This is a genomic window from Pseudomonas eucalypticola (assembly GCF_013374995.1).
Taxonomy (GTDB): Bacteria; Pseudomonadota; Gammaproteobacteria; order Pseudomonadales; family Pseudomonadaceae; genus Aquipseudomonas; species Aquipseudomonas eucalypticola.
In genome coordinates, this window is the sequence record NZ_CP056030.1 from 1 (window position 1) to 449,576 (window position 449,576).

Sequence of the window (449,576 nt, forward strand, 5' to 3'; positions counted from 1 at the left end):
GTGTCAGTGGAACTTTGGCAGCAGTGCGTGGAGCTTCTGCGCGATGAACTGCCTGCCCAGCAATTCAACACCTGGATCCGTCCGCTACAGGTCGAAGCCGAAGGCGACGAGTTGCGTGTATATGCGCCCAATCGCTTCGTTCTGGACTGGGTCAATGAAAAGTACCTGGGGCGTTTGCTCGAACTCCTGGGCGAGCACGGCAGCGGAATCGCGCCTGCCCTTTCCTTATTGATAGGCAGCCGTCGCAGTTCGGCACCGCGAGCCGCCCCGAACGCGCCGCTGGCTGCTGCCGTGGCCGCGTCCCAGGCTGCCCAGCAGCAGGCCGCCGCGCCCGCTGCCGTACCCACGCCCGAACCGGCTGCCCAAGTCGCTACGCCAACCCTGGCGGCCGAGGTCAGCGAAGAACCTTCGCGGGACAGCTTCGACCCCATGGCTGGTGCTGCTTCCCAGCAGGCGCCGGCACGCGCGGAACAGCGCAACGTACAAGTGGAAGGTGCGCTCAAGCACACCAGCTACCTGAACCGCACGTTCACCTTCGAAAACTTCGTTGAAGGTAAATCCAACCAGTTGGCCCGTGCGGCCGCCTGGCAGGTCGCGGACAACCCCAAGCATGGCTACAACCCGTTGTTCCTTTATGGCGGCGTGGGCCTGGGTAAAACTCACTTGATGCATGCTGTGGGTAACCACCTGCTCAAGAAGAACCCAAACGCGAAGGTCGTGTACCTGCACTCCGAGCGTTTTGTTGCCGATATGGTCAAGGCCTTGCAGCTGAACGCCATCAACGAGTTCAAGCGCTTCTACCGTTCGGTGGACGCACTGCTTATCGACGACATTCAGTTCTTCGCCCGCAAGGAGCGGTCCCAGGAAGAGTTTTTCCACACCTTCAACGCCTTGCTTGAAGGCGGCCAACAGGTGATTCTCACCAGTGACCGCTATCCCAAGGAAATCGAAGGGTTGGAAGAGCGCCTGAAGTCGCGCTTTGGCTGGGGGCTGACGGTCGCCGTAGAGCCACCGGAACTGGAAACCCGTGTCGCCATTCTGATGAAGAAGGCCGATCAGGCGAAGGTTGAACTGCCGCACGACGCCGCATTCTTCATCGCCCAGCGTATTCGCTCCAACGTCCGCGAGCTGGAAGGCGCGCTCAAGCGTGTCATCGCCCACTCGCACTTCATGGGCCGCGACATCACCATAGAGCTGATTCGTGAATCCTTGAAGGACTTGCTGGCGCTGCAGGATAAACTCGTCAGTGTGGATAACATCCAGCGTACGGTGGCCGAGTACTACAAGATCAAGATTTCCGATCTGCTGTCCAAGCGTCGCTCGCGTTCCGTCGCGCGCCCACGCCAGGTGGCCATGGCGCTGTCCAAGGAGCTCACCAACCACAGCCTGCCGGAAATCGGCGACGTGTTCGGCGGTCGAGACCACACCACGGTGTTGCACGCCTGCAGAAAGATCAACGAACTCAAGGAATCCGACGCGGATATCCGCGAGGACTACAAGAACCTGCTGCGGACGCTGACCACGTGATAAATGTCAGCGCAGCTTCTTATTAAGGCAAGGGACTAGACCATGCATTTCACCATTCAACGCGAAGCCCTGTTGAAACCCCTGCAACTGGTCGCCGGTGTCGTCGAGCGCCGCCAGACCTTGCCGGTATTGTCCAACGTTTTGCTGGTTGTCGAAGGCCAGCAACTGTCGCTTACCGGTACCGACCTGGAAGTGGAACTGGTTGGCCGTGTGCAGCTGGAAGAACCCGCCGAACAGGGCGAGATCACCGTGCCTGCGCGCAAGCTGATGGATATCTGCAAGAGCCTGCCCAACGACGCGCTCATCGACATCAAGGTCGACGAGCAGAAGCTGGTGGTCAAGGCCGGCCGCAGCCGTTTCACCCTGTCGACGTTGCCGGCCAATGACTTCCCAACTGTGGAAGAGGGCCCGGGCTCGCTGACCTGCAGCCTGGAGCAAAGCCGCTTGCGCCGCCTGATCGAGCGCACCAGCTTCGCCATGGCCCAGCAAGACGTGCGCTATTACCTCAATGGCATGCTGCTGGAAGTGTCCAATGGCCTGATGCGCGCCGTCGCCACCGACGGTCACCGCTTGGCCATGTGCTCCATGAAGGCCGCCATCGAACATAGCGACCGCCATCAGGTAATCGTTCCACGCAAGGGTATCCTTGAATTGGCGCGCCTGCTCACCGAGCCTGACGGTAGCGTCAGCATCGTTCTGGGCCAGCACCACATTCGCGCGACTACCGGTGAATTCACCTTCACCTCGAAACTGGTCGACGGTAAATTCCCGGACTACGAACGTGTTCTGCCCAAGGGCGGCGACAAGGTCGTGCTGGGTGACCGCCAGGCGCTGCGTGAAGCGTTCAGCCGTACCGCGATTCTCTCCAACGAGAAGTACCGTGGCATCCGTTTGCAACTGGCTGCCGGCCAGCTGAAGATTCAGGCCAACAACCCTGAGCAGGAGGAAGCGGAAGAAGAAGTGGGCGTGGACTACAACGGTGGTTCGCTGGAAATCGGCTTCAACGTCAGCTACCTGCTGGACGTGCTGGGTGTGATGACGACTGAACAGGTTCGCCTGATCCTGTCTGACTCCAACAGCAGCGCGCTGGTGCAGGAATCCGACAACGACGACTCTGCTTATGTCGTCATGCCGATGCGCCTGTAACTTGCCCAGCAGACTCTAGATGTCCCTCAGTCGTGTCTCTGTCACCGCGGTGCGTAACCTGCACCCGGTGACCTTCTCTCCCTCCCCGCGAATCAACATCCTCTACGGCGCCAACGGCAGCGGAAAGACCAGCGTGTTGGAAGCTATCCATCTGCTAGGGCTGGCGCGGTCGTTTCGCAGCACCCGCCTGTTGCCGGTCATCCAATACGAACAAGGTGCTTGCACCGTGTTCGGTCAGGTTGAGCTCAATGAAGGGGGCCACGCCGCGTTGGGTGTTTCACGGGAGCGTCAGGGCGATTTCACCATCCGCATTGATGGCCAGAACGCGCGCAGTGCCGCGCAGCTGGCAGAAATCCTGCCGTTGCAGTTGATCAACCCCGACAGTTTTCGCCTGCTCGAAGGGGCGCCGAAGATCCGACGGCAGTTCCTGGACTGGGGCGTGTTCCACGTGGAACCGCGCTTCATGGGGACGTGGCAAAGGCTGCAGAAGGCCCTGAAGCAGCGAAACTCGTGGCTTCGGCATGGTACACTTGACGCTGCTTCGCAAGCTGCATGGGACCGGGAGTTATGCCTGGCCAGTGCTGAAATTGATGAATACCGTCGGGCCTATATCAAGGCATTGAAACCGGTGTTTGAGCAGACCCTCAGTGAGCTCGTCGAGCTGGAAGGTTTGACCCTCAGTTATTACCGAGGCTGGGATAAGGAGCGGGACCTCTCCGAGGTGCTTGGCGCTTCCCTGCTTCGTGACCAACAAATGGGCCACACCCAGGCTGGACCGCAACGCGCTGATCTGCGGTTGCGATTGGGTGCCCACAACGCTGCGGATATTCTCTCCCGCGGCCAGCAAAAGTTGGTGGTGTGCGCCCTGCGTATCGCACAGGGCCACCTCGTCAGCCAGGCACGGCGCGGTCAATGTATTTATCTTGTGGACGACTTGCCGTCAGAACTCGACGAGCAACACCGCCGCGCACTTTGTCGCTTGCTAGAAGAATTACGCTGCCAGGTATTTATCACCTGTGTAGACCACGAATTATTGAGCGAAGGCTGGCAGACGGAAACGCCAGTCGCTTTGTTCCACGTGGAACAAGGGCGTATCACCCAGACCCACGACCATCGGGAGTGAAGGCATGAGCGAAAATCAAACGTACGATTCCTCCAGCATTAAAGTGCTGAAAGGGCTGGATGCCGTACGCAAACGTCCCGGTATGTACATTGGCGACACCGATGATGGTAGCGGTCTGCACCACATGGTGTTCGAGGTCGTCGACAACTCGATCGACGAAGCCTTGGCCGGCCATTGCGACGACATCACCGTCATTATCCACCCTGACGAATCCATCACCGTGCGCGACAACGGTCGCGGCATTCCGGTTGATGTGCACAAAGAAGAAGGCGTTTCCGCGGCAGAGGTCATCATGACCGTGCTGCACGCTGGCGGTAAGTTCGACGATAACTCGTACAAGGTATCTGGCGGCCTACACGGTGTGGGCGTTTCCGTCGTGAACGCCCTCTCGGAAACCCTGATCCTCACCGTTCGCCGTAGTGGCAAGATCTGGGAGCAGACCTACGTGCACGGCGTGCCGCAGGCGCCGATGAAGATCGTTGGCGAAAGCGAAACCACCGGTACCCAGATTCACTTCAAGCCTTCGGCTGAAACCTTCAAGAACATCCACTTCAGCTGGGACATCCTGGCCAAGCGTATTCGCGAGCTGTCGTTCCTGAACTCGGGTGTCGGTATCTACCTGAAGGACGAACGCTCGGGCAAGGACGAGAACTTCAAATATGAGGGCGGCCTGCGCGCGTTCGTCGAGTACCTGAACACCAACAAGACGCCGGTCAACCAGGTGTTCCATTTCAACGTTCAGCGCGATGATGGCGTGGGCGTCGAGATTGCCCTGCAGTGGAACGACAGCTTCAACGAGAACCTGTTGTGCTTCACCAACAACATTCCGCAGCGCGACGGTGGTACCCACCTGGTGGGTTTCCGCTCGGCCTTGACCCGCAACCTGAACAACTACATTGAGCAGGAAGGCCTGGCCAAGAAGAACAAGGTAGCCACCACCGGCGATGACGCCCGTGAAGGCCTGACCGCGATCATCTCGGTAAAAGTGCCCGACCCCAAGTTCAGTTCGCAGACCAAGGACAAGCTGGTTTCTTCGGAAGTGAAGACCGCGGTCGAGCAGGAAATGGGCAAGTACTTCTCGGACTTCCTGCTGGAAAACCCGAACGAAGCCAAGGCCGTGGTCGGCAAGATGATCGACGCTGCCCGTGCCCGTGAAGCCGCCCGCAAGGCTCGTGAGATGACCCGCCGCAAAGGCGCGCTGGACATCGCCGGCTTGCCAGGCAAACTGGCTGACTGCCAGGAGAAGGACCCTGCCCTTTCCGAACTGTACCTGGTGGAGGGTGACTCCGCGGGTGGTTCGGCCAAGCAAGGCCGTAACCGTCGTACCCAGGCCATCCTGCCGCTCAAGGGTAAAATCCTCAACGTCGAGAAAGCACGCTTCGACAAGATGATCTCTTCCCAGGAAGTAGGCACGCTGATCACTGCGCTGGGCTGTGGTATCGGGCGCGAAGAATACAACATCGACAAGCTGCGTTATCACAACATCATCATCATGACCGATGCTGACGTCGACGGTTCGCACATCCGTACCTTGTTGCTGACCTTCTTCTTCCGTCAATTGCCAGAGCTGATCGAGCGCGGTTACATCTACATCGCTCAGCCGCCCCTGTACAAAGTGAAGAAGGGCAAGCAGGAGCAGTACATCAAGGACGACGAGGCCATGGAAGAATACATGACCCAGTCGGCCCTTGAAGATGCCAGCCTGCACCTGAACGACTCGGCCCCAGGTATCTCCGGTGAAGCGCTGGAGCGCCTGGTCAATGACTTCCGCATGGTGATGAAGACCCTCAAGCGCCTGTCCCGCCTGTACCCGCAAGAGCTCACCGAGCACTTCGTTTACCTGCCGGCCGTGTCGCTGGAGCAACTGTCGGACCACGCTGGCATGCAAGCCTGGCTGGCCAAGTTCGACGCCCGCCTGCGCACCACCGAGAAGTCGGGCCTGGTCTACAAGGCCAGCCTGCGCGAAGATCGTGAACGCAACGTGTGGCTGCCGGAAGTGGAAATCACCTCTCACGGGCTGGCGAGCTACATTACCTTCAACCGCGACTTCTTCGGCAGCAATGACTACCGCACTGTCACAGCCCTGGGCGCGCAGTTGGCGACCCTGCTGGATGAAGGTGCCTACGTTCAGCGTGGCGAACGCAAGAAGCCGGTGGTCGAGTTCAAGGAAGCCTTGGAATGGCTGATGACCGAGAGTACCAAGCGCCATACCATCCAGCGCTACAAAGGACTGGGTGAAATGAACCCGGACCAGCTGTGGGAAACCACCATGGACCCAACCGTGCGCCGCATGCTCAAGGTGACCATCGAAGACGCGATCGCAGCTGATCAGATCTTCAACACCTTGATGGGCGATGCGGTAGAGCCGCGCCGCGAGTTCATCGAGAACAATGCTTTGGCGGTATCGAACCTGGACTTCTGATTCAGGTGAACACAAAAAAGCCCCGGCCATTGGCCGGGGTTTTTTATTCGGTACTCGCTGACCCCGCCCTCCCTTCAGGACGATTGGCCCGACTCAGTCCAGCATGAGGATGTCTGCCGCAGGAATGACGGGTACGTTGGCCAGCAGAAAGGTCCGCACCCGTTCTAGCAGGTAATGCTCAGGGTTGCGCTGTGACCAGATCAGGTAATAGCTGTCCCCCGTGCGCACCGCCGTGCGAATCGGCAGCACCAGGGAGCCATCCTTCAACTGCGGCCCCACCAACGCCAGGTCGCCAATGGAGACACCATGGCCACCCGCTGCGGCTGTCATGCCCAACTCCAGCGTGTCGAAGCGTTTGCCTTCGTTCCAGTCCACCGCATCACCCTCCCCTTGCCGTTCCAGCCACCGCCGCCAGTCGCGACAGTCCCGTGACGGGTGGATGAGCTCAGCCAGCGCCAGATGTTCGATGCCCCAAGGGCCCTTTCCATAGACCGATGGCGCGCAAACAGGTACGAGCCACTCATCGAAGAGCTTGATGAAGTTCCAATCCTTGGGGAAGTCGCCGTTGCTCAGCAACACCGCGCAGTCGAACGGTTCATTGCGAAAGTCTACGGTGTCGAGGTCCATCCAGGCGCTCGTCAGCTGCACGCGGTCAGTGACATTGGCGGCCTGGAAACTTTCCAAGGCTTGCATCAGCCATCGCATGGTTATCGTGGACGGTGCTTTCACACGCAAGGTGCCTTTGGGCCGGCGGGCCGTAGCGCAAGCGTTTTCTATGGCGTTGAAACTGCGCTCCAGCTCATGGGCCAGTAGCCGGCCGGTGTCGGTGAGCGCCAGCTTGGGGCCCTTGCGTTCGAACAGCGGGGCGCCCAAGTGGTCTTCCAGCGTCTTCACGTGACGGCTTACTGCACTTTGAGTAATGCACAGGTTTTGCGCCGCAACAGTGAACGATCCATAGCGCGCCGCAACTTCAAAGGCTCGTAGGGCATACAGCGGGGGGAGCCGCGAGGTCATGACACTTTCCTTAACCATGATTTTTGCTCATGCAACCCGAACACTTTATCCGTTTTTCAACGTTATGCCCGTACCCATACTCTGATCGGCTCCAAGGGATGCCCCACCCACTTCAGGAGAAAGGAGGTGACCTGGACTGCCAATGGATCAAGAGAACGAAGACATGCCAAACACCAACATTGATGAGCTGCTGGCCGCGAGCATAAACAGTGGGGGATTAAGTCAGGAACAGATCGCGCAAATCCTGCACTTCAAGATCTTCGGCAACAGGTCCGGTTTCCTGCATTTGCAAGGCCTGCCAATCGGTCACATCCCTGCTACCCCTACCAGCCGCGAAGCACTCGCCAAACCAGACGATGCCAGCGAAATGTGTCTCCTGCAAGCAACCGCGCTGCTCGGCCAGGCCATTGGATATCCACAGGAGTCCAATGGCGCCATCATCAACAATTTCTTTCCCCATCAGGCCCATTCCAAGGCGGCAAGCTCGGACAGCTACGACACCGAACTGGACCTGCACACCGAGAACGCCTTTCACGCTGTATTACCCGATTACCTGCTGCTTCTGTGCCTGCGCCAAGACCCCCTGGGTGAGGCGATTACCTACGTGACGTCCATCGACGCCATGCTCGAACACTTGTCCAACGATGACGTGGCTTACTTCTTTAACCAGAAGTACAACTTCCTCTCGGACTATAGCGCCACCTCCAAGAATTGCCGGTTGGATATCAACAAGCATCAGTCGGTACTGTACGGCGACCCCGATTCGCCCTACTTCCGTTTCGACCCTCAGTTCATGGTCGCGCCCGCGCCCGAAGCCCAGGCCATGCTGAACCATCTCAACAACATTGCCTGGGCGGTCAAACAACCAGTGAAGTTATCCACTGGCGACCTGCTGGTCATCGACAACCGCAAGACAGCCCACGCGCGCAGCCCCTTCACCGCCCTGCTCGACGGCAGCGACCGCTGGATTCAGCGTACCTTTGCCATCACCGGGCAGCACTACTACACCGAAATGCTGGGCAAGAACCAGCGTGTCTATGACCTGGTAGCTGAACTATGAGCACAACCTATCTCTCCTTTGCCCTGGCCGTAATGTTATTGATCGCTTCGCCAGGGCCTATCGTCGCCATGGTGGTTGCCGACGCGCGCCGTGCCTGGCCGGCATGGACCATCGCTGGCGGCGTGGTTTCGGCGCAGGTGTTGTTGATCTGTGCACTGGTGGCTATCTACACCACGTTGCATATCAACGCCGCCGTACTCAATTGGGGGCAGATCCTGGGGGGCGTCTACCTGGCATGGCTGGGGGGTAACGCGCTGGTGAACGCTTCGTCCGAGTCAGCGCAGTCGGGGAGTGGCCGTTACGGTTTCTGGAAAACCATGGGGGTTGGGCTGTCCAACCCCAAGGATATTCTGTTCTTCCTGGCCTTCCTGCCCGGCTTTATCTCGCCGCATGAGCCATTTACCGTGCAGGCCATGGTGCTGATCCTGATCTGGGCCGCCATCGACATTTCCATTCTCATTGCCTACAGCCTGTTGTCGCGCCGCCTCGACCGGTACCGCCGGGTTCGCCGTCTGCTGGACGCCGCCCCCGGCATCGTTCTGCTGGCGCTGGGCCTGCTGTCATTTTCGTTAGGTGTGTTCCGCGTATTCCAATAGGCATCACGGTCGAAGCAGGCGAGCCTGCTCATCCATGCAGACCTGCAGCAGATAGTCCCACACCACGCGCAACCGCACTGACTTGTGCAGCTCGCGGCGGGTACTCATCCAATAGCTGCGCTGGATGGTTTCCCCGGGGAGTACCCTGACCAGATCGGGGTCGTCGGCGGCCATGTAATTGGGGAGCACGGCGATGCCCAGCCCGGCCTTGGCCGCCTGCTGCTGGGCGATCACGCTGGTGCTGCGAAACACCACGTTGGGGGCTCTGCAAAAGCTGCTCAGGAACAGCAGTTCCTGGCTGAACAACAGGTCGTCCACATAACCGATCCACGCATGAGCGGCCAGGTCATCGCGGCCGTTCAGCGCCGGTGAGCGTTGCAGATACGCAGGGCTTGCATAAAGGGCCAGGCGGTAATCGGTGAGCTTGCGGGTGATCAACAGGTCGGCAGCAGGCCGGTCCAGGTGGATACTGATCTCCGCCTCGCGGTTGAGGATGCTGACGAAGCGCGGCACCGCCACCAGTTCTACTTCCAGCCCCGGGTAGCGTGCGAACAAGCCGCCCAGCCGCGAGGTCAGGAACATGATGCCGATCCCCTCGGTGACCCCGAGGCGAATCTTGCCCAGCGGCATCATGGGTTGGGTCATTTCCTCTTGCGCTAGCAGCGCCACGTTCTCCATAGCCTCGGCATGCTTGAGCAACGCCTGGCCTGCCGGCGTCAATTCGTAACCCTGTGCATGCTGCACGAACAGCGCGTTACCCAAGCTGTGCTCGATGGACTCGATATGACGCGCCACTGTGCTGTGGGTGGTGTTGAGCCGCTTGGCTGCGGTGAGCAGGCGCCCGCTGCGGTGCAGTTCGAGGAAAAAGCGCAGGTCGTTCCAGTCGAACATCGAGGGTCCTTGTGAACAGGTCAAACACCTATTGTTCAAAAACGCACAGCCGGTGGGCGAAAACGGGTGTTTTCATCTCGAAGCTAATCAATACCATGAGGTAAGACAAGAAGAAAAAAACGGCGCGAGGTTCCCCATGCCATCAGCTCCACGCACATTCGACTACGTAATAGTCGGTGCCGGCCCCGCAGGTTGCCTGCTGGCCAATCGACTTTCTGCCAACCCCGACGTCTCGGTCCTGCTGCTTGAAGCAGGCGGCCAGGACAACTATCCCTGGATTCACATTCCCGTGGGCTACCTGTTCTGCATTGGTAACCCTCGCACCGACTGGTGCTTCAAGACCGAAGCGCAGCCCGGCCTCAAAGGCCGCTCGCTGAGTTACCCGCGGGGCAAGGTGCTGGGGGGTTGTTCTTCGATCAATGGCATGATCTACATGCGCGGGCAGGCCGCCGATTATGACGCCTGGGCCGCCCAAGGCAACGCGGGGTGGGGCTGGAAAGATGTCCTGCCGCTGTTCCGTCTGAGTGAAAACCACTATGGCGGTGACTCCGAGGCCCATGGCGGCAAGGGTGAATGGCGCGTTGAATTGCAGCGCTACCGCTGGCCGATTCTGGATGCGTTTCGCAGTGCTGCCGCTCAGTGTGGCGTGGACAGCATTGACGATTTCAACACTGGGGATAACCAGGGCTGTGGATATTTTCAGGTCAACCAGCGCGCCGGCGTTCGTTGGAATTCTGCCAAGGCATTCCTGCGCCCCGCCCTCAAACGTCGCAACCTTACCGTACTGACCGGTGTGCAGGTGGATAAGCTGGTTGTGGATAACGGCAGGGCCAGCGCCGTTAGCGCCCGCCATGAAGGCAACCAAGTGTTATACACAGCCCGTCGGGAAATTCTGCTGTGCGCTGGCGCCATTGGTTCGCCTGGAATCCTGCAGCGGTCTGGCATTGGTCCCAGGCCGCTGCTGGAACGGTTGGGGATAACTGTTGAGCATGAGTTGCCGGGTGTCGGCGGGAATTTGCAGGACCACCTGCAGTTGCGGCTTATCTACAAGGTCAACAATACCCGTACCCTCAACCAGGTCGCCAACAGTTTATGGGGAAAAATGGGCATGGGCCTGCGCTATCTTTACGACCGCAGCGGGCCCCTGGCGATGGCCCCGAGCCAATTGGGGGCGTTCGTCAAATCCGACCCCCAGCAGGCCAGCGCCAACCTCGAATACCACGTACAGCCCCTGTCGCTGGAGCGCTTCGGCGAGCCCTTGCACGGCTTCCCGGCGTTCACCGCGTCGGTCTGCAACCTGCGGCCCAAAAGCCGCGGGCGTGTGGATATCCGTTCAGCGAAACCGGACGATGCGCCCATCATCGACCCCAATTACCTCAGTGATCCGGAAGACCTGCGCGTGGCCGCCCAGGCCATTCGCTTGACCCGACGAATTGTCCAGGCCCCTGCCCTGCGTGTGTTTGGCCCCGAGGAATACCTGCCTGGCCCAACGCTGGAAAGCGAAGAGCAGTTGCATGAGGCTGCAAGTGCCATTGGTACGACTATATTTCACCCGGTGGGTACCTGCCGGATGGGCAATGGCCCTCAGGACGTGGTGGACGCCACCTTGCGGGTACACGGTATCGACGGCTTGCGGGTGGTCGACGCCTCGATCATGCCCGAGATCGTGTCGGGCAATACCTGTACACCGACATTGATGATCGCTGAAAAGGCAGCGCAGATGATCCTGCAAGGCACGCCCCGGCTGGCGGAAAAGAATCGGCAACAGGCGCTGCCCGTCACCTGACGGGCAGTGAACGGCGGTGGTCGCAGCAGTCAGCGGCCGCCGGCAGTGGACAACAACAATAATCACTGTGCCCACAGGGCCTGAAGGACATAGACACATGGCGGACTACATCCAGCAACAGGGTGCGGGCGTTACGCCCACTACAGCAAGCGAAGACCGGAAGATCATCTTTGCCTCATCCCTGGGAACGGTTTTCGAGTGGTACGACTTTTTCCTCTATGGCGCCCTGGCCGCCGTCATCAGCAAGCAATTCTTTGCCGGGGTCAATGAGACCACTGCGTTCATCTTTGCCCTCATGGCCTTTGCCGCGGGCTTCCTGGTGCGCCCTTTCGGGGCTCTGGTGTTCGGCCGGCTGGGGGACATGATCGGGCGCAAGTACACCTTCCTCATGACCATTGTGCTGATGGGCCTGTCCACCTTCGCGGTCGGCTTGCTACCCACTTACGGCACCATCGGCATCGCCGCCCCGGTAATCCTGGTGTGCCTGCGCATGCTTCAGGGGCTGGCGCTGGGGGGTGAATACGGTGGCGCCGCCACTTACGTGGCCGAGCACGCACCGCGCGATAAACGAGGCCTGCACACCGGCTGGATTCAATCGACGGCTACCCTCGGGTTATTGTTGTCACTGCTGGTGGTACTGGTGTGTCGCTACCTGACCGGCGACGCTTTCGAAACCTGGGGGTGGCGCCTGCCGTTTCTGCTGTCAATCGTGCTGCTGATCGTATCCACCTGGATTCGCATGAGCCTGCATGAGTCCCCCACCTTTGCGCGCATGAAGGCCGAAGGCAAAACCAGCAAATCACCGATCAAGGAGTCGTTCGGTTCGTGGCAGAACCTGAAGATCGTGCTGATCGCCCTGTTCAGCATCAACGCCGGGCAGGCGGTGACGTTTTACTGTGCGCAGTTCTACGTGTTGTTCTTCATGACCCAGATGCTCAAGATGGACCCGGCCCAGGCCAACAGCCTGCTGATCATCAGCGTCATCATCGGGGCACCGTTCTTCGTGATCTGCGGCTGGCTGTCAGACCGTATCGGGCGCAAGCCTATTCTCATGGTCGGCCTGCTGCTGGCTACCCTGCTCTACTTCCCCTTGTTCAAAGGCCTGAGCCACTACGCCAACCCACAGATCGACCAGGCCAGCCGTCAGGCGCCAGTCACCGTGATGGCCGACCCGGCCGGCTGCACCTTCCAGTTCGACCCGGTGGGCAAGGCACGTTTCGACAGCCCTTGTGACAAGGTCAAGACTTTGCTGGTAAAAGCGGGTGTGCCCTATGCCTCTGCTGGCGCTGACCCAGCCAACCCGGTGGTGGTGACCATTGGCGACAAGCGTATCGACGGCTATGACGAGGTGGCCCTGCGTGCCGCAATCACAAGTGCGGGTTACCCCGCCAAGGCGGACCCTAGCCTGGTGAACCAACCCATGGTGGTACTGCTGATTGTGGCGATGATTCTGATCGCTACCATGACCTATGGGCCGCTGGCTGCCGTGATGGTGGAGCTGTTTCCCACGCGCATCCGCTACACGTCGCTATCGCTGCCCTACCACATTGGCAATGGCTGGTTTGGGGGGTTTTTGCCCACCGTATCGTTCGCGTTGGTGGTGTATACCGGGGATATCTTCTATGGGCTCTGGTACCCGGTACTGGTGACGGGGGTAAGCCTGCTGGTCGGCCTGCTGTGCCTCAAGGAGACTCGCGGCGTGGACCTTGATCACGTATAGGCCAGGGTAATGCCTCTCAACTCAGGGCGTCCCGGGCAGGCTCCCGGTCACACAGGGGACCGCTGAAACACTGCCAGGCGCAGTACCACTGGCAGGCGTAAAAAACCGGCACTCAAGGCCGGTTTTTTTATGCTTCAAAAAACTTATGCACGTTTACCATGAAGCCATAGCGTGCAGAAATAAGCTTTTAAATGAACTACTTACGAACGATTTTGGAAAAAGATCCAAATACTGTACACAAGTTATCCACAGATCAGCTGATGGCAGGCGTCTCTTCCACTTCAGGGTTTTCGGGCAGTGAACCGAGCGCCCGCTGGGTCTGCTCGTTCCAGGCCGCGACCCGGTCATTCAACTCGGCGATGGCCCGTGGCCCCGTGCCGTTGGCGTACATGGGTTCACCGATCACTACCTCGATGGTACCGGCACGCTTGCCCCAGCCTTCTTTGGGCCAGAACTTGCCCGCGTTGTGGGCGATGGGCAGCACGGGCAGCTCGGCGTTGACCGCCAGCGCCGCGCCGCTGCGCGAGAACTTGCCGATCTTGCCAAACGGCACGCGGGTGCCTTCCGGGAAAATCAGCACCCAGACGTTGTCCTTGAGCAGCTCGTCGCCTTTGCTGGCCACGACCTTCAGGGCTGCCTTGGGGTTTTCCCGGTCAATGGCGATAGGCCGCAGCATGGCCATCGCCCAGCCGAAGAATGGCACGTACAGCAGTTCGCGCTTGAGCACTTGGCTCAAAGGCTGGAAATAGGCAGAAAGGAAAAAGGTTTCCCATGTGCTCTGGTGGTTGGAAACGATCACGCAGCGGCGCTCAGGCACGTTTTCGGCGCCAGTCACCTTTACCTGGATATTGAGAATGCTGCGGGTCAGCAGAATCGCAAAACGGCACCAATACACGTTGATGAAACGGTAACGGGCCGGGAAAGACAGAAAAGGAGCAACGAAGAAGCTCAGGGTGCACCAGAGCAACGAGCTGGTGCCCAGCAACAAATAGAAGACGAAAATTCTGATCGCCTGCAGTGTCGACATAGCGGCTTGTACCATTGCGGGCGAACCCGCCTGTTGAAAGCGCGCGCCTGAATCGACTCAACCGCGCCGGCCATCAGCGACGGCACGGCATGGCTCAAGGATTCAGAGGCGCCCTAGGTGTGGATAAGTGCTCTGGCTACAGCAGCCAGATCATCGAAAATCAACGTCCCCTCGGGCACAGCCTTCGCCAGCGTCTTGGGACCTTTTCCGGTTTTCACCAGAACAGGCTGAGAGTCGACGGCCAGCGCAGCCTCCAGGTCACCCATACTATCGCCGACAAACCACAACCCGGCCAGGTCGGCGTGGTAGTGAGCGGCGATGGCCTTGAGCATGCCGGGGCGTGGCTTGCGGCAATCGCAGCCAGCATCGGGGCCATGGGGACAATAGACGATCAGCCCGACTTCGCCACCCTGCTCGGCCACCAGCATGCGCAAGCGCGCATGCATGGCGTCCAGGGTAGCCAGGTCGTAGTAACCGCGAGCGATGCCCGACTGGTTGGTTGCCACGGCAACCGTCCAGCCGGCCTTGCTCAACTGCGCGATGGCATCGATGGACCCGGGGATTGGAATCCATTCCTGCACCGACTTGATGTAAGCGTCGGAGTCTTCATTGATGACCCCGTCGCGGTCCAGTATCACCAGCTTCAAGGCTTACCCCAGCAACGAGATGTCGGCGACGCCCAGGAACAGCCCACGCAGGCGCGACAGCAAGGCGTAGCGGTTGGCACGGACCTTGGGGTCTTCGGCGTTGACCATCACGGCCTCGAAAAACGCATCCACCGGTTCGCGCAGGGCGGCCAGGCGGGCGAGCGATTCGCGGTACTGACGGTTGGCGGCCATCGGGTGCACCGCCTGGTCAGCCTGCTGAATGGCCGAGTACAACGAGAACTCGTTGGCGTTGTCGAAGTACTTGGGTTCCACGGTGGTGGCAACCGAGCCCTCAGCCTTGCTCAGCAGGTTCGATACACGCTTGTTCACCGCGGCCAGGGCAGCGGCTTCCGGCAGCTTGCGGAACGCCTGAACGGCCTGCACGCGCTGGTCGAAGTCCAGGGCCGAACCCGGCTTCAGGGCACGTACCGACAGGTAGGTGGCGACGTCGGTGCCTTCGTCTTCGTAGCGCGCGCGCAGGCGGTCGAAGATGAAGTCCAGCACCTGCTCGGCCAGGCCGGCGGCCTTGACGTTGGCCCCGAATGCGGACACCGCGAACGCCACGGCCTTGGTCAGGTCCAGGTCCAGTTGCTTGTCGATCAGAATGCGCAGGATACCCAGCGCCGCGCGACGCAGCGCGTAGGGGTCCTTGCTGCCGGTGGGCAGCATGCCGATGCCGAAGATACCCACCAGGGTGTCCAGCTTGTCGGCGATGGCCACGGCCGCACCGGTGAGGGTGGTTGGCAGCTCGGCGCCGGCGCCGCGTGGCATGTACTGTTCGTTCAGCGCCAGGGCAACATCGTCCGGCTCACCGTCGTTGAGCGCGTAGTAGTAACCGGCGACACCTTGCATCTCCGGGAACTCGCCGACCATCTCGGTGGCCAGATCGCACTTGGACAGCAGGCCGGCACGGGCAGCGCGCTGTGCATCACCGCCGATCAGCGGGGCGATGTAGGCGGCCAGCTTGGAAACTCGCACGGCCTTGTCGTAGACGCTGCCCAGCTGAGCTTGGAACACCACGTTCTGCAGGCGCTCGTTGAAGCTTTCCAGCGGCTGCTTCTTGTCCTGCTTGAAGAAGAACTCGGCGTCGGTCAGGCGCGGGCGCACGACCTTCTCGTTGCCCAGCACGATCTGGCTCGGATCCTTGCTCTCGACGTTGGCCACGGTGATGAAACGCGGCAGCAGCTTGCCGTCCACGTCCAGCAGGCAGAAATACTTCTGGTTGTCCTGCATGGTCGTGATCAGGGCTTCTTGCGGCACTTCCAGGAAGCGCTCTTCGAAGGAGCACACCAGCGGTACCGGCCACTCCACCAGCGCGGCAACCTCTTCCAGCAAGGCCGGCGGCACGATGGCGGTGCCTTCCTGCTGCATGGCCAGCTCGGCGGTGCGCTTGCTGATGATTTCACGGCGCTCGTCGCCGTCGGCCAGCACGTAGGCCTTGCGCAGGTCTTCGGCGTAGTTGGCCGGCGAAGTGATGCGCACGTCTTCAGGGTGGTGGAAGCGGTGGCCACGCGAATCGCGGCCGGCTCTCTGGGCCAGGATGGTGCAATCCACCACCTGGTCACCCAACAACATCACCAGCCACTGGGTTGGGCGGACGAATTCTTCCTTGCGAGCCCCCCAGCGCATGCGCTTGGGAATCGGCAGGTCGTTGAGCGAGTCTTCGACGATGGTCGGCAGCAGGCTGGCGGTCGGCTTGCCGATGATGCGCTGGCTGAAGCGCAGTTTCGGGCCGCTCTGGTCGATTTCGGCCAGATCCACGCCGCACTTCTTGGCAAAGCCCAGGGCTGCCTGGGTCGGGTTGCCTTCAGCGTCGAAGGCCGCCTGGCGTGGCGGGCCGTCGAGGTTGATGCTGCGATCGGGCTGCTGGGTGTCCAGGCCGCTGATCAGCACGGCCAGACGGCGCGGGGCCGCGTAGTAGCGCTTGGCGGTGTAGTTCAGGCCGGCAGCCTGCAGGCCTTTTTCAATACCGCTCAGGAAGGCTTCGCCCAGGCTGTTCAGGGCCTTGGGTGGCAGCTCTTCGGTGCCCAGTTCAACCAGGAAATCTTGAGCACTCATTGTGCAGCCTCCAGCTTAGCCAACACTTCATCACGCAGATCAGGGGACGCCATCGGGAAGCCCAGCTTGGCGCGGGCTTGCAGGTAGCTCTGGGCCACGGCACGGGCCAGGGTGCGCACGCGCAGGATGTACTGCTGGCGTGCGGTCACCGAGATGGCGCGGCGCGCGTCCAGCAGGTTGAAGGTGTGCGATGCCTTCAGGACCATTTCATAGGTCGGCAGCGGCAGCTCCAGTTCGATCAGGCGGTTGGCTTCGCTTTCGTAGAAGTCGAACAGTTCGAACAGCTTCTCGACGTTGGCGTGCTCGAAGTTGTAGGTCGACTGCTCCACTTCGTTCTGGTGGAACACATCGCCATAGGTGACCTTGCCAAACGGGCCGTCGGTCCACACCAGGTCGTAGACCGAGTCCACGCCCTGCAGGTACATGGCCAGGCGCTCCAGGCCGTAAGTGATTTCACCGGTGACCGGGTAGCACTCGATGCCGCCCACTTGCTGGAAGTAGGTGAATTGGGTGACTTCCATGCCGTTCAGCCAGATTTCCCAGCCCAGGCCCCAGGCGCCCAGGGTCGGCGATTCCCAGTTGTCCTCGACGAAGCGGATATCGTGGACCAGCGGGTCCAGGCCGATATGCTTCAGCGAGCCCAAGTACAGTTCCTGGAAGTTTTCCGGGTTCGGCTTCAGCACCACCTGGAATTGGTAGTAGTGCTGCAGGCGGTTGGGGTTTTCGCCATAGCGGCCGTCACCGGGGCGGCGGCTGGGCTGCACGTAGGCGGCGTTCCAGGTTTCCGGGCCGACGGCGCGCAGGAACGTGGCGGTATGGAAAGTGCCGGCGCCTACTTCCATATCGTAGGGCTGAAGCACCACACAACCTTGCTCGGCCCAGTATTGCTGGAGCGCGAGGATCAAGTCTTGGAAGGTACGCACGGCTGGCGTAGGCTGGCTCACGAAATTCACCTGTTTCTAGGGCTGCGAATATAAAGAGCGGGAGTATACCCCGATTCGCCCTTACCTCTACCCTTGGAGCCTTATGCCACGCTGCTTTTGGTGCACGGACGAGCCGATCTACCAGGCTTATCACGACGAGGAATGGGGGGTTGAGCTACGTGACCCCGCTCGTCTTTTCGAATTGCTGTTGCTGGAAGGCTGCCAGGCCGGGTTGTCGTGGATCACCGTGCTGAAGAAGCGCGAGCACTACCGCAAGGTGATGTTCGGCTTTGACCCAGAGCGGTTGGCGCGCATGACCGACGAGGAAGTGGAAGAGCGCATGCTCGACCCGGGCATTGTCCGTAACCGCCTGAAGATCAAGGCCGCGCGGCAGAACGCCCAGGCCTGGCTCAAGCTTGAAGACCCGGCCGCCTTGCTGTGGTCGTTCGTCGGCGGTACGCCGAAAATCAACCATTTTCCCGACCGCAGCCACATCCCTACCCAGACGCCAGAGGCCCAAGCCATGAGCAAGGCGCTGAAGAAGGCCGGCTTCACGTTCGTTGGTCCCACCATTTGCTACGCCTTCATGCAGGCCTCGGGCATGGTCATGGACCACACCCGGGATTGTGATCGCTACGCCGCTCTGGCCCGCTGACGGTTACAATGGCGGCTTGCTGAAAGAGGAGTGGTCTGTGGATAAGTTCAAAGGCGCCCTGATGGTGGGGGCCCTGCGGTTGTTTGCCTTGCTGCCATGGCGTGCGGTTGAAGCGGTGGGCGCGGCCATTGGTTGGCTGACCTGGAAGCTGCCGAACCGCTCACGCGAAGTGGTGCGCATCAACCTGGCCAAATGTTTTCCGGAGCTGGATGCCGCGGCGCACGAGCGCCTGGTAGGCCAGAGCATGATGGACATCGGCAAGAGCCTGACTGAAAGCGCCTGCGCGTGGATCTGGCCCGCCGAAAAATCACTCAAACTGGTGCGCGAAGTGCAGGGCCTGGAAGTGCTGGAACAGGCGCTGGCATCGGGCAAGGGCGTGGTGGGCATCACCAGCCACCTGGGCAACTGGGAGGTGCTGAACCACTTCTACTGCATGCAGTGCAAACCGATCATTTTCTACCGCCCGCCCAAGCTCAAGGCCGTGGATGAACTGTTGCAGAAGCAGCGTGTGCAACTGGGTAACCGCGTGGCGGCATCCACCAAGGAAGGTATCCTCAGTGTCATCAAGGAAGTGCGCAAGGGCGGTCAGGTAGGTATTCCGGCCGACCCGGAGCCGGCCGAGTCGGCTGGCATGTTCGTGCCGTTCCTCGGCACCCAGGCACTGACCAGCAAGTTCGTGCCCAACATGCTGGCCGGCGGCAAGGCGGTGGGCGTGTTCCTGCATGCCCTGCGGCTGCCGGACGGGTCGGGGTTCAAGGTGATTCTGGAAGCGGCGCCCGAGGCCATGTACAGCACCGATACCGAGACCGCGGTGGCAGCGATGAGCGAAGTCATCGCCAAATATGTGCGGGCTTACCCTAGCCAATACATGTGGAGCATGAAGCGCTTCAAGAAGCGCCCAGCTGGCGAGGATCGCTGGTACTAAGGGCCACCCCTGCGGGACCGGGCGAAGCTCGGGAAGAAAGCACCGCGGTCTAACAAACAGACCGCGGTGGTCCTTTCCAGAGCTTCGCCCGGTCCCACAGGGGGAGGGTGTTAAGCGGTGCGATCCAGTTTTTTCAGGAACACGGTCATTTCCTTCTCGGCCTGTTTGTCGCCATGGGCCTGCGCCGCCGTTATCCCCTGCTGCCACGCCGTCCTGGCGCCCGCCGCATCACCCTGCCCCTGCAACGCTTTTCCCAACAGCTTCCACGCCGCCGAATACTTCGGGTCCTGCTCCACGCAGCGGCGCAGGTGTTCGGCGGCCTTGGCGGGTTCATTCTGGTCCAGGTAGCCCTTGCCCAGGCCAAAGCGCAACAGCGCGTTATCCACACCCTTGGCCAGCATCTTTTCCAATGAATCGAGCACGCGGCATTCCTTCTAGAAAAACGTCAGGCCTACGTGGAACAGCTTCTCCACGTCACGAATGTATTTTTTATCCACAACGAACAGGATCACGTGGTCGCCCGCCTCGATGACAGTGGTGCCGCGGGCGATGATCACTTCTTCATCGCGGATGATGGCGCCAATCGTGGTGCCCGACGGCAACGCGATGTTTTCCACAGCCCTGCCGACTACCTTGCTGGAGCGAGCGTCGCCATGGGCCACCGCCTCGATCGCTTCCGCGGCGCCCCGGCGCAGGGAGTGCACACTGACGATGTCACCCCGACGCACGTGGGCCAGCAGCGTGCCGATGGTGGCCAACTGTGGGCTGATGGCGATATCGATCTCGCCACCCTGAACCAGGTCGACGTAGGCCGGGTTGTTGATGATGGTCATCACCTTCCGCGCGCCCAGGCGCTTGGCCAGCAGCGACGACATGATGTTGGCCTCGTCATCGTTGGTCAGGGCCAGGAAGATGTCGGCCTGGGCGATATTCTCTTCAACCATCAGGTCGCGGTCCGAGGCGCTACCTTGCAGGATCACCGTGCTGTTGAGGGTGTCGGACAGGTGCCGGCAGCGTGCCGGGCTCATCTCGATGATCTTTACCTGATAGCGGCTTTCGATGGCTTCGGCGAGGCGCTCGCCAATCTGCCCACCCCCGGCGATCACCACACGCTTGTTGCGCTCGTCCACGCCCCGCAGTTCGCCCATTACCGCGCGAATATCCTGCTTGGCGGCAATGAAGAACACCTCGTCATCGGCCTCCACCACGGTGTCACCGCGCGGGAGAATGGCGCGGTCACGGCGGAAGATAGCCGCGACGCGGGTCTCGACGTTGGGCATGTGCTCGCGAATCTGACGCAGTTGCTGGCCCACCAGGGGGCCGCCGTAGAAGGCCTTCACTGCCACCAATTGCGCTTTGCCGTCGGCAAAGTCGATCACCTGCAAGGCCCCGGGTATCTCGATCAGGCGCTTGATGTAATGGGTTACCACCTGTTCCGGGCTGATCAGCACATCCACCGGAATGGCTTCATTGGCGAACAGGGCGTCGCGGGTCAGGTAAGCGGCCGAGCGCACCCGGGCGATCTTGGTGGGCGTGTGGTACAGCGTGTGCGCCACCTGGCAGGCGACCATGTTGGTCTCGTCGCTGTTGGTCACCGCCACCAGCATGTCGGCGTCTTCGGCGCCGGCCTTGAGCAGCACCGTGGGGAACGAGGCGTGGCCCTGCACGGTGCGGATGTCCAGGCGGTCACCCAGGCTGCGCAGACGCTCGCCATCGGTGTCCACCACGGTGATGTCATTGGCCTCGCCGGCCAGGTGCTCGGCCAGGGTGCCACCGACCTGGCCGGCACCCAGGATGATGATCTTCATCCGTTACTCCTGTCAGCTCGGGCGGTGCGCCGCGATCTTGATCAGCTTGGCATAGTAGAAGCCATCGTGGCCGCCTTCCTGCGCCAGCAATTGGCGGCCGTGCGGCTGTTTGATCCCGGCCGCGGTGGCCAAGTCCAGCTCGCGGGCGCCGGGGGTGCGGGCCAGGAAAGCTTCGACGACTTCGGTGTTCTCGGTAGGCAGGGTCGAGCACGTGGCGTAGAGCAGTACGCCGCCTACTTCCAGGGTCGGCCACAGGGCATCCAGCAGTTCGCCCTGTAGCGTGGCCAGGGCCTGAATGTCATCCGGCTTTCGAGTCAGCTTGATGTCCGGGTGGCGTCGGATCACGCCGGTGGCCGAGCATGGTGCGTCCAGCAGAATGCGCTGGAAGCCTTGGCCGTCCCACCATTCGCCGGTATTGCGGGCGTCACAGGCGATGAGCTGGGCGTCGAGCTTGAGGCGGTCGAGGTTTTCGCGAACCCGTACCAGGCGCTTGGCCTCCAGGTCGATAGCCACCACGCCCTTGAGCCCGGGCTCGGCTTCCAGCAGGTGGCAGGTCTTGCCGCCAGGGGCGCAACAGGCATCGAGCACGCGTTGGCCGGGGGCCAGGTCGAGCAGGTCAGCGGCCAGCTGCGCGGCTTCGTCCTGCACGCTGATCCAGCCATCGGTAAAACCGGGCAGGTCGCGCACGTCGCAGGCCTGTTCCAGAACGATACCGTCCTGGCTGAAAGTGCAAGCGCTGCCAGCCACACCGGCCTGGGCCAGCAGTTGCAGGTAGGCATCACGGCTATGGTGACGGCGATTGACCCGCAGGATCATCGGCGGGTGGGCATTGTTCGCTGCGCAGATGGCCTCCCATTGCTCGGGCCAGAAGGCTTTCAGCGACTTTTGCAGCCAGCGCGGGTGGGCGGTACGCACCACCGGGTCACGTTCCATCTCGGCCAGCAGCTCGGCGCTGTCGCGTTGGGCGCGGCGCAACACGGCGTTGAGCAGGCCTTTTGCCCAAGGTTTTTTCAGCTTGTCGGCACAGCCCACGGTTTCGCTAATGGCTGCATGGGCAGGCACGCGGGTGTACAGCAACTGGTAAAGACCGACCAGCAGCAGCGCCTCGACATCGGCGTCAGCGGCCTTGAATGGCTTCTGCAGCAGTTTTTCCGCCAGTGCCGAGAGGCGCGGCTGCCAACGGGCAGTGCCGAATGCCAGGTCCTGGGTGAAGCCGCGGTCGCGGGCTTCAACCTTGTCCAATTGCAGTGGCAGGGAACTGTTGAGCGACGCCTTGCCGGTCAGTACGGCGGCCAGGGCGCGGGCAGCGGCGAGACGCGGGTTCATTGGCCGAGCACCGTGCCGACGGCGAACTTCTCGCGGCGGCTATTGAACAGGTCACTGAAATTCAGCGGTTTGCCACCGGGCAGTTGCAGGCGGGTCAGGCACAGGGCCTGTTCGCCGCAGGCCACGACCAGGCCATCCTTGCTGGCGGCCAGAATGGTGCCGGGTTCGCCCTGCCCCTCGGCCAGTTCGGCCGCCAACACCTTCACGGCTTCGCCGTTCAGGGTGCTATGGCAGATAGGCCAGGGGAAGAATGCACGCACCAGACGCTCCAGCTCATCGGCGGGGCGGGTCCAGTCGATGCGGGCCTCGTCCTTGTTGAGCTTGTGGGCGTAATTGGCCAGCGTGTCATCCTGCACTTCACCGGGCAGGGTACCCGCGGCCAGGCCGGCGATGGCCTCGATGACCGCCGGTGGGCCCATCTCCGCTAGCCGGTCATGCAGGCTACCACCGGTATCGCTGGCGCTGATCGGGGTGCTCACCTTGAGCAGCATCGGCCCGGTGTCCAGGCCGGCCTCCATGCGCATGACAGTGACGCCGCTCTCGGCATCACCGGCTTGTACGGCGCGCTGGATCGGCGCCGCACCGCGCCAGCGCGGCAGCAGCGAGGCATGGCTGTTGATGCAACCCAGGCGCGGAATGTCCAGCACTGCCTGGGGCAGGATCAGGCCGTAGGCCACCACCACCATCAGGTCAGGCTTGAGCGCGGCCAGTTCAGCCTGGGCGTCTTCGTTGCGCAAGGTGGGCGGTTGCAGCACGGTAATGCCATGCTCCAGCGCCAGTTGCTTGACCGGGCTGGGCATCAGCTTCTGGCCACGGCCCGCCGGGCGGTCTGGCTGGGTGTAGACGGCCACCACTTCATAGGGGCTGGCCAGCAGGGCCTTGAGGTGTTCGGCGGCGAATTCGGGCGTGCCCGCGAAGACAATGCGCATGCTCATGGTTTACTCGCTGGAAAAGAAAAAGGCTTGCCGTGGCAAGCCTTTGGGAGGATGGGTCAAGCTTGCTGGCGGTGGGCTTTTTCCAGCTTCTTCTTGATCCGGTCACGTTTGAGGTTGGACAGGTAATCAACGAAGAGCTTGCCATTGAGGTGGTCGCACTCGTGCTGGATGCACACCGCCAGCAGGCCTTCGGCGACCAGCTCGTACGGCTTGCCGTCGCGGTCCAGGGCCTTGATCTTGACGCGCTGCGGCCGGTCGACGTTCTCGTAGAACCCAGGTACCGACAGACAGCCTTCCTGGTACTGGCCCATTTCGTCGGTCAGCGATTCGAACTCGGGGTTGATGAACACCCGCGGCTCGCTGCGATCTTCGCTCAGGTCCATGACCACGATGCGCTTGTGGACGTTGACCTGCGTGGCGGCCAAGCCGATGCCAGGCGCTTCGTACATGGTTTCAAACATGTCATCGATCAACTGGCGAACTTCGTCGTCCACCACGGCCACAGGCTTGGCAATGGTGCGCAGACGCGAGTCTGGAAATTCGAGGATGTTTAAAATAGCCATATGCGTATTTGCTGCACTGTGAGGTAAAGTCAAAGGTAGCAGCCGCTGCAAGGTGTCGGGGGCGGGCTGCCTGTCAAACGTTCTCCCAGGGAGAAAGGCCATTTCGGCTGCGTTTCACGTGAACGCACATAATAAAGGGATTCACGGCATGAGGAAATCACTACTCGCCCTGCTGCTCATGGCGTGCGCCGGCCTGGCCAACGCCGATGTGCAGCTCAAGGATGGTTATCCACAGCGCTACACGGTGGTTCAGGGCGACACACTTTGGGACATTTCCGCCAAGTTTCTGCGCCAGCCCTGGCAGTGGCCGCAGATCTGGCATGCCAACCCGCAGATCGCCAACCCGGACCTGATCTACCCTGGCGACTCCCTGGTGCTGAGCTACGTCAATGGCCAGCCGCAACTGATGCTGGAGCGCGGCGGCTCCCGCGGCACCATCAAATTGTCACCGCGTATTCGCAGCACCCCGGTAGCCGAAGCGATCCCCAGCATTCCGTTGCAATCGATCAACAGCTTCCTGCTCAGCAACCGTATCCTGGACAGCACCCAGGCGTTCCAGAGCGCCCCGTATATCGTCGCCGGCCAGGGTGAGCGAGTGGTCAGCGGCATGGGCGACCGCATCTACGCCCGGGGCACGTTCGACCCGGCGCATGCTTCCTACGGCATCTTCCGCCAGGGCAAGGTCTACACCGACCCGGTGACCAAAGAAGTGCTGGGCGTGAATGCCGACAATATGGGCGGCGGTGAAGTGGTGGCCACCGAGGGCGATATCGCCACTGTGAACCTGCAACGGTCCAACGAAGAAGTTCGCCTGGGCGACCGCTTGTTCGTCAGCGAGGAGCGGCCGGTCAACTCCACCTTTTTCCCCAGCGCGCCGAGCAACCCGGTGAGCGGTACCATCATTGATGTGCCACGGGGTGTTACGCAGATCGGCAAGTATGACGTGGTCACCCTCGACCGTGGCAGCCGTGATGGGCTCAGGGAGGGCAACGTGCTGGAGATCTACAAGACCGGTGAAACGGTACGTGACCGGATAACCGGCGAACAGGTGAAAATACCCGACGAACGGGCCGGGCTGTTGATGGTGTTCCGCACGTACACGAAGCTGAGCTATGGTTTAGTGCTTAACGCCAACCGCTCCCTGGCGGTCATGGACAAGGTGAAAAATCCTTGAAACACGGGGAAGTTGTCAAACAGTTACCAACAGAGTTATCCACAGCTTTTTCCCAGTGATGACCAGGGGCCCTGAATCAAGGATGATCAGATGCCGCTCTTTGCTTGCACCACCCCCGACACGCACGAACTGGAGGCGCGCCTGCGCCTCCATCGCCTGCCCGACACCGGCCCGAAACGCTTTCACGGACTGCTGGACACCTTCGGCAGTGCCGCCGAAGCACTGCGCGCGCCCACCAGCGCCTGGCGCAGGCTAGGGCTGTCGGCGGCTGCCTGCGCCGCCCGTGACAGCCCCGAGGTAAAAACCGGTGCACAGGCTGCAATGGCCTGGCTAGAGCATCCGGACCAGCATTTGCTGATGTGGGACGACCCCGCCTACCCCGCTCTGCTGGCGCAGATAAGCGACGCGCCACCCTTGCTGTTCATTGCTGGCGACCCTGCCATTCTGGAAAAACCACAGTTGGCGATCGTGGGCAGCCGGCGTGCTTCGCGACCGGGCCTGGACACCGCCGCAGCGTTTTCCCGTAGCCTGGCGGCGGCAGGTTTTGTCATTACCAGCGGCCTTGCGGCCGGGGTGGATGGGGTCGCTCATCAGGCGGCCCTGGACGTTGGCGGGTTGACGATCGGCGTGTTGGGCACAGGCATCCAGAAACTTTATCCACAGAAGCACAAAGCCCTTGCGGCACAAATGGCGGCCTCGGGAAGCGCGGTGGTTTCCGAGTTTCCGCTGGACGCCGCGCCGGTACCCGCCAACTTCCCGCGCCGAAACCGCATCATCAGTGGCTTGTCCCTTGGCGTGCTGGTGGTCGAGGCGAGCGTGGCCAGTGGGTCGCTGATTACCGCGCGCCTGGCCAACGAACAGGGCCGCGAGGTGTATGCCATTCCTGGCTCCATCCATCACCCGGGCGCGAAAGGCTGCCACCAGTTGATCCGTGATGGCGCGCAGCTGGTCGAGACCGTGGAGCATATCCTTGAGCCGCTGCGGGGCTGGCAACGGGTGTCAATGCCTGCCCCGGCCATCGACCATCCCTTGCTGAAGCTCCTGCATGCCGCGCCCCAGAGCAGCGAGGCGCTGGTGCGCTACAGTAATTGGTCGCTGCCCCGGGTACTGGAGGCGCTCACCGAACTTGAATTGGAAGGGCGAGTGGTCAACGAGGCCGGGCGTTGGTTTGCGCGAATTAGCTAAGTACACTGCTCACAGCCTTTAAGCGGAGTAACAGCAATGGTGAGCAGTTGGCGTGTGCAACAAGTCGCGCGCGATGTCAGAGCGGGCGCAGTGATTGCCTATCCAACCGAAGCGGTCTGGGGGCTGGGGTGCGACCCATGGGACGAGGAAGCGGTTTACCGGCTGCTGGCGATCAAGTCCCGGCCTGTGGATAAGGGCTTGATCCTGGTGGCCGATAACATTCGCCAGTTCGATTTCCTGTTCCAGGACTTTCCTGAAGCCTGGATGGACCGCATGGCCAGCACCTGGCCCGGCCCCAACACCTGGTTGGTGCCGCACCAGGATCTGTTGCCGGAATGGATCACCGGCAAGCACGCCAGCGTGGCCCTGCGGGTCAGCGACCACCCATTGGTGCGTGAGCTGTGTGCGTTGGTAGGCCCGATCGTTTCCACTTCGGCCAACCCCACCGGTCGCCCGCCTGCCATGTCGCGCCTGCGCATCGAGCAGTATTTCCGCGGGCAGGTGGACGTCGTGCTCAATGGTGCGCTGGGTGGGCGCAAGAACCCCAGCGTGATCCGCGACCTGGTGACAGGGGAAGTCATTCGTCCCTGAATGACAGTGGGCGAACCCTGTAGGCTTAGGTCAAGGCAACAGGATGGTCGAACCCATGGTCCGGCGACCCGACAGCTCGGTTTGCGCCTTGGCGGCTTCGGCCAGCGGGTAACGCTGGCTGATCTCTACGTCCAGCTTGCCGCTGGTGATCATGCCGAACAACTCGTCGGCCATGGCCTGCAAGGTGTCGGCGGTAGCGTACGTGGCCAGGGTCGGGCGGGTGACGTACAGCGAACCCTTGGACGCCAGGATGCCCAGGTTCACACCACTGACCGCGCCCGAGGCGTTGCCGAAGCTGACCACCAGCCCGCGAGGTTCCACGCAGTCCAGCGAGGTTTCCCAGGTGTCCTTGCCCACGCCGTCATACACCACCTGGCATTTTTTACCGCCGGTGAGCTCCTGCACGCGCTTGACCACGTTTTCATGGCTGTAGTCGATGGTTTCCCAGGCGCCCAGGGCCTTGGCGCGTGCAGCCTTTTCCGGCGAGCTGACGGTGCCGATCAGCTTGGCGCCTAGCGCCTTGGCCCATTGGCAGGCCAGGGAACCCACGCCACCGGCAGCGGCGTGGAACAGAATGGTCTCGTCGCGCTTCAGTTCATAGGTCTGGCGGAACAGGTACTGCACCGTGAGGCCCTTGAGCATCACCGCGGCAGCCTGCTCGAAGCTGATGGCCTCAGGCAGCTTGACCAGCACCGTGGCAGGCAAGGTATGCACCTCGCTGTAGGCACCCAATGGCCCACCGGCGTAGGCCACGCGGTCGCCGACCTTGACCGTGGTCACTTCGCTGCCCACGGCTTCCACCACCCCTGCGCCCTCGGTGCCCAGGCCCGACGGTAAAGACGGCGTGGGGTACAGGCCGCTGCGGAAATAGGTGTCGATGTAGTTCAGGCCGATGGCCTTGTTGCGCACCCGGACTTCCTTGGGGCCCGGCTCGGCGGGTTGGAAATCGACGAATTCGAGGACTTCCGGACCACCGTTAGCGCTGAACTGAATACGTTTGGCCATCTGCAATCTCCTGAACCAGGCATGGAAAGCCTCTATCGGACGCTTTTGTCCGGGCGCCGTCAACCGCTCAAAGTGTGCCACCGATGCTATGCTACGCGCCGAATTTGCTCTCGGGCCGCGGTTTCCCCCAGCGCGGCCCGGCCTCTGCCCGTTCCAAGGTGATGCCATGACTACCCGCACCGAAGCCGTAAAAGCCTACCTGCTCGACCTGCAAGAGCGCATTTGCAGCGCCCTTGAAACCGAAGATGGCGGCGCCCGCTTTGTCGAGGATGCCTGGGCCCGTGCCGCCGGTGGCGGTGGGCGCACCCGAGTGATCGAGAATGGCATGGTGATCGAAAAGGGCGGGGTCAACTTTTCCCACGTCTTCGGTAGCGGCCTGCCGCCTTCGGCCAGCGCCCACCGTCCGGAACTGGCGGGCCGCGGCTTCGAGGCACTGGGCGTGTCGTTGGTCATCCACCCGCACAACCCCCATGTGCCGACGTCCCACGCCAACGTGCGGTTCTTCATTGCCGAGAAGGAAGGTGAAGAAGCCGTGTGGTGGTTCGGTGGTGGCTTCGACCTGACCCCGTACTACGCCAACGAAGACGACTGCATCCACTGGCACCGCGTGGCCGAGCGTGCCTGTGCGCCGTTCGGCGAAGATGTCTACCCGCGCTATAAGGCGTGGTGCGACCGCTACTTCCATATCAAGCACCGCAATGAACCCCGAGGTATCGGCGGCTTGTTCTTCGATGACTTGAACGAGTGGGATTTCGACACCAGCTTCGCCTTCATGCGGGCCATCGGCGATGCTTACCTTGAGGCCTACCTGCCCATTGTCCAGCGCCGCAAGGCCGCCGCCTACACCACCCAGCAGCGTGAATTCCAGGAATTTCGCCGTGGCCGCTACGTGGAGTTCAACCTGGTGTACGACCGTGGCACCCTGTTCGGCCTGCAGTCGGGTGGCCGCACCGAGTCGATCCTGATGTCGCTGCCGCCGCAGGTGCGCTGGGGCTACGACTGGAAGGCGGCGCCTGGCAGCGAAGAGGCACGCCTGACTGACTACTTTCTCACCGACCGCGACTGGCTGGCCGAGGCCTGACAGCCGCTGTGGATAACCCTTTAGTGCGAGACACAGATTAGGAGTTGGCAGAATGGATCGTTACGTCGTCTTTGGTAACCCGGTGGGCCATAGCAAGTCGCCCGCCATTCACCGCCTGTTTGCCGAGCAGACCGGCCAGACCATGGACTACAGCGCCCGCCTGGCCCCCCTCGACGGCTTTACCGACGATGCCCGTGCATTCTTCCAGGAGGGGCTGGGGGCGAACGTTACCCTGCCGTTCAAGGAAGACGCCTACCGCCTGTGCGACGTGCTTACCCCTCGTGCCCAGCGCGCTGGCGCCGTGAACATGCTCACGCGCCAGGCCAATGGCAGCATCCGGGGCGATAACACCGACGGTGTGGGCCTGGTCCGCGACCTGATGAACAACGCCGGCGTCGTCTTGAAGGGCAAGCGCATTCTGCTGCTGGGTGCCGGCGGCGCGGTGCGTGGTGTCGTGGAGCCGATTCTGGAACAGCAACCGGTATCGCTGGTCATCGCCAACCGCACCGTCGACAAGGCCGAGTTGCTGGCGCAGATCTTCGCGGGCCTGGGGCCGGTGGCGGCCAGTGGCTTCGACTGGCTGGAAGAGCCTGTGGATATCATTATCAACGCTACGTCGGCGAGCCTGGCCGGGGACCTGCCGCCCATCAGCAGCAGCCTGATCCAGCCCGGTGTCACCGTGTGCTACGACATGATGTACAGCAAGGAACCGACCCCATTCTGCCGCTGGGCCAGCGAGCACGGCGCCGCGCTGGCGCTGGATGGCTTCGGCATGCTGGTGGAACAGGCCGCCGAAGCGTTCACCTACTGGCGCGGTGTGAACCCGGACTCCAAGGCGGTGCTACAAACCCTGCGCCAGGAGATGGCCGCCGGTTAATGCTCGAACTGGATCGGGCAGTGTTCTGCCCCTTCCAGCTTGTTCAGCTCTTCGATTACCTGGGCGCGGGCATGGCGCAATGTCAGGCTGCGCGACTGGGCGCGCAGGCGTCGGGCCTCCTGATGCAGCATCTCCACCCCTGAATAATCAATGAAGTTGATCTGCTGGGCGTCGATGACCACTCGCAGGCCCTGCGCGCGCTGCAGCCGTACTTGCAGGTAATGGCTGGCGCCGAAGAAGATCGAACCGCCGACGCGCAACACTTCTTCGTCACCGTCGCGCCATTGCTGTACCCGCGGCTGTGACGTGCGCTTGAGGTAGAAGAACAACGACGCCAGTACCCCGGCGTAGATCGCGGTCTGCAGTTCCAGCAACAGCGTGGCCAGGCAGGTCAGGGCCATGACCACGAACTCTGAACGGCTTACCCGAAACAGCGCGCGAATACCGCGATGGTCTATCAGGCCCCAGCTGATGAGCAGGATGCTGCCGGCCATGGCCGGGATTGGAATCTGCGCGATCAACTGGGCGCCGGTCACGGCAAACAACGCCACCCACAGTGCCGAGAACACCCCGGCCAGCGGCGAACAGGCGCCCGCCTCAAAGCTCAGGCCTGAGCGCGTGAACGAGCCCGCCGATAGCGAGCCAGAGAAGAACGCCCCTACGATGTTCGACAGCCCTTGAGCGCGAACTTCCTGGTTGGCATCGAGCATCTGCTGCGAACGCGTAGCGATGGAGCGGGCAATGGACAGGCTGGTAACCAGGCCGAGCATACCCACCGCGACAGCGCTTGGCAGGAGTCGCAGTACCAGCGTTGGGTCAGTGGGCAGTGCGCTGAACGGCGGTAACTGGCCAACGAAAGCGCTGACCCGTTGTACATGCGCGAACATCGCCGGCCACATCCACGCCACAGCGCTACCACTGACCAGGGCAATCAACAGCGTGGGCCAGCGCGGGACCAGGGCTTTGAGCAGCAAGCCCAGGGCCAGGGTGAACAGCCCGAGCATCAGCGAAGCCTTGTCTACCTCGCCCAGATGCTCGAACAGATTGGCAAGGCTGGCGAATGCCGTGGCCTGGCTGGCCAGGGTGATGCCCATCAGGCTAGGCAGTTGGCCGATGGCGATGACGATGGCGGCACCCAAGGTAAAGCCCAGCACCACCGAATGGGAGACAAAATTCACCAGCGCGCCAAAGCGCAGCATGCCCAGCAGCCACTGGAAAATACCCGCCAGGAAGGTCAGCAGCAGGATAAGCGTGACGTAGTCCTCGCTGGCGGGCACGGCCAAAGGACTCACGCTGGCATACAGCACAATGGAAATGGCCGCCGTGGGCCCGCAGATAAGGTGCCAGGACGAACCCCACAAGCAGGCGACCAGCACCGGGATGATCGCCGCATACAGGCCGTACTCGGGCGGCAGGCCGGCGATCAGGGCGTAAGCGATGGATTGCGGCAGGGCCAGAATGGCACCGCTCAGGCCCACCACCGCATCACGGCTGATACTGGCGCGGGTCTGGCGCGGGAGCCAGGCGAGGAACGGCAGCAGTTTAGCCAGTCTGGGCCAGCGCATTGGTCTCTCTATATTCATTCGTTTTCTGGTAGCTGGCTTCAGGCCTGGTTACAGGCGTGTCTTCACTACCGGCAAGGCATCCTGGCCATCCAGGGTCTTTACCCCATCGAGCCACTTATCGAGCACCGCCGGGTTGGCCTTGATCCACTTTTTCGCCGCGTCCGGGTAGCTGACCTTGGTGTTGACCACGTCGGCCATGATGCTGTTCTCCATCTCCTGGGTAAAGACAAGGTTGCCCAGCAACTTGGCAACGTTCGGGCACGCCTGTGCATAACCCTTGCGGGTCAGGGTATAGACGCTGCCGCTGGAGCCAAAATAGGCCTCGCCACCCGTCAGGTAATGGAGCTTTATTTCCACGTTCATGGGGTGCGGGGTCCAGCCGAGGAATACCACGAACTGTTTTTTATCCACAGCCCGTCGAACTTGCGAGAGCATCGCCTGCTCGCTGGATTCCACCAGCTTCCATTTGCCCAGTTGGAACTCGTTTTTCTTGATGATCTGCTGGATCGACAGGTTGGCCGGGGCACCGGAGCCGATACCGTAAATCTTGCTGCCGAATTGTTCAGCGTATGTATTGAGGTCGGTAAAGCTGTGCACACCGGCATCCCAGACATAGTCCGGCACCGCAAGGGTGAATTCGGTGCCCTCCAGGTTCTTCGCATACTGGGTCACATCCCCGGTGGCCACGAATTTGTCGTAGAAGCCCTGCTGCGCAGGCATCCAGTTGCCCAGGAAGACATCCACCTTGGCATCCTTGAGGCCTCCGTAGGCGATAGGCACCGCCAGGGTATCGACCTTGGCCGTGTAGCCCATGCCGCCCAGCAGCAGGCCAGCGATGGCATTGGTGGAGGCGATGTCGCTCCAGCCGGGGTCGGCCATCTGCACGGTGCTGCAGCTTTGTTCGTCGGCCTGCGCGTGCAGGCTGGCTACGGTCAGCAGCGCGAATAGGGCCTGTGTGGATAACTTCATCGGACTTCCCCTCGAACGTTATTGGTCTTGGCAGGGTTGTGGATAACGGGCCTTGCGCTCCAGATCGTCCAGGTCGATGTGATTGCGCATGTATTGCTGACTGGCGTCCACCAGCGGCTGGTGGTCCCAGCTCTTCAGCTTGCCCACGCTCAGGGCCTGGGCCACCAGACGGCGGCGACGCTGGCTGGCGAGCACCTGTTGGCGTATCGCCGGCACGTCCCATTTGGCCCGCGCCTCGGCCAGCAGTGCGGTGAACAGTACCTGGTGTTCAGGTGACTGGCTCACATCCTCACGTTCCTGCGGGTCGTGGCGTACGTCGTAGAGTAGGCAAGGGTCGTCCTCGCTGTAGATAAATTTGAAGTCGCCGCGGCGAATCATCATCAATGGGCCGACGGTGCCCTCGGCCATGTACTCGCCGAACACTTCGTCGTGACCGCCCTGCCCTCGCAGATGGCTGACAAGTGAGCGGCCATCCAGGGGGAGCCTGGGGTCCACTTCGCCACCGCCCAGTTCCACCAGGGTTGGCAGCAGGTCCGCCGTGGATACCGCTGCGCTCACCCGTGCCGCCTTGAATTGCCCCGGGGCACACACCAGCAGCGGTACCCGCGCCGACATCTCGAACCAGTGCATCTTGTACCAGAGACCGCGCTCGCCGAGCATGTCGCCGTGGTCGCCGGAAAAGACGATGATGGTGTCGTCGGCCAGGCCCGTCTCGGCCAGGGTCTCCAGCAGCTTGCCGACGTTGCTGTCGATATAGCTGCACGCCCCGAAATAGGCACGGCGCGCATCGCGGATCTTGTCCACGGGCAGCGGTTTGTCCCACAGGTCGTAGACCTTGAGCAGGCGCTGGGAGTGCGGGTCCAGTTCATGCTGCCCAGGCACATTGGCTGGCAGCGGGATGTCTTCATCACGGTACAGGTCCCAGAACCGCCTGGGGATGGTGTACGGGTCATGTGGGTGGGTCATGGAGACGGTCAGGCAAAACGGCTGCTCACCGCTTTCGCGCACATGGTCATATAGATACTGCTGCGCCTTGAATACCACCTCTTCATCGAAATCCAGCTGGTTGGTGCGTACGCACGGCCCGGCCTGCAGCACCGAGGACATGTTGTGGTACCAGCTGGGGCGCACATCGGGCTCATCCCAGTTCACTGCCCAACCGTAATCCGCAGGGTAGATGTCGCTGGTCAGCCGTTCTTCGTAGCCATGCAATTGGTCCGGCCCGCAGAAATGCATCTTGCCCGAAAGTGCGGTGCGGTAACCCAGGCGGCGCAGGTAGTGGGCATAGGTGGGTACATCGGCGGGGAAGTCGGCCGCATTGTCGTAGGCGCCGATCTTGCTGGGCAACTGCCCGCTGACCAGGGTGAATCGCGATGGCGCGCACAACGGGCTGTTGCAGTAGGCGGCGTCGAATACCACGCCGGTTTCAGCCAGGCGGGTCAGGTTGGGCAGCTTGATGGGCGAATGCGTGGCATGGAACGGCAACAGCGGCGCGGCCATCTGATCGGCCATGATGAAGAGAATGTTCTTGCGCTTCATAGGTGGGCGGCATTCCATAGTGTTGAATTATGCGAAAGTGCTCGCCAACCAGAATGCGATCGCGCTGAAATGCGGTAAAGCCCATACCGGGCAATGCCTAGGATAAGCACAGCTAATGTTAAATAGCCTCGCATACCTGTCCCTGGACCTGTTGCGCGCCTTCGAGTGCGCTGCCCGCCATCGCAGCTTCACAGTCGCCGCTGCCGAACTGGGCACCACCCAGCCTGCCGTCAGCCAGCAAATCAAGCGCCTGGAGGAACAACTGGCCACACGCCTGTTCGATCGCGTCTACCGGGGCATCGAACTGACCGATGCTGGCCGCACCCTGTTCGAAGCCGTGCAAGCGGGCTTCGAGGCCATCGACCAGGGCCTGGCCGCCATCACCCTCCAGCCGCAGCACGAAGTGCTGCAGGTGGCCACGGACTTTGCCTTCGCCGCCTACTGGCTGATGCCCCGCCTGCACCGCTTCCACCAGGCCCACCCGCACGTCGACGTCAGCCTGGTGACCAGTGAACGTAGCCACGCCATGCTGCGTGCCGATATCGATGTGGCCGTGCTGTTTGGCGATGGTCGATTCAAGCAGGGGGACAGCCACTGGCTGTTTGCCGAGGAAGTGTTCCCGGTGTGCAGCCCGAGGCTGCTGGAAGGCCGCGCGCTGCCCCTGTCGGCGCAGGCTTTGCTGGACCTGCCGTTGTTGCATCTGCGTGGGGAAAGCACCAGCCACTGGTTCAACTGGGCGGGACTGTTTCGCACACTGGGCATTCACAGTGCGCCTGCACCGGGGCAACTGCGGTTCGATAACTACACCTTGCTGATCCAAGCGGCGATAGCCGGGCAAGGGGTGGCGATTGGCTGGCGGCACTTGGTGGATGCTTTGATTGAGCAGGGGTTGCTATGCCGGCCCATCGTGGAAACGGCCAGCTCGGCGTTGGGGTATTACGTGGTGTTGCCACAGCGCAAGCGGCGGGGAGAACTGATCGGGCGGTTTGTGGAGTGGTTGCGCGGGGAGCAATCGGGCCCGCAGGGAGCGCGGTCAGACATGATATTGTGACAGCGCCAGACTGCCCGGAGACAACGTTTTGCAATCCATCAACGGCTACCATGCCCACGTCTACTTCGATGCCTCCACCCTCGCTCAAGCCCGCGCCCTGTGCGAAGAAGCCGCACGCCTGTTTCCCGAGGTGGTGATGGGGCGGGTTCACGAAAAGCAGGTAGGGCCGCACCCCGACTGGAGCTGCCAGCTGGCGTTCGGGCCGCAATTGGTGAGTGAAATGCTGCCGTGGCTGGCGATGAACCGCAGGGGGCTTGTGGTGTTCATGCACCCGCTGAGCGGGGATGAATTGGCGGACCACCGGGACCATGCGATCTGGATGGGAGCGGTACGGCCTTTGAAGCTATCGGTGTTCGGCGCCGATTAAGCTGTGGGGCCGGGCGAAGCTTGGGATAAGTCGCCACGGGTTCCCATAGGAGCCCGCAGTGGCTGGTTCACGAGCTACGCCCGGTCCCGCAAGGGTGTTGCGGGCTCTATCAGTTCAACACACCATCGAGAATCTCGTACACCACGCCGGTGCCTACCGAGATCAGCACTACGTCAGTGCCCAGGCGGCGCCATTCGTAGCCTGGGTAGCGTGGCAGCTGCGACAGGGCACGGCTGTCCAGGCGCTTGCCGTAGCCGTGGGGCAGTGGGCGGCCTTTGACCACGTGCACGTTCGGCGGCAGCGGGCTGCCACGACCGAAGCTGTCGCGGTGCTGCTGGATGGTCTGGCGCACAGGGCCGAAGTCCTGTGGGGGACGATTGCCACCGCCGGCGTGCTGCTGTTGCGGCGCGCCATGTTCATTGCCCTGTGGGCCACCCTGTTGCTGGTGTTGCTCACCGCCCTGGCGCTGGTCGTCCGGGCCGGGTGCTGCTTGCAGCAGAGGGGTGACGCCAACCAGCAGCACGCCCATACCTGCGATAAGGGATTTTGGCAGTTTCATACGCGTTCCTCGCGGTGGTGTATCAAAAGGAAAATCAGTAGGCCAGGACGCCCTGCAGTACCTGGTAAACCACACCGGTGCCGTCCTGAATCAGCACGATATCCGGGCCGTAGGCGATCCACTGGTAGCCTGGGTAGTACGGCAGTTGTTCCAGTTCACGCGGGCCCAGCGGGCGGCCGTAGCCGGGTGGCAGTGGGCGCCCTTGAACCACGAACACGCCTGGCGGCAGGCGCTCGGCCCGGCCGAAGTAACCGCGGTGCTCGAACGCGTGCTGGCGGATAGGGCCGAAATCGCGCGGCGGTGGGCCGCCGTGGTCGAAACGGTGGTCGTCGTGGCGGTCGTCACGATGATCGTAGTGGCCGTGGTCATCCGGGCCGCCCGGGCCCCATTGGTCGGCATGGGCCAGGGACGTCATGCCGACAAGCATCAGGCCCAGGCCGGCAATCAATGGTTTGGACAGTTTCATCGAGCGAATCCTCACTGCTCTAACAACAAAAAAGGGAACCGGATCTTATCGATCAGGTTCCCTCTGGTCTTGCCGATTTAGTCAAAGAAATCAGCCACTAATTCCTTTGTAACAAGATATTTACCTTCAGCTTACACGGGCCTTACGTACGCCCTGTGCCAAGGCGGAGCACAGCTCCAGGACGTCCCCCACTACCTGCTCTGGCGAAGCGGCCTTGGCGATCTTGTCCACCAGCGCCGACCCCACTACCACGCCGTCAGCCAGACGAGCAATTGCCGCTGCCTGCTCCGGCGTGCGAATACCGAAGCCGACGCTGATCGGCAAATCGGTGTGGCGGCGCAGGCGCTCGATGGCGCTGCTGACTGCCTCAGTGGTAGCGGAACCGGCACCGGTCACGCCGGCCACGGATACGTAGTAGACAAAACCGGAGCTGCGCTCCAGTACACGTGGCAGGCGCGCGTCGTCGGTGGTCGGCGTGGTCAGGCGGATAAAGTCGATACCCGCTGCCTGGGCCGGGGTGGCCAGTTCGGCGTCGTGCTCAGGCGGCAGGTCGACGATGATCAGGCCGTCCACGCCGGCTTCCTTGGCCTCGCCTACGAAGGCTTCCACACCAAAACGGTGGATGGGGTTGTAATAGCCCATCAACACAATCGGAGTGGTGTCGTTGTCGACGCGGAACTCGCGCACCATCTGCAGGGTTTTTTTCAGGGTCTGGCCAGCGTCCAGGGCGCGCAAGGTCGCCAGTTGGATCGCCACGCCGTCCGCCATCGGGTCGGTGAAGGGCATGCCCAGCTCGATCACGTCGGCGCCAGCGGCTGGCAGGCCCTTGAGGATGGCCAGCGAGGCATCGTAGCCAGGGTCGCCGGCGGTCACGAAGGTCACCAAAGCGGCGCGGCCCTCGGCTTTCAGATCGGCGAAGCGTTGTTCAAGACGGCTCATGCCAGTTTCTCCTGCTCGGCGGCGGCCATATGGCTCATCACGGTTTGCATGTCTTTGTCGCCACGCCCGGACAGGCAGACGACCATCAGGTGATCCTTTGGTAACGTCGGCGCGCGCTTGATGGCTTCCGCCAGGGCGTGGGCGGTCTCCAGGGCCGGGATGATGCCTTCCAGGCGGCAGGTAGTGTGGAACGCGGCCAGGGCTTCGTCATCGGTGATGCTGACGTAGTTGACGCGTTTGATCTCGTGCAACCAAGCATGCTCGGGGCCGATGCCGGGGTAGTCCAGGCCCGCGGAAATGGAATGGGCGTCGGTGATCTGGCCGTCGGCGTCCTGCAGCAGGTAGGTGCGGTTACCGTGCAGCACGCCCGGTACGCCGCCGTTGAGGCTGGCAGCATGCTTGTCGGTGTCCACGCCGTGGCCGGCCGCTTCCACGCCGAAGATTTCCACGCTGGCGTCGTCCAGGAATGGGTGGAACAGGCCCATGGCGTTGGAGCCGCCGCCCACGCAGGCCACCAGGCTATCGGGCAGGCGCCCTTCCTTGGCGTGCAGCTGCTCGCGGGTTTCCTTGCCGATGATCGACTGGAAGTCGCGAACCATGGCCGGGTACGGGTGTGGGCCGGCCACGGTACCGATCAGGTAGAAGGTGTCCTCGACGTTGGTGACCCAGTCGCGCAGCGCTTCGTTCATGGCGTCTTTCAAGGTGCCGGTGCCGGCGGTGACCGGGACGATCTCGGCGCCCAGCAGGCGCATGCGGAACACGTTGGCCTGCTGGCGCTCGATGTCGGTGGCACCCATGTAGATTACGCAAGGCAAGCCGAAGCGAGCGGCCACGGTAGCGGTGGCCACGCCATGCATACCCGCGCCGGTCTCGGCGATCAGGCGTTTCTTGCCCATGCGCTTGGCCAGCAATACTTGGCCAATGCAGTTGTTCACTTTGTGCGCGCCGGTATGGTTGAGCTCTTCGCGCTTGAAGTAGATCTTGGCGCCGCCGCAGTGTTCGGTCAGGCGTTCGGCGAAATACAGCGGGTTCGGGCGGCCGATGTAGTCGCGCTGGAAGTAGGCCAGTTGCTCGAGGAATTCCGGGTCGGCCTTGGCGGCCTCGTACTCGCGGGCCAGGTCCAGCACCAGCGGCATCAGGGTTTCAGCCACGTAGCGGCCGCCGAAGGCGCCAAACAGGCCGTTGGCGTCGGGGCCGCTGCGGAAGTTGGTCTGGGTCATGGGTCGCTCCAGTGAACAGGAATGGGCTTGCTATGAATCTACTGTAACCACGGCACGCGTTGAAAAAAACCGATAAGATTGCTGCAACCTGTCAGGAAAACTCACACATACCATGAGCCGTGACCTGCCTCCCCTGAACGCCTTGCGTGCCTTCGAAGCCGCCGCCCGGTTGAACAGCGTCAGCCGTGCCGCCGAACAGTTGCACGTAACCCACGGCGCGATCAGCCGCCAGTTGAAGGTGCTGGAAGAACACCTGGGGGTCAGCCTGTTCGTCAAGGAAGGGCGCGGCCTCAAACTCACAGATGCAGGGCAGCGCCTGCGCGATGCCAGCGGTGACGCCTTCGAGCGGCTGCGCAGTGCCTGTGCCGAGATCAGCCAGGGCGCCGGCGATGCCCCGTTCGTGCTGGGCTGCTCAGGCAGCCTGCTGGCACGCTGGTTCATTCCCAGGTTGGGACGCCTGAATGCCGACCTGCCAGACCTGCGTTTGCACCTCTCCGCCGGCGAGGGCGACCTGGACCCGAGGCGTCCTGGCCTGGACGCCTGGCTGGTGTTCGCCGAGCCACCGTGGCCGGCCGACATGCAGGTCCATGAGCTGGCCGTGGAGCGCATCGGCCCGGTATTGAGCCCGCGCTACGCGCATTTCGACAAGTTGACGGGCATGGCCGCGCGGGGCCTGGTAGGGCAACCGTTGCTGCATACCACTTCGCGGCCACAGGCGTGGCCCAATTGGGCGCGGCACAACGGCATCGATCCCGGCCAGTTGAGTTACGGCCAGGGTTTCGAGCATTTGTATTATCTATTGGAGGCGGCCGTGGCGGGCCTGGGGGTGGCGATCGCTCCGGAACCCTTGGTGGTCGATGACCTTCGGGCCGGTCGCCTGGCGGCGCCGTTCGGCTTCAGTGAAACCGCGGCGCGCCTGGCGCTGTGGGTGCCCCGGCGCGCCACGGATGGGCGCGCCCGGCAACTGGCGCACTGGCTCACGACGGAGCTGGCGCGCCAGGGCGATTAGTTGCCGCGCTTGACCAGCAGGTAGCCGGCAAGAAGGCCCAGTACGCCCACGGCAACGCCAGCGGTAGTCCATGGGTGCTCTTGGGCGTAGTCGCGGGTGGCGACGCCGGTCTCGCGGGTTTTCACCTTTACGTCTTCATATACGTCGCTGAGCAGATGACGCGAGTGTTTCAGGGCGTTTTCAGCGTTGGCGCGCAGGCTTTTCAGGGTTTTGCGCGACTCGTCGGACGCGTCGTCCTTCAAGCTCTCCAACGATTTGAGCAGACTTTCGATTTCCGCTTCCATGCTTTGCAACGAAGCCTTGCGAAGTGAAGTAGCCATAGGTGTCTCTCCTGCGTGGTGAGTGTGCGTGTAAGTTTCCGACTGCAACGCTTTCGGAAAGTGCAGTGCATGTGAACTTTTGCTGCCCGATTCGGCACAGAGGTAAAAGGCCACCTACGCTCAAGACCACTATCGAAAGGAGATTCACCATGACTGATCATCGCACCTACAAGCTCATCGAACTGGTTGGTTCCTCGGCGACCAGCATCGAAGAAGCCATCAACAACGCCCTGGCCGAAGCCGGCAAGACCGTCAAGCACCTGGAGTGGTTCGAGGTACTGGAAACCCGTGGCCACATCGAGAACAACAAGGCCGCGCACTTCCAGGTCACCCTGAAGGTTGGGTTTCGAATTGAAAACAGCTGACAGCATTTCAGGACCGGTCTGACTGGCCGAATTGCCAGTATTCCGCTACAACCAGTGCTTGGGGGGCGCCCGGTAATGTTACCGGGCGCTTTGCGTCAAATCTGACCAGGGAACGTGACCGATGAAGAGAGTTTTGTTGGCAGCAGGTTTGTTGTGCATGGCGGGCTCGGCGCTGGCGGCTGGAAAGTCGTGCGACGAGCTGAAATCGGAGATTGCCGCAAAAATCGACGCCAAGGGCGCCCACGGCTATTCACTGGAGGTGGTCGATAAGGGTGCCTCGGCGGATGGCAAGGTTGTCGGCACCTGCGAGGCGGGCAGGAAGGAAATCGTCTACAAGCGCGGCTAAGCGCTCTGTTGTATTGGTTTGTGGGAGCTGGCGAGCCAGCTCCCACCGTTTTCAGCCCTGGGCGAGCTGTGCCAGCAGCTCGTAGGAATGCAGCCGGTCGGCGTGTTCATACAAGTCGCAGGTAAAGATCAATTCATCTGCCTGGGTCTGCTCCAGCAATACATCCAGCTTGGCGCGAATCTTTTGCGGGCTGCCGATCATGGCCAGGCCCAGGAAATCAGCGACCGCGGCTTTTTCGTGGGGCAGCCAGCGGCCTTCCATGGTCTCGACCGGTGGTTGCTGCACCAGGCTCTGCCCGCGCATCAGGTTGAGAATGCGCTGGTACACCGACGTTGCCAGGTAATCGGCTTGCTCGTCGGTATCCGCGGCCACCAGCGGCACGCCCAGCATCACGTAAGGCTTGTCGAGCACGTCTGATGGCTTGAAGTGGTTGCGGTATACCCGTATGGCTTCATGCATGTAGCGCGGTGCGAAATGCGAGGCGAAGGCGTAGGGCAAGCCGTACATGCCTGCCAGCTGGGCGCTGAACAGGCTGGAGCCCAGCAGCCAGATCGGCACATGAGTGCCAGTGCCCGGTACGGCGATCACTTTTTGCTCAGGGGTACGGGGGCCCAGGTAGCTCATCAACTCCAGTACGTCATCGGGGAAATCGTCGGCGCTGCCGGAACGCTCACGGCGCAGGGCGCGGGCGGTCATCTGATCGGAGCCCGGCGCGCGGCCCAGGCCCAGGTCGATACGGCCGGGGTACAGGCTTTCCAAGGTGCCGAACTGTTCGGCGATCACCAGCGGCGCATGGTTGGGCAGCATCACGCCGCCGGAGCCCACGCGAATCGTGGATGTGCCACCCGCCAGGTAGCCCAGCAGCACTGAAGTGGCCGAACTGGCGATGCCGTCCATGTTGTGGTGCTCGGCTACCCAGAAGCGGTTGTAGCCGAATTTTTCCAGGTGCTGGGCCAGGTCCAGCGAGTTGCGCAGTGAATGGGCAGGGCCCTTGTCGGCGCGCACGGGCACCAGGTCCAGGGCGGAAATCTTGATATCGGAGAGTCGTTTCATGGGGGGTAGTGTCCTCGGCAGTCGACTGGAAGGCTGGTGCATGCACGCAAGTCCATGGGGTCCGCACCACCCTGCCCTTTAACCAACAGTATGGTCATATTGAGAAACTTCAATGCGTGATTGTCAATCCGTCTGAACTTGCAGGCTTGCCAACCCCTCCTAACCTCAGTGACTGCGCGAACCTTCGCGTGCAACCCGAGGAGGCATCATGAAGAAGACAGCATCAGCCGTTTGGCAAGGCGGCCTGAAAGACGGCAAAGGCCAGATTTCCACTGAAAGCGGCGCCCTCAAGAGCAACCCCTATGGCTTCAACACCCGCTTCGAAGGCCAGCCAGGAACCAACCCGGAAGAGCTGATAGGCGCGGCTCATGCGGGTTGTTTCTCCATGGCCCTGTCGATGATTCTGGGCGGTGCCAACCTCACCGCTGACCGTATCGACACCATTGCCGAGGTCACCCTGGACAAGGTGGGTGACGGCTTTGAAATCACTGCCGTGCACCTGATCCTGAAAGCCAAGGTGCCGGGCGCCAGCGAAGAGCAGTTCAAGGAATTGGCCAATAAGGCCAAGGAAGGCTGCCCAGTCTCCAAGGTGCTCAAGGGCGCCAAGATCAGCCTGGACGCCACGCTGGTCAGCTAGGAGCAGCGCTGGAACAGCAAAGGGCATTCGTGGTCGAATGCCTGGGTGCCGTTTGTCTGGTCACCCCGCGGGCATTGCCCAGGGTGACCATCCCCCCTCCTGTGCACCCCAAGGAAGCTATCATGATCAAGCGACTGATATTGACCCTCGCCTGCTGTGCTGCGGCTAACAGCGCTTTGGCTGCGCCCAAGCCTTGCGAAGAACTGAAGGCCGAAATCGAAGCCAAGATCCAGGCCCAGGGCGTCACTTCCTATACCCTGGAAATTGTCAGTAACGAGGAAGTCCATGACAAGAACATGGTGGTCGGGTCGTGCGAAGGCGGCAGCAAGAAAATCATCTACCAGAAGAACGACCGTTAAAACAAACAGTTGATGTCGCGGTCCTCGGCCACCACCTTGCGGTTCTGGTCGTACAGCCGTGCACTTGGGGTCATGCCCAGCGTACGCGTTTCCAGCACGTAACGCTGGCCCGGCTGAAAGCCGTCATAGCGCACGCTGAGGTAGCAGGTGCGTTCGTCTGGCTCAGCCATCATCAACCGGCCCGCGTAGATCTCGAAGTCGTACCGCACCATCAGGTCATGGCTACCCGGGGTCACCTGGAAATAGCGACCATCGTTCAGCCGTACGCCATCAAGGCGCTCTGCCATGACGACCTTACCGCCGAGCATGGTCATGTCGACCCAGGCTTGCTGGGGGTTTTTTGCCGGCAACGGGGTGGTGCTGCAACCGGCCAGGGTGGTGAGTACAACGACAGCAAGGGCGCGGCGCATTGAAGAGCTCCAACGGGGGCATAGGCTTTCAGCATACCCCTAACCAGCCACTTACGTAGCCTGGCAGCCCGCCGGTTGAGCCTTGCCAACAACGTAGCGCTGCTGATCATAGAGCTTTGCCCACGGCTGGAAGCCCAGGCTGCCGGCCTCCAGTTGGTAACGCTGGCCGGCGTTGAAACCCTTGAAGGTCAATTTCATTCGGCAGTCGCGCCACAGGGGCTGGGCTGCTGGGCCAATGTTGGTGGCTGCCACCGGGAACTGAAAAGTTACCCACAATTCATGAGCACCGGGCTGCACTTCAAAGTAACGTGGGTCTGCCCAGTCGTGGTTGTCGACTTTCACCGCGTGCAGCGAGTTTTCCTTGCCCGCCTTGAGGTCGACCCAGGCCTGGTGGGGGTCGGGATCAGGCAAGGTGGAACAACCGGCCACGGTCGCCAGACCGCAGACAAGTAACATGGCACGCATGGCAAAACTCCTGATGGCAAGGATGGCCGGCTCGTCCCACAGAAGGATGCCCCCGACAGATGATTGATGTTCTTCTTCTACTGCGCTCGCGCTTTGGGTCACTCGACCGCAAAATCGGGGCCTTGGTTCCCCTGCTGGCCGGTTTGCTGCTGAACGGTTGTTCGACCTACTACGGGCAGTTGCTGGATGGCCAGGTGCAATTGCTGCGGGCTCGCGAGCCCGTCAGCCAAGTGGTGGCCGACCCGGCCAGGGACGCCAGGCTGCGTGAACAGCTGCGCCAGTCCCAGGCCGCCCGGGACTTTGCCAGCAGCCACCTGCACCTTCCCGATAACCGCAGCTACCGGCTGTACGCCGATGTGAAACGCTCCTCGGTGCTGTGGAATGTGTTTGCCACGCCGGAGTTTTCGCTTGACCCGCAAACCCACTGCTTCCCCATCGCGGGGTGCGTGGCGTATCGCGGGTATTACAGCCTGAGTGGCGCGCGGGGTGAGGCAGCGCTGCAGAAGCAGGCGGGCATGGACGTTTACATCGGTGGCGTGGATGCCTATTCGACCCTGGGCTGGTTCGACGACCCCATCATCAACACCATGATGGATAGGGGGGACGAGCGCCTGGCGACGCTGATATTCCATGAGCTGGCGCACCAGCGTTTCTATGTGCAGAACGACACCGAGTTCAACGAGTCCTATGCCACCTTCGTCGAGCAGGAAGGGACCCGGCAATGGCGCGCCTACCAGGGCTTGCCACCGGCAGATCAAGATATGGCCAAGCAGGTCCACCAGTTCACCCAGCTGGTGCTGGATACCCGGGAGCAACTCAAGGCCATATACGCCCAGCCACTTGCGCCTGTGGCCATGCGCCAGGCCAAGCAGCAGGCATTCGAGCGGATGCGCGCGCAGTATCGGCAACTGCGAGGCAGCCAGTGGGGTGGGGACAAGCGCTATGACGCCTGGGTGAACGCGCCGATGAACAACGCCAAGCTGTTGCCATTCGGGCTGTATGACCAGTGGGTACCGTCGTTCGCCGCGCTGTTCAGCCAGGTGCGGGGCGACTGGCCAAGCTTCTTCAAGGCGGTGGAACGGCTGGGCAAGTTGCCCGCCGATCAGCGCAAAGCCGCGCTGGTGAAGCTGGCGTCGCGCTGATCCCTGGCAACGGCTTCAGCGCATAAAGGCGCGGTGCAATTCGGCCAGGGTGTCGAAGTGGTAGGTGGGTGCTTCGGCCTCCAGCTCTTCACGGCTGCCGAAGCCATACCCTACCGCTACCACATCCAGGCCATTGGCCCTGGCGCCGATCAAGTCATGCTTGCGGTCGCCGATCATCAGAGTATGCGCCGGGTCCAGGCCTTCTTCCTTGAGCAGGTGGGCCAGCAACTCGACCTTGTTGGTGCGGGTACCGTCCAGTTCACTGCCGTAGATCACCTTGAAGTGCTTGGCGAAGTCGAAATGGCGGGCGATCTCGCGGGCGAATTCCCACGGTTTCGAGGTGGCCACGTACAGGTGCCGCCCTTGGGCCACCAGGGTTTCGAGCAATTCAATGACGCCTTCGAATACCTCGTTTTCATACAGGCCCGTGACCTTGAAGCGCTCACGGTAGAAGTTCACCGCCTGCCAGGCCTTTGCTTCATCGAAACCGTAGAACTGCATGAACGCCTGCAACAGGGGGGGGCCAATGAAATGTTCCAGCTTGCTCAGGTCCGGCTCGATAATGCCCAGCTTTTCCAGCGCGTACTGGATCGAGCGGGTGATGCCTTCGCGCGGGTCGGTGAGCGTGCCGTCCAGGTCGAAGAGGATGTTCTGATAATGCATGGGGGCTTCCGGATTCAGTCGGTGGAGAGCGGGTTGGGGCTGGCGAAACCGGCGTCCAGATGCTGGTCTTTCAGTTTCACGTAGTTGGCGGCGGTGTAGGTGAAAAAACTGCGCTCCTTGTCTGTCAGCGGCCGGGCCTGCTTGACCGGGCTGCCAACGTAGAGGAAGCCGCTTTCCAGGCGCTTGCCCGGTGGCACCAGGCTGCCGGCGCCGATGATCACTTCATCTTCCACCACTGCGCCGTCCATCACCGTGCTGCCCATGCCGATCAGGATACGGCTGCCAACAGTGCAGCCATGCAGCATCACTTTATGGCCGATGGTCACGTCATCGCCAATGATGAGCGGGAAGCCTTCGGGGTTGAAGGGCCCGGCGTGGGTGATGTGCAGGACGCTGGCGTCCTGCACGCTGGTGCGCGCGCCGATGCGGATGCGGTGCATGTCGCCGCGGATCACGGTCATGGGCCAGACCGAGCTGTCCTGGCCTATTTCGACATCGCCGATAACAACCGCCGAACGGTCGACAAAAGCCCGCTCGCCCACGACGGGCGTGTGCTGCTGGAACGTACGAATGGCCACGATAGGCTCCTTCTCTGGCGTTGATAGCTGCGGTGAGCGCCGATTGTAATTAAGATGGGCAAGTGTTTCTTCAGCCAAGGTGTGTAACCGTGAGCGCGACCAACCCGCTACTGCAGTCTTATGACCTGCCACCGTTCTCGGCGATCCGTGCCGAGCACGTACAGCCGGCGATTGAACAGATCCTGGCCGACAACCGTGCGGCGATCGCCAAGATTCTCGAAACCCAGGCGCAGAAGCCTACCTGGGCCGGCCTGGTCCTGGCCATGGATGAACTCAACGACCGCCTGGGCGCGGCCTGGAGCCCGGTCAGCCACCTCAATGCCGTGTGCAACAGCCCGGAACTGCGCCAGGCGTATGAAGCCTGCCTGCCGGCCCTGAGCGCCTACTCCACCGAGATGGGCCAGAACCGCGAGCTGTTCCAGGCCTATGAAGCCCTGGCCAACAGCCCGGAAGCCGCCACCTTCGACGTGGCGCAGAAAACCATCCTGGAGCACTCGCTGCGCGACTTCCGCTTGTCGGGTATCGACCTGCCGCCCGAGCAGCAGCAGCGTTACGCCGAAGTGCAAAGCAAACTGTCCGAGCTGGGCAGCAAGTTCTCCAACCAGTTGCTGGACGCTACCCAGGCGTGGACCAAGCACGTTACCGATGAAGCCGCGCTGACTGGCCTGACCGACTCGGCCAAGGCGCAAATGGCCGCCGCAGCCAAGGCAAAAGGCCTGGACGGCTGGCTGATTACCCTGGAATTCCCCAGCTACTACGCGGTGATGACCTACGCTCAGGACCGTGCCCTGCGTGAGGAGCTTTACGCCGCCTACTGCACCCGTGCTTCTGACCAGGGCCCGAACGCCGGCCAGAACGACAACGGCCCGGTGATGGAACAGATCCTCGACCTGCGCCAGGAACTGGCCCAGCTGTTGGGCTACAGCAGTTTCGCGGAATTGAGCCTGGCCACCAAGATGGCCGAGTCCAGCGATCAGGTGCTGGGTTTCCTGCGCGACCTGGCCAAACGCAGCAAGCCGTTCGCGGCTCAGGACCTGACCCAGCTCAAGGCCTACGCCGCCGAGCAGGGCTGCCCGGACCTGCAGAACTGGGACAGCGGCTTCTACGGCGAGAAACTGCGTGAGCAGCGTTACAGCGTGTCTCAGGAAGCCCTGCGCGCTTATTTCCCCATCGACAAGGTGCTGTCTGGCCTGTTCGCTATCGTCCACCGCCTTTACGGCATCGAAATCGCCGAACAGAGCGGTTTCGACACCTGGCACCCGGACGTGCGCCTGTTCGAGATCAAGGAAAATGGCCAGCACGTCGGTCGCTTCTTCTTCGACCTGTACGCCCGCGCCAACAAGCGTGGCGGTGCCTGGATGGACGGCGCCCGTGATCACCGTCGCACCGCTGGCGGCACCGTGCAGAGCCCGGTGGCGAACCTGGTGTGCAACTTCACCCCAGCCGACGCCGGCAAGCCAGCCCTGCTGACCCATGACGAAGTCACCACCCTGTTCCACGAGTTCGGCCACGGCCTGCACCACCTGCTGACCCGTGTCGAGCATGCCGGCGTGTCCGGCATCAACGGCGTGGCCTGGGATGCGGTCGAACTGCCGAGCCAGTTCATGGAAAACTGGTGCTGGGAGCCCGAGGGCTTGGCGCTGATTTCCGGCCACTACGAGACCGGCGCTGCCCTGCCTCAGGATTTGCTGGAGAAAATGCTGGCCGCCAAGAACTTCCAGTCCGGCCTGATGATGGTGCGTCAGCTGGAGTTCTCGCTGTTCGACTTCGAACTGCACGCCACCCATGGCGATGGCCGCAGCGTGCTGCAGGTGCTCGAAGGCGTGCGTGACGAGGTCACGGTGATGCGCCCACCCGCGTACAACCGCTTCCCCAACAGCTTCGCGCACATCTTCGCCGGCGGCTATGCAGCGGGTTACTACAGCTACAAGTGGGCTGAAGTGTTGTCGGCGGACGCCTTCTCGCGTTTTGAGGAAGAAGGCGTGCTCAACGCCGAGACCGGTCGTGCCTTCCGCGAAGCCATCCTGGCCCGCGGTGGTTCCCAGGCGCCGATGGTGCTGTTCGTCGACTTCCGCGGCCGCGAGCCGTCGATTGATGCACTCTTGCGCCATAGCGGCCTGAGTGAGGGCGCGGCAGCATGAGTGACACACCTGTGGTCAAGACCAAGAAACGCTTCATCGCCGGGGCGGTATGCCCGGCGTGCAGCGAGTCGGACAAGCTGATGATGTGGAGCGAGGACGATGTCCCGCACCGTGAGTGCGTGGCCTGTGGGTACAGCGATACCCTCAACGCCCAGGGGCAGTCCATTCCCAGCGAACTGGGGACGCGGGTCAACAAGCAGGCGCCGAAAGCCGCCAACCCCAACGTGCAGACGGTGCAGTTCTTCCCGAACCCGAAGCTGAAGAAGCCCGACGCTTAAATCAGCTGCTTGAACAACTCCTTGACCGCGCAAGCGGCCAGGGGGTTGGTGCTGCACGCGCCGCTGGCCAGCGCGCTGCGCACCGCTTGTACGTCCACGTCGTGGATGTAGTCCAGCCCGTATTTCATCCGCCGGGTGTCACCAAAGCCACCCTGGGTCATCTCCGCCACCGCATCCTGCTTGCTCCACCCCTGAACCACCATACGGTACATGGCGGCCACCAGCCCCGTGCGGTCCAGGCCGTGCTTGCAATGGATAAGCACGGGCCCTTTTGCTTCCCCTTGCTGAATAGCCCGCAGTGCGGAAATGATCTCGGCGTCATCGACGTGCACCGTGCGCATGGGCAACTGCACCCGGCTGATCTGCAGTGTGTTCAGCCATAGCGCACCAGCAGAAGACGACGGAAATACATGAAAAAAGCGCGCTGTAGGCAGTGGGAGAGCCTTCATTGTCATTAGCACTGCGTCAAAGCACGGTGAGGCGTTCGTAAAAACTTCGTGTAAAGGGCCTGTAAAATAAGCCTGAAACCGGTTACATTTTCGCATCTCGAAGCCCCCTTTTTAGGGGGCGAGCAACAACCTGGCGTGCCGCCCAGACTCGATAAAACTAAAAAACGTCGTGATGTTCTTTACTAAGTACGTCGCGATGCCCGCCTGTGCAGCTCGATGAGCAACTCAAAACGATAAGCGGCCTCAAGGCTGCGACAAATCCGTGATCGGATGAGGATCCCCCATGTCTGAGCAAGACCACGACAACCCGCGCCGGGACTTCCTGCGCAAGACCCTGACCCTGATACCCGTAGTCACCGTGGCCAGCACCGGCCTGGGCATGGGTGTGGGTGAACTGATGGCTGCGCCGAAGGACAAGCCCGAGGCGGCTGCCAAGCCCGCTCAGGATTACCAGCCAAGCTACTTCACCGCGGAAGAATGGACGTTCGTCAACGCCGCCGTGGCGCGGCTGATTCCGGCCGATGACCTTGGCCCCGGTGCGCTGGAAGCCGGCGCGCCTGAATTCATCGACCGCCAGATGAACACACCCTACGCCAGCGGTGCGTTGTGGTACATGCAAGGCCCGTTCGTGACCGATGCGCCTGCCGAAATGGGTTACCAGCTCAAGCTGGTGCCCCAGCAGATCTATCGCCTGGGGATCGCGGCCACGGACGCCTGGTGCCAGAAGCAGGCAGGCAAGGCCTTCGCCCAGCTCGATGGTGCGGCCCAGGACAGCGTGCTGAGCAAGCTGGAATCCGGGGATATCCAGTTTGACGACGTACCGTCCAAGGCTTTTTTCGCCTTGTTGATCCAGAACACCAAGGAAGGCTTCTTCAGCGACCCGGTACATGGCGGCAACAAAGGCCTGGTGGGCTGGACGCTGGTGGGCTTCCCCGGCGCACGCGCCGACTTCATGGACTGGGTTGAACGCAATGAGCAATACCCCTTCCCGGCAGTATCCATTCGCGGCGAGAGGGCTTGAGCATGGCGACAGTATTGAAGAAGGTCGATGCAGTGATCGTCGGTTTCGGCTGGACCGGCGCCATCATGGCCAAGGAGTTGACTGAAGCAGGCCTGAACGTGGTCGCCCTGGAGCGTGGCCCGATGCAGGACACCTACCCAGACGGCAACTACCCGCAAGTGATCGACGAGCTGACCTACAGTGTGCGCAAGAAGCTGTTTGTGGATATCTCCAAGGAAACCGTGACAGTGCGCCACAGCGTCAACGACGTGGCCTTGCCCAACCGCCAGCTGGGCGCGTTCCTGCCTGGTCAGGGCGTGGGCGGTGCTGGCCTTCATTGGTCGGGCGTGCATTTTCGTGTCGACCCTATCGAACTGCGTATGCGCAGCCACTACGAAGAGCGCTACGGCAAGAAATTCATTCCCGAAGACATGACCATCCAGGACTTCGGCGTGACCTACGAAGAGCTGGAGCCGTTCTTCGACTTTTCCGAGAAAGTCTTCGGCACCTCGGGCACGGCCTGGTCGGTGAAAGGCCAGATCGTCGGCGAAGGCAAGGGTGCCAACCCTTATGCGCCAGATCGTTCCAACCCGTTTCCGCTGGAGGCGCAGAAAAATACCGTCTCGGCCATGCTGTTCCAGAAGGCCGCCGCGGCGTCAGGTTACAAACCCTATAACCTGCCGTCTGCCAACACCTCGGGGCCCTACACCAACCCTTACGGCGCGCAGATGGGGCCCTGCAACTTCTGCGGTTTTTGCAGCGGGTACGTCTGCTACATGTATTCCAAGGCCTCGCCGAACGTGAACATCCTGCCGGCACTCAGGCAGGAGCCCAAGTTCGAACTGCGCACCAACGCCCATGTGTTGCGCGTGAACCTGACCGACGACAAGAAGCTGGCCACCGGCGTGAGCTACATCGACGCCCAGGGCCGTGAAGTGGAGCAGCCGGCCGACCTGGTCATTCTGGGTGCTTTCCAATTCAACAACGTGCGCCTGATGCTGTTGTCTGGCATCGGCAAGCCCTACGATCCGATCAGCAACGAAGGCGTGGTCGGCAGGAACTTCGCCTACCAGAACATGGCCACGGTGAAGGCCTTCTTCGACAAGGACACCCACACCAACAACTTCATTGGTGCCGGTGGCAACGGGGTGGCCATCGACGACTTCAACGCCGACAACTTCGACCATGGCCCGCATGGCTTCGTTGGTGGTTCGCCGTTCTGGGTCAACCAGGCGGGCAGCCGCCCTATCGCCGGCACGTCCAACCCGCCCGGCACGCCAGCCTGGGGCAGCGCCTGGAAGCGCACCACGGCCGAGTACTACACGCACCAGGTATCCATGGACGCCCACGGCGCTCATCAGTCCTACCGCGGCAACTACCTTGACCTGGACCCTACCTACAAGGATGCCTACGGCCAACCGTTGTTGCGCATGACGTTCAACTGGCAGGAAAACGACATCAAGATGAACATGTTCATGGCCGACAAGCTGGCGCAGATCGCCAAGGCCATGAACCCCAAGTCGGTCGCCGTGCTGGGCAAGAAAATGGGCGAGAAATTCAACACCGCCGCCTACCAGACCACCCACCTCAACGGTGGCGCGATCATGGGCACCGATCCCAAGACCAGCGCCCTTAACCGCTACCTGCAAAGCTGGGACGTACACAACGTGTTCGTACCGGGTGCTTCCGCGTTCCCCCAGGGCCTGGGCTACAACCCTACCGGCCTGGTCGCCGCGCTGACCTACTGGTCGGCCAAGGCTATCCGCGAGCAGTACCTGAAAAACCCCGGCCCGCTGGTGCAGGCTTAAGGAGCGATGACCATGAAAAACCTGTTTCTCGCTTCCCTGGCGCTGGCCAGCCTGCCCGTGTGGGCGGCCGAGCCCTCTTTCGACCCAGCCCTGGTGCAAAAAGGCAAGTACCTGGCCCGTGCCGGCGACTGCGTGGCCTGCCACACCGCCAAGGGCGGCAAGCCGTTTGCCGGTGGCCTGCCGATGGAGACGCCGATCGGCACCATCTATTCCACCAACATCACCCCGGACAAGACCGGCATCGGCGAATACTCTTTCGAGGACTTTGACCAGGCCGTGCGCCATGGCGTGGGCAAGAGTGGCAGCACCTTGTACCCGGCCATGCCCTACCCTTCCTATGCTCGCGTCAGTGACGAAGACATGCAGGCTCTATACGCCTATTTCATGAAGGGTGTGCAGCCGGTCGGCCAAGAGAACAAGGATGTGGATATCCCCTGGCCGCTGAGCATGCGCTGGCCGCTGGCCATCTGGCGCGGCATGTTCGCGCCCAAGGTGGAGCCGTTCAAGGCCGCGGGCAATGATGAAAGCATCAACCGTGGCGCCTACCTGGTTGAAGGCCTGGGGCACTGTGGTGCCTGCCATACCCCACGTGCCATCACCATGCAGGAAAAGGCCCTCAACCCGGCGGACGGCAAGGAGTTCCTCTCTGGTTCCGCACCGCTTGAAGGCTGGATCGCCAAGAGCCTGCGGGGCGACCACAAGGACGGCCTGGGCAGCTGGAGCGAGGCAGACCTGGTGGCCTTCCTCAAGACCGGCCGCAGTGACCGTACCGCCGTGTTCGGTGGCATGAGCGACGTGGTCGAGCACAGTATGCAGTACATGAGCGATGCGGACCTGACCGCCATTGCCCGTTACCTGAAGTCCTTGCCGGCGGCCAACCCCGACGACAAGCCTCAGGTCTACGACAAGGCCGTGGCCGATGCGTTGTGGAAAGGTGATGACAGCAAGCCGGGCGCGTCGGTGTACATCGACAACTGCGCCGCTTGCCACCGTACCGACGGCAAGGGCTACACCCGCGTGTTCCCGGCCCTGGCGGGCAATCCCGTGCTGCAGACAGCCGATGCCACGTCGCTGATCCATATCGTGCTCAGGGGCGGCACCCTGGTCGCCACCAAGACCGCGCCCTCGAACTTCACCATGCCTTCCTATGCCTGGCGCCTGTCAGACCAGGAAGTGGCGGACGTGGTGAACTTCATTCGCACCAGTTGGGGCAACCAGGGCTCGCAGGTATCGGCCAAGGATGTGAAAGCGCTGCGTACTGATGACATGAAGACTACTTCCGGGGATGACCTGGGGCAGGTCAGCTCCAAGTAACTTCAGGCCATCTGATGGGTGTTTAGGTCCTGGTTTGCCAACGAGCTGTGGGTCCCAATGCTCGCTGGCAAGCCAGCTCCTATTTCAATTCATGGTTAGCGGATTACCCTTGAAGCCGAAGAATTTCAGCGCGGCCCGGCCAGCATCGGTGTATGCCTTGCGATCAGCGTCCGTGATCCTGTCATCACCATCCGCATCGGCGACGTATCCTACGATCGACACCTCGTCTGGGCCGGTGATCTTCAGACGTACATAGCCGACATCCTGCAGCGTACTTATGCGGGTTTCCTGATCTTCCACCTTCGTACCCTGTCCGACCGCGAGATATCTCGGAGCACCAGGTTCTGAATCTTCCAGCACAATGACCAACACTGTATTTCTAATGGGTTCAGCCATGATGTTCTCCGGCGTCGGCAAATGGTCGCAGTTGCAGCATGGCTCGGTTCGTTAATCGCCGCACCTGTCAGATCTGACAGGTGCTCGCGATCAGTGGACGTATTCTTCAGGAATGTTTTGATGTACTGTATATAAATACAGATAAATGAGGCGATATATGCCTACGCCCCTGCCCCCACGCGGCCGCGGCACCGCCGCCAACCCCCACAACCGTTTCACGGCCCAGCGCTCGCTCGTCGAGGACGACGGCTGGTATCAGGAAGTGCCGGTCACCCAGGGCACTGAAGTGCGCATCGAGACCGCGAAGAGTATCATCACCCGCAACAGCTCCCCCGACTTGCCCTTCGACCGCACCATCAACCCCTACCGTGGTTGCGAGCACGGCTGCATTTATTGTTTCGCCCGGCCCAGCCATGCCTACTGGGACATGTCCCCTGGCCTGGACTTTGAAACCAGGCTCATCGCCAAGAGCAACGCCGTCGCCCTGCTGGAGCAGCAACTGTCCAAGCGCGGCTATCAGGTGGCACCGATCAACCTGGGGTCCAACACCGACCCTTACCAACCCATCGAGCGCGAGCACAAAATTACCCGCGGGGTGCTGCAAGTGCTGCTGCGCTACCGCCACCCCGTGACCATCGTCACCAAGGGGTCGCTTATTCTGCGTGACCTGGACCTGCTCAGCGAACTGGCCAGCCTGAACCTGGTGTCGGTGATGATCAGCCTCACCACTTTGGATGACGAGCTCAAGCGCACCCTGGAACCCCGCGCTGCGGCGCCCAAGGCCCGCCTACGGGCCATCCGTGTGATGCGTGATGCTGGCGTTCCGGTGGGTGTGCTGTGCGCCCCCATGATCCCCATGATCAACGACATGGAAATGGAAAGCCTGCTGCGCGAAGCCAAGGCTGCAGGCGCCTTGAGCGCCAACTACATTCTGCTGCGCCTGCCGCTGGAAGTGGCGCCGCTGTTCGAGGAGTGGCTTCATCAGCACTACCCGCAGCGCGCCGAACATGTGCTGAGTTTGATACGCCAGAGCCGCGGCGGCGCGCTCTACGACAGCCGGTTTGGCGCACGTTTTCGAGGTGAAGGGGTGTTCGCGGACTTGCTGGAGCAGCGCTTCAAGGCAGGGCTCAGGCGTTTTGGCTTGAGCCGGCGGGGGGAGCATTCGCTCGATTGCACGGCGTTTTGCCCGCCGGGGGGGCAGATGTCGTTGTTGTGAAATTGTTACTGGGGGTGAATGTAGGGTGCCTCGGGATGATGCGGTTCACTAGGCTCGGTATTTTTTGGAGTTCAAGTTAGCCGTGCTGAAGATTTTGTCTACTCCGCAATTTGATTCCGATTTCAAGCACTACAGTGCTGGCCGTGATATCGAGTGTTTCAAGCAAATTGTACGGTTGCTGCAGCAGCAGCGACCATTGCCGCCATGGGCATGCGACTGTCCTTTGGTCAATACATGGGGGCGCTGGAACTGCCGAATCAGTTTTGACTGGTGGTTGATCTACAGGTGTGACATGACAGCCAATACGATCACGTTCGAACAGACGGGGAGCTTCCGCTATCTGTTCGAATGATTCCGCTCCACGCTAATTAAAGGTTCTTCACGGAATCTCGGGAAAGTTGTCGCACCACTGCAGATCCACAGTGAGCAAACAGAGCAGATCAGGTGATGTCCCAGGCATAACTGGCCCGAAACGGATGTGGGACCGGGCTTGCCCGGGAAGCGCCGCGCGGGCGGCGCTCGGTTTCAAGGGCGCAAGAAGACCAAGACATGTATCCGGTGGCCTTGATGCGATTGCAAGGCGGGCCGATAGGATGTTCATCGGAGCTCCTGGCTGGGGATTGCATCAAGGCTACTAGGCGCCAGGCGATGTTGTAGTGTCGCTGTCGAGATCGAGCGCCGTCCGCACGGCGCTTCCCGGGCAAGCCCGGTCCCACATCTGTTTCGGGCCAGTTATGCCTGTGAGATCACCTGGGCCGCCTTGTTTGTCCACTAAAGATCTTCGTAAGCACCACCAACATTCCCGGCAATCCGTGAAGAACCTAATTAAATGCCCAGGTCGCGGAAGAATGCGTCAGCGCTTTCGTGTTCCTTGCCCGTTGGATTGAGGTGCTCCTCCTCCACAACCTTGCGAGCGCGCGCGTTGAGTGAGGGGGCCTTGACCGCGAACGGGAGCTCCTTTGTCTGCACTACCTGCACGAGCATCATTCGAATGGCTTGGGAAATGGTCATGCCCATTTCCTCGAGGACTGCCGTTGCATCAGCCTTGAGTTCGCGTTCGATTCTTGTGCGCACCACTTCTGTATGAGCCATCGTTTAACTCCGAGCGTATTGTAGCCACAACGAGCTTATCCTGTTCTCATGGTTATGTACAGGAAGGAAACAGTTCGTTCGAGGTGGCGGATCCCTTAGATTTTCCTCACCTTTGTTACCAGCATTTAGCTGATTCATATTGATTTGCCATCACTCCGTAGCTTCCTGAAACACATCAAACCCCCGTTCCAGAGCCCTCCATTCAGTTTCAATTAAGTTTTCATCTCTACCTTCGATCGCAAGTGACCCGATAGTCACTAAGCTGAATGAATCGTTCGGCACAGTCCTATCGTGTAGGGCGTTTTGCCCCGTAAAATAGGAAAATTCCTATAACCGTCTCCCGAGGATGAATCATGACCGATAAGGACTCTTCCCTGACCGAGCCGGCTGTCGAGGCTGAGAGCGCGGACGCTGCGCTGAAGACCATCGTCGATGGCTTCCTGCACTTCCACCACGAAGTGTTTCCACAGCAGCAGGAGCTGTTCAAGAAGCTCGCCACTGCCCAGACCCCCAGGGCGATGTTCATCACCTGCGCGGACTCGCGTATCGTGCCCGAACTGATTACCCACAGCTCGCCCGGCGACCTGTTCGTGACCCGCAACGTCGGCAACGTTGTGCCGCCCTATGGGCAAATGAACGGTGGTGTGTCCACCGCCATCGAGTACGCGGTCATGGCTTTGGGTGTGCACCACATCATTGTGTGCGGCCATTCGGACTGCGGTGCCATGCGCGCCGTGCTCAACCCCGCCACGCTGGAAAAGATGCCGACTGTAAAGGCCTGGCTGCGCCATGCCGAAGTCGCCAAGACGGTGGTGCATGACAATTGCAACTGTGCCACCGAAGCGGAAAGCATGCAGGTGCTGACCGAGGAAAACGTCATCGCCCAATTGCAACACCTGCGCACCCACCCGTCGGTGGCATCGCGCATGGCCAGCGGCCAGTTGTTCATTCATGGCTGGATCTACAGCATCGAGACCAGCGAAATTCGAGCTTATGATGCTGAGCGTGATTGCTTCCTTCCATTGGATGGAACCCTGCCGATACCGAGCGCTACCCCCAAAGGGCGGTTCTAGCGCTCTACCGTGATAAACGAGGCCTGATGACGGCGCACTGAGTGCGCCGTCTGCCCCGTTGCCGTTATCGAAAACCGCACTACTGCCAGCCAGCCCCCTGGGGCCGGCTGCGGGCAGCTGCATGCCTGCGAAAAGTGCTGCGGCTTTCGACAGCGACCACTGGGCCGGGCCGCAGGCAATTTTCAGGAGAAACGTAATGAACATGGCACGGATAAAGGCGGTACTGCCGCGAGAGTTGCTGGCGTCGGTGGTGGTGTTCCTGGTGGCGTTGCCCCTTTGCATGGGGATCGCCATCGCCTCGGGCATGCCGCCGGCGAAAGGGCTGATCACCGGCATCATTGGCGGCGTAGTGGTCGGGTTCCTGGCGGGCTCGCCGCTTCAGGTCAGCGGCCCGGCCGCAGGGCTTGCCGTCCTGGTGTTCGAGTTGGTACGCCAGCATGGCATGGCCATGCTGGGGCCGATCCTGTTGTTGGCAGGCTTGCTGCAACTGCTGGCCGGCCGTTTCAAACTGGGGTGCTGGTTCCGTGTGACGGCGCCGGCGGTGGTCTACGGCATGCTGGCGGGCATTGGCGTACTGATTGTGCTGTCCCAGGTACACGTGATGCTCGATAGCGCGCCAAAGCCCTCTGGCATGGATAACCTGCTGGGCTTTCCGGGCGCCGTGGCCGAGGCACTGCCGGTGATGGGCGGTGGGGTGGGCTGGCAAGCCGGGCTGTTGGGCCTGGGTACGATCGCCGTCATGTACGCATGGGAAAAGCTGCGGCCCCAGCGCCTGCGCTTCGTGCCTGGGGCCCTGTTGGGCGTGGGCCTGGCCACGGTGGTGAGCCTGGCGATGAACTTGTCGGTGAAACGCGTCGAAGTGCCGGCGAACCTGGCTGAGGCCATCGACTGGCTACGCCCGGCGGACTTGCTGAACCTGGCCGACCCAACCTTGCTGATTGCTGCCTTCGCCGTGGCCTTCATCGCTAGCGCCGAGACATTGCTGTCGGCAGCGGCCGTAGATCGCATGCACAGCGGCGTGCGTTCGGACTTCGACCGTGAACTGTCGGCTCAGGGTGTAGGCAACATGCTTTGCGGTGTGCTGGGCGCCTTGCCGATGACCGGCGTGATCGTGCGCAGCTCCGCCAATGTCCAGGCCGGCGCACAGACGCGGGTTTCGGCGATTTTCCATGGCGTATGGTTGCTGGCATTCGTGGTGGCACTTTCCAGTGTGTTGCAGAGCATCCCGGTGGCGAGCCTGGCGGGCGTGCTGGTGTACACGGGTTTCAAGTTGGTGGACCTCAAGGCGTTACGCAGCCTGGGACGTTATGGCCGCATGCCGATGTTCATCTACGGTGCCACGGCGATGGCCATCATCTTCACCGACCTGCTGACCGGCGTGCTGCTGGGGTTCGCCCTGACCTTGCTGATGCTGGCATTGAAGGCCGCCCGGTTGAAAATCAACCTGGTGCAGCGTGAGGGCAATGAAATGGAATTGCGTCTGACCGGCGCCGCGACCTTCCTCAAAGTGCCGGCCTTGACCCAGGTGCTCGACACCATCCCAGCGGGCAGCATTGTTCATGTGCCGCTGGGCGGGTTGCGCTATATCGACCATTCCTGCCTTGAACTGCTGGAGGACTGGGGGCGCGCGAACCGTGCCAGTGGTTCGCGGTTGATCATCGAGAGTCGTGGTTTGAAGCGGCGCATCGAGGGGCAGATGCGCACATCGGCGGGCATTGGGGCCTGAAAAGCATGCGCCCGGTCCCACTTTGATCTGGGCGCAGCTTGAAGATCAGTTCAGATCCAGCGCCAGCCCGAACTGCCGCGACAGGCAAGGCCACTGGCTCCACGCATCGCCGGTCTCCTTGGCCGAAAGTTTGTCGCGGTACTGCTCAACCGATTCCAGGGCAAAGCTGTCTTCATTGAGCATGTTATCCACAGAGTGGTGCACCACCTCGTCCAGCTGGTTGGCGAACGCCTCGCCAATCAGCTGGTGGGCTATAAGGTTCGCCACGGTGGTGTCCAGCGGAATCAACGGCTGCTGGAAATGCTTGATGTACAGATCATTCACTTCTTCCACCAGGCGATGGGCCAAGTAGGCTTCATCCAGCAGGCAGTCCAGGCCGACATGGCCTTCCAACGCTTCTGGCGGTTGGATGAAGTATTGCTCGGCTATTTTCAGCACCGGCTTGATCTGCGATTCGATGCCAGCCTTGATCGCGACATCGTTTGCGGCGTCGAGCAGATCCGGCACCTGGTCGATGTAGGCGCGCACGAACCGGGTAAGCACGTCTTTGCGATCCGCTTCAGGAAGCTGGATGGCAGGGTGCAGATGCGGCAACTGCTTTTCCAGTTGCTGGGTCAATTGGCCAGTATCGGTCTCGTGTTGGTGGGCACGTTGGATCTGCTCACGCAGTGCAGCGGTGTTCATGAATACTCCAGGAAGCGACTATCTGAAACGGAAGACCTAGGTTAGCTGGCTTCTGACGCCGCCTAAGACGCATTTGTCATAATTATTTAACCGTTATATGCATCAGTTATATCGAAGTGCCATCACTCTTGTCTGGCCATCCGCTTCATTGCGCCCCCTAGGGCGCTGGCTATACTCGCTTTAGTACCGCGTTGCCTGATGCCCGACTGCCTGCGCAGCAAGGCCCCGGCCGTTGAAGTTCGCTGTCTTGACCGCCGCTCCCTTAGCCGTGGGCTTGCAAAGCCTGGGGTAGAACAAGAACGATAAGGGGAACCCGCGATGATGCGACATCCACATGCCTGGATGGGCCTTGCGCTGTGGTCGCTTTTTACGCCAGCCCATGCGGCCTGGACGACCAACATGGCGCCAGGGGTGACGTACATCAGCAACCAGGTCTTCGACCTGCACATGACCATCTTCTGGATCTGCGTGGTCATTGGCATCGCGGTGTTCGGGGTAATGATCTGGTCGATGATCATCCACCGCCGCTCCACCGGTCAGGTCGCCGCCCATTTCCATGAAAGCACCAAAGTGGAAATTCTCTGGACCGTGGTGCCCCTGGTCATTCTGATCGTCATGGCGGTGCCGGCCACTCGTACCCTCATTCGCATGTACGACACCAGCGAACCGGACATGGACATCCAGATCACCGGTTACCAGTGGAAGTGGCACTACAAGTACCTGGGCCAGGACGTGGAGTTCTTCAGCAACCTGGCCACCCCCCAGGAGCAGATTCACAACCAGGAGCCCAAGGACGAGCACTATTTGCTGGAAGTGGATAACCCGCTGGTGCTGCCCGTGGGGCGCAAGATTCGCTTTTTGGTCACCGGCGCCGACGTCATCCATTCCTGGTGGGTGCCGGCCTTCGCCGTGAAGCGCGATGCCATCCCCGGTTTCGTCAATGAAGCCTGGACGCGTATCGACAAGCCCGGCATCTACCGAGGCCAGTGCAGCGAGCTGTGCGGCAAGGACCATGGTTTCATGCCCATTGTGGTGGAGGCCAAGAGCCAGGCCGACTTCGACACCTGGATGGGTGAGCGCAAGGCCGAAGCCGCCAAGCTCAAGGAGCTGACGAGCAAGCAATGGACGCTGCAGGAACTGGTGGAGCGCGGCGACAAGGTCTACCACACCACCTGCGTGGCCTGTCACCAGGCCGAAGGGCAAGGCCTGCCGCCGATGTTCCCCTCACTCAAGGGTTCACCTATCGCCACCGGGCCGAAGGAAGGCCATCTGAACCGGGTGTTCTTCGGCAAACCCGGGACCGCCATGGCGGCCTTCGGCAAGCAGTTGTCGGAGGTGGATATCGCCGCCGTGGTGACCTACGAACGCAATGCCTGGGGCAACAACAAGGGTGACATGGTCACGCCCCAGGACGTGCTCGCGTTGAAACAGGCCCAAGCCAAATAACCAGGCAAGCTCGCTTGCCGAGGAAGACAGGACATGAGTGCAGTCATCGATGATCATGGCCATGCCGGGGCCGACCACGCCCACGGCCCGGCGAAGGGCCTGATGCGCTGGGTGCTGACCACTAACCACAAGGACATCGGCACGCTGTACCTGTGGTTCAGCTTCTGCATGTTCCTGCTCGGTGGCTCGTTCGCCATGGTGATCCGCGCCGAGCTGTTCCAGCCCGGGCTGCAGATCGTCGAGCCGGCCTTTTTCAACCAGATGACGACCATGCACGGCCTGGTAATGGTGTTCGGTGCGGTGATGCCGGCGTTCGTCGGGTTGGCCAACTGGATGATCCCTTTGATGATCGGCGCGCCGGACATGGCCCTGCCGCGCATGAACAACTTCAGCTTCTGGCTGCTGCCGGCGGCCTTCCTGCTGCTGGTCTCGACGCTGTTCAGCCCTGGCGGTGGCCCCAACTTTGGGTGGACGTTCTACGCACCGCTATCTACCACCTACGCGCCGGCCAGCGTCACCTTCTTCATTTTCGCCATTCACCTGATGGGCATCAGCTCGATCATGGGCGCGATCAACATCATCGCCACCATCCTCAACCTGCGCGCACCGGGCATGACGCTGATGAAAATGCCGCTGTTCGTGTGGACCTGGCTGATCACCGCTTTCCTGCTGATAGCGGTAATGCCCGTACTGGCCGGGTGCGTGACCATGATGCTGATGGACATCCATTTCGGCACCAGCTTCTTCAGCGCTGCCGGTGGCGGTGACCCGGTGTTGTTCCAGCATGTGTTCTGGTTCTTCGGCCACCCCGAGGTGTACATCATGATCCTGCCGGCCTTTGGTGCCATCAGCTCGATCATCCCGGCTTTTTCGCGCAAGCCCCTGTTCGGCTACACCTCCATGGTCTATGCCACGGCGAGCATTGCCTTTCTGTCGTTTCTGGTATGGGCGCACCACATGTTCGTGGTGGGCATCCCACTGGTGGGCGAGCTGTTCTTCATGTACGCCACCATGCTTATCGCCGTACCCACGGGGGTAAAGGTGTTCAACTGGGTGAGCACCATGTGGCAGGGCTCTTTGACGTTTGAAACGCCCATGCTGTTTGCCGTGGCCTTCGTGATTCTGTTCAGCATCGGCGGCTTCTCCGGGCTGATGCTGGCCATCGCTCCCGCCGACTTCCAGTACCAGGACACCTACTTCGTGGTGGCGCATTTCCACTATGTACTGGTGCCGGGCGCCATCTTTGGCATTTTCGCCTCGGCGTATTACTGGATGCCCAAATGGACTGGCCACATGTATGACGAAACCCTGGGCAAGCTGCATTTCTGGCTGTCGTTCATCGGCATGAACATGGCCTTCTTCCCGATGCATTTCGTCGGGTTGGCGGGGATGCCGCGGCGGGTGCCGGACTACAACCTGCAATTCGCCAACTTCAACATGGTGTCGTCCATCGGCGCGTTCACCTTTGGCGCCACGCAGATTTTCTTCCTGTTCATCGTCATCAAGACCATCCGCGGCGGCCCCCCTGCCCCGGCCAAACCCTGGGATGGCGCCGAAGGGCTGGAATGGACCATTCCTTCGCCCGCGCCCTACCACACCTTCACCACGCCACCGGAGGTCGAATGAGCCGCCTGGCCCCCAACCGCCGGCTGGTGACGCGGTTGCTGCTGATCGTGGCGGTGATGTTTGCTTTCGGCTTTGCCCTGGTGCCCTTGTATGACGTGATGTGCAAGGCGTTCGGTATCAACGGCAAGACCGCCGGCCAGTACGAGGGCAGCCAGGTGGTCGACCCCAGCCGCGACGTTCGGGTGCAGTTCCTGCCCACCAACAATGCCGACATGGTCTGGGACTTCTATTCCAAAGCACCTGAAGTGACGGTGCACCCGGGTGCCGTGACCGAGATGATCTTTGTCGCACGCAACCCGACGGACCACGCCATGAGCGCCCAGGCGGTACCCAGCATCGCGCCATCCGAGGCCGCGGCGTACTTCCACAAGACCGAATGCTTCTGTTTCACCCAGCAAGTACTGGACCCCGGCGAGCGCATCGAAATGCCCGTGCGCTTCATTGTCGACCGCGACCTGCCCAAGGACATCAAGCACCTGACGCTGGCCTACACGCTCTTCGACATCACTGCCCGACACCCGCCGATCAAGACCGGCAGCTAGGCGCAGGGTTTTGCCGCAACAACGGAGAACAACAACATGGCAACCCACCAGCATTATTACGTTCCGGCGCAGAGCAAATGGCCGATCATCGCCACCTTGGGCCTATTCACCACGGTGTTCGGCCTGGGCACCTGGTTCAATGACCTGAAGGCCGCGCAGGCTCATTCCCACGGGCCACTGATATTTTTCGCGGGCGCGTTGATCATCGCCTTCATGATGTTCGGCTGGTTCGGCGCGGTTATCAAGGAAAGCCGGGCGGGGCTCTACAGCCCCCAGCTGGACCGGTCCTTTCGCTGGGGCATGTCGTGGTTCATTTTTTCCGAGGTGATGTTCTTCGTCGCCTTCTTCGGCGCGCTGTTCTATGTGCGCAATGTGGCCGGCCCGGCCCTGGGGGCGAAGGGCCAAAAGGGATCGCCCATATGCTGTGGCCCAACTTCCAGTTCGCCTGGCCGCTGCTGCACACCCCCGACCCCAAGCTGTTCCCGCCGCCCAGGGGGGTGATCGACCCCTGGCACCTGCCGTTGATCAACACGGTGCTGCTGGTCAGCTCCAGCGTCACCATCACCATCGCCCACCACGCGCTCAAGCGCGGCCATCGCGGGCCACTGAAACTGTGGCTGGCGCTGACGATTCTGCTCGGGCTCAGCTTTCTGTTCCTGCAGGCGCACGAATATGTCGAGGCCTATGAAGAGTTGGGGCTGACCTTGGGCTCGGGTATCTACGGCGCGACCTTCTTCATGCTCACGGGCTTCCACGGCGCGCACGTGACAATGGGCACCTTGATTCTCGCGGTGATACTGGTCCGCATCCTGCGCGGCCATTTCGATGCCGATCACCAGTTCGGGTTCGAAGCGGCCAGTTGGTATTGGCACTTCGTGGACGTGGTGTGGGTGGGGCTGTTCATCTTTGTTTACGTACTGTGATCACCACGGGGCACGGGACGTCAACTGGCCGCTGTAGAACCCCCAAGCCACCAAGCCCAGGGTCAGGGCGGCGAGGATGACGCGCACGGTCAGGGCTTTCACCAGGCGGTCGGAGCGACCGTCGTCCTTGACCAGGAAGAACAAACCGCTGAACAGGCTGGCCACCGTTGCCAGCAACATCAGCACGATCGCGGCTTTGAGCATGGCAGGACTCCAAGGGGGCAAGCGATGCAAGCAAGTATAGCGAGGCGTTTTCGCCCAGGGCTGCTGCCCACGCTGGTGGTGCTGGCATTGCTACCGGTGCTGGTGAGCCTGGGGTTCTGGCAATTGGGGCGGGCTGAGGAAAAACGTCAGCTGCTGGCCCTTGATGCGCAGCACCGCATGGCCCAGCCGATACCCAGCACCCAGCTGGACGGGCTGCAGGCCCCGGCTTTTCGACGGATACGGCTGCATGGTCAGTTCGACCCTGATCACAGCCTGATCCTCGACAATCGCCAGCGTGAAGGCCATGTAGGCGTGGAGTTGGTGCAACCGTTCCGTGACCAGGCCAGCGGCCAATGGCTGCTGGTCAACCGCGGCTGGCTGCCTTGGCAAGACCGGCGCACGCCGCCTCATTTCGACACACCCGGGCAGGCCCTCGACCTGGTCGCCTGGGTGTATGTGCCGCCAGGCGCGACCTATCAGTTGAGCGCCGACCCGGCGGGCCAGCCATGGCCCCGGTTGGTCACGGCGTTGGACCCGGGTGCGCTGTGGGGGGAGTTAGGCCGCCAGGGTTACGGCCATGAGTTGCGCCTGGACCCGGGCCCCGCAGCGTATCAGCTGGGTTGGCCAGTGGTCTCCATGGGCCCGGAAAAGCATGTGGGCTATGCCGTGCAGTGGTTCGCCATGAGCCTGACGCTGGTGGGCCTGTACCTGTACCTAGGCTTGCACGACAAGAAGGAGAAGCCCCATGGGAGCGGCCATGAATCCACCCGCCCGGTCTGACATGCCGGCACCTGCCCGGCGGCGCGGGCGCTTGCAATTGCTGTTGATCCTCCTGGTGACGGTGGGGCCCATGGTGCTCGCTACCTTCATGTACAAACTCCACTTCTGGGTGCCAGAGGGACGCAGCTATCACGGTGAACTGATCGCCAACGGCCAGACCCGCGCCGACCTGGGCGTACAGGCCGACGAAACCCGCTGGCAAATGCTGGTGACCACCCCCGGCGAATGCGCCGCCGACTGCCAGCAACTGGTGTATCTGGCCCGGCAAATCCAGATCGGCCTGGGCCGTGACGCTTCCCGGGCCAGCCACGCCCTGGCCGCGCCACAACCGCAGAGTGCCGACTATGAAGCGCGTCTGGCCCATGAATACCCGCGCTTGCAGCGCTACCCGCTGGTGCTGGGCAAATACGCGCCGCTGGTCGAGGGCGAACCGGGGCCGCACCTGTGGATCATCGACCCCCACGGCAACCTGGTGCTGCGCTACGGCCCCCAGGTCAACGGCAAGGATTTGCTCAACGACCTTCGGCAACTGCTGAAGCTCTCCAACATCGGGTAGGAGCCGCCTCACCATGGCCAAACCTGGATACCGCCTTGCGTTACTGGCCACCGTGCTCGCCCTGCTGGTGGTGTTGCTCGGTGCCTACACCCGCCTCACCCATGCCGGCCTTGGCTGCCCCGACTGGCCTGGTTGTTACGGCTTCATCGCCGTGCCCAGTTCCGAGGCGCAACTGGCCCACGCCCAGGCGCATTTTCCCGAACACCCCGTGGAGGCCCAGAAGGGCTGGAGCGAGATGGTCCACCGGTACTGCGCTGGCAGCCTGGCGCTGCTGGTGGGCTTGCTGGCCATCCAGGCGTGGCGTTACCACGGGCGTGACGGACAGCCCTTCAGGCTGGTGCTGATGCTACTGGGCGTGATCGTCGCCCAGGCAGCCTTTGGCATGTGGACCGTGACGCTAAAGCTGTGGCCCCAGGTGGTCACCACTCACCTGTTGGGTGGCTTCACCACCTTGAGCCTCTTGATGCTGTTGAGCCTGCGGTTGTCCGGTGCATGGGCGCGGTTGCCTGGTGTATCGCCGAGGTTGCGCCGCTGGGCGCTGTTGAGCCTGGCGCTGGTGATCGGCCAGATTGCCTTGGGCGGTTGGGTCAGCTCCAATTACGCCGCCATGGCCTGTACCGATTTTCCCCTGTGCCAGGGCCAATGGTTGCCTGACGCGGATTTTGCCAACGCCTTCCACCTGGCCCAGCACATTGGCCCCAACTACCTGGGGGGGCACCTGGACAGTGAAGCCCGCACGGCCATTCACCTGGCCCACCGCGCCGGCGCCTGCGCACTGAGCCTGGTGCTGCTTGCCCTGGCGTGGCAACTGCGCGCCGAGGGGCTGGGCCGGCTGGCCCTGGCCGTGGTGGCGGCACTCGGCCTGCAGGTGCTGCTGGGTATCAGCAATGTGGTGTTGCACCTTCCGCTGGTCGTAGCGGTGGCTCATAACGCAGGCGGGGCCATACTGTTAATGACCCTGGTTGGGGTCAACTACCGCTTGCGCGGCGTGCCCGGCTTCGGTGCAGTGGCTGCGCGCCTTACATGGCGCCCGCATCTGCCGGTGCTCGGGTCGGGCAAATGAACACAAGGAGAGCGTAATGACGACGGCAACGGGCGACCATGCCCAGGCCGGCTGGCGTGACTACCTGGAGCTGACCAAGCCCAAGGTCGTGGTGCTGATGCTGATGACGTCCCTGGTGGGCATGTTCCTGGCCACCCGTGCGGGCGTTCCGTGGACCGTGCTGGTGTTTGGCAACCTGGGCATCGCCCTGTGCGCCGGTGGCGCCGCGGTCATCAACCATGTCGTCGACCGGCGCATCGACGCGCTGATGGCCCGCACCCACAAGCGGCCCGTGGCCGAGGGCCGGGTGGGGCCAGCGGCGGCGCTGGCCTTCGCCGCCGTGCTGGCGGTAGGCGGCATGGTCATCCTGCTGGTGTTCACCAACCCGCTGTGTGCCTGGCTGACCCTGGCCTCGCTATTGGGCTATGCGGTGATCTACACCGGTTTCCTCAAGCGTGCCACACCGCAGAACATCGTCATTGGCGGCCTGGCCGGCGCCGCGCCACCACTGCTCGGCTGGGTGGCCGTTACTGGCCACATGGGCCCGGAGCCCTTGTTGCTGGTGCTGATCATTTTCGCCTGGACCCCGCCGCATTTCTGGGCCCTGGCCATCCATCGGCGGGAAGAGTACGCCCGCGCTGAAATTCCCATGCTGCCGGTCACGCACGGTGTGTACTACACCAAGGTGCATATCCTGCTGTACACCGGCATCATGCTGGTGGCCACGTTGCTGCCCTACCTGATCCGCATGAGCGGCCTGCTCTACCTGGTATGCGCCCTGGCGCTGGGCGCGCGCTTCCTGCAATGGGCCGTGGTGTTGTACCGTGGCAGCCATCCGCATGCGGCCATGAGCCTGTTCAAGTACTCCATCTGGTACCTGTTGCTGCTGTTCGTCGCCCTGCTTGTCGACCACTACCTGCTGCTGAGCCTATGACCCGCGTACAGAAAACTGTCTTCATCCTGGCTGCCGTCGTCGCGGTGATCATCGGCCTGACCGTGCACCGCGTGCTGCAGGACAACCGCGAAGGCGTCAACACTGCCTTCATCGACGCCGGCATCATCCTGCTGCCCGAACACCGCAGCGTCCCCGCGGTGACGATGACCGACCAGGACGGCAAGCCCGTGCAGCTGGACGAACTGAAGGGCAAGTGGTCGGTGCTCTTCTTCGGTTACACCTTTTGCCCGGACATTTGCCCCACCACCCTGGCGCAATTGCGCCAGGTCAAAAGCGAACTGGCCCCGGCAGTAGCGGCGCGCTTGCAGGTGGTGCTGGTCAGCGTCGACCCGAACCGGGACACGCCGCAGCAGTTGAAGCAGTACCTGGGTTATTTCGACAAGGAATTTCGTGGTTTCACCGGCGATGGTGACAGCCTGCAGAAACTGGCCAATGGCTTGAGCATGCCCTATATCCCAGCGGACACCAGCCAGCCGAACTACATCGTGCAGCACAGTGGCAACCTGGCGTTGCTGGGGCCGGATGGTACGCAGAGAGGTTTTGTGCGGGCGCCCCTGAACGGGCAGAAACTGGTGGCGCAGTTGCCTGCGCTGGTGCAGCGCGATTGACTGCAGCGCCTTTGACGCGGCCTGGCGGCCGCTGCTACGGAGAGTTGTAGCAGTGGCCGGAGGCGGCGTCGGAGGTCAGAACGCAGGCAGGATGGCGCCCTTGTATTTGTCCTGGATGAACGCCTTCACCTCGGGGCTATGCAGCGCCGCCGCCAGTTTCTGCATGGCTGGCGAGTCCTTGTTGTCCGGGCGCGCTACGAGGATGTTCACGTAAGGCGAGTCATTGCCTTCAATCGCCAGGGCGTCCTTGGACGGGTCCAGCTTGGCTTCCAGCGCATAGTTGGTGTTGATCAGCGCCAGGTCGACCTGGGTCAGCACGCGGGGCAGGGTGGCGGCTTCCAGTTCGCGGATTTTCAGGTCTTTGCTGTTCTCGACGATGTCCTTGGGCGTGGACAGGATGTCATTGGCGTCCTTGAGCTTGATCAGGCCGACCTTTTGCAGCAGCAACAGTGCGCGGCCGCCGTTGGTCGCGTCGTTGGGGATGACAACGTTGGCACCACCCGGAATGTCGGCGAGGCTCTTCCACTTGCTCGAGTAGGCGCCAAGCGGCTCCAGGTGCACGCCGGTCACGGCCACCAGGTTGGTGCCCTTGCCCTTGTTGAACTCATCCAGGTACGGCTGGTGCTGAAAGAAGTTGGCGTCCAGGCGCTTCTCGGCTACCTGCACGTTGGGTTGGATGTAGTCGGTGAATACCTTCACGTTCAGGTCCACGCCTTCCTTGGCCAACTGCGGCTTCACGAATTCGAGGATTTCTGCGTGCGGCACGGCGGTGGCGGCCACGGTCAGGGTGTCGTTGGCGTGGGCCGACAGGGCGGCCACGGCGGCGAAGGCCGCCAGCAGTCTTTTCATCATGAGCTCCTTGTAGGGGCCCGGCGGGCCCCGGTGCCGTGGCGTTGCCGCGGCTTTTCAATCTGTATAGAGGGTTACTTGCGGGAGAAGTGCACTACCAGCTTGTCGCCGATGGTTTGCAGCACTTGAACCAGCACCACCAGGATTACCACGGTGACGATCATCACATCGGTCTGGAAACGCTGGTAGCCGAAACGGATCGCCAGGTCACCCAGGCCGCCAGCGCCGACCACGCCAGCCATGGCCGTGTAGGACACCAGTGTAATCGCTGTGACAGTAATCGCCGCGATGATGCCCGGCAGGGCTTCGGGCAGCAGGGCGTTCATGATGATCTGCCGTGGGGTGGCGCCCATGGACTGGGTGGCCTCGATGATGCCGCGGTCCACCTCGCGCAGGGCGGTTTCCACCAGGCGGGCGAAGAACGGCGTGGTCCCGATGACCAGGGGTGGAATGGCACCGGCCACACCGAGCGAGGTACCGGTGATCAGTACGGTGACCGGAATCAGCACGATCAGCAAAATGATGAACGGCAGCGAGCGCAGCACGTTCACGCAGAACGCCAGCAGCGCATACAGGCCCTTGTTCTCGAACAGTTGGCGCGGGCCGCAGATGAACAGCAGCACGCCCAGTGGCAGGCCCAGCAGCACGGTGAAGATCAGCGAAGCGCCGAGCATGACCATGGTGTCGTTGGTGGCTTCGAGAATCTCGGACCAGTCGACGTTGGCGAAGTAGTTGAGGAAGTCCATCAGCGCAGCACCTCCATATGAACGTCTGCAGAGGTGAAGCGGGCAAAGGCAGCGTCCATGTCGCCACCGGTGATGGCGAGGGTCAGTTGCCCGTAAGGCGTGTCTTTGATGCGATCGATGCGGCCTGCGAGGATGCTGTAGTCCACGCCGGTCTCGCGGGCGACGGTGCCCAGCAACGGCGCGTAGGTGGACTCACCCTGGAAGGTCAGGCGCACGATGCGGCCTGGCACATGGGCAAAGTCGGCACGCTGGTCATTCTCGTCCACCTCTTCGTCTTCCTGGACAAAGCGCTTGGTGGTCGGGTGTTGCGGGTGGAGGAACACATCGGCTACCGCACCCTGCTCCACGATCACGCCAGCGTCCATCACCGCCACCTGGTCGCAGACCCGGCGGATCACGTCCATCTCGTGGGTGATCAGGACGATGGTCAGCTTCAATTCGCGGTTGATCTCGGCCAGCAGTTGCAGCACCGACGCCGTGGTCTGCGGATCGAGGGCACTGGTGGCCTCGTCGCACAGCAGCACCTTGGGGTTGGTAGACAAAGCGCGGGCGATGCCCACGCGTTGTTTCTGGCCCCCTGACAGCTGCGCCGGATATTTCCTGGCATGGTCAGACAGGCCGACCCGCTCCAGCAGCGCAGCGACACGCTTGTTGATTTCCGCGTTGCTCAACTCACCGGCCAGGCGCAGCGGCAACGCGACGTTGTCGGCCACGGTCTTGGACGCCAGCAAATTGAAGTGCTGGAAGATCATGCCGACCTGCTGGCGGAAACGCCGCAAGCTATTGGCGTCGAACGCGGTGACGTCTTCGCCGTCGACAATGATCTTGCCGCCGCTAGGTGCCTCAAGACGGTTGATGAGGCGCAGCAGGGTGCTTTTGCCCGCACCGGAATGGCCAATCAGGCCGAATACCTGACCGTTCTCGACGCTCAGGTTGGTGGGATGCAGCGCGGGGATTTCCCTACCGTTGACGCGGTAGGTTTTATGGACATTTTGGAACTCGATCACGTAGCGAACCTTGTGGGGCGCATGAAAAAGGGATCAGCGGTTAGCCGGTCGCGCATTTTAGCCTGTCCGTATAGAGAGACTTAGCATTTATTTCGTAAACATCCTTTCATTCGGCAATAAGACGATCAAAGGTCCCTAAATAAACGGAACGGCGGCATAAGGCATCAGTCATTACCTAGGTATCGCCATTATCCCTACCCGTGACGGGGATTTTCGCCACGCGGACCGCATGCAAAGCGCGGCTGCAGATGAGGAGTCTAGGACAGATGAAGAAGACCAAGCCTACCAACGGTAAAAGCCAGCTGGCCGGTACCGATACCCCGGACCGGGCCAACACCAACGCCAAGCTCGACAGCCTGGAAGCGTTTCGCAGTGATGCCACCGAGCAGGCCCTGCGTACCAACCAGGGCGTGAAAATCAGCGACAACCAGAACACCTTGAAAGTGGGTGCCCGCGGCCCCTCGCTGCTCGAAGATTTCATCATGCGCGAGAAGATCACGCATTTTGACCATGAGCGTATCCCGGAGCGCATCGTTCATGCCCGCGGCACCGGAGCACATGGCTATTTCCAGACCTATGAAGCGCATTCCGACCTGACCAAGGCCGGTTTTCTGCAAGACCCGGCCAAGCAAACCCCAGTGTTTGTACGGTTTTCCACCGTGCAGGGGCCACGTGGCTCGGGCGATACCGTCCGCGATGTTCGCGGGTTTGCCGTGAAGTTTTACACCGATGAAGGCAACTTCGACCTTGTTGGCAACAACATGCCGGTGTTTTTCATTCAGGATGCCATCAAGTTTCCGGACTTCGTGCACGCGGTGAAGCCTGAACCGCATAACGAGATTCCCACTGGCGGTTCGGCCCACGACACCTTCTGGGACTTCGTCTCGCTGGTGCCCGAGTCGGCGCACATGGTGATCTGGACCATGTCCGACCGCGCCATTCCGAAAAGCCTGCGCACCATGCAAGGCTTCGGCATCCACACCTTCCGGCTGATCAACGCCGAAGGTAAGTCGACCTTCGTCAAGTTCCACTGGAAACCCAAGGCGGGCGTGTGCTCGCTGGTGTGGGACGAAGCGCAGAAGCTGGCCGGCAAGGACACCGACTACCATCGCCGCGACCTGTGGGAAGCCATCGAGACTGGCGACTACCCCGAATGGGAACTGGGTGTGCAGATCGTCGCTGAGGAAGATGAGCACAAGTTCGAGTTCGACCTGCTCGACCCCACCAAAATCATTCCGGAAGAGTTGGTACCCGTAACCCCGCTGGGCAAAATGGTGCTCAACCGCAACCCGGACAACTATTTCGCCGAGACCGAGCAGGTCGCGTTCTGTCCTGGCCACATCGTGCCGGGTATCGACTTCTCCAATGACCCGTTGCTGCAGGGCCGGCTGTTTTCCTACACCGACACCCAGATCAGCCGTCTGGGTGGGCCGAACTTCCACGAGATCCCGATCAACCGCCCTGTCGCCCCGAACCACAACGGCCAGCGCGACGCTCAACACCGCACCACCATCGACAAGGGCCGTGCGTCCTATGAGCCTAACTCCATCGACGGTGGCTGGCCCAAGGAGACCCCCGCGGCAGCCCAGGACGGTGGTTTCGAGACCTACCCCGAGCGGATCGAGGCCCACAAGGTACGTCAGCGCAGCGAGTCGTTCGCCGACCACTTCTCCCAGGCGCGTCTGTTCTTCCACAGCTTGAGCAAGCCGGAGCAGGAGCACGTTATCGCTGCTTACAGCTTTGAGCTGGGCAAAGTTGACCGCGAGTACATTCGTGCCCGCCAGGTGAACGAGATTCTTGCCAACATCGATCTGGACCTGGCTGGCCGGGTAGCTGCCAACCTTGGCCTGCCGGCGCCGACGGCTGGCACTGTGCAGGTGCCCGAGTTGTCGCTCAAGGAGTCCCCGGCGCTCAGTCAGTTGAACCTGCTGGCTGGCGACATCAAGGGGCGCAAGGTGGCTGTGCTGGTGGCCGATGGCGTCGATGGCGCCCAGGTGGACGCGCTGAAGAAGGCGCTGGAGGCCGAGTGGGCCCACGCCAAGATCCTGGGCCCGACCTCTGCACCCGTGAAAACGGCGGATGGCAAGACCCTGGCCGTGGATGCATCGGCCGAAGGGCTGCCTTCGGTGGCGTTCGACGCCGTCTGGGTGCCGGGTGGCAAAGCGTCGGTGCAGGCTCTGAGCGGCAACGGCGTGGCGCTGCACTACCTGCTCGAAGCCTACAAGCACCTCAAGGCCATCGGCGTGAACAGTGAAGCCAAGAGCTTGATCGATGCGCTCAAGCTGGATGTGGATGCGGGGCTGATCGTGGGTGACGACGCCAAGGCGCATAAAGCGTTCTTCGCTGCCATCGCCAAGCACCGCGTCTGGGACCGCGAGCCGAAGGCAAAGGCTATCCCGGCCTAAGGGACCGGGAGGCACCTGCCCTGCCGCAGGACCGGGCGAACCTCGGTCTTGCGGTTACTGCTTGCGCGGGGTCAGCACCATTTGCGCAGGACTATTGCGCAGGATCTTGTGCTCCAGCTTCCATGCCAACCCTGGCTCGAGCTTGTTGACGCGTTTGGTCAGCAACGTTTGCAGCCACGGCCAGTCCTGGGTACGTGGCACCACCACGATCACATCGCAGTGGTAATTCACCACGTCGGTGGCGATGTCGTCGAGTTGGCGCTGCAAGGCCCGGCCATCAGTGATGTTCAGCGCTACCGGTGAGCTTTCGGCAGTCGGGTCGATGACCTTGGCCGCAGGCTTGGCTTCCGCCGCCTGCAATGCAGCTTCGGCCTTGTCCAGCTCGGCCTTGCGGGCCTGGCGGATGGGGCCGTTGGCACCGCCGGTCAGGGCCGGGGCCTTGGGCATCAACGCACGAGCCCGGGCCAGGGCGTTGGCGGCGGCATTGACGTCACCCTTTTGCAGCACAATCTGGCTGCGCTGCAGGTAGGCTTCCGCCAACTGACGCTGGTAAGGCTCCAGGCGCGGGTCATCGGGGCTCTGCTTTTGCAGGGCAACCAACTGGTCCTCGGCAGTGGCCAACTCGCCGCTGTCGATGTTCTGTTGCAGTTGCAGAAAGGCATCCGGCGCCGCCGGTGGCGCGGCAGTTTCCGGTGCATGGCTCTGGCAAGCGCCCAATATGAGCGAAAATGCGGCAAGGAGCAGATAACGGGAGGCGAACGGCTTCATTCCTGCGACTCTCTATTTGCGCAAAAAGCGGCCAAGTCTACACCCTGGCAAGTGCCACGAGAATAACCTGTGACAGATCACCACCGTCAACGGCGGGGTAGCGCGAAGCTCAATAGGAACAGTGTAGCGGCGCAGACGACGATCGATGGCCCGGCCGGTGTGTCCTTGAACCAGGACAGCGCCAAGCCACCGCACACTGCGACAACCCCCAGAATACTGGCGCCAAGGGCCATTTGCTCCGGGGATTTGGCGTGGCGTTGGGCCGCGGCGGCGGGGATGATCAGCAACGAGGTGATCAGCAGCACCCCGACGATTTTCATCGCCACGGCAATGACGATGGCAATCAGCAGCATCAGGGTCATGCGCAGGCCCGCCACGGGCAAGCCTTCGACCCGCGCCAGCTCCTCGTGCACGGTGACCGCCAGCAAAGGCCGCCACAAGGCAAGCACCAGGGCCATCACCGCTGCACTGCCACCCAGTATCCAGGCAAGGTCGGTGGGGCTGATGGCCAGCAGGTCGCCAAACAGGTAGCTCATCAGGTCGATGCGCACGTCGTGCATGAAGCTCAGTACCACCAGGCCCAGCGACAGCGTGCTGGGCGCGAGGATGCCCAGCAGGGTGTCCGACGCCAACGGCTGGCGCTGCTGCAGGGTGACCAGTAGGATCGCCAGCAGCAGGCAGCCAACGGTTACCGCCAGCGCCGGGCTGACGTCGAGCACGAAGCCCAGCGCCACGCCCAGCAAGGCGGCGTGGGACAAGGTGTCGCCAAAATAAGCCATGCGCCGCCACACCACGAAGGAGCCCAGCGGGCCGGCGACCACCGCCAGGGACAAGCCGGCGAGCAAGGCGTAAAGCAGAAAATCAGCCATGCTTGCAGCCGTCTCCATGTACGTGGGGGGTGTGGGTGTGTTCGTCAGCGTCGGTAACCACTTCGCCATGCAGGTCGTGGGCATGGTCGTGGTGATGGTGGTAAACCGCCAAACTTGGCGCATGGTCGCCGAACAGCTCGACGAACGCCGGGTCGCCACTGACCTGCTCGGGGTGGCCGGAGCAGCACACATGGCGGTTCAGGCACACCACCTGGTCGGTGGTGCTCATCACCAGGTGCAGGTCGTGGGAAACCATCAGTACGCCACAGCCGTGGCGGTCGCGCAGGCGGGTGATAAGGGCATAGAGTTCAGCCTGGCCGGCCACGTCAACGCCCTGTACCGGTTCATCCAGCACCAGCAGCTGGGGTTCACGCAGCAGTGCGCGGGCCAGCAGCACGCGTTGCATTTCGCCGCCCGAAATGGTTTGTACCGGGCTGTCGATCACCTGTTCGGCACCTACTTCGGCCAGCGCCGCCAATGCCCGGCGACGGTCCACGCCGGGCACCAGGCGCAGAAACCGCAGTACCGACAGCGGCAGGGTAGGGTCTACATGCAGCTTTTGCGGCATGTAGCCAATGCGCAGCTTGGGCTTGCGCCACACCAGGCCGCTGTCAGGCTTGAGCAAGCCCAGTACCGTGCGCACCAGCGTGGTCTTGCCCGCGCCGTTGGGGCCGATCAGGGTGACGATTTCGCCGCTGCGCACACTGAGCTGGATATTATCCAGTATGTTCTGGCCGGCGAAGGTAACCGCCACCTGGTCAAGGCGGATCAGCGCATCGCTCATCAGGCGGCCTGGCAGGCCGAGCACAGGCCGACCACTTCCACCGTCTGGCCTTCGACCTTGAAGCCCACGTCGGCGGCGCTCTGGATGATGGCCTGGCTGATGGCAGGTTGCTCCAGCTCCAGGGCCACATGGCATTCGCGGCAGATCAGGAACTGGCCCTGGTGGGCGTGCTCGGGGTGGTTGCAGCCGATGAAGGCGTTCAGCGAAGCGATGCGGTGGACCAAGCCGTTTTCCAGCAGGAAGTCCAGCGCGCGGTAGACCGTGGGCGGTGCGGCGCGGCGGCCGTCCTGGTCGCTGAGCACGGCCAGGATGTCGTAGGCGCCCAGTGGCTTGTGGCTCTGCCACACCAGTTCCAGCACGCGGCGGCGCAGGGCCGTCAGGCGCAGGCCCATGCGAGCGCACAGGGCATCGGCTTCCGACAAGGCGCTGTGTACGCAGTGGGAGTGGTCGTGGGGGCGGTTGGCCAGCGGAGTAGTGGGCATGAGCGACGACGATATCAGTAAGAGACGTTATTATATTACCTGTTCTCACCGAGTCGAGTGGTCATTGTGTCCCGGAAATTTGCTCATTTTGTCGCTTTTTGCCTTGCCGCCGTCGTGATGCCGGCCGCTCAGGCCGAGGTTCGCGTGCTTACCAGCATCAAGCCCCTGCAACTGATTGCCGCAGCCGTGCAGGACGGCGTGGGCAGCCCCGAAGTGCTGCTGCCCCCGGGCGCGTCGCCGCATCATTACGCGTTGCGGCCTTCGGACGTGCGCCGCGTGGCCGACGCCGACCTGTTGTACTGGATCGGCCCGGACATGGAAGGCTTCTTGCCCAAAGTGGTAAAAACCCGCACCAAGCCGACCGTGACCATCCAGGACATGGCCGGCCTCAAGCTGCGCCACTTCACCGCCGACAGTCAGTCCCACGAAGAGGCCGACCCGGATGAGCACGACCACGACCACCGCCCTGGCAGTCTGGATTCGCACTTGTGGCTGTCCAGCTTCAATGCTCGGGTGATTGCCGCGCGCATGGCGGCCGACCTGGCCCAGGCCGACCCGGCCAATGCAGCACGCTACGCCAGCAACCTGAAGGCGTTCGATGGCCGCCTGGATGCGCTGGACGCGCGCCTGAAGACGCGCCTGGCGGGTGTCGCCGGCAAACCGTTCTTCGTTTTCCACGAGGGCTTTGATTACTTCGAGGATGAGTTCGGCGTGAAGCACGCTGGGGTATTCAGCGTCGCCGCCGAAGTGCAGCCGGGTGCCCAGCACGTGGCCGCCATGCGCGCCCGCCTGCAGGAAGCCGGCAAGTCTTGCGTGTTCAGTGAACCCCCTGCCCGCCCACGCCTGGCCGAAACCCTGACGGCAGGCCTGCCCGTGCGCCTGGCCGAACTGGACGGCCTGGGCGGTTTCGCCGACGCCACGCCGCAAGGTTACGAGCAGTTGCTGGAAAAGCTGGGCAGCGACCTGGCGGGCTGCCTGGAACAGCTCTGAGCCAAACCTGGCGCCGCCTGGTCTGCGAGTTATTACAACGCGAACGGCAGCGCCACGCTGACTTTCTGGCGCAATGCCAGGCGCCGTTCGAACTCGGCCGGGTCGTGAATCAGCACGTCCAGGCCGGCGAATGCCTGGGCAGCCACCAGTCGAGACAGCCAGAAGCGTACGCACGCCACACGTAACATCACCGGCCACAGCTCGGCCTCGGCCGCGGTGAAAGGCCGCAGCCCCGCGTAGGCCCCCAGCATCGCCCGCGCCCGCGGTGCATCCAGGGCGCCCGCTTCGTCCGAGCACCAGTCGTTCAGGCTGATGGCCAGGTCGTACAGCATCGGGCCCGAGCAGGCGTTGTAGAAGTCGATCACGCCGGTCAGGTGGGTGCCTTCGAACATGGCGTTGTCGCGGAACAGGTCGGCGTGCAGGTTAGCTCGCGGCAAGGCCAGGATCTGGGCCTTGTGGGCGCTGATCTCGTCCAGGGCGGCGCGCAGCAGCGCGGCGGCTTCGCTGCCGAGCTGGCCGATCTGACGTTCGCCTTCTTCCAGCATCCAGTCCAGGCCACGGTCGGTCTTGCGCTCCAGCACATGGTCGCGAGTAGCCAGGTGAATGTGGCTGATCAACTCGCCCATCTGCACGCAATGCTGGTTGTTGGGTTCCTTGACGTGCTTGCCCGGCAGCCGCGGTTGCAGCAGCGCCGGCTTGCCTGCCAGTTCGCGCAGGGCCACGCCGTCGCTGGCACGCAGGGCGTACGGTACCGGCAGGTTGGCTTCGTGCAGCACGTCCAGCAGTTCGACGAAGTACGGCAGGTCCTGAATGGGACCGCGCTCTACCAGTGTCAGGACAAACTCGCCCTGTTCCAGGCTGATGAAGAAATTGCTGTTCTCGGTTCCCGCGGCAATTCCCTGGAAATCGCGCAGGCGGCCCAGGCCATAGGGTGCGAGAAAGGTTTCAAGCTCAGGCCGCGACAGGGGTGTAAACACTGACATGAAGAGTTGCCCATACTGGCACCTCGCGGAGGAGGTGCCCGGTTGAAGTTAAGGTTGAGTCATTTCCATTCGAAGATCTTCCATGCCGGTATCAGCATGTCCGGCTGATCGGACCGAATGTAGTTGGCATCGGTGCCGTCGGCGCGAACCAGAAAGTACGGCTTGCCGTGCTTCGGGGTGACCTTGATCGCATACAGGAAGCCATTTTGCCGGTATTCCTGAATCGTTTTGTCGCCCTCCTGGCGAATGGTGACATCCGGATCGCCCGTGGGTGCATCGTCCGCGGCCATCACGGCCATCGGACAGGCAACCAGCAGGCTGGCCAGCAACAAGCGTTTTGCGGTGCGCATGATAACCTTGTCCCTTTGTCGTCAATGTTCCGGACATTCTAGCGCCGGACCCGCCGAAAAGGTTGATTCTGCTCATGAGCAAAGCTCCTCTCGTCCTCGTGGACGGTTCCTCCTACCTGTACCGGGCGTTTCATGCGCTGCCGCCGCTGACCACCTCGCGGGGGATGCCGACCGGCGCGGTGAAGGGCGTGTTGAACATGCTCAAAAGCCTGCGCAAACAGTACCCCGACAGCCCCTTCGCGGTTGTTTTCGATGCCAAGGGCGGTACGTTCCGCGACGAGATGTTCGCCGATTACAAGGCCAACCGTCCCAGCATGCCCGACGACCTGCGCGTGCAGGTAGAACCGCTGCACGCCAGCGTACGCGCCCTGGGTTACCCGCTGCTGTGCGTGGACAACGTCGAGGCTGACGATGTCATCGGTACCCTGGCCCGCAGCAGTGCCGCGGCGGACCGCCCGGTGATCATCTCCACCGGTGACAAGGACATGGCCCAGCTGGTCGACGGCCACGTTACCCTGGTGAACACCATGACCGGCAGTGTCATGGACATCGAAGGCGTGAAGGAGAAGTTCGGCGTCGGGCCCGAGCACATCATCGACTACCTGGCGTTGATGGGCGACAAGGTAGACAACATCCCCGGCGTTCCCGGCGTTGGTGAAAAGACCGCCGTCGGCCTGCTGGTGGGTATCGGCGGTGGCCTGAAGGAGTTGTACGAGAACCTCGACAAGGTCCCGGCCTTGCCAATTCGCGGCGCCAAGAACCTGCCCGCCAAGCTCGAAGAGCACAAGGACATGGCGTTCCTGTCGTACCAACTGGCGACCATCAAGGTCGACGTGCCGCTGGAGGTGGAAGTCGAGGCTCTGATGTGCGGTGAGCCTGACCGCGAAGCGCTGGTCGAGCTGTACACCGAACTGGAGTTCAAGAGCTGGATCGATGAAGTGCAGCGCGACGCCAAGCGCGCAGGGCAGGAAGTGGTGCCCGAGGCGGCGCCGGTGGCCGCCGTCGAGACCCGCTACGAAACCATCCTGGACCAGGCGCGGTTCGACCATTGGCTGGAGAAGCTGGCCAAGGCCGAGCTGTTCGCCTTCGACACCGAGACCACTGGCCTGGATGCGCAGAAAGCGCAACTGGTAGGCCTGTCGTTCGCCGTCGAGCCCCATGAAGCGGCCTACCTGCCGCTGACCCATTCGTACATGGGCGCCCCTGCGCAGTTGGATCGTGACACCGTGCTGCTGGCCCTCAAGCCGTTGCTGGAAGACCCGGCCAAGGCCAAGGTCGGCCAGAACGCCAAGTACGACATCAACATCCTGGCCAACTGCGCCATCGGCGGCGACCTCGCCCAGGGCATCACCGTGCGTGGGGTGAAGTTCGACACCATGCTCGAATCCTATGTGCTGGACTCCACGGCCACCCGTCATGACATGGACAGCCTGTCGGCCAAATACCTGGGCCACAGCACCATTACCTTCGAACAGATCGCAGGCAAGGGCGCCAAGCAGCTCACCTTCGACCAGATTCCCCTGGAGCAGGCAGGCCCTTACGCGGCGGAAGACGCTGACGTCACCCTGCGCCTGCACCAGTTGTTCCAGGCCAAACTGGCAGCTGCGCCAAGCCTGATCAGCGTGGTGGATGAGATCGAAATGCCCCTGGTGCCGGTGCTGGCCAAGATCGAGCGCCAGGGCGCACTGGTCGACGCTGACCTGCTGGGCGTGCAGAGCGGCGAGCTGGGCGACAAACTCGCCGAACTGGAGCGCCAGGCGTACGAAATCGCTGGCGAGGAGTTCAACCTTGGCTCGCCCAAGCAACTGGGGGTGATCCTCTACGACAAACTGGGCATGCCGGTTCTCAACAAGACCGCCAAGGGCCAGGCATCCACCGCCGAAGCCGTGCTGGCCGAACTGGCCGAGCAAGATTTCCCGCTGCCCAAGGTGCTGATGCAGTACCGCTCCCTGAGCAAGCTGAAAAGTACCTACACCGACCGTTTGCCGGAGCAGATCAACCCCCGCACGGGCCGCATCCACACCTCCTACCACCAGGCGGTGGCGGCCACCGGGCGCCTGTCGTCCAGCGACCCGAACCTGCAGAACATTCCCATCCGTACTGCCGAGGGCCGGCGTATCCGCCAAGCCTTCGTCGCCCCCAAGGGCTACAAACTGCTGGCCGCGGACTATTCGCAGATCGAGTTGCGCATCATGGCCCACCTGGCCAAGGATGAAGGTTTGCTGCATGCCTTCCAGAACAACCTCGACGTGCACCGCGCCACCGCCGCCGAAGTGTTCGGCGTGGAGCTTGACCAGGTCACCACCGACCAGCGTCGCAGCGCCAAGGCCATCAACTTCGGCCTCATCTACGGCATGAGCGCGTTCGGCCTGGCCAAACAGATCGGCGTGGACAACAAGCAGGCCCGGGAATACATCGACCGCTACTTTGCCCGCTATCCTGGCGTGCTGGCCTATATGGAGCGCACCCGCGCCCAGGCGGCCGAGCAAGGGTATGTCGAAACGCTGTTCGGCCGTCGCCTGTACCTGGCCGACATCAACGCCAAGAACCCGGCCCTGCGCAAGGGCGCCGAACGTACTGCGATCAACGCGCCCATGCAGGGCACGGCGGCCGATATCATCAAGCGCGCCATGGTGGCGGTGGACGGCTGGCTGACCGAGTCGGGCATCGACGCCCGGGTCATCCTGCAGGTACACGACGAACTGGTACTGGAAGTGCGCGAAGACCTGGTCGAACAGGTCAGCCAGCAGATCCGCCCGCACATGAGCAGCGCGGCCGAGCTGGATGTGCCGCTGCTGGTGGAAGTGGGCGTGGGCAACAACTGGGATGAGGCGCACTGACATCTGCCGATGCGCGCTATCTGTGGCGCGGTTTTGCGCCGCGTCACAGGTACGGATTCGGCAGCTTAATGACTAAGCTGCGCCTGGTTAGCAGAATTAGTTTCAAGGGCAGGGGAACTAAACCCGTCAACCACGACTCAGAGTACCTGAATGGCTGGTGAAGCCGTTCGATGCTCCTATGTTGTGTTAAGTGTTGGCAGATATCTGGACCCCGCCCTAGCGGTCCGGACTTGAACCCCGAACTTCCCCCTCCCCATACGAAGTCCGGGGTTTTTTTTGCCTGAAATTCAGCACCGGCCCTTATGCCGTGCCTTGCAGGACCGAATTTCGCCCGGTCCTGCACGATTGCTTCAGGCGTCCGGCTTGTCCGGCAACTCCATCCAGCGTGCCAGTACGGCATAGGCTTCTTCCAGGCCCAGACGCTTGGGCGCCGAGAACAGCTGAATGCTGACCGACTCGCCCCAACCCTTGCGAATGTCCGACTGCACCTTGAGCAGCGTGTTCTTCGCCGCGCCATAGGTGAGCTTGTCGGCCTTGGTCAGCAGGATGTGCATCGGCATATGGCTGGCTACCGACCAGTCCAGCATCAACTGGTCGAAGTCGGTCATTGGGTGGCGAATGTCCATCATCAGGATCAAGCCCTTGAGGCTCTCGCGGCTGCCCAGGTAAGCCTCAAGGTGGCGCTGCCAGTGCTGCTTGAGCGGGATCGGCACCTTGGCGTAGCCATAACCGGGCAAGTCCACCAGGCGGCGGTCTTCGTCCAGCTGGAAGAAGTTCAACAGCTGCGTGCGCCCCGGGGTCTTGGATGTGCGCGCCAGGCTGGCGTGGGTCAGGGTATTCAGGGCGCTGGACTTGCCGGCGTTGGAGCGGCCGGCGAAGGCTACTTCAAAGCCCTCATCGTCGGGGCACTGGTCGACCTTGGCGGCGCTGAGCGAGAAGGTAGCCTGTTGGCACAGACCGAGGATGGGGTTTTTGACTTGCATGTGATTTCCGGTGTGGGGCGACGCCGGGCAAGGGCCCTGGCATGCGGTTCGTTTCCGTTGAGGCAACGTCGGTAGTATATAATGCCGTAGATTCAGTGTGCGTTTTGTGCCGGCCAAGGGACAAGCGCCAGGACGAAATGCCTGCATGGTGCTAGCGTCACTTATATAACTCAGGGTTTCAAGGCTATGCCGCCGCGTGGATTGTGCACGGACAGCAGTGCTGAAGACTACAAAGCCGTCATCCGCCTGGATGAGCGGCCCAAGCCTGCGGCACAGATCTATCACCCTTAGCCGTAGTTGGATTAGCTGATGAGAAGAATAATAGTGAGTCTGCTGTTGACAGTAGGAATCACAGGCATGGCCCAGGCGGCGGGTGACCCGGCTGCGGGGCAGGCCAAGGCAGCGGTCTGTGGGGCCTGCCACGGCCCGGACGGCAACAGCATGGCGCCCATTTTCCCGAAACTGGCGGGCCAGGGCGAGCGCTACCTGAACAAGCAATTGCACGACATCAAGTCCGGTGCACGGCAGGTGCCGGAAATGACCGGCCTGCTGACCAACCTCAGTGACCAGGACCTGGCTGACCTCGCGGCCTACTTCAATAGCCAGCACGGCAGTGTAGGCGCCGCCGACGATAAAGTGGTGGCCAGGGGCGAGGCCCTGTTTCGCGGTGGCAAGCTGGATGCCGGGATGCCAGCCTGCACCGGCTGCCACTCTCCCAACGGCGCCGGCAATGCCATGGCAGGCTTTCCGCACCTGGGCGGCCAGCATGCCCAGTACGTGACCAAGCAGCTCACGGACTTTCGCGAGGGCAACCGCACCAACGACGGCGACACCATGGTCATGCGCAGCATCGCCGCCAAGCTCAGCAACAAGGACATCGAGGCCATCGCCTCCTATGTGCAGGGCTTGCACTGACACCCTTGTCGCGTCTTGAAATGAAACAAATGAAATGGGCGGCGTTGGTCGCCCTTTTTCATGAAGTCTGCCGTTACACTAGCGAACTGAACCCTGTGGTGACGTGTCTCAACGCGCGTCGTCGCAAGGCGATCCCCTTTTGCTCAGGAGTAAAGCATGCGTAATCTGATCCTCGGCGCCGCTCTGGTCGCTGCCACGCTGTTCGGCATCACCGCCCAGGCCGCTGACGCCCCGCTGGAAGCGGGTAAGCAGTACGTCGTACTGGAAAACCCGGTACCGGTTTCCCAGCCTGGCAAGATCGAAGTCGTCGAAATGTTCTGGTATGGCTGCCCTCACTGCTACGCCTTTGAGCCTACCATCAACCCATGGATCGAGAAGTTGCCAGCCGACGTGCACTTCGTGCGTGTGCCTGCCATGTTCGGCGGCCCGTGGGACCTGCATGGTCAGCTGTTCATCACCCTGGACATGATGGGCGTGGAGCACAAGGTTCACTCGGCCGTGTTCGATGCCATCCAGAAGCAGGGCAAGCGTCTGACCGACCCGAAAGACATGGCTGACTTCGTGGCCACCCAGGGCGTAGACAAGGACAAGTTCCTCGAGACCTACAATTCCTTCGCCGTGCAGGGCAAGGTCAAGCAGTACAAGGACCTGGCCCGCGCCTACGGCGTGCAAGGCGTACCGACCATGATCGTCAACGGCAAGTACCGTTTTGACCTCGGCACCGCTGGCGGCGCTGAAGAAACGCTGAAAGTGGCCGATGCACTGATTGCCAAAGAACGCGCAGCTGGCAAGAGTGCTGCCAACTAACCTCAGGTGAGCCCGTGCGCCGCTGGAGAACCGAACGTGTCGTAGGCCTGCGAGCCCCGCAGGTCAACGAGCATCACTTGCAGACCAGCGGCCTTCCCGAGGATGGCCGGCTGCGGCTGCTCAGTTTCAATATCCAGGTAGGCATCAGCACCGGGCGCTACCACCATTACCTGACCCGTAGCTGGCAGCACCTGCTGCCGCACACGGGGCGGGCTGGTAACCTGCAGAAAATCGGCAAGCTGTTGGCCGACTTCGACCTGGTGGCCCTACAGGAAGTGGACGGCGGCAGCCTGCGCTCCGGCTACGTCAACCAGGTGGAACACCTGGCCCAGCTGGGCAGCTTCCCCTACTGGTACCAGCAACTCAACCGCAACCTTGGCCGCCTGGCCCAGCACAGCAATGGCATCCTCAGCCGTCTGCGCCCCTGGAGCCTGGAAGACCACCCCTTGCCCGGGCCTGCCGGCCGCGGCGCCATCCTCGCGCGTTTTGGCGAGGGGCCCGACGCGCTGGTGGTGGTGATGATGCACCTGGCACTGGGCACCCGCACCCGTGCTCGGCAACTGGCCTATATTCGCGAGCTGATCGGCGGTTACCGCCATCAGATCCTCATGGGTGACATGAACACCCATGCCAATGACCTGCTGTTGAATTCGCCGCTGCGCGACCTGGGCCTGCTGGCGCCCCAGGCCGAAGCGACGTTTCCCAGCTGGCGGCCGCAGCGCTGCCTTGATCACATTCTGCTCAGCCCGGGCCTGACCCTTGAACGCGTTCAGGTACTGGACCTGCCCATTTCCGACCACTTGCCCGTGGCGGTAGAGATCCGCTTGCCCGATTCCCTTGTGGCCGACTCCTTGCCGGCCCTCAGCCCCTCACCTCGCAGACCCCAGGCATGACCGACGACGCCCAGCGCTGGAAAGAAAAGTACCTCAAGAGTATTGAACAGCAGGAAAAACTGGAGCGCCGCTGGAACGCGCGGCTGGATTTGCTGCGTCGCGGGTTGGTGCGCAGCACCCTGGCGGCCGAGGGCACGGACAAGGCAGTGGATGCCTGCATGAAGGAGATGCGCGAAGTGGTGCGCACCGACGACATGGACGCCGGCCTTGCCGCCTTGATCCCGCGCCTGGAAAAAGCCGTGCTCGACTCCGAGCAGCGGCGCGAGACGCGTGTGGCCCAGATAAGCACGGCACTGACGGCATTGGTGGACCAATTGCAGAAGTTGCCGCTGGCCCGTGAAGTCAGCAAGCCGCTGAAGAAATACGCCAAGCAGTTGGAGGACCGCGCCAGCCAGGCGCGCGAGATTCCGTTGCTGCTCAGTGAACTCAGTGGCCTGCAGGAACAGGCCCTGGCTGGCCTGGAGCCGCATGCCGAAGCGCAGCGCCCCGGCTTGTTGCAACGCCTGTTCGGTGGCCGTGAAGCCGACGCCGAACCCGCGGAAACGGACCAATCCGTGCAGCCGTCACCCGCTGCGCCGGTAGAAGTGGCCCCCGCGTTGGCTGTCGACCAGCCGCCGGCCCCCGCAGAGCCGGAAGTGGCCCAGGCTGATGCTGCCGCGGTCGAGGTAATTGCGCCGACCCCTTCTGAGCGAACAGCCGAACCCGAACTGCACACACCGCCGGTGGCGGCTACCCTGCAAGCCCCTGAGGGGGGGCAGGTTCAAGCTTTTCTGCCGCCGGTCCTGCTGGCCGAGCCGGTCCATGCGCCCATCGCCGCCCCGGTGGTATTCATCGACAGCCTGCCCTTGCCTACGGTCATGGCTGAAGCCATCGCCGCCATCGACCCCGAAGAGCCAGGGGAAGAGCTGCTTTACGCTCTGCCACCCTCCCCCGAGCCGTCGTACAGTTCGGTGGCAGCGCATATCGAAGACACGCTGCTTGGCCTGCTCAACGACCTGACATTGCCCGAGCGTCACCGCCCCCAGGCCGAGGCCATGCGCGACCGGCTCGAACACGGGCTGAACTGGTACGAGTTGCTGCCGATCCTCGACGATCTGGCCACGCTGATGCTGGCGATCAACGACAGCGGCCAGCATGACTTCGAGCTGTACCTCAAACAGCTCAATGAGCGCCTGGACACTTTCCAGAGCCATCTGCAGGCCGCCAGCGAAGGCCACGCCGACAGCGCCTCGGCAGCGCGTGCACTGGACAGCCAGTTGCGCGAACAGGTGGGTGGCCTGCAGAGCAGCGTGCAGGGCGCCACGGACGTGGCCAGCCTCAAGCAGGTCCTGGAACAGCGCCTGGAAGGGCTGATCGGCACCATTGACTCACATCAGCAGCAACGCGACCAGCGCGAACAGGAGATCGCCACGCGCTTGCAGAGCCTGGCCGAGCGGGTGGCGAGCATGGAGGGTGAAGCGCTGGAGTATCGCGAGCACCTTGAAGAACAGCGGCAGAAAGCCCTGATCGACCCCCTGACCGGGCTGGCCAACCGCGCCGCCTGGTCAGAGCGCCTGGAACAGGCCGTGGTGCAGCGCGAAGCCGACGGCAGCGAGTTGCTGCTGGCGATGCTGGACCTGGACCATTTCAAGTCGATCAACGACAGCTATGGTCACCTGGCAGGCGACAAGGTGCTGAAGATCATCGCCAACGAACTGCGCAAGCGCCTGCGGCCCACGGATTTCCTGGCGCGTTTTGGTGGCGAGGAGTTTGTACTGCTTATCCCTGCCACGCCGCTGGCCGACGCCGTGCGCCTGGTGGAAACCCTGCGCGCGGCGGTCGAAGCCTGTCCGTTCCACTTCAAGGGCCAGCGCGTGACCATCACCCTATCCATCGGCCTGGCGGCGTTCCGCGGTAGTGAGCGCAGCGAGCTGGTGCTCAAGCGCGCCGACGATGCGCTGTATCGCGCCAAGGACGCAGGCCGTAACCGCGTCATCAGCGCGTGAAGGGGCAGGCCGGGGCGCGGCAGGGTGGTCCGCCCCGGACACCGTTCAGGGAACGCAGCGGTGTGTGTTATACTATTGCATTACTGCCCACCAAGTTGCCTTCCAACCTATGAAATTCCTCGGCTGTGCCCTGCTGTTGCTCGCGTTGGCGGGCTGCTCCACTGGTCTGAGCATCGATCGCAGTCATCCTTCGGTCAACCATGACAGCCGAATTCAGTTCGTGGTGCTGCATTACACGTCCGCCTCGGACGAACGCTCGCTGGCGCTGCTGACTCACGGTCAGGTCAGTGCGCATTACCTGGTAGGCCTGAATCCACCGAAGGTCTACCAGTTGGTCGATGAAAATCAGCGGGCCTGGCACGCTGGAGAGAGTGAGTGGGACGGCCGCACCTGGCTCAATTCCAGCTCCATCGGCATCGAAATCGTCAACCCGGGGTTCACCGACTCTCCCAATGGCCGCTTGTGGTACCCGTACAGCGAAGAGCAGATCAAGGCCGTCGAGGCGTTGCTCAAGGACATCGTCAAGCGCTACAACATCGAGCCGCGCCATATCATTGGCCACAGTGACATCGCCCCCCTGCGCAAACAGGACCCGGGCCCGCTGTTCCCCTGGAAGCGTTTGGCAGACGATGGTTTGGGTATCTGGCCCGACGCGGCGGCCGTGGCCCGCAACAAGCCGCGCTTCGAGGTCAACCCGCCCAGCATGGCCTGGTACCAGCAGGAACTGGCGCGGCTGGGCTACGCCATCGAGCAGACCGGCGAGCTGGATGTCACCACCCGCCACGTGATCGCCGCCTTCCAGATGCACTTCCGCCCGGCGCGTTTCGATGGCCAGCCCGATGCCGAAACCGCCGCCATTCTGCAAGCGCTCAATAGCCAGCGTTAACGGGGCCCTGCCCAACGGGCAGGCTAAATCCGCGCCAGTTGCTATACCTCTTGGTAAGCAACTGGATTTCTGCCCATGTCCCCCGCCTTCGTGCGTTTTCGCAGCGTTTTGTATCGCCCTTGGCTATTGGCGACAATAGCCGCCTTGGCGTGCGCGGCATTGCTGCTCAGCGCCAGCCTGGGGCTGATCATGCACCAGGTCCAGCAAACCGAAATCGAACAGATGAACGCCCGCGGCGAGCGCTTTCTTGAACGGCTGGAGCAGATATTCGGCCAGTTGCGCGAAAGCGTCGATGAGCTCGACGAGCAAACCGTGCGCGGCTGCGGCCCGCAGATGCTTGCCGTGCTGCAGCAGGTGGGGTTCGATAACCGCTTCGTCTACGACGCCGCCTACAGCGACGGTATAGAACACTGTTCCAGCCGCCCCAGCGAGCAGAATGCCGATGCGCTCCGGGCCCCCGACATCAAGGGGCCTACTTATAGCTACTGGCTGAACACCAGCACCCAGCCCGATGACAACCTGGCGGCGCTGCGCCTGGCGCGCGGTTCATTCACGGTTTCAACGTCCCGCGGCCACCTGACCGACGTTGTCGACCTGGCGCCCGGCGGCAGCCTGCTGGTGGTGCTGGACAAAGGCACGCGGGCCATCCCCGTGCTGGGCCCGGTTCAAGCCTGGCCGCCCAGCGCCGACTGGCCCCCACCCGCGCAGCAGCCTTTGGTGGTCACTCATGACTCGTTGATCTACCGCATGTTCACCAAGTCCCCGGATTACCAACTGGTGCTGATCTCACCACGTACCAGCGTGTTACCGAAGATGAACCAGGCGTTGTGGGCGCTGTTCCCGGCCAGCCTGCTGCTGTCATGGTGCGTGGGCTGGATCGTGCTCCAGCAGATACGCGAGCGCCGTTCCATGAGCGCCGAACTGCAAGGCGCGCTGCGCCGCGGCGAATTGAAAGTGCTGTACCAACCCATTTTCGACCTGAACAGCCGACGATGCGTGGGCGCAGAGGCACTGGTGCGCTGGCGGCGCCCCGATGGCACCCTTACCAGCCCCGATCTGTTTATCCCCATGGCGGAAAACACTGGCCAGATTCGCGAGATCACCGACTTTGTCCTGCAGCAGTTGCTGGAGCAACTGGGCCAGCTGCTTCGCGCCAACCCCCATCTGTATATCTCGGTGAACCTGGCCGCCTGCGACGTCATGGTGCCGCGCATCGGCCGCGTGGTCGCGCGGTTGCTGGACCAGTACCGGGTGGCCGCGCACCAGATCGCCTTCGAGGTGACCGAGCGCGGACTGATCGATGTCGTGGTGGCCCGCGACAACCTGCAGGCCTTGCGTGACGTGGGCCACCAGGTGCTGATCGACGATTTTGGCACCGGCTATTGCAGCCTGGCCTATTTGCAGACCTTGCCTGTGGATTGCCTGAAGATCGATAAAGCGTTCATCGATGCGTTGGGCCATGATGCCGCCAGCAGTGGCGTGGCCCCCCATATCATCCGCATGGCTCACGCTCTGCAACTGCGGGTGATTGCCGAGGGCATCGAGTTCGAGGCCCAGGCCTTGCTGCTCAGCAGCGAAGGGGTGAACTACGGTCAGGGCTGGCTGTTCGCCCACCCGCTCAATGCTCGGCAGTTCAGTGAACTGGTGACCCGCGGCCGGCGGATGATTGGCCGGCGAATGGATGACGAGGCCTGAGCAAGCACCAAGGCGCCCCAAAAGGACAGCGATAGCCCTATCGGGGCAAGTTCACGTCAAAGCGGCAGGGTCATGTAGAACTGGGTACCCTGCCCCGGTCGCGAATACACCCCCATGCGCCCGCCGTGCAGTTGCACGATTTCCTTGCACAAGGCCAGCCCCAGCCCGGCGCCGCCTTTCTTGCGGCCAACCTGCACGAACGGCTCGAAGATCCGCCCCTGCTGGCCGTAGGCAATGCCTTCACCGTTATCTTCAACGCTGATGATGACCCGCTCGGCGTGGCGCCGGGCCTGCAAGCGAATGCGACCGTTGTGCGGCGTGTGGCGCAGTGCGTTGTCCAGCAGGTTGTCGAGCACGCGGTCCAGCTGTGCCTGGTCGGCGTGCAGGCGCGGCAAGGCGTCCTGTTGTTCGATGACCACCTGGATATCATTCTCGTGCGCCTGGTCATCGAAGCGTTGCCGCGCCCGTTGCAGTAAATCGTCGATGGCACAGGGGGCCAGGGTGAGTTTTTGCAGGCCATTCTGGTAGCGGGAAAAATTCAGCAGATCGTTGATCAACTGCATCAACCGCTGCATTTCTTCCTTGACCGTGTCGAACAGGTCGGCTTCGCGCGAGTCCGGGGCGAAATGCACGCGCTCCTGCAACAGCCCGAAGGCCATGTGCATGCCGGTGACCGGGGTGCGCAACTCATGGGAAGCGCGCAGCACGAACTCGCTGCGCACGCGTTCGAAGGCCCGCTGCTCGGTGACGTCATGCAGCACCATCACCGCCCCGAGGATATGGCCCTCCGTATGGGTTACCGGTGTCAGGCTGTATGCCAGCAGCCGGGTTTCACCGTCCAGGTCGAAGCTCAGGTCTTCCAGCGCCCGCTCCAGGCTGCCGCCACGCAGGATCAGCGCCAGCTGCTCGTCCAGCTCGGGGCGTTGCAACGCCTCGCCCAGGCCCATGCCCACCCGATCGTCCTCCCAGCCCAGCTGACGCTGGGCCACGGGGTTGAGGTGCTCCAGGCGGCCCTGGCGGTCGATCATCAACAGCCCGTCATCAATGCTGTCGAGCACCGCCTGTAAACGCTGCTGGCCGGCCAGCAGTTCGTCCACGTTGGTTTCCTGGTGCTTGCGCAATACTTCGGCCATGGTGCCGAACCGTTGCGTCAGCTGCGTCAGTTCCGCAGCGCTGGACTGGGGCAGTTCCACCTCGAAATTGCCTTGGCTGATATTGTCGGCCGCGGTCGCCAGTGCTTCGATGGGTTCGCCGAAGCGCCGGGCAATACTGTGGGCGGTGAAAAAGCCGATCAGCAGTACCGCCAGCCCTACCAGGCCCAGCAACGCGGACACCAGCACGGCACGCTGGTGGGTGGTTTCCTGGGCGGCGTTGATATTGTCCAGCGCCTTCTTGTGCGCGTCGATCAGGCCGTTGCGCAGCACGTTGAACGCATCGCTCAGCGGCGGGTTGTCACTGATGTTGCCCGGTGCCGAGTTGGCCCGGTACACCGACAGGAATTTCTGGTAGTCCATGGCCGTCTGGGCAAAGCCAGGCGGGTCATCGTGGCCCTGCTCATGGGCAAGGCCCTGGCTGATCAGGTCCTGGAATTCCTGCTGGGCTTCATCCAGTGCCGCCTTGTCGGGCCGGTCGTTGAGCAGCATCACCAGCTGGTCGCCCAGGTTCTGGCGCAATTTCAGGCCCAGGTCCAGGGAGACGAAGTTGTGATGAATGGTCCCTTCCTGCGTCTTGACCAGTTGCATGACACTGACCAAGCCCAGCGCCAACCCTAGCAGCGCCACGGTGATCAGCGCCGAGAAGCTGAGAAACAGCCGGGTTCGCAACTTCATCGGCAACCTCACAGGTTGTACTGTTTGCGTTTGCGGTAGAGCGTGGAGGCGTCGATGCCCAAGGTCTTGGCCGCCTGGTCCAGCGTATCGCTGGTAGCCAGCACGGCGCCGATGTGGGCTTTTTCCAGCTCATCCAGGCTCAGGGCCGCGCCAATGCGCGGCGCATTGTTGGTCGGCTGCTCAGCCATGCCCAGGTGGCTGACCTCCACACGTTCCTGGGCACAGATGATGCTGGCGCGCTCCACTACGTTGCGCAGTTCGCGAATGTTGCCAGGCCAGCGGTAATTCAGCAGCGCGGCGCGGGCTTCCTCACTGAAGGCCCTGGCGGGGCGCGCGTATTCCTTGACGAAGCGCGCCAGGAAGCGGTCGGCCAGGATCAGGATGTCCTCGCTGCGCTCGCGCAGGGGCGGCAGGTGCAAGGTGATGACGTTCAGGCGGTACAGCAGGTCTTCGCGGAAACGACCCTCGCGCACCATGTCCTCCAGGTTGAGGTTGGTGGCCGCCAGAATGCGCACGTCTGCCCGGCGGGTAACCGGGTCGCCGACCCGCTCGTATTCCTTGTCCTGAATGAAACGCAGCAGTTTGGGTTGCAGTGTCAGGGGGAAGTCGCCGATCTCGTCGAGGAACAGCGTACCGCCGTCCGCCTGGTTGACCCGCCCCAGGGTGCTCTCGCTGGCGCCGGTGAACGCGCCCCGGCTGTGGCCGAACAGCTCGCTCTCCATCAGCTCGGCCGTCAGCGAGGGGCAGTTGATCGTCACGCAGGCTTTCTTGGAGCGCTTGCTCCAGCCATGGATGGCACGGGCCAGCTCGCCTTTACCGGTGCCCGATTCGCCCAGGATAAGAATGTTGGCGTCCGTGCTCGCTACCTGCCGTGCTGTTTCCAGCACCACCATCATCGCCGGGCTATGAGAGTCCAGGCCGTCCTTGGGTTTGCGCACTTCGCCTTCCAGCGCTTCCAGGCGCGCGGACAGCTGGCGTACTTCCAATTGTTTGGCAGTGGCCAGGCGCAACTGGTCGGGACTGCAAGGTTTGACCAGGTAATCGGCGGCGCCCGCCTGAATCGCGTCCACGGCCGTGTCCACCGCCGAGTGCGCAGTGACGATGACCACCCGCATCCAGGGCGCCTGGATGCGCATCTGCGCCAATACGTCGAGGCCGTTGTCCTCGCCCAGGCGCAGGTCCAGGAAACACAGGTCGAACACCTGGCGCTGCAACAGTGCATCGGCCTGAGCCGCGCTGTTGGCGGTGGCGACGCTATAGCCTTCGTCTTCCAGGCAATATCGGAAGGTGCGAAGGATGGCGGACTCGTCGTCCACCAACAGGATTCGGCCTTGATGCCCCGTGCCAGCTTCCATTTTTCCTACGCTCCTTAAAGAATGATCTTGGTTAGTCTCAGAATAATCGGGCAAGTTGCATGGTCAATTCTGATTGATTCGGCGACCTGCATGGTAACTATCTGTTGCTAACGGCGCTAACCCGCTGTTTTTGCCTGCGAAAACAGCTTTCCACCGCCTGGCACGGTGGTTGCGACAGTCCCTGGAATGTCTGTTTCACGGGAGTCTCTTTATGTTTGCCCTCAAACGCCTCGCCCTCGCCTGTTCCCTGAGCGCGCTGCTCGCCCCTGCACTGGCCCAGGCTGCGACCCTGGACACCGCGCAAGTCAGCAGCCAACTGCAGGCGGCTCGTCAGGAAGGTTCGATCTGGACTGCCTTCGCCCTCAATCGTCATTTGAGCCCGTTCAAGATCGACGTTGCGGTCGCGCAAGGGGTTGCGACCCTCAAGGGCCGGGTGGAAAACGACGTGGATCGCGACCTGGCCGAACAGATCGCGCTGCAGACGTCAGGTATTACCAAGGTCGACAACCAGCTCACCGTTGACCCGGCCCTGGCCAACCAGCCCCCGGTGCATAAGAAGATTGCGCAACGCTTCGACGACGCCACGCTGACGGCCACTATCAAGTCCAAGCTGCTATGGAACAGCGCCACCCAGGCGCTGGACACCGAAGTCGACACCCAGGGCGGGGTGGTGACCCTCAAAGGCCATGCCCAGACCGCGGACGCCAAGCAGCTGGCCGGTGACCTGGCGCGCAATACGTCAGGGGTCACCGAGGTGAACAACCTCATCAGCCTGGGTGCCGCCGACACCGAGACCACCCGGGCCGAAGCGCAGGCCAAGACCACCGAGGACAGCCTCAGCGACGCCTGGGTCACTAGCAAGGTCAAGGCCAGCCTTCTATATAGCCGCAACCTGGATGGCATCAATATCAAGGTGGATACCAAGGGCGGCATGGTCACCCTTACAGGCGTCGTAGCCAGCACCCAGGAAAAGACCGAGGCCGTGGACATCGCCCGCAACATTCGCGGTGTGCGTGGTGTGGATGCGGATCTGCTCAAGGTCGCGGGGAAAACCAGCGCCTGATGCCCGTCGTGCAAAACGCCCGAGCAACCAGTACCCATCGTGCAGGTTGCTCGCCAAACACCGTCGCGCTAATCGCTCAAACCCCTGATTTTGTTACCTTTTCTTGTAGGAAATTTCTGGCACGAGGTCTGCAATAGTCTTGTCAGGCAGAGTCGATCACCCGCACAAGAGGAGTTACCAGATGAGAAGCCAATGTCTGACCCATTTGCCAATCTCTTCCAAGCAGATCCAACAGGGTCTGTCGGTCACTCTTGCGCTGATGATCACTCTGCTTGCCGGCCAGGCTTTCGAGCACTGGCACCAAGGCCGCCTGGCAGCCCAGGCGCAAGCGCGCCCTGCCGTCAGCTACCAGCATTTCAATGCCGTCAGCTCCATCGGCAAGCCTATGGTCCAAGGCCAGGCCCAGTTGCAGCGGGCCGAGAGCAGTGACCAGGGCGTTCGCCAGCAGAGCTGGGTGTTCTAGATCACGCCTCGCCTCGCGCGGGAACTGCAGTACGCAGCACCTCATTTCAAAACGGTAAGGAGAGTCACCATGTTGAGTTGGGCAGTCACATTCCTGATTATCGCCATCATCGCCGCTGTGCTGGGCTTCGGTGGTATCGCTGGCGCTGCTACCGGGATCGCCAAGATCCTGTTCATCGTCTTCCTGGTGCTGTTCGTGGCCTCGTTCTTCTTTGGCCGTCGCGGTCGGGGCTGACCATGAACAGTGTGACCTTCAAGGCTGTCGCCGTGGCCCTGCTCTTGGGTTGCGGCGCCACGGCGATGGCGGCCAATGACGGCCAGGTGCGGGTCAACGGGCTGCTCAGCAGTGACCCGCAATATCGCGAGACATGGCAGGGCGTGGTCAAGAAAGAGGAGCGCGTACCCGACTGGGTGCTGAACCTCACTGGCGAGTCCGAGCAACAGATGTCGGCTGTAGAAGAAGATGGAGACAAGTACCTTGTGGGCCCGCTGTGCGAAAGCCAGCAGGTCTGCTTGAACCATCGGCTGATTGTTGCCTTCAGCTGGAACAAGAAGCACGCGTACGGCATGTTGGTGGATGTGCCCGAAGGCCTGCCCTCGGACAAGTCGCCAACCCGCCATGCGACCTATCGGTGGCTGGGTAAGCCTGACTCAGGCATGCAGGGGCTGTTGATGGAAGAGTTGAAGAAAGACCCGAAATGGTACTAATGCTGTCTTTTTACAGAAGCTGAACCTTTTCAATGATTTAGCTTCTATAACCTGCGCCCGCCCGAGGAGGGCCGACGCATGACCAAGGGGCCGGGCCGTTTTGATCGCTGTTTGATCGGAGTGGCCTAGGGGTACAGGGAGTACCTCCGACGAGGGCCGGGTCAGGAGAAAGCTGCGACGGAAGTCCCTGCGCCAGCAATGGCCGGACTTCCGGAGGGCTTGAACCTGGGCTGACAATGCCGGGCATTGAAGAAAGAACCGCCAGTGACTGATTCGGCGGTTTTTTTGCATCTGGTCGGCCATGGCGCCGGTGAGCCCTGGACTATTTGTCGCAGCGACGCTGACCGTACATCGCGATTTTTCTCCCTGCGGCCATACCACTTTCCTTCGAAACCCGCGTTCGGATTGTCGAACAATTCGTTCGAAGGCACCCTGATTCCGGGGGCAAAGCGGTTGTGCCTTACCGTTGCGGGTGCTTTCGAGAATCCGAACGAGTGCGGCGCAACCCGTTGTGACGCCCGTTTGTGACAAAAAACCTCATGCCGATTCGGCATGGGGTAGGCGTTTACGGCATTAGACGTCAGCGGCCCGCATGGGAATAGTTGCGCCTTTTTTCGCTGGCAAGCGCCTTCGTGGCGGTTGCCCGAAACCTTCTACGGGGGGCATCCGCACACCTGCCTGATGAGCTTGCAAAGGCTCAAGCCTGCGGGTTCTGGCGGAGCTGACGCAGATGTCCCGGATTCACTTGAAGCAAGGGTAATAATATGAAGAAGGCAAAACTCAGCCTCGCCTGGCAGATCCTCATCGGTCTGGTCCTAGGCATTGCACTCGGTGCGCTGCTCAACCATTTCAGTGCCGAAAAAGCCTGGTGGATCAGTAACGTCCTGCAACCGGCTGGTGACATCTTCATTCGCCTGATCAAGATGATCGTCATCCCGATCGTGATTTCTTCACTGGTCGTGGGTATCGCCGGGGTCGGCGACGCGAAGAAGCTGGGGCGCATTGGCCTCAAGACCATCCTGTACTTCGAAGTAGTGACCACCATCGCTATCGTTGTCGGGCTGCTGCTGGCTAACGTATTCCACCCCGGCGTGGGTATCGACATGAGCACCCTGGGGACCGTGGACATCTCGCAGTACGAGAAGACCACGTCCGAGGTACAGCATGACCACGCCTTCATCGCGACCATTCTCAACCTGATCCCGTCGAACATCTTCGCCGCCATCGCTCGTGGCGACATGCTGCCGATCATCTTCTTCTCGGTGTTCTTCGGCCTGGGTCTGTCGAGCCTGCCAGGCGAGACCCGCGAGCCGTTGGTGAAGGTTTTCCAGGGTGTGTCGGAGACCATGTTCAAGGTCACCCACATGATCATGAACTACGCCCCGATTGGTGTATTCGCCCTGATCGCCGTGACCGTGGCCAACTTCGGCTTCGCCTCGCTGCTGCCGCTGGCCAAGCTGGTGATTCTGGTCTACGTCGCCATCCTGTTCTTCGCCATCGGCGTGCTGGGCCTGGTCGCCCGCCTGTTCGGCTTCTCGGTGTTCAAGCTGTTCCGCATCTTCAAGGATGAACTGGTACTGGCCTACTCCACCGCCAGCTCCGAGACCGTGCTGCCGCGCGTGATCGAGAAGATGGAAGCCTATGGTGCGCCGAAGGCCATCAGCAGTTTCGTGGTGCCGACCGGTTATTCGTTCAACCTTGACGGTTCGACGCTGTACCAGAGCATCGCCGCCATCTTCATCGCCCAGCTGTACGGCATTGACCTGTCGATCAGCCAGCAGGTGATGCTGGTGCTGACCCTGATGGTTACCTCCAAAGGTATCGCCGGCGTACCGGGTGTGTCCTTCGTCGTCCTGCTGGCTACCCTGGGCAGCGTGGGTATTCCCCTGGAAGGCCTGGCTTTCATCGCCGGTGTCGACCGCATCATGGACATGGCCCGTACGGCCCTGAACGTGATCGGCAACGCCCTGGCCGTGCTAGTCATCTCCCGTTGGGAAGGCATGTACGACGACGCCAAGGGCCAGCGCTACTGGAATTCGCTGCCGCACTGGCGCAGCAAGGAAGCCGCGGTAGGCAAGGCTGTTTCCGAGTAACCCGGACAGCCATAGACTGCGCGCTCCCACAAACCCCGACAAACGTCGGGGTTTGTCGTTTTCGGGCCCTGGCCGCTATCATTCGCGGCAACTTCTGGGGGTAATACTGATGCTCAACGGCCTATGGCTCGGCTTTTTCGTGGTGGCGGCGGTGTCTGCCATGGCCCAATGGCTGGTGGGTGGCAACAGCGGTATCTTCGCCGCCATGGTGGAAAGCATCTTCGCCATGGCCAAGCTTTCGGTCGAGGTCATGGTCCTGCTGTTCGGCACCCTGACCCTGTGGCTGGGCTTTCTGCGTATCGCCGAGAAGGCCGGTATCGTCGACTGGCTGGCCAAGGTACTGGGGCCGCTGTTCGCCCGCCTGATGCCCGAGGTGCCCCGCGGCCATCCGGCGCTGGGCCTGATTACCCTCAACTTCGCCGCCAACGCCCTGGGCCTGGACAACGCCGCCACGCCCATCGGCCTGAAAGCCATGCGCTCGCTGCAGGAACTCAACCCAAGCACCACCACCGCCAGCAACGCGCAAATCCTGTTCCTGGTATTGAACGCCTCGTCCCTGACCCTGCTGCCAGTGACCATCTTCATGTACCGCGCCCAGCAGGGCGCCATGGACCCTACCCTGGTGTTCCTGCCTATCCTGCTGGCCACCAGTGCGTCCACCCTGGTAGGTCTGCTGTCGGTGGCGGTGATGCAACGCTTGCGCCTGTGGGATCCGGTGGTGCTGGCTTACCTGGTGCCTGGCGCGCTGCTGCTGGGGGCATTCATGGCGTTACTGGCGGGCATGTCGGCGGCGGCCCTGGCCAGCCTGTCTTCGGTGCTAGGCAACCTGACGTTGTTCGGCCTGATCATGCTGTTCCTGGTGATCGGCGCGCTGCGCAAGGTCAAGGTGTACGAGACCTTCGTGGAGGGCGCCAAGGAAGGGTTCGACGTGGCGAAAAACCTGTTGCCCTACCTGGTGGCCATGTTGTGTGCCATTGGCGTGCTGCGTGCCTCGGGCGCACTGGAACTGGGCCTGGATGGTATCCGCCATGTGGTGCAGTGGCTGGGCCTGGACACCCGCTTCGTCGACGCCCTGCCCACCGCCATGGTCAAGCCATTCTCCGGCAGCGCCGCCCGCGCGATGCTGATCGAGACCATGCAGAGCAAAGGCGTGGACAGTTTCCCGGCGCTGGTGGCCGCGACCATTCAGGGCAGTACCGAAACCACCTTCTACGTGCTGGCCGTGTATTTCGGCGCCGTGGGCATCCAGCGCGCCCGCCACGCGGTGGGCTGCGCGCTGCTGGCGGAATTCTCGGGGGTGGTGGCGGCCATCGCCGTGTGCTACTGGTTCTTCGGCGCCACAGCGGCCTGAGCCAGGACCCACTCGATTACCTGGCCGGTGAGCCGGTCATTGGCCTGGCCGAAAGCGCTCACCACGCTGGGCACGGCGGTGCCCGCCACGGGCTGGGTAACCTCGAAGCGGTGGCTGGCAACAATGCGCTGGCTGCGGCCGTTTACCAGGCGCGCATCCAGGCGTACCCGCACGATCACGCCGTTGCTCGCATACTCGCTCTGGAATGCCTGCAGATCACCGCCTAATTCATAGTCGCCCTGGACTGTGCTGTCGTCGTTGCTCAGGCCACGCAGGCGGCCGTCCCGGCTGAAGCCGTCGAGCAGACGGTTGCGCAGCAACACCGGCGCCGGGTCGCTCCAGCGCGCACCCTTGTAGCTGCTGACCAGGTCGCCCTGGGGCAGCACAGCGATGCGCGGGCTGTTGAGGGCGTCACTGGCCTGGGGTTTGCCAATGCGCAGCGTCCAGGGCAGCCTGGGGCCGTCATGGGCAACCACAGGCTGGTCAGCCACCGGCAGGCGGTAGACGTTGGCCGGTTCCGCCTTGGGCAATATCGAGCAAGCCGGCAGCACAGCGCAGGCCAGCACCAGCAACGCACGGTGCACGGAAGTGATCATGGCTCGAACTCCTTGTCACGGTCACGGCCCAGCAAGTAGCCGCTGGGGTTGGCCTGCAGCCGCTGGCTGATGGCTTTGAGGGCGGTGAGCGTATCGCGCAGCTCACGGATGGCCGGTGCCAGCTGGTTCAAGCCCTGCAGGCCGCCATTGACCGCATCGTGGTTGTTGGCCAACAAGGTATCCAGGGCGGCGGCACTGTGCTGCAACGACTCCATGGCCTGCCTGGCGCTGTTGAGCGTCTGGCGGCCTTGCTGGTCAAGCAGGCCGTTGGCGGTCTTGAGGGTACCCGAGGCCTGCTGGCTGGCCTGGGCGATCTGACTGATCGCCAGGCGGATCGTGTCGCGTTGCTCGGCGACGGTACCGGTCACCTGTTCCACATGTGCCAGGGTTGCGCTGAAACGGTCGACGTTTTCGCTGGAGATCAACCGGTTGGCGTTCGACAGCAGCTGATTGACGCTGGCCATCAGGTCGTTGCTGTTGGTAAGCAGCCGTGCGATGGGCGACGGCGAGGCGATAATCATGGGCAGCGCGCCCTTCTCGCCCTTCAACGCCGGGCTTTGCGGGGTACCGCCGCTGAGCTGGATGATGGAGGTGCCTGTGATGCCGTTGAGCGCCAGTTTTGCCTGGGTGTCCTGCTTGATGGGCACGTCACTGGTCAGGCGGATGCGTGCCAGTACCCGGCGCGGGTCTTGCGGGTCCAGGCGCAGCAACACCACGTCACCCACCTTGATGCCGCTGTACTGCACCGAGCTGCCCCTGGACAGGCCAGTCACTGCTTCGTTGAATACCACCTCGTAGTCATCGAAGGCGCTGTCGACGCTGGACTTGGCCAACCACAGGCCAAACAGCAGGCCGCCCAGCACGATCAACACCGTGAACAGGCCGATCAGCACATGGTGCGCTCGGGTTTCCATCTCAGACCTCGTTCTGTACTGAAGCAGCCCGCCGCGCCGCCCGGCCACGGGGGCCGTGGAAGTATTCGTGTACCCAAGGGTCGCGGGTAGCGGCCACCTGGGCGATGGGTGCGGCTACCAGCACGCGTTTTTGCGACAACACGGCGACGCGGTCGGTGATGGTGTAGAGGGTGTCCAGGTCGTGGGTCACCAGGAACACGCTCAAACCCAGGGCGTCACGCAGGGTCAATATCAACTGATCGAAAGCGGCCGCGCCGATGGGGTCCAGCCCGGCGGTGGGCTCGTCGAGAAACAGGATGTCCGGGTCCAGCGCCAGGGCGCGCGCCAGTGCCGCGCGCTTGATCATGCCGCCGGAGAGGGACGCCGGGTATTTGTTGGCCGCTGACAGCGGCAGGCCAGCCAGGGCCAGCTTGACGCAGGCCAGGTGTTCGGCGTCGGCGCGGGTCAGGCCCGCATGTTCGATAAGGGGTAAAGCGATGTTTTCGGCAACAGTCAGGGAGGAGAACAGTGCGCCCTTCTGGAACAGCACGCCAAAGCGTCTTTCCAGCTGCGAACGGGCGGCCTCGTCAAGGCCAGCGAGGTTTTGCCCCAGCACCTGGACTGAACCTTCATCGGGCCGGCGCAGGCCGACGATGCTGCGCAGCAACACCGATTTACCGCTGCCCGACCCCCCGACCACGGCCAGGATCTCGCCGCGGTTCAGGTCCAGGTCCAGGTGTTCGTGCACGACCTGGCGGCCAAAGCGGTTGCCCAGGTCACGTACGCGAATCACCGGAATGTGGGGCGCTGCTACCGTCCAGTTCACCAACCCATCTCCATGAAAAACAACGCGGCCACTGCGTCGAGCACGATGACCACGAAGATCGACTGCACCACGCTGGAGGTGGTATGCGCACCCACCGACTCAGCGCTGCCGCTGACCTTGAAGCCTTCCAGGCAACCGATGGCGGCGATCAGAAAGGCGAACACCGGCGCTTTGACCAGGCCCACCAGAAAATGCTGCACGGCGATGTCGGTCTGTAGCTTGGACAGGAACATCGCCGGGGAAATCCCCAGTGACCACGCACAGACCACCCCGCCTCCGATGATGCCGCAGAGCATGGCCAGGAAGGTCAACGCCGGCAACGCCACCGTCAGCGCCAGTACCCGCGGTACCACCAGCAGCTCCACTGGGTCCAGGCCCAGGGTGCGCAGGGCATCGATCTCCTCGTTGGCCTTCATTGAACCGATTTGCGCGGTGAAGGCGCTGGCCGTTCGCCCTGCCATGAGGATAGCGGTCAGCAGCACGCCGAATTCGCGCAGAAAGGAAAAGCCCACCAGGTCGATGGTGAAGATGCTGGCGCCAAAGCGGGCCAAGACCGTGGCCCCGAGAAAGGCCACCACCGCGCCGACCAGGAACGTCAGCAGGGCGACGATGGGCGCGGCGTCCAGGCCGGTCTGCTCGATATGTGCGACCACGGCGGTGGTGCGCCAGCGCCGTGGGCGCAGCAGGCCCCGTGCCAGGGTCTCAAGGATAAGGCCGACGAAGCCCAGCAGTTGCAGGGTGTCTTGCCAGACCGTGTCGACGGCGGTACCGATGCGGCTGAGCAATTGCACGGCTGCGTTGAGTTCCGGCGGCCTGGCGGGCTCATGAAAGTCTTCCAGCGAGCGGTGCACGGTTTGCAGTAACGCGCGGCTGGAGCCTGGCAGGTGCACGGCGGTGTCGGCCAGCCGGCCAAGGCGTTCGGCGCCCAGCAGTTCCACCAGCAGCGAAGCGCCGGCGGTGTCGATGGCGCCCAGTTGGTCGAGGTCGATGGGGGTGGTGGCGTCGTACTGGCTGGCCAGGTGCTGGGTCAGGTGCCTGAGGCGTGCATAGTGAGGGAGTGTCCAGTCACCGCCGATACGCAGGCGCGGAGGCTGTGTGCTGGTGTCCAGATGGGCTTGGCCGCCGACTGCAAGCATAGTCATACCTCCGAGCTTAGACGCCTTTGTGGCCGAGTGCAGGGCTACCCGGCAGGCGCACTGTCATCGGTGACCCTGAAGCGCAGCACGCCGATCATCTGCCCGTCCTCGGTAAGGACCTGCACCTGCCATTTGCCCACAGGGTTGGGGGGCAGGTTCATCTTGTGGGTCCAGGCCCGGTAGCCTTCGTCACGGCCGCCATGGATGTCCAGGGCGATGCGGTCCACTTCCTGGCCATTGAATTTCCACACGTGGTAGATGCGTTCTTGCAAGCCGCGCGGGGCGTTGATCGCCGTGTATGCATACAGGCCGTTGGCGCGTACTTGGCTGGCAGCGACGTTCTTGACGCTGTCGCCCGGGGTTCGCTTGCTGTTGTCCAGGTCCAGGGTCACGGCCGATTCGGTGATCCACAAGGTCGCTGGCGGTACCCACGAACGCATCATCCAACCCGCGCCGCCTACTGCCGCCGTTACCAGCACCAGGGCCACGGCGCGCCGCCAGTGGTTGATAGGGAAGCTGGCCGCCAGGCTCGGCACCGACAACAGCATGGCCGTGCCCAATGCCCATTCGTAACTCTGCGAGGTGGTCAGGTGCAGGATGACCGGCAGCGCCGTCAGCAGCACCGCGAACAACGTCAGGGTATGCAGCGCCAGAAACAACCAGCGTCGTGTAGCCACGAACTTGTAGTAGATGGGGTCGGTGATCGAAGCCAGGCCGGCCAGGCCCAGCAGGCCGGTGAACACCAGTTGGCCGCTGTTCCAGGTGGTGGTGGTGTAGAAAAACGGCAGGACGAAAAACAGGCTTTCCTGGTGGATCTGCTGTGTCGCATAGCGCAGCAACGGTTCGGGGATCTCACGCTTGAAGCGGCGGCTGAACCAGCGTGTCGCGCTCTGCTCGAACATCAGCCATACCCAGCTGACCAGCATCAGCACGGCGATCCAGCTGGCCAGTTTGGCCTGGCGGTCCACCAGGATAAAACTGGCGATGCCCGTCACGAAACCGCCCAGGGCGATGACGCCAGGGTAGCGTTTGACGAGTTCGATGAGGCGCAGGATCAGCTTGGGCATTTCGGCTTTTCTTGGAAGGTGCGTGAAAATCGCCGCCAAGGATACCCACTTACCTGCGCGATTGCGCGGCTAGCGGTGCTTGAGGCGCCAGGTGGCCCAGCCGAGCAGGAGCAGCACCAGCAGCACGGCACCCGCCACGATCAGGCTGTAGAGCTGATCGTAGCTGAGCAGGGGTTGCTCGATGCGCACATAGCCGCGGCTGGCGAAGACCTGGCGCATGGCTGCGTCCGCCTGGGCCAGGGTGACCTTTTTCAAACTCCGGGTGGGGTCTTCGAAGCGACCCTTTTCGTAGGTGGGCAGGGCATTCCAGTAAAAGTCCGCCAGTTGGCTGTTGCCCTGCACGCTCCAGGCCTGGCGCGAGATGGCGGCCTGGCGCAAGCGCTCGAAGGTGGCACCCTCCAGGCCGTCTTTCTTGAGCCGGGCGATCATGTTGGCCACCAGGGTGCGGGCCCGGTCAACGTCAGCGCGGTCCAGGTCGGCATTGAGGCTCAGCAGCCCGGTGTCACCCAAGGCTTCACGCTGGCTCCAGGGGCCGTAGGATAATTCGTGGTCCAGGCGCAGCTCCTTGTACAGCGCCCATTCCATGTAGACCTGCACCAGGTCGAGGGCGGCATCGGGAACCTGGTCGTCCAGCGCAGGCTCGGGGAAGAACCAGTGCAGCTTGGCGCCATCGCCGAGCCAGCCGTGGGTGAGGTTGCGCTCGTACAGCGCGCTGTGCAGCGTGACGGGAATGTCCGGGTGGTCGGTAGGCTTGATGGCCGCGAGGCTCGCCCAGGTACGCTCGAGGTACGCGGGCATGAGCTTGTCGAGCCCGCCGACAATGATCAGGGTCATGTTGTTGGGGGCGTACCAGTCCTTGCGCACTGCCTCGACCTGTTCCAGGGTCATGTCGCGCACCGGCGAGCGTTCGCTGCACTTGAGCCCCAGTTCGGTAGCCAATTGGTCACTGGCGGCGTGCCCTACCCCCTGCTTGTCCAGCCAGCGCTGCAGGTGCGAATAGTGGCCGCCGTCCTCGCGCTCGACGATACGCCGGGAAATGTCCAAGGCTTTCTGATCGATATGGGTCTGGGTGACGACCTCCAGCAGGAGGTCAAGCACCTTGCGCTGATTGGCGGCGGGGGCCTCGATCACGAAGGTGGTGTCGCTGTCGCTGGTAAAGGCGTTCCATTCGCCGCCCAAGGCCTGCATGCGCTCTTCCAGCCCGCCTTCACCGCTGCCGTCGATACCACTGAACAACAAGTGTTCCAGCAAGTGCGGCAGTTCGCGCTGGTTGCAGGGGAAGTCGTCGAAGCCTACCCCCACCACCAGGCGAATGGCCACGTGGCCGCGCTCGTCCCCTGGTTTCATCAGTACCTGCAGGCCATTGGGCAACAGGTAGCCTTCTACCTTGAAACGGTCCAGCGCCTGGCTTTGAGCGCAGGTGAACAATAGGCAAAGCAACAGCAGACAACGCATGGGAAGCTTCCTGCAGGAACCGGCTCAGACTGTTGAACTGACTGCTGCAGGCAGCGGACGTTCAAGGCGAGTGCGCATTGTCGGGTACCGCATCGGCTTCCAGGGCTCCGGTATCAAGGGTTTCCAGCACCACGTAGGCACTGCCGCAGAACAGCGAGTTCAGCCGCTTCATATCGGCGATCAGCTCCAGGTGCAGCGAGCTGGTTTCAATGCTTTGTACCACTTTGCGCTGCAGACGGCTCACATGGGCATGGGCCAGGCGCCGTTCCTGGGCACGGAAGCGACGTTTTTCACGCAACAGCTGGCGCGCGCTTTCCGGGTCGCCGCTGAGGAACACCGACAGGCCCAGGCGCAGGTTGGCCATCAACTGGCTGTGCAAGGTGGCCAGTTCTTCCAGGCCAATGTCGGAGAACTCCCGGCGCTGAGCGGTTTTCTGCTGTTGGATCTTGCGCAGCATGCGTTCGATCAGGTCGCTGGCCAGCTTGAGGTTGATGGCCAGCTCGATGATTTCCGCCCAGCGCCGGCTGTCCTGTTCACTGAGGTCTTCGCGTGGCATCTGCGCCAGGTACAGCTTGACTGCGCTGTACAGTACTTCCACGTCTTCGCCTTGGGTGCGTACCGCCTGGTTGACGGCGGTCTGGCTACCGCGCAGCACGTTGAGCAAGGCACCGAGCATGCTGTCCACCAGGTCGCCAATGCGCAGGGTTTCACGCACGGCGTTGGCCAGCGCCAGGCTGGGGGTGTCCAGTGCCGTCAGGTCCAGGTGGCGTGGCTTGGCTCCGCCATTGATGTCTTCGCGTTCGGGAAGCAGCCAGATGCACAGCTTGGACATGGGCCCCACGGTTCCCAGCATCAGCAGGCAGCGCACGGTGTTGTAAAGCAGGTGGAAGCCGATGACCAGGCTGGTGGGGTCATAGGCCAGGGTGTCCATCCAGCGGGCCAGCGGGTCGAGCACCGGCACAATCAGCATCAGCCCGATCAACTTGTACAGCAGGCTGCCCAGTGCCACCTGGCGGCCAGCGGTGTTCTGCATGCTGGTGGACAGGAATGCCAGCATACCGCTGCCGATGTTGGCGCCAATCACCAGGCCGATGGCGACCGGCAGGCTGATCACCCCGGCCTCTGCCAGGGTCGCGGTCAACAGCACGGCCGCCAGGCTGGAGTACGAAATCATCGCGAACAACGCACCGACCAGGGCGTCCAGCAGGATATCGCCGGTCAACGAAGCGAAAAGCACCTTCACGCCCTGGGCGTGGGTGATGGGCGCGGCGGCTTCAACGATCAGCTGCAATGCCAGCACGATCAACCCCAAGCCGATACCCACGCGGCCCATCTGGCCGACACGGGTCTGCTTGCGGGACAGGAAAAAGATCACCCCAAGGAAAATCAGCAGCGGTGACAGCCATGACAAGTCGAAGGTCAGCACCCGCGACATCAGCGCGGTACCCACGTCGGCGCCGAGCATGATCACCAGCGCCGGGGTGAGGGTCATCAAGCCCTGGCCGACGAACGAGGTGGTGAGCATGGCGGTGGCGTTGCTGCTCTGCACAACGGCGGTCACCAGAATGCCGGCGATGAATGCCAGCGGCCGTTTGGACATGTTCTGGCTCAACAACCGTCGCAGGTTGGAACCGTACACGCGCAGGATGCCCGTACGCACAATGTGCGTGCCCCAGATCAGCAGCGCCACTGCCGAGAGCAAATTGAGCAGGGTCAGCATGGAAGGCCCCCTGTGGAAGGTCCCCGTGAAGGGGAAGGTTGAAATTGCAGCGGCGTGGCTCGTTATCGAAAAATCTTTTATGCCACGCCTACTTAAGCTTTAGTCGGCCATGGGCCGTAGCGCCAGCATGGCACAGCAAAAGCTCATTTTGAAACAAAACTGTCATATTTGCCGCGACCAACGCCCACTGTGGAACCGCTGAATTGCCCGGTCAGGGCAGGATCAGCCCGCCCGCTGCTTTGTGCAGCGTGCGCAGGTGGTCGGCTACCACCTTGATGTTGGCCTCGGTGGCGGTGATCTCGGCGTTGCGCTTGGGCTCCAGCAAGGCGCGCACTTCCTTGTCCAAGTCGACGCTCAGCGTTTGCAGCTGTTTCTGCCGCTCGGCGCTTTCCGATTCCAGCCGCTTGAACTCATTCTGCTGGGGCAGGCCGTAGCCGCCGCTGTCCAGCAGCTCGGCCGGGCGGCTGAGGAAACCGCTATTGGCGAGCATGGCCTGCAAGGTCTTGTTGGCGTTGACCAGGCTGGCGTCGTTGGCGGCGCGGCCATTGAGGTAGCGCTGTTTGACTTCGTCCTGGGCCAGCAGCAACTGCCGCCGCAGGCTGGCCTGCTCCAGCAGCAGCAGCGCGGCGCTGGTGCGCAGGTCGGCCTTGGCGAACCACGGCTGGCGGTCCTTGGGTTCCAGTGCCATCCAGTCCTCGACCTTGGCCTGGGGGATCGGCAACTGCTGCTTGAGGATGTCGAACATCGCCTGGTAGCGGTCGCGGTAGGAGTCGAAGCGGTAGCCCAGGCGCAGGGCTTCGCGCGGGTCCTTGAGGACGCTGGTGTCGGCGATGCCACGTGCTTCCATCACCTGCAACAGGCCATTGGGCACGATACTGTCCAGGTCGTCGAACTTGCGGTTGTGGGTGCCGGCGCGCAGCAGTTTCAAGGTTTCCACCGCGCAGTTGTTGGAGACGAAATAGTAGTTGCCGTCGTAGCTCCAGTGCATTTCGGCAGCGTGGCGCACCAGTGAGTCGATTTCATTTCGAGTCAGTTTCAACGGTACCGACGCCAGGCTGCGCAGTTCGGTCTTGGTGTACTCGTCGATTACCTGCCCCAGCGGTAGCACGAACAGCCGTGACGGGTAACCGCCGGTCAAGCCGCTCCAGGTCGACAGCTGCACGTCATTGACGAAGGCGCGGTATGACAGCACCAGGCTGCGGTCCAGGTCCAGGCGGCAGTCGGGGCCCCGTGGCCGGCCCGGGGCGCAGATCACCAGGCGCAGCATGCTGTGGCCCCAGCGGCTTACCCAGTTCTGGTTGGCTTCGGCCAGCAGGTAATCCACCTCGTAGACACGCTCGGGGTCGATGCTGCCCAGAGGGGTACGGCCAAAGTCATTGCCAGCGTTCAGGAACGGCAACGCGGTCGGGCATTTGGCTGCGTTGGCCGGGGCCCAGCCGAAATGATTCTTCAGGTACTCGTACAGTTCCGGGCGTCGGCAGCCGTACTCGGGGTCCAGGAGGAAGTACTCCATGTTGACCGCGACGAACTCCAGCGGGTCGGTGACCTCGTAGATGTCCGGGCTGCGCACAACCTGCCGGTTGGGTTCGTTGCGTTCGCCACGTTGGCCTACCGATTGCGGCCAGCCGGCCAGGTCGAGCAGGCGTGGGTCATCGCTGAGCGTGAAGCGGCGGTCGGTCTGGCCACGGCATTCACCAGGCAGGCCCACTTCGCCGAGGCTCGAACTGTAGCGCTTGCAACGGTTGAACAGCGCGCGGTCAGCATCGGGCCACAGACGTGCGCGATCGTAGATATGGGTGAGTTCGTGCAGTACGGTCGCCAGCAGCTCCTCGCGCACGGTGCCGTGAGGGCGGTGCGTCGGGGTGGTGGCCGCGGTGCCGTCGGTAAGGCCTGGCAGCAGCTTGACGTTGAGGTCCAGGCTGGCCACCGCTGCCGCCTGCCCGTAGGCGTTATCGGGCATGTGCGACGACCAGTCGACGTCGATGGTGCGGTCCAGCCGCTGCTTGAAGCTGGGTGGCAGGTCGGCCATGGCCTCATCGAGCAGCGCCTGGCTGGCCTGTTGCTGTTGCGCCGTGAGCCCTTCGGTCTGCAGGCGCAGGTGCAAGGCCGCTTGTGCGCTGGTGCCGGCAAGCAACAGTGCGCAGCTCAGCAGCCAGGCGCTGAACCGCCTCACAGTGCGAGGATGGCCTGCGCGAGTTCCTGGTCGCTGGCGTTCTTGGCTTCAGGCACCTGGGCGCGCAAGGCGACGAAGGCTGCTTCCAGTTGCGCGCCACGGATGTTGCCGTTGCTGGCCACATAGCTGGCGGCGTCGTCCTGGGCTTCGCGTACCACTTTCGAATCACGGATCGACGTGGTGGTGTCGGAGGTGAAGTTGATCGAACGGTTCGACGCGTGAACGATCATGTTGCTGGTCTGCTGCAGGGTATGCGCCGAGGCCACATCAGCCAGCAACAACAGGCCGAGGGTGGCGGCAATCAACGGGGTACGCATGGGGGTGTCTCCAAAAGACAGGTATCAATTATTGGACGAGAATTGCCTGCGCCAGTTCAAGATCGCTGGCGTGAAGCCCGGCGTGGTGCTGGCGCAGGTAACTGAGCGCTGATTCCAGCCGGGCGCCCTGGATCTGGCCGTCCGTGGCGACGTAGGCAGCCGCGTCATCCTGGGCGGCGCGCACCAGCTTGCGGTCGAATGGGGCGGTGGTCACCTGGCTGGTGACGTAACCGCTCATGACCACGCCCTGGGTGGTGGTGTCGAACGCCAGGGCCGGGTCACACCAGGCACCCAGCATCAATGCTGCAACGATAAAACGGCGGAAAAACGGAGAACGCATAGGTCGTCAAGCTACCGGTTTGGCGAACAGGTGGTCAGATGGCGGCAATGGCCTGGGCCAACTGGGCATCGGAGGCCTGCAGGGCCGGGTTCTGTTGGCGAATGTAGGCGAACGCGCTTTCCAGGCGGGCGCCACGGATCGAACCGTTGCTGGCCACGAAGCTGGCGGCGTCGTCACGGGCCTGCAGCACGATCTTCTTGTCGCGCAGCGAAGCGGTAGCGTCGGAAGTGGCATCGCTGGTGGCCGCGGTTGCTCGCACCAGGGTATCGGTCGTCACGACGAAACTGGAAGCATGCGCACCGCAGGACAGGGCCAGCAGCAGCGAAGCGCCAAGCAGACGGGAACGGAACATGGTCAATCTCCTGATCGGGCAAGGGTAAAAGTGCAACACTTTACCTCAGACGCGCGTTGTACCGGCCGCGTTACGTCGCGGGTGCACGCGCATGTCAGACAATTGTTGCCGATTTAGTTCCTGGCGTGGAGATCTGAAACAGGAAGTTTCACAAAATCCGAACTGTACCGGTGTATTTTTAGTTCTATTTAACTGTTCTAGTCAGGGCCGGCCATCCGGAAACGACGAAGCCCGCTGCAGTTGCCGGCAGCGGGCTTCAATCGGAATTCAATGTGCTGGCGAACAGCGGCCAGCCAGGTCTTGCATTAACGCCAGAACGGTTTGCTCAGCTCTTCGCAACGCTGCGCTTCGCTGATACCAGCATCAGCCAGCAGGCGAGCGTCCAGACGGGCCAGTTGGTGGCGGCTGGCAATGCGGCGCTGCCACAGCATCAGGTTGCTGATAACACGCAGTGGGAACGAAGTACGGCTTTCTTCGGAGCTGTTCTGGAAAAGCAGGTCGGAACTGAGTGTACGTTCCATGGTTGACATCCTTCCGCTTGTGGCGGGCTTGGCTAGTTGGTTTCTACTGGTGCCAATGATCCTCCTGGGCAGTCAATATTTGCAGGCACAGTTCATTTGTATTGTGAGGGTTCAGTTAACTGTTTAGCGCCACTGTTTGACCGAAAATGAGGCCAACTGTATTGGTCGGCACCTGAATGGTGCATTTTTGATCAATTTGAGAGTTTCGGGGGGGGCGAAGGCGGGATTTTTACCGGTACAGCAGTACAGATTCAGATGGAATCTTTGAACAGTCTGGCAACTGATGCGGTGAAATCCTGCACCAGCTGCCGACTGCCATGTTTTACACCGCCAGCATGCGCCCGGTTTCTTCCAGGTTGCTGTGCCATTGCAGGGCACCGCGCAGGATGTGCGGGGTATGGCCACCACGGGCACAGGCCGCTTCGAAGTATTCGTTCAGCGCAGCGCGGTAGCTTGGGTGCACACAGTTGTCGATGATCGCACGGGCACGCTCGCGCGGCGCCAGGCCACGCAGGTCGGCCAGGCCGATTTCGGTGACCAGGATATCCACATCGTGCTCGGTGTGGTCCACATGGCTAACCATGGGCACGACGCTGGAAATGGCGCCGCCCTTGGCGATGGATTTGGTCACGAAGATCGCCAGGTGCGCGTTGCGAGCGAAATCACCGGAGCCGCCGATGCCGTTCATCATCTTCGTGCCGCACACATGGGTGGAGTTGACGTTGCCGTACAGGTCGAACTCCAGTGCGGTGTTGATGCCGATGATGCCCAGGCGACGAATCACTTCCGGGTGGTTGGAAATTTCCTGCGGACGCAGTACCAGGCGCGACTTGTAGCGGTTGAAGTCGCTGAACACTTCGGCGTGCTTCTTCGCCGACAGGGTCATGGAGCTGCCCGAGGCGAATTCCAGCTTGCCAGCGTCGAACAAGTCGAAGGTCGAGTCCTGGAGTACTTCGGAGTACATGGTCAGGTTCTCGAACGGCGAATCTACCAGGCCGCACATCACGGCGTTGGCAATGGTGCCGATACCCGCTTGCAGCGGCATCAGGCTGTTGGTCAGCCGGCCTTCGGCCACTTCGTTCTTGAAGAAGTCCACCAGGTGGTCGGCGATGGCCTGGGTGTCTGCATCCGGCGGCAGCACGGTGGAAGGCGAATCCGGCTGGTTGCTGATCACGATGCCGACGATCTTGGCGGGGTCGATCTTCACTGCGCCGCTGCCGATACGCGTGTCAGACTTGAGCACGGGAATAGGCAGCCGCGTCGGCCGGTAGCTGGGGATGTAGACGTCGTGCAGGCCTTCGAGCTCCAGAGGCTGCGACAGGTTGATCTCGACGATCACTTCCTTGGCCAGAATGGCGAAGCTGGCGGAGTTGCCCACGGAGGTGCTGAGTACCAGATGGCCTTCCTCTGTAATGGCCACGCATTCGATCACGGCCAGGTCCACCGGCTTGATCTGGCGGTTGCGCAACTGCTCGACCGTGTCGGACAGGTGCTGGTCGATGAACATCACCTTGCCGTCGTTGATGGCCTTGCGCAGGGTGCTGTCGACCTGGAACGGCATGCGCCGCGCGAGTACGCCGGCTTCGGTCAGTTGCTTGTCCAGGTCGTTGCCCAGGCTGGCGCCGGTCATCAGGGTGATCTGCAGGGGCGTCTGCTTGGCGCGTTCGGCCAATGCATGGGGAACGGCTTTGGCTTCGCCGGCGCGGGTGAAGCCGCTCATGCCGACGGTCATGCCATCCTTGATCAGGCCAGCGGCATCAGCCGCACTCATCACCTTGCTCTGCAAGGCGTCCAAGCGGATACGGTCACGGTACATGTGTTGTTATCTCAGGTAACGAAGGCTGTGCGCAGTCTAGTGATTTCAGGAAAATTCGTCCCACGACTTAGGTCGTAAGCCTTTGCCTTGGGCGATGTATGGGCGTGCCTTGGAGTTTGTGGCACTGGGCCTGTACTGGCAGGTCACCAATAAAAAACCCCAGCCTAATCAGCGCCGGGGTTTTGGGTATTGCGGTGGATCAAGCCGTCATTCGACAGCCTTGACCATGTCTTCGATGACTTTCTTGGCGTCGCCGAAGACCATCATGGTCTTGTCCAGGTAGAACAGTTCGTTGTCCAGGCCGGCGTAGCCGCTGGCCATCGAGCGCTTGTTGACGATGATGGTCTTGGCCTTGAAGGCTTCCAGGATCGGCATGCCGGCGATCGGCGACTTGGGGTCGTTCTTGGCGGCCGGGTTGACCACGTCGTTGGCACCCAGCACCAGCACCACGTCGGCCTGGCCGAACTCGGAGTTGATGTCGTCCATCTCGAACACCTGGTCGTACGGCACTTCGGCTTCAGCCAGCAACACGTTCATGTGGCCAGGCATGCGACCGGCAACCGGGTGGATCGCGTACTTCACGGTCACGCCGTTATGGGTCAGCTTCTCGGTCAGCTCTTTCAACGCGTGCTGGGCACGTGCCACTGCCAGACCGTAACCGGGAACGATGATCACGGTATCGGCGTTGGTCAGCAGGAAGGTAGCGTCGTCAGCCGAACCGGATTTCACCGGGCGAGCCTCCTTGGTGCCGGCAGGGCCGCCCACGTCGGTCGCGCCGCCAAAGCCGCCGCCGATCACGTTGAAGAACGAACGGTTCATGGCCTTGCACATGATGTACGACAGGATCGCACCTGACGAACCCACCAGCGAGCCGGCGACGATCAGCATCGAGTTGTTCAGCGAGAAGCCGATACCCGCCGCTGCCCAGCCCGAGTAGCTGTTGAGCATCGACACCACCACCGGCATATCGGCGCCGCCGATCGGGATGATGATCAGCACGCCCATCACGAACGCCAGGGCCAGCATCAGCGCGAAGGCCCCGTAGTTGCCGGTGAACATGAAGGTCAGGCCCAGGGCCAGTGTCGCCAGGCCCAATACCAGGTTCAGCTTGTGCTGGCCGGCGAACACCACCGGGGCACCCTGGAACAGGCGGAACTTGTACTTGCCCGACAGCTTGCCGAAAGCAATCACAGACCCGGAGAAGGTGATGGCACCGATGGCCGCGCCGAGGAACAGCTCCAGGCGGTTACCGGAAGGAATGGCGTCGCCCAGGGCCGGGACGATACCCAGCGACTGTGGCTCGACCACCGCGGCAATGGCGATGAACACCGCGGCCAGGCCGATCATGCTGTGCATGAAGGCGACCAGCTCAGGCATCTTGGTCATTTCCACGCGCTTGGCCATGATGGAGCCGGCAGTGCCGCCCACCAGCAGGCCGACGATTACGTAGGCGATGCCGCCGGTGGCCAGTTCTGCGCCCAACTTGTAGATCAGGCCCACGGTGGTCAGCACGGCCAGGGTCATGCCCAGCATGCCGAACAGGTTGCCGCGACGCGACGTGGTCGGGTGCGACAAGCCCTTGAGTGCCTGGATGAAGCAGATCGAGGCAACGAGGTACAGAAGAGTGACGAGGTTCATGCTCATGTTACTTTTTCACCTCGGCGGACGCTTTCGGCGCCTTCTTCTTGAACATTTCCAGCATGCGGCGCGTCACCAGGAAGCCACCGAATACGTTCACGGCTGCCAGGGCCACGGCCAGGGTGCCCATGATCTTGCCCAGTGGGGTCACGGTCAGGGCGGCGGCCAGCATGGCGCCGACGATGACGATGGCGGAAATGGCGTTGGTCACGGCCATCAGCGGGGTGTGCAGCGCGGGTGTCACGTTCCAGACCACGTGGTAGCCGACGTAGATCGCCAGCACGAAGATGATCAGGTTGTAGACGCCGTGGGAGATCAGCATGTCTTCCATTGTTTTTATCCTCAGCCGTTCTTGCGGATGACTTGGCCGTCGCGGCACATCAGGCACGCGGCGACGATGTCGTCTTCAAGGTTGATCGTGAACTGGCCGTCCTTGTCGAACACCAGCTTCATGAAGTCCAGCAGGTTGCGTGCGTACAGCGCCGAGGCATCGGCCCCGACCATGGCCGCCAGGTTGGTGGGGCCGCAAATGATCACGCCGTTTTCGACCACTACCTGATCGGCCACGGTCAGTGGGCAGTTGCCGCCCTGTGCCGCCGCGAGGTCGATGACCACGGAGCCCGGCTTCATCTGCGCGACGGTTTCGGCGCTCAGCAGGGTCGGGGCTTTGCGGCCCGGAATCAACGCGGTGGTGATGACGATGTCCGAAGCCTTGGCGCGTTCGTGAACCGCCTGGGCCTGGCGCTGCATCCAGCTGGCGGGCATCGGGCGGGCATAACCGCCAACGCCTTCGGCGCATTCACGCTCTTCATCGGTTTCGTACGGCACATCGATGAACTTGGCGCCCAGCGACTCGATCTGCTCCTTCACCGCGGGGCGCACGTCCGAGGCCTCGATCACCGCGCCCAGGCGTTTGGCCGTGGCGATGGCCTGCAGGCCTGCAACGCCAGCACCCAGAATCAGTACACGGGCAGCCTTCACGGTACCGGCGGCGGTCATCAGCATGGGCATGAAGCGCGGGTAGTGATGGGCCGCCAGCAGCACGGCCTTGTAGCCGGCGATGTTGGCCTGGGAGCTCAGCACGTCCAGGCTCTGGGCGCGGGAAGTACGCGGGGCAGCTTCCAAGGCGAAGGCAGTGATGCCGCGCTCGGCCATCTTGGCGATGGTTTCGTTGTTGAACGGGTTGAGCATGCCGACCAGAACGGTGCCGCTCTTGATCTGCGCCAGTTCGGCGTCGTTGGGGGCAACCACCTTCAGAATCAGTTCGGCACCGAAGGCATCGGCAGCGCTGCCAATGCTCGCGCCTGCGGCTTCATAGGCACTGTCAGTCACGCTGGCATTGATGCCGGCGCCACTTTGCACAGTGACCTTGTGGCCTTGGCCGATCAGTTTCTTGATGGTTTCCGGGGTTGCAGCAACCCGTGTTTCGCCCGTCTGGGTTTCGAGAGGAACACCAATGTGCACGTCAAATCTCCTGCTTGATCTTATTGAGTTAACCAGCGCACTTCGGATGGCACTGCTGGGGCGGCCGATCAGCACGATCCCGCCTGAATTCGGGCGGGGCGCGGCATTTTGCAGGCGTTATCGCAGCCCTTCAACCAGTTATGAAAGGTGACGGACGAAACACTACAAGTCACCCTGTGACCGTTTGCCGCAACGTGGCTGCCGCAGCCCCGGTAGATCGGGCTTTCCAGCTATTTCGTAAGGTTTTAATATTTTTTTACATCACTTCCCAGAATGACTGTCGAAAGCCGATAAATACGGCTGTAGCCCATGTAAAACGGGGTGTTCAGCAAATTTTACATCGCACCATTACAGTCTTCGTGGAAACGACATTTCCTTATATCTGTAGGTTTACGATAAAACTCACTACATAGTTAATTCCGGAGAATTTCCTTCGTGATCAGCTACATAGGAAAGCGCCTCGACCAATAACCAGTCACGAAAGGCCTTGAGCGATGCCGATTCGGCCTTTCGCTCAGGAATCATCAAGTGGTACGCCTTGTGGCTGGCGAGGGCGTGGGGATTGGCGATGACCAGCCTGCCCTCCTCCAACTCCCGCTGAATCAGGAATGGGGGAATAAGGGCGATGCCCATCTCGTGCATGGCGGCCTGCGAAAGCATGGAGAATAGTTCATAGCGCGGGCCTGTCATGTCGCGGCTGATGTTCAAACCCAGGCTGTCGAACCACTGGCGCCAGGCGTAGGGCCGGGTGGTCTGTTGCAACAAGGGCAGCCGGGCGATCTGCGCGGCCTCCAGGCAGCTATCGCCTTCCAGCAGCGCGGGGCTGCATACCGGCACCGGGTTCTCACCCATCAGGCGGTGGGCCTGGGTGCCGGGCCAATCGGCGTCGCCGAAATAAATGGCAGCGTCGAAAGTGGTATCGGCGAACAGAAACGGTCGGGTTCGGTTGGTCAGGTTTACCGTGACCTGCGGATGGCGGTGCTGGAAGTCTTTGAGGCGCGGCAGCAACCATTGGGTGCCGAAGGTGGGCACCACGGCCAACTCGATGACATTTGTACCCTGATGACCCATTACCGACAAAGTGTCGCGTTCCACCGCATCCAGTTGCGCCGCTACACGACGGCTATAGGAGAGGCCGGCTTCCGTGAGCTTCACTCCGCGCCGAGAGCGTTGGAACAGTTCGACGTTGAGAAAAGCTTCCAGGCTGCCGATCTGTCGGCACACGGCCCCCTGGGTCAGGGACAATTCATGGCCGGCCTTGGTGAAGCTCTCGTGGCGGGCAGCGGCTTCGAAGCACACTAATGCGGTGGTACTGGGGATCTTGCGGCGCATGTACGGCAACCTCACTGATGGAGGCGCTTATTGGGCTTTTTTCGCCTCTCGGAGTGAGAAACTAGCACAACAGCGTGCGAAATCCTCGGTTGTCCCCTGCCCTCGCGGCGCCTAGGCTCACTACACATCTATTGACCTGTCATGAGGAACCGCCATGGGCGCCAAGGCCAGCTTCAACTGGATCGACCCCCTGCTGCTCGACCAGCAACTCACCGAAGAGGAGCGGATGGTGCGCGACAGCGCCTATCAGTTCGCCCAAGGCAAATTGGCGCCACGGGTACTTGAGGCGTTTCGTCATGAAAAGACCGACCCGGCCATCTTCCGTGAAATGGGTGAGGTAGGCCTTCTGGGCGCGACCATTCCCGAGCAGTACGGTGGCAGTGGGCTGAACTATGTGTGTTATGGCCTCATTGCTCGCGAGGTGGAGCGTATCGACTCCGGTTACCGCTCGATGATGAGTGTGCAGAGCTCGCTGGTCATGGTGCCCATCAACGAGTTCGGCACCCCGGCTCAGAAAGAAAAGTACCTGCCCAAGCTGGCCAGCGGCGAATGGATCGGCTGCTTTGGCCTTACCGAGCCCAACCACGGTTCCGACCCGGGCGCCATGATCACCCGCGCCCGCTCCGTGGAGGGCGGCTACCGCCTGACCGGTAGCAAGATGTGGATCACCAACAGCCCCATCGCCGATGTGTTCGTGGTGTGGGCCAAGGACGACGCCGGCGATATCCGTGGCTTTGTGCTGGAGAAAGGCTGGCAAGGCCTGAGCGCACCGGCCATTCACGGCAAGGTCGGCCTGCGTGCCTCCATTACCGGCGAGATCGTGATGGACAACGTGTTCGTGCCCGAAGAAAACATCTTCCCGGACGTGCGCGGCCTCAAGGGCCCATTCACCTGCCTCAACTCGGCCCGCTATGGCATTTCCTGGGGCGCCCTGGGGGCCGCCGAGTTCTGCTGGCACACGGCACGCCAGTACACCCTCGACCGCCAGCAGTTTGGGCGGCCCCTGGCGGCCAACCAGCTGATCCAGAAAAAGCTAGCCGACATGCAGACCGAAATCACTCTTGCCCTGCAGGGTTGCCTGCGTCTGGGCCGCATGAAGGATGAAGGCACCGCTGCCGTGGAAATCACCTCGATCATGAAGCGCAACTCCTGTGGCAAGTCCCTGGACATCGCGCGCATGGCCCGCGACATGATGGGCGGCAACGGTATCTCGGACGAGTTCGGCGTGGCGCGCCATCTGGTCAACCTCGAGGTGGTGAACACCTATGAAGGTACCCACGACGTGCACGCGCTGATCCTGGGTCGTGCGCAGACCGGCATCCAGGCTTTCTATTAATAGAAGGAGCCGGGCCATGGGTGCGTTGTCTCATCTGCGGGTGCTGGATCTGTCGCGGGTACTGGCCGGCCCCTGGGCGGGGCAGATACTTGCCGACCTCGGCGCCGAGGTCATTAAAGTGGAGCGCCCGGGCAACGGTGACGACACCCGGGCCTGGGGGCCGCCCTTCCTCAGGAATGCGGAAGGCGAGAACACCAGCGAGGCGGCCTATTACCTGTCGGCCAACCGCAACAAGCAATCGGTGACCATCGACTTCACTCAACCCGAGGGCCAGCGCCTGGTGCGCGAGCTGGCGGCGAAGTCCGATATCGTCATAGAGAACTTCAAGGTCGGTGGCCTGGCGGCCTATGGTCTGGATTACGCTGCCCTCAAGGCGGTTAACCCCGAGCTGATCTATTGCTCCATCACCGGCTTCGGCCAGACCGGGCCCTACGCCAAGCGCGCGGGCTATGACTTCATGATTCAGGGGCTGGGCGGCCTCATGAGCCTAACCGGCCGCCCGGAAGGCGAAGAAGGCGCAGGCCCGGTAAAAGTGGGCGTGGCACTGACCGACATTCTCACCGGCCTTTATTCCAGCGTGGCGATCCTGGCCGCCCTCGCCCACCGCGACCAGCACGGCGGTGGCCAGCATATCGACATGGCGCTGTTGGATGTGCAGGTTGCCTGCCTGGCCAACCAGGCCATGAACTACCTCACCACCGGCGTGGCACCGAAACGGCTCGGCAATGCGCACCCTAATATAGTGCCGTACCAGGACTTCCCGACTGCTGATGGTGACTTCATCCTCACCGTGGGCAACGACAGCCAGTTCCGCAAGTTCGCCGAGGTGGCAGGTCAGCCGCAATGGGCGGACGACCCACGCTTCCTCACCAATAAACTGCGGGTGGCCCACCGTGCGGAACTGATCCCGTTGATACGTCAGGTGACGGTGTTCAAGACAACAGCCCAATGGGTATTGGCGCTGGAACGTGCCGGAGTGCCGTGCGGGCCTATCAACGACCTTTCCCAGGTGTTCGCTGACCCGCAGGTGCAGGCAAGGGGCCTGGCGGTGGCAATGCCCCACGGGTTGGCGGGGTTGGTACCGCAAGTGGCCTCGCCTATTCGGCTATCGGAGACCCCGGTGGAGTACCGGCGTGCGCCGCCGATGTTGGGGGAGCATACGGGGGAGGTGTTGATGCGGGTGCTAGGGGTGGGGGAGGAGGCTTTCGAGAGGCTGAGAAAGGATGGGGTGGTTTGATGAGGGATGTAGATGGCAGGCACCTGCCGGCCTTTATAAGGTGGCCGGCAAGGAAGCTTTTGACTTAAAAGACAATTTCCCGAAATTAACCCTTGACGGCCCCGCAGATCTCTCTATAATTCGCCCCACTTCCGGCGCAGACCAAACGGAAAACTCCTTGATAATCAAGTAGTTAACCAAAGTAGCCCGCTCCGAAAGGTTTCGATTTTGATGTCGAAAGCGGTGAAAAAGGCAGTTGACAGCGACTCAAATCGCTGTAGAATTCGCCTCCCGCTAACGAGAGATCGAAGCGAGTCAAGTGGTTGAAGTTGTTAGAGATTCTCTGAAAAACTTCAAAATAAACGCTTGACAGACTCTGAGGAAAGCGTAGAATGCGCGCCTCGGTTGAGACGAAAGAATCAACCAACCGCTCTTTAACAACTGAATCAAGCAATTCGTGTGGGTGCTTGTGACTCAGACTGATAGTCAAAAAGATTATCAGCATCATAAGTTGCTCCACGAGAAATCATGGTTTAACCAACGATTGCTGAGTCAAGTTTATAGGGTTTTCTCAAAACCCGATTGCAGTATTGAACTGAAGAGTTTGATCATGGCTCAGATTGAACGCTGGCGGCAGGCCTAACACATGCAAGTCGAGCGGATGAAGAGAGCTTGCTCTCTGATTCAGCGGCGGACGGGTGAGTAATGCCTAGGAATCTGCCTGGTAGTGGGGGACAACGTTTCGAAAGGAACGCTAATACCGCATACGTCCTACGGGAGAAAGCAGGGGACCTTCGGGCCTTGCGCTATCAGATGAGCCTAGGTCGGATTAGCTAGTTGGTGAGGTAATGGCTCACCAAGGCGACGATCCGTAACTGGTCTGAGAGGATGATCAGTCACACTGGAACTGAGACACGGTCCAGACTCCTACGGGAGGCAGCAGTGGGGAATATTGGACAATGGGCGAAAGCCTGATCCAGCCATGCCGCGTGTGTGAAGAAGGTCTTCGGATTGTAAAGCACTTTAAGTTGGGAGGAAGGGTTGTAGATTAATACTCTGCAATTTTGACGTTACCGACAGAATAAGCACCGGCTAACTCTGTGCCAGCAGCCGCGGTAATACAGAGGGTGCAAGCGTTAATCGGAATTACTGGGCGTAAAGCGCGCGTAGGTGGTTTGTTAAGTCGGATGTGAAATCCCCGGGCTCAACCTGGGAACTGCATCCGAAACTGGCAAGCTAGAGTATGGTAGAGGGTAGTGGAATTTCCTGTGTAGCGGTGAAATGCGTAGATATAGGAAGGAACACCAGTGGCGAAGGCGACTACCTGGACTGATACTGACACTGAGGTGCGAAAGCGTGGGGAGCAAACAGGATTAGATACCCTGGTAGTCCACGCCGTAAACGATGTCAACTAGCCGTTGGGGTCCTTGAGACTTTAGTGGCGCAGCTAACGCATTAAGTTGACCGCCTGGGGAGTACGGCCGCAAGGTTAAAACTCAAATGAATTGACGGGGGCCCGCACAAGCGGTGGAGCATGTGGTTTAATTCGAAGCAACGCGAAGAACCTTACCAGGCCTTGACATCCAATGAACTTTCCAGAGATGGATTGGTGCCTTCGGGAACATTGAGACAGGTGCTGCATGGCTGTCGTCAGCTCGTGTCGTGAGATGTTGGGTTAAGTCCCGTAACGAGCGCAACCCTTGTCCTTAGTTACCAGCACGTTATGGTGGGCACTCTAAGGAGACTGCCGGTGACAAACCGGAGGAAGGTGGGGATGACGTCAAGTCATCATGGCCCTTACGGCCTGGGCTACACACGTGCTACAATGGTCGGTACAGAGGGTTGCCAAGCCGCGAGGTGGAGCTAATCTCACAAAACCGATCGTAGTCCGGATCGCAGTCTGCAACTCGACTGCGTGAAGTCGGAATCGCTAGTAATCGCGAATCAGAATGTCGCGGTGAATACGTTCCCGGGCCTTGTACACACCGCCCGTCACACCATGGGAGTGGGTTGCACCAGAAGTAGCTAGTCTAACCTTCGGGAGGACGGTTACCACGGTGTGATTCATGACTGGGGTGAAGTCGTAACAAGGTAGCCGTAGGGGAACCTGCGGCTGGATCACCTCCTTAATCGACGACATCAGCTGTATCATGAGCTCCCACACGAATTGCTTGATTCATTGAAGAAGACGATAGAAGCAGCTTTAAGCTCCAAGCTGATAGCTGATCTGGCTAACAGTTACGCTCGAAATTGGGTCTGTAGCTCAGTTGGTTAGAGCGCACCCCTGATAAGGGTGAGGTCGGCAGTTCGAATCTGCCCAGACCCACCAATTTTGTTATGGGGCCATAGCTCAGCTGGGAGAGCGCCTGCCTTGCACGCAGGAGGTCAGCGGTTCGATCCCGCTTGGCTCCACCATAAACTGCTTCCAAAGCTTAGAAATGAATATTCGTGTCGAATATTGATTTCTGAACTTTATCAGAATCGTTCTTTAAAAATTTGGGTATGTGATAGAAAGATAGACTGGATGGCACTTTCACTGGTGTTTATTCAGGCTAAGGTAAAATTTGTGATTCGAATTGCAAATTTTCGGCGAATGTCGTCTTCACAGTATAACCAGATTGCTTGGGGTTATATGGTCAAGTGAAGAAGCGCATACGGTGGATGCCTTGGCAGTCAGAGGCGATGAAAGACGTGGTAGCCTGCGAAAAGCTTCGGGGAGTCGGCAAACAGACTGTGATCCGGAGATGTCTGAATGGGGGAACCCAGCCATCACAAGATGGTTATCTCAAGCTGAATACATAGGCTTGAGAGGCGAACCAGGGGAACTGAAACATCTAAGTACCCTGAGGAAAAGAAATCAACCGAGATTCCCTTAGTAGTGGCGAGCGAACGGGGACCAGCCCTTAAGTTGATTTGAGATTAGCGGAACGCTCTGGAAAGTGCGGCCATAGTGGGTGATAGCCCTGTACGCGAAAATCTCTTGTCAATGAAATCGAGTAGGACGGAGCACGAGAAACTTTGTCTGAATATGGGGGGACCATCCTCCAAGGCTAAATACTACTGACTGACCGATAGTGAACTAGTACCGTGAGGGAAAGGCGAAAAGAACCCCGGAGAGGGGAGTGAAATAGATCCTGAAACCGTATGCGTACAAGCAGTGGGAGCAGACTTCGTTCTGTGACTGCGTACCTTTTGTATAATGGGTCAGCGACTTATATTCAGTGGCGAGCTTAACCGAATAGGGGAGGCGTAGCGAAAGCGAGTGTTAATAGCGCGTTTAGTCGCTGGGTATAGACCCGAAACCGGGCGATCTATCCATGGGCAGGTTGAAGGTTGGGTAACACTAACTGGAGGACCGAACCGACTACCGTTGAAAAGTTAGCGGATGACCTGTGGATCGGAGTGAAAGGCTAATCAAGCTCGGAGATAGCTGGTTCTCCTCGAAAGCTATTTAGGTAGCGCCTCATGTATCACTGTAGGGGGTAGAGCACTGTTTCGGCTAGGGGGTCATCCCGACTTACCAAACCGATGCAAACTCCGAATACCTACAAGTGCCGAGCATGGGAGACACACGGCGGGTGCTAACGTCCGTCGTGAAAAGGGAAACAACCCAGACCGTCAGCTAAGGTCCCAAAGTCATGGTTAAGTGGGAAACGATGTGGGAAGGCTTAGACAGCTAGGAGGTTGGCTTAGAAGCAGCCACCCTTTAAAGAAAGCGTAATAGCTCACTAGTCGAGTCGGCCTGCGCGGAAGATGTAACGGGGCTCAAACCATGCACCGAAGCTACGGGTATCACCTTTTGGTGATGCGGTAGAGGAGCGTTCTGTAAGCCTGTGAAGGTGAGTTGAGAAGCTTGCTGGAGGTATCAGAAGTGCGAATGCTGACATGAGTAACGACAATGGGTGTGAAAAACACCCACGCCGAAAGACCAAGGTTTCCTGCGCAACGTTAATCGACGCAGGGTTAGTCGGTCCCTAAGGCGAGGCTGAAAAGCGTAGTCGATGGAAAACAGGTTAATATTCCTGTACTTCTGGTTATTGCGATGGAGGGACGGAGAAGGCTAGGCCAGCTTGGCGTTGGTTGTCCAAGTTTAAGGTGGTAGGCTGAGATCTTAGGTAAATCCGGGATCTTAAGGCCGAGAGCTGATGACGAGTTGTCTTTAGACGACGAAGTGGTTGATGCCATGCTTCCAAGAAAAGCTTCTAAGCTTCAGGTAACCAGGAACCGTACCCCAAACCGACACAGGTGGTTGGGTAGAGAATACCAAGGCGCTTGAGAGAACTCGGGTGAAGGAACTAGGCAAAATGGCACCGTAACTTCGGGAGAAGGTGCGCCGGTGAGGGTGAAGGACTTGCTCCGTAAGCCCATGCCGGTCGAAGATACCAGGCCGCTGCGACTGTTTATTAAAAACACAGCACTCTGCAAACACGAAAGTGGACGTATAGGGTGTGACGCCTGCCCGGTGCCGGAAGGTTAATTGATGGGGTTAGCTAACGCGAAGCTCTTGATCGAAGCCCCGGTAAACGGCGGCCGTAACTATAACGGTCCTAAGGTAGCGAAATTCCTTGTCGGGTAAGTTCCGACCTGCACGAATGGCGTAACGATGGCGGCGCTGTCTCCACCCGAGACTCAGTGAAATTGAAATCGCTGTGAAGATGCAGTGTATCCGCGGCTAGACGGAAAGACCCCGTGAACCTTTACTATAGCTTTGCACTGGACTTTGAATTTGCTTGTGTAGGATAGGTGGGAGGCTTTGAAGCGTGGACGCCAGTTCGCGTGGAGCCATCCTTGAAATACCACCCTGGCAACTTTGAGGTTCTAACTCAGGTCCGTTATCCGGATCGAGGACAGTGTATGGTGGGTAGTTTGACTGGGGCGGTCTCCTCCTAAAGAGTAACGGAGGAGTACGAAGGTGCGCTCAGACCGGTCGGAAATCGGTCGTAGAGTATAAAGGCAAAAGCGCGCTTGACTGCGAGACAGACACGTCGAGCAGGTACGAAAGTAGGTCTTAGTGATCCGGTGGTTCTGTATGGAAGGGCCATCGCTCAACGGATAAAAGGTACTCCGGGGATAACAGGCTGATACCGCCCAAGAGTTCATATCGACGGCGGTGTTTGGCACCTCGATGTCGGCTCATCACATCCTGGGGCTGAAGCCGGTCCCAAGGGTATGGCTGTTCGCCATTTAAAGTGGTACGCGAGCTGGGTTTAGAACGTCGTGAGACAGTTCGGTCCCTATCTGCCGTGGACGTTTGAGATTTGAGAGGGGCTGCTCCTAGTACGAGAGGACCGGAGTGGACGAACCTCTGGTGTTCCGGTTGTCACGCCAGTGGCATTGCCGGGTAGCTATGTTCGGAAAAGATAACCGCTGAAAGCATCTAAGCGGGAAACTTGCCTCAAGATGAGATCTCACTGGGATCTTGAATCCCCTAAAGGGCCGTCGAAGACTACGACGTTGATAGGTTGGGTGTGTAAGCGCTGTGAGGCGTTGAGCTAACCAATACTAATTGCCCGTGAGGCTTGACCATATAACACCCAAGCAATTTGCGTCGAATGACCAGATTGCGGTGTTGTGAAGATGACATGCACCGAAAGTTTGCAGTTCACAAATACTGTCACATACCCGATTCGCTGGAATGCCTCCCAAAGGGCATCCTGGCTACAGAATTTCTTGACGACCATAGAGCATTGGAACCACCTGATCCCATCCCGAACTCAGCAGTGAAACGATGCATCGCCGATGGTAGTGTGGGGTTTCCCCATGTGAGAGTAGGTCATCGTCAAGATTAAATTCCGAAACCCCCAGTTGCTAAAGCAGCTGGGGGTTTTGTCTTTTAGTAGAAGCTCCTACATTTTTGGCTGGCACGTCCCTGGCGACGGACCGGCACACAGAGTTTCTTGACGACCATAGAGCATTGGAACCACCTGATCCCATCCCGAACTCAGCAGTGAAACGATGCATCGCCGATGGTAGTGTGGGGTTTCCCCATGTGAGAGTAGGTCATCGTCAAGATTGAATTCCGAAACCCCCAGCTGCTACGCAGCTGGGGGTTTTGTCTTTTAAGCGTCCGCCAAACCGAGGCGGTAGCCATAACGCCAGCTTTTGTAGCAGCGGACCTGGCCGCGTCCAGGACGACGCGCACCGTCAGGCACACGGCACACCGACACAAAAAAGCCCCGATTGCTCACGCAACCGGGGCTTTTCAGTTACAGCGCTCTATCAAGCCTTGCAGCTGTCCGGCGCCCAGTCTCCCATGTCCGGGCTGCTGCACACCTTGGCCATCAAGCTCTGACCGTTGGCCGCTACCTGCTTGCCTTCAGCCTGCTTGGCCTGGGCGTTCTGCAAGCTCTTTTCGGTAGTCACCGCTTCGGTCGGCACGTTCTTGGCGACCGGCTTCTTCACCTTGGCCTTGGTCTTGGAAGTGGCCTTCACTGGCGTTGTTTGCGCCGCGGCTACCGTCACTACGTCCTGACGCTGCACACCAACCTGTTGCAGGTCTTTCTCATAGGCCTGGCTGTAGGAGTCCACATCCTGGGTAGCCTTGCCGTTCGCCGCGACGATCAGCTGGTTGCTTTCACGCAGGCCCGAGACGATCTCCGCCAGGCGACGGCGGCCTTCGGTGTCGCTGATGGTCTTGGCTTTGCGAGCCGAGATCAGACGGTCGAATTCGGCCTGGTAGCAGGTCTGGGAAGCCTTGGCGTAGGCGATGTTCCGGTCCATGGACTGGCTGCTGCTGTCCAGGTCGGAGGCGTAGGAGCCGATACGCTGTTTGTCGTCGGTGATCTGCTTTTGTTTCTGGGTGTAGTAACCCACCGCGCCACCGGCCAGCGCGCCGCCAGCGACACCAATGGCAGCGTTGCGGCCCATCTTGTCCTTATCCCCGGCCAGGGCACCGGTCACACCGCCCAGCAGGCCACCGACGACCGCGCCGGTGGCTACCGACTTGGTCACGTCCGAATCGGTGCTGCGCAGGTGTTCCACTGGCTCGTAGCAGGTAGGGTAGTACTCGACCTTGGTGGTCTGGGCCACCTTGGAGGTTGGCGATGTGGCACAGCCGCCCAGCACGAGGGTAAAGCTGGTCGCGATCAGCAGAGCACTGCGGCGCGCACCGGCGGCCGTGAAAGTGTTGAGGGTCGAACGCATGATGGGTATCTCTTCCTTTGGTTTGTCTATCCTGGCCGGGCTGCCACCATGGCGGCCCGGCCTTGCACGCTCACTCGTCAGCCTGGTCATTGCTTCTTACCAGACTGGGCGAGCAGTTCCTTCAAAATCACCTCTGGGTCGGCCCGCTGTTGCTTGCGGTAATTGCCGACATGGGTGACGAACAATGTGGCGCGCGCCACCAGGCTTTTGCCCAGCACCGGCTTGCGCCCCAGTTCTTCCTTGACTCGTTGAAATTGCGCCTGGATCACCGCATCGGTGTAACGGGTGCCGGTGGCCAGGTTGTCGATATAGATCGCTACGGCACCATCCAGGGCGCTGCGGCCGTTGTCGATGGCAGAGCCGATCAGGTCGGCGCTCGCCTGGTCCTTCATCGCCAGGGCCTTGTCGCGGGTGGTGCGCAGATTGGTCAGGCGAATGTTGTAGTTGTTGATGGTCTCGGCCACCAGCGCTGAAGACTGGATCAGGTTGCCCGCCGCCTCCTCGCGCTGTTTGGCGATCAACGAGACATTGCGCTTGAGTTCTTCGTTGACCAGCCCCAATTCGGCTTGCAGACGTGGGTCGACACTGGCGGCAATGATGCCGTCCAGGCGCTTGGTCGGGTCCTGGGCGTCGTCGATGGCATCGGTGAGCGAGGCCAGGCGGCCTTCCTTCTGCCATTGCGCGAACAGTTCGCTATAGCGCGACCGCGGCGCGGCCAGGGCGCCCAGTGCCACGCGAAAGCCGGTGGTTTCATTGCGTTGCTCGGTACCATCGGCGGCAAACAACGGGTATTCCCGACGCATGCCGGTGAACAGTGTCATCTCGCCTTCCAGGTAGTTGCCGCCCTTGACCACAAAGCCGCCATAGGTGCCCTGACGACGCCCGGCGCTGACGAGTTGGAACGACTCCTGGACCATTTCAGCGGCATTGCCGATCACGTCGAACAGGCCGATGGGATTGGGCAGCCTGGTGCCAATGGGCAGCAGCCGCGCGCCCTGGCCGGTCCCCCCTGCCACCTGGCTGAAAACGGCATAGTCGGCCAGTGGTGCATCTTCGTCGCTGCCTTCCCTGTGCCGGGGAAACAACCGGCCTTCCAGTTCCTGCCGGCTGACCGCCTGGCCACCCCGTGCGGCGTATTCCCACTCCACCTCAGTCGGCAGGCGCACGAAACCCAGGCCACCATCTTCGGCGCTGGTACCGCGGCCACTCACGGGCAGCAGGTCGCGGTGGTACTTCATGAGCCAGGCGCTGTAGACGGCGGCGAAGCGCTCGGCCTCGAAGTGCGACAGCATGACCTTGGGCAGGCGCCCGGCCATGGCATCATCGGCTTCGCAGGCAGGGGCTGGTTCGCCGCTGGCCAGAGACTGCGCCTGGCCCATCACCTGGGCGTACTGGCGGGCCGTGACCTCATACTTGCCGACGAAATACAGCATGGGCTTGAGGGGATTGCCCGCGCCGCTCTTGGGCAGCAAGGGGGCAAGGGTTTTGCGCCAGTCCTCGGCCAGGTCGTTGAGGGTGAACTGGCCGTTGATGTAATCGCGCCGGTAGCCGGAAATGAAAGACTGCTTGTAGCCGGCCTCACCTTCGCTGAAGGGGTAGCCCAGGTTGATCTCGCGATCGTCCAGCGGTCCGTTGGCGAGCACGTACACATAGCGGAATACCATCTCGCCCCCGCATGGCAGCGGCAGGCTGACGTCGTCGGGCAGCGGCTTGGGGTTGTCGAACTTGTTCTCGTCGGCCACGGCCAGTGAACTGGCGGCGACCAACGCAGCGAGTGCCCAGTGTCTAAACATCGCGAATTCCTTGTGCGGGCTGCAGGCGCGTCACCCGCCAGCCGCCCGCCATGGCTGCCAGCAGGCTGACTGCCAGGATCGCCAGCAGCGCGATGGCCAGGTGCGCGGGCAGCAGGTGGCTGGCCAATTGATCGAAGAGAGTATTGAGAACAGCGGCACCTGCGGCGTACACCATCACCGCCAGCAGGGCAGCCAGGAAGGCGCTGTAGAGCGCCTGCAGGAGGACAAAGGCGAGTAGGGCAGTGGTGCGCAATCCCAGCAAGCGGAGTACCGCCAAGGCGCGCCGCTTGCGCTCCACGGCGGCCAGGGTGCCAGCGGCAATGGCGGCAAAGGCTCCGCCGCAGGCCAGCCCGGCGATCAACCAGAATACAGTGGATAACCGACGGCTCAGGGCTTGTACCTGCTCGATGGCGCCAGCCTGGGTGGCCACGCTCAGGCCTAGCCCGGCGAAGTACTGACGCAGCGGTTCCACGCCAGCCAGGTCGCGTGCATACAGCCGGAAGGCGGGGTACACGCGCTCGCTGCCAGGTGCGCTGCCAGCCCAGCCCAGCGCGGGCACGGCGCGCCCATCGCGGTAATCCTCGGCGGCCTCCAGCAGCACGAGCGGGGCAAAGATCGCGTCGCGTTGAAAGGCAGCAATGGGCAATATTCCCGCCACTTGCAACGTGACCCGCTGGGTCTGCACTTGCCCGGCATCCTGGCGAGAGATCAGCGCAACCAGGGGCTGGCCGGCCTGGGCATGGAGTTTTTGCGCAGCGGTCTGGCTCAATAGCACGTCCCGGACGCCGGTGGGCGCGGCGACGTGGCCTAGCAGCGGGTCGCCCGCCGCGGTAGGGACCATCTCCACCGCCAGTGCCCTGCCGTCAGGGTCAAGCAGGTCGGCGGTGGCGGCGATCTGTCGGGTGCGGGGCAGGGCGAAGCCCACGTCCGGCCGTGCGGCCAGCGCCTCGATGTCGCCAGCGCTGAAGCGGCCACCCGCCAAGGGGATGATTTCTCGTACGCCTGGGTCCTGCTGCAAACGCTCGGTCAGCCCATTGATCAGGCCAAATTTGAGCCCGAACAGCAACAGCAATGGTGCCACCACCGCCACCAGGGCCAGCACCGCGCACAACGACAGGCGCCACTCGTCACGCCAGTCTTGCCAGGCCAATGTAGCGATCAGTGAACGGCGCATCAGGGCTGTACCACGCGCGCGGTGACGCCGCCATCGGCATCGCGAGCCGATGTCAGGTGCAGCAGGGGCAGGCCGCAGCGGCGAGCCAATTGTTCATCATGGGTGGCTACCACGCGGGTAGCGCCCTGTTCCCCGGCCTGGGCCAGCAACAATTGCATGACCCGCTCGGCGTTGATCGGGTCCAGCGAGGCAGTGGGTTCGTCGGCCAGCAACAGTCGAGGCGCATGGGCGAGGGCGCGGGCACAGCTGACCCGCTGGCGCTGCCCGACCGACAACTGCGCGGGTTTCTTACCCAGGTGGTCACTGATACCCAGGCGCTCGGCCAGGTGCTCGATGGTGCCATCTTCCGGCAAACCCAGCAGGGCACGTGGCAGGTTGATGTTGGCCCTTACGGTGGTGAACCCCAGCAGGCCGCCGGTCTGCAGTACATAACCCAAGTGCCGGCTGCGCAGATCCGCGAGCTTGTCGTGGTGCCCGTCCTGCCACAGCCGGGCGACATCGGTGTCGCAAAAGCGGAAGTGCGCAGCCTGTTGCGGTGCAGCCACCAGTGCCAGGAGGTCGAGCAGGGTGCTCTTACCGCAGCCGCTGGGCCCGACCAGGGCGTATTGCTGACCCGCGCCCAGGCGCAGTTGCTCCACCACCAGGCTGTAGCGTTGGGGCCCATGGCCCCGTGTGATTCGTACGTCGCGCAGGTCGAGGATCATGGCAGCGTCGACAGCGGTACACGGTACAGGGCGTCACCTGGCTCGGCATCACCGAAGCGCACCCAGTTGGCCAGGTCATTATGGAAGGTTTCGTAGAGCTGGATCTTGGACTCCAGCTCGTCGATGAAATCCTCTTGCTCGGCGACCGACAGCGACAACCACAGGTCTTGGGTCATGGTTAGCGCCTTGCTGCGGTAGGGCAGACCCTGCAGGTATTCCCCCAGCACGCCGCCATCGGCCAGGTTGGCACCGCTGCGCAGTGCCGAGGGGTCGCGGCTCATGTAGGCACTGGCGCTGGCGATTTCCTGGAAAAAGTCCTTGGGCGATGTCTGCGTCTTGCGGGCGGCATCGACGATCAGTTTCAGGGACTGTTGCAGGTCATTGAGTTGTAGCTTGGTCAGCAACACGCAAACCTGAAAGGCCGGGAGCGCGGGGTTGGTCAGGTCGCGGTCTGCCGTCCACGCGCTGACGAGCTGAGGAGCTGAGGAGCTTTATTGGCCGCGCGGTGGCCGAGGAAGTCCATGTGCATGGCATAGCCGATGGCTGCCGACTTGTCCGTCAGGCTCGGCGAGTTGGCCAGCAGCGGTGCCGGCGGTTGCTCGCTGCGCTGACCAATGAAAACGGCGAGAGCTACCGCTTCACCTGGGACGCTGGTGACCGCTTGATCGAACAGCAGGACCTGGACGGCAGCGCCCGCCGTTACGGTTACGATGCGATGAACAGCGTCGTTGCCGTGCAGTATCGGCCGGCTTCGCACGGCACGGGCCTGACCTTGGTTCAAGAGGCTGCGCCTGTATTTCATTGGCTGCAGCGTGACGCCATCGGCCAACTGCGCGCCAAACTCACCGACGATGGCCGCACCGCCTACACCTACGACCCTGTCGGCCAACTCACCGAGATTGGCTTCACAGGTTGGGACGGCAGCGAACAAACGTTGGGCTTCGCCTATGACGCCCTAGGCCAGTTGCTGGAAGACACCAGCGCCGCCGGCACCTTGCAGCATCACTACGACGAACTCGGCAACCTGATCCAGACCCAGCTACCGGACGGTCGCTGGCTCAACCGCCTGTACTACGGCAGCGGCCACCTGCACCAACTCAACCTCGACGGCCGCGTGATCAGCGACTTCGAGCGCGACCGGCTGCACCGCGAAGTACTGCGCACCCAAGGCCAACTCAATACCCGCAGCGACTACGACCGCAGCGGCCGTTTGCTCAGCCGCAAACGCCGGGTAAGCAGCTTGCCGGCCGTGCTGCCGGCACCGGTACAGAAGCGATACGAATATGACCCCAGCGACAACCTGATCGGCCGCTTCGATCAGCAAAACGATGAGCGCCGCCAGGACCTGCTGCACTACGACGCCACCGGCCGAATCATGGCCGCCCAATCCGGCGCCCGCACCGAAACCTTCGCCTACGACGCGGCCGCCAACCTGCTCGACGGCCCGGGCGTGGGCGCAGGACTGGTGGTGCACAACAAACTGCTGACCTATCAGGACAAACGCTACCGCTACGATGGCTTTGGCCGGCTGATCGAGAAGCGCAAGGGCAGCCATGTGGTGCAGCGGTTCAGCTATGACGCTGAGCATCGCATCAAAGAGATTCGGACCCAGGATGGGCACCGCGAGACAGTGCTGCGCATGACGTACGACCCGTTGGGTCGGCGGATTGGCAAAAGCGAGCATGACGCCAAGGGCTTTCCGCTAGGCGAGACGCGGTTTGATTGGGATGGATTGCGGCTGCTGCAGGAGCATCGCCAAGGCCACAGCAGCCTCTATCTCTACTCCAGCGAAGGCAGCTACGACCCGCTGGCGCGGGTCGACGGCATTGGGCCTGAGGCGCGGATTCGCTATTACCACAACGACCTGAACGGGCTGCCTGAACAACTGACCGAAACGGACGGCCATACCGTGTGGCGGGCCAAGTATCAGGTGTGGGGCAACACGGTCGAGGAGGTGCGGGAGCCGTACTACATTGAAGAGCAGAACCTGCGGTTTCAGGGGCAGTACCTGGACCGGGAGACGGGGCTGCACTACAACACGTTTCGGTTTTATGATCCGGATGTGGGAAGGTTGTGTTTCACCGGATCCGATTGGGTTGTTGGGCGGCAATAATTTATATCGGTACGCCCCCAATCCGATTGAATAGCTAGACCCTCTTGGACTTAGTTGCAACACAGATGCGAAGAAACTAGCCTCTAATCTTGGTGCGAAACCGATGGGCGGCGGCCAGTACGACGCCCATCATATTGTCATGTCTAACTCAAAAGATCATCGTATGATAGCTTTGAGAGCTCAGATGGAAGATCTTAAAATAGACATAAATGACAAGAGAAATGGCATATGGCTTCCGAATACACATGCTGGCCGGGCACCGGGGAGTCTTGAGACCTTACATAAGGGGCAAGGCGTACATGGCATTTCTTACAAGCAACATGTATTTGATACTCTGTCCGGGAAAACCACTAAAAAAGATTTTTTGAGTGCTCTTAGTGCTCTGAAGTCAGAACTTAGTACAGGCAAAACTTTTCCACTAAGGAGGTAGGTGTGAACGAATCGATATTGGAGTTCGAAGTCAAGCGCATGTTGGAAAGGATGGAGGATGAAAACTTCACTTCGCGCATGCTTTCAAATTTTGAGTCATTATCTTTTGATGAAGAATTTTGGTCGCGGGGGCCAGCTTACGTCCTGCTTCCGTACGGGTTGGAATTAACGGGCTACCCACCTGCCAAAAAGTTTTCTAAACGCCTAAAGGGCGATAAAAATCTACACCACTATAAGGTCTCGGGTGGCAATGTTGTCAGCGCCGTTTCTCTAAATGAAAAAGGCCGTGTCGTTGATGTGGAAGTTTTTTTTCAAGAGTCTGAGAATTGTTTTTCTATTCGATTTGACAACGATCATCTTCCAGTCAGTTCGACTGAGCTGTACACGCTTGAGGGTAAGGTCGATTTCGCCATCAGGGTGGATATAGATGGTGACTATTGGGCGTACAAGTATTTTTATGAGGGCGGAAAGGTAGTTAAGATGCTGGCCAATGCATCCAATAGCCCGCCGAACATTGAGATATATGTAGAGTACGAAATTGAGAAATTGTCAGGTCTTTATTTTTTGAAAGACGCTCGTAAGGTTTACTTGTACGGAGGGTAGGGTAGCTTTCCTACTACGAAGGGAGGGCATCAGGTCAACAGGCTTTGTGTAACCCTTCGATTATCCTCGCCCGCAACAACACCATACTGCGCACGCGAAGGAGAACAGCCTGCGTAAGGATATTGAAATCATGGTGTTGGTGTTGATGGTGCGGAGAATGGTGTGTTTCTTCCGAATCGACACAATATGGATAATAGTGTGCCGGGCATATTGCATAACGGAAGGCACCCCAATTCTTATGTGGTCGCTGTCAATGATATTATCATTGCCGCGGATGGGACCGGGGGGCAAGCTGTGTTGAGATCACTCGGCGGTATTCGAGAGCAGCTACTTTCCAGCGGCAGAAATGCGAAATGGTCCGACCTTTTTACTTGAGGTTTTGATGAGTAAATTTTACGTGCTGGTGCAGGATGACAAGTTTAAATCGCTTTTGGATTCTCCGAGCTCTCTTGGACTTTATGAATTCTCTGTCGCCCTTGCGTATGGTGAGGCTACTGTAGATGAGGAGGCCGGGGTCTACGATCTGGTTTACAATACCGAGCACAAGAGAGGGAAATCTGCATCTGATGTTTTTACGTATTTTCGTCCTGTTATTGTTTTTTCTCGGAAGGTCTATGATGGGTTGGATTACTTGAAGAAGTTTCCAGAGGTACGTATAAATAGTCCGGTAAAAAGTCATGTTGCAATATTCATTGATACTTCGTTGGTAGGGGTTTTTGATAGGCAGCGCTCTAAGTATGATGAGTGGCCTGATGGTTATGTTGTCTATGATTTGGTGTTGCGCGATATGGATGATGTTACTTGTGATATATTCAGGGTGGCGGAGTCGCCAAAGGTGGTAGTGGTCTCGCAAAAATTTAAGGATGATGTGGAGTCGATGAATGTCAAAGGGTTTTCATTTCGAGAGTTGAAAGTTTCTTAATGTATTTGATCCGGAATGCGAGGCATGATTTTTTCTAGGGTGGTAAAGCGCTGGTGTGTGCTGTGTTTCGTATGGCTGATGCTTTTGCTGCCAAGCTTTGGGTATGCCGATCAGCCAGTTAGTCAGTGTCCCTCTAACGATTTTAATCAATTCTTAACCGCCTTCTCCACCAACACAACCCTCCAATCCAACTACCACCAACACTACATCCGCAAACTTACCCTACTCAAATCCCCCTCCGGCCCCCTGCTTCCCTACCAGCCGCTGGTGGACTCCCGCGCCCTGCATTACCCCCTGATGCCTGCCGCCGAGCCATCCGTGACGTCAGTCGTCATTAGCCCGGACGGCAACTCAGCCACCTACACCGACAAACGGGGCGGGCTGGGCAACATCAAGATCTACACGTTCCTGCACAGCAACACCTGCTGGCTGCTGTCAGGCATTGAAGACTGGTCCGTCCGCGATGCCCAACTAACCCTGCCCGACAGACCAGGCATGTCCCCTGTCGAGCAGCGTTGTGCGGGCAGAGCAGACTTGTACGGTCAATTGGGCGGCCCGGAACGTTATCCACTGACGGCCGAGTTTTTTCAGGCGTCCATGGATTACCTTGTCTGCGCAGCCGCATCCGGGGACCCGGAGTCAAGTTATGGTGCCGCAGGCCTGGGGCTTTCGGGCATGGCGGCGTATCCGGGCTATGCCGAGACGGAGCGGCTTTTCAAGGCGGCGGCCAAGACCATCCCGGATGCGACATTGGCGCTGGCCACTTTCTACTGCGATGGGGGCGATACGCCGAGTGAAGGTGCATGCGTTGCGCCGCAGAAAGCCCAGGGTGTGCTGGAAGCGGCGGCAATGTCCGGAAGCGCGAGAGGGCTTCACGATTTAGCCGAGGCACTCGGGGCAGGCGACCTGATTGCGAAGAACCCGCCACGCGCTTTGGCGTGCTACCGGGCGGCGATGAAGGCAGGAGATACCGCCGCGCAAGCCTCCATTGACCGGCTGCTGTCCAGCGGCGTGAAGAACGATGCATCGGTACCCTGCCTGGCAGCGAACCCGTAGCCGCTGCCGAAGGCTGCGCTGGCCCTGTGCCTCACTGCATATCTCCAGCGCACATGGGGGCCAGCGCAGCCTGTCGGCAGCGGCTACAGGGCTGACCGTGCACACGGCCCATGGGGTAAACTCCCCACCCCGCGACACGGAATTCGCCTCTCCCCATCATGCCCCTATCCCTCGTCCGCCTTGCCCTGGCCACGCTGCTGCTGACCATCGCTCAAGGCTGCTCACGCCCACCCGTGGTGCTGCCCAACGACGCCTATATCTGGCAACGCCAGTGGACGCCCGCGCTGGTAGCCGCCGTGCAGTCCAACGTAAGCGCTCCATGAACCTCACCTACCGTCGATGCGTGAACATGAAGAAGCTGAGGCAAAGGTAAAATTTTGCTCACATTAGCGGCTCCGCGAGGGCAATACAATCCTGGGGTGCGTCTATTTGCCACTAGGCGTAGAGGGGACTTAAACGTTTTAGCTTTTTTACTGCCCGGGTTACTGTCCAACTGGGCTTCTACCGCTTGCGGACAACACGAGCACAGCCGATAGCGCCAAAAAAGCCCCGGCTGCTCAGGCAACCGGGGCTTTTTCAGTTAAGGGGCTCTATCAAGCTTTGCATCGGTCCGATGACCAGGCACCGATGTCAAGATCAGCACCGCTCGATTCAGTTTTTTGACTCTTTGGTGCCCAACACATCCTTGATGCTATCCACAACGCCATTGTCCTTTATCACATCGCTAAGCCAGCTCTCCAACGGCATGTTCCCCCACTTGATCGCGCGTTCGACCAGATAGGGAACGGGGCTATGAGGCTCTGCTTGCTTAAAGTATTGAACTACCCCGGCAAGCATTGAAAAGGCTTCTTCCCGGCTAACGGGAGTGGTACGCAAGGCGCCAGGTGCTGCCTTGGCAGAAGTTGGAGTAGGGGGGGTAGGGTCATCGATATCTGGCATCACAGGATCGGCCTCGGCAGGCGGTGCATTCAGTTCGATTCCACGGTCTTTCAATAGCCTTACGGCAAGCTGTTGGGCTCTGTGGAGCGCATCATCGAGCGTCGCGAAGCTTGGAGCATCCGCGCCGAAAAAATGGTCTGCACGAGCTTGTAGAGTGCGGCAAGCCAGCAATGCTATCTGGATGTGTTCGGCTTTTTCATGCAGGTAATCACTGTCCGTCAACACCACAGAACGTTGAAAAATATCCGCATTGATCTTCCCTTCGTCCAAAGCAGTCGCCATCGCCTTGGGGTTCTGCAGTGCAAGATTTTCCACATGGCGAGATTCGTCGTACCGAATCAAACCAAACCCATCACCTTGGGTTATGGGGAGCATACCTACGGCATCCGTCAACGATGCCTTAAGCCAATTCAAGCGTGCAGCACGCTCCTCTATGCCTTCATCCAGTGACGGATAAAGGGACGGCCAGTATTGCTCCAGAATCTGCGTCGCCAGGGTGAGACCGAAGGTAATGCCTTCGAAAGCATACTTTTGCGCCAGTGCTTCATTGAGCCAGGCCACAAGCATCAAATCCTTACTCTGATGCGCGAGGCCTTGTGCCGACAGTTGGATAGTCAGATCCCAGTCAGAACTCTTGAGATCCGTTTGCCAATCCCCCTGGGTCAAGTAGTCAGGGTCTGCACGGCGGGCCTCTTTGATCTGATCAAAAAGGAGAGAAAAGCTGAGGTCTTCGCCGCTCGCGCCGTTAATGGGCGCGGTCAGGTCCGCCATTGAAAGGTCACGGAGGGTTTCAGACATGTCAGGCTCTATGCAAAATGGAAAAAAGAACACCGCGTCGATCAGATCGACGCGGTGTCATCATGGGCATCCAAGTGCTCAATGCCCGTGGGGCATCAGCTGGTAATCAAGCGAACGTCTTGTTCGCTGTGCGGTCCCAGCCACCTACCACGTTACCGCCAGCCTGGCCGTCAGTACGGTTCTGCTGGGTATAGGTGGTCTTGATGCGGGCAAAGTTGAACTTGATTTCTTCGACAGGCAGATCGCTGACGGCTTTGTCTTCACCGTTCTGGTTGCCACCGGCAACAAAGTTGACCGAGGAGACCACTGCTTCTTCCAGGTCGATGGTCAGGTAGGTCAGTTTGTCACCGCCAGCACGGTTCACTGCCAGCTGGATCTTGGAAATGTGCGTACCTTTGCAGCACGCTTCGAACAGTTTGGCCGAAGCCTTGTCCACCGCTTTGCGGATAGTGAAGTCGGTCAGTGCCACGCGCTCCGACGAGGCACCACCCGACGAGCTTGCGGTCGCCGAGGTAGCCTGGGTGGCGCCGTATTCGTAGCCCAGGACTTCGATCCAGTCCTTGTGCTTGTCGTCAACTGCTTCACCCGGGATACCGTCGATCTGGATGTATGCATCAAAAGCCATGTTACTTTCTCCTTTCTACAAAATGGGCTTCCATCAATCTACTGCTAGACCGTCGCCCTTCGACTTAACCTCTTTGAGTATCAAGAGAGGTCTGTTTACGACGCCCGCATCCCTTGGGTGCGAACGTCGATTTTTCGGATCATGCGGCGCTCAGTTCAGCGCCCGCACTTCAATTTCCACTCGGCGGTTCGGCTCCAGGCACTGGATCAATTCCGTACGCGGCAGCTGCATGTCACATTTCACAAGTGGCTTCTGGCTGCCTTCGCCAACTGCCTGCACCAGATCCGCCGGCACACCTTTACCTACCAGATAGGTCTTGATGGTTTGCGCGCGCTCCTGTGAAACGCGCAGGTTTCCCTGGGGGTCGCCGAGTTGGTCGGCATGGCCGGAAATCACGATCTTGCCGACGTTTGGCGTACTCAACAGCTTGCCGGCGATCGCGCTCAGCTGCCTTTGACCCTCTGCCTTCAGGCTCTGGAAGTCGGCACGGGCAAAGGCGAACAGGGTGTCGGACTCCAGGGTGATGGTCTCAATCGAATGCAACGATTGGCTCAGCAAGCTATTGATGTAGTTTCGCGAACTGGAGGCCAGGAACGCGTTATCAAGAATACGGGGCACATCCGCCTCATGGAGCTGCTCGGCATAGAAGTCGACTTGGCGGCTGGCGTATTCATAATCCTGAGCTGTTTCCGGGCTACCATCGCGCTTGAGGCGCTGAGCGATGTCTGGGTACCAAAAGTCAGGCATGCGGCTTTTCAACAGCGTCGCATCAATGGCGTCGCGTGGTGCGCGGGACAACATCAGATAGGTGTCCAATGTGTTCTGGCCGAAGCTGGCAACGGTCTGTGCCCGGTTATCCGCGGGCAGCGCCTTGGGCTCCACGCTATCGATGCCGGAAACCGGCGCCAGCTCTTTTGAATTGCGCTGGTAGACCTTGATGGTCGTCAGCAGGTAAAGCGAGCGCGTCAGGTTATCGCCGGTCGGCTTGAGCATCACGGACTCCAAGCGCGAGAAATAGCGTTCCCGCAGTACCGGTTCTATCTCGTATCCGGTGTAGAGCCCCATGCGCATGCGCAGTGGAACACCCGCGCCGTGGTGGGCCTCATAGTAGTGCGCGGTCCATTCGCGCAGCCCATCGAGGGTTTGCCATGCGGTATAGCCTGTCGGCGCGCCTGCATCGGCAGTGCTGGCGGCCTGAAGCTGCGCGTCTATCCGGGCGAGCGTTGCTGCATTGTTCACATACGACCAGCCCCACAAACCGCACAGCAACAATGCCACGCCCACGGCGCTGCCTACCCACCCGGCCTTGCGTCGTTTTTCTCGCCGATTGGAGGTGTACAGCGCGACGAGATGCTGGTCAGGAATGATCACTTTCCTGAACAGGCTGGTGATAAACAGCGATCGGTTACGTTGTACTCCCGCAGCGGCCCTGTCGGCGCCATCCAGCGCAAAGCGTTGAACTACTCGTTGTGAATGACTGCCCGGTTGTGGCTGATCAGCGTCCAGAGCGCAGGTGAAGTAGAACCCGCGCAGCATCTCGGCGCTCTGATAGGGGTTGGCCTTGAGAAGTGCGTCGGCAAACTGTTGGACACGCGGTTTGAGCGCAGCGAACTCAAGCGGAAACCGGTAGACCGACGTATCTTCATTGGTGATCTTGATGTCTTGAGCCACCAGCTGTTGCTGACCCACCTGCTGCCAGTAATGGGCAAGCTCGTCCATGGCAGCTCCCACACGCTGCCCCCAATCGGCTTTCGCGTAGCCCACATGCGGGAATGTCTTGCCCAGGACTTCGCTGCGGCTGGTATCGTCAAGATGCTCGTAGAACGCGGTGAACCCCGGTATCAGGTCGCACTTGGTAAATACCAGGTAAACAGGAAGTTGCACCTCCAGTAGCGCGTAGCTTTCCTGAATACGTTCGCGCAGTTGCTTGGCGAGGCGCTCCTGTTCCTGGAGTGAGCCATTTATCAGGTCCTGGATGCTTACCGTGACAATCAGACCGTTCAACGGCCGGCGTTGCCGATACTGGCGCAGCAAGCTTAGAAACCCCCGCCACTTGCCAGCTTCTTCATTCGTGGTCATGTAGCGACCTGCCGTATCCAGCAGGACGGCTTCGGAGCTGAAGAACCAGTCGCAATTGCGGGTGCCCCCGAGGCCCGGCACACGCGCGGCCTTTACTTCGGCATAAGGGAAGTTGAGCCCCGAGGTATATAGCAAGGAGCTCTTGCCCGCCGCAGGCTGGCCCACTACCAGGTACCACGGCAGGGCGTACAGTGCGTCCTTGGCCTTGGCGCCTCGGCGCTTGTCACCCTGCAGCCGCTCAATGCTCTGCAGAAGGCGCTGGCGCAACAGGCTGATTTCTTCCCGGTCCTGGGGGCTTGCATCCAGCACTGCTTGATCGGCATCGTCGCGCAGCAGTACTTCCAGGTCTCGATGCTGCGCGGCGCCTCTGTACATCAGAAGAACGTACCCCGCTGAAAGCACCAGGAACAACCCTATGCCAGCCAGCAGGCTGGGGAACGACTCGAAACCGAGCGCGCGGCCAGCCGACCACACCAGGAAAATGATCAGGAAAAAGCACACGCCCAATAGGTAGGGTTGGTAGCGCAGGAAGTAGTATTTGATCTTGTTCATACGTATTTCACTTCCGGCGCGCCGGCGAAGCGACTCATGAATTGCGAAAGAGGAAGGTCCAGGTCCGGATGTTTCTGGGGCTGTTGGTGCTCATCGAACACGTCAAAGGGTTCCAGCAGGTCGTAACGCTCCTCCCGCGCCCCGGCGCCTGTGAGCACCCGGTAGGCGCAGTGGGCCGCGACGTCGGGCACGCAAAGCAGGCGAGGGCGCATGAAATCGTCTGCCAGCAAGCTGACGGCAGGAAGGCTGGTAACGGGGTTGAGCCGAGCCAGCCATGCCAGCCACAGATCAGCCACCGGGTTCTTCAGGCCTCGTTCTGCCGGCAACGGCAGGGTGGCGGCGCGCAAAGGCATGGTTTTCCATTCGATGCCCAGCACGCGCAAGCGCTCAAGCGCGGCGCCAGTAATGAACTCCGGATACGAGCTTTCCAGTGAGCGGGCAATGTCGCGCAACGTGAAATCGTTGAAGAACTTGTGCTGCACTCGGCCAAACAAGTCGATGTCCTGTGGCTGCAAAGGCCTCAGCTCCTTGATGCGAGCGAAAAGGCTGGCAGCGGGCTCGCCTTGCAAGGCCAGGTGCAGAAGCGGCTTGATTTGCGTGCTGAACAGTTCTGCCAGGGTGTAGGGGTTGGCGATTTTCGCCGCCAGCCCAGCCTTCACGACCTGGAAAATCATGAACGGATAGCGCCGCTCACTGGAGTCCCTTGCACTGATCAGCCCGCCAATGAGCGCATGCCCGGTCCGCGCGCGGTAGTAGAAGAAACAAACTGGCAAGCGGTCGAAGCGTTCGCGCCAGTGATCCAGTTGCTGCAACTCCGCCAGGTTGCTTTGCAGCCAGGCGTCGAACTCGCAAACCTCCTCACCAGCCCCATGGAGGCTGATGAAGTCCGCACTGGCAGGGATCTTCCCGAAGCAACCAATCATCACTTATTGCGCCTTCGCAGTATCGTTCAGGGCGCTGAGCGCCTTGACGTTGGCAAGGTCAGTCATCTTCACGCCACCGTAGTTGCGTACGGCGAGGCTCACAGGCCCCGCGCTGGTAGGCCAGGTGAAACGCTGCTGGATGCCATCCAGATCCTCGACCTTGGCGCTGTCACTCATTTTCAACAGGCCCCAGCGACCGGGGAAATCGAAGACAGTCATGCGCTCGCCCGATAGCGTCACCACATCCAATCGCGCCCCGGGGGCAGTGGTGGTGCCAGGCCAGGAGAAACGCGTCCACGAGGTTTTCCCGTTACGGTAATGCTGAACTTGCCCGTCCAGGGTAAAGATGATGTCGGTGAAACTGGTCGACGGGTCGAGCATGATCTCGAAACCATTGTCTCGATCGGAAAGGCTGGCGATGACCTGGCCCAATGCACTGGCTCTGTCGATGCTGTTGACCATCTTCGGGTTCACCAATGGGGCATCCTTGGCGCTGCTCATCCCCAGGCCTTCTCCGCCCGCCAGATTCCCGATCTCGTTGCGCTTGAAGTTCGGCAGCAATCCTGACTCGGGGTCTACAAAGCGCTGGAGGTCCTTGACCGAAGCTTCATTGCGGCTATCGGGCGCAATGGGGTAGCGGTGGGCCATGACCTGATCCCAAGGCTTGGCGATCTGCTGCGCCCACGCCTTGGCTATCTGCTGGCCGGCAGGATCGCGCAGCGTTGCCCAGGTGAATTGGACCGGCAGGGTGAACAGGCCCTGAAGTGCCTTGGACAGCCCGCCCTGGCTCGCGTCAACGGTTGACTCGACGTAGTTGCGGACGTTGGTCACTTCACTTGGCTGACCCTCCAATGTTTCGCTGATCAGTTGCTTGCTGCTCTTGCCTACATCCTGGGAGCGCTGGATATTGTTGATCCGCACCTTGAGCTTGCGCAGCGATGCCAGGTAACGGTCCATCACTGTGCTATCGGCGCCTTCGGCATTCTGCGCGGAAAAAACGCGGGCAACGGCTTCGAAACGCTTCGCCAGGCTGCCGTCGTTGATCGATGGCAAGGCGGAGCTTGCCGCGTCAGCAATGTGTGCTGCCTTTCCTGCCTTCAGGTTTTCCACCACCGCGTCATTGGCTCGGCTTTGTGCCTCATGGTTGGCAGGGTGTGCGGGAAGGTCCCACTGCGTGTTGTCGTTGACCGCCGACAGCAGGTTCTTGACGGGCGAGTTCTGTACGTCACTGAGCAAGGAAAGCTGTTGTGCGGCGTTGGCCAGGTCAGTGAAGTGGCGAATACCGACGCTGGTCACCATCCCATACCAGGCCTGGGCAAAATCACGCTTGTAGCGAGCCATGAACTCACGGATGAAGTTGGCTTTCTGCACCACGCTGTCACCGCCTTCGCCGTCCAGCACCCAGTCAGTCTCGTTGTGCAGGTTACCGGCCACCAGCTTGATCAATTCCGGGCGCACGAAGGTTTCCCAGACTTCCCGGGTAAAGATCGCTGGCACCGATTCGCTCCCATATACCAGCTGGCGGCCAGGCAGGGGCACGAAGTCAGCCAGCGTCAACGCAGGGAATTTCCGGCTGGCCTCCAGTTGAATACGCAAGTACTCGCGGTCCACCAGTGAACTGGAAATCATGAAGGCCTTGAGATTGTCGCGTGCCGCACTGACCAGTTGTTCGTTGCGCGCCAGCCGGGGGGCTTCTGCGCTTTTGAGCAGTTGCACATACACCGGCACGTTATTGGCAATCACCTGTTGCGAAACTGGGGCGTCGCCGTTCGAGGCTGCCCAGGCTGCGGGCAATGCGGCGGCCACGAACTCCGCTTCCGGGTGCAGGCCTGGGTTGGTCAGGATGAGGTAGAGCTTGAGTGCGTTGTAAGCCTCCACCACCGAGGCAACCTGATGCTCATCCAGCCGCGATAGCGTTTCTTCGGATAGCGACAGCCCCCCGGCAGGGTCGGCAGGCTGCTCACGCGCTGTATCCTGCAGCGCCGCCAGCGCTACGTTGCGTGATTGGCGCAAGCCGGTGGCTGCACCATTGAGCACGCGCCCCTTGGCATCGCTGATGCTACGGGGTGTCGAGCCAAGAGCGGCGCTCAGCCCCGGTACACTCTTGCCGCGGGCCAGGTTCGTACGCTGGCGCGCCTTGGTATCGGGTGGCGGGGCCTTGTCCAGTTCAAGGCTCTGGGCAAAATCATTGAACCCGCGGATTTGCACCTGGAGCTGGCGCGTAACCGGCTCCAGTGCCTGGGTGCGCAATTGCTCCAGGTACGCCAACCGGCTGGCCTGGAAGATAGCTTCGCCACTGTACAGGCCAGCACCCAGCTTCAACGGCACACCGTTGGCACGGTATTTCTCTACGGTCAGCAGTTGCTCGCGCAGAAGTTGAAGGCCCTGACCTGAAGCCAGCAGGTTGTTCTTGTCCGGTGATTGCTCCAGTTCGCCAAGCTGGCGGTCCAGGCCGCTGACCCAGTCACGGTTGTTCTTGAACGACACGGCTTGCCAGCCGATCAGCGCTACCCCAACCAGCACCGCACAGGTAACGACGGTTGGGTTCAGTGCTTTGCCGGTATTCGTCTGGGAGTGGTACAGCGTCAGGTCACGGTCGGGGAAAATGACCTGGCGAAACGTGTTGGTGATGAAGAAACTGCGCTCCGATACTTTCCCGGGATCGGGTTGCGCCTTCTCCGTCACAGGCGCGCCAGGTTGTAGCGAGAATGTCTCGCCCAGCGCATCTTCGTGTACAGGAGGCAATTGCGCGCCTGTCTGCACGGCACTGGTGAAGTACAGGCCGCGCAGGGTTACGGTCGGGCCTTGCGGTGGGCGAGTGAAATGCTCGAGGAAGGGCTCGAGTACCTCGGAAATACCATTGAAGTAGCTGGGGAAGTCGAGCAGTGCGCTATTGGCATCGGCCCCCAGCGCGTTGATCTGCGCGTCGACGTGGCGGCGTACATGAACCTGCAGGTTCTCCAGCTTGGTGTCCAGCACATTGCGCAGACCGCGTTGAGGTATTTCATTCAGGCCAAAGGTCATCCCCAATGGCTGCTGGCGCTCGCCCAGGTCAAGACCGCCGAAGGCCTGCTCGAAGCCTGGCAATTGATCGATCTTGCTCAGTATCAGGTAAACCGGCGGTGACTCCTGAAGGTGACGGCTGTATTCCTGGATGCGAGCCGTCAAGTCCTGGGCAAGCTCCTGACGTTTGGCCGCGGTCCTCGAGAGCAGGTCCGGTAGGCTGACCACCAGCACAATACCGTTGACCGCACACTTGCGGCGCTGCTTCTTCAGGTTGCGCAGGAAATCGGAGAACTCGGTCGAAGCGCTATCGTCTTTGAGGTAACGCCCAGCCGTGTCGACCAGCACTGCATCGGGGCTGAAATACCAATCGCAGTACTGCGTCCCGCTTTCGGGAGTGGCTTGGCCGCTGGCCATGCTTGCCGACAGCCCCGAGTGGGTCAGCAACGAGGTCTTGCCGGCGGCCGATTCGCCCACTACCAGGTACCACGGCAGGTCATTCAGGGCAGCTGCGCCCCCACCACCGGCCGATCGATCGGCGCGCAGCAGGTTGATAGCGTGCTTGAGGCGCTGCGCCAAGACCTGTTGGTCACGCATCTCGCTACCGGAAGCGTTGACTGACTTGTCCACTTCCTTCTGGACCAGGTTCTCCAGGTTGTGCTCGGTGCGGATGCGCTGGTATTGGCGCAAGACGATAGCCAGCAGGAAGAGCGCGCTGACCAGGGCCAGCGACTCCAGCAAATAGGCGCGGGCCCAATCCTGGCGTGGAACCAGGTACATGCAGGCGGCCATGCTCGCGGCCCACAGGACCACCGTCGTCAACCAGAAGCTTTTTAAAATGTGCAGTATCTTTTTCATGTCGTCCTGACCGGTTACCGGGCCGTACTCAAGCGCTGAACAGCTTGCTGATATGTTCGCTGAGGGCAGCTACATCTTTGCCCAGCAACCAGTCCAGCGTCATGTAGACGCTCGCGCACACCACCGCGACCAGGGCCACGTACACCCATGCCGGGATCTCGTAGCGCAGCATCTGCGAGACCTGGTCCGGCAGCGCCCAATCAGGGGAGAGCAGTGTTGGCGGTTTGCGATAGCGGGCGATATCCTGGCCCAGGGTATTGGCCAGGTAACGCAGGCGGTCCTTGTCGTCCAGGGTGTACTTGCCCTGGAAGCCCAGTGCCAGGCACAGGTGATACACCTCCAGCACATCGACATTGGCTTTGACGTCGGCGCGCAAGGCATCGATCTTGTCGAAAAAGCCTTCACCGGCCAGGTGAATACCAAATTTGCGCAGCTGCAGTGGGTTGAGCTCAAACCGCGTGCGCAGTGGCGTGTCCCCGGCGCTGGCGCGCATCACGCTTTCGTCCAGGAATGCGCAGAGGGCATATTGAGTGTCGTGGACTTGCTGGGCGCTGTAACCGGCGGCAAGTGCCTGGCGCTCGAAGGCTGTCAGGAATTCGTCGACACTGGCGTCGAAAGCTTCGGTGCTGGTCACCTGGCGGCCGCGACGGATCAACAGCGCCATGCTGATGAAGTCGTTGACCATTTCCTTGAGCGTTGTTTTGCCTGTCACGGCCGCGTCCTGCATTACGGCATCGGTCATTTGAGCACCGCCATCAATTCGAGCTTGAGGTTGTTAAACGCACTGGGCGCGTAGAACGAGATGGCTTGGGCATCCATCATTCGCTCGTACACACGGCCATGGGGTTCGATGGAGAAGTAATGGTTGTCCAGCCGTACCGGAATAGCGTTGGGCAAGCGTGTGGCGTGGTTCAGGGTCGCGCCCGGCATGGCAGCGTTGACCACCACTTCGATGTCCTCAGGCGAGCCCACCTTGATGGCGCGCGGCACCAGGTCAAGCAGGCTGGCGCCGGCCATGTCCGCGTGCACGCATACGTAGAAGTCGGCCTCCTTGAGGCGTGGGTCGCGCAGGCTACCTTGCCAATAGGAGGTCTTGACCTGGGTGAGCTCGATGGTGATGCACTGGTTAGGGACCACATTGTCCAGCATCACACGGATCAGCTCGTCCAGCTTCACCAGCGATGCCGCCGGATCCTGGTGGTCGTAGGCCGGGATATCGGACAGTTGGGTATCGAGGGAAAACGTCAGCAGGCTGCCGGCGAGGTCGGCCATGAACAGGTACAGACGCTCGGGGTGCAAGCGGGGGTTGTGCAGCAGGTGCGCCAGCGCCGGGTATGCCCGGTTCACGGTATACAGCAGCCAGAACAGCGTTACGTCACTGGAACCAAACTGAGCGATCTGGTCGGCGCGTTCCCTGCGCCGGCCAGACAAGGCGCTGCTCTTTGTCTGCAGGGCCGACAACAGGCGCTGGGCCAGGCCTACCAGGGTTTCATGGTTGCCCAGGTGCAAGGTCGGGTGGACATAGTGGTTGTCCAGGTTGAAGCCGCCGATGCCATTGCGCGAAATCTGCGCTACCGGGCACCAGGAATAACCGTCCAGGCTGTCGCCTTCGACCAAGGTCACCACGTTCAGGCGCAGGCTGGTGATCTCGTTTTCCAGGTCGCCTTCGTTCAGGTCGGGCAGGGTATCGAACTGCTTGCGGAACCGGCGCGCACCGCTCTGCACCTGCCCATCTTCTACATAGTTGACGCCAAAGGGCTCGGGCAGCTTGAGTGCTGCGTACACCTTCAGGTCGTTACCCTTGCCCAGTTCCGACAGGTCACGTGCTGCAGGCAGCGGGTCATGGGCTGGCGCGTCGTAGAGGCTGCCATCGGGAAATACCAGCTTCAGCTTCTTGAGCGCCAAGGTGCCAGCGGTCAACGCATCTTCGTCGACTTCCAGCGCCTGTACACCCCAGTGAAAAGGCGTGGCGCGCAGGGTAGCCTGGGCCAGCTGGTGCTGATGGAACTCATCCTGGTACTGGAAGTGCTGTGGGAGAAGAAACATCCCCTCAGACCACATCACCCGGCTCTGCTTGCTCATTGAACGCCTTCCACTAATGAACCGAGTTTGGACTCGGCGGTTTTCTGTGCCGATTGGGTGGCAGTGTCCGCAGCCTTTTTGGTGGCCGCGTCCTGAATATTTTGCAGGGCAGTCGTGTCCGCTGGCTGGGCAGCGGGTTCGGCGAATTCGGCCAAGGCCTTCTCAAGCTGAGGGTCGTTCAGCACGTTGCGGCCGTGCAGCGCGAAAAGCCGGTTCTGGTCTGCCAGCACACGTACGCCGTCCGATGAGAACCAGATACCGTCCTTGCGCAGCGATTGCGCCGAGAACGCCACCTTCCAGCGGCCTTTCTCATCGCTGCGGAAGAACGCTGCCACGCCCACGTATTGCGCGGCGGGCTCCAGAGGCCACTGGTTGACCTGGCCCATACCCGGCAGCAGGAGCAGTTCGCGCGCATTGACCAGCGTGCTGCCCAGCGCCTTCTTCGGGTCGTCCCAGAGGCTGTCGGGGTCAATGGCGGCGAACTTGTCCAGCGATGTCAGCTGGTACACCCGCACCACCACCGACAGCGGCTTCCCATCCGCGTCCAGGTTCAGGCGGTTGCCGCCATCGGTGGTCAGCAGCACCTTGTCCTGGTTGCCGAACAACATGTCGCCAGCCCATGTGTCATCCATGCGTTTGCCCATGCGGTCGGTCACGCCGCAGGCGGTGAGTGCCATCAGTGCAACCACGGCGGCCAGCGTGCGCATGGCGGGGCGTAGAGCGAGGCGAGAGTAAATCTGTGCGCTATTCATGGCGGGTTCCTGTGCCTTGGTCATCAGCGCAACCGGTAGGCGAAGTCGCCATCGCTGCCTACCTTGATGCTCAAGCTTTGAATGGGTTTGTCCTGGGCCATGCGTTCCAGCACCCGCTGCGAGATTTCAGGCATGAGGGTCTTGGAAAGGATGTTGTCGATGTTGCGCGCACCACTGTCCACTTCGGTGCAGCGGGCAGCGATCGCTTTGACCAGTTCGGCGTCATAGTTCAGCGCGGCCTGATGGTTGGCCTCGAAGCGCTTGCGAATGCGCTCCAGCTTCAACCCCACGATGCGTTCCAGGATGGCGTCCTTCACCGGGTAATACGGCACGATGCTCAGGCGCCCGAGGAACGCCGGTTTGAACACCTGGTTGAGCTCGTCACGCAGCCCTTCGACGATGTCCTCGGGTTTGGGGAGCGGTTCATTGCCCAGGCACCACTGCATGATGCGCTCGGTGCCGGTGTTGGACGTGAGGATGATCACGGTGTTGCGGAAATTGATTTCCCGACCCTCACCGTCATCCAGCACACCTTTGTCGAACACCTGGAAGAACAGCTCCAGCACGTCGGGGTGGGCTTTCTCTACCTCATCCAGCAATACCACGCTGTAGGGTTTGCGGCGCACGGCTTCGGTCAGCACGCCACCCTCGCCATAGCCCACGTAACCCGGTGGGGAGCCCTTCAGGCTGGAAACGGTGTGCGCTTCCTGGTACTCGGACATGTTGATCGTGATCATGTTGCGCTCGCCGCCATACAGGGCATCGGCCAGCGCCAGGGCCGTTTCGGTCTTGCCCACGCCGCTGGGGCCCAGGAGCAGGAACACGCCGATCGGCTTGTTGGGGTCTTCCATGCGTGCACGGGAGATTTTGATGCGCTTGCCGATTTCCTCCAGGGCATGGTCCTGGCCCAGTACGCGCTCGCCAAGCAAGGCTGGCAGGCGTTGAACGGTATCGATTTCGTTGCGCAGCATCTTGCCCAGCGGAATGCCTGTCCAGCCGGAGATCACTTCGCCGATGGTACCGCCGTCGACCAGAGCATGTACCAGGGGTTGCTCGCCCTGCACCTGCGTCAGTCGCAGGCGCAACGCGGCCAGATCCTGGGCGGCAGCCGCAGGATCGGTGCTGGCGCTGAGCGTGTGAATCTCCTTGACCAGTTCCAACTCCTGTTGCCACTGCTGCTGCAGCGCCTCGCGACGCGCCTGTTCAGTGGCCAGATCGGAGGCAAGCGCAGCGAGACGCTTGGCGTGATCGCCGCCACGGCTGGCCTCATGCTCCAGCACGCGGATCTCGGCTTGCAGGTTGTCGATACGCCGCGCACTGTCTTCCACCAGGCCCGGCTGCGCCGACTGCGCCAATGCCACGCGGGCACACGCAGTATCCAGCACGCTCACGGCCTTGTCGGGAAGCTGCCTGCCGGTGATGTAGCGGTTGGACAGGCGCACCGCCTGGGTCAGCGCCTCATCGAGCACCGCTACCTTGTGATGGTCCTGCATTTTGCCCAGCAGGCCACGCAACATATGAATGGCCTGGTCTTCGTCAGGCTCTTCGACTTTCACCACCTGGAAGCGGCGGGCCAGTGCGGCGTCTTTCTCGAAGTATTTCTTGTACTCGGCCCAGGTAGTGGCGGCAATGGTGCGTAGCTCACCCCGCGCCAGCGCAGGCTTGAGCAGGTTGGCCGCGTCATTCTGGCCTGCCTGGCCGCCGGAGCCGATCAAGGTGTGGGCTTCGTCGATGAACAGAATGATAGGGTGCAGGCTGCGCTTGGTTTCCTCGATCACCGACTTCAGCCGGCTCTCGAACTCACCTTTGACGCCAGCGCCCGCTTGCAGCAAGCCCAAATCCAGCGTGTGGATGGCCACGTCCTTCAGTACCGCAGGCACGTCGCCTTGCACGATACGCAGCGCCAGCCCCTCGACCACCGCGGTCTTGCCCACACCTGCTTCGCCAGTGAGTATCGGATTGTTCTGGCGGCGACGAGTCAGGATATCCACCATCTGCCGCACTTCGAATTCACGGCCCAGCACCGGGTCAATGCGCCCTTCACGGGCGCTCTGAGTCAGGTTGACCGTGTACTGGTCCAGGGCAGGCGTCTTGCCGCTGCCTTTCACCGAGCTTGCTGGCGCTGGCCCGCTGCTGTCCAGCGTCCGAGCCAGGGCGGCCTCGCCACTGTTCTGGGTAAGGGCCGCGAGGTTGGCGCGCAGGTCGTCCACATTGATTTTTTCCAGCTCGCTTGCCGACCCCAGCACCACGCGGCGCAGCTCGTCATCATCCAGCAGGGCCTGAAGCAGATAGCCACTGCGAATCTGGGTCTGGCCGAACTCGATGGAGGCGATGACCCAGGCACGCTCGATCAACCGAGTGATATGGGGCGACAAGGCCGGCGTGCGGGTATTCCCAGTCTTGAACGTACCCAGGGCGGTCACCAACTGCGCCTGCAGCCTTTCTTCCACCACCTCGTAATGGCGCAACACAGGGCGCAGATCGATGTCGCCCGCCTCGAGCAACTGCAGCAGCAGATGCTCGACATCCACTTCATAGTGGCGCTCGGACAGGCACAGTGCAGCCGCCCCTTCGGTAGCGTTGCGGCAGGTATCGTTCAACTTGGCGAACAGGGACTTCAGGTTCACAGGGAAACCCCATCAAAAGGTAGGTTGAAGAGCGCGCAACGCGAGGGTGCGACGTCCGAGTCAGGGCGCTTGAGCCAACCCAGCCAGCCCAGCGCCAGGTTGCCCTTGCGGCCAAGCGTGGCCAGGGGCACCGCCTTGGCCTCAAGCATGGGGGCTATCTGGAAATCCAGCTCCGCGCCCAGGTAAAACCGCAGCAGTTCCACCAGTCGTGCGTAGTCGGTCTGGCCGGGCTGGAAGCGCTGGTAATCAGCCAATGCCAGCGGCCCGATTTCTACCCGTACGCAAGACTGGTAATCCCACACCCGGTTGCCTGCCAGGGCGCTCTGCCCCAGCGTCGAGTTCTTGCGGCCCAGGCGCGTGCACTGGCTATCGTCCAGCTTCAGCCAGCGCCCGGCGAAGGGCTTGACCTTGAAAGGCAGCGAGAAATAGAAGTTGAGCATGCTTTGCAGGCTCAGCGCGTTACGAGGCTTCTGCGCAAACATGCCCGAGAAGTAGTTGAACACTTCTCGGCGCAGCGACGACTTCCCCTCGTCAAACTTGCGCTTCTGTGCCACCGGGCCCATACCCACGAGGTTCAACAGGTAGCGGTCAAACGACGAGCTGCCGTTGCGTTCGAACTCGATGTGAAACTTGTATTTTTGCCATGCCTCATAGAACAGCGCGACCATGCGATGCGAGAACAGGTCCAGGAAGCCGTGGGCGGCATCATCGCGGTATTGAATATGGCGGTTGATGAGCATCTCGGTATACGGGCGCGGTAATACACCCGACGGGCCTACCAGCCCCATGAAGGTGATTTGCACTTCCGACAGCGGCTGGTCGGCGGCCGACAGCACCCCGGGGCGCTCGAACTGCAGGTCGCTCACCTCACTGGCAGGGAAGTTCAACGACAATTGCGAACGGAAACGTAGCGGATCTTCATGCGGCCGCGTTTCCGGGTCCATGCGGCCCGCCCTGCTGTAATGCAGGCGCAGCAATCGCACCAATTGAAAGAACTCGAATCGGTACGGCTCCGCCCTCGCCTGGTCGATCAGACCAGGGGTTGATCGCCGGTTCTTGGAGTCCATTGGACGATTCTCTTTTCGCGCTGCATCGAGCGCAGGGTAAGTTGAGTGAAACTGTTGACCGTGCAGTACTGGCCGAAGAAGTGGTTGAGCACCATGCCGAACAGGAAGACGCCGCTACCCGTGTATTGGCTTTCGTCCACCGTCAGGTTGATGCCTACGCCACGTACGAAGTTGGGGCGTGGGTGGCCAATGCGTGCCACCACTGGCTCGCTCTTGATGGCCACGATGCCGTCGATCTGTTTGCGCAGTGCCGAATTGCTGCGGTAGTTGTACAGCGACAGCAGTTCCAGCAGCACCTCGCGACCTTGGGACACCAACGACAGATGGCTGAGGTTCAAGTGCGAAATCAGCCGCCAAATAAGGCCGCCTCCCAGGGGCACGCGAGCCGCTGGCGTAGGCTTGCGCAGGCAGCGAATGCCGTGGATGACCGTATCGGCAGGCAGCTGGAACTCGCCCCCTGGCTGCCCCAGCGGCATCAATTGCGGCAGGTCGCGGTTACTGCAGGTCAGGCGAATGCTCAAGGTGTCGTTGTTGGCATCGAGCAGTTCGAGGTTGCGATCCACCACGCGAATGAACATGTTGGTGCTCGCGTCTGTGTTGGTCTCACCTGGGCGGCGCTTGCCAATCCAGTAGCTGGCGTGGGGATTCTGCTCGCCACGGGGCTCAAAGAACGGGTGGCATTCGCTGACCTGGTCGCGGTTACCGATTTTCTTTACGCGCTGCACACGGTCGATGGATACCACCTCTGCCGTGGCATGCATGCGCGCATCGGCGCGTACCGGATACTCGTGCTGTGCGTGAGTGAGTTTCACCGGCTCCGCCTGGTGGCTGAACAGGTTGATGACCGGCGTGCAGTTGAGCTTGAAGTTGTTGCGGTTGACGTTCTGCGCCAGGCGCGAAAGCCGCTCGTGCAAATCATAATCGGAGAAATACAGGTTGACCTCGACCGCCCCCAGCGCTTTGCCCTTGAGTACTCTGGCCAGCCCGGTCAGGTCGAAGAACATGAATTTTTCGGGGAAGGTGAAATACTCGTGCAGCAGGCGGTAACCGATGAACGAGCGCTCGGAATAGTCCACCAGGCCTTCATCGAGGCCATAGCCAACGGTTTTCAATGTGTCGGCAGGCAGCGCCACTTCGCGGCGCCGGCCGTCTTCCTCGAACACCAGCGTTGCCTTTGCGAGATTGTTGAACAGCAACTCGTACAGCTGGCGCATCAACGTGGCTTCGCCGTCCAGGAAGAAGCGCAGGCTGTCCATCCCCAGGTCGCCCAGCGGTACTTCCACGGCATTCAGGCTCAGCCTCAGCCGCGCGACGATATCCGCGCTATGGCCGTTGAACGCAGAGCGCTCCATTTCCATGAATGATGCTTCGCGAACCTGCACGGGCCAGGCGTGCACCGGGTAGCAGGTGCGGAAGATACAGTCCACGCCATTGACCGGCTTCGAGATGATTCGGGAGTGGCGCTCCACCTGATAGCCGGCAGTGATTTTCGGCACCTTGCCGAAGTCGAACTCCACGATCGACAGGGCTGGGGTGGGGCGCAGGTAATGGGGGTACATGACCTCCAGAAACGCCTCGACGATCTCGGGGAACTCATCATCGAGTTTCTTGTGTACCCGCGCCGCCAGGAACGAGAAACCCTCGATCAACCGCTCGGCATGAGGGTCTTCGCAGTTGTCGCCCTCGATGAGCAACCGCGAAGCGATCTTCGGGTACTGACGCGCGAATTCCTGCCCCAGGAATCGCAGGTGCGACAGTTCTTTCTCGTAATAGGGCAGCAGGTCGTCAAGCATCAGTTCAGGTTCTGCACTGTGTATTCCTGGGTGTTGACCTGCAGTACCGCGTCGAAGGTGACCTGCCGGCTGACGTCACGCAGGCGCAGCAATGCGTCTACGCGGAAAGTCAGCATGCGCTGGCCAGTCTGCTGGGCCAGCAGTTGCACCTTCACGCTGCGAAAACGCCGGTCGCCGGTACTGATGGCTTTCTCCAGCTGGTCCTGGATCAGGCGGCGGTCCTCGGGGTTCAACACACCCTTGCTGGTGAAGTCGGGCATCCCGTAGTCCAGGATGGTGCCGTGCAGGTGCGCGAAGCCCTTGAGTTGCCCAGCCACCAGGCATTGGCGGGTGTTCACCAGGATCTCCAGGTCACGCACGATGCTGGCCTTGTAGTCGGCCAATGAGCACAGCCGTTCCGAAGCCGCCTCGGCCGATTGGTGCGGACGGTCGTCCAGCAATCGGTCGAACAGCGAGGGCATCAGGTTGTGTGACGTGCTCATCTCAGCCTCCGTGGCATGCCGTGCGATCAGCCGCGGCTGGATTGCGGCAGTTCGGCGACCAGCCGCAGCGAAGCGGTCAGTTCATCGAGTTGGTAATGCGGGCGCAGGTAGGTCACAGCCTTGTACACACCCGGCTTGCCAGGCACTTCGAACACCTCGGCGCGGGCTTCGCGCAGCGGGAACTTGGCCTTCGCTTCCTGGCTGGCGGTATCGTCCAGCAGGACGTAGCCCGACAACCACTTGTTGAGGAACAGCTCGACGTCTTTGCGCGAGGCGAAGCTGCCGATCTTGTCGCGCATGATCGCCTTCATGTAGTGGGCGATACGCGAGGTAGCGAAGATGTATTGCAGCTGTGCCGACAGGCGCGCGTTGGCGTTGGCGATATCGGTGTTGTACTGCTTCTGCTTCTGCGCCGACTGGGTGCCGAAGAACGCGGCATAGTCGGTGCCCTTGCAGTGCACCAGGGGAATGAAGCCCAGGTCCGACAGCTCCTTCTCGCGGCGGTCGGTGATGGCGATTTCAGTAGGGCACTTGAGCGCCACTTCACCGTCATCGGTATTGAAAGTGTGCGTTGGCAGGCCTTCCACCAGGCCGCCCCCTTCCACGCCACGGATCGCCACGCACCAGCCGTAGCGCGAGAACGCGTCAGTGACGCGGGTACCCAGCGCGTATGCCGCGTTCATCCACAGGTACTTGTTGTGGTCGCGGCCATCGACGTTCTCGACGAAGTTGAACTCCTCCACCGGCGCCGTATCAGGGCCATACGGCAGGCGGCCCAGCACGTGGGGCAGGGTCAGGCCGACGTAGCGCGAATCCTCGGAATTGCGGAACGACTTCCACTTGGCGTATTCCACCGTGTCGAAAATCTTGGCCAGGTCACGTGGGCCCGCCATGTCGGTGAACGAGTCCCAACCGAACAGTTCCGGCGATGCTGCCGAAATGAACGGGGCGTGGGCTGCCGCGGCCACATGGGAGATCTCTTCCAGCAGGTACATGTCTTCGGGGTGGCGGGTGAACTCATAGTCACCCAGCAGCATGCCGAAGGGCGCGCCACCGAAAGTGCCGTATTCCTCTTCGTAGATCTTCTTGAACAGCGCGCTCTGGTCGAATTCCGACGCCGACTTCAGGTCCTTGACCAGGTCTTTCTTCGAGGCATTGAACAGCTGGATCTTCAGCTGCGTGCTGGTCTCGGTCTGGTCCACCTGGTACTTCAGGCCACGCCATGAAGCTTCCAACTGCTGGAACTCGCGAGCGTGCATGATCTCGTTCATCTGCTCGGACAACATTGCATCGATTTCAGCGATGCGCGCGTCCAGCACGGCGATCAGGTCCTTGCTTGGCGTCACTTCACCTTCCAGCACCTGGGCCACCAGCTCTTCGATCAAGTCGCGGGTGCGAGTGCGCTCGGTCTCCGAGCGGGCCACGCGGCTTTCCGAAATGATGCTGTCCAGCAACGAGGCCTGGGGCGCCAGGCTGTCGACTTCAACCAGGTCGCTCTGCAGTTGCGTTGCGGTTTGCTTGTCGTTCATCGTCAGGCTCCAGTCACTCTTTCGTTTCGGTAGCAGGCACGGCGGCCTGGCGGCCGATTTCCTTGCCCAGCGCTGCCAGCTTGTCGGTGTTCTGCAGCACGTCCATCAACAGCTCTTCGAGCTTGTCGTTGCCGCCCATCTTGTTGCGCAGGTCAGCCAGCTTGTTGCGTACGTCCAGCAACTTGCGCAGCGGCTCTACCTGCTTGACCACGTTCTGCGGCTCGAAGTCTTCAAGGGCCTTGAAGTTCAGCTCCACGCCCAGTTGGGTGCCGTTCTTGGCCAGGGTGTTGTCCACGCGATAGGTCAGGCGAGGCTTGAGGCCCTTGAGTACGCCGTTGAAATTGTCACGGTCGATGAAAACGAATTTGCGGTCCTTGAGTTTGGGCAAAGGCTCCAGCGGGTTGCCGGTGAAGTCACCCAGCACGCCAACCACGAACGGCAGCTCTTTCTTTTCCTGAGCATCGCCGATGTCCACGTCATAGGTGATATGCACGCGTGGTGAGCGCACGCGGTCCAGTTTGTGCTGGGTACTTTCCTTCTTCGCCATGGCGATCTCCTTTTGCGAGTGGCTCGCAGCAAATCATTTACGTTGAGGGCGCTGGCGCCCCGCGCGTTACAGTCCTTCGATCGTCCGCAGCAGGCGCTCGCGGATTTCATCATTCATGCCCAGGATGTTGTCGCGGCCCACCAGTTCTTCGAAGCTGGAGGTACCGGCAATCTGGGTGCTGTTACGGATCACCGACTCGTCAGGCAGGCTGGCGGTCAGTGGCGAGTTGATGACGCAGAACGGCAGGTCGCCAAAATCCTTCAGGCGCTCGTAGGTCACCGGGAACCGCAGGCCTTCGAGCAGCCGGCTCAGCCCCGCAGCCTTGCTCAGGCACTGGAACAGCACCAGGTAGTGGACGACAAACCGATAAAGTTCCGCACTGCTGCGGTTAGGGTCGCGTACCACTTTGCGAAAGCCCGCCAGGTCGAACGAGTTGAAACCCACCACCCAGCGCGTCGGGCTGGTGATGCGCACCGTCTGCCCGCTTTGGGCCAGCACGATGTCGTATTCCACCGGGAACAATTCGGGGGTGGTGCTCACCAGGCTCAACGGCACTTCCAGTTCGCTCACCAGTTGGAACGGCGAAGCCGAGGCCACCCGGTCGTACAGCTCCTTGAGCTCGCGGAAGTGATGCTGGGTTTCGCGCCCGCTGCCCCGTGGTGCGCCCTGAAGGTACTCGCCGAACAGCGCTTGTGGGCGCAGCAGTGGGGTAAGCGTCGACAGGTAGTCGGCAGCCTGCGCCCGCAGCACATCGGAGATGGCGCGGGTCTGCAGTCTGAGCTTGATCAGTGCTTCTACGTCAAACGCTTGGGTCATCGAAATCATCGTCCTTGAAGCTGGCACAACGTCCTGTCAGTCGGGGGCGGCCTGACTAATCAAACGCGGGTGACGCATCGAATTGCACGCTCGTACCGAATGAGCGGCGTGGGCCTTTGCGTACCGAGCTTCGTAAGCCAAAGGGTGTATAGCGTTTCTGTGGCGGTTTGCCATCAGTTCCCGCTGTGACACGAGGCTTTTGTAAAAGTTTCAAAAAAAGGATCCATATGGTTTACGGTTCGGATACAAAGATCAATGATAGCTAAATGACATCTTCCGATTTTCGCCCTACGAATCCTGGAGCCAAACGCCGATGAGCAATGCTTTCCACGAATTTTTAAATCTTTGTAACCGAGGAAAAATGGGGATCAAAGAACTGTGGGGAGCCAATCAATCTGGAACCGCCGTGCCATTTTTTTGATATCGCACCGGTATCAAATCGACACTATTTCCAAACGTTGGGAAACTGTTTGTCAGATGCCCTGTTACTTGACACGTCCGTCCAAGCGGTGTCTCCTTCGCGAACATATTCCACCCGCGTTACTCGCGATTGCCGGCCAAAGCCCTGATATTCCGGGGGCTTGGGGCCTCTTTTGCCCAGAGGTCGCAGTTGCCAGCCAGGATTGGGGGGAAGCGTGTTTGAACTGAAACATGTCTTCACCCGGAAAAATTGTGCTCAGTGGCGTGGTGGTTACTGAACTGTTGTTTCAAGCCGTGTCGAAACGGAGCTCCTCGACATCGGTAACAGGCCTCAGCGCGAGGGTTAGCGCTGTTTTTCATGGAGATCGCCCATGTCGCCCTTTATTCCCGCTTCATTCTCCAGTTCGCTCTACCCGCTTCATGCCTTAAATGCAGGGGTGTTCGTTCATGGATGAAATGCTCTTGCCCAAGACCGCCATGGCCAACCTCGGCCCTCAACGCCAGCCTGGTTTGTTGGGCAAGGGCACACTGCCGTCTGCGCCCGATATGCAGATGGGGGCGTTTACCTGCTCGCCGCTGAACATTGGGGGGCTCTATGCCACAGATGATTATGGCGCGGCGATGTTTTTGGCCAATGACCTGCAGTCGCCCGATCCGGGAATGAGTGCAGCGGAACTGGAAGCGGCAGCATTGATGCTTCGTGACCTCATGGCCAAGCTGTACAAGGAGGGAAAAGTCGGCTTCGAGGAAATGGTGGAATTACAGAAGGCTGCCGAGGGTATTCCTGTTATAGGACCGCTCATGTTTTCCGCTGCAAATTTGCCGGGCACGCTTGCTGGAGTGGGGGGGCTAATAGCTGGGGCTGCTCAGACAACATCAGTAAACAACCTGCTGGATATGACGCCTGCACTCAGGAAAAAGCTACAAGCTTGGGCAAAAAGTGGTGGCTCGAAAAATTACACGAAGGCTAACCGCCATTTTAAAGGCCGTATAAAATTAGTACGTGTGAATGGCGTGCTGCACCTGGAAATACCATTAACTGCACAGGCCACCAACTACCGGATTTTAAATAAATCTGGAAATACACATGTTCGAGTTCCGGCTGCTGGGACTGCGCCTAGGCTGGGCAAGTGGAGTTGGGTGCATGCCAATGGAGCAACGGGTGCTGCAAAGGTGCTAAGCGGAAACTCGGTTGGGGCGCTGCTTGCAGTAGGTCCCCAAGCGTATATTGACGCCACTAACTCAAATAGCGTCCACGAATTCCTCAATAAAAGTGCATACAGTCAACCCACAAACGTAGCGGCATTTGGCGCCGGTGTTGTCGTTTCGGTTGTGTTCGCCAGCACGGCTGTCCCCTTCGTCGTAGTATTGGCCATTGGCCTGTCCGCAGGGTGGCTCGCGCAATATGCAATGGGTGAATCAGGCGCAGACAAAAGCATTGGCGATTTTTTAACCAAGTGGTAAATAATGTTTAATACTTTTCCAAGCACTATGCGAAGCAGCCCATTTGCCTTAGCTATATTTTTCGCCGGCTTCGGTGCAGCATTGGCACAGGCCGTCCCTTGGTTGTGGCTGCCCTACTTTTTTATTTGTATATTTTTGATATTCCAAGCGTTCATGCTTGCGTATGTAAATGAGCGTTTCACACGCTATGCAAATACTATGATGATAGGGATGGTGGCAATGGTTGCCTTCTTGGGCGTGTTGGCGGTTTTCTTTTTGATGAAGAACGAATGGGGTTATCCGCTCCATTTAGCATTAGTGAGTTGTTTTGTTTTTGCATCAGTGATTACTGCGGTTTACCTTTGGGTTAGCTTGACTAAGGCATCAAGTTTTCCCTTCGATGTTCAAAAGGGTCGGGTTGTTAGCCTACACGTTAAAGTCGATAGGTACAGCGCGCTTGTGGGGGGCTGACGGCGGGTGGGTCGGCCATTATCGTTAAACTGTTTAGTGCAGAAACCGTTCTGATGACGATGGCTGTCGCAATGTTTTCCTGTAGTTTGTTTCTCATTGTTTATAGCCGAAATGTTATCAGGGGGCTGCGAACCTTGACGGCTCAAGAGCGTGTCCAAGGCTGTGCCTACACGTTTGAAAATCTGGAAGAAGTCCGGCATGTGCGCAGTCAGTGGATAGTTGGCAGGCTGGCTTCGAAAATACTGAAAGGCGCGCGGTGATGATGACCGATGCATCTCCACATCATCAGAAAATTCGCGCCTTGTTTATGGCAGGTTTGGCATTTTGAAAGTGTTCTCGCGGGGGCTGTGCGATTTCAAGAAGGTCTCACCGGCGGGTTTCCATTCGTGATGATCATCACCTCCCCAGATAGTATCAAAAAGGCGCCGCTGGCCTGCGCGGTTCTTGTGGGCATTTTTAGTGGCTTCTACGCACTTTTGGTGCCCATTTTTCCGTGGTTTTTTTGGCCGGCGCTGGTTGTCCTAATTCTGTATGCAATGTACTTGACGTATGCAAATGAACGATTCACCTCTTTCGCAAACTTTGTGGTTTATTTGCCCTTTATCTCTTTCGCGTTTATGTCTTGCAGTACAGCCCACACATTGGCTAGCGATGATTGGGGATGGATGTCATGGCAAGCAGATTTGTTTTCTTTGGCCGTCGCTGCGGTTATTAGTGCATTGGCGTCATGGGTCTATTTCACCCGATCGTTTGTCCCGTCTTTCAAAGTCGTTGCTCGCCGCGTCAAGAGCTTACCGTGGGATGGATGGACTCCAAACCTGCCCTTATCGTTAATTATTATTTTTGCTATTTATATAGTTATAAACATGGCGGCTGCTTCGAAAAGCTCTTTGCCGATGACCCTTGTGTCGCTTACGACAACGGCGTCCCTGCTTTTCTACTTCCGCCACCTGATCCGCGGCCTGCGCACCCTTCGCGCGCAGGAGCGAGAACAGGGCGTTTTCTACACCTTCGAAAATATCGAGGAAATTCGCGAGGCGCGCAGCCGGTGGTGGCTCGTCCGTCTGTACCGGTGGGCCTCAGGCTTGCGACGGTCCCCGAAATAACCGATTACCCGCTACGCCCTGCGCACCACGGCCTAGCAACTAGCTTTCAAGGAGATCACCATGTCGATGGACCTTTCCGCCCTGTTCACAGCGCAGAACCAGCGGCTGTTCAAAATCACCCTGCCACTCAAGGGCGGTCAGGAGCTGCTGCTCGAGTCCTTCGGCGGCTACGAGGCGCTGTCCGGTGACTTCGCCTTCGAACTGCAACTGATCAGCGAAAGCGCCGACGTCGAGCTGAAGACGGCCATCGGCCAGCCCACACTGATCGAAATTGAATTGTCCACTGGCGGCAGCCGGTACATTCATGGCCACATTATCAGCTTCGCCAACAAGGGCAGCGACGGCGGCATGTGCCAATACAACGCCACCCTCGGGTCGTGGCTGAACATGCTGGCCCAGCGGTTTGATTCGCAGATCTTCCAGGACCAGACCATCATTCAGGTGGTCACCAGTATCTTCAGCCGCTACGAAGGCCTGGCCAAGTTCGAGTTCCGCGTCAGCCGCGCACTCAAGCAGCAGAGCTACATCACTCAGTACCGTGAAAACGACCGTAACTTCGTGCTGCGGTTGCTGGAAAGCGAAGGCCTGTTCTACTACTTCGAGCACACCGCTGACGGCCACACCATGATCATCATGGACGACTCCACCGTGCTGACGCCGCTGCCCGAACAGCCACAAATTCGCTTCCATAGCGCCTCGGTGACTGAAACCGCCGACTCCATCACCGACTGGACCGCCCAGCGTACGCTGCAATCGGGGCGTTTCTCGGCGCAGACGTTCGACTACCGCCAGCCGCGCAATCGCCTGCCGGTGAGCATGGCCAGCCTCAACAACCAGGGTGATGTCGACCAGTTCGAAATCTACGATTACATGGGCCACTACACCCACGGCGACAGCGACCAGGGCGAAATCCTGGCGCGTAACCGCATCGAAGCCATTGAACTGCAAGGCAAGACATTCGCAGGCGAAAGCAACTGCCGCGCACTGCGCCTGGGCTACACCTTCGAGCTCACCCAGCATTTCGACCACGACAACGGCTCGGCCGAGGACCGCCAGTTCCTGCCCATGTATATCCGGCATGGCGGCAGCAACAACTACCTCAGTGGCGGTCAGGCCGGCTATGGCAACCGGTTCACCTGCGTGCGCAGCAAGATCAAGTTCCGCCCTACCAACAGCGCCGCCAAACCGACCATCTCCGGTCCGCAAACCGCCATCATCGTCGGGCCGCCAGGCGAAGAGATCTACACCGATGAACTGGGCCGCGTGAAGGTCCAGTTCCACTGGGACCGCCTCGGCGAGTTCAACCACAAAAGCTCCTGCTGGGTACGCGTGGCGCAATCCGGTGCCAGTGGTGGTTTCGGCAGCATCCTGATTCCGCGCGTTGGCGATGAAGTGGTGGTGGCCTTCCTCGATGGCGACCCCGACCGCCCTTTGATCATGGGCAGCGTGTACAACTCGCAGAATACGCCGCCGTGGGCGTTACCGGCGAACAAGACCCAGAGCGGTTTCCTGACCCGGTCATTGAAGGGCGACGGCGGCACCGCCAACTTCTTCCGCTTCGAGGACAAGCAGGGCGCCGAGCAGGTGATCGTGCATGCCGAGCGCAACATGGATACCGAGATCGAAGTGGATGAGACCCACGCCGTGGGTAACAACCGCGCTATCACGGTCGGCGGTACCCACACCGAAACGATCACAGGCAATACCCAGATCAGCGTCCAGGAGGGTGCCTTCTCGCTAACCGTCAACGAGCAATCCATCACCATCAGCGCCCAGACCGCGATCGTGTTGCAGGTCCAGGGCAGCAGCATCACGCTCATGCCTGGAAAAATCGAGATCAGTTCCGACTTGATCGTCACGAAGAGTACAGGCGCCACGCAGATTACCGGTGCGCCCGTTCAGATCAACGAAGAGGGCTAGAGGCCATGACGCGCACCAGCATGTACGACCGCATCTCCGAACGGCGTATTGCCCTTGAGGCCTTGGCTCGCGAGGAAGAGGAACGCCGCGCGGCCGAGGCACCTGCACAAGCGCAGAACGTAGTACCGCTGGCAATGCAGGACGAAGCCCCCACGACGTTTAACCTCGGGGGGTTCAGCTTCGGCTTTCCTGCCGCGCTCAGGTTCGAGGACCTGCAAATCACCGCCATGCTCCGGGGAGAACCTGTTGCCATCAGCGTGCAGCGCTGCTCGGTAGCGCAGGACCGCACCTTGGATCAGGCTTTCGATGAGGCCGTGCAGGGGTTGCACGAGCGTCATGGCAGCTTGCGCATTATCCGCCGCAGGGAGAGCACCATGGCCGGCAGCGATGCGCTTGCCCTGGATTTCGTGTTCCGCGCTGGCCACCAGGAGCGTCATGGCCGTCTGGTCGGGGCAATGGTTCCGGTCGCCGACCGCAATGAACGACAGTGGCTGGCTATCAGCTGCGTGATCGACCCCGACAAGCCCGCGCTCAAGGGCTGGCTGCTTGATTTCGATAACATGCTCAATGGGCTAACGGGCCTCTGAGCCGCGTTTCATATCCGACAGGACAGAATTTAAAATGGATTATCAGTTTCAGGAAGGCAGCTTCACATTGCCTGAAGGTTTCCAGGACCGCACCGTCAACATGTTCGTGTTCGGCACGACGACGCCCGCCCCCTTGAGCATCACCCTTTCGCGCGACACGCACCTGCCCGGTGAAGACCTCGGCGCTTACCTGAAGCGCCAACTGAAACTGCTGGCGTCGAAGCTGCGTGGCTACACCGTGCTTGAACAGAAAACTGTCGAGCTATCCGCTTCCCACCCCGTACCAGGGGTGCAGATCGAAGCGTATTACATGAGCGACAAACGCCCCATTCATCAACGCCAGGCGGCTTTCATCATCGCGCCCGGCCGTGTCCTGGTATTCGCGTGCACCAGCCAGGCTGACTTCACGGCCGAACAGAACCGCAACTGGACCGACCTGCTCGCCAGTTACCAACCCAGGCAATTGAACCCGGACCCGGCAGCCAGCGGCGTACAGGAGTAAGGCCATGTTCGAAGCAGCCCGGTTACACGACGGCATCGAACACACCAGCGCGCTAGCCGGCTTCCTGCTGGGCGCCGTGGCGGGCATTGCCCTGGTGGCCTACGTCGCCTTCACCTTTGCCACCTGCGGCGTGGGTGGCTTCCTGTTGGGTGTGGCGGCAGGCATTGTGGGCGGGGGCATCGTCAGCCTGGGGGAGCGATTAGGCAGCGCCTTCAGCTCGCCCGCGGGGCAGATCGAATCTGCCTCGCCGAACGTGTTCATCAACGGCCGCGCGGCGGCCTATGCCGAAGGCAGCGTGGGGGTGTGCGAAAAGCATTCGCCTACCGTGCAGGTGGCCGAAGGCTCGGCCAACGTGTTCATCAACGGTTTCGGTGCCGCACGCAAAGGTGACAAGCTGACCTGCGGCGCCAAGATCGCTTCGGGGTCGGGCAACGTGTTCATCGGCGGCGGCACCTACGGCTACCTGCCGGTCAACGACGAAGTACCGAAATGGCTGCGTTACACCGTCGACATCCTGATGGCCGTGGCCGGCGGCGCCAGGGCCGTGCTCAGCATCTACAAACTGGGCTTGCAGCAAGGTCTCAAGGCCGCTGGGCCCTGTGCGTTGCGCTTCATGGCCGGCGTCGTGGCCGGCGATGCCATCATGCGTTTCGGTGTCGCGCCAGTCGCTGAGAAAGTCATGGGCGGCCTGCACGGCAACCCGGTCGACACCACCACCGGCCGCAAGCTGCTGCCGGACGAGACCGACTTCGTCCTGCCGGGCCTGATGCCTATCGAATGGTCGCGCTTCTACGCCAGCGACCTCACCGTGGACAGCGTTCTGGGCCGCGGCTGGGTACTGCCGTGGGAGCAAAGCCTGCGTCGGCGCGGCGACTTCATCTACCTCACCGACAACCAGGGCCGTAGCGTGCCGTTCGTGACGCTGGAGCCGGGCGAGCGCATCTACAACCCCCACGAGCAGGTCTACCTGGTACGCAGCGAGGGTGGCCACTACCTGTTGCAAACCCTGGATAACCTCTTCTTCTACTTCGGCGAAGTCGCCGACGACAATATCGCGGTACCACTGCAACGCATCGAAAACGCCTTGGGCCACTACCTGCATTTCACCCGCAGCGTCGACGGCCAACTCACCGACATCACCGCCACCGGCGAGCAGCGCGTGCACCTGCACTACGCCCACCCCCTGGGCCGCCTGACCGAGGTCAAGCGCGTGGTCGGCGACACCGCCGTCGAAACCCTGGTGCAGTACCGCTACGACGACCGCGGCCAACTGCTGGAGGTGGTGAACCGCAACGGCGACACCGTACGCAGTTTCGCCTACACCGACGGCGTCATGACCCGCCACGCCAACGCCCTGGGCCTGAGCTGCCACTACCGCTGGGAAACCCTCGACGGTCAGCCCCGGGTGGTCGAGCACTGGACCAGCGACGGCGAACACTTCGATTTCCGCTACGACTTCGGCGCCCGTACCACCTGGGTCACCGACGTCCTGGGCCGCGAAGCCCAGGTGCACTACAACGCCGACCGCCGTGTGGTGGCCAGCACCGATTTTGGCGGCGAGCGCTACCAGATGGCCCTGGACGACCGCGGCAACCTGACCGGCCTGACCCTGCCCGACGGCAACCAGATCACCCTGCGGTACGATCAATACTCGCGCCTGGTCGAGGAAACCGACCCACTGGGCCGCACCACCCGCTACAAACACCACCAGCTCACCACCCTGGTGAAGCAGGTGGACTACCCGGACGGCTCCAGCTGGAAAGCCCAGTACGACAACAAGGGCAACCTGCTGGCTGAAACCGATGCCCTGGGCAACACCACCGAGTACTACTACAGCGACGACGGCCTGCCGCACACCATCGTCGACGCCACGCACAAGTCCAAGCACCTGTGGTGGAACACGCTGGCCCAGGTGGAGCGTTACCAGGACTGCTCCGGCAAGAGCACCGCCTACCGCTTCGACGAGCATCAGCACCTGCAGGCCGTGACCGATGCGCTGGGGCAGACTACCTCGTTGCAGCGCAAGCCCGCGGGCGAAGTGCTGAAGATCGAGCATCCTGACGGCACCTCGGAGCAGTTCACCTACAACGCCCTGGGCCAGGTACTCACGCACACCGATGGCAAGGGCCAGATCACCCGCCTGCAACGCACCGCCCGCGGCCTGCCCAGCAGCCGCCAGGACGCCAAGGGCCAGCGCATCGGCTACCAGTACGACAAGGCCATCCGCCTGACGGCCCTGGTCAACGAAAACAACGCGGCCTACCAGTTTGCGTACGACGCCAGCGACCGGCTGATCGAAGAGCGGCGCATCGACAACCTGACCCGGCGTTTCAGCTATAGCCAGGGCGGGTATCTGACGCGGGTCGAGGAAATCGGCTACGGCGAACGGGCCGAAACACCACAGCGCAGCACGGAGTTTGAACGGGACAGCATCGGGCGATTGATCGCGCGGACCAATGACGATGCACGCCTTGAGTACGCTTACGACGATGCCGACCGCCTGCTGAGCATTCAACGCACGGCCACCAACGGCGGCCTGCGCCTGGGCGTGAAGCACGAGAAGTTGAATTTCAGCTACGACCTGCTGGGCCGTCTGCTTACCGAGACAACCCCGCAGGGAGAGCTGGCTTATGAGTACGACCCGCTCAGCAACCTCACCACCCTGACCCTGCCCGATGGCCGCCAACTCAACCACCTGTACTACGGCAGCGGCCACCTGCACCAACTCAACCTCGACGGCCAGGTCATCAGCGACTTCGAACGCGACGACCTGCACCGCGAGGTCTACCGTACCCAAGGCAAGCTCACCAGCTGCTTCGGCTACGACGCCATGGGCCGCAAGGCCTGGCAATACGCGTCCAGCGTCCCGGCCGAAAAGCTCTCGAAGGTCACCAACCCCAACGTGCCGACGCGGGTGCTGCTCAACGACTACCGCAATGCCGTGCAACGTCAGTACGAATACGACCCTGCCGGCGAGCTGATCCGCACGCTGGATCAACTGCGCGGTGAAATCCGCTACGAGTACGAAGCCAACGGCCAATTGCACGGCCGCGAAACCGGCAAGCTGATGACCAGCGAGGAGTTTCGTTACGACCCGGCGGCCAACCGGCTGAACTTCGGCACCAGCCAATTCGACAAGGTGAAGGACAACCGCCTGCGCAACTGGCAGAACAACGAGTACCGCTATGATCCATGGGGCAACCTGATCGAGAAGCGCAGCGGGCAGCGGCAGGTGCAGTATTTCAAGTACGACTGCGAGAACCGGCTGGTTGCTTCGGAGACCTTGGTGCAGGGGCGCCTGCACAGCAAGGGGCGCTACCAGTACGACAGCCTGGGACGTCGCGTCGGCAAGAGTGCTCAACAGGACGGGCAGGTGCAGGAGAAGCGGTTCCTCTGGCAGGGCCTGCGAATGCTGCAGGAGCTGACGCCGGAGCGCGATAGCCTGTACCTCTATGAGCCCGGGAGCTATGCGCCGCTGGCGCGGGTGGACCGCACGGAAGGCGAGGCGCAGCAGCTTTACTACTACCACACGGACCAGATCGGTACGCCGCTGGAGATGACCGACGCCGATGGTCGCATCGTCTGGCAGGCGACGTACAAGGCGTGGGGGAGCATCGAGACACTGGCGGTGGCTGAGGTTGAGCAGAACCTGCGGTTCCAGGGTCAGTATTTCGATGGTGAGACGGGGCTGCACTACAATACGTTTCGGTATTACGATCCGGAGGTGGGGCGGTTTATAACGCAGGATCCGATTGGGCTGGTGGGTGGAACTAATGTTTATCACTATGTGCTAAACCCCAGCGGGTGGGTAGATCCTCTGGGTTGGATGCCGTGGGCATGGAATCCTGACGGTATGGGGCATCACATGATACCTAGAGGAAAGGCTAATAGTGTTGGGCTCAATGAGCTAGGAACGAAGCTTAATACGCCTACCTTCTTTCCTATCCCCTATGAGGAGGGAATGCATGAAGAGCTTCACCGGGCGATTAAACCAGATATCGGTAGCCTCCAAGGTGCTTGGACCAAAACCCCGGGGGACCTGATTGAGGCTGCGGGTAAAAATCTCGATGCGGTCTCTCATATTAAAGGAGATCTACGAATTCCAGCTACAGGCGAAGTAATTGCAAAAAATGTCACACCTAAGGCCGCTTATGCTGAGCTAGTTAATTGGTATAAAAAGCGATCTACTGGAATAAAGGGAGGCTGCTCATGAGGTTTGAGTGCGATGTGGATGTCGACTTTAATGGCATAGTAATGTTCGTGTATCCTAAGTTGGCCGATTTATTTGAAGGTGGGGTGCAACCAGGTCAGAATGTGCTTCGAGCCTTTACTACTACAGATAAAGGCGATGAGGTTTTGGATAAGGGTGTTGCTTTGCCTATTATGGGGGTTGATGACGGCACGTATCGACTTAGGATTTTTATAGATGAGGCGCCTTGTAAAGAGCGGCGCGAGGTTGTATTCGAAGATGAGTACTTCTATTTAAATGTGGTTGGTGGCCTGTATGTGGCAGATATGGCCGTTTTGTGGGATTGGGAGGAATTTACAGGTTGGACGCTTTTACCAGTTCCGACCGGAATGTACAGGGTGAGTGTCGCAGGTGTTCATCTGTATAATGAAGTCAATGATGTCGATTATGGTTTTGATATCTGTCTTCAAACGGTGAGCGAACCCTTCCATCGAACAATCGAACCGAGATCTGACTCACGATTGATTAAAATTATACGGTGAAGTCGCACCACCCGCTGCAAGCACCATCACTTCACCACCTCGGTGACCCAGGTCGACTACCCAGACGGCTCCAGCTTGAAGGGCAGTACGACAACAAGGGCAACTGGCAGTACGCGTCCAGCGTCCCGGCCGAAAGCTCTCGAAGGTACGTGCCGACGCGGGTGCTGCTCAACGACTACCGCAACGCCGTGCAGCGTCAGTACGAATACGACCCTGCCGGCGAGCTGACCCGCACCCTGGATCAGCTCAGGGGTGAGATCCGCTACGAGTACGAAGCCAACGGCCAATTGCACGGCCGCGAAACCGGCAAGCTGATGACCAGCGAAGAGTTTCGTTACGACCCGGCGGCCAACCGGCTGAACTTCGGCACCAGCCAATTCGACAAGGTGAAGGACAACCGCCTGCGCAACTGGCAGAACAACGAGTACCGCTATGATCCATGGGGCAACCTGATCGAGAAGCGTAGTGGGCAGCGGCAGGTGCAGTATTTCAAGTATGACTGCGAGAACCGGTTGGTTGCTTCGGAGACCTTGGTGCAGGGGCGCCTGCACAGCAAGGGGCGGTACCAGTACGACAGCCTGGGACGGCGCGTCGGCAAGAGTGCTCAACAGGACGGGCAGGTGCAGGAGAAGCGGTTCCTCTGGCAGGGCCTGCGGATGCTTCAGGAGCTGACGCCGGAGCGCGATAGCCTGTACCTCTATGAGCCGGGGAGTTATGCGCCGCTGGCGCGGGTGGACCGCACGGAAGGCGAGGCCCAGGCGCTTTACTATTACCACACGGACCAGATCGGTACGCCGCTGGAGATGACCGATGCCGATGGTCGCATCGTCTGGCAGGCGACGTACAAGGCGTGGGGGAGCATCGAGACGCTGGCGGTGGCTGAGGTTGAGCAGAACCTGCGGTTCCAGGGTCAGTATTTCGATGGTGAGACGGGGCTGCACTACAATACGTTTCGGTATTACGATCCGGAGGTGGGGCGGTTTATAACGCAGGATCCGATTGGGTTGGATGGTGGTACCAACGTTTATCAGTATGCTATAAATCCGAATTTATGGGTTGATCCGTGGGGGTTAGCATATAAAAGCGTAAACTTTGAAGGCTCGTCTGAACTCTTTCCTGTTTCAGGAAATCAAAAAAATATTGTCACTATTCAAATGCAAGGCTCGCGCTCTCGTGATTTTACCGAGGCGTATAAACAAGCAGGACTGAAGGAATCATATGTTAAAGCGCAGGGTAAGTATACTTGGCACCACCTAGATGATTTTGATCCAAAAACTGGAACGTCGACCATGCAGTTGGTAACCCGCTCCGCTCACGAAGCATCCCTTCCTCATACCGGTTCCGTTGCCCAGTTCGAGAAGCACTTTGGACTTCCGTCGGGCGCCTACGGAGGCGGGGACGCAGTAGGAATTTCACATTCGCAGGGCTGGCTCAAAGGGCGAGCTCCTAAAACATCAAGCGTGACGTGCTAAAGGAGTCAATATGAGTGACTTTGTTCTTCTTCATCCGTATTCTAAAATTTGTCTGGAAGACATTCACAGCCTGGAAAATAAGTTGGAATTCAAACTACCCCAATCATTTGTGGATCTATATTTACATTACAATGGTGGGGTTCCAGAAAAAAGCTGGGTAGTAACTAATGATGGTTATGATCCTATGCAGATAGCAGATTTCAAATTTATTTCTAAGGAGGTTGATTCGGCTGACACAGAAGATATTTTGGGATGCTATCAATTTATGTTGATGCGTGATGTAATACCTCACACCCTGTTACCGTTCGCGGTTGATGATGGTGGTAATTTTTTCTGTTTGGACATGCTTAATGGTACGGTGCAGTTTTATGCTACGGATGCCTTTCGCCCGGATAGGAGTTCGGCCGCTAATCACCTAGCTGCCCAAAAAATTCTAGCGTCTTCATTCAGCATGTTTTTGGACAATCTAGAGTTGGAATCCGGGCTAGATGAGTAGCCTATGATTAACTAAGTTTGGGGTCCGCAGCGCTATTTGGGCTGCGAAAGATTTTGGTTATTGAAGTAACCTACGATCATCCCCCTGGGCCGCCTGACCGAGGTCAAGCGCGTGGTCGGCGACACCGCCGTCGAAACCCTGGTGCAGTACCGCTACGACGACCGCGGCCAACTGCTGGAGGTGGTGAACCGCAACGGCGACACCGTACGCAGTTTCGCCTACACCGACGGCGTCATGACCCGCCACGCCAACGCCCTGGGCCTGAGCTGCCACTACCGCTGGGAAACCCTCGACGGTCAGCCCCGGGTGGTCGAGCACTGGACCAGCGACGGCGAACACTTCGATTTCCGCTACGACTTCGGCGCCCGTACCACCTGGGTCACCGACGTCCTGGGCCGCGAAGCCCAGGTGCACTACAACGCCGACCGCCGTGTGGTGGCCAGCACCGATTTTGGCGGCGAGCGCTACCAGATGGCCCTGGACGACCGCGGCAACCTGACCGGCCTGACCCTGCCCGACGGCAACCAGATCACCCTGCGGTACGATCAATACTCGCGCCTGGTCGAGGAAACCGACCCACTGGGCCGCACCACCCGCTACAAACACCACCAGCTCACCACCCTGGTGAAGCAGGTGGACTACCCGGACGGCTCCAGCTGGAAAGCCCAGTACGACAACAAGGGCAACCTGCTGGCTGAAACCGATGCCCTGGGCAACACCACCGAGTACTACTACAGCGACGACGGCCTGCCGCACACCATCGTCGACGCCACGCACAAGTCCAAGCACCTGTGGTGGAACACGCTGGCCCAGGTGGAGCGTTACCAGGACTGCTCCGGCAAGAGCACCGCCTACCGCTTCGACGAGCATCAGCACCTGCAGGCCGTGACCGATGCGCTGGGGCAGACTACCTCGTTGCAGCGCAAGCCCGCGGGCGAAGTGCTGAAGATCGAGCATCCTGACGGCACCTCGGAGCAGTTCACCTACAACGCCCTGGGCCAGGTACTCACGCACACCGATGGCAAGGGCCAGATCACCCGCCTGCAACGCACCGCCCGCGGCCTGCCCAGCAGCCGCCAGGACGCCAAGGGCCAGCGCATCGGCTACCAGTACGACAAGGCCATCCGCCTGACGGCCCTGGTCAACGAAAACAACGCGGCCTACCAGTTTGCGTACGACGCCAGCGACCGGCTGATCGAAGAGCGGCGCATCGACAACCTGACCCGGCGTTTCCACTACAGCGTGGGTGGGCATCTGACTCAGGTCGAGGAAATCGGCTACGGCGAACGGGCCGAAACCCCACAGCGCAGCACGGAGTTCGAGCGCGACAGCATCGGGCGATTGATCGCGCGGACCAATGACGATGCACGCCTTGAGTACGCTTACGACGACGCTGACCGCCTGCTGAGCATTCAACGCACGGCCACCAACAGCGGCCTGCGCCTGGGCGTAAAGCACGAGAAGTTGAGTTTCAGTTACGACCTGCTGGGGCGCCTGCTCAAGGAAAGCACTTCACAAGGTGACCTGAGCTACGAATACGACCCGCTCAGCAACCTCACCACCCTGACCCTGCCCGACGGCCGCCAACTCAACCACCTGTACTACGGCAGCGGTCACCTGCACCAACTCAACCTCGACGGTCAGGTCATCAGCGACTTCGAACGCGACGACCTGCACCGCGAGGTCTACCGCACCCAGGGCAAGCTCACCAGCTGCTTCGGCTACGACGCCATGGGCCGCAAGGCCTGGCAATACGCGTCCAGCGTCCCGGCCGAAAAGCTCTCGAAGGTCACCAACCCCAACGTGCCGACGCGGGTGCTGCTCAACGACTACCGCAATGCCGTGCAGCGTCAGTACGAATACGACCCTGCCGGCGAGCTGGCCAGCACCCTGGATCAACTGCGCGGTGAAATCCGCTACGAGTACGAAGCCAACGGCCAATTGCACGGCCGCGAAACTGGCAAGCTGATGACCAGCGAAGAGTTTCGTTACGACCCGGCGGCCAACCGGCTGAACTTCGGCACCAGCCAGTTCGACAAGGTGAAGGACAACCGCCTGCGCAACTGGCAGAACAACGAGTACCGCTATGACCCGTGGGGCAACCTGATCGAGAAGCGCAGCGGGCAGCGGCAGGTGCAGTATTTCAGGTACGACTGTGAGAACCGGTTGGTGTGGTCACAGACCATCGTCGGGGCGCAAGTCCACAGCGAGGGGCGCTACCAGTACGACAGCCTGGGGCGCCGGATCGGCAAGACGTCTGAGCAGGATGATCGCATAGAGGAAAAACGCTTCCTGTGGCAGGGCCTGCGAATGCTGCAGGAGCTGACGCCGGAGCGCGATAGCCTGTACCTGTATGAGCCGGGGAGCTATGCGCCGCTGGCACGGGTGGACCGCGCGGAAGGGCAGGCGCAGCAGCTTTACTACTACCACACGGATCAGATCGGTACGCCGCTGGAAATGACGGATGCTGATGGCCGCATCGTCTGGCAGGCGACGTACAAGGCGTGGGGGAGCATCGAGACGCTGGCGGTGGCGGAGGTTGAGCAGAACCTGCGGTTCCAGGGTCAGTACTTCGATGGTGAGACGGGGCTGCACTACAATACGTTTCGGTATTACGATCCGGAGATTGGGCGGTTTATCACGCAGGATCCGATTGGGTTGAGGGGTGGAGACAACTTATACGCCTATGCGCCAAACTCTAGTCGTTGGATTGATCCCCTGGGTTGGGTGCATGAATCCACTGGTGGATACAATGTGTACGGATTGTTTGATGAGGGAGCAGATAAACCTTACTACGTAGGTATTACAGACGACTTAAAGCGTCGAGCGACGGAGCACGAGTATAGTGGAAGACTTTCCGAGGAAGCGGAGATGAGGCCCCTCGATAAAAACATAACGTACGGTGAAGCTCGTGGGTATGAGCAGGCCTACATAGAGCACTATGACACAAAGACGGGAGTTATTGGGCAGCAGATATCCGATAGAAATAGAGGTAACAAAGTAAGCTCATTTGATCACGCAAATACTACAAGGGCTGCTTCGCGGCAAGAAAATTTCGAAAGTAACTTTAAGAAAAAAACAACCAGTTTGAAAGGGGCTTGTTAAATGTCAAATCTACAGATATATGGCTGGAAGCAAAAAAAAAGAACGCTGCTGAGGAAGATACTTCCGGGGGATATTTTTTGCTTTCAGTACTTGGATGATAGTTTTGTGTTTGGTCGTGTAATGACTGCGAATGACCTTGGCCATGTTGCAGAAATCTTCCTTCCCGTACTAAATGATCCCGAAATATGCTCTCTTGATGGATTTGTTAGGTTAGGAGAACCGCTGATACTTGATTCGTATGGGCTATTTGATCGTAAGATTAAAGGTGATTGGAGAATCATTGCGCATCAGGAAGATTACACCGCTCCAGAAAATGAATCCGTAAGGTTCGCTTATGGTGCACCAGGCTCCTCTAAGTTGGTGGATATATTTGATAATGAGAAGGATATTAATTTTTCCGATATGAAAAATTATCCTAGCTACTCTCCGCGAGGAGATGCATATATTAAAAAGTTAGTAAGTAATTCTTTGGGTGTGGCCTGAGGAAGCTATACTTGGCGAGCATGTTTATTTTTGTGTCAAGGGTGTAGCGACGACGGCTTGCCGAGTTTGAGCGGGATAGCATTGGGCGGTTGCTGGCGCGCAGCAAAGACGATGCGCGTTTGGAATCCCAATACGACGATGCGGATCGCCTTCTGGGCATCGAGCGTATGGCGATCAATGCGGGTTTCCGCTTAGGCGTGCGGAAAGCGCAGCTTAAATTGGCGTACGACCCGCTAGGCCGCCTGCTCACGGAAACCACGTCCCAAGCGATGTCGGCTACGAATTCATTAGCAACTTCGAACGCGACGACCTGCACCGCGAGGTCTACCGCACCTAGGGCAAGCTCACCAGCTGCTTCGGCTACGACGCCATGGGCCGCAAGGCCTGGCAATACGCGTCCAGCGTCCCGGCCGAAAAGCTCTCGAAGGTCACCAACCCCAACGTGCCGACGCGGGTGCTGCTCAACGACTACCGCAATGCCGTGCAGCGTCAGTACGAATACGACCCTGCCGGCGAGCTGACCCGCACGCTGGATCAACTGCGCGGTGAAATCCGCTACGAATACGAAGCCAACGGCCAATTGCACGGCCGCGAAACCGGCAAGCTGATGACCAGCGAGGAGTTTCGTTACGACCCGGCCGCCAACCGGCTGAACTTCGGCACCAGCCAGTTCGACAAGGTGAAGGACAACCGCCTGCGCAACTGGCAGAACAACGAGTACCGCTATGATCCATGGGGCAACCTGATCGAGAAGCGTAGTGGGCAGCGGCAGGTGCAGTATTTCAAGTATGACTGCGAGAACCGGCTGGTTGCTTCTGAGACAATGGTGCAGGGGCGCCTGCACAGCAAGGGGCGCTACCAGTACGACAGCCTGGGACGGCGCGTCGGCAAGAGTGCTGAACAGGACGGGCAGGTGCAGGGGAAGCGGTTCCTCTGGCAGGGCCTGCGAATGCTGCAGGAGCTGACGCCGGAGCGCGATAGCCTGTACCTCTATGAGCCGGGGAGTTATGCGCCGCTGGCGCGGGTGGACCGCACGGAAGGCGAGGCGCAGCAGCTTTACTACTACCACACGGACCAGATCGGTACGCCGCTGGAGATGACCAACGCCGAAGGGCGGATCGTCTGGCAGGCGACGTACAAGGCGTGGGGGAGCATCGAGACGCTGCCGGTGGCGGAGGTTGAGCAGAACCTGCGGTTCCAGGGTCAGTATTTCGATGGTGAGACGGGGCTGCACTACAATACGTTTCGGTATCACGATCCGGAGATTGGGCGGTTTATAACGCAGGATCCGATTGGGTTGGATGGCGGCTTTAATCTTTATAAATACGCACCAAACCCGCTAGGATGGTTGGATCCATTGGGCTGGGTTACCTATAATACTATGGAAAGTATTGCAGGGTTTCAGAAGCATCACATAATTCCCCAGCAGTTGGCGGGCCATGAGGCAATTAAATTAGCGGGGTTAAATATTCATGATGTTTCAAATGTGATATATCTGCCAACACAGCCGGAGAATCACCCCACAAGAACTATTCACCGGGGATCTCATCCCCAGTACACAGCCTCAGTGGAAGCGAAGCTGGATGCTATTCACGAGCATGGGCACAGTAACGGTTGGTCGAAAGCGGAATACGATCGAGCGGTTAGAGCTACCATCGTAAATGAAAGAAAAGGTTTGCGAACAGGTCAAACGATGCTGAACAAAAAATTCAATCAGAGGGGCTGCATGTGGCTAGAATTTATATTTTGCAAATATCGGATGATTATCCTGAAAGCTACTGGTTCAAAAGCGTCGCCCAGGATGGCCAGGATCCGATTGAACTCAAGAAAGGACAGGAACTAAGCAGCGACTGGCGTTTAGAGTTTCGATTGGCAAAAAAAGTAAGTGTGAGCGCTGTTAAAAAGTATGACTTCTATTTTAGCGATGGTCCGAATTTTATCAGCCCAAGGCTCCACGCGTTAATGTTGGAGTCAAAGGTTTCTGGAGTTCAGTTTTTTGATGCGGACGTGTATATCGGAGGGGTGTTACAAGAAGGTTATAAAGTTATAAATATTACCAGTAAGATGTCTGCATTCGATTCGGAGAAATCGAAGAGTAAGCCGCTATTAAGTTATTTGCCGGAGGGTCCAAGGACGTACACAGATATATTTCCAAAGCAGGACTTGACACCCGATAGAGATATATTTCGTGCTACAGAGGCCTTTACCACTATTTTAGTCGTCGACCGTGTTAAGGAGTTGATTGAAAGGAATAGGGTTTTAGGAGTGAAGGTCGTCTCGGAAATATCCACTGGCGAACTTTAAGAGACGCGTAGGGCAGCGGGGATTTATGGCGGAGAAGTGTAAAGTGTATATTCTTAAGGTCTGCTGCTTGTATGGCCAAATAGCCGCAAAAAGCATCGATGATATGGGCACCGGTGGTAGCCCGATAGTTTAGGCTCTGTACGAAATCCCAAGAAACCCAATCGGTGTCCCTCGGAAGCTGAAATTTTGTAGAGTTTCCAGCCATCTACGGAAAGGAATCCTGTGATGGCAAAGCGTTACGAACTCTCGGATGAGGCCTGGACTGTGGTTGCCGATCTCTTCACCGAAACCCATGGCCGGGGGCGGCCCCGCCTGAGCGACCGCCTGATGCTCGATGGCGTGCTCTGGGTGCTCTGCTCGGGTGCTGCGTGGCGAGATATGCCGGAACGCTTCGGCCCGTGGTCAACGGTGTATCAACGGTTTCGGGACTGGCGAAACCAGGGGACATTCGATCAGATGCTCGAACGCTTGCACCTGAGACTGAATGAGCAAGGCTTGATCGATGTGCAAACCTGGATGATCGACTCACCGCAGTACGCGCAACCCGAGCCTCTTCTGGCGCCGGGGAAAAAGGGGGCCTGACGAGCCTGCCGATCACGCTCTAGGCCGCAGCCGCGGTGGCCTGACAACCAAAATCCACATGCTCTGCGACGCCAACGGGACACCGTTGCGCTTTTTGCTCTCTGGCGGTCAAGCCAGTGACATCAGCTACGCTCAACCCCTGCTGGACGAGGTCAGCATTCCATCGCGCCAACGTGGCCGCCCGCGTAAGCGCTGTAAGTGGTTGCTTGCCGACAAGGGTTACGACGCCGAAGCGCTACGCCGCTACTGCGATCAATATCGAATGCAACCCGTCATCCCGCTGCGCTCGATGAAGCGCAAACCCAAGCCTGGCTTACCAAGACTGTTCGATCGGCCAAAGTACCGACAGCGCAACATCATCGAGCGCATGTTTGGATGGCTGAAAGAAAACCGCCGGATCGTGATGCGCTTCGACAAGCTCGCGAAAAGCTATGCCGCTATGGTCTCGCTGGCTTGTTCCATGCGGTGTTTGCGACAGCTCTTTTCGTACAGAGCCTAGATGGTTGCTCTGCAGCTCTTGGGCAGTTTCCTCCTGCACAGTACGTGGATTTTTTGCAGCGCCATAATGGAGTCGCTGGTAATGGCGTATTTGTTTATTCATCTCAAAAGACCTTGCTGCCTGATGGAAGCGGCTACAACAACGGATTCATTGAAGTGAATCTTGGGTATCGTGACTTGGATTGGATGAAAAATTTTCTTGTTCTTGGAGATAGTGATCAAGATGTATATGTTCTGGATTTGGATCTAAAGGTTTATCAGGTTCGAGATAGGCAAGCATTTGATAATATCTTTGAGACTTTCAATGGTTTCGATGAGTTGCTTGTTTGGGTTTATCAATTTATTTTGGGGGGTGTGGATGAGTAGAGAAAGGAAGGGTGAAATTGGCGAGGGTTGCAATCCGTTGACGCTATGCTGCTTTGAATGCGGCATGCACAGTCGGCTGGCTGGGATGAGTCCACATTTCCATATAAAGCGGAATACGATGACGTCGTATAAAAGGATTATCGCAGTTTTTTGGGCTAACTTGAAATGCTTCCCCGAATAAGGCGGCTATTCGTAAGTGATGATTTGGATATAATGTACAACGACGTACTATGCTCTGCTACCTATTTAGTGGCGGAAGACAAGGGGGAAGGTATCAGGCTACCGATGTCCGATCAGTTGCTACTCATCGGTGGCAAGACATAATTCGCCAGGTACGCAGCGCCATTCCGTGAAAATGGCCTAATTTAGGGTGCTGCGGAGTGTTTTACGCTAGGTTCTCCGTGTAGCTACAGGAGTGGGGTGAAAGATCAGGTTCTTGATGCAAATACGATTCAAAAGGGGCTGAACGCTGGCAAGGTTATGACAAGCGATGGTGAAGTTGGTTCTCGCGATGATCCGCGAATTACGATTGAGCATAATAAAGCTGTAGTAGAACACTGGAATGAAACGGGGTATGATTCTAGCAGGCCAGTCCGAAACGACTTCTATAATGATACAGACAATATGAGCATTCGCCTGCGGTCTGCCAATAGCTCTGATGGGGCGAAGATGCTTCAGGATGGAGTTCGATATCAACAGGATGTTGGTCTGGATTATAATTAGAGGTGATAGATGATTATTCAGCCGCAGTTGGAATCAGGTTTCGGAGAAGTTTTCAGGGATCGGTACGGATATTTTAGATTTCAAGATGTGATGCCCAAGTACACTTACAACTATGGCCTTTCAGTCTCTGAGTTTGGGGGCTTTCTTACTGTTGTAGAAAATATTGTCGATGACGAGTTTTCTGCCTCGATTATCCGTCAGGTACCGGAACAAATCAATCGTAGCACTCCTACACTTGTCGCCATCGAAGAAAATTTTTATGGCCTCTCACATATGATTATCGTGCCTAGTGAGTTTCATGGATATTTTAAAGGCCGGTTAGATGATTTGCGCGCTAACCTGTTCCTGTGTGTTCCTATTTACCGGTGCGAATTTTCAGGTACGGAAACAGTTGAGGAATTCAAAGCGCTTCGCTGGGATATTGTTCCTATACTCGATTGGGGGCGCCTGCCAAGTCCTAAGCTCATAGTTTATTTTGACAACCCTAAAATTGGAAGTGGCAACGGCCCTGAAGGAAGTTTAACAAAATTCCCCGCTCTAATTCGTGAGGTGAGAAATCTAGAGGCGGTCGCGAACGGATTCATAGAGCTCACAAATTACGCTGGTAAGGTTCTTGAGGTATTATCTGATGAGCTCGATAGCTATACCATTATTTATGATCGAACTACTGAATACTCAGTTAATCAAGCCAAAGCTTTATCAATGGTTGAGAGGTTTGCGTTTGTTGGTTAAACCTACACGAGCAATAGTGTTGGGTGTAATCCCAGTTAAATGCCCTGAGTTTAAATGCAACAATTCTCATGCCGATTGGGATGATTAGCCCGATGCAAGGGTTTTCATAAAGGGATGCACTATTGTTCTGATGTGGTGCCTCCTTCACAGTGCGTAAATTTCCCGCTACGCCATAACGGTGGTGGTGAGATCGGTGTATTTGCATATTCAGATCGAAAGGCTGTACTCCTAGATAGTGATGGCTGCAATAATGAGATTGTCGAGGGCAACCTAGCGCGCCGTGAATCAGATTGGATGATGGACTAGTCTATTACCTTAGGAGGGAATATGATCACAGTTGAGCAGATAAAGCAGGATTTAACAGTTACCTTTCCGCGGCAAAAAATTTACTTCGTAGCTTCAGAAGTCCCGTCCCATGTTCAAATCCCCAAGGAATGGGACTGCTTCGGAATTGACATTGGGGGGGAGGGACTATCCGATAAGTTGGCGTCGATTTTCAGATCGGTTACCATGGGTTTTGATGCTCTTAGATGATTGTCTGTTGGGGAGCGCTATTCTCCACGACGAATCAACTTCTGATGTTTTTTTGGTGTACGTTTTTCATGATATTTCCGCATTGTATTACTATGTGGGTGGCCTGCCTGTTCGACAACAGGTTGCGGGAGAGAAATTGAAGGGTTTCCCTGCAAGGCTATCTGAATTTTATAATGACGTGCACAATGGCTTTACTTTTTTCCCTGCCCGGTCAATGGGGCCTTTGAGTGTCGATGATTTTTCGAGTCTCTCTGATCTTGTTGACGAAGATGTAGAAATTTCTGATTCGCTTGTGACTGTATTTTCTAATGGTGGTGGCGACTACCTGGTTATAGATCGCGATGGGCATGATGAGGACAAGGGGTTTATTTGGTGGCATGATGAGCCTTTAACGACGCTGCAAGAAATAAATATTTTTGAGGTAATGAATACTTGGATTTCTATCTTTTTAGAAGATACCCGCTTACGGAATGAATTTTTGTCAGGTGTAATCCTTGAAAGGTGAGTGCTGATGAAAAAAATTGAGCTAAGAAAAGTAATGAGTGCTGTCGAACTCTTGCAAGCGATAATCGCCAGTGAGGGTGTTGATGAAGATTATTGTATTTATGTCAAGGGGGATGCTGACGAGATATCAGGAGATACTCGTTGTGCATTGGATGTGTGTCCTTCGATTGTCTCGGATGTAGAGCAGGTAAGCGAGTTTGTGCGGTTGAACGATTTGGAATTATTTTCATATGGCCCTCAATTTAATGACGTGTTGAGAAATGTGCTGAATCAGCCTGGCAACTGCTCTGTAGAAGATTTGATTCGAGCGCTAAATTATTACCAGGATAACGACGATTTTTTAGATTTCTAGTTTGCGAAATGGCCGCTTCTAGCTGCTGGTAGCGGCTTTTTCTCTGCTGCAAATTTGGGCGAATTTTAATTCGGCGGATTTTCGCGTAGCGGCCCATCCGGTTTCAGCTACTTCAGCTACGACGCCATGAGACGCAAGTAGGGGGCTTTAGAAGAACCAATATGTATTATTTCATTGAGCCGGAAGTCGCTGGCAGATTGGGTGATAGTACGGTGATAGATGTGAGCGTCCATCCACCGGTGGTTAGCCATCTTGAGTATAAATTCGAAGGGTGGCTTGGAGATGATATTTTGGAATCATTTCCTTGCTTTATCGTATCCTCACGTTTGGCAGAAAAACTTATTTCTGATAAGTTTACCGGGTATGAACTTGGCCCAGTAACTGTTTCTGTTGCCGAGGAGGTTTCAGAAATATTTTCACAAGCCTTGCTTCCGAGATTTTTCTGGTTAAAGATTGTCGGTGGGGCTGGTTTTGATGATTTTGGGATTGCTAATGATTTTAGGCTGGTTGTTTCCAGGCGGGTCAAGGACATGGCCGAGTATTTCGACTTCAAATATGCAGACTTCGAATTGTACGTATAGTCTGGTTGGGGTATTCCTGTGTTTTAACGCTGCGTGGGCGTCAAGCGGTTCATTCAGCAAACTTGTCGGCCGAAAATACGGTTGGATACTTGCCTGTCAAGTGGTCTCGCATTGATTTTTCATAAGCTTTATAGGCTGGCTACTGTGAATGGTCTCGAAGTTTTTGATGCGTTAGTGGGGGAATGATATCGTCTCGGATACCTTTGCCCCTCCTATCAGATAGTTCGCGTACAGGACGCAATAATGCTTGTGTAGTGATAAGTAGGGGAGGGTCTAATGCAATACAGTTTAATTTTGAAGATAGTAAAGTTGCGGCTAACTATAATCATCTCTTTCTGAATCAGCGGCTTTGCTTGGTTGCCGCTTATTTACTACGGCAGCAGTCATTGGTTGAACGTTTCGACAAGGTTTACGGTGAAGCATTGACGCCTATTTTCGTGCATGGGCTTCAAGTGGCTATAGATGGGAACGAGGAGGAAAAGAAGAAATGTTATAGCATTTCCGAAGCGAATATCCCTGATACCGACGAGTTTAGTGAGGAAGAAGGCGCCTATGCACAAAATGCAATGATTAGCCTATATTATTTTCTCGGAAATGCATTGTCGGAGGATGGAGCTAGTATCCAAGGCGCTATTGGTCTGATGCTTGAGAATCTCGATTTATTGAATTATGAGTCCGATCATAATTATGATCAGAGCACCATGATTTTGAACGAGATAACTGTGGTTCTTGATATGATTTCCGTAATTGTTAGGGCTCCCAGTTCAGATGCAACCCTGGCGAATTCAACTGCGCGGGGATATATGCTCTAAAATGGATATGGTAGCGCTTATATATAATTTTTATTTACATCGATGATTCGAGTCCTGTCTTGCAGTGCTCACAAGGGCAATCTGTTGGCTGAAACTTATGCCTTGGGCAACACTACCGAGTATAACTACAGACGACGGACTGCCGCACACCATCTTTGATGCCACGCAAGTCCAAGTACCTGTGGTGGAACACGCTGGCGCAAGTGGAGCGTCTTACCAGCACTGCTCCGGCAAGACCACCGCCTACTGCTTCGACGAGCACGTTAATGGTCAGGCCTCACGCTCATTACATTGTTTTCAAAGGGGAACTCGCGAAATCAGCAATGATGCAAAAGCCTTACAGCGAAGTATGATCTTGATGGAACGGTATAGAATCAATCCAGTTCACGATCTTGTTGCAATGATGTGGGTAGAGGGACAAGGCCATTCTATCGCTAACGCTAAGCTTGTCGCTTCAAAGCTGGACATAACGGATAAATCAATTATGGCGAGGGAGCTATCATTTGAAAAGTTACTGGGGCCATGAAGGCAGAGTACAGCAAATTGTTGTCGACATTCTTGGCGGCTGAATTAGAGAGGTGTATATGGATTGGTCTGAATTGCAAAGTCGTATTTATCATTTCGCTAAGAAGGCTTTTGCGGAGTTGCATGATAAATGCCCCAATGAAGAGTTTTACGCATTTGCACTTTATACTGATAGTAGTGCAATGGGCATCGGTCCATCTGCTAACTCTATCGAGCGGTTAAACGAAAAGATCCAGTCGGAGCTCGAAGGCGAAGACGAAACCCCGGAGAATGCGGCCTATTACAAATGGGCCTCTTCCGAATGGGCTTATGAAGCGGTAGGTGGTGAGTTTTTTAAAGGTATTAATAAAGATCTAAGTGAGAGTGCTGAAAGAGCTGACTTCAAGGCATTCAAAGATAAAGTTTTGCAGGCTATGACTGATGCGCTGGATGATATGGTCAAGGAGCGTTTTTTTGATAGTCTCTGTAAAAAAGCTGGCAAGGCAGTTGTATTTGTTTCCATGACAGATGATGATGAGTCAGAAAATATCGAGAATGCGTCGGCGAGGGCAATAAATCCTCAAGCTATATATGAGGCTTTTCTTGGTAGGTATGACGTCGTGAACGAGCCCCAGGAAAGACAGGATGTAAGATAAGGGAGAGGCAATCGGATATCTTTATGAAGCCTCACTGGAATATATTCCACGATTCCCTCGGGGGTTTTTCAGGGTGGTGTAAGTACGCTAAATGCGTTCAATTTCTACCTGAATAAGCGTAAAAAAGGTGTAAGGTATGAGGTGTTTTGAGATTGTCCCAGATAATTCCCTGGCAATTGATGAGGCCGCGATCGTTTTGGGTGGCGGAATCGTAAACCTACCGTCTTGGCCTTCGAATCCGGACGGTGTACCACTACTCCTCGTCGCAACCATAGATTGCCTTAAGTTAAAGAGTAAGCTTCCAGATTGTAGTTTCCCCAACGCAAAGTTGTATGTTTTTTCTACATATAGCAAAACCGAATATTTTCTGGACAGTATCACCTTCACTGGCGCACAGCAGGAATTGGCTCTTATAGAAACCGGATTCACTCAGGTTCTTCAGGCGACGCAACACACCGTTAGCTCGGCGTCAGGCTTGGTGATGCCTCAGATCGCGACCAGGCTCATCGAACGCGTTGTAGCTTCCGAAGACTTTCCAGTTTTTTCGTTGGTCTCGAACATGGTACCCAATGGGTTACAGCTTCCCGCTGCGATATTGAAAGAATACCAGTTCTTTTGCCAATTCTACTCGGGCGACTTTCCGGAAGATTATTCTGACGTATTCTATCTTGTGGATGCCTTGGGCTACCTGCTGCTAAAGAAGCCTGAAAGCACCCTGAATGCGCCAGATTTGTTTTTTGTTCAAACAGCATGACACTTTCATCGAGCGCCAAAAACGTACCATCCAACCACGCGCCAATACTCGTCCAAATGCGATAAAGCCGCCATCAGGAATAGCGGCACCTAAGTGCCGCCAATTCCAAATACACCTCAGATCCAGCGCATCCCCTCGAACGGATTCCAGCTCTGCGAACCCTTGACCTTCTTCAGGTAATAGGCATAGTTGGCAGTAAAACCATACATCAGCCCGAATGCAATATTAAGCCCATTATCCAGCCACTTCGGCACGTCATGCCCCATGGCATAGAATGCGAAGTTAATACCAATGGAGGTCACCAGGACGATAGCAATCAACGACAGGTTTTTCTTCCACAGGCCCAGTACAAAGAAATAGATCAGACCAAAGAACACAGCAATGATGTTGATATTGATCAATATCCGTTTGCCTTTGGGCAGCGCCTTGAACGCTTCCTTGAAGCCGGGGCTGCTGGGGCCACCATGTTGCTCGAAAAACGCGAAGCGCTCTTGCCATTTCGAGCTTACGGTAGGGGTATTCAGTTGCTCGGTAGTGCTCATGTTCCACTCCTTGTGGATTTTTCTGGTCGAACCATTCGACCGGAGGGGGGCGGCCGCGTTTTAATGCGCACGGCCCGTCAATGCATACCCGCAACGCTGTAGCGCGTGCGTGGTAGAAGATTCAGCTGGCACGAAGTTTGAGAGTTTTGGATTGGATCCGCAAGGGCCGTAACACTACAAGCCCGCTAGCCCCGGCATTTGGCGGTGACGTTGAGACGCGATAAGCTTGCGCTCCCGCCGCGGAATCCTCTGCCGCGGCCCCGTTTTTCACTGGAGATTCATCGACATGAACGTCTCGTTTCGCCCTCATTGGCTACTCGCCCTTGCGCTCCCCCTAGCCCTTATCGCGTGCGGTAACAGCGAGCCTGACCAGCGTGCCGCTTTCAAACAGTTCCTGCAAACCCGCATCATCGACAAACCGGGCGTTCATGTTCCGCAGCCAACCGGGGACGAGTCCAAGGCATTTGGCGATTACGCGGGGCAGTATGCTGTGATTACTGATTTCAACAATGAAATGAGCGCCAGCATCAAGCCGTTTGGCGGCCTCGCGCAGAAGGCAGCAGTACGCTCGTTGAATGACGTGATCGCACATCGCGACGATCTAAAGACAGTGCAAAGCGGCCTGAATGACATGGGGCAGCAGCTCAAAGCGTCGAAGGCCAAGGCCGATGCTGCCCACGCCCAGCTCAAGCAGCCAGACGACTTGAAGGCGGTTTATGACCAGGCCTATGACCGCACCGTGAGCGTGCCGTCCAATACCTTTTTGGAGGTGTTGCCGCAAATCGATAGCGCCATGGATAGTACGCTGAAAGTGGCTGATTACGTTGACGCCCACAAGGCGCAGATCGAAATGAACGACCCCATCGTCAAAGTGCAAGACCCGAAGGTGCAGGCAGAGTTGAACACGTTGCTTCAAGACCTGAACACCCAGGCCAAAAGCGTTCAGCAAGCTCAGACGCGCCTGCAAGCGGTGATGCTCGGGCGCTGATGCCGATCGTGGATAGGCGTCCCGCGTCGCCGGTACAACACAAGCGATGCGGGCGCGCCGTCCTGCTGACAGGAATTCCCATGATTACCGTCGAGGTAATCAAGCACGTTTATCGATGAGCGGGTCCTGTGCGGACTATTTTTCATCGAGGTTTTCATCGGGGTGTCGTCCAAGCGCGCCGCGCATGGATTGCCAATACAGACTTTCAAGGGATTGCACTATGTCGAAGCGACACGCCCCGTTGGGTGCGGTCATTATCGTTTCCACCGCCCATTCCGATATGCTGATTACCGTCAACCTCCCGGTTGACCACCAGGTGTCGCAGGCGGCGGTGAACGTATGAAAGACTTCTTCCTGTTGGTCGTGACAGGGCTGTTGGCGGCGGTGCTGGCCTGGGCATTCTGGCATTTTCTGGGCGCGGACGCCGGTGCCGTGGTGCTGGTATTGATCGTTCTATTGGGGTTGAGAGATGAGAACTCGTTGTTGCGACGGCAATTGAAACGCCTGAAATAGCGCCAGCTCACATATTGATGGCGTTCGTTGAACGATGAGACGGCCTCCAAAACAGCTGCGGTACACCGCCCAGGATAAATTAGGTCGACAGGAGACCGAAGGCCAACGGCTTGCCCGCCGGCGGGTATCGGCTAAGACTTCCAGCCCATGCCTCCGACTGGGTTCCGGCTTGTCGAGCCCTTCATTTTTCAGGTAGTAGGCGTAGTTCGCAGGGGTGGCGTACATCATGCGAAGGCCAGCTTGACGCCATTACGAAGCCCGTGTGGCACGTCGTGCCCCATGGCGAAGAACGCAAACTCGACGGCTGCAAAACTCGGGGGGGCCGTCGTATCCGCAGTGGGGGTGAGAGAGGGCTTGCAGTCGAACCGCTTCATTCCCTCGGCTTCTGATTCACCAATCCAATCTTGTCCCGCCATAGCCATGTCAGTAGCGAGATGCTGATGACCAGGATGGGCGTCATCAGCGCTATGGGAATGATGGTGTGGTAGTAAACCGAAAGACTGCCCATCAACACGAACATGGCGGCCGCACCGGCGAGTTTTGCCTTGTACTGGCGACGATAGAAACTGAGCCAGTAGATTCGCTGGTTTACCCTGCGTTCCTCGTTTCTGCGCTGTGCTTTCGCGGACCGTTTCTTCTCCACTCGGTGCCCGTCCCTGGTTGGCTGATAGCGGCGAGCATCGCTTGCGTAGCAGTCGGCGTCAACCAACGGTACCCTGACGCACCTTGACTGACTATTTGCGGCGGGATGATAGCCAGGAGCGTCCGCGGGTAGCTACTCACCGCCTCGTCGCTTGCGGCGCTCAACGACTCTGGCATGGGGCCAAACCTGTAGATGTCGGCATCGCGAAGATTTTGAGGCTTCGAACACGACAGCATGGCGTAAGCTAAATGTCGACGCAGTGTACTGCGGTGAAAATTGGCTTGGAACGAACCGAATTTGAAATGGTAGGGATTATCAGGGTGTTGGACTCGCAGAAAAAAAGTGCAAAGTGGCCACAATCAGGTGATCTTTTCACTTTCGAATGCTCGGATGGTCTTTACCGGTTCGGAATGGTTGCTAGCGATTGCAGCGCGCCAGTTTTAGAATGGCAAATATACGTGTGCATCGTGGAAAGGTAGATGAAACTGTTGGGAATTAAAAGTCTAGTGTCCAACGTGGGAGCATTGATCTCGCTGCGTGATGTTAAAGGCAGGTTGTCAAAGTTCTTTATATGGAATGAAATTGATGGGGGGTTTCTGAAATTCACAGTCCCTCGAGGTGAGGCTCAAGCGGGTATCACACCCCGTCGACTTCAAGTAGTGGACTACTTGGAAACAGATATTGGTATACCAGTTTTTTCACGGAAAGCAAAAGATAGGCTTCTTGAAGTGGCGCCTGGTGAGGTGGAGTTTTATGAGTGTGTAGTGGTTTGCAAAGGCGAGGAATACTCATTTTTTCTTGGTAAGATTTTAAAATACCTACCCCTGATAGATGAACAGCGCTCAACCTTTAGGTTGTTGGCCGAAGGTGAAAGGTTGCTTGATGACGCGGTTTATAAGGATGGTACGATTGCGGAGTTTTATATGGCAAGAGACCGGGAGTTTTGTGAGCGTCTGGTAGTGTCATCTCAGTTTGTTGAGTTGTGCAAGCAAGGTGGCCTTGAGGTAGGGTTCTCAAAGCCCTGAGTCTAAAATCGTTTGCCAGATAAAGGGTCTACTTAATGGCATTCGGCGATGCTCACTTCCCGAGCTTGATCCGGTTTCAGATTGGGTATTCCTTTTTTGCGGTAAACTTCGTCCCTACCTGCAACACGGAATTCGCCGCTTCCCATGGTGCCCAGGTCCCTCTATCGCCTGGCCTTGGGGCCCTGCTACTGACCATCGCTCAAGGTTGGTCGCGTCCGCCGGTCGCCTTGCCCTCCGATGCCTATATCTGACTACGCGGGGCCCCCCGGCAGCGGTGTCATCCGCGAAGCCCCATGCCAACATCATCACTCACTGGCCCACCTAATTGAAAATGTCCTGTCCATCACCGTGGCCTGAGACCGCGACAGCCGCGTGATCAGCGATTACGACCACAGTGGTCGCCTACGCAGCCGCGTACGTTGCGTCAGCGCCCAGCCCACCCTATGGGAATTCATTCACTCAATTGGGTAAAATAATTTATTCTATTTCCCAACAGGGGCGTCAGGTGATGTCAGGTATTTTCAATAATTGAAGAGGTACTGATGAGTCATTTAGGTCAAGGGCCAGAAGCAGTCCTTAATCGATTTCTGACACAGATGGCGGAATGGGAAAATTCATTTTATGCATCCCAGATGGAATTGATTGAGGGTGGCCAGCCCACGGCAGTTTGCGATGCCGAATACAAGCACCGTCTAGCATCAATTTTGAGCGCTTGTTCATTGGAGGACACTAAAAGCTGGGCCCGGCTGGATGGAATGGGCTGCACCAGGCCCAGTATGTACGACCCTGATAGAGACCTGCTGGAAGTAGTGGGGCCAGTAGGCAAGTCTTGGGTCGCCACCGTTAAGCAAGCCGGGGGACTACGTGCAGTGTTCCGTTTTGAGCTCGTTGAAACAAGTGGCGGGTGGCGTATCAAGAAAAAGGAAACTTTCAGGGATGACAAATGGCATAAGTCAACCCTTTGATAGCTTGGGTGGCCATATTTTTTATGACGCTAGTCCACGTGTGCGCTAGCGATCTTTGGTGTACAACCACACGCAGGCCGATCAGTCTCGTTATAAAATAAGGGCGTAGGTTTATTGGTGAAGTGCGAAATGTGTAAATGGAATTTAACTTTGGACGCTTTAGCCGAGAAGTTTTATTGATGACAGACCAAATAGGTGTTTTTGAGAAAAATGCTGAATTATTTGGCGATATTTATGATTTCATTTCCAATGACGATGCAAGGCAACTAAGCATACTGGCTAAAGCAAATAGTGGCTTGCTACAAATTCCTATGTTTGGTGACTCCAGTGATGCCGTAAGTCTTCTGCATCATGCTGCAAGCATCGGGGCCTTGGAAGTCTGTAAGTTTCTGGTTGATGAGGGAATGGACGTCAATCTCATCGATGGAGCGTATCGGACACCCCTGGTATATGCGACAGGTAGCGGGAAGCAAGAGGTTGCGTTCTGGCTTATTGAGCGGGGAGCCGACATTAACGGAGATTGTCGAGGTATTACTACACCCCTGATAGAAAGCGCGAGAGTCAATGATACTGAGTTGGCGAGACGCTTGATAGCGCAGGGTGCCGACGTCAATCGACTGCAATGCAAGTTTAATCAAACGGCTCTCGATACGGCAACTGTATACGGTAGCGAGGATACAGCCGAGTTAATATCTCGTGCAGGTGGGATGCGGGCACAGGAGCCTATTGACCTGTCACAGGAGCGCGCCTCAGGGATTTTAGAACACCTATTCCATAACGTCGGCCCCATCCTTTCAAATAGGCTGGCGCTTATTGCTGACGATCAGGCGATTGACTTGCGAACGGCTTTGGTAGGGAAAGGCGGAGAGTTTAAAGTACTATGTACTATTGGGGCGTATGAAATTACCCCGTCCATAGAATTTATGATTTGCCTACCTCATGACTGGCCTTTAAATGACAGTGCAGTCATTTCGCCTTTATCCGTATCATTCCCTGCGCAGTTGTTAAGGATGTTGGCCTTGCGGCGCCTGGGAGGGGAAGCCATTGCAGAAGGGTACGTGGTCGGAAAGCAGGCTACTCTCGAATTGAGCGAAATTTGGCCTGCCGATGTTGATGCTTTTGCTGCGGTGAATTACCAGTTCAAACAGGGAGCGGGTAACCTCAATGCTACCGGCGAAGTAACACTTTTAATGATGGTACCTGTGACTTATTCAAAAACAGGGCGGCCTTCTGCGGTCAAGCTCGACACATGGATCGGCAAGCAGCGAGTGGCCAGCTGGAAGAAAATAGCTCTGCGTCATTCCATGTGATTTGATTTTGATGAGACGCCCATGAGCGTGAGGAAGGAAAATTACAAAGAGGGCGCGATTGCATCGCGCTCTCCCTTGGAGCAAATGATGAACAACGTGGTACCTGATTATAACGCGCCGATTGTCGCGGGGACATCGTTAGGCGGGATTGAGTTGGGAGGTTTTGCCGATGAAGTGCTTGCCTGTTTGCAGGATTCGTGCAGAGTAGAAAATACGGAAAGTGAAGGGCCAGCAGGTGCTTTTACCTTGTATGAACTAGATGGAGGAGTCGTTGGTTTCGGCGTTGACGGTGATGGTGTAATTGTTTCGTTGTGGTGCCGGCAGCCCTATCAAGGACTGTATGACGGTCGTCTTGGTCCAGGTATGAGTGTGTCTGAAATATCGAAGATGTCACGCAGGCAGTTTGAATTTGGTGGGTATCTGGTCCTCGACAGAAATTATCAGGTGTATTTCGGTCTCCCAGCGCTTTTTGATGACTTCGATAGTTTTGACGAGTTGCCTAGAGACTTGGTTTTTGAAGAGCTGTATGTTGGAGATCTAATGTGTTGATGTGGCGATTCGGTGAAATTACCTACTTCCATCAAAGGGCGAAAAAGTGGATGAGTTAAGAATGTTGGAAAGTAAGTTGCGCGATGAGTTTTCCAGTAAAGTAGAGGGTACGTTCATCTATGATCTGCATCAGCTAGGTGTCTTCAACGTTCTCAGGTTCAAAAATCTTTTGGCTGACACCGAAAAATTGGCAAATCATTATCGCTTGGCTGGTAAAAGTGACTCATATTTAGAGGTTGCAAAGGGCGGGCTTTTTGTGTTTCAGCATACGCTGTTTCTAATTTCGTGCCATTTTATGCCTGACGATGTTTATCGGATCCTTAATTATGAAGAAGATCTGTCTTCTGAAGTTGTCTCCGATTTTTATTATGAAATCAGAACGATTTCAGCATTGTTGATGCATTAGATTATTCCTAGCCAAAATGGTATACCGATCAAATTCGTGTTTGGCTTCCGGTCTCGGCGGATAGGTTGACATGAGCGTAGTCCTAAGCAGCTACGGTCTCCGTGTGATAGTGGTAAGCTTTGATAATCGAAGATTGGATGCTGCTTTGTCGCTAGACCTAAAGGTGTCATATTTAAATATTTTTCTTTATCAATTGGCGGCGCGGTCTATTCGGGGGGACGCGGCACATGGCTCATGTGGCTATTTTAGCAAATAGATAGGAGGTGCTTTGAAATGGGCGCTTATGTCCTTGGACTCAAATCCTTTTGTCAATGTTCAGCAGAAAGGGGAGGCGATAACTTTTGTTTCTTCGTCCGGCGCTGTGTGGTTGGTCAAAGACGTCTGGAAATCTAAAAAATTTTGAAATGGATCTTATTTTTAAGACTTTGTAGTGGTGTCAATGCGCCGAAGCTATGCCGGCAGCTTCGCTGCAGCGAAAGTCTCCGGTGTGTATTAGGACCAGCGCAGCCTGGCGGCAGCGGCTACCAGACTGCGTTAGACTCTACGGCCCGCGACACGGATTTCGCCTTTTGTCATCATGTTAAGACTTGTCCCCCAATTGGCGCTGATAGCGCTGCTGACTGTCGTCCAAGCCTGCTCCCGTCCCCCGGTCGTCCTGCCCAACGACGCCTACATCTGGCAACGCCAGTGGACCCCAGCACTGGTGTCCGCCGTGCAGTCCAACGCCGACATCATCACCCACTGGCGCGTCCTGGCCGCCCAGGCCGATGCCAACGGCCAATGGCAGATCACGGCGCCTGACTGGGCTGTACTCACGGGCGCCGGAAGGCCGGTAATTGCTGTCGTCCGTATTGACGGCCAACTTGCGCACTTCGATGAAAAGCTCCTGTCGCAACAGGTAGCTTCGGTCATGCAAACCTGGCGAGCCAGCGGCATCCCCCTGGCCGGCATCGAAATCGACCACGACTGCGCCACCGCCAGGTTACCCGCGTATGCCCATTGGCTGGCCACCCTGCGCACCACCCTTCACGGCAACGAACGGCTTTCGATCACCGCATTGCCCACCTGGCTCAACAGCGCTGCGCTAGACAGCCTCCTGGGCCAGGTCGACGAAGCTGTGCTGCAAGTTCACGCCGTACAGAACCCCCGGGTAGGGCTGTTCGACCCCAAGGCCGCCTGTACCTGGCTCGACGCCTTCGCCGCCCATATGCACAACCCCTGGCGCGTCGCGCTGCCTGCCTACGGCAGCCGCGTGGCCTGGGACCGTGACGCTCGCGTGGTCAGCATCGAAAGCGAGCGCTCGATGCTGGTCACCGGCATGGAGGCCCACGAGCTGATGGCCGACCCACAAAACCTCCAGGACTTCACCCGCCAGCTGTCAGCCGATCCGCCCAAAGGGTTGGCGGGCATTGTCTGGTTTCGCCTGCCCACCGAGCAGGACACCCGCGCCTGGAGCCCGTCGACGTGGCGCGCGGTATTGACGAATTCGCCCATCGATCCGGTCATCTCCGCGCAATTGCGCGGCACCGGGGACGTGCAACTGTTCGACCTGGTACTGACCAATACCGGCGTGGGTGATGGCTTGCCTCCCACCACAGTAAAGGTGTCCGGGCGCTGCGCGGCGGCAGACGGTATCAATGGTTATTTCATGGAGCGCACGGCCGATGGCTTGTTGTTCCAGGCGCGCGAACCCGGGCTGCTTCGGCCCGGCAGGCAGCGCCCCATCGGTTGGCTTCGTTGTGAACAAGGAAAGGAATCGCTGCATGTGGAATCGTAAAAAACTGGCGACGGTCATCGCCGTCGCCCTGTCGACCGGCACCGTGGCGGTGATGGCCTGCGGGCCGTTCTTTCCGCTGCAGATGCTGGATGATCGTGCGCAGGCGTTGGCATCGCCCCCGGGCAATTCGTTCGCCTTCGAGGCAACGCATTGGATTACACCTGCGGACGCGCTTAAGGCCAATGAGCGCGACAACAACCCTTATGGCGAACCCGTTACCCCCGACAAGCCTGATCAGGCTTCGCTGCCCGCGGCCCAATGGACTGCCCTGCAAGCGATGCGCCAGGCCGACAGCGACGGCGCGGCATATGCCTTGGGTGGCACGCTGCCGCCTGCCTTGCGGCTGTACACCACCGGCGCGGTGGATCTGAAGGCCGCGCAACGCTGCGCGGCAGAGGCGCAAGGGTGCGTGGATGAATGGCAGGCCCTGGCAGCCCAGCGTTTCCAGGCGGTGCTGGACCTGCCTGCCGAACAGGGCGCAGTACGTTCGGTGTGGGCGGCGTACGCATTGGGCCGGTTGCATGCCGAGCGTGGCGAGCAAAGTGCCGCAGCGCAGGCCTTCAAGCAGGCCCGCACCCTGGCACTGGCCGGGGCTTCCGACCCTTGGGGCCTGGCCGTCAGCAGCTACGGCGAAGAAGCCCGCCTGTACCTGGTAAACGCCCAGCAACGCTGCGACTACACCGACTTCACCAATGGCACTGAATGCCCCAACGGCATCACCCCTGCCAACCTGCAGCGGGCCATCGCACTGTATGCCGAGCAGGCAGCGCGAGGCTCCGATATCGGCCTGCAGTCGTTGCGAATCCTCGCCGAGTGGTTGCTCAGCGATGGCGACACCGCGGCGTCGGTGATCGATGACCCGCTGAGCCAACGGCTGCTGGTGGCGTATGCCATCGGGCGAGCAGGTGATGTGCTGGGTGAAAACGCCGACACCCCCGCCGACTACACCAGCAATGCGGTGCTGAAGACCCTGGTCGAGGCGATCCGCAAAAAAGATCTACAGCAAGTGCAAGGCGCCGACCGCCTGGCCGCACTGGCCTACCGCGTGGGTGATTACAGCATGGCCCAGGCCCTGGTCGACAAACAGTCCAGCGCCCTGGCCGGTTGGGTACGGGCCAAGCTGGCCCTGCGCCAGGGCAATACACCCGCCGCCGCGCAGGCCTACGCGCAGGCGTCCCAGTCGTTCCCCACGCTGGATAACAGCGTCGAGCCGGTGGTGGGCGCGCAGATCAAGGGCGAGCAGGGCGTGCTGACGCTGTCGCGTGGCGATTACGTGCAGGCGCTGGATCAGTTCTACATGGCGGCGCAGATTGCAGCCGGGGGCAGCCAATACAGTGGCGGTGATTACTACGGTGACATGGCCTACGTGGCCGAGCGCGTGCTGACCGTCGATGAACTCAAGGCTTACGTCGACCAGCATGTGTCCGCCTCCGCTGCACCGGTCACGCCGGCCGGGTTCAAGGACTTCAGCCAGCAGGAGTTTTCCACCTGGAGCACGCAGAACGCTTACCCGCATTTCACCCAAGGCGACCGCTTGCGTTCGCTGCTGGCCCGGCGCTTGGTGCGAGAGGGTCGTGTACAGCAGGCGCTGCCTTACTTCCCCGAGGACAGCGATCCGCGCAATGTAGACACCGTCTACGATCAGAACGCGGAAAAATCCTACCTCGCCACCACCACCGCCCGCCGTTGGGCCAAGGCCTATGGCGATGCCCTGGAAGACGCCGAGCACGCCTGGCGCGACACTACCCGCGCCCGCGCCTGGTATGCGGCCGCCACGCTGGCGCGGCAGCACGGCATGGAAATCATGGGCTACGAACAGGCACCGGACTTCGCTGAATTCGGCGGCGCATACACCTATGGCGCCGGCCGCTACAGCTATCCTCGCAACGGCGCCGACGGCAAGCCGTTGCCACGCGATACCGCGGAGCAGCGCGCCGTCTCCGACTTGCCAGGCCCGCTGGTCAGCGACGGTGAGCGTCAGCGCTATGCCGCCACTGAGCCGCAGCCACAGCGTTTCCACTATCGCTACGTGGCCGTGGAGCATGCCCTGAAAGCGGCGGACAACGTGCCTGCACGCTCCCAGGCCTTTGCGGCAGTGCTGTGCCAGGCCACGCACTTTGTGCAGAACGATCAGGAGCGGGCGGAGAAGGTGTACCTGCGCTACGTGAAAGAGGGCGCCGCCGTGGCCTTTGCTGAAGACTTCGGCCATCAGTGCGTGGAGCCGGACTTCGATGCGGCGGCGCGCTTCCCGTACGTGCATGCCTGGCGTGATGCACGGTCGTGGCTGCGGCAGTATCGCTACGCCATGATCGCCTTGCTGGTGCTCGGTTGTGCAGGGCTGGTTGCCTGGCGAGTTCGGCGCAAGAAGGCCTGATATGCCGCTGGTGATCAATCTCGTGTGCCACGGCTGGCTCGAGCAGTGCTTCGCTGAAGATCTCCCAGAGCCCACACTGGCCGGCGCAGCCTGGCGGCAGCAACTGCAAGGGGTGGCGCTTTCGGGGTTGCACCAATAGTATGATAATATGTGTTGGCAGTTCAGTCCTCCGAGGTGAAAATCATGGCCACCGTACGCAAAACCATCACCCTGACAGACGCGCAAGACAGTTGGATAAAAGCTCAGATTGATTCGGGGTTGTATACCAACGACAGTGAATGCATTCGCGACCTGATTCGTCGAGAACAAGAGCATCGCCACAGTCTCGAAGCCATCCGCGCCGCTTTGATTGCCGGCGAGAATAGCGGTGAGCCACGTCCTTTTGATGTCGAAGCGTTCAAGCAGGGAATGATGAGCAGGCATGCCTGAATATCGCCTTACGCCAGCGGCTATTTCCGACCTCGAGGATATTTGGCGCTACACCGCGCAAAGGTGGAGCGCAGAGCAGGCAAATACGTACGTAGATCTCCTGGCCCGTGCATTTGGTGATGTGGCAGCCTGCCCATCAATGGCCAGAGTGTGCGATGAGATCAGGGAAGGCTACCGTCGTATCAATGTCGAGCACCATACGATCTACCTCAAGGTACAGAACTACGGTGTTGCCATTGTGCGTATCCTGCACAAAGCAATGGATGCCCCCCGTCACCTCTGATCCGTAGCGACTGCGGCAGGCAGCGGCTAAAAAGCAAAAAGCCCCGAGGCGCAAACCTCGGGGCTTTTCGTTTATATGGCGCACTTGGCGGGATTCGAACCCACGACCCCTGCCTTCGGAGGGCAGTACTCTATCCAGCTGAGCTACAAGTGCAACGCGGGCGCCATCATACCCATCTAGGCGGTGGTCGTCTATTGCGGTGATGTGTGGACGATTCCGCACAGTTTGCGGTCCAACCGCTACGCCAGTCAGAAAACCCTGCCGCTGGGGGTAATTTTGTTCTTTTTTCCGAACAGCCTATTGTCCTTTACCCCCATTGCTCCTAGGATTCGTTTGAGATTTCAAACGCTCCTCAGTCCGGTGCTGCGCTCGCACGGGTAATATCCTGTGCGCATTTGGTGTTTTGCCCGGCGTATGATTTCCTGACGGCAGTTCCACAGGGAACGCCTTTCCAATAATCAACAATCGCCCCGTGTGCGCACGGTGCTGTTAAGGAAGCCGACATGCAGCTTAAAGACGCTCAGTTGTTCCGCCAGAAAGCCTACCTCAACGGTGTATGGGCTGACGCGGACAACGGCCAGACCATCAAGGTCACCAACCCGGCCACGGGTGAAACCCTGGGTACCGTGCCAAAGATGGGCGCCGCTGAAACCCGCCGTGCCATCGAAGCCGCCGACAAGGCCCTGCCGGCCTGGCGCGCCCTGACCGCCAAAGAGCGTTCGGGCAAGCTGCGCCGCTGGTTCGAGCTGATGATCGAGAACCAGGACGACCTCGCTCGCCTGATGACCCTGGAGCAGGGCAAGCCATTGGCCGAAGCCAAGGGCGAAATCGCCTACGCGGCTTCCTTCATCGAATGGTTCGCTGAAGAAGCCAAGCGCGTGTACGGCGACACCATCCCGGGCCACCAGCCGGACAAGCGCCTGATCGTGATCAAGCAGCCAATCGGCGTGACCGCGGCCATTACCCCGTGGAACTTTCCGGCGGCGATGATCACCCGTAAAGCCGGCCCGGCCCTGGCCGCTGGCTGCACCATGGTGCTCAAGCCTGCTTCGCAGACCCCGTATTCCGCCCTGGCCCTGGCCGAACTGGCCGAGCGCGCCGGCATCCCGCAAGGCGTTTTCAGCGTGGTTACCGGTAGCGCCGGCGACATCGGCAGCGAGCTGACCGGCAACCCGATCGTGCGCAAACTGTCCTTCACGGGTTCCACCGAGATCGGCCGTCAGCTGATGTCCGAATGCGCCAAGGACATCAAGAAAGTGTCCCTGGAGCTGGGTGGCAACGCCCCCTTCATCGTGTTCGATGACGCTGACCTGGACAAGGCTGTCGAAGGCGCGATCATCTCCAAGTACCGCAACAACGGCCAGACTTGCGTCTGCGCCAACCGCATCTACGTGCAGGACGGCGTCTACGACGCGTTCGCCGAGAAACTGAAAGCCGCGGTGAACAAGCTGAAGATCGGCAACGGTCTGGAAGAAGGCACCACTACCGGCCCGCTGATCGACGAAAAAGCCGTGGCCAAGGTCAAGGAACACATCGCCGATGCCCTGAGCAAAGGCGCTACCGTGCTGACCGGCGGCAACGCCATGGAAGGCAACTTCTTCGAGCCGACCGTGCTGGTCAACGTGCCGAAGAACGCTGCCGTGGCCAAGGAAGAAACCTTCGGCCCACTGGCACCGCTGTTCCGCTTCACCGATGAAGCCGAAGTGATCGCCATGTCCAACGACACCGAGTTCGGGCTGGCGTCGTACTTCTACGCCCGCGACCTGAGCCGCGTGTTCCGCGTGGCTGAAGCGCTGGAGTACGGCATGGTGGGTATCAACACCGGCCTGATCTCCAACGAAGTGGCGCCGTTCGGTGGCATCAAGGCGTCGGGCCTGGGCCGTGAAGGCTCCAAGTACGGCATCGAAGACTACCTGGAAATCAAATACCTCTGCCTGTCCATCTGACCGGGCCGCGGTATTGCAACCGCCGCAGCGCGAGAGCGACGTTGCGGCGGTCTTTTGTAGCACCAAAACCCTTTCGGTAGCCGGGAGGCCGTGGCAGTCGATCATCGTATGCTGCCACCGTTGACCCCTGCTGCTTTGTCCTTGAACCACGCCGCCCGATGAGCGGCGAATGAGGAAAACATGAGCAAGACTAACGAATCCTTGATGCAACGCCGCCAGGCAGCCGTCCCACGTGGCGTTGGTCAAATTCACCCGATCTTCGCCGATTCGGCGAAGAACGCTACCGTTACCGACGTTGAAGGTCGCGAGTTCATCGACTTCGCAGGCGGTATCGCGGTACTGAACACCGGCCACGTGCACCCGAAGGTCATCGCCGCCGTCGAAGCTCAATTGCACAAGCTGACTCACACCTGCTTCCAGGTGCTGGCCTACGAGCCGTACGTTGAAGTGTGCGAGAAAATCAACGCACGTGTACCAGGCGACTTCGACAAGAAAACCCTGCTGGTCACCACCGGTTCCGAAGCCGTTGAAAACGCCGTGAAGATCGCCCGTGCCGCCACTGGCCGCGCTGGCGTCATCGCCTTCACCGGTGCCTACCACGGCCGTACCATGATGACCCTGGGCCTGACCGGCAAGGTCGTTCCGTACTCGGCCGGCATGGGCCTGATGCCAGGTGGCGTGTTCCGCGCCCTGTACCCGAACGAACTGCACGGCGTGAGCGTCGACGATTCCATCGCCAGCATCGAGCGCGTGTTCAAGAACGATGCCGAGCCGCGTGACATCGCTGCCATCATCATCGAGCCGGTTCAGGGTGAAGGCGGTTTCTACGTCGCGCCAAAAGAATTCATGAAGCGCCTGCGCGCCCTGTGCGACCAGCACGGCATCCTGCTGATCGCTGACGAAGTGCAGACGGGCGCCGGCCGTACCGGTACCTTCTTCGCCATGGAACAGATGGGCGTTGCCCCTGACCTGACCACCTTCGCCAAATCCATCGCTGGCGGTTTCCCGCTGGCCGGTGTGTGCGGCAAGGCCGAGTACATGGATGCCATCGCTCCAGGTGGCCTGGGCGGCACCTACGCCGGTAGCCCGATCGCCTGCGCCGCGGCCCTGGCCGTGATGGAAGTGTTCGAGGAAGAGCACCTGCTGGACCGCAGCAAGGCCGTGGGCGAGCGCCTGGTGGCTGGCCTGCGCGAGATCCAGGCCAAGCACCCGATCATCGGTGACGTGCGTGCCCTGGGCGCCATGATCGCGGTTGAAGTGTTCGAAGGCGCCGACAACCACAAGCCGAACGCCGCTGCCGTGGCTTCGGTGGTTGCCAAGGCGCGCGACAAGGGCCTGATCCTGCTGTCGTGCGGTACCTACGGCAACGTGCTGCGCATCCTGGTTCCGCTGACCTCGCCGGACGAGCAGCTGGACAAGGGCCTGGCCATCATCGAAGAGTGCTTCGCCGAACTGGCGTAAGCTTCTTTGGTTGAACGAAAAAACCCGCCTCGGCGGGTTTTTTTGTGCAGCGCGGCAATGGTGGAATGTGACGCAGGGCATATTTTTTTGCCTGAATCCAAGCGCCGCGCATAATGTCTGGATAACCTGTAGGCAATGCCTTCGGAGTAACAGCCATGAGTGCGCAGGATAGCCCGGCAGTACCCCGGGTATTGATTGCCGAAGCCGACCCCTGGACCCGGGACCTGCTGACGCAAATGTTGTTGAGTGTGCGCTGCGATGCACACCTCGACGTCTGTACCGACGGCCAGGATGCCCTGCAATTGCTGCAGCGCCAGCCGGACCTGGTGATCGCCGCCCGCGAATTGCCCGGCGTCGATGGCCTGGACCTGTTGCGCAATGTGCGGCACAAGAGCCAGCGCAGGGCCATCCCCTTCATTCTGATCAGCGAACGCAGTGACGTCGCCAGCGTGCGCGAAGCCGTGCCGCTGAGCCCCACGGCCTACCTCACCAAACCACTGAACCTCGATTCGCTCAAGGCGCGCCTCAATGGCTTGCTGCTGGAAGTGGGGCAGCAGGTGTTCTGCGAAATTCCGGCGCTGACCGCTGGCGTGCAGCTGGAAACCTTTCTTGAAGAGCGTCGCCAGTATTCCGATGGCGGCCCGCTGATGGCTGATGTGCAGGTGGCGGTCAAGCGTGCCTTGAACGCGCAAGGCCTGAATTTGCGCCAATTGGAAGAAGAGATTCGGACCGACCCACAGATCACCGCCGTACTGATCGCGGCGGCCAACAGCGCCGCCCATCACCGCGATGCCCCGGCGCAGACGCTGCTTCAGGCGCTCCAGAAGCTGGGGGCCACGCAGAGCATGAACTTGATTCTGGGGTTGGCGCTCAAGCGCAGCGCGCGGTTGTCAGACCCGGAACTGGCGCAATACGCCGAACGTTTCTGGGCAGACTCGCTGCATGCCGCCGAGTATGCCCGCACCCTGGCGCGCAACCTGGATGTGGACCAGGAGCGTTGCTATTGCGCAGGCCTGCTGCACTGCCTGGGCGACCTGGCGCTGTTGCGCGCGCTGCAGGAATGGCGGCTGGGCGGTGGCGTGCTTGCTCCGGGGCAGGTGGATAAGGCGTTGATGGACTTCGGCGCCGCGTTCGGCTCGGCCTTGCGCACCCGTTGGCGTTTGCCACTGGAGCTGCGGGAGCTGATTGCAGCCATCTATCACTTGGGGGGCGGGGTCTACAGCCGCGATACCCTGGCCATGAACCTGGCCGGGCAATTGGCGCGGCTGCCGGCAGGAGCGAGCCTGGAGCCTATCGCCAATGGCAAGACGGCGCGGCTGTTGAAAATGGATTTGGCAGCGCTGACGCGCCTGCGACGCAGTTGAGTCGCTGGCGTCTGGTTTAGAGCTTCAACCCAGCACGATCTGGTTCTTGCCCTGCCGCTTGGCCTGGTACATGGCCACGTCGGCCCGGGCAAAGAGGGTGTCGAGAATACCGTCTTCATCCGTGCGCCCCGTCAGCCCCTGGCTCACGGTCACACCATAAACCTGGCCTTCATGGTTGAAGCTCAGGCGCTGAATCTCACGCTGCAAGCGTTCGGCGATCTGCTGGGCAACCTCCGGCGAACAACCGGGAAACACCGCGGCGAACTCCTCGCCGCCGATACGCCCGAACAGGTCGCCGCGCCGCAGCACCGCGCGGCCCGTCTCGGCGATGCGCTGCAGTACCTGGTCACCTTCCTGGTGCCCGTAGGTGTCGTTGATCACCTTGAAGTCATCAATGTCCAGCAGCAGAAACGAGATGTCCCGGCCTTCCAGGCGGGCCTGCTCGAACTCGCGGTGGGCGCATTCGAAAAAGTGCCGACGATTACTGCTCTGGGTCAGTACATCCGTGGTCGCCAGGCGCTGCAGCTCGCCTTCCAGATGCTTCTTTTCGGTAATGTCCTCGGCGATGCCCACCACGATCACCCGTTGATCCGGGCTGCTCTGCTGGCTGATGAAGCATTTGTCGCTGAGCCAACGGATCTGCCCGTCGGCGCTGATGATGCGGTACTCGCGATCTTCCACCGCGCCCTTTTCCAGCACTTCGGCCAGGGTGCGCTCGGCGTAGTCAAGGTCGTCGGGGTAAATGCTGTCGCGCCATTCGTTGTAGTCAGCCAGCAGCAGCCCGGCCGAACGTCCGAAGATGCGCTCGTAGGCGGGGCTGACATAGATCATGCGCTGGGCTTCCCAGTCGAACGCCCACAGCACCGCGTTGACGCTGACCAGCAGGGAACTGAACAGCTGTTCGCGCTCACTCAACCGCGCCACTTCACCCTGGGCATGCATCAACGCCAGCAGCGTCTCGGCCGCCGCTGGCATGTGGGCAAAAGGTGGCGATTGCGGTTGCTTGTTGACCATCATTACGAATTCTCGAATGTCACGTTAGGCCGGGCCTGAGCAACCGGGTGCGTGAGGCTCGCCCGCGTTGGCGATCCATTCGTGAGATTAATATTTTGTAATGAAGTTCCAGTCGGCACGCCCTTCGCAGGGGCGTGCCGATGGACGGCATCAAGCCAGGGCGGGGCGCAGCGAGTAGGTCTTGAGTTGGGCGGCGAAGTCACGCAGCGACTGAATGCCACTGGCCTCGGCCTCGTGAATCCAGTCCTTCATGGCCGCCAGCATGTCATGGCCGTTGGAGCTGGTACGGGCCCAGATCTGTTGCAGGGCCAGGCGCTTTTCGTATATCACTTTCAACGCCTGGCTGTGTTCCAGCATGGTCTGGATACGCACATGATGGCGCTCGTCCAGCAGGCTGGTCTCGCGCGACAGCAGCCGCTTGGCGCGGCGGAACTGGTGGCGCACCGACGCGTCGACCCGCGCCAGTTCCTGGGTCACGAGGGGGGCGATCACCAGCTTGCGGTACTGGGCCATGATCTGGAAGCGGTTGTTGAGGATGGCCATGGCGGTGTCCATGTCCAGGTGGCCCTTGCCTTCAACCCGGTGGGCAATGGGGGCTACGCGCTGCACCTTCGCCAGGCGCATGAACGAGAGGATGCGAATCCACATCCAGCCCATGTCGAACTCCCACTTGCGCACCGACAGCTTCGCCGAATTGGGGTAGGTGTGGTGATTGTTGTGCAGTTCTTCACCGCCAATGATGATGCCCCAGGGCACCAGGTTGGTGGCCGCGTCGCGGCATTCGAAGTTGCGGTAGCCCACGGCATGGCCCAGGCCATTGACCACGCCCGCGGCCCAGAAGGGGATCCACATCATCTGGATGGCCCACACGGTCAGGCCGATGGCGCCGAAGCAGGCCAGGTCGATGGCCAGCATCAGGAATACGCCGGCCAGGCGGTAGCGCGAGTACAGGTTGCGCTCGATCCAGTCTTCGGGGCAGTTCTTGCCGTAGATGCGCAATGTTTCCGCATTCTGCGCTTCGGCGCGGTACAGCTCGGCACCGCGGCTCAGAACGGTGCCCAGGCCCTTGACCACCGGGCTGTGGGGGTCGTCGGCGGTCTCGCATTTGGCGTGGTGCTTGCGGTGGATGGCTGTCCACTCACGGGTGTTCTGCGCCGTGGTTAGCCACAGCCAGAAGCGGAAGAAGTGCTTGAGCCCGGCGTTCAGTTCCAGCGAGCGGTGGGAGGAATAGCGGTGGAGGTAGATGGTGACGCTGACGATCGTCACGTGGGTCATCAACAGGGTGACCGCCACCAGTTGCCAGGCTGACAGGTCAAGAAAACCGTTGTACCACATAGGCTGCAGGGCCCTCGTTAAATAAAAAGTAACAGCAGAGAGCATTATCGGCATGCTGGCCGATAAAACCAGTGCGGGTTTTAGATAAGAGTCGCTGAATGTTTCTGCTTTATAATCCTCACCTTTTCGAGTGGGCTTGTTCGAACATATGCCTGGTTCCTCTCGCGGCGCCTTGCGGGCCGCCTTGCTTTACCTGTTGGCTTCGCTGGTCTGGCTGGTGCCGGTTGGTCAAATATTGAGCAGCCTTTTCGATGATTCGGCTCAGGCGCTGCGTTGGCAGCTGATCAACGGTTATGCGTGGGTGCTGGCGACCGCGGTACTCATCTTCCTGGCCCGGGCCCGGCTGCTGCGCTGTTTCGGCCTGGGTGACCAGGGGCGCATAGAGCGCGAGCGCCTGCGCATGGCGGCGGCCGTGTTCGATAGCACCCTGGAAGGCGTGCTGGTGACCAACCGCCTGGGCAACATCGTGCACGTCAACCGTGCATTCATGGACATCACCGGTTACCACGAGGACGAAGTCCTGGGCCACAACCCCAGCAAGTTCAAGTCGGGGCGCCATGACGTGGCGTTCTACCGGCAGATCTTCCATACCCTCGACCACGAAGGGCGCTGGAGCGGCGAGATCTGGAACCGGCGCAAAAGCGGCGAGATCTACCCGCAGTGGCAGACGATCCGCGCCATTCACAACGACGCCGGCCACGTCAGCCACTATGTGGCAGTGTTTTCGGACATCAGCGCGCTCAAACGCTCCGAGCGTGAGCGAGCGCACCTGATCCAGCACGACCCGCTCACCGAGCTGCCCAACCGCCTGCTCTTCCACGACCGCGCCGAGCAGGCCCTGGCTGCGGCGCAGGCCAACAAGCGCGGCTGTGCCCTGTTGCTGCTGGACCTGGATCATTTCCAGAGCATCAATGACAGCCTCGGCCATGCGGTGGGCGACCAGCTGATCAAGGCGGTGGTGACCCGCCTGCAAAGCCTGATGAAAAGCGGCATGACCCTGGCGCGCATGGGGGGCGACGAATTTGCCGTGCTGCTGGAGGACACGCCCCAGGTGGCGGACGCGGCGACGCTGGCCCAGGCGATCATCGACACCCTCAAGCAACCCTTCCTGGTAGACGGCCACACCCTGTTCATCAGTGCCAGCATTGGCATCAGCGTATTTCCAAGCGATGCCATCGGTGCTGAACAGCTGCTGCGCAATGCCGACTCCGCGCTGTTCAAGGCCAAGGGCAACGGCCGCGGTGGTTATGCTCTGTACACCGAAGAGCTCACCGCCCACGCCCAGCAACGAGTGGAAATGACCGCCGAGTTGCGCAGGGCCCTGGCCCAGGAAGAACTGCGGGTTTATTACCAGCCGGTACACGACCTGGCCAGCCGTGAGTTGGTCGGGGTGGAAGCACTGGTGCGCTGGATGCATCCCGAACGCGGACTGGTGCCGCCCGGCGATTTCATCCCGGTGGCCGAACGCAGTGGCCTGATCGCCGAAATCGATGCCTGGGTGATGACCCGCGCTTGCCAGCAGATGTGTGCGTGGCAGGCCGAGGGCCATCAGCTGGATTTCATCGCGGTGAACGTCTCCAGCCGCCTGTTCGGCCACCAGGACCTGTACCGGCAAGTGGCGCGGATTCTTGCCGACACCGGCCTGAACCCGGCGCGCCTGGAACTGGAAGTGACCGAGAGTGCGGTGATGGAGGATCCCGAATCAGCGTTGGAGCAGATGCACCGCTTGCGTGAACTGGGCCTGCGCCTGTCCATCGATGATTTCGGTACCGGTTACTCCTCGTTGCTGCGCTTGAAGCGGTTACCGGTGCAAAAGCTCAAGATCGACCAGGGCTTCGTGGCTGGCCTGCCTCTGGATGAAGACGATGCTGCCATCGTTCGGGTCATTATCGCCCTGGCCCGCAGCATGGGCATGCAGGTTCATGCCGAGGGCATCGAACAGCCTGAACAGGCGCAGTTCCTGATGAGCCACCAGTGTGAATTGGGCCAGGGCTACTGGTTCGGTCGCCCCATGCCTGCTGCCGAGCTGACCTGGCCACAGCCCCGGTAGTAACGGGCTCCTGGAAAAACGGTGTGAGCCTGGGCTGAGTATTCTTCTGGTTATATGGGCATTCTTAAATAGTATTTTTAAGTATAACCCGGCCTATCTACTATGGCGCTCAAGACACCTCTCACATCCAAGGAGCATGATCATGAGCGCATCTCTGCGTAGCGTCGACGGGCAGGACGAAGCAACCATTCTGCGCGAAATCCAGAGCGCGCTACGTGACCTGCGCTTTGGCGCGGTGGAAATCACCGTGCACAACGCCCAAGTGGTGCAGATCGAGCGCAAGGAAAAGTTTCGCCTGCAGAACCCGGGCAACAAGCCCAGCTGAGCCAACGCGCCAGCCATAAGAAAAGCCAACAGAAAAACTACAAAGTCATCCAGGAGCTTCACCATGTCTATCCGTCATTACGCTCTGGCGGCGCTCGCCAGCGCGCTGTTCGCAGGCTCTGCGGTCGCCAAGGACTACGAGCTGCTTAACGTTTCCTACGACCCGACGCGCGAGCTGTATCAGGATTACAACGCCGAGTTCGTGAACTTCTGGAAGAAGTCCCACCCCGACGACAAGGTCGACATCAAGCAGTCCCATGGCGGCTCGGGCAAGCAAGGCCGTGCAGTCATCGACGGCCTGCGTGCCGACGTGGTGACCCTGGCCCTGGCCGGCGACATCGATGAAATCGCCAAGCTGGGCAAGACCTTGCCGGAAAACTGGCAGACCAAGCTGCCGGACGCCAGCACCCCCTACACCTCGACCATCGTGTTCCTGGTGCGCAAGGGCAACCCCAAGGGCATCCACGACTGGAACGACCTGATCAAGGACGGCGTGTCGGTCATTACCCCGAACCCGAAAACCTCGGGCGGCGCGCGCTGGAACTTCCTGGCCGCCTGGGCCTACGGCCTGAAAGCCAACGGTGGTGACGAGGCCAAGGCCAAGCAGTACATCCAGACCTTGTTCAAGCACGTGCCGGTACTGGACACCGGGGCCCGCGGCTCGACCATTACCTTCGTCAACAACGGCCAGGGTGACGTGCTGCTGGCCTGGGAAAACGAAGCCTACCTGGCGCTGAAGGAAGACGGCGGCAAGGACAAGTTCGACATCGTCGTGCCATCGGTGTCTATTCTGGCTGAACCGCCAGTGGCCGTGGTCGAGAAGAACGCCGAGAAGAAAGGCAACGCGGAAATCGCCGAGGCCTACCTCAAGCACCTGTACAGCAAGGAAGGCCAGGAAATCGCCGCCAAGAACTTCTACCGTCCACGGGACAAGGACGTAGCGGCGCAATACGCCAAGCAGTTCCAGGAAGTGAAGAGCCTGGCGACCATCGACAAGGACTTCGGCGGCTGGAAAACCGCGCAGCCTAAATTCTTCAACGATGGCGGCGTCTTCGACCAAATCTACCAGGCACAGTAAAAGCAGCTGCAAGCTGCAAGTGGTTAGCTGCAAGAGGTCGGCTTCTGGCTTGAAGCTTGCCGCTTGCAGCTTGTAGGTGCTTCCAAACCAAGGACTCATATGTCGCGTCGTATCTCCCCCGTCATACCCGGCTTCGGGCTGACGCTGGGCTACACCGTCGTGTACCTCAGCCTGATTGTGCTCATCCCGCTGGCCGTCATGTTTGTCCACGCTGCCCAGCTGACGTTCGAACAGTTCTGGGCCATCATCAGTTCCCCCCGCACCCTGGCCGCGCTGAAGCTCAGCTTCGGTACCGCGCTATGTGCCGCCGTGATCAACGGTATCATCGGCACCCTGCTGGCCTGGGTGCTGGTGCGCTATACCTTCCCTGGGCGCAAGATCATCGATGCCATGATCGACCTGCCGTTCGCCTTGCCCACGGCAGTGGCCGGTATCGCCTTGACCGCGCTGTATACCCCCAATGGCCTGGTCGGGCAGTTCGCCGAGAGCCTGGGTTTCAAGATCGCCTACACCCCACTGGGCATCACCCTGGCGCTGACGTTCGTCACCCTGCCGTTCGTGGTGCGCACGGTGCAGCCGGTACTGGCCGACATTCCGCGCGAAGTGGAAGAAGCTGCCGCGTGCCTGGGGGCCAAGCCGCTGCAGGTGTTTCGCTACATCCTGGCGCCTGCCTTGCTGCCCGCCTGGCTAACCGGCTTCGCCCTGGCGTTCGCCCGTGGCGTGGGTGAGTACGGCTCGGTGATTTTCATTGCCGGCAACATGCCGATGAAGACCGAGATACTGCCGCTGCTGATCATGGTCAAGCTCGACCAGTACGACTACACCGGCGCCACCGCCATCGGCGTGATGATGCTGGTGGTTTCCTTCATTCTGTTGCTGCTGATCAACTTGCTGCAGCGGCGCATCGAAACCCCTTGAAGGAGGCGCTGAACATGTCTGCATCCACAACGCTCACCGCGTCCAGCGCCAATGCCGCCCGCCGGGGCAGCGCCCTGTCGCGCCGGGTGCTGATCGGCCTGGGCTGGCTGATCTTCTTTCTGTTCCTGCTGCTGCCGCTGTTCATCGTCGTGTCCCAGGGCCTGAGCAATGGCCTGGGGGCGTTCTTCACCGCGATCCTGGAGCCCGATGCCCTGTCGGCCCTGAAGCTCACGGTGATCGCGGTGGTGATCTCGGTGCCGCTCAACGTGGTGTTCGGCGTCAGCGCCGCGTGGTGCGTGAGCAAATACTCGTTCCGCGGCAAGAGCGTGCTGGTGACCCTGATCGACCTGCCGTTCTCGGTGTCGCCGGTCATCGCCGGCCTGGTCTACGTGCTGATGTTCGGTGCCCAGGGCCTGTTCGGCCCGTGGCTGGCCGACCATGACATCCAGATCGTCTTTGCGTTGCCGGGTATCGTGCTGGCAACCATCTTCGTCACCGTGCCGTTCGTGGCCCGGGAGCTGATCCCGCTGATGCAGGAACAAGGCACCCAGGAAGAGGAGGCTGCCCGCTTGCTGGGCGCCAACGGCTGGCAGATGTTCTGGCACGTCACCGTGCCCAACATCAAATGGGGCCTGATCTACGGCGTGGTGCTGTGTACCGCGCGTGCCATGGGCGAGTTCGGCGCCGTGTCGGTGGTGTCCGGGCACATTCGTGGTGTCACCAACACCCTGCCGCTGCACGTCGAGATCCTCTACAACGAGTACAACCACGTCGCGGCCTTCGCGGTAGCGAGCCTGTTGCTGGTCATGGCGCTCTTCATCCTGCTGCTCAAGCAGTGGAGCGAGAACCGTATTAACCGCCTGCGCCATAGCGCTGCGGAGGAATAATTCATGTCGATCGAAGTTCGTAATGTCAGCAAGCGCTTCAACGCCTTCCAGGCGCTGAACTCCATCAATCTGGACATCCAGAGTGGCGAGTTGGTAGCCCTGCTGGGCCCCTCCGGTTGCGGCAAGACCACCCTGCTGCGCATCATCGCTGGCCTGGAAACCCCGGACCAGGGCAGCATCGTGTTCCATGGCGAAGACGTCTCGGGCACTGACGTGCGGGATCGCAACGTCGGTTTCGTGTTCCAGCACTACGCCCTGTTCCGCCACATGACGGTGTTCGACAACGTGGCGTTCGGCCTGCGCATGAAGCCCAAGGCCGAGCGCCCGAATGAAAGCCGCATCGCCGAGAAGGTCCATGAGCTGCTGAACATGGTGCAACTGGACTGGCTGGCCGACCGCTACCCCGAGCAACTGTCCGGCGGCCAGCGCCAGCGGATCGCCCTGGCGCGGGCCCTGGCGGTTGAGCCCAAGGTGCTGCTGCTGGACGAACCCTTTGGCGCTCTGGATGCCAAGGTGCGCAAGGAGCTGCGCCGTTGGCTGGCCCGCCTGCACGAGGACATCAACCTGACCTCGGTTTTCGTGACCCACGATCAGGAAGAAGCCATGGAGGTGGCCGACCGCATCGTGGTGATGAACAAGGGCGTGATAGAGCAGATCGGTTCACCGGGCGAAGTGTACGAGAACCCCGCCAGTGATTTCGTCTACCACTTCCTGGGCGACTCCAACCGCCTGCACCTGGGCGAAGACAACCACGTGCTGTTCCGCCCGCACGAAGTGTCGCTGTCGCGCTCGGAAGTGGAAGGCCACCACCCGGCTGAGGTCCGCGACATCCGCCCGTTGGGTGCCACCACGCGGGTCACCTTGAAAGTGGAAGGGCAGAACGACCTGATCGAAGCCGAGGTGGTCAAGGACCATGACAGCCTGTCGGGCCTGGCGAAGGGGGAAACCCTGTTCTTCAAACCCAAGGTCTGGCAAAAGGCCCCGAACCTTTGACCGCACCCCCTGTAGGTCCGAGCTTCACCCGGGCCTACAGGGGTTGCAAGCGAGCTTCGATGTCGCGGTTCAGCCCCCGGCGCATGCCCAGCAGAAACGCCAGCTCCGCCACCACGAACAACGGCCCCACGATCAGCCCCATCACATCATCCACGAATGCCGGCTTGCGCCCCTCCCAGTAGTGGCCGACAAACTGGATAGCCCAGCCCACCACGAACAACCCCGCTCCCGCGCCCAGCCACACCGCTGTGGCTTGCACCGCCAGCACCGCCCCAAGCCACAGGCACAGCGCCAGCAGCACGCTCATGACCGCGCCCAGCGCTCGGTCCAGCCGCAGGTAAAACCACGCCGACGCCAGCGCCACGAACAGCGCCGGGCTTATCCACAGCCCCAGAAAATCCGCCCCCGGCCGCGACAGCAGCACGGTGACCGCCACCACGATCAGCGGGATGCCGATGAAATGGCTGGCGATGTTGCGTGGGTCGCGGTGGTAGGCCGCGTATTGGCTCAGGTGGTCGACGAGGTTTTTCATTGTTGTGTCCTCAGTGGTGGAAGGGCTAGACCATGCGATCGCGAAACTGGCCCGGCGATAGCCCGGTCCAGCGCTTGAAAGCGCGGTTGAAACTGCTGGCGTCGGCGAAGCCCAGGCGGTAACCGATTTCGCTCAGGGCCAGCTCGGCTTCGCGCAGGTACGCCAGCGCCAGGTTCTGCCGGCTTTGGTCCAGCAAGGCGTCATAGCGGCAGCCTTCATCGGCCAGATGGCGCTGCAGGCTGCGCAGGCTCAGGTGCATGGATTCGGCGATCTGGTCGGCCGAGGGCACGCCCTTGGGCAGGTGCAGTTCTATGGCGTTGCGCACCCGGCGCTCCCAGGTGAGCGGGTGCAGCAGCTCCAGGGTTCGGTTGAGTACCGCTTCGTTGTGTTCGGCCAGCTCGGGGTTGGCGTCATCCAGGTGGCATTCAAAGTCGCCGCAGGCGAATTCCAGGCGGTTCTGCGCGGCGGCGAAATGGATGGGGGCGCGGAACACGGTGTGCCAGGGCGTCGGGTCCACGGGGGCGGGCCGGGTCAGCCATACGCCCAGGGGCGCATAATCACGGCCCAGGCGGTTACGGCAGGTGCGCACGTAGATGGCCGCGAAGGCGTCCATGGCTTCCGGCGCGGGTGGCGGGCTGTCCTTCGGCACGTCAAGGCAGAACACATAACGGCCATCCTCGCGGCTCAGGTGCGGCACCACGGCGTCGCTGACCACCTGGTGGTAGCGCACGATGCGTTCGAACACTTCGCGCAGGTTTTCGCTGGCCACCAGCGCATAGCCCAGGGCGTGGAAGGTAGTGGGGCTGACGTAGCGCGACACACGCAGGCCGATGGCCGGGTCGCCGCTGGCTTCCACCGCCAGGCGCCATAGCTGGGTGGTGGCCGACAATGGGTACCGGGCCTTGGGGTCGTCCATGGTATGCAGGTCGAGCCCCGCCTTCTCGCACAGCGCGGCGCTGTCGAGGCCCAGTGCGTCCAGTTGCTTGCGCAAGGCGCGGGTCCAGCTGGCAAGCGAGGTCGGTTCAGGCATGGTCAATGGCGCCTGAGGTCAACAGGTTGGCGTCCACGGCTAGCGTCCTTTTGCTTTAGCTGCTGCACAGTGTGCCCATCAATAACAAGAGGATGGAAGCATGGACCGCACTTGTGCAAGCCCCGACAGACTGAATGCACAACAACGCAGTGCGCATATTCGCCAGGTGGTGATGGCCAAGGGTGACGAATTGCGTCGCCAGTACCCCATACTCAAGCATCAGGATGCCATCGGCGCCAGTATCCTGGCCTTTGCGCTGGCTGCCATGGTCGGCAGCGCGGCGCTCTATCTCGCCGGTTACATGGCCTGGTGGGCGTGCCTGTTGCTCAACGCCTTCTTCGCTTCGCTGACCCACGAGCTGGAACATGACCTGATTCACAGCATGTATTTTCGCAAGCAACGGGTGCCGCACAACGTGATGCTGGCGCTGGTCTGGCTGGCGCGGCCCAGCACCATCAACCCTTGGATCCGCCGCCATCTGCACCTCAACCACCACAAAGTGTCGGGCACAGAGACCGACATGGAAGAGCGTGCCATCACCAACGGCGAGCCATGGGGGCTGGTCCGGCTGCTGATGGTGGGCGATAACGTGATGTCGTCACTGATCCGCATGCTGCGGGCCAAGACCTGGACGCACAAGTGGAGCATCCTCAAGCGTACCCTGCGGGTCTACGCGCCGCTGGCGCTGATGAACTGGAGTGCCTGGTATGTGTTTCTGGGCTTTCACGCCGCCAACGGGGTGGCTTGGCTGCTGGGCGCGCCCATCGAGTGGTCGGTCAGCACCCTGGCGGTCATGCACTGGGTGGACATTGCGGTGGTGGTGATCGTCGGGCCGAACGTGTTGCGCACTTTCTGCCTGCATTTTGTCAGCTCGAACATGCATTACTACGGTGATGTAGAGCTGGGCAATGTGATGCAACAGACCCAGGTGCTCAATGCCTGGTGGCTGTGGCCATTGCAGGCGTTCTGCTTCAACTTCGGCAGCACCCATGGCATTCACCATTTTGTGGTGAAGGAGCCCTTCTACATTCGCCAGATGACCGCGCCGGTTGCGCACCGGGTGATGGCTGAGATGGGCGTGCGGTTCAATGATTTCGGGACCTTTGGCCGGGCGAATCGCTTCACCCGGCAGCCCGCAGAGGCTCCCGTGGGCGCCAGTTCTGCGGCCTGATACACCGTGGTGCGCATTTCCCGAGCTTCGCCCGGTCCCACAGGGGGCGGGCGAGGCTCTCAGTCAGGTTGGAACGGGGACTGGCTCAGCACCACCCCGGTCTCTTCGACATATTTCTGCCATTCCCCGATCAACGCCGCCAGTTTGTCCGGGTGGCTGGCCGCCAGGTCGTGGATCTCGCCACGGTCTTGGCTCAGGTCGTAGAGCTGCCAGGTAGCAGGCCCCACGGGCCCTGGAATCCAGACCGCCTTCCAATTCCCCTGGCGAATGGCCCGCTGGCCGAACAGCTCCCACCCGGTCACGGTCTTGTCGTCATGCACCGTGGCGGTTTCGCCGGACAAATACCCCAGCCAGGAGCGGCCACGTACCGGCGCCACCTCACGGCCGCGCCAGCGCTTGCCCGGATGGCGCACGCCCGCCAGGTCGAGAATGGTCGGGGTCACGTCCATCACCGTGCCGAAGCCATGGCCTATCTGCCCCTGGCGGGCCAGTGCCGGGTAATGGATGAGCGCCGGCACACGGATGCCGCCTTCGGTGGTGAAAGCCTTGAACAGCCGCGATGGTGCGGTGGCTGCCTGAGCCCAGCCTGGCCCATACCAGACGTAGGAGTTGGCCCGGCCGATATTGTCCAGGCTGTTGTCGTAGTGGGTGTCCAGGTAGCTCATCAGCTCCGGGCCAAAGGTGGGGAACGCTTCCAGCAGCGCACCTTCGGCGCCGTTGTCGGACAGAAACAGAATGAAGGTATTGTCCAGCTGGCCCTGCTGGCGCAGGTACTCCACCACCCGCCCGATGTTCCAGTCCATGCGTTCGACCATGGCGGCGTACACCTCCATGGCCCGGGCCGAGGCCCGGCGCTGGCTGTCATCGAGCTTGTCCCACTCGGCGTTCAATTCCAGCAACGGGTGCGCCTCGGTGTTCTCGTCGATCAGGCCCAGCTCCCGCAGCCGGACCAGGCGTTCCTGGCGCAGGGCGTGGGGCCCGGCATCGTAGCGGCCCTTGTACTTGGCCACCAGGTCGGCCGGGGCCTGCAGCGGCCAGTGCGGCGCCGAGAAGGGCAGGTAGGCGAAGAAGGGGCGGCTCTGGTCACGTTCCTTCAGGTACTGCAGCAGCTTGGCGCCGAAGGCGTCGGAGGAATAGAAGTCCGCGGGCAGTTCGTCGACGAAGGTGTCGTCTTCGATGTACAGCGCCGGCGTGGCCTTGAGCAGGCCAGGGGTGGTGTCATCGAAGGTGGGCTCGAAGCCGTAGTGGTTGGCGGCACCGGGCAGCAGCGAGAACGAACGCTCGAAGCCGCGGGCGTGGGGCGCCAGCTCGGCCGTCAGGCCCAAGTGCCACTTGCCGCTCATCAGCGTCTGGTAGCCCGCTTCACGCAGCAGTTCCGGCAGGGCTACCACACGGTCGTTGAGGTAGCCCTCGTAGCCTGGCTTGCCGATCAGCTCGGGTGTCAGCGCCTCGGCCATGGTGCCGATGCCGGCGATGTGGTGGTCGGTGCCGGTGAGCAGCATCGAGCGGGTGGGCGAACACGTGGGTGCAGTGTGAAAGTCGGTCAGGCGCAGCCCGGCCAGGGCCAGTTTGTCCAGGTGGGGTGTGGCGATTTCGCTGCCAAAGGCGCCGATGTCGGAAAAGCCGAGGTCGTCGGCCAGGATCACGAGAAAATTGGGACGTTGGGGCATCAGGCAGGTACCTCTGCTCAGCAGGCGATAAAGGCCGGGTGCAGATCGCGGATCTGCTCGGGCTGGGGGGCGACGTAGTGCCCGTCGCTGGTCAATTCATGCAGCAGTTCTTCGCGCAGTTGGTGGAAGTCGAAACTGCTGCGCTGGCGCGGGTGCGGCAAGTCGATGTCCACCACGCGCTTGATGCGCCCCGGCCGGGGTTCCATGACCACCACGCGGTCGGCCAGGAAGATGGCTTCTTCCACGTCGTGGGTCACCAGCACCGTGGTGATGTGCGCCCGTTCGCGAATGGCCAGCAGCTCGTCCTGCATCTGCTGCCGGGTAAGGGCGTCGAGGGCGCCAAAGGGTTCGTCCAGCAGCAGGATCCGCGGGCTCGCCACCAGGCCGCGCGCGATGGCCACCCGCTGGGCCATGCCGCCGGAGAGCTGGTGCGGGTAGGCGCGGGTGAAATCCTTCAGGCCTACCAGGTCGATGAAGTCATGCACTCGGCGCTGGCGCTGCTCGTTGCTCAGGGGCTCGTTGACCAGGCCCAGGCCGATGTTTTCTTCCACGGTCAGCCAGGGGAACAGGCGGTGCTCCTGAAAGACGATGCCACGCTCGCTGCCGATGCCGGTCACGGCCTTGCCGTCGACTTGAATCTCGCCGCGAAAATCGGTGTCCAGGCCGATCAACAGGCGCAGCAGGGTCGACTTGCCGCAACCGCTGGAGCCGACGATGGCGACGAACTCGCCCTCGGCGATCTGCAGGTTGAATTCACGAATGGCTTCCAGGCTGCCGCCGTCCACTTCGAACAGTTTGCCGACGTGATTGAAGCTGACGATAGGGTGGGTCAGTGCGTTCATGCGTGTCTCCAGCGCGTGGCGCGCGCTTCGATGCGTTGTCCGAGGGCGTTGAGCAAAGCGCCGGTAAGGCCGACCAGGAGCATGCCGCTCATGATCAGGTCCATGCGCATCAACTGCTGCGCGCCGATCATCAGGCTGGCGATGCCGCCGTTGGACGGCATGAAATACTCCGCGCCGATGGTGCCCAACCAGGCGTAGATCAGGCTCAGGCGCAAACCGGCGAAAATACCTGGGGCGGCGCCCGGCAAGACCAGGCGGCGCAGGCGTTGCCACAGGTTCAGGCGCAGCACCCGGGCTGCCTCGGCCAATTGCGGCGACAGGTTGGCGACGCTGCGGTGGGTGGCGATGAAGAGCGGGAAAAACGCCGCCAGCGCAACGAATACCCATTTGGCCGGTTCCCCCAGGCCAAACCACGCGGTGATCAGTGGCACCCAGGCAAAGATGGCAATCTGGCGCAGCGCCGCCAGGCTCGGGCCCAGCACCCGGTCAGCCGGCTTCCACAGGCCCAGCAACAGGCCCAGGCCAAACCCCAGCCCACCGCCCAGCAGCAGGCCGCCGACGGTGCGGCCCAGGCTCAGGCCCATGGCGGTCAGCAACGAGCCGTCGAGCAACCCAGCCCAGGTGGTGCGCAGCACGCCCAGGGGCGAAGCGAGGATATTGGCATCCACCCACTGCAGCTGGCTGGCGAGCTGCCACAGCACCAGCAGCGCCAGGGGCAACAGCCAGGGTGTCAGGCGGTCCAGGCCTCGGGCGCGGCGGCTGCGAGGCAGGGCAGCGGTGGCTGCGTGGGGCCAGTGCACCAGCTTGCTGTCGGCCAGGGCGATGCCCTTGTCCATGGCCACGCCGATGATGCCTATCACCACCACGCACACGAATACGATGTCGAGCATGAACAACTGCCGCGCCCACACCATCAGGTAACCGATGCCTTCGCTGGAGGCCAGCAGTTCCACCGCCAGCAGCGAAGACCAGCCCGCCCCCAGGGCCAGGCGTACGCCGGCCATGAACGACGGCAAGGCCGCCGGCAGTACCAGGCGGCGCACCAGCAGGTGTGGCGGCAGCCGCAGCACGGCAGCGGCCTCACGCAGCTTGGGCTGGGCGTCCCTGACACCGACCAGGGTGTGCAGTGTGACGGGTACGACGATCGCCTTGATCAGCACCACCAGCTTGAGCAGTTCGCCGATGCCGAAAAACACCATGAACAGCGGGATCCACGCCAACGTCGGAACCTGCGCCAGCGCGGTGAAGGTCGGCAATACCAGGCGTTCGGCGCGCCGGCTGAAGCCCAGCCAGGCGCCCAGTACCGCACCACTGCCGATGCCCGCCAGCAGGCCCCAGAACAGCCGTTGCAGGCTTATCCACAGGTTGCCCGGCAGGTCGCCGGTGGCTAGCTCCAGGGTGCTTTGCCAGACCAGCGAGGGTGCGGGCAGAATCTGTTCGCTCATCCAATGGTTGCGGCTGGCCAGCCACCATAGCGCGAAGAGCGCCGCGGGCAGGTAGAAGGCTTGCAGCCGTTGCCAAGGCGAGGGCCCGGCACGCCGCTTGGCGGCCGCGGGCTTGGCCAGGGGCAGGCTGAGGAGAGAATCACGGGCCATGTCAGACCTCCGTTGTCGGCTACTGCGTGAGGCTATTTGTATATTCTTATTGGATCTATCAAAAATAGAAGTGATTCAATAAAGGGATAAGAGGTGCCATTTAAGGCTGCCGGGCGCCTGGCATCCAATGCATTCGAGGAATATTTTCGATGCGCGCCCTGCATGGCCGTGGCGCAAGCCCCGCTCTGGCTGCTTATTCCTTAAAGTAACTAAAATGTGAATTTATAGTATTTAATCAAAGTGCCTGAGGTATGTCTGACTGAGCGCCACCCGTGACCCAGCCAAGAGCCTCCGCCATGAAGAAAAGCCTTACCCACCTCGCCCGACTCGTTGCTTTACCCGTGTTGCTGGCGTGCCTGCCATTGGCCGCGCATGCCGATGCGGTCAAGGAAATTCGCATTGCCGTGCCCGACCTCAGCGCGGGCACCGAACACAGCGGCGGCGGGGTAGTCGATGTGTTGCGCCAGCAGCAGGCGTTCGAGAAAGCCTTCGCCGCCGATGGCATCCATATCCAATGGCAATTCTTCAAAGGGGCCGGCCCGGTCATCAACGAGGCGTTCGCCAATGGCCAGGTCGACCTCGCCTACCTGGGGGACCTGGCTGCCATCATCGGCAAGTCCAATGGCCTGGATACCCGCCTGCTGAGCGCTACTGGCCGGGGCATCAAGCAATACCTGGCCGTGCAACCGGGCTCGGGCATCAAGACCCTGCAAGACCTCAAGGGCAAGCGCGTGGGGCTGTTCCGCGGTACTGCCAGCCAATTGTCGTTCGACGCCGCGCTCGCCAGCCAAGGCCTGAGTGAAAAGGACTTGAAGATCGTCAACCTGGACTACAGCGCGGCCCAGTCGGCCCTGGCGGCCAAGCAGATCGATGCCACCTGGGGCTTGCTCAATGCCATCGTGCTGCAACAGCGCGGGTTGGCGGATATACCCCTCAATACCCGCGACCTGGGCGGCGCGGGTAGCATCCAGAGTGTGCTGGTGGGCAATGGCGCATTCGTCGACGCCCACCCCGACATCGTCGCGCGGCTGATCAAGGCCCAGGATAGCGCGGTGCAATGGCTGACCCAGGACGGCAACAAGGATGCCTATGTGCAGTTGGTTTCCAAGCAGGCCAGCTACCCGCCAGCGCTGGTGGCCCAGGACCTGCAGGCCGACAAACTCAGCGAAGTGTTCCCGGCGACGCTGGATCCGCAGTTCCTGGGCAAGTTGCAATCCTCCGTGGACCTGGCAGCCCAGGAGCGCCTGATTCGCAAACCGTTCAAGGTGGCTGATTGGGTGGCCCGCTAACTGAGGCCTGCCGCACGCGGGGTGTCTGGTGCTGTGCGGCGTTCGTGACGCGGCCAGGTTAACGGGTTTCAACGGGGCCGTCGGGCGCGGCACACCGGGGGCGTAGCGTCAGCCCGCCTTGGCGGCAGGCTGGGCATCGATCTCGACGATGGTGTCGATCATCGCCCGCGCTGCCGGTGACAGCCGATACCCCATGCGGCTGACAATGCCGCAGCGGGCACTGAGGCTTTCCAGGTTCTGGGGCAGGTTGCGCCAGTGCAGCCGGCCCAATTGCAGGTCCTTGCCGTTCTCTTCGAAGCTCTCTTCGGTGGTCAGGCCGATGGCATCGGAGTCCAGCACGATCTTGACCAGCGCTGGCACGTGCTCAGTCTGGATATGCGGGCTGAAATCGGTCTTGCCGCTCAGGTTGGCGAGTAGCTTGCGCACGCCCGGCGGGATCAGCGCCGCGGCCAAGGGGTAGTCGAACAGGTCGTTGGTCGACAGGCTTTCCTTGGCCAGCAAGGGGTGCCCCGGCCTACAGAAGAATACCCCACGCTTGGGGGTCAGCTCCTGCGTCTGAAAATTGGGGTCGGCCTCGAAGTGGCGGATGTCGGCGATGAAGAACTCGATCTCCTCGCGGCTCAACGCACGGCTAAGTTTCTCCCAGTTGTTCACCTCGAAGTACGTACGCACCTTGGGGTGTGCGCGCACGAAGCTCGACACTGCCTCGGGCACCAATCGCACTGCCGGCGCCGGGCCGCAGCCGAAGCGCAGCTCGCCGGCATCGAGCTTGGTCATCTGCGTGACTTCGCTGGCCAGCAGCGCCGCCCCCTGCACCAGGCTCAGCGCATGTTGCAGCACCACCATGCCTTCGGGCGTAGGCCGCAGGTCCTTGTTGGCGCGGTCCACCAGCACGCAGCCGAACTCTTGCTCCAGGCCTTGGATGCTGCGGCTGAAGGCTGGCTGGGTGATGCCCATGGCGTCGGCGGCACGGACAAAACTGCGGTGTTCGTTGAGCGCGATGAAGTACCGCAGTTGGCGCAGGTCCATATGCATTCCCGGCATCTGAAAAATAGGGCGAAGGTATTGGTACAGCGGGTGGGTGAAGGTTTTAAATGGAAGCTCTTATTCCGTCAACGAAGCGTTGGTGATTTATCTAGAACCAATTCTTCTATACATAGAAAGATGAGGAGCTGACCATGAGCAATGCCACTCTCGCTGCAAACGCCACCGCCGTGGCGCTGGATATCCACCCGGTGGCCGGTCGCATCGGTGCCGAAATCCGCGGCATCACCCTGGGCGCCGACCTGGACGCTGCCACCGTGGCCGCCATTCAGGCTGCGCTGGTGCAGTACAAGGTGATCTTCTTCCGTGGTCAGACGCACCTGGATGACCAGAGCCAGGAAGCCTTTGCCCACCTGCTCGGCGAGCCAATCGCCCATCCCACCGTGCCGGTACGTGACGGCACCCGTTACCTGATGCAGCTCAGCGGCGCTGATGGCCAGCGGGCCAACTCGTGGCACACCGATGTGACCTTCGTGGACGCTTATCCGAAGGCGTCCATCCTGCGCTCTGTCATCGCCCCTGCTTCAGGTGGCGACACCGTATGGGCCAACACCGCGGCCGCCTACAACGAGCTGCCAGCCCCCCTGCAGGAGTTGGCGGACAAGCTCTGGGCAGTGCATAGCAACGAATACGATTACGCCACGGCCAAGCCGGACGTATCGGCCGAAAAAATTGAGCAGTACCGCAAGGTATTTACCTCCACGGTGTTCGAGACAGAGCACCCTGTGGTGCGCGTGCACCCCATCAGCGGCGAGAAAACCCTGCTGCTCGGCCATTTCGTCAAGCGCATTAAAGGCTATTCGGCCAGCGATTCGGCACACCTGTTCGCGGTGCTGCAAAGCCACGTGGTACGCCTGGAAAACACCGTGCGCTGGCGCTGGGCGGCCGGTGACGTGGCCATCTGGGACAACCGCGCTACCCAGCACTATGCAGTGGACGACTATGGCACCCAGGAGCGCATCGTGCGCCGGGTGACCTTGCAGGGCGAAGTGCCGGTGGGTGTCGCCGGGCAACGCAGCGTGACCACCCGCGGCCTGTAGAAGGGCGGTACGGCGTCTGTCACCAGACGCCGATCGGCACCAGTTTTTCGGTTTCCGGCTCGCCATAGCGGAAGCGCTTGCCGCGCAGGTCGATCTCCTGGTTGCTGATGGTGGTACGGCGTTTCAACCCGCGCAGCCAATCGAACAGATAGCCCTGGTGTTGCTCGCGGACTGCGGCGAACGCCGGATCGGTGCCCAGGTCGTGCAGCTCCTGGGGGTCTTCCTGCAGGTCGAACAACTGCGGCCGGTAACCGTCGTAAGCCAGGTACTTGAAGCGTTCGCTGCGCACCATGTACATGCGGCAGCGGTCGATCGCCTGGCCCAGGCGCTCGCGGGCGGGGGCCTGGAACGCATAGTCATACTCGGCCACGGCGAAATCACGCCAGGCCGGTTGCTGGCCATGCAACAGCGGGATCAGCGAACGCCCTTCCAGGCGGTGGTCGGCAGCGGGTAGCCCCAGCGCGTCGAGGAAGGTGGGCAGGGCATCGATGGTTTCGGCCAGGTGTTCGTCCACCGTGCCACGGGTCACGTCGGCCTGGGGGCGGGGGTCGCGCACGATCAATGGCACCCCTACCGCCGGTTCCAGCAAGAACTCCTTTTCGCCCAGGAAGTGGTCGCCCAGGTAATCACCATGGTCACTGGTGAACACGATCAGGGTGTCGTCCCAGCGGCCGTTGCTTTGCATGAAGTCGAACAGGCGCCCCAATTGATCATCTACCTGCTTGATCAGGCCCATGTAGGTAGGGATCACGTTCAGGCGCACTTCTTCGCGGGAGAAATTCAGGCTCTCCTCGTGCTGGCGGAAGGCGTTGTACACCGGGTGATCGTTTTCGGCTCCCGGCGCTGGGCGCACGGCGGGCAGTACCTGGTCTTTGCTGTACAGCGCGTGGTAGGGCGCCGGTGCTATGTAGGGCCAGTGAGGTTTGATGTACGAGAGATGCAGGCACCAGGGTTGCTCACCCTGTTCACCGATGAAGTCGATGGCGCGGTCGGTGGTATAGACGGTTTCCGAGTGCTGCTCGGGAATGCGCGCCGGCAGGTGCGCGTTGCGCATCTTCCAGCCGCTGAGGATTTCGCCGTTGTCGCCTTCGGCGGCGTTGGCCCAGTCGTGCCACGGGTTGCGGCCTTCGAAGCCCAGGCCACGCAGGTGGTGGGTGTAGGGCGAGCCTTCACGTTTGCTGTCGAAGATCGGGTCGTCGGGGAACAGACCGTCATGGCGGAAATAGGCCTCGAAACCTACCTCATTCAACTGCTCGGCCTCGCTGCTGCCCGGTGTCATGGCCAGGCGCTGCTGCGCGTCGGTGTTGGGCGTGGCGTGGGTCTTGCCCACCAGCGCGGTACGGATACCCGCGGGGCGCAGGTAATCGCCGAGGGTGAATTCATCCAGCGGCAGCGGCACGCCATTCCATGCCACCTGGTGGCTGCTGACGTAACGGCCGGTGTAGGCCGACATGCGCGACGGCCCGCAGATGGTGCCTTGGGTATAGGCACGGGTGAAGCGCACGCCAGCCGCGGCCAGGCGGTCGATGTTAGGGGTATGCAAGTGCGGGTGGCCGTAGCACGACAGGTAGTCGCGGCGCAGCTGGTCGCACATGATATACAGCACGTTCTTGATGGCGGTCATGGATATACCTGGGGTCAGAGGGCTTTGCCGTTGGCGTCGAAGGCGGGCCACAGGCTGCCGATTTTCAGCTGTTCGATGGCGGCGTCGACGAAGCGGGGTTCCACCCAGTCGGCGGTATCGAAGGTACGGCGTACCAGGCCAAGGGCCTTGGCCTGTTCAACGCTGTCCTGCAGGCTGGCACGCAGGAACGGGTCGATGCGTGGCGATTCGCGGAAGGCCAGGTTGTCGCCCTTGGCTTCCTGCTCGAACAGCGTGGCGGGGATGGCGCTCTGTTCGGCCATCTGCTGGTTATAGGCTGGCTGGTTCCGGGTGTCGGTCAACCACGCGGCGTTCTTGACCAGCACGGTGACCAGGCGCTGGGTCAGGTCGGGGTGCTGGTCGATGAACGCCTGGGTGGCGACCAGTCCCGCCTGGGTGGTCGCCAGGGGTGGCAGTTGCTTGGTGCTCAAGGGGAACTGGATGCCTTTCGGGCCCAGGGCGAGAATGCCCATGCCTGACCAGGTGGCGTCGATCTGCCCGCTGGCCAGGGCGGCGCGGGCCGCGCTCCAGTCCAGGCTGATGATCTGCAGGTCATGTTCCTTCAAGCCCTGGCTTTGCAGCGCACGGCCGAACGACAGCTGGTCAGCGGTGCCACGGTAGACTGCCACGCGCTTGCCCTTGAGGTCGGCCAGGCTGTGGATGTCCGCGTTAGGGGCCGTGGCCAAATACATGTTGTTGCCCCTGGCGCCCAGCAGCAGGCGGGTGGGCAGGCCACTGGAGCGGCCGATGATCGCGGCCAGGTCGCCGAGCCAGGCGAAGTCCAGTTGCTGGTTGGCGAGCGCTTCGTTGACGGCCGGGCCGGCGCCTTTGAAGAAGTGCCACTCGACCTTCACGCCGTCGGCAGCGAATTCCTTTTCCAGCTGCTGCTGGATATGCGCCATGCCCACCGGCCCGGCAATGAACGGCGTGGTGCCGGCGCCCTGGTCAGGCGAGCCAATGCGAATGGTCACCGGGTCCGCTGCGTGGGTCTGGCCGAGCAGGGCGGCCAGTACTAGGCCAAGCAAGGGTCTGAAGCGTTTTCTCATGGGCCTTCCTGATTGCGCAAGTCACTGGAAAATGAGGACTATTTCGCGTTCAGGCAGGGGTATTCGGCAAGCGCATTCAATGAATACTTTGTATGCATGCAGTGCATGGCGCTGCGCGCCCTCAGCGCCGAGGTCATACCGCCAGGTTGTGAATCTCGTAGCCCGCCGCAGGCTCATCTTCGTCATCTACCCGCTTGATTTCTTCGATCATTGCCTCGGCCAACGGCGACAACCGATACCCCGCGCGGCTGACGATGCCGTAGCGGGTGTAGAGCTCTTCGCGCTGCTCATCCAACCCCTCGACCCGCAGGCGCACCAGTTCACCCCGGGCGCCATGGCCGCCGTCGCGGTAGGTGCCGCTGATGCCCACGGCGTCCGAGCGCAACACCACGTTCAGCAGGGCAAAACTGCTCTCGCATTCCACGTTCGGGGTGAAGTCCGGCCGGCCACTGAGGTCGGCCAACACTTTGCGCAGGTTGGGAGGGCGCACGGTGGCGGCCATCGGGTAGCTGAGCAGTTGTTCGGCAGTCACCGTTTCCTGCTGGGCCAGCGGATGACCCGCGCGGCAGCAAAAATGCCAGCGACGCGGGCGCAGCCGGTGGGTCCGGTAATCGGGGTCGGCTTCGAACTGGCGGGTGTCGGCAACGAAAAATTCGAATTCCTCGCTCAGCAGGCGCTTGCTCAGGCTGTGCCAGTCGTCGATGTGGAATTGCACCCGCGCCTTGGGATATCGCCCGATGAAGCTGCCCACGGCAGCTGGTACCAGGCCCGCGGCGGGCGCCGGGCCACAGCCGAAGCGCAGCTCGCCCGCCTCCAGGCCATTGAACTGGCTGATCTCGTTGCTCAGTTGCCGCGCTCCGCTGACCAGCCGGCGGGCGTGTTCGAGCACGACCTGCCCCTGCTTGGTGGGCGGCAGATCTTTGCGCCCGCGGTCCACCAGCTGGCAGCCGACACTGTGCTCCAGGGCCTGGATGCTACGGCTAAAGGCCGATTGCGAAAGGTTCACGGCCACGGCGGCGGCCACGAAGCTGCGGTGCTCGGCGAGCGCGATCAAGTGGCGAAGTTGGCGCAGGTCTATATGCATTTTTCACATTAAAAGTATCGGGCAAATGCATTTGCTATGCATCCGGTGCACTCCTTATAAAGGCAATCACTTATGCAGTAAATCTCTAGAAAAACATATGCAAATAACAGAAAGGAATATGCGGAGTCGTTGACCGCTTCCCGATTCCTTCACCCAGGAGCCGTATCATGAGTAGCCCGTCACCGTTGTCCGTTCCCACCTCGGCCAGGCTCAAGCGCCTGCCGTTGGCATTGCTGCTGGCTGGCAGCGCCAGTTTTTCCCTGGCCCACGCGGCTGACGAGGTGGCGGCGGCCAGTGTGGCGGCGCCTGCCGCCCAGGATGACGGCGCCCACCTGAAGACGGTAACGGTGACCGCTCGGCGCCGCGAAGAAAGCGCCCAGGACGTGCCCACGCCGATCAGCACCGTGGATGGCAGCACCCTGGAAAGCCAACATGTGTACCGCATCCAGGACTTGCAGCAGCTGGTGCCCAGCGTCAACGTGGCCTTCATGCATGCGCGCCAGTCCAGCGTGTCGATCCGCGGCCTTGGCAACAACCCGGCCAGTGACGGCCTGGAAGGCAGCGTCGGCCTTTACATCGACAACGTCTACCTCGGGCGCCCGGGGATGGCCGTGTTCGACCTTATGGACATTGACCAGTTGGCTGTGCTGCGCGGCCCGCAGGGCACGCTGTTCGGCAAGAACACCACGGCGGGGGTGATCAACATCACCACCCGCGCGCCGAGCTTCACCCCTGAGCGCACCATCGAAAGCTCGGTGGGCCAGCACGGCTACGTGCAGACCAAGGGCACTATTTCCGGCCCCATCACCGACGAACTGGCCGGGCGCCTCTCGGTGTACCGCAGCGACAGCGGCGGCACCATCACCAACGAGGAAAACGGCCACAAGCTGGGCGGTGGCGAGCGCGACGGCCTGCGTGGGCAATTGCTGTTCAAGCCCAACGAAGACTTCAGCCTGCGCGCCATCGTCGACTACAACGAGGAAGACTCCAGCTCGGGTACCCGCACGCTATTCAGCACCGGGCCGACGGTCAATGGCGTCAACCTCTACGAGACCCGCGCCGCGGCGGCCGGGGCTACCCTGGTCAACCCGCGCTCGCGCAAGGTGAACCTGGACAGCGACCAGCACGTGACCGTGCACCAGGGCGGCGGCTCGGTGGAAGCCAACTGGAAGCTGCCGAGCGATTTCACCCTGACATCCATCAGCTCGTATCGCTTCTGGAACTTCACCCCGCGCAACGATGACGGCCTGAACGTCCCGGCCTCGTACAACGCTGGCGTGTCGGTGGAAGACAAGCAATGGTCCCAGGAATTTCGCCTGGCATCGCCCACCGGCGGCCCGTTCGACTATGTGCTGGGTGCCTACTATTTCGGCTCCAAGACTGACAACAAGTCGTTCTCGTATTACGGCCCGCAGGCTGATATCTGGAACGGTACGGCCACCGGCGCGCTGGCCAACGTGACCAGCATTGGCCGCGGTCACATCGACACCGACAGCTTCGCACTATTTGCTCAGGGCACCTGGCACCTCACGCCCAAGCTGGATTTGACCGCCGGTATTCGCGGCACCTACGAGGAGAAAAGCGCCACTGTCGAGCGCGATGCCCCGGTAGGCGGCGCCGCAGTTACCGGTGCTGCGCTGGCGGCACGCAACGGGCGCGTCGGTGCCTACGATTCCGGCGACCTGAGCCTCTACAGCGCCAGCCCATCAGGCATGGTCAACCTCAGCTACCACTTCACCGACGACCTGATGGGCTATGCAACCTTGTCCCACGGCGAGAAATCGGGGGGTGTGAACCTGGCGGTGGGCAGTGCGCCCACGGCCGGCGCCGACTCGCTGCTGATTGGCTCCGAGCGCGCCAACGATGCCGAGCTGGGGGTCAAGAGCACGTTGTGGGATCGCCGTCTGTTACTCAACGCCAACCTGTTCTGGACCACGGTCAACGGTTACCAGGCCAACGCCTACGACTCCACCAACCGAGTGTCGTACCTGACCAACGCCGGCACTGTCCGCTCCCGTGGCCTTGAACTGGACGGCACGGTTATCCCGGTCAAGGGCCTGACCCTGAACTTCAACGGTTCGTACAACGACGTCCGTTACATGTCCTACAAGGATGCCCCATGCCCGCCGGAAGTCAGCGAGCAGACCGGCGCGCCTGCTTCGTGCAGCCTGTCCGGCCATCAGGTGGCGGGCGCGTCGAAATACGTGTTCAACACCAACGGCGAATACAAGTGGAACTGGGATAACGGCCTGGAAGAGTACGTCACCGGCAGCTACTCCTACCGCTCCCACGCCGTGGGCACCCTGGAAGATTCGGATTACGCGCAGATTCCCGGCTATAGCCTGGTCAACCTCAGCACCGGCTTTCGCGGCAACCTCGGCCAAGGCCAGTGGGATGTCTCGCTGTGGCTGAAGAACGCCTTCGACAAGACCTACTACACCACCCTTTGGGCCGAAGGTAACGGTGGCTACAGCGGCGTGCTCGGCGACCCGCGCACCCTGGGCGTGACCGCCCGCTATGACTTCTGACAACAATAAGGAGCGTAACCATGAAAGCATTCAAGGCAACCCTGCTGGCCAGCGCCGTGCTGGCCTGCACCGCTCACGCCGCGCCCAGCGTGTACCCCACCGGCGTGACCCGCTACGACCCGGCCAAGGCCTACAACCAATACGTGATCTTCGCAGGCGCCGACAAGCAGACGCACCTCATCGACATGGACGGCAATGAGGTCAAGAACTGGCCGTACAACGGTTTTCCCTCGGCCATCATCGACCCGAAACTGGTGGGTGGCGAGCGCGGCCATGTACTGCTGCAACTTTCCGACAAGGCACCCGGGCCGCTGGGCGCGGCGGGCAATGGCCTGGCCAACCAGAGCGTCGGTGAGCTGGACTGGAGCGGCAAGGTGCTGTGGCAGTGGGGCGACAAGGCCCCTGGCGGCGCCGCGCAACAGCACCACGACCAGCGCCGCCTGAGCAACGGCAACACCCTGGTACTGGCCAACAAGGTGCACAAGGTGGCGGGCTTTAAGGTGCCCGAGTTGATCGATGACGTGGTCTACGAGGTCGACCCCCAGGGCCAGGTGAAATGGCAGTGGCTGGCCAGTGACCACCTGACCGAGTTCGGCTTTACCCCCGCGCAATTGAAGCTGGTGCGCGCCACCGATAATCCTGACTACCTGCACATCAATAACCTCAGCGTGGTGGGGCCGAACAAGTGGTTCGATGGCGGCGACAAGCGTTTCGCCCCGGACAATCTGCTGCTGGATTCACGCAACTCCAACTTCATCGCCATCATCGACAAGGCCAGCGGCAAGGTGGTGTGGCACCTGGGCCCGAACCTGCCGAACCTGAACCCCAAGACCGCGCAGCAGTTGCCGCGCCCCGTGGACCAGTTCGTCGGCCAGCATGATGCCCACATCATCCCGGCCGGGCTTCCGGGTGCCGGCAACCTGCTGGTGTTCGACAACCAGGGCACTGCGGGCTACCCGTCGGCGCCCCTTGGGCTCACCCCTGGCTCGCGGGTGCTGGAGATCGACCCTATCAAGCAGCAGGTGGTGTGGCAGTACAGCGCGGCCAGTTCCAAGCAGCCTTCCTGGGACTTCTACAGCTCCTTCATCAGCAGTGCCCGGCGGCTTCCAAACGGCAACACGCTGATCGACGAGGGCATGAACGGGCGTTTCTTCCAGGTCACCGACAAGGGCGAGATCGTATGGGAATACGTCAGCCCTTATCAGGGCAAGGCGCCAGGCAGCGAGGCTGTGAGCAATTGGGTGTATCGCGCGCTGCCGGTGAGCTATGACTGGGTGCCGGAAGGTACGCCTCATGGCGAAACCGCTGTGGCCGCGCCCGAGACGACGCTGAAAAACGCCAGCGCCAGCCGCTGAAATCCATGCCTTTTCCGAATATTTCAAATGCGCCCAAGGCATGGGTCGCCAGCCGCTCTGCTACAGGCCTTGCAGCACGCGGGCTGGCGGTTGGGAATGGTTTTATATATTCCCTTTAGGTCTATGTATAACTTCAAAGATTACTTTAAGAACTAAGCCTCTCGCGTCGATCATTCGTCTCGCGAGGCGTTCCTCGCCTTATCGCTGAAGACCGCAGGAGTACAACAATGGGCAATGTCCAGACCGCAGCCAGTGCACCCCAGGCGTTTGTACGCCCGGCGCCCGGTGGCGAGTTGGTCGACCTGGGCCGCGCGCACCGTGCGCCGCTGGTTCAGTCGCGTCTGCACACGACCCCCAAGGGTGTACTGAGCCGGCGTGAAGGGATTCTGCTGGGCGTGTTTGCGCTGGTGCTGCATGGCGCGGTGATTTACTGGCTGAGCCAGAAACCGCTGGCTGCATTGCCGGTCAAGCCGCCCGAGGTCCCGCCAATGACCATCGAGTTTTCCCAACCCTCACCCCCGGTAGTTGCGCCGCCGCCACCTCCGCCACCGCCCGTGGCGCAGCCCGTGGTAGAGCCACCGCCGCCGGTGGAGGACGAGCTGGCAACCAAGCCGCCGCCCAAGCCCAAACCCAAGCCCAAGCAGGTGGCCAAGCCGGTACCCAAGCCCGTGCCGAAACCAGTCGAGCAACCAGCGCCACCGCAACCCGTGGCCGCACCAACACCACCGGCCCCACCCGCGCCGCCGGCGCCGGCCCCGGTGACCCCGGCCTCGGCCAACGCCGGTTACCTGCATAACCCGGCGCCGGAATACCCGGCCCTGGCCATGCGTCGCAACTGGGAAGGCACCGTGCTGTTGCGTGTGCACGTGCTGGCCAGTGGCAAACCGGGTGAAATCCAGATTCAGAAGAGCAGTGGTCGTGAACAGCTCGATGACGCCGCCCTGGCAGCCGTCAAGCGCTGGAGTTTTGTACCGGCCAAACAGGGCGACGTCGCCCAGGACGGCTGGGTGAGCGTTCCCATCGACTTCAAGATCCGCTAATCCGCGCTAGTTAGAGAAGGAATACACATCATGAGTAACTTGGCTTCCCCGTTTGAATCCATCGAAGGCGCGGTGATCTGGCTGCTGATCGTCTTCTCCGTCGCCACCTGGGGCCTGTTCCTGCTCAAGGGCACGCAATTCGGCCGCCTGAAGAACCAGGACCGCAAATTCCACAAGCAATTCTGGGCGGCATCGAGCCTCGACTCGGCGGCCGAACTGACCGTGACCCAGCCTGGCGCCGCCGCCCGCGTTGCCCAGGCAGGCTATGCCGCCATTCAGGTAGGCGAACCCGGCCACGCCGCGGACCTGAGCCAGGCCATCAACCACCAGGACCGCCTGGAACGTGCCCTGCGCCAGCAGATCGTGCGTGAACGCCGCTCCCTGGAAACGGGCCTGGCGGTGCTGGCCAGTATCGGTTCCACCTCGCCGTTCATTGGGCTGTTCGGTACCGTGTGGGGCATCATGTCCGCGCTCAAGGGCATCAGCGCCGCAGGTTCGGCCAGCCTTGAAACCGTGGCCGGGCCTATCGGTTCTGCCCTGGTCGCCACTGGCGTGGGTATCGCCGTCGCCGTGCCGGCGGTGCTGGTCTACAACTACTTCCTGCGCCGCCTGAAGCTGACCGTCGCCGATCTCGACGACTTTGCCCACGACTTCTACAGCCTGGCCCAGAAGAGCTCTTTCCGCGTGCTGCTGCACCCGGCCCTGACCAAGACCGCCCAGGGCGCTGGTGGTCAGAAAGTGAAGGAGGCGTCCTGATATGGCCTTCTCTACCCAGGACAGCGATGAAGTACTGAGCGAGATCAACGTTACCCCGCTGGTGGACGTGATGCTGGTGCTGCTGGTGGTGTTCATCGTCACCGCGCCGCTGCTCACCAACTCCATTCCGATCAACCTGCCCAAGACCGAGGCCGTGGCCCCGGTCGAGCAGAAAGACCCGCTGGTGGTCAGTATCGACGGCGGCGGCAAGCTGTTCATCAACAAGGATGAAATTCAGCCGGACCTGCTGCAGACCAACCTGGAAGCGGCCAAGGCCAAAGATCCGGAAGTGCGGGTGCAATTGCAGGCCGATGACGGTGTGGACTACGGCAAGGTAGCCAAGGCCATGGCCTCGATCGAGAAGGCGGGCATTACCAAATTGTCTGTGATTACTGCGCGGTAGCGAACAGCGCGGTTTTTTTAGGCCACTCCTCAGGCAGGGGGTGGCCTTTTTTTTGTTCTGCTACAGCATTTCCCGCAGCCGGATGCGCCCGACCTCAGGCCTTTGGCTCAAATACCACATAGATCTTCCGGCAAGGCTCCAGTACCTCCCATGTACCCCGGAAACCCGCTGGGATCACAAACCGATCACCGGCGCGCAGGGTCCTGGCATTGCCTTCCAGGTCGCGGAGCACCGACACGCCCTGGACGATTTCACAGTACTCATGCTCGGTATAGTTGACGGTCCACTGGCCGACCTCGCCCTCCCATACGCCCGCGCCGAATTGCGCGCACGGGCTGGCGTAATGGTGATAGACCTTCTGCTCGGGATCACCCTTCAAGACCTTTTCGGCGGCGGGACGGTAGTGGTCGGCCGGGGTGGTCGCCAGGGCGAAGTCGACAATCGTTTCGATGCTCATGAAAAGTCCTGCCTGCTTGTCAAATAAAATCAACATGACACGGCTTTTGCCGGTATCTTGTCAAATATATTGAAAATCTGGGGCCGAGTGGTTTAGGGTGGTGGGTGCCGTGAGTCTATTATTTGACCGGCCCTAATTCGAAAGCCTGGGCGATTATCCTGCGTGCAGGCTGCAAATCAACAAGAGGAGGGATACGTATGACCACTTTGACTCGTGCGGACTGGGAACAGCGTGCCAAGGAAGTGAACATCGAAGGCCGTGCATTCATCAACGGTGAATACACCGCCGCCGCTTCCGGTGCCACGTTCGACTGCCTGAGCCCGGTCGACGGTCGCCTCCTGGCGCAGGTTGCCAGCTGTGACCTGGCCGACGCCCAGCGTGCCGTGGAAAGTGCCCGTGCCGCCTTCGACAGTGGCGCCTGGTCGCGCCTGGCGCCGGCCAAGCGCAAGGCCACCATGATCCGATTCGCCGGCCTGCTCAAGCAGAACGCTCAGGAACTGGCGCTGCTGGAAACCCTGGACATGGGCAAGCCGATCAGCGACTCGTTGAACATCGACGTCAACGGCGCCGCCAATGCCCTGTCGTGGAGCGGCGAGGCCATCGACAAGATCTACGACGAAGTGGCGGCCACGCCCCATGACCAGCTGGGCCTGGTGACCCGCGAACCGGTTGGCGTAGTGGCGGCCATCGTGCCGTGGAACTTCCCGTTGATGATGGCTTGCTGGAAGCTCGGCCCGGCGCTGTCCACCGGTAACTCGGTGATCCTGAAGCCTTCGGAAAAATCGCCGCTGACGGCTATCCGCATCGCGCAACTGGCTATCGAGGCCGGTATTCCAAAAGGCGTGTTCAACGTGCTGCCAGGCTACGGCCACACCGTCGGCAAGGCCCTGGCCTTGCACATGGACGTGGACACGCTGGTGTTCACCGGCTCCACCAAGATCGCCAAGCAACTGATGATCTATGCCGGTGAATCGAACATGAAGCGCGTGTGGCTGGAAGCCGGCGGCAAGAGCCCGAACATCGTCTTCGCCGACGCCCCGGACCTGCAAGCCGCTGCCGAATCGGCCGCCAGCGCCATTGCCTTCAACCAGGGCGAAGTATGCACAGCGGGTTCACGCCTGCTGGTCGAGCGTTCCATCAAGGACAAGTTCCTGCCCCTGGTGCTGGAAGCCCTGAAGGCCTGGAAACCAGGCAACCCGCTGGACCCGGCCACCACCGTGGGGGCCCTGGTGGACACCCAGCAGATGAACACCGTGCTGTCGTACATCGAAGCGGGCCACAACGACGGCGCCAAACTGCTGGTGGGCGGCAAGCGTATCCTGGAAGAGACCGGGGGCACTTACGTCGAGCCGACCATCTTCGACGGCGTCGACAACGCCATGCGCATTGCCCAGGAAGAGATCTTCGGCCCGGTACTGTCGGTGCTGGCTTTCGACACCGTGGAAGAAGCCATCAAGATCGCCAACGACACCCCGTACGGCCTGGCCGCCGCGGTATGGACGTCGGATATCTCCAAGGGCCACCTGACCGCCAAGGCCCTGCGCGCCGGCAGCGTATGGGTGAACCAGTACGACGGCGGCGACATGACTGCGCCGTTCGGTGGCTTCAAGCAGTCGGGCAACGGCCGTGACAAGTCGCTGCACGCCTTCGACAAGTACACCGAGCTGAAGGCCACCTGGATCAAGCTGTAATTCGCTGCGCGGACCACTGCACGGTGTGACCGCTGGCTTGCCAGCGCCCACACAGGGCGGTGGTCGGTCGTGTACAGCCGGGTCTCCGCAAGGGGCCCGGCTGTTTTGTCTGTGCAGTTATCCACAGGAGCGTGGACATGCGTTGGGGTACCTATTTCGCCGTGCTGAGCGCTGTATTGAGCGTTGGCCTGGCGTTAGGCGTGAGCATGCCGCTGGTGTCGCTGCGGCTTGAGGGGTGGGGCTACGGCAGCTTCGCCATTGGGGTCATGGCGTCGATGCCAGCGATCGGCGTGCTGGCGGGCGCGGGCCTGGCCAGCCGTCTGGCGGCACGGTTCGGTACGCCGGGGTTGATGCGCCTGTGCCTGTGGGGCGGCGCACTGTCCATTGCCTTGCTGGCGTTACTGCCCAGCTATGCAGTGTGGTTGCTGCTGCGCCTGTGGATCGGCATGGTGCTGACCATTGTCTTCATTCTTGGCGAGAGCTGGATCAACCAGCTGGTGGTCGAGCAATGGCGTGGGCGCCTGGTGGCCCTGTATGGCAGCAGTTACGCGCTGAGCCAGCTATGCGGGCCACTCCTGCTGGGCGCGCTGGGCACCGACCACGATTATGGCTTCTGGACTGGCGCGGGGCTGTTGGTGGTATCCCCGCTGCTTCTGCTAGGGCGAACCGGTGCGCCCAGTACTGAATCGTGCCGGGTGACCTTCGTTGACCTGGGACGCTTTTGCCGTCGGCTGCCCGTGATCGCCTGGGCCATCGCGCTGTTCGCCGCATTCGAGGCCATGATCCTGACGCTGTTGCCGGTGTATTGCCTGCAGCAAGGCTTCAGTGCCGAAGTGGCACTGTACATGGTCAGCACGGTAGTGGTGGGCGATGCCTTGTTGCAGTTGCCCATTGGTGCCCTGGCCGACCGCATGTCGCGGCGCACGCTGTTCTTTGGTTGTGCGCTGGCGCTGATGCTGTCGAGCCTGGCGATACCGTTGCTGATCGACACCCAGGGCATCTGGCCGTTGTGGGTGATCTTCGGCGCCAGTGCGGGCGGCCTGTTCACCTTGTCGCTGGTGCTGATCGGCGAGCGCTACCGCGATGATGCGCTGGTGCGGGCCAACGCCCATGTGGCGCAATTGTGGGGCATTGGTTGCCTGATCGGGCCGGTACTGGCCGGTGCCGGCAGTCAGTGGGTGAGCGGGCACGCACTGCCGCTGCTGATGGCGTTGGGGGCGTTCGGGCTGGTGCTGCTGGCGCGCAGGCCGCAGGCGCTGGAGTTGCCTGCCTGACCGACGCTGCAACGGCGCGCCGCTAGAGCATTTTTTCCAGGCCGATGGCCCTGCTCATCCAGGCGTTGAACCGCCGCCACAGGTCGCCTGGCTCGGTGGTCAGGGTATGCAACTGGTGGTTGTCCTCGGTCACCCACACCACGTTCCCGCCTTGCAACTTCGCCTGGTAGCTGAGCGCTGGCGACATGCCCTGCAAAGCCAGTTCGCGGGTGCGTTCGGCCAGCTCGGGGCTGTTCACCAATACCCCGACCTCGGTATTCCACAGCACCGAGCGGGCATCGAAGTTGAATGAACCGATGAACACCCGCTGGCGGTCGAAGATCATCGCCTTGCTGTGCAGGCTGGAATCGGAACTGCCATGCAGCCCCAGCCCTTTGCGCCGAGGCATCTCTCCGGGTTGGCGGCGCAGTTCGTACAGTTTCACCCCATGTTGCAGCAACGCCTTGCGGTAAGGCGCATAACCGCCGTGCACGGCAGGTACGTCGGTGGCTTCCAGTGAGTTGGTCAGCAGGCTGACCGCCACCCCGGCGTCGGCCCGGCCCGTCAGGTACAGGAGGCCGGGTTCGCGTGGCACGAAGTAGGCTGAAACCAGCATCAGCTCTTGATGAACGTCCGCCAATTGGGGTGCCAGCTGCGTCGTCAGCAGCAGGTGCGGGTCCGGCTCATCGCGGGCCAGCACCTTGCTGGGGGCATCCCACAGCACCTGGCTGTTGGCCCAGATCAGCTCGTTGCGCCAGGTGGCCATGCGCGGGTCGCTGCGGTAGGCCATCAACTGCTGGTACAGCGCCGGGCGTTGCAGGTGGGCCGTGGCCAGCCAGGCCTCCAGGCGCTTGCGCGTCTTGGCCAGGTCCTTGGCGGTGGGTTGGAACAGCAGGAATTCGCCAATCGGTCGGCTCAGGGCACTGTTCCAGTACTGATCGAAACTCTGGCCCAGGTGTGCGGCGGCGGGGCCTACGCTCAACAGGTCGATGTCGGTGAAGTTGAGGTTGGGTTCGGCGTCGAAGTATTCGTCGCCCAGGTTGCGGCCGCCGACGATGGCCATGCTGTCATCGGCGATCCATAGTTTGTTGTGCATGCGGCGGTGCTGCTGCGACAGGTTGAACAGCCGGCCCATGGCGCGGGTGACACCCGTGGTGCGGCCCAGGTGCAGCGGGTTGAACAGGCGGATCTGGATGTTGGGGTGTTCGGCCAGCGTCGCGATGACGTCGTCCAGGCCGTCGCTGGTGGTGTCGTCCAGCAAAATGCGGATGCGTACCCCACGGTCGGCTGCCTTGAGCAATTCGTCGACCAGGGCTCGGGTACTGATGCCGTCGTGGACGATGTAGTACTGCAAGTCCAGGCTCTTCTGGGCATTGCGGATCAGTTCTGCCCGCGCCCGGAACGCCTCGGGTCCATTGGGTAGCAGGCGAAAGCCCGACAGGCCGCCATGGCTGGCGACCTGCGCTTGTACCGAGCGGCCAAATGCCGACTGGTCGGCCGGCAGTGCCTGGCTGGGTTGGCGTTGGCCCACGCCGGTGGCACAACCGGCCAGCAGGGCAAGCATCAGCAGCGTGGGTAGCCAGTGGGTTCGCAACTTGGGGTCCTTAACGCAAGGCAGGCGTGGCTATGACTCCAGCGAGCCGGTAAAGGTCATACGGTCTCGACATCCATTTCCGCGATCAAGCGCTTGGCCGTCTCCCCGACCTTGCGTACCGCTGCTTCGATCTCGCTGCTGGCGCGGGCGGCGAAGTTCATCCGCAGGCAGTTACGGTACTTGCCGGAAGCGGAAAAGATGCTGCCCACGGCAATCTGTACGTCCTGCTCCAGTAAAGCTCGGTTCAGGCGCAACGTGTCGAAACTTTCCGGCAATTCCACCCACAGCATGAAGCCACCTTGTGGCCGACTGGCGCGGGTGCCCTCGGGAAAGTAGCGGCTGACCCAGTCGATCATCAGGTCGCGCGAGCGCTGGTACTGGCTGCGCATGCGCCGCAGGTGCGGCTCGAAGTGGCCGTCCTTGATGAAGTCGGCAATGGCCAATTGCGGCTGGGTGGCCGTGCAGCCCGTGCCGATGTACTTCATGTGCAGCACGCGCTCCAGGTAGCGGCCCGGCGCCACCCAGCCGATACGCAGCCCCGGCGCCAGGCTTTTGGAAAACGAACTGCACAACAGCACCCGACCGTCCTCGTCGAATGACTTGATGGTGCGCGGGCGCGGGTAGCTGAAGGCCAGGTCGCCATACACGTCGTCTTCGATAATGGCCACGTCGTAGCGCTGGGCCAGGGTCAGCAGGGCGCGCTTGCGGGCTTCCGGCATCACGTAGCCCAACGGGTTATTGCAGTTGGGGGTCAGTTGAATGACTTTGATCGGCCACTGTTCCAGCGCCAGCTCCAGGGCTTCGAGGCTGATGCCGGTGATAGGGTCGGTGGGGATTTCCAGGGCTTTCATGCCCAGGCCCTTGAGGGTTTGCATGGCGCCGAAGAAGCTCGGCGAGTCCACCGCCACGATATCCCCCGGCTCGCACACGGCGCGAATGCTGGCCGAGAGGGCTTCATGGCAGCCGGTGGTGATGACCAGGTCACTGGCCTGCAGCCGGCAACCGGAATCGAGCAGCAGGCGGGCAATCTGCTCGCGCAGGGCTTCAGTGCCGTACACCGTGTCGTAATACAGCCCAGGCATGTCCTGGCGGCGCGCCAGTTGCGCCAGGCTGCGCAGCAGCGGCTTGAGGGTGGGGCTGGTGACGTCGGGCATGCCCCGGCCCAACTGGACCACGCCCTTGAGGGGCGAACTGCGCACCAGTTCTACCACCTGGTCCCACTGGGATATTTCCACCGGGCGTTGCGCGGGTCGACCCACGGCTGGCAGGGCGGGCAATTGGCGGGCGCTGGGCACGAAATACCCGGACTTGGGCCGCGGTGCGGCCAGGCCGTTGTCTTCCAGCAGCCGGTACGCCTGCTGCACCGTACTCAGGCTGACCCCGTGTTCGGCACTCAAGGCCCGCACCGAAGGCAGACGGTCACCGGGGCGGTAGAAGCCTTGTTCAATGCGCGAGCCCAGCAATTCGGCGAGGTTGACATAGAGGGTCATGACGTACTCCCAGCGACCAGATGCATACCATACAGATCAAGGGAAAATATGGCATTCAGAGCGAAGGTGATGATTGCTGTATGGAAAATATAACGCATTTTTGAATCTGTAATGTCGCCTGCATTGCGCCGATGATGAACGCCTACTCGATAGCCCCCAGGGAGCACGGTCATGAACGGCTTGAGCGATGTGCGTCTGCTGCTGCGCAGCCAGGAACTCCAGGTATTTGACGCCCAGGGGCGGCGGCTGCGCACGGCCCCGGATGGCCTGGGTTTCTGGGGGTTGATGTGGCACCGCCTGACCACTCGCCGGGCGTTGCTGGACCTGGACGCCGACCAGTTGCGCGACATTGGCCTTTCGCCGGGAGAGGCTCGGGAAGAGGGCGCGAAGCCATTCTGGCGGGAATGAAGGACCGGCGGGGGTATCGGCTGGCAGCGCCGGGCAGGCAAAATGGCGGTTCGCTTCGACAGGTACCGCCCCATGAGCTGCAACCGCCACAAGATCCTTTTCCTGCGTGAGCAGATTCCCTCGTTCGAATGCGTGCCGGGTTGCCACGATTGCTGTGGGCCGGTGACCACCTCCTCCGAAGAAATGGCCCGGCTACCGCGCAAGACCGCCGCCGAGCAGGAGGCGGCATTGGCTGAGCTGAACTGTGTGCACCTGGGGCCCAATGGCTGCACGGTGTATGACGAGCGGCCGTTGATCTGCCGGTTGTTCGGGACCACCGAAAGCCTGCCGTGCCCTAACGGGCGGCGTCCGGCCGAATTGATTCACCCGTTGGCCGAGAAAGCGGTGCACCAGTTCATCGCCACCACGCGGCAAGTGCTGGTCTGAACGTCGCACGCGCGTCAGTGCGGCTCAGTCCGGAATCGGCAGGTTGAGGCTTTCTTTCACTTCTTCCATCACGATGTAGCTCTTGGACTCGCGCACATGGGGCAGCTTGAGCAGGATGTCGCCCAGCAACTTGCGGTATGAAGCCATCTCCGAAATGCGTGCTTTCACCAGATAGTCGAAGTCACCCGATACCAGGTGGCACTCCAGCACATGGGGCAGCTTGAGCACGGCGCGGCGGAATTCCTCGAAGGTGTCCCCGGACTTGTAGTCCAGACTGATTTCCACGAACACCAGCAGGCTACCCTTCAAGTGCTGCGGATTGAGCCGGGCGTTGTAGCCCATGATGATCCCTTCGCGTTCCAGGCGGCGTACGCGCTCGGTGCAGGGTGTGGTCGACAGGCCGACCTTTTCACCCAGCTCGGTGAACGAAATTCGACCGTCGGCCTGCAGGATCCGCAGGATGGCGCGGTCGATCTTGTCGAGCTCACGTTTGCTCTGATGCTGGGTTCGCATAGGCGATGCCCCTCCGTAAAAGCGTTTTTTGCCGAGAATTCTCGCCAAATATAGGCCTTTATATAGTGAATAGCACTGGCTGATGTTTTTTAAACTGCGCGCATCTTCGCAATAAACAACAAATGTCAGCGGTTATCCGCGTTGAGGGATTGAGCATGCGAGTTCTGGTACTTGGTAGCGGGGTGATCGGTACCGCCAGTGCCTATTATCTGGCGCGGCAGGGCTTTGAGGTGACGGTCGTCGACCGCCAGAACGCCGTTGCCATGGAAACCAGCTTCGCCAACGCCGGCCAGGTTTCGCCCGGCTATGCTTCGCCCTGGGCGGCGCCGGGCGTGCCGCTGAAGGCAATCAAATGGTTGCTCGAGCGCCATGCGCCCCTGGCCATCAAGGCCACCGCCGACATTGACCAGTACCTGTGGATGGCGCAGATGCTGCGCAATTGCACCGCCAGCCGCTACGCCGTGAACAAGGAACGCATGGTGCGCCTGTCCGAATACAGCCGCGACTGCCTCGACGAGCTGCGCGCCGAGACCGGTATCGCCTACGAAGGCCGCACCCTGGGCACCACCCAGCTGTTCCGCACCCAGGCGCAACTGGACAACGCCGCCAAGGACATCGCCGTGCTGGAACAGTCCGGCGTGCCCTACGAATTGCTCGACCGCGAAGGCATTGCTCGTGTGGAGCCGGCGCTGGCCAGCGTCACCAACATCCTCGCCGGCGCCCTGCGCTTGCCCAATGACCAGACTGGCGATTGCCAGATGTTCACCACCAAGCTGGCGCAGATGGCCATCGACCTGGGCGTGGAGTTCCGTTTCGGCCAGAACATCGAACGCCTGGACTTCGCCGGCGACCGGGTCAACGGCGTCGTCATCGACGGCAAGCTGGAAACCGCCGACCGCTACGTGCTGGCGCTGGGCAGCTATTCCCCGCAACTGCTCAAGCCGCTGGGCATCAAGGCCCCGGTGTACCCGCTCAAGGGCTACTCGCTGACCGTGCCCATCACCAACCCGGCCATGGCACCGACTTCCACCATCCTGGACGAGAGCTTCAAGGTCGCCATCACCCGTTTCGATAACCGCATCCGCGTGGGCGGCATGGCCGAGATCGCTGGTTTTGACTTGTCGCTGAACCCGCGTCGGCGTGAAACGCTGGAGATGATCGTCAACGATCTTTATCCTCAGGGCGGCGACCTCGCCCAAGCCAGTTTCTGGACAGGCCTGCGCCCGACCACGCCCGACGGCACGCCTATCGTGGGTGCCACCCCGTTCCGAAACCTGTTCCTCAACACGGGCCACGGCACCCTCGGCTGGACCATGGCCTGCGGTTCCGGCCGTTTCCTGGCCGACCTGATGGCGCGCAAGAAGCCGCAAATCAGCGCCGAAGGCCTTGATATTTCCCGTTATGGCAAGCACCAGGAGACTGCAAGACATGTCAATCCAGCGCCAGCTCACCAATGAGCGCATGAGCCAGGTCGTTACCCACAATGGCACCGTCTACCTGGCGGGCCAGGTGGGTGACACCCTGACCGCCGGCATTGAGCAGCAGACCCGCGAGATCCTTGCCACCATCGAGCGCCTGCTCGACCTGGCCGGTACCGACAAGACGCGCCTGTTGTCGGTGACCATTTACCTGAAAGACATCGACGCCCACTTCGAAGGCATGAACAGTGTCTGGGACAAGTGGTTGCCCAAGGGCGTGGCGCCTGCCCGGGCCACCGTCGAAGCCAAACTGTGCGAACCGGAGATTCTTGTCGAACTTTCCGTGGTCGCCGCGTTGCCGTAACACGCTACCTCGCCCGGCATGGCGGCCTGCCTGTGGCGGCCGCCCATGCCGGGTTTTTTACGCCCACAGTCTGCCCAGAAGAAGACAGCCGTCATGCGTCCTGCCCGTGCCCTGATCGACCTAGACGCCCTGCGTCACAACTACCGTCTGGCCCGCGAACTCGCCAATGGGGCCAAGGCCCTGGCCGTGATCAAAGCCGATGCCTATGGCCACGGCGCCGTGCGTTGCGCCCAGGCCCTGGAGGCCGAGGCCGACGGCTTTGCCGTGGCGTGCATCGAGGAAGCATTGGAGTTGCGCGCCGGGGGTATCCAGGCGCCGGTGTTGTTGCTGGAAGGCATCTTCGAGGCCGACGAGCTGCAAATGGCTGCGGAGCATGATTTCTGGTGCGTGGTGCATTCCCTGTGGCAGTTGGACGCCATTGAGCAGACGCCCCTGAGCAAACCGCTGGTGGTGTGGCTCAAGCTCGACTCCGGCATGCACCGTGTCGGCTTGCACCCCAAGGACTACGCAGGGGCCTACCAGCGCCTGCTGGCCACCGGCAAAGTAGCGAAGATCGTGCTGATGAGCCACTTCGCCCGCGCAGATGAGCTGGATTGCCCCAGCAGCGGCGACCAGGTGGCGGTATTCGAGGCGGCGCGCCAAGGCTTGGCGGCAGAAACCAGCCTGCGCAATTCGCCTGCCGTGCTGGGCCTGCCCCAAGTGCCGAGCGACTGGGTGAGGCCTGGCATCATGTTGTATGGCGCTACGCCTTTCGAAGAACCCCAGGCCGAGGCCGCGCGGTTGATACCAGTGATGACCCTGGAATCGAAAGTCATCTGTGTGCGCGAATTGCCGGCAGGCGAGCCGGTGGGTTACGGCGCCAAGTTCATCACCGACAAGCCGATGCGTATCGGCGTGGTCGCCATGGGCTACGCCGACGGTTACCCACGCCATGCCGGCACGGGCACGCCGGTGCTGGTGGCGGGCAAGCGCAGCCGCTTGCTGGGCCGCGTGTCCATGGACATGCTGTGCATTGATCTGACCGACGTGCCCGAGGCGGGCCTGGGCAGTGTGGTCGAACTGTGGGGCCGCAACATTCTGGCCAGCGACGTAGCGGCCTGCGCCGAGACCATTCCCTACCAGATATTCTGCAACCTGCGCCGGGTGCAACTGGTCTATTCCGGGGGCTGAGGCTCGATAGGGCAATACTGCAAGTCGCCAGGGGGCGGCACGCTTAGGGGCAATCTGTTGTAAATACTGAACGCTGTTGCCATGATAACGTTCAAAAAGCACCCCATACCGTGAATACCCCCTGGAGGCTCCCGCATTGGACGTCGGTGAACGACTGCAAGCCATTCGCAAACTCAAAGGTCTGTCTCAGCGTGAACTCGCCAAGCGTGCGGGCGTCACCAACAGCACCATTTCGATGATCGAGAAGAACAGCGTCAGCCCTTCGATCAGCTCCCTGCGCAAAGTGCTGGGGGGCATTCCCATGTCCATGGTGGAATTCTTCTCCGAAGAGCTGCAGCCGGAAAACCCGACCCAGATCGTCTACAAGGCCAACGAGCTGATCGACATCTCCGATGGCGCCGTGACCATGAAGCTGGTGGGCAAGGCGCACCCCAGCCGGGCCATCGCCTTCCTCAACGAGATCTACCCGCCGGGCGCCGACACCGGCGAGGAAATGCTCACCCATGAAGGCGAGGAGACCGGCATCCTGCTGGAGGGCAAGCTGGAGCTGGTGGTCGGTGGCGAAACTTTCATCCTCGAAGCCGGCGACAGCTATTACTTCGAAAGCACCAAGCCCCATCGCTTCCGCAACCCCTACGACGAGCCCGCCCGGTTGATCAGTGCCGCTACCCCGGCGAACTTCTGATTACCGATACACCGCTACACTCAGTTATCAGGGTGCCGTGGCGCACTGACGCCGCGGCAATACCCATGCTAATAATAAGGTTTCCCCGCCCCCAGGTGCGGGCGTGATCAGCCACCACGAGGGTGTAGGCGTGAACGCTAAAATCAACAAGATGCTGGCTGCCTCTGCAACTGCATTGGCCCTGTGGGCCCTGACCGCCCAGGCAACCGTCACCGACGACATCGCCAAGCGCCTTGAGCCCGTCGGCCAGGTGTGCGTGCAAGGCAAGCCCTGCCCCGGCATGGAAGTCACCACCGCTGCCGCCGGCAGCGCCGCCAAGAGCCCCGACGACGTCATCGCCAAGCACTGCAATGCCTGCCACGGCACCGGTCTGCTCGGCTCGCCGAAAATCGGCGACGGCGCCGACTGGGGCAAGCGCGCCAAGGAGCAAGGCGGCGTCGACGGCCTGCTGGCCAAGGCCATCACCGGCATCAATGCCATGCCGCCCAAGGGCACTTGCTCCGATTGCACGGATGATGAGCTCAAGGGCGCGATCAAGAAAATGTCGGGCCTTTGAGCGCCTTCCCTTTTGTAGACACCGGCCTCTTCGAGAGATGCAGTCCCGCAGTCCGGTGCATCTGGAAACATCTGTTCGATTGTGCCGCCTGAAAAAAGACCTGATAATGTTCGGTGTGGGAACAATGTAGCTACATTTTTGGCGGAGAGGTGAATGACATGGCCGCGTTACTGAAAACCACTGATGTGCGATGCCGCATTGACGAGGATTTGAAAGCAAGCGCTACCGAGGTACTGAAGTCGTGTGGGTTGAGCCTCAGCGATGCGATGCGCCTGTTCCTGCGCCAAGTTGTAGCGAGTCAAGGTCTGCCTTTCGAGGTAAGAGTGCCGTCGGAGAAAACCGCTCGTGCCATGGAACAGGCGCGGGAGATCCACCGGCATTTCAACTCGATAGACGAAATGCCCGGTGATACGGATGGCGATGTTCCAAAAAAAGGAAAAGCGGGCAAAAAATCCTAGGCAATGCATGCAAACGCATGAATTGCTGATTTTCTGATGATCTACGCATTTCCCGAACCTGATCTGGTTTCGTTTGTCGATTTGGGTAGCCACGCGGAATTGTTCCGATAGGGGGCGGGTCGTGAAGGCTGCTTCCCGGCCAGGTAAGCGAAGCGGAGGTGCTGATGACGCTAGTCTGTTCGATCGACCGTGCTGTTGAGGAGGTGCTGAAAAGGCTACCCGCGCATATCCACATGGGCCTGCCACTGGGCCTGGGCAAGCCGAATCGCTTCGTCAACGCACTGTATGCCCGCATCCGCCAGTTGCCCGAGCGCCGCCTCGTGATCTACACCGCCCTGGCCTTGGGCCGGCCCAAGTTGGGGGACGGGCTGCAGAAGCGCTTCCTTGAGCCGTTCGTGGAGCGTGTGTACGGCGATTACCCCGAATTGGACTTCCTCGCCGATCTGCATGCCGATAGCTTGCCCGCCAATGTTCGCGTCGAGCAGTTTTTCATGCAGCCGGGCAACCTGTTGCACAGCCACACTGCGCAGCAATCCTATGTGAGCAGCAATTACAGCCACGCGGCCCGGGATATCAACGCCCAGGGCTTGAACTTGGTTGCCCAGTTGGTGGCCCAGGACCCGTATCAGCCGGCGAAACTGAGCCTGAGCTGCAACCCGGACATCACCCTGGACCTGTTGCCCATGATCGCCAAGCGTCGGGCGGCCGGGGAAACCATCATGATGCTGGCCCAGACCCATGCCGATCTGCCTTACATGCCCGGCGACGCCGAGGTGGACCGAAGCCTGTTCGACCTGATGATCGACGAGGCCGACCGCACCACGCTGTTTTCCACACCCAACATGCCCGTGGGCCTGCAGGACCATTTCATTGGCTTGCATGCCAGTACGTTGGTACGCGATGGCGGCACCCTGCAGATCGGCATCGGCTCCATGGGCGATGCATTGACTGCGGCGCTGCTGGCCCGCCAGGCGGACAACCCCGGTTACCGGGCGTTGCTCGATGACCTGGACCTGGCGCCCTGGCAGGCACTGATAGCACGCGAAGGGGGAACGGCACCCTTTGCCGACGGGCTGTATGGCTGCAGCGAGATGTTCGTCAACGGCCTGCTGGTGCTGGCGGAGGCGGGCATCATCCGGCGCCGGGTGCACAAGGATGTCGCCACGCAAACCCAGGCGAACGCGGGCCAGGCGGTTGAAGCCGACAGCGGTGTGTGCGTTCACGGGGGCTTTTTCCTCGGCCCCCGCAGTTTCTATCAGCGTTTGCGCGAGCTGCCTCGGGAAGCCCTGGAGGGCTTCAACATGACCGCCATCAGCTACATCAACGAGCTGTATGGCCAGGAAGAACTCAAGCGGTTGCAGCGCCTCGATGCTCGCTTCATCAACACGGCATTCACCGCCACGCTGCTGGGAGCCGCGGTGTCGGATCAGTTGGAGGATGGGCGTGTACTGAGTGGCGTGGGCGGCCAGTACAACTTCGTGGTGCAAGGCCATGCGCTGCATGATGCCCGCTCCATCCTGGTGCTGCGTAGCTGGCGTGAGGCCGGCGGGGAAGTCAGCTCCAATATTCTCTGGGAGTACGGCCACTGCACCATCCCCCGGCATTTGCGCGACATCGTGGTGACCGAATACGGCATCGCCGACCTACGCGGGCGTACCGATGCCCAGGTGATCGAGGCCATGCTGACCATCACCGATTCACGGTTTCAGACAGCGTTGATCGAACAGGCCCAGGTGGCGGGCAAGCTGCCGAAGGACTTTCGCCTGCACCCGCGCTTCTCCCAAAACACGCCCGAACGCTTGCAGGCCCTGGCGGACAGGCACGCCAAGCTGTTTCCGGAATATCCATTGGGGTGTGACTTCACCGCCGAGGAGCGGGATTTGCTGCGGGCACTGAACTGGCTCAAGAGCAAGTTCAAACTGACCGAGTTGCTGGACCTGGGCAAGGCGGCGCTGGACGCGCCTGCGCCTTCGGCGTTCCCGGTGCACCTGATGCGTATGCAATTGGCGCAGCCGGACGGGTTGCGCGAGGACTTGTTGCAGAGGCTGCTGCTGGCGGGGTTGCAGGCCACGGCGCAGCCGGAGCCGCTCAGTTACTTGCGGGGGTAGCCCTGACGCCCGGTACCAGGTACACCGCGTGTGCGGCCGACGCGGCCAGGTCCGGTGCTACGGAAATCGGTGTAGCAGCGGACCTGGCCGCGTCAGAGGCGCCGCAAGGGTTACTCGATGAAGGTAACCACGCCGTCTTTCAACGATTTCACGCGGGCCAGGGATTCCACGTGGTAACCCTGGGCATCCAGTTCGGCACGGCCGCCCTGGAACGATTTCTCGATCACGATACCCAGGCCGGCAACGCTGGCGCCGGCCTGCTTGATGATGGAGATCAGTGCTTGCGACGCCTTGCCGTTGGCCAGGAAGTCGTCGATCACCAGCACACGGTCGCTGCTGTTGAGGTGGCGCGGCGAGATGGCCACGGTGCTCTCAGTCTGCTTGGTGAACGAGTAGACCGAGGCGGTCAGCAGGTTCTCGGTCAGGGTCAGCGACTGGTGCTTGCGCGCGAAAATCACCGGAACACCCAGCTTCAGGCCCGTCATCACCGCCGGGGCAATGCCCGAGGCTTCGATGGTGACGATCTTGGTCACGCCGGAATCAGCGAACAGGCGGGCGAATTCGTCACCGATCTGCTGCATCAGGACCGGGTCGATCTGGTGGTTCAGGAAGGCGTCGACCTTCAGTACCTGATCGGAAAGCACGATGCCTTCTTCGCGAATCTTCTTGTGCAGTGCTTCCACGGCAGTTCCTCAATATACGTATTGGCCCCGGCTAAGGGGCCGAGGCGTTGTTGAATTATCGTTTGAGCATGGCGCGAATATCGGCCAATGCATTATTGCCTCTTACGGCTTTGACTTCCGTGGGGGTGTCATCATTGCCTTCCCAGGCCAGGTCATCCGGCGGCAGCTCATCGAGAAAGCGGCTGGGCGCGCAATCGATGATTTCGCCGTACTGCTTGCGCTTGGCCGCGAAGGTGAACGCCAGGGTCTGACGAGCGCGGGTGATACCCACGTAAGCCAGGCGACGTTCTTCCTCGATGGTGTCGGCCTCGATGCTGGAGCGGTGCGGCAGAATTTCCTCTTCCATGCCCATGATGAACACGTAGGGGAACTCCAGGCCCTTGGAGGCGTGCAAGGTCATCATCTGCACGCCTTCGGCACCGTCTTCTTCTTCCTGCTGACGTTCAAGCATATCGCGAAGCACCAGTTTACCGATGGCTTCCTCGATGGTCATTTCGCCTTCTTCGTCTTTTTCCAGGGTGTTCTTCAAGGCCTCGATCAAGAACCACACGTTGCTCATGCGGTAGTCGGCGGCCTTGTCGCTGGAACTGTTGGTGCGCAGCCAGGTTTCATAGTCGATGTCCATGACCATGCTGCGCAGCGCCGAAATGGGGTCTTCGCCGGCGCACTGTTCGCGCACCTTGTCCATGTAGCGCTTGAAGCGCGACAGGCGGTCGGTGAAGCGGCTGTCCAGGTGTTCGCCCAGGCCCAGTTCGTCGGTGGCCTGGTACATGGAGATCTTGCGCTCGGTAGCGTAGTTACCCAGTTTTTCCAGGGTGGTGGAGCCGATTTCGCGACGCGGCACATTGATCACGCGTAGGAAGGCGTTGTCGTCATCCGGGTTCACGATCAGGCGGAAGTAGGCCATCAGGTCCTTCACTTCCTGGCGGCCGAAGAAGCTGTTGCCGCCGCTGAGGCGGTAGGGCACCTGGTGGTGCTGCAGCTTGAGTTCGATCAGCTTGGCCTGGTAGTTGCCGCGGTACAGGATGGCGAAGTCACTGTAGGGGCGGTCGGTGCGCAGGTGCAGGGTGAGAATTTCCATGGCGACGCGCTCGGCCTCGGCGTCCTCGTTCTTGCAGCGCAGCACGCGAATTTCGTCGCCATGGCCCATCTCGCTCCACAGCTGTTTCTCGAAAGCGTGGGGGTTGTTGGAGATCAGCACGTTGGCGCAGCGCAAAATGCGGCTGGTGGAGCGGTAGTTCTGCTCCAGCATCACCACTTTCAAGGAGGGGTAGTCCTCCTTGAGCAGCATCAGGTTTTCCGGCCGCGCGCCGCGCCAGGCGTAGATCGACTGGTCGTCGTCGCCTACCACGGTGAACTGGCAGCGGGTGCCGATCAGCAGCTTCACCAGCAGGTACTGGCTGGCGTTGGTGTCCTGGTATTCGTCCACCAGCAGGTAACGCACCTTGTTCTGCCATTTTTCCAGAATGTCGGCGTGTTCCTGGAACAGCTTCACCGGCAGCAGGATCAGGTCGTCGAAGTCCACCGCGTTGAACGCCTTGAGCGTACGCTGGTAGTGGGTGTAGACGATGGCAGCGGTCTGTTCCTTGGGGTTGCGGGCGTTTTCCAGGGCTTCGGGCGGCAGGATCAGGTCGTTCTTCCAGGCACCGATCATGTTCTTGATCTCGTCGACGCCGTCGTCGCCCGAGTATTCCTTCTGCATGATATCGGTCATCAGCGCCTTGACGTCGGTTTCGTCAAAGATCGAGAAGCCGGGCTTGTAGCCCAGGCGCACATGCTCCTTGCGGATGATGTTCAGGCCCAGGTTGTGGAAGGTCGAGACCGTCAGGCCGCGGCCCTCGCCGCCGCGCAGCAGGGTGCCTACCCGTTCCTTCATCTCGCGCGCGGCCTTGTTGGTGAAGGTCATGGCGACGATGTACTGGGCACGGATGCCGCAATTTTGCACCAGGTGCGCGATTTTGCGGGTGATCACGCTGGTCTTGCCGGAACCGGCACCGGCGAGCACCAGAAGTGGGCCGCCGACGTAGTTCACGGCTTCTTGCTGCCGGGGGTTGAGTCGGGACATGCGGAAATAGGGTCGCTTGCGAAATGGCCGGGCATTTTAACAGGGTCTGGCGATTGTGCCGCGACCATCCGACACTGTGACGCATCCCTCTATCTAAATTTGAAGCTTTTGATACTTTGCCCCAGGATACGTAACATTTTTACCGCAGATAGTAGAAAATAGCGGTTTGGAGGGCTGCCCGCGCCCTCCCGGCGTCGATTGCCGTGCGATGCCTTCTTCTTCCATTTGCCGTTGCCTGTTGATTTTCCTGAGGAGCCAGCTTGTCTACGCCCGTCGAACCTGTGCGCCTGCTGCTTGTGGCCCAAGACCCGGCCTGGGCGGCTTTGCTGCGCCAATGCCTGGCCCCGCTGGGCAGTGCTGCCGTGCTGGTCGTGGCAGCGTCGTTCGAGACCGTGGACGAAATTTTCCATGCCGACCGCGCCGCCGTGGTGTTGGCCACACCGCAAAGCCAGCCGGCGCCGGGGCGCTGCGCGCTACCCGTGGTGCTGCTGCTGGACCACGAACCCGAGCAGGCGCCCATGGGCGTCAGCGACTGGCTGGTCAAGGGAAGCCTCAACGCCGATACCCTGCGCCGCTGCCTGCGCCATGTACGCGAGCGCGGGGTGCTGGAAAACACCCTGCAACGCCTCGCCGAGCAAGACCCGCTGACGGGTATTGCCAACCGCCAGGGCTTTCAGACCTTGCTCAATGCTCGCCTGGCCGAATTCGACGGCCGTGGCCTGGCCCTCGGGCATCTGGACCTGGACAACTTCCGCCACGCCAACGACGCGCTGGGCCACCAGGCCGGCGACCGGTTGATCCTGCAAGTAGTGGCGCGCCTGCGCAGCCAATTGGAAGCCGGCGACCAGTTGGCCCGGCTGGGCAGCGACGAGTTCGCACTGCTGATCGATACCCGCCGGGACGCCGGGCGCGCCGAGCGGGTGGCCGAGCAGATCGTGGAAGCCATGGCCGAACCCTACTGGATCGACGGCGAAAGCCTGCTGATCGGCTGCAGCCTGGGCGTGGCCCATGCCCGCGCCCAGGCCGGGGCCGACCCGCTGATGTGGCACGCGCACATCGCCATGCAGCAGGCCAAGAGCACCCAGGGTTGTACCTTTCATATCTTCAATGAACGCATCAACCGCAACGCCCGCAGCCTGGCCGACCTGGAAAGCGAATTGCGCAGGGCCTTGCGCCGCGACGAACTGGAGTTGCATTACCAGCCTCGCATGGACCTGCAAACCGGCGCGATTGTCGGGCTGGAAGCCCTGGTGCGCTGGCGCCATGCCGAGCGCGGGCTGCTACCGCCCAGCGAGTTCGTGCCGTTGGCCGAGCAGAGCGGCCTGATCGTGCCCCTGGGTTATTGGGTGATTTCCCGCGCCTTGCGGGACATGCAGGCCCTGCGCGAAAGCGGCCTGCCGGAACTGCACATGGCGGTGAACCTGTCTTTCCGCCAGTTCCAGGACAGCCAGTTGCTGGCAACCCTGAGCCGCCTGATTTCCCAGCGCGGCATCGATGCGCGCTGGCTGGAGTTCGAACTGACGGAAACGGCGGTCATGCGCCGCAATGATCTGGTCAAGCAGACCATGGATGCTTTGGGAAGACTGGGGGTGCGCTTTTCCCTGGATGACTTCGGCACCGGTTTTTCATCCTTCGTGCACTTGAACAGCCTGCCCATTGCCCTGCTCAAGGTAGATAAAAGCTTCGTCGCTGGCATGGAGCCGCGTGAAGAAAACCGCAAGCTGGTCCACGCCATGATCAACCTGGCCCATAACCTGGGCCTGGAAGTGGTCGCCGAGGGCGTGGAAACCCCCGAGCAACTGGCGTTGTTGCGCAGCTTCGGCTGCGACCAGGTGCAGGGCTACCTGATCAGCAAGCCTCTGCCCCTTCCCGAGCTTCAGGAGTTTCTGATGTTTGGCCTGTCCCAGCGCGCGGTGCAGAACTGACCGCGGCGGCCACCAGCCGCCGCACGCGCCAGTCGAACGCCAGGGTCAGGCTCACGGCAGCGCAGGCCAGGCCCAGCGCCAACCCCCACCACACACCCTGTGGCCCCCAACCCAAGGGGAACGCCAGCACCCACGCCGCCGGTGCACCGATCAGCCAGTAGCAACCCAGGCCCACGAGGAATGTCACCTTGGCATCCTTGAGGCCGCGAATCGCACCCATGGCGATGGTCTGCACGCCGTCGAACAGTTCGAACCAGGCGGCCACGGTGAGTAGCACCACGGCCAACTGGATGACGGTGGCGAACGCCGGGTCATGACGGTCCAGAAACAGTTCCACCAGTTGCCGTGGTGCCAGCCAGAACAGCAGGGCGAAGGCCAGCATGGCCACGCCACCGAAGCCGATGGCCACGCGCCCGGCCAGGCGTACCGCGACCAGGTTGCCGCCGCCATAATGCTGGCCGATGCGCATGGTGACCGCGTAGGACAGCCCCGCCGGCACCATGAAAGCGACCGAGACGATCTGCAGGGCAATCTGGTGGGCCGCCAGTTGCGTGCTGCCCATGGTGCCCATGCACAGCGCCGCGAAAGCGAACAGCCCGACTTCTACCGCGTAAGTGCCGCCAATGGGCAGGCCCAGCCGCCACAGTTCGCGCAGGTCGGGCCACGACCAGCGCGCCAGGCCTTGGCGAATGGGAAAGGGCACGTATGCCGGGTGACGGCCGATATGCAGGGCCAGCAGCGCTGCCATGCAGGTAGCGACCACGGCGGTCACCAGGCCGATACCCAGCAGGCCCAGCTTCGGCAGGCCGAACAGCCCCTCGATCAGCGCATGGTTGAGGGCAAAGTTGGCTACCGTGGCGCCCAGGCTGATGACCATCACCGGCGTGGCGCGCCCCAAGGCACTGGTGAACCCGCGCAGGGCCATGAAGCTGAGGTAGCCGGGCAGGGCGAAGGGCAGCAGGGTCAGGAATTCCCGGGCGCCCTCGACGTTTTCTGCGGTCTGCCCGAACAGTAGCAACACCGGCCCCAGGTTCCACAGCACCAGGGCGGCGATGGCGGCCATGATCCAGGCCAGCCAAAGCCCGGCCTGGGTCAGGCGCGCAGCCCCGAGCTTGTCGCCGGCGCCCAGGCGAATGGACACCAGCGTGCCGACGGCGGCGATCACGCCAATGCAGAAGATCGACACGAAGGTATAACTGGCCGCCCCCAGCCCACCCCCGGCCAGCGCCTGGGGGCTGATGCGCGCCATCATCAGGGTGTCGGTGAGCACCATCAGCATGTGCGCCAATTGCGAGGCAATCAACGGGCCTGCCAGGCGAAGCAGGGCACCGAGTTCGATACGGATGGCAGAAGGCATGGGGGCGGCTCATTCAACAGGCGGCAGGAGAGCGTGAATTCTGTGCTGTTGTTCACGCTGGCACAAAAGGATAAAAACGATAGCTCGCATGAGTTTTAGTCATGAGAGTAGTATTCCCCCGGTCTAGCCGTTGATTCATCCTGGAGCTATCGAATGTCCCGTCGCCTGCCGCCTTTGTATGCCTTGCGCGCCTTCGAAGCGGCAGCTCGGCATAGCTCGTTCACCCGTGCCGCAAATGAGTTATCGATTACCCAGAGTGCCGTGAGCCGGCATATCAAGACCTTGGAAGAACACTTCGGCTGCCGGCTGTTCCAGCGCAACGGCCGCAACCTGCAGCCCAGTGAATCGGCGCGGCTGCTGCTGCCCGGGGTACGTGATGGCTTCGCCGCCCTGGAACGCGCCTGCGCCACCCTTCATGGCGAAGATGATGTGTTGCGCATGAAGGCGCCGTCGACCCTGACCATGCGCTGGCTGCTGGCCCGGCTCAGCCGGTTCCGCCATCTGCAGGCTGGCAACGAAGTGCAGCTCACCAGCGCGTGGATGGAAGTGGACCATGTGGATTTCAACCATGAGCCATTCGACTGCGCGGTGCTGCTGGGCAACGGTAATTTTCCCGCTGACTGGGAGGCGACGTTCCTGTTCCCGGAATTGCTGATTCCCGTGGGCTCACCGGCGCTGATCCATGAAGTGCCCTGGACCGTAGCGCAACTGGCCAGTGTCGAACTGCTGCACCCCACGCCTGACCGCCGCGATTGGCGGGACTGGCTGGGGCGCACGGGCCTGGCCGAGCAGATATCGCTCAAGGGTGGCCAGGCCTTCGATACCCTCGAGCTGGGCATGATCGCTGCGGCACGGGGCTATGGCGTCGCCATTGGCGACCTGATGATGGTTGCCGAGGATGTGGCCCAGGGGCGCTTGAGCCTGCCCTGGCCAACCGCGGTGTTCAGTGGGCTGAACTATTACCTGGTGTGGCCAGGCACTCGCCCGGGGGGCGAACGCCTCAAGCGCTTAAGCGATTTTCTCCAGTCCGAAGTGCAAGCAATGGCGCTGCCGGCCGTCGAAATTCTACGGTAGGTGGCAAAAAGCCGCTAAAATGCCAGTAGTTTAACGTTTGCGTATATCCCTCCCCGGCACTCAAGTATTGGCTGTTGCAGCCGAATCTACTGGTGCAGGACCTCGCTCAGAAAGGTCCGTGAAAACCGAAACGAAACCACGCCGCCTGGCCCCGATGACTCGGGCGTGCCCTGCGGTCAGGAGCCAGCATGTCTGAACCCCGTGCCCGAATTGCCTCGCAACTCGGTATCGCCCTCGCGGCCATTCTTGCCGTCGTCATTACCGGCAGTACTGTCTTTGCCCTGCGCTCGCTCGATAGCGCCAACCTCACGACGCGCCAGGAACACCTGGCCAGTGAAGCACGCTTGCTGGCTGACCAGCTGAGCACGTTCCATGGCACCCTGCGCGACAGTACCCAGCGCCTCAGCGGGCTGTTCGAAAAGCGCTTCAGCAGCGGCCTGACCCTGAGCAGCGATGAGCTTGTGAATGTCGCGGGTATTGCGACCCCCGCGTTGCTGCTCAACGGCAAGCCGCTGAACAACGATTTCCGCGAAGCCGATGAGTTCCGGCAGATGACCGCAGGTGTCGCGACGGTGTTCGTGCGCAAGGGCGAGGACTTCATTCGAATCAGCACTTCGTTGACCAAGCAGGACGGCAGCCGCGCCATCGGCACCTTGCTCGACCACCAGCACCCTGCCTATTCGCGCCTGTTGGCCGGGCAGAACTATGTGGGCCGTGCGGTGTTGTTCGACCGTTCGTACATGACCCAGTACACGCCGGTGCTTGATACCAGCGGCCGGGTGATTGCCGTGTTGTTCGTGGGTTTTGACTACACCGACGCGCAGAATACCCAGTTCGAAAACCTGCGCCGTTTCCGTATCGGCCAGACCGGTTCGTTGGCTTTGCTCGATGAGACCGGCAAATGGCTGGTGGCTCCTGCTGGCGTGAAGGCCCCGGAAAAAGCCACTGAAGAACTGGCTGACTTCATCAAGCACCCGGGCAAGGGCGCGTTCTGGCGTGATTCGGGTGAAGACTTCTACAGTGTTGCCATACCCTTCGCCGGCGGCCCGTGGAGCGTTCTTGCGACCATGCCCAAGGAAGAAATCCGCGCCGTGACCTGGAGCGTCGGTATTCGCCTGGCCATTGGCAGCCTGCTGGCAATGCTGCTGGCCGTGGGTGTGTCCATGTGGCTGTTGCGCAGCAAGCTCAAGCCGCTCGCTGATCTGGTCCGCCAGGCCGAAGCCCTGGGTGCCGGCGACCTGGACGCGCGCTTGAACGTTTCCAGCCACGATGAAATTGGCCAACTGGCGCGCAGCTTCAACCACATGGGTGAAGCGCTGGCGGCCATGGTCACGCATATCCGTACGGCCGCCCATGAAGTGAGCGGCCGGGCACAGGCGCTGTCGGGTCTGTCGACCGGTGCCTATGAAGGCATGGAGCAGCAGTCGGGCGAGATCACCAGCATGGCCGGTGCGGTAGAAGAATTCAGCGCCACGTCGCTGAACATTGCCGACAACATGGGCAGTACCCAGCGCATGGCCCAGGAAAACGCCGAGCAGACGCGCATCGGCCGCAGTTCCATGGGCGAGGCCTCTTCTTCGCTTCAGGAAATCGCTGGCGCCCTGAATAGTACCGCCAGTGTCATCAACACCCTGGGCCAGCGTTCGCAGGAAATCGGTGGCATCGTCAGTGTCATTACCGCCATTGCCGAACAGACCAACCTGCTGGCGCTCAACGCTGCCATCGAGGCGGCCCGTGCCGGCGAGCAGGGCCGCGGCTTTGCCGTGGTCGCCGACGAGGTGCGGAGCCTGGCTTCGCGCACTCGTCAGGCCACTGATGAAATTTCCACCATGATCGGCAGCATCCAGCACGAAACCAGCAACGCCATCAGCACCATGGAGCAGGGTAAAGCGCTGATGGAAGAAGGCTTGTCGCGCAACGCCAAGGTGGCCGCGGCGCTGTCGCAGATCGACGAGCAAAGCCGCTCGGCCGGGCAACAATTCGCCGCCATTACCACGGCGACCCAGGAACAGAGCAGCACCGCTACCTTGCTCAGCAGTAACCTGCAGAGCATCGCCCTGGCCAACAGTGAGCAGCGCGAGGTTGTTTCCAACCTTGCCGTCACTGCTCGTGAACTGGAGGCCCTGGCCGCCGAACTGCGTCAGGAAGTAAACCGCTTCCGGGTTGGCCGCTGAGGGTCAGCCGAGGTGTTCCAGGCCCAGTTGCTCGGCACAGTCGTGCAGTGACCGGGCCTGGCTTTGGGCATAAAGCTCGAGTTCATCCAGTACGCGGCGCCCCAGCGCCTGGTGGAAAGCGTCCTGGGTCGACCCGCCCAGGTAGTGGCTCTGGGCGTCATCACCCAGGTTGGACTGGAAGATACCGGCGGCGCTGACTGGCAGGAAGTCTTCGTATACCAATGGCTCGAAATGCACATGCCCCGCGTCTATCAGCCCTTGCAGGCTGGTGGGCCGGTCCGGCTGCGCGCGGGCCGCCAGGCCGGCTTCGGTGGCGAAGTAGCGAAAATAGGCCAGGCCTTGCTCGCGCATCTGGGCCAGGTCATCGGGGAACTCGGAAAAGTGCTCGCTCAGCTGGCGCATGTATGCACCGGCGTTGCCTTCGCTGGGGAAGCCGGCCAAGGCATCGCGTGACTGGTTCAGCAACCGGTCATACAGCTCGCGCCCTTTGGGCGTCAAAGCTGCGCCGCGCTGCTCGATTTCGCCGAAGCGGGCGGTGTGGCTGCCGCCTGCGGTGGCCTGATCGGTGAAGGCGACCTTTTCCTGCAAGGCCTTGAAGCTGGTCTGACGCAGCAGGATAGGATGTTTGCGCGGGGGCGGCCCTTCGATGACGGCTTTGGGGGTGATGCCTTTGGTGGGCATGGCGGCCTGCACGGCATCGATGTCCAGAGTGCGCGGGGTAAGGTGGTTGATGTGTGGGCCCTTGAAGGCCACCACATCGGCGATCAGCCGGTGCTGGTCATGCAACTGCTGGTACTCGGCACTCGTGACCGTAGCGTCGTGGTGCCAACGGAAGGTTTCCAGGGCCTGGTTCACGAAGTCCTGGGCATCCTGTTCGTTCAAGCCGCCTTCGCGTTCGCAGCGGTCAATGAGCTGTAACGCACGGGGTGTGAAGATTTGCCGGCGTGCCAGCAGGGTCTCGGCGAGCTCGCGCAGGGGCGGGTTATCGATCAGTTCCAGGCGCAGCAGCGAGGTGAAGACCCGGAACGGGCTCACTTGCAGCGCCTGTTCGTGGACCGCCCGGAACGCCGTGGAGTGCACCGGCACGCCCGCTGGGGTGAGGTCGTAATAGCCGACTGGCTGCATGCCCATCACCGCGAACAAGCGTGCAATGGTGGCGAGTTCCTCGGCGGTGCCCACGCGGATGGCACCGTGGCGCTCCATGGCCAGGCGCTGGGTTTCACCTGTCCACGCCAGGGCCCGGGCGATCTCCGGCTGGTGGGCCATCACGGCGTCGTTGACCTCGGCGACCAGCTCCAACAGCGCCCCGTAAAGCGGCACTTCCTGCTTGTACATATCGGACATGGCGCGAGAGAAGCGGGCGCGGATTTCGTCGGGGCTGACGAAGCTGGGCATGGCAGAACTCCGAAAGAATGGGTTTGCGCTATGAAAACGGGGAATGACCTTGGCCGGCAAGCGAAAAAAAATCACCCGGTCATTCCAAAAACTCGGCTTGTTCGGCTTCAGGATAGTTGCTGGGTGACCCATTCAACCAAGGCCCGCACCTTGGGTACTTCGGCGGAATGTTCCTGATACGCCAGGAAATGCGCACCATTGCTCGGCATCACGTGGTTCCACGGCACCACCAGTTTGCCTTCGGCCAGCTCCCGCGCCACCAGGTAGCGTGGCACCAGTGCCACGCCGCAGCCCGACAAGGCCGCGCTGATGCACATGTAGAACGTATCGAATCGCGGCCCGTGGTAGCTGTTGGCCGAGTGCAGGCCCTGTTCGAGAAACCACTCGTGCCAGGTTTCGGGCCGCGAGGTGCTTTGTAGCAGCACCTGGCTGGCCAGTTCCTCGGCACTAGTCAGCGCGCGGCCTGCCAACAGGTCCGGGGCACACACTGGCAGCACCTCCTCGCCGAACAATTCCTGGCACGTAGCGCCCGGCCAGGTGCCTTGACCGAAGAAGAACACCACGTCCGCCTTGCCTTGCAGCAGGTTGAACGGCTCGAGTTCGTTGCGAATGTCCAGGTGGATATTGGGATGGCGCTTGCCGAAGCCCTTCAGGTGCGGGATCAGCCAGCCCACCCCGAAGCTGGGCTGGGTGGCCACGGTCAGCACTTCGGTTTCCTGCCCGTACGACAGGATGTAGCGACTGGACATGTCCACCTGCACCAGGATCTTGTTCACTTCGGCCAGGTACAGGCTGCCCGCCGGGGTCAGTTGCAGGCGCCGGCGGATACGCAGGAACAGGTGGTGGCGCAGCATCTCTTCCAGCTGCGCCACCTGTTTGCTGACTGCGCTCTGAGTCAGGTGCAACTCCTCTGCGGCGCGGGTGAAGCTCAGGTGACGGGCAGCCGCTTCGAAGCACTGCAGTGCGGCCATGGACGGGACAAGGCGTTTGGACATGTCGATCTCGGGCGTTGACGGACGAACATCATGCCGTGGCGGAATGATGTGCTGAATATTGGTCGTTTGTTGCGCATCACTATTCGGATTAATACTGATCCCATCGCTTGATTTCAACTACTCATCGCTTGCAGGAGAACACAATGGTTGATGGACTGCTTCAGAGCCTCGGCGTCGCGGCCAGCGCCTACACCGACGGCGACCATCCCGTTCACACCCCCATCGATGGCAGCCGGATCGCCTCGGTCACCCTGGAAAACAAGGCCCAGGTGCTGGCCAAGATCGATGTCGCGCAGAAAGCGTTCCTGGCCTGGCGCGACGTGCCAGCCCCGCGCCGCGGTGAGTTGGTGCGCCTGTTTGGCGAGGTGCTGCGTGAGCACAAGGCGCAACTGGGCGAGCTGGTGTCCATCGAAGCCGGCAAGATCACCCAGGAAGGCTTGGGTGAAGTGCAGGAAATGATCGACATCTGCGACTTCGCCGTCGGCTTGTCCCGCCAGTTGTATGGCCTGACCATCGCTTCCGAGCGTCCTGGCCACCACATGCGTGAAACCTGGCACCCGCTGGGCGTGGTCGGCGTGATCAGCGCCTTCAACTTCCCGGTTGCCGTGTGGGCCTGGAATACCACGCTGGCGCTGGTGTGCGGCGACGCCGTGCTGTGGAAGCCTTCGGAAAAGACCCCGCTGACCGCCCTGGCCTGCCAGGCCCTGTTCGAGAAAGCCCTGAAGCAGTTCGGCGAAGCGCCCGAAGGCCTTTGCCAACTGGTGCTCGGTGACCGCGAAGCCGGTGAAGCCCTGGTCGATGACCCGCGCGTGCCGCTGGTCAGCGCCACCGGCAGCACCCGCATGGGCCGTCAAGTAGGGCCACGTGTGGCCGCTCGCTTTGGCCGCAGCATTCTTGAGCTGGGCGGCAACAACGCCATGATCCTGGCCCCCAGCGCCGACCTCGACCTGGCCGTTCGCGGCATCCTGTTTTCGGCGGTGGGTACCGCCGGCCAGCGCTGCACCACCCTGCGCCGGGTGATCGTGCATGCCTCCATCAAGGACGAAGTGGTGGCCCGAGTGAAAGCGGCCTACGGCAAGGTACGCATCGGTGACCCGCGCAAGGACAACCTGGTAGGCCCGCTGATCGACAAGGCTTCCTTCGATGCCATGCAAGGTGCCCTGGCCAAGGCGCGCGACGAAGGTGGCCAGGTGTTCGGCGGCGAACGCCAGTTGGCCGACCAGTACCCCAACGCTTACTACGTAAGCCCAGCCATCGCCGAAATGCCGGCCCAGAGCGAGGTGGTGCGCCATGAAACCTTCGCGCCGATCCTTTACGTGCTGGCCTATGATGATTTCGAAGAAGCGTTGCGCCTGAACAACGAGGTGCCCCAGGGCCTGTCGTCATGCATCTTCACCACCGACCTGCGTGAAGCTGAGCGTTTCCAGAGTGCTTCGGGCAGCGACTGCGGCATTGCCAACGTCAACATCGGCACCAGCGGTGCGGAAATCGGCGGTGCGTTCGGTGGCGAGAAGGAAACCGGTGGCGGGCGCGAGTCGGGCTCCGACGCTTGGAAGGCCTACATGCGCCGCCAGACCAACACCGTGAACTACTCGCGCGAGCTGCCGCTGGCCCAGGGCATCGTGTTCGACTGATTCACCGGTCCCCCAGGGGGCTCACAGCAGAGCATTTCGAACGTTTCTCCCTTTGATTTGGCCGGGTTCGTGTCATGACTCAACTGCGTCAGGAATGTCTTTGGGAACACCTCACTCCGCCGTCCACCAACCCTGGTGCCCTGGCCAGTGCGGTCAAGGCCGATGTATGCGTGATCGGTGGCGGTATCACGGGCCTCAACACCGCCATCGCGTTGCTGGAGAAGGGCCAACGCGTGGTACTGCTTGAAGCCCACCAGGTGGGGCATGGCGGTTCGGGGCGCAACGTCGGGCTGGTCAATGCCGGCACCTGGATCCGCCCTGATGATGTCGAGGACACCCTGGGAAGCCAGCAGGGCAGCCGCTTGAACAAGGTGCTGGGCGAGGCGCCAGCGGCAGTCTTCGCCATGATCCAGCGCCTGGGCATCGACTGCCAGGCGCGCAACGAAGGCACGCTGCACATGGCCCACAACGCCACGGGTGTGGCCGACCTGCAAAGCCGCCATGAGCAGTGGCGCCGCCGCGGGGCAGATGTGCAACTGCTGACCGGCGCGCGCTGCGAAGAATATTGCGGAACGACGAAAATCGCCGCGGCGCTGCTGGACCGCCGCGCCGGCACCATCAACCCGATGGCCTATACCCAGGGCCTGGCCGCGGCGGTGAAGCGCCTGGGCGGCAACCTGTACGAGCATTCGGCGGTGCAGCAACTGCAACGCCAGGGCAGTGGTTGGCTGGTCAAGACTGCCAAGGGCGAGGTCAGTGCCGCCAAGGTGGTGATTTCCACGGGGGCCTACACCGAGGGCGACTGGACCGACCTCAAGCGCCGCTACTTCCGCGGCTACTACTACCAGGTCGCTTCCCGGCCGCTGGTGGGCGCTGCCGCTGACGCCGTGCTGCGCCACGGGCAAGGTTCGTGGGACACCCGCACCGTGCTGAGCAGTATCCGCCGCGATGCCGATGGCCGCCTGCTGCTGGGCAGCATGGGCCGGGTCGACAACAAGCCGGCGTGGTTCGTGCGGCGGTGGGCTGACCGCATCCAGGGCCATTACTTCCCCGCGCTGGGCAAGGTCGATTGGGAGATGCACTGGACCGGCGTCATCGACTTCACCCCTGACCACCTGATGCGTCTGTTCGAGCCGGCGCCCGGCGTGGTGTCGGTGACGGGCTACAACGGCCGCGGCAACACCACGGGCACGGTGGTGGGCAAGGCGTTGGCCGATTACCTGCTCAGCGACGACCCGGCCGGCCTGCCGTTGCCATTCTCGCTGGACAAGCCGGTGAGCCAGCCGTCATTGCGCACGGGGTTGTATGAAACCGGGTTTTCCCTTTACCACGCCGGGCAGTGTTTGCGGGTGGTGCTGTAACCCAACCTGTGCAGCAGCGGCCCCGGCCGCATCAGGCTCGATGCGCTATGCCAGAAGGCAGTTGTCGCTGCAAGGTGCCTGGCTGCGATCAGCGTTCCTTGATGTGCAACCAGCTCAGGAAGCCGCCCTTGCGAACCTCCGCCGGCCTCTGCAGCAGCAATGACTGGCTCTTGTGCTGGCGGTAGTGCTGCAGCTTGGTGAACGCGGCGCGCACTTCGCTGCGCTCGACCATGCAGGCTTTGAGTTCCTGCTTGTCGATGCGGTAGAGGATGCAGGTGGTCAAAGTGCGGAATTCAGCCAGCGAGGCACCTTCGGACACCAGGTTGTCCTCGCCCAGTATTTCACCAGGGCCCATGCGCCCGGCCTCGATGAGTTTCTCGCCATCCTTGATACTGGCCGACACTACCCCTGTGCCAATCACCAGCAGGTCGTCGGAGGTGGCGCCGTAGGCCAGGATCAATTGGTCTTCGGGGTACTCCACCGAGACCATGCGCTCGGCCAGATGGTCCTTGTCATCATTGCTCAGCGAGCGGAACACGCGAACGTCTTCAAGCAAGGCCCGCGGCCGTGACCAGGGACGCTCTGCCGCTTCGCTGGCCCAGCTCACCCCCGACGCCTGCAAGTGCCGGTGCGCCAGGTCGAACAGCAGGTTCTGCGCCTCGGTCTTCTGGTCCATGGAGCGGATGAACCCGCTGGCTTCGTACTCCATGTATTCCAGGGTCGACTCTTTCACGGCAACCTTCGGTTTGGGTGAAATCAGCAAGGCGGTAGTGCCTTGCAAGGCCTTCTCCAGCGCATCGAGTACCTTGCGTGGCCGCACCTGGGCCGGCACGGCGATGCGGATGGAAACCCCGTGCATATTGATCGGGCGGCTGAAGTTGAGCAGCTTGGCCTTGGCCGCCAATGAGTTGGGAATCACCGCCATGGCGCCGTTGCTGGTCATCAAGTGGGTGGCGCGCCAGTCGATGTCCACCACCTTGCCTTCGGTGCCGTCGATGGAGATCCAGTCATCCACCTGATACGGCTTGGTGGTGTTGAGCACGATGCCGGAAAACACGTCGCTGAGGGTGCTCTGCAACGCCAGGCCGACGATGATCGCCATGGCACCCGAGGTGGCCAGCAGGCCTTTGACCGGTAGTTGCATCACATAAGCCGCGGCCGCGACGATGGCGATCAGGAAGATTACCGCCCCCATCACTTCCTGCAGCAGGCGCCCGGCATGCCCGTTGCGCTGGAACAGCACCAGCCCCAGGATTACGGTGAGCACCCTGGCCGCGAACAGCCACCACATGATTTCCAGCAGGCTAGCAACCATGTTCAGGGTGGCGTCGTCTGGCCAGGGAGCGGGCGTGAGCGGGCTCATGCCCGTGGAGTTGAGCACCCAGCTAAAGAGAATGAACGCTGTGACCCGCGTTGCCAGCCGCGCGAGCCGATGCTTTTGCGCGATGGCATGCCACACCGCCAGGTCGAGCAGCAACAGCGCGGTACCAATGGCCAACGGGTGATTGCTGATGAATGTGAACATGGACGTCCCTGGGGCAGGTCTGCGTGTCCTAGGCTCTGTACGAGATGCATGCCAGCTCGGAAATGCTGCGTTGAAAACAGGCTCGCCCGGCCTTCGCTGTAATACATTTCATACAGGCTCTAGTGTGCTTGAGTATTGGCCTGCCTGCCACCGTCGCGCGCAAATGAAATGGGTTGGCTGGTGATAGAAGATATGGTTACTATCCTAATCATTAGCTAGCTATGTAGATATGCATGGAATGGCGAGTTTCCCGCGGACTGTCAGCGATTTCACCCAGGCTGTATTCAACCCGACGACCCCGGCGTTGCAGTTTGCGCTGAAGAACATGCTCGGTGGTGGCCTGGCGCTGTATCTGGCGTTCATCCTGCAAATGCAGCAACCGCAATGGGCGCTCACCACGGTATTCATCGTCAACCAGCCGTTGAGTGGCATGGTGTTGTCCAAGGGCGCTTATCGGCTGCTGGGCACCTTCGTGGGTGCCGTGGTTTCGCTGGGCATGATTGCAATGTTCGGCCAGTCCCCGTTGCTGTTCCTTTCGTGCATGGCGCTTTGGCTGGGGTTCTGCACGGCTGGGGCGTCGCTGTATCGTAACAACGCCTCTTATGGTTTCGTGTTGGCCGGCTACACCACGGCGATCATCGCATTGCCTGCAACGGCGGCACCGCTGAATGTGTTCGACCAGGCCCAGGCACGTTTCTTCGAAATAACCCTGGGCATTGTCTGTGCGTCGTTGGTGAGTACCGTGCTATGGCCCAGGCGTGTCGAACGCCAATTGGCGGTTCAGGCCCGCCATGCCTGGCAGTCGGGCATGGCCGCCGCCGCTGCGGAATTGCTGGGTGTAGACCAGCGCCAAGGCTTGCTGGACGCCCTTGGGCGGATCGTCTCGGTGGATGCCCAGCGTGACCACGCGGCCTTCGAAGGGCCGTTGGGCCGCCTGCGAGCCCAGGCGCTGAGGTTGATGAGCCGTGATTTGCTCAGCCTGCTGCGGGTCGCCCGGGGTGTGGCGCGCCAACGCTTGCTGCTGGATGAGCGCGCCGGCGAGTACATCGACCCGATCATCGCCGGTGTCGCCCAAGCCCTGGCTGACGGCGGGGAAATGGCGCTGGGCCAGCAGGCCGTGGTGGTCGATGAAACCCTGCTCGCGCAGGGGCTCGAACCGCCATTGCATGCCTGCCTGATGCGCCTGACCGTGGTGCTGCGCTTGGCGACCATCGCCGCCGGCACTCTCAAGGCAGTCGAACAAGGCGATGAGGTCACTGATGCCCCCGGGCCTTTGGCCTGGCATCGGGATGTGGAACAGGGCGTCATGTCCGGGCTGCGCAGCGCCCTGGCCTTCCTCGCGGTAGCGGCGTTGTGGATATTCACCGCCTGGCCCGCGGGGCTGGGCGCGGTGTCCATCAGTGGTGTGGTATTGAGCCTGTTCGCCGGCCGCGAGGCTCCGGCGGGCGCGGCCATGAATTTTCTCAAGGGCATTGCCCTGTCGGTGCCGGTGGCTGCACTGGTAGCCTACGGGCTGCTACCCGGCTGGGAGGGTTTTCCCATGCTCTGCCTGGGGCTTGGCGTGCCGCTGTTCATGGCATCGCTGTGCCTGAGCCAGCCGAGCATCGCGCCTGTGGCTTCATCGTTCTGCATCTTCTTTGTCAACAACGTCGCCCCCAGCAACGCCATGACCTACGACCTGGAGCAGTTCCTCAACAAGGCGCTGGCGACGCTGATCGGGGTGGGTATTGCCGTGCTGGTGTTCCGGTTAATCACCCTGGGCCCCGGGGCGCGGCATTACCGGCGGTTGGTGGAAGCTTCGCTGGCCGACCTGTCGCAACTGGCCCGGCGGCCCTTGGCGCAGGCCGAAGGCTGGTTCGGGGGGCGCATGGCCGACCGGTTGATGCGGTTGGCGCGTTACCGCAATGCGCACCCGGACGAGCCGAACCTGCATTGGCATGATGGCCTTTTTGGGCTGGACCTGGGCGGCGAGTTGCTGCACCTGCGCGGCTGCCTGGTGGATGCCAGCGGGTCATTGGCCCTTGAGCGTGACCGCTACTTGCGCGATGTGGCGCGGTTGCTGAAACAGGTGCGGCCGGCGCCGGAGGTGTTGCAGCTATTGGATGAGGTGAGCGCACGGCTGCAGGAGGCGCTGGACGTGGACGTTCGGTTGACCGCGCGGCGGCGGGAGTTGGCGCAGGTAGCGGTGGGGCAGGTTCGGTCGGTGTGGCGGCGGTGGTGTCAAAAATCGTGAGATGAGGGAACCGGACGTCTGGTTCATCGCGATGGATTCCAGTTTCTGACCCCCCCCTGTCCGAAATTAGCGAAACTATAACCAGTCGTTTTTTCTATTTGTTACTGGCTGCTGGGCCGATACTGCAACGCCTCCGCCACATGCCCGCGTCCTATCTGCGCCACTTCCTCCAGGTCGGCCAATGTCCGCGCCACCTTCAACAGCCGGTGCGCAGCCCGCAACGATAACGTCAGCCGCTCGCACGCGGTTTCCAGCCAGTGCTCATCGGCTGTGGATAACTTGCAATGGGCTTTCAGCCCCGGCAGGTCAAGGAAGGCATTGGCGCAACCCTGGCGCTTGAACTGCCGTTCGCGGGCGGCGGCCACGCGGGCCGCAGCATGGGCAGTATCGTCGCCTGGTTGCGGGGTGGGGTTCAGCGCCGTGGTTTCGCGGGCGACGGTCAGGTGCAGGTCGATGCGGTCCAGCAGCGGCCCCGATAGCTTGTTGCGGTACCGGGCGATCTGGTCGGTGCTGCAACTGCAGCGGCTGCTGGGGTCGCCGAGATATCCACAGGGGCAGGGGTTCATGGCGGCGACCAGTTGAAAGCGCGCCGGGAAGCGGATCTTGTCGCGGGCGCGGGCGATGACTATTTCGCCGGACTCCAGGGGTTCGCGCAGCACCTCCAGTACCTTGCGGTCGAACTCGGGGAGTTCGTCGAGGAAGAGCACCCCATGGTGGGCCAGGGTTATTTCCCCTGGTTGCGGACGGCTGCCACCCCCTACCAGCGCGGCGCCGGAAGCCGAGTGGTGGGGATGGCGGAACGGACGCTGCGGCCAGTGCGTCAACGGTGCGAGGCTGGCGACTGACTGGATGGCCGCCACCTCCAGCGCTTCGCGTTCGTCCAGCGGCGGCAATAGCCCAGGCAGGCGGCTGGCGAGCAGGGTCTTGCCGGTACCGGGCGGACCGCTGAACAACAGGTTATGCGCTCCCGCGGCAGCGACCAGCAATGCGCGCTTGGCGGCCTGTTGGCCCTGTACCTCGCTGAGGTCCGGGTAGGGGCGGTTGAGCAGGATAAGGCCATTGGAACTGAACGGGCTGATACGCTGCTGCTCGTTGAAATGGCAGACCAGCTCCAGCAGGTTGCTGGCGGCTATGACCACCAGCCCGGAGGCCAGGCTGGCTTCCTCGGCGTTCTCGCACGGCACCACCAGCGCCCGCCCCGCCTCCCGCGCCGCCAGTGCCGCAGGCAGTACGCCCTGAACCGGGCGAATGGCGCCGGACAGCGCCAATTCGCCCAGGCATTCCACATCACGCAGTGCCGCGCTGGGAAACTGGCCGCTGGCGGCGAGTATGCCCAGTGCGATGGCCAGGTCGTAGCGCCCACCGTCCTTGGGCAGGTCGGCGGGCGCCAGGTTCTGGGTGATACGGCGTGTCGGGAAATTGAGCTGCGAATTGACGATGGCGCTGCGCACGCGGTCCTTGCTCTCCTTGACCGAGGCTTCCGGCAGGCCTACCAGCGTGAGCGAAGGCAGGCCATTGGCAAGGTGGGTTTCCACCGTGACGGCCGGCGCGCCGACACCGACCTGGGCGCGGCTGTGGACGATGGCTAGGGACATGGTTGCTCCGTGCATTGAAGGGGGGCCGCTTCCTGCGGTGTTTGAAGCGTAGTGGGTGGCAGGCCGGCTGGGCGCTGGATATTGCGGCAGGGTGTTTCCGCGGTGCCAGCTTCCCGAGCTTCGCCCGGTCCCACAAGGAGCTTTTGAACGCGCTTGAAGTAGACGAGGCTCGCTCTGGTTACCTCGGCAAATCACTCATGAACGCCTCCAACCGCGACCTCAACCATCGCTCGCCAGGATCCGTGTCCATCACACTCAGCCACACCATCGACAAATCCAGTGTCGGCGTATCGAACGGCAGTGGCTCGGTGTACAGGTTTCCATACCCCACCATGGCGTTCGCCGCATAGTCCGGCGCCCCGGCCAGCAGGTCGGTGCCCGCCAGCAGCGCGGGCAGGGCGCTGTATTGGGGTACCGAAAGCACTACGTTGCGCTTGCGCCCGATCTCTTCCAGCCACTCATCCACCACGCCGCTGGTGTTGGCCATGTGCGACACCAGCACGTGGGGGCGGGCGCAGTATTCGTCCAGGGTCAGGGGGTGGTCGGATTTGTCGGCGCGCAGGATGCGTGGCTGGATGCGGCGCAGCAGTTTGCGCTTGGCGTTGGCCGGCAGGCCGCGGGTCTGGCTGATGCCCACGGTGATCTCGCCGGAGGCCAGCAGGTCGGGGACCCGCCAGTAGTCGACGTGCTGGACCACGAACACCACCTTCGGCGCTTCCAGGCGCAGGGCGCGCAGCAAGGGCGGCAGCAGGCCGAATTCGACGTCGTCGGACAGGCCGATGCGGAAGGTGGAGGTGCTGACGGCCGGGTCGAAGTCGTGGCTGAGGCTGATGGCGATGGACAGGGCGTCCAGGGCCGGGGACAGGTGGCGCGCCAGCTCTTCGGCGCGGGCGGTGGGCTCCATGCGGTGGCCGACCCGCACGAACAGCGGGTCGTTGAACATGGTGCGCAGGCGGTTGAGCGCCGAGCTGATGGTGGGCTGGCCAAGGAACAGCTTTTCCGCGACGCGGGTGACGTTGCGTTCCAGCATCAAGGTCTCGAACACCACCATGAGGTTGATGTCGGCCTTGCGCAATTCGTTGCGGTTCATCGGCGTGTGCCTCCAGTCCTTTCAGATGAAGGCTGGAGTGTAGAGCGTGTGGGAGCTGGCAGGCCAGCTCCGACCAGGTCTGGTTATTCGCTGGGGGGCGTCAGGCGCGCTTCCAGTTCAGCCATCTTGGCCTCCAGCGCTTCCAGGCGCGCGCGGGTGCGGGCCAGCACCACCATCTGGCTATCGAATTCCTCGCGGCTGACCAGGTCCAGCTTGCTGAACCCGCTTTGCAGCAGCAGCTTGAATTGGCTTTCCAGCTCCGCGCGTGGTTGGGCGGTGTCGCTGCTGAACAGGCGCGAGGCGTGGTCGCCGAGGGCGTCGAGGAAGGCTTTGGGCGCAAGCATGGTGAAATTCCTGAATCTGATGGCCTGGAGTGTAACACGAGGCCGTCTATAGTCAGTTCGTGGCGGGGCGCACGGTTTTTGCGCATCGCCGTGATCCACGGCGCACCAGTGTGGGGCGCAACCGTTGATCAGGTGTGGGGCAACGCAGGGCGTTGGCGGTAAATAGGCCGAATTTGTTGAGTTGCGCGGACATGGCAAGGTTTCTGCTTAGACACCATTGACCCATGCACTGATGCAGTCGATGTGACGAATGCAGTGCGCAGGCGGAGCGGGAAGTGTTTCGTCAGGAGCGGTTCTGGTGGTCGGTCAGGGGATGCGAGACCGACGACGCGTTACAAAGCCAGACACTGCGCTTAGACTTGAGCTGGGTTTGTTTTCCTGGGGCAAGTCCACTAATTCGGGAGAAAGTTTCATGAAGCTAGTCACTGCCATCATCAAGCCGTTCAAACTGGACGATGTACGCGAGTCGTTGTCCGAAATCGGCGTGCAGGGCATTACCGTTACCGAGGTGAAAGGCTTCGGGCGGCAGAAGGGTCACACCGAGCTGTATCGCGGCGCGGAGTACGTGGTCGACTTCCTGCCCAAGGTGAAGATCGATGTCGCCATTGACGACAAGGATCTGGACCGTGTGATCGAGGCGATCACCAAGGCCGCCAACACCGGCAAGATCGGTGACGGCAAGATTTTCGTGGTCAATCTGGAACAGGCGATTCGCATCCGTACCGGCGAAACCGACACCGACGCGATCTAAGCCGCCCCAAACCCCAACGCCCCAGGAGATAACAACATGACTCTGCGTCGCTTCGCAGGGCTAGGAGCCCTTTTGTCCCTCGTTTTGCCAACGCTTGCGATGGCTGCCGACGAGGTGGCAACCCCAGCCGCCCCCGTGCTCAACTCCGGCGATACCGCCTGGATGCTCACGTCCACCGCGCTGGTGCTGTTCATGACCATTCCAGGCCTGGCGCTGTTCTACGGCGGCATGGTGCGGTCCAAGAACATCCTCTCGGTAATGATGCAGTGCTTCGCCATCACCGGCCTGGTCAGCATTCTGTGGACCATCTACGGTTACAGCATGGCGTTCGACACCACCGGTATGGAAGCGGGCGTAGTCAACTACAACTCCTTCGTGGGCAGCCTGGCCAAGGCTTTCCTGGCCGGCATCACCCCTGCCAGCATCACTGGCCCCGCGGCGCTGATTCCTGAAGCAGTGTTCGTGACCTTCCAGATGACCTTCGCCATCATCACCCCGGCGCTGATCGTGGGTGCCTTCGCCGAGCGCATGAAGTTCTCGGCCATGCTGGTGTTCATGGGCATCTGGTTCACCCTGGTCTACGCACCGATCGCGCACATGGTCTGGTCCGGTCCTGGTTCGCTGTTGGGTGACTGGGGCGTGCTGGACTTCGCCGGTGGTACCGTGGTGCACATCAACGCCGGTATCGCTGGCCTGGTGGCGTGCCTGGTGCTGGGCAAGCGCAAGGGCTTCCCGACCACCCCGATGGCCCCGCACAACCTGGGTTACACCCTGATGGGTGCGGCCATGCTGTGGGTAGGCTGGTTCGGCTTCAACGCCGGTTCCGCCGCTGCCGCCAACGGCACCGCCGGCATGGCCATGCTGGTTACCCAGATCGCCACTGCCGCTGCCGCGCTGGGCTGGATGTTCGCCGAGTGGGTCACCCACGGCAAACCCAGCGCACTGGGCATCGCCTCGGGCGTGGTCGCCGGCCTGGTGGCCATTACCCCGGCTGCCGGCACCGTGGGCCCCATGGGCGCGCTGGTCATCGGCCTGGCCGCTGGCGTGGTGTGCTTCTTCTGCGCCACCACCCTGAAACGCAAACTGGGCTACGACGACTCCCTGGACGCATTCGGCGTGCACGGTATCGGCGGTATCCTGGGCGCGATCCTCACCGGTGTGTTCGCCGCACCGTCGCTGGGCGGCTTCGGCACCGTGACCGACATCGCCGCCCAAGTGTGGATTCAGTGCAAAGGCGTGGCGTTCACCATCGTCTACACCGCCGTGGTCACTTATGTGATCCTCAAGGTGCTGGACATGGTCATGGGCCTGCGCGTCAACGAAGAAGAAGAGTCGGTCGGTCTGGACCTGGCTCAGCACAACGAGCGTGGCTACAACCTGTAACCGCCTGCGAAAAAATGCCCGGCTCGCCGGGCATTTTTTTGCCCGCGATTTGTCATTTGCTCAAGGCGCAAACGGTTTGCGCGCGGGAACTTCCAGCTTGTTGCCGGCATCGATTCGGTGTAGGCATTTGGCTTACACGCATTGATGAATTTAGCCCCTTTGCTTTTTCCCAGAGCGCGCTAGAATGCGCCCCGAACGTGTGGAGAATGGTATGTGGCAGCAACGGTTGATCACCTTGAAGCCAAGGCCGCGCGGCTTCCATCTGGTAACGGATGAGCTGCTGGCCGACTGGCCCGAGTTGCGTGCATGCCGCATCGGCCTGCTGCACCTGATGCTGCAACATACGTCGGCCTCGTTGACCATCAACGAAAACGCCGACCCCGCGGTTCGTCGTGACTTCGAGCGTTTCTTCAACCGGCTGGTACCCCAGGGTAACAGCGGCTATGAGCACAACGACGAAGGCGCGGATGACCTGCCGGCACACTTCAAGGCCAGTTTGCTAGGCTGTCAATTGACGTTGCCGGTGCGGGACGGGCGGTTGGCGCTGGGCACCTGGCAAGGCGTGTATTTAGGCGAGCACCGTGATCATGGCGGTGCTCGCAGGGTGGTCGCCACGTTGCAGGGCGACCCCCAATGACCGTCGGCAAACCGACGGATATGAATTTTTCCTGGCAGCCATCGACAGAAGGTCAGGCTGGGCTATAAATAATCTGCTTTTCGCAAGTCATGAGGTAGAACATGAGCGACGATGATCTGGAAAACGACGAACTCGAAGTAGGTGACGAGGACGATACCGAGGAAGGCCTCGAAGCGGCGGCTGAAGACGTTGCCGACGACGATGGCGCCGACGTCCCTGCACCCGCGGCCAAAGGCAAGTCCAAGGCTGCGGTGTCGGTAGACGAACTGCCCAGTATTGAAGCCAAGAACAAGGAGCGCGATGCCCTTGCCCGTGCCATGGAAGAGTTCCTGGCCCGTGGCGGCAAAGTGCAGGAAGTGGAGGCCAATGTGGTCGCCGATCCGCCCAAGAAGCCAGACAACAAATACGGCAGCCGCCCTATCTGAGTCTTGGCTTCGCTGAAAAAGCCCGCCGTCGCTGCGGGCTTTTTCATGCCCACTGATTATGGGTGCCATCTGGCACCCGGGATTTACTTCCAGCCCGCCAGAACCTGCGCGATCTCCAGCAGGCTACCTACCTCGGCATCCGGCCTATGGTCCGCCTCCCATGGCTTGCCCTGCGGGTTGTACCAGATGGCCTTGAAACCGGCTTGCTGGGCGCCCAGGATGTCATCGCCCGGGTGGTCGCCCACATGCACCGCAGCGCTGGCAGCCACGCCACCGGCGCGCTTGAGCGCTTCCATGAACGGCGCAGGGTCCGGTTTGCCAATGCCCAGGTCTTCCGCGCACAACGCGAAGGTGAAGTGGTCGGCCAGGCCCAGGCGCCGAACATCGGCGTTGCCATTGGTGACCACGCCCAAGGTGTAATGCTGCCCCAGTTGCTCCAGCGCCGGCAGCGCGTCGGGGAACACGTCGATCTGATGTCGGGCGTGCAGGAATACGTCGAAGCTCTTTTCCGCCAGATGCGTCGCTTCAGGCTCCGCGTAGCCGGCCTCGCGCAGGGCGTGCAGCAGCACCAGGCGGCGCAACGCACTGATGCGGTGCTTGAGACCCGGTTCGGCATCCACGAGGCGTTTGCGAATGGCGAACAGGTGTTCCACCTCGATCGGGCCCAGCTTTGGTGCGTGCTGGCCCAGCCATTCCCGCAGCACGGCTTCGGCGGTGACGATGACCGGGGCGGTGTCCCACAGGGTGTCGTCCAGGTCGAAGGTGATCAGCTCTATGCTCATGTGTCACTGTCCTTGCTGCGTTTGGCCCGTGGGTGGGCACTGTCGTAGACGGTTGCCAGGTGCTGGAAGTCCAGGTGAGTATAGATCTGCGTGGTCGCGATGTCGGCGTGGCCCAGCATTTCCTGCACCGCGCGCAGGTCCTGGGAGGATTCCAGCAGGTGACTGGCGAAAGAGTGCCGCAGCATGTGCGGGTGCAGGTTCTGCCCCAGTTCGCGCTCACCCGCGGCTTTGACCCGAAGCTGAATGGCCCGTGGCCCCAGGCGGCGACCTTGCTGGCTGACGAACACGGCGTCGTCAGCCGGGTTGCTCAGCCCGCGCAGGGGCAGCCACTGTTGCAGCGCCTCGCGGGCTTTGCGGCCAACGGGTAGTACGCGGGTCTTGCTGCCCTTGCCATGCACTTGTACCAGGCCGTCGGCCAGGTCCAGTTGTTCCAGGTTTAAGTTGGTGAGCTCGGACAGGCGCAGCCCGGAGGAGTAGAACAGCTCCAGCATGGCCTGGTCGCGGTGGGCGAGGAAGTCGTCTTCCACGGCACCTTCCAGCAGTTGCAGAGCGCGATCGGTGTCCAGCGTGCGCGGCAGCCGGCGTTCGCCCTTGGGGGGCGACAGACCGTTGGCAGGGTCATGGTTGCAGATGCCTTCGCGGTTCAGGTAGCGGTACAGCCCGCGCACCGCCGACAGCAGGCGTGCCAGGCTGCGTGACGATTGCCCTTGCTGGTGCAGGCGGGCGACCAGGCGGCGCAGGTGCTGGATGTCCAGAGCGCCCCACTCGCGCAGCTCTTCCTTCTCGCAAAAGGCCAGCACCTTGTCCAGGTCGCGGCGGTAGGCTTGCAAGGTATGGTCGGACACCTGCCGCTCACTGCGCAGGTGAGCGCAGTAGGCATCAAGGTGCACCTGCATGGTCAGCGTACCGAGCGCAGGCTGCTGGTGAAGCGCGGTACCACGCGGCCCAGGACCTCGGCGATGTAGTTGAGAAACAGGGTACCCACCGAGCTCTTGTAGTGCTGCGGGTCGCGGCTGCCGATGGCCAGCACGCCATGCAGGCCCTGGTGGCTGAGGGTTGCCACGGCGGTGGAGCCGACCTGCTTGCGCTGTTCCTCGCCGAACAGGAAGTCCAGTTCGTGATCGCGCAGGGTGCCGCTGACGGGCTTGCCGCCCGACAACAGCGCGCCAATGGCCTGGTGCGCTTCGCCACTGCTGACCCAGCGGCCCACGGGGGTGGCGATATCGCTGAACAGAATGAGGCTGACGAAGGGCACCTGGAATTCTTGGCGCAGGCTGTCTTCGACGGCGATGACCACTTCTTCCAGGCTGCCGGCATCGAGGATGTCGAGGATCAGCCGCCGGGTCTTGTCGAATAGGCGGTCGTTGTCGCGGGCCACGTCCATCAGGTGCGACAGGCGATGACGCATCTCGATATTGCGCTCGCGCAGTACCTTCATCTGCCGTTCCACCAGCGACACGGTGTCGCCACGCTGGTGGGGCAGACGCAGGCTGACCAGCAGGTCTTCCTGCTCGACGAAGAAGTCGGGGTTAGCGCGCAGGAAGGCGGCCACCGCCTCGGCCCCAAGGGTCGACGCCGTGCCGTCCTCGACGCTATCAAGGGGCTGTGGGGCTGGTGCCTGGGGCTTGTCGGTCATGGTCGTTGCTCGCTTATAGACGCACTTGGCCTTCGTAGACCCGCACGGCGGGGCCGGTCATCAACACGGGCTGGCCAGGGCCGGCCCATTCGATGGACAGGCGCCCGCCGGGCAGGTCAATCAACAGCGGGGAATCCATCCAGCCCTGGCTGATGGCGGCCACCGCGGCGGCACAGGCGCCGGTACCGCACGCCTGGGTTTCCCCGGCGCCGCGCTCCCATACCCGCAGTTGCGCGCGCTGACGGTCCACCACGTGCAGGAAACCGACGTTCACCCGCGCCGGAAAACGCGGGTGGTGTTCGATTTTCGGCCCCAGTTCGTGCACTGGCGCGGCATTGATGTCGTCAACCTTCAGTACTGCATGGGGGTTGCCCATGGACACTGCGGCGAGGTTCACCACCTGGCCATCCACTTCCACATCGTAGTTCTTCGCCTGGGCGTCGGCCACGAACGGAATGTCGGCCGGAACCAGCCGCGGCGGGCCCATGTCGACGCTGATCTGACCGTCGTTGCGGATATCCAGTTCGATGATGCCGCTCTTGGTTTCCACACGAATGCGTTTCTTGGCCGTCAGCCGCTTGTCCAGCACGAAGCGCGCGAAGCACCGCGCGCCATTACCGCATTGCTCGACCTCCGAACCGTCGGAATTGAAGATGCGGTAGCGGAAGTCCACGTCGGGGTTGCTCGGCGCTTCGACGATCAGCAGCTGGTCGAAGCCGACGCCAGTGTGGCGGTCGCCCCACTGCTTGGCATGCTTGGGCAGGATATGCGCGTGTTGGCTGACCAGGTCCAGGACCATGAAGTCATTGCCCAGCCCATGCATTTTGGTAAAGCGCAGCAGCATGGGTTTACTCCGGCAACAGGCTTTCGCCCGCGAACAGTTCAGCGACCGTTTCACGGCGGCGCACTTCATGGGCCTGGTCACCAGTGACCAGAATTTCAGCGGCACGCCCGCGGGTGTTGTAATTGGAACTCATGACGAAACCATACGCCCCGGCGGAGCGCACGGCCAGCAGGTCGCCTTCTTCGAGGGCCAGCTGGCGCGCCTTGGCCAGGAAGTCACCGGTTTCGCAGATCGGCCCGACGATATCGTAGGCGCGGCCTTCCCCTGTGCGTGGCTGTACGGCACTGACATCCATCCAGGCCTCGTACAGGGCCGGGCGGATCAGGTCGTTCATGGCCGCGTCGACCACGGCGAAGTCCTTGTGGGCGGTGTGCTTGAGATATTCGACGCGGGTCAGCAGCACGCCGGCGTTGGCCACGATGTAGCGACCTGGTTCGAAGACCAGGGCCAGATCGCGGCCGGCCAGGCGTTCGCGCACGGCCTTGATGTAATCGCCGGCCAGCGGCGGTTCTTCATCGCGATAGCGCACGCCCAGGCCACCGCCCAGGTCGATGTGCTGGAGGAAAATGCCGCAGTCGCTCAGGCGATCGACCAGGCCCAGCAGGCGGTCGAGGGCGTCAAGGAAGGGCTCCAGGCTGGTCAGTTGCGAGCCGATGTGGCAATCGACGCCTATCACTTCCAGGTTCGGAAGCTGCGCGGCGCGCACGTAGACGTCCTCGGCGGCGACGATGTCGATGCCGAACTTGTTCTCGGCAAGGCCGGTGGAGATGTACGGGTGGGTACCGGCGTCGACGTCGGGGTTGACCCGCAGCGACACCGGTGCGCGTACGCCCAGCTCGGCGGCTACGGCCTGCAGGCGTTCCAGCTCTTCGGCAGACTCGACATTGAAGCAATGGACGCCCACTTCCAGCGCGCGGCGCATGTCTGCGCGGGTCTTGCCCACGCCTGAAAACACCACGCGGTCGGCACGGCCGCCAGCGGCCAGGACGCGTTCCAGCTCACCGCCGCTGACGATGTCGAAGCCTGCGCCCAAACGGGCCAGCAGGTTCAGCACGCCCAGGTTGGAGTTGGCCTTGACCGCGAAGCAGACCAGGTGCGACATGCCGGCAAGGGCGTCGGCATAGGCCCGGTACTGCTGCTCGATGTGCGCACGGGAATAGACATAGGTTGGCGTGCCGAAACGCTCGGCGATGGAAGCCAACGACACGCCTTCCGCGAACAGCTCACCGTCGCGGTAGTTGAAAGCGTCCATGGTCTTCCCTTACATCATGTGTTTGTGCGATTTCGACGGGTTGTCTTGTTCCACGGTGGATTTTTGCCCGTCGGGCAGGTACAGGGGGCCTTTCTGGCCGCAGGCGGACACGAGGCAGGCAACCGCGACCAGCGCAGCGAGGGCGGAAATCAGGCGCTTCATGGCGAAATCCTTTGTAAAAGCGTTAATTGCGCCCGAGTATACCGGCCACCCGGCAGCTTGCCTATGCAGCCCGGACTGAGGGGCTGGCCTGGCCTCCTGCGGCGCCTGGGGCGCGGCCAGGTCAATCGCTGCACCAGGGGTGCGAGCTCGATGCGCAGCTCCGCAGGTCGTAATACTTTGCAATCGCGGCGCGCTACTCGTATCTTCCCGCGCTTGCAGTGTGCAGACACGTATAGGGGTTCCCACCATGAGTTTGACCGAAGCGCGCTTTCACGACCTGGTCGATGCCACTCAACAGGCATTGGAAGAGCTGTTCGAAGACCATGCCGATGACGTTGAGATTTCGTCCGGCCTGATGACCATCAAGTTCGACAATGGCAGCCAGTTGATCATCAGCCGCCAGGAGCCGCTGCGCCAGTTGTGGCTGGCCGCCCGTTCCGGTGGCTACCATTTCGACTATGACGAAGAGTCGGGCAAGTGGGTATGCGAGAAGAGTGAGGAACTGCTGGGTGAGATCCTGGCGACCGCCACTTGGGAACAGGCTGGCGTGAAGCTGGACTTCGAAGAGATCTGAGCGTGACCACTCCAGCCCCGGCGGCGCGCCCGCCCAAGCCCCTCTACAGCAACGTCAGCCCGGCCGTGGCGTCGCCCTGCATCAGCCTCTGTCGGCTGGACGAGCACAAAGTCTGCAAGGGCTGCTTCCGTCATGTGGAAGACATCCGCGAATGGCGCTCGGCCGATGACGAGCGCCGCCGGCAGATCTGCCATCAGGCCAGCGAGCGACGCCTGGGCGCCGGCTAATCACACCTGGCCCAGGGCGCTGTTCAATGAGCGCTCCAGGTCGGCCTTGTAACGCAGGTACAGGTGGGTGGCGCCCGGCGTGTCGCCCAGCAGCCCGCACAGGTCCAGGTCGGTGATATAGCACCGGTAGGCCACGGCCTGCGTGCGCTGGGCCAGGATCTGCCGGGCGACCACTGCGTACAGCTGGTCGCCATGCTCCAGTTCGGAGAATTCCCGCTGGTTGCAGTACAAGGTCACGTGCAGCTTGCCCGGCAGCGAACGCTCAACAATTGCCTGAACATCATAGAAACGCTTGTCGGCCACCGCTTCGGGGCTCGGGCGAGGCTCGATACTGCGCGCCCGCGCCGCGCCAGTGGGAAGCAGTTGATAGTAGAGCACGTCCAGGGCTGGCCGGGCGCTGGCCTCGACCGGTAGCAGCGCGTTGCGGCGGTACAGCACCGACTGCAGGAACCGTTGCAGCGGCACCAGCAGGCTGGCTTCGTCATGGAAAGGCAGGCGCTGGTGCCAGAGCGCGTTCAGCTCGTCCAGTACGTAAAGGTCGGCCTGGTTGTCCTGCAGACGGTAAAACAGCTGGATGCAATCGGGTTGCCCCAGGGGCAGGATCAGCCCCAGGTCGTGCTCATCCAGGGCGTGGCTGTCCAGATGCAACGGGCTGTAATGGTCGAGGTCCTCACCCAGGTACTGAACCAGCGCGGCGACAGTGGGCAGCGCTACATGGCGGACGTTGCCGGGTACCAGTTCCAGCACGTGGTAATGCTGCTGCACCTGGATCAGGTAGCGGTGGTTCTGCCCTTTGTTCAGCAGTGTCTGGGCGCTATTGAGCAGCGCCACTACCCGTTGAGCGATGGCTGGCGCGCGGTTGTGGCAGAAACAGCGCACTCGCACCCGCGGCGGCGGGCCCGATGGCAAGTGGTTCAGGTAGTCACGCAGGCAGTCGAGCAGCGCGTGCGGGCCGTCGAAGCGCTGGGTCAGCACTTCGTTCCAACTGTTGAGGGTCACCTGGTCCAGGGTCAGTACCAGGTTCTCGCGTACCCCGGCGTAGCTCAACGAGTCGGTACGCTCCGTCGTCATCAGGATATTCAGGTCGCGGTGATGCTTGAGGGGGTCGACACCCACGTTGACCAGCAACAGCACTTCAACCGGCACGCTTTTGCGCAGCAGCTGTTCATCCGCCACGGTGGCCAGGGGCAAGGGGATGCTTTGCTGCAGGCTGGCGATCAGGTTGAAGAGTTCGAATTCGGTCAGGTCGCTATCGCCCGGGTGCAGGGCCAGGCGCGTGGTGCTGTCGATCACACCATTGCGATGGCACCAGGCGAGCATCTCCAGCAAGTGGCGGTTGCGCTTGAACGGCGCGTAGTGCTCCCACTCGTATGCCCCCAGATTACCGTTATACAAACCCCACAGCGTTTGCCCCGGCTCCTTGCGGTTGGGCGACTGCACAAGGGTGAGGGTGTCTTCGGCCAGGTCGGGGGCAATACCCGGGTTGATGAATTCAACCTTGCCGGCCTTGCGCTCGAAAGCCGCGTAGAGCCGGCGACCAAGAATGTTGAGGTCGCGGTTGTTGATCAGGCTCACGGCCTGCTCGCTATGGGCGAAGCGGTTCAGGAAGCGGTAGCTGTAGTTCAGCTCGTTGACCAGCGCCCGGCGCTCGCTGACCACCTGGCGTACCTTCCACTGGCTGCGGCTGTCGAGCAGCGCCAGGTGGCGCGGGTCCCAGCCCCACTCGCTGGCCAGCCGCTGCAACAACTGACGCTGCCAACTGGCCGGGCGTTGTCGTGAAACAGCACTGAGTTTCTTGTTGACCTTGAGGTACAGCGCACGGCGGACCAGCTCCAGGCGGTCGACGTCGCCGCGTGCCAGCAGGTACTCCTCGATGCGCCTGTAGACCACCATGTACGGGTCTAGCTCATCGAGGTCCAATCGGTTGGCGAACACCGCCTGCTTGAAGCGCAGGCTCAGGCATTGAACGTTGGGGTGTTCACTGGCGTACACCTCGGTGAGCAGCAGTTTGAGGACTGACTTGTAGGGTGACTCAATCCCCTTGAACAGCTGCCACAGGCCGGCCCCGATGAATTCGCCGGCCGGAATATGGGCCAAGTGGCCCAGGTCCAGTACTTCGTCGGCGCGGATGAAGCGCTTGCCCAGCAAGGTGTCGGTGTATTCGGCGTAACGGTTCTCTTCGTATACCGGTACCAGCCACCACAGCGGGGTGCGCCCCGCCAGCCAGATGGCCGTGCGGTAAAACTCGTCCAGCAGCAGGTAATGCTGGCTGGTGCCACAGTCTTCCGAGCTGAGCTCACTGTCACGCTCACCCCGCACGAAGCGCGGCGGGTCGATCAGGAAAAAGTGTGCCTCCGCGCCTTGGGTCGCGGCCCAGGTTTCAAGCAGCGCGCACTTTTTGCGCAGTTCGGCGACTTCTTCGCTGGTGAGCTGAGTATCGTGGCACACCCAGAAATCCATGTCGCTTTGTTCAGCCTGGGCCAGGGTCCCCAGGCTGCCCATCAGGAACAGCCCGTGCAGCGGGCGAGGGGGGTTGCCGTGGCGTGCCTTGTAGGAGAATGAGCGAGTCAGGCGCTGTGCGTCGGCCAGGGTCTGGGCATCCGGTTCGAAATTCGCCAGGCCGGCCGGGGTGGTGCCGGACACGTACCCCGGTAGCAGCGGATGGTTGACGTGGAAGAACAGCGGCAACAGCGCGAGCACCTGTTGCTGGCGGCTAGACAGCCCCTCCAGGGCGCGATCCAGACGGCCGCGGTTGAGGGTGAGAAAACGAGTGCGCAGTTGCCCGAGCACCTTGCGGTCTATTCCCTCATCCAGATCGGGGCGTATTTCATGGGTGCGCGGCATCAGAAGCTCGAATCGACGGCTGGGCGGCGTGTTTGAGACATGACGGAACACCCGCCTTCACACCGTTATCGGCGACCTGGAGCGTAATTTTAGGCCTCGGAATGAAAAAAACCGGAACGCCGGTACCAGAACGGGTGCCGGCGCACTTCTCGGTGTTCAAGCAGCTTCGGTAACGCCCAGCACCGTCAGCAAGGCGCGTGCATGCTGCGCGGCCTGAAGCCCGCCGCTGGTCAGGTAGCCGCCATCAACCTGGGTGATCAATTCCTTGTCGTGCAAGCGTTTGGCTGCCGCGATCGCCTGTGGCGTGGCGGTGTGGTGGACCTTGAGGCCCTCTTGCGTGTTGTCCAGATTGAACAGCGCGAGGATTTCCAGTTCGGCGACCAGCTCAGGGGTATACGACATAGGTACTCCGGACTTTTCTAGGAATAGACGGCCGCCAACGGCAGGCCGTGGAGGCCCCGACTTCCTTGCATGGCAGCGGGGCAATTCCAGTGTAGTAAGGCCGCAGCGTTTCTGCCCGGAAAGTCAGGCTTGCTCGGCCTTGGCCTCCGGCGGCAGCTCTGGCAGGGCGCGCAGGGCTGCTTCGTACCAATCGGTATCGAACGCGCGGTCTTCTTCCAGGATCTTGTCAATTTCCACGGCCAGCACGTGGGCCATCATTTCGAGGATGTCGTCGCGCTCGTAGCCGACCAGCGTCAGTTTGTTGAACGTGGCCTTGGCAGCGGGCGGGTTGTCGCTTTCGATCTGGTTCTCGATGGCCTGGATCAGGGTGTCTTCGGCGAATTGTTCGTCGTCGTTCTGGATATCGGTAGGCTCGCTCATGGCGCGGCTCCTGAAAGGGGGGGTCGGAAGAGCTCCTGTGGGACCGAGCCTTGCCGGGTCCCACAGGTAGAGCGTCTGCCGTGGGTGGCTGTCAGCGCTGGGCCAGCAGCGACTGGCCGCGGATAACGGCGGCGCGGACCTGGGCCGGCGCGGTTCCGCCGATGTGGTCACGGGCGTTCACCGAGCCTTCCAGGGTCAGTACTTCGAAGACGTCCTGGTCGATCTGGTCGCTGAAGCGGCGCAGTTCTTCCAGGCTCATCTCGGCCAGGTCCTTGCCACTGTCGACACCGTATTTCACCGCATGGCCGACGATTTCATGGCAATCGCGGAATGGCAGGCCACGGCGCACCAGGTAATCGGCCAGGTCTGTTGCGGTGGAGAAACCGCGCAGGGCCGCTTCGCGCATGATGGCATGCTTGGGCTTGATGGCCGGGATCATGTCGGCGAAGGCGCGCAGCGAGTCGCGCAGGGTATCGGCAGCGTCGAACAGCGGCTCCTTGTCTTCCTGGTTGTCCTTGTTGTAGGCCAGCGGCTGGCCTTTCATCAGGGTCAACAGGCCCATCAGGGCGCCGAACACACGGCCGCTCTTGCCGCGCACCAGTTCCGGCACGTCAGGGTTTTTCTTTTGCGGCATGATCGAGCTGCCGGTGCAGAAGCGGTCTGGCAGGTCGATGAACTGGAACTGGGCGCTGGTCCACAGCACCAGCTCCTCGGAGAAGCGCGACAGGTGCATCATGGCCACACTGGCGGCGGCGCAGAATTCGATGGCGAAGTCACGGTCCGACACGCTGTCCAGCGAGTTGCCGCCCACGGCTTCGAAGCCCAGCAGCTGGCAGGTCAGCTCGCGGTCGATCGGGTAGGTGGTACCGGCCAGCGCGGCGCTGCCCAACGGCATGCGGTTGGTGCGCTTGCGGCAGTCCACCAGGCGCTCGTAGTCACGGCTGAGCATTTCGAACCACGCCAGCAGGTGGTGGCCGAAGGTCACGGGTTGGGCGGTCTGCAGGTGGGTGAAGCCGGGCATGATGGTCTCGGCTTCGCGCTCGGCCTGCTCCAGCAGGCCTTTCTGCAGGCGGGTGATCTCGGCCAGGATCAGGTCGATCTCGTCGCGCAGCCACAGGCGGATGTCGGTGGCCACCTGGTCGTTGCGGCTGCGGCCGGTGTGCAGCTTTTTACCGGTGATACCGATGCGGTCGGTGAGGCGTGCCTCGATGTTCATGTGCACGTCTTCCAGGTCCACGCGCCACTCGAACGTGCCGGCTTCGATTTCGCCCTGGATGGTTTTCAGCCCGTCGACGATGCTGTCGCGCTCGGCATCGGTGAGTACGCCGACCTTCGCCAGCATGGTGGCGTGGGCGATCGAGCCCATGATGTCGTGACGGTAGAGTCGCTGGTCAAAGTTGACGGAGGCGGTGAAGCGGGCGACAAAGGCGTCGACGGGTTCACTGAAGCGGCCGCCCCAGGACTGGTTGGTCTTGTCAGTACTCATGAATTCGCTCGTTGAAGGCGTGAACGGGAAATTGCCTGCAATAATAACAGGGCTTCAATCCCGACGGGGGTTGAGTGCCCAGCGGAATGCGCATATGCCTACAGATGGACGCAACCCGGCACGCCACGAGCGTGCGCGACAGGAATTTTTTCTACCGGTACTGTGCGAGCCCCAGGCGCTGCTGGTGCTGGTGATGCTCGCCGAGCTGCTGGTGATGGTGCTGGTATTGGCCGAGCCCATGGCCGCCGGTTTCGACTGGTCGCGGTTGGCGCTCACCTCGTTGTTCGTGCAATGGATAGTGTTGCTCTCCGCAGCCGTGCTGTGCGGGTTGCGGCCCTGGCTGGCAGGCCTGAACCCCGGGGTGGCCGGTGGGCTGTGCTGTGCCATGGTGGTCGCCCTGACCCTGATCGCCACTGGGCTGACCGACTACTTGCAGTTGGCCGGCTACCCCTCGGATATTTCCTTCGCCAGTTTCAATCGTTACCTGCGCCATGGGCTGATCGCGCTGATCATCTCGGCGTTGTTATTGCGCTACTTTTACCTGCAGAGCCAGTGGCGCGTTCAGCAACAGGCCGAATTGCAGGCGCGCCTGGAAGCCTTGCAGGCCCGCATCAAGCCGCACTTTCTGTTCAACACGCTTAACAGTATTGCCAGCCTGGTTGCCGTGGACGCGCTGCGCGCCGAGCAGGCAGTGCTGGACCTCTCCGACCTGTTTCGTGCCAGCCTGGGAAAGGCTGGCACGCTGGTGACCTGGGGTGAAGAGCTGGCGTTGTCGAAACGATATTTACGGATTGAGCAATATCGTCTTGGCGAGCGTCTACAGTTGGACTGGAGGATCAACGCAATTCCCGATGACTTGCCGATTCCGCAGCTAACCTTACAACCGTTGCTGGAAAACGCCCTGGTTCACGGTGTGGCCCCTCGCATAGACGGGGGTGTGATCCGGGTAGAAGCCGACTATAAAGGGGGAGAGTTCATATTGTGCGTAAGCAATCCCTACGACGAAGCCGCCCGCGGGCAGGTTTCGAGCGGTACTCACCAGGCACTGTCGAATATTGGTGCTCGACTTGCGGCACTTTTTGGCCCGCGCGCGAGTCTGAGCGTGGATCGCCGTGACGGTCGTCACTTCACCTGTCTACGCTATCCTTGTGCGAGACTCACGCAGGAATCCAGTGCAATATGAATGTCCTGATCGTTGATGACGAACCCCTAGCCCGCGAGCGCTTGAGCCGACTGGTCAGCGATCTCGAGGGATACAGCGTCCTGGAGCCAAGCGCCACCAATGGCGAAGAGGCCCTGACGCTGATCGACAGCCTCAAGCCGGATGTGGTCTTGCTCGACATCCGCATGCCCGGCCTTGATGGACTGCAGGTTGCAGCCAAGCTGTGCGAGCGCGAAGCGCCGCCAGCGGTTGTGTTTTGTACAGCCCATGACGAGTTCGCCCTGGAGGCGTTCCAGACCAGTGCCCTGGGCTATCTGGTCAAGCCGGTGCGCGCCGAGCACCTGCTCGACGCCCTGCGAAAGGCCGAGCGCCCCAACCGCGCCCAACTCGCCGCGCTGACCCGGCCTGCCGCGGAAAGCGGCAGCGGCCCACGCACCCATATCAGCGCACGGACGCGCAAGGGTATCGAGCTGATTCCGCTGGACCAGGTCATCTATTTCATCGCCGACCACAAGTACGTGACGCTGCGCCATGAGGGCGGGGAGGTGCTGCTCGACGAGCCCCTCAAGGCCCTGGAAGACGAGTTCGGTGACCGCTTCGTGCGCATTCACCGCAACGCCCTGGTGGCCCGGGACCGTATCGAGCGCTTGCAGCGCACACCCCTGGGGCACTTCCAACTGTTCCTCAAGGGGCTCAACGGCGACGCGCTGATCGTCAGTCGCCGGCACGTGGCGGGTGTCCGCAAGATGATGCAACAGTTGTGACGCGTCCGGGGCGGGCTTGCCCGCTCCTGGCGCCATGCTGCTCCCGGGATGCTGGTATGATCGGCCCATCTACCCAGCACGGATTGATTCATGCCTACTCGCGAGATCCGCATCGCCACCCGTAAAAGTGCCCTGGCCCTGTGGCAGGCCGAATACGTCAAGGCCCGCCTTGAACAGGCGCACCCCGGCCTGCTCGTGACCCTGGTGCCGATGGTCAGCCGCGGCGACAAGCTGCTCGATTCGCCCTTGTCGAAAATTGGCGGCAAGGGCCTGTTCGTCAAGGAGCTCGAAAACGCCCTGCTCGATAACGAGGCCGACATTGCCGTGCACTCCATGAAGGACGTGCCCATGGACTTCCCCGAAGGCCTGGGCCTGTTCTGCATCTGCGAACGCGAAGACCCGCGTGACGCCTTCGTTTCCAACAGCCACGCCAGCCTGGCAGCCTTGCCTGCCGGCAGCATCGTCGGCACGTCCAGCCTGCGTCGCCAGACCCAATTGCTGGCACGGCGCCCCGATCTGCAGATCCGTTTCCTGCGTGGCAACGTCAACACCCGCCTGGCCAAGCTCGATGCGGGTGAGTACGACGCCATTATCCTGGCTGCCGCCGGCCTGATTCGCCTGGGTTTCCAGGACCGTATCACCGATAGCATCAGCATCGAAGACAGCCTGCCAGCCGGTGGCCAGGGCGCCGTGGGGATCGAATGCCGCACCGCCGACAGTGAGATCCACGCCCTCCTTGCGCCGCTGCACCACCATGACACGGCCGCGCGGGTCACTGCCGAGCGTGCCTTGAACAAGCACCTCAATGGCGGCTGCCAGGTGCCTATCGCCTGCTACGCCGTGCTGGAGGGCGAGCAGCTCTGGCTGCGCGGGCTGGTAGGCGAACCCGATGGCGGGCGCCTGCTCAGTGCCCAGGCCCGTGCACCCCGCGCCGATGCCGAGCGCCTGGGAGTCGAGGTCGCCGAAGCCCTGTTGCATCAGGGGGCCGATCAGATCCTCAAGGCGGTATACGGCGAGGAAGGCCATCCGTGACGGCCTGGCGCCTGCTGTTGACCCGCCCGGCCGAGGAATCGGCCGCGGTGGCGCAAGAGCTCGCCGCCGCTGGCGTATATAGCGCCTGCCTGCCGTTGCTGGACATCCAGCCGCTACCCGTCAGCGAAACAATGCGCACCCACGTGCTGAACCTTGCGCAATACTGCGCGGTGATCGTGGTGAGCAAGCCCGCGGCACGGCTTGGCCTGGACCTGATCGACCAGTACTGGCCGCAACCGCCCATGCAAAGTTGGTTCAGCGTGGGCGCCGCTACCGCGGCGATTCTCGATGACTACGGCCTGCGTGTGCATTTTCCGCCCCAGGGTGATGATAGCGAGGCTCTGCTGGCCCTGCCGGCATTGGCCGAGGCGTTGGCGCAACCCTTCCCCAAAGTGCTGATCCTGCGCGGAGAGGGCGGCCGCGAACACCTGGCCGAGCACTTGCGCGGCCAGGGTGCTACTGTCGATTATCTGCAACTCTACCGCCGCTGCCTGCCGCACTATCCGCCGCAGGCGCTGTACCAGCGGGTCGTGGCGGAACGCCTGAACGCGCTGGTGGTCAGCAGTGGGCAGGGTTTCGAGCATTTGCAACAGTTGGCCGGTGAACACTGGCCGCAATTGGCCGGGTTGCCGTTGTTCGTGCCCAGCCCGCGAGTCGCCGCCCAGGCCCAGGCCGCCGGCGCTCGCCATGTAGTGGATTGCCGTGGTGCCAGCACCGCGGCCTTGCTGGCGGCCCTGCATGAACACCGCCTACCCGGGTGAAACCTGCCCAATGCAAAGGATGGATACGTGAGCGAAACAGTCTTGCCCCAAGATGATCTGCAGTCGGCGCCCCAGGCGGCTGCCCTCCCTGCGCCAAAGAAGTCCGGCCGTGGTGCCGCCGGTATCGCGGTCGTGGCATTGCTGCTGGGCGCCGCGGGCGTCGCGGTGGGCGGCTGGAGTGTCTGGCAATTGCGCCAACTGCAAGCCGGCCACCAGGCGCAATCCGGGCAATTGCAGGCGCTGGATAACCAGGCCCAGGCCTTGAGCCAGGGCGAGCAGGCCCTGACGGCGCGGTTGGGTACGCTGCCCAGCGCGGATGAACTGGAGGAGCGTCGCCGCCTGGTGGCCCAATTGCAGGGTGACCAGCAACGCCTGAGCCAGCGCCTGGAAAGCGTACTGGGCGCCAGCCGCAAGGACTGGCGCCTGGCCGAGGCCGAGCACTTGCTGCGCCTGGCCAGTTTGCGCCTGTCGGCGCTGCAGGACATTACCAGTGCCAAGGCGCTGGTGCAGGGGGCTGACGAAATCCTCCGCGAGCAGGACGACCCGTCCGCGTTTGCCGCGCGCGAGCAACTGGCCAAATCCATGGCCTCTCTGAACAGTGTCCAGCAACCGGATCGCACCGGGCTGTTCCTGCAACTGGGCGCCTTGCGCGACCAGACCGTGGGCTTGTCGGCGCTGGCGCCGGAGTTCCAGGCCCAGGGTGACGCCGAGCGCGCGCGCCTGGTGAGTGATGACAACCGCTGGGAGCAATGGTGGGCGAAGATTGCCAGCTACTTCCGCGTCGACTTCCGCCCCGATGAAAACATTCGCCCGTTGCTGGCTGGGCAGAGTTTGAACCAGGTCCGCCTGGCGCTGAGCCTGGCGCTGGAGCAAGCCCAGTGGGCTGCGCTCAACGGTGAGCCGAAAGTCTTCGGTCAGGCGCTGGACGAAGCCCGCGCCATCCTGTTGGCCAGCTTCAACCAGGACAACACCGAAAGCCGCTCCATGCTGGCCCGGATCGACGAGTTGAAAGGGCAGCCGGTTTCCGTGGTCACCCCGGACCTCAACAGCAGCCTGGAGGCGGTGCAGAATTACCTGGAGCATCGGCACATGCCCGCTGAAGCACTGATGACCCAGCCGGGCGCTCAGCCCAAGCAGGAGGCGCGCCCATGAAGCGCGTCTACGTAATCCTTTTCCTGGCGGTTGCCATCGCCGCGGGCCTGGGCCTGGGGATTGCCAAGCACCCTGGCTACGTGCTGATCGACTACCCGCATGTGTTCCGTTACGAGTCGGGGCTATGGTCCACGCTGGCCGCGCTGGTCGTCATCGTGCTGGTGGTCTTCGTGGTGTGGGTGCTGCTGCACCTGGTGTTGGCCTCCGCCGGGGTGGTCAACCCGTGGTCGGGGCGCAACCGCGAACGTCGGGTGCAGATCGCCGTGGAACAGGGCCAACTGGACCTGGCCGAAGGTCGCTGGGCCAATGCCCAGCGCAACCTGCACCGGGCGGCCGAGGGGGAGCGCCAGCCGTTGCTGTATTACCTGGGCGCGGCCAAGGCAGCCAACGAGCTGGGCCGCCATGAAGACAGTGACAGCCTGCTGGAGCGCGCACTGGAGCGCCAACCCCAGGCCGAGCTGGCCGTGGCGCTGACCCATGCGCAGCTGCAAGTGGACCGCGGCGACGCCGATGGCGCTCGGGCCACCCTGGAGACCATGCGCGAACGTCACCCCGGCAACGTTCAGGTGCTGCGCCAATTGCAGCAGTTGCACCAGCAGCGGGGCGACTGGCCGGCCCTGATCCGGCTATTGCCGGAGCTGCGCAAGAGCAAGGCGGTGACGGCGGCCGAGCTGACGGAAATGGAGCACCGGGCCTGGGGTGAAAACCTGGCGCTGGTGTCCACCCGTGAAGAAGGTGAAGCCGCGCTCGATGCCTTGAAGCATGCTTGGGAGCAACTCAGCGCCGGCCAGCGGCAAGAGCCTGCGCTGGTGCTCGCGTATGCCGACCAACTGCGCCAACTGGGTGCGCAGGTCGAGGCCGAGTCCACCCTGCGCACCGCGCTCAAGCGTGGCTATGACAGCCATCTGGCTCGGCTCTACGGCCTGGTGGTGGGGAGTGACCCGGGCAAGCAATTGCAGGTTGCCGAAGGCTGGCTGAAAGAGCATGCAGATGACTCGAGCCTGCTGCTGACGTTGGGCCGCCTGAGCCTGCAAAACAGTCTGTGGGGCAAAGCACGCGACTACCTGGAAAACAGCCTGCGCCTGCAACGCAACCCGGAGGCGTGCGCGGAGTTGGCGCGCCTGCTGGCGCGGCTAGGTGAAACCGAACGCAGCAACCAGCTCTTCCAGGAGGGCCTTGGCCTGCTGGACGAACGCCTGTTGGCACTGCCGCTGCCTGAGCCTGCTCGGGTCTGAGACGCTTGCCTGCCCCCCGTGGGGCCTGGCTTGTCAGCGAGCTTTCTGGCCTTAAGCCAAGCTCGCTGGAAAGCTGGCTCCCACCGGTTACACAAAGTCCTACAGCCCCCTGCGCCATGTCTCCTTCCCTTCGTAGGAACACCCCTACAAAACGCAGCGAAGTATCCCGCCAGCCCCATGTTGATCGCCTTTGCGCCTTTCCTCTAACGTAGTTTTCCACCTACTGCGTTACTGGATTTGTCATGGTATTGGCTAGCTCGCGTTCCTGGTTCTTCCTGGGTTTCATGGTATCTGCCGTCGTGTTGAGCACGGCGTATTACCTGGAATGGCAGGTGGGGTTGATTCCTTGTTCCCTCAGCCAGGTGCAACGCCTGTGCGTGGCAGTCTTCGGTGTTTCCAGCCTGGTGGCGGCCATCCATGGCGTATCACGCCGCGGCGCCCGCTGGTACCTGGCGGGGCACACGCTGTTGCTGTGCATGGGGTTGGCGGCCGCGCTACGCCATCTCTGGGTACAGGCCAACGGTGAGCAGCCCAAGGTGGTCTGCCAGCCCGGGCTCGATTACCTGTTTGCTTCCCTGCCGTGGCATGAAGTGCTCAAGACCCTGCTGCTGGGTACCCCGGAGTGTGCCCGCGTCAATTGGACGCTACTGGACCTCAGCGTTCCGGAACTGAGCCTGTTGGCCTTGGCAGGGCTCGCGGGGGTAACGTTGCTGGGCTGGCTGCAGGCGTTGCGCTGAACGCTGCCGCCTGCCTGGGCTGCGGTTTGGGCGGCGGTGTGCGGAGGTACGGCGTAATGTGGCGTATAAAACGCTTGTATGAACTTTATCATCCAGGCACCTTGAAGCTATAGGCGCACGGGCATAATCTCCCAGCACGCACCATAGAAAACAGCTGCTTTGATTGCTGCGCTTTTACGAACGGTTCCGCTTCCACGTTGTCTGGGAATGAGCCGATGGCGGCATGACCCAAAAGGGAAGAAAAGACCATGTTGGAAAGTTGTCAGAATGCTCAGGAACGCTGGGGCGGGGTGCACAAGCTGATCGATCGCTGGTTGCAAGAGCGTCAGAAGCTGGTGGAAGCGTTCGATAGACTTGGCGAGACGCCTGAGGCGCTGGCTGGCAACCGCAAGAAGCTCAAGGAATTCTGCGGTGTGCTGGTCGACTATGTGTCGGCGGGGCATTTCGAGATCTATGAGCAACTGATTGCCGAGGCCAAGGCGTTCGATGACGAACGTGGTCTGGAGCTGGCCGAAACCATCTTTCCGCGTATCGACGTGATCACCCAGTTTGCCCTGGACTTCAATGATCACTGCGACAAGGGCGACTGCTCTTGCGCCCAGACCCTGACCGGCAAGCTCAAGGAGCTGGGTTCAAGGTTGCACGAGCGCTTCGAACTGGAAGACTGCCTGATCGAAGTGCTGCACAACGCACACAAGGAAGAGGCTGCGGTCCAGGCCTGAGGTTCAGGCCCCGACGTCCAGCAAGCTGATTTCAAATACCAGCGGTGTGTAGGGCCCAATCAGGTCGCCCGCGCCGTCGGCCCCGTAAGCTTGGTCCGACGGTATCACCACTCGCCATTTCGCACCCTTGGGCATCTGCTGCAAGGCGCTGCGCCATCCGCTGATCACGCTGTCGAGCCTGAACCATTGGGGTTGCAGGTTCTGGTCGAATACCGTGCCGTCTGGCAAGGTCCCCACGTACGTAACCTGCACGCGGCCATCAGCCGTAGGGTGCGGGCCGGTGCCGGGCGCCAGTTCGCTCATCAGAATGCCGTCGGACAATTCATGCACGCCGGCCTTGGTGCGCTCCGCCGCCATAAAGCGTTGCTCGGCCATCATTGCCTTCTCCGTGGGCGAAGGGGCCGGGGCTTCATTGAGTTGGGCATCGCGTTCGCGCAGGATCTGCTCGATACGCTCGGCTGGCAACGCCAGCGGTTTGTTCTCATAAGACTGTTGCAGGCCTTCGATCAACGCTTGAATGTCCACCCCGGGAGCCTCTTCCCGCAGGCGCTCGCCCAGGCTGGCACCGAGGCTGTAAGCCAGGTCGTGGGGGCTGGTGGTAGCGGCGGGCTCGGCAGCCTGCACGACGGGAAGCAGCAGCCACAGCGGAAATAGCAGGTAACGCGACATGGAGAATATCCCTGTTCGAATGCGGGCAATTATGCCAGTCTCGCAAGTTGCCAGGCGAAGTGATTTCAGCCCGATGACAGCAGACTTTTCCACAACTTCTACACTTGTTCTCGAACGGCCCTAACAACAACTTTGCCCAGGCATGAAACGTGGCTCGATCTGCACTGTCAACACTGTCTAGCGGTGACACTTGCATAGGTCTAGTATGAGCCGCAATCACGTCAGCCAGGAGGTAACCCATGTCGGCTAACAAGAAGCCAGTAAATACCCCGTTGCACTTGCTCCAACAGCTTTCGAGCAGCCTGCTCGAACATTTGGAAGGCGCCTGCTCCCAGGCGCTGGCTGATGCTGAGAAACTGCTCGCCAAGTTGGAAAAGCAACGTGGCAAGGCCCAGGAAAAACTCCACAAGTCACGTAGCAAACTTCAGGACGCCGCCAGTGCTGGCAAAGCCAAGGCACAGGCCAAGGCAAAAGCCGCGGGTGAAGAACTTGAAGAACTGCTCGACGCCCTTAAAGAGCGTCAGGCTGAAACGCGCCAATACATCGTGCAATTGAAGCGTGATGCCCAGGAAAGTTTGAAATTGGCTCAGGGCGTGGGTCGTGTGCATGAAGCGGCCAGCAAGGCGCTGACTTCCCGTTCGGCCAAGCCTGCCGCCGCGCCTGCGACGAAGAAGGCGCCCGCTCGCGCCGCCAGCAAGGCTTCGGCGGCCAAGCCCGCGGTAGCAGCGAAACCCGCAGCCAGAACAACCACCGCCAAACCTGCGGCCAAGCCAGTAGCGGCCAAACCTGCCACCAAGGCAGCCGCCGCCAAACCCGCCAGCAAGCCAGCGGCAAAAGCCGTGGCCGCGAAACCTGCTGCCAAGCCCGCCGCCGCCAAGGCGCCCGCCAAAGCCGCCGCCAAGCCAACCCCGGCCAAAGCTGCTGCCGCCAAGCCAGCCGCCAAACCCGCTGCCGCCAAGCCCGCCAGCGCCGCCAAGCCTTCGGCTGCCAAACCCGCCGCGGCAAAACCGGCCACCGCCGCCAAGCCTGCTGCCAGCAAGCCAGCGACCAAGCCTGCCACGCGCTCGGCAACCCGCCCCGCTGCGAAAAAAGCTGCTACGCCTGCCGCCAAGCCGCAAGCAACGCCTGCGTCGGCCAGCACAAGCGCTTCTGCGCCATCGGCCCCTGCCCCAGCTGCAACGCCGTCGAGCACGGCCAACAGCAGCGCCCCGGCGCCAAGCGCCTCTTAATCGGCGAGACTCGCGGCGTGCAGCCTCTGCAGCGCGCCGCGTTGTTTTTCCCGGGCGGCGGGCGGCGCTATGCCGTCCAGCCAGGCGCCCATGTCATCGGCACCCTCGGCCTGCCAGTCCTGGGCCAGCACTTCTATACGCTGCAACAGTTGCCTTTCAGCCTCCAATTCCAGCGCCTTGACCTGATCGCGTAGCGCGTCCAGTTCCGGGTCGTGGGCGGCGGCCTCGCGCCAGCTCTGGCGCAGGTGGCGCAGGGGCCGGATGACCTCGTCATGCCAGGGCTCCCCAAGGTCACGCATGCGTGCCAGGCGATCGCCATTGCAGGCCACCCCCAATTGCCCCAGCCAGGCGGCACCCAGCAACAGGCACACGTTGGCCCCTTCGGCCTGCAATTCAAGGCAGGCTTGCTCAATGCCGAGGCGGGTGTAAAGATCCAGCGAAAAGCTCCACAGGTCAGAGTGCATAGTCCTTCTCGCGCCAGTTGTCGTCGAAGCTGGTAGACTCCGCCGCCATTATGATTCGACTTCAAAGCCTTACTTTACAGCGTGGCCCGCAGCGTCTGCTAGAAGACGCCGAGCTAACCCTGCACGCCGGTCAGAAAGCCGGCCTGATCGGTGCCAACGGCGCCGGCAAATCCACCCTGTTCGCCTTGCTGCGCGGCGAGCTCGTGCCTGATTCCGGTGACTGCCAGCTACCGGCTGATTGGCGTATAGCTCACATGCGTCAGGAAGTCGATACACTCGAGAGAATAGCCGTAGACTACGTTCTCGACGGGGATTTGCGCTTGCGCGAGGTTCAGCAGCAGCTGGCCGCCGCGGAAGCGGCCCATGACGGCGCCGCGCTTGCCCGACTGCACGCTGAACTCGACAGTGCCGACGGTTATACCGCCGATGCTCGCGCGCGCAAGTTGCTGGCCGGGTTGGGCTTCACCAACGAGCAGATGGACCGCGCGGTAGGCAGTTTCTCCGGTGGCTGGCGGATGCGCCTGAACCTGGCGCAGGCGCTGATGTGCCCGTCTGATCTGTTGCTGCTCGACGAGCCCACCAACCACTTGGACCTGGATGCCATCCTCTGGCTGGAAGAGTGGCTCAAGAGTTACCCCGGTACCTTGATGCTGATCTCCCACGACCGTGATTTCCTCGACGCCGTGGTGGACCATGTGGCTCATGTCGAGCAATGCAAGCTGACCCTCTACCGTGGTGGCTACACCGCTTTCGAGCGTGCCCGCGCCGAGCGGCTGGCCCAGCAGCAGCAAGCCTACGAGAAGCAGCAGGCCCAGCGCGCGCACATGGAAAAGTACATTGCGCGTTTCAAGGCCCAGGCCACCAAGGCCCGCCAGGCACAGAGCCGGATCAAGGCCCTGGAGCGCATGGAAGAGCTATCGGCCGCCCACGTCGATTCGCCGTTCGATTTCGTGTTCCGCGAGTCCCACAAGATCTCCAGCCCGCTGCTGGACCTGTCCGAAGGCCGTCTGGGTTACGGCGACAAGGTGGTGCTGGAGAAGGTCAAGCTGCAACTGACCCCAGGCGCGCGTATCGGCCTGCTGGGCCCCAACGGTGCAGGCAAGTCGACCCTGATCAAGAACCTGGCCGGCGAGCTGTCGCCCATCGGTGGGCGCCTGGTGCGCGGCGAAAACCTCACTGTGGGGTATTTCGCCCAGCACCAGCTGGACTCGCTGGACAGCAAGGCCAGCCCGTTGCTGCACCTGCAACGCCTGGCACCTACCGAGCGCGAACAGACCCTGCGTGACTTCCTGGGCGGTTTCGACTTCCGTGGCGGGCGTATCGACGAGCCAGTGCTGAATTTCTCCGGCGGTGAAAAAGCTCGCCTGGCGCTGGCGCTGATCGCCTGGGAACGCCCGAACCTGCTGTTGCTCGACGAACCGACCAACCACCTGGACCTGGAAATGCGCCTGGCGCTGACCATGGCCCTGCAGGAATTCAGTGGCGCGGTGCTGGTGGTTTCCCACGACCGGCACCTGCTCAAGAGCACCACCGACGACTTCCTGCTGGTCGCGGATGGCAAGGTCGAAGCCTTTGACGGTGACCTGGACGACTACACCCGTTGGCTGGCGGACTACCGTCAACGCAACGCGCCGGTCAGCAACACCCCGGTCAACGCCGACAAGACCGACAAGAAAGCCCAGCGCCAGGCCGCCGCTGCCCTGCGCCAGCAACTGGCGCCGCACAAGCGCGAAGCCGACAAGCTGGAAACCGAGCTGGGCAAGGTGCATGAACAGTTGGCCAAGGTCGAGGCGGCATTGGGTGATAGCGGCATTTACGAGGCCGGTCGCAAGGACGAGCTGCGCGATCAGCTGGCCCAGCAGGCGAAGCTGAAAGTGCGTGAAGCCGAGCTTGAAGAAGCCTGGATGACGGCGCTCGAAACCCTGGAAACCATGCAGGCGGAGCTCGAAGCGCTGTCCTGACCTTGTGGAACCGGGCCAAGCTCGGGAAAGGAGCACCGCGGTGTAAACTGCATCGGCTGCTTCCCGAGCTTTGTCCTGCCCCGCAGGCATATATTTCCGTAGCCATTTGCTTCGGCAGGCAGTAGGTTTACCGACCTACCGATTTTGTTACGAGGTGCGTCATGGCGCTGCAAACCTGGCTGGCATTCCTTGCCGCTTGCTGGATCATCAGTCTCTCACCGGGTGCTGGCGCCATCGCGTCCATGTCCTGCGGCCTGCAGTATGGTTTCGCGCGGGGCTACTGGAACGCCTTGGGCCTGCAGCTGGGCTTGATTCTGCAGATCGCTGTCATTGCCGCCGGCCTCGGCGCGGTACTCGCGACCTCCGCCACCGCCTTTACCTTGATCAAATGGTTCGGCGTGTTCTACCTCGTCTATCTGGCGATCAAGCAGTGGCGCGCCTTGCCGATGGACATGGCTACCGACTCGTCAGTACGGCCTATCGGCAAGCCCCTGAGCCTGGTGTTTCGAGGCTTTCTGGTCAACGTCAGCAACCCCAAGGCACTGGTGTTCATGCTGGCTGTGCTTCCACAGTTCATCGACCCGCACGCACCGCTGACGGTGCAGTACGTCACCATCGCGGCAACCATGGTCGCGGTCGATCTGCTGGTCATGGCGGGGTACACCGGTCTGGCGGCCAAGGTGCTGCGCCTGCTGCGCACGCCGAAGCAACAACAGCGCGTGAACCGCACCTTCGCCGGTCTGTTCATTGCCGCAGCCACGCTGTTGGCGACGTTGCGGCGCGCGCCGGTCTAAACGCTACGGTGCAATGGTTGCACAGATGTTGTGCGCCAGGCCCTGTGTTCCCGGGTGATGTGTGTTCATAAACTTTGCGCTGACCTGTGCAAAGTGCACATTACCCCGGAGTGTGAGCCCATGTTTTCCCCTTCTGCCAGCCTGTACAAAGGTTTCTTCGGCCTGATCACCAGCATCAGCCTTGCCTTCGCCGCCCAGACCGCCGTTGCCCACGACAACGGCCAGCCCACCATTCGTGCCATGTCTGGCGCAACGCCAGTGGCCAGCCTCGACTCCAAGCGCACGGCGCTACTGGTCATTGATTTCCAGAACGAATACTTCACTGGCCGCATGCCGATTCCCGATGGGGCCAAGGCGCTGGCCAACACGCGCAAGCTCATCGACTTCGCCGACCAGGCGAAGATTCCGGTGTACCACGTGCAGCATGTGACCCCTGCGGGGTCGGCCGTGTTTGCCATCGACGGCCAGACGGTAAAATTCCACCCTGATATGCAGCCGCGTCCTCAGGACAAAGTGCTGCAGAAGTCTACTGTCAGCGTTTTCGGCAGCACGGATATCGACAAGACCCTCAAGGCGGCCGGTATCGATACCTTGCTGATAGCCGGGCTCATGACCCACGCGTGCGTGGCGGGTGCGGCGCGCGATGCGGCGCCGCTGGGTTACAACGTCGTGGTAGCATCCGATGCGTCGGCCACCCGGGCCATCACTCGTTTCAATGGCGCCAAGGTGCAGGCCCCGGCATTGCACCAGGCCGCCCTGGCCGAGATCGAAGATACCTTCGGTGACGTGATGACGACTGCCGAGATCACCCGTCTGCCAATACGTTGAGTTGCTCATGAACCAGGTGTATGCCATGCGCGTGTTTTGTTCGTTGGTGGAAGCCAAGGGATTTTCCGCGGCTGCCGAGCGCATGGCCACTACCCACTCGACCATTTCACGGCAGGTACAACACCTGGAGGCCGCGCTCGGGGCGCGTCTTGTCAACCGCAATACCCGTAAGCTGAGCCTGACCGGGGCTGGCGAGCAGTACTACCAGGCCTGCCTGGACATCCTCAGGCGCATTGACGCGGCCGCGCTGGCGGTTGCCGATGAGCAGGCGCAGCCAACGGGGTTGTTGCGCGTCAGTGCGCCATTGAGCATCGGTACACTTGAAATCGGCGGTTGGCTTCCGCCATTCCAGGCCCGGTATCCGGGTATCCACATCGATTTGTGCTGCGACGACCAGTTCATCGACCTGGTGGAGGGGCGCTTCGACGTGGCGCTGCGCATCAGTGCCCCGCTGGCGGACAGCTCGCTGGTGGCGCGGGAATTGACCCTGTCCGAGCAGATCCTGGTAGCGGCGCCGGCGTATGTGATGCGCCATGGCTTGGTGCGTGGTGTCGAGGGACTGGCGCAACACCGGCTGCTGGCCTATGCGCCAGGGGGCGCTGCGGTTGCCTGGGCGCTTGCCCGAGGCGACGGGGCGCCGTTGGCCGTCGACCCCGCAGGTGCGCTACGGGCCGACACGATCACCGCGTTATACGGCGCTGCGTTGGCGGGGGCGGGTATAGCGATGCTGACACGCGCTACTGTGCAGGCTGATTTGCTGGCGGGGCGGTTGGTGCATGTGCTGCCGCAGTACAGTGGTGGGCAGCGTCGTTACTATGCGGTGTACCCCAACGCTCAACACCTGCCCGCCAAGGTGCGTGTGTTCGTCGAATTCATGCGTGAGTATTACGCGCAGGCCGCTCAACCCGCCTGAGCGGGCTGAGCGGTTGGCGGGGCTGTCAGTTGCCGAACAGCTTGTTCGAGCGGTTCACATCAGCCTTGCCGGTGTCTTCCAGCAAGGCCTTGGTACCCGAGCTGACGTTGCGCGTGGCATCGGCCTTGGACTGCACCACGTCGGTCTGGGCTGCGCTGCTGCGCAGTTCGGCGTCGATGTAGTCGTTGGCACGGTCGGCCTTGGCTTTCATCGCTTGCAGCTTGAGCTTGCGCTCTTCGATGTCCAAGGCGCGGTCTTCGTCTTCCTGCTGCTCGGCGCGGGTGCGCAGGCGGTTGTTTTCCTGGGCCACGGCCTTGCGTTCGGCGGCAGCCTGTTCAGCGGCACGGGCCTGGGCGGCGGCACGGGCGCGGCGGTTGGCCTCGTCGCGTGCCTGGGCCTTGGCCTGCTGCTCTTCCCACTGACGCTGGTAGGCGGCCTGCTGGGCCGCTTCTACCTGTTGTTGCTGTACTTCAATCTGATGCAACTGGTCGAATTGCCCGGCATCGGCCTGGGCCGCCAGCAGCGACAGGGTCAAGGCAATGAGTGTGCGATTCATGGTCGACTTCAGCCTTTTACAGGTACTGGGCAGGTAGCGTTGGGCTGGATGCGGGTTTCGTTGTTGAGCATCATCACCATCAGGGAAATGCTGCCGGTGGCGAACTGGCAAGGTTTGCCAACCTGGGCTGAGGTGTAGATCTTGCCGTTTTCCGAGTAACCGATCAGCACGCCCGGTACCAGGCTGGTTTCGCTGACCATGGAGCCTGCCAGCGCGCCGGCCGCGCCGCCGCCTACCGCGCCGACCAGTGCGGTGTCACGGTTGTGGCCGGCACCCAGCGCACCACCACCCACGGCGCCCAGCAGGCCGCCGACCACTTGAGCGGTCTGGCGGTTGGCGGCATTGCTGACTTTGATCTTGGTTGGCGACACGGTCAGGATCTGAACGGTTTTGGCGGGGGTCTTGGTGTTGACCTGGCTGGCGTCGAACACGTCCGCCTGGTAGTCCTCGCCAGTGGCCTGGCAGCCGGCGAGCAGCGCGGCGAGGGACAGCACAGCCATGGTTTGCTTGAACATGAACAAAACTTCCTTTGCATCCATTGAGGTTGTTTACGGCTTCCTTGCGCCCATCGGTTTTGCCACGCAATGAAATCGAATGGTTCAACAATTTGAAAATATCAAATTGACATCAGTAAATTGTAACCAAGCGTGAGTTTTTAGTGAACCATTTAATTGTTCCGCTGTCTCCGGTGCGCTCGCTTTCGGCTCGCCGTGCCGAGGGCTTCGCGTAAACTGGCGGCCGTCTCTAAAATTGCAGTGAGTGACCCCATGCGTGTCTGGATTGATGCTGACGCCTGCCCGAAGGCCGCCAAAGACCAAGTCATCAAATTCGCCTTGAAGCGCCAGTTCGAAGTACTGATGGTGGCCGGCGTTCCGCTGATCAAGCCTGCGTTCGCCTGCGTGAAGCTGGTGGTAGTGCCGGCCGGGCCCGATGCCGCCGACGATTACCTGGTAGAACACGCGGTGCCGGGTGAGCTGGTGATCTGCAGCGACGTGCCGTTGGCCGACCGGCTGGTGAAGAAAGGCGTGGCTTGCCTGGACCCGCGGGGCAAAGAGTTTGATGAACGGAACATGGGCGAGCGGCTGGCGGTGCGCAACCTGTTTACCGACCTGCGGGAGCAGGGGCAGGTGGGTGGCGGCCAGGCTGGCTATGGCGACAAGGACAAGCAGGCCTTCGCCAACAGCCTGGACCGTATTCTCACGCGCTTGGCGCGAAGCTCAAGCTGACCACCGCACTAGCCCCTGGGGCGGCACGCGACGCTATGGAGTCGCGAGTTCCAGCACCCGGTCCACTAATTTGTTGATGCCCTCGGCCGCTTCGCCGATGGACTTGGCGCTCATGTAGGCCGGTGTGCTCACCAGCTTGCGGGCAGTGTCTTCGACGATGTCGTTCACTGGGCACGGCTCATGGGTACCGCCCATTTTGTCGATGGCCTTGGCTGTTTCCTCGTCGGTGCCAATGGTGCAGGTCACGCCGGGGCCGTAGATCTTGGCGGCCAGGGCAGGGGAGATACAGATCAACCCCACCGGCTTGCCAGCTTCGGCGAAGGCTTCGGCCAGTGCCAGCAACTGCGGGTTCACCGTACAGGCCGCGCCTTGGGTGGCGAAGTTGGAAAGGTTTTTGGCAGCGCCAAAGCCGCCGGGCACCACCAGCGCATCGAAGTGGTCGACGTCCGCGTCCGCCAGGTCCTTGACCTCGCCTCGGGCGATGCGGGCCGATTCGACCAGCACGTTGCGGGTCTCGGGCATTTCTTCGCCGGTGAGGTGGTTGATCACGTGCATCTGGTCGATGTTCGGTGCAAAGCATTGCACCTGGGCGCCGCGCTGGTTGAGGCGCAGCAGGGTCAGCACGCTTTCGTGAATCTCTGCGCCGTCGTATACCCCGCAGCCGGACAGGATCACTGCAACTTTCTTGGTCATGCTCGATTCTCCCTGGGCTGTGTCTGTATAGCTGAGCTTATCAGTACATGGATCACCCGGGAGGCGTCGGGTTCAGCGCGTGTCAGTCAGCCTGCTGGCTGGCGGTCTTGCGCGCCACCCGCGCAGCCTTGATTCGCCGGCGCAGCCACAGTGCGCCACCGAGCAGCAGCAGCGCGCCCAGTACCCACAGTTCGTACTTCTTGATGTTGCCCAGCAGGCCCTCGAGAATGGCCCCGAAGTGGTACGCCGCCAAGGCCAGTACCGTGGCCCAGACAATCGCGCCGATACCGTTGAGCAGCAGGTAGCGCCTGGGCGGGTAACCGGACAGGCCGATGGCCACCGGCATCACGGTACGCAGGCCATAGACGAAGCGGAAGCTCAGCACCCAGATGTCGGGGTGCTTGCGAATATGCTCCAGCGCCCGGTCGCCCATCAGCTGCCAGCGCGGTTTGCGGGCCAGCAGCTTGCGCCCGTGCTTGCGCCCCAGGAAATACCACAGCTGGTCACCGGCGTAGCTGCCCAGGAAGGCAACCACCACCACCAGGTTGATGTCCATGTAACCGCGGAACGCAAGAAACCCGGCCAGGACCAGAATGGTCTCGCCTTCGAAGAACGTACCAAGGAACAGGGCCAGGTAGCCGAAATCCTGCAGAAATTGTTGGAGCATTGTCTGGATGCTGGCGAAATGAACGCGCAGCCTAACCCGTCGCGGCCATTCGTGAAAGTGTCGAAATGTGTCTCGACGTGAACGGCCAGCAGATTGACAATGCTGAAAGCTGTCTGCGAAGGGGCTGACGCAGGAATGTCATGCAACCGTCACAATGGCAGCTTATAACTGTCGCGCTGGCCCGCACGCGTGGGCCCAGGAGTCTGCCGTGAGCCGTGTCCGCGCCCCGCACCTGTCCCCCAGCCACCGTCAGTGTGATGAGTTGGCGCCCCACCTCGTCAGTGCTTGTGAAGGCACTGTCGACGATACGATCGTGCCAATGGCATCCTCACCTGATTCGCAAACCGTGCCGCTCAACTGAATGAGAGGGCAATTGAGCCCTTCAGGAACGCTAGATGAATAACGAAGGACTTCACGAAAACGCCGTGAAAGAAGCGCAGCCCGTGCTGGAGCAGGTCATCGAGACCCCGCCGGCCATGGAGCCCGTGGAAGCGCCGGTGACGGAAACCACCACAACTACCCCGCCGGCCCCCATTCCCGTGCCCGGCCTGGATGACAGCAGCCTGTATATTCACCGCGAACTGTCGCAGCTGCAGTTCAACATCCGTGTACTGGAACAGGCCCTGGATGAGTCTTACCCGCTGCTGGAACGCCTCAAGTTCCTGCTGATCTTCTCCAGCAACCTGGACGAGTTCTTCGAGATCCGCGTTGCGGGCCTGAAGAAGCAGATCACCTTTGCCCGTGAGCAGGCGGGCGCCGATGGCCTGCAGCCGCACCAGGCGCTGGCACGCATCAGCGAACTGGTACACGGCCATGTAGACCGCCAGTACGCGATTCTCAACGACATCCTGTTGCCGGAGCTGGAGAAGCACCAGGTTCGCTTCATTCGCCGCCGCCACTGGACCACCAAGCTCAAGACCTGGGTGCGTCGCTATTTCCGCGACGAGATCGCGCCGATCATCACCCCCATCGGGCTCGACCCGACGCACCCGTTCCCGTTGCTGGTGAACAAGAGCCTGAACTTCATCGTCGAGCTGGAAGGCATCGACGCCTTCGGCCGCGACTCGGGCCTGGCGATCATTCCGGCGCCGCGCCTGCTGCCGCGGGTTATTCGCGTGCCCGAAGACGTCAGTGGCCCTGGCGACAACTACGTGTTCCTGTCATCGATGATCCATGCCCACGCCGATGACCTGTTCCAGGGCATGAAGGTGAAGGGCTGCTATCAGTTCCGCCTGACCCGTAACGCTGACCTGGCGGTAGACACGGAAGACGTAGAAGACCTGGCCCGTGCCCTGCGCGGCGAACTGTTCTCGCGCCGCTACGGCGATGCCGTGCGTCTGGAAGTGGCCGATACGTGCCCCAAACACCTGTCGGACTACCTGCTCAAGCAATTCAGCCTGGCCGAGTCGGAGCTGTACCAGGTCAATGGCCCGGTCAACCTCACGCGCCTGTTCAGCATCACCGGGCTGGACAGCCACCCCGAGCTGCAATACAAGCCGTTCACGCCAGCGATTCCCAAGCTGCTGCAGAACAGCGAGAACATCTTCAGCGTGATCAGCAAGCAGGACATCCTGTTGCTGCACCCGTTCGAGTCGTTCACTCCTGTGGTCGACCTGTTGCGCCAGGCGGCCAAGGACCCGCACGTGCTGGCGGTGCGCCAGACCCTTTACCGCAGCGGCGCCAACTCGGAAATCGTCGACGCGCTGGTGGACGCCGCGCGCAACGGCAAGGAAGTGACGGCGGTCATCGAACTGCGCGCCCGTTTCGACGAAGAGTCCAACCTGCAGATGGCCAGCCGCCTGCAAGCGGCCGGTGCGGTAGTGATCTACGGGGTGGTGGGTTTCAAGACCCACGCCAAGATGATGTTGATTCTGCGCCGCGAAGCCGGTGAGATCGTGCGTTACGCCCACTTGGGTACCGGCAACTACCACGCCGGCAACGCGCGCTTGTACACCGACTACAGCCTGCTGACCTCCGACGATGCCCTGTGCGAAGACGTGGGCAAGCTGTTCAGCCAACTGATCGGCATGGGCAAGACCCTGCGCATGAAGAAGCTGCTGCATGCGCCGTTCACTCTGAAGAAAGGCATGCTGGACATGATCCAGCGCGAAACCCAGTTCGCCCTGGAGGGCAAGCCGGCGCACATCATCGCCAAGTTCAACTCGCTGACCGATCCCAAGATCATCCGCGCGCTGTACAAGGCCAGCCAGTCGGGCGTGCGTATCGACCTGGTGGTGCGTGGCATGTGCTGCTTGCGCCCTGGCATCGCCGGGGTGTCGCATAACATCCAGGTACGCTCGATCATCGGCCGTTTCCTGGAGCACACCCGAGTGTTCTACTTCCTGAACGGCGGCGAGGAACAGATGTTCCTGTCCAGCGCCGACTGGATGGAGCGCAACCTGGACAAGCGCGTGGAGACTTGCTTCCCGGTCGAGGGCAAGAAGCTGATTCTGCGGGTGAAGAAGGAGCTGGAAAGCTACCTGACCGACAACACCCACTCATGGATCCTGCAGCCCGACGGCCGCTACGTGCGCAGCTCGCCCACCGGCAACCAGAACCCGCGCAGCGCGCAGGACACGCTGCTCGAGCGCCTGAGCATCCCGATTCTTACCGTACGGTAAGGGTCATGTTGACCCGGGTCAGCCACTCCGCTTCCAGCGCGAAGTCGGCCTGGGTCAGCTGGTTCTCGTCCAGCCAGCCGGCAGGGAATTCCACGTCCAGGCTGTTCTCCCCGGCGTAGAGCTTCACCGCCGGCATTTCCTGGGTACCGCGGATGTGGTGGAACAGGATCGCAAAGCGCAGCAGCACGCACAGGCGGATCAGTTGCCGCCCTTCTTCGCCGAATTCGGCAAACTTGTCCTTGGGAATGTTACGGCGGTGGCCACGTACCAGCAGGGCCAGCATTTGCTGGTCTTCGCGGGAGAAGCCGGCCAGGTCCGAGTGCTCGATCAGGTAGGCGCCGTGCTTGTGGTAATGGTAGTGGGCAATGTCCAGGCCCACTTCGTGCACCTTGGCGGCCCAGCTCAGCAGTTCACGCCATACCCCCTCTTCCAGCCCCCAGTCTGCCGCGACCTGGTCAAAAGCGTGCAGGGCCTTGCGCTCGACGCGGGCAGCCTGCTCCAGGTCCACGTGGTAGCGTTCCATCAGCGAGCTGAGGGTGCGTTCACGCACATCTTCATGGTGGTGGCGGCCCAGCAGGTCGTACAGCACGCCTTCACGCAGGGCGCCTTCGCAGTGGTCCATGCGCTGCAGTTCGAGGGCGTCGAAGATCGCCTCCAGAATGGCCAGGCCCGCGGGGAAGATAGAGCGGCGGTCCGGCTTGATGCCGTCGAAGTCGATCTTGTCGACGTCGCCCAGCTTGAATAGCTTGCGCTTGAGCCAGGTGAGGCCTTCGGCGTTCACCTCGCCGCTGCCGTGGCCGTTGGCTTTCAAGGCCAGGCCGATGGCGCGGATGGTACCCGAGGAGCCGATGGCCTCGTCCCAGCTGAGGCGGTGCAGGGCATTCTCGATGCTCATGATCTCCAGGCGCGCCGCGGTGTAGGCCTGGGCGTAGCGTGCCGGGGTGATCTTGCCGTCCTTGAAGTAACGCTGGGTGAAGCTCACGCAGCCCATCTGCAGGCTTTCGCGCAGCAGCGGTTCGAAGCGCTGGCCGATGATGAACTCGGTACTGCCGCCGCCGATGTCGGCCACCAGGCGCTTGCCGGGGGTGTCCGCCAGGGTGTGGGAGACGCCCAGGTAGATCAGTCGGGCTTCTTCTCGGCCGGAAATGACTTCCACCGGGTGGCCGAGGATTTCCTCGGCGCGGCGGATGAAGTCGCCGCGGTTGCGGGCTTCGCGCAGAGCGTTGGTGCCAACGATACGTACCGCGCCCAGGGGCAGGCCGTTGATCAGTTGGGCGAAGCGTTTCAAGCAGTCGAGGCCGCGCTGCATCGACTCTTCGTCGAGGTTGCGCTGCTCGTCGATGCCGGCAGCCAGCTGAACCTTCTCCCCCAGGCGCTCGAGAATGCGGATTTCAGTGTGGTGGGCCTTGGCCACGACCATATGAAAGCTGTTCGAGCCCAGATCGATCGCGGCGATCAGGGAGAGGTTCTTGGCGGTGGCTTGCGGCATGATGTAAGGATCCCGGTCGATAACCCTGCCATCGTGCCACGAACCAACCCTGCCGCCAACGCGTTTGGTTCGGTGGTGCCTGCTTCCCGAGCTTGGCCCGGCGCGGACCTACTGCATACCGATGAAAGCCGCCAATTCGGGTGTCTGCGGTTCCGCGAACAATTGTTTAGGGTGCCCCACTTCATGCACCTTGCCCTGGTGCATGAACACCAGCTTGTCGCCCACCTCGCGGGCAAAGCGCATTTCATGGGTGACCATGATCAGCGTCATGCCATCCTGGGCCAGTTGGCGCACCACGCTGAGCACCTCATTGACCAGTTCCGGGTCCAGTGCCGAGGTAATCTCGTCGCAGAGCAGCACCTTGGGCGACATGGCCAGTGCCCGGGCGATGGCCACGCGCTGCTGCTGGCCGCCGGACAGGCGGTCCGGGTAGGCGTCGAACTTGTCCGCCAGGCCCACCCGTTCCAGCATCTCGCGTGCCAGGCCAAGGGCCTTGGCCCGCGATACCTTCTGCACCACCTGGGGCGCGAGCATCACGTTCTCGCCCACGCTCAGGTGCGGGAACAGGTTGAACTGCTGGAACACCATCCCGACCTTCTGGCGCAGGCTGCGCAAATCGGCGCGGGCGGCGTCCAGGTACTCGCCATCGACTTCGATCACCCCGTCATTGATCGATTCGAGGCCGTTGAGGGTGCGCAGCAAGGTGCTTTTGCCCGAGCCGCTGCGGCCAATGATCGCCACCACCTGGCCTTGCTCGACACTCAGGTCGATGCCTTTGAGCACATGGTGGTCGCCGTAGTATTTATGCAGGGCAGACACTCTAAGCAGAGGCATGCAGTCTCCTTTCCAGGTAGCGGGCGCTGAGCGACAGCGGGTAGCACAGGGCGAAATAGCCCAAGGCGACCAGGCCGTAGACAGTGAAGGGTTCGAAAGTGGCGTTGGCAAGCATGCCGCCGGTCTTGGTCAGTTCGGTAAAGCCGATGATGGAAGTCACCGCGGTGCCCTTCACCACCTGGACCGAGAAGCCCACCGTGGGGGCCACGGCAATGCGCAGGGCCTGGGGCAGGATGACATGGCGCAGCTGTTCGTAGGGCGTCATGGCCAGGCTGGCCGAGGCTTCCCACTGGCCAGGGGCGATGGACTGCACGCAGCCGCGCCAGATCTCGGCCAGGTACGCGCTGGTGAACAGGGTCAGCGCCAGTGCCGCCGCCGCCCAGGGCGAGATGTCGATGCCCAGCAGCGCCACGCCGAAGAACACCAGGAACAGTTGCATCAGCAACGGCGTCCCCTGGAACAATTCGATATAGCCACGGGCCAAGGCGCGGGGCAGCGTCTTGTCAGCGATGCGCAAGGTCATCACCAGCAGGCCGATCAACCCGCCGCCGATAAAGGCCACCAGGCTCAGTGCCAGGGTCCACTGCAGGCCGGTGAGCAAGTTGCGCACGATATCCCAGAACGTGAAGTCCATCAGCGGCTCCTTGCCAGGTAGCGGCGCCCGGCCCAGTTGAGCAGGGCGCGAATCAACATGGCCATGGCCAGGTAGATGAGGGTGGTCAGCACGTAGGTTTCAAAGGCGCGGAAATTGCGCGACTGGATGAAGTTGGCGTAGAAGCTCAGCTCCTGGGTGGCTATCTGCGAGCACACTGCCGAGCCCAGCATCACGATGATGATCTGGCTGCTCAGGGCCGGCCATACCTTGCCCAGGGCCGGCACCAGCACTACATGGCGGAACGCCTCGGCCCGGCTCATGGCCAGGGCCGCGGCGGCTTCCAGTTGCCCGCGCGGGACAGCCTGGATGCCGGCACGGATGATCTCCGTGCTGTAGGCGCCCAGGTTCACCACCATGGCCAGCACCGCCGCCTGCCACTCGCTGATCTGCACGCCCAGGGACGGCAAACCGAAGAAAATGAAGAACAGCTGTACCAGGAACGGTGTGTTGCGGATCAATTCGACGTAGATGCCGAAGATCCCGGCGAACGGCTTGATCTTCCAGGCGCGCACCACGCCACCCAACACGCCCAGGCCGACCCCCAGCAGTGTGCCGATGGCGGTCAGTTCCAGGGTGAACAGCGCACCCTTGAGCAGCAGGTCGGTGTTGGCGAAAACCGGGCTGAAGTCGAAGTGATAGGCCATGTCAGGTCCAGGGTCTCAAAGGTCGGCGGGCAGCGGCTGCTTGAGCCAGGTCTGCGAGTTCTTCTCCAGGCTGCCGTCCTGGCGAGCCTGGGCGATGATCTCGTTGACCTTGGCCAGCAGCTGCGGCTCATCCTTGTTCAGGCCCACGTAGACCGGCGAGTCCTTGAGTTTGACCTTCAGGGCCGGGATGCGCTTGGGGTTGCGCTCGCTGATGGCCACCATCACCACGTTGCCGCTGGCGATAAGGTCCACCTGGCCGGCCAGGTAGGCGGCGATGGTGGAGTTGTTGTCTTCGAAGCGCTTGATGGTCACGCCTTCGGGCGCCACCTTGGTCAGCTCGATGTCTTCGATGGCGCCGCGGGTAACGCTGATGGTCTTGCCCTTGAGGTCATCGAGGGTGGCGACGGGGGCGTCGGGAGGGCCGAACACCGCAAGGTAGAAGGGGGCGTAGGCGTTGGAAAAGTCGATGACTTTCTCGCGGTCGGGGTTTTTACCCAGGCTGGAGATCACCAGGTCCACCTTGCCGGTGGTCAGGTAGGGAATGCGGTTGGTGCTGTTGACCGGGGTCAGTTCCAGCTTGACCTTCAGGCGGTCGGCGATCAGCTGTGCGGTGTCGATGTCCAGGCCACGGGGTTTCATGTCCGGGCCTACCGAGCCGAAGGGCGGGAAGTCCTGGGGCACGGCGACTTTCAGGGTGCCGCGCTTGACCACGTCCTCCAGGCCGTCGGCGTGGGCGGGGGCCTGGCAAAGCATCAGGCTGGCGAACAGAGCGGTGAGCAGGGCGGTACAGCGCTGGATCATGGCACGGTCTCCGAAAGTGAGTGGCAGGGACAGTGCACAGGTCATGCCACCGACGGGGAGGCATCGCTGTGGCGCCTGTTTCCTGGCTCCAGGTGAGGTCTTACTGGTCTGAACAGTTGCGGGGTGTCGTGTTGGTTTTTGCACTACTTTCGCCCAATAAAAACGGGGGTGAACCGTTATCGGGCGTGATTTGCCCTGCCTGGAAAATCGCGCTAAAACGGCAGTTCCAATTAGCCGGAAAGCCCCATGACTTCCCTCAACCAAGCAGTCCCCGACGTCGCTATCCAAGGCATTCGCCAGCTGATTGCCCGGCAAGGCTACGAGGCGGGTGCGGCGCTTCCTTCCCAGCGTGATCTGGCTGAGCAACTGGGGGTCAGCAGGGCTTCATTGCGCGAAGCACTGTCAACGCTGAGCGCACTGGGGGTGGTTAGTATTCAGCCGGGAAAAGGGGTTTTCGTGCAGGCCGGCAGTCCGACTGCCGCCGGGTTGGCGTGGCCATTCGCGGCCCAGGCGGCGCCCGCGGATATCTTTCAGTTGCGTTATGCACTGGAGGGGTTCGCCGCCGGGCTGGCTGCCGTTCGTCTGACCGCTGACGAACTCGATGCCCTGCAGGATAACGTCCAGGCCATGCGCGCCGAGTTGCGAGGCGGGGATTTCGAGGCGGCCGCGCGGCTGGATTTCGACTTCCACAGGCGCATCATGGTGGCCAGTGGCAATCAGGCCATGGCCAGCATCCTCGTCGCCAGCGCCGATATCTTCCTGGAGAGCCAGAAACTGCCATTCATCCGTGCCGAACGGGCCATGGAGACCTGGCATGAGCATCGCAAAATCCTCCGTGCCCTGGCGCGTCACGCCGCCTCACCCGCTACCAAAGCCATGCAGGAGCATATCCGCGCCGCAGCGCTGCGCACGGCCATCGCCTTCGTCGCTCCGTGAGCAGCTATTGTTCAAATCTTGAAGCACTATAGTTAGAGACAATCATCACCGGCTTCCTGTGGGGCGCCTGTGCCGTTATGATGGGCCCAGTTTTTTCAGAATTTCCAACGGAGACCCTTCATGAGCAGCGATAAAATCGTGCACGTCACTGATGCTACCTTCGAGGAACAAGTCCTCAAGGCCAAGGGCCCTGTCCTCGTTGACTACTGGGCTGAATGGTGTGGCCCATGCAAGATGATCGCGCCAGTACTGGATGAAATCGCGGGTACCTACGAAGGCAAGGTCACCATCGCCAAGCTGAACATCGACGACAACCAGGAAACCCCTGCCAAGCACGGCGTGCGCGGTATTCCTACGCTGATGCTGTTCAAGGACGGCGAAGTGGCAGCGACCAAGGTCGGCGCCCTGTCCAAGTCGCAATTGGCCGCTTTCCTGGATGGCAGCCTGTAATAGCGCCGAAATATCCGGTGGTAATAGCCCCGCACCTTGCGGGGCTTTTTCTTGGGCCAACGACTAGACGCCCAGAAATTCAGGTGTTACATTCGGCCTCGCACTGGTATCTCTAGTGCCCCCTGCAAGCCGTCGCCGACGCACTCCTACTCGAATTAGTACGCGATCCTGTCGCCTTCTCTGCGGCGCGGCCTCATTAAGCCCAAAGCTTAATTTCTCCCTCCATACATGATTACGTCATTCCCTTATGAACCTGACTGAACTCAAGCAAAAGCCGATTACCGATCTGCTCGAAATGGCCGAACAGATGGGCATAGAAAATATGGCCCGTTCGCGCAAGCAGGATGTGATTTTCTCCCTGTTGAAGAAACATGCCAAAAGCGGCGAGGAAATCTCCGGTGATGGCGTGCTGGAGATTCTCCAGGACGGCTTCGGCTTCCTGCGTTCGGCTGACGCTTCCTACCTGGCCGGCCCGGACGACATCTACGTCTCCCCAAGCCAGATCCGTCGCTTCAACCTGCGCACCGGCGACACCATCGTCGGCAAGATCCGCCCTCCAAAAGAAGGCGAGCGTTACTTCGCCCTGTTGAAAGTTGACACCATCAACTTCGACCGTCCGGAAAACGCCAAGAACAAGATTCTGTTCGAAAACCTGACGCCGCTGTTCCCCACCGTGCGCATGAAGATGGAAGCCGGCAACGGTTCCACCGAAGACCTCACCGGTCGTGTCATCGACCTGTGCGCGCCGATCGGCAAGGGCCAGCGTGGCCTGATCGTTGCTCCGCCGAAGGCGGGCAAGACCATCATGCTGCAGAACATCGCGTCGAACATCACCCGTAACAATCCTGAAGTTCACCTGATCGTGCTGCTGATCGACGAACGTCCGGAAGAAGTGACCGAAATGCAGCGCACCGTGCGCGGCGAAGTGGTTGCCTCCACCTTCGACGAGCCGCCAACCCGCCACGTGCAGGTTGCCGAAATGGTGATCGAGAAGGCCAAGCGCCTGGTCGAGCACAAGAAGGACGTGGTCATCCTGCTGGACTCCATCACCCGCCTGGCCCGTGCCTACAACACCGTGATCCCGAGCTCCGGCAAGGTATTGACCGGTGGTGTAGACGCCCACGCGCTGGAGAAGCCGAAGCGTTTCTTCGGTGCCGCGCGTAACATCGAGGAAGGTGGTTCGCTGACCATCATCGCCACTGCGCTGGTTGAAACCGGCTCGAAGATGGATGAAGTGATCTACGAAGAGTTCAAGGGTACCGGCAACATGGAACTGCCCCTGGACCGCAAGATCGCCGAGAAGCGCGTATTCCCGGCCATCAACATCAACCGTTCGGGTACCCGTCGCGAAGAGCTGCTGACTGCCGACGACGAACTGCAGCGCATGTGGATTCTGCGCAAGCTGCTGCACCCGATGGACGAAGTCGCCGCCATCGAGTTCCTGGTCGACAAGCTCAAGCAGACCAAGACCAACGACGAGTTCTTCCTGTCGATGAAACGCAAGTAACCGGGCCTGCCTGGTAGCTTGAAGATGGCGCCCTGCGGGGCGCCATTTTTTTTGCCTGCAGATACCGAACTTTCCACCGCTCGCAGTACTCCTGTAAACGCCGGCATGCCTGCGCTTACACTGCTCAGGTCCGAACAACTAATAACAAGGGATTGTCATGGCAGTATTAGCCTATCGTCGCGATATCGACGGGCTGCGAGCAGTGGCTGTAGCGATCGTCGTGCTGTTCCACTTCGGCATCGCCGGGTTCAGCGGCGGGTTCGTGGGTGTGGATATCTTCTTCGTGATCTCGGGCTTCCTGATCACCTCCATTCTCTGGCGCCAGCACCAGGCTGGCCAATTCAGCTTCCTGGAGTTCTGGACACGCCGGGCGCGGCGTATCTTGCCCGCGCTTTTCCTGGTGATGGTGGTGTGCATGGTGGTGGGCTGGTTCCTGCTCACCCCTCATGACTACAGTGACCTGGGGCGCTCAGTTCGCTACCAGGCGATGTTCGCGTCCAATATTCTGTTCCAGCGTCAGGACGGCTACTTCGACACGGCATCGGACCTCAAGCCGCTGCTGCATACCTGGTCGCTGGCGGTGGAAGAACAGTTCTATATCGTCTTCCCGCTGTTGCTCGGGCTGCTCATCCGTTACCTGCGGCGCTGGCGCCTTTACCTGCTCGGGTTGCTGCTGGTCTCCCTGGCCTTGAGCGTGTGGGCGGTGCGGCATGATCCCTCCGCGGCATTCTTCCTGCTGCCCATGCGCGCCTGGGAGCTGTTGGCCGGCGCGCTGCTGGCGGTCACGCCCATCGCTGCCAGCCGCCAGGCGCCCTGGGTGTACCAGTTGGCCAGCCTGGCGGGTTTGGCGATGCTGGTGGCCGCTACCGTGCTTTACGATGCCCACACCCCCTTTCCGGGCGTCGCGGCCCTGTTGCCGGTAGTCGGAACCCTGGCGCTGATCTGGGCCAATGGTGCGCACGCCACCTGGGTAGGCCGGGTACTGAGCACGCGGCTGATGGTGGGAACAGGGCTGATTTCCTATTCCTGGTACCTGTGGCATTGGCCCGTGCATGTATTTGCTTCGTATGCGGCCGTCGACGGTTTGAGCGCTTCCCAGGTGGCTGGCCTGCTGGTCTTGAGCCTGGTGCTTGCCTATGCCTCCTGGCGCTGGTTCGAGCGGCCGCTGCGTCAGGGGCGGGTTTCGGCCAGCGCCCGGCAAGTACTGGCTTGCGCATTGGGGTTGATGGTGTTGGTGGGTGTGGCTGGCCAGGCGCTGCGCCAGGCCGATGGCGTGCCGTCGCGCCTTTCCCCGCAGGCGCTGCGCTATGCCCAGGCACGGGAATGGAATGCCGGGCAGCGCGACTGCCTGTCTGACCGCAAGGGGCAACAGCCAGTGTGCACGCTCGGGCCCGCAAGCCCCACGTCACCGGCACTGCTGGTGTGGGGCGACAGCCACGCGGCGGGCTTGGGGCCTGCGTTGGCCCTGGCCGCCAAGGATCATGGCACCCCGGTGTCATTGGCCGCGCGCGCGGGCTGTATCCCCGTGCCGGGGCTGGAGGGCAAGCGAGCCTGCCGTGACTTCAATGGCAAAATGTTGGCCCTGGCCCAGGCGCCCGCCGTCCACGACGTAATACTGGCCGCCCGCTGGAGCCTGTACCTGTATGGTGACGGGCTAGGCGACACCACCTATATGCTGCACAACCCCCAAGGCCGCGCCGACCGCTCCTACGCCGAGCAACAGCTGGCTACCCAACTCACTGCACTGGTGGCCCGCCTGCGTGAACAGCACCGCAGGGTATGGCTGGTGGAGGAAGCGCCTTTGCAGAAGCAACGGGCGCCCTACCGCCTGACGCGCCTGGCCATGCTTGGCCGCCCGGTAGCCAATGAAGGGCTGCCACTGGCGGAGCATCGCCGCCGGCAGGCCTTCATCAGCCAGCTGTTCGGCCAACTGGCGGCGGCCGACAGCAACGTGCGAATCATCGACCCGGCGGCGCTGTTCTGCGGTGACGGCCAGACCTGCCGTATCGAAGCCGACGGCCAATCGCTGTACATGGATGACAACCATTACGGCGACGGTGCCACGGTTTACCTGCAGCCCATGCTCGCGCCACTGTTCGAGCACGCAGGCGCAGCCATGGGCAATGGGCCAATTCAGGCCAATTCGGCCGAATGAGGCACCGGCGGCTGCCAGCGCGCGCCAGAGCAGGTACGATGTACGCCTATTTTACGAGTGGCATGGTCAATGAAATTCAAGGATCTTCGGGATTTCGTGCAGCAGCTTGAGCAGCGCGGAGAGTTGAAACGCATTCAGGTGCCGATTTCTCCGGTGCTTGAAATGACGGAAGTCTGCGATCGAACCCTGCGCAGCAAGGGCCCGGCGCTGTTGTTCGAAAAACCCACCGGTTTCGATATTCCGGTGCTGGGCAACCTCTTCGGTACGCCGGGGCGTGTCGCCTTGGGCATGGGCGCCGAGGACGTCGGCGAGCTGCGCGAAATCGGCAAGTTGCTGGCGTTTCTCAAGGAGCCCGAACCGCCCAAGGGGCTCAAGGATGCCTGGTCGAAGCTGCCTATCTTCAAGAAGATCATTGCCATGGCCCCCAAGTTGGTCAAGGACGCGGCTTGCCAGGAAGTGGTCATCGAGGGTGACGACGTCGACCTCGGCATGCTGCCCGTGCAGACCTGCTGGCCAGGCGATGTGGCGCCGTTGATCACATGGGGCCTCACGGTGACGCGTGGCCCCAACAAAGAGCGTCAGAACCTGGGTATCTACCGGCAGCAGGTGATAGGCCGCAACAAGGTCATCATGCGCTGGCTGAGCCACCGCGGCGGTGCGCTGGACTTTCGCGAGTGGTGCGAAAAGCACCCGGGCCAGCCTTTCCCGGTATCCGTGGCTTTGGGCGCCGACCCGGCCACTATCCTGGGGGCGGTCACGCCGGTGCCCGATAGCCTTTCCGAATATGCCTTCGCTGGCCTGCTGCGTGACAACCGCACCGAACTGGTGAAGTGCCGTGGCAATGACCTGCAAGTGCCGGCCAGCGCGGAAATCGTCCTGGAAGGGGTGATTCACCCGGGTGAAATGGCCGATGAAGGCCCGTACGGCGACCATACCGGCTACTACAACGAAGTTGACCAGTTCCCGGTGTTCACCGTGGAGCGCATCACCCACCGTACCAAGCCGATCTATCACAGTACCTATACCGGCCGGCCACCGGATGAGCCCGCGATTCTGGGCGTGGCGCTGAATGAAGTGTTCGTGCCGATCCTGCAGAAGCAATTCCCGGAAATCACTGACTTCTATCTGCCGCCCGAAGGCTGTTCCTACCGCATGGCGGTGGTCACCATGAAGAAGCAGTACCCCGGCCATGCCAAGCGCGTCATGCTGGGTGTGTGGTCGTTCCTGCGCCAATTCATGTACACCAAGTTCGTTATCGTCACCGACGACGACATCAACGCCCGGGACTGGAACGATGTGATCTGGGCGATCACCACGCGTATGGACCCCAAGCGCGATACGGTGATGATCGACAACACGCCCATCGACTACCTCGACTTCGCGTCGCCGGTGTCGGGCCTGGGCTCGAAGATGGGCCTGGATGCCACCAACAAGTGGCCGGGCGAGACCAACCGCGAATGGGGCCGGGTCATCGTCAAGGACGATGCCGTGACTCGTCGCATCGATGAACTGTGGAACCAGCTAGGGATAGATTGATGCGCGTAACCTTGCAGCCATCGGGCGCGGTGCTGGAAACGCAGCCCGGGGAACGGATTCTGGAAGCGGCCCAGCGCCTTGGCCATGAGTGCCCGCAGAGCTGCCGTAACGGCAACTGCCATGTGTGTTCAGCTTTGCTGGTAGAGGGGCGGGTACGCCAGGAAGGGGTGGAGCACGACCACGGCGAAATCTACACCTGCATCGCGGAACCGCTGGAGGACTGCGTGTTGCTGTGGGACGGCGTGTTGGCGCTGGGCGAGTTGCCCGTGCGCACCTTCGCCTGCCAGCTGAGCGAATGCACACCGGTGGGCGGCGACGTCTGGCGGGTGCGCCTGCGCGCCCCGGCCGGCAGGCCGCCGCGCTACCACGCCGGCCAATACCTGATGATCGAGCGCGAAAACGGCGAAAAGTCGGCGTTTTCCCTCGCTTCGGCGCCCCATGCGGGGCGTGACCTGGAAATGCACGTGCTGGTACGCGAAGCCAGCGCCCAGAACCTCATCGAGCAATTGCAGCGCAACGGCATGGCGCGGGTCGAGCTGCCGTTCGGCGACACACACCTGGCCGAATTGCCCGACGGGCCATTGGTGCTGATCGCCGCTGGTACCGGCATGGCACAAATGCACAGCCTGATCGAGCATTGCCGGGCACAGGGCTTCAAGCATCCTGTGCACCTGTACTGGGGCGTGCGCCGGCCAGAGGACTTCTACCAGATTGAGCACTGGGAACAGTGGCAAACCTTGCCCAACCTGTTCCTGCACAAAGTGGTCAGCGACCTGTGTGGCTGGGAAGGGCGCTGCGGCATGTTGCACGAAGCGGTGTGCGAGGACATTGCTGACCTTGCAGGCGTGCACGTGTATGCCAGCGGCTCCCCCGCCATGATCTACGCCACGCTGGATGCCCTGGTGGCTGCAGGCATGGACGCGCACCAGATGCGTGCGGACGTCTTCGCCTATGCGCCGCGCCCCTGAGGCGCTGGCTCAGAAACGAAAACCGACATTGACCATGGTCGCCGCCAGCCCCAACAGCACTACTTCGGCGCCGGCGGGGCCCCAATGGGCCCCGACTGCCGGGATCAGGGCCGGTGCCACGCCGTAGCGGTTCAGCGGCAGCTTGTCCCGGTATTTGCCGCGGTAGCCGTGGATCAGGCCTGCGCTCAGCTTGTAATACAGCGCCGAGTCGGGCACGTCGAAGCGTTTGCCGAGGTAAACGTATTCAGAGCGTTGGCTGAAGGAATTGCGGAATGTGGCACCGCCCATGATCAGCCCCGATGCCTGGTTGCGTTCCAGCCCTAGCAAATCCTGGTGGTTGTTGTAGCTGTCGTTATTAGCGAAGTGACGAGTGAAGACGCTGCCTTGCAGGTACCAGAACCCGTCATCCGACGCGCCCTGAGCCTGGGCGGCAGCGAACAGGACAGCAAGGGTGGTGCTGGCAAATAACAGGCCTGGGTATCTCATGAGGTTTACCGCTATCAATCGGGGAGATGCGCTTTTTCTCGCAAGTCGATAGGAAGTTTCTAGACATGAAACTTCTGAATATATCGTAGGAAAATTTACTTGGTTGGTTCATGCACTATTCTCATGCACTGGGAACAGCGCATACCGTTGCCAAAGTGCCAGTTCGGTGCGCAGTATGGGGCCGTGACCCGCCACGGTGCTTATAACCAGCGCAAAACGCGTTGCTTATATGAAAATGCAAGGGCTTGATTTTGGGCACTTATCTGCCGTACGGTATGAACAGCAGTGTAACAATCAGTTAAAGTGAGCCGACGTTGTCGATTCACGGGGATATCAGGCGACACTATGTCGGCTATCGAAACTGCGCACTTCAATGTGGTTTATCCACCCTCGCTCGACCTCGGGCCGCAATTGACCCACGAGCAATTGGTGCATTCACTTCAAACGACCATGGGCCGCCATAAAGGTGGGCCGGTATGGCTCTTTGCGTACGGCTCGCTCATCTGGCGTCCGGAATGCAGCGCCGCCGAGCGTCGGCGTGCGCGGGTGCATGGTTACCATCGCGGGCTGTACCTGTGGTCGCACGAACACCGGGGCACGCCTGAACGCCCGGGGCTGGTATTTGGCCTGGACCGCGGCGGCTCTTGCAGCGGCTTCGCCTATCGTCTGCCGCAGGAGCGGTTGGAAGAGTCCTTGCTGGCCCTGTGGCAACGGGAAATGCCGTATCCCTCCTACCGCCCGCATTGGCTCAACTGCCGCCTGGACGATGGCACGAAAGTGCAGGCGCTGGGTTTCGTGCTGGAGCGTCATTTACCCAGCTATGCCGGCAACCTGCCCGACAACCTGCTCAGCCATGTATTGGAAAGTGCCAGTGGGCGCTTCGGCAGCACGCTCGAGTACGTGCAGCAGACCATCAGCGCCCTGCGCAGCCATGAAATGCCGGACCGTAATCTGGAAGCGCGGATTAAACGCTGCCATTGCCGGGATAACTAGCGTTGCTGCTGTGCGCTCACTGACGCTCGCTGGAAAACCAGCCTTTCTACATCACCCCAGCAGCTCACCATAAGGCGCCTTGGCGCCCTGAAGCGGCGCTGCCAATCCCTCCGCCGGTGCGAAATTGCTGCCTGCCACTTTGGAGAAGGCCGCCCACTGGTTGCCGTAGCTGATGGCCCGGTCAGGCCCTTGTGATTCCGTCACCTTGGTATAGCTGTGCTTGCGCATCTCGGTGAACATGCCGTCATGCTGGTACATGATGGCGTGGGCGCGGACCAGCTCGTCCTTGGTCAGGTTCAGGCACTTGGCCAGGCTCACCCCCCAGCGGCGCAGGCAGGTTTCAGCCAGATGGCGCACCACCATGCCGGGTTCTGCCAAGATCTTAGGGCCGGCGACGCCATCGAGAGCGGCATTGCCCACCAGGGTGGCATGGCGGCCGGGCAACGGGAAGACACTGGTCTTGGTGCTGCCGTCAGTGTGTGGCACTACGCAGGCGAAGCCCTTGGAGCGTTCGTCGCGGGCAAAGAAACCCACGTACTCACGCACATTGGGCCCCAGGGTCACGCGCTCGGGTTGGAAGTTCAGCGGACCTGGCACCGGGTCCACGGCAAAGATATTCACGGGAATGTGCTTGAGGGCCGGATCAGCCAGCATGGCATTGGCCAACATGTGGCAACTGACCGCGCCGCGGCTCCAGCCGACGATGTTCACCTTCGCCGGAATCTTTCCCCCCTTGCGGAACTGATTGACGATCTGCTGCTGCAATTGCTGCGGGGTAACTTTGCGGTCTCCGTAGTCGTAGACGCGCGACCAGAAGCTGCCTTTTATCTCCACGTCTTCAATGGGAATGCCGGCTTTCTTCAGCGTCTGGTAGCGTTCGGCGGTCAGCTTTTCACGTTGCCATTCGAATTGCCCCTTGATCATGTTCAGGGCGTGGCGCACGTTGGTCTCCCACCCCTTGCCGAAAGCGACGCCGGCATAGGGGTGGTCAGTGGACTCGACCGTGAGGTTGTCGGCCTGCAGGTTGCCGCTGCCGGGGCCATCGACGACGATCCAGTGGGCAAACTCGCGGTCGAGGGTGTTGCTGGCGAGCGTGGCGATCAGCTCGCCGTTCCAGTAGTTGGCGTTGTGGCTGTCGAAGTGGGTGGCGCTGGTGCCGCAGAAGTAAACGGTAAAAGTACTCATGGCGAACTTCCTGTTCAGAGGGCGTTGAAGCCGGGGTGGTAGACCGCTACTTCAACGTTGTTCGCCCATGCTGATAAGCCTGAATACTTTCCTGCGGTGAAGCCCTTCACCGTACGGCGATCACCAGCTTGCCCACAGCCTTGCGCTCGGCAAGTGTGTTGATGGCCTCACCGGCCTGGTGCAGAGGGAAAGTACGTGAGACCAGTGGTTTCAGCCTGCCTTCAGCGAACCACTGGAACAGTTGCTTGAAGTTGGCGGCATTGTCCTGCGGCTGCCGTTGCGCGAACGAGCCCCAGAACACGCCCACCACCGCCGCGCCCTTGAGCAGTGCCAGGTTGACGGGCAGCTCAGGTATGCGGCCACTGGCAAAACCTACCACCAGCAAGCGCCCGTTCCAGCCGATGGCGCGCACGGCCTGGTCGAACAGGTCACCCCCCACCGGGTCGTAGATAACGTCCACACCGTTGCCGCCGGTCAGCCGTTTGATCTCGTCCTTGAGGCTGGTCTCGCTGTAGTTGATCAGCTCGTCGGCACCGGCTGCCTTGGCCACGGCGAGCTTGTCGGCGCTGCTGGCAGCAGCGATCACCCGGGCCCCCATGGCCTTGCCGATTTCCACCGCCGCCAGGCCGACACCCCCCGAGGCACCCAGCACCAGCAGGGTTTCTCCAGGCTGCAGGTTGGCGCGCTGCTTGAGCGCATGCATCGAGGTACCGTAGGTCATGCTGAAAGCGGCAGCGGTGGTGTAGTCCATGCCGTCGGGAATGGGCAGGACGTTGTAACCCGCCACGGCTATTTCCTCGGCAAAGCTGCCCCAGCCGGTCAGGCCCATGACGCGGTCGCCCACCTTGAGGTGGCTGACGTGCTCGCCCACTGCGCGGACCACACCAGCCGCCTCGCCACCAGGGGAGAAAGGGAAGGGCGGCTTGAACTGGTACTTGCCCTCGATGATCAAGGTGTCCGGAAAGTTGACCCCGGCGGCGTGTACTTCCAGCAGTACCTCGTTTTTCTTCACCGCGGGGCTGGAGACCTCTTCCAGCACCAGGGTTTCGGCAGGGCCGAACGCTTTGCACAGTACGGCTTTCATCGGGCTATTCCTTTGCAGGTTGTGGCCGATAGTGTAGGTGTGAAGAAAACGCGGTCAACGAGCATGCCGCCAGCTGATAGCCAACCATAAGCACTGGCGCCTGGGTTAACCTTGGTATGCTTGCGCCAACAGTAATGAGGATTGAATTTGTGAAAGCGTGGATCGTGATGGTGTTGGCCCTGACGCTGCCCGTGTCGGCCGTCATGGCTGAGGAAGGCAAGGAAGAGGGCGGCCCGCCCAAAGTCAGCTACATCACCTTGAGTCCGCCCTTCGTGGGCAACTATGCGCTGGACGGCAGCCCGCGCCTGCACGTGTACAAGGCCGACGTGGCGTTGCGTGTCACGGGCCCCGAGGCCGAAGCCGCGGTCAAACGCCAGGATCCGCTGATCCGCAACCAGTTGGTGACCTTGTTCACCCAGCAGACGGCCGACTCGTTCAGTAACGTGGAGTCCAAGGAAAAGCTGCGCCAGGAAGCGCTCAAGCAAGTCCAGGATGTGATGGCCAACGAAGAAGGCAAGCCCATGGTCGAGGACTTGCTGTTCAACAACCTGATCGTGCAGTAACCCTCAGCGCAATGCCAGCACGGCCGCCCATTGCTCGGGCGTGACTGGCATCACCGAAAGGCGGCTGCCTTTTTGTACCAGCGGCAGCTCTGCCAGGGCAGCTTGCTGCTTGAGGTAGCCCAGGCTCAGGACTTTGCCGAACGTTTGCACGTGGCTTACGTCCACCGCACTCCAGGGGTTTTTCTCGGCATTGGCCTTGGTGTCGTGGTAAGGGCTTTGCGGGTCCAGGGCGGAGGGGTCGTCGTAGGCTGGCGCGGTAATGCGGGCGATACCGGCGATACCCGGCTCAGGGCAACTGGAATGGTAGAAAAAGAACTCGTCTCCAGCGGCCATGGCCCGCAGGAAATTGCGTGCCTGGTAGTTGCGCACACCGTCCCAGCGGGCTTCGCCCAGGCGGGCCAGGTCCGTGATGGAAAGCTCGTCGGGCTCTGATTTCATCAGCCAGTAGGCCATGTCTGCTGCTCCAAATTGCGACTAAATCTGTCTATGTGGCGTTTTTACGACAACCCGACGGTCGGTTGACGTCACCGTTTGCGTGTCGCGTCATGTTGCCGCAGAATGCGCGCATTTTACGCTTCACGTAAACACAGGGGCCAATGCCGCGCCTCGTGTTCGACACCATGATTTGCCTGCAGGGGGGCAATTGATGCGCCGCAAACCGGATTTGCTTTGGGTACTGGTTATTTTGTTCGGTCTGGGCGTAGTGACCACGGGTTACGCGCAGTCGCTGTGGGACCGCAAGGCCAATGCCCCGGTAGAAGTGACGGCGCCTGCGCAATACCGCTGACTCATGGTGTGAAAAAAGGCCCATCGGTTTCGCCGGTGGGCCTTTTTCTTTGCGCGTGGGTCATGGCCCCCGGGGTGCGTCAACCCTGGGCCAGGTACCAGCGCCGGTCCGATACCGTGCCCTGCAACGGTACATCCCAGCTCGCCTGCGCCAACCGCTCTACCTTCTGGCACTCATGGGCCAGCCCGAGCAACATCGGCTTGTGCCACGCCGTGCGCCGGCCGCGGTAGGCCAGGCTGCGGTCATAGAAGCCGCCGCCCATTCCCAGGCGGCCACCCAGCTCGTCAAACCCCACCAACGGTAGCAGGATCAGGTCCAGCGCCCAGATCCGCCGTTGGCGGGCCGGGTTGATGTGCGGCTCGGGAATCCGAAAACGGTTGCGACGATATGCCTCACCCGCACGCACCTGCTGGAACACCATTTTGGTCCGTGGCCAGGCGCTGAGTACCGGCAAATAGGTTTTCTTGCCACGGCGCTGGGCTTCGGCCAGTAACAGGCGCGGGTCGATTTCACTGTCGTTGGGCAGGTACAGCGCCACATGGCGGGCACGACGAAACAGAGGGTGCTGGGACAATTGGCGGTACAGCCCGCGGGCGGCGGTGCGTTGCTGGGCTGGGGTCAGTGCGCGGCGCGCATCGCGCAAGAGGCGGCGTAGCTGCGGGCGCGACAGAGGTGCTGCTTCGGTCATGGCGTGGGCCATCCTGAAACGCCCGGGCCACGTGGCGTGGCGGGGCTTGTACCCCTGCCGGCAGGGCCAGGCAAGGGCGAGTAAAGCGAGACTCCCCGACGAACCGCTGTCGGTGTAGCCCTTGAACCCGAAAGTTCAAGGTGGAGATTGCAGGAGGCGTTAAGGCTTTCCGTCAAGCGGACATGCGCACCGGCCCCAGCGTGCAACCCCCGTGGTTGTGCGTATCGGCTCAGGGACATGACCGACTGGCAAGCACTCCAGGGAGCGGCGCAAGTATACCCGAAACAATCACAATGTTTCAGCCCCGGGTTTCATCCTGATCAGTGGCCAGCACCAGATCGACACGGTCGAGCAGGTCGCGAACCTGTTCACGGGTAGAGCCAGTGGCAGCCACGTCGGGGGTTTCCTGCTTGTGCAGCAGGTCGTGGGTGATGTTCAGCGCCGCCATCACCGCGATGCGGTCGGCGCCGATCACTTTGCCGCTGCTGCGGATCTCGCGCATCTTGCCGTCCAGGTAGCGCGCGGCGCTGACCAGGTTGCTGCGCTCTTCCTGCGGGCAAATGATTGAATATTCTTTGTCGAGGATCTGAACAGTGACGCTATTGCTTGAGCTCATGAGTCTTGCTCCAGGGCCTTGAGGCGCGAAATCATCGATTCGACCTTGTGCCGGGCGATTTCATTTTTTTCAATGAGGTGTGCGCGCTCCTCGCGCCAGGTTTTTTCCTGCGCTAATAGGAGTCCGTTTTGCCGTTTTAGTTGCTCGACGCGGTCGATCAACAGCTCGAGCCGGCCCATCAGCGCTTGCAGGTCGTTGTGTTCCATGGGTTCCCGTTCGATAAGATCGGTGAGTGGCGTGTTAACGAGTTGGCCGCTTCGATGGTCTTGGCGCGCCTGCCGGTGCTAGGATACAAGGTCTTCATTCTAGTCATTGCGCCGCCTGGCGCCTAGTTGCCATGTCTATTCAGAAATCCCCGTATCAAGGCTTCGCCGACCTGCTCAACGCTGGCGGTCACCCCGTTTCCCCTGCCGAGCTGCATGGCCTGCTGCTGGGCCGCAGCTGCGCTGGCGCCGATTTCGACGCCGAAGGGTGGCTGGCGGACGCGGCATTGTCGCTGGACACCGAACCTGCGGACAACGTGCGCAATGCGCTGGTTGGCCTGCAGCAGATGGTTCAGGGCGAACTGACCGGCGATGACGTCACCATCGTCATCCTGTTGCCGGCCGACGACGCGCCGCTGACCGAGCGTGCCACCGCCCTGGGCCAATGGTGCCAAGGCTTCCTGACCGGCTTTGGCCTGCACTCGGGGGGCAAGAACCTGAGCCAGGAAGCTCAGGAAATCCTTCAGGACATGGACGCCATTTCCCAGGTGCAGGAAGCGCTGGAAGAGTCCGAAGACGCCGAAAGCGACTATATGGAAGTCATGGAGTACCTGCGCGTGGCGCCGATGCTGCTGTTCACCGAGTGCGCCAAGCCAGTGGCGGCCACCAAGCCTTCCCTGCACTGATGTCGAAAAAGGGTTCCCCTGTGCCAGTAACTCATATCCCGAAGTCGGAATACGCTCGTCGACGCAAGGCTCTGATGGCGCAGATGGAGCCCAACAGCATCGCCATACTGCCCGCGGCCGCGGTGGCCATCCGCAACCGCGACGTGGAGCATGTGTACCGCCAGGACAGCGATTTCCAGTACCTCAGCGGCTTCCCCGAGCCTGAAGCGGTCATCGCCCTGATCCCCGGCCGCCAGCACGGCGAGTACGTGCTGTTCTGCCGCGAGCGCAATCCCGAGCGGGAGCTGTGGGACGGTCTGCGCGCCGGGCAGGAAGGCGCGGTGCGTGACTATGGTGCCGACGATGCTTTCCCCATTGCTGATATCGACGACATCCTGCCCGGCCTGATCGAAGGCCGCGACCGGGTGTACACCGCCATGGGCAGCCACCCCGAATTCGATCGCCATCTGATGGACTGGATCAACGTGATCCGTTCCAAGGCCAACCTCGGCTCACAGCCGCCCAATGAATTCGTGGCGCTGGACCACTTGCTCCACGACATGCGCCTGTACAAGTCGGCCGCCGAGGTGAAGGTCATGCGCCATGCCGCGCAGATCTCCGCCCGCGCCCATGTCCGCGCCATGCAGGCCTGCCGCGCCGGCCTGCATGAGTTCAGCCTGGAAGCCGAACTGGACTACGAATTCCGCAAGGGCGGGGCGAAGATGCCGGCCTACGGCTCCATCGTCGCAGCAGGCCGCAACAGTTGCATCCTGCACTATCAACAGAACGACGCCGTGCTCAGGGACGGCGACCTGGTGCTGATCGACGCTGGCTGCGAGATCGACTGTTACGCCAGCGATATCACCCGGACGTTCCCGGTCAGTGGCACCTTCTCGCCCGAGCAGAAGGCGATCTACGAACTGGTGCTCAAGTCCCAGGAAGCGGCGTTCGCCGCCATCGGCCCCGGCAAGCACTGGAACCAGGCTCACGAAGCCACGGTGCAGGTGATTACCGAAGGCCTGGTGCAACTGGGGCTGCTGCAGGGCAATGTCGATGAACTGATTGCCACCGAGGCCCACCGGGCCTTCTACATGCACCGTGCCGGCCACTGGCTGGGCATGGATGTGCATGATGTGGGCGAATACCGCGTGGGCGGCGAGTGGCGGGTGCTGGAGCCGGGCATGACCCTGACCGTTGAGCCAGGCATCTACATCAGCCCCGACAACCCGCATGTGGCGAAGAAATGGCGCGGTATCGGCGTGCGCATCGAGGACGACGTGGTGGTCACCCGCACCGGCTGTGAAATCCTGACCGGCGACGTGCCCAAGACCGTCGCTGAAATCGAAGCCTTGATGGCTCAAGCACGTACCGAGGCCGCATGAACCGCGTGAACCTGGCAATCATCGGCGGCGGCCTGGTCGGCGCCAGCCTGGCGCTGGCCCTGCAGGCCGGGGCCAAGGCACGCGGCTGGAAGATCATGCTGATCGAGCCGTTCGCCCCTGGCGATACCTACCAGCCCAGCTACGACGCGCGCTCTTCGGCGCTGTCGTTCGGCACGCGACAGATCTACGAGCGCCTTGGGCTGTGGCAGGCCATTTACCGCCGGGCCGAGCCCATCAGGCAAATCCACGTGTCCGACCGTGGCCGTTTCGGCGTCACACGCCTCACTGCGCTGGAAGAGGGCGTGCCCGCCCTGGGCTACGTGGTGGAAAACGCCTGGTTGGGGCAATGCCTGTGGCAGGCCCTGGACCCCGAGGTGGTGAGCTGGCGCGTACCGTCGGAAGTGACGCACATGCAGGTGCTGGAAGACGGCTACCGTCTGACCCTGAACGACGACACCAGCCTGGACTGCGACCTGGCGGTGCTGGCTGACGGTGGCCGCTCGGGGCTGCGCGAGCAACTGGGCATCGGTGTGCGGCGTCGGCCTTATGACCAGAGCGCACTGATTGCCAACATCAGCCCCAGCCAACCCCACGAAGGCCTGGCGTTCGAACGCTTTACCGACGACGGCCCCATGGCCCTGCTGCCGCTGCCGGACAACCGCTGCGCGCTGGTCTGGACGCGCCAGGGCATGGACGCCAAGCGCCTTGCGCAGATCGACGACCGCAGCTTCCTCAAGGAACTGCAAGGTGTGTTCGGCTACCGGCTGGGCACGTTGCAGCAAGTGGGGGCCCGGCACCTGTACCCGCTCACCCTGGTGGAAGCCGAGGAGCAGGTACGTTCACACCTGGTGGTGCTGGGCAACGCCGCCCATGCGCTGCACCCGATCGCCGGGCAGGGCTTCAACCTGTCCCTGCGCGATGTGCAGGCCTTGGCCGACACGCTGCTGGCAAGCCAGGCGCCGTTGGGTGACTTCGCGACCCTGCAACGCTACCGCGAGGCGCAGCGGCCCGATCAGGACCTGACCGTGGGCTTCTCCGACAAGGTCACCCGCTTGTTTGGCTCTTCCCAGCCGCTGGTGGCGGCAGGTCGCAACCTGGGCCTGCTGGGCCTGGACTTGCTGCCGCCTGCCAAGCGCTGGTTCGCCCGCCAGGCCATGGGCCTGGGCACCCGCGCAGACGTGCAGGGTTGAGCATGGCGATTACGGTTTTCCCTTCCTTCAACTCCGTGGAACAGGCTTGAGCATGGAACTGCGTGCAGATCTGGTAGTAGTCGGCGCCGGCATGGTGGGCAGTGCCCTGGCTCTGGCGTTGCAGGACAGCGGCCTGGAAATCCTGGTAGTGGACGGCAGCCCGCTGAGCGTCAAGGCCTTCGATGCCCAGGCGGCTTTCGAGCCCCGTGTCAGCGCCCTGTCGGCCGCCAGCCAGCGCATCCTGCAGCGCCTGGGTGCCTGGGACGGCGTCGCCCGGCGCCGCGCCAGCCCCTACGGCGACATGAGCGTGTGGGACGGCAGCGGGACCGGGCACATTCATTTCAGTGCCGCCAGCGTGCACGCCGAAGTGCTGGGCCATATCGTCGAGAACCGCGTGGTTCAGGATGCTTTGCTCGAACAGTTGCACGACAGTGACATTGGCCTGCTAGCCAATGCCCGCCTGGAACAACTGCGCCATTCCGGCGACGACTGGCTGCTGACCCTGGCTGACGGCCGTACCGTGCGCGCTCCACTGGTGGTCGCTGCTGATGGCGCCCATTCCGCGGTACGGCGCCTGGCCGGTTGCGAGACGCGCGAGTGGGATTACCTGCACCACGCCATCGTCACCAGCGTGCGCTGCGCGCAACCCCACCAGCGCACCGCCTGGCAGCGTTTCACCGACGACGGCCCGCTGGCATTCCTGCCCCTGGACCATGCCGACCAGCAACACTGGTGCTCGATTGTCTGGTCCACCACACCCGCGGAAGCCGAGCGTCTGATGGCCCTGGACGACGAACGGTTCTGCGCGGCCCTGGAGCGTGCTTTCGAAGGACGCCTGGGTACGGTCGAACATGCCGACAAGCGCCTGTGCGTGCCCTTGCGCCAGCGCCACGCCAAGCGCTACGTCGCCCCTGGCCTGGCGTTGATCGGCGACGCCGCCCACACCATCCACCCGCTGGCCGGCCAAGGGGTGAACCTGGGCTTCCTGGATGCAGCGGTATTGGCCGAAGAGCTGCTGCATGCCCAGGGCCGTGGCGAACGCCTGGCCGATGTGCGCGTACTCAGCCGCTATGAGCGTCGGCGCATGCCCCACAACCTGGCGTTGATGGCTGCCATGGAAGGGTTCGAGCGCCTGTTCCAGGCCGACCCGCTCCCCCTGCGCTGGCTGCGCAACAGCGGCCTGAAGTGGGTGGAGCAGATGCCCGACGCCAAGGCCGCGTTCGTGCGCCAGGCGCTGGGCCTGAGCGGCGACCTGCCCGAGCTTGCCCGCGCCCATAGGCAATAGCGGCCATCAAGGTAGCAGGAACCGGCTGGGAAATATCTGGTAACTGCTTGCTTTCGACATCGATTGAGATGGCAAATCGGTTTCTCTACCATTTGCCCCTCATTCGATCTCGGGGCTCTTTTCCATGCTGGCCAGCAAGCGCATTCTCACTGCATTGGCATTGACCCTGTTCACCAACGAGGCTCGCGCTGTCGATGAAGTGGTGGTGTATTCCTCGCGCATCGACGAGCTGATAAAGCCCGTGTTCGACGCCTACACCGCGAAAACCGGCGTGCCGATCAAGTTCATCACCGACAAGGAAGCGCCGCTGATGCAGCGCATCAAGGCCGAGGGCGAACACGCCACCGCCGACCTGCTGCTGACCGTGGACGCTGGCAACCTGTGGCAAGCCGAGCAGATGGGTATCCTGCAACCCATCGAGTCCAGTGTCATCGACGCCAATATCCCCGCGCAATACCGCGCCGCCAGCCACGACTGGACTGGCCTCAGCCTGCGCGCGCGGACCATCGCCTATTCCACTGCCCGGGTAAAACCCCAGGAGCTGTCTACTTACGAGGCCTTGGCCGACAAACAGTGGGAAGGGCGCCTGTGCCTGCGCACGGCGAAGAAGGTCTACAACCAGTCGCTGACCGCCACCCTGATCGAAACCCACGGCGCGGCGCAGACCGAAACCATCCTCAAGGGCTGGGTCGACAACCTGTCCACCGATGTGTTCTCCGATGACATCGCCGTGTTGCAAGCCATCAAGGCTGGCCAATGCGACGTGGGTATCGTCAACACTTACTACTACGGACGCCTGCACCGCCAGGACCCGCAACTGCCGATCAAGCTGTTCTGGCCTAACCAGGGCGACCGTGGGGTGCACGTCAACCTCTCGGGCATCGGCCTGACCCGCCATGCGCCGCACCCGGAAGCGGCCAAGGCCTTGGTGGAATGGATGACCGGTGCCGAAGCGCAGAAAATCTTTGCCGATACCAACCAGGAATTTGCGGCCAACCCGCAGGTGCAGCCTTCGGCCGAAGTCGCCAGCTGGGGTAGCTTCAAAGCCGATACCTTACCGGTAGAAGTGGCGGGCAAGCGCCAAGCCGAGGCTATTCGGCTGATGGACCGCGCTGGCTGGAACTGATTGCCAGCCATGAGGCATGCCGTGCAGCGCCGTTGGTACCCCCCCGTGCTGGCCATGGCAGCGCTGGTGCTATTGCCCCTGAGCGTCCTGCTGCTGTCCTGGCAGCATATCGATGGGGCGATCTGGGAACATTTGTGGGCCACACAACTGCCGCGTTTGCTGGGTAACACCCTGACGCTGCTGGGAGGCGTCGGCTTTGGTGTCACCGTGTTGGGGGTAAGCCTGGCCTGGCTCACCAGCCTTTGCCAGTTTCCTGGCCGGCGCTGGCTGGATTGGGCATTGATGCTGCCCTTTGCGATCCCCGCCTACGTGCTGGCCTTCGTTTTCGTCGGCCTGCTGGATTTCGCCGGGCCGCTGCAGACCCTCCTGCGCGAAGGGTTCGGCAGTGGCGTGCGCCTGCCCCGTGTGCGTTCCACCGGCGGCGTCATCATCGTGCTGGTGCTGGTGTTCTACCCCTATGTCTACCTGCTTGCCCGCACTGCGTTTCTGGCGCAGGGGCGCGGTCTGATGGAGGCAGCACGCGTGCTGGGCCATTCGCCCTGGCAGGCGTTCTGGCGGGTGGCGCTGCCCATGGCCAGGCCCGCCATCGGTGCCGGTGTGGCGTTGGCCATGATGGAAACCCTGGCGGATTTCGGTGCCGTGGCGGTGTTCAACTTCGACACCTTCACCACGGCCATCTACAAGACCTGGTACGGCTTCTTCAGCCTGGCCAGCGCCGCGCAACTGGCCAGCCTGTTACTGGTGGCCGTGGTGCTGGTGCTGTACGGCGAGCGCCGTGCCCGTGGGGCCGCCCACGTGGGCAGCGAGCGCGCTCGCGGACAACTGCGTTACCCACTGCGGGGCTGGAAGGCATTCGCCGCGAGCTTCTGGTGTGGTTTGGTGCTGGCCTGTGCGTTCGTGGTGCCCGTGCTGCAATTGCTGGTGTGGTGCTGGCAGCGCGGCCGCTTCGACCTGGACGAGCGTTACCTGGGCCTGATTCTGCACACGCTTTATCTCGGCGCCTTGGCCGCCCTGCTGACCGTGGCCCTGGCCCTGGTGCTGGCCTTTGCCAGGCGGCTGGCACCGACACCGGTCATCGGCGCCGGCGTGGGGTTGGCGAACCTGGGGTATGCCTTGCCAGGTTCCGTGCTGGCGGTATCCATCATGCTGGCCTTCAGTTACTTGGACAGGACGCTGGTGGTGCCCCTGGCCGGTCGTCCGCTCTTGCTGGGCAGCCTGGCGGCACTGTTGCTGGCCTACCTGGTGCGGTTCATGGCGGTGGCCTACGGGCCGCTGGAAAGCAGCCTGGCGAAGATACGTCCGTCACTGCCTGAAGCTTCCCGTAGCCTGGGGGTGGCCGGGCCGCGGTTGTTCTGGCGTGTCTATCTGCCGTTGCTGGTGCCCGGGGTGTTGAGCGCTGCGTTGCTGGTGTTTGTCGATGTTCTGAAGGAAATGCCTGCTACGTTGTTGATGCGTCCCTTTGGTTGGGACACGCTGGCGGTGAGGGTATTCGAGATGACCAGTGAAGGTGAATGGGCGCGTGCCTCACTGCCTGCCCTGACGCTGGTGCTGGTGGGGTTGCTGCCGGTGATCGGTTTGATTCGACGTTCGGCACGACGTATTGGTCAAAGCCAGTGACGCCTGTGCCCAAAGGTGTCAGGGCCGCGGCTTGCAGCTACAATGCGCGGCATTCAGCGCGGTCGGTCATTGTGATCGGCACTTATAGGCACCCTTGAAAACCCTGTTCCAGAGCCTTCAAGGTGTTCAGCCCAGTACTCGCGCCTCGCCAAGCCCGGAAGGAGAAACCCATGGGACAGCGTACGCCTCTGTATGACCTGCACTTGGCGCTAGGCGCCAAAATGGTTGATTTTGGCGGTTGGGACATGCCCCTGCACTACGGTTCGCAGGTTGAGGAACACCACCAGGTGCGCCGTGACTGCGGTGTGTTCGATGTGTCGCACATGACCGTGATCGACATTGACGGCCCGCAGGCCCAGGCCTTCCTCAGGCACCTGCTGGCCAACGACGTGGCCCGCCTGCAAGCCGTGGGCGCAGCCTTGTACAGCGCCATGCTCGACGAGCAGGGCGGCATCGTCGACGACATGATTGTCTACCTGTTGCAGGACGGTTACCGCCTGGTGGTCAATGCTGCCACCCGAGACCAGGACATGGCATGGCTCGGCAAGACCGTCGCGGGTTTCGAAGTACGGATACGCGAGCGCCCCGAGCTTGCCATGCTCGCCATCCAGGGCCCGGAGGCGCGGCATAAGGTCGCGCAACTGGTAACCCAGGCACGCGCCAACCTGATCCATCAGCTCAAACCTTTCCAAGGCCTGACCGACGGCGATTGGTTCATCGCGCGCACCGGCTATACCGGTGAAGACGGCTTGGAAATCGTTTTGCCCAGGGACCAGGCCCCGGCATTTTTCAACGACCTGGTCGGTGCCGGGCTTTCGCCAATCGGCCTCGGGGCCCGGGATACGCTGCGTCTGGAGGCGGGCATGAACCTTTACGGCCAGGACATCGACCAGGCGCATTCGCCCCTGGTCTCCAACATGGCCTGGAGCATTGCCTGGGAGCCGGCCGAGCGCGACTTCATTGGCCGCGCCGCGCTGCTGGCCGAACAGGGTCGCGGCGTGGATGAAAAACTGGTTGGCCTGGTGCTGGAAGAACGCGGCGTGTTGCGTGCCCACCAGGTAGTCCGTATCGCAGAAATTGGCGAAGGGGAGATCACCAGTGGTAGTTTCTCACCTACGTTGAGCAAATCGATCGCCCTGGCGCGCGTCCCGATGGCCACTGCCGACCGAGCCGAGGTGGAAATCCGCGGCAAGTGGTACCCGGTGCGGGTCGTGCGGCCCACGTTCGTGCGCCATGGCAAAACCCTGATCTGATGACTGTGCGGGCCTGCCGCCGACCCTGTTGAGGACAACAAACCATGAGCAATATCCCCGCTGACCTGCGTTTTGCCGAAAGCCACGAGTGGGCACGCCTGGAAGCCGATGGCACCGTCACCGTCGGTATCTCCGACCACGCCCAGGAAGCCCTGGGTGACGTGGTGTTCGTCGAGCTGGCCGAAGTGGGCAAGGTCTTCACTGCTGGCGACGCCGCTGGCGTGGTCGAGTCGGTAAAGGCTGCCTCGGACATCTACGCACCCGTGTCGGGCGAAGTGATCGCCGTCAACGAGGAACTGGCCGACAGCCCGGAGACATTGAACGAGGAGCCTTACAGCGCGTGGATCTTCAAGCTCAAGCCAAGCGACAAAGCTGAACTGGACAACCTGCTGGACGCTGCCGGCTACAAAGCCGCCATCGGCGAGTAACTTCCGGGCGCGGGCGGCAATCTCTTTCTAGACTGAACAGGCCTCGACACGTCGAGGCCTCGTTTCTGGAAGAGAGAGCCGCCATGTCCCGGTTGCCAGCGCTGAGTGAACTGCAAGACCCCGGTGCCTTTGCCCGTCGCCACCTTGGCCCCGATGCCGCTGAACAGCGCGGCATGCTCGACGCCCTGGGGCTTGCCAGCCGCGCCGAGCTGATCGAACAGACGGTTCCCCCCAACATCCGCTTCAATGGCGCGCTTGAGTTGCCCCCGGCGCTGGACGAAACCGCCGCCCTGGCGAAGTTGCGCGGCTATGCCGAGCAGAACCAGGTCTGGACCAGCCTGATCGGCATGGGCTACCACGGCACGCTGACGCCAGCCGTGATTCTGCGCAACGTGCTGGAAAACCCTGGCTGGTACACCGCCTATACCCCCTACCAACCCGAAATTGCCCAGGGTCGGCTGGAAGCGCTGCTCAGCTTTCAGCAACTGACCATCGACCTCACCGGTCTCGAACTGGCCAATGCCTCGTTGCTCGATGAAGCCACCGCGGCGGCAGAAGCCATGGCCCTGGCGCGGCGGGTGAGCAAGTCGAAAAGCCAGCGTTTCTTCGTCGACCGCAACTGCCACCCACAAACCTTGTCGGTGGTGCAGACCCGCGCGAACGGGTTTGGCATAGAGCTGGTGGTCGATACTGTGGATAACCTGTCGAGCCACGAGGTGTTCGGCGCGTTACTGCAATACCCCGACACCCACGGCGAAGTCCGCGACCTGCGCCCCCTGATCGCGCAGCTGCATGCCCAGCAAGCCATCGCCTGCGTGGCCGCCGACCTGCTGAGCCTGTTGCTGTTGACCCCGCCCGGGGAGTTGGGCGCCGACGTGGTCTTTGGCTCTACCCAGCGCTTTGGCGTGCCCATGGGCTACGGCGGCCCGCACGCAGCCTATTTCGCCAGCCGCGAAGCCTACAAGCGCGCCATCCCCGGGCGCATCATCGGTGTCTCCAAGGATGCCCGTGGCAACGTCGCGTTGCGCATGGCCTTGCAGACTCGCGAGCAGCATATTCGTCGGGAGAAGGCCAATTCGAACATTTGCACCGCGCAGGTGCTGCTGGCCAACATCGCCGCCTTTTATGCCGTGTACCACGGGCCTGACGGCTTGCGGCGCATTGCCCAGCGCGTGCACCGGCTGACCCAGGTGCTGGCGGCCGGGCTTGAGCGCAAGGGCATCACGCGCCTGAACACTCATTTCTTCGACACCCTGACCCTCGAAGTAGGGGGCGCCCAGACCGCGATCCTGGAAAGTGCCCAGGCCGCACGGATCAACCTGCGCATCCTGGGGCGTGGGCAGTTGGGCGTGAGCCTGGACGAAACCTGCGATGCCGCCACCGTTGGCACGCTGTGGGACATTTTCCTGGGTGTCGACCATGGGCTCGATGTCGCCACGCTGGACGCCGAAGGCCTGGCGCCGGGTATGCCCGATGAGCTCGTGCGTACCTCCACGTACCTGACCCACCCGGTGTTCAACCAGCACCATAGCGAAACCGAGATGCTGCGCTACCTCAAGCAACTGGAGAACAAGGACCTGGCGCTGAACCAGTCCATGATCCCCCTCGGCTCTTGCACCATGAAGCTCAACGCCACCAGCGAGATGATCCCCATCACCTGGCCTGGCTTTGCCCTGCTGCATCCGTTCGCCCCCCTGGACCAGGCGCGCGGCTACAAGGCGATGATCGACGAACTGGAGCAGTGGCTGTGCGCGACCACGGGCTTCGATGCCATCTGCATGCAGCCCAACTCTGGCGCCCAGGGTGAATACGCCGGCCTGCTGGCGATCCGCAAATACCATGAAAGCCGCCAGCAGGGGCAGCGGGACATCTGCCTGATCCCGGCCTCGGCGCATGGCACCAACCCGGCTTCAGCGCAAATGGCGAGCATGCGGGTGGTGATCGTCGAGTGCGATGAGGCTGGCAACGTCGACCTCGACGACCTGAAGGCCAAGGCCCAGGCGGCGGGTGACAAGCTTTCCTGCCTGATGGCCACGTACCCCTCCACCCACGGCGTGTACGAAGAGGGTATTGCCGAGATCTGCGAGGTGGTCCACCAGCATGGGGGCCAGGTGTACATGGACGGTGCCAACCTCAATGCGCAAGTCGGCCTGGCACGCCCCGCCGATATCGGCGCCGATGTGTCGCACATGAACCTGCACAAGACCTTCTGCATTCCCCATGGCGGCGGGGGCCCGGGCATGGGCCCGATCGGCGTGCGCGCGCACCTGGCCCCCTTCGTGGCCAACCATCCCGTGGTGCCCCTGGAAGGCCCGCTGCCGAGCAATGGCGCCGTCAGCGCGGCGCCCTGGGGCAGCGCGAGCATTTTGCCGATCAGCTGGATGTACATCGCCATGATGGGGCCGCGGCTGGTGGAGGCGACGGAGGTGGCGATACTCTCGGCCAACTACCTGGCGCGGCAGCTCGGGGCGGCGTTCCCGGTGCTTTACAGCGGCCGCAATGGCCGGGTGGCACACGAATGCATCATCGACCTGCGGCCCTTGAAGGCGCAGACCGGCATCAGCGAAGAAGACGTGGCCAAACGCTTGATGGACTACGGTTTCCACGCCCCGACCATGTCGTTCCCTGTGCCTGGCACCTTGATGATCGAGCCGACCGAAAGTGAATCGAAGGCCGAACTGGACCGTTTCGTCGAGGCCATGTTGGCTATTCGCGCCGAGATCGAACAAGTAGCCAGCGGCCAGTGGCCCGCCGAGGACAACCCGCTGATACGGGCGCCGCACACTTTAGCGGACATCACCGAACCATGGGCACGGCCTTATTCCATCGCCCAGGCGATTACCCCCAGTAGCCACACGAAGGCGCACAAATACTGGCCAGCAGTGAACCGGGTGGACAATGTGTATGGGGACAGGAACCTGTTCTGCGCGTGCGTGCCGCTAGCCGACTATCGCGGCTGAATACGTGTTGCATCCCTGTGGTACACCGCGGTGTCCCACAGGGAACCGGGGGCAGTGCGATCAATCAGCCGTAGGCTCGGCGCCCTTGATCAGGATGGCGTTGGCCAATTCCATATCGGTGGCTTTCAGGCCAGGGTTATCGGTGCGCACTTGCTGCATCGCTGCTTCCAGGTACGGCCCCTTGATGCTGCCGTTGCTGGCCACATAGCTACCGGCATCGTCCTGAGCAGCGACGATCAGTTTGTGGTGACGGAACGTCAGGTACGTGGAACCGGTGGTTGCCCCGGACGAAAGCACGTCGCGCAGGAAGCCGTCGGCCATGGCTGAACCGACGGGTACCGAGAGCAGGGCGAGCGTTACAACGGCAGTTTTCAGACGCATGATGGGTGACTCCGACAGGGATGATCTCGGTATTTTGATTCGCAATTGATTGGCGTAGTTCCCAGGTCGGCGCAGACTATTTCAAATCATGGCGCGGCGTCACGCGCAGCACTTCTTCCACTGTCGTGTGCCCCGCGGCTACCTTCTGGGCCCCTGACAAACGCAGGCTGCGCATGCCTTCCATCACGGCGCGGCGCTTGAGCGACAGCAGGTCTGTCTCGGCCTGGATGTGCGCTTTCACGGTGTCGGTCATCTGCAAGATCTCGTACACCCCGGCGCGTCCGCGAAAGCCCGTGTCGCGGCACTCGGTGCAGCCGATGGCGCGGTGGGCATGGGTCGGGGCGGGCGCCTGCCAGGGGCGCGTCAGTGCCGACCAGTCTTCTTCGGACAGCGCCTGAGGCACCTTGCAATGGGGGCACAACGTGCGCACCAGGCGCTGGGCCATTACCCCCAGCAGGGTGGCCTTGATCAGGTAGTGCGGCACGCCCAGTTCCAGCAGGCGACTGATGGCGCTGGGGGCGTCGTTGGTGTGCAGCGTCGATAGCACCAGGTGGCCCGTGAGTGCTGCCTGGATGGCCATTTCGGCGGTTTCCAGGTCACGAATCTCGCCGATCATGATGATGTCCGGGTCTTGGCGCATGAGCGCGCGAACACCGCTGGCGAAGCTCAGGTCGATGTTGTGCTGGACCTGCATCTGGTTGAACGCCGGCTCCACCATTTCAATGGGGTCTTCGATGGTGCATAGGTTGACCTGGGGTGTGGCGAGGCGCTTGAGCGTGGTGTAAAGCGTGGTGGTCTTGCCCGAGCCCGTGGGGCCGGTGACCAGAATGATGCCGTTGGGCTGGCTGATCATGTCTTGCCAGCGGCGCAGGTCGTCGCTGGCCAGGCCCAGTTCGTGGAAGTCCTTGAGCAGTACCTGCGGGTCGAAGATACGCATTACCATCTTCTCGCCAAAGGCCGTGGGCAAGGTCGAGAGGCGTAATTCCACCTCGCCACCTTCCGGAGTCTTGGTCTTGACCCGACCATCCTGGGGTTTGCGTTTTTCTGCCACATTCATCCGCCCCAGGCTCTTTAGGCGGCTGACGATGGCCATGGTCACCTGGGTGGGGAACTGATAGACGTTGTGCAGGATGCCGTCGATGCGAAAGCGTACCGTGCCCTGTTCACGACGCGGTTCGATGTGGATATCGCTGGCGCGTTGCTGGAAGGCGTACTGAAACAGCCAGTCGACGATGTTGACGATGTGGGCGTCATCGGCGTCAGGCTCCTGGTCGCTGGCACCCAGGTTCAGCAGTTGCTCGAAGTTGCCCGTGCTGTTGCCGCGCAGTTCCGTGGTGTTGGCGCCGCTGACCGAGCGGGCCAGCCGGTAGAACTCCACGGTGAAACGCTGAATTTCGGCAGGGTTGGCCACCACCCGCTTGATCGGGCGCTTGAGTACGTGGGTGAGGTCGGCCTCCCAGCTGCATACGAAAGGCTGGGCGCTGGCCACCGTGACCGCGGTGCGCGATACCGCCACGGCCAGGATCTTGTGACGCTGGGCAAAACCGTAGGACATCAAGGGCGTGAGCGCCGCCACGTCGATCTTCAACGGGTCGATGCGCAGGTAGGGCTGGCCGGCCTGCTGGGCCAGCCACACGGTCAGTTGTTCGAGGTCCAGGCACTTGCCTGGTCGGCTCAGGTCTTCCAGCTGCTGTGCGGCGATGAATTCCAGGGGGTGCAGGTGGCTGTTATCCAGCGCGCGGCGCATGGCGATAGCATGTTCAGCGCAGTCCTGCTTGAGAAAGCCCTGGGCAACCAGGTCGCGCAGCAGTTCATTCAAATCCAGCCAGCGGTCCTCAATAGCGGTAACGACGGACATGCGGGCTCCTTGACTCGGTCTACAGTAAACCGGCCGCGCAGGAGCGCGACCCGGTTGCAAGGGTAGACCGGGGAAACATGTCGAGGTTGCCGAGGGGCCCGGGAAAAAGTTACTAGCGGTTGCCGGCGTTCAGCCGTTGGCCGCTACCCCCAGCGTGGCGGGGTTTCGCAGCTCCACCGAAAGTACGTAGATGAGGTTGCGCATTTTGTTGCCGATCACTTCCGCGCGGTGCCAGCTGAGGCCGTCGACCTGCAGTTCGATGGATAGCAGGTCCTCCTCGCGCACCACCCGCAGGTCCTGGGGAATCAGGTATTGCATGGCCAGCAGGTTGAGCACACGGCAGAGACTGTCTGGCTCCGCCTCGGCCAAGACTTGGTAGTGGGCGACGGTGGTGGGCTGATGGGCGCCCCAGCTGTCGCTGCGGGTAGGCAGATGGGCTTCGTGGACGGTCATGATGCTGCTCCGGGAACGATGGGCATAGCTTTGCATGGCCATCGGGGAATTTCTTGCCTCGATCCGGCACATATTGGGGCGCATTGAATTGTATGATTCAGCATTGCCTGAATAGGGGGAATTATTATGCAAGGCGGCTTGGATCATTACGACCGGCGCATCCTGGCGCTGCTGCAAGAGGATGCGTCGCTGTCCAGCGCGCAGATCGCCGAGCAGGTCGGGCTGTCGCAGTCACCGTGCTGGCGGCGTATCCAGCGGCTCAAGGAAGAGGGGGTCATACGGGGGCAGGTCACCCTGCTGGACCGCAAGAAAATCGGCCTGAACACGCAGATTTTCGCCGAGGTCAAACTCAACGCCCACGGCCGCTCCAACTTCACCGAATTCACCGAGGCGATCCGCGGCTTTCCGGAAGTGCTGGAGTGCTATGTGCTGATGGGGTCAGTGGACTTTCTGCTGCGCATCGTGACCCCGGACATCGAGGCCTACGAGCGGTTTTTCTTTGAGAAACTGTCGCTGGTACCGGGCATCCAGGAAGTGAACTCGACGGTCGCATTGTCGGAAATCAAGTCCACCACCAGTCTGCCGGTTCTATGAAGATCGCAGGCTGACCGCTGCTACTTGCGCAGGATCTGCTTCCAGGCACGGCTCTGGGATACGGTCAGCGCCTGCTGCACGCGTGCTTCCAGCACTTCGTCGCTGATGTCGGTATCAGCCAGTTCATGCAGCTTGTTCAGCTCACCGAACAGACGGTCCACTTCCGGCAGGTCCAGGACCTGACGGGCGTGGTGCAGCCAGCTCTGGATACGTTCGATGCGCGGCAGCTGTTCGGCCAGGTCTTCGGGTTGCTGCTGGTAACGGCCCAGTTGCAACGCTGCAGCTTCTTCGCCCAGGAAGTGGCTCAACCAGTTGACCAGCTGCGCGGCGCCCTGGCGGTTGCCACGGTTGTTGCGCTCAGCGGTCCAGGCGCGCTCCATCAGCCAGCGGGAGGTGTTCAGCGAGAACAGGCCCCAGCGGGTGTCCTGCAGTTCTTCGGCGAACTGCTCAGGGGCAGCCTGGCGGACGTCTTCATCTTCGTTGCCGGCCTGCACCAGCGGGCGCCAGTCTTCCAGCAGGGCATCGAGGCTCACGCGCAGTTCATGGGTAGTGCTGCGTGGCGCTGCCTGGCCCAGGCTGCCGGCCAGGGCGCGCAGCTCGATCAGTTGCGCCACCCAGTCTTGCAGCAGGCGCCAATGGCCGTTGAAACGGTACTGCTCGGCCAGGCGCTGGCTGGTGCCCAGCAGGTGCCATGCCAGGGCGGCGAAGGCATCGTCCAAGGGCATTTCAGCGTTCAGTTCCGGCGTCGGCAAGCTCAGGGCGTAGCTGCCCGGCTCGGCCAGGCGGTAGCCACGTTCGGCCTTGCTGATGTCGCACGGCATCAACGGCAGCTTGACGGCCAGTTCGGCGGCCAGTTCCAGCAGCGCGGCGGGCTCGCCTTCGCGCAGCTCCAGCTCCAGCTCGCAGATTTCCTCGGATTGCTTGCCGACGATGACCTTGCCCAGGTCCAGCGCGGCCTCGATCACCACCTTGGCCTTGCCGCGGCCCCAGGCGATTTCCGCGCGTTCGCGGACGAAGTCGGTGGTGAACACCGGCTTGATGGTTTTCTTGTCCAGCTCGGCCAGTTCGTCAGGCCAGCATTCGCCGTCCAGCTTCTTGAGGTCCAGCTTGGCCTTGGTCAGGTCCCAGTTGTACTCGTTGCGCTCGGACAGGCCGGCAATGCTCTGGCCGCGGGTCTTGAGGGTCTGGATGACTTCGTCGCCATCCTTGCGCAGGCGCAGCGCGACCTTGGCCGCAGCCAGTTCGCCCGTGGGCGTGTCGAAATACTGATTGAACAGCTCACGGCGTTCCCAGCCACTCTTGTTGCGCTTTTTCAGCAACGGGTGTTCGCGCAATTCAGCCAGGGTTTCGGGGCTGACGCGCAGTTTGATTTCGGTTTCTTTTTGCATGGCGGGAGAATCCAGGCGCTGTTCTGATAGGAGCGCAGATGACTGCTAAGGCCGTGCAGTGTACAGCAGTCCTATCCCGGCGGTTTATTCTCGGTACTCAATGGCTCTATGATGGGGCTCGCCAACGGGAGAACGAGCATGCCGCTGCCCTCATTCAAAGAGCAATTCGCCGCCTTGATCGCCGCGCCTTCGGTGAGCTGCACCCAGGCCAGCCTGGACCAGACCAACAAGCCGGTGATCGATCTGCTGGCCAGTTGGCTGGGCGACCTGGGCTTCTCCTGCGACATTCATGAAGTGTCGCCCGGCAAGTTCAACCTGCTGGCCAGCCGCGGTACCGGCCCTGGCGGCCTGGTACTGTCAGGCCACAGCGACACCGTGCCGTATGACGAAAAGCTCTGGCAGACCGACCCGCTCAAGCTCACCGAAGTAGACGGGCGCTGGGTAGGCCTGGGCAGTTGTGACATGAAAGGCTTTTTCGCCTTGATCATCGAGGCCGTGCGGCCATTGCTTGCGCATGACTTCAAGCAACCGCTGCTGGTTCTCGCCACCTGTGACGAGGAAAGCTCCATGGCCGGGGCCAAGGCCCTGGCTGCCGCTGGCTGGCCGCTGGGCCGCGCAGCCGTGATCGGTGAACCCACCGGCCTCAAGCCCGTACGCCTGCACAAGGGCGTGATGATGGAGCGCATCGACATACTGGGGCGCAGCGGCCATTCCTCCGACCCAAGCCTTGGCCATAGCGCCATGGAAGCCATGCATGGCGCCATCAGTGAGCTGATGGGCCTGCGCAAGCAGTGGCAGGTGGAATACAACAACCCGCAATTCAGCGTGCCACAGCCCACCCTGAACTTTGGCTGCATCCATGGCGGTGACAACCCCAACCGCATTTGTGGCCAGTGCTCCCTGGAGTTCGACCTGCGGCCGTTGCCGGGCATGGACCCCAAGGTGCTGCGTGACGCCATTCGCCAGAAGCTGCAACCCTTGGCCGAGTTGCACCAGGTGAAGATCGACTACGCGCCGCTGTTCAGCGAAGTGCCGCCTTTCGAGCAGGCCGCGGACTGCGAGCTGGTCCAGGTAGCCGAACGTCTCACCGGCCATCGGGCGGAAGCGGTGGCATTCGGCACCGAAGCACCTTATCTTCAGCGCCTGGGTTGCGAGACCCTGATATTGGGGCCCGGCGACATCGCCTGTGCGCACCAGCCAGGAGAATTCCTGGAAATGTCACGTCTGGACCCTACTGTGCGTCTATTGCGTGAACTGATCGAACATTACTGCCTGAAGCCGGTCAGCCTTTAAAGGCTGGCTTCGGCCATTCGTACATGACCAGAGGAGAGCCGCGCGTGTCGCTAAGCCTGTTACGACGATAACCAGCAGCCAGCTGTGCGTTCCCATGTTGTTCGTCCACTTTTCCACAGGCTTTTGAGTTATGCCCGAATACGTCAATTGGCTTCGCCACGCGTCCCCCTATATCAACGCCCACCGGGACTGCACCTTCGTGGTCATGCTGCCCGGCGATGGCCTGGAACATCCCAATTTCGGCAACATCGTTCATGACCTGGTGTTGCTGCACAGCCTGGGTGTGCGCCTGGTGCTGGTACATGGTTCCCGCCCCCAGATCGAAAGCCGCCTAGCGGCTCGTGGCCTGACGCCCCACTACCACCGTGGCCTGCGTATTACCGACGCCGCCACCCTGGAATGCGTGGTCGACGCGGTCGGCGCGCTGCGCATTGCCATTGAAGCGCGCCTGTCCATGGACATGGCGTCCTCGCCCATGCAGGGCGCGCGCCTGCGCGTGGCCAGCGGCAACCTGGTCACCGGCCGCCCCATCGGTGTCGTCGAGGGCATCGACTACCACCACACCGGCGAAGTGCGCCGCGTCGACCGCAAAGGGATCAACCGCCTGCTGGACGAGCGCTCCATCGTGCTGCTGTCGCCGCTTGGCTATTCGCCTACCGGCGAAGTGTTCAACATTGCCTGCGAAGACGTCGCTACCCGCGCCGCCATTGACCTGCAGGCAGACAAGCTGCTGCTGTTCGGCGAGGATCGCGGCTTGATCGATGCCAACGGCAAGCTGGTGCGTGAATTGCGCCCACAGCAAGTGCCTGCGCACCTGGAGCGCCTTGGCATGGAGAACTACCAGGCCGAGTTGCTGGATGCGGCGGCCCAGGCCTGCAAGGGCGGCGTGGGCCGCAGCCATATCGTCAGTTACACCGAGAATGGCGCGTTGCTGACCGAGCTGTTCACCCGCGATGGGGGCGGCACCCTGGTTGCCCAGGAACAATTCGAGCAGGTGCGTGAAGCGGCCATCGAAGACGTCGGTGGCCTGCTGGACCTGATCAGCCCGTTGGAAGAGCAGGGCATTCTGGTGCGCCGTTCGCGCGAGGTGCTGGAACGCGAGATCGAGCAATTCAGTGTGGTGGAGCGCGAGGGCATGATCATCGCCTGCGCAGCGTTGTACCCCATCGCCGACTCCGAGGCCGGTGAGCTGGCGTGCCTGGCCGTGAACCCGGAATACCGTCATGGCGGCCGTGGTGACGAATTGCTGGAGCGCATCGAAGACCGGGCGCGGGAGATGGGCCTCAAGACCCTGTTCGTGCTGACGACCCGTACCGCCCACTGGTTCCGCGAGCGCGGCTTCGAGCCCAGCGGTGTGGAACGCCTGCCAGCGGCGCGAGCGTCGCTGTACAACTACCAGCGCAACTCGAAAATCTTCGAAAAAGCCCTCTGAGGACAGGTTGCAAGCTGCAGGCTAAAAGCTGCAGCTTGCAGTGGCTGCTTAGTTGCTGATCGCCAGAATGCTGGCCTGGTAGGAGCCGACGAAGGTGTCGAAATCACCGACTTCGGTCTGTTCCAGCTCGGCCTGCTCGGCAATGGACCTGCGCGCCATTTCCTCGAATTTCGCCTGTTCTTCTGTGCTCAGCGCCTGGCTGCGGAAGAATTCCGCGTGGGCCTGGCTCTGACGCAGGGAGAACTGGGCGAAGCTTTCCTTGTGCTCGGCCATGCTTGCCAGCACTTGCGCCGAGGGCGTCAGTGACGGGTCGCTGACTTTGGCACGCTGGGCGGCCAGGGCCTTGGCGTGTTCGTCGCTGCCGTGGCTTTGGTCGAGCAGGCTGGCCAGTGGGGCGATCTGGTCCAGCAGTTCGCTGGCCCATTGCTTGAGTTCCACCGGCTGACCGTCACGCTGCAGTTGCAGGCCGGGTTTGCGGCCTTCCTTGACCACGCTCAGGAAGTTGTTGGTAGCGCCGCCGCACTCGGCGGTTTCCAGCAACGGGCTGTCGTGCAGGGCGCAGTACAGCAGGAAGGCGTCCATGAACCGGGCTTCCGGCAGGTCGATGCCGGTGGGCAGGAACGGGTTGATGTCCAGGCAGCGTACTTCCACGTACTGCACCCCACGGGCCATCAGCGCCTGGATGGGGCGCTCGCCGGTGTAGGTCACGCGCTTGGGGCGGATATTGGAGTAGTACTCGTTTTCGATCTGCAGGATGTTGGTGTTCAACTGCACCCACTCGCCATCCTTGTGGGTGCCGATCTGCACATACGGCGCATACGGCGTGGCCACGGCCTTGCGCAGGCTGTCGGTGTAGCTGGGCAGGTCGTTGTAGCACGGGGTCAGGCCAGCCTGGGCATTGCTCTGGTAACCCAGGTCGCTCATGCGCAGGCTGGTGGCATACGGCAGGTACAGGGTATCGGCGTCCAGCTGTTCGAGCTGATGGCTGCGCCCGCGCAGGAAACCTGCGTCCAGGGCCGGCGAGGCGCCGAACAGGTACATCAGCAGCCAGCTGTAGCGGCGGAAGTTGCGGATCAGGCCGATATAGGCCGAGGACTGGTAGTCGCGGTCGGTCTGTACGGCGCCTTCGGCTTCACGCAGCAGCGGCCATAGCTGTTCGGGCAGCGAGAAGTTGTAGTGAATGCCGGCGATGCACTGCATGGTGCGGCCGTAGCGCAGGGCCAGGCCCTGGCGGTACACGTACTTGAGCTGGCCGATGTTGGAGGTGCCGTAGTAGGCGATCGGGATGTCTTCTTCAGCCGGCAGCGGGCAGGGCATCGACGGGCTCCAGAGGAACTCGTTGCCAAGCTTGGTATAGGCGAAGCGGTGGATCTTCTCCAGGCTCTGCAGGGTCTGCGTTGGATCTTCGAGGGCCGGGGTGATGAACTCCAGCAGCGACTCGGAATAGTCAGTGGTGATCTGTTCATGGGTCAGCGCGGCGCCCAGCGCTTCGGGGTGCGGGGTCTGTGCCAGGCGGCCCTGGGCAGTGACACGCAGGCATTCGCGCTCGATGCCGTGCAGGCAATGCTCGAGCAGGGTCAGGTTGGCTCGCTCGCCCAAAAGGCGCAGGCGGCGGTTGAGAAGTTCGCTCAAGTTGGATTCCTTCACGCGTCAGTCGCCCCAATATGGGGGTAGAGTTGACGGTCTACAAGGGTGACGAAAGGAACCGGCGTTGTCGCCTGGTTATGTTGCTTAGTGTCAGAATTTTCGTCTGACGTTCCGCTTTTTCCAGGTAGTCGATTCCGGCACCGCGTACGCAGTGCCGAAATTAACTCATTAGGGATACAAATCGCTAGAGAACCACGAAGGTGCCCTGCGCTTTTGCCATCAGTTTGTCGCCCTGGAGCACTTCGGCGTCGACCACCAACGTGCGCTTGCCGCCGTGGACAATGGTGGCCACACACACCACCTCACCCTGGGCGACGGGGCGCATGTAGTTGATCTTGCACTCCAGGGTCACGCTCTGCTGGTCGAACCCGTGGTGGCTGGAGCAGGCCAGGCCCATGGTGATGTCCACCAGGCTGAACAGCGCGCCACCGTGCATCACCTGCCCGCGATTGCGCAGGTGCGGTTCCAGCGCCAGGGCCACCTCGGCCTTGCCCTTTTCCAGGCTCAGCAGGCGGCAGCCCAGCATCTGGCTGAAGGCGCTGTGTACCAGCGCTTCAGGGATGTCCATCAGCGTTTCTTCAACTGCTTGGCGTTGGCGAACAGCGACGCCATGGCGTTGTTCACTGGCGCCGCGGCGGTTTCTTTCTGGCGTGCTGGCGCACCTTGCTGGCGCGGGCTCGCGCCTGGGCGGCTGCCGCGGGCACCATCGACTTTCTCCCCCGGGGTGTCGCTCATGCGCATGGACAAGCCCACGCGTTTGCGGGGGATGTCGACTTCCATCACCTTGACCTTGACCACGTCACCGGCCTTGACGGCTTCGCGCGGGTCCTTGATGAACTTCTCCGACAATGCCGAGATGTGCACCAGGCCGTCCTGGTGCACGCCGATATCGACGAAGGCGCCGAAATTGGTGACGTTGGTCACCACGCCTTCCAGGATCATGCCCGGCTCCAGGTCCTTGAGGTCTTCGACACCGTCCTGGAAGGCGGCCGTCTTGAACTCCGGACGCGGGTCGCGGCCTGGCTTGTCCAGCTCCTGAAGAATGTCGGTGACGGTCGGCAGGCCGAAGGTTTCGTCGGTGAATTTCTTCGGGTCCAGGCGCTTGAGGAAGGCGCTATCGCCGATCAGCGAGCGGATATCGCGGTCGGTCTCGGCGGCGATGCGCTGTACCAGCGGGTAAGCTTCGGGGTGAACCGCCGAGGCGTCCAGCGGGTTGTCGCCGTTCATCACGCGCAGGAAGCCTGCGGCCTGCTCGAAGGTTTTCTCGCCCAGGCGGCTGACTTTCTTCAGCGCCGCGCGGGTCTTGAAGGCGCCGTTCGCGTCGCGGTGGGCAACGATATTCTGCGCCAGGGTGCTGTTGAGGCCCGAAATACGCGCCAACAGCGCTACCGATGCGGTGTTCACGTCCACGCCCACGGCGTTCACGCAGTCCTCGACCACGGCGTCCAGGCCGCGGGCCAGCTTGAGTTGCGAAACGTCATGCTGGTACTGGCCGACACCGATGGACTTGGGGTCGATCTTCACCAGCTCGGCCAGCGGATCTTGCAGGCGGCGGGCGATGGACACGGCACCACGGATGGACACGTCCAGGTCGGGGAACTCCTTGGCCGCCAGTTCCGAGGCCGAATACACCGAAGCACCGGCCTCGGAGACCATGACCTTGGTCATCTTCAGGCCTGGGTATTTCTTGATCAGGTCGGCCGCCAGCTTGTCGGTTTCACGGCTGGCGGTGCCGTTCCCGATGGCGATCAGGTCCACCGAGTGCTTGGCGCACAGGGCGGCCAGCACGGCGATGGTCTGGTCCCACTTGTTGTGCGGGACATGAGGGTAGACGGTGGCGGTGTCCAGCAGCTTGCCGGTGGCGTCGACCACGGCGACCTTGCAGCCAGTGCGCAGGCCCGGGTCCAGGCCCAGGGTGGCACGCGGGCCGGCGGGGGCGGCCAGCAGCAGGTCGTGCAGGTTGTGGGCGAAGACATTGATGGCTTCGGCCTCGGCGGCGTCGCGCAGTTCGCCGAACAGGTCGGTTTCCAGGTGCGTGTACAGCTTCACTTTCCAGGTCCAGCGCACCACTTCGCCCAACCACTTGTCGGCAGGGCGGTTCTGGTTTTTCAGGTCGAAATGCTCGCCGATCATCATTTCGCACGGGTGCAGGGTACCCGGCGCTTCATCGCCGACCTTCAGCGTAGAGCTGAGCACGCCTTCGTTGCGGCCGCGGAAAATCGCCAGGGCGCGGTGCGAGGGCATGCTCTTGAGTGGCTCGTCGTGTTCGAAGTAGTCGCGGAACTTGGCGCCTTCCTCTTCCTTCCCAGCCACGACGCGGGCACTGATGGTGGCTTCCTGCTTGAGGAAGTTGCGCAGCTTGTCCAGCAGCTTGGCGTCTTCGGCGAAGCGCTCCATGAGAATGTACTTGGCGCCTTCCAGGGCGGCCTTGGAGTCCGCTACGCCCTTGTCGGCGCTGACGAAACGGGCGGCTTCGGCCTCGGGCGTCAGCATCGGGTCGGCCAGCAGGCCATCGGCCAGTTCGCCGAGGCCGGCTTCCAGGGCGATCTGGCCCTTGGTGCGGCGCTTCTGTTTATAAGGCAGGTAGAGGTCTTCGAGGCGGGTCTTGGTGTCGGCGAGCTTGATGTCGCGGGCCAGTTCGGGGGTCAGTTTGCCCTGTTCCTCGATGCTGGCCAGAATGCTGGCGCGGCGGTCGTCGAGTTCGCGCAGGTAACGCAGGCGTTCTTCCAGGTTGCGCAATTGGGTGTCATCCAGGCTCCCGGTCACTTCCTTCCGATAACGGGCGATGAAGGGTACCGTGGAGCCTTCATCCAAAAGAGCCACGGCCGCTTCGACCTGCTGTGGGCGTACGCCGAGTTCTGCGGCGATGCGGCTGTTGATGCTGTCCATAAGACCACCTGACCAATTGTGAATGCAGAGCCGCCGGGCGCGCCCGGCCTGAAAGGGGCGCATTATAACCAGCGATTCCGGGTTGGGGCATGATGGCAAATTCACCTGTCGGCGCCGTCTGTCATGGCAACCCAGGTAAAATCTGCTAACAATGCACACAGCACACTGTTTCGGCAGCTGCGCCATAATGCACGCCGAGATCACAGGAGTAAGCCATGAGCAGTACTGCACAAGCACCAAAGATTCTGATTGTTGACGACGATCAGGTCATCCGGGATCGGCTGGTGCGCTTTCTCACCGAAAACACCGACTTCAACGTTCGCGCCGTGGGCGACACCAAGGAAATGGACCGCCTGCTGGCGCGCGAAGCCTATAACCTGATCGTGCTGGACCTGATGCTGCCCGGCGAAGACGGCCTCACCGCCGCCGCGCGCCTGCGCCGCGAGAAAGCCAACCCGATCCCGGTGATCATGCTCACCGCCAAGGGTGACGACCAGGACCGCATCCGCGGGCTGGAACACGCCGACGACTACCTGGGCAAGCCATTCAACCCCCACGAGCTGGTAGCGCGCATCAAGGCCGTGCTGTTCCGCCGTGTGGCCCCGGTGCCGGGCGCCCCGGCCAGCGAGGACGAAGTGGTTACCTTCGGCGACTATTCCCTGTCGCTGGCCACCCGCGAGCTCAAGCGTGGCGATGAAGTGCACATGCTGACCACCGGTGAGTTCGCCGTGCTCAAGGCGCTGGTCATGCACGCCCGCGAGCCGCTGACCCGCGACAAGCTGATGAACCTGGCCCGTGGCCGCGAGTGGGACGCCCTGGAGCGCTCCATCGATGTGCAGATATCCCGCCTGCGTCGTATGATCGAGCCCGACCCGTCCAAGCCGCGCTATATCCAGACCGTGTGGGGCGTGGGTTACGTGTTCGTGCCGGACGGCAACAGCAAGTGATGGGGCATTTGCAGGAGCGAGCCGTTCCGGCGCACTGTCCCGGAAGGCTCGTTATCGGCAACCTGCGCGAGCGGCGCTCGTTCCTGCAATGTTGATGGCTGTTGTTTATGAAAACCCCGGTTTGGTTCCCCCAAAGCTTTTTTGCCCGCACCCTTTGGCTGGTGCTGATTGTCGTGCTGTTTTCCAAGGCGCTGACCCTGGTTTATCTATTGATGAACGAGGACGTGCTGGTGGACCGGCAGTACAGCCACGGCGTTGCATTGACGCTGCGGGCCTATTGGGCGGCTGACGAAAATGACCGGGAACGCATCGCCGATGCCGCAGGCCTGATTCGTGTAGTAGGTGGGGGCGTGCCCGAAGGCGAGCAACATTGGCCCTACAGCGAGATCTACCAGCGGCAGATGCAAGCCGAGTTGGGCGAAGACACCGAAGTGCGCCTGCGCGTGCACGCGCCCCCGGCCCTGTGGGTGCGGGCGCCTAGCCTGGGCGCGGGCTGGTTGAAGGTACCGTTGTACCCGCATCCGCTGCGTGGGCAGAAAATCTGGAGCGTGCTGGGCTGGTTCCTGGCCATCGGATTGTTGTCCACCGCATCGGCGTGGATCTTTGTGCGCCAGCTCAACCAGCCGCTCAAGCGCCTGGTGTTCGCGGCGCGGCAACTGGGGCAGGGGCGCAGTGTGCGCCTGCCAATCAGTGACACGCCCAGCGAGATGACCGAGGTGTACAAGGCCTTCAACCAGATGGCCGAGGACGTCGAACAGGCAGGGCGCGAGCGTGAATTGATGCTGGCCGGGGTTTCCCACGACCTGCGCACGCCGCTGACGCGCCTGCGCCTATCCACCGAATTCATGGACCCCAGCAGCGATCTGGCTGCCGACATGCAGCGCGACATCGAAGACATGGACGCTATTCTCGACCAGTTCCTGGCCTTCATTCGTGATGGCCGCGACGAAGCCATCGAGGAAGTCGACCTGGCTCAGTTGGTTCAGGAAACCGTGGCACCGTTCAACCAGCCCCGGGAGCAGGTGCGCCTGTGCCTTGAGCCGATACCGCCGTTCCCGTTGCGCCGGGTATCGATGAAGCGTCTGCTGACCAACCTGATTGGCAATGCCTTGCACCATGCGGGCGATGGTGTGGAAGTGGCGGCATACGTGTCGGGCGACAACAGCGCGCCCTATGTGGTGCTCAGCGTGCTGGACCGCGGCACGGGCATTCCGGAAGACGAACTGGCGAGCATTTTCGACCCGTTCATTCGCGGCGACCGCGCCCGCAGCGGCAAGGGCACGGGGCTGGGGCTGGCTATCGTCAAGCGCATTGCCGCCATGCACGGCGGCAACGTCGAGTTGCGCAACCGCTCGGGTGGCGGCCTGGAAGCTCGGGTGCGCCTGCCGCTGGGACTGATGCTGCCCCGCGACGCCATCTGACAGTACGCGACGGCTGATTCAAGCTTCGCCCGGTCCTGGCGCAGGGCCGGGCGAACGGCGCGGTACAGGCTCAGCCCTTGCCCTTGGTGCGCGTCTGATTCGGCCCGCCGTTCTTCTCCAGGTGCTCGATGATCATCCCGGCGACATCCTTGCCGGTGGTCACTTCGATTCCCTCCAGCCCAGGCGAAGAGTTCACCTCCATCACCAGCGGCCCATGATTGGACCGCAGGATATCCACCCCTGCCACGCTCAGCCCCATCACCTTGGCGGCGCGAATGGCGGTCATGCGCTCTTCTGGGGTGATCTTGATCAGGCTGGCGCTGCCGCCGCGGTGCAGGTTGGAACGGAATTCGCCTGGCTTGGCCTGGCGCTTCATCGAGGCGATGACCTTGTCGCCCACCACGAAGCAACGAATATCGGCACCCCCGGCTTCCTTGATGTATTCCTGCACCATGATGTTCTGCTTCAAGCCCATGAAGGCCTCGATCACCGACTCGGCCGCCTTGGTGGTTTCGCACAGCACCACACCGATGCCCTGGGTACCCTCCAGTACCTTGATCACCAGCGGTGCGCCGTTGACCATCTGGATCAGGTCGGGAATGTCATCGGGGGAGTGGGCGAAACCGGTTACCGGCAAGCCGATACCCCGGCGCGACAGCAGCTGCAGCGAGCGCAGTTTGTCGCGGGAGCGGGCGATGGCCACCGACTCGTTGAGCGGGTAGACGCCCATCATCTCGAACTGGCGCAACACCGCGCAGCCATAGAAGGTCACCGAGGCGCCAATGCGTGGGATCACGGCGTCGAAGCCTTCCAGCGGCTTGCCGCGGTAATGGATCTGCGGCTTGTGGCTGGCGATGTTCATGTAGGCGCGCAAGGTATCGATCACTACCATTTCATGCCCGCGAGCGACCCCGGCTTCAACCAGGCGGCGGGTGGAATACAGACGCGGGTTCCGCGACAGCACAGCGATCTTCATGCAACACCTGTGGTAGAGGTAGTAGAGGCCGGGAACACCGGCTTGTCTTGAACGTAGGTAATGCCCGGGTTGACCACCAGTTGGCCATGTACCAGGGCTTTGGAGCCCAGCAGCAAGCGATAACGCATCGCCTTGCGGCAGGCCAGGGTGAATTCCACCTCCCACACCCGGTCACCCAGCGCCAGGGTGGTGCGGATGACGTAGCGGGTCTGGGCGTGGCCGTTGGAACTCTTGATGGTTTTCATCGCCACCATGGGCGCTTCGCAGCGCCGGTGGCGCAGTTGCACCACCGAGCCCAGGTGAGCGTTGAAACGCACCCATTTTTCGCCATTGCGCTCGAACGGTTCTATCTCCGTGGCGTGCAGGCTAGAGGTGCTGGCGCCGGTATCGATCTTGGCGCGCAGGCCGGCGACCCCCAGGTCGGGGAGCGCCACCCACTCGCGCAGGCCAATAACGGTCAAATGATCAAATGTCTTCAAAAGGGCAACCGACAATAAAAGGTTTCCGGCCATGGCCCACACGCCACGGCGTGCCGGGCAAGGGCAATTTCAACCCCAGCATAGCCGCCGGTAACGGAGGGCGGAACGGCCTGGCGCGCAAAGCGCGGTATTCACGCAGAAACCGGTGCAAATGGCGATAGATATTGAGTAACAACCTGAAGATTTCGTTCATCCGCCTATCCTCCTGTGCGGCCCTGAACTGTAACCGGCAGGCGTCCGACCTTGCATCCGACAGGCACGGTAGTACAGTTCCATTAAATTCCTGAGTTGAGGTATGGCAGTGGCACAAAAACAGGAAGAGGACGACAAGGTTCGTCTGGACAAATGGTTGTGGGCGGCGCGCTTCTACAAAACCCGTGCGTTGGCCAAGGCGGCCATAGAAAGCGGCAAGGTGCATTGCCGGGGCGAGCGCTGCAAGCCAGGCAAGGAGCCCAGGGTAGGCGACGAATTCCAGCTGCGTACCGGCTTCGACGAGCGCACGGTGGTGGTCAGGGCACTCTCGGTGGTGCGTCGCGGGGCGCCCGAAGCACAGCAGCTATATGAAGAAACGCCACAGAGCGTGGCCAAGCGCGAAGAGGCCGCGCAACTGCGCAAGGCGGGATCGCTGGGTGTGACCACCGATGGGCGGCCGACCAAGAAACAGCGTCGGCAGCTCCATCAGTTCCACAGCGAATCTTAAGCGCTGACCACGCTCAGGCAGCGGACCAGCGGAATTCGCTGCAACACTTTGAACAGCGGCTGGGTCACGCGCAGCAGCCAGGTGGAGACGCACGCGGCGAACGGGGTGTAATAGCCCCAGCCCAGCGCCATCAAGGCCATGGCCACGCCGCCGATGTAGTCATCCTGTCCCCAATGGGCGCCAGCGACCAGCCGTGGCATTGAAAACAGCAGCACCAGCCCCCAGATCACGAAATACTGACCGAAGCGGCGAGCGAAAATGCTCATGAACATGCCCCAGATCAGCAATACCGAGGCGTGGTCGCCAGGGAAACTCTGGTTCGAGCCATCCTTGAGTTCCAGGTGCGGGTTGATGTTGGGGTACAGGTCGCCCAGCTTGATGGCATCGGGCAGTACCAGCGACGGGCTGTGATGTTGCCAACCCATGACGTCGCAGACCTTGTCGAACACCGCGCGGATGATCAGCAGCAGTATCAGCATCGACACGAAGGCGATGGTCGCCTGGCGTGCATGGATAGCCTCGATCACCCAGTCACCGCGAATCAGCAGCGACAGCAGGATCAGCCCGACGATGATGTCGAAGGGCCGCATGCTGGCCACTGCCCAGATCGAACGCCACACGGTGTGATCCGCCAATGGCTGGTTGAGCAGGTGGAACAGCCATTCGTCGAAAGACGTGAACAGCGCATGACCGGACGGCAGCAACCACAGCCCAATCAGCGCCAGCGGTACTAGATTACACAGCAGCAGCCCTCGTACGTTCCACCTTGCTTGGAACAGTGCGGGTTTGTTCATAAGATACCTCTATGTCAGACAGAGCGATCCGCACCAGGCTGGTGCTCTAAAACGGGCTTTTATAGGCCCTTGTAAACATCTTGTCACTATTATCAGATACCCAGACCCCTATGCACGACACACCGGATACCGATTACACCCAACGTTTCATCTTCGACGAATGTGACATTCGTGGTGAGATGGTCTCGCTTGAGCGCAGCTATGCCGAAGTGCTGGCCAAGCATCCCTACCCGGAACCGGTGGCCCAGTTGCTGGGTGAGTTCATGGCGGCCGCCGCACTGCTGGTAGGCACCCTGAAGTTCGACGGCCTGCTGATTCTGCAAGCGCGCTCCGACGGCCCGGTGCCACTGCTGATGATCGAATGCTCCAGCGAGCGCGACATTCGTGGCCTGGCGCGTTATGAGGCCGACGCCATCACCGCGGGCGCCACGTTGACCGACCTGATGCCCAACGGTGTCCTGGCAATGACCGTAGACCCGAACAAGGGTCAGCGCTACCAGGGCATCGTCGAACTGGACGGCGCCGATCTGTCGGAGTGCTTCACCAACTACTTCAAGGTCTCCGAGCAGTTGGGCACGCGCTTCTGGCTCAATGCCAACGGTTCCCGGGCGCGCGGCATGCTGCTGCAGCAGCTGCCGGCCGACAAACTGAAAGACGCCGAAGAACGCGAAGCCAGCTGGCAGGACGCGACCGTGCTGGCCGGCACTCTTACCGCCGAAGAGCTGTTGGGGCTGGACAACGAGACCGTGCTGCACCGCCTTTACCATGACCAGGCCGTGCGCCTGTTCGACGTGCAACCGCTGCGTTTCCACTGCAGCTGCTCGCGCGAGCGCTCTTCGCGCGCGCTGGTCAGCCTCGGCGAAGCCGATGCCCAGGCGTTGGTGGCCGAGCGAGGCGGCGTGATCGAAATCGACTGCCAGTTCTGCAGCCAGCGCTATCTCTTTGATAGCACTGAGGTTGCCCAGTTGTTCGCCGGTGGGGGACTCGAGGTTCCGTCAGATACCCGTCACTGAAACGTTTAAGTAGAACCAGATCGCGTAAGTGCCGCCGGGTTGCCGCCGTTTCGACAGGAGGGCTCTACTATTTCTGGGCGTTTCTGGCATAATCCGGCCCACTTTTAGAGCTGTAGTAGTTTTTTTGTCTCTACTACAAAACGTTTGGAGTACTCGGCCCTTGGCCGACGGGGAACCTCATGACGCAAGCTAATAACACCGTGTACACCGATCTGAGCATCGATGAGCTGGTACAAGAAGCCCTGAAGCGCGGTGAAGGCGAGCTTGCCGATACCGGCGCGCTGGTCGTGAAAACAGGTCACCGTACCGGTCGTTCGCCGGTTGACCGCTTTATCGTTGAAGAAGCCTCGACCCAGGACGCCATTGCCTGGGGCCCGATCAACCGCAAGTTCCCCGCCGACAAGTTCGACGCCCTGTGGGACCGCGTTGCCGCCTACCTGGGCGAGCGCGAGCGGTTTGTCTCCCACGTTCACGTCGGCTCTGACGAAGCGCACTACCTGGCCGTCAAGATGACCACCGAGACTGCCTGGCACAACCTGTTCGGCCGTTGCCTGTTCATCAACCCGGAAACCTACAACCCGGGCGCCAAGCAGGAATGGCAGGTCATGAACGCCCCGTGGTTCGTCTGCGAACCCGAGCGTGACGGCACCAATTCCGACGGCACTGTGATCATCAACTTTGCCGCCAAGAAAGTACTGATCGCTGGCATGCGTTACGCCGGCGAAATGAAGAAAGCCATGTTCTCGGTGCAGAACTTCCTGCTGCCGGCTGCCGACGTACTGCCAATGCACTGTGCGGCCAACATGGGCGAAGACGGCGACGTCACCCTGTTCTTCGGCTTGTCGGGCACCGGCAAGACCACCCTGTCGGCTGACGAAAGCCGTTACCTGATCGGCGACGACGAGCACGGCTGGGGCGAAGGCGTTGTCTTCAACATCGAAGGCGGCTGCTACGCCAAGTGCATCGACCTGTCGGAGAAGAACGAGCCTGTCATCTGGAAAGCCATCCAGCACGGCGCCGTTCTGGAGAACGTGGTCCTGGACCCGGTCACCAAGAAAGCCGACTACGCCGATGACAGCCTGACCCAGAACAGCCGCGCCGCTTACCCGCGCGAGCTGATCGAGAAGCGTGCACCGAAGAACCTGGGCGGCGAGCCCAATGCCGTCATCTTCCTGACCTGCGACCTGACCGGCGTGCTGCCGCCAGTGTCCATCCTCAGCGAAGAGCAGGCCGCGTACCACTTCCTGTCGGGCTACACCGCACTGGTTGGCTCCACTGAAATGGGTTCGGGCGCCGGCATCAAGTCGACCTTCTCCACCTGCTTCGGCGCGCCGTTCTTCCCGCGCCCGGCGGGTGAGTACGCCGAACTGCTGATCAAGCGTATCCGCGGCTTCAACTCCAAGGTGTACCTGGTCAACACCGGCTGGACCGGTGGTGGCTACGGCGTGGGCAAGCGCTTCAATATCCCGACCACCCGTGGCGTGATCGCGGCCATCCAGAGCGGCGCTCTGATTGGCACTGAAACCGAGCACCTGGGCACCATCAACCTGGACGTGCCAAAGGCCGTTCCGGGCGTCGACACCGTGCTGCTCAACCCACGCAATACCTGGGCTGACCAAGCGGCCTACGACGAGGCCGCCAAAGGCCTGGCCAAGCTGTTCATCGAGAACTTCAAGAAGTTCGACGTCAGCGACGCCATCCGCAACGCCGGCCCTCAGCTGTAATAGCCTGGGTCTTCAAAGAACCGCCTTTCGGGGCGGTTTTTTTATGCGCGCGGCAAAGCGTTGCCCGTTGGCGATTCACTCGCTGAATAACGCCCATCACACGAATAAAGTTCAAAAGCCGCCCCCGCTGTTCTATGGTTTGTGGATTGCCCAGCTACCTTCATCAGAGGATCTGCCATGAGCCAAAGCACCTACGACATTCAGCGCGCCGCCGTGATCGGCGCAGGCACCATGGGGCGAGGCATCGTGATGTGCCTGGCCGCGGCGGGCCTTCAGGTCAAATGGATGGACACCAACCCGCAGATGCTCAACCAGGCGCTGGAAACCGTGGGGCACACCTGGACTCACAACGTCGAGCAGGGCCGCATTGACCGGGCCGAGGCCGATCGGCGCCTGGCCCGCATCAGCAAGGTGGCCGACTACGCGGCTATCCACGACGTGGACCTGGTGATCGAGGCGGTGTACGAAAACCTCGAACTCAAGCAGCAGATATTCCGCGACCTTGACCGCTGGCTGATGCCAGGGGCGATCCTGGCCAGCAACACCTCGGCCCTGGACATTGACGCCATCGCCGCTGTCACCGCCCGCCCCGAGCAGGTACTGGGCCTGCATTTCTTCAGCCCCGCGCACATCATGAAACTGCTGGAAGTGGTACGCGGCGCCAAGACATCGCCCGAGGTACTGCAGGCTGCCTTGGCGCTGGGCGAGCGCATGGGCAAAGTCAGTGTGGTGTCGGGGAACTGCCACGGCTTCATCGGCAACCGCATGCTGCACCCCTACGCCAAGGAGGCCCGCATGATGCTGCTCGAAGGCTCGCTGCCTTTCGAAGTGGACACGGCGCTGCAAGGCTTCGGCTTTGCCATGGGCCCGTTCCGCATGTACGACGTGGTGGGCATCGACCTGGAGTGGCGCACACGGCAGATGTCAGGCAAAGGCATGGATGCACCTGAGGTGCAGGTCGACAACCGCCTCTGCGAGATGGGCCGCTTCGGCCAGAAAAGCGGTGACGGGTATTACCACTACGAGCAGGACAGCCGCCAGGCCGAGCACGACGACGAGGTCGACGCGCTGGTGGTCGGGGTCAGCCGTGGCATGGGCTACGACCGCCGCGCCATTGGTGCCGAGGAAATAGTAGACCGCTGTGTGCTGGCGCTGGTCAACGAAGGCGCGAAGATCCTGCAGGAGGGCATCGCGCAATCGGCCCATGACATCGACCTGGTGTACCTCAACGGCTATGGCTTTCCCAAGGAAGGAGGCGGCCCCATGGCCTGGGCGGACAAGCAGGGCCTGGCCGAAATCGAGCGCCGCCTGCTGGAATTCAAGAGCCGCTTCGGCGAGCATTGGCAGCCGGCTGACCTGATCAGTCGCCTGGCCCGCGAGGGCGGTACTTTTGCACAGGTGACCCACGGATGAGCGAAGCAATGCCCCAGCGCGAAGACTACCGGCACTTTCAGCCGATCATCACGCGCTGGCATGACAACGACGTGTATGGCCACGTCAACAACGTCACCTACTACAGCTTCTTCGATACGGCGGTGAACACCTACCTGATCGAGGCGGGCGGCCTGGATATTCATGACGGCGACGTAGTGGGTTTCGTAGTCAGTTCATCCTGCGACTACTTCGCTTCCATCGCCTTTCCCGAGCGCATCGAAATAGGCCTGCGGGTTGGCAAGCTGGGCAACAGTTCGGTGCAGTATGAGCTGGCGGTGTTCAAGGCAGGGGAGGCCGATGCCTGTGCGGCGGGGCGCTTCGTGCATGTGTTCGTCGACCGCGCCAGCAACCAGCCGGTGGCCATCCCTGCCAACCTGCGCGAGGCCCTGCAGCGGCTCCTCTGATTTACAGGGGGAGAGGCTGCAGGGCCCCGCAGGGGCTTAACGGCGGTGCCAATCGCGACGGTCGTGGCGGTCCCAGTGGCGACGGTCATGCCCGCGGTAATGACGGCGGTCGTCGTAATGTCCGCGGCTGTGAGCCTCACGGTTGCTTTCATTGCCCATGTAGTTACCCAGCGCGCCACCAGCGCCACCACCGGCCGCCGCGCCGATCAGGCCGCCCGTGCTACCGCCCACGCTACGGCCCAGCACGTTGCCGCCCGCTGCACCCAGGCCACCGCCAATGGCGGCTTCGCCACGGCTGTGCTTGTTGGCGCCTACCGCGGCGCCACCAGCACCACCCAGGCCGGCGCCAATGGCCGCACCGGTGCTACCGCCCAGTTGCTGGCCGACCGCTGCGCCGAGTACCCCACCCAATGCGCCGCCGATACCTGCTTCTGCAGTGCCGCCAGCCGACGCGAAGCCGCTGACCAGGCTCAGGGACAACAAGAGAATCGAGGTGTACTTCATAGACAAAGTCTCAGTGGAATGACGGCGCGATCCTGAGGCTCTGTAACGCGGCTGACAACGAAAAACCGACGAATAACACGACTTGTACACAATTCAATAACTCATTGTTTTCAAGATGAAACTTTGTGAGTTTTGCTCGGTCAGATGTACTTCGGGAAGGCCTTTTCAGCGATGGAAAGGCCTTTTTCATTGGCTTTTTCGTACATGAAGAAGCTGAAGAAATCAGCCCCCTGGTACCTTCGACGCGCTGTACACCCGTGGGCCGCTTTTTTGCGGAAGGTGAATCAGGTTCAAGTTGTGCCGCCGTGCCCATTGCAAAGCAAGCCCGGTAGGGGATGACAGGCTGACCAGGGTCTGGATGCCGGCGCGCAACACTTTCTGGATCAACTCCAGGCTGCACCGGCTGGTCACAATGGCCACCCCTTCGCGGGTATCTACCTGTTGCCGAATCAGCCCGCCGATGAGCTTGTCCAGTGCGTTATGGCGCCCGATGTCTTCGCGGCCCATCAGCAATTCGCCTCGGCCGTTCATGAACACAGCCGCATGCACCGCGCCACAATGCTGGCCCAGGGGCTGAAACTGGCTGATGCGTTGGCGCAGGCCGTCCAGCCACGGGAGGGGAGGCAATGGCGCACCTGGCAGCACGGCAAGCTCTGGCAAGGCCTGTTCCACTGCTTCCACGCCGCACAGCCCGCAGCCACTGGTGCCGGCCAGTTGGCGCCGCTGGTCCTTGAGGTTCCAGAATGCACGGCTGGAAATTTCCACTTCAGCTTGCATGGCCGAGCCGCAGCCGCTGAGCTTGAGGTCGTAGATCTCATCCGCCGAGCCAATGATGCCGCTGCCGATACTGAAGCCGACGATAAAGTCTTCAAGGTCAGTCGGGCTGACCAGCATCACGGCCTGGCTGATGCCGTTATAGGCAATGGCCAGCGCCACTTCTTCGGCCAGCGCGGTGCTGGCTTCATCGCCCTTGTCCAGGTTGTGGTAGCTGTAGGTCTGGCTGGCCGCAGGTGCGGCAAGATCCAGGGCGGGCGTATTCATGGGGCAGTCCCAAGGTGGATATCTACGTCAAGCCTATGCCCCCTGCTGGCACGTCGTCCAGTTGCCCGTGCCGATGCCGCCATAGACCGCTTCGATCGGTTACAGCCCCTGCAGCAGCTCCAGGTAGCTGTCCACCGCGCTGAACTCCTCGGTGTCCTTGGGGCCCTTGCGGCTGTCGGGCTCACGAACTGCCAGCAGATGGGCGATGCCGAAGGCGCGGGCACTGCGCAGAATGGGCAGGGTGTCGTCGATGAACAGGCTGCGCGCCGGGTCGAAGACGATATCGTCCCGCAGTGCGCTCCAGAAGTTCTGGCTCTCTTTGGGAAAACCATAATCGTGGGAACTGATCAGGCGCTCGAAATAGGGGGCCAGCGCCACGCGTTCCAGTTTTACCGACAGCGAGTCGCGGTGGGCATTGGTGATCAGGATCACCCGTTTGCCGGCCTGGCGCACGGCGGCCAGAAAGGCATCGGCATGGGGGCGCATGGCGATCAAATGCGCGGTTTCCAGCTTCAGCTCGCGCACCGGCAGGCGCAACTCGGTGCTCCAGAAGTCCAGGCAATACCAATTCAGCGTGCCGGCGTTTTTCTCGAACAGCGGCCGCATCTCCATTTCCGCCATCGCCCGGCTTACCCCATGGGTGTCGGCATAGCGCTGGGGCAAGTGCTCCAGCCAGAAATGGTTGTCGTAGTGCAGGTCCAGCAACGTGCCGTCCATGTCCAGCAGGACCGTGTCTATATCGCGCCAGGTTATGGCTTGCATACCAAAGATTCTCAGGCTGTAAATGGACAAGAGTGGCATTTGCGCCGCCAAGCCACGGTATAGTAACCCGTTCACGCCAAGGAGCCGCCCCATGCGCCAGAAACCCACCGTACTTGCCCGCGAAATTGTAGCCAGTAGCCGTCTGTTCCGGGTCGAGGAGGTGCAACTGCGCTTTTCCAACGGCGTTGAACGCACCTACGAGCGGCTGGTGGGGCGTGGCAACGGTTACGGCGCGGTCATGATCGTGGCCATGCTCGATGCCGAGCATGCGGTGTTGATCGAAGAATACTGCGGCGGCACCGACACCTATGAGTTGTCGCTGCCCAAGGGCTTGATCGAGCCGGGCGAAGACATTCTGGCCGCTGCCAACCGCGAGCTGAAGGAAGAAGCCGGTTTCGGCGCCCATCAGCTGGAACACTTGACCGAGCTGTCGCTGTCGCCGGGCTACATGAGCCAGAAGATCCAGGTGGTGCTGGCCACCGACCTCTACGAAGAGCGCCTGGAAGGTGACGAGCCCGAGCCGATGGGCCTGGACAAGGTGAACCTGCGCGAACTGTCGGCCTTGGCCACCCACCCGCAATTTTCCGAAGGCCGGGCGCTTGCTGCCTTGTACCTGGCCCGTGACCTGTTGATCCAGCGTGGAGCATTTCCCCTATGACCTTTTCCCATCCGTTGCTGCCGGGCGTGATCGAGCTGGCACACAAGGCTGGCGAGGCCATCCTGCCGTTCTGGCGTGCCAATGTGGCGGTCACCGCCAAGGCGGACGACTCGCCGGTGACGGCCGCTGACCTCGCCGCGCACCACGTCATTGTCGCGGGCTTGCAGGCGCTGGATTCGACTATCCCGATCCTGTCGGAGGAAGACTGCGGTATCGCCCTGGCCGAGCGCCAGGGCTGGACCCGCTGGTGGTTGGTCGACCCGCTGGACGGCACCAAGGAATTCATCTCCGGCAGCGAGGAATTCACCGTCAACATTGCCCTGGTGGAACAGGGCCGCGTGGTGTTCGGGGTAGTGTCCATGCCTACCAATGGCCGGTGCTACTTTGGCGGCGCAGGCCTGGGCGCCTGGCGGGCCGATGCCGGGCAAGCGCCACAACCCATTCGCGTGCGCACCGCGCCACCGGCGGGTGAAGCCTTTACCGTGGTGGCCAGCCGTCGTCATTCCAGCCCGGAGCAGGAACGTCTGTTGGCGGGGTTGGCCGATAGCCTGGGGGAACTGGCGCTGGCCAGCGTTGGCAGCTCGCTGAAATTCTGCTTGCTGGCCGAAGGGGCGGCTGATTGCTACCCCCGCCTGGCGCCCACTTCGCAATGGGACACCGCGGCTGCCCAGGGGGTGCTTGAGGGCGCTGGCGGTGAAGTACTGGATATTGAAGGGCAGGTATTTACCTACCCGGCACGCGAGTCGTTGCTCAATACCTTCTTCCTGGCGTTGCCTGCCCAGGCGGCTTGGCGCGAGACCCTGTTGCGCCTGGCCAAGGTCTGACGCTGCGGGGCTGGGCGAGGCTCGGCAAGGGTGCACCGCTACCGGTGCAGAACGTACTGGCCCGTGAACGTGACAGCCTGCTCGGTACTTCCCTGGTTCGCCAGGTAGGTCCTGAGCTCCAGCCGCGCCCGCCCATGCCGCTGCCACATTGCCAGGAAACGCTTCCAGATCTTCTCGTCCGGTGCCCCGCATACCGCCTCGGCGTCCCCCGTGACCGGCAGCGGATAGCTGATCTGCCCTTCCTGGATCACGATGTGGCCATCCTCGATGCCCGCCTCGCGCAAGCGCAGGTGCAGCCAGCCCCAGCCCGCCAGCACAGCGCCGCAGTACAGGCTGCCACCGAACATGGTGCTCTTGTGATTGACATTGGGTGCCAGCGGCAGGTGCAGGCGCAAGGTGGCGCCCTGCCAGCCGAGCACTGCCAGGCCCATGTCACGGGTCAAGGGAATGTCGTTGTGCAGGATGGCCTGCAGTTCAATGCAATCCTGGTTCATGGCCTCAGGCTTCTCCCTCGTCACCGGCAGCAAAGGTCAGGCCGTGCTTGCGCAGTTTGTCGTGCAGGGTCTTGCGCGGAATGCCCAGCGCTTCGGCCAGGCTGCGCATGGAATTATGCTGGCGAACCATTTCCGCGGCGATGAGCGCGCGTTCGAAGTTTTCCACCTGTTCGCTCAGGCTGCCGGTCATGGCTGCGGGTGCTTGCGGTCCAGCGCCCGCCACATGGCTTTCAAGCTCCAGATCAAGCCCCAGGGCAAAACGCTCCGCGGCGTTCTGCAATTCGCGCACGTTGCCGGGCCAGCCGTGGCGCATCAACAGGGCACGCTCGGCAGGCTGCAACTGGTTGGGCAGCAGGCCATGGCGGTCGCTGGCGGCGTCGGCAAAGTGCTCGAACAGGATCAGCACGTCCTCGCCCCGTTCGCGCAGGGGCGGAATGCGCAGCGAGGCCACGTTCAGGCGGTAATAGAGGTCGGCACGGAAACGACCCTGGTCGGCGGCCTGGCGCAGGTCTTCCTTGGTGGCGGCGATGATGCGGATATCCAGCGGGATCAACTGGTTGCCGCCCAGGCGCTCAACCACACGCTCTTGCAGCAGGCGTAGCAGCTTGACCTGCACGTCCAGGCTCATGCTTTCTATTTCATCGAGAAACAGCGTGCCGCCGTTGGCGAACTCGAACTTGCCGATTCGGCGTTTCTGCGCGCCGGTGAACGCTCCCGGCTCATGGCCGAACAGTTCGCTCTCCACCACCGACTCGGCCAATGCCCCGGCGTTGATGGCCACGAAGGGGCCGTTGCGGCGGCTGGACAAGTCATGCAGTGCCCGGGCCACTACCTCCTTGCCGGCGCCGGTTTCACCCAGGATAAGCACATCGGCCTTGGTCGCGGCCAGCGCCCCGATTTGCTGGCGCAGGCGCAGGATCGATGGCGACTGCCCCACCAGCCGTGCGCTCAACTCGTGTCGGTCACTGAGCGCCAGGCGCAGGCTGCGGTTGTCCAGGACCAGGCGGCGCAGTGCCAGGGCGCGGCGCACGCTATCCAACAGGGCGTCGCTGGCGAAGGGTTTTTCCAGGAAGTCGTAGGCGCCAGCCCGCATGGCCTGCACCGCCAATGGCACATCGCCGTGGCCGGTGATCAACAATACCGGCAGCTCGCTGTCCTGGGCATGCAGTTGCTGCAGCAGCGCCAGGCCATCCAGCCCTGGCATGCGGATGTCACTGACCACCACGCCCGGCCAGTCACGCTCGATGCGCCCGGCCAGGCCATTGGCGTCGCCCAGCGACAGAATCTTCAGGCCGGCCAGGTCCAGGGTCTGGCTGAGGGCCTGGCGCAGGTGTGGGTCGTCATCGATCAGCACAACCTGGGTCTGACTGTCGATGGCAGCAGCCGTACTCATGCGGAAGGGTCCTCTGGCGGTTGAAGGTTGACGCCCGGGGGCGCGCTGCGCAGGCGCAGGGTCAGTTGCGCGCCGCCCTGGGGGTGGTTGGCCAGCACCAGCTCGCCGCCCAGGGCGCGCATCAGGGTATCGCAGATCGCCAAGCCCAGGCCAAGGCCCTGGGTGCGGGTCTTGGTGGTGAAGAAAGGTTCGCGGGCGCGGGCCAGGGATTCACGGGTAAAGCCGGGGCCATTGTCGCGGATCAGCAGGGCAACGCCATCGGCGGTCTGCTCGGCGCTTATCCACAGGCAGCGGGGGTTGGCCTTCTCGGTCAGGGCATCCAGGGCATTGGCCAGCAGGTTGCTCAACACCTGACGCAGGCGGGTTTCCCCAGCCTGCACCCACAGCGGCGCGTCCGGCAGGTCGCGGAATAGCTCCACCGCCATCGCCCGTCGGCGTTTGGCCAGCAATGCCAGGGCGTCGTCCAGTGCCGGTTGCAGGGCCACGCTCTCCAGGGCATGGCGGTCACGACGTGCGAAAGCGCGCAGGTGGGCGATGATCGAAGCCATGCGCCCGGTCAATTCGCCAATCAACTTGAGGTTGCCCCGTGCGTCCTCGGTACGTTGGTGGTCGAGCAGTACTTCGGCGTTCTCGGCGTAGCTGCGGATGGCGGCCAGTGGCTGATTGAGTTCATGGCTGATGCTCGCCGACATGGTGCCCAATACCGACAGCTTGCCCGCTTGCACCACTTCGTCCTGCACCCGCACCAGCTCCTGCTGGGCCTGCTCACGCTCCAGCACTTCCTGTTTCAGGCGGCTGTTGAGTGCCTCCAGGTCGCTGGTGCGCTCGATCACGCGCATTTCCAGCTCGCGGCGTGCCTTGGCCTCGAAGGCGATGCGGTCCAGGTAGTTGCGCCGCCGTTGCATCATCAGCCCCAGCAGCAGCATGACCACCAGCAAGGTGGCGCCGCCGATCGCCACGACCGTGCGCACAGGTCGGTCGATCAGCGCCCGGGGCGCGAGGATACTGGCGTTCCAGCCGGTTTCGGCAATGGGGTGGGTCTGCATCAGCCAGGCCTGGTCGTCCAGGCTCAGCGGCTGCGGCGCCTGGGTGGGGTAGGGCTGGATCGAAGCGATGGCCTGGTGCTCTTCGTCGGTCAGCGGGCGGGTGGCGCGGAAACGCCATTCAGGCCGCGACGTAAGGATCACCACGCCGTGTTGGTCGGTAAGTACCAGTTGCTCCGGGGTTTTGCCCCACAAGGTCTCGGTGTGGTCCAGGTCTACCTTGACCACCAGCGCGCCGACCACTCTGGCGCCTTCGTGTACGGCGGCGGCGAAGAAATAACCGCGCTTGCCCGAGGTCGTGCCCATGCCGAAGAAACGCCCCACGCGGCCAGCGATGGCATCGCTGTAATAGGGCCGGAAAGCGAAGTTGCGGCCCACGAAGCTGTCCTTGGCCTGCCAGTTGGACGCGGCCAGGGTGTTGCCGCTGGGGTCGAGCAGGTACATGACCTCGGCGCCGGTCTGGTCGCAGATGTCCTTGAGCAGGCGGTTGGCATGGTCCACTACCTGCGGGTCGGTGGGTGATTGCAGCGTGCTGCGCAGCGCAGGCAGGTCACCCAGTATCTGCGGCAACGTCTCGTAGCGGTGCAGCGTGCCCAGCAGGTTGGCCACGAACAGGTCGAGGGTCTGACGGTTCTGGCTGACCAGCTCGCTACGGTAGTAACGCTCGGCCAGGTGCTGCAAGGGCCACAGCAAGGGCGCCAGGCACAGGGCCAGCAAGGCAAGGCTGCGCCAGCGAGGGCGGCGGGGAAGTGAGGGTGTCATGTGGGAAGCCAATGCGCCGGAAGGTATCCGGCGCATTATGCGTCATGCCAGGGGTGCCAGGCACTCGATCAACGCGTCTCGCCAGTTGGGCAGGTGTACGTTCCACTGCTGTTCCAGGCGGCTGCAATCCAGGCGCGAGTTCAGCGGGCGAACGGCCGGGGTCGGGTAGGCACTGGAAGGGATGGGCTCCAGCGTGGCGCAGGGTTTGTCCTGCGCCAGCAGGTGCTTGCCGATTTCCTGGGCAAAGCCGAACCACGAGGTTTCGCCCTTGGCGGTCAGGTGGTAGGTGCCCCAGGGCCCTGCCTGGCCAGCGAGCCAGTGCTCGACCAACGCCTGGGTGGTGCCGGCGATGGTACCCGCCCAGGTGGGCGCGCCGATCTGGTCGGCCACCACGCGCAATTCCGGCTTTTCCTGCAGCAGGCGCTGCATGGTCAGCAGGAAGTTGCGCCCGTGCAGGGAATATACCCAGCTGGTGCGCAGGATAAGGTGCTTGCCACCCACGGCTCGCACGGCTCGCTCGCCCTGCAACTTGCTGCGACCGTACACCCCGAGCGGGTTGGGTTCGTCATCCTCGTTGTAGGCACCCTCCTTGCGACCGTCGAACACGTAGTCAGTGGAGTAGTGGATCAGCGGGATGTCCAGCGCAGCCGCTTCCTCGGCAAAAATACCGGGGGCGATGCCGTTGATGGCAAATGCCAGGTCTTCCTCGGTTTCGGCCTGATCGACCGCCGTGTGGGCGGCGGCATTGATGATCAGGGTCGGGCGCAGCCTGCGCACCACCTCGCGGATGCCTTCGGGCTGCGCCAGGTCCAACTGGTCGCGGCCCAGCACATGCAGCTCGCCAAGGGCGCCCAGGCGTTGCTGCAGCTCGCGCGACACCTGGCCGAACTGGCCGCTGATGAGGATTTTCTGGCTCATGGGAACAGGTCAGCCTCTTGCAGGGATTTGCCTTGCTGGTCCTTGGCCGACAACTGGGGCGCTTCCTGCAGCTCCCAGTCGATGTTCAGTGTCTCGTCGTTCCAACGGATGCAGCGTTCGGCAGAAGGGGTGTAGTAGTCGGTAGTCTTGTACAGGAACTCAGCATAGTCGCTCAGCACCACAAAACCATGGGCAAAGCCCTTGGGCACCCAGAGTTGACGGCTGTTCTGCGCGCTGAGGCGCACCCCTACCCATTTGCCGAAGGTGGGCGAGCTGCGGCGGATATCCACGGCAATGTCCAGCACTTCCCCGGCGGTGACCCGCACCAGCTTGCCCTGGGCGTTTTCGATTTGATAATGCAGGCCGCGCAACACGCCCTTCTGCGAGCGTGAATGGTTGTCCTGGACGAACGCGTCGGTAATACCGGTAGCTTGTTCAAAAGCCTTGGCGTTGAAGCTTTCGTAGAAGAAACCACGTTCGTCACCAAATACCTTGGGCTCGATGATGAGCACTTCAGGTATTTCGCTGGCGATTACATTCATCGGGTTTCCCCCGCGATACTGAACAGGTATTGGCCATAGCCAGTCTTGCCAAAGGCCTTGGCGCGCACCAGCAATTGTTCCCGGTCGATCCAGCCATTCTGGTAGGCAATCTCTTCCAGGCAGGCAACCTTCAGGCCCTGGCGGTGCTCGATGGTCTGCACGTACTGGGAGGCTTCGAGCAGGCTGTCATGGGTGCCGGTGTCGAGCCAGGCGAAGCCGCGGCCGAAGCGCTCGACGTGCAGGTCGCCCCGCTCGAGGTAGGCATTGTTGACGTCGGTGATTTCGTACTCGCCACGGGCCGACGGCTTGACGTCCTTGGCGATCTGCACCACGTCGTTGTCGTAGAAATACAAACCGGTAACCGCGTAGCTGGACTTGGGCTCGGCAGGTTTTTCCTCGATGGACAATGCTTTGCCATTTTCGTCGAAGTCGATCACGCCGAAGCGTTCCGGGTCTTTGACCCAGTAGCCGAACACGGTAGCGCCCTTGGGCTGGCTGGCGGCCCGTTGCAGTTGCTCGCTGAAGTGCTGGCCATGGAAGATGTTGTCGCCCAGGATCAGGCACACCGGGTCGTTGCCGATGAACTCCTCGCCGATCAGGAATGCCTGGGCCAAGCCATCCGGGGAAGGCTGCTCGGCATAGCTGATATTCACCCCGAACTGGCTGCCGTCGCCCAGCAGCTGGCGGTACTGCGGCAGGTCGGCGGGGGTGGAGATCAATAGGATTTCACGGATGCCTGCCAGCATCAGCACCGAGACCGGGTAGTAGATCATCGGTTTGTCGTAGATGGGCAGCAGTTGCTTGGAAACCCCCAAGGTGATGGGGTGCAGACGCGTGCCGGAACCGCCGGCCAGTACGATACCCTTGCTCATGCGATCAGATCCTTTGGTTCGGTATTGCCCAGGCGTTCGCCCTGATAACTGCCATCCTGCACGCGCTGGCACCATTCCTGGTTGTCCAGGTACCACTGAACGGTCTTGCGCAGGCCGCTCTGGAAGGTTTCCGCCGGCACCCAGCCCAGTTCACGCTCGATCTTGCTGGCGTCGATGGCGTAGCGCAGGTCGTGGCCCGGGCGGTCCTTGACGAAGGTAATCAGCTCGGCATAAGTGCTGATGCCGGCAGGGTGCTGGGGTGCCAATTCGTCCAGCAGTGCGCAGATGCTGCGTACCACTTCGATGTTCTGCTGCTCGTTGTGGCCGCCGATGTTGTAGGTCTCACCTACCTGGCCTTCGGTCACCACCTTGAACAGGGCGCGGGCGTGGTCTTCCACGAACAGCCAGTCGCGTACCTGCTTGCCGTCGCCGTACACCGGCAGTGGCTTGCCTTTGAGGGCGTTGAGAATCACCAGCGGAATGAGTTTTTCCGGGAAGTGGAACGGCCCGTAGTTGTTCGAGCAGTTGGTGACCAGCACCGGCAACCCGTAGGTGCGTTGCCACGCGCGTACCAGGTGGTCGGACGCCGCCTTGCTGGCCGAGTACGGCGAGCTGGGCGCATACGGGGTGGTTTCGGTGAACAGGTCATCCACGCCGTGCAGGTCGCCATACACTTCGTCGGTGGAAATGTGGTGGAAGCGGAAGGCTTCCTTTTCCGCCGCGGGCAGCTTGGCCCAGTAGGCACGCGTGGCCTCCAGCAGGCTGTAGGTGCCGACGATGTTGGTCTGGATGAAGTCGGACGGCCCGTCAATGGACCGGTCTACATGGGATTCGGCTGCCAGGTGCATGATGGCATGGGGTTCGAACCGCTCCAGGATGGCGCTGACCTTGGCCTGGTCGACGATATCTGCCTGGACGAACTCGTAGCGGCTGTTGCTGGCGATGCTGGTCAGCGATTCCAGGTTGCCTGCATAGGTCAGCTTGTCGAGGTTGAGCACCTCATGCTCGGTGTTTTCAATCAAATGGCGAACGAGGGCAGAGCCAATGAAGCCGGCACCTCCGGTGATCAGAATTCGCATGTCGATTTGCCTTCTTCCATAAACTGACAGTGAGCGGTTGGAGCATAGCTTGTGGGTAAGTATTGCCCTGGCGCAAGCTCGATTCTTTGACAAACAGTCACAAAAAAACACGAAGCGATAAATCTTGGTCATCGACTTGCGCAACTTGCGGGTCGATGGCGATATATGGCAGCAAAAACCACAAGAGATTGCCGCAATGTCGCTCGCCACATTGATTCACAGGTCGTGCCAGCCCAGCCCTGCCGTGAGTATTGCCCAAGCGCAGGCATTGGTGCAGGTTCACTACGGTCTGCGCGGGACATTGACGCCCTTGGGTAGCCAGCAGGACCTCAACTTTCTGCTCGATACCGGTGATCGACGCTTCGTGCTCAAGATCTGCCATGGCGAATACGCCACCCCTGAGCTTCAGGCCCAGCATGCAGCGCTCGGACACTTACGGGCCAAGGGGCTGCCAGCCCCGGATGTGCGGGTGGCATGCAGCGGCGCGGACCTGTTGAGCGACACCGTCGACGGACAGGCTATCAAGTTACGCCTGCTCGATTACATCGAGGGCCAGCCTCTGACCCGTGTACTTCATTTTAGTGCCCCCATGCTGGCGAATATGGGCCGGCTTTGCGCGGAGGTCGATGATGCCCTGGCCGACTTCGACCACCCGGGCCTCGACCGGGTGCTCCAGTGGGACCCACGCCATGCCCACGCGATGGTAGCCCAGCTGTTGCCGGTACTCGCCGACGCAGAGCGGCGCAGCCAGGTCGCCGACGCCGCCGCTCAAGCCCTGGAGCGCTTGGCGGCCGTGGCGCACGACTTGCCCAGCCAGGCGGTGCACCTGGATATCACCGATGACAACAGCGTATGGCATCGCGATGCGCAGCGTCGCTGGCAGCTCAATGGCCTGATCGACTTCGGCGACCTGGTTCGCACGTGGCGCGTGGCCGACCTCAGCGTGACCTGCGCGGCATTGCTGCACCACGTCGGTGGCGACCCTTTCGCCATCTTGCCGGCCATCAGCGCCTATCACGCCCGCAATCCCCTGGCCCGCGCCGAGGCGCTGGCCCTTTGGCCATTGGTGGTCGCAAGGGCCGCGGTGCTGGTGCTCAGCAGCGAGCAGCAACTGAGCGTGGCGCCTGGCAATGATTACATCGGCGATAACATCGCCCACGAGTGGCAGATATTCGACGTGGCAACCTGCGTGCCGCTCGACCTGATGGAGGCCGCCATCCTGCAAGCTGTGGGCCAGCCGCTGCAGCCTGTGGATCTGGCCGGTTGCCTGCCCTTGTTGCCGGACCTGGACGCCACTGCGTTTCAGACGGTCGACCTTGGCGTGTTGAGTGAACACTTCATCGATGGCAACTGGCAGCAGCCCGGTATCGATGAGCGCTTGCTTGGCGCCCACGCCCAGGGCAGCTCGCTGTACGGTCAGTACCGGCTGTCGCGCACGCGCATCGACTGCGCCACGGAACCCGAAACCTGTGCCCTGCATGTCGAATTGAGCGTGCCGGCCGGCGCACGGGTGCAGGCGCCGTTCCCCGGTGTGCTGCGTCGCACCGCCGATGCCGGGCTGTGGTTGGTGGGTGACGGGGTCAGCCTGCACCTGTGGGGCGTGGAAAGCGAACTGGCCGCCGACACACCGCTGGCGGCCGGCCAGGGCCTGGGCACCAGCAGTGGCGCCTTGCTGGTACAGCTATGCCGTGCCGAGGAAATCAGCCCGCCGTTATTCGCTTCGCCTTCCAGGTCGGCCGCGTGGCTGGCGCTGTGCCCCTCGCCGCGGCCCTTGTTGGGGTTCGATTGCGATGCGCCCGCGCTGGCTGATCCCCAGGCTTTGCTGGCGCGCCGTGAAGCCAGTTTCGCCCGCTCCCAGAAGCACTATTATGAGGCGCCGCCCCAGGTCGAGCGTGGCTGGCGCAACCATTTGATCGACATGCAGGGCCGTTCCTACCTGGACATGCTCAACAATGTCGCCGTACTGGGCCACGGCCACCCGCGCATGGCCGCCGTGGCAGCGCGGCAGTGGTCGCTGCTCAACACCAACTCCCGGTTTCATTACGCGGGTATCGTCGAATTTTCCGAGCGCCTGCTGGCGCTGGCCCCGCCGGGGTTCGACCGGGTGTTCCTGGTCAACAGCGGCACCGAGGCCAACGACCTGGCCATTCGCCTGGCCTGGGCGGCCAGCGGCGGGCGCGACATGCTCAGCGTGCTCGAGGCTTACCATGGCTGGTCGGTAGCCACCGATGCCATTTCCACGTCCATCGCCGACAACCCGCAAGCCCTGAGCACCCGCCCGGACTGGGTGCACCCGGTCACGGCGCCCAATACCTACCGCGGCGCCTTCCGTGGCCCGGACAGCGCCGCAGGCTATGTGCGTGATGTCGAACAAACGCTGGCGAGCCTCGTCGCGCAGCATCGCCAGGTAGCGGGCTTCATCTGCGAGCCGGTCTACGGCAACGCCGGTGGGATCGCGCTGCCGCCCGGCTACCTGGAACAGGTATACGCCAGGGTCCGTGCCCTGGGGGGTGTGTGCATCGCCGATGAAGTGCAGGTGGGCTACGGCCGTCTGGGTGAGTATTTCTGGGGGTTCGAAGAGCAGGGCGTGGTGCCCGATATCATCACCATGGCCAAGGGCATGGGCAACGGCCAGCCACTGGGCGCGGTCATCACCCGCCGCGAAATTGCCGAGGCGCTCGAGGCCGAGGGCTATTTCTTTTCCTCGGCCGGTGGCAGCCCGGTCAGCTGCCAGGTAGGCATGGCGGTGCTGGACGTGATGGACGAAGAGCGGTTGTGGGACAACGCCCGCGAGGTGGGCGGGCATTTCAAGGCTCGCCTGCAGGCATTGGCCGCCCGGCACCCGCTGGTGGGTGCGGTGCACGGGTCCGGCTTTTACCTGGGCCTGGAACTGGTGCGCAACCGCGATACCCTGGAGCCGGCCACGGAAGAAACCGCGCTGCTGTGCCAGCGGCTGCGTGAGTTGGGTATCTTCATGCAGCCGACGGGGGATTACCTCAACATTCTCAAGATCAAGCCGCCGATGGTCACCACGCGCCAGAGCGTGGACTTCTTTGTCGACTGCGTGGACAAGGTGCTCTGCGAAGATATCTAAAGCAGATTATTATCGGTTAAATGCTCGCTCGGCAGGCGCTAGCCTGTCAGCGATTTTCTAGCTGTGCCAATGCCATTGCTCAGGAATACAGCGGCGCTATCTTTCGTTCAGGGCGTGCCTCCGCTTCCAAGGCAGATAAATATCGGCTATAAAGCATTCCGGATATTTATCGGTCTTTCTTGCTGAGGAGATTGTTCATGAGCCGTATCGTCACCGTCGCCGCCACCCAGATGGCCTGTTCGTGGGATCGTCAAGCCAACCTGGCCACCGCCGAAAAACTGGTGCGCGAGGCTGCGGCCAAAGGCGCGCAGATCATCCTGATCCAGGAGCTGTTCGAAACCCCGTACTTCTGCCAGAAGCCGAACCCGGACTATCTGCAGCTGGCCACGCCTACCGAAACGAACGCGGCCATCGAGCATTTCCAGGCGATCGCCCGTGAATTGCAGGTGGTGCTGCCCATCAGCTACTTCGAACTGGCAGGCCGGGCACGCTTCAACAGCATCGCCATCATCGACGCGGATGGCCGCAACCTGGGCGTCTACCGCAAGAGCCATATCCCTGACGGCCCCGGTTACCATGAAAAGTATTACTTCAACCCCGGCGATACCGGCTTCAAGGTATGGCAAACCCGCTACGCGAAAATCGGCGTGGGTATCTGCTGGGATCAGTGGTTCCCCGAATGCGCCCGCAGCATGGCGCTGCAAGGCGCGGAAATACTCTTCTACCCGACTGCCATCGGCAGCGAGCCCCATGACCAGACCATCAGCTCGCGCGACCACTGGCAGCGCGTGCAGCAAGGCCATGCCGGCGCCAACCTGATGCCGCTGGTGGCCAGCAACCGTATCGGCAACGAGGCGCAGGCCGGCTACGACATTACCTTCTATGGCAGCTCTTTCATCGCCAACCAATTCGGGGAAAAGGTCCAGGAGCTGAACCGGACCGAAGAAGGCGTGCTGGTGCACAGCTTCGACCTGGACGCACTGGAGCATACCCGCAGCGCCTGGGGCACCTTCCGTGACCGTCGCCCGAACCTGTATGGTGCCCTTAAAACTCTCGATGGTTCCCTGGAGTCCTGAACAACCATGACCACTTTGACAACTACCCCACGCGCCGACGGCTTTCACATGCCCGCCGAATGGGCCCCGCAGACCCAAGTGTGGCTGGTGTGGCCAGAGCGCCCCGACAACTGGCGCCTGGGCGGCAAGCCCGTGCAGGCCGACCACGTGACATTGGCCAAGGCCATCGCGCGTTTCCAGCCGGTCACCGTCGCCGTGTCAGCTGCCCAATACGACAACGCCCGCGCCCGCCTGGACGCACCGAACATCCGTGTGGTGGAAATCAGCAATGACGATGCCTGGGTGCGCGATACCGGGCCTACCTTCGTCATCAACGACCAAGGTGAAGTGCGGGGCGTGGACTGGGGCTTCAACGCCTGGGGTGGCTTCGACGGCGGCCTGTATGCGCCGTGGAACCGTGACGAGCAACTGGCCAGCAAGGTGCTGGAAATAGAGCGTTGCGCCCGTTACCACACGGAAGGTTTCGTGCTGGAAGGTGGCTCTATCCATGTCGACGGTGAAGGGACCCTGGTGACCACCGAAGAGTGCCTGCTCAACCGCAACCGCAATCCGCACCTGACGCGCGAGCAGATCGAAGCGGTATTGAGCGACCACCTGGCCGTGGACAAGATCATCTGGCTGCCTGATGGCCTGTACAACGACGAAACCGACGGCCATGTCGACAATTTCTGCTGTTACGTGCGCCCAGGCGAAGTGTTACTGGCCTGGACCGATGATTCCAAAGACCCCAACTACGCTCGCTGCCGGGCCGCACTTGCGGTGTTGGAGGCGACCCAGGATGCACGTGGTCGCACCATTGTAGTGCACAAGATGCCCATTCCTGGGCCTTTGTATGCAACCGAAGACGAATGCGCAGGCGTGGATCTGGTGGCTGGCAGCCAGGAGCGAAACCCCTCCGTGCGCCTGGCAGGCTCGTACGTAAACTTCCTGATCGTGAACGGCGGCATCATCGCGCCGAGCTTCAACGACCCGAAAGATGCCGAAGCCAAGGCAATTTTGCAGGGTATTTTCCCCGATCATGAAGTGATCATGATTCCTGGCCGGGAGATGCTTTTGGGTGGTGGCAATATCCATTGCCTGACACAACAGCAGCCGGCCCCTGTGAAGGCCTGATCGCAGTGTCAAATGAAGAACCCGTCAGCTGACGGGTTTTTTGTACCGGTTCGGACATCTTGCTATCCCGTGGCACAGGTTTTGTATCGTAATCAGTGGCTTAAATGGCCGTACGTGTCTGTCGTACTGTCATAAAGCGTGGGTAACTTTGCCGCTCACGAAACCGGGAAAACAGGTGTCGCCATGAACGTAATGAGTGAGCCGGCTTCGCATCCATCTGCCGAGACCCTGCAGCGGTTGGCGCAATGGTTGAAATGCAATGGCAGTATCAAGGTCCAGAAGCATGACCCAGTTCAGGTGCTTGCCGAGCGCTACCCCGCGGGGTTGCTCACGCAGGCAGAGCTTGAAGCCTTGCTGGGTTCGTTCCACCACTAGCAGCGGTCACGACGCCGCGTCCCAGAGGCATGGAGCCTCCCTTCTGCTCAAATCCCTTCCTGCGCACTTTTGGTTATAAGCTGCGAACACCTTGTAAATTGACACCCAAGCCGGGCCGCCGCTAGGATTCCGCCCAACGCCTGTGGCTATCCGCCACCTGTCCAGTATTCGAGAAGGCCCGCGTTGCAATTCTGCACGCGGGCCTTTGCGTTTAACGTCGGGGAAACGGCTGGGCGGCGTCTTAACCAGCAATAAGGAAAACAAGATGTTGAATAACCGTATCGGTCTGATCGCCCTGGGCTTGATGAGCGCCACCCAAGCCTTCGCCAGCGACCAAGACGATGCCAAGGGCTTTGTCGAAGACAGCCACCTGTCGGTGCTGGCGCGCAACGCCTACATCAATCGCGACTACAAAGACGGCAACAAGGACAAGGCTGAATGGGGCCAGGCCTTCATCGGCACCTTCACCTCTGGCTTCACCCAAGGCACCGTGGGCGTGGGCGTCGATGCCTTCGGCCTGTACGCCAAGAACCTGGACCAGAACACCAGCCGCAGCGGCGCCGGTGGCATCGACTTCTTCCGCCGTGGCGATAGTGGGGAGCCTGCAAGCGACCTGGCCCGCGCTGGCGCGGCGGTCAAGTTCCGCTTCTCCAACACCGTGCTCAAGTACGGTGACCAGATGCCCTCGCTGCCTGTGCTGAGCTACGACAACAGCCGCCTGTTGCCGGAAAGCTACACCGGTACCCTGATCACCTCCAAAGAGATCAAGGGCCTGGAGCTGAACGTGGGTCACTTCACCGAAGAAGCGCAGAAGAGCGCCGAAGGTCGTGACAGCGGCGAACTGAAAAGCCTGAACGTGTATGGCGGCAGCTACGCCTTCAACGACCAGTTCAAGGCGTCGCTGTACGGCACCACCATCGAAAACGTCGGCAAGAAGCAATACCTGGGCGCGACCTACGTATTGCCGCTGCAGAAAGACCAGTCGCTGACGTTTGATTTCAACGGTTACAAGACCGAACTGGACCAGAAGCAGGTCACCAAGGCTGAGCTCGATGGCAGCAGCAACACCATCTGGAGCCTGGCGGCTACCTACGCCGTGGGCCCGCACTCGTTCATGGTCGCGCACCAGCGCAGCACCGGCAGCACCGGCTACAACTACGGTGGCTACCAGCGTGGCGGCGGCGTGGGTGACGGTGGTACCTCCATCTACCTGACCAACTCCTACTGGTCGGACTTCAACGGTCAGGATGAGCGCTCCTGGCAACTGGCCTACGGCCTGGACTTCGGTGCCTATGGCATCCCTGGCCTGACCTACAAGGTGGCGTACGTGCGGGGTGACAACATCACCGCAGGCGACGAAACCGGCGGTACCGAGCGCGAAATCTTCAACCAGTTCCAGTACGTGGTTCAGCAAGGTCCGGTCAAGGACCTGACCGTGCGCCTGCGCAGCTCCATCCTGCGTGTGTCTGACAACGTCAGCGCTTACAACGTCAGCGGTAACGAAGTACGCGTATTCGTCGACTACCCGATCAACATTTTCTGATCCGGTTGTCCTACGCGTGATGCCAGCAAGCCCCGCACTCAGCGGGGCTTGCTGTTTCTGGCTTCGGCCAGCGCCAGGAAGGCTTCGATGTCATTACTGCACAAGTGCCGCGCCGCGGCCTTCACTTCCTCGTAGGGCCAGTCCCACCAGGCGCTGGCCAGCAGGCGCTCGCGCACGTCTTCCTCGAACCGCCAGCGGATGAAGCGGCACGGGTTGCCACCCACTACCGCATAAGGCGGTACATCGCGGGTAACCACTGCGCCCGCGCCAACCACGGCGCCATGGCCGATGGTCACGCCGGAAAGAATCATTACCCCGCGGCAAATCCAGCAATCGCTGCCGATGACCACGTCGCCCTTGGTGGGTTTGTAGTCGCCAGCGTCTTCCAGCCCATCGACGAAGGCCGGGAAGGGGAAGCACGTGACCCAGTCGGTGCGGTGGCCACCGCCCAACAGCACTGTTACCTCTTCGGCGATGGACGAGTAGGCGCCCACCCTGAACGTGGTGTCATCACCGAACTCGACCACCTCAGGTTTACCGTAGCTGGCCGCGCCGATTTCATACTTTGGGTAGCGCAACTGCAACTTCGCCTGGCCGCGCTGCAGTTTTTCCAAGGTGCGCACTTGCTTGAGCTGTTTTCTTGTTCTGAGCTTTTCGAACAGGTTCATCGTTGTCTCATTCGGATCAGCGTGGGTTGCGGTGGCTCAGCAGTAGGCTCTTGAGCCGCCGCAACGTCACCGCGTTCCAATAGCGCAGCGGAATGGAACGCAACAGGCGCCATGCCTCTTTCTTGTCCGCCTTCACCGCGTATTTCAACGCCTTGTTGATAGTGACTGCCCGCCCCAGTGGGTAGCCCGGGTGTGCCTGGTATGGCGCCAGGGCCAACAAGTCGGCCTCCAGCAGCGTGCGGTAGCGCCGCGACAGGTTCTGCGGGTGGCGGCGGTAGCGAGTCACGTGCACGGGCAACTGGTGTACCTCGTAGCCGTGGCTGGCGACGCGCAGGGTAATCTGCAGGTCCTGCACCTTGATGGCCGGGTCGTAGAAGCCGGCTTTCTGCAGCGCGGCCATGCGGTAGAGGGATACCGGCGCGCCCATCACGATGGCGCCGCTGATGATCTCGTCCAGCTTCAGGCAACGCAGGCCGCGTACGCGTTGCTGCTTGATATCGTTGCCGTCGCGGTCCATGTAGATGATCAGCGCGCCCACGCAGCCCACGTTCGGGTGCTTGTCCAGGTATTCGGCGCGTACCCGCACCGACTCGGGCAGCATGATGTCGTCCAGGTCGGGGGTTGCCACGTACACCCCACGGGCATGGCGCAGGCCATGGTTCAGCGCGGCGCTGACGCCCTGGTTGGGCTGGGTGTAGAGCTGGAAATCATAGGTCTGCTGCAAGGCCGTGAGCATCTGTACGCTGTTGTCGGTGGAACCGTCGTCAACGATGATCACTTCGAAATTGGGGTAATCCTGGGCAAAAATGCTGCGCAGCGAGCTTTCCAGGTATTTTTCCGCGTTGTAACAAGGCGCCACGATGCTGACCAAGGGGGCGCTTGGCCGGGGGGATAAATCCTGGGCGGTCGATGGGGCGGTCATGGTTACCGGTATTCCTTCAAGCCCGTGGCACGCGCCTTTGGGCCGCCCGGGTTGTATCTATCTGAACAAGGATGCTCGCGCAACGCCATTAGGTTACGACAGCCAGGTTTCGTTCCGCGAGCCTTGGGTTACTATCGGCGGATATTTACTACAGGACGTTGCTGTCATGCCGCGAATCCTCGCTTGCTGGCCCACCCGCCTGTCGGCTGCCACCGGCTTGCTATTGGCAGCTGCTATCAGCGTCGGCGCACCAGACGTCGTTACCCTCAGCGCGGCAGAACAACAAAGGGTAGACGGCCTGATCAAAAACAGTGGTCGGGCAGAATATCAGAATGTGATGTTCGGTTTCGGTGTGATGCCAGGGGTGGCGGACGTCTACCAGGGCAATGCTACCGATGATGGCGTGCTGATTCCCCTGGGCGGGGACCGCGAGATCGCCGTCAACGCCAGCTACGACGCCGCGGAACTTGGCAGCACCAAGGCACTGATGGACAGCGAGCTATCGGACGTGGACCCCGCCAGTGTGCAGCGCCAGCCCGTGGTGCTGGATTCGCAGCCTGCCGAGCAGGCGCAATGGAAGGATGGCAGTTACCTGCACCGCGCCATCGTCGAATACCGCAGCACTGGCGCCGACTCTGGCATCAACTACACCCTGTGGCTGCAGACCGATGCCACGAACCAGCAGGCCGACGAACAGGCCTTCGATGCCGTGGTGAAGTCTTTCAAGCACTACCAGGTCGACGATCAGCACTGAGTGTTGGCTGGCTTCAGGCGGAGTGCCTGGGGCCGCGCGGTGGCTTGGACGCGGCCGGGTCCGCTGCTACGGGGCGTTGAGGCCCTATTGGGGTTATTGCTCGGTCGGTACCACTTCTACCGCGGTGATCTTCCAGGCGTCCTTGTCCTTGCCCAAGGTCACCTTCAAGACCTGGCTGTTGTCCTGAGTCGTGCCCAGCACCACGTTTTCCTGGGCGGTAGCGCCCTTGGTCGCGGTTTCGGTGACCTGGATGTGGGTCAGCCAGCTGTCGTCGATGTCCTGGGACTTGATGAAGTAGTCCTCATCCAGCCCGTCCTCGCTCTTGGCCTGCTTGTCGATGGCCTTGATCAGGCTGTCGGCCACGTACTGCTGCATTTGCTGCGGATTGTCATTCAAGGGCACCTTGTCATCGTTCAGGCGCTTGAGGTACCAGGCGTAGAACGCCTGGGTGGTTTGCTGGGCGGAAGGCGCATCGGCCGCCGCGATGGAAAGATGAAAACCAGCCAATACACACAACAGGGAAAGCAGACGCTTCATGATCAGTTACCCGATAAATGGACAGGGTTTGACGCAGCAAGGCGCGATAGACGGCGTTCATAGTACAGAGAGCAGGCAGGGTACGACCAGTTGCACGTCCACCGCCGCGCCACGGCGCCTCAGCGCACCGGGTTGCTGACCCCCTCGATCTGGCGCTTCACCTGCAGCGGGTCATCGATGCCCTTGAGCACAAGGTCACTGATCCCGCGCCCGGTGATGCGCACCGTACCGAAGCCCAGCAAGCGCCCCATCACACTCTGGTCCAGGTCCACCGTCTCGATGGACGATAGCTTCATTTCCTCGGTGGTACGGCTGATGATGCCGCGCTTGTGGATAACCCGTTTGTTGGTCACCCCGTTCTCCTGGCAGCGCAGGCTCAGCCACTTGTAGATGGCCACTGGCGACAGAATGCCCACGGTCACCACCGCCAGCAGCACCCACAGCCACACATGTACCCAGTTCAGCCAATGCAGCTTGAACACGGCCTCGATCTGTTCGCCGGCGGAAAGGGAGCTCTGGATGTAGGATTTGCTTGCCACGGGGTAGGCCTCTTGCGGTTGGTGGGCGGGACTTTAGCACTGTCCGGCCAGGCATGAAGCCTCATGGCCGCCCCGAACCCGCCCACGACCCAAACCCAAGCTTGGGAAATTTCCTACAGCTATCAATACCACCCCCGCCGAACATCCCTTCCAGCGGACCCAAGTCCGTACAGGCGTCGCCCAACACCTGGGGCCAGGCGCAACTCCACAACCGTGCAATTCCCTGGGAGTACCGGATGAAAATCACCTTCGACCTGACCTTGACCCCACAGGAAACGGCCGAAATCGGCCAGATCATCGGCTGCCTGCCCGCCGACGTTCCCGCAGCCCTCGGCAACTATGGCAAAGCCGCACTGCGCGAATACCTGGCCATGATGCGCGGCCAAAAAGCCCTCAAGCGCGGCACCGATATCCACGAATACCGCCTGTTCCTGCTGGTGGACACGGTATTCGCCGGTCAGATCCCGGACGAGCAGACCATCAGCAAGATCTTCCAGACCACCGCCACCGAAAGCCGCGGCCTGCTGCGCTCCATCATTTCCAAATACCAATACCTGCTGCGCGACGCCATCGACCAGACCCTCAAGGACGTACTTCAAGGCGCCACCGCCGAAACCGCCAACGGGCCCTTCCTGGTCACCATGAACAGCGTCAACGTCATCGAAGAACTCAACAAGAAACTGGCCGCCATTGACGGCACACTCCCCTCCATCGCCAAAAAGCGCGGCAGCGTGGCCACCTACGAGATCCTCAAGTCCTCCTACGAACAGCTTTGCGCACAACTGGGCGCCACCCCTGCGGTGTACGTGCCATGACCGGCGACGACATCTCGGCCGCCAGCCTGCTGATGGCGGTGGTGGCGATCCTCTACGGCGCCTGGTACCAGGAAATCAGCTGCGCGGCCCAGGTCGCCGTCCCCCAGCATGACAAACACAACGCCCTGGCCCAGGTAGAGCCAGCCTTCTTCGCCCGCTGCCTGCCGCTGGCGTGCATGGCCGCGATGGTGGTGCTCGTGTTTCTGCCGACGACTGTGGGGATCGTCGGCCATAGCATCACTGTGCTCGAACAGCATGGCGCGCAGGCTTACACCCAATACAATTCGGCCCGCACTGCGTTCTGCCTGGTAGTCGGTGTGGGTCTTGCCATTGCCGGTCATCTTTGGCGGATGGCTTGGAGGTTGGCGTGTCTGCGGCGAAGGTTGAAGACGTGACATGGTGCTCGGTCAGTGCAGGGCCAGGCGAACGCAGGAATCACCTTACCCCGGTCCACCAGGCACTCCTCCGGCACTGTGGGACCGGGCGCAAGCTCGGGAAGCAAACGGCGCGGTCTCGCGACCATCCTGCAACGCCCTCAAATCCCAGCAAGGAAACGGCAGAAGAAACTGACAATAAAACCATGTGCATCAGCAAGTTATACATATGAATAACTTGTCTTTGCACTCGGTTTCACAGGCACTCGCGCTGTGTATAAAATTATCCACAGCGCGAAGCATGAACTTATCCACATCATTCTGGGCCGCCCCCAGTACCTGTGAAATCGCAAGTTATCCACAGTCATCCGGGGACCGTCAAAAGGATTCCCGAGCATCTTCAACGGCGACCCACAGCTGCTGCCGTAAAGGCTCAATCAAGCATCTGACCTGATCAGCATCCAGCCGATCAGTATGCGCAGCGTCCAGAAGCGTTGCCATCAACGTCATCCCATCATGGACATCTGCAGCGCTCTGCACAGCTCCCCTTAGCCCTTCCAACGAGATCTGCAAAATCCCATGCATCGCCTGCCATTCCTTCAGCACCTCAACGTCCACCGGCTCGCCAGAAACGATGAACCGTTGAAGCTCATATTGAAAATTCCGCACGTACTTCTCGACATTCACAGCAGCTAATCCTTGCGAAAGCCCAGCATGACCCCGCCGCGCTCCTCGTCCTAACAGCTTCAATCGCAGCCGTCCCTTTTGGCCGCGCAGGAGTGCCCCAGTAAAGAAAGCACAGATTCAGCCGAATACTAAGTAAGTCTTAGTACATGGTCAACGTGAATCTAAGAATCTCTTAGCCTTTTAGTGGCTAAAAAATGAGCACGTTCAGCAAGCGGTTGAAGGAAGCCAGGAAGGCGGCCGGGATCTCACAGCAGCAACTGGGGATTGAGGCGGGGATCGAGCCTGCGTCGGCCAGTGCACGGATGAACCAGTACGAGAAGGACAAGCATGCGCCGAACCCGGCTACGGTTTTGCAGATTGCTCAGGTGCTGAAGCTGCCTGCTGCTTACTTCTACAGCGAGGATGATGATGAGGCGCGGTTGCTGGTGGCGTTTCATCGGCTATCGCGGGAGGAGAGGGCGCGGGTGATGGCGGTGGTTGTGGGTGGTCTGGATTCGCGCTGTACTTCATGAGTTAGGGGCGCAGGTAAGCGGAGGTCCAAGTAAGGTCGTAAGACGTTGCTTGGACTAGTGCCTCCAGAAAGCCGGAGTCGGCGCCTATCTGAATCTTGGGATCTGGCGCCACCTCACCGTCCAGTCTGTGTTGCCCAATTTGGCGGTCCGAAAAGCCTGCTCGTTGGCGAGAGATTTCAGCCCCCGGCGAGCCTTAAGGTCATCGCTCATGCCCAATGCAAATTGCTGACCGCTGACGAAGGTCAGGTCCAACATGGTGCATAGCCCGCCTTTACAGCCCGCAGGCGGGGCGTTCATCGACGTAGGCAGATGCAGCACCTCAGCTCTGTGAATTGTGTAAAAAACAACCGTTTGCAGGCTTGCCCAAACGCGGTTTTTGCTTCAGTGTAATGACGATTGTCTTTACATTGAGGTCCGTCCCATGGCATCTATCAATATCCGGATTGACGACGACTTGAAAGCTCGTGCTTACCAAGAGCTGGAAAGACTCGGCGTCACCCCTTCTGAACTGATGCGCCAAGCTTTGCAGTACGTAGCGGAGCGTGGCCAGCTACCCTTCAAGCCTGTCCTGATGACCGAGGACGATGAAGCCATGATCGCGACGGTCCGCGAGCGGCTGGCTGATCCCCAACGGGTCAAGGTTTCATTAGATGACCTATAGCCTCGAATTCGATGCGCGTGCGCTAAAGGAGTGGCAAAAATTGGGAGATACCGTGCGCCAGCAACTCAAGAAGAAGCTGGCTACGGTCCTGGTCAATCCGCGCATTGAAGCCAACCGTCTGCATGCATTGCGTGATTGCTACAAGATCAAAATGCGCAGCAGCGGCTATCGGTTGGTTTATCAGGTGATCGACCATGAGGTCGTGGTGTTTGTAGTGTCGGTGGATAAGCGCGAGCGGGAATTGGTCTATCGCAAGGCGGCCGAGAGGTTAGGTTAGCAACTAACTGGCGTGTGGGTGAAAAAAGCCGCTCGAGCCGGACCGTGTGAAAATTTGAGGATGTTTTGGAATTTGGGCTCCATGGCAGCCGCTGGAACGCTGTGGCGGCACCAGACGAACGGTTGTTGGCTGTGAGGCCCCAATTTTGGCGGGACTGGAATTTCGTGGATTTTTCGACGTACCTCAAAGGGTATCTACAAAAAAATCAGCTAGTTATGGATTTCTGTGGAATCGAATCGGGCATTTTGGGGCTCTATCGATTGCTGCTATACAATAGGACCTCTGCTGCTGAAGAAATTTTGAATGCTTCAGTGAGATCTGAGATCACCGGTTTCGAATACTAGCCAGGGAGAGGCACAAATTGTCTTGAAACAGCCTCTTACAGACGACCGCTATCGACCCATAACGGTCGTTCGCGGTGGACCGCAATCGGCCAAAGCGAGCGCTCAAAAATATTCACTAAGGGCGTTTAACTGCCCTATGTTTATCTAAATTTTCGAGTACAGCACTTTTGTTATTTGCTCAAGCGCGAGGCTGGCGGCATCGGGGTTGTTGCTGATATAGTTTTCCAATGATGTAATTGCTTTCGATATTTCTGGGCAAGTCTTTTCTTTTAAGAAGAAATTGGATACTTTGCCAAGAAGGTTTTTACAAATAATCTTACCTTCCTTGGTTTTTCCAATAAATACTCTAACGTCAACCTTGTTAGTTCCTATCCTGATCATTTCAATGTGTTCATGGTAGCTATGATAGCGGGGATGGAAACAATCGAATTTATTCCTCCTGTATGACTGCTTCACGCTCGCTAGCTTGAACCAGTCGTCTGCGCTTTTCAATGCGTTACAGGTCGCGCAGGATAAGGCTAAATTATCAAAGGAGAATGCAAAATAGGGGTAGTGCTTGATGGGTAATATATGCTCAATGTTAGAATTTATGTGATGATAAATTTTGTCTTGGCAATAGCAGCACAACTGATTTTGTCGAGTCGCGAGATATTCACGGAGCTTTCTGTGAAGATAGGCTCCTTTATCTGTATTGTAGAATTTCGCCCAGATATTTTTATCCGGCGGAAAATTCCTCCTTACCCCTCTGTAGAACAGTAAGATTTGCTGGTAGGCAGCGGCGCGGTCGGGTGCATGAGCAGCTCTCGGGTAAATCTGCATCAAGAAACAGGTGATATCACTATCCATGGGAAGCCACCCTTTGCAGGATGGTGTCAATAGCGATCTTGAAATCCTCTACAGACTTACGCAGTTCCGCTCTTTCACCAGCCATGGCAGCAGCTGATACGGTGTGCTCCTCCAGGAGAGTTAATGCATTTTTTACTTCCTGTATGCTGTGAATCTCGGTGTTGGCATGCTCCAATGCCATATTGAGAACCGTCGCATATTTTTCGTAGATCGCTTTGTTATTCGGGGTGACAGTATGAAATTCCTCGAAGATAAGGTTTTCTACATTGCTGGAAATTTCTTCGATTTTTTGAATCTTAGACTCACCAGCCATGTTATAGCAGGCAGAGCCCAGCTTCAGGGCGCTCGCAATTATGACCGGCGAATGAGTGGCAACGGTGAATTTGCAATCGAGCACGTTGGCGACGATCTGTTGCATAGTCTTAGGCCATGCCAATTGCCACTCAAGATGTAGACTTATCTCTGGTTCATCAATATAGAAGTGTGTATTCGGCGCACAATGAGACAAGATTTTCAACCCCGTCGACACCATGTTCTGCTCTCCAGAGCTAAACAAGGAAAACGGTAGGACCTCGTCGTCCTTTCTGAGCATGAGTTCGAATGGCTTGAGCGGGTGATCCAGAATTGCGCGATTTCTTTCTACGAAACCAAGGTCCAGTGGTGCTTTGACGAAGGTCCCGGCCAATTGCGAGTGATTATCGTTTTTTCGTTTCTTTACCTCGCGTGGTCCTATCCATACCTCGCTTTTAAATCCTATGTCTTGAAGTAGCCCCTTCAATACAGAATCTCTTTGTTTTTCTAGACAGATGACGTAGTTCAGTACTGCATTCGCAGCCAGTGTATTCATATGGACGCCATTGCCTACGGTGCGATTGCCAAGGTAGGTATAGCTGCCGCCCCCTTTTCTATCTTTCTTCTTGCTGCCCCATTTGAATCTGTCGCTTAAACCAGAGGAAATGACCACGACATTAGTATGTTCACTTGTGTTTTGTGCGTTTTTCTCGAGCGCGATGCTCTTTCCGATGCCGTTGTTGCCGATAATGTATGTGAATTGTTCTGACGAGGGCAGGGCCCTTTCGGTGCTGGTGGACTTAACGTTCAACTTGTGGCTCTGCGGTTGATAAGTTGCGGTTTGGGGAGGTATCACAGCGATACACTAGGGAAAAAAAGCGGTTGCGGACCAGATCGCCGACGGCGGCCAGGATCTGGGACAGACGTTGCGATTGACGGATCGTCGGGCCAGTATTCAGCAGCAAATGTCACAAGTGATTGTCGTGCGGAAATACCCATCGGTCCGAGGGCCGGGTAAAGGCGTCGAAGTTGCAGCGCAGTGCAGCCACCCAGTCGCAGGGGCCTTGGCGCGAGAGGATGTAGCCACCGGTCGCGAGGTGTCATGGGGGCGGAGTCCTTGCCGTTGTTGCAGCAGATGAGCCTAGCTTTGATCAAAGCAGGATGTCAATTTGGCATCGCTCAGCGGACGTGCCGCCGTTGAACCCCTTGTCGCAGATCGACCCAGAGCGCGCTTGGATGCCTTGATGTCCTGTCATGCCCTTGGCGCTGTCGCACACGATCATCTGCCGCCGTCGTTGTGACAAACACGGCTGACGAGTCGACACGGTTTCTCGCCCGACGCTGCTAGGTGGGTCAAACGCTACAAGTTCCAGTCATGAAAAACCTGTTCGCTGTCATTAGCTCTGTGTGATGCTGGCAAAGGGTTACAAGCGATGGCCTGGTAAAGTCACGAACGGCTGACTGCGATCGACCCATATCGGCCAGGAGCGGACGTCCCAATGTGGCAGATACGTTGCATCAAACGATTTGCCCCCTCCCCCATTGACCTCCACCTCGGTCCTCAGCACACTTCTTAAACTTTTTTGGCGTGATGCCCCCTCACTCTCCACGTTAATATGACGTTTCTCAAGGATTACCGCATATGGACATCGAAGCAGAACTCAGCTCAGTATTCTCTCAAAGATCATCCGGCCCATTTTTGTTCCTCGGTTCCGGTTTTTCCCGGCGATATATAGGCCTTGAGGATTGGGAAGGTTTGCTCAGTCGATTTTGTCTGATGGGGAAACCCTACCCGTATTATAAAAGTAGCGCTAATAATCACACCCCCACGTCAGCCCAACTCATCGCTGACGAATTTCATGATTTGTGGTGGAGCCACGGCAATTATGAGGCGAAAAGAGAGGCGTTGGCGCACCTAATTAATGATCGGACATCCCCGCTTCGCCTGGAAATTTGTGAGCACCTTAAAAATAAGCACCTCGCTGAGATTTCCCCGACTATTCTTGAAGAAATTAACGCTTTGAAAGAATGCGATGTCGATGGAATAATCACTACGAACTGGGATATGTTTGCTGAGAGTCTTTTTCCGGATCACACAGTATATATCGGTCAAAAAGAGCTTCTATTTTCCAATACAATGAATATTGGCGAAATCTATAAAGTTCACGGATGCTGTAGTAAAGCAGACTCGCTGGTTTTGACGGACTCCGACTATCATCACTATAATAATCGCAATGCTTACCTGGCTTCAAAGCTAATTACTATTTTTGTAGAGCATCCAGTTGTATTTATTGGCTACTCGATTTCAGATACGAACATTAGGGAGCTTCTAAAGTCTATTTCGCTCTGCATTGGCAAGGAAAATATTGACAAGCTCAGAGATAATTTAATATTTATTGATAGAAATGAACCCGCTGGCGGCCCCACCATTGAAACTTCGTACCTTCAATTTGACTCAATTCAGATACCCGTCAAAGTTGTTAAAACTAAAAACTATACCCCAGTTTATAATGCCATCGCACAATTCGAGCGTAAGCTACCAGCCCGAGTTCTTAGGTTTTGTAAAGAACGCGTATATGAAATCGTAAAAGGGCAGAATCCCGACAAAAAAATTGCAGTCATCGATTATGATCAGGTTCAAAACAAGAACGACATTGAAGTTGTATTTGGGCTTGGCGTTATAGGAAAAGTAGGTGAGACGGGATACAAAGGTATCTCCATCGGTGATATCTTCGAAGATCTTATCTCAAATAATAAAAATTTCGATGCCAAAAAACTAGTCGATACAACTCTATCCCTATTGCCAAGCCGAACAAGATTTGTTCCAGTGTTTAAATACTTGCGAGAGTTAGGTATCAGCTCTAAAGCTCAGTATGATCGATCAGGATTCAAACTTGACCAACTCGTTAACAAAAAGGCAGAGGATTTTGCAACTGCGAGCCTCCTTCAGGCAGCTAAATATTCCAAAACACCTTTTGCAGAGTTTCTTGCCTCGGCGACAGAGTCTGAGATATTCAGTATGACCCCACTGCTACCGCTCGCAGATTCACAAGTCTTAGGAGACTATCTTCGTAAAAACTATGAGCATCTCATAACTTGCAATAATAGATATCATTTCCGTCGGCTTATGGCATATTACGATTGGAAAACTTATGGATTTTGATAGGGGATTGATTGGGGAACATATGAGCGGCAGCTTGTGCCCCAAGGTTGCCGGTCCTAATAGGTGGCTCATTGACCAAGCAGTGGAGTCGATGCGAGCTGTTGGTTAGCATAGCCAAAAGTTGATCGACTGCTACTGCCGCCACCGTCCGTTTTGGGTCGGTTGCGGTCGGTCATGATTATCATAGTCAGACCTTCTTACTTGAAGAACCATGCTCTTTCCAAACGAAGAGCCAGCAGCCGCACGGTCAGCAGGTAGTAATATCGAGTTGCTTTGCATTGCCTCGCTAGTCGGTGGTCGAGAAACCAAGCAACATGTTTTCTCTTCCAACCCCAAGGTGTTTCTAGCTGCCAGCGTTCAGATATCTCCGCTTGGATGAGCTTTGCTTGCCGTAAATGGCGCTGCCGCGTTGCGTACGATCCCGTGAGCACCGCAGCCAAGAACAGTTCCATATCGAATGGCTTACTCATATGCGTCCTCCAATGTAGGCCGCGACCACATCGATCCGACCGTGCCCCAACTCATAGCTGATTTGTAGTGGTCAACTGATCCCGGACACTGCGTTAAGTTTTTCCTCGGCAACGGCAGGCGCCGAGCCGTCGTTGAACTGATGTGGTCGCCGCCAGTTGTACCGCTCCATCAGGAAACGTCCAATATCTTGTTTAGCCAACACGGCGCTCATGTAGCCCACCGTCGGTATCCATTCAGTTTTCAGGCTACGAAATAGCCGCTCCATCGGCGCGTTGTCGTGGCAGTTGCCGCGCCGACTCATGCTCTGTGTGAAGCGGTATCGCCATAGTCTCTGGCGGAAACTTCGACTGCCGTATTGGCTGCCCTGCTCGCTGTGAAATAGCACATCCTGAGGCCGGCCACGCTGCTCATAGGCCATATCCAATGCCTTGATCACCAAGTCAGCGTCAGGCTTGACTGAGAACGCCCAGCCTACGACCCGGCGCGCATACAGATCGATCACCGCTGCCAGATAGTGCCATCGACCTTCGGCCCAAACGTACGTGATGTCACCGCACCAGACCTTGTTGGGGGATGCCACGCTGAACTCTCGATCAAGTACGTTCGGTATATCAGGTCGCTCCACGGTGGCCTTTTTGTAGGCATGGGAGCCCGGTTGTTTGCTGATCAGGTTCATCTCGCGCATCAACTTACGTACCTTGAATCGCCCGATTTGCATGCCGTCCTCTTTCATCATCAGCATGATGCTTCTACTGCCCGCAGCGCTTCGGCTTTGAGTAAACAGTTCGTTCACGCGGCTGCGCAAAATCACCCGTTCGGCATCAGGGGATCGGCGTTTTCGACAGTATGCGTAGTAGCAAGATCGGGTGACTTCAAATACCGAGCACAACAGATCAACCGGCTCCTCGGAGTGAAGCTGATCGACTAACGCGAGCGCTCGTGCTCCTCGGCCATCAAGAGCGCGGTAGCCTTTTTTAGGATCGATTTCTCCCGTTCCAGACGATTGATTCGGGCTTCCAATTCTTGGATTTTTTGCTGCTCAGGTGTTAACGCTTTGCTGGTCGGGGTGACACCGCCACGTTCTTGCTGGAGCTGGTTCACCCAGCGACGCAAGGCCGACTCAACCAGCCCAAGCGAACGGGCTGCCTCGGTATGGCTGTAGCCTTGATCGAGCACCAGGCACGCAGCCTCGCGCTTGAACTCAGGGGTAAAGGTACGACGTTGCTTGGTCATCAGACACCTCTCTGTGGCGAGCATTCTCGCCTAAATGGGTGTCCGGTTTCATTAGACCACTACATCTGTCGCTCAATAGCCGCGTCTGTCCACAGCCCTGACTCCAGCAAGGCGCTACAGGCCATGGTCCTGAATCCATGCCCGCATACTTCCTTGGATGTGTCGTAGCCGACGTTGCGCAGCACTTGGTTAACCGTGTTCTCCGACATTGGCTTCCAGTACTTGTGGTCACCGGGCAGCACCAGTTCGGAGAAGCGGCTTAAGCCGCGCAGCCGTTCAAGGATCGCGATGACTTGGGGAGAGAGCGGCACCATCTGTATGTCTCCGCTCATCTTGGTGCCACGGGTAGAATTGCGCACGCCGTCGATTGGCTTACGGGTGTCCGGGATTTCCCACATCGCCCTTTGCAGGTCGAACTCATCCCAGCGCGCAAAGCGCAGTTCGCTGGAGCGCACGAACACGTGCAGCGTCAGCAATACAGCCAGCTTGGTTAGCTCACGGCCGTTGTAGTTGTCGATCCGGCTGAGTAGTTCGGGGAGACGGTTGAGTGAGAGGGCAGGGCGGTGCACGGTACGCGGGGCATGAATCGAGCCTGCCAGATCGAGCGCCGGATTCTGGCTGATCTGCCGCGCCCGCTTCGCGCCCCGCATGATCGTGGAGAGATAATTCTGCACGCGCAGGGCAACGTCCATGGTGCCGCGTTCTTTGATACGCAGGGTTACCTCAAGCAGATCATGAGTATCAAGCTCAGCGATGGGGCGTTGGCCGATCAGGGGGAAGACGTGGGTGCGCAACCGACTCATTACCGTCTTGGCGTGTCCCTCCGTCCAGCGCCGGGACATTTCGGCGTGCCACTCCAGGGCGACGGTTTCGAAAAGCAGGGAAGCTCGTTGAGCAGCTAGCTTCGCTTTCTTCTTCTCTTCCATCGGGTCGAGGTTGTCGATCAACAGGGCCTTGGCTTCATCGCGCTTGGTCCTCGCGACGGCCAGCGAGATGATGGGGTAGTTGCCGATGATCAGCGTGCCTTCCTTGCCGCTGGGCTTGAAGTAGCGCAATCGCCACGTTTTCACGCCATTGGGTTTCACGAGGAGGTACATGCCGCCACCGTCGAACAGCTTGTAGGCGCGTTCGCGAGGTTTCGCCGTACGGCATTTGAGGTCGCTGAGAGGAACGGCTAGACGTGGCATAAGGGTACGTTCTCCATGCAGGCAAGACGCTGTACCCTAAAAATACCCCCGGGGATGGGGTATTTTTTTGGATCCGATGGAGGGTCCTGGAACGAAAAAAACCCGCCAAAGGGCGGGTTTTAGGGGCTTCCAAGGCATTCGGTGGAACGCGATGGAGCTGGATATGGTGCCGGCACCAGGAATCGAACCCGGGACCTACTGATTACAAGTCAGTTGCTCTACCATCTGAGCTATACCGGCATCTGAGGGCGCTGATTATAGCGACTCAACGCCCCTAGGCAACCCCCAATTTGCACTATTTTATTGCCGCCACCACCCACCGGCAAAAACGCTTATGCACAATCCCCCGGTGAACAGACCAAAGGCCCACCCAAGCGGCGACGATTTTGCACCCCCCACGCAAACCCCTGTTTTTCCAACCAAATAAATGATGAACAAAAAATGACCAGCCATTAAAGCACGGTATACCCAGCGATTTTATTAGCTTGCTGGGCATTCTGCCCACAGAGTTATCCACAGGTAGTGTTGCCATTTTGAAACGGTTTGGCACGTCCTGCCAGTACCATGAGGTTGCGTGGGGTGAGGGTGGAAGTGCAGAAAAGTCCCACTCGCACCTGGTAGCCGTTCTCCTGCAAATAAAGTGCGCGGTCCAGCACCAACCACAGCTCCAGCGGGCGGCGAAACAGGTTGCGGACCAGTTCGAGGTTGCGCACCTGGGCCAGGCGTTGCCAGCCGGCCTTTTCGGCTACCTGCCAGTCGACGCTTGCGGGCAGGGCGATTTCCTTGAGGTCGGCCAAGCCGCTGCAGTACTCGGCAAACGGCTTTGCCAGCCAACCGCTCGGCAACGATGGGGTGGGCAGGTATTCGTCCGAGCCGCGGGCTTCGCGCTGCAGCAGGTCAAATCCCAGGCGCCAGGCCATCGACTGGTCGCGCTGGCGGCGAACACGGGCGCCGGCGGTGACGGTTTCGCTCAGTGGCAGGCCCAGGTCGTCGCGGGATAAACGTAGCGTGCTGGCGGCGGCTGCGCGGGAGAGTGGCTGGTAGTGCTCGGCGGCGGTGCGGTTGTAGCAGCAGGGGGCGATGGCCAGTTGCGGGCAGGCCGCGGCGGTGGCGCGCTGTAGCAGCCTTGTATGCAGGTCGCCGCAGGCATGCAGGGCGACGGCGGTTCGCTCTGCTGGCAGCTGGCAGTTGTCGGCCATGACGTCCTGCAAGCGGTGTTCGGCGCTCAGGTGGTGGTGCTGGCTGAGGGCTTGGCCCGCAGCGACCAGTTGCGGGTCGTATTCGTAGCAGGTGAGTTCCTGGCCAGGCTGCAGCAGGCGCCGGCCCAGGTGGCCTTTGCCGGCGCACCAGTCCAGCCAGCCGGATACGGGTTGCTGGAAGGTGAGGGCGTCGGCGAAGGCTTCTATCTGCTGCCATTTGCGGCCAGGTACGTCGACGTTCAGGCGGGGGCTGCAGGGGTGCAGTGCGCCGGTGGGTAAGGCGTCGACGGCGCTGAGGGTGGCGGCCTGGGCGGCGAGGACGGGGTAGGGGGCGGGGGCGGCGAGCAGTTCGGGGTGGTTGTACTCGGCTTCGGCTTGGGCGAGCGTGCGGGCGCGTAGCCAGTGGGCCAGCTCGGGATGGTTGGTTTCCCAGGGCAGGTGCAGGTAGGTGAAGGGTTTGGGGCGCCAGAGGGCTTGGTGGGCCAGCAGGAAGGCGTCCAGGGCCTGGAAATGGGTGAGCAGGTCGGCGGGGGGTAGGCTCATGGGGTGTGCCCGGCTTGGGGTTGTGGGGCGCGCTGCGCGCCTTCGCAGCCTGCCGGCGGCGCCTATGGAGGGTGCCGGCAGGTGGGGGTGGGCCTAGCGGCCTTGGGTGGCGTCTACGCGCAGCCAGCGTTCCAGCAGTTTGAAGCCTTGCACCAGCACGAACGATATCAGCAGGTACAGTACGCCGGCGGCGAAGAAGATTTCCACCGGCAGGTAGGTGCGGGCGATGATGGTTCGGGCCATGCCGGTCAGGTCCAGCAGGGTGACGGTGCTGGCCAGGGCGCTGGCCTTGAGCATCAGGATCACTTCGTTGCTGTACGCGGGCAGGCCGATGCGCACGGCACGCGGCAGGATGATGTACAGCAGCGCCTTGGTGCGCGACATGCCCAGGGCGCGTGCGGCTTCGATCTCGCCCTTGGGAATGGCCTGGATGGCGCCCCGCAGGATTTCGGCGATGTACGCGGCGGTGTGCAGGGTCATGGTGGCGGCGGCGCACCAGAATGGGTCACGCAGGTAGGGCCACAACGCGCTGTGGCGTACGGCGTCGAACTGCGCGGCGCCGTAGTACACAAGGAACAGTTGCACCAGCAGCGGTGTGCCGCGGAAGAAGAAGATGTAGCCGTAGGGCACGGCGCTGACGTACCACTTGCGCGAGCTGCGGGCGATGCCCAGCGGGATGGCCAGGATCAGCCCGGCCAGCACGGCGATAGCCACCAGCTCCAGGGTTACGGTGGCGCCCTGGGTCAGGCGTGGCAGCCATTTGAAGATGACTTCCCAATTCATTGCGCGGCCCTCGTGAAGCCGCGTGCGGCGTATTTTTCCATGAAGTGCATGCCCACCATGGCCAGTACCGTGAGGCCCAGGTACATGACGGCGGCCACCATGTAGAAGTTGAACGCCAGCTTGGTGTCGGTGACGGCGTTCTGGGCGTTGCGCATGATCTCTTCAAGGCCGATGACCGACACCAGGGCGGTGTCCTTCATCAGGATCATGAACAGGTTGCCCAGCCCCGGCAGGGCGATGCGCCACATTTGCGGCAGGATCAGCCGGGTGAAGATGCGCAGCTTCGACAGGCCCAGGGCCTGGCCGGCTTCGCGGTGGCCCTTGGGGATGGCGATGATCGCGCCGCGGAATACTTCCGTGGCGTAGGAGCCGAAGCACAGGCCCAGGGCGATGACGCCAGCAGCGAAGGGGCTCAGGGTCAGGTCGGGCATGCCCAGCCAGGCGCCCAGCGCGGCCATCATGTTGACGGTGCCGAAGTACAGCAGCAGTACCCACAGCAACTCGGGCACGCCGCGCACGATGGTCGAATAGGTACCGCCCAGGGCTTGCAGGGCCTTGTAGGGCGAGGTCTTGGCCAGTGCGCCGAGCAGGCCCAGGACCAGGCCCAGGCACAGGGCCGACAGCGCGAGTTTGACAGTCATCAGCGCGCCAGCCGCCAGGGCCGGGCCGAATCCGTGGAGATCAATGTTCATGGGCAGGCTTTATTGAGGGACCAGCCGCCGCGCACGGGGCGCAGCGGCGGTCGGGCAGGTCATTCGATGCTGAACGGGAAGTACTTGTCGTTGATCTTCTTGTAGGTGCCGTCGGCCTTGATTTCCTTCAGGGCGGCGTTCAGCTTCTCGCGCAGGGCGTCGCCCTTGCGCACGGCGATGCCGATCTTGTCGCTTTGCTCGACCGGGTCGCCCTTGAACTCGTAGTCCTTGCCGGCCGGCGATTTCAGCCACTCGTAGTTGGCGTATTTGTCGGCCAGGATGCCGTCCAGGCGGCCCGAGGTCAGGTCCAGGTAGGCGTTTTCCTGGGTGTCGTACAGCTTGACGGTGACGTCAGGCATGTTGTCTTCCAGCCAGGTGCCCGACAGGGTCGAACGCTGGGTGCCGATGATCTTGCCGTTCAGCGCGTCCTTGTCCACCTTGAAGTCGACGTTCTTGGCGGCGATGAACTGCAGCTTGTTGGTGTAGTAGGGGTCGGTGAAGTCGACGGCCTGCTTGCGCTCGTCGGTGATCGACATGGACGACACCAGGAAGTCGAACTTGCGGGCGTTCAGGGCAGGAATGATGCCGTCCCAGTCGGAAGTGACCACTTCGCACTCGACTTTCATCTTGGCGCACAGAGCCTTGCCGATGTCGGCGTCGAAGCCCACGACGTTGCCGCTGGCGTCCTTGCTGTTGAAGGGAGGGTAGGCGGCTTCGATGCCCATCTTCAGGGTGTCGGCCATCACGTTGGCGCTCATCGCCAGGCTGGCGGCAACGGCCAGGATCAATTTCTTGTAGGTCTGCATGCGTGATGCTCCGTTAACGGTTGCTGGACATGAATTGTTTGCATCGTGCCGACACCGGGTTGTCGAAAACTTGATCCGGCGTGCCTTGTTCTTCCACCAGGCCCTGGTGCAGGAATACCACTTCGCTGGATACCTGGCGGGCGAAGCCCATCTCGTGGGTCACCAGCAGCATGGTACGGCCTTCTTCGGCCAGGTTGCGGATGACGGTGAGCACTTCCTGGACCATTTCCGGGTCCAGCGCCGAGGTGGGCTCGTCGAACAGAATGACTTTAGGCTGCATGGCCAGGGTGCGCGCGATGGCGGCGCGTTGCTGCTGGCCACCGGACAGCTGGTTCGGGTACACGTGGCGCTTGTCGGCGATGCCGACCTTGGCCAGCAGGGCCTCGGCTATTTCGGTGGCTTCGGCCTTGCTCTGGCCCAGCACGCGGCGCGGCGCCTCGATGATGTTGTCGAGTACGGTCATGTGCGGCCAGAGGTTGAAGTTCTGGAACACGAAACCGATTTCGCTGCGCATGCGGTTGATCTGCCGGCTGTCGGCCGCCACCAGTTCGCCATTGCGCGCGGCTTTGAGCTTGAGCGCTTCACCGGCCACGATGATCTCGCCCTGGTGCGGGTTTTCCAGCAGGTTGATGCAGCGCAGCAGGGTCGACTTGCCCGAGCCGGACGAGCCCAGGATCGAGATCACGGCGCCATCGTGGGCACTCAGGGAAACGCCCTTGAGCACTTCAAGCTGGCCGTAACGTTTGTGCAGGTTGCGGATTTCCAGCGCGGGCGTGGCCTGGGCCATGTGCGGTCCTCATCTATACGGTTGCGTTCCCGCCCCGGTGCGGTGCGCCAAACTAGCATGGCGGCGCCGTTATGGCAGTGGGCGCGGGCGCGAGGTGTCGCATGGTTGTAGCGGCGTGTCGCCGACCAAGCGTCATGGGCCCCGCGCGCAAGCGGGTGCGCGTGAAAAAAGGCGCGATGGTGCCAGTTTTGGCCGCCAATGGAAAGCAACCTTTCATTAAACCGACCGGTGTGCGCAATGCTCACTGATGTCCGTTGGTTGCACATTTTTGTCGCAAAGCCCTGGCCAGGGTTGCACCTTTGGTTGCACTGAATTTGTGCGTTGGTGTTACCGACGTAAGATTTTGGTGCGACATTTCGTCCTGTTATTGTGTAGGCCGGTAACCCTTGGTTACAGGTGTACTGAAAATTCATGTTGATCAAGGGCTTGACCTACAAGGCTCAAAAGGCCGTCCTAGCGCTTTGGCATCATTCCTGAAGGGTTTTGGCGCAATATTTGCGTAAAAAATCCTCAACGGCATGTTGCATTCCCACAACACGGGTAGGTGTAACGCCAAATGCTGGACCGAACGCTATTCTCTGCATAGGTAGTTTTATGAGCACTAAGCACAACCATAACGACCTCGGGTCGGGGCTCAAACAGCGTCACGTCACCATGCTTTCCATTGCTGGTGTGATTGGCGCCGGCCTGTTCGTGGGCTCCGGCCACGCCATCGCCGAAGCCGGCCCCGCGGTACTGCTGGCCTATGCTGCCGCCGGTACCCTGGTGGTCCTGGTCATGCGCATGCTGGCCGAAATGGCCATCGCCCAGCCTGACACCGGGTCGTTCTCCACTTACGCAGACCGCGCCATTGGCCACTGGGCCGGTTTCACCATCGGCTGGCTGTACTGGTGGTTCTGGGTACTGGTTATTCCACTGGAAGCCAACGCCGCCGCCGGCATCCTGCATGCCTGGTTCCCCGACATCGCCGTGTGGGTGTTCACCCTGGTGATTACCTTGGTGCTGACCGGTACCAACCTGCTCAACGTGAAGAATTACGGTGAGTTCGAGTTCTGGTTCGCGCTGATCAAGGTGATCGCGATCGTGGGCTTCATCGTTCTGGGCGCCGCTGCCGTATTTGGTTTGGTGCCAGGCAGCCAGGTCAGCGGTGTCAGCCATGTCGTCGACACCGTGGGCTTCATGCCCAACGGCCTGGGCGCCGTGGTTGCGGCCATGCTGACCACCATGTTCTCGTTCATGGGTACCGAGATCGTCACCATCGCCGCCGCCGAATCCAAGGATCCGGGCAAGCAGATCACCAAGGCCACCAACTCGGTGATCTGGCGGATCTTCCTGTTCTACCTCGTATCGATCTTCCTGGTCGTGGCCCTGGTGCCGTGGAACAACCCTGCGCTGCCGGCCATTGGTTCGTACCAGACCGTGCTGAACCTGATCGGTGTGCCTAACGCCAAGATGATCGTCGATGTGGTGGTACTGGTTGCCGTGACCAGTTGCCTGAACTCGGCGCTGTACACCTCTTCGCGCATGCTCTACTCCCTGAGCAAGCGTGGCGACGCGCCGAAAATGGCCCAGCGCACCAGCCAGGCCGGCACCCCTTACTGGGCCGTGCTGCTGTCCACTGCCGCGGCCTTCCTGGCTGTGTTCGCCAACTACGTGGCGCCGTCGGAAGTGTTCGACTTCCTGCTGGCCAGCTCCGGCGCCATCGCCCTGCTGGTGTACCTGGTGATCGCCGTTTCGCAACTGCGCATGCGCAAGCAGCGCGAACTGAAAGGTGAGAAGGTCGAGTTCAAGATGTGGGCTTTCCCGGTGCTGACCTGGGCGGTGATCGTGTTCATCGTTGCGGTGTTGACCGTGATGGCTATCCGAGTGGACCACCGCATCGAGATCGTCGCCACTGGCCTGCTGACCATCGCCGTGGTTGCTGCCGGCTTGCTGGTCGACCGTCGTCGCAAGGCGCAGCCGCAAGCGCGTACGGTGCTGGGTAACTGATGCCCGCCTGCCTTCCTGGCAGGCTGCAAGACCCGGTTGAGGCCGCTGTCAGCGATGACAGCGGCCTTTTTGTTCAGGAGAATTTCACGATCGGCTGTGCATACTGGCTGCCTTCTTCCTGAACCGTGCCCGCCCTTGATGAAACAGATCACCACCGCCCTGCTCGACGACCTCACCGCCCGCGCTCAGCAAGCCCCACGCCTGCGCGCCCACCACAACATGCACCCTGAGCTGTCCGACCCCACCCAGCGCCTGGCCGTGGCCATGGAGCCGGGCACCTACGTGCGCGCGCACCGCCACCCGCACACCTTCGAGCTGCTGCACTCGCTGCGGGGGCGCTTCGTGGTGCTGCATTTCGACGACGCAGGCCAGGTGACCGACCGCGTGGTGCTGGGCGAAGAGGCGATGATGGTCGAGACCCCGCCCGGGGTCTGGCACGCGGTGCTGTCGCTGGATGAAGGCGCGGTGATCTTCGAGGTGAAGGATGGCGTGTACACGCCCATTCCAGAACACGACTACATGCCCTGGACTGTCGCCGAGGGTGAACCGGGCATGGAAGCCATCATCGCCTGGTACGCCACGGCCCAGGTGGGCGAGCGCTTCCCTGGATTGCCGGGGTCGTCAGTCAGCGCTTGATGCGCAGCGGTGAGGTGGACACCTGCACCGTCGCATCGCTGATCGGCTTGGGAGGCAGCTTGGCCAGCGCGGCCAGGAATGCGGCGGGGTCTTCGGTGGGCAGTTGCGCCAACTCGCTATGGTCGTGCTCCCACCAGCGGCTGGCCAGCAGTTGCTCGCGCAGTGGCTCGTCGAAGCGGTAGCGGATCATTTTCGCCGGTGAGCCGGCGACGACGGCGTAGGGTGGTACATCGCGGGTTACCAGGGATTGGGCGCCGATCACCGCGCCGGTGCCGATGGTAATGCCTTCCATGATGATCACGTCCCGGCCTACCCACACGTCATGGCCGATGGTGGTGGGTGTCACGTCCCAGTCCGCGGGCGGCGACGGCATGGCCTGCAAGCGGGTGTCAATAAGCGCAACGTTGGTGGATAGCCAGTCCATGGGGTGCTGCTTGCGGTTTTGCCCCAGCACGCAGTTGGTGCCGATGGAGCAATAGCGGCCGATGCTGCTGACGTCGCGCAGTTCGGTGTTGCTGACGATATCGGTAAAGGCGCCGATGCGCAGGTCCTTGGAGAACACCTTGACCCCGTGCAGCTTCACGTTTCGTTCCAGGGTGAGCTTGACCTTGCCGCGCAGGCCGCGGATGCCGCAGTCAACGCGGCAGCGGTGCTGGCGCAGGGCACGTTTGAGGGTATGGTCCAGCCACATCCGTTTCAGCATGTTCATGGGTGTATGCGTTCTGTTACTTGGCAGAGCGCGAATACTGGCGTGCCGGCGTGCCCCGCGCAAGTGCGCCAGGCTGTGTATCAGGCAGCTTGGGGCTGAATGTGCAGGTTGCCGTCGATGTCCTTGACCAGGCCGCTGGCCAGGAACAGCGGTACCAGGCGCTTGTGCAGTTCGGGTTCGACGAAGGCCTTGATGGCCGTCAGGTCCAGGATCGCACCGTTGCCCAGTTCGGCCTTGGTGTACGACAGCCAGGCCTTTTTCAACGCCAGCAGCACATCGCTGCCCGCCGTCAGGGCGTAGCGGCGGTTCAGCGCTTGGCCACCCAGGTCGAAGGTGTGCTGGAATTCATAGTCGGTTTCGTCACCCTGGCTGGTGATGCAGCGCACGCAGGTGCAACGGCCGTCGCCGAAGGCGGCGCGCAGGTAGGTGTTGAAGTCCACCACCGGTTTGAGTGACAGACGCTTGTCGACTTCGAACAGGTCCCCGGTCATTTTTTCCTGTGTGCTCATCATCGGCCCCTCGGCAGTCAGTATTCAGCCGTGCACGATACCAGCCGAGGGGGTGCGGCGCTCGCAATCGTTAATGCAGCAGGGTAAACAGCCCCAGGCCGCCGACCTTGTAGTCCAGGTCCCGAGGGCGCTCGCCCATGGGTTTGGCGCCGCTGCCGCCGACAATCTTGTAAGGCGCGACGTTTTTCGCCACCAGGGTGTTGGCGGTCACCACCGCGCCACGGCCGATGCGGGTGCTATGGGCGATCAGGGCGCGCGAAGCGATCCAGGCGTAATCGTCGATGTAGATAGGGCCCGATACCGACCAGAACTCCTTGGCGGTCAGGTCGTGGGTGCCAGCGATGATCAGGACATGGGAGGCGATGGCAACGTGATCGCCAATGATCAGCCCTGCGCGTGCGTCAATCTGGCAATGCCAGGCAATCACGCTGTCCTTGCCCATTACCAGGTTCTCCACGCCCAGCACTTCGGTGTTGCGCCAGATGGTCGAGCCCTTGCCGATTTTTGCGCCGCCCAGGCGCAGCCAGGTCAGGCGCAGGTGGTGGCTGGGTATCTTGTTGATGACGATGTTGTAGGTTTGCTCCCACACCCGCAGCCAGCGGTCCTTGAGGGTGGGCCAGTTTTTACCGTAGCGGGGCACCAGGGTGGTGGGGATGTCGCTGCGCAAGCGCTGGTACAGACGCTTGGCCAGAGGGTCGGGAATGGTGGTCTCGATGTTGACCGAGCAAATGCTGTAGCGCGCCTGTTCGCCTTCGCCTTCGGCGAACCAGATGTTGTTGGTCATGCCCCAGGAATACACCGCGTGCAGGTCGTCCAGCGAGGCGTTCAGTTCCACGGCCAGTGTGGGCAAGCGTTCAGGCAGGTCGGTGGAGTGAAAGATCCGATGCTTCATTTGCTTGGCAATCCTTGGGCGGCGCGGGGGGCGAGAGATTGACGAGCGCAGGAAGGCTGCCTCGTGCTTGTTCCATCAACAGGCGGAGCAAAGGCAAGCTTAGAACAGATCCATCCGTAGTGGCAAAGCACTGGCGACGAATTGCAGACAACAAAAAACCCGCACTAGGCGGGTTTTTTGGTTGCTTTCAGGTGATGTGAACACCACCTGAAAACGGAAGGTGGTGCCCAGAGACGGAATCGAACCGCCGACACGGGGATTTTCAATCCCCTGCTCTACCGACTGAGCTATCTGGGCAACGGGGCGCATTAAAAGGCTTTTTCGACCTTGCGTCAAGCAAGATCGCAAAAATTTTTAATTAATTCCTTCGGTTACGTTTTCCAGCGCTCATTCACTCGGTGGCACGTAGCCTTCGGCCTGGGCGTAGTCTTCGCCGCTGAAGAACTTGTCCATCTCGCCTTGCAGGTATTTGCGGTCTTCGGCGTTCATCATGTTCAGGCGTTTTTCATTGATGAGCAGGGTCTGGTGCTTCTGCCAATCGGCCCAGGCTTTCTGGGAAACGTGTTCGAAGATGTCCTGGCCCTTGGCGCCCGGGTACGGCGGGCGCTCCAGGCCTGGCAGTTCTTCTTTGTACTTGCGGCACATCACGGTGCGGGTCATGACAACTCTCCTGCATTCAAGGCATCGGCCGCGCGTTTGAGCAGCTTCTTCACCGGGGCGGCTAGGCCCAGGCGCGGCGGGGTGGCGAGGTTATACCAGAGCCAGTCGGCCTCGGCCACGTGCTGGGCCGACTCCTTGACGGGCACCAGCCACGGCGCGATGGCCAGCTGGAAGTGGCTGAAGGTGTGGGTCAAGGGCTCCAGGGCGCGTGGGGCGTCCATGGCCAGGGCGTGCTGCTGGGTCAAATGCTCGATGTCTTCGTAGCGGTCGAGCTCAGGCAGGCTCCACAGCCCGCCCCACAAGCCACTGGACGGGCGGCGGTACAGCAGAATGGCGCCCTCGCGGTTCATCAGCAGCGGCATCAGGGTGTGCTTGAGCGGCACCGCCTTTTTTGGCTTGGGCACCGGGTAGCGTATTTCCAGGCCCAGCATGTGTGCCTGGCAGCCTGATTCCAGCGGGCACAGCAGGCAGCTGGGCTTGGTGCGGGTGCACAAGGTGGCGCCCAGGTCCATCATCGCCTGGGTGTAGTTGTTCACCCGCGTGTGGGGGGTGTAACGCTCGGCATTGGCCCACAGCTGTTTCGCCACCTTGGGTTCGCCGGGGTAGCCTTCCTGGGCGGTGTAGCGAGCCAGCACGCGCTTGACGTTGCCGTCGAGAATGGGTGCCCGCAGGCCCATGCTGATGCTGGCGATGGCGCCGGCGGTGGACAGGCCAATGCCGGGTAGCTCAGTCAGCTTCTCGACGTCGCGGGGGAATTCGCCGCCGTATTGCTCGACGACGATCTTCGCGGTTTTCTGCAGGTTGCGCGCTCGGGTGTAGTAGCCAAGCCCGGTCCACAGGTGCAGCACTTCGTCTTCCGGCGCCTCGGCCAGGGCCTGCACCGTGGGCAGCGAGGCCATGAAGCGGTCGAAGTAATTGAGGACGGTACTGACCTGGGTCTGCTGCAACATGATTTCCGACACCCACACCCGGTAGGGGGTGATGCCCTGTTGCCAGGGCAGGTCGTGACGGCCGTTGCGGTCGAACCATTCCAGTACCGCGGTGGAAAATTGCTCTGGGTTCATCGTTTGAACAGACCTTTCAGCGTGTTTTTCAGCTCGGGGCTGACCTTGTCGCCGAATTTTTCTTCCAGTTTTTCGGTGATCCTGTCGCCGGCCACCTTGGCTGCTACCTTGCCTATGCCGTCGCGGTCGATACGGCAGGCCTTGGCCCCCAGTTCGATCGGGCCGCGGCAGCGCAGTGGCCATTCAAGGCCGGCGAAACGTTCGTTGACCTGGCAGGCCGGGTCGGGCATGTCGCTCTTGTCGCCTTCGATGACCACGCCCACCTTGTAGTCCATGCCCAGCACGCGCAGGTCGATGTCGCCATCGCCGTTCACGGTCAGGCCCGGTATACGCACTTTCAGGTCCGGGTTGCTGGCGACGCCGTTGCGCACCACCACGCTGCCCTTGAGTTCCTGGAAGGGCGTGTCCTTGCCCCGCGGGGTGCCGGTCAGGCTCTTGCGGTTGAGGGTGGCGATGCCCTGGCACAACTGCTGCTCCAGGTTGGCGTTGACCAGCACGCCGTCGGTCAGGTCGAAGTTGGCGGTGCCGTTGAGGCTGTCGATCAGTGCCTTCTGGCTGGTGCCGGTGCCGGTCAGGTTGCTGTTCAGGGTCATCAGGCCGCGCAGCGGCGCCGCGCTGCCGTTCTTGCCCTTGATGAAGTGCTCCACCGGCACCTTGGTCAGTTGTGTTTGCAGCGCTACCAATGGCTTCTCGGGGCGCGCATCCAGGCTGCCCTTGGTGCTGAAGCTGCCGTCGTAGAGGCCGCCCGCCAGGTTTTCCAGGGTAATCAGGCCGTCCTGGCCCTGGACCTTGAGCGTGGCGTTGTCGATCGGCCACTGGTTGATGACCAGCTTGGTGAAGCTCAGGTCGCCTTGCAGGTTCAGCTTGCGCAGGCGTTCCACGGGCAGCAGGGTGTCGTTGCTCCAGGCGCCCTGGGTGGGGGCGTTGGGCAGCGGCGTGTCGCCAGCGCCGCCAATGGCGGTGGCCTCGGTGGTTTTGACCTCGGCATCGCGGGCCGCACCGGCGCTGGAGGCCTCGGCGCTTTTGGGTTTCAGGTAGCGGTCGGCGTCGAAGCTGTCGCCGCGCAACTGAACGCGCAGTGCCTGCTTGGCGAAATCGGTGATCGCCAGGTTGCCAGCGAAGCTGCTGCCATCCAGTTTCACCGCCAGGTCGTTCAACGCCAGGCTGTTGCGGGTGCCCTCCAGGCGGGCGACCATTTCGAACTGGCTCAGGCTGCCGTCGGCCATGGCCGGCAGCGGCTGGTTGAGGCCGTCCATGAAGGCACGCAGGTTCATCTGAGCGATGGACAGGCCGCCCGCGACCTTGGGCTCGGTGCTCAGGTCACGGGCACTGAGGTCGCCCAAGGCGCGCAGCTGGTTGAACGACAGTTTCAGGTTCTCCCAGTTGGCGACATTGGCGGCCAGGTCGACGTTGAGGTTGCCCTGGGCCGAGTAGGTCACGGTCTTGCCTTGCAGCGGGTCGCCGCTGGCTTCACCCGACAGCTTCATGTCGCTGAACTGGTAGCGCTTCAGCGCGCGCTCCATGCGCAATTGGCCATTGAGTTCGGTGCGCGCGCGCAGGTTCGGCTGGTTGGTGCCCAGGAACGCGGTGAGCTTGACCGGAATGTCGATACCGTCGTGCACGGCGCCGGTACTTAGCTGGATGCTTTCGGCGGTCAGCTCGCGACCGGTCTTGGCATCGCTGAAGTGCACGCTGGCGTTGTTCACGGTCAGGCTGTCGATGTCCAGCTTCACGGGCCGGTCGGCCTTGTCCGGCGCGCTGGCGGGCGGTTGCTCGGCATTGGCGACGTTGGGTGCCTGCAGCTCGCCGGCGGCCGGTTCCCGGGGCAACGCCTTGCCGATGTCTTCCCAGTTGCCGTGGCCGTTCTCGTCGCGGGTCAGCGTCAGGTTCAAGCCTTCGACGCGCACGTCGCTCATTTGCACTTCGCGGCGCAGCAGCGGCAGCACGCGCACGGACAGCCCCAGCATCTGCAGGTCGGCGAACGGCGTTCTGGGGTTTTGCAGGGTCGCGATGCTGGCGTCGTGCAGCTCCAGGCCCAGCCACGGGAACAGGCTCCAGCCGATATCACCGTTGAGCGTCAACTCGACATGGGCCTTGTCGCGGGCCAGCTTGCGAATCTCGTCTCTGTAGTCGTTGGGATCGAAAAAGTGGGTCACGGCGAAGCCGAGCGCCACCAGGATCAGCAACAGCCCGAGAAAACACAGCCCCAGGATTTTGCCGAACGCTTTCATGGGCGAGTCCTTGTAGTGTTGGATTCAAATTCAGCCCGCGAGTATAGCGCCCCAAGATGGCGGGCAGGGCACCCGCTGGCCAGCCAGCTTGTTCAGATCCTTGTTTCGTGATGTTTCTACCAAATGCAGGTGGCGAATAGCCTTCACTGTAACCCTCGGGTGATACTCTCTGCCGCCTCGATGAGCCGATAAGCGCTATCAATGGTCGCGAAATGTCCGGTGGTGCCGATAAGACGACTGAAGGCCTGCGTGCTTCAAGGTCGTGGGCGGCCACCCGGGGCCATCGAGCAAAAAAAATCCAAGGGGGAATGATAAAAATGAGCAGCACAGTCACATCAGGGGGGATCGCCAGCGAACGGCCGGCCTTCTTCTCAAAGGAGCGCATCATCGCCCGGCCAGGTTTCAACCGCTGGCTGGTACCACCGGCGGCCCTGGCCATTCACCTGTGCATCGGCATGGCTTATGGGTTCTCGGTGTTCTGGCTGCCGTTGTCCAAGGCCATCGGGGTCACCGCGGCCACTGCCTGCCCGACCGACATGGGCTTTTTCGAGCAAATGTTCGCCACCGGCTGCGACTGGCCGATTTCCATGCTGGGCTGGATCTACACCCTGTTCTTCATCTTCCTGGGCTGCTCGGCGGCCATCTGGGGCGGCTGGCTGGAACACGCCGGCCCGCGCAAGGCAGGTACTGTGTCGGCCCTGTGCTGGTGTGGCGGCTTGCTGATTTCGGCGCTGGGGGTGTACACCCACCAGATCGTGCTGATGTGGCTGGGCTCCGGTGTGATCGGCGGTATCGGCCTGGGGCTGGGGTACATTTCGCCGGTGTCGACACTGATCAAGTGGTTCCCGGACAAGCGCGGCATGGCGACCGGCATGGCGATCATGGGCTTTGGCGGCGGTGCCATGGTGGGTGCGCCACTGGCCGCGGCGCTGATGGGCCACTTCGCGACGCCGGACAGCGTGGGCGTGTGGCAAAGCTTCGTGGCCATGGCGGCGATCTACTTCGTGTTCATGATCGGTGGCGCACTGTCCTACCGGGTGCCGCCTACCGGCTGGAAGCCCGAGGGCTGGACCCCGCCGGTGAAAAAGGCCAGCAATGCCATGATCACCCACCGCCATGTCCACGTCAGCGTGGCCTGGAAAACCCCGCAGTTCGCCTTGGTATGGCTGGTGCTGTGCCTTAACGTATCGGCGGGTATCGGCATCCTGGGCATGGCTTCGCCACTGCTGCAGGAAGTGTTCGGTGGCAAGCTGCTGGGTGTCGACCTGACCTTCAGCCAACTGAATGCCGCGCAATTGGCGCAGATCGGCGCCATCGCCGCCGGCTTCACCGGGCTGTTGAGCCTGTTCAACATTGGTGGGCGGTTCTTCTGGGCGTCCTGCTCGGACCTGATAGGCCGCAAGAACACTTATTTCGTGTTCTTCGCCCTGGGCTGTGCGCTGTACGCGCTGGTGCCGAACCTGGGTCACCTGGGCAATGTCGCGCTGTTCGTGGCGGCGTTCTGCGTGGTGCTGTCCATGTACGGCGGTGGTTTCGCCACCGTGCCGGCCTACCTGGCCGACCTGTTCGGCACGCAGATGGTCGGCGCCATCCACGGCCGCCTGCTGACCGCCTGGGCGGCAGCCGGGGTGCTGGGCCCGGTGCTGGTGAACTACCTGCGCGAGTACCAGTTGAGCGTGGGCGTACCGCGCGCCGCGGTGTATGACATCACCCTGTACATCCTGGCGGGCCTGCTGGTGCTGGGATTCGTGTGCAATGCGCTGGTGCGACCGGTGGCTGACAAGCACTTCATGACCGAAGAGCAACTGGCCGCCGAGCAGGCGCTGGGCCATGACAAGGGCGCCGACAGCCGCACCGTGCTGGAGTGGAAAGCCGCGCCAGGCACCCGGCCTCTGGCGGTGTTGGCCTGGCTGGTGGTGGGTATTCCGCTGGCATGGGGCGTGATCGTGACGCTGCAGAAGACCGCTGTGCTGTTCCACTGATAAGCCAGCGTCACCTGCACGCACCCTGTGTCCCTCAGGGTGCGTGCAGCACCCTTGGCCGCTGAAGTGTTCTCACCGGTCAGTTCATGTAAGCCTTTTGTTTCTGTTTGCTGCCCGCACGGCCTATAATGTCTGCCTTTTTCGCCCAATGATTTTGCGGAGCTGGTGATGGCCGAACGTAAGGCGTCCGTCGAGCGCAACACTCTGGAAACCCAGATCAAAGCCTCGATCAACCTGGATGGCACCGGAAAGGCCCGATTCGATATCGGGGTTCCCTTCCTTGAACACATGCTCGATCAGATCGCCCGCCACGGGTTGATCGACCTGGATATCGAGTGCAAGGGCGACCTGCATATCGACGACCACCATACCGTGGAAGACGTGGGTATCACCCTGGGCCAGGCGTTCAACCAGGCCATCGGCGACAAGAAAGGCATCTTCCGCTACGGCCATGCCTATGTGCCGCTGGACGAAGCCCTGTCGCGCGTGGTCATCGACTTCTCCGGCCGCCCGGGCCTGCAGATGCACGTGCCCTATACCCGCGCCAGCGTTGGCGGCTTCGACGTGGACCTGTTCCAGGAATTCTTCCAGGGCTTCGTCAACCACGCCAATGTGACCCTGCACATCGACAACCTGCGTGGCCACAACACCCACCACCAGATCGAGACCGTGTTCAAGGCATTTGGTCGCGCCCTACGCATGGCCATCACCCTGGATGAACGCATGGCCGGGCAGATGCCTTCCACCAAAGGTTGCCTGTAATGCAGACAGTAGCGGTTATCGACTATGGCATGGGCAACCTGCACTCGGTGGCCAAGGCCCTGGAGCACGTGGGGGCCGGCAAGGTACTGATCACCAGCGACGCCGCGGTGATCCGCGAGGCCGACCGCGTGGTGTTCCCTGGCGTGGGCGCGATTCGCGACTGCATGGCCGAGATCAAGCGCCTGGGCTTCGACAGCCTGGTGCGCGAGGTTAGCCAGGACCGCCCGTTCCTGGGCATCTGCGTGGGCATGCAGGCCCTGCTGGACCATAGCGAAGAGAACGACGGCGTGGACTGCATCGGCCTGTTCCCCGGCAATGTGAAGTTCTTCGGCAAGGACCTGCACGAAGACGGCGCGCACCTGAAGGTGCCGCACATGGGCTGGAACGAAGTGAGCCAGTCGGTGAACCACCCGCTGTGGCATGACATTCCGGACCAGGCGCGCTTCTACTTCGTGCACAGCTACTACATTGCCGCCGCCAAGGCCAACCAGGTGGTTGGCCGCGGGCATTACGGCGTCGACTTCGCCGCCGCCCTGGCCGAAGGCTCGCGCTTTGCCGTGCAGTTCCACCCGGAGAAGAGCCATACCCATGGCCTGCAACTGCTGCAGAACTTCGCCGCCTGGGATGGCCGCTGGTAATGAGCAAGAAGAAACCGCCGATCCTCACGCTCACCCCCGAGCAGGAAAGCCAGGCCACCACGAAGATCAAACGCTTCATGGAGGACCGCTTCGAGCTGGACCTGGGGTCGTTCGAGGCGGCGGAGATTCTTGAGCTGTTTACCCGAGAAATTGCTCCGCACTATTACAACAGGGCGATTTTCGATGTTCAGGCGCACCTCAAGGAGCGTTTCGAGAGCATTGAAAGCGACCTGTGGGCGCTCGAGAAAAACTGATCTCGAGCATCGCTGAAAAATCGAATTGAAGGTTTGCCAGATGCTGATTATTCCCGCTATCGATCTTAAAGACGGTGCCTGCGTACGTCTGCGCCAGGGCCGCATGGAAGATTCCACAGTGTTCTCCGATGACCCGGTGAGCATGGCTGCCAAGTGGGTGGAGGGCGGCTGCCGCCGTCTGCATCTGGTCGACCTGAACGGCGCCTTCGAAGGCCAGCCGGTCAATGGCGAAGTGGTCACCGCCATCGCCAAGCGCTACCCGCAGCTGCCGATCCAGATCGGCGGCGGCATCCGCTCGCTGGAAACCATCGAGCACTACGTGAAAGCGGGCGTGAGCTACGTGATCATCGGCACCAAGGCCGTGAAACAGCCCGAGTTCGTGGCCGAGGCCTGCAAGGCCTTCCCGGGCAAGGTCATCGTTGGCCTGGACGCCAAGGACGGTTTCGTCGCCACCGACGGCTGGGCTGAAGTGAGCAGCGTGCAGGTCATCGACCTGGCCAAGCGTTTTGAAGCCGACGGCGTCAGCGCCATCGTTTACACCGACATCGCCAAAGACGGCATGATGCAGGGCTGCAACGTACCGTTCACCGCTGCCCTGGCGGCGGCCACCAAGATCCCGGTCATCGCTTCCGGCGGCATCCACAACCTGGGCGACATCAAGGCCCTGCTGGACGCCAAGGCCCCTGGCATCATCGGCGCCATCACGGGCCGTGCCATCTACGAAGGCACCCTGGACGTCGCCGAAGCCCAGGCGTTCTGCGATTCCTACCAAGGCTGAGGACTGACCCATGGCGCTGGCCAAACGCATCATCCCTTGCCTGGACGTGGACAACGGCCGTGTAGTGAAGGGTGTGAAGTTCGAGAACATCCGCGACGCCGGTGACCCGGTGGAAATCGCCCGTCGCTACGACGAGCAGGGTGCGGACGAAATCACCTTCCTGGACATCACCGCCAGCGTCGACGGTCGTGATACCACCCTGCATACCGTGGAGCGCATGGCCAGCCAGGTGTTCATCCCGCTGACCGTGGGCGGTGGCGTGCGCACCGTGCAGGACATCCGCAACCTGCTCAATGCCGGTGCCGACAAGGTGTCCATCAACACCGCGGCGGTGTTCAAACCAGAGTTCGTAGGCGAGGCCGCCCAGCACTTCGGTTCCCAGTGCATCGTGGTGGCCATCGACGCCAAGAAGGTTTCCGCGCCGGGTGAAACCCCGCGCTGGGAAATCTTCACCCACGGCGGCCGCAAGCCCACGGGCCTGGACGCCGTGGAGTGGGCCAAGAAGATGGAGGCCCTGGGGGCGGGTGAGATCCTGCTGACCAGCATGGACCAGGACGGCATGAAGAATGGTTTCGACCTGGGCGTCACCCGTGCCATCAGCGATGCTCTGGGCATTCCGGTGATTGCCTCGGGCGGCGTCGGTAACCTGCAACACCTGGCCGATGGCGTGCTCGAAGGCCACGCCAGCGCGGTACTGGCCGCCAGCATCTTCCACTTCGGTGAATACACCGTGCCGGAAGCCAAGGCGTACATGGCTCAGCGCGGTATCGTGGTTCGCTGACCCGGTTGTGAAAGGTGGGTGTAGGCGCTGGCAAGTCGGCGCCTACAGTCGGTAGTGCCATGGATTCGGGGCTCGACTGTCATGAAGCGATGCGTGTTTGTCTTGTTGGCCAGCGTCTGCCTGGCGTTCGCCGCGGGTGTTCGTGCCGAGGTGCCAGCTGACTATTCGCTGGTCTTGCTCACCGAAAACTTCCCGCCCTATAACATGGCCGCCGACGGCAAGAACTTTGCCCGGGAGGAAAACATCCAGGGCATCGCCGCCGATGTGGTGCGCGAGATGTTCAAGCGCGCCGGTATTGCCTACAGCATGACCCTGCGCTTCCCCTGGGACCGCATCTACAAGCTCGCCATGCAGAACCCCGACTATGGGGTGTTCGTCACCGCGCGGCTGCCCGAGCGTGAACAATCGTTCAAGTGGGTGGGGCCCATCGGGCCGGATGACTGGATTCTGCTGGCACGCCCGGACAGCAAGCTCAAGTTCGACAGGCTGGAGCAGGCCCGGCACCTGAAGATCGGCGCCTACAAAGGCGACGCCATTGCAGAGACCTTGGGCCGCCTGGGCCTGCACCCGGTCATTGCCCTGCGTGACCAGGACAATGCCCAGAAGCTGATGGATGGCGAGATCGACGTGTGGGCCACGGGCGACCCGGCCGGCCGCTACCTGGCGCGGCTCGAAGGGGTGAGCAACCTCAAGACGGTGCTGCGCTTCAACAGCGCCGAGCTTTACCTGGCGTTGAACAAGGCGGTACCGGACGAAGTGGTGGCCAGGCTGCAGCAGGCCCTAGACCAGCTACGCGCCGAAGGCCGTGTGGACGACATTCTCAACCGCTATCTGTAAGTCGCCCCGTTGCGCTGATTACGGCCGTGGCGTGTAAGTGCCGTCCTTGCCGTGGGCCGGCATGGCGCGGTTGGCCCGCTGGGCGATCATCTGGCGGATGGGAATCCAGTCGATGCCGTTGGCTTTCAAGTTGGGCAGCTCGCGTTCCAGCATGTCCAGGGTCACCGGGTAAGGGTGGCCGATGACCACTACCGAACCGAATTTCTTCGCATGGGCGATGGCCGTCTGCAGTTGCTTGGCAACCGCTTCGGGAGTGCGCACATCGTCCAGGAACACGTCCCGCGAAACATGGGCCAGGCCGATGGCCTGGGCCTTGGCGGCTGCCACGGTGGCGGCGCTGGTGCGGCTGTCGACGAAGAACAGGCTGCGCGCCTGCAGTTCGCCCATCAGCATGGCCATGGCCTCGGGTTGCGACGTCATCTTGCTGCCTTCATGGTTGTTCATGCCCGCGGCATAGGGCACGGCCTTGAGGGCGGCTTGCAGGCGTGTGCGCAGTTCGTCCATGGGCAGGTCAGGGTGCCAGGCGAATGGGCCGGTGGCGGGGTCCATGGGCATGTGCACGATCACGGTCTTGCCGGCCTTGTGCGCCTGGCGGGCGAAATCGGCGGCATGGGGGGTGTCGGGCATCACCGCCAGCGTGACCGGGCCAGGCAGCGCCAGGGCGCGGCTGTCCCGGGGCTGGTTCTGCCCCAGGTCATCGATGATCAGCGTGAAGTAGGCCTTGCGGGGCTTGGCGTCGCTATTGTCCGGCGCGGCATGGGCCAGGCCGGACAGGCAGCACAGGGCGAGCAGGACCGCGCGTAGAGGCATCACTTGTTGCGGGTGACGCTCAGGCCCTTGAGCAGCGACAGCGCCTGGCTCAACTGGAAGTCGCCGTCTTGCGGGCGGGCCTTGGCCTTGCCGATCGGGTTCTTGGCCGAAGGGCGGTCGGCGCCGCCGTTGCCGTTGCCCAAGTGGCCCTGCAGGTCGGCTTCCTTGAAGTTCTCGTCGTCCTGGTCGTTGGTGAGCTTGCCCTGGCGTACTTCCACGTCCGGCACGATGCCCTGGGCTTGGATGGAGCGGCCGTTGGGCGTGTAGTACAGCGCCGTGGTGATTTTTAGCGCGCGGTCGTTGGCCAGCGGCAGCACGGTCTGCACCGAGCCCTTGCCGAAGCTGTCGGTACCCATCAGCACGCCGCGCTTGTGGTCCTGCAGCGCGCCAGCGACGATTTCGGAAGCCGAGGCGCTGCCGCCGTTGATCAGCACTACCAATGGCACGCTGTCGCTTTCATCGTGGCCGGTGGCCGAGAAACGCAGCTCGGAGTTGGCGATGCGGCCTTTGGTGTACACGATCAGGCCGCTGCTGATGAAGTGGTCCACCACTTCGACCGCGGCTTGCAGCACGCCGCCTGGGTTGTTGCGCAAGTCCAGTACCAGGCCGTTGAGTTTCTTGCCGTTGTCCTTGCGCAGCTTGGCCAGGGCCTTGGAGACTTCCTCGCCGGTCTTGACCTGGAATTGGGTGATGCGGATGTAGCCGTAACCGTCTTCGAGCATCTGCGCCTTGACGCTCTTGACCTGCACGATGGCGCGGGCCAGGGTCACGTCAAACGGTGTGCCGCCGCTGCGTACCAGGGTCAGGGTAATTTTCTCGCCGACCTTGCCGCGCATCTTGTCCACGGCCTCGGTCATGGTCTGGCCACGGGTGGGCTGGCCGTTGATCTTCACGATCAGGTCGCCGGCCTCGATGCCTGCCTTGCTGGCCGGAGTGTCGTCGATGGGCGACACCACCTTGATGAAGCCATCTTCCACGCCGACTTCGATGCCCAGGCCGCCGAATTCGCCGCTGGTGCTTTCCTGCAACTCCTGGAAGTCTTCCGGGCCCAGGTAGGCCGAGTGCGGGTCAAGGTTGCTGAGCATGCCCTTGATGGCGTTCTCCAGCAGGGTCTTGTCGTCCACCGGTTCCACGTAGGCGGCCTTGATGCGGTCCATCACCTCGGCGAAGGTGCGCAGCTCGTCCAGGGGCAATGGTGCCTTGGCGGGGTCCACGGGTGCGGTGGCGGGCGCAGGGGCAGTCGTGGTGGTGGCGGCCAGGCGCGCGGGCTCGGCGGCGCGGGCCAGTGGGGCGCCGATCACCACGGCGATCGTCAGGGCCAGCGAGGTAAGGCGGGGCAAGTGCAGCATGACGAACGAACTCCTAATCCTGGTTTTGCGCCTTTCGGGGCATCGGCGTGCCGTCGGTCACGACGGCCATAACGCCCTTGTTGTCGGTACCCGCGTCAGCCGCGGCACCATTGTGCAGGGTCGCTGGGGCGACCTTGCTGGCGAATGGCAAAATACAGCGCCGGCGTGTCCTGCCCACCACTACTGCCTACCGTCGAGATGGCCTCGCCGGCTTTCACTACGTCACCAGCGCCCTTGAGCAGGCTCTGGTTATGCCCATACAGGCTCAAATAGCCGTCCCCGTGGTCGAGAATGACCAGAAGTCCTGCGCCGCGCAACCAGTCGGCGAACACTACCCGGCCACCGTGTACCGCCCGCACCTGGGTGCCGGCCGGTGCACTGATCATGACACCATCCCACTTGGTGCGGGCGTCATCGCCGCGAGTTTCACCAAAACGCGCCAACAGTCGACCATCGACAGGCCATGGAAGTTTTCCCCGGCCCGCAGCAAATGGCCCGCCAAAATTGGCACCGCCACTGGAGACTAGTGCACCCGGCACGGTTTTGGGCCGTTTTGGTTCATCATCCGCGTTGGCCTGGGCGTTTTCACGCTGGCGCTGACGTTCGGCTTCCTGCTGCGCCAGCAGGGCCTTCTGCCGCGCTTCCTCGGCTTCGCGGGCCTGGCGCGCCAGGGTTTCCTCAATGGTCTTGAGTACCTTGGCCAGGTCTTCCTGGTCCTGCTGGCGCGCGGCGAGCTTCTGGTCCTGCTGCTTGTAGCTGTCGTTGAGCTTGGCCAGGGCGGCCTGGCGTTCCTTGCGCACCTTGTCCAGGTCCTGGCGCTGGCTGTCCAGGCTGCTTTGCTGGGCCAGCAACTGGGCCTGCTGGCCGGCGATGTCTTTCTCGACATTGCCCAGCTGGCGCAAGGTTTCGTTGAACTGCTTGAGCTGCGCCATGCGCGCGTTGCTCATGTAGTCGTAATAGGTCAGCGTCCGGGCGAATTTCTCCGGGTTCTGCTGGTTGAGCAACAGCTTGAGGTATTCCTGGCGGCCGCCTTGGTAGGCGGCACGGGCCTGGATGGCGATCAGGTGCTGTTGTTCAGTTTTGCTGTGCTGGAGTTGATCTTTTTGCAGGGCCAGGCGATCCAGCTCGCCTTGGGTCTTTTTTAGTTCTTGTTGCAGGGCCTCCACCTGCTTTTCCAGCTTGCCCATCTGGGTTTCAGTTCCGCGCAGGTCTTTCTGCACGCCGTTCTTTTGTTCCTGCACCTGGCTGAGTTGTTTCTTCAGCTCGGCGATGTCCTGCTTGGTGGCGTCCAACTGCTGTTGGGTTTGCTCACGGTCGTCGGCGTAGGCCGTACTCAGCAGGCAGGTCAGGGCTAGGGCTATCAGTGCGCGAAGCATGGGGGTGGGCGATACCAATGTGGAGACGGGCTTAGTATGCCCGCCGCGAGCTGCAAAAAAAACGTCCATGGGGCAACTGCCCGACGTTTCATCCAGGGCGGGGGCCGTGGCCCCCGCAATGAGCTTAGCCTTCGCTCAGGATCGAGTGGCCTGTCATTTCTTCCGGCTTGGGCAGGCCCATCAGGTACAGCATGGTGGGCGCCACATCAGCCAGCACCCCGCCTTCGCGTACCTTGAGCTTGCGCTTGCCCACATAGATCAAGGGCACCGGCTCGGTGGTGTGCGCGGTGTGCGCCTGGCCGGTGGACTCGTCTTCCATCTGCTCGCAGTTGCCGTGGTCGGCGGTGATCAGCGCTTCGCCGCCCACTTTCTCCAGCGCGGCGGCGATGCGGCCCACGCAGGTGTCCAGGCACTCCACGGCCTTGATCGCCGCGTCCATCACGCCGCTGTGGCCGACCATGTCGCCGTTGGCGTAGTTGACCACGATCACATCGAAGCGCTGGTTTTCGATGGCGTCGACGATCTTGTCGGTGACCTCGGGGGCGCTCATTTCCGGCTGCAGGTCATAGGTGGCGACCTTCGGCGACGGGATCAGGATGCGCTCTTCGCCCGGGAACGGCTCTTCGCGGCCGCCGGAGAAGAAGAAGGTCACGTGGGCGTATTTTTCGGTTTCGGCGATGCGCAGCTGAGTCTTGCCGTTGGCGGCCAGGTACTCGCCCAGCACGTTGTGCAGGCTGCTGGGGCCGAACGCGGCTGGCGCCGGGATCTTTGCCGAGTACTGGGTCAGGCCGATGAAACCGGCGGTTTTCGGTTGGCGCTTGCGCGGGAAATCGGCGAAGTTGTCTTCGACGAACACGCGGCTCAGCTCGCGGGCACGGTCGGCGCGGAAGTTCATGAACACCACGGCGTCGCCATCTTCGACGCGCACTTTGTCGCCAATGCTGGTGGCCTTGACGAATTCGTCGCTTTCGCCGCGCTCGTAGGCAGCCTTCAGGCCATCGACGGCAGTGGCGGCGTCGTAGGCGCTGGTGCCGTCGACGATCAGCTCGTAGGCAGCGGCCACGCGGTCCCAGCGGTTATCGCGGTCCATGGCGAAGTAGCGGCCAATGATGCTGGCGGTGCGGCCCTTGCCCAGGCGGGCGAAGGTCTTGTCCATCAGCTCCAGCGGGCCTTCGGCGCTTTTGGGCGGGGTGTCACGGCCGTCCAGGAAGGCGTGCAGGTAGATTTTCTCGGCGCCACGCTTGGCGGCCAGCTCGGCCATGGCCACGATGTGGTCCTGGTGGCTGTGGACGCCGCCGTCCGACAGCAGGCCGAGAATGTGCACGGCCTTGCCAGCGTTGACAGCCTTGTCCACGGCACCGCAGATGGTGGGGTTCTCGAAGAACTCGCCATCGCGGATGGCCTTGGTCACCCGGGTGAAATCCTGATACACCACGCGGCCGGCACCCAGGTTCATGTGGCCCACCTCGGAGTTGCCCATTTGCCCGTCGGGCAGGCCCACGTCCATGCCGGAGCCGGAGATGAGGCCGTTGGGCATTTCCTTGGTCAGGCGGTCGAGCGTCGGCTTCCTGGCCGAATAGACAGCGTTGTAGTCGTGGCTTTCGCTGTGACCGAAACCATCCAGGATGATCAGGACCAAAGGTTTAGGCGTGGTTGTCATAGATCCACTCGCGGGTATGTCAGAGGGAAAAGGAGAAGCGTATTTTAGGGCATAGTGGCCGACGCTTGCGAATAACCTTCATCAATCGCACTTATGAACCACAGACAAGGCCCTGGGGGCCCGGTTCCATGAAGGTTGCGCCCGGCGGGCTTTGGCCCACTTTGACGGCTGTGTATACTGGCCGACATTTTAACGCCCTGGAATTTGCTGATGGTCGATCACCTGCTTCAATTCGCCACAAATCACTATCTGCTCGTCGGCGCTTTCGCCATCCTGCTGATCATGCTGCTTGCGCTGGAAGCGAGCCGTGGCGGCAAAAGCCTGAGCCCACGTGAGCTGACCGCGCTGGTCAATGCCGAGCAGGGCGTGGTCATCGACATTCGCGCCAAGAAAGACTACGCCACCGGCCACATCGTCGGCGCCCTGAACATTCCTCAGGACAAGCTGGCCGCGCGCATGGCGGAGCTTGAAAAGTACAAGGGCAAGACCCTGATCATCGTCGACAGCATCGGCCAGCACGCGGGCACCACGGCGCGCGAACTGCTGAAAGCGGGCTACAACGCGGCAAAACTGTCAGGTGGTGTTTCCAGCTGGCGTGCTGACAATCTCCCACTGGTAAAGTGAAATGAGCCACGTCGTCGTCTACTCCAGCGATTGGTGCCCCTACTGCATGCGGGCCAAGGCCCTGCTGGAAAGCAAGGGTGTTGCCTTCGAAGAAATCCGTGTCGACGGCCAGCCGCAGGTTCGCGCTGCCATGGCCCAGAAGGCCGGCCGCACTTCGGTCCCCCAGATCTGGATCGGCGAGCGCCATGTAGGCGGCTGTGACGATCTGTACGCCCTGGAGCGCGCCGGCAAGCTCGACGTGCTGCTCCAGGCCTGAATTCAAACCACGTTACGACTTAATGTAAGAAGGATCTGCGATGACTGATCAACAGAACACCGGCGCGGCTACCGAAGAAGCCAACGCCCCGCAATTCTCCCTGCAGCGCATCTACGTGCGCGACCTGTCGTTCGAAGCGCCGAAAAGCCCGGCCATCTTCCGTCAGCAGTGGGAGCCGAGCGTCGCCCTGGATCTGAACACCCGCCAGAAGGCGCTGGAAGAAGGTTTCCACGAAGTGGTACTGACCCTGTCGGTCACCGTGAAGAACGGCGAAGAAGTAGCCTTCATCGCAGAAGTGCAGCAGGCTGGCATCTTCCTGATCAAGAACCTGGACGACGCGTCCATGAGCCACACCCTGGGTGCGTTCTGCCCCAACATCCTGTTCCCGTACGCCCGCGAAACCCTGGACAGCCTGGTGGTTCGTGGTTCGTTCCCGGCCCTGATGCTGGCCCCGGTGAACTTCGACGCCCTGTACGCGCAAGAGCTGCAGCGCATGCAGGAAGCTGGCGAAGCGCCGAAGCCGTCGCTGCAGTAACCCCTGCCGCCACGCCAGAAGCGCCCCACGGGGCGCTTTTTTTGTAGCTGCTGCCGTCAGGCGGTAGAGCCTCAGGCGAAACCCAGCTGGCGCCAGGCTTCGTACACCGCGATGGCCACGGTGTTGGACAGGTTCAGGCTGCGGCAGCCCTCGCGCATCGGCAAGCGCAGGCGCTGGTCGCTGCCCAGCGGGTCCAGCACCTCGGGCGGCAGGCCGCGGCTTTCCGGGCCGAACAGGAAGGCGTCGCCGTCGGCGAAGCTTACTTCGTAGAACGGCTTGGAGCCCTTGGTGGTGAACGCGAACAGCCGCGGGTTGCCCAGCGACTCCAGGCAACTGGCGAGGTCGGCGTGGCGCTTGAGCGTGGCGTACTCATGGTAATCGAGCCCGGCCCGGCGCAGGCGCTTGTCATCGAGCTCGAAGCCGATCGGTTCGATCAAGTGCAGGTGGCAGCCGCTGTTGGCGCATAGCCGTATAATGTTGCCTGTATTGGGCGGTATCTCTGGTTGAAAAAGGATGACGTGAAACATGCACGGCTCCGAACTGAAAGACGGGCAGCATTCTACCCCTGAACCGGACCCGCGTCCGAGCCTGTTCCCGCGCGTACTGTTCTCCCTGGCGCTGATTGGCCTGATGGTGGGCCTGATGATCGGCAAACTGACCAACCCCGATACCCTGGAATTGATCAAGATCGAGGAGGAGCCCGCGGCCCTGGTGCTGTGGTTCACCGCCGAGCCCAAGGTGCAGACCACCACCGTGGACGGTGCCCTGGTGGTGCAGTTCCAGGCCCATGGCCTGACCCGTAGCGGCCAGGTGGACATCGACGGCAAGAAGGCCAACTGGCGTACCCAGCCGGGAGACAGCGGCCTGTTGCTGAACGTGATCGCGGCGCGCCCCTTGCAGGGGGATATCAGCGGTGAGAAAGAGGAAGGGCGCTGGAGGCTGAAGCTCAGCCTCCGGGAGGAATAAAAGAGGGAATCCCCGGCCTGCCTGTACCAAGGTCCCCAAAAGCGGGATGGGAACGCAGCGCTGGTCGCGTGCTGCGCGCCCCGTTGTAAAGAAGGGGAATCCCCGGCCTGCCTGTACCAAGGTCCCCAAAACGGGTGTGGGACCGCCGCGCTCGTCGAGGGCTGCGCGTCCCGGTGTAAAGAGGGGATTCCCCGGCCTGCCTGTACCAAGGACCCCAAAACTGGGTGTGTCGCTGTTCTTGCCTTTGCCCTTACTACATTGCAGCGTGCGTGCCAGTTTTGAAAAAATGCGCTCATGAGGTTGCGGTTTTGTGATCCCCAGGCCCGCAGCCCTTGTATTTCGTGGGTTGGGTGACGAAAGGTATTTTTCTGAAGGGTGGGCGGCAGGCCATTTTTTACCTGAAGCAGGGCAAAAATGCCTTCTGCCGGTGCACGAAAAATGCGCGGTGCACACTGTGGGAGCTGGCATGAAAAAGCCCGCCAGGGTCGCTGGCGGGCTCTTTTTAACGGTACGGCGGATCAGGCGTCGTCGCCCTCATCGTCATCCCCACCGTCGACCTTCATGCCCAGCTCCTTGATCTTGCGCGTCAAGGTGTTGCGGCCCCAGCCCAGGAGCACGGCGGCGTCGCGGCGGCGGCCGGCGGTGTGCTTCAGGGCGGTCTCGATCATGATGCGCTCGAAGCTTGGCACCGCGCTGTCCAGCAAGCTGGACTGGCCGCGGGCCAGGGCCTGGTCGGCCCATTGGCGCAGGGCCTGCTCCCAGTTGGTCACGGGGGCGGCATCCTGCGGCAGGCTGAGCAGCTCGGGCGGCAGGTCGCCGATGTGCACTTCGCGCCCCGACGCCATCACCGTGATCCAGCGGCAGGTGTTTTCCAGCTGGCGCACGTTGCCGGGCCATGGCAGGTTTTTCAGGTATTCCTCGGTCTCGGCCTTGAGCAGCTTGGGCTCCACGGCCAGCTCCTGGGCGGCGCGGCTGAGGAAGTGCTTGGCCAGGGTCGGAATGTCTTCACGGCGGTCTGACAGGCGCGGGATGTGGATGCGGATGACGTTGAGGCGGTGGAACAAGTCTTCGCGGAACTTGCCAGCATGCACCAGGGTTTCCAGGTTCTGGTGGGTCGCGGCGATGATGCGCACGTCTACCTTCACGGGGGTGTGGCCGCCCACACGGTAGAACTCGCCGTCGGCCAGCACGCGCAGCAGGCGGGTCTGGGTGTCGGCCGGCATGTCACCGATCTCGTCCAGGAACAGGGTACCGCCGTCGGCTTGCTCAAAGCGGCCGCGACGCAGGTTGGCCGCGCCGGTGAACGCTCCTTTTTCGTGGCCGAACAGCTCGGACTCCATCAGGTCCTTGGGGATGGCGGCCATGTTCAGGGCAATGAACGGCGAGGCGGCGCGCGGGCTGTGGCGGTGCAGCGCGTGGGCCACCAGTTCTTTACCGGTACCCGATTCACCGTTGATCAGCACGGTGATGTTGGAGTGGCTGAGGCGGCCGATGGCGCGGAAAACTTCCTGCATCGCCGGCGCTTCGCCGATGATTTCCGGGGTGCGCGTCAGGGTTGGTACTTCGGTCAGGCCCTGCTGCTCCTGGGCGTGCTGGTTGGCGCGCTTGACCAGTGCCACGGCTTCGTCCACGTCGAACGGCTTGGGCAGGTATTCGAACGCACCGCCCTGGTACGACGCCACGGCGCTGTCCAGGTCCGAATGGGCGGTCATGATGATCACCGGCAGGCGCGGGAACTGCTCGCGGATGCGCGCCAGCAGGTCCAGGCCGCTGGCACCCGGCATACGGATGTCGGAGATGATCACATCGGGCTGCTGGCGGGCCAGCCGGCTCATCACGCCATCGGCACTGTCGAAGCTTTGGGTGGTCATGCCTTCCTGTTGCAAGGCTTTTTCCAGTACCCAACGGATGGAACGGTCGTCATCGACGATCCAGACAGTTTCACTACGGCTCATGACGAAGCAGCTCCTTGTTCCAGCGGCAGGAAGATCGAGAAGGTGGTGTGGCCAGGGTGGCTTTCACACTCGATCAGCCCTTGGTGCTGGCTGATGATGTTCTGGGTAATGGCCAGGCCCAGGCCTGTGCCGTCGGGGCGCCCACTGACCATCGGGTAGAAGATGGTTTCCTGGAGCTCGGCCGGGATACCGGGTCCGTTGTCGGTGATTTCTATCTTGGTCACCAGCCGGTGGCGGGTGTGGCCAATGGTGAACTGGCGCATGGTACGGGTGCGCAGGCTGATGCGGCCCAGGCGCAGCTCATTCTGGCCGCTGATGGCCTGCATGGCGTTGCGCACGATATTGAGCACGGCCTGAATCATCTGCTCGCGGTCGATGAGCACGTCCGGAATGCTCGGGTCATAGTCGCGCACCAGGGTGATGCCACCTTGTGCCTCGGCTTCCACCAGGCTCGATACACGCTCCAGCACTTCGTGCACGTTGGTCATGGCCAGCGAGGGCAGCTTGTTGGAACCCAGCATGCGGTCCACCAGGTTGCGCAGGCGGTCAGCCTCTTCAATGATGACGTTGGTGTAGTCCTTGAGGCTTTCCTCGGGCAGTTCTCGGGCCAGCAGTTGCGCGGCGCCACGAATGCCGCCCAGCGGGTTCTTTATTTCGTGTGCCAGGCCACGCACCAGCATCTTGGTGGTTTCCTGCTTGGACAGCTGGGCCTCCTCCTTGGTGATGCGCAGCAGCCGGTCGCGTGGGTGCACCTCCAGCAGCAGCAGGGTAGCGCCATTGCTCAGAATGGGGGTTACCGCATAGTCCACGGTCAGGGTCTGCCCGGTCAGCGCGGTCAGCATGGCTTCGCGCTTGGTGAACGGGTGTGCCTGTTCCACGGCCTGGCGCAAGGAGTTGAGGGCTTCGGCCGACTCGGTGAACAGTTCGCTGATGAATTGCCCATGGCTGCGCTGGCCGCTGATGGCCAGCAGCATCTCTGCAGCCGGGTTCATGTACTCCAGGCGCAGTTCGGCATTGAGCAGAATGGTGGCGGTGGTCAGGTTGTCCAGTAGCAGTCGGTGCAGTGCATCACTGATGGTCATTTGCTGTCGTTGACCTCTTTTGGCTCACGGCCGCCGGGTTTCGGTCCGAAGCGGCGCGGGCTGGTAATCCGCTGATACAACTAAAATGCAAGAACCAAACCAAGGCTCCGAAAAGAAGCGCGGCCAACGAAAAATAGCGCTTTCCCTGCTCATTAAATGACGCCGCCCCGGTTGTCTCGTTCAGGTTTGACCCAAAATGGGCTGGGCGTGCATAAAACCAGGCTTTTCATGCACCAAAATGAAGCGGCAGGCGTTCACTATAGCCCGTCGCTCAGTCGTCGTCCTCTGGCTTGTCTGCCAGCGGGCATTCCGGGCGCACACCGTAGTCTTCTGCCGTGCAGGGGTTGATGCGACGCTTCTGGATCAGCGAAATCCGTTGCATGTGAAAAGGCTGCGCTGGCGTGCGTTCAATCACCGTTTCCTGGTTATCGATGATCTCCGCCGCAAGTTGGTGCGTGCCGCGGTCAATGTTCTGCAAGGGGAACACCGGGCTCACGGTTGGGCCGGCGATGACCTTGCCGTCGAGCAGCAAGCGATAACCGTGGTTGGGCATCAGCACCGGTTCACTGGTGACGGTGACGATCATGTTGCCACCGCCATCGTGAATGGTGGCATCGGGCTCAGGGATGAGGATGCGCAGCATGTCGTAGTGGGCGATGGCCTGTTTGCGCTTGGCCTTGCGTGCCGGCGTGGGCGGCGGCGGAGTGGCGGTCATGCTGTTGCTTGGGCGTATGTCCACCCGGGTGGCATTGGCGTGGGGCTTGTCGGTATAGACCCGGTTGCCCTGGGCATCGACATAGGTATAGACCTCGGCCGCCGCACTGGCTGACATCACCAGCAGCAGGGCAGCCAACAGCAGGCGGTTCATGGGCGTTTTCCGGCAGGGGGCAGGTGGAAGCGTTGCAGGGTGAAGGTGACAGTGGGGCTCTGTTGCACCACTCGGTCGTTGAGCAGTACCTGCACCGCCAGGCTGTGGTCGCCGCGGTCGATGTTGACCAACTGCAGGCGCGGCACATTGGTGGGCTGGCCGTAGGGCTGGTCGTCCAGCAGCAGGCGCAGGCGGTGTTCGGGGCGCAGGCGCGGGTCGATCAGCACGCCTACGGTAAAGGTGCCGTTGTTGGCGCGCAGGGCTTCCTCGCTGGGAATGTCAGTCAGTTGCAAGGTGCGGTAGGCCTGCACGTTATTGTCGTTGCGCTGGCGCGGTGGAGGCGCCATTGGCGCCACGGGAGCCTGTTGCTGCACGCTGTTGAGTGGTGGCAGTTCTACCGTCTGGGCCGGCGTGCCCTGGGGCGGCTGGTTGGAATAGGCGGTATTGCCCTCGGCATCGGTGTATTTGTAGATCTGGGCGGCTGCGGGCAGGGCCACCAGCATCAGTAACCAGATGAGGCATGAACGCATGAGCGCTTCCTGTCGACCATGGAAAGAGGGCCCGGCGGGCCAAGCTCGCAGCATAGAACAGAATGGCCGGGCGCAGTTGCGCCAGATGGCCCGCTTCCCCTGTAGCAGCGGACCCGGCCGCGTCACATGCGCCGCGCAGTATCAGGCGCACCGCACGCATCGCCGACGCGACCAGCGTGAGAAGCTCCCGAAGACAATTGCGTGACTCAGGATGGTGCGCTGCACAGCTCCCCAGTGGCGCGAACCAGCGCCTGATGCTGCAACGGGTCCGCTTTTCGTGCACCGATGGCAGCCGCCAGCCAGCGTGGGCATTGGGCATCTGTGCGCGATGGGGCGAACGCGGCCAGGCGTTCCAGCAGTTGTTTCTGCAGCACATCCAGTTGCGGGCGGATCTCCTTGGCCAGGTCTGCGCGTGGCGTGCCGGGCGCACTGCCTTGCTGGTTCCATTGCGACAGCAGGCTGTATTGCACCAGCTTGTTGGCTTCGATCTGCGCGGCGAAGAACTGCTCGGCCAGGGCGCCGTCCAGCTTGTAGTCGGCGGCGAGTTTGCCGGCGCCAGCGATCACGTCCCGTTCGCGGGGCGCATCGAGCACTGGCTTATGGCTGTCCCATTTGGTCAGGGCCACCTTGGGCGCTACCTCCAGGCGTTGCGCCACGCTATCGAGCAGCGGTGCAAGGGTGGCCGGGGCATCGGCAAAGGCGGGCAGGGTGAAGGCTGCGGTGCACAGCAGCAGGGTGCGGGAAATGAAAGGGGGCATGGGCTTTCCTTGTTTTTATACGAATGACGGCTTTATTGACGCATAAAAAAGACCTCCCGAAGGAGGCCTTTTTCAAATCACGCGGCTTGCGCCAGCGTCACGGGATCAGCAGCTGTAGTACAGCTCGTATTCCAGTGGGTGTACGAAGGTACGAACCTTGATTTCTTCTTCGCTTTTCAGGGCGATGTAAGCGTCGATGAAGTCGTCGCTGAAAACGCCGCCTTTGGTCAGGAACGCACGACCTTTGTCCAGCTCTTCCAGGGCTTCTTTCAGGCTGCCGCAAACTTGTGGGATCTCTTTGGCCTCTTCAGGCGGCAGGTCATACAGGTTTTTGTCAGCAGCGTCGCCAGGGTGGATCTTGTTCTGGATACCGTCCAGGCCGGCCATCAGCAGCGCTGCGAAGGCCAGGTATGGGTTGGCAGCCGGATCCGGGAAGCGAGCTTCGATACGACGGCCACGTGGGCTATTGACGTAAGGAATGCGGATCGAAGCCGAACGGTTACGGGCCGAGTAGGCCAGCATTACCGGCGCTTCGAAGCCTGGCACCAGACGCTTGTACGAGTTGGTCGAAGGGTTGGTGAAACCGTTCAGGGCCTTACCGTGCTTGATGATACCGCCGATGAAGTACAGGGCGGTGTCGGACAGGCCGGCATAGCCTTCGCCAGCGAAGGTGTTCTTGCCATCTTTGGCGATGGACATGTGCACGTGCATGCCCGAGCCGTTGTCGCCGTACAGAGGCTTTGGCATGAAGGTAGCGGTGCGACCGTAAGCGTCGGCAACGTTGTGCACGACGTACTTCAGGGTCTGGACTTCGTCAGCCTTCTTCACCAGGGTGTTGAACTTGACGCCGATTTCGTTCTGGCCGGCAGTCGCCACTTCGTGGTGGTGGACTTCAACGACCTGGCCCATCTCTTCCAGTGCGTTGCACATGGCAGTACGGATTTCGTGGTCGTGGTCGAACGGAGGTACTGGGAAGTAGCCGCCCTTGACGCCTGGACGGTGGCCCTTGTTGCCGCCTTCCACGTCCTGGTCGGACATCCACGAACCCTGTTCGGAGAAGATCTTGAACATGGAACCGGAAATGTCGGACTTGAACTTCACTTCGTCGAAGATGAAGAACTCTGGCTCCGGGCCGGCGAATACAGTGTCACCGATACCGGTCGACTTCAGGTATTCTTCAGCGCGGTGAGCGATGGCACGTGGGTCGCGATCGTAACCTTGCATGGTCGAAGGTTCGATGATGTCGCAAACCAGGATCAGGGTAGGCTCTTCGGTGAACGGGTCCAGAACGGCGGTTTCGTCGTCCGGCAGCAGGATCATGTCGGAGGCTTCGATGCCTTTCCAGCCAGCGATGGAGGAACCGTCGAACATCTTGCCGACTTCGAAGAAGTCATCTTCCAGCGCGTCACGGGCTGGCATGGTGACGTGGTGCTGGGTGCCTTTGGTGTCAGTGAAGCGCAGATCAATCCACTTGACGTCATGATCTTTGATGAGTTGAACCGACTTCGACATGTTGTCCTCCGGGGTGAATAAGGGCTGGTAGTGGTGAGCCCTGTAATTTGGGTGATGCCGGGCGCGATAGTCTGCCAAGGCAACCTGCCTCACAAGGGAGCAATTTGCATGCCAGTGCCCCGAGATGGGTTTTTTGCCCCAAACCCAGGCGTTTCGGCGTATTTTCGGCAAATTGCGCCGTTTTGTCGCACTGATTTGATGCGCTAGCAATCTGTAGCGCACCATAATGACGCACAGAAAACCTTCTGTACGATAGTTGGTCAAACCTTGAGCAATTTCCGCTATAATCCTGCCCCCTCTTTTTCGGCTGGCACCTGGCGCGCTGTTTTTTCATGAAACTAATCGTAAAAGTCTTCCCAGAGATCACCATCAAGAGCCGGCCGGTTCGCAAGAACTTCATCCGCCAGCTCGCCAAGAACATCCGCGTCGTGCTCCGTGAACTGGACCCGAAGCTGGTGGTCGAGGGCGTGTGGGACAACCTCACGGTCGTCACCCGCGTCGAAGATGCGAAGATCCAGCGCGAAATGATCGAGCGCCTGCGCTGCGTGCCGGGTATCACCCATTTCCTTCAGGTGGACGAATACCCCCTGGGCGAAATGGATGACCTGGTCGAGCAGTGCCGCAAGCATTTCGGCGACCAGTTGCCAGGCAAGATGTTCGCCGTGCGCTGCAAGCGCGCCGGCAAGCACACCTTCACTTCCATGGACGTCGACCGCTACGTGGGCAGCCAACTGCGCCGCCTGTGCGGTGCTGCCGGCATCGAGCTGAAGAACCCTGACGTCGAAGTGCGCCTGGAAATCCGCGACAAGCGCGTGTTCATCATTCACAGCCAGCACCAGGGCATCGGCGGCTACCCTTTGGGTTCGCTGGAGCAGACCCTGGTACTGATGTCCGGTGGTTTCGACTCCACCGTGGCCGCCTACCAGATGATGCGCCGCGGCCTGATGACCCACTTCTGCTTCTTCAATCTGGGCGGCCGTGCACACGAGCTGGGCGTGATGGAAGTCGCGCATTTCCTGTGGAAGAAGTACGGCAGTTCCCAGCGCGTGCTGTTCATCAGCATCCCGTTCGAGGAAGTGGTGGGCGAGCTGTTGAGCAAGGTCGACAACAGCCACATGGGCGTGATTCTCAAGCGCATGATGCTGCGCGCTGCCAGCCGGATGGCCGATCGTCTGCAAATTGATGCCCTGGTGACCGGCGAAGCCATCTCGCAAGTGTCGAGCCAGACGCTTCCGAACCTGTCCGTCATCAGCGCGGCAACCGACAAGCTGCTGCTGCGTCCATTGCTTGCCAGCCATAAGCAGGACATCATTGACCAGGCCAACGAAATCGGCACCGCCGACTTCGCCAAGCACATGCCTGAATATTGCGGGGTGATTTCGGTCAACCCCACCACCAAGGCCAAGCCCCACCGCGTCGCCCATGAAGAACAGCAGTTCGACATGGCCGTGCTGGAGCGGGCCCTGGAACGCGCCAAGCTGGTCTCCATCGACAACGTGATCGATGAACTGGGCCAGGATATCGAGATCGAGGAAGTCGGCCAGGCACTGGCTGGCCAGGTGATCATCGACATCCGTCATCCGGACGCCCAGGAAGACGAGCCCCTTGAACTCGAAGGCATCGAGGTCAAGGCACTGCCGTTCTATGCACTGAACAGCCGTTTCAAGGAACTGGACCCCACCCGTCAGTACCTGCTGTATTGCGACAAAGGCGTGATGAGTCGCCTGCATGCCCACCACTTGCTCAGTGAGGGACATGCCAATGTGCGCGTTTATCGACCGAGCTAAGCGCCCGGGGCTGTTTGCCTGTGGCCTGCGTCACCGGCCCCCCGACGCCAACGACAAGCTGTAACGGCATTGTCGGACTCTAAGTCAAATCGCTGTCACAACCTGTCAGCACACCGAATCCTCTGATCGAGATACACAAGTGATCGAAAATCTACGTAACATCGCCATCATCGCTCACGTTGACCATGGTAAAACCACCCTGGTAGACAAACTGCTGCGTCAATCCGGCACCCTGGAGCGCAACGAGCTCAACGACGAGCGCGTGATGGACTCCAACGACCAGGAGAAAGAGCGCGGTATTACCATTCTGGCGAAAAACACCGCCATCAACTGGAATGGCTACCACATCAACATCGTCGACACCCCCGGCCACGCCGACTTCGGTGGTGAAGTAGAGCGCGTGATGTCGATGGTCGACTCCGTTCTGCTGCTGGTTGACGCTCAAGACGGCCCTATGCCGCAAACTCGCTTCGTGACCAAGAAGGCTTTCGAAGCCGGTCTGAAGCCGATCGTCGTCATCAACAAGGTTGACCGTCCGGGCGCGCGTCCTGATTGGGTTCTGGACCAGATCTTCGATCTGTTCGACAACCTGGGTGCCACCGACGAACAGCTGGACTTCAAAGTCGTCTACGCCTCGGCCATCAACGGCATCGCCGGCCTGGACCACACCGACATGGCCGAAGACATGACCCCGCTGTACCAGGCGGTGGTCGACCACGTTCCGCCTCCGGCCGTTGACCGTGACGGTTCGTTCCAGATGCAGATCTCGGCACTGGACTACAACAGCTTCCTGGGCGTCATCGGCGTTGGCCGTATCGCACGCGGTCGCGTCAAGCCCAACACCCCGGTTGTGGCGATCAGCGCCGACGGCAAGCGTCGCAACGGCCGTATCCTGAAGCTGATGGGCCACCACGGCCTGCACCGCATCGACGTTGAAGAAGCAGCTGCCGGCGACATCGTCTGCATCAGCGGCTTCGACGAGCTGTTCATCTCCGACACCCTGTGCGACCCACTGAACGTCGAAGCGATGAAGCCGCTGACCGTTGACGAGCCAACCGTTTCCATGACCTTCCAGGTCAACGACTCGCCATTCTGCGGCAAGGAAGGCAAGTTCGTGACGTCCCGCAACATCAAGGACCGTCTGGACAAAGAGCTGCTGTACAACGTTGCACTGCGCGTTGAAGAAGGCGACTCGGCTGACAAGTTCAAGGTTTCCGGCCGTGGTGAGCTGCACCTCTCGGTACTGATCGAAACCATGCGTCGCGAAGGCTTCGAGCTGGCCCTGGGCCGTCCGGAAGTGATCATCCGCGAAGTGGACGGCGTCAAGCAGGAGCCGTTCGAAAACGTCACCATCGACATCCCTGAAGATTCGCAGGGCAAGGTCATGGAAGAGATGGGCCTGCGTAAAGGCGACCTGACCAACATGGTGCCGGATGGCAAAGGCCGTGTTCGTCTGGAATACAACATCCCTGCTCGCGGTCTGATCGGTTTCCGTAACCAGTTCCTGACCCTGACCAACGGTGCTGGCATCCTGACCTCGATCTTCGACCGTTATGACGCCGTCAAGTCCGGCCACATGTCGGGCCGTCAGAACGGTGTTCTGGTTTCGGTTGAAACCGGCAAGGCGCTGACCTACTCGCTGGAAACCCTGCAGGCTCGCGGCAAGCTGTTCGTCGAGCACGGCCAGGAGATCTACAACGGTCAGATCGTCGGCCAGAACAGCCGCGACAACGACCTGGGCGTCAACCCTACCAAGGGCAAGAAGCTCGACAACATGCGTGCTTCGGGTAAAGACGAAACCATCGCCCTGGTTCCACCTGTTCGCTTCACCCTGGAACAGGCCCTGGAATACATCCAGGAAGACGAGCTGTGCGAAGTGACGCCGAAGTCCATCCGTCTTCGCAAGAAGATCCTGGACGAAAGCGAGCGTACCCGCGCTGCCAAGAAAGCCAAGGCTTGATCCAACTGCCTTAGCTGAATGAAAAACGCCCCCGGTCGAAAGGCCGGGGGCGTTTTTTTATGCCTGGTCAGAAGGTCGCAGGCTTTGGCTTGTAGGCGCAGTAGCCTGGGCGCGGCCCTATGCGCGGGTGGTCGCGGCAGGTGTCCGGGCGCTTGTCGTAGATGGTGCACATGCGGCTCTTGCGGTCCAGGTACAGGCAGTCATTGTTGCTCATGCGCTGCAGGGTGAAGATGCCCGACTTCTGGTTGAAGCGCTCGACGATGCCGTCCTTCTGCAACCGCTTGGCGATGTTCTTCGGTGGGTCGCCCAGTTCGAACTCGTCGACCACGCCAATGCGCACCAGGTCCTTGATCTTCACTTCCACGGGCAGGGTGCAGCAGGACGAAATACAGGCGCCGCACATGGGCTGGGTGAATTTCTGCCAGGTTTCGAGGCGGTCAATCTCGGCAGCGGCTATCAGGGTGCTTTTCATCGGGTTCGGGTTTCGGCGTAATCGGGCGCGCGATCATACCGGGACTGGTGAAATTGTGAACAACCATTTGCCGGTTAAATTTTAACCTGTTTCACCGTTCTTACAGAAAACCGCGAACCTGCCCTGCCAGCTTGTGTCGAACCGTCTAGGCTCAGACAACCCCCTCCTAAAAATCCGTCAACTTCCCCGAGGACGCATCAATGTCTCAGGAACCGCTTGTCCGTGACGCAGAGGTGGCGGAATTTCGCGCCGCTGTACTCGCCAAACTCACATACGCGGTGGGCAAAGACCCCGATCATGCCTTTGATCATGACTGGTTCGAAGCCATCGCCCTGGCGGCCCGCGACCATATGGTCGAGCACTGGATGGACCACACCCGGCAGATCTACCGCAAGGCGCAGAAGCGGGTGTATTACCTGTCCCTGGAATTCCTGATCGGCCGGCTGTTGTATGACAGCCTGAGCAACCTGGGTCTGCTGGACATTGCCCGCGAAGCCCTGACCGACCTGGGGGTGGACCTGGAGCGCATCCGCCTGCTGGAGCCTGACGCAGCATTGGGCAATGGCGGCCTGGGCCGTTTGGCGGCGTGCTTCATGGAAAGCATGTCGACCTTGGGCGTGGCCGCCCACGGCTACGGCATTCGCTATGAACACGGCCTGTTCCGCCAGGCCATCGTCGACGGCTGGCAGCAGGAACAGACCGAGAACTGGCTGGACTTCGGCAACCCCTGGGAGTTCGAGCGCCCCGAGGTGATCTACCCCATCAGCTTCGGCGGCCACGTGGAAACCGTGCAGGACGCCGGGGGCCAGCAGAAGCAAGTGTGGTGGCCGGCCGAGACCGTGCGTGCGGTGGCCTATGACACCCCTGTGGTGGGCTGGCGCGGGTCCAGCGTGAATACCTTGCGCCTGTGGCGTGCCCGGGCGCTGGAAGAACTGCACCTTGAGCGTTTCAATGCCGGTGACCACTTGGGCGCCGTGGCCGAAGTGGCCCGCGCCGAAAGCATTTCCCGGGTCTTGTACCCGGCCGACAGCACCGAAGCCGGGCAGGAATTGCGCCTGCGCCAGGAATACTTCTTCGTCTCGGCCTCGTTGCAGGACCTGCTGCGCCGCCACCAGAACATTCACCCCTCGCTGCTCAACCTGGCCGACGGCGCCGCCATCCAGCTCAACGACACACACCCCTCCATCGCCGTCGCCGAGCTGATGCGTTTGCTGGTGGACACCCACGCCATTCCTTGGGACACCGCCTGGGACATCACCGTCAACACCCTTGCCTACACCAACCACACCCTGCTGCCCGAGGCCCTTGAAACCTGGCCGGTGGGCTTGATGGAGCGCATGCTGCCGCGGCACATGCAGATCATCTATCTGATCAACGCCTACCATATCGATTCGCTGCGAGCCAAAGGCATTCACGATTTCGACGTGCTGCGCGCGGTGTCGCTGATCGAGGAAGACAACGGCCGACGGGTGCGCATGGGCAACCTGGCGTTCCTCGGCTCGCACAGCGTCAATGGCGTGTCGGGGCTGCACACCAAGTTGATGCGCAGCACCGTGTTCTCCGAGATGCACAAGCTGTATCCCGACCGCATCAACAACAAAACCAACGGCATTACCTTCCGCCGCTGGCTGTTCCAGTCCAACGGTGAGCTGACCTCGATGCTGGTGGATGCCCTGGGCGAGGATGTGCTCGACCATCCTGAGCAACGCCTGGTGGACCTGGAACCCTTCGCCGACAAGCCGGATTTCCGCAAACGTTTCGCCGCCCAGCGCCTGAGCAGCAAGAAGGCCCTGGCACGCATCATCCAGGAGCGCCTGGGGGTCGTGGTGAACCCCGAGGCGATGTTCGACGTGCAGGTCAAGCGTATCCACGAGTACAAGCGCCAGTTGCTCAACTTGCTGCATACCGTGGCGCTGTACCAGGCCATTCGCGCCGAGCCTGGCACCAACTGGGTGCCGCGGGTGAAGATCTTCGCCGGCAAGGCCGCAGCCAGTTATCACCAAGCCAAGCTGATCATCAAGCTGGCCAACGACATCGCCCGCACGGTGAACAATGACCCTACCGTGCGGGGGTTGCTCAAGGTGGTGTTCCTGCCCAACTACAACGTCAGCCTGGCTGAAAGCATCATTCCGGCAGCGGACCTGTCCGAGCAGATTTCCACGGCCGGCTACGAGGCTTCGGGCACCAGCAACATGAAATTCGGCCTCAACGGTGCGTTGACCATTGGCACCATGGACGGCGCCAACGTCGAGATGTGCGAGCGGGTAGGGGCCGAGCACATGTTCATCTTCGGCCTGACGTCCCAGCAGGTCGAGGCCCGCAAGCGCAGTGGCGAATTCAACGCCGGGGGGGACATCGCCGCGTCGCACCGCCTCAACGACGTATTGCAGGCGATTCGTGGCGGGGTGTTCTCCCCGGATGACGCCTCGCGCTATGCCGGGTTGATCGATGGCCTGATCGCCTACGACCGCTTCCTGGTGTGCGCCGACTTCGATGCTTACTGGGACGCCCAGAAACGCGTGGAAGACCTCTGGCACGACCCGGCTCAGTGGTGGCGTTCAGCGGTGCTGAACACTGCACGCATGGGTTGGTTCTCGTCTGACCGCACCATCCGCGAATACGCCGAGGATATCTGGAAGGCGCTGGACTGACGCTGCTTCCCCTGTGGGGCCGGGCGAAGCTCGGGAAAGGTACGACGCGGAATATCAGGTCAACCGCGTCGGTCTTTTCCCGAGCTTCGCCCGGTCCCACAGGGTGAAGACCGGCTGGTTGTTTGGCCTGATTACCCCCTGTAGGAATAAGCCTCAGCTTTTACGACCCCACTCGATATACTGTCTCCCTGCCATGGAACTGGAACACGGTTAGGGAAATCGATCATGCAATGGGTACTTTTGCTCCTGGGCCTTGCGCTGGGCGGGGCTTTCGATGAGTCCATCGAAGGCGCGCTGGTGGGTGGCCTCCTGGGTTGGTGCCTGGGGCAGGCATTGCGCCTGGGTAGCCTGGCGCGCCGCAGCGACCAGCAGGCACTGGAGCTTGAGCAGGCCCGGCAGGCCCTGACGGCGGTGCAGGCACGCCTGGATGCGCTCGAAGGCGCGGTGGCCACGCCACAGCCCCTGCCAGAGGCCACCGCCCCTGAATCCGCGTTGCAATGGGACCTGGTTGCCGAGCCCGTGCCTGCCGAGGCGCCGGCATTCGCCACAGCCGATACCGTGGCCGCCGAGCCTGCGCGCCCGCAGGAGCCCGATATCTTCAGCACGGTCTTCGGCGCGGCCCGCGACTGGCTGCTGGGCGGCAATACCGTGCTGCGCGTGGGCCTGGTACTGCTGTTCCTGGGGTTGGCCTTTCTGTTGCGTTATGCCACTGAGAACGTCGCGGTACCCATTGAACTGCGCTACGCCGGCGTCGCGACCAGCGCACTGGCGCTGCTGGGCCTGGGCTGGTGGCTGCGGTTCAAGCGGCGTGGTTACGGCCTGCTGCTGCAAGGGGCTGGCGTGGCGGTGCTGTACCTGACCATCTTTGCCGCCATGCGCGTGCACTCTTTGATAGACCCGGGGCCTGCCATGGGCCTACTGGTGGCCGTGACGCTTTGCTCGGCGATCCTGGCGGTATTGCAGGACGCCCTGGGCCTGGCCTGCGCGGCGGCCCTGGGTGGCTTCGCCGCACCCATTCTGGCGTCGACAGGGGCCGGCAGCCATGTGGCCTTGTTCAGCTACTTCGCTCTGCTCAACGCCGGTATCCTGGCCATTGCCTGGTTCAAGGCCTGGCGCCTGTTGAACCTGATCGGCTTCGTGGGCACCTTCGGCATTGGCTTTGCGTGGGGCACGCGCGCCTATACCCCCGATCTGTTCTGGAGCACCGAGCCGTTCCTGGTTCTGTTCTTCCTGATGTACCTGGCCATCGGCCTGTTGTTCGCCCGCCGTACCCTGCTGGACAGCCCGGCGCCGCCCGCTGACGCCGACCGGGCGACACTGGTGCGATGGGCGGCACGCCAGGGTGACTATGTGCACGGCAGCATCCTGTTCGGGCCGCCGTTGGTGGGGTTCGGCTTGCAGTGGGCGCTGGTTCGTCATCTTGAATTCGGTGCCGCTTTCAGTGCACTGAGCCTTGGCGCCATCTACATGGTCCTGGCCTGGCTGTTGGCCCGCCGGGCGCCACCGCGGGCGACATTGCTCACCGAAACCTGCCTGGCCCTGGGAGTGATCTTCACCAGCCTGGCGATTCCCCTGGGCCTGGATGCCCAGTGGACCACGGCTGCCTGGGCGGTGGAAGGGGCAGGGCTATATTGGCTGGGCTTGCGCCAGCAGCGTCGCCTGGCGTGCTGGTTCGCGCTGCTGTTGCAGGCGGAGGCAGGCTATTTCTGTTTGCAAGGCTTCGGACACGCTTTCTCCTATACCCCCACTGGCGAACTGGGGTTCAGTGCCGCGTTGATCGGTATCGCCGGGCTGGTCTGTGCCTGGCGCCAGCACGCAGAGCGCCAGGTCAGCCTCCTGGCCACAGGGTTGCTGGTCTGGGGCGGTATCTGGTGGGTGCTGGCGTGCCTGGCAGGCGTGCCGCTGCTGGTGCGCTGGGCATGGGAAATGGCCGCGTTGCTGGTGGCCTTCAGCGCCAGTACCGCACTGGCCAGCTTCCTGGCCGCGCGCCTGCGCTGGCCAGGCTTGGCGCACTTGGCGATGGCCCTGGCACCCTTGGCGACGCTGGTGTTGCTGGGCAACTGGCATGCGGGCTTCAACCCGGCACGTGACTTGGGCTGGCTGGCGTGGCCGGTGTTTTTCGTCGTGCACTTCTGGGCCTTGCGCCGCCTGGCGCCATGGCTGGGGGCGCGAGTGCTGACGGCCAGCCATGTGCTGGGTGCCTGGCTGCTGGTCTCGCTTCTGGCCATGCAGCTGAGCCATGGCCTGGGGCAGTTGTCGGGTTACTACAACGCTTGGCGCTGGCTGGGCTGGGCGGTGTTCCCGGCGCTGTACCTGCTGGTGGTCGCCAGTCCACGGCAGTGGCCGTGGCCGCTGGGTCCTCACGAGCAGGCGTACCGTTGGTGGGCCGGTTGGCCATTGGCACTGGTGATGGTCGCGTGGGTATGGCTGGCGAACGTCTTCAGCGATGGTTCTGCCGAGCCATTGCCCTACCTGCCAGTCGCCAACCCGCTGGAGTTGGGCCTGTTGCTGGTGCTCTATGCGGTGTTCGTCTGGGCCCGCAGCGTGGACGGGCCCATTCAGCGCCTGCGTGTGCGTGGTCCGGTGGGCTGGATACTCGGGGGCACGCTGTTTGCTGTGCTCACGGCCATGGTCATGCGCACTGCCCACCATTACGCTGGTGTGCCGTATCAGCTCGACACGCTGCTGGGCTCCATGCTGGTGCAGGCCAGCCTGTCGATTGTCTGGACCCTGGTGGCCCTGGGGTTGATGATTGGCGGCCACCTGCGCGCACGCCGCTATATCTGGCTGGTGGGGGCGGCCCTGATCGGGCTGGTGGTGGCAAAACTGTTTTTCGTCGAACTGAGCAACCATGGGGGGCTGGCTCGGATCGTTTCGTTCATTGGGGTGGGCGTGCTGTTGCTGGTGGTGGGTTATTTCGCCCCGCTGCCGCCACGGCGTATCGAAGGGGCGGCAGGGGGCAATACCTGACATGGGGCACATGATAAAGACGTGGTGTGGAATGTTCGGGCTATTGGCGGCGATGGCTGCCGCGGCCCAGGAGCAACCGGGGGACTTCACCAACCAGGTGCCGTTGAGTGTCAGCGGCCAGGGGCCCTGGTACCGGCTGGACCTGCCCTTGGCGTTGCAGTTGGGCGCGCGCCAGGCGGACCTGGGCGACGTGCGGGTATTCAACGCCGCCGGCGAACCCCAGGCCTATGCATTGATTCACCAGGGTGCGCGGCATCAGCAAAGCGAGCACCAGGCCAGCGTGAAGTGGTTCCCGCTGTACGATGATGCCGAAAGCGCACCGGGCACCCCGAAGGTACGGGTACAGACCGGCCCCAGCGGCAGCCTCATTGAAGTGCAACCGGAAGAGGAGCTGGAAGCGGGCGAAGAAGTGCTGCGCGGCTGGTTGCTGGACACCAGCGCCATCAAGGAACCGCTGACCCAGCTGAGCCTCGACTGGAGCAGCGAGCGCGAAGGCTTTCAGCGCTTCAGCATCGAAGCCAGTGACGACCTGCAGCATTGGCGCCCGTGGGGGGAAGGCCAGGTAGCCCGGTTGTCGTTTGCGGACGAGCGCATCGAACAGCACGAGGTCACCCTGCCAGGCCTGCCAGCCCGCTACCTGCGCCTGTTGTGGCAGGTGCCGCAGTCGGCACCGGTGTTGAGCCAGGTGCTGGTGCAAAGCAGTGCCACGGATCATGTGCCATCGCCGCTGGTGTGGTCGGAGCCCATCAAGGGCAGCAGCCTGAAAGCCAATGAATACACCTGGATGCTACCGGCGGCGTTGGCGGTGGAACGGATTCAGGTAGGCCTGGACCAGCCCAACAGCCTGGCACCCGTGGACCTGTTCGGGCGCTACGACCCCAATGGCAGCTGGGAGCCCCTGGAAAGCGGCCTGTTGTACCGCCTGACCCAGAACGGCCAGGACGCGGTGCAGAGCGAGCTACCTTTGCGTGGTGAAACCCTGCGCCAACTCAAGCTGCAAGTGGACGATCGCGGTGGCGGCCTGGGGGCCGAGGCGCCGTTGCTGCGTGTCGCGGTGCGGCCTGTGCAACTGGTATTCCTGGCGCGGGGCGCGGGGCCTTACCGCCTGGCCATCGGCAGCGCGGCGGTACAAGGCGCACCACTGCCTATCGGTACCTTGATTCCAGGCGTGGACGAGCAACGGCTGGGTACCCTGGGCGTAGCCGAACCGGCCATTACGCCGGTGATTGTCGCGCCACCACCGCCATCGGCCGCAGTGGCTTCAGCCTCGAACTGGAAGCGCATCAGCCTGTGGTTGGTGCTGGTCATCGGCGTGCTGGCACTGGCGGCCATGGCCTGGAGCCTGACCCGCTCGCGGCCCAACTCGCCGTGAGGCCATAAGCGCCACCGGCGGTCGTTTTCGGGCTACGCTTGAGCGGTGGCGTGAACCTTTATCGTTACAGCCCGGTCTGAAGGGCTGCAACCACGCCCCCAATTGCTCGCTAGGTGGCCAATGAGCCTGTAAACTGCGCGGGTTTTTTCCCACCCCATTCTCCGGAGCCGTCCATGTCCCGCGTTACCCTGAGTCGCTATTTGATCGAGCAGACCCGCAGCAACAAGACCCCTGCCGATCTGCGCTTCCTTATCGAAGTGGTGGCGCGCGCATGCAAAGAGATCAGCCACGCTGTGTCCAAGGGCGCCCTGGGCGGTGTACTGGGCAGCATGGGCACCGAGAACGTGCAGGGCGAAGTGCAGAAGAAGCTCGACGTTCTGTCCAACGACATCCTGCTGGAATCCAACGAATGGGGCGGCCACCTGGCCGGCATGGCGTCCGAGGAAATGGACAATGCCTACCAGATCCCGGGTCAGTACCCCAAGGGTGCCTACCTGCTGGTATTCGACCCGCTGGACGGCTCGTCGAACATCGACGTCAACGTTTCGGTCGGCACCATCTTCTCGGTACTGCGCTGCCCAACCGAGTACCTGACCCAGAACGACAGCCTCAACGAGCAGGCTTTCCTGCAGAAAGGCACCGAGCAGGTCGCCGCCGGCTACGCCATCTACGGCCCGCAGACCATGCTGATCCTGACCTTGGGCAACGGCGTCAAAGGCTTCACCCTGGACCGCGAGATGGGCAGCTTCGTGCTCACCCACGAAAACATCAGCATTCCGGAAACTACCGCCGAGTTCGCTATCAACATGTCCAACCAGCGTCACTGGGAAGCCCCGGTGAAGCGTTACGTCAGCGAGCTGACCGCCGGTGAAGAAGGCCCGTTGAAGAAGAACTACAACATGCGCTGGATCGCCTCCATGGTGGCCGACGTGCACCGCATCCTGACCCGTGGCGGTCTGTTCATGTACCCGCGTGATGGTCGCGAGCCAGAGAAACCCGGCAAACTGCGCCTGATGTACGAAGCCAACCCGATGTCGTTCCTGGTGGAACAAGCGGGCGGCGCGTCCACCGACGGCCACCAGCGTATCCTCGACATCCAGCCTGAAGGCCTGCACCAGCGCGTGGCGGTGTTCCTGGGTTCGAAGGAAGAAGTCGAGCGTGTGACCGCTTACCACAAAGAGTAAGGCTTCAGAGCAGCGGCGCCTGGTTCCCAGGCGCCGCTGCGTTCAGATGCGGAAGCTGCCCACCAGTTGCTTCAACCGCGAAACCTGCTGCTCCAGCTCACCGCAGGCCCGCAGCGTGGATTGCAGGTTTTCCACCCCTTCCTGGTTCAACGTGTTGATCTCGGTGATGTCCATGTTGATGGCCTCCACCACGGCGGTCTGCTCTTCGGTAGCGGTAGCCACCGACTGGTTCATGCCGTCGATCTCGCTGATACGTTGAGTGACGCTGCCCAGGCGCTCACCGGCCTGGTTGGCGATACCCACGCTTTGCTCGCTCTGGCTCTGGCTTTCGGTCATGGTGCCTACGGCTTCGCGGGCGCCCACCTGCAGTTCCTCGATGATCTTCTGCACTTGTTGCGCCGAGTCCTGGGTGCGGTGCGCCAGGTTGCGGACTTCATCGGCCACCACGGCGAAGCCACGGCCAGCGTCGCCTGCGCGGGCGGCCTCGATGGCAGCGTTCAAGGCCAGCAGGTTGGTCTGCTGGGAGATGCTGGTGATCACCTCCAGAATCTGCCCGATGTTCACCGTGTTGGCGTTCAGGGTCTCGATGTTGCCGCACGAGTCGCTGATCTTCGCCGACAGTTGGCCCATCACTTCGATGGTCTTGTTCACCACTTGCTGACCGTCTTCGGCCAGGTTGCGCGCGTCGCTGGAGTGCTGCGAGGCCAGGGCGGCGTTCTGGGCGATTTCCTGGGCAGCGGCGCCCAGTTCGTTGATGGCCGCGGCCACGCTGCTGGTGCGGCTGGCCTGCTGGTCGGAGTTGAGCATCGACGAGTTGGAGGCACTCACCACCTGCAACGCCACTTCGTTGACCCGGCCAGTGGCCGAGGACACTTCGCGAATCGATTCGTGGATGCGTTCCACGAAGCGGTTGAACGATTGCCCCAGGGCGCCGAATTCGTCCTGGCCGTGGATGACCAGGCGCTTGGTCAGGTCACCTTCACCTTCGGCGATGTCATGCATGGCGCGGCCCATCACGTGCAGCGGCTCCATCAACATGCGAATCAGCAGGCCCAGCAAGGCGATGATGATCACCACGGCAATCACCGTGGCCACCAGCGCCGAATTGCGGAATTCGCCGAGCATGGCGTAGGCCGCGTCCTTGTCCAGCACCAGGGCCACGTACCAGTCGGCCGATGGCACGCCGTTTACGCGGGTGAACGAAATGAACTGGGTCTTGCCGTTGAATTGCACTTCCTTGAGGCCAGGCGACACCTGGGGGGCGCCCTGGGGGTAGGCCTCCGAGAGCTGCTTGAGGTCCAGCTTGGTGTCGGGGTGGATCAGGATCTTGCCGTCGCCGGTGACGATGAACGCGTGGCCGTGGCCGCCGAAGTTCAGCGAATTGATGATGTCGCTGATGCTGGTCAGGTCGATGTCTGCACCGGCGACGCCGATGAACTGGTTGTCATGGCGCACCGGGGTGGCGATGGTGATCACCAGCTTGCCGGACGACGCCGCGATGTAGGGTTCGGTAACGATCGTCTGCTGGGCCGCGTTCGCCGCCTTGAACCAGCCGCGCTGGCGCGGATCGTAGTCGGCTGCGCGGTTGCCGGCCGGTACCGAGAACATCACGCCGCTCTGGCCGCCGAAGTAGGTCAGCTGGAAGTTGCTGGAATAGGCGGGCAGGCCGACGCTGCGCGTGAGGCTTGCGGTTGAGTCGCCATCCACTGCCACTTGCTGGCCTAGGGACTGCAGCAACTGGATGCGGCTTTCCAGCCAGGTCTGGATGTTGCTGGTGGTCAGCATGCCCAGCTGCTTCATCGAAGCCTCGGTGTTTTCATGCAGGGTGGCGCGCTGACGGTAGTCGTTGAAGAGCATGAAGCACGAGAACGCCAGGGCCACGATCAGGGCCGCCGCGATCAGGATCTTGTGGCTGAATTTCAGGTTTTTTGTCATGTGAGATGATCTGCACGCAAAGAGGCGAGTCAAACGGGGGTGGCAATCTGCCAGAAGCCCGCAGATAGCGCTATCTACTGTCGGCAGGTTTGTGACGAAGATTAATGTACGTTTTGGTGCGTTGACCGATGGTCGTTCGTGGCGGTCATAAATGCCGCGCCAGGGCGGGAACCTGGCTGCGCTTTTCTCTTCTAAGCTCTAGCTGGCAGCCAGGCCGGCATTATTGTCCAGGAGTGACTTTCCATGTCTTTGCGTTCCATCGCCCTGTTGTCGTTTTGCGTGCTGCTTGCAGCGTGCAACAAGATCAACCAGGAAAACTACTCACAGATCAAAGCGGGCATGACCAAGGCCGAAGTCGAACAGCTGCTGGGTAGCCCCACTGACTGCTCCGGCGCGCTGGGCGTTTCCAGTTGCACCTGGGGTGACAAGAACAGCTTCATCAGTGTTCAGTACGCAGGCGAGAAGGTAGTCATGTACTCCGGGCAGGGTCTGAAATGAGTCGTTTGAAGCTGGCTGCATTCTTGCTCGGTGGCTTGGCCGCCGGGGCACTGTTGGGTGGTTGCGCGAACCGGGGCGACGATGGCCTGGCGCCGCGCACGGTCGACCATGTCGACCTCAAGCGCTACCAGGGCACCTGGTACGAGCTGGCGCGCCTGCCCATGTTCTTCCAGCGCAACTGCGCGCAATCCGAAGCCCATTACCGGCTCAAGCCCGATGGCAATGTCGCGGTGCTGAACCGCTGCCGTACGCAGAAGGGTGAATGGGAGGAGGCCACGGGCACCGCGTCGCCGCAGGTGCCGGGCAAGACCGACAAGTTGTGGGTGGTGTTCGACAACTGGTTCTCGAAGCTGCTGCCGGGCGTTGCCAAGGGCGACTACTGGATTCTGTACGTCAGCGACGACTACAAGCAGGCGGTAGTGGGCAACCCCGACCGCAAATACCTGTGGCTGCTATCGCGCACCCCTACCGTCTCGAAAGCGGTGCGTGAAGAGATGCTGACCAAGGCCCAGCAGCAGGGTTATGACACCACCAAGCTGATCTGGCGCGCCAAAGATTCGGAAATCGGCAAATAAATGCCCGGTCCCGCCGGGTAGCCTTCAGTTCAGAAGGCTGCCCAGCACGCCGGCGAAAGCCTGTGCGCTTTCATGCTCCTGGGCATGATGCCCTTCGCTGACCACCTGCATTCCGTTGACCCACACATCCCGCACCTGGCGGTCCCCGCCGGCGAACAGCCAGCGGTTGAGAATACCGTCGCCGGTGGCGGTGGCCAGGTAGGGGTCACTGCCATCGAGCACCAGCCAATCGGCCCGGGCGCCCACGCGCAGTGCGCCAATGGGCTGGCCGAGGGCCTGGGCGCCGCCCTGCAGGGCGGCGTCATACAGGGTGCGGCCCACCATGGGCTGGTCCTGGCCGTAAAGCCGGTTGCGGCGCTGGTCGCGCAGGCGTTGGCCGTATTCCAGCCAGCGCAGTTCCTCTACCACACTCAACGACACATGGCTGTCCGAGCCAATGCCCATGCGCCCGCCCTGGGCCAGGTAGTCCACTGCCGGAAAAAGCCCGTCGCCCAGGTTCGCCTCGGTTGTCAGGCACAGCCCGGCCACCGCACCGCTGGCCGCCATGCGCCGCACTTCATCGGTATCGGCATGGGTGGCGTGCACCAGGCACCAGCGTTGATCCACGGGCACGTTGTCGTACAGCCACTGCAGCGGGCGCTTGCCGCTCCATGCCAGGCAGTCGTTGACCTCTTTCATCTGTTCGGCGATGTGGATGTGTACCGGGGCGCAGGTGTCGCTCGCGGCCAGCACCTGGCTGATCTGCTCAGGGGTGACCGCGCGCAATGAGTGGAAGCACAGGCCCAGGCGCTGGGCCGGCTGTTCGGCAAGAATGGGCGCCAGGCGCTGTTGCAGCGTCAGGTAGGCATCAGTGCTGTTGATGAAGCGGCGCTGGCCGTCGTTGGGTGCCTGGCCGCCAAAACCCGAGTGGCTATAGAGCACCGGCAACAGCGTCAGGCCGATGCCGCTGCTGGCGGCTGCGTGGCTGATCTGGCGGGACAGCTCGGTGGGGTCCTCGTAGGCACGGCCGTCGGTGTCGTGGTGCACATAATGGAATTCAGCCACCGAGGTGTAGCCGGCCTTGAGCATCTCGATGTACAGCTGACGGGCGATCACCCCCAGTTGCTCGGGGCTGATCTTGCCGACCAGGCGGTACATCAGGTCGCGCCAGGTCCAGAAGCTGTCGTTGGGGTTGCCGGCCACTTCCGCCAGGCCTGCCATGGCCCGCTGAAACGCGTGGGAGTGCAGGTTGGGCATGCCCGGCAGCAGCGGACCCTTCAGAAGCAAGGCATTCTCGGCACTGGCGTTGGCCTGGAGCAGGGTGATCAAGCCATCGGCCCCGACCTCGATGCGGACATTTTCAGCCCATCCGGATGGCAACAACGCGCGTTCGGCAAAGAAGGCGGACATCGACACTTACCTCATCAGGTTTATTTGTATATACATATACAGACGTTTGCCTGCTCGGTAAACTGCGGCAAGCTATCCATCTATCGTTTCAACTGGCCTAAAACAGAAGGATTTCCCGTGTCGACTCCGCCCGCCGTCTCTCCGCTGGTTGCCCAGATGGGCGAAAGTCCGGCACCGCTCTATGCCCGCGTCAAGCAGATGATCGCCCTGCAGATTCAGAACGGCACCTGGCCGCCGCACCACCGCGTGCCGTCGGAAAGCGAGCTGGTCAGCCAACTGGGTTTCAGCCGCATGACCATCAACCGCGCGCTGCGCGAGTTGACCGCTGAAGGCCTGCTGGTGCGCATGCAGGGCGTGGGCACCTTTGTCGCCGAACCCAAGAGCCAGTCAGCGTTGTTCGAAGTGCACAACATCGCCGATGAAATCGCGTCGCGTGGCCACCGCCACCGCTGTGAGGTGATCATGCTGGCCGAGGAAGCCGCCGGCTCCGAGCGTGCCCTGGCGCTGGACATGCGCGAAGGGCAGAAGGTGTTCCATTCGCTGATCGTGCACTTCGAAAACGATATTGCGGTGCAGATCGAGGACCGCTACGTCAACGCCGTGGTGGCGCCCGATTACCTGAAACAGGACTTTACCCAGGAAACGCCCTACGCTTACCTGTCCAGGGTTGCTCCGCTGACCGAAGGCGAGCATGTGGTCGAGGCTATCCTGGCTGACCCGTCGGAATGCAAGTTGCTGCAAATAGAGCCTGGCGAACCCTGCCTGCTGATCCGCCGCCGTACCTGGTCGGGTCGCACCCCGGTGACCGCCGCGCGCCTGATCCACCCCGGCTCCCGGCACCGCCTGGAAGGACGATTCAGCAAATGAGCACATTCAAACTGTTGCGCGCCGCGGGCTACCCGCGCATGCCGTGGAAGAATGGTGGCGGCAGTACCGAGGAAATCGCCCGCGATGGCGGCGATGGCCTGGACGGGTTCGGCTGGCGCCTGTCGATTGCCGACATTGGTGAATCGGGCGGGTTCTCCAGCTTCGCGGGTTACCAGCGGGTGATCACCGTGTTGCAGGGCAAAGGGATGGTGCTGAATGTCGATGGCACCGATAGCCGCGAACTGCAGCCCTTCGATCCCTATTCGTTCACCGGTGACAGCGCCGTTTCGTGCACCCTGGTCGGCGGCGAGATCCGCGACTTCAACCTCATCTACGCGCCCACTCGGTACCGTGCGCGGCTACAGTGGCTGGAGGGTGAGGCACGGCTGTTCACCGCGGCCCAGACCCTGTTGATCTTCAGCGTCGCCGACGCCCTGACCGTCAAGGCGGGCAGCACTCCCCATATCCTGGGCTTGTACGACTGCCTGCAAATCGAGACAGACGCCCTTGCCGAACTCAGCGTCGACGGCCACTGCTGCCTGATCGAACTGTCGCCGGCCTGACCCACTGCGCCGTGGCCTTCCCGAGCTTCGCCCGGTCCCACAGGGTATGCGCGGCGTTGCGGGGCCAGGGTCAGGTGTAAAAGCGCACCAAGTTGTTACCGATTGCCCCAAGGCGGCGCAAAAAAGTCCCGTCGAGACGGACCGAAACTCCACCGATCATCTGCCCGCGCAACAATTCTTTTTGCCTTCCACCCCGCTCGTTCCCTGCCTTCTACCCTCTACCAGTACCCGCCCAACCCCTCGACCACAAAAGTTGGCAACTCAATTGCATATGCTTGTATGTACAAGTAAAGACGTGCACAGAACAGTGCAGTTACCGCAGAGGAGTCCTTTTCGTGACCGACAAAGCTCAAACCAAATACCGTGATGTCGAAATCCGCGCCGCCCGCGGTAACAAGCTGACCGCCAAGAGCTGGCTGACCGAAGCGCCGCTGCGCATGCTGATGAACAACCTCGACCCGCAGGTGGCCGAGAACCCCAAGGAGTTGGTGGTTTACGGTGGTATTGGCCGCGCCGCGCGCAATTGGGAGTGCTATGACAAGATCGTCGAGAGCCTCACGAACCTCAATGACGATGAAACCCTGCTGGTGCAGTCGGGCAAGCCGGTAGGCGTGTTCAAGACCCACAGCAACGCCCCTCGCGTGTTGATCGCCAACTCCAACCTGGTGCCGCACTGGGCCAACTGGGAGCATTTCAACGAACTGGACGCCAAGGGCCTGGCCATGTACGGCCAGATGACCGCTGGCAGCTGGATCTACATCGGCAGCCAAGGCATCGTCCAGGGCACCTATGAAACCTTCGTCGAGGCTGGTCGCCAGCACTACAACGGCAACCTGAAGGGCAAGTGGGTACTGACCGCCGGCCTGGGCGGCATGGGCGGTGCGCAACCATTAGCCGCGACCCTCGCCGGGGCGTGCTCGCTGAACATCGAGTGCCAGCAAAGCCGCATCGATTTCCGCCTGGCCAGCCGCTATGTCGACGAGCAGGCCACTGACCTGGACGACGCCTTGGCCCGCATCGCCCGGTATACCGCCGAGGGCAAGGCGACTTCCATCGCGCTGCTGGGCAACGCTGCCGAAATCCTGCCGGAGCTGGTCAAGCGTGGCGTGCGCCCCGACATGGTCACCGACCAGACCAGCGCCCACGACCCGCTCAACGGCTACCTGCCTGCTGGCTGGACCTGGGAGCAATACCGCGACCGCGCCCAGACCGAGCCCGCTGCCGTGGTCAAGGCCGCCAAGCAGTCCATGGCCGTGCACGTACAGGCCATGCTCGATTTCCAGAAGCAGGGCATCCCGACGTTCGACTACGGCAATAACATCCGCCAGATGGCCAAGGAAGAGGGCGTGGCCAACGCTTTCGATTTCCCTGGCTTCGTGCCTGCCTATATCCGCCCGCTGTTCTGCCGCGGCATCGGTCCGTTCCGCTGGGCGGCGCTGTCAGGTGACGCCCAGGACATCTACAAGACCGACGCCAAGGTCAAGGAGCTGATCCCCGACGACGATCACCTGCACAACTGGCTGGACATGGCCCGTGAACGCATCAGCTTCCAGGGCCTGCCCGCACGTATCTGCTGGGTAGGCCTGGGCCAGCGCGCGAAGCTGGGCCTGGCGTTCAACGAGATGGTGCGCCGTGGCGAGCTGTCGGCCCCGGTGGTGATTGGCCGTGACCACCTGGACTCCGGCTCGGTAGCCAGCCCCAACCGTGAAACCGAAGCCATGCAGGATGGTAGCGATGCGGTGTCCGACTGGCCGCTGCTCAACGCCCTGTTGAACACCGCCAGCGGCGCCACCTGGGTGTCGCTGCACCACGGCGGTGGCGTGGGCATGGGCTTCAGCCAGCATTCGGGCATGGTCATCGTCTGTGACGGTACCGACGAAGCTGCTGAGCGCATCGCCCGCGTGCTGCATAACGACCCGGCGACCGGCGTCATGCGCCACGCTGATGCCGGCTACCCGATCGCCATCGACTGCGCCAAGGAACAAGGGCTGAACCTGCCGATGATCAAAGGCTGATCTAAGGTCCATCAGGCTGCCCGGGTCGGCAGCCTGACGTTGGCTTCCAAATTGCTTGTAGTTGTATGTACAAGCATAGGTAAGCGACGGTCAGCGAGCTTGTAACACTTTCTCTCATTCGACTTTGCAGGAAGGTTAACGATGGCGCAGAAATTCGGGTTGTTGGGTTCATTGGCATTGAGCGCTGCACTGCTGGCCGGCATGCCGCTGGCCCAGGCCAAGGACTGGACGTCGGTGAACATTGCCACCGAAGGCTCCTATGAGCCGTGGAACGTCACCCTGCCGGGCGGCAAGATCAGCGGGTTCGAGCCCGAGCTGATGGAGATTCTGTGCCAGCGCATGCAGCTCAAGTGCAATATTTCGGTGCAGAACTGGGACGGCATGATCGCCAGCCTCAACGCCGGCAAGTTCGATGTGCTGATGGATGCGGTGGTCATCACCGAAGACCGCAAAAAGGTCATGGCCTTCTCCATTCCTTACGCGCGTACCCCTGCCAGCTTCGTGGCCCTGGATGCCAAGTTGCTGCCTGGCGAACCAGGCCCAGCCCACGAGATCACCCTGGGCACTGACGAAAAACAGATCAGCGAGACCATCGAAGGCCTGCGCAAGGCACTGAAGGGTAAGACCATCGGTATCGCCTCGGGCACCATCTATACCCCCTTCATCGACGACCACTTCAAGGACGTCGCCACCATTCGCGAATACAACGCCTCGGCGGACACCATCCTCGACCTGCAGGCCGGGCGCATCGATGTGGCGTTCGACGATGTGACCTTCCTCGACTCGCTCAAGGCCAAGGACGAAAACAAGAACCTGGCCTACACCGGCCCGCAGATCGGCGGCCCTATCTGGGGGGATGGCGAAGGCCTGGGCTTCCGCCAGGCAGACGCCGACCTGAAGGCCAAGTTCGACGCCGCGCTGAAAGAGGCGCTGGCCGATGGCACGGTGAAAAAGCTCAGCGAGAAGTGGTTCAAGCTCGACCTTACGCCTAAGTCATAAGCGGGGCGGGGCCGGCGCCTGCGGGCGCCGGATGTTCAACGATTGAAGTGGCAGGAAAAACCTCATGAATCTCTTGCAGATGCTCAGCTTCGGTGACACCGGTTGGGGCATGGCGCTGCTCAAGGCAGCGGCCATGACCCTGCTGCTGACCCTGGCGGCGTTGCTGATCGGCGCCCTGGTGGGCAGCCTGGTGGCCACGGCGAAGCTCTCGCGCCGGCGTGGCGTGCGGTACCTGGGCGATGCCTACTCGATCCTGTTCAGAGGGATTCCTGAACTGCTGGTGATCTACCTGTTTTATTTCGGCGGCGCCAGCGTGGTGTCGGCGATCAACCACTGGTTCGGTGGCCAGGGCTATGTAGACGTGCCGCCGTTCCTGGTGGGCGCCATCGCCGTGGGGCTGATTTCCGCCTCCTACCAGGCCGAGGTCTACCGTGGTGCCTTCATCGCCGTGGCCAAGGGCGAACTGGAAGCGGCGCTGGCCATCGGCATGAGCCGTGGCATGCGCATTCGTCGGGTACTGATTCCGCAGATCTGGCGCTACGCGCTGCCGGGCCTGGGCAACGTCTGGCAAATGAGCCTGAAAGACTCGGCACTGATCTCGGTGATCGGACTGGTGGAACTGATGCGCGCCAGCCAGGTGGCGGCCGGCTCTACCCGTCAGTACTTCACGTTCTACATCGTCGGCGGGGTGTGCTACCTGGTTCTCACCGGGCTTTCAGGCCGCCTGTTCAACCTTGCCGAGTCGCGGGTGCAGCGTACCCAGCGGCGCAACCCGACGCAGTCCTGAGAAGGGGAAACCAGATGATCGATTTTGCCTTTCTCGCCGACACCATGCTCAAGTTGCTGGGCGCCTTGCCCACTACGTTGACGCTGTTCTTTTCCTCGCTGGTGCTGGGCTTGCTGCTGTCCCTGGGCGTGGTGGCCATGCGCGTCAGCCGCTGGTGGTTCCTGAGCATGCCGGCGCGCTTCTACATCATGCTGTTTCGCGGTACGCCGCTGCTGATCCAGATGTTCCTGATCTATTACGGCCTGGGCCAGTTCCCGGCCATTCGCGACAGTTTCCTCTGGGTGGTGCTGAAGTCACCCTACGGCTGCGCCGTGGTCTCGCTGGCGATGTGCACCGCCGGCTATACCGCCGAAATCATCCGCGGCGGCCTGCAGAGCGTGCCCCACGGCCAGATCGAGGCCGGCCAGGCGGTGGGCATGAACCCCTGGACGCTGCTGTGGCGTGTCATTGCCCCGGTCACCTTGCGCCAGGCGCTGCCGGCCTATTCCACCGAGGCCATCCTGCTGGTCAAGTCCACCGCCCTGGCCAGCCTGGTCACCGTGTGGGACGTGACCGGGGTGGCCCAGCAGATCATCCAGCGCACCTACCGCACCATGGAGGTGTTCATCTGCGCGGCGCTGATCTACCTGGTGCTGAATTTCCTGGTGGTGCGCGCCGTGGCCTGGATCGAACACCGCCTGTCCCCGCACCTGCGCGAGCGGCCCCAGGGCGCGCCGACCAAACCGGTGCCTGAAGCCACCCCCCATTCCTGATTGCAGCGGAGCTTGCCATGAGTACTCAATTCCAGACCGCCCTGTCGGTCGCCAATATTCACAAGGCCTTCGGTGCGACTCAGGTGCTCAAGGGCATTTCCCTGGATGCCCACAAGGGCGATGTGATCTCGATTCTCGGCGCCAGCGGCTCGGGCAAGAGCACCTTTCTGCGCTGCATCAACCTGCTGGAAACCCCGGACGAGGGCAGCATCGTCCTGGACGGCGAAGCCATCGAGATGAAGCGCCACCGTGACGGCCGCCTGCTGCCCGGCAACCGTCGCCAGGTTGAAGCCATGCGCAGCAAATTGGGCATGGTGTTCCAGAGCTTCAACCTGTGGTCGCACATGACCGTGCTGCAAAACGTGATCGAAGGGCCCTTGCGCGTGCTCAAGCGTTCGCGTGCCGAATGCGTGGAGGAGGCCGAAGCGTTGCTGCACAAGGTCGGCCTGTACGAGCGTCGCGACTACTACCCGGCGCACCTGTCCGGCGGCCAGCAGCAGCGCGTGGCCATTGCCCGTGCGCTGGCCATGAACCCTCAAGTGATGCTGTTCGACGAGCCCACGTCGGCCCTGGACCCGGAGCTGGTGGGTGAAGTGCTGCGGGTGATGCGCTCGTTGGCTGAAGAAGGCCGCACCATGCTGGTGGTCACCCATGAAATGGGCTTCGCCCGCCATGTTTCCAACCGCGTTGTGTTCATGCAGGGCGGCCAGATCGACTGCCAGGGTAGCCCCGCCGACCTGTTCGAAGGCTTGCCGACCGAGCGTTTCCGCCAGTTCGTGTCCAGCCATCAGCAGCGCAATGCCGAGTAAACGCCACCTAACCTGAGGATCGTTGTATGGCTGGTTCAGTTGACCGTGCTGCAAGCACGCCATTGATCGAAAAACGCTCGATCGATTACATCCCCGAGTCCGAACGCCACGGCAAGTTATTCAGCCAGTTCACCCTGTGGCTGGGCGCTAACCTGCAGATTACCGCCATCGTCACCGGTGCCCTGGCCGTGGTGTTGGGCGGCGATGTGTTCTGGTCGCTGGTGGGGTTGTTCGTTGGCCAATTGCTGGGGGGTGCGGTCATGGCCCTGCACGCGGCACAGGGCCCGCGCCTGGGCCTGCCGCAGATGATTTCCAGCCGGGTGCAGTTTGGCGTGTATGGCGCGGTGATCCCGCTGGTGCTGGTGTGCCTGATGTACATCGGCTTCTCGGCCAGCGGCTCGTTGCTGGCCGGCCAGGCCATCGCTCAATTGCTGCAGGTGGAGGACTGGGAAGGCATCGTCATCTTCGCCGCGTTGATCGTGGTGCTGACTGTCTTCGGCTACCGGGTCATCCACATGATCGGCCGCATCGCCAGCGTCCTGGGTGTGGTGGCCTTCATCTACCTGTTCTACCGGCTGCTGGCGGGTAATGACATCGGTGCGTTGCTGGGCAACAAGCATTTCTCCCTCAGCAGCTTTCTGTTGGCAGTATCCCTGTCGGCGTCCTGGCAGATAGCCTTCGGGCCTTATGTGGCGGACTACTCGCGTTACCTGCCGAGCAACACCTCGGTGCCCGGCACGTTCTGGGCCGTGAGCCTGGGGGCGGTGATCGGCGCCCAGGCGTCCATGGTGTTCGGCGTGTTCGCCGCCGCCCTGGCGGGCTCGCAGTTCGCTCACCATGAAGTGTCGTTCATTGTCGGCCTGGGCGGCACCGGCGTGGTCGCGGCGCTGCTGTATTTCAGCGTGGCCTTCGGCAAGGTGACCATCACCACCCTCAATGCCTATGGCAGTTTCATGTCCATCGCCACCATCGTCAGCGGTTTCCGCGGCAACCGGCACATCTCCAGCGCCCTGCGCCTGGCCTACATCTTTGCCATGGTCGGCCTGGCCACTTTGCTGGCGTTGCTGGGCAAGGACTCGTTCCTCAAGGATTTTTCGGCGTTCATCCTGTTCCTGCTGGCGTTCTTTACTCCGTGGAGCGCCATCAACCTGGTGGACTTCTACTGCATCACCAAGGAGCGCTATGACATTCCCGCGCTCAGTGACCCGAATGGCCGCTACGGGCGCTGGAACGTTCCGGGCATCAGCATCTATGTGCTGGGCGTACTGATCCAGATGCCGTTCATTTCCACGCACTTCTACACCGGCCCGCTGGTGGCCAGCCTGGGTGATACCGATATCTCCTGGATCATCGGCCTGGTGGTGCCGGCGGTGCTGTACTACGTGGTCGCCAGGCGTTGCACCCGGTCCATACCCGATCAGTTAATCCGGCCAGACGCGGCCAAGGGCACGCCGGGCGAGTTCGGGAAGGCTATACCTCAGGGGACCTTCTGACGTGTGAGAGCCGCTCATGTTCCCCGATGACCTTACCTTTTCCATTGCCGACTGGGTCAACCGAGGCGTCGACGCCCTGGTGACCCGCTATGGCGACCTGTTCCGCCAGGTGTCCGAGTCCTTGCTGTGGGTGATCGTGCGCCTGGAAAACGGCTTGCGGCTAGTGCCCTGGTGGCTGCTGCTGATCATCGTCGGCGGCATCGCCCTGCATGCCACGCGCAAGGTGTTCAGCGCCCTGTTGATCATGGGCCTGCTGTTTCTGGTGGGCGCGGTAGGCTTGTGGGACAAACTGCTACTGACCTTGGCACTGATGCTGGTAGCCACGGTGATCGCCGTGCTGATCGGCATTCCCCTGGGCATTCTGGCGGCGCGCAGCAACCGCCTGCGCGCGGTACTGATGCCCTTGCTGGACATCATGCAGACCCTGCCCAGCTTTGTGTACCTGATTCCGGTGCTGATGCTGTTCGGCCTGGGCAAGGTGCCGGCCATCTTCGCCACGGTGATCTACGCCGCGCCGCCGCTGATACGCCTGACCGACCTGGGCATCCGCCAGGTAGACCGCGAGGTGATGGAAGCGGTGAATGCGTTCGGCGCCAGCCGCTGGCAGCAGTTGTTCGGCGTGCAGTTGCCGCTGGCGTTGCCGAGCATCATGGCGGGGGTCAACCAGACCACCATGATGGCCTTGTCCATGGTGGTGATCGCTTCGATGATCGGCGCCCGCGGGTTGGGCGAGGATGTACTGGTGGGCATCCAGACCCTCAACATCGGGTTGGGGCTGGAGGCGGGACTGGCCATCGTGATTCTGGCGGTGGTGATCGACCGCATCACCCAGGCCTACGGCCGGCCACGCCATGAGGTGCGGCCATGATCGAGGTGCGTAACGTGTCCAAGGTGTTCGGCGCCAAGCCCGAGCGCGCCCTGGCCATGCGCCGCGACGGCGCCAGCAAGGATGAGGTGCTGGCCGCCACCGGTTGCGTGATCGGTGTCGATGACCTGTCGTTGACGGTTTCACAGGGCGAAATCTTCGTGGTCATGGGGTTGTCCGGTTCCGGCAAGTCGACCCTGGTACGCCACTTGAACCGGCTCATCGACCCCACCAGCGGCCAGGTGCTGGTGGCCGGTGAAGATATTCTGGGCTACGGCCGCCGGGCCCTGCGCGAATTTCGTCGGCACAGCGTGAGCATGGTGTTCCAGAGTTTCGGCCTGCTGCCGCACCGCACCGTGCTGGAGAACGTCGCCTACGGGCTCCAGGTACGCGGTGAAAGCCGCCAGCAGTGCGCCGAACGCGCCGCCCACTGGGTTCAGGTGGTTGGCCTGCAAGGTTACGAGCGGTCCTGGCCGCATCAGCTGTCCGGTGGCATGCGCCAACGTGTCGGGCTGGCCAGGGCACTGGCTGCCGATACGCCGGTCATCCTCATGGACGAAGCCTTCAGCGCCCTCGACCCGCTGATCCGCGCCGACATGCAAGACCAGTTGCTGGCCCTGCAACAGAACCTGCGCAAGACCATCGTGTTCATTACTCACGACCTGGACGAAGCCATTCGCCTGGGCAACCGCATTGCCATCCTGCGCGACGGCCGCCTGATTCAGGTGGGCGCCCCCGCGGACATCCTTCACCACCCGGCCGACGACTACGTGAACCGTTTCGTCCAGCGTCGGGTGGCCACCTATTAAGGAGCGCTGTAGATGTTGTTGGCCGAAAACGTCGTCATCGCCGACGCCAGAATGCGTTGGCAGGATGTGGTCGCCGTGGCGCGCTTTGGCGCCAAGCTGGAACTGTCCGCCCAGGCCTGGGCGCGCATCGACAATGCCCAGGCCATCGTGCAGTGCATTGTCGAAAGCGGTGAGCGGGCTTATGGCGTGAATACCGGTCTGGGGGCCTTGTGCAACGTATCGCTGCAAGGCGAGCAGCTCAGCCAGTTGTCGCGCAATACCTTGCTCAGCCACGCTTGCGGGGTGGGTAAGCCGCTGACCGACGAGCAGACGCGCGCGATCATCTGCGCCGCCATCATCAATTTCTGCCAGGGCAAGTCGGGGCTGCACCGCCAAGTGGTGGAAGGCCTGCTGGCGCTGCTCAACCGTGGTATTACCCCGCAGGTCCCGTCCCAGGGCTCGGTGGGCTACCTGACCCATATGGCCCACATCGGCGTCGGCCTGCTGGGCATCGGCCCAGTCAGTTACCGGGGCGAAATCGTCGAGGCTGCCCGGGCCTTCGCCGCCGAAGGCCTGCAACCGGTGCAACTGGGGGCCAAGGACGGTTTGTGCCTGGTCAATGGCACGCCGTGCATGACCGGCCTCAGTTGCCTGGCGCTGGACGACGCCTGGCGGCTGACCGGCTGGGCGGATGTCATCGGCGCCATGAGCTTCGAGGCCCTGCGCGGGCAGATCGACGCCTTCGACCCGGCCATCATCAGCCTCAAGCCGCACCCCGGCATGCAGGTGGTGGCGCATAACCTGCGCACCCTGCTGGCCGAGAGTGAAGTGATCGCCAGCAGCCGCGGCATTCGCACCCAGGACGCCCTGAGCATCCGCTCCATTCCCCAGGTGCACGGCGCTTCCCGCGACCAATTGGCCCATGCGGCGCGGCAGATCGAGATCGAACTCAACTCGGCCACCGACAACCCGTTGTTGCTGGGCACCCCGGCGGATTTCCGGGTGATGTCCCAGGCCAACCCCCACGGCCAGTCGGTGGCGATGGCCGCCGATGTGCTGGCCATTACCGTGGCCGAGATCGGTGCCATCGCCGAACGGCGCCTGGACCGCATGATCAACCCGCTGGTCAGCGGCTTGCCGGCCTTCCTGGTCAGCCAGCCGGGGGTCAATTCCGGCATGATGATCGTTCAGTACGTGGCGGCCTCGCTATGTGCGGAGAACCGCCAACTGGCGCAACCGGCGGTTGTGGATAACTACGTGACCTCGGGCCTGCAGGAGGACCACCTGAGCATGGGCACCAACGCCTCGCTCAAACTGCACCGGGCACTGGAGAACTGCACGCAGATCCTCGCCATCGAATATTTGCTGGCGGCCCAGGCGTTCGAGTTTCTCAAGGAGCAGCGCTTCGGTGTCGGTACCGATACCGCCTGGCGGCTTCTGCGTGAACACATTCCGCCCTACGACCAGGACCGCTGGCTGGCGCCCGACATCGCCGCCAGCGCCGCCCTGCTCAAGGACCCGGCCCTGCTGGGCCGTACCTTCCCCGAATTGTTCCAGGAGTTCCTGTGATGAAAACCCTGTGGCAGCACTGCCATGTGGCAACCATGGCCCATGGCAAATACTCCATCATCGAAGACGCAGCGATCGTCACCGCTGGCGGCACCGTGCACTGGATCGGCCCACGCAGCGAGGCGCTGGTGGGGGAGGGCGTGGCCATCATCGACCTGGGCGGTGCCTGGGTCACGCCGGGCCTGATCGACTGTCACACCCACACAGTATTCGGCGGCAACCGCAGCGGTGAGTTCGAGCAGCGCCTGCAAGGGGTCAGTTACGCCGAGATTGCCGCGGCGGGTGGCGGCATCGCCAGTACCGTGCGGGCCACCCGCGCCGCCACTGAGGATGAGCTGTTCATCAGTGCTCGCAAGCGTCTGGCCAGCCTGCTGCGCGACGGCGTCACCACCGTGGAAATCAAAAGTGGCTATGGCCTGGACCTGGCCAGCGAGCGCAAGATGCTGCGGGTGATCCGTCGCCTGGGTGAGGCCCTCCCGGTAAGCGTGCGCGCCACCTGCCTGGCGGCCCATGCCCTGCCGCCGGAGTACAAGGACCGCGCCGACGACTATATCGCGCACATCTGCGACGAGATGCTGCCAGCCCTGGCGGCCGAAGGCCTGGTGGACGCGGTGGATGCCTTCTGCGAGTACCTGGCGTTCTCGCCGGCGCAGGTGGAGAAAGTGTTTCTCAAGGCACGCGAACTGGGCCTGCCGGTGAAGCTGCATGCCGAGCAGTTGTCGTCGCTGGCTGGCTCCAGCCTGGCGGCGCGCTACCAGGCGCTGTCGGCCGACCACCTGGAATTCATGACTGAAGATGACGCCCGGGCCATGGCAGCGGCCGGTACCGTAGCGGTGCTGTTGCCTGGCGCTTTCTATTTTCTGCGCGAGACCCGGTTGCCGCCCATGGATGCGCTGCGCCAGCACGGCGTGGCGATTGCCATTGCCAGCGACCTCAACCCGGGCACGTCGCCGGCATTGTCCGTACGCCTGATGCTGAACATGGCCTGCACCCTGTTCCGCATGACCCCGGAAGAAGCCCTGGCCGGTGCCACCGTGCATGCCGCCAAGGCGCTTGGCCTTGGCCACAGCCATGGGTCGCTGGAAGTGGGCAAGGTCGCCGACTTCGTCGCCTGGGACATCGAACGCCCCGCTGACCTGGCCTATTGGCTGGGTGGCGAGCTGAACAAGCGCGTCGTGCGTCACGGCGTGGAAGTCACTGCTGGAGAACTGACCCGTGGATAACGTCCTGACTTTCAAGCGCGGCCGCGTGCCGCTGTTGATCAGCATGCCCCATGCCGGCCTGCGCCTGACCCCGGCCGTGGAGAACGGCCTGATCGATGAGGCACGCAGCCTGCCCGACACCGACTGGCACATCCCGCGGCTCTACGATTTTGCCGATGAGCTGGGTGCCAGCATCGTGGCTGCCGAGTACTCGCGGTTCGTCATCGACCTCAACCGGCCGTCCGACAATAAGCCGCTGTATGCCGGCGCTACCACTGGCCTGTACCCGGAAACCCTGTTTGACGGCGTACCGCTGTTCCGCGAAGGGCAGGAGCCTACTGCCGCCGAGCGTGACCGCTACCTGGCCGAGATCTGGGGACCGTACCACCGCACTATCGAGCAGGAACTGTCGCGCCTGCGCGATGAGTTCGGCTATGCGCTGCTGTGGGACGCCCACTCCATCCGTTCCCACGTACCGCACCTGTTCGACGGCCGCCTGCCGGACTTCAACCTGGGCACCTTCAACGGTGCCAGCTGCGACCCCGAACTGGCCCAGCGCCTGGAGAGTGTTTGCGCCCGGTTTGGTGATTACACCCATGTGCTCAATGGCCGCTTCAAGGGTGGACACATCACCCGTCATTTTGGCGACCCGGCCCATGACATTCATGCGGTGCAGCTGGAGTTGGCGCAGAGCACGTATATGGAGGAGTTCGAGCCATTCAACTACCGGCCTGACCTCGCCGAACCGACCCGCGAAGTGCTCAAGGCATTGCTCTCCGAGCTCCTCGCCTGGGGCGGCAACCGCTACCCCTGACTCGCAGGGCCGGGCGAAGCTCGGGAAGCAGGCAGCCGAGTCTCCCAGACCCACCGCGCCGCGCCGTTCCCGAGCTGCGCCCGGTCCCACAGAGGGAACGCGGCGGCCGGGTCTTTCTCTGTGGGACTGGGCGAAGCTCGGGAAGCAGGCAATCGAGTCTCCCAGACCCACCGCGGCGCGCCGTTCCCGAGCTGCGCCCGGTCCCACAGAGGGAACGCGGCGGCTGGGTCTTTCCCTGTGGGACCGGGCGAAGCTCGGGAAGCAGACAGCCGAGTCTCCCAGACCCACCGCGGCGCGCCGTTCCCGAGCTACGCCCGGTTCCACAGAGGGAACGCGGCGGCTGGGTCTTGCCCTGTGGGACCGGGCGAAGCTCGGGAAGCAGGCAATCGAGTCTCCCAGACCCACCGCGGCGCGCCGTTCCCGAGCTGCGCCCGGTCCCACAGAGGGAACGCGGCGGCTGGGTCTTTCCCTGTGGGACCGGGCGAAGCTCGGGAAGCAGACAGCCGAATCTCCCAGACCCACCGCGCAAGCGAACGCGACGCCGCCGCTTTCCTGGGCCAGAGGGCATTGATGTACGAGGGCCTGGCAAGGCTGAAATGCCCCCTGATACCAAGGGGGCATGATCTGTAAGCGATTCGGGTTTATGATGCCTCACGGCACTTATGACAGAAGTCCCAGCAGGGATGACCCAACACCCTTACGGAGCGTGCAATGCAGACTTTGTACCCGCAGATCAAACCCTACGCCCGGCACGATCTGGCCGTGCAAGAGCCGCATGTGCTGTATGTCGACGAGAGCGGTTCGCCCGAGGGCCTGCCGGTGCTGTTCATCCACGGCGGCCCCGGTTCCGGCTGCGATGCCCAGAGCCGCTGCTATTTCGATCCCAACCTGTACCGCATCGTCACCTTCGACCAGCGCGGCTGCGGTCGCTCCACCCCCCATGCCAGCGTGGAAAACAACACCACCTGGGACCTGGTGGCCGACATCGAGCGCATCCGCGAGCACCTGGGCATCGACAAATGGGTGCTGTTCGGCGGCTCGTGGGGCTCGACCCTGGCCCTGGCCTACGCCCAGACGCACCCCGAGCGTGTCCATGGCCTGATCCTGCGCGGCATCTTCCTGGCCCGTCCGCAGGAGGTGGAATGGTTCTACCAGGCCGGCGCCAGCCGCCTGTTCCCCGACTACTGGCAGGATTACCTGGCGCCCATTCCGGCAGACGAGCGCCATGACCTGCTGAGCGCATTCCACAAGCGCCTGACCGGCAACGACCAGATCGCCCAGATGCACGCCGCCAAGGCGTGGTCTACCTGGGAAGGCCGCACCGCCACCCTGCGCCCCAACCCGCTGGTGGTCGACCGTTTCTCCGAACCGCAACGGGCGTTGTCCATTGCCCGCATCGAATGCCACTACTTCATGAACAACGCGTTCCTGGAACCCAACCAGTTGATCCGCGATGTGCACAAGATCGCTCACCTGCCGGCGGTGATCGTGCATGGCCGCTACGACGTGATCTGCCCGTTGGACAACGCCTGGGAGTTGCACCAGGCCTGGCCCAACAGCGAGCTGCAGGTCATCCGCGATGCCGGCCACGCCGCGTCCGAACCCGGTATCACCGACGCCCTGGTCCGCGCCTGCGACCAGATGGCCCGCCGCTTGCTTGACCTGCCCCTGGAGGAAGCGTGAAGGGGCTGCTGCAACGGGTCGGCAGCGCGCGGGTCGAGGTAGAGGGGGAGGTGGTCGGTGCCATCGACCAGGGCTTGCTGGTGCTGGTGGCAGTGGAACCTGAAGATACCCGCGCCAGCGCTGACAAACTTCTGCACAAGCTGCTTAACTATCGAGTGTTTTGCGATGGGCAGGGCAAGATGAACCTGTCGCTGAAGGATGTCGGGGGTGGCCTGCTGCTGGTGTCGCAGTTCACCCTGGCCGCCGACACGCGCAGTGGCATGCGCCCCAGCTTTTCCACCGCAGCCCCGCCGGCGCTGGGCATCGAGCTTTACGACTACTTGTTGGCGCAGGCGCGGTCGCAACATGAAGCGGTGGCCTGTGGACGATTCGGGGCTGACATGCAGGTTCACCTGGTCAACGATGGGCCGGTGACATTCCTGTTACAGACATAAGGCTCGTAAATCGTTCATTTGCAGTAAAATCGGCCGGTTTGTAGCATAAAAAGTTTACCTGACCTGATGCGTTGTCACGCGGGCTGCTGGATAATCTCGCGTCATGACATCAGCGTTCGTTGATCCATTTTGTTCCAACATGAGCCTTGGCCTTCACCGTTTGGGGAATCATTACGCCCTTTCGGAGTCGGAACATTGCTCGCCAACCCGGCAGACATGGCTGGCCGTTGGTTCTTTGATTTGTTTTTCGGCGAGGGTTGCTCGTGATTGTTAGTCCCTGTAAAGCTCCAAGAACCCCGGGCAAGCGCCTGCGTAGCGCCATGCTGGCGGGGTCTGCACTGATATGCCTGCTGAGCGCGGGCCAGATCTGGGCCTTTGGCCTGGACGACGTGGCCGCCAAGGCAAAGGATCTTGCCGGGCAGAAATTCGAGGCACCCAAAAGCAATCTGCCGGCCGAATTTCGTGACATGAAGTTCGCTGATTACCAGAAAATTCGCTTTCTGAACGAAAAAGCCGAGTGGGCGGGCGACAAGACCCCCTTCAAGCTGTCGTTCTACCACCAGGGCATGCACTTCGACGTGCCGGTTAAAATCAACGAGGTCGCCAACGACAAGGTCGAGGAAATCAAGTACGACCCGGCTCGTTTCGATTTCGGCGACCTGAAGTTCGACCCCAAGTCCACCGAGAAGCTGGGCTACGCGGGGTTCCGCGTGATGTACCCACTGAACAAGGCCGACAAGCAGGACGAAGTGATGACCCTGCTGGGTGCCAGCTACTTCCGCGTTGTCGGCAAGGGCCACACCTATGGCCTGTCGGCCCGTGGCCTGGCGATCGACACTGCACTGCCGTCGGGTGAAGAATTCCCGCGTTTCACCGAGTTCTGGATCGAGAAGCCCAACGCCACCGACAAGCAGCTGGTGATCTACGCGCTGCTGGACTCGCCGCGCTCCACCGGCGCCTACAAGCTGACCCTGCGCCCAGGCGACGACACCGTCGTGGACGTCAAGTCCAAGGTGTTCCTGCGTGACCACGTCAGCCGCCTGGGCATCGCCCCGCTGACC

415 protein-coding genes, 5 tRNA genes, 4 rRNA genes, 1 other RNA gene and 13 pseudogenes (1 of these 438 running past the window's edge) are annotated in these 449,576 nt (G+C 61.5%); 244 read left to right on the top strand and 194 right to left on the bottom strand.

All coding sequences use genetic code 11. From position 1 onward, the window contains the following. The 4 genes from dnaA to gyrB are packed head-to-tail and all read left to right on the top strand — an operon-like array spanning position 1 to position 6,218. Positions 1–1,527, top strand: coding sequence for a chromosomal replication initiator protein DnaA (dnaA, locus tag HWQ56_RS00005; RefSeq protein WP_158153001.1), 1,527 nt, complete (start codon positions 1–3; stop codon positions 1,525–1,527). Positions 1,528–1,569: 42 nt separating this feature from the next. Beyond that, a complete protein-coding gene (gene dnaN / locus HWQ56_RS00010) occupies positions 1,570–2,673 on the top strand; it encodes a DNA polymerase III subunit beta (RefSeq protein WP_158153002.1) in 1,104 nt (367 codons plus the stop codon). A gap of 19 nt (positions 2,674–2,692) precedes the next feature. Beyond that, the gene (recF, locus tag HWQ56_RS00015) at positions 2,693–3,796 is read left to right on the top strand and encodes a DNA replication/repair protein RecF (RefSeq protein WP_158153003.1); all 1,104 of its coding nucleotides are present in this window, start codon (positions 2,693–2,695) and stop codon (positions 3,794–3,796) included. 4 nt (positions 3,797–3,800) lie between these two features. Continuing rightward, positions 3,801–6,218: a DNA topoisomerase (ATP-hydrolyzing) subunit B gene (gyrB, locus tag HWQ56_RS00020; RefSeq protein WP_158153004.1), complete on the top strand. Its 2,418-nt coding sequence runs from the start codon at positions 3,801–3,803 to the stop codon at positions 6,216–6,218. A gap of 93 nt (positions 6,219–6,311) precedes the next feature. Here gyrB and HWQ56_RS00025 read toward each other — a convergent pair whose 3' ends face one another. Continuing rightward, positions 6,312–7,232, bottom strand: a complete 921-nt coding sequence (locus tag HWQ56_RS00025) for a LysR substrate-binding domain-containing protein (protein ID WP_233270809.1) — start codon at positions 7,230–7,232, stop codon at positions 6,312–6,314. A 163-nt stretch (positions 7,233–7,395) separates the two neighbouring features. Here HWQ56_RS00025 and HWQ56_RS00030 point away from each other — a divergent pair, with 163 nt between their 5' ends. Beyond that, a complete protein-coding gene (locus HWQ56_RS00030; RefSeq protein ID WP_158153006.1) occupies positions 7,396–8,292 on the top strand; it encodes a TauD/TfdA family dioxygenase in 897 nt (298 codons plus the stop codon). Further along, positions 8,289–8,888, top strand: coding sequence for a LysE family translocator (locus tag HWQ56_RS00035; protein ID WP_158153007.1), 600 nt, complete (start codon positions 8,289–8,291; stop codon positions 8,886–8,888). Before HWQ56_RS00030 ends, HWQ56_RS00035 begins: the two co-directional genes overlap by 4 nt. A 3-nt stretch (positions 8,889–8,891) precedes the next feature. Here HWQ56_RS00035 and HWQ56_RS00040 read toward each other — a convergent pair whose 3' ends face one another. After that, positions 8,892–9,779: a LysR family transcriptional regulator gene (locus HWQ56_RS00040; RefSeq protein WP_176569484.1), complete on the bottom strand. Its 888-nt coding sequence runs from the start codon at positions 9,777–9,779 to the stop codon at positions 8,892–8,894. Between the two features lie 136 nt (positions 9,780–9,915). On the opposite strand from HWQ56_RS00040, the gene HWQ56_RS00045 reads away from it, so the two are divergent. Both HWQ56_RS00045 and HWQ56_RS00050 read left to right on the top strand, forming a co-directional pair. Further along, positions 9,916–11,565 carry a GMC family oxidoreductase gene (locus HWQ56_RS00045; protein WP_158153009.1) on the top strand — a complete coding sequence of 550 codons (1,650 nt, stop codon included), beginning with the start codon at positions 9,916–9,918 and terminating at the stop codon, positions 11,563–11,565. Positions 11,566–11,662: 97 nt separating this feature from the next. Then, entirely contained in the window at positions 11,663–13,285 is a 1,623-nt protein-coding gene (locus HWQ56_RS00050; protein ID WP_158153010.1) for an MFS transporter, read from the top strand. A gap of 253 nt (positions 13,286–13,538) precedes the next feature. On the opposite strand, the gene HWQ56_RS00055 is transcribed toward HWQ56_RS00050, so the two are convergent. From HWQ56_RS00055 to glyQ, 4 genes are all read right to left on the bottom strand, one after another. Next, complete coding sequence (locus HWQ56_RS00055) at positions 13,539–14,327, bottom strand: lysophospholipid acyltransferase family protein (protein WP_176569485.1); 789 nt, start codon at positions 14,325–14,327, stop codon at positions 13,539–13,541. A 98-nt stretch (positions 14,328–14,425) separates the two neighbouring features. Beyond that, positions 14,426–14,959 (bottom strand): D-glycero-beta-D-manno-heptose 1,7-bisphosphate 7-phosphatase, encoded by a 534-nt coding sequence (gene gmhB, locus HWQ56_RS00060; RefSeq protein ID WP_158153012.1) that lies wholly within the window; start codon positions 14,957–14,959, stop codon positions 14,426–14,428. A gap of 3 nt (positions 14,960–14,962) precedes the next feature. Then, a complete protein-coding gene (glyS, locus tag HWQ56_RS00065; RefSeq protein ID WP_176569486.1) occupies positions 14,963–17,017 on the bottom strand; it encodes a glycine--tRNA ligase subunit beta in 2,055 nt (684 codons plus the stop codon). Then, on the bottom strand, positions 17,014–17,961 hold the full coding sequence (gene glyQ, locus HWQ56_RS00070) for a glycine--tRNA ligase subunit alpha (RefSeq protein ID WP_008367129.1): 948 nt from the start codon (positions 17,959–17,961) through the stop codon (positions 17,014–17,016). The genes glyS and glyQ overlap by 4 nt, the downstream gene beginning before the upstream one ends. Positions 17,962–18,043: 82 nt before the next feature. On the opposite strand from glyQ, the gene HWQ56_RS00075 reads away from it, so the two are divergent. After that, positions 18,044–18,595, top strand: coding sequence for a DNA-3-methyladenine glycosylase I (locus HWQ56_RS00075; RefSeq protein WP_176569487.1), 552 nt, complete (start codon positions 18,044–18,046; stop codon positions 18,593–18,595). Between the two features lie 37 nt (positions 18,596–18,632). Beyond that, entirely contained in the window at positions 18,633–19,520 is an 888-nt protein-coding gene (locus HWQ56_RS00080) for a lysophospholipid acyltransferase (RefSeq protein WP_158153015.1), read from the top strand. 110 nt (positions 19,521–19,630) lie between these two features. Here HWQ56_RS00080 and HWQ56_RS00085 read toward each other — a convergent pair whose 3' ends face one another. The 5 genes from HWQ56_RS00085 to def are packed head-to-tail and all read right to left on the bottom strand — an operon-like array spanning position 19,631 to position 24,152. After that, complete coding sequence (locus tag HWQ56_RS00085; RefSeq protein ID WP_176572310.1) at positions 19,631–19,921, bottom strand: tetratricopeptide repeat protein; 291 nt, start codon at positions 19,919–19,921, stop codon at positions 19,631–19,633. Positions 19,922–19,954: 33 nt separating this feature from the next. Then, the gene (gene trkA, locus HWQ56_RS00090) at positions 19,955–21,328 is read right to left on the bottom strand and encodes a Trk system potassium transporter TrkA (RefSeq protein WP_158153017.1); all 1,374 of its coding nucleotides are present in this window, start codon (positions 21,326–21,328) and stop codon (positions 19,955–19,957) included. Between the two features lie 12 nt (positions 21,329–21,340). Then, positions 21,341–22,654 carry a 16S rRNA (cytosine(967)-C(5))-methyltransferase RsmB gene (gene rsmB, locus HWQ56_RS00095; RefSeq protein ID WP_176569488.1) on the bottom strand — a complete coding sequence of 438 codons (1,314 nt, stop codon included), beginning with the start codon at positions 22,652–22,654 and terminating at the stop codon, positions 21,341–21,343. Beyond that, positions 22,651–23,589, bottom strand: coding sequence for a methionyl-tRNA formyltransferase (gene fmt / locus HWQ56_RS00100; protein WP_176569489.1), 939 nt, complete (start codon positions 23,587–23,589; stop codon positions 22,651–22,653). Before fmt ends, rsmB begins: the two co-directional genes overlap by 4 nt. Before the next feature lie 56 nt (positions 23,590–23,645). Beyond that, positions 23,646–24,152, bottom strand: coding sequence for a peptide deformylase (gene def / locus HWQ56_RS00105; RefSeq protein ID WP_158153020.1), 507 nt, complete (start codon positions 24,150–24,152; stop codon positions 23,646–23,648). 148 nt (positions 24,153–24,300) lie between these two features. On the opposite strand from def, the gene HWQ56_RS00110 reads away from it, so the two are divergent. The 3 genes from HWQ56_RS00110 (at position 24,301) to tsaC (ending at position 27,102) form a co-directional block, all read left to right on the top strand. Next, positions 24,301–25,326 (top strand): LysM peptidoglycan-binding domain-containing protein, encoded by a 1,026-nt coding sequence (locus HWQ56_RS00110; protein WP_158153021.1) that lies wholly within the window; start codon positions 24,301–24,303, stop codon positions 25,324–25,326. Between the two features lie 90 nt (positions 25,327–25,416). Continuing rightward, on the top strand, positions 25,417–26,511 hold the full coding sequence (gene dprA, locus HWQ56_RS00115) for a DNA-processing protein DprA (RefSeq protein WP_158153022.1): 1,095 nt from the start codon (positions 25,417–25,419) through the stop codon (positions 26,509–26,511). 36 nt (positions 26,512–26,547) lie between these two features. Then, positions 26,548–27,102: an L-threonylcarbamoyladenylate synthase type 1 TsaC gene (tsaC, locus tag HWQ56_RS00120; protein ID WP_176569490.1), complete on the top strand. Its 555-nt coding sequence runs from the start codon at positions 26,548–26,550 to the stop codon at positions 27,100–27,102. A gap of 30 nt (positions 27,103–27,132) precedes the next feature. Here the strand turns inward: tsaC and HWQ56_RS00125 are convergent, their stop codons facing one another. Continuing rightward, the gene (locus HWQ56_RS00125) at positions 27,133–28,107 is read right to left on the bottom strand and encodes an NADPH:quinone reductase (protein WP_158153024.1); all 975 of its coding nucleotides are present in this window, start codon (positions 28,105–28,107) and stop codon (positions 27,133–27,135) included. 166 nt (positions 28,108–28,273) lie between these two features. Here HWQ56_RS00125 and hemF point away from each other — a divergent pair, with 166 nt between their 5' ends. Together hemF and aroE are read left to right on the top strand one after the other, a co-directional pair. After that, positions 28,274–29,188, top strand: coding sequence for an oxygen-dependent coproporphyrinogen oxidase (hemF, locus tag HWQ56_RS00130; protein ID WP_176569491.1), 915 nt, complete (start codon positions 28,274–28,276; stop codon positions 29,186–29,188). 52 nt (positions 29,189–29,240) lie between these two features. Next, positions 29,241–30,065 (top strand): shikimate dehydrogenase, encoded by an 825-nt coding sequence (gene aroE / locus HWQ56_RS00135; RefSeq protein ID WP_176569492.1) that lies wholly within the window; start codon positions 29,241–29,243, stop codon positions 30,063–30,065. Here the strand turns inward: aroE and HWQ56_RS00140 are convergent. Genes HWQ56_RS00140 through betC form a run of 3 tightly spaced genes read right to left on the bottom strand, consistent with a single transcriptional unit; the run spans position 30,062 to position 34,138 of the window. Further along, complete coding sequence (locus HWQ56_RS00140; RefSeq protein WP_176569493.1) at positions 30,062–31,630, bottom strand: SulP family inorganic anion transporter; 1,569 nt, start codon at positions 31,628–31,630, stop codon at positions 30,062–30,064. The genes aroE and HWQ56_RS00140 overlap by 4 nt on opposite strands. Positions 31,631–31,678: 48 nt before the next feature. Further along, a complete protein-coding gene (gene choX / locus HWQ56_RS00145; protein ID WP_176569494.1) occupies positions 31,679–32,599 on the bottom strand; it encodes a choline ABC transporter substrate-binding protein in 921 nt (306 codons plus the stop codon). A gap of 18 nt (positions 32,600–32,617) precedes the next feature. Continuing rightward, positions 32,618–34,138, bottom strand: a complete 1,521-nt coding sequence (gene betC, locus HWQ56_RS00150; protein ID WP_158153029.1) for a choline-sulfatase — start codon at positions 34,136–34,138, stop codon at positions 32,618–32,620. 115 nt (positions 34,139–34,253) lie between these two features. Here betC and HWQ56_RS00155 point away from each other — a divergent pair, with 115 nt between their 5' ends. Together HWQ56_RS00155 and HWQ56_RS00160 are read left to right on the top strand one after the other, a co-directional pair. Then, positions 34,254–35,189: a choline sulfate utilization transcriptional regulator gene (locus tag HWQ56_RS00155; protein ID WP_158153030.1), complete on the top strand. Its 936-nt coding sequence runs from the start codon at positions 34,254–34,256 to the stop codon at positions 35,187–35,189. Positions 35,190–35,217: 28 nt separating this feature from the next. Then, entirely contained in the window at positions 35,218–35,556 is a 339-nt protein-coding gene (locus HWQ56_RS00160) for a DOPA 4,5-dioxygenase family protein (RefSeq protein WP_176569495.1), read from the top strand. Positions 35,557–35,665: 109 nt separating this feature from the next. Here the strand turns inward: HWQ56_RS00160 and HWQ56_RS00165 are convergent, their stop codons facing one another. The 4 genes from HWQ56_RS00165 to trpB all read right to left on the bottom strand — a co-directional run bounded on the left by HWQ56_RS00165 (position 35,666) and on the right by trpB (position 38,740). Then, positions 35,666–36,115, bottom strand: a complete 450-nt coding sequence (locus tag HWQ56_RS00165) for an anti-virulence regulator CigR family protein (protein WP_158153032.1) — start codon at positions 36,113–36,115, stop codon at positions 35,666–35,668. Positions 36,116–36,149: 34 nt separating this feature from the next. After that, the gene (locus tag HWQ56_RS00170) at positions 36,150–36,581 is read right to left on the bottom strand and encodes a hypothetical protein (RefSeq protein ID WP_158153033.1); all 432 of its coding nucleotides are present in this window, start codon (positions 36,579–36,581) and stop codon (positions 36,150–36,152) included. 126 nt (positions 36,582–36,707) lie between these two features. Further along, positions 36,708–37,520, bottom strand: a complete 813-nt coding sequence (gene trpA, locus HWQ56_RS00175) for a tryptophan synthase subunit alpha (RefSeq protein ID WP_176569496.1) — start codon at positions 37,518–37,520, stop codon at positions 36,708–36,710. Then, on the bottom strand, positions 37,517–38,740 hold the full coding sequence (trpB, locus tag HWQ56_RS00180) for a tryptophan synthase subunit beta (protein WP_158153035.1): 1,224 nt from the start codon (positions 38,738–38,740) through the stop codon (positions 37,517–37,519). Before trpB ends, trpA begins: the two co-directional genes overlap by 4 nt. 112 nt (positions 38,741–38,852) lie before the next feature. Here trpB and HWQ56_RS00185 point away from each other — a divergent pair, with 112 nt between their 5' ends. Further along, the gene (locus HWQ56_RS00185) at positions 38,853–39,749 is read left to right on the top strand and encodes a LysR family transcriptional regulator (protein WP_176569497.1); all 897 of its coding nucleotides are present in this window, start codon (positions 38,853–38,855) and stop codon (positions 39,747–39,749) included. Here the strand turns inward: HWQ56_RS00185 and HWQ56_RS00190 are convergent. Then, a complete protein-coding gene (locus HWQ56_RS00190) occupies positions 39,746–40,069 on the bottom strand; it encodes an ElaB/YgaM/YqjD family protein (RefSeq protein WP_158153037.1) in 324 nt (107 codons plus the stop codon). The two genes, HWQ56_RS00185 and HWQ56_RS00190, sit on opposite strands and share 4 nt — an antisense overlap. Positions 40,070–40,218: 149 nt before the next feature. On the opposite strand from HWQ56_RS00190, the gene HWQ56_RS00195 reads away from it, so the two are divergent. Together HWQ56_RS00195 and HWQ56_RS00200 are read left to right on the top strand one after the other, a co-directional pair. Next, a complete protein-coding gene (locus HWQ56_RS00195) occupies positions 40,219–40,434 on the top strand; it encodes a dodecin (protein WP_158153038.1) in 216 nt (71 codons plus the stop codon). A 121-nt stretch (positions 40,435–40,555) separates the two neighbouring features. Continuing rightward, on the top strand, positions 40,556–40,780 hold the full coding sequence (locus HWQ56_RS00200) for a DUF1161 domain-containing protein (RefSeq protein ID WP_158153039.1): 225 nt from the start codon (positions 40,556–40,558) through the stop codon (positions 40,778–40,780). Positions 40,781–40,831: 51 nt separating this feature from the next. Here the strand turns inward: HWQ56_RS00200 and HWQ56_RS00205 are convergent, their stop codons facing one another. Further along, positions 40,832–41,833, bottom strand: a complete 1,002-nt coding sequence (locus tag HWQ56_RS00205) for an LLM class flavin-dependent oxidoreductase (protein ID WP_158153040.1) — start codon at positions 41,831–41,833, stop codon at positions 40,832–40,834. Between the two features lie 208 nt (positions 41,834–42,041). On the opposite strand from HWQ56_RS00205, the gene HWQ56_RS00210 reads away from it, so the two are divergent. Beyond that, the gene (locus tag HWQ56_RS00210; protein ID WP_158153041.1) at positions 42,042–42,470 is read left to right on the top strand and encodes an OsmC family protein; all 429 of its coding nucleotides are present in this window, start codon (positions 42,042–42,044) and stop codon (positions 42,468–42,470) included. A gap of 122 nt (positions 42,471–42,592) precedes the next feature. After that, complete coding sequence (locus tag HWQ56_RS00215; protein ID WP_158153042.1) at positions 42,593–42,829, top strand: DUF1161 domain-containing protein; 237 nt, start codon at positions 42,593–42,595, stop codon at positions 42,827–42,829. On the opposite strand, the gene HWQ56_RS00220 is transcribed toward HWQ56_RS00215, so the two are convergent. Together HWQ56_RS00220 and HWQ56_RS00225 are read right to left on the bottom strand one after the other, a co-directional pair. Next, entirely contained in the window at positions 42,826–43,239 is a 414-nt protein-coding gene (locus HWQ56_RS00220) for a PA0061/PA0062 family lipoprotein (RefSeq protein WP_158153043.1), read from the bottom strand. The two genes, HWQ56_RS00215 and HWQ56_RS00220, sit on opposite strands and share 4 nt — an antisense overlap. Before the next feature lie 51 nt (positions 43,240–43,290). Beyond that, positions 43,291–43,704 (bottom strand): PA0061/PA0062 family lipoprotein, encoded by a 414-nt coding sequence (locus HWQ56_RS00225; protein ID WP_158153044.1) that lies wholly within the window; start codon positions 43,702–43,704, stop codon positions 43,291–43,293. Positions 43,705–43,763: 59 nt separating this feature from the next. Between HWQ56_RS00225 and HWQ56_RS00230 the strand changes: the two genes are divergently transcribed. Beyond that, complete coding sequence (locus HWQ56_RS00230) at positions 43,764–44,846, top strand: aminopeptidase (RefSeq protein WP_176569498.1); 1,083 nt, start codon at positions 43,764–43,766, stop codon at positions 44,844–44,846. A 15-nt stretch (positions 44,847–44,861) separates the two neighbouring features. Here the strand turns inward: HWQ56_RS00230 and HWQ56_RS00235 are convergent, their stop codons facing one another. Beyond that, positions 44,862–45,509 (bottom strand): HAD family hydrolase, encoded by a 648-nt coding sequence (locus HWQ56_RS00235; RefSeq protein ID WP_158153046.1) that lies wholly within the window; start codon positions 45,507–45,509, stop codon positions 44,862–44,864. A gap of 14 nt (positions 45,510–45,523) precedes the next feature. Continuing rightward, positions 45,524–46,087, bottom strand: coding sequence for a gamma carbonic anhydrase family protein (locus HWQ56_RS00240; protein ID WP_158153047.1), 564 nt, complete (start codon positions 46,085–46,087; stop codon positions 45,524–45,526). A gap of 89 nt (positions 46,088–46,176) precedes the next feature. Here HWQ56_RS00240 and prlC point away from each other — a divergent pair, with 89 nt between their 5' ends. Further along, the gene (gene prlC / locus HWQ56_RS00245) at positions 46,177–48,228 is read left to right on the top strand and encodes an oligopeptidase A (RefSeq protein WP_176569499.1); all 2,052 of its coding nucleotides are present in this window, start codon (positions 46,177–46,179) and stop codon (positions 48,226–48,228) included. Then, positions 48,225–48,506 (top strand): YheV family putative zinc ribbon protein, encoded by a 282-nt coding sequence (locus HWQ56_RS00250; protein ID WP_158153049.1) that lies wholly within the window; start codon positions 48,225–48,227, stop codon positions 48,504–48,506. Before prlC ends, HWQ56_RS00250 begins: the two co-directional genes overlap by 4 nt. Here HWQ56_RS00250 and HWQ56_RS00255 read toward each other — a convergent pair. Then, positions 48,503–48,847: a tyrosine-protein phosphatase gene (locus HWQ56_RS00255; protein WP_425331925.1), complete on the bottom strand. Its 345-nt coding sequence runs from the start codon at positions 48,845–48,847 to the stop codon at positions 48,503–48,505. The two genes, HWQ56_RS00250 and HWQ56_RS00255, sit on opposite strands and share 4 nt — an antisense overlap. Before the next feature lie 391 nt (positions 48,848–49,238). Here HWQ56_RS00255 and HWQ56_RS00260 point away from each other — a divergent pair, with 391 nt between their 5' ends. Genes HWQ56_RS00260 through HWQ56_RS00270 form a run of 3 tightly spaced genes read left to right on the top strand, consistent with a single transcriptional unit; the run spans position 49,239 to position 53,077 of the window. Continuing rightward, on the top strand, positions 49,239–49,976 hold the full coding sequence (locus HWQ56_RS00260; protein WP_158153051.1) for a gluconate 2-dehydrogenase subunit 3 family protein: 738 nt from the start codon (positions 49,239–49,241) through the stop codon (positions 49,974–49,976). Between the two features lie 2 nt (positions 49,977–49,978). Next, a complete protein-coding gene (locus HWQ56_RS00265; protein WP_158153052.1) occupies positions 49,979–51,763 on the top strand; it encodes a GMC family oxidoreductase in 1,785 nt (594 codons plus the stop codon). A 12-nt stretch (positions 51,764–51,775) separates the two neighbouring features. Next, positions 51,776–53,077, top strand: coding sequence for a c-type cytochrome (locus tag HWQ56_RS00270; protein ID WP_176569501.1), 1,302 nt, complete (start codon positions 51,776–51,778; stop codon positions 53,075–53,077). 84 nt (positions 53,078–53,161) lie between these two features. Here the strand turns inward: HWQ56_RS00270 and HWQ56_RS00275 are convergent, their stop codons facing one another. Further along, the gene (locus tag HWQ56_RS00275) at positions 53,162–53,473 is read right to left on the bottom strand and encodes a hypothetical protein (protein WP_176569502.1); all 312 of its coding nucleotides are present in this window, start codon (positions 53,471–53,473) and stop codon (positions 53,162–53,164) included. Between the two features lie 157 nt (positions 53,474–53,630). On the opposite strand from HWQ56_RS00275, the gene HWQ56_RS00280 reads away from it, so the two are divergent. Beyond that, entirely contained in the window at positions 53,631–54,689 is a 1,059-nt protein-coding gene (locus HWQ56_RS00280) for a PA0069 family radical SAM protein (protein WP_176569503.1), read from the top strand. Positions 54,690–54,771: 82 nt separating this feature from the next. Continuing rightward, positions 54,772–55,041 carry a type II toxin-antitoxin system RelE/ParE family toxin gene (locus HWQ56_RS29320; protein ID WP_158153056.1) on the top strand — a complete coding sequence of 90 codons (270 nt, stop codon included), beginning with the start codon at positions 54,772–54,774 and terminating at the stop codon, positions 55,039–55,041. A gap of 473 nt (positions 55,042–55,514) precedes the next feature. Here HWQ56_RS29320 and HWQ56_RS00290 read toward each other — a convergent pair whose 3' ends face one another. After that, positions 55,515–55,781 (bottom strand): type II toxin-antitoxin system RelB/DinJ family antitoxin, encoded by a 267-nt coding sequence (locus HWQ56_RS00290; RefSeq protein WP_158153057.1) that lies wholly within the window; start codon positions 55,779–55,781, stop codon positions 55,515–55,517. Between the two features lie 353 nt (positions 55,782–56,134). Between HWQ56_RS00290 and HWQ56_RS00295 the strand changes: the two genes are divergently transcribed. Together HWQ56_RS00295 and HWQ56_RS00300 are read left to right on the top strand one after the other, a co-directional pair. After that, positions 56,135–56,854, top strand: a complete 720-nt coding sequence (locus tag HWQ56_RS00295) for a carbonic anhydrase (RefSeq protein WP_158153058.1) — start codon at positions 56,135–56,137, stop codon at positions 56,852–56,854. Between the two features lie 196 nt (positions 56,855–57,050). Beyond that, positions 57,051–58,580 (top strand): SulP family inorganic anion transporter, encoded by a 1,530-nt coding sequence (locus HWQ56_RS00300; RefSeq protein ID WP_176569504.1) that lies wholly within the window; start codon positions 57,051–57,053, stop codon positions 58,578–58,580. A gap of 45 nt (positions 58,581–58,625) precedes the next feature. Here HWQ56_RS00300 and HWQ56_RS00305 read toward each other — a convergent pair whose 3' ends face one another. Then, complete coding sequence (locus HWQ56_RS00305) at positions 58,626–59,264, bottom strand: hypothetical protein (RefSeq protein WP_176569505.1); 639 nt, start codon at positions 59,262–59,264, stop codon at positions 58,626–58,628. Between the two features lie 318 nt (positions 59,265–59,582). Here HWQ56_RS00305 and coxB point away from each other — a divergent pair, with 318 nt between their 5' ends. The 4 genes and pseudogenes from coxB (at position 59,583) to HWQ56_RS00325 (ending at position 63,801) form a co-directional block, all read left to right on the top strand. Beyond that, complete coding sequence (gene coxB / locus HWQ56_RS00310) at positions 59,583–60,710, top strand: cytochrome c oxidase subunit II (RefSeq protein WP_158153061.1); 1,128 nt, start codon at positions 59,583–59,585, stop codon at positions 60,708–60,710. Between the two features lie 33 nt (positions 60,711–60,743). Continuing rightward, complete coding sequence (gene ctaD, locus HWQ56_RS00315; protein WP_158153062.1) at positions 60,744–62,336, top strand: cytochrome c oxidase subunit I; 1,593 nt, start codon at positions 60,744–60,746, stop codon at positions 62,334–62,336. After that, entirely contained in the window at positions 62,333–62,878 is a 546-nt protein-coding gene (locus HWQ56_RS00320) for a cytochrome c oxidase assembly protein (protein WP_158153063.1), read from the top strand. Before ctaD ends, HWQ56_RS00320 begins: the two co-directional genes overlap by 4 nt. Positions 62,879–62,914: 36 nt before the next feature. Then, positions 62,915–63,801 (top strand): annotated as a pseudogene (locus HWQ56_RS00325) (cytochrome c oxidase subunit 3). Here the strand turns inward: HWQ56_RS00325 and HWQ56_RS00330 are convergent. After that, a complete protein-coding gene (locus HWQ56_RS00330) occupies positions 63,802–64,005 on the bottom strand; it encodes a twin transmembrane helix small protein (RefSeq protein WP_158153065.1) in 204 nt (67 codons plus the stop codon). Between the two features lie 24 nt (positions 64,006–64,029). On the opposite strand from HWQ56_RS00330, the gene HWQ56_RS00335 reads away from it, so the two are divergent. Genes HWQ56_RS00335 through HWQ56_RS00355 form a run of 5 tightly spaced genes read left to right on the top strand, consistent with a single transcriptional unit; the run spans position 64,030 to position 67,946 of the window. Next, positions 64,030–64,785, top strand: a complete 756-nt coding sequence (locus HWQ56_RS00335; protein ID WP_158153066.1) for an SURF1 family protein — start codon at positions 64,030–64,032, stop codon at positions 64,783–64,785. Further along, complete coding sequence (locus tag HWQ56_RS00340) at positions 64,751–65,341, top strand: hypothetical protein (protein ID WP_158153067.1); 591 nt, start codon at positions 64,751–64,753, stop codon at positions 65,339–65,341. The genes HWQ56_RS00335 and HWQ56_RS00340 overlap by 35 nt, the downstream gene beginning before the upstream one ends. A gap of 13 nt (positions 65,342–65,354) precedes the next feature. Then, positions 65,355–66,404, top strand: coding sequence for a COX15/CtaA family protein (locus tag HWQ56_RS00345; protein ID WP_176569506.1), 1,050 nt, complete (start codon positions 65,355–65,357; stop codon positions 66,402–66,404). A gap of 16 nt (positions 66,405–66,420) precedes the next feature. Beyond that, positions 66,421–67,317 carry a heme o synthase gene (gene cyoE / locus HWQ56_RS00350; protein WP_158153069.1) on the top strand — a complete coding sequence of 299 codons (897 nt, stop codon included), beginning with the start codon at positions 66,421–66,423 and terminating at the stop codon, positions 67,315–67,317. Continuing rightward, positions 67,314–67,946 (top strand): SCO family protein, encoded by a 633-nt coding sequence (locus HWQ56_RS00355; RefSeq protein ID WP_176569507.1) that lies wholly within the window; start codon positions 67,314–67,316, stop codon positions 67,944–67,946. Before cyoE ends, HWQ56_RS00355 begins: the two co-directional genes overlap by 4 nt. A 75-nt stretch (positions 67,947–68,021) precedes the next feature. On the opposite strand, the gene HWQ56_RS00360 is transcribed toward HWQ56_RS00355, so the two are convergent. The 3 genes from HWQ56_RS00360 to HWQ56_RS00370 all read right to left on the bottom strand — a co-directional run bounded on the left by HWQ56_RS00360 (position 68,022) and on the right by HWQ56_RS00370 (position 70,548). Further along, positions 68,022–68,795, bottom strand: a complete 774-nt coding sequence (locus HWQ56_RS00360; RefSeq protein WP_158153071.1) for a MetQ/NlpA family ABC transporter substrate-binding protein — start codon at positions 68,793–68,795, stop codon at positions 68,022–68,024. A gap of 74 nt (positions 68,796–68,869) precedes the next feature. After that, positions 68,870–69,541, bottom strand: coding sequence for a methionine ABC transporter permease (locus tag HWQ56_RS00365; protein WP_158153072.1), 672 nt, complete (start codon positions 69,539–69,541; stop codon positions 68,870–68,872). Beyond that, entirely contained in the window at positions 69,541–70,548 is a 1,008-nt protein-coding gene (locus HWQ56_RS00370; RefSeq protein ID WP_158153073.1) for a methionine ABC transporter ATP-binding protein, read from the bottom strand. Before HWQ56_RS00370 ends, HWQ56_RS00365 begins: the two co-directional genes overlap by 1 nt. Before the next feature lie 266 nt (positions 70,549–70,814). Here HWQ56_RS00370 and katE point away from each other — a divergent pair, with 266 nt between their 5' ends. Further along, on the top strand, positions 70,815–72,953 hold the full coding sequence (gene katE / locus HWQ56_RS00375; RefSeq protein WP_158153074.1) for a catalase HPII: 2,139 nt from the start codon (positions 70,815–70,817) through the stop codon (positions 72,951–72,953). Positions 72,954–73,007: 54 nt separating this feature from the next. Here the strand turns inward: katE and HWQ56_RS00380 are convergent, their stop codons facing one another. From HWQ56_RS00380 to zur, 4 genes are all read right to left on the bottom strand, one after another. Next, complete coding sequence (locus tag HWQ56_RS00380) at positions 73,008–73,721, bottom strand: PA5502 family lipoprotein (RefSeq protein WP_176569508.1); 714 nt, start codon at positions 73,719–73,721, stop codon at positions 73,008–73,010. A gap of 86 nt (positions 73,722–73,807) precedes the next feature. Then, positions 73,808–74,590, bottom strand: coding sequence for a zinc ABC transporter permease subunit ZnuB (gene znuB / locus HWQ56_RS00385; protein WP_158153076.1), 783 nt, complete (start codon positions 74,588–74,590; stop codon positions 73,808–73,810). Then, a complete protein-coding gene (znuC, locus tag HWQ56_RS00390) occupies positions 74,583–75,374 on the bottom strand; it encodes a zinc ABC transporter ATP-binding protein ZnuC (protein WP_158153077.1) in 792 nt (263 codons plus the stop codon). Before znuC ends, znuB begins: the two co-directional genes overlap by 8 nt. Continuing rightward, on the bottom strand, positions 75,374–75,856 hold the full coding sequence (gene zur, locus HWQ56_RS00395) for a zinc uptake transcriptional repressor Zur (RefSeq protein ID WP_158153078.1): 483 nt from the start codon (positions 75,854–75,856) through the stop codon (positions 75,374–75,376). The genes znuC and zur overlap by 1 nt, the downstream gene beginning before the upstream one ends. Positions 75,857–75,913: 57 nt before the next feature. On the opposite strand from zur, the gene HWQ56_RS00400 reads away from it, so the two are divergent. Continuing rightward, a complete protein-coding gene (locus HWQ56_RS00400) occupies positions 75,914–76,846 on the top strand; it encodes a zinc ABC transporter substrate-binding protein (protein WP_158153079.1) in 933 nt (310 codons plus the stop codon). Between the two features lie 32 nt (positions 76,847–76,878). Here HWQ56_RS00400 and HWQ56_RS00405 read toward each other — a convergent pair whose 3' ends face one another. Together HWQ56_RS00405 and HWQ56_RS00410 are read right to left on the bottom strand one after the other, a co-directional pair. After that, positions 76,879–77,829: a homoserine kinase gene (locus HWQ56_RS00405; protein ID WP_158153080.1), complete on the bottom strand. Its 951-nt coding sequence runs from the start codon at positions 77,827–77,829 to the stop codon at positions 76,879–76,881. Positions 77,830–77,888: 59 nt separating this feature from the next. Further along, positions 77,889–78,179, bottom strand: coding sequence for a DUF2782 domain-containing protein (locus HWQ56_RS00410; protein WP_158153081.1), 291 nt, complete (start codon positions 78,177–78,179; stop codon positions 77,889–77,891). Positions 78,180–78,253: 74 nt separating this feature from the next. On the opposite strand from HWQ56_RS00410, the gene polA reads away from it, so the two are divergent. Beyond that, a complete protein-coding gene (gene polA, locus HWQ56_RS00415; protein WP_176569509.1) occupies positions 78,254–81,019 on the top strand; it encodes a DNA polymerase I in 2,766 nt (921 codons plus the stop codon). Between the two features lie 350 nt (positions 81,020–81,369). Here the strand turns inward: polA and yihA are convergent, their stop codons facing one another. Then, positions 81,370–82,002 carry a ribosome biogenesis GTP-binding protein YihA/YsxC gene (gene yihA, locus HWQ56_RS00420; protein ID WP_158153083.1) on the bottom strand — a complete coding sequence of 211 codons (633 nt, stop codon included), beginning with the start codon at positions 82,000–82,002 and terminating at the stop codon, positions 81,370–81,372. Positions 82,003–82,158: 156 nt separating this feature from the next. Between yihA and HWQ56_RS29325 the strand changes: the two are divergent. From HWQ56_RS29325 to HWQ56_RS00450, 7 genes and pseudogenes are all read left to right on the top strand, one after another. After that, a pseudogene (locus HWQ56_RS29325) lies at positions 82,159–82,293 on the top strand (hypothetical protein); the annotation flags it as partial. An 18-nt stretch (positions 82,294–82,311) separates the two neighbouring features. Continuing rightward, positions 82,312–82,917: a c-type cytochrome gene (locus HWQ56_RS00425; RefSeq protein ID WP_176569510.1), complete on the top strand. Its 606-nt coding sequence runs from the start codon at positions 82,312–82,314 to the stop codon at positions 82,915–82,917. A gap of 156 nt (positions 82,918–83,073) precedes the next feature. Then, positions 83,074–83,724, top strand: coding sequence for a thiol:disulfide interchange protein DsbA/DsbL (locus HWQ56_RS00430; protein WP_176569511.1), 651 nt, complete (start codon positions 83,074–83,076; stop codon positions 83,722–83,724). Between the two features lie 14 nt (positions 83,725–83,738). Beyond that, complete coding sequence (locus tag HWQ56_RS00435) at positions 83,739–84,617, top strand: endonuclease/exonuclease/phosphatase family protein (protein ID WP_158153086.1); 879 nt, start codon at positions 83,739–83,741, stop codon at positions 84,615–84,617. Beyond that, positions 84,614–86,602, top strand: a complete 1,989-nt coding sequence (locus HWQ56_RS00440; RefSeq protein WP_176569512.1) for a GGDEF domain-containing protein — start codon at positions 84,614–84,616, stop codon at positions 86,600–86,602. Before HWQ56_RS00435 ends, HWQ56_RS00440 begins: the two co-directional genes overlap by 4 nt. Before the next feature lie 109 nt (positions 86,603–86,711). Continuing rightward, on the top strand, positions 86,712–87,488 hold the full coding sequence (locus HWQ56_RS00445) for an N-acetylmuramoyl-L-alanine amidase (protein ID WP_176569513.1): 777 nt from the start codon (positions 86,712–86,714) through the stop codon (positions 87,486–87,488). 75 nt (positions 87,489–87,563) lie between these two features. After that, complete coding sequence (locus HWQ56_RS00450) at positions 87,564–89,183, top strand: EAL domain-containing protein (protein WP_176569514.1); 1,620 nt, start codon at positions 87,564–87,566, stop codon at positions 89,181–89,183. Positions 89,184–89,239: 56 nt separating this feature from the next. On the opposite strand, the gene HWQ56_RS00455 is transcribed toward HWQ56_RS00450, so the two are convergent. Together HWQ56_RS00455 and algB are read right to left on the bottom strand one after the other, a co-directional pair. Beyond that, entirely contained in the window at positions 89,240–91,024 is a 1,785-nt protein-coding gene (locus HWQ56_RS00455; protein WP_158153090.1) for a KinB sensor domain-containing domain, read from the bottom strand. Beyond that, complete coding sequence (gene algB, locus HWQ56_RS00460; protein ID WP_158153091.1) at positions 91,021–92,367, bottom strand: sigma-54-dependent response regulator transcription factor AlgB; 1,347 nt, start codon at positions 92,365–92,367, stop codon at positions 91,021–91,023. The genes HWQ56_RS00455 and algB overlap by 4 nt, the downstream gene beginning before the upstream one ends. 211 nt (positions 92,368–92,578) lie before the next feature. On the opposite strand from algB, the gene HWQ56_RS00465 reads away from it, so the two are divergent. The 6 genes from HWQ56_RS00465 to HWQ56_RS00490 all read left to right on the top strand — a co-directional run bounded on the left by HWQ56_RS00465 (position 92,579) and on the right by HWQ56_RS00490 (position 98,044). After that, positions 92,579–93,430 carry a BON domain-containing protein gene (locus HWQ56_RS00465; protein ID WP_158153092.1) on the top strand — a complete coding sequence of 284 codons (852 nt, stop codon included), beginning with the start codon at positions 92,579–92,581 and terminating at the stop codon, positions 93,428–93,430. A 181-nt stretch (positions 93,431–93,611) separates the two neighbouring features. After that, positions 93,612–93,893: a hypothetical protein gene (locus HWQ56_RS00470; protein ID WP_158153093.1), complete on the top strand. Its 282-nt coding sequence runs from the start codon at positions 93,612–93,614 to the stop codon at positions 93,891–93,893. A 69-nt stretch (positions 93,894–93,962) separates the two neighbouring features. Next, on the top strand, positions 93,963–94,127 hold the full coding sequence (locus HWQ56_RS00475) for a DUF1328 domain-containing protein (RefSeq protein ID WP_008367262.1): 165 nt from the start codon (positions 93,963–93,965) through the stop codon (positions 94,125–94,127). A 2-nt stretch (positions 94,128–94,129) separates the two neighbouring features. Next, positions 94,130–94,600 carry an inhibitor of vertebrate lysozyme family protein gene (locus HWQ56_RS00480; protein ID WP_176569515.1) on the top strand — a complete coding sequence of 157 codons (471 nt, stop codon included), beginning with the start codon at positions 94,130–94,132 and terminating at the stop codon, positions 94,598–94,600. A gap of 764 nt (positions 94,601–95,364) precedes the next feature. Next, on the top strand, positions 95,365–96,693 hold the full coding sequence (gltP, locus tag HWQ56_RS00485) for a glutamate/aspartate:proton symporter GltP (RefSeq protein WP_158153095.1): 1,329 nt from the start codon (positions 95,365–95,367) through the stop codon (positions 96,691–96,693). 109 nt (positions 96,694–96,802) lie between these two features. Then, a complete protein-coding gene (locus HWQ56_RS00490) occupies positions 96,803–98,044 on the top strand; it encodes a nucleoside recognition domain-containing protein (RefSeq protein ID WP_176569516.1) in 1,242 nt (413 codons plus the stop codon). Here HWQ56_RS00490 and HWQ56_RS00495 read toward each other — a convergent pair. The 17 genes from HWQ56_RS00495 to HWQ56_RS00575 all read right to left on the bottom strand — a co-directional run bounded on the left by HWQ56_RS00495 (position 98,014) and on the right by HWQ56_RS00575 (position 115,690). Beyond that, on the bottom strand, positions 98,014–98,640 hold the full coding sequence (locus HWQ56_RS00495; RefSeq protein ID WP_176569517.1) for an ABC-type transport auxiliary lipoprotein family protein: 627 nt from the start codon (positions 98,638–98,640) through the stop codon (positions 98,014–98,016). The two genes, HWQ56_RS00490 and HWQ56_RS00495, sit on opposite strands and share 31 nt — an antisense overlap. Next, positions 98,637–99,554, bottom strand: a complete 918-nt coding sequence (locus tag HWQ56_RS00500; RefSeq protein WP_158153098.1) for an MlaD family protein — start codon at positions 99,552–99,554, stop codon at positions 98,637–98,639. Before HWQ56_RS00500 ends, HWQ56_RS00495 begins: the two co-directional genes overlap by 4 nt. Before the next feature lies 1 nt (position 99,555). Further along, positions 99,556–100,332 (bottom strand): ABC transporter ATP-binding protein, encoded by a 777-nt coding sequence (locus tag HWQ56_RS00505; protein WP_176572313.1) that lies wholly within the window; start codon positions 100,330–100,332, stop codon positions 99,556–99,558. 23 nt (positions 100,333–100,355) lie between these two features. Next, entirely contained in the window at positions 100,356–101,501 is a 1,146-nt protein-coding gene (locus tag HWQ56_RS00510) for an ABC transporter permease (RefSeq protein WP_158153100.1), read from the bottom strand. Positions 101,502–101,539: 38 nt separating this feature from the next. Next, complete coding sequence (locus HWQ56_RS00515) at positions 101,540–102,562, bottom strand: DUF5924 family protein (RefSeq protein ID WP_158153101.1); 1,023 nt, start codon at positions 102,560–102,562, stop codon at positions 101,540–101,542. A 69-nt stretch (positions 102,563–102,631) separates the two neighbouring features. Then, complete coding sequence (locus HWQ56_RS00520) at positions 102,632–104,017, bottom strand: M16 family metallopeptidase (RefSeq protein WP_176569518.1); 1,386 nt, start codon at positions 104,015–104,017, stop codon at positions 102,632–102,634. A gap of 61 nt (positions 104,018–104,078) precedes the next feature. Then, positions 104,079–105,737, bottom strand: coding sequence for a Na/Pi cotransporter family protein (locus HWQ56_RS00525; protein ID WP_176569519.1), 1,659 nt, complete (start codon positions 105,735–105,737; stop codon positions 104,079–104,081). A gap of 211 nt (positions 105,738–105,948) precedes the next feature. Continuing rightward, positions 105,949–107,910 (bottom strand): DUF7844 domain-containing protein, encoded by a 1,962-nt coding sequence (locus tag HWQ56_RS00530; RefSeq protein ID WP_176569520.1) that lies wholly within the window; start codon positions 107,908–107,910, stop codon positions 105,949–105,951. Continuing rightward, positions 107,907–108,227, bottom strand: coding sequence for a DUF2388 domain-containing protein (locus HWQ56_RS00535; RefSeq protein ID WP_158153105.1), 321 nt, complete (start codon positions 108,225–108,227; stop codon positions 107,907–107,909). Before HWQ56_RS00535 ends, HWQ56_RS00530 begins: the two co-directional genes overlap by 4 nt. Before the next feature lie 28 nt (positions 108,228–108,255). Continuing rightward, entirely contained in the window at positions 108,256–108,525 is a 270-nt protein-coding gene (locus HWQ56_RS00540) for a DUF2388 domain-containing protein (RefSeq protein ID WP_245217907.1), read from the bottom strand. Between the two features lie 76 nt (positions 108,526–108,601). Beyond that, positions 108,602–108,919, bottom strand: coding sequence for a DUF2388 domain-containing protein (locus HWQ56_RS00545; RefSeq protein ID WP_158153107.1), 318 nt, complete (start codon positions 108,917–108,919; stop codon positions 108,602–108,604). A 305-nt stretch (positions 108,920–109,224) separates the two neighbouring features. Beyond that, positions 109,225–109,440, bottom strand: a complete 216-nt coding sequence (locus HWQ56_RS00550; protein ID WP_176569522.1) for a DUF1127 domain-containing protein — start codon at positions 109,438–109,440, stop codon at positions 109,225–109,227. Positions 109,441–109,762: 322 nt separating this feature from the next. Then, positions 109,763–111,256, bottom strand: a complete 1,494-nt coding sequence (gene scpC / locus HWQ56_RS00555; RefSeq protein WP_176569523.1) for a succinyl-CoA:acetate CoA-transferase ScpC — start codon at positions 111,254–111,256, stop codon at positions 109,763–109,765. Positions 111,257–111,463: 207 nt separating this feature from the next. Next, positions 111,464–112,900, bottom strand: a complete 1,437-nt coding sequence (locus HWQ56_RS00560; protein WP_176569524.1) for an NAD(P)(+) transhydrogenase (Re/Si-specific) subunit beta — start codon at positions 112,898–112,900, stop codon at positions 111,464–111,466. A 1-nt stretch (position 112,901) separates the two neighbouring features. Then, entirely contained in the window at positions 112,902–113,225 is a 324-nt protein-coding gene (locus tag HWQ56_RS00565) for an NAD(P) transhydrogenase subunit alpha part 2 (RefSeq protein ID WP_008367291.1), read from the bottom strand. An 11-nt stretch (positions 113,226–113,236) separates the two neighbouring features. Then, the gene (locus HWQ56_RS00570) at positions 113,237–114,358 is read right to left on the bottom strand and encodes a Re/Si-specific NAD(P)(+) transhydrogenase subunit alpha (protein ID WP_158153111.1); all 1,122 of its coding nucleotides are present in this window, start codon (positions 114,356–114,358) and stop codon (positions 113,237–113,239) included. Positions 114,359–114,763: 405 nt separating this feature from the next. Then, positions 114,764–115,690, bottom strand: coding sequence for a LysR family transcriptional regulator (locus HWQ56_RS00575; protein WP_158153112.1), 927 nt, complete (start codon positions 115,688–115,690; stop codon positions 114,764–114,766). 154 nt (positions 115,691–115,844) lie between these two features. On the opposite strand from HWQ56_RS00575, the gene HWQ56_RS00580 reads away from it, so the two are divergent. The 8 genes from HWQ56_RS00580 to rrf (HWQ56_RS00615) all read left to right on the top strand — a co-directional run bounded on the left by HWQ56_RS00580 (position 115,845) and on the right by rrf (HWQ56_RS00615) (position 124,254). Beyond that, positions 115,845–117,026: an acyl-CoA dehydrogenase gene (locus HWQ56_RS00580; RefSeq protein ID WP_158153113.1), complete on the top strand. Its 1,182-nt coding sequence runs from the start codon at positions 115,845–115,847 to the stop codon at positions 117,024–117,026. 16 nt (positions 117,027–117,042) lie between these two features. Then, positions 117,043–118,263 (top strand): CaiB/BaiF CoA transferase family protein, encoded by a 1,221-nt coding sequence (locus tag HWQ56_RS00585; protein ID WP_176569525.1) that lies wholly within the window; start codon positions 117,043–117,045, stop codon positions 118,261–118,263. A gap of 571 nt (positions 118,264–118,834) precedes the next feature. After that, positions 118,835–120,371: ribosomal RNA gene (locus tag HWQ56_RS00590) — 16S ribosomal RNA — on the top strand. Positions 120,372–120,494: 123 nt separating this feature from the next. Next, a tRNA-Ile gene (locus tag HWQ56_RS00595) sits at positions 120,495–120,571 on the top strand. Between the two features lie 10 nt (positions 120,572–120,581). Beyond that, positions 120,582–120,657: transfer RNA gene (locus tag HWQ56_RS00600), tRNA-Ala, on the top strand. A 219-nt stretch (positions 120,658–120,876) separates the two neighbouring features. Beyond that, positions 120,877–123,769: ribosomal RNA gene (locus tag HWQ56_RS00605) — 23S ribosomal RNA — on the top strand. A gap of 142 nt (positions 123,770–123,911) precedes the next feature. Beyond that, positions 123,912–124,027 (top strand): 5S ribosomal RNA (rrf, locus tag HWQ56_RS00610). A gap of 111 nt (positions 124,028–124,138) precedes the next feature. Next, positions 124,139–124,254 (top strand): 5S ribosomal RNA (gene rrf, locus HWQ56_RS00615). Together the 16S, 23S and 5S rRNA genes with 2 tRNA genes alongside form the textbook arrangement of a ribosomal RNA operon. 207 nt (positions 124,255–124,461) lie before the next feature. On the opposite strand, the gene tagQ is transcribed toward rrf (HWQ56_RS00615), so the two are convergent. The 5 genes and pseudogenes from tagQ to HWQ56_RS00640 all read right to left on the bottom strand — a co-directional run. Continuing rightward, a complete protein-coding gene (gene tagQ / locus HWQ56_RS00620; RefSeq protein WP_158158422.1) occupies positions 124,462–125,385 on the bottom strand; it encodes a type VI secretion system-associated lipoprotein TagQ in 924 nt (307 codons plus the stop codon). Positions 125,386–125,471: 86 nt separating this feature from the next. After that, positions 125,472–127,178 carry a formylglycine-generating enzyme family protein gene (locus HWQ56_RS00625; RefSeq protein WP_176569526.1) on the bottom strand — a complete coding sequence of 569 codons (1,707 nt, stop codon included), beginning with the start codon at positions 127,176–127,178 and terminating at the stop codon, positions 125,472–125,474. Continuing rightward, entirely contained in the window at positions 127,171–128,352 is a 1,182-nt protein-coding gene (locus tag HWQ56_RS00630; RefSeq protein ID WP_158158420.1) for an FtsX-like permease family protein, read from the bottom strand. Before HWQ56_RS00630 ends, HWQ56_RS00625 begins: the two co-directional genes overlap by 8 nt. Beyond that, on the bottom strand, positions 128,352–129,053 hold the full coding sequence (locus tag HWQ56_RS00635; RefSeq protein WP_176572314.1) for an ABC transporter ATP-binding protein: 702 nt from the start codon (positions 129,051–129,053) through the stop codon (positions 128,352–128,354). Before HWQ56_RS00635 ends, HWQ56_RS00630 begins: the two co-directional genes overlap by 1 nt. Beyond that, positions 129,053–129,660: pseudogene (locus HWQ56_RS00640) on the bottom strand (serine/threonine protein kinase); the annotation flags it as partial. The gene HWQ56_RS00635 and the pseudogene HWQ56_RS00640, both read right to left, overlap by 1 nt. Here HWQ56_RS00640 and HWQ56_RS00645 point away from each other — a divergent pair. The 6 genes and pseudogenes from HWQ56_RS00645 to HWQ56_RS00675 form a co-directional block, all read left to right on the top strand. Then, positions 129,655–131,599, top strand: a pseudogene (locus tag HWQ56_RS00645) (RHS repeat-associated core domain-containing protein); the annotation flags it as partial. The pseudogenes HWQ56_RS00640 and HWQ56_RS00645 sit on opposite strands and share 6 nt — an antisense overlap. A 2-nt stretch (positions 131,600–131,601) precedes the next feature. Continuing rightward, the gene (locus tag HWQ56_RS00655; protein WP_176569529.1) at positions 131,602–132,201 is read left to right on the top strand and encodes a hypothetical protein; all 600 of its coding nucleotides are present in this window, start codon (positions 131,602–131,604) and stop codon (positions 132,199–132,201) included. Positions 132,202–132,342: 141 nt separating this feature from the next. After that, a pseudogene (locus tag HWQ56_RS29330) lies at positions 132,343–132,576 on the top strand (AHH domain-containing protein); the annotation flags it as partial. A gap of 7 nt (positions 132,577–132,583) precedes the next feature. Continuing rightward, positions 132,584–133,123, top strand: coding sequence for an imm11 family protein (locus HWQ56_RS00665; protein ID WP_176569531.1), 540 nt, complete (start codon positions 132,584–132,586; stop codon positions 133,121–133,123). A 24-nt stretch (positions 133,124–133,147) separates the two neighbouring features. Then, positions 133,148–134,179 (top strand): tetratricopeptide repeat protein, encoded by a 1,032-nt coding sequence (locus tag HWQ56_RS00670; RefSeq protein WP_176569532.1) that lies wholly within the window; start codon positions 133,148–133,150, stop codon positions 134,177–134,179. Positions 134,180–134,337: 158 nt separating this feature from the next. Next, entirely contained in the window at positions 134,338–134,502 is a 165-nt protein-coding gene (locus tag HWQ56_RS00675) for a hypothetical protein (protein WP_176569533.1), read from the top strand. A gap of 328 nt (positions 134,503–134,830) precedes the next feature. Here HWQ56_RS00675 and tssA read toward each other — a convergent pair whose 3' ends face one another. The 15 genes from tssA to HWQ56_RS00750 form a co-directional block, all read right to left on the bottom strand. After that, positions 134,831–135,916, bottom strand: coding sequence for a type VI secretion system protein TssA (gene tssA, locus HWQ56_RS00680; protein WP_176569534.1), 1,086 nt, complete (start codon positions 135,914–135,916; stop codon positions 134,831–134,833). Positions 135,917–136,022: 106 nt separating this feature from the next. Further along, positions 136,023–136,541, bottom strand: a complete 519-nt coding sequence (locus HWQ56_RS00685) for an Hcp family type VI secretion system effector (RefSeq protein WP_176569535.1) — start codon at positions 136,539–136,541, stop codon at positions 136,023–136,025. Between the two features lie 150 nt (positions 136,542–136,691). Further along, positions 136,692–139,172 carry a type VI secretion system membrane subunit TssM gene (gene tssM / locus HWQ56_RS00690; RefSeq protein WP_176569536.1) on the bottom strand — a complete coding sequence of 827 codons (2,481 nt, stop codon included), beginning with the start codon at positions 139,170–139,172 and terminating at the stop codon, positions 136,692–136,694. Beyond that, on the bottom strand, positions 139,169–140,095 hold the full coding sequence (tagF, locus tag HWQ56_RS00695) for a type VI secretion system-associated protein TagF (RefSeq protein WP_176569537.1): 927 nt from the start codon (positions 140,093–140,095) through the stop codon (positions 139,169–139,171). Before tagF ends, tssM begins: the two co-directional genes overlap by 4 nt. 3 nt (positions 140,096–140,098) lie before the next feature. Continuing rightward, the gene (locus tag HWQ56_RS00700; protein ID WP_176569538.1) at positions 140,099–143,956 is read right to left on the bottom strand and encodes a type VI secretion protein IcmF/TssM N-terminal domain-containing protein; all 3,858 of its coding nucleotides are present in this window, start codon (positions 143,954–143,956) and stop codon (positions 140,099–140,101) included. Between the two features lie 28 nt (positions 143,957–143,984). Continuing rightward, positions 143,985–144,698, bottom strand: a complete 714-nt coding sequence (icmH, locus tag HWQ56_RS00705) for a type IVB secretion system protein IcmH/DotU (RefSeq protein ID WP_176569539.1) — start codon at positions 144,696–144,698, stop codon at positions 143,985–143,987. Beyond that, complete coding sequence (gene tssK / locus HWQ56_RS00710) at positions 144,695–146,038, bottom strand: type VI secretion system baseplate subunit TssK (RefSeq protein ID WP_176569540.1); 1,344 nt, start codon at positions 146,036–146,038, stop codon at positions 144,695–144,697. The genes icmH and tssK overlap by 4 nt, the downstream gene beginning before the upstream one ends. After that, the gene (tssJ, locus tag HWQ56_RS00715; protein ID WP_425331927.1) at positions 146,035–146,790 is read right to left on the bottom strand and encodes a type VI secretion system lipoprotein TssJ; all 756 of its coding nucleotides are present in this window, start codon (positions 146,788–146,790) and stop codon (positions 146,035–146,037) included. Before tssJ ends, tssK begins: the two co-directional genes overlap by 4 nt. A 23-nt stretch (positions 146,791–146,813) precedes the next feature. Continuing rightward, a complete protein-coding gene (gene tssH, locus HWQ56_RS00720; protein ID WP_176569541.1) occupies positions 146,814–149,417 on the bottom strand; it encodes a type VI secretion system ATPase TssH in 2,604 nt (867 codons plus the stop codon). After that, a complete protein-coding gene (gene tssG / locus HWQ56_RS00725; RefSeq protein WP_176569542.1) occupies positions 149,414–150,484 on the bottom strand; it encodes a type VI secretion system baseplate subunit TssG in 1,071 nt (356 codons plus the stop codon). The genes tssH and tssG overlap by 4 nt, the downstream gene beginning before the upstream one ends. Next, a complete protein-coding gene (gene tssF / locus HWQ56_RS00730; RefSeq protein ID WP_176569543.1) occupies positions 150,448–152,277 on the bottom strand; it encodes a type VI secretion system baseplate subunit TssF in 1,830 nt (609 codons plus the stop codon). Before tssF ends, tssG begins: the two co-directional genes overlap by 37 nt. After that, the gene (gene tssE / locus HWQ56_RS00735) at positions 152,277–152,759 is read right to left on the bottom strand and encodes a type VI secretion system baseplate subunit TssE (protein WP_176569544.1); all 483 of its coding nucleotides are present in this window, start codon (positions 152,757–152,759) and stop codon (positions 152,277–152,279) included. Before tssE ends, tssF begins: the two co-directional genes overlap by 1 nt. Before the next feature lie 26 nt (positions 152,760–152,785). Then, on the bottom strand, positions 152,786–154,288 hold the full coding sequence (gene tssC, locus HWQ56_RS00740) for a type VI secretion system contractile sheath large subunit (RefSeq protein WP_176569545.1): 1,503 nt from the start codon (positions 154,286–154,288) through the stop codon (positions 152,786–152,788). 13 nt (positions 154,289–154,301) lie between these two features. Then, entirely contained in the window at positions 154,302–154,835 is a 534-nt protein-coding gene (gene tssB / locus HWQ56_RS00745) for a type VI secretion system contractile sheath small subunit (protein ID WP_176569546.1), read from the bottom strand. A gap of 66 nt (positions 154,836–154,901) precedes the next feature. Continuing rightward, positions 154,902–155,651, bottom strand: coding sequence for a hypothetical protein (locus tag HWQ56_RS00750; RefSeq protein WP_176569547.1), 750 nt, complete (start codon positions 155,649–155,651; stop codon positions 154,902–154,904). An 867-nt stretch (positions 155,652–156,518) separates the two neighbouring features. Between HWQ56_RS00750 and HWQ56_RS00755 the strand changes: the two genes are divergently transcribed. From HWQ56_RS00755 to HWQ56_RS00865, 26 genes and pseudogenes are all read left to right on the top strand, one after another. Further along, a complete protein-coding gene (locus HWQ56_RS00755) occupies positions 156,519–157,535 on the top strand; it encodes a hypothetical protein (RefSeq protein WP_176569548.1) in 1,017 nt (338 codons plus the stop codon). Positions 157,536–157,538: 3 nt separating this feature from the next. Continuing rightward, positions 157,539–157,985, top strand: coding sequence for a hypothetical protein (locus tag HWQ56_RS00760; RefSeq protein ID WP_176569549.1), 447 nt, complete (start codon positions 157,539–157,541; stop codon positions 157,983–157,985). Between the two features lie 269 nt (positions 157,986–158,254). Next, complete coding sequence (locus HWQ56_RS00765; RefSeq protein WP_176569550.1) at positions 158,255–159,091, top strand: hypothetical protein; 837 nt, start codon at positions 158,255–158,257, stop codon at positions 159,089–159,091. Positions 159,092–159,151: 60 nt separating this feature from the next. Beyond that, entirely contained in the window at positions 159,152–161,011 is a 1,860-nt protein-coding gene (tssI, locus tag HWQ56_RS00770; protein ID WP_176569551.1) for a type VI secretion system tip protein TssI/VgrG, read from the top strand. 5 nt (positions 161,012–161,016) lie between these two features. After that, the gene (locus HWQ56_RS00775; RefSeq protein ID WP_176569552.1) at positions 161,017–161,598 is read left to right on the top strand and encodes a hypothetical protein; all 582 of its coding nucleotides are present in this window, start codon (positions 161,017–161,019) and stop codon (positions 161,596–161,598) included. A 34-nt stretch (positions 161,599–161,632) separates the two neighbouring features. Next, positions 161,633–162,100 (top strand): DcrB-related protein, encoded by a 468-nt coding sequence (locus HWQ56_RS00780; protein ID WP_176569553.1) that lies wholly within the window; start codon positions 161,633–161,635, stop codon positions 162,098–162,100. 4 nt (positions 162,101–162,104) lie between these two features. Further along, positions 162,105–166,313, top strand: coding sequence for an RHS repeat-associated core domain-containing protein (locus HWQ56_RS00785; RefSeq protein ID WP_176569554.1), 4,209 nt, complete (start codon positions 162,105–162,107; stop codon positions 166,311–166,313). Next, the gene (locus tag HWQ56_RS00790) at positions 166,310–166,831 is read left to right on the top strand and encodes a hypothetical protein (protein ID WP_176569555.1); all 522 of its coding nucleotides are present in this window, start codon (positions 166,310–166,312) and stop codon (positions 166,829–166,831) included. Before HWQ56_RS00785 ends, HWQ56_RS00790 begins: the two co-directional genes overlap by 4 nt. Before the next feature lie 86 nt (positions 166,832–166,917). Further along, a pseudogene (locus HWQ56_RS00795) lies at positions 166,918–167,907 on the top strand (RHS repeat-associated core domain-containing protein); the annotation flags it as partial. Positions 167,908–167,985: 78 nt separating this feature from the next. Further along, on the top strand, positions 167,986–168,303 hold the full coding sequence (locus HWQ56_RS28975) for an HNH endonuclease (protein WP_245217865.1): 318 nt from the start codon (positions 167,986–167,988) through the stop codon (positions 168,301–168,303). A 10-nt stretch (positions 168,304–168,313) separates the two neighbouring features. Beyond that, on the top strand, positions 168,314–168,799 hold the full coding sequence (locus HWQ56_RS00800) for an SMI1/KNR4 family protein (protein ID WP_176569557.1): 486 nt from the start codon (positions 168,314–168,316) through the stop codon (positions 168,797–168,799). Between the two features lie 81 nt (positions 168,800–168,880). Further along, positions 168,881–171,523 (top strand): annotated as a pseudogene (locus HWQ56_RS00805) (RHS repeat-associated core domain-containing protein); the annotation flags it as partial. A gap of 381 nt (positions 171,524–171,904) precedes the next feature. After that, on the top strand, positions 171,905–172,387 hold the full coding sequence (locus tag HWQ56_RS00810) for an Imm26 family immunity protein (RefSeq protein WP_176569558.1): 483 nt from the start codon (positions 171,905–171,907) through the stop codon (positions 172,385–172,387). 167 nt (positions 172,388–172,554) lie between these two features. After that, positions 172,555–174,230 (top strand): annotated as a pseudogene (locus HWQ56_RS00815) (RHS repeat-associated core domain-containing protein). A gap of 44 nt (positions 174,231–174,274) precedes the next feature. Continuing rightward, a complete protein-coding gene (locus HWQ56_RS29305) occupies positions 174,275–174,691 on the top strand; it encodes an imm11 family protein (protein WP_342366182.1) in 417 nt (138 codons plus the stop codon). Positions 174,692–174,916: 225 nt separating this feature from the next. Beyond that, a pseudogene (locus HWQ56_RS00820) lies at positions 174,917–175,772 on the top strand (IS5 family transposase). 44 nt (positions 175,773–175,816) lie between these two features. Further along, the gene (locus HWQ56_RS00825) at positions 175,817–176,137 is read left to right on the top strand and encodes a YrhA family protein (protein WP_176569560.1); all 321 of its coding nucleotides are present in this window, start codon (positions 175,817–175,819) and stop codon (positions 176,135–176,137) included. 420 nt (positions 176,138–176,557) lie between these two features. Next, on the top strand, positions 176,558–176,860 hold the full coding sequence (locus HWQ56_RS00830; protein WP_245217812.1) for an HNH/ENDO VII family nuclease: 303 nt from the start codon (positions 176,558–176,560) through the stop codon (positions 176,858–176,860). Between the two features lie 9 nt (positions 176,861–176,869). Next, a complete protein-coding gene (locus tag HWQ56_RS00835) occupies positions 176,870–177,592 on the top strand; it encodes a hypothetical protein (RefSeq protein ID WP_176569561.1) in 723 nt (240 codons plus the stop codon). A 520-nt stretch (positions 177,593–178,112) separates the two neighbouring features. Next, positions 178,113–178,631: a hypothetical protein gene (locus HWQ56_RS00840; RefSeq protein ID WP_176569562.1), complete on the top strand. Its 519-nt coding sequence runs from the start codon at positions 178,113–178,115 to the stop codon at positions 178,629–178,631. A gap of 6 nt (positions 178,632–178,637) precedes the next feature. Continuing rightward, positions 178,638–178,982: a DUF7716 domain-containing protein gene (locus HWQ56_RS00845; RefSeq protein WP_176569563.1), complete on the top strand. Its 345-nt coding sequence runs from the start codon at positions 178,638–178,640 to the stop codon at positions 178,980–178,982. 161 nt (positions 178,983–179,143) lie between these two features. Next, the gene (locus tag HWQ56_RS00850) at positions 179,144–179,563 is read left to right on the top strand and encodes a hypothetical protein (RefSeq protein WP_176569564.1); all 420 of its coding nucleotides are present in this window, start codon (positions 179,144–179,146) and stop codon (positions 179,561–179,563) included. A 386-nt stretch (positions 179,564–179,949) separates the two neighbouring features. After that, entirely contained in the window at positions 179,950–180,375 is a 426-nt protein-coding gene (locus HWQ56_RS00855) for a hypothetical protein (protein WP_176569565.1), read from the top strand. A 72-nt stretch (positions 180,376–180,447) separates the two neighbouring features. After that, positions 180,448–180,634: pseudogene (locus tag HWQ56_RS29335) on the top strand (hypothetical protein); the annotation flags it as partial. A gap of 325 nt (positions 180,635–180,959) precedes the next feature. Next, positions 180,960–181,535 carry a DUF4303 domain-containing protein gene (locus tag HWQ56_RS00860; protein ID WP_176569566.1) on the top strand — a complete coding sequence of 192 codons (576 nt, stop codon included), beginning with the start codon at positions 180,960–180,962 and terminating at the stop codon, positions 181,533–181,535. Positions 181,536–181,671: 136 nt separating this feature from the next. After that, positions 181,672–182,289, top strand: a complete 618-nt coding sequence (locus HWQ56_RS00865; protein ID WP_176569567.1) for a hypothetical protein — start codon at positions 181,672–181,674, stop codon at positions 182,287–182,289. Between the two features lie 116 nt (positions 182,290–182,405). On the opposite strand, the gene HWQ56_RS00870 is transcribed toward HWQ56_RS00865, so the two are convergent. Next, positions 182,406–182,831 (bottom strand): DUF2628 domain-containing protein, encoded by a 426-nt coding sequence (locus HWQ56_RS00870; RefSeq protein ID WP_176569568.1) that lies wholly within the window; start codon positions 182,829–182,831, stop codon positions 182,406–182,408. Between the two features lie 286 nt (positions 182,832–183,117). On the opposite strand from HWQ56_RS00870, the gene HWQ56_RS00875 reads away from it, so the two are divergent. The 3 genes from HWQ56_RS00875 (at position 183,118) to HWQ56_RS00880 (ending at position 184,332) form a co-directional block, all read left to right on the top strand. After that, positions 183,118–183,819: a DUF3053 family protein gene (locus tag HWQ56_RS00875; RefSeq protein ID WP_176569569.1), complete on the top strand. Its 702-nt coding sequence runs from the start codon at positions 183,118–183,120 to the stop codon at positions 183,817–183,819. Between the two features lie 220 nt (positions 183,820–184,039). Continuing rightward, positions 184,040–184,162, top strand: coding sequence for a hypothetical protein (locus HWQ56_RS29195; protein ID WP_280634416.1), 123 nt, complete (start codon positions 184,040–184,042; stop codon positions 184,160–184,162). Next, positions 184,159–184,332 carry a hypothetical protein gene (locus HWQ56_RS00880; protein WP_176569570.1) on the top strand — a complete coding sequence of 58 codons (174 nt, stop codon included), beginning with the start codon at positions 184,159–184,161 and terminating at the stop codon, positions 184,330–184,332. Before HWQ56_RS29195 ends, HWQ56_RS00880 begins: the two co-directional genes overlap by 4 nt. 370 nt (positions 184,333–184,702) lie before the next feature. Here HWQ56_RS00880 and HWQ56_RS00885 read toward each other — a convergent pair whose 3' ends face one another. Then, on the bottom strand, positions 184,703–185,041 hold the full coding sequence (locus tag HWQ56_RS00885; protein ID WP_176569571.1) for a hypothetical protein: 339 nt from the start codon (positions 185,039–185,041) through the stop codon (positions 184,703–184,705). Between the two features lie 413 nt (positions 185,042–185,454). Here HWQ56_RS00885 and HWQ56_RS00890 point away from each other — a divergent pair, with 413 nt between their 5' ends. The 9 genes from HWQ56_RS00890 (at position 185,455) to HWQ56_RS00930 (ending at position 194,093) form a co-directional block, all read left to right on the top strand. Next, positions 185,455–186,000, top strand: a complete 546-nt coding sequence (locus HWQ56_RS00890; RefSeq protein WP_176569572.1) for an imm11 family protein — start codon at positions 185,455–185,457, stop codon at positions 185,998–186,000. Positions 186,001–186,542: 542 nt separating this feature from the next. Further along, positions 186,543–186,965, top strand: coding sequence for an NTF2 fold immunity protein (locus tag HWQ56_RS00895; RefSeq protein ID WP_176569573.1), 423 nt, complete (start codon positions 186,543–186,545; stop codon positions 186,963–186,965). A 137-nt stretch (positions 186,966–187,102) separates the two neighbouring features. Then, positions 187,103–188,275, top strand: a complete 1,173-nt coding sequence (locus HWQ56_RS00900) for an ankyrin repeat domain-containing protein (RefSeq protein ID WP_176569574.1) — start codon at positions 187,103–187,105, stop codon at positions 188,273–188,275. A gap of 21 nt (positions 188,276–188,296) precedes the next feature. Next, on the top strand, positions 188,297–188,824 hold the full coding sequence (locus HWQ56_RS00905) for a hypothetical protein (RefSeq protein WP_176569575.1): 528 nt from the start codon (positions 188,297–188,299) through the stop codon (positions 188,822–188,824). 61 nt (positions 188,825–188,885) lie between these two features. Beyond that, on the top strand, positions 188,886–189,230 hold the full coding sequence (locus tag HWQ56_RS00910; RefSeq protein ID WP_176569576.1) for a hypothetical protein: 345 nt from the start codon (positions 188,886–188,888) through the stop codon (positions 189,228–189,230). Positions 189,231–189,807: 577 nt separating this feature from the next. Next, complete coding sequence (locus HWQ56_RS00915) at positions 189,808–191,007, top strand: DUF3142 domain-containing protein (protein WP_176569577.1); 1,200 nt, start codon at positions 189,808–189,810, stop codon at positions 191,005–191,007. Further along, a complete protein-coding gene (locus HWQ56_RS00920; protein WP_176569578.1) occupies positions 190,994–193,381 on the top strand; it encodes a hypothetical protein in 2,388 nt (795 codons plus the stop codon). Before HWQ56_RS00915 ends, HWQ56_RS00920 begins: the two co-directional genes overlap by 14 nt. Positions 193,382–193,564: 183 nt before the next feature. After that, positions 193,565–193,810 carry a type II toxin-antitoxin system ParD family antitoxin gene (locus HWQ56_RS00925; protein WP_176569579.1) on the top strand — a complete coding sequence of 82 codons (246 nt, stop codon included), beginning with the start codon at positions 193,565–193,567 and terminating at the stop codon, positions 193,808–193,810. Continuing rightward, positions 193,803–194,093, top strand: coding sequence for a type II toxin-antitoxin system RelE/ParE family toxin (locus tag HWQ56_RS00930; protein ID WP_176569580.1), 291 nt, complete (start codon positions 193,803–193,805; stop codon positions 194,091–194,093). The genes HWQ56_RS00925 and HWQ56_RS00930 overlap by 8 nt, the downstream gene beginning before the upstream one ends. A gap of 76 nt (positions 194,094–194,169) precedes the next feature. Here HWQ56_RS00930 and HWQ56_RS00935 read toward each other — a convergent pair. After that, positions 194,170–194,246 (bottom strand) — tRNA-Arg (locus HWQ56_RS00935). Positions 194,247–194,596: 350 nt separating this feature from the next. On the opposite strand from HWQ56_RS00935, the gene gabD reads away from it, so the two are divergent. From gabD to HWQ56_RS00950, 3 genes are all read left to right on the top strand, one after another. Further along, positions 194,597–196,039, top strand: coding sequence for an NADP-dependent succinate-semialdehyde dehydrogenase (gene gabD / locus HWQ56_RS00940; protein ID WP_158154145.1), 1,443 nt, complete (start codon positions 194,597–194,599; stop codon positions 196,037–196,039). A 180-nt stretch (positions 196,040–196,219) separates the two neighbouring features. Then, positions 196,220–197,500 (top strand): 4-aminobutyrate--2-oxoglutarate transaminase, encoded by a 1,281-nt coding sequence (gabT, locus tag HWQ56_RS00945; protein ID WP_158154144.1) that lies wholly within the window; start codon positions 196,220–196,222, stop codon positions 197,498–197,500. 155 nt (positions 197,501–197,655) lie between these two features. Then, positions 197,656–198,864, top strand: coding sequence for an HDOD domain-containing protein (locus HWQ56_RS00950; RefSeq protein ID WP_176569581.1), 1,209 nt, complete (start codon positions 197,656–197,658; stop codon positions 198,862–198,864). 24 nt (positions 198,865–198,888) lie between these two features. Here HWQ56_RS00950 and HWQ56_RS00955 read toward each other — a convergent pair whose 3' ends face one another. Both HWQ56_RS00955 and desA read right to left on the bottom strand, forming a co-directional pair. Next, the gene (locus HWQ56_RS00955) at positions 198,889–199,878 is read right to left on the bottom strand and encodes a GGDEF domain-containing protein (protein WP_425331945.1); all 990 of its coding nucleotides are present in this window, start codon (positions 199,876–199,878) and stop codon (positions 198,889–198,891) included. Positions 199,879–200,028: 150 nt separating this feature from the next. Beyond that, a complete protein-coding gene (gene desA, locus HWQ56_RS00960; RefSeq protein ID WP_176569582.1) occupies positions 200,029–201,213 on the bottom strand; it encodes a delta-9 fatty acid desaturase DesA in 1,185 nt (394 codons plus the stop codon). Positions 201,214–201,361: 148 nt separating this feature from the next. Here desA and dibA point away from each other — a divergent pair, with 148 nt between their 5' ends. The 6 genes from dibA (at position 201,362) to HWQ56_RS00990 (ending at position 207,463) form a co-directional block, all read left to right on the top strand. After that, entirely contained in the window at positions 201,362–203,263 is a 1,902-nt protein-coding gene (dibA, locus tag HWQ56_RS00965; protein WP_176569583.1) for a phosphodiesterase DibA, read from the top strand. A gap of 142 nt (positions 203,264–203,405) precedes the next feature. Then, positions 203,406–203,588, top strand: a complete 183-nt coding sequence (gene oscA / locus HWQ56_RS00970; RefSeq protein WP_007941032.1) for a sulfur starvation response protein OscA — start codon at positions 203,406–203,408, stop codon at positions 203,586–203,588. A 63-nt stretch (positions 203,589–203,651) separates the two neighbouring features. Continuing rightward, positions 203,652–204,665 carry a sulfate ABC transporter substrate-binding protein gene (locus tag HWQ56_RS00975; RefSeq protein ID WP_158154139.1) on the top strand — a complete coding sequence of 338 codons (1,014 nt, stop codon included), beginning with the start codon at positions 203,652–203,654 and terminating at the stop codon, positions 204,663–204,665. Between the two features lie 99 nt (positions 204,666–204,764). Then, a complete protein-coding gene (cysT, locus tag HWQ56_RS00980; protein ID WP_176569584.1) occupies positions 204,765–205,583 on the top strand; it encodes a sulfate ABC transporter permease subunit CysT in 819 nt (272 codons plus the stop codon). Positions 205,584–205,597: 14 nt separating this feature from the next. After that, positions 205,598–206,470 (top strand): sulfate ABC transporter permease subunit CysW, encoded by an 873-nt coding sequence (cysW, locus tag HWQ56_RS00985; RefSeq protein WP_158154137.1) that lies wholly within the window; start codon positions 205,598–205,600, stop codon positions 206,468–206,470. Between the two features lie 3 nt (positions 206,471–206,473). Beyond that, positions 206,474–207,463 carry a sulfate/molybdate ABC transporter ATP-binding protein gene (locus tag HWQ56_RS00990; protein WP_176569585.1) on the top strand — a complete coding sequence of 330 codons (990 nt, stop codon included), beginning with the start codon at positions 206,474–206,476 and terminating at the stop codon, positions 207,461–207,463. Positions 207,464–207,497: 34 nt separating this feature from the next. On the opposite strand, the gene HWQ56_RS00995 is transcribed toward HWQ56_RS00990, so the two are convergent. Beyond that, positions 207,498–207,995 (bottom strand): Mpo1 family 2-hydroxy fatty acid dioxygenase, encoded by a 498-nt coding sequence (locus HWQ56_RS00995; RefSeq protein ID WP_176569586.1) that lies wholly within the window; start codon positions 207,993–207,995, stop codon positions 207,498–207,500. A gap of 25 nt (positions 207,996–208,020) precedes the next feature. Then, positions 208,021–209,025 (bottom strand): AraC family transcriptional regulator, encoded by a 1,005-nt coding sequence (locus HWQ56_RS01000; RefSeq protein ID WP_158154134.1) that lies wholly within the window; start codon positions 209,023–209,025, stop codon positions 208,021–208,023. A 100-nt stretch (positions 209,026–209,125) separates the two neighbouring features. Here HWQ56_RS01000 and HWQ56_RS01005 point away from each other — a divergent pair, with 100 nt between their 5' ends. Beyond that, positions 209,126–210,196 carry a fatty acid desaturase gene (locus tag HWQ56_RS01005; protein ID WP_176569587.1) on the top strand — a complete coding sequence of 357 codons (1,071 nt, stop codon included), beginning with the start codon at positions 209,126–209,128 and terminating at the stop codon, positions 210,194–210,196. A 59-nt stretch (positions 210,197–210,255) separates the two neighbouring features. On the opposite strand, the gene HWQ56_RS01010 is transcribed toward HWQ56_RS01005, so the two are convergent. The 3 genes from HWQ56_RS01010 to HWQ56_RS01020 are packed head-to-tail and all read right to left on the bottom strand — an operon-like array spanning position 210,256 to position 214,303. Then, positions 210,256–211,866: an arylsulfatase gene (locus HWQ56_RS01010; RefSeq protein WP_176569588.1), complete on the bottom strand. Its 1,611-nt coding sequence runs from the start codon at positions 211,864–211,866 to the stop codon at positions 210,256–210,258. A 17-nt stretch (positions 211,867–211,883) separates the two neighbouring features. Next, on the bottom strand, positions 211,884–212,699 hold the full coding sequence (locus tag HWQ56_RS01015) for an ABC transporter ATP-binding protein (RefSeq protein WP_425331946.1): 816 nt from the start codon (positions 212,697–212,699) through the stop codon (positions 211,884–211,886). Positions 212,700–212,704: 5 nt separating this feature from the next. After that, entirely contained in the window at positions 212,705–214,303 is a 1,599-nt protein-coding gene (locus HWQ56_RS01020) for an ABC transporter permease (RefSeq protein ID WP_176569590.1), read from the bottom strand. Between the two features lie 296 nt (positions 214,304–214,599). Here HWQ56_RS01020 and HWQ56_RS01025 point away from each other — a divergent pair, with 296 nt between their 5' ends. Continuing rightward, positions 214,600–215,592 (top strand): ABC transporter substrate-binding protein, encoded by a 993-nt coding sequence (locus HWQ56_RS01025; RefSeq protein ID WP_176569591.1) that lies wholly within the window; start codon positions 214,600–214,602, stop codon positions 215,590–215,592. A gap of 108 nt (positions 215,593–215,700) precedes the next feature. On the opposite strand, the gene HWQ56_RS01030 is transcribed toward HWQ56_RS01025, so the two are convergent. Then, positions 215,701–216,621, bottom strand: a complete 921-nt coding sequence (locus HWQ56_RS01030; RefSeq protein WP_158154128.1) for a LysR family transcriptional regulator — start codon at positions 216,619–216,621, stop codon at positions 215,701–215,703. Positions 216,622–216,770: 149 nt separating this feature from the next. On the opposite strand from HWQ56_RS01030, the gene HWQ56_RS01035 reads away from it, so the two are divergent. Beyond that, positions 216,771–217,676, top strand: a complete 906-nt coding sequence (locus HWQ56_RS01035) for a TauD/TfdA dioxygenase family protein (protein ID WP_176569592.1) — start codon at positions 216,771–216,773, stop codon at positions 217,674–217,676. A 19-nt stretch (positions 217,677–217,695) separates the two neighbouring features. On the opposite strand, the gene HWQ56_RS01040 is transcribed toward HWQ56_RS01035, so the two are convergent. From HWQ56_RS01040 to HWQ56_RS01050, 3 genes are all read right to left on the bottom strand, one after another. Then, the gene (locus tag HWQ56_RS01040; RefSeq protein ID WP_158154126.1) at positions 217,696–219,300 is read right to left on the bottom strand and encodes an alkaline phosphatase family protein; all 1,605 of its coding nucleotides are present in this window, start codon (positions 219,298–219,300) and stop codon (positions 217,696–217,698) included. A gap of 14 nt (positions 219,301–219,314) precedes the next feature. Beyond that, entirely contained in the window at positions 219,315–220,364 is a 1,050-nt protein-coding gene (locus tag HWQ56_RS01045) for an ABC transporter substrate-binding protein (protein ID WP_176569593.1), read from the bottom strand. 133 nt (positions 220,365–220,497) lie between these two features. Next, positions 220,498–221,448 carry a LysR family transcriptional regulator gene (locus HWQ56_RS01050; protein WP_158154124.1) on the bottom strand — a complete coding sequence of 317 codons (951 nt, stop codon included), beginning with the start codon at positions 221,446–221,448 and terminating at the stop codon, positions 220,498–220,500. 167 nt (positions 221,449–221,615) lie between these two features. Here HWQ56_RS01050 and HWQ56_RS01055 point away from each other — a divergent pair, with 167 nt between their 5' ends. The 5 genes from HWQ56_RS01055 (at position 221,616) to HWQ56_RS01075 (ending at position 227,530) form a co-directional block, all read left to right on the top strand. Then, on the top strand, positions 221,616–223,976 hold the full coding sequence (locus tag HWQ56_RS01055; protein ID WP_158154123.1) for a TonB-dependent receptor: 2,361 nt from the start codon (positions 221,616–221,618) through the stop codon (positions 223,974–223,976). 20 nt (positions 223,977–223,996) lie between these two features. Continuing rightward, positions 223,997–225,331 (top strand): aryl-sulfate sulfotransferase, encoded by a 1,335-nt coding sequence (locus HWQ56_RS01060; RefSeq protein ID WP_158154122.1) that lies wholly within the window; start codon positions 223,997–223,999, stop codon positions 225,329–225,331. A 227-nt stretch (positions 225,332–225,558) separates the two neighbouring features. Next, positions 225,559–226,371: an energy transducer TonB gene (locus HWQ56_RS01065; protein ID WP_158154121.1), complete on the top strand. Its 813-nt coding sequence runs from the start codon at positions 225,559–225,561 to the stop codon at positions 226,369–226,371. Between the two features lie 30 nt (positions 226,372–226,401). Next, positions 226,402–227,127, top strand: a complete 726-nt coding sequence (locus HWQ56_RS01070; protein WP_158154120.1) for a MotA/TolQ/ExbB proton channel family protein — start codon at positions 226,402–226,404, stop codon at positions 227,125–227,127. A 1-nt stretch (position 227,128) separates the two neighbouring features. Beyond that, positions 227,129–227,530: an ExbD/TolR family protein gene (locus HWQ56_RS01075; protein ID WP_158154119.1), complete on the top strand. Its 402-nt coding sequence runs from the start codon at positions 227,129–227,131 to the stop codon at positions 227,528–227,530. A 94-nt stretch (positions 227,531–227,624) separates the two neighbouring features. Here the strand turns inward: HWQ56_RS01075 and HWQ56_RS01080 are convergent, their stop codons facing one another. After that, positions 227,625–227,987, bottom strand: a complete 363-nt coding sequence (locus tag HWQ56_RS01080) for a cupin domain-containing protein (RefSeq protein WP_176569594.1) — start codon at positions 227,985–227,987, stop codon at positions 227,625–227,627. Between the two features lie 197 nt (positions 227,988–228,184). On the opposite strand from HWQ56_RS01080, the gene HWQ56_RS01085 reads away from it, so the two are divergent. Together HWQ56_RS01085 and HWQ56_RS01090 are read left to right on the top strand one after the other, a co-directional pair. After that, complete coding sequence (locus HWQ56_RS01085; RefSeq protein ID WP_158154117.1) at positions 228,185–229,678, top strand: aldehyde dehydrogenase; 1,494 nt, start codon at positions 228,185–228,187, stop codon at positions 229,676–229,678. 137 nt (positions 229,679–229,815) lie between these two features. Then, a complete protein-coding gene (locus tag HWQ56_RS01090; protein ID WP_158154116.1) occupies positions 229,816–230,952 on the top strand; it encodes an MFS transporter in 1,137 nt (378 codons plus the stop codon). Positions 230,953–230,974: 22 nt separating this feature from the next. Here HWQ56_RS01090 and HWQ56_RS01095 read toward each other — a convergent pair whose 3' ends face one another. Beyond that, positions 230,975–232,495 (bottom strand): phospholipase D family protein, encoded by a 1,521-nt coding sequence (locus HWQ56_RS01095; protein WP_176572318.1) that lies wholly within the window; start codon positions 232,493–232,495, stop codon positions 230,975–230,977. An 86-nt stretch (positions 232,496–232,581) separates the two neighbouring features. Further along, complete coding sequence (locus HWQ56_RS01100) at positions 232,582–234,015, bottom strand: aminotransferase-like domain-containing protein (protein WP_176569595.1); 1,434 nt, start codon at positions 234,013–234,015, stop codon at positions 232,582–232,584. 171 nt (positions 234,016–234,186) lie between these two features. Between HWQ56_RS01100 and HWQ56_RS01105 the strand changes: the two genes are divergently transcribed. Together HWQ56_RS01105 and HWQ56_RS01110 are read left to right on the top strand one after the other, a co-directional pair. Next, positions 234,187–234,423: a DUF1127 domain-containing protein gene (locus HWQ56_RS01105; RefSeq protein WP_176569596.1), complete on the top strand. Its 237-nt coding sequence runs from the start codon at positions 234,187–234,189 to the stop codon at positions 234,421–234,423. A gap of 72 nt (positions 234,424–234,495) precedes the next feature. Further along, positions 234,496–234,849, top strand: coding sequence for a YkgJ family cysteine cluster protein (locus tag HWQ56_RS01110; RefSeq protein ID WP_176569597.1), 354 nt, complete (start codon positions 234,496–234,498; stop codon positions 234,847–234,849). Positions 234,850–234,873: 24 nt separating this feature from the next. On the opposite strand, the gene HWQ56_RS01115 is transcribed toward HWQ56_RS01110, so the two are convergent. Further along, positions 234,874–235,362 carry an Lrp/AsnC ligand binding domain-containing protein gene (locus HWQ56_RS01115; RefSeq protein ID WP_158154112.1) on the bottom strand — a complete coding sequence of 163 codons (489 nt, stop codon included), beginning with the start codon at positions 235,360–235,362 and terminating at the stop codon, positions 234,874–234,876. 155 nt (positions 235,363–235,517) lie between these two features. Here HWQ56_RS01115 and dadA point away from each other — a divergent pair, with 155 nt between their 5' ends. The 7 genes from dadA (at position 235,518) to HWQ56_RS01150 (ending at position 242,121) form a co-directional block, all read left to right on the top strand. Continuing rightward, positions 235,518–236,819, top strand: coding sequence for a D-amino acid dehydrogenase (dadA, locus tag HWQ56_RS01120; protein WP_158154111.1), 1,302 nt, complete (start codon positions 235,518–235,520; stop codon positions 236,817–236,819). After that, positions 236,791–237,144 (top strand): RidA family protein, encoded by a 354-nt coding sequence (locus tag HWQ56_RS01125; protein ID WP_158154110.1) that lies wholly within the window; start codon positions 236,791–236,793, stop codon positions 237,142–237,144. The genes dadA and HWQ56_RS01125 overlap by 29 nt, the downstream gene beginning before the upstream one ends. Positions 237,145–237,237: 93 nt before the next feature. Beyond that, complete coding sequence (alr, locus tag HWQ56_RS01130; protein WP_176569598.1) at positions 237,238–238,314, top strand: alanine racemase; 1,077 nt, start codon at positions 237,238–237,240, stop codon at positions 238,312–238,314. A gap of 136 nt (positions 238,315–238,450) precedes the next feature. Further along, a complete protein-coding gene (locus HWQ56_RS01135; protein ID WP_158154108.1) occupies positions 238,451–238,999 on the top strand; it encodes a cupin domain-containing protein in 549 nt (182 codons plus the stop codon). 151 nt (positions 239,000–239,150) lie between these two features. Next, complete coding sequence (locus tag HWQ56_RS01140; protein WP_176572319.1) at positions 239,151–239,555, top strand: c-type cytochrome; 405 nt, start codon at positions 239,151–239,153, stop codon at positions 239,553–239,555. A 158-nt stretch (positions 239,556–239,713) separates the two neighbouring features. Continuing rightward, entirely contained in the window at positions 239,714–240,013 is a 300-nt protein-coding gene (locus HWQ56_RS01145) for a type II toxin-antitoxin system RelB/DinJ family antitoxin (RefSeq protein ID WP_176569599.1), read from the top strand. A gap of 164 nt (positions 240,014–240,177) precedes the next feature. Continuing rightward, a complete protein-coding gene (locus HWQ56_RS01150; protein ID WP_176569600.1) occupies positions 240,178–242,121 on the top strand; it encodes an acetyl-CoA hydrolase/transferase family protein in 1,944 nt (647 codons plus the stop codon). A 110-nt stretch (positions 242,122–242,231) separates the two neighbouring features. Here HWQ56_RS01150 and HWQ56_RS01155 read toward each other — a convergent pair whose 3' ends face one another. Both HWQ56_RS01155 and rep read right to left on the bottom strand, forming a co-directional pair. Then, a complete protein-coding gene (locus tag HWQ56_RS01155; protein WP_158154104.1) occupies positions 242,232–242,804 on the bottom strand; it encodes a xanthine phosphoribosyltransferase in 573 nt (190 codons plus the stop codon). Positions 242,805–242,859: 55 nt separating this feature from the next. After that, complete coding sequence (rep, locus tag HWQ56_RS01160; RefSeq protein WP_158154103.1) at positions 242,860–244,869, bottom strand: DNA helicase Rep; 2,010 nt, start codon at positions 244,867–244,869, stop codon at positions 242,860–242,862. A 260-nt stretch (positions 244,870–245,129) separates the two neighbouring features. Here rep and HWQ56_RS01165 point away from each other — a divergent pair, with 260 nt between their 5' ends. After that, positions 245,130–246,794, top strand: a complete 1,665-nt coding sequence (locus tag HWQ56_RS01165) for a putative bifunctional diguanylate cyclase/phosphodiesterase (protein ID WP_176569601.1) — start codon at positions 245,130–245,132, stop codon at positions 246,792–246,794. Here the strand turns inward: HWQ56_RS01165 and HWQ56_RS01170 are convergent. After that, the gene (locus HWQ56_RS01170; protein ID WP_176569602.1) at positions 246,718–248,151 is read right to left on the bottom strand and encodes a NorM family multidrug efflux MATE transporter; all 1,434 of its coding nucleotides are present in this window, start codon (positions 248,149–248,151) and stop codon (positions 246,718–246,720) included. The genes HWQ56_RS01165 and HWQ56_RS01170 overlap by 77 nt on opposite strands. 153 nt (positions 248,152–248,304) lie before the next feature. Between HWQ56_RS01170 and HWQ56_RS01175 the strand changes: the two genes are divergently transcribed. The 3 genes and pseudogenes from HWQ56_RS01175 to HWQ56_RS29345 all read left to right on the top strand — a co-directional run bounded on the left by HWQ56_RS01175 (position 248,305) and on the right by HWQ56_RS29345 (position 251,399). Next, positions 248,305–249,225, top strand: coding sequence for a LysR substrate-binding domain-containing protein (locus HWQ56_RS01175; protein ID WP_176569603.1), 921 nt, complete (start codon positions 248,305–248,307; stop codon positions 249,223–249,225). Positions 249,226–249,413: 188 nt separating this feature from the next. After that, positions 249,414–250,487: pseudogene (locus HWQ56_RS29340) on the top strand (Cache 3/Cache 2 fusion domain-containing protein); the annotation flags it as partial. Between the two features lie 180 nt (positions 250,488–250,667). Then, positions 250,668–251,399 (top strand): methyl-accepting chemotaxis protein, encoded by a 732-nt coding sequence (locus HWQ56_RS29345; protein WP_425331947.1) that lies wholly within the window; start codon positions 250,668–250,670, stop codon positions 251,397–251,399. A gap of 3 nt (positions 251,400–251,402) precedes the next feature. Here the strand turns inward: HWQ56_RS29345 and hglS are convergent, their stop codons facing one another. Both hglS and gcvA read right to left on the bottom strand, forming a co-directional pair. After that, positions 251,403–252,794: a 2-oxoadipate dioxygenase/decarboxylase HglS gene (hglS, locus tag HWQ56_RS01185; protein ID WP_176569605.1), complete on the bottom strand. Its 1,392-nt coding sequence runs from the start codon at positions 252,792–252,794 to the stop codon at positions 251,403–251,405. Between the two features lie 107 nt (positions 252,795–252,901). Further along, positions 252,902–253,789 carry a transcriptional regulator GcvA gene (gcvA, locus tag HWQ56_RS01190; RefSeq protein ID WP_158154097.1) on the bottom strand — a complete coding sequence of 296 codons (888 nt, stop codon included), beginning with the start codon at positions 253,787–253,789 and terminating at the stop codon, positions 252,902–252,904. A 143-nt stretch (positions 253,790–253,932) separates the two neighbouring features. Here gcvA and amaB point away from each other — a divergent pair, with 143 nt between their 5' ends. Next, a complete protein-coding gene (gene amaB / locus HWQ56_RS01195) occupies positions 253,933–255,423 on the top strand; it encodes an L-piperidine-6-carboxylate dehydrogenase (RefSeq protein WP_158154096.1) in 1,491 nt (496 codons plus the stop codon). Between the two features lie 74 nt (positions 255,424–255,497). Next, complete coding sequence (gene amaA, locus HWQ56_RS01200) at positions 255,498–256,784, top strand: L-pipecolate oxidase (RefSeq protein ID WP_176569606.1); 1,287 nt, start codon at positions 255,498–255,500, stop codon at positions 256,782–256,784. A gap of 88 nt (positions 256,785–256,872) precedes the next feature. Here the strand turns inward: amaA and HWQ56_RS01205 are convergent, their stop codons facing one another. Further along, positions 256,873–258,309, bottom strand: a complete 1,437-nt coding sequence (locus HWQ56_RS01205; RefSeq protein WP_158154094.1) for a mechanosensitive ion channel family protein — start codon at positions 258,307–258,309, stop codon at positions 256,873–256,875. Between the two features lie 238 nt (positions 258,310–258,547). Here HWQ56_RS01205 and HWQ56_RS01210 point away from each other — a divergent pair, with 238 nt between their 5' ends. After that, positions 258,548–260,542, top strand: a complete 1,995-nt coding sequence (locus HWQ56_RS01210) for an FUSC family protein (protein ID WP_176569607.1) — start codon at positions 258,548–258,550, stop codon at positions 260,540–260,542. A gap of 101 nt (positions 260,543–260,643) precedes the next feature. Here HWQ56_RS01210 and HWQ56_RS01215 read toward each other — a convergent pair whose 3' ends face one another. The 3 genes from HWQ56_RS01215 to HWQ56_RS01225 form a co-directional block, all read right to left on the bottom strand. Next, on the bottom strand, positions 260,644–262,137 hold the full coding sequence (locus HWQ56_RS01215) for a YifB family Mg chelatase-like AAA ATPase (RefSeq protein ID WP_176569608.1): 1,494 nt from the start codon (positions 262,135–262,137) through the stop codon (positions 260,644–260,646). 178 nt (positions 262,138–262,315) lie between these two features. Further along, a complete protein-coding gene (locus tag HWQ56_RS01220) occupies positions 262,316–263,227 on the bottom strand; it encodes a LysR family transcriptional regulator (RefSeq protein ID WP_176569609.1) in 912 nt (303 codons plus the stop codon). A gap of 83 nt (positions 263,228–263,310) precedes the next feature. After that, entirely contained in the window at positions 263,311–263,571 is a 261-nt protein-coding gene (locus HWQ56_RS01225; protein WP_158154091.1) for an accessory factor UbiK family protein, read from the bottom strand. A gap of 412 nt (positions 263,572–263,983) precedes the next feature. On the opposite strand from HWQ56_RS01225, the gene glnK reads away from it, so the two are divergent. The 4 genes from glnK (at position 263,984) to sutA (ending at position 266,767) form a co-directional block, all read left to right on the top strand. After that, entirely contained in the window at positions 263,984–264,322 is a 339-nt protein-coding gene (glnK, locus tag HWQ56_RS01230) for a P-II family nitrogen regulator (RefSeq protein ID WP_002555808.1), read from the top strand. A gap of 36 nt (positions 264,323–264,358) precedes the next feature. After that, on the top strand, positions 264,359–265,705 hold the full coding sequence (locus HWQ56_RS01235) for an ammonium transporter (RefSeq protein WP_176569610.1): 1,347 nt from the start codon (positions 264,359–264,361) through the stop codon (positions 265,703–265,705). Between the two features lie 211 nt (positions 265,706–265,916). After that, positions 265,917–266,342, top strand: a complete 426-nt coding sequence (locus HWQ56_RS01240; RefSeq protein WP_158156237.1) for a secondary thiamine-phosphate synthase enzyme YjbQ — start codon at positions 265,917–265,919, stop codon at positions 266,340–266,342. Between the two features lie 101 nt (positions 266,343–266,443). Further along, complete coding sequence (gene sutA, locus HWQ56_RS01245; RefSeq protein ID WP_158156025.1) at positions 266,444–266,767, top strand: transcriptional regulator SutA; 324 nt, start codon at positions 266,444–266,446, stop codon at positions 266,765–266,767. An 83-nt stretch (positions 266,768–266,850) separates the two neighbouring features. Here the strand turns inward: sutA and HWQ56_RS01250 are convergent, their stop codons facing one another. The 6 genes from HWQ56_RS01250 to lptM are packed head-to-tail and all read right to left on the bottom strand — an operon-like array spanning position 266,851 to position 271,443. Further along, positions 266,851–267,549 carry an HAD family hydrolase gene (locus tag HWQ56_RS01250; RefSeq protein WP_158156027.1) on the bottom strand — a complete coding sequence of 233 codons (699 nt, stop codon included), beginning with the start codon at positions 267,547–267,549 and terminating at the stop codon, positions 266,851–266,853. Then, the gene (xerC, locus tag HWQ56_RS01255; protein ID WP_158156029.1) at positions 267,546–268,445 is read right to left on the bottom strand and encodes a tyrosine recombinase XerC; all 900 of its coding nucleotides are present in this window, start codon (positions 268,443–268,445) and stop codon (positions 267,546–267,548) included. Before xerC ends, HWQ56_RS01250 begins: the two co-directional genes overlap by 4 nt. Before the next feature lie 2 nt (positions 268,446–268,447). Next, positions 268,448–269,185, bottom strand: coding sequence for a DUF484 family protein (locus HWQ56_RS01260; RefSeq protein ID WP_158156031.1), 738 nt, complete (start codon positions 269,183–269,185; stop codon positions 268,448–268,450). 13 nt (positions 269,186–269,198) lie between these two features. Further along, positions 269,199–270,029: a diaminopimelate epimerase gene (dapF, locus tag HWQ56_RS01265; protein WP_158156033.1), complete on the bottom strand. Its 831-nt coding sequence runs from the start codon at positions 270,027–270,029 to the stop codon at positions 269,199–269,201. Between the two features lie 4 nt (positions 270,030–270,033). Continuing rightward, on the bottom strand, positions 270,034–271,281 hold the full coding sequence (gene lysA, locus HWQ56_RS01270; RefSeq protein ID WP_158156035.1) for a diaminopimelate decarboxylase: 1,248 nt from the start codon (positions 271,279–271,281) through the stop codon (positions 270,034–270,036). Positions 271,282–271,290: 9 nt separating this feature from the next. After that, positions 271,291–271,443 (bottom strand): LPS translocon maturation chaperone LptM, encoded by a 153-nt coding sequence (gene lptM / locus HWQ56_RS01275; RefSeq protein ID WP_158156037.1) that lies wholly within the window; start codon positions 271,441–271,443, stop codon positions 271,291–271,293. A 247-nt stretch (positions 271,444–271,690) separates the two neighbouring features. Here lptM and cyaY point away from each other — a divergent pair, with 247 nt between their 5' ends. Together cyaY and HWQ56_RS01285 are read left to right on the top strand one after the other, a co-directional pair. Beyond that, complete coding sequence (gene cyaY, locus HWQ56_RS01280; RefSeq protein WP_158156039.1) at positions 271,691–272,017, top strand: iron donor protein CyaY; 327 nt, start codon at positions 271,691–271,693, stop codon at positions 272,015–272,017. A 2-nt stretch (positions 272,018–272,019) separates the two neighbouring features. Further along, a complete protein-coding gene (locus HWQ56_RS01285) occupies positions 272,020–272,244 on the top strand; it encodes a DUF1289 domain-containing protein (RefSeq protein ID WP_158156041.1) in 225 nt (74 codons plus the stop codon). Here HWQ56_RS01285 and HWQ56_RS01290 read toward each other — a convergent pair whose 3' ends face one another. The 4 genes from HWQ56_RS01290 to argH form a co-directional block, all read right to left on the bottom strand. Next, the gene (locus tag HWQ56_RS01290) at positions 272,245–275,088 is read right to left on the bottom strand and encodes a class I adenylate cyclase (RefSeq protein ID WP_176569611.1); all 2,844 of its coding nucleotides are present in this window, start codon (positions 275,086–275,088) and stop codon (positions 272,245–272,247) included. A gap of 156 nt (positions 275,089–275,244) precedes the next feature. Next, positions 275,245–275,490, bottom strand: coding sequence for a TIGR02647 family protein (locus tag HWQ56_RS01295; protein WP_158156045.1), 246 nt, complete (start codon positions 275,488–275,490; stop codon positions 275,245–275,247). Between the two features lie 123 nt (positions 275,491–275,613). Continuing rightward, complete coding sequence (locus HWQ56_RS01300; protein WP_158156047.1) at positions 275,614–275,910, bottom strand: hypothetical protein; 297 nt, start codon at positions 275,908–275,910, stop codon at positions 275,614–275,616. Positions 275,911–276,001: 91 nt separating this feature from the next. Beyond that, complete coding sequence (gene argH, locus HWQ56_RS01305; RefSeq protein ID WP_176569612.1) at positions 276,002–277,396, bottom strand: argininosuccinate lyase; 1,395 nt, start codon at positions 277,394–277,396, stop codon at positions 276,002–276,004. Positions 277,397–277,490: 94 nt separating this feature from the next. Here argH and HWQ56_RS01310 point away from each other — a divergent pair, with 94 nt between their 5' ends. From HWQ56_RS01310 to rsd, 8 genes are all read left to right on the top strand, one after another. After that, entirely contained in the window at positions 277,491–278,579 is a 1,089-nt protein-coding gene (locus tag HWQ56_RS01310) for a sensor histidine kinase (protein ID WP_158156239.1), read from the top strand. Then, positions 278,576–279,322, top strand: coding sequence for a LytR/AlgR family response regulator transcription factor (locus tag HWQ56_RS01315; RefSeq protein WP_158156051.1), 747 nt, complete (start codon positions 278,576–278,578; stop codon positions 279,320–279,322). Before HWQ56_RS01310 ends, HWQ56_RS01315 begins: the two co-directional genes overlap by 4 nt. 90 nt (positions 279,323–279,412) lie before the next feature. After that, on the top strand, positions 279,413–280,354 hold the full coding sequence (hemC, locus tag HWQ56_RS01320) for a hydroxymethylbilane synthase (protein WP_158156053.1): 942 nt from the start codon (positions 279,413–279,415) through the stop codon (positions 280,352–280,354). Then, positions 280,351–281,115 carry a uroporphyrinogen-III synthase gene (locus HWQ56_RS01325; protein ID WP_158156055.1) on the top strand — a complete coding sequence of 255 codons (765 nt, stop codon included), beginning with the start codon at positions 280,351–280,353 and terminating at the stop codon, positions 281,113–281,115. Before hemC ends, HWQ56_RS01325 begins: the two co-directional genes overlap by 4 nt. 27 nt (positions 281,116–281,142) lie before the next feature. Further along, on the top strand, positions 281,143–282,267 hold the full coding sequence (locus tag HWQ56_RS01330; protein ID WP_158156057.1) for a uroporphyrinogen-III C-methyltransferase: 1,125 nt from the start codon (positions 281,143–281,145) through the stop codon (positions 282,265–282,267). Next, on the top strand, positions 282,264–283,502 hold the full coding sequence (locus HWQ56_RS01335) for a heme biosynthesis HemY N-terminal domain-containing protein (RefSeq protein WP_158156059.1): 1,239 nt from the start codon (positions 282,264–282,266) through the stop codon (positions 283,500–283,502). The genes HWQ56_RS01330 and HWQ56_RS01335 overlap by 4 nt, the downstream gene beginning before the upstream one ends. A 242-nt stretch (positions 283,503–283,744) precedes the next feature. Then, entirely contained in the window at positions 283,745–284,239 is a 495-nt protein-coding gene (locus HWQ56_RS01340; RefSeq protein WP_158156061.1) for a disulfide bond formation protein B, read from the top strand. A gap of 248 nt (positions 284,240–284,487) precedes the next feature. Further along, positions 284,488–284,961: a sigma D regulator gene (gene rsd / locus HWQ56_RS01345; protein ID WP_158156063.1), complete on the top strand. Its 474-nt coding sequence runs from the start codon at positions 284,488–284,490 to the stop codon at positions 284,959–284,961. Positions 284,962–284,964: 3 nt separating this feature from the next. On the opposite strand, the gene HWQ56_RS01350 is transcribed toward rsd, so the two are convergent. After that, positions 284,965–285,630 carry an FKBP-type peptidyl-prolyl cis-trans isomerase gene (locus tag HWQ56_RS01350; RefSeq protein WP_176569613.1) on the bottom strand — a complete coding sequence of 222 codons (666 nt, stop codon included), beginning with the start codon at positions 285,628–285,630 and terminating at the stop codon, positions 284,965–284,967. 239 nt (positions 285,631–285,869) lie between these two features. On the opposite strand from HWQ56_RS01350, the gene HWQ56_RS01355 reads away from it, so the two are divergent. Further along, a complete protein-coding gene (locus tag HWQ56_RS01355) occupies positions 285,870–286,859 on the top strand; it encodes an AlgP family protein (RefSeq protein ID WP_176569614.1) in 990 nt (329 codons plus the stop codon). Here the strand turns inward: HWQ56_RS01355 and HWQ56_RS01360 are convergent. Beyond that, positions 286,856–287,323, bottom strand: coding sequence for a TIGR02444 family protein (locus HWQ56_RS01360; protein WP_176569615.1), 468 nt, complete (start codon positions 287,321–287,323; stop codon positions 286,856–286,858). The genes HWQ56_RS01355 and HWQ56_RS01360 overlap by 4 nt on opposite strands. A 50-nt stretch (positions 287,324–287,373) precedes the next feature. Between HWQ56_RS01360 and HWQ56_RS01365 the strand changes: the two genes are divergently transcribed. From HWQ56_RS01365 to HWQ56_RS01380, 4 genes are all read left to right on the top strand, one after another. Continuing rightward, the gene (locus tag HWQ56_RS01365; protein WP_176569616.1) at positions 287,374–289,284 is read left to right on the top strand and encodes an ATP-binding cassette domain-containing protein; all 1,911 of its coding nucleotides are present in this window, start codon (positions 287,374–287,376) and stop codon (positions 289,282–289,284) included. 161 nt (positions 289,285–289,445) lie between these two features. Continuing rightward, positions 289,446–290,078 carry a LysE family transporter gene (locus tag HWQ56_RS01370; protein WP_158156074.1) on the top strand — a complete coding sequence of 211 codons (633 nt, stop codon included), beginning with the start codon at positions 289,446–289,448 and terminating at the stop codon, positions 290,076–290,078. Between the two features lie 120 nt (positions 290,079–290,198). Next, positions 290,199–290,906, top strand: a complete 708-nt coding sequence (locus tag HWQ56_RS01375) for a cysteine hydrolase family protein (RefSeq protein WP_425331929.1) — start codon at positions 290,199–290,201, stop codon at positions 290,904–290,906. Positions 290,907–290,913: 7 nt separating this feature from the next. Beyond that, the gene (locus HWQ56_RS01380) at positions 290,914–291,819 is read left to right on the top strand and encodes a LysR family transcriptional regulator (protein ID WP_176569617.1); all 906 of its coding nucleotides are present in this window, start codon (positions 290,914–290,916) and stop codon (positions 291,817–291,819) included. Positions 291,820–291,844: 25 nt separating this feature from the next. Here the strand turns inward: HWQ56_RS01380 and HWQ56_RS01385 are convergent, their stop codons facing one another. Continuing rightward, entirely contained in the window at positions 291,845–292,375 is a 531-nt protein-coding gene (locus HWQ56_RS01385) for a DUF5384 family protein (protein ID WP_158156078.1), read from the bottom strand. Between the two features lie 8 nt (positions 292,376–292,383). Beyond that, positions 292,384–292,890, bottom strand: coding sequence for a hypothetical protein (locus tag HWQ56_RS01390; RefSeq protein ID WP_158156080.1), 507 nt, complete (start codon positions 292,888–292,890; stop codon positions 292,384–292,386). A gap of 252 nt (positions 292,891–293,142) precedes the next feature. Here HWQ56_RS01390 and HWQ56_RS01395 point away from each other — a divergent pair, with 252 nt between their 5' ends. After that, positions 293,143–293,601 carry a YaiI/YqxD family protein gene (locus tag HWQ56_RS01395; protein ID WP_158156082.1) on the top strand — a complete coding sequence of 153 codons (459 nt, stop codon included), beginning with the start codon at positions 293,143–293,145 and terminating at the stop codon, positions 293,599–293,601. A 33-nt stretch (positions 293,602–293,634) separates the two neighbouring features. On the opposite strand, the gene elbB is transcribed toward HWQ56_RS01395, so the two are convergent. Together elbB and HWQ56_RS01405 are read right to left on the bottom strand one after the other, a co-directional pair. Next, the gene (elbB, locus tag HWQ56_RS01400) at positions 293,635–294,294 is read right to left on the bottom strand and encodes an isoprenoid biosynthesis glyoxalase ElbB (RefSeq protein WP_158156084.1); all 660 of its coding nucleotides are present in this window, start codon (positions 294,292–294,294) and stop codon (positions 293,635–293,637) included. An 82-nt stretch (positions 294,295–294,376) separates the two neighbouring features. Then, positions 294,377–294,961, bottom strand: a complete 585-nt coding sequence (locus tag HWQ56_RS01405; RefSeq protein ID WP_158156086.1) for a DedA family protein — start codon at positions 294,959–294,961, stop codon at positions 294,377–294,379. A gap of 395 nt (positions 294,962–295,356) precedes the next feature. Between HWQ56_RS01405 and ppk1 the strand changes: the two genes are divergently transcribed. Further along, the gene (ppk1, locus tag HWQ56_RS01410) at positions 295,357–297,582 is read left to right on the top strand and encodes a polyphosphate kinase 1 (RefSeq protein WP_158156088.1); all 2,226 of its coding nucleotides are present in this window, start codon (positions 295,357–295,359) and stop codon (positions 297,580–297,582) included. On the opposite strand, the gene ppx is transcribed toward ppk1, so the two are convergent. From ppx to HWQ56_RS01435, 5 genes are all read right to left on the bottom strand, one after another. Further along, a complete protein-coding gene (gene ppx, locus HWQ56_RS01415) occupies positions 297,569–299,071 on the bottom strand; it encodes an exopolyphosphatase (protein ID WP_158156089.1) in 1,503 nt (500 codons plus the stop codon). The two genes, ppk1 and ppx, sit on opposite strands and share 14 nt — an antisense overlap. 108 nt (positions 299,072–299,179) lie before the next feature. Continuing rightward, the gene (locus HWQ56_RS01420) at positions 299,180–299,905 is read right to left on the bottom strand and encodes an amino acid ABC transporter ATP-binding protein (RefSeq protein WP_158156090.1); all 726 of its coding nucleotides are present in this window, start codon (positions 299,903–299,905) and stop codon (positions 299,180–299,182) included. Next, entirely contained in the window at positions 299,892–300,542 is a 651-nt protein-coding gene (locus HWQ56_RS01425) for an amino acid ABC transporter permease (protein WP_176572321.1), read from the bottom strand. The genes HWQ56_RS01420 and HWQ56_RS01425 overlap by 14 nt, the downstream gene beginning before the upstream one ends. After that, on the bottom strand, positions 300,539–301,204 hold the full coding sequence (locus HWQ56_RS01430) for an amino acid ABC transporter permease (protein WP_176569618.1): 666 nt from the start codon (positions 301,202–301,204) through the stop codon (positions 300,539–300,541). The genes HWQ56_RS01425 and HWQ56_RS01430 overlap by 4 nt, the downstream gene beginning before the upstream one ends. A gap of 15 nt (positions 301,205–301,219) precedes the next feature. Further along, on the bottom strand, positions 301,220–302,005 hold the full coding sequence (locus tag HWQ56_RS01435) for a transporter substrate-binding domain-containing protein (RefSeq protein ID WP_176569619.1): 786 nt from the start codon (positions 302,003–302,005) through the stop codon (positions 301,220–301,222). A gap of 246 nt (positions 302,006–302,251) precedes the next feature. On the opposite strand from HWQ56_RS01435, the gene HWQ56_RS01440 reads away from it, so the two are divergent. From HWQ56_RS01440 to HWQ56_RS01465, 6 genes are all read left to right on the top strand, one after another. Continuing rightward, entirely contained in the window at positions 302,252–302,941 is a 690-nt protein-coding gene (locus HWQ56_RS01440; RefSeq protein WP_176569620.1) for a FadR/GntR family transcriptional regulator, read from the top strand. A 120-nt stretch (positions 302,942–303,061) separates the two neighbouring features. Continuing rightward, on the top strand, positions 303,062–303,391 hold the full coding sequence (trxA, locus tag HWQ56_RS01445) for a thioredoxin TrxA (protein ID WP_176569621.1): 330 nt from the start codon (positions 303,062–303,064) through the stop codon (positions 303,389–303,391). A 247-nt stretch (positions 303,392–303,638) separates the two neighbouring features. Next, positions 303,639–304,898 (top strand): transcription termination factor Rho, encoded by a 1,260-nt coding sequence (gene rho, locus HWQ56_RS01450; RefSeq protein WP_027979976.1) that lies wholly within the window; start codon positions 303,639–303,641, stop codon positions 304,896–304,898. A 157-nt stretch (positions 304,899–305,055) separates the two neighbouring features. Further along, positions 305,056–307,053 (top strand): acyltransferase family protein, encoded by a 1,998-nt coding sequence (locus HWQ56_RS01455; protein WP_176569622.1) that lies wholly within the window; start codon positions 305,056–305,058, stop codon positions 307,051–307,053. Between the two features lie 69 nt (positions 307,054–307,122). Then, positions 307,123–308,589, top strand: a complete 1,467-nt coding sequence (ubiD, locus tag HWQ56_RS01460) for a 4-hydroxy-3-polyprenylbenzoate decarboxylase (protein ID WP_176569623.1) — start codon at positions 307,123–307,125, stop codon at positions 308,587–308,589. Then, entirely contained in the window at positions 308,589–309,557 is a 969-nt protein-coding gene (locus HWQ56_RS01465; RefSeq protein WP_176569624.1) for a CDP-6-deoxy-delta-3,4-glucoseen reductase, read from the top strand. Before ubiD ends, HWQ56_RS01465 begins: the two co-directional genes overlap by 1 nt. A 9-nt stretch (positions 309,558–309,566) precedes the next feature. Here HWQ56_RS01465 and HWQ56_RS01470 read toward each other — a convergent pair whose 3' ends face one another. Beyond that, positions 309,567–310,043 carry a sn-glycerol-3-phosphate transporter gene (locus tag HWQ56_RS01470; RefSeq protein WP_176569625.1) on the bottom strand — a complete coding sequence of 159 codons (477 nt, stop codon included), beginning with the start codon at positions 310,041–310,043 and terminating at the stop codon, positions 309,567–309,569. A gap of 345 nt (positions 310,044–310,388) precedes the next feature. On the opposite strand from HWQ56_RS01470, the gene HWQ56_RS01475 reads away from it, so the two are divergent. Further along, positions 310,389–311,036 (top strand): gamma-glutamylcyclotransferase, encoded by a 648-nt coding sequence (locus HWQ56_RS01475; protein WP_158156107.1) that lies wholly within the window; start codon positions 310,389–310,391, stop codon positions 311,034–311,036. A 51-nt stretch (positions 311,037–311,087) separates the two neighbouring features. Here HWQ56_RS01475 and HWQ56_RS01480 read toward each other — a convergent pair whose 3' ends face one another. Beyond that, the gene (locus HWQ56_RS01480; protein WP_176569626.1) at positions 311,088–312,221 is read right to left on the bottom strand and encodes a hypothetical protein; all 1,134 of its coding nucleotides are present in this window, start codon (positions 312,219–312,221) and stop codon (positions 311,088–311,090) included. 106 nt (positions 312,222–312,327) lie between these two features. Further along, positions 312,328–313,305: an NADPH:quinone oxidoreductase family protein gene (locus HWQ56_RS01485; protein ID WP_176569627.1), complete on the bottom strand. Its 978-nt coding sequence runs from the start codon at positions 313,303–313,305 to the stop codon at positions 312,328–312,330. A 149-nt stretch (positions 313,306–313,454) separates the two neighbouring features. On the opposite strand from HWQ56_RS01485, the gene HWQ56_RS01490 reads away from it, so the two are divergent. Continuing rightward, positions 313,455–313,868 (top strand): flagellar basal body-associated protein FliL, encoded by a 414-nt coding sequence (locus HWQ56_RS01490; protein WP_176569628.1) that lies wholly within the window; start codon positions 313,455–313,457, stop codon positions 313,866–313,868. Positions 313,869–313,871: 3 nt separating this feature from the next. Here the strand turns inward: HWQ56_RS01490 and HWQ56_RS01495 are convergent, their stop codons facing one another. Then, entirely contained in the window at positions 313,872–314,321 is a 450-nt protein-coding gene (locus HWQ56_RS01495; RefSeq protein WP_158156115.1) for an EVE domain-containing protein, read from the bottom strand. Between the two features lie 193 nt (positions 314,322–314,514). Between HWQ56_RS01495 and HWQ56_RS01500 the strand changes: the two genes are divergently transcribed. Continuing rightward, a complete protein-coding gene (locus tag HWQ56_RS01500; protein ID WP_158156117.1) occupies positions 314,515–314,655 on the top strand; it encodes a hypothetical protein in 141 nt (46 codons plus the stop codon). Between the two features lie 79 nt (positions 314,656–314,734). Here the strand turns inward: HWQ56_RS01500 and HWQ56_RS01505 are convergent, their stop codons facing one another. The 4 genes from HWQ56_RS01505 to HWQ56_RS01520 form a co-directional block, all read right to left on the bottom strand. After that, positions 314,735–315,343: a 5-formyltetrahydrofolate cyclo-ligase gene (locus HWQ56_RS01505; RefSeq protein WP_158156119.1), complete on the bottom strand. Its 609-nt coding sequence runs from the start codon at positions 315,341–315,343 to the stop codon at positions 314,735–314,737. Between the two features lie 88 nt (positions 315,344–315,431). Continuing rightward, positions 315,432–315,610, bottom strand: a non-coding RNA gene (gene ssrS, locus HWQ56_RS01510) — 6S RNA. A 31-nt stretch (positions 315,611–315,641) separates the two neighbouring features. Continuing rightward, entirely contained in the window at positions 315,642–315,959 is a 318-nt protein-coding gene (locus HWQ56_RS01515; RefSeq protein ID WP_158156120.1) for a cell division protein ZapA, read from the bottom strand. After that, positions 315,956–316,165 (bottom strand): TIGR02449 family protein, encoded by a 210-nt coding sequence (locus tag HWQ56_RS01520; RefSeq protein ID WP_158156122.1) that lies wholly within the window; start codon positions 316,163–316,165, stop codon positions 315,956–315,958. The genes HWQ56_RS01515 and HWQ56_RS01520 overlap by 4 nt, the downstream gene beginning before the upstream one ends. A gap of 131 nt (positions 316,166–316,296) precedes the next feature. Here HWQ56_RS01520 and HWQ56_RS01525 point away from each other — a divergent pair, with 131 nt between their 5' ends. The 9 genes from HWQ56_RS01525 to gcvP all read left to right on the top strand — a co-directional run bounded on the left by HWQ56_RS01525 (position 316,297) and on the right by gcvP (position 328,068). Beyond that, positions 316,297–316,848, top strand: coding sequence for a YecA/YgfB family protein (locus HWQ56_RS01525; RefSeq protein WP_158156124.1), 552 nt, complete (start codon positions 316,297–316,299; stop codon positions 316,846–316,848). Between the two features lie 74 nt (positions 316,849–316,922). Beyond that, the gene (gene pepP, locus HWQ56_RS01530) at positions 316,923–318,209 is read left to right on the top strand and encodes a Xaa-Pro aminopeptidase (RefSeq protein ID WP_233270884.1); all 1,287 of its coding nucleotides are present in this window, start codon (positions 316,923–316,925) and stop codon (positions 318,207–318,209) included. Further along, positions 318,206–319,399: a 2-octaprenyl-6-methoxyphenyl hydroxylase gene (gene ubiH, locus HWQ56_RS01535; protein ID WP_158156128.1), complete on the top strand. Its 1,194-nt coding sequence runs from the start codon at positions 318,206–318,208 to the stop codon at positions 319,397–319,399. Before pepP ends, ubiH begins: the two co-directional genes overlap by 4 nt. A 58-nt stretch (positions 319,400–319,457) precedes the next feature. After that, complete coding sequence (locus HWQ56_RS01540) at positions 319,458–320,684, top strand: 2-octaprenyl-3-methyl-6-methoxy-1,4-benzoquinol hydroxylase (protein WP_176572322.1); 1,227 nt, start codon at positions 319,458–319,460, stop codon at positions 320,682–320,684. A gap of 124 nt (positions 320,685–320,808) precedes the next feature. Beyond that, positions 320,809–321,810, top strand: coding sequence for an extracellular solute-binding protein (locus HWQ56_RS01545; RefSeq protein ID WP_176569629.1), 1,002 nt, complete (start codon positions 320,809–320,811; stop codon positions 321,808–321,810). Positions 321,811–321,819: 9 nt separating this feature from the next. Continuing rightward, positions 321,820–323,427: an ABC transporter permease gene (locus tag HWQ56_RS01550; protein WP_176569630.1), complete on the top strand. Its 1,608-nt coding sequence runs from the start codon at positions 321,820–321,822 to the stop codon at positions 323,425–323,427. Positions 323,428–323,597: 170 nt separating this feature from the next. Continuing rightward, entirely contained in the window at positions 323,598–324,680 is a 1,083-nt protein-coding gene (gene gcvT, locus HWQ56_RS01555; RefSeq protein ID WP_158156134.1) for a glycine cleavage system aminomethyltransferase GcvT, read from the top strand. A gap of 44 nt (positions 324,681–324,724) precedes the next feature. Beyond that, positions 324,725–325,108, top strand: a complete 384-nt coding sequence (gcvH, locus tag HWQ56_RS01560) for a glycine cleavage system protein GcvH (RefSeq protein WP_158156136.1) — start codon at positions 324,725–324,727, stop codon at positions 325,106–325,108. A gap of 83 nt (positions 325,109–325,191) precedes the next feature. Further along, positions 325,192–328,068, top strand: coding sequence for an aminomethyl-transferring glycine dehydrogenase (gene gcvP / locus HWQ56_RS01565; protein ID WP_176569631.1), 2,877 nt, complete (start codon positions 325,192–325,194; stop codon positions 328,066–328,068). Between the two features lie 60 nt (positions 328,069–328,128). Here gcvP and HWQ56_RS01570 read toward each other — a convergent pair whose 3' ends face one another. The 3 genes from HWQ56_RS01570 to HWQ56_RS01580 all read right to left on the bottom strand — a co-directional run bounded on the left by HWQ56_RS01570 (position 328,129) and on the right by HWQ56_RS01580 (position 330,760). Continuing rightward, positions 328,129–328,449, bottom strand: coding sequence for a DUF2388 domain-containing protein (locus HWQ56_RS01570; RefSeq protein WP_158156140.1), 321 nt, complete (start codon positions 328,447–328,449; stop codon positions 328,129–328,131). A gap of 76 nt (positions 328,450–328,525) precedes the next feature. After that, the gene (tfpB, locus tag HWQ56_RS01575; RefSeq protein WP_176569632.1) at positions 328,526–330,307 is read right to left on the bottom strand and encodes a type IV pilus assembly ATPase TfpB; all 1,782 of its coding nucleotides are present in this window, start codon (positions 330,305–330,307) and stop codon (positions 328,526–328,528) included. Between the two features lie 129 nt (positions 330,308–330,436). Beyond that, the gene (locus HWQ56_RS01580) at positions 330,437–330,760 is read right to left on the bottom strand and encodes a hypothetical protein (RefSeq protein WP_176569633.1); all 324 of its coding nucleotides are present in this window, start codon (positions 330,758–330,760) and stop codon (positions 330,437–330,439) included. A 126-nt stretch (positions 330,761–330,886) separates the two neighbouring features. Here HWQ56_RS01580 and HWQ56_RS01585 point away from each other — a divergent pair, with 126 nt between their 5' ends. Next, entirely contained in the window at positions 330,887–331,354 is a 468-nt protein-coding gene (locus HWQ56_RS01585; RefSeq protein ID WP_158156146.1) for an Lrp/AsnC family transcriptional regulator, read from the top strand. Between the two features lie 20 nt (positions 331,355–331,374). On the opposite strand, the gene HWQ56_RS01590 is transcribed toward HWQ56_RS01585, so the two are convergent. Further along, positions 331,375–332,742 carry a CYTH domain-containing protein gene (locus HWQ56_RS01590; RefSeq protein ID WP_158156148.1) on the bottom strand — a complete coding sequence of 456 codons (1,368 nt, stop codon included), beginning with the start codon at positions 332,740–332,742 and terminating at the stop codon, positions 331,375–331,377. 138 nt (positions 332,743–332,880) lie between these two features. On the opposite strand from HWQ56_RS01590, the gene argE reads away from it, so the two are divergent. Both argE and argA read left to right on the top strand, forming a co-directional pair. Continuing rightward, positions 332,881–334,035: an acetylornithine deacetylase gene (argE, locus tag HWQ56_RS01595; protein ID WP_158156150.1), complete on the top strand. Its 1,155-nt coding sequence runs from the start codon at positions 332,881–332,883 to the stop codon at positions 334,033–334,035. 130 nt (positions 334,036–334,165) lie between these two features. Then, the gene (argA, locus tag HWQ56_RS01600) at positions 334,166–335,467 is read left to right on the top strand and encodes an amino-acid N-acetyltransferase (protein ID WP_158156152.1); all 1,302 of its coding nucleotides are present in this window, start codon (positions 334,166–334,168) and stop codon (positions 335,465–335,467) included. A 48-nt stretch (positions 335,468–335,515) separates the two neighbouring features. Here argA and gshA read toward each other — a convergent pair whose 3' ends face one another. From gshA to HWQ56_RS01615, 3 genes are all read right to left on the bottom strand, one after another. Beyond that, the gene (gshA, locus tag HWQ56_RS01605) at positions 335,516–337,099 is read right to left on the bottom strand and encodes a glutamate--cysteine ligase (RefSeq protein WP_158156154.1); all 1,584 of its coding nucleotides are present in this window, start codon (positions 337,097–337,099) and stop codon (positions 335,516–335,518) included. Between the two features lie 199 nt (positions 337,100–337,298). Further along, positions 337,299–337,682: a PaaI family thioesterase gene (locus HWQ56_RS01610; RefSeq protein WP_158156155.1), complete on the bottom strand. Its 384-nt coding sequence runs from the start codon at positions 337,680–337,682 to the stop codon at positions 337,299–337,301. Continuing rightward, positions 337,682–340,003: a Tex family protein gene (locus HWQ56_RS01615; RefSeq protein WP_176569634.1), complete on the bottom strand. Its 2,322-nt coding sequence runs from the start codon at positions 340,001–340,003 to the stop codon at positions 337,682–337,684. Before HWQ56_RS01615 ends, HWQ56_RS01610 begins: the two co-directional genes overlap by 1 nt. Positions 340,004–340,218: 215 nt before the next feature. On the opposite strand from HWQ56_RS01615, the gene ompR reads away from it, so the two are divergent. Together ompR and HWQ56_RS01625 are read left to right on the top strand one after the other, a co-directional pair. Continuing rightward, positions 340,219–340,950: an osmolarity response regulator transcription factor OmpR gene (gene ompR, locus HWQ56_RS01620; RefSeq protein ID WP_158156159.1), complete on the top strand. Its 732-nt coding sequence runs from the start codon at positions 340,219–340,221 to the stop codon at positions 340,948–340,950. 107 nt (positions 340,951–341,057) lie between these two features. Continuing rightward, on the top strand, positions 341,058–342,371 hold the full coding sequence (locus HWQ56_RS01625) for an ATP-binding protein (protein ID WP_158156161.1): 1,314 nt from the start codon (positions 341,058–341,060) through the stop codon (positions 342,369–342,371). 70 nt (positions 342,372–342,441) lie between these two features. Here HWQ56_RS01625 and rimK read toward each other — a convergent pair whose 3' ends face one another. From rimK to HWQ56_RS01640, 3 genes are read right to left on the bottom strand one after another with little or no spacing between them, the layout of a single operon-like run. Further along, a complete protein-coding gene (gene rimK, locus HWQ56_RS01630; RefSeq protein WP_158156163.1) occupies positions 342,442–343,347 on the bottom strand; it encodes a 30S ribosomal protein S6--L-glutamate ligase in 906 nt (301 codons plus the stop codon). Continuing rightward, the gene (gene rimB / locus HWQ56_RS01635) at positions 343,344–343,826 is read right to left on the bottom strand and encodes a retropepsin-like aspartic endopeptidase RimB (protein ID WP_158156165.1); all 483 of its coding nucleotides are present in this window, start codon (positions 343,824–343,826) and stop codon (positions 343,344–343,346) included. The genes rimK and rimB overlap by 4 nt, the downstream gene beginning before the upstream one ends. Further along, complete coding sequence (locus tag HWQ56_RS01640; RefSeq protein ID WP_158156167.1) at positions 343,813–344,019, bottom strand: hypothetical protein; 207 nt, start codon at positions 344,017–344,019, stop codon at positions 343,813–343,815. The genes rimB and HWQ56_RS01640 overlap by 14 nt, the downstream gene beginning before the upstream one ends. A gap of 102 nt (positions 344,020–344,121) precedes the next feature. Here HWQ56_RS01640 and HWQ56_RS01645 point away from each other — a divergent pair, with 102 nt between their 5' ends. Continuing rightward, a complete protein-coding gene (locus tag HWQ56_RS01645) occupies positions 344,122–344,526 on the top strand; it encodes an RNA-binding S4 domain-containing protein (RefSeq protein ID WP_176569635.1) in 405 nt (134 codons plus the stop codon). On the opposite strand, the gene HWQ56_RS01650 is transcribed toward HWQ56_RS01645, so the two are convergent. Continuing rightward, positions 344,523–345,320 carry a phosphatase PAP2 family protein gene (locus HWQ56_RS01650; protein ID WP_158156169.1) on the bottom strand — a complete coding sequence of 266 codons (798 nt, stop codon included), beginning with the start codon at positions 345,318–345,320 and terminating at the stop codon, positions 344,523–344,525. The two genes, HWQ56_RS01645 and HWQ56_RS01650, sit on opposite strands and share 4 nt — an antisense overlap. A 110-nt stretch (positions 345,321–345,430) precedes the next feature. Here HWQ56_RS01650 and hslO point away from each other — a divergent pair, with 110 nt between their 5' ends. The 4 genes from hslO (at position 345,431) to HWQ56_RS01670 (ending at position 349,895) form a co-directional block, all read left to right on the top strand. Next, entirely contained in the window at positions 345,431–346,333 is a 903-nt protein-coding gene (gene hslO / locus HWQ56_RS01655; protein WP_158156171.1) for an Hsp33 family molecular chaperone HslO, read from the top strand. Between the two features lie 179 nt (positions 346,334–346,512). Continuing rightward, positions 346,513–348,057 (top strand): phosphoenolpyruvate carboxykinase, encoded by a 1,545-nt coding sequence (locus HWQ56_RS01660; RefSeq protein WP_158156173.1) that lies wholly within the window; start codon positions 346,513–346,515, stop codon positions 348,055–348,057. A 177-nt stretch (positions 348,058–348,234) separates the two neighbouring features. Next, on the top strand, positions 348,235–349,470 hold the full coding sequence (locus HWQ56_RS01665; protein ID WP_176569636.1) for a 3-hydroxyacyl-CoA dehydrogenase: 1,236 nt from the start codon (positions 348,235–348,237) through the stop codon (positions 349,468–349,470). After that, positions 349,467–349,895: an acyl-CoA thioesterase gene (locus HWQ56_RS01670; protein ID WP_176569637.1), complete on the top strand. Its 429-nt coding sequence runs from the start codon at positions 349,467–349,469 to the stop codon at positions 349,893–349,895. Before HWQ56_RS01665 ends, HWQ56_RS01670 begins: the two co-directional genes overlap by 4 nt. 36 nt (positions 349,896–349,931) lie before the next feature. On the opposite strand, the gene HWQ56_RS01675 is transcribed toward HWQ56_RS01670, so the two are convergent. The 3 genes from HWQ56_RS01675 to yrfG form a co-directional block, all read right to left on the bottom strand. Then, the gene (locus HWQ56_RS01675; protein WP_158156180.1) at positions 349,932–350,399 is read right to left on the bottom strand and encodes a glycine zipper domain-containing protein; all 468 of its coding nucleotides are present in this window, start codon (positions 350,397–350,399) and stop codon (positions 349,932–349,934) included. A gap of 222 nt (positions 350,400–350,621) precedes the next feature. Continuing rightward, positions 350,622–351,440, bottom strand: a complete 819-nt coding sequence (gene fdhD, locus HWQ56_RS01680; protein ID WP_176569638.1) for a formate dehydrogenase accessory sulfurtransferase FdhD — start codon at positions 351,438–351,440, stop codon at positions 350,622–350,624. 99 nt (positions 351,441–351,539) lie between these two features. Next, positions 351,540–352,202, bottom strand: coding sequence for a GMP/IMP nucleotidase (yrfG, locus tag HWQ56_RS01685; protein WP_176569639.1), 663 nt, complete (start codon positions 352,200–352,202; stop codon positions 351,540–351,542). Positions 352,203–352,293: 91 nt separating this feature from the next. Here yrfG and nudE point away from each other — a divergent pair, with 91 nt between their 5' ends. Further along, positions 352,294–352,860, top strand: coding sequence for an ADP compounds hydrolase NudE (gene nudE, locus HWQ56_RS01690; protein ID WP_158156186.1), 567 nt, complete (start codon positions 352,294–352,296; stop codon positions 352,858–352,860). Continuing rightward, a complete protein-coding gene (cysQ, locus tag HWQ56_RS01695) occupies positions 352,857–353,684 on the top strand; it encodes a 3'(2'),5'-bisphosphate nucleotidase CysQ (protein ID WP_158156188.1) in 828 nt (275 codons plus the stop codon). The genes nudE and cysQ overlap by 4 nt, the downstream gene beginning before the upstream one ends. Positions 353,685–353,722: 38 nt before the next feature. Here the strand turns inward: cysQ and HWQ56_RS01700 are convergent, their stop codons facing one another. From HWQ56_RS01700 to rfbB, 7 genes are read right to left on the bottom strand one after another with little or no spacing between them, the layout of a single operon-like run. Further along, positions 353,723–354,178, bottom strand: a complete 456-nt coding sequence (locus HWQ56_RS01700) for a YiiD C-terminal domain-containing protein (protein WP_158156190.1) — start codon at positions 354,176–354,178, stop codon at positions 353,723–353,725. Between the two features lie 4 nt (positions 354,179–354,182). Next, the gene (locus tag HWQ56_RS01705; protein ID WP_158156192.1) at positions 354,183–355,571 is read right to left on the bottom strand and encodes a sigma-54-dependent transcriptional regulator; all 1,389 of its coding nucleotides are present in this window, start codon (positions 355,569–355,571) and stop codon (positions 354,183–354,185) included. After that, positions 355,568–357,376, bottom strand: coding sequence for a sensor histidine kinase (locus HWQ56_RS01710; RefSeq protein ID WP_158156194.1), 1,809 nt, complete (start codon positions 357,374–357,376; stop codon positions 355,568–355,570). Before HWQ56_RS01710 ends, HWQ56_RS01705 begins: the two co-directional genes overlap by 4 nt. A 42-nt stretch (positions 357,377–357,418) precedes the next feature. After that, positions 357,419–358,294: a dTDP-4-dehydrorhamnose reductase gene (gene rfbD, locus HWQ56_RS01715; RefSeq protein ID WP_158156196.1), complete on the bottom strand. Its 876-nt coding sequence runs from the start codon at positions 358,292–358,294 to the stop codon at positions 357,419–357,421. Continuing rightward, positions 358,291–358,836 carry a dTDP-4-dehydrorhamnose 3,5-epimerase gene (rfbC, locus tag HWQ56_RS01720; protein ID WP_176569640.1) on the bottom strand — a complete coding sequence of 182 codons (546 nt, stop codon included), beginning with the start codon at positions 358,834–358,836 and terminating at the stop codon, positions 358,291–358,293. Before rfbC ends, rfbD begins: the two co-directional genes overlap by 4 nt. Beyond that, positions 358,833–359,708, bottom strand: a complete 876-nt coding sequence (gene rfbA, locus HWQ56_RS01725; RefSeq protein ID WP_158156200.1) for a glucose-1-phosphate thymidylyltransferase RfbA — start codon at positions 359,706–359,708, stop codon at positions 358,833–358,835. Before rfbA ends, rfbC begins: the two co-directional genes overlap by 4 nt. Further along, positions 359,705–360,787: a dTDP-glucose 4,6-dehydratase gene (gene rfbB / locus HWQ56_RS01730; RefSeq protein ID WP_158156202.1), complete on the bottom strand. Its 1,083-nt coding sequence runs from the start codon at positions 360,785–360,787 to the stop codon at positions 359,705–359,707. The genes rfbA and rfbB overlap by 4 nt, the downstream gene beginning before the upstream one ends. Positions 360,788–360,983: 196 nt before the next feature. On the opposite strand from rfbB, the gene HWQ56_RS01735 reads away from it, so the two are divergent. From HWQ56_RS01735 to HWQ56_RS01755, 5 genes are all read left to right on the top strand, one after another. Continuing rightward, positions 360,984–363,881 carry an aminotransferase gene (locus HWQ56_RS01735; protein WP_176569641.1) on the top strand — a complete coding sequence of 966 codons (2,898 nt, stop codon included), beginning with the start codon at positions 360,984–360,986 and terminating at the stop codon, positions 363,879–363,881. Positions 363,882–364,078: 197 nt separating this feature from the next. Further along, entirely contained in the window at positions 364,079–364,957 is an 879-nt protein-coding gene (aguB, locus tag HWQ56_RS01740) for an N-carbamoylputrescine amidase (RefSeq protein ID WP_176569642.1), read from the top strand. Between the two features lie 6 nt (positions 364,958–364,963). Beyond that, positions 364,964–366,070, top strand: a complete 1,107-nt coding sequence (gene aguA, locus HWQ56_RS01745; RefSeq protein ID WP_158156208.1) for an agmatine deiminase — start codon at positions 364,964–364,966, stop codon at positions 366,068–366,070. 183 nt (positions 366,071–366,253) lie between these two features. Beyond that, a complete protein-coding gene (locus HWQ56_RS01750; RefSeq protein ID WP_158156210.1) occupies positions 366,254–366,445 on the top strand; it encodes a hypothetical protein in 192 nt (63 codons plus the stop codon). A 265-nt stretch (positions 366,446–366,710) separates the two neighbouring features. Further along, positions 366,711–367,988: an OprD family porin gene (locus tag HWQ56_RS01755; protein WP_158156212.1), complete on the top strand. Its 1,278-nt coding sequence runs from the start codon at positions 366,711–366,713 to the stop codon at positions 367,986–367,988. A 38-nt stretch (positions 367,989–368,026) separates the two neighbouring features. Here the strand turns inward: HWQ56_RS01755 and HWQ56_RS01760 are convergent, their stop codons facing one another. After that, positions 368,027–368,656 carry a CatB-related O-acetyltransferase gene (locus tag HWQ56_RS01760; RefSeq protein WP_158156215.1) on the bottom strand — a complete coding sequence of 210 codons (630 nt, stop codon included), beginning with the start codon at positions 368,654–368,656 and terminating at the stop codon, positions 368,027–368,029. A gap of 16 nt (positions 368,657–368,672) precedes the next feature. Continuing rightward, positions 368,673–369,578: a glycosyltransferase family 2 protein gene (locus tag HWQ56_RS01765; protein WP_158156217.1), complete on the bottom strand. Its 906-nt coding sequence runs from the start codon at positions 369,576–369,578 to the stop codon at positions 368,673–368,675. 166 nt (positions 369,579–369,744) lie between these two features. On the opposite strand from HWQ56_RS01765, the gene HWQ56_RS01770 reads away from it, so the two are divergent. Continuing rightward, on the top strand, positions 369,745–370,332 hold the full coding sequence (locus HWQ56_RS01770; RefSeq protein ID WP_158156219.1) for a hypothetical protein: 588 nt from the start codon (positions 369,745–369,747) through the stop codon (positions 370,330–370,332). 93 nt (positions 370,333–370,425) lie between these two features. Here the strand turns inward: HWQ56_RS01770 and HWQ56_RS01775 are convergent, their stop codons facing one another. Both HWQ56_RS01775 and HWQ56_RS01780 read right to left on the bottom strand, forming a co-directional pair. Next, positions 370,426–370,869, bottom strand: a complete 444-nt coding sequence (locus HWQ56_RS01775) for a DUF3828 domain-containing protein (RefSeq protein ID WP_158156221.1) — start codon at positions 370,867–370,869, stop codon at positions 370,426–370,428. A gap of 119 nt (positions 370,870–370,988) precedes the next feature. Next, positions 370,989–371,408 carry a PH domain-containing protein gene (locus HWQ56_RS01780; protein WP_158156223.1) on the bottom strand — a complete coding sequence of 140 codons (420 nt, stop codon included), beginning with the start codon at positions 371,406–371,408 and terminating at the stop codon, positions 370,989–370,991. 236 nt (positions 371,409–371,644) lie between these two features. Between HWQ56_RS01780 and HWQ56_RS01785 the strand changes: the two genes are divergently transcribed. Beyond that, a complete protein-coding gene (locus HWQ56_RS01785) occupies positions 371,645–372,223 on the top strand; it encodes a hypothetical protein (RefSeq protein ID WP_176569643.1) in 579 nt (192 codons plus the stop codon). Next, on the top strand, positions 372,220–372,618 hold the full coding sequence (locus HWQ56_RS01790; protein WP_176569644.1) for a hypothetical protein: 399 nt from the start codon (positions 372,220–372,222) through the stop codon (positions 372,616–372,618). Before HWQ56_RS01785 ends, HWQ56_RS01790 begins: the two co-directional genes overlap by 4 nt. Before the next feature lie 357 nt (positions 372,619–372,975). Here the strand turns inward: HWQ56_RS01790 and HWQ56_RS01795 are convergent, their stop codons facing one another. Beyond that, a complete protein-coding gene (locus HWQ56_RS01795) occupies positions 372,976–373,284 on the bottom strand; it encodes a hypothetical protein (RefSeq protein ID WP_176569645.1) in 309 nt (102 codons plus the stop codon). Between the two features lie 194 nt (positions 373,285–373,478). On the opposite strand from HWQ56_RS01795, the gene HWQ56_RS01800 reads away from it, so the two are divergent. The 3 genes from HWQ56_RS01800 to HWQ56_RS01810 all read left to right on the top strand — a co-directional run bounded on the left by HWQ56_RS01800 (position 373,479) and on the right by HWQ56_RS01810 (position 374,734). Then, positions 373,479–373,796, top strand: coding sequence for a helix-turn-helix domain-containing protein (locus HWQ56_RS01800; RefSeq protein WP_158156233.1), 318 nt, complete (start codon positions 373,479–373,481; stop codon positions 373,794–373,796). Positions 373,797–374,217: 421 nt separating this feature from the next. Next, complete coding sequence (locus HWQ56_RS01805; protein WP_176569646.1) at positions 374,218–374,457, top strand: type II toxin-antitoxin system RelB/DinJ family antitoxin; 240 nt, start codon at positions 374,218–374,220, stop codon at positions 374,455–374,457. Further along, positions 374,447–374,734, top strand: coding sequence for a type II toxin-antitoxin system RelE family toxin (locus HWQ56_RS01810; protein ID WP_176569647.1), 288 nt, complete (start codon positions 374,447–374,449; stop codon positions 374,732–374,734). Before HWQ56_RS01805 ends, HWQ56_RS01810 begins: the two co-directional genes overlap by 11 nt. Positions 374,735–375,222: 488 nt before the next feature. Here the strand turns inward: HWQ56_RS01810 and HWQ56_RS01815 are convergent, their stop codons facing one another. Together HWQ56_RS01815 and HWQ56_RS01820 are read right to left on the bottom strand one after the other, a co-directional pair. Continuing rightward, positions 375,223–375,924 (bottom strand): HNH endonuclease, encoded by a 702-nt coding sequence (locus HWQ56_RS01815; protein ID WP_176569648.1) that lies wholly within the window; start codon positions 375,922–375,924, stop codon positions 375,223–375,225. After that, positions 375,917–377,026 carry an ATP-binding protein gene (locus HWQ56_RS01820; protein WP_176569649.1) on the bottom strand — a complete coding sequence of 370 codons (1,110 nt, stop codon included), beginning with the start codon at positions 377,024–377,026 and terminating at the stop codon, positions 375,917–375,919. The genes HWQ56_RS01815 and HWQ56_RS01820 overlap by 8 nt, the downstream gene beginning before the upstream one ends. Before the next feature lie 831 nt (positions 377,027–377,857). Between HWQ56_RS01820 and HWQ56_RS01825 the strand changes: the two genes are divergently transcribed. Beyond that, positions 377,858–379,378 carry an SIR2 family protein gene (locus HWQ56_RS01825; RefSeq protein WP_176569650.1) on the top strand — a complete coding sequence of 507 codons (1,521 nt, stop codon included), beginning with the start codon at positions 377,858–377,860 and terminating at the stop codon, positions 379,376–379,378. Positions 379,379–379,575: 197 nt separating this feature from the next. Here the strand turns inward: HWQ56_RS01825 and HWQ56_RS01830 are convergent, their stop codons facing one another. From HWQ56_RS01830 to HWQ56_RS01870, 9 genes and pseudogenes are all read right to left on the bottom strand, one after another. Then, positions 379,576–379,848 (bottom strand): hypothetical protein, encoded by a 273-nt coding sequence (locus tag HWQ56_RS01830; RefSeq protein ID WP_176569651.1) that lies wholly within the window; start codon positions 379,846–379,848, stop codon positions 379,576–379,578. A 71-nt stretch (positions 379,849–379,919) separates the two neighbouring features. Further along, a protein-coding gene (locus HWQ56_RS01835; RefSeq protein WP_176569652.1) for an IS3 family transposase occupies positions 379,920–381,082 on the bottom strand; the annotation gives its coding sequence in 2 pieces (ribosomal slippage) (positions 379,920–380,827 and positions 380,827–381,082; 1,164 coding nt in all). Positions 381,083–381,144: 62 nt separating this feature from the next. Next, a pseudogene (locus tag HWQ56_RS01840) lies at positions 381,145–382,269 on the bottom strand (tyrosine-type recombinase/integrase); the annotation flags it as partial. Positions 382,270–382,433: 164 nt separating this feature from the next. Then, a tRNA-Thr gene (locus tag HWQ56_RS01845) sits at positions 382,434–382,509 on the bottom strand. A gap of 269 nt (positions 382,510–382,778) precedes the next feature. After that, entirely contained in the window at positions 382,779–384,011 is a 1,233-nt protein-coding gene (locus HWQ56_RS01850; RefSeq protein WP_176569653.1) for a methyltransferase, read from the bottom strand. A 93-nt stretch (positions 384,012–384,104) separates the two neighbouring features. After that, positions 384,105–384,794 (bottom strand): ABC transporter permease, encoded by a 690-nt coding sequence (locus tag HWQ56_RS01855; RefSeq protein WP_158157831.1) that lies wholly within the window; start codon positions 384,792–384,794, stop codon positions 384,105–384,107. Continuing rightward, positions 384,791–385,486 (bottom strand): ABC transporter permease, encoded by a 696-nt coding sequence (locus HWQ56_RS01860; protein WP_176569654.1) that lies wholly within the window; start codon positions 385,484–385,486, stop codon positions 384,791–384,793. The genes HWQ56_RS01855 and HWQ56_RS01860 overlap by 4 nt, the downstream gene beginning before the upstream one ends. 59 nt (positions 385,487–385,545) lie before the next feature. Then, the gene (locus tag HWQ56_RS01865; protein WP_176569655.1) at positions 385,546–386,292 is read right to left on the bottom strand and encodes an ABC transporter substrate-binding protein; all 747 of its coding nucleotides are present in this window, start codon (positions 386,290–386,292) and stop codon (positions 385,546–385,548) included. Positions 386,293–386,305: 13 nt separating this feature from the next. Continuing rightward, on the bottom strand, positions 386,306–387,079 hold the full coding sequence (locus tag HWQ56_RS01870; RefSeq protein ID WP_158157828.1) for an ABC transporter ATP-binding protein: 774 nt from the start codon (positions 387,077–387,079) through the stop codon (positions 386,306–386,308). 594 nt (positions 387,080–387,673) lie between these two features. On the opposite strand from HWQ56_RS01870, the gene gabP reads away from it, so the two are divergent. Both gabP and HWQ56_RS01880 read left to right on the top strand, forming a co-directional pair. Beyond that, on the top strand, positions 387,674–389,068 hold the full coding sequence (gene gabP, locus HWQ56_RS01875; protein WP_158157827.1) for a GABA permease: 1,395 nt from the start codon (positions 387,674–387,676) through the stop codon (positions 389,066–389,068). Between the two features lie 138 nt (positions 389,069–389,206). Beyond that, complete coding sequence (locus tag HWQ56_RS01880; protein ID WP_158157826.1) at positions 389,207–389,704, top strand: WbuC family cupin fold metalloprotein; 498 nt, start codon at positions 389,207–389,209, stop codon at positions 389,702–389,704. On the opposite strand, the gene HWQ56_RS29200 is transcribed toward HWQ56_RS01880, so the two are convergent. The 7 genes from HWQ56_RS29200 to HWQ56_RS01915 form a co-directional block, all read right to left on the bottom strand. After that, the gene (locus HWQ56_RS29200; RefSeq protein ID WP_176569656.1) at positions 389,694–390,413 is read right to left on the bottom strand and encodes a CatB-related O-acetyltransferase; all 720 of its coding nucleotides are present in this window, start codon (positions 390,411–390,413) and stop codon (positions 389,694–389,696) included. The genes HWQ56_RS01880 and HWQ56_RS29200 overlap by 11 nt on opposite strands. Positions 390,414–390,493: 80 nt before the next feature. Beyond that, positions 390,494–390,922: a hypothetical protein gene (locus HWQ56_RS01890; protein ID WP_158157824.1), complete on the bottom strand. Its 429-nt coding sequence runs from the start codon at positions 390,920–390,922 to the stop codon at positions 390,494–390,496. A gap of 70 nt (positions 390,923–390,992) precedes the next feature. Continuing rightward, the gene (locus HWQ56_RS01895) at positions 390,993–391,814 is read right to left on the bottom strand and encodes an acyltransferase (RefSeq protein ID WP_158157823.1); all 822 of its coding nucleotides are present in this window, start codon (positions 391,812–391,814) and stop codon (positions 390,993–390,995) included. A 221-nt stretch (positions 391,815–392,035) separates the two neighbouring features. Beyond that, positions 392,036–392,111, bottom strand: a tRNA-Phe gene (locus HWQ56_RS01900). Positions 392,112–392,201: 90 nt separating this feature from the next. Continuing rightward, positions 392,202–392,474: an oxidative damage protection protein gene (locus tag HWQ56_RS01905; RefSeq protein WP_008367870.1), complete on the bottom strand. Its 273-nt coding sequence runs from the start codon at positions 392,472–392,474 to the stop codon at positions 392,202–392,204. After that, positions 392,471–393,538: an A/G-specific adenine glycosylase gene (gene mutY, locus HWQ56_RS01910; protein ID WP_176569657.1), complete on the bottom strand. Its 1,068-nt coding sequence runs from the start codon at positions 393,536–393,538 to the stop codon at positions 392,471–392,473. Before mutY ends, HWQ56_RS01905 begins: the two co-directional genes overlap by 4 nt. Beyond that, positions 393,535–395,769: an AsmA family protein gene (locus tag HWQ56_RS01915; protein WP_176569658.1), complete on the bottom strand. Its 2,235-nt coding sequence runs from the start codon at positions 395,767–395,769 to the stop codon at positions 393,535–393,537. The genes mutY and HWQ56_RS01915 overlap by 4 nt, the downstream gene beginning before the upstream one ends. 317 nt (positions 395,770–396,086) lie before the next feature. On the opposite strand from HWQ56_RS01915, the gene HWQ56_RS01920 reads away from it, so the two are divergent. The 7 genes from HWQ56_RS01920 to HWQ56_RS01950 all read left to right on the top strand — a co-directional run bounded on the left by HWQ56_RS01920 (position 396,087) and on the right by HWQ56_RS01950 (position 401,801). Further along, positions 396,087–397,751, top strand: a complete 1,665-nt coding sequence (locus tag HWQ56_RS01920) for an OFA family MFS transporter (RefSeq protein WP_158156264.1) — start codon at positions 396,087–396,089, stop codon at positions 397,749–397,751. A gap of 168 nt (positions 397,752–397,919) precedes the next feature. Further along, entirely contained in the window at positions 397,920–398,513 is a 594-nt protein-coding gene (gene hisB / locus HWQ56_RS01925) for an imidazoleglycerol-phosphate dehydratase HisB (protein WP_008367877.1), read from the top strand. Next, positions 398,513–399,151, top strand: coding sequence for an imidazole glycerol phosphate synthase subunit HisH (hisH, locus tag HWQ56_RS01930; RefSeq protein ID WP_158156266.1), 639 nt, complete (start codon positions 398,513–398,515; stop codon positions 399,149–399,151). Before hisB ends, hisH begins: the two co-directional genes overlap by 1 nt. Continuing rightward, the gene (locus tag HWQ56_RS01935) at positions 399,151–399,405 is read left to right on the top strand and encodes a DUF2164 domain-containing protein (RefSeq protein WP_027979891.1); all 255 of its coding nucleotides are present in this window, start codon (positions 399,151–399,153) and stop codon (positions 399,403–399,405) included. Before hisH ends, HWQ56_RS01935 begins: the two co-directional genes overlap by 1 nt. Before the next feature lie 40 nt (positions 399,406–399,445). Beyond that, positions 399,446–400,183 (top strand): 1-(5-phosphoribosyl)-5-[(5-phosphoribosylamino)methylideneamino]imidazole-4-carboxamide isomerase, encoded by a 738-nt coding sequence (gene hisA, locus HWQ56_RS01940; protein WP_158156268.1) that lies wholly within the window; start codon positions 399,446–399,448, stop codon positions 400,181–400,183. A 10-nt stretch (positions 400,184–400,193) separates the two neighbouring features. Next, complete coding sequence (gene hisF, locus HWQ56_RS01945; protein ID WP_176569659.1) at positions 400,194–400,964, top strand: imidazole glycerol phosphate synthase subunit HisF; 771 nt, start codon at positions 400,194–400,196, stop codon at positions 400,962–400,964. An 81-nt stretch (positions 400,965–401,045) separates the two neighbouring features. Then, entirely contained in the window at positions 401,046–401,801 is a 756-nt protein-coding gene (locus tag HWQ56_RS01950) for a substrate-binding periplasmic protein (protein WP_176569660.1), read from the top strand. 18 nt (positions 401,802–401,819) lie between these two features. Here the strand turns inward: HWQ56_RS01950 and HWQ56_RS01955 are convergent, their stop codons facing one another. The 4 genes from HWQ56_RS01955 to gpmI form a co-directional block, all read right to left on the bottom strand. Further along, on the bottom strand, positions 401,820–402,611 hold the full coding sequence (locus HWQ56_RS01955) for a divergent polysaccharide deacetylase family protein (RefSeq protein ID WP_176569661.1): 792 nt from the start codon (positions 402,609–402,611) through the stop codon (positions 401,820–401,822). Next, a complete protein-coding gene (locus HWQ56_RS01960; protein WP_158156276.1) occupies positions 402,611–403,960 on the bottom strand; it encodes a S41 family peptidase in 1,350 nt (449 codons plus the stop codon). The genes HWQ56_RS01955 and HWQ56_RS01960 overlap by 1 nt, the downstream gene beginning before the upstream one ends. Before the next feature lie 95 nt (positions 403,961–404,055). Beyond that, positions 404,056–405,336: a murein hydrolase activator EnvC family protein gene (locus HWQ56_RS01965; protein WP_158156278.1), complete on the bottom strand. Its 1,281-nt coding sequence runs from the start codon at positions 405,334–405,336 to the stop codon at positions 404,056–404,058. A 124-nt stretch (positions 405,337–405,460) separates the two neighbouring features. After that, positions 405,461–406,996 carry a 2,3-bisphosphoglycerate-independent phosphoglycerate mutase gene (gene gpmI / locus HWQ56_RS01970; RefSeq protein WP_176569662.1) on the bottom strand — a complete coding sequence of 512 codons (1,536 nt, stop codon included), beginning with the start codon at positions 406,994–406,996 and terminating at the stop codon, positions 405,461–405,463. 210 nt (positions 406,997–407,206) lie between these two features. On the opposite strand from gpmI, the gene HWQ56_RS01975 reads away from it, so the two are divergent. The 3 genes from HWQ56_RS01975 to secB are packed head-to-tail and all read left to right on the top strand — an operon-like array spanning position 407,207 to position 408,411. Further along, positions 407,207–407,620: a rhodanese-like domain-containing protein gene (locus HWQ56_RS01975; RefSeq protein ID WP_158156282.1), complete on the top strand. Its 414-nt coding sequence runs from the start codon at positions 407,207–407,209 to the stop codon at positions 407,618–407,620. A 1-nt stretch (position 407,621) separates the two neighbouring features. Then, complete coding sequence (gene grxC, locus HWQ56_RS01980) at positions 407,622–407,876, top strand: glutaredoxin 3 (RefSeq protein ID WP_176569663.1); 255 nt, start codon at positions 407,622–407,624, stop codon at positions 407,874–407,876. A gap of 40 nt (positions 407,877–407,916) precedes the next feature. Beyond that, on the top strand, positions 407,917–408,411 hold the full coding sequence (gene secB / locus HWQ56_RS01985) for a protein-export chaperone SecB (RefSeq protein WP_158156286.1): 495 nt from the start codon (positions 407,917–407,919) through the stop codon (positions 408,409–408,411). A gap of 71 nt (positions 408,412–408,482) precedes the next feature. Here secB and trmL read toward each other — a convergent pair whose 3' ends face one another. Then, a complete protein-coding gene (gene trmL, locus HWQ56_RS01990) occupies positions 408,483–408,938 on the bottom strand; it encodes a tRNA (uridine(34)/cytosine(34)/5-carboxymethylaminomethyluridine(34)-2'-O)-methyltransferase TrmL (protein ID WP_176569664.1) in 456 nt (151 codons plus the stop codon). On the opposite strand from trmL, the gene HWQ56_RS01995 reads away from it, so the two are divergent. Beyond that, a complete protein-coding gene (locus HWQ56_RS01995; protein ID WP_176569665.1) occupies positions 408,937–409,377 on the top strand; it encodes a hypothetical protein in 441 nt (146 codons plus the stop codon). The two genes, trmL and HWQ56_RS01995, sit on opposite strands and share 2 nt — an antisense overlap. Positions 409,378–409,895: 518 nt before the next feature. Here HWQ56_RS01995 and ntrC read toward each other — a convergent pair. The 6 genes from ntrC to glnA all read right to left on the bottom strand — a co-directional run bounded on the left by ntrC (position 409,896) and on the right by glnA (position 416,082). Then, complete coding sequence (gene ntrC, locus HWQ56_RS02000; protein WP_158156292.1) at positions 409,896–411,332, bottom strand: nitrogen regulation protein NR(I); 1,437 nt, start codon at positions 411,330–411,332, stop codon at positions 409,896–409,898. Further along, complete coding sequence (gene glnL, locus HWQ56_RS02005; protein WP_158156294.1) at positions 411,329–412,414, bottom strand: nitrogen regulation protein NR(II); 1,086 nt, start codon at positions 412,412–412,414, stop codon at positions 411,329–411,331. The genes ntrC and glnL overlap by 4 nt, the downstream gene beginning before the upstream one ends. A 271-nt stretch (positions 412,415–412,685) precedes the next feature. Then, complete coding sequence (locus tag HWQ56_RS02010; RefSeq protein WP_176569666.1) at positions 412,686–413,282, bottom strand: DUF4124 domain-containing protein; 597 nt, start codon at positions 413,280–413,282, stop codon at positions 412,686–412,688. Further along, positions 413,279–413,812, bottom strand: coding sequence for a DUF4124 domain-containing protein (locus HWQ56_RS02015; protein ID WP_158156298.1), 534 nt, complete (start codon positions 413,810–413,812; stop codon positions 413,279–413,281). Before HWQ56_RS02015 ends, HWQ56_RS02010 begins: the two co-directional genes overlap by 4 nt. A gap of 206 nt (positions 413,813–414,018) precedes the next feature. After that, positions 414,019–414,570, bottom strand: a complete 552-nt coding sequence (locus HWQ56_RS02020; protein WP_158156300.1) for a chorismate mutase — start codon at positions 414,568–414,570, stop codon at positions 414,019–414,021. A gap of 105 nt (positions 414,571–414,675) precedes the next feature. Beyond that, on the bottom strand, positions 414,676–416,082 hold the full coding sequence (gene glnA / locus HWQ56_RS02025) for a glutamate--ammonia ligase (RefSeq protein ID WP_158156302.1): 1,407 nt from the start codon (positions 416,080–416,082) through the stop codon (positions 414,676–414,678). A 332-nt stretch (positions 416,083–416,414) separates the two neighbouring features. On the opposite strand from glnA, the gene thiI reads away from it, so the two are divergent. Next, complete coding sequence (gene thiI / locus HWQ56_RS02030) at positions 416,415–417,869, top strand: tRNA uracil 4-sulfurtransferase ThiI (protein ID WP_158156304.1); 1,455 nt, start codon at positions 416,415–416,417, stop codon at positions 417,867–417,869. Positions 417,870–418,008: 139 nt separating this feature from the next. After that, positions 418,009–419,829, top strand: a complete 1,821-nt coding sequence (gene typA, locus HWQ56_RS02035) for a translational GTPase TypA (protein ID WP_158156306.1) — start codon at positions 418,009–418,011, stop codon at positions 419,827–419,829. Between the two features lie 67 nt (positions 419,830–419,896). Here typA and HWQ56_RS02040 read toward each other — a convergent pair whose 3' ends face one another. Further along, complete coding sequence (locus tag HWQ56_RS02040) at positions 419,897–420,301, bottom strand: YkgJ family cysteine cluster protein (RefSeq protein WP_176569667.1); 405 nt, start codon at positions 420,299–420,301, stop codon at positions 419,897–419,899. 200 nt (positions 420,302–420,501) lie between these two features. On the opposite strand from HWQ56_RS02040, the gene HWQ56_RS02045 reads away from it, so the two are divergent. The 4 genes from HWQ56_RS02045 (at position 420,502) to HWQ56_RS02060 (ending at position 428,478) form a co-directional block, all read left to right on the top strand. After that, positions 420,502–422,952, top strand: a complete 2,451-nt coding sequence (locus tag HWQ56_RS02045) for a glycogen/starch/alpha-glucan phosphorylase (protein ID WP_158156310.1) — start codon at positions 420,502–420,504, stop codon at positions 422,950–422,952. Positions 422,953–423,177: 225 nt separating this feature from the next. Beyond that, the gene (locus HWQ56_RS02050) at positions 423,178–425,922 is read left to right on the top strand and encodes a DUF2339 domain-containing protein (protein ID WP_176569668.1); all 2,745 of its coding nucleotides are present in this window, start codon (positions 423,178–423,180) and stop codon (positions 425,920–425,922) included. A gap of 10 nt (positions 425,923–425,932) precedes the next feature. Continuing rightward, positions 425,933–427,294, top strand: coding sequence for a DUF3999 domain-containing protein (locus tag HWQ56_RS02055; protein WP_158156314.1), 1,362 nt, complete (start codon positions 425,933–425,935; stop codon positions 427,292–427,294). Between the two features lie 173 nt (positions 427,295–427,467). Further along, a complete protein-coding gene (locus tag HWQ56_RS02060; RefSeq protein WP_158156316.1) occupies positions 427,468–428,478 on the top strand; it encodes a class 1 fructose-bisphosphatase in 1,011 nt (336 codons plus the stop codon). Positions 428,479–428,520: 42 nt separating this feature from the next. Here HWQ56_RS02060 and HWQ56_RS29350 read toward each other — a convergent pair whose 3' ends face one another. After that, a complete protein-coding gene (locus HWQ56_RS29350; protein WP_425331948.1) occupies positions 428,521–429,285 on the bottom strand; it encodes a methyl-accepting chemotaxis protein in 765 nt (254 codons plus the stop codon). Positions 429,286–429,423: 138 nt separating this feature from the next. Beyond that, positions 429,424–430,413, bottom strand: a pseudogene (locus HWQ56_RS29355) (cache domain-containing protein); the annotation flags it as partial. Positions 430,414–430,656: 243 nt separating this feature from the next. Here HWQ56_RS29355 and bamE point away from each other — a divergent pair. Both bamE and HWQ56_RS02075 read left to right on the top strand, forming a co-directional pair. After that, entirely contained in the window at positions 430,657–430,911 is a 255-nt protein-coding gene (gene bamE / locus HWQ56_RS02070) for an outer membrane protein assembly factor BamE domain-containing protein (RefSeq protein WP_158156320.1), read from the top strand. Beyond that, positions 430,908–431,486: a lipocalin family protein gene (locus HWQ56_RS02075; protein ID WP_158156322.1), complete on the top strand. Its 579-nt coding sequence runs from the start codon at positions 430,908–430,910 to the stop codon at positions 431,484–431,486. Before bamE ends, HWQ56_RS02075 begins: the two co-directional genes overlap by 4 nt. Positions 431,487–431,510: 24 nt before the next feature. Here HWQ56_RS02075 and HWQ56_RS02080 read toward each other — a convergent pair whose 3' ends face one another. Further along, complete coding sequence (locus tag HWQ56_RS02080; protein WP_158156324.1) at positions 431,511–432,875, bottom strand: formimidoylglutamate deiminase; 1,365 nt, start codon at positions 432,873–432,875, stop codon at positions 431,511–431,513. Positions 432,876–433,031: 156 nt separating this feature from the next. Between HWQ56_RS02080 and hutC the strand changes: the two genes are divergently transcribed. The 16 genes from hutC to HWQ56_RS02160 form a co-directional block, all read left to right on the top strand. Beyond that, positions 433,032–433,742: a histidine utilization transcriptional repressor HutC gene (gene hutC, locus HWQ56_RS02085; protein WP_176572324.1), complete on the top strand. Its 711-nt coding sequence runs from the start codon at positions 433,032–433,034 to the stop codon at positions 433,740–433,742. Beyond that, positions 433,739–434,305 carry a HutD/Ves family protein gene (locus tag HWQ56_RS02090; RefSeq protein WP_176569669.1) on the top strand — a complete coding sequence of 189 codons (567 nt, stop codon included), beginning with the start codon at positions 433,739–433,741 and terminating at the stop codon, positions 434,303–434,305. Before hutC ends, HWQ56_RS02090 begins: the two co-directional genes overlap by 4 nt. 335 nt (positions 434,306–434,640) lie before the next feature. Next, entirely contained in the window at positions 434,641–436,320 is a 1,680-nt protein-coding gene (gene hutU, locus HWQ56_RS02095; RefSeq protein ID WP_176569670.1) for a urocanate hydratase, read from the top strand. 141 nt (positions 436,321–436,461) lie between these two features. Then, positions 436,462–437,319 (top strand): transporter substrate-binding domain-containing protein, encoded by an 858-nt coding sequence (locus HWQ56_RS02100; RefSeq protein ID WP_176569671.1) that lies wholly within the window; start codon positions 436,462–436,464, stop codon positions 437,317–437,319. Positions 437,320–437,383: 64 nt separating this feature from the next. Then, positions 437,384–438,106 (top strand): ABC transporter permease, encoded by a 723-nt coding sequence (locus HWQ56_RS02105; RefSeq protein ID WP_176569672.1) that lies wholly within the window; start codon positions 437,384–437,386, stop codon positions 438,104–438,106. Between the two features lie 14 nt (positions 438,107–438,120). Further along, positions 438,121–438,858, top strand: a complete 738-nt coding sequence (locus HWQ56_RS02110) for an ABC transporter permease (protein ID WP_176569673.1) — start codon at positions 438,121–438,123, stop codon at positions 438,856–438,858. Between the two features lie 17 nt (positions 438,859–438,875). After that, a complete protein-coding gene (locus HWQ56_RS02115; protein WP_158156338.1) occupies positions 438,876–439,667 on the top strand; it encodes an ABC transporter ATP-binding protein in 792 nt (263 codons plus the stop codon). A gap of 26 nt (positions 439,668–439,693) precedes the next feature. Next, on the top strand, positions 439,694–441,160 hold the full coding sequence (locus tag HWQ56_RS02120; RefSeq protein ID WP_176569674.1) for a purine-cytosine permease family protein: 1,467 nt from the start codon (positions 439,694–439,696) through the stop codon (positions 441,158–441,160). Positions 441,161–441,176: 16 nt separating this feature from the next. Continuing rightward, the gene (locus HWQ56_RS02125; protein ID WP_176569675.1) at positions 441,177–442,028 is read left to right on the top strand and encodes an ABC transporter permease; all 852 of its coding nucleotides are present in this window, start codon (positions 441,177–441,179) and stop codon (positions 442,026–442,028) included. After that, positions 442,025–442,834, top strand: coding sequence for a quaternary amine ABC transporter ATP-binding protein (locus HWQ56_RS02130; protein WP_176569676.1), 810 nt, complete (start codon positions 442,025–442,027; stop codon positions 442,832–442,834). Before HWQ56_RS02125 ends, HWQ56_RS02130 begins: the two co-directional genes overlap by 4 nt. 12 nt (positions 442,835–442,846) lie before the next feature. Continuing rightward, a complete protein-coding gene (locus HWQ56_RS02135) occupies positions 442,847–444,382 on the top strand; it encodes an HAL/PAL/TAL family ammonia-lyase (protein WP_176569677.1) in 1,536 nt (511 codons plus the stop codon). Beyond that, entirely contained in the window at positions 444,382–445,605 is a 1,224-nt protein-coding gene (gene hutI / locus HWQ56_RS02140; protein ID WP_176569678.1) for an imidazolonepropionase, read from the top strand. The genes HWQ56_RS02135 and hutI overlap by 1 nt, the downstream gene beginning before the upstream one ends. Then, positions 445,598–446,398 carry an N-formylglutamate deformylase gene (gene hutG, locus HWQ56_RS02145; protein WP_176569679.1) on the top strand — a complete coding sequence of 267 codons (801 nt, stop codon included), beginning with the start codon at positions 445,598–445,600 and terminating at the stop codon, positions 446,396–446,398. Before hutI ends, hutG begins: the two co-directional genes overlap by 8 nt. A gap of 711 nt (positions 446,399–447,109) precedes the next feature. Further along, positions 447,110–448,081 carry a prolyl aminopeptidase gene (gene pip, locus HWQ56_RS02150; RefSeq protein WP_158156353.1) on the top strand — a complete coding sequence of 324 codons (972 nt, stop codon included), beginning with the start codon at positions 447,110–447,112 and terminating at the stop codon, positions 448,079–448,081. Continuing rightward, complete coding sequence (gene dtd, locus HWQ56_RS02155) at positions 448,078–448,515, top strand: D-aminoacyl-tRNA deacylase (protein WP_176569680.1); 438 nt, start codon at positions 448,078–448,080, stop codon at positions 448,513–448,515. Before pip ends, dtd begins: the two co-directional genes overlap by 4 nt. 263 nt (positions 448,516–448,778) lie before the next feature. Beyond that, positions 448,779–449,576, top strand: the start of a protein-coding gene (locus HWQ56_RS02160; protein ID WP_158156357.1) for a glucan biosynthesis protein G. It continues 939 nt past the right edge of the window; the window shows 798 of its 1,737 coding nt (coding positions 1–798); it begins with the start codon at positions 448,779–448,781; its stop codon lies off the right edge, out of view.

What these genes read in the sequence shown, in the direction of transcription:
- HWQ56_RS01340 (WP_158156061.1), top strand. Translation starts at nt 283,745, where the DNA reads ATGGTATTGGCTAGCTCGCGTTCCTGGTTCTTCCTGGGTTTCATGGTA.
- HWQ56_RS00050 (WP_158153010.1), top strand. Translation starts at nt 11,663, where the DNA reads ATGGCGGACTACATCCAGCAACAGGGTGCGGGCGTTACGCCCACTACA.
- HWQ56_RS01975 (WP_158156282.1), top strand. Translation starts at nt 407,207, where the DNA reads ATGGTCGATCACCTGCTTCAATTCGCCACAAATCACTATCTGCTCGTC.
- HWQ56_RS00510 (WP_158153100.1), bottom strand. Translation starts at nt 101,501, where the DNA reads ATGACTATGCTTGCAGTCGGCGGCCAAGCCCATCTGGACACCAGCACA.
- HWQ56_RS01350 (WP_176569613.1), bottom strand. Translation starts at nt 285,630, where the DNA reads ATGTCGCGTTACCTGCTATTTCCGCTGTGGCTGCTGCTTCCCGTCGTG.
- HWQ56_RS01250 (WP_158156027.1), bottom strand. Translation starts at nt 267,549, where the DNA reads ATGAGCATAGAGCTGATCACCTTCGACCTGGACGACACCCTGTGGGAC.
- HWQ56_RS00665 (WP_176569531.1), top strand. Translation starts at nt 132,584, where the DNA reads ATGAGTAAATTTTACGTGCTGGTGCAGGATGACAAGTTTAAATCGCTT.
- tssJ (WP_425331927.1), bottom strand. Translation starts at nt 146,790, where the DNA reads ATGAATAGCGCACAGATTTACTCTCGCCTCGCTCTACGCCCCGCCATG.
- HWQ56_RS00800 (WP_176569557.1), top strand. Translation starts at nt 168,314, where the DNA reads ATGAGTGACTTTGTTCTTCTTCATCCGTATTCTAAAATTTGTCTGGAA.
- HWQ56_RS01295 (WP_158156045.1), bottom strand. Translation starts at nt 275,490, where the DNA reads ATGTCGTATACCCCTGAGCTGGTCGCCGAACTGGAAATCCTCGCGCTG.
- HWQ56_RS02050 (WP_176569668.1), top strand. Translation starts at nt 423,178, where the DNA reads ATGCAATGGGTACTTTTGCTCCTGGGCCTTGCGCTGGGCGGGGCTTTC.
- gcvH (WP_158156136.1), top strand. Translation starts at nt 324,725, where the DNA reads ATGAGCAATATCCCCGCTGACCTGCGTTTTGCCGAAAGCCACGAGTGG.
- HWQ56_RS02115 (WP_158156338.1), top strand. Translation starts at nt 438,876, where the DNA reads ATGAGTACTCAATTCCAGACCGCCCTGTCGGTCGCCAATATTCACAAG.
- HWQ56_RS01100 (WP_176569595.1), bottom strand. Translation starts at nt 234,015, where the DNA reads ATGACCCTCTATGTCAACCTCGCCGAATTGCTGGGCTCGCGCATTGAA.
- HWQ56_RS01870 (WP_158157828.1), bottom strand. Translation starts at nt 387,079, where the DNA reads ATGGCCCAGGCCACGCCCGCGCTGGAAATCCGCAACCTGCACAAACGT.
- trpB (WP_158153035.1), bottom strand. Translation starts at nt 38,740, where the DNA reads ATGACCCAGACCAACTTCCGCAGCGGCCCCGACGCCAACGGCCTGTTT.
- HWQ56_RS01955 (WP_176569661.1), bottom strand. Translation starts at nt 402,611, where the DNA reads ATGCCTCTACGCGCGGTCCTGCTCGCCCTGTGCTGCCTGTCCGGCCTG.
- HWQ56_RS00200 (WP_158153039.1), top strand. Translation starts at nt 40,556, where the DNA reads ATGAAGAGAGTTTTGTTGGCAGCAGGTTTGTTGTGCATGGCGGGCTCG.
- tssB (WP_176569546.1), bottom strand. Translation starts at nt 154,835, where the DNA reads ATGGCGAAGAAGGAAAGTACCCAGCACAAACTGGACCGCGTGCGCTCA.
- HWQ56_RS01095 (WP_176572318.1), bottom strand. Translation starts at nt 232,495, where the DNA reads ATGCTTGCCCTGCTGGCCGGTTGTGCCACCGGCGTGGGCCAACGCCAA.
- HWQ56_RS01385 (WP_158156078.1), bottom strand. Translation starts at nt 292,375, where the DNA reads ATGAATCGCACACTCATTGCCTTGACCCTGTCGCTGCTGGCGGCCCAG.
- icmH (WP_176569539.1), bottom strand. Translation starts at nt 144,698, where the DNA reads ATGACCGATGCCGTAATGCAGGACGCGGCCGTGACAGGCAAAACAACG.
- pepP (WP_233270884.1), top strand. Translation starts at nt 316,923, where the DNA reads ATGGCGCAGATGGAGCCCAACAGCATCGCCATACTGCCCGCGGCCGCG.
- dnaN (WP_158153002.1), top strand. Translation starts at nt 1,570, where the DNA reads ATGCATTTCACCATTCAACGCGAAGCCCTGTTGAAACCCCTGCAACTG.
- HWQ56_RS01370 (WP_158156074.1), top strand. Translation starts at nt 289,446, where the DNA reads ATGGCGCTGCAAACCTGGCTGGCATTCCTTGCCGCTTGCTGGATCATC.
- HWQ56_RS01380 (WP_176569617.1), top strand. Translation starts at nt 290,914, where the DNA reads ATGAACCAGGTGTATGCCATGCGCGTGTTTTGTTCGTTGGTGGAAGCC.
- trkA (WP_158153017.1), bottom strand. Translation starts at nt 21,328, where the DNA reads ATGAAGATCATCATCCTGGGTGCCGGCCAGGTCGGTGGCACCCTGGCC.
- HWQ56_RS00560 (WP_176569524.1), bottom strand. Translation starts at nt 112,900, where the DNA reads ATGAGCATGAACCTCGTCACTCTTCTGTACCTCGTTGCCTCGATCTGC.
- glyS (WP_176569486.1), bottom strand. Translation starts at nt 17,017, where the DNA reads ATGAGTGCTCAAGATTTCCTGGTTGAACTGGGCACCGAAGAGCTGCCA.
- HWQ56_RS00500 (WP_158153098.1), bottom strand. Translation starts at nt 99,554, where the DNA reads ATGGAAACCCGAGCGCACCATGTGCTGATCGGCCTGTTCACGGTGTTG.
- fdhD (WP_176569638.1), bottom strand. Translation starts at nt 351,440, where the DNA reads ATGAATACGCCCGCCCTGGATCTTGCCGCACCTGCGGCCAGCCAGACC.
- gcvA (WP_158154097.1), bottom strand. Translation starts at nt 253,789, where the DNA reads ATGTCCAAACGCCTTGTCCCGTCCATGGCCGCACTGCAGTGCTTCGAA.
- HWQ56_RS00870 (WP_176569568.1), bottom strand. Translation starts at nt 182,831, where the DNA reads ATGAGCACTACCGAGCAACTGAATACCCCTACCGTAAGCTCGAAATGG.
- recF (WP_158153003.1), top strand. Translation starts at nt 2,693, where the DNA reads ATGTCCCTCAGTCGTGTCTCTGTCACCGCGGTGCGTAACCTGCACCCG.
- yrfG (WP_176569639.1), bottom strand. Translation starts at nt 352,202, where the DNA reads ATGCAAGCCATAACCTGGCGCGATATAGACACGGTCCTGCTGGACATG.
- cyaY (WP_158156039.1), top strand. Translation starts at nt 271,691, where the DNA reads ATGAGTTTGACCGAAGCGCGCTTTCACGACCTGGTCGATGCCACTCAA.
- hemC (WP_158156053.1), top strand. Translation starts at nt 279,413, where the DNA reads ATGCCTACTCGCGAGATCCGCATCGCCACCCGTAAAAGTGCCCTGGCC.
- HWQ56_RS01755 (WP_158156212.1), top strand. Translation starts at nt 366,711, where the DNA reads ATGTTGAATAACCGTATCGGTCTGATCGCCCTGGGCTTGATGAGCGCC.
- HWQ56_RS02120 (WP_176569674.1), top strand. Translation starts at nt 439,694, where the DNA reads ATGGCTGGTTCAGTTGACCGTGCTGCAAGCACGCCATTGATCGAAAAA.
- hisB (WP_008367877.1), top strand. Translation starts at nt 397,920, where the DNA reads ATGGCCGAACGTAAGGCGTCCGTCGAGCGCAACACTCTGGAAACCCAG.
- rfbA (WP_158156200.1), bottom strand. Translation starts at nt 359,708, where the DNA reads ATGAGCAAGGGTATCGTACTGGCCGGCGGTTCCGGCACGCGTCTGCAC.
- HWQ56_RS02105 (WP_176569672.1), top strand. Translation starts at nt 437,384, where the DNA reads ATGAATCTCTTGCAGATGCTCAGCTTCGGTGACACCGGTTGGGGCATG.
- HWQ56_RS01770 (WP_158156219.1), top strand. Translation starts at nt 369,745, where the DNA reads ATGCCGCGAATCCTCGCTTGCTGGCCCACCCGCCTGTCGGCTGCCACC.
- argA (WP_158156152.1), top strand. Translation starts at nt 334,166, where the DNA reads ATGCCCGAATACGTCAATTGGCTTCGCCACGCGTCCCCCTATATCAAC.
- HWQ56_RS00920 (WP_176569578.1), top strand. Translation starts at nt 190,994, where the DNA reads ATGTGGAATCGTAAAAAACTGGCGACGGTCATCGCCGTCGCCCTGTCG.
- HWQ56_RS00900 (WP_176569574.1), top strand. Translation starts at nt 187,103, where the DNA reads ATGGAATTTAACTTTGGACGCTTTAGCCGAGAAGTTTTATTGATGACA.
- HWQ56_RS01920 (WP_158156264.1), top strand. Translation starts at nt 396,087, where the DNA reads ATGAGCAGCACAGTCACATCAGGGGGGATCGCCAGCGAACGGCCGGCC.
- HWQ56_RS01150 (WP_176569600.1), top strand. Translation starts at nt 240,178, where the DNA reads ATGACGCTAGTCTGTTCGATCGACCGTGCTGTTGAGGAGGTGCTGAAA.
- HWQ56_RS00685 (WP_176569535.1), bottom strand. Translation starts at nt 136,541, where the DNA reads ATGGCTTTTGATGCATACATCCAGATCGACGGTATCCCGGGTGAAGCA.
- HWQ56_RS01775 (WP_158156221.1), bottom strand. Translation starts at nt 370,869, where the DNA reads ATGAAGCGTCTGCTTTCCCTGTTGTGTGTATTGGCTGGTTTTCATCTT.
- HWQ56_RS00515 (WP_158153101.1), bottom strand. Translation starts at nt 102,562, where the DNA reads ATGCCCAAGCTGATCCTGCGCCTCATCGAACTCGTCAAACGCTACCCT.
- HWQ56_RS00055 (WP_176569485.1), bottom strand. Translation starts at nt 14,327, where the DNA reads ATGGTACAAGCCGCTATGTCGACACTGCAGGCGATCAGAATTTTCGTC.
- HWQ56_RS00865 (WP_176569567.1), top strand. Translation starts at nt 181,672, where the DNA reads ATGAGGTGTTTTGAGATTGTCCCAGATAATTCCCTGGCAATTGATGAG.
- HWQ56_RS00630 (WP_158158420.1), bottom strand. Translation starts at nt 128,352, where the DNA reads ATGCGCCGTTCACTGATCGCTACATTGGCCTGGCAAGACTGGCGTGAC.
- tsaC (WP_176569490.1), top strand. Translation starts at nt 26,548, where the DNA reads ATGGTGAGCAGTTGGCGTGTGCAACAAGTCGCGCGCGATGTCAGAGCG.
- HWQ56_RS01110 (WP_176569597.1), top strand. Translation starts at nt 234,496, where the DNA reads ATGAGCTGCAACCGCCACAAGATCCTTTTCCTGCGTGAGCAGATTCCC.
- HWQ56_RS00250 (WP_158153049.1), top strand. Translation starts at nt 48,225, where the DNA reads ATGAGTGACACACCTGTGGTCAAGACCAAGAAACGCTTCATCGCCGGG.
- HWQ56_RS01515 (WP_158156120.1), bottom strand. Translation starts at nt 315,959, where the DNA reads ATGAGCTCAAGCAATAGCGTCACTGTTCAGATCCTCGACAAAGAATAT.
- HWQ56_RS02080 (WP_158156324.1), bottom strand. Translation starts at nt 432,875, where the DNA reads ATGTCCGCCTTCTTTGCCGAACGCGCGTTGTTGCCATCCGGATGGGCT.
- HWQ56_RS00235 (WP_158153046.1), bottom strand. Translation starts at nt 45,509, where the DNA reads ATGCATTATCAGAACATCCTCTTCGACCTGGACGGCACGCTCACCGAC.
- HWQ56_RS00215 (WP_158153042.1), top strand. Translation starts at nt 42,593, where the DNA reads ATGATCAAGCGACTGATATTGACCCTCGCCTGCTGTGCTGCGGCTAAC.
- HWQ56_RS01705 (WP_158156192.1), bottom strand. Translation starts at nt 355,571, where the DNA reads ATGAGTACGGCTGCTGCCATCGACAGTCAGACCCAGGTTGTGCTGATC.
- HWQ56_RS01260 (WP_158156031.1), bottom strand. Translation starts at nt 269,185, where the DNA reads ATGACCGACAAGCCCCAGGCACCAGCCCCACAGCCCCTTGATAGCGTC.
- HWQ56_RS00750 (WP_176569547.1), bottom strand. Translation starts at nt 155,651, where the DNA reads ATGACCCAAGCGTTTGACGTAGAAGCACTGATCAAGCTCAGACTGCAG.
- HWQ56_RS00925 (WP_176569579.1), top strand. Translation starts at nt 193,565, where the DNA reads ATGGCCACCGTACGCAAAACCATCACCCTGACAGACGCGCAAGACAGT.
- HWQ56_RS01545 (WP_176569629.1), top strand. Translation starts at nt 320,809, where the DNA reads ATGCTGGCCAGCAAGCGCATTCTCACTGCATTGGCATTGACCCTGTTC.
- hisF (WP_176569659.1), top strand. Translation starts at nt 400,194, where the DNA reads ATGGCGCTGGCCAAACGCATCATCCCTTGCCTGGACGTGGACAACGGC.
- rfbD (WP_158156196.1), bottom strand. Translation starts at nt 358,294, where the DNA reads ATGAGCCAGAAAATCCTCATCAGCGGCCAGTTCGGCCAGGTGTCGCGC.
- HWQ56_RS00445 (WP_176569513.1), top strand. Translation starts at nt 86,712, where the DNA reads ATGAAATTCCTCGGCTGTGCCCTGCTGTTGCTCGCGTTGGCGGGCTGC.
- HWQ56_RS00535 (WP_158153105.1), bottom strand. Translation starts at nt 108,227, where the DNA reads ATGCGTACCCCGTTGATTGCCGCCACCCTCGGCCTGTTGTTGCTGGCT.
- gltP (WP_158153095.1), top strand. Translation starts at nt 95,365, where the DNA reads ATGAAGAAGGCAAAACTCAGCCTCGCCTGGCAGATCCTCATCGGTCTG.
- HWQ56_RS01225 (WP_158154091.1), bottom strand. Translation starts at nt 263,571, where the DNA reads ATGCTTGCGCCCAAAGCCTTCCTCGACGCCCTCGGCGACCACGCCTCG.
- HWQ56_RS01950 (WP_176569660.1), top strand. Translation starts at nt 401,046, where the DNA reads ATGAAGCGATGCGTGTTTGTCTTGTTGGCCAGCGTCTGCCTGGCGTTC.
- HWQ56_RS01205 (WP_158154094.1), bottom strand. Translation starts at nt 258,309, where the DNA reads ATGTTCACATTCATCAGCAATCACCCGTTGGCCATTGGTACCGCGCTG.
- HWQ56_RS00890 (WP_176569572.1), top strand. Translation starts at nt 185,455, where the DNA reads ATGAAACTGTTGGGAATTAAAAGTCTAGTGTCCAACGTGGGAGCATTG.
- HWQ56_RS29350 (WP_425331948.1), bottom strand. Translation starts at nt 429,285, where the DNA reads ATGCTCAACTCCGACCAGCAGGCCAGCCGCACCAGCAGCGTGGCCGCG.
- HWQ56_RS00975 (WP_158154139.1), top strand. Translation starts at nt 203,652, where the DNA reads ATGTCTATCCGTCATTACGCTCTGGCGGCGCTCGCCAGCGCGCTGTTC.
- HWQ56_RS00265 (WP_158153052.1), top strand. Translation starts at nt 49,979, where the DNA reads ATGGCGACAGTATTGAAGAAGGTCGATGCAGTGATCGTCGGTTTCGGC.
- tssE (WP_176569544.1), bottom strand. Translation starts at nt 152,759, where the DNA reads ATGAGCACGTCACACAACCTGATGCCCTCGCTGTTCGACCGATTGCTG.
- polA (WP_176569509.1), top strand. Translation starts at nt 78,254, where the DNA reads ATGAGCAAAGCTCCTCTCGTCCTCGTGGACGGTTCCTCCTACCTGTAC.
- HWQ56_RS00045 (WP_158153009.1), top strand. Translation starts at nt 9,916, where the DNA reads ATGCCATCAGCTCCACGCACATTCGACTACGTAATAGTCGGTGCCGGC.
- HWQ56_RS01435 (WP_176569619.1), bottom strand. Translation starts at nt 302,005, where the DNA reads ATGATCCAGCGCTGTACCGCCCTGCTCACCGCTCTGTTCGCCAGCCTG.
- HWQ56_RS02130 (WP_176569676.1), top strand. Translation starts at nt 442,025, where the DNA reads ATGATCGAGGTGCGTAACGTGTCCAAGGTGTTCGGCGCCAAGCCCGAG.
- HWQ56_RS02040 (WP_176569667.1), bottom strand. Translation starts at nt 420,301, where the DNA reads ATGAAAAGCACCCTGATAGCCGCTGCCGAGATTGACCGCCTCGAAACC.
- ubiD (WP_176569623.1), top strand. Translation starts at nt 307,123, where the DNA reads ATGAAATTCAAGGATCTTCGGGATTTCGTGCAGCAGCTTGAGCAGCGC.
- HWQ56_RS00280 (WP_176569503.1), top strand. Translation starts at nt 53,631, where the DNA reads ATGCCTACGCCCCTGCCCCCACGCGGCCGCGGCACCGCCGCCAACCCC.
- HWQ56_RS01290 (WP_176569611.1), bottom strand. Translation starts at nt 275,088, where the DNA reads ATGCCGCGCACCCATGAAATACGCCCCGATCTGGATGAGGGAATAGAC.
- HWQ56_RS01115 (WP_158154112.1), bottom strand. Translation starts at nt 235,362, where the DNA reads ATGCGAACCCAGCATCAGAGCAAACGTGAGCTCGACAAGATCGACCGC.
- HWQ56_RS02020 (WP_158156300.1), bottom strand. Translation starts at nt 414,570, where the DNA reads ATGCCCCCTTTCATTTCCCGCACCCTGCTGCTGTGCACCGCAGCCTTC.
- trxA (WP_176569621.1), top strand. Translation starts at nt 303,062, where the DNA reads ATGAGCAGCGATAAAATCGTGCACGTCACTGATGCTACCTTCGAGGAA.
- HWQ56_RS00340 (WP_158153067.1), top strand. Translation starts at nt 64,751, where the DNA reads ATGGGAGCGGCCATGAATCCACCCGCCCGGTCTGACATGCCGGCACCT.
- HWQ56_RS01750 (WP_158156210.1), top strand. Translation starts at nt 366,254, where the DNA reads ATGAACGTAATGAGTGAGCCGGCTTCGCATCCATCTGCCGAGACCCTG.
- HWQ56_RS00895 (WP_176569573.1), top strand. Translation starts at nt 186,543, where the DNA reads ATGAGTCATTTAGGTCAAGGGCCAGAAGCAGTCCTTAATCGATTTCTG.
- HWQ56_RS01625 (WP_158156161.1), top strand. Translation starts at nt 341,058, where the DNA reads ATGAAAACCCCGGTTTGGTTCCCCCAAAGCTTTTTTGCCCGCACCCTT.
- gyrB (WP_158153004.1), top strand. Translation starts at nt 3,801, where the DNA reads ATGAGCGAAAATCAAACGTACGATTCCTCCAGCATTAAAGTGCTGAAA.
- HWQ56_RS28975 (WP_245217865.1), top strand. Translation starts at nt 167,986, where the DNA reads ATGCAAGGCTCGCGCTCTCGTGATTTTACCGAGGCGTATAAACAAGCA.
- HWQ56_RS00255 (WP_425331925.1), bottom strand. Translation starts at nt 48,847, where the DNA reads ATGCGCACGGTGCACGTCGATGACGCCGAGATCATTTCCGCACTGCGG.
- elbB (WP_158156084.1), bottom strand. Translation starts at nt 294,294, where the DNA reads ATGACCAAGAAAGTTGCAGTGATCCTGTCCGGCTGCGGGGTATACGAC.
- trmL (WP_176569664.1), bottom strand. Translation starts at nt 408,938, where the DNA reads ATGTTTCACGTCATCCTTTTTCAACCAGAGATACCGCCCAATACAGGC.
- scpC (WP_176569523.1), bottom strand. Translation starts at nt 111,256, where the DNA reads ATGTACCGTGACCGTATCCGCTTGGACGCCTTGCAGAGCAAGGTGATG.
- desA (WP_176569582.1), bottom strand. Translation starts at nt 201,213, where the DNA reads ATGTGGTACAACGGTTTTCTTGACCTGTCAGCCTGGCAACTGGTGGCG.
- HWQ56_RS01640 (WP_158156167.1), bottom strand. Translation starts at nt 344,019, where the DNA reads ATGAACGAAATCTTCAGGTTGTTACTCAATATCTATCGCCATTTGCAC.
- HWQ56_RS00850 (WP_176569564.1), top strand. Translation starts at nt 179,144, where the DNA reads ATGTATTATTTCATTGAGCCGGAAGTCGCTGGCAGATTGGGTGATAGT.
- HWQ56_RS01710 (WP_158156194.1), bottom strand. Translation starts at nt 357,376, where the DNA reads ATGACACCCTCACTTCCCCGCCGCCCTCGCTGGCGCAGCCTTGCCTTG.
- HWQ56_RS00330 (WP_158153065.1), bottom strand. Translation starts at nt 64,005, where the DNA reads ATGCTCAAAGCCGCGATCGTGCTGATGTTGCTGGCAACGGTGGCCAGC.
- HWQ56_RS00380 (WP_176569508.1), bottom strand. Translation starts at nt 73,721, where the DNA reads ATGAAGCCGTTCGCCTCCCGTTATCTGCTCCTTGCCGCATTTTCGCTC.
- HWQ56_RS01030 (WP_158154128.1), bottom strand. Translation starts at nt 216,621, where the DNA reads ATGGACCTGCGCCAACTGCGGTACTTCATCGCGCTCAACGAACACCGC.
- ompR (WP_158156159.1), top strand. Translation starts at nt 340,219, where the DNA reads ATGAGCAGTACTGCACAAGCACCAAAGATTCTGATTGTTGACGACGAT.
- tssC (WP_176569545.1), bottom strand. Translation starts at nt 154,288, where the DNA reads ATGAACGACAAGCAAACCGCAACGCAACTGCAGAGCGACCTGGTTGAA.
- cysT (WP_176569584.1), top strand. Translation starts at nt 204,765, where the DNA reads ATGTCGCGTCGTATCTCCCCCGTCATACCCGGCTTCGGGCTGACGCTG.
- amaA (WP_176569606.1), top strand. Translation starts at nt 255,498, where the DNA reads ATGACTCAACTGCGTCAGGAATGTCTTTGGGAACACCTCACTCCGCCG.
- HWQ56_RS01800 (WP_158156233.1), top strand. Translation starts at nt 373,479, where the DNA reads ATGAGCACGTTCAGCAAGCGGTTGAAGGAAGCCAGGAAGGCGGCCGGG.
- HWQ56_RS00950 (WP_176569581.1), top strand. Translation starts at nt 197,656, where the DNA reads ATGAGTGCGCAGGATAGCCCGGCAGTACCCCGGGTATTGATTGCCGAA.
- xerC (WP_158156029.1), bottom strand. Translation starts at nt 268,445, where the DNA reads ATGCAGGTGCACCTTGATGCCTACTGCGCTCACCTGCGCAGTGAGCGG.
- HWQ56_RS02125 (WP_176569675.1), top strand. Translation starts at nt 441,177, where the DNA reads ATGTTCCCCGATGACCTTACCTTTTCCATTGCCGACTGGGTCAACCGA.
- HWQ56_RS00625 (WP_176569526.1), bottom strand. Translation starts at nt 127,178, where the DNA reads ATGTTTAGACACTGGGCACTCGCTGCGTTGGTCGCCGCCAGTTCACTG.
- grxC (WP_176569663.1), top strand. Translation starts at nt 407,622, where the DNA reads ATGAGCCACGTCGTCGTCTACTCCAGCGATTGGTGCCCCTACTGCATG.
- HWQ56_RS01175 (WP_176569603.1), top strand. Translation starts at nt 248,305, where the DNA reads ATGTCCCGTCGCCTGCCGCCTTTGTATGCCTTGCGCGCCTTCGAAGCG.
- rimK (WP_158156163.1), bottom strand. Translation starts at nt 343,347, where the DNA reads ATGAAGATCGCTGTGCTGTCGCGGAACCCGCGTCTGTATTCCACCCGC.
- HWQ56_RS01785 (WP_176569643.1), top strand. Translation starts at nt 371,645, where the DNA reads ATGAAAATCACCTTCGACCTGACCTTGACCCCACAGGAAACGGCCGAA.
- HWQ56_RS01440 (WP_176569620.1), top strand. Translation starts at nt 302,252, where the DNA reads ATGACTTCCCTCAACCAAGCAGTCCCCGACGTCGCTATCCAAGGCATT.
- HWQ56_RS00545 (WP_158153107.1), bottom strand. Translation starts at nt 108,919, where the DNA reads ATGTTCCGTTCCCGTCTGCTTGGCGCTTCGCTGCTGCTGGCCCTGTCC.
- HWQ56_RS01470 (WP_176569625.1), bottom strand. Translation starts at nt 310,043, where the DNA reads ATGAGATACCCAGGCCTGTTATTTGCCAGCACCACCCTTGCTGTCCTG.
- HWQ56_RS01430 (WP_176569618.1), bottom strand. Translation starts at nt 301,204, where the DNA reads ATGGCCTATCACTTCGACTTCAGCCCGGTTTTCGCCAACACCGACCTG.
- HWQ56_RS02010 (WP_176569666.1), bottom strand. Translation starts at nt 413,282, where the DNA reads ATGAACCGCCTGCTGTTGGCTGCCCTGCTGCTGGTGATGTCAGCCAGT.
- thiI (WP_158156304.1), top strand. Translation starts at nt 416,415, where the DNA reads ATGAAACTAATCGTAAAAGTCTTCCCAGAGATCACCATCAAGAGCCGG.
- zur (WP_158153078.1), bottom strand. Translation starts at nt 75,856, where the DNA reads ATGCCCACTACTCCGCTGGCCAACCGCCCCCACGACCACTCCCACTGC.
- HWQ56_RS01070 (WP_158154120.1), top strand. Translation starts at nt 226,402, where the DNA reads ATGAGTAACTTGGCTTCCCCGTTTGAATCCATCGAAGGCGCGGTGATC.
- HWQ56_RS01465 (WP_176569624.1), top strand. Translation starts at nt 308,589, where the DNA reads ATGCGCGTAACCTTGCAGCCATCGGGCGCGGTGCTGGAAACGCAGCCC.
- yihA (WP_158153083.1), bottom strand. Translation starts at nt 82,002, where the DNA reads ATGCAAGTCAAAAACCCCATCCTCGGTCTGTGCCAACAGGCTACCTTC.
- HWQ56_RS01700 (WP_158156190.1), bottom strand. Translation starts at nt 354,178, where the DNA reads ATGAACCAGGATTGCATTGAACTGCAGGCCATCCTGCACAACGACATT.
- HWQ56_RS00790 (WP_176569555.1), top strand. Translation starts at nt 166,310, where the DNA reads ATGAGGTTTGAGTGCGATGTGGATGTCGACTTTAATGGCATAGTAATG.
- nudE (WP_158156186.1), top strand. Translation starts at nt 352,294, where the DNA reads ATGCGCCAGAAACCCACCGTACTTGCCCGCGAAATTGTAGCCAGTAGC.
- cysQ (WP_158156188.1), top strand. Translation starts at nt 352,857, where the DNA reads ATGACCTTTTCCCATCCGTTGCTGCCGGGCGTGATCGAGCTGGCACAC.
- HWQ56_RS01590 (WP_158156148.1), bottom strand. Translation starts at nt 332,742, where the DNA reads ATGCAAAAAGAAACCGAAATCAAACTGCGCGTCAGCCCCGAAACCCTG.
- HWQ56_RS00345 (WP_176569506.1), top strand. Translation starts at nt 65,355, where the DNA reads ATGGCCAAACCTGGATACCGCCTTGCGTTACTGGCCACCGTGCTCGCC.
- HWQ56_RS00270 (WP_176569501.1), top strand. Translation starts at nt 51,776, where the DNA reads ATGAAAAACCTGTTTCTCGCTTCCCTGGCGCTGGCCAGCCTGCCCGTG.
- tagF (WP_176569537.1), bottom strand. Translation starts at nt 140,095, where the DNA reads ATGATTGGTTGCTTCGGGAAGATCCCTGCCAGTGCGGACTTCATCAGC.
- HWQ56_RS01145 (WP_176569599.1), top strand. Translation starts at nt 239,714, where the DNA reads ATGGCCGCGTTACTGAAAACCACTGATGTGCGATGCCGCATTGACGAG.
- hemF (WP_176569491.1), top strand. Translation starts at nt 28,274, where the DNA reads ATGACTACCCGCACCGAAGCCGTAAAAGCCTACCTGCTCGACCTGCAA.
- HWQ56_RS01315 (WP_158156051.1), top strand. Translation starts at nt 278,576, where the DNA reads ATGAATGTCCTGATCGTTGATGACGAACCCCTAGCCCGCGAGCGCTTG.
- HWQ56_RS01580 (WP_176569633.1), bottom strand. Translation starts at nt 330,760, where the DNA reads ATGACCGTCCACGAAGCCCATCTGCCTACCCGCAGCGACAGCTGGGGC.
- argH (WP_176569612.1), bottom strand. Translation starts at nt 277,396, where the DNA reads ATGAGTACTGACAAGACCAACCAGTCCTGGGGCGGCCGCTTCAGTGAA.
- ctaD (WP_158153062.1), top strand. Translation starts at nt 60,744, where the DNA reads ATGAGTGCAGTCATCGATGATCATGGCCATGCCGGGGCCGACCACGCC.
- HWQ56_RS00155 (WP_158153030.1), top strand. Translation starts at nt 34,254, where the DNA reads ATGTTAAATAGCCTCGCATACCTGTCCCTGGACCTGTTGCGCGCCTTC.
- HWQ56_RS01220 (WP_176569609.1), bottom strand. Translation starts at nt 263,227, where the DNA reads ATGAACCGCAACGAATTGCGCAAGGCCGACATCAACCTCATGGTGGTG.
- glnK (WP_002555808.1), top strand. Translation starts at nt 263,984, where the DNA reads ATGAAGCTAGTCACTGCCATCATCAAGCCGTTCAAACTGGACGATGTA.
- rfbB (WP_158156202.1), bottom strand. Translation starts at nt 360,787, where the DNA reads ATGCGAATTCTGATCACCGGAGGTGCCGGCTTCATTGGCTCTGCCCTC.
- tssG (WP_176569542.1), bottom strand. Translation starts at nt 150,484, where the DNA reads ATGGACTCCAAGAACCGGCGATCAACCCCTGGTCTGATCGACCAGGCG.
- HWQ56_RS00365 (WP_158153072.1), bottom strand. Translation starts at nt 69,541, where the DNA reads ATGGACTTCCTCAACTACTTCGCCAACGTCGACTGGTCCGAGATTCTC.
- HWQ56_RS00085 (WP_176572310.1), bottom strand. Translation starts at nt 19,921, where the DNA reads ATGCTGGCCAAGGGTGTGGATAACGCGCTGTTGCGCTTTGGCCTGGGC.
- HWQ56_RS00845 (WP_176569563.1), top strand. Translation starts at nt 178,638, where the DNA reads ATGAAAAAAATTGAGCTAAGAAAAGTAATGAGTGCTGTCGAACTCTTG.
- HWQ56_RS01915 (WP_176569658.1), bottom strand. Translation starts at nt 395,769, where the DNA reads ATGAAAGCGTTCGGCAAAATCCTGGGGCTGTGTTTTCTCGGGCTGTTG.
- HWQ56_RS00125 (WP_158153024.1), bottom strand. Translation starts at nt 28,107, where the DNA reads ATGGCCAAACGTATTCAGTTCAGCGCTAACGGTGGTCCGGAAGTCCTC.
- gcvT (WP_158156134.1), top strand. Translation starts at nt 323,598, where the DNA reads ATGGGACAGCGTACGCCTCTGTATGACCTGCACTTGGCGCTAGGCGCC.
- HWQ56_RS01005 (WP_176569587.1), top strand. Translation starts at nt 209,126, where the DNA reads ATGGACCGCACTTGTGCAAGCCCCGACAGACTGAATGCACAACAACGC.
- HWQ56_RS01090 (WP_158154116.1), top strand. Translation starts at nt 229,816, where the DNA reads ATGCGTTGGGGTACCTATTTCGCCGTGCTGAGCGCTGTATTGAGCGTT.
- HWQ56_RS00195 (WP_158153038.1), top strand. Translation starts at nt 40,219, where the DNA reads ATGACTGATCATCGCACCTACAAGCTCATCGAACTGGTTGGTTCCTCG.
- HWQ56_RS00670 (WP_176569532.1), top strand. Translation starts at nt 133,148, where the DNA reads ATGATTTTTTCTAGGGTGGTAAAGCGCTGGTGTGTGCTGTGTTTCGTA.
- HWQ56_RS00335 (WP_158153066.1), top strand. Translation starts at nt 64,030, where the DNA reads ATGCAAGCAAGTATAGCGAGGCGTTTTCGCCCAGGGCTGCTGCCCACG.
- HWQ56_RS00025 (WP_233270809.1), bottom strand. Translation starts at nt 7,232, where the DNA reads ATGACCTCGCGGCTCCCCCCGCTGTATGCCCTACGAGCCTTTGAAGTT.
- trpA (WP_176569496.1), bottom strand. Translation starts at nt 37,520, where the DNA reads ATGAGCCGTCTTGAACAACGCTTCGCCGATCTGAAAGCCGAGGGCCGC.
- ppx (WP_158156089.1), bottom strand. Translation starts at nt 299,071, where the DNA reads ATGCCGCAAGCCACCGCCAAGAACCTCTCCCTGATCGCCGCGATCGAT.
- HWQ56_RS00755 (WP_176569548.1), top strand. Translation starts at nt 156,519, where the DNA reads ATGGATGAAATGCTCTTGCCCAAGACCGCCATGGCCAACCTCGGCCCT.
- HWQ56_RS01495 (WP_158156115.1), bottom strand. Translation starts at nt 314,321, where the DNA reads ATGGCCTACTGGCTGATGAAATCAGAGCCCGACGAGCTTTCCATCACG.
- HWQ56_RS01050 (WP_158154124.1), bottom strand. Translation starts at nt 221,448, where the DNA reads ATGCATATAGACCTGCGCCAACTTCGCCACTTGATCGCGCTCGCCGAG.
- HWQ56_RS01965 (WP_158156278.1), bottom strand. Translation starts at nt 405,336, where the DNA reads ATGCTTCGCGCACTGATAGCCCTAGCCCTGACCTGCCTGCTGAGTACG.
- HWQ56_RS01075 (WP_158154119.1), top strand. Translation starts at nt 227,129, where the DNA reads ATGGCCTTCTCTACCCAGGACAGCGATGAAGTACTGAGCGAGATCAAC.
- HWQ56_RS01850 (WP_176569653.1), bottom strand. Translation starts at nt 384,011, where the DNA reads ATGAGCCTACCCCCCGCCGACCTGCTCACCCATTTCCAGGCCCTGGAC.
- rfbC (WP_176569640.1), bottom strand. Translation starts at nt 358,836, where the DNA reads ATGAATGTAATCGCCAGCGAAATACCTGAAGTGCTCATCATCGAGCCC.
- HWQ56_RS01805 (WP_176569646.1), top strand. Translation starts at nt 374,218, where the DNA reads ATGGCATCTATCAATATCCGGATTGACGACGACTTGAAAGCTCGTGCT.
- HWQ56_RS01610 (WP_158156155.1), bottom strand. Translation starts at nt 337,682, where the DNA reads ATGGACATCCCTGAAGCGCTGGTACACAGCGCCTTCAGCCAGATGCTG.
- tssF (WP_176569543.1), bottom strand. Translation starts at nt 152,277, where the DNA reads ATGCTTGACGACCTGCTGCCCTATTACGAGAAAGAACTGTCGCACCTG.
- HWQ56_RS01650 (WP_158156169.1), bottom strand. Translation starts at nt 345,320, where the DNA reads ATGAACAAACCCGCACTGTTCCAAGCAAGGTGGAACGTACGAGGGCTG.
- HWQ56_RS01420 (WP_158156090.1), bottom strand. Translation starts at nt 299,905, where the DNA reads ATGCCTCTGCTTAGAGTGTCTGCCCTGCATAAATACTACGGCGACCAC.
- tfpB (WP_176569632.1), bottom strand. Translation starts at nt 330,307, where the DNA reads ATGTCCGTCGTTACCGCTATTGAGGACCGCTGGCTGGATTTGAATGAA.
- HWQ56_RS01105 (WP_176569596.1), top strand. Translation starts at nt 234,187, where the DNA reads ATGAACGGCTTGAGCGATGTGCGTCTGCTGCTGCGCAGCCAGGAACTC.
- HWQ56_RS01045 (WP_176569593.1), bottom strand. Translation starts at nt 220,364, where the DNA reads ATGAGAAAACGCTTCAGACCCTTGCTTGGCCTAGTACTGGCCGCCCTG.
- HWQ56_RS00290 (WP_158153057.1), bottom strand. Translation starts at nt 55,781, where the DNA reads ATGGCTCATACAGAAGTGGTGCGCACAAGAATCGAACGCGAACTCAAG.
- HWQ56_RS00300 (WP_176569504.1), top strand. Translation starts at nt 57,051, where the DNA reads ATGAACATGGCACGGATAAAGGCGGTACTGCCGCGAGAGTTGCTGGCG.
- HWQ56_RS00205 (WP_158153040.1), bottom strand. Translation starts at nt 41,833, where the DNA reads ATGAAACGACTCTCCGATATCAAGATTTCCGCCCTGGACCTGGTGCCC.
- dapF (WP_158156033.1), bottom strand. Translation starts at nt 270,029, where the DNA reads ATGCTGCTGCGCTTTACCAAAATGCATGGGCTGGGCAATGACTTCATG.
- sutA (WP_158156025.1), top strand. Translation starts at nt 266,444, where the DNA reads ATGAGCGACGATGATCTGGAAAACGACGAACTCGAAGTAGGTGACGAG.
- HWQ56_RS01570 (WP_158156140.1), bottom strand. Translation starts at nt 328,449, where the DNA reads ATGCGTCTGAAAACTGCCGTTGTAACGCTCGCCCTGCTCTCGGTACCC.
- ntrC (WP_158156292.1), bottom strand. Translation starts at nt 411,332, where the DNA reads ATGAGCCGTAGTGAAACTGTCTGGATCGTCGATGACGACCGTTCCATC.
- HWQ56_RS00540 (WP_245217907.1), bottom strand. Translation starts at nt 108,525, where the DNA reads ATGCTGGGTGCCTGGTGTGACCCGGCCCTGGCGTTCGACACCACCACC.
- HWQ56_RS00075 (WP_176569487.1), top strand. Translation starts at nt 18,044, where the DNA reads ATGCCACGCTGCTTTTGGTGCACGGACGAGCCGATCTACCAGGCTTAT.
- HWQ56_RS01210 (WP_176569607.1), top strand. Translation starts at nt 258,548, where the DNA reads ATGGCGAGTTTCCCGCGGACTGTCAGCGATTTCACCCAGGCTGTATTC.
- HWQ56_RS01010 (WP_176569588.1), bottom strand. Translation starts at nt 211,866, where the DNA reads ATGCCCCAACGTCCCAATTTTCTCGTGATCCTGGCCGACGACCTCGGC.
- HWQ56_RS00910 (WP_176569576.1), top strand. Translation starts at nt 188,886, where the DNA reads ATGTTGGAAAGTAAGTTGCGCGATGAGTTTTCCAGTAAAGTAGAGGGT.
- HWQ56_RS02090 (WP_176569669.1), top strand. Translation starts at nt 433,739, where the DNA reads ATGAGCACATTCAAACTGTTGCGCGCCGCGGGCTACCCGCGCATGCCG.
- HWQ56_RS01500 (WP_158156117.1), top strand. Translation starts at nt 314,515, where the DNA reads ATGCGCCGCAAACCGGATTTGCTTTGGGTACTGGTTATTTTGTTCGGT.
- HWQ56_RS00165 (WP_158153032.1), bottom strand. Translation starts at nt 36,115, where the DNA reads ATGAAACTGCCAAAATCCCTTATCGCAGGTATGGGCGTGCTGCTGGTT.
- HWQ56_RS01140 (WP_176572319.1), top strand. Translation starts at nt 239,151, where the DNA reads ATGCTGGCTGCCTCTGCAACTGCATTGGCCCTGTGGGCCCTGACCGCC.
- HWQ56_RS00995 (WP_176569586.1), bottom strand. Translation starts at nt 207,995, where the DNA reads ATGAAAAACCTCGTCGACCACCTGAGCCAATACGCGGCCTACCACCGC.
- znuC (WP_158153077.1), bottom strand. Translation starts at nt 75,374, where the DNA reads ATGAGCGATGCGCTGATCCGCCTTGACCAGGTGGCGGTTACCTTCGCC.
- glnA (WP_158156302.1), bottom strand. Translation starts at nt 416,082, where the DNA reads ATGTCGAAGTCGGTTCAACTCATCAAAGATCATGACGTCAAGTGGATT.
- HWQ56_RS01215 (WP_176569608.1), bottom strand. Translation starts at nt 262,137, where the DNA reads ATGTCCCTAGCCATCGTCCACAGCCGCGCCCAGGTCGGTGTCGGCGCG.
- gabP (WP_158157827.1), top strand. Translation starts at nt 387,674, where the DNA reads ATGAGCACTAAGCACAACCATAACGACCTCGGGTCGGGGCTCAAACAG.
- HWQ56_RS01825 (WP_176569650.1), top strand. Translation starts at nt 377,858, where the DNA reads ATGGACATCGAAGCAGAACTCAGCTCAGTATTCTCTCAAAGATCATCC.
- HWQ56_RS00210 (WP_158153041.1), top strand. Translation starts at nt 42,042, where the DNA reads ATGAAGAAGACAGCATCAGCCGTTTGGCAAGGCGGCCTGAAAGACGGC.
- HWQ56_RS01170 (WP_176569602.1), bottom strand. Translation starts at nt 248,151, where the DNA reads ATGCCTTCTGCCATCCGTATCGAACTCGGTGCCCTGCTTCGCCTGGCA.
- HWQ56_RS00035 (WP_158153007.1), top strand. Translation starts at nt 8,289, where the DNA reads ATGAGCACAACCTATCTCTCCTTTGCCCTGGCCGTAATGTTATTGATC.
- HWQ56_RS01240 (WP_158156237.1), top strand. Translation starts at nt 265,917, where the DNA reads ATGTGGCAGCAACGGTTGATCACCTTGAAGCCAAGGCCGCGCGGCTTC.
- HWQ56_RS01790 (WP_176569644.1), top strand. Translation starts at nt 372,220, where the DNA reads ATGACCGGCGACGACATCTCGGCCGCCAGCCTGCTGATGGCGGTGGTG.
- HWQ56_RS01880 (WP_158157826.1), top strand. Translation starts at nt 389,207, where the DNA reads ATGAAACAGATCACCACCGCCCTGCTCGACGACCTCACCGCCCGCGCT.
- HWQ56_RS00475 (WP_008367262.1), top strand. Translation starts at nt 93,963, where the DNA reads ATGTTGAGTTGGGCAGTCACATTCCTGATTATCGCCATCATCGCCGCT.
- HWQ56_RS02045 (WP_158156310.1), top strand. Translation starts at nt 420,502, where the DNA reads ATGTCTCAGGAACCGCTTGTCCGTGACGCAGAGGTGGCGGAATTTCGC.
- HWQ56_RS01405 (WP_158156086.1), bottom strand. Translation starts at nt 294,961, where the DNA reads ATGCTCCAACAATTTCTGCAGGATTTCGGCTACCTGGCCCTGTTCCTT.
- HWQ56_RS00810 (WP_176569558.1), top strand. Translation starts at nt 171,905, where the DNA reads ATGTCAAATCTACAGATATATGGCTGGAAGCAAAAAAAAAGAACGCTG.
- HWQ56_RS01395 (WP_158156082.1), top strand. Translation starts at nt 293,143, where the DNA reads ATGCGTGTCTGGATTGATGCTGACGCCTGCCCGAAGGCCGCCAAAGAC.
- HWQ56_RS01375 (WP_425331929.1), top strand. Translation starts at nt 290,199, where the DNA reads ATGTTTTCCCCTTCTGCCAGCCTGTACAAAGGTTTCTTCGGCCTGATC.
- HWQ56_RS00520 (WP_176569518.1), bottom strand. Translation starts at nt 104,017, where the DNA reads ATGCGTTGTCTGCTGTTGCTTTGCCTATTGTTCACCTGCGCTCAAAGC.
- dadA (WP_158154111.1), top strand. Translation starts at nt 235,518, where the DNA reads ATGCGAGTTCTGGTACTTGGTAGCGGGGTGATCGGTACCGCCAGTGCC.
- HWQ56_RS01310 (WP_158156239.1), top strand. Translation starts at nt 277,491, where the DNA reads ATGCCTACAGATGGACGCAACCCGGCACGCCACGAGCGTGCGCGACAG.
- HWQ56_RS01355 (WP_176569614.1), top strand. Translation starts at nt 285,870, where the DNA reads ATGTCGGCTAACAAGAAGCCAGTAAATACCCCGTTGCACTTGCTCCAA.
- HWQ56_RS00230 (WP_176569498.1), top strand. Translation starts at nt 43,764, where the DNA reads ATGATTGATGTTCTTCTTCTACTGCGCTCGCGCTTTGGGTCACTCGAC.
- hisA (WP_158156268.1), top strand. Translation starts at nt 399,446, where the DNA reads ATGCTGATTATTCCCGCTATCGATCTTAAAGACGGTGCCTGCGTACGT.
- HWQ56_RS01585 (WP_158156146.1), top strand. Translation starts at nt 330,887, where the DNA reads ATGCAAGGCGGCTTGGATCATTACGACCGGCGCATCCTGGCGCTGCTG.
- HWQ56_RS01085 (WP_158154117.1), top strand. Translation starts at nt 228,185, where the DNA reads ATGACCACTTTGACTCGTGCGGACTGGGAACAGCGTGCCAAGGAAGTG.
- HWQ56_RS29195 (WP_280634416.1), top strand. Translation starts at nt 184,040, where the DNA reads ATGTCGAAGCGACACGCCCCGTTGGGTGCGGTCATTATCGTTTCCACC.
- HWQ56_RS01995 (WP_176569665.1), top strand. Translation starts at nt 408,937, where the DNA reads ATGCACGGCTCCGAACTGAAAGACGGGCAGCATTCTACCCCTGAACCG.
- dibA (WP_176569583.1), top strand. Translation starts at nt 201,362, where the DNA reads ATGCCTGGTTCCTCTCGCGGCGCCTTGCGGGCCGCCTTGCTTTACCTG.
- rho (WP_027979976.1), top strand. Translation starts at nt 303,639, where the DNA reads ATGAACCTGACTGAACTCAAGCAAAAGCCGATTACCGATCTGCTCGAA.
- znuB (WP_158153076.1), bottom strand. Translation starts at nt 74,590, where the DNA reads ATGGCTGATTTTCTGCTTTACGCCTTGCTCGCCGGCTTGTCCCTGGCG.
- rep (WP_158154103.1), bottom strand. Translation starts at nt 244,869, where the DNA reads ATGTCCCGACTCAACCCCCGGCAGCAAGAAGCCGTGAACTACGTCGGC.
- HWQ56_RS01080 (WP_176569594.1), bottom strand. Translation starts at nt 227,987, where the DNA reads ATGAGCATCGAAACGATTGTCGACTTCGCCCTGGCGACCACCCCGGCC.
- HWQ56_RS00765 (WP_176569550.1), top strand. Translation starts at nt 158,255, where the DNA reads ATGCATCTCCACATCATCAGAAAATTCGCGCCTTGTTTATGGCAGGTT.
- choX (WP_176569494.1), bottom strand. Translation starts at nt 32,599, where the DNA reads ATGAAGTTATCCACACAGGCCCTATTCGCGCTGCTGACCGTAGCCAGC.
- HWQ56_RS00700 (WP_176569538.1), bottom strand. Translation starts at nt 143,956, where the DNA reads ATGAAAAAGATACTGCACATTTTAAAAAGCTTCTGGTTGACGACGGTG.
- HWQ56_RS02060 (WP_158156316.1), top strand. Translation starts at nt 427,468, where the DNA reads ATGTCCCGCGTTACCCTGAGTCGCTATTTGATCGAGCAGACCCGCAGC.
- HWQ56_RS00525 (WP_176569519.1), bottom strand. Translation starts at nt 105,737, where the DNA reads ATGCTGACCCTGCTCAATTTGCTCTCGGCAGTGGCGCTGCTGATCTGG.
- HWQ56_RS01525 (WP_158156124.1), top strand. Translation starts at nt 316,297, where the DNA reads ATGTCTATTCAGAAATCCCCGTATCAAGGCTTCGCCGACCTGCTCAAC.
- HWQ56_RS01360 (WP_176569615.1), bottom strand. Translation starts at nt 287,323, where the DNA reads ATGCACTCTGACCTGTGGAGCTTTTCGCTGGATCTTTACACCCGCCTC.
- HWQ56_RS29200 (WP_176569656.1), bottom strand. Translation starts at nt 390,413, where the DNA reads ATGAACATGCTGAAACGGATGTGGCTGGACCATACCCTCAAACGTGCC.
- HWQ56_RS00425 (WP_176569510.1), top strand. Translation starts at nt 82,312, where the DNA reads ATGAGAAGAATAATAGTGAGTCTGCTGTTGACAGTAGGAATCACAGGC.
- HWQ56_RS00490 (WP_176569516.1), top strand. Translation starts at nt 96,803, where the DNA reads ATGCTCAACGGCCTATGGCTCGGCTTTTTCGTGGTGGCGGCGGTGTCT.
- hslO (WP_158156171.1), top strand. Translation starts at nt 345,431, where the DNA reads ATGCACGACACACCGGATACCGATTACACCCAACGTTTCATCTTCGAC.
- HWQ56_RS01675 (WP_158156180.1), bottom strand. Translation starts at nt 350,399, where the DNA reads ATGAAGTACACCTCGATTCTCTTGTTGTCCCTGAGCCTGGTCAGCGGC.
- HWQ56_RS02100 (WP_176569671.1), top strand. Translation starts at nt 436,462, where the DNA reads ATGGCGCAGAAATTCGGGTTGTTGGGTTCATTGGCATTGAGCGCTGCA.
- HWQ56_RS01025 (WP_176569591.1), top strand. Translation starts at nt 214,600, where the DNA reads ATGAAGAAAAGCCTTACCCACCTCGCCCGACTCGTTGCTTTACCCGTG.
- HWQ56_RS01035 (WP_176569592.1), top strand. Translation starts at nt 216,771, where the DNA reads ATGAGCAATGCCACTCTCGCTGCAAACGCCACCGCCGTGGCGCTGGAT.
- HWQ56_RS00860 (WP_176569566.1), top strand. Translation starts at nt 180,960, where the DNA reads ATGGATTGGTCTGAATTGCAAAGTCGTATTTATCATTTCGCTAAGAAG.
- HWQ56_RS01810 (WP_176569647.1), top strand. Translation starts at nt 374,447, where the DNA reads ATGACCTATAGCCTCGAATTCGATGCGCGTGCGCTAAAGGAGTGGCAA.
- HWQ56_RS00355 (WP_176569507.1), top strand. Translation starts at nt 67,314, where the DNA reads ATGACCCGCGTACAGAAAACTGTCTTCATCCTGGCTGCCGTCGTCGCG.
- HWQ56_RS00295 (WP_158153058.1), top strand. Translation starts at nt 56,135, where the DNA reads ATGACCGATAAGGACTCTTCCCTGACCGAGCCGGCTGTCGAGGCTGAG.
- HWQ56_RS01125 (WP_158154110.1), top strand. Translation starts at nt 236,791, where the DNA reads ATGTCAATCCAGCGCCAGCTCACCAATGAGCGCATGAGCCAGGTCGTT.
- HWQ56_RS00305 (WP_176569505.1), bottom strand. Translation starts at nt 59,264, where the DNA reads ATGAACACCGCTGCACTGCGTGAGCAGATCCAACGTGCCCACCAACAC.
- HWQ56_RS01060 (WP_158154122.1), top strand. Translation starts at nt 223,997, where the DNA reads ATGAAAGCATTCAAGGCAACCCTGCTGGCCAGCGCCGTGCTGGCCTGC.
- HWQ56_RS01670 (WP_176569637.1), top strand. Translation starts at nt 349,467, where the DNA reads ATGAGCGAAGCAATGCCCCAGCGCGAAGACTACCGGCACTTTCAGCCG.
- aroE (WP_176569492.1), top strand. Translation starts at nt 29,241, where the DNA reads ATGGATCGTTACGTCGTCTTTGGTAACCCGGTGGGCCATAGCAAGTCG.
- HWQ56_RS01935 (WP_027979891.1), top strand. Translation starts at nt 399,151, where the DNA reads ATGAGCAAGAAGAAACCGCCGATCCTCACGCTCACCCCCGAGCAGGAA.
- HWQ56_RS01550 (WP_176569630.1), top strand. Translation starts at nt 321,820, where the DNA reads ATGAGGCATGCCGTGCAGCGCCGTTGGTACCCCCCCGTGCTGGCCATG.
- HWQ56_RS01960 (WP_158156276.1), bottom strand. Translation starts at nt 403,960, where the DNA reads ATGCTGCACTTGCCCCGCCTTACCTCGCTGGCCCTGACGATCGCCGTG.
- gabT (WP_158154144.1), top strand. Translation starts at nt 196,220, where the DNA reads ATGAGCAAGACTAACGAATCCTTGATGCAACGCCGCCAGGCAGCCGTC.
- HWQ56_RS00470 (WP_158153093.1), top strand. Translation starts at nt 93,612, where the DNA reads ATGAGAAGCCAATGTCTGACCCATTTGCCAATCTCTTCCAAGCAGATC.
- HWQ56_RS29345 (WP_425331947.1), top strand. Translation starts at nt 250,668, where the DNA reads ATGGCCGGTGCGGTAGAAGAATTCAGCGCCACGTCGCTGAACATTGCC.
- HWQ56_RS01905 (WP_008367870.1), bottom strand. Translation starts at nt 392,474, where the DNA reads ATGACCCGCACCGTGATGTGCCGCAAGTACAAAGAAGAACTGCCAGGC.
- oscA (WP_007941032.1), top strand. Translation starts at nt 203,406, where the DNA reads ATGAGCGCATCTCTGCGTAGCGTCGACGGGCAGGACGAAGCAACCATT.
- HWQ56_RS00190 (WP_158153037.1), bottom strand. Translation starts at nt 40,069, where the DNA reads ATGGCTACTTCACTTCGCAAGGCTTCGTTGCAAAGCATGGAAGCGGAA.
- HWQ56_RS01480 (WP_176569626.1), bottom strand. Translation starts at nt 312,221, where the DNA reads ATGAGTACTTTTACCGTTTACTTCTGCGGCACCAGCGCCACCCACTTC.
- HWQ56_RS00760 (WP_176569549.1), top strand. Translation starts at nt 157,539, where the DNA reads ATGTTTAATACTTTTCCAAGCACTATGCGAAGCAGCCCATTTGCCTTA.
- hisH (WP_158156266.1), top strand. Translation starts at nt 398,513, where the DNA reads ATGCAGACAGTAGCGGTTATCGACTATGGCATGGGCAACCTGCACTCG.
- hglS (WP_176569605.1), bottom strand. Translation starts at nt 252,794, where the DNA reads ATGCCCAGCTTCGTCAGCCCCGACGAAATCCGCGCCCGCTTCTCTCGC.
- HWQ56_RS01040 (WP_158154126.1), bottom strand. Translation starts at nt 219,300, where the DNA reads ATGACCGCCATCAAGAACGTGCTGTATATCATGTGCGACCAGCTGCGC.
- HWQ56_RS01000 (WP_158154134.1), bottom strand. Translation starts at nt 209,025, where the DNA reads ATGCCTGAACCGACCTCGCTTGCCAGCTGGACCCGCGCCTTGCGCAAG.
- rsd (WP_158156063.1), top strand. Translation starts at nt 284,488, where the DNA reads ATGTTGGAAAGTTGTCAGAATGCTCAGGAACGCTGGGGCGGGGTGCAC.
- HWQ56_RS00220 (WP_158153043.1), bottom strand. Translation starts at nt 43,239, where the DNA reads ATGCGCCGCGCCCTTGCTGTCGTTGTACTCACCACCCTGGCCGGTTGC.
- HWQ56_RS00905 (WP_176569575.1), top strand. Translation starts at nt 188,297, where the DNA reads ATGAGCGTGAGGAAGGAAAATTACAAAGAGGGCGCGATTGCATCGCGC.
- ppk1 (WP_158156088.1), top strand. Translation starts at nt 295,357, where the DNA reads ATGAATAACGAAGGACTTCACGAAAACGCCGTGAAAGAAGCGCAGCCC.
- HWQ56_RS00410 (WP_158153081.1), bottom strand. Translation starts at nt 78,179, where the DNA reads ATGCGCACCGCAAAACGCTTGTTGCTGGCCAGCCTGCTGGTTGCCTGT.
- HWQ56_RS00780 (WP_176569553.1), top strand. Translation starts at nt 161,633, where the DNA reads ATGGATTATCAGTTTCAGGAAGGCAGCTTCACATTGCCTGAAGGTTTC.
- HWQ56_RS00360 (WP_158153071.1), bottom strand. Translation starts at nt 68,795, where the DNA reads ATGAAAAGACTGCTGGCGGCCTTCGCCGCCGTGGCCGCCCTGTCGGCC.
- HWQ56_RS00480 (WP_176569515.1), top strand. Translation starts at nt 94,130, where the DNA reads ATGAACAGTGTGACCTTCAAGGCTGTCGCCGTGGCCCTGCTCTTGGGT.
- HWQ56_RS01365 (WP_176569616.1), top strand. Translation starts at nt 287,374, where the DNA reads ATGATTCGACTTCAAAGCCTTACTTTACAGCGTGGCCCGCAGCGTCTG.
- HWQ56_RS01455 (WP_176569622.1), top strand. Translation starts at nt 305,056, where the DNA reads ATGGCAGTATTAGCCTATCGTCGCGATATCGACGGGCTGCGAGCAGTG.
- HWQ56_RS00785 (WP_176569554.1), top strand. Translation starts at nt 162,105, where the DNA reads ATGTTCGAAGCAGCCCGGTTACACGACGGCATCGAACACACCAGCGCG.
- cyoE (WP_158153069.1), top strand. Translation starts at nt 66,421, where the DNA reads ATGACGACGGCAACGGGCGACCATGCCCAGGCCGGCTGGCGTGACTAC.
- hutC (WP_176572324.1), top strand. Translation starts at nt 433,032, where the DNA reads ATGGGCGAAAGTCCGGCACCGCTCTATGCCCGCGTCAAGCAGATGATC.
- HWQ56_RS00580 (WP_158153113.1), top strand. Translation starts at nt 115,845, where the DNA reads ATGGGCGCCAAGGCCAGCTTCAACTGGATCGACCCCCTGCTGCTCGAC.
- HWQ56_RS00840 (WP_176569562.1), top strand. Translation starts at nt 178,113, where the DNA reads ATGCTCTTAGATGATTGTCTGTTGGGGAGCGCTATTCTCCACGACGAA.
- HWQ56_RS00110 (WP_158153021.1), top strand. Translation starts at nt 24,301, where the DNA reads ATGAGGAAATCACTACTCGCCCTGCTGCTCATGGCGTGCGCCGGCCTG.
- HWQ56_RS00430 (WP_176569511.1), top strand. Translation starts at nt 83,074, where the DNA reads ATGCGTAATCTGATCCTCGGCGCCGCTCTGGTCGCTGCCACGCTGTTC.
- secB (WP_158156286.1), top strand. Translation starts at nt 407,917, where the DNA reads ATGACTGATCAACAGAACACCGGCGCGGCTACCGAAGAAGCCAACGCC.
- lysA (WP_158156035.1), bottom strand. Translation starts at nt 271,281, where the DNA reads ATGGACGCTTTCAACTACCGCGACGGTGAGCTGTTCGCGGAAGGCGTG.
- HWQ56_RS00405 (WP_158153080.1), bottom strand. Translation starts at nt 77,829, where the DNA reads ATGTCAGTGTTTACACCCCTGTCGCGGCCTGAGCTTGAAACCTTTCTC.
- ubiH (WP_158156128.1), top strand. Translation starts at nt 318,206, where the DNA reads ATGAACCGCGTGAACCTGGCAATCATCGGCGGCGGCCTGGTCGGCGCC.
- HWQ56_RS02015 (WP_158156298.1), bottom strand. Translation starts at nt 413,812, where the DNA reads ATGCGTTCATGCCTCATCTGGTTACTGATGCTGGTGGCCCTGCCCGCA.
- HWQ56_RS00465 (WP_158153092.1), top strand. Translation starts at nt 92,579, where the DNA reads ATGTTTGCCCTCAAACGCCTCGCCCTCGCCTGTTCCCTGAGCGCGCTG.
- katE (WP_158153074.1), top strand. Translation starts at nt 70,815, where the DNA reads ATGAAGAAGACCAAGCCTACCAACGGTAAAAGCCAGCTGGCCGGTACC.
- HWQ56_RS01235 (WP_176569610.1), top strand. Translation starts at nt 264,359, where the DNA reads ATGACTCTGCGTCGCTTCGCAGGGCTAGGAGCCCTTTTGTCCCTCGTT.
- bamE (WP_158156320.1), top strand. Translation starts at nt 430,657, where the DNA reads ATGTCTTTGCGTTCCATCGCCCTGTTGTCGTTTTGCGTGCTGCTTGCA.
- algB (WP_158153091.1), bottom strand. Translation starts at nt 92,367, where the DNA reads ATGGAAGCTGGCACGGGGCATCAAGGCCGAATCCTGTTGGTGGACGAC.
- tagQ (WP_158158422.1), bottom strand. Translation starts at nt 125,385, where the DNA reads ATGCGTTCGACCCTCAACACTTTCACGGCCGCCGGTGCGCGCCGCAGT.
- HWQ56_RS00140 (WP_176569493.1), bottom strand. Translation starts at nt 31,630, where the DNA reads ATGCGCTGGCCCAGACTGGCTAAACTGCTGCCGTTCCTCGCCTGGCTC.
- HWQ56_RS00495 (WP_176569517.1), bottom strand. Translation starts at nt 98,640, where the DNA reads ATGATCACTTCCGTGCACCGTGCGTTGCTGGTGCTGGCCTGCGCTGTG.
- HWQ56_RS01765 (WP_158156217.1), bottom strand. Translation starts at nt 369,578, where the DNA reads ATGACCGCCCCATCGACCGCCCAGGATTTATCCCCCCGGCCAAGCGCC.
- cysW (WP_158154137.1), top strand. Translation starts at nt 205,598, where the DNA reads ATGTCTGCATCCACAACGCTCACCGCGTCCAGCGCCAATGCCGCCCGC.
- mutY (WP_176569657.1), bottom strand. Translation starts at nt 393,538, where the DNA reads ATGAACCCAGAGCAATTTTCCACCGCGGTACTGGAATGGTTCGACCGC.
- rsmB (WP_176569488.1), bottom strand. Translation starts at nt 22,654, where the DNA reads ATGAACCCGCGTCTCGCCGCTGCCCGCGCCCTGGCCGCCGTACTGACC.
- HWQ56_RS01520 (WP_158156122.1), bottom strand. Translation starts at nt 316,165, where the DNA reads ATGGAACACAACGACCTGCAAGCGCTGATGGGCCGGCTCGAGCTGTTG.
- HWQ56_RS00550 (WP_176569522.1), bottom strand. Translation starts at nt 109,440, where the DNA reads ATGGAACGTACACTCAGTTCCGACCTGCTTTTCCAGAACAGCTCCGAA.
- HWQ56_RS01485 (WP_176569627.1), bottom strand. Translation starts at nt 313,305, where the DNA reads ATGAAAGCCGTACTGTGCAAAGCGTTCGGCCCTGCCGAAACCCTGGTG.
- aguB (WP_176569642.1), top strand. Translation starts at nt 364,079, where the DNA reads ATGAGCCGTATCGTCACCGTCGCCGCCACCCAGATGGCCTGTTCGTGG.
- HWQ56_RS00835 (WP_176569561.1), top strand. Translation starts at nt 176,870, where the DNA reads ATGATTATTCAGCCGCAGTTGGAATCAGGTTTCGGAGAAGTTTTCAGG.
- HWQ56_RS00915 (WP_176569577.1), top strand. Translation starts at nt 189,808, where the DNA reads ATGTTAAGACTTGTCCCCCAATTGGCGCTGATAGCGCTGCTGACTGTC.
- lptM (WP_158156037.1), bottom strand. Translation starts at nt 271,443, where the DNA reads ATGAAGCGCCTGATTTCCGCCCTCGCTGCGCTGGTCGCGGTTGCCTGC.
- HWQ56_RS00575 (WP_158153112.1), bottom strand. Translation starts at nt 115,690, where the DNA reads ATGCGCCGCAAGATCCCCAGTACCACCGCATTAGTGTGCTTCGAAGCC.
- tssI (WP_176569551.1), top strand. Translation starts at nt 159,152, where the DNA reads ATGTCGATGGACCTTTCCGCCCTGTTCACAGCGCAGAACCAGCGGCTG.
- fmt (WP_176569489.1), bottom strand. Translation starts at nt 23,589, where the DNA reads ATGAGCATGCGCATTGTCTTCGCGGGCACGCCCGAATTCGCCGCCGAA.
- HWQ56_RS01020 (WP_176569590.1), bottom strand. Translation starts at nt 214,303, where the DNA reads ATGGCCCGTGATTCTCTCCTCAGCCTGCCCCTGGCCAAGCCCGCGGCC.
- HWQ56_RS00275 (WP_176569502.1), bottom strand. Translation starts at nt 53,473, where the DNA reads ATGGCTGAACCCATTAGAAATACAGTGTTGGTCATTGTGCTGGAAGAT.
- HWQ56_RS00880 (WP_176569570.1), top strand. Translation starts at nt 184,159, where the DNA reads ATGAAAGACTTCTTCCTGTTGGTCGTGACAGGGCTGTTGGCGGCGGTG.
- HWQ56_RS01665 (WP_176569636.1), top strand. Translation starts at nt 348,235, where the DNA reads ATGAGCCAAAGCACCTACGACATTCAGCGCGCCGCCGTGATCGGCGCA.
- HWQ56_RS00440 (WP_176569512.1), top strand. Translation starts at nt 84,614, where the DNA reads ATGACCGACGACGCCCAGCGCTGGAAAGAAAAGTACCTCAAGAGTATT.
- HWQ56_RS00450 (WP_176569514.1), top strand. Translation starts at nt 87,564, where the DNA reads ATGTCCCCCGCCTTCGTGCGTTTTCGCAGCGTTTTGTATCGCCCTTGG.
- HWQ56_RS01055 (WP_158154123.1), top strand. Translation starts at nt 221,616, where the DNA reads ATGAGTAGCCCGTCACCGTTGTCCGTTCCCACCTCGGCCAGGCTCAAG.
- def (WP_158153020.1), bottom strand. Translation starts at nt 24,152, where the DNA reads ATGGCTATTTTAAACATCCTCGAATTTCCAGACTCGCGTCTGCGCACC.
- amaB (WP_158154096.1), top strand. Translation starts at nt 253,933, where the DNA reads ATGGTTGATGGACTGCTTCAGAGCCTCGGCGTCGCGGCCAGCGCCTAC.
- tssA (WP_176569534.1), bottom strand. Translation starts at nt 135,916, where the DNA reads ATGTCTGAAACCCTCCGTGACCTTTCAATGGCGGACCTGACCGCGCCC.
- HWQ56_RS01475 (WP_158156107.1), top strand. Translation starts at nt 310,389, where the DNA reads ATGTCGGCTATCGAAACTGCGCACTTCAATGTGGTTTATCCACCCTCG.
- HWQ56_RS00260 (WP_158153051.1), top strand. Translation starts at nt 49,239, where the DNA reads ATGTCTGAGCAAGACCACGACAACCCGCGCCGGGACTTCCTGCGCAAG.
- argE (WP_158156150.1), top strand. Translation starts at nt 332,881, where the DNA reads ATGCCGCTGCCCTCATTCAAAGAGCAATTCGCCGCCTTGATCGCCGCG.
- HWQ56_RS00170 (WP_158153033.1), bottom strand. Translation starts at nt 36,581, where the DNA reads ATGAAACTGTCCAAACCATTGATTGCCGGCCTGGGCCTGATGCTTGTC.
- HWQ56_RS01615 (WP_176569634.1), bottom strand. Translation starts at nt 340,003, where the DNA reads ATGGACAGCATCAACAGCCGCATCGCCGCAGAACTCGGCGTACGCCCA.
- HWQ56_RS01335 (WP_158156059.1), top strand. Translation starts at nt 282,264, where the DNA reads ATGAAGCGCGTCTACGTAATCCTTTTCCTGGCGGTTGCCATCGCCGCG.
- HWQ56_RS01390 (WP_158156080.1), bottom strand. Translation starts at nt 292,890, where the DNA reads ATGTTCAAGCAAACCATGGCTGTGCTGTCCCTCGCCGCGCTGCTCGCC.
- HWQ56_RS00565 (WP_008367291.1), bottom strand. Translation starts at nt 113,225, where the DNA reads ATGGAAGACATGCTGATCTCCCACGGCGTCTACAACCTGATCATCTTC.
- HWQ56_RS02135 (WP_176569677.1), top strand. Translation starts at nt 442,847, where the DNA reads ATGTTGTTGGCCGAAAACGTCGTCATCGCCGACGCCAGAATGCGTTGG.
- HWQ56_RS01855 (WP_158157831.1), bottom strand. Translation starts at nt 384,794, where the DNA reads ATGAATTGGGAAGTCATCTTCAAATGGCTGCCACGCCTGACCCAGGGC.
- HWQ56_RS01505 (WP_158156119.1), bottom strand. Translation starts at nt 315,343, where the DNA reads ATGACCGAAGCAGCACCTCTGTCGCGCCCGCAGCTACGCCGCCTCTTG.
- HWQ56_RS00775 (WP_176569552.1), top strand. Translation starts at nt 161,017, where the DNA reads ATGACGCGCACCAGCATGTACGACCGCATCTCCGAACGGCGTATTGCC.
- HWQ56_RS00585 (WP_176569525.1), top strand. Translation starts at nt 117,043, where the DNA reads ATGGGTGCGTTGTCTCATCTGCGGGTGCTGGATCTGTCGCGGGTACTG.
- gcvP (WP_176569631.1), top strand. Translation starts at nt 325,192, where the DNA reads ATGTCCCGGTTGCCAGCGCTGAGTGAACTGCAAGACCCCGGTGCCTTT.
- tssM (WP_176569536.1), bottom strand. Translation starts at nt 139,172, where the DNA reads ATGAACAAGATCAAATACTACTTCCTGCGCTACCAACCCTACCTATTG.
- HWQ56_RS01660 (WP_158156173.1), top strand. Translation starts at nt 346,513, where the DNA reads ATGACGCAAGCTAATAACACCGTGTACACCGATCTGAGCATCGATGAG.
- hutI (WP_176569678.1), top strand. Translation starts at nt 444,382, where the DNA reads ATGAAAACCCTGTGGCAGCACTGCCATGTGGCAACCATGGCCCATGGC.
- HWQ56_RS01895 (WP_158157823.1), bottom strand. Translation starts at nt 391,814, where the DNA reads ATGAAGCATCGGATCTTTCACTCCACCGACCTGCCTGAACGCTTGCCC.
- HWQ56_RS01300 (WP_158156047.1), bottom strand. Translation starts at nt 275,910, where the DNA reads ATGAGCGAGCCTACCGATATCCAGAACGACGACGAACAATTCGCCGAA.
- HWQ56_RS02055 (WP_158156314.1), top strand. Translation starts at nt 425,933, where the DNA reads ATGATAAAGACGTGGTGTGGAATGTTCGGGCTATTGGCGGCGATGGCT.
- glnL (WP_158156294.1), bottom strand. Translation starts at nt 412,414, where the DNA reads ATGACCATCAGTGATGCACTGCACCGACTGCTACTGGACAACCTGACC.
- dprA (WP_158153022.1), top strand. Translation starts at nt 25,417, where the DNA reads ATGCCGCTCTTTGCTTGCACCACCCCCGACACGCACGAACTGGAGGCG.
- HWQ56_RS01890 (WP_158157824.1), bottom strand. Translation starts at nt 390,922, where the DNA reads ATGAGCACACAGGAAAAAATGACCGGGGACCTGTTCGAAGTCGACAAG.
- HWQ56_RS02075 (WP_158156322.1), top strand. Translation starts at nt 430,908, where the DNA reads ATGAGTCGTTTGAAGCTGGCTGCATTCTTGCTCGGTGGCTTGGCCGCC.
- HWQ56_RS01065 (WP_158154121.1), top strand. Translation starts at nt 225,559, where the DNA reads ATGGGCAATGTCCAGACCGCAGCCAGTGCACCCCAGGCGTTTGTACGC.
- HWQ56_RS00030 (WP_158153006.1), top strand. Translation starts at nt 7,396, where the DNA reads ATGCCAAACACCAACATTGATGAGCTGCTGGCCGCGAGCATAAACAGT.
- HWQ56_RS00990 (WP_176569585.1), top strand. Translation starts at nt 206,474, where the DNA reads ATGTCGATCGAAGTTCGTAATGTCAGCAAGCGCTTCAACGCCTTCCAG.
- HWQ56_RS01865 (WP_176569655.1), bottom strand. Translation starts at nt 386,292, where the DNA reads ATGCAGACCTACAAGAAATTGATCCTGGCCGTTGCCGCCAGCCTGGCG.
- HWQ56_RS00225 (WP_158153044.1), bottom strand. Translation starts at nt 43,704, where the DNA reads ATGCGTGCCATGTTACTTGTCTGCGGTCTGGCGACCGTGGCCGGTTGT.
- HWQ56_RS01645 (WP_176569635.1), top strand. Translation starts at nt 344,122, where the DNA reads ATGGCAGTGGCACAAAAACAGGAAGAGGACGACAAGGTTCGTCTGGAC.
- HWQ56_RS01735 (WP_176569641.1), top strand. Translation starts at nt 360,984, where the DNA reads ATGTCGCTCGCCACATTGATTCACAGGTCGTGCCAGCCCAGCCCTGCC.
- HWQ56_RS00185 (WP_176569497.1), top strand. Translation starts at nt 38,853, where the DNA reads ATGAGCCGTGACCTGCCTCCCCTGAACGCCTTGCGTGCCTTCGAAGCC.
- gabD (WP_158154145.1), top strand. Translation starts at nt 194,597, where the DNA reads ATGCAGCTTAAAGACGCTCAGTTGTTCCGCCAGAAAGCCTACCTCAAC.
- HWQ56_RS02110 (WP_176569673.1), top strand. Translation starts at nt 438,121, where the DNA reads ATGATCGATTTTGCCTTTCTCGCCGACACCATGCTCAAGTTGCTGGGC.
- betC (WP_158153029.1), bottom strand. Translation starts at nt 34,138, where the DNA reads ATGAAGCGCAAGAACATTCTCTTCATCATGGCCGATCAGATGGCCGCG.
- HWQ56_RS01760 (WP_158156215.1), bottom strand. Translation starts at nt 368,656, where the DNA reads ATGAACCTGTTCGAAAAGCTCAGAACAAGAAAACAGCTCAAGCAAGTG.
- tssK (WP_176569540.1), bottom strand. Translation starts at nt 146,038, where the DNA reads ATGAGCAAGCAGAGCCGGGTGATGTGGTCTGAGGGGATGTTTCTTCTC.
- HWQ56_RS00875 (WP_176569569.1), top strand. Translation starts at nt 183,118, where the DNA reads ATGAACGTCTCGTTTCGCCCTCATTGGCTACTCGCCCTTGCGCTCCCC.
- coxB (WP_158153061.1), top strand. Translation starts at nt 59,583, where the DNA reads ATGATGCGACATCCACATGCCTGGATGGGCCTTGCGCTGTGGTCGCTT.
- HWQ56_RS00675 (WP_176569533.1), top strand. Translation starts at nt 134,338, where the DNA reads ATGCCCCTATCCCTCGTCCGCCTTGCCCTGGCCACGCTGCTGCTGACC.
- HWQ56_RS00040 (WP_176569484.1), bottom strand. Translation starts at nt 9,779, where the DNA reads ATGTTCGACTGGAACGACCTGCGCTTTTTCCTCGAACTGCACCGCAGC.
- pip (WP_158156353.1), top strand. Translation starts at nt 447,110, where the DNA reads ATGCAGACTTTGTACCCGCAGATCAAACCCTACGCCCGGCACGATCTG.
- HWQ56_RS00955 (WP_425331945.1), bottom strand. Translation starts at nt 199,878, where the DNA reads ATGGTCAACAAGCAACCGCAATCGCCACCTTTTGCCCACATGCCAGCG.
- HWQ56_RS01830 (WP_176569651.1), bottom strand. Translation starts at nt 379,848, where the DNA reads ATGAGTAAGCCATTCGATATGGAACTGTTCTTGGCTGCGGTGCTCACG.
- aguA (WP_158156208.1), top strand. Translation starts at nt 364,964, where the DNA reads ATGACCACTTTGACAACTACCCCACGCGCCGACGGCTTTCACATGCCC.
- alr (WP_176569598.1), top strand. Translation starts at nt 237,238, where the DNA reads ATGCGTCCTGCCCGTGCCCTGATCGACCTAGACGCCCTGCGTCACAAC.
- HWQ56_RS01860 (WP_176569654.1), bottom strand. Translation starts at nt 385,486, where the DNA reads ATGAACATTGATCTCCACGGATTCGGCCCGGCCCTGGCGGCTGGCGCG.
- gpmI (WP_176569662.1), bottom strand. Translation starts at nt 406,996, where the DNA reads ATGACAACCACGCCTAAACCTTTGGTCCTGATCATCCTGGATGGTTTC.
- HWQ56_RS01815 (WP_176569648.1), bottom strand. Translation starts at nt 375,924, where the DNA reads ATGGATAGTGATATCACCTGTTTCTTGATGCAGATTTACCCGAGAGCT.
- HWQ56_RS00320 (WP_158153063.1), top strand. Translation starts at nt 62,333, where the DNA reads ATGAGCCGCCTGGCCCCCAACCGCCGGCTGGTGACGCGGTTGCTGCTG.
- HWQ56_RS00930 (WP_176569580.1), top strand. Translation starts at nt 193,803, where the DNA reads ATGCCTGAATATCGCCTTACGCCAGCGGCTATTTCCGACCTCGAGGAT.